This window comes from Alkalibacillus sp. S2W (assembly GCF_046764385.1).
Taxonomy (GTDB): domain Bacteria; phylum Bacillota; class Bacilli; order Bacillales; family Alkalibacillaceae; genus Alkalibacillus; species Alkalibacillus almallahensis.
The window spans coordinates 1,672,075-2,133,447 of record NZ_CP177234.1; the positions used below are offsets into that span (position 1 = coordinate 1,672,075).

Annotated in this window: 449 protein-coding genes, 8 tRNA genes, 3 rRNA genes, 2 other RNA genes, 2 pseudogenes, 7 riboswitches and 7 other annotated features (2 of these 478 cut by a window edge); of the genes and pseudogenes, 102 read left to right on the top strand and 362 right to left on the bottom strand. The window is 37.6% G+C overall.

Annotation, left to right across the window (positions count from 1 at the left end; all coding sequences use genetic code 11):
- A protein-coding gene (locus tag ACKXGF_RS08980) for a DEAD/DEAH box helicase (RefSeq protein WP_411953432.1) crosses the window boundary here: on the top strand, positions 1–182 show its 3' portion. Its footprint begins 1,414 nt before the window's first position; only the last 182 of its 1,596 coding nucleotides appear in the window; its start codon lies beyond the left edge, outside the window; it ends in the stop codon at positions 180–182.
- Complete coding sequence (locus tag ACKXGF_RS08985; RefSeq protein ID WP_411953433.1) at positions 169–966, top strand: YqhG family protein; 798 nt, start codon at positions 169–171, stop codon at positions 964–966. The genes ACKXGF_RS08980 and ACKXGF_RS08985 overlap by 14 nt, the downstream gene beginning before the upstream one ends.
- Before the next feature lie 154 nt (positions 967–1,120).
- On the opposite strand, the gene ACKXGF_RS08990 is transcribed toward ACKXGF_RS08985, so the two are convergent.
- Positions 1,121–1,621 (bottom strand): shikimate kinase, encoded by a 501-nt coding sequence (locus ACKXGF_RS08990; protein ID WP_411953434.1) that lies wholly within the window; start codon positions 1,619–1,621, stop codon positions 1,121–1,123.
- Positions 1,622–1,652: 31 nt separating this feature from the next.
- On the opposite strand from ACKXGF_RS08990, the gene comGA reads away from it, so the two are divergent.
- The 8 genes from comGA to ACKXGF_RS09030 all read left to right on the top strand — a co-directional run bounded on the left by comGA (position 1,653) and on the right by ACKXGF_RS09030 (position 5,938).
- Positions 1,653–2,705 carry a competence type IV pilus ATPase ComGA gene (comGA, locus tag ACKXGF_RS08995; RefSeq protein ID WP_411953435.1) on the top strand — a complete coding sequence of 351 codons (1,053 nt, stop codon included), beginning with the start codon at positions 1,653–1,655 and terminating at the stop codon, positions 2,703–2,705.
- Positions 2,635–3,678, top strand: coding sequence for a type II secretion system F family protein (locus ACKXGF_RS09000; protein WP_411953436.1), 1,044 nt, complete (start codon positions 2,635–2,637; stop codon positions 3,676–3,678). Before comGA ends, ACKXGF_RS09000 begins: the two co-directional genes overlap by 71 nt.
- 12 nt (positions 3,679–3,690) lie before the next feature.
- Positions 3,691–3,990 carry a competence type IV pilus major pilin ComGC gene (gene comGC / locus ACKXGF_RS09005; RefSeq protein WP_411953437.1) on the top strand — a complete coding sequence of 100 codons (300 nt, stop codon included), beginning with the start codon at positions 3,691–3,693 and terminating at the stop codon, positions 3,988–3,990.
- Positions 3,983–4,432 (top strand): competence type IV pilus minor pilin ComGD, encoded by a 450-nt coding sequence (comGD, locus tag ACKXGF_RS09010; protein WP_411953438.1) that lies wholly within the window; start codon positions 3,983–3,985, stop codon positions 4,430–4,432. Before comGC ends, comGD begins: the two co-directional genes overlap by 8 nt.
- Positions 4,433–4,704: 272 nt before the next feature.
- Entirely contained in the window at positions 4,705–5,169 is a 465-nt protein-coding gene (locus ACKXGF_RS09015; RefSeq protein WP_411953439.1) for a competence type IV pilus minor pilin ComGF, read from the top strand.
- Positions 5,123–5,524 (top strand): hypothetical protein, encoded by a 402-nt coding sequence (locus tag ACKXGF_RS09020; RefSeq protein WP_411953440.1) that lies wholly within the window; start codon positions 5,123–5,125, stop codon positions 5,522–5,524. The genes ACKXGF_RS09015 and ACKXGF_RS09020 overlap by 47 nt, the downstream gene beginning before the upstream one ends.
- Positions 5,525–5,537: 13 nt before the next feature.
- A tRNA-Gln gene (locus ACKXGF_RS09025) sits at positions 5,538–5,609 on the top strand.
- A gap of 86 nt (positions 5,610–5,695) precedes the next feature.
- The gene (locus ACKXGF_RS09030; protein WP_167264248.1) at positions 5,696–5,938 is read left to right on the top strand and encodes a DUF2626 domain-containing protein; all 243 of its coding nucleotides are present in this window, start codon (positions 5,696–5,698) and stop codon (positions 5,936–5,938) included.
- 43 nt (positions 5,939–5,981) lie between these two features.
- Here ACKXGF_RS09030 and ACKXGF_RS09035 read toward each other — a convergent pair whose 3' ends face one another.
- Complete coding sequence (locus tag ACKXGF_RS09035; RefSeq protein ID WP_411953441.1) at positions 5,982–6,608, bottom strand: MBL fold metallo-hydrolase; 627 nt, start codon at positions 6,606–6,608, stop codon at positions 5,982–5,984.
- A gap of 152 nt (positions 6,609–6,760) precedes the next feature.
- On the opposite strand from ACKXGF_RS09035, the gene ACKXGF_RS09040 reads away from it, so the two are divergent.
- Entirely contained in the window at positions 6,761–6,943 is a 183-nt protein-coding gene (locus ACKXGF_RS09040) for a DUF2759 family protein (protein WP_167264244.1), read from the top strand.
- Between the two features lie 27 nt (positions 6,944–6,970).
- On the opposite strand, the gene ACKXGF_RS09045 is transcribed toward ACKXGF_RS09040, so the two are convergent.
- From ACKXGF_RS09045 to ACKXGF_RS09075, 7 genes are all read right to left on the bottom strand, one after another.
- Complete coding sequence (locus ACKXGF_RS09045; protein ID WP_411953442.1) at positions 6,971–7,759, bottom strand: ABC transporter permease; 789 nt, start codon at positions 7,757–7,759, stop codon at positions 6,971–6,973.
- A 13-nt stretch (positions 7,760–7,772) separates the two neighbouring features.
- Positions 7,773–8,474 (bottom strand): ATP-binding cassette domain-containing protein, encoded by a 702-nt coding sequence (locus ACKXGF_RS09050; RefSeq protein WP_411953443.1) that lies wholly within the window; start codon positions 8,472–8,474, stop codon positions 7,773–7,775.
- Between the two features lie 135 nt (positions 8,475–8,609).
- Positions 8,610–10,613, bottom strand: a complete 2,004-nt coding sequence (locus tag ACKXGF_RS09055; protein ID WP_411953444.1) for an LTA synthase family protein — start codon at positions 10,611–10,613, stop codon at positions 8,610–8,612.
- A 109-nt stretch (positions 10,614–10,722) separates the two neighbouring features.
- Entirely contained in the window at positions 10,723–10,911 is a 189-nt protein-coding gene (locus ACKXGF_RS09060) for a YqgQ family protein (RefSeq protein ID WP_411953445.1), read from the bottom strand.
- A gap of 15 nt (positions 10,912–10,926) precedes the next feature.
- Positions 10,927–12,468, bottom strand: coding sequence for a rhomboid family intramembrane serine protease (locus tag ACKXGF_RS09065; RefSeq protein WP_411953446.1), 1,542 nt, complete (start codon positions 12,466–12,468; stop codon positions 10,927–10,929).
- A gap of 28 nt (positions 12,469–12,496) precedes the next feature.
- Positions 12,497–13,012, bottom strand: coding sequence for a hypothetical protein (locus ACKXGF_RS09070; protein WP_411953447.1), 516 nt, complete (start codon positions 13,010–13,012; stop codon positions 12,497–12,499).
- A 23-nt stretch (positions 13,013–13,035) separates the two neighbouring features.
- Positions 13,036–13,425, bottom strand: a complete 390-nt coding sequence (locus ACKXGF_RS09075) for a hypothetical protein (protein ID WP_411953448.1) — start codon at positions 13,423–13,425, stop codon at positions 13,036–13,038.
- 176 nt (positions 13,426–13,601) lie between these two features.
- On the opposite strand from ACKXGF_RS09075, the gene rpmG reads away from it, so the two are divergent.
- Positions 13,602–13,751, top strand: a complete 150-nt coding sequence (gene rpmG, locus ACKXGF_RS09080; RefSeq protein ID WP_167264229.1) for a 50S ribosomal protein L33 — start codon at positions 13,602–13,604, stop codon at positions 13,749–13,751.
- A gap of 60 nt (positions 13,752–13,811) precedes the next feature.
- Entirely contained in the window at positions 13,812–14,390 is a 579-nt protein-coding gene (locus ACKXGF_RS09085) for a 5-formyltetrahydrofolate cyclo-ligase (RefSeq protein ID WP_411953449.1), read from the top strand.
- 34 nt (positions 14,391–14,424) lie between these two features.
- Here the strand turns inward: ACKXGF_RS09085 and ACKXGF_RS09090 are convergent, their stop codons facing one another.
- The 3 genes from ACKXGF_RS09090 to ACKXGF_RS09100 all read right to left on the bottom strand — a co-directional run bounded on the left by ACKXGF_RS09090 (position 14,425) and on the right by ACKXGF_RS09100 (position 18,582).
- Positions 14,425–16,545: a peptidoglycan D,D-transpeptidase FtsI family protein gene (locus tag ACKXGF_RS09090; RefSeq protein ID WP_411953450.1), complete on the bottom strand. Its 2,121-nt coding sequence runs from the start codon at positions 16,543–16,545 to the stop codon at positions 14,425–14,427.
- A gap of 87 nt (positions 16,546–16,632) precedes the next feature.
- Positions 16,633–17,853 (bottom strand): MFS transporter, encoded by a 1,221-nt coding sequence (locus ACKXGF_RS09095; protein WP_411953451.1) that lies wholly within the window; start codon positions 17,851–17,853, stop codon positions 16,633–16,635.
- Positions 17,854–17,970: 117 nt separating this feature from the next.
- On the bottom strand, positions 17,971–18,582 hold the full coding sequence (locus ACKXGF_RS09100) for a superoxide dismutase (RefSeq protein ID WP_306974487.1): 612 nt from the start codon (positions 18,580–18,582) through the stop codon (positions 17,971–17,973).
- Positions 18,583–18,792: 210 nt separating this feature from the next.
- Between ACKXGF_RS09100 and ACKXGF_RS09105 the strand changes: the two genes are divergently transcribed.
- Entirely contained in the window at positions 18,793–19,878 is a 1,086-nt protein-coding gene (locus ACKXGF_RS09105; protein ID WP_411953452.1) for an SDR family oxidoreductase, read from the top strand.
- A gap of 38 nt (positions 19,879–19,916) precedes the next feature.
- On the opposite strand, the gene ACKXGF_RS09110 is transcribed toward ACKXGF_RS09105, so the two are convergent.
- From ACKXGF_RS09110 to ACKXGF_RS09140, 7 genes are all read right to left on the bottom strand, one after another.
- Positions 19,917–20,006: transfer RNA gene (locus tag ACKXGF_RS09110), tRNA-Ser, on the bottom strand.
- A 19-nt stretch (positions 20,007–20,025) separates the two neighbouring features.
- Positions 20,026–20,102, bottom strand: a tRNA-Ile gene (locus tag ACKXGF_RS09115).
- A gap of 9 nt (positions 20,103–20,111) precedes the next feature.
- Positions 20,112–20,187: transfer RNA gene (locus tag ACKXGF_RS09120), tRNA-His, on the bottom strand.
- A 24-nt stretch (positions 20,188–20,211) separates the two neighbouring features.
- Positions 20,212–20,285, bottom strand: a tRNA-Met gene (locus ACKXGF_RS09125).
- A gap of 1 nt (position 20,286) precedes the next feature.
- Positions 20,287–20,361, bottom strand: a tRNA-Asn gene (locus ACKXGF_RS09130).
- Positions 20,362–20,515: 154 nt separating this feature from the next.
- On the bottom strand, positions 20,516–22,150 hold the full coding sequence (locus ACKXGF_RS09135) for a Na/Pi cotransporter family protein (protein ID WP_411953453.1): 1,635 nt from the start codon (positions 22,148–22,150) through the stop codon (positions 20,516–20,518).
- 143 nt (positions 22,151–22,293) lie between these two features.
- Complete coding sequence (locus ACKXGF_RS09140; protein ID WP_411953454.1) at positions 22,294–22,920, bottom strand: NfeD family protein; 627 nt, start codon at positions 22,918–22,920, stop codon at positions 22,294–22,296.
- A 136-nt stretch (positions 22,921–23,056) separates the two neighbouring features.
- Between ACKXGF_RS09140 and ispG the strand changes: the two genes are divergently transcribed.
- Positions 23,057–24,160 carry a flavodoxin-dependent (E)-4-hydroxy-3-methylbut-2-enyl-diphosphate synthase gene (gene ispG / locus ACKXGF_RS09145; protein WP_411953455.1) on the top strand — a complete coding sequence of 368 codons (1,104 nt, stop codon included), beginning with the start codon at positions 23,057–23,059 and terminating at the stop codon, positions 24,158–24,160.
- A gap of 39 nt (positions 24,161–24,199) precedes the next feature.
- Here the strand turns inward: ispG and ACKXGF_RS09150 are convergent, their stop codons facing one another.
- Positions 24,200–24,634, bottom strand: a complete 435-nt coding sequence (locus tag ACKXGF_RS09150; RefSeq protein WP_411953456.1) for a hypothetical protein — start codon at positions 24,632–24,634, stop codon at positions 24,200–24,202.
- Positions 24,635–24,700: 66 nt separating this feature from the next.
- Positions 24,701–25,402, bottom strand: a complete 702-nt coding sequence (locus ACKXGF_RS09155) for a lytic transglycosylase domain-containing protein (RefSeq protein WP_411953457.1) — start codon at positions 25,400–25,402, stop codon at positions 24,701–24,703.
- A 152-nt stretch (positions 25,403–25,554) separates the two neighbouring features.
- On the opposite strand from ACKXGF_RS09155, the gene ACKXGF_RS09160 reads away from it, so the two are divergent.
- A complete protein-coding gene (locus ACKXGF_RS09160) occupies positions 25,555–25,827 on the top strand; it encodes a DUF2624 family protein (RefSeq protein WP_411953458.1) in 273 nt (90 codons plus the stop codon).
- Between the two features lies 1 nt (position 25,828).
- Here ACKXGF_RS09160 and ACKXGF_RS09165 read toward each other — a convergent pair whose 3' ends face one another.
- Positions 25,829–26,719: a deoxyribonuclease IV gene (locus ACKXGF_RS09165; protein WP_167264199.1), complete on the bottom strand. Its 891-nt coding sequence runs from the start codon at positions 26,717–26,719 to the stop codon at positions 25,829–25,831.
- Between the two features lie 3 nt (positions 26,720–26,722).
- On the bottom strand, positions 26,723–28,048 hold the full coding sequence (locus tag ACKXGF_RS09170) for a DEAD/DEAH box helicase (protein ID WP_411953459.1): 1,326 nt from the start codon (positions 28,046–28,048) through the stop codon (positions 26,723–26,725).
- A gap of 142 nt (positions 28,049–28,190) precedes the next feature.
- On the opposite strand from ACKXGF_RS09170, the gene ACKXGF_RS09175 reads away from it, so the two are divergent.
- Positions 28,191–29,150 (top strand): 4-hydroxy-3-methylbut-2-enyl diphosphate reductase, encoded by a 960-nt coding sequence (locus ACKXGF_RS09175; protein WP_306974501.1) that lies wholly within the window; start codon positions 28,191–28,193, stop codon positions 29,148–29,150.
- Between the two features lie 150 nt (positions 29,151–29,300).
- Here ACKXGF_RS09175 and guaA read toward each other — a convergent pair whose 3' ends face one another.
- The 23 genes from guaA to rpsU form a co-directional block, all read right to left on the bottom strand.
- Complete coding sequence (gene guaA / locus ACKXGF_RS09180) at positions 29,301–30,839, bottom strand: glutamine-hydrolyzing GMP synthase (protein ID WP_411953460.1); 1,539 nt, start codon at positions 30,837–30,839, stop codon at positions 29,301–29,303.
- A gap of 69 nt (positions 30,840–30,908) precedes the next feature.
- Positions 30,909–31,010, bottom strand: a riboswitch (purine riboswitch).
- Positions 31,011–31,039: 29 nt separating this feature from the next.
- On the bottom strand, positions 31,040–32,503 hold the full coding sequence (gene guaB, locus ACKXGF_RS09185; RefSeq protein WP_411953461.1) for an IMP dehydrogenase: 1,464 nt from the start codon (positions 32,501–32,503) through the stop codon (positions 31,040–31,042).
- Positions 32,504–32,660: 157 nt separating this feature from the next.
- Positions 32,661–33,788 (bottom strand): Nif3-like dinuclear metal center hexameric protein, encoded by a 1,128-nt coding sequence (locus ACKXGF_RS09190; protein WP_411953462.1) that lies wholly within the window; start codon positions 33,786–33,788, stop codon positions 32,661–32,663.
- Complete coding sequence (locus tag ACKXGF_RS09195; protein ID WP_411953463.1) at positions 33,785–34,483, bottom strand: tRNA (adenine(22)-N(1))-methyltransferase; 699 nt, start codon at positions 34,481–34,483, stop codon at positions 33,785–33,787. Before ACKXGF_RS09195 ends, ACKXGF_RS09190 begins: the two co-directional genes overlap by 4 nt.
- A gap of 104 nt (positions 34,484–34,587) precedes the next feature.
- On the bottom strand, positions 34,588–34,953 hold the full coding sequence (gene cccA / locus ACKXGF_RS09200) for a cytochrome c550 (protein ID WP_411953464.1): 366 nt from the start codon (positions 34,951–34,953) through the stop codon (positions 34,588–34,590).
- Positions 34,954–35,049: 96 nt separating this feature from the next.
- On the bottom strand, positions 35,050–35,592 hold the full coding sequence (locus tag ACKXGF_RS09205; protein WP_411953465.1) for a hypothetical protein: 543 nt from the start codon (positions 35,590–35,592) through the stop codon (positions 35,050–35,052).
- A gap of 25 nt (positions 35,593–35,617) precedes the next feature.
- The gene (gene rpoD / locus ACKXGF_RS09210) at positions 35,618–36,787 is read right to left on the bottom strand and encodes an RNA polymerase sigma factor RpoD (RefSeq protein WP_411953466.1); all 1,170 of its coding nucleotides are present in this window, start codon (positions 36,785–36,787) and stop codon (positions 35,618–35,620) included.
- 25 nt (positions 36,788–36,812) lie between these two features.
- The gene (gene dnaG, locus ACKXGF_RS09215; protein ID WP_411953467.1) at positions 36,813–38,642 is read right to left on the bottom strand and encodes a DNA primase; all 1,830 of its coding nucleotides are present in this window, start codon (positions 38,640–38,642) and stop codon (positions 36,813–36,815) included.
- 282 nt (positions 38,643–38,924) lie between these two features.
- Positions 38,925–39,722, bottom strand: a complete 798-nt coding sequence (locus ACKXGF_RS09220; RefSeq protein WP_411953468.1) for a pyruvate, water dikinase regulatory protein — start codon at positions 39,720–39,722, stop codon at positions 38,925–38,927.
- 17 nt (positions 39,723–39,739) lie between these two features.
- On the bottom strand, positions 39,740–40,369 hold the full coding sequence (locus ACKXGF_RS09225; protein ID WP_411953469.1) for a helix-turn-helix transcriptional regulator: 630 nt from the start codon (positions 40,367–40,369) through the stop codon (positions 39,740–39,742).
- A gap of 87 nt (positions 40,370–40,456) precedes the next feature.
- The gene (gene recO, locus ACKXGF_RS09230) at positions 40,457–41,200 is read right to left on the bottom strand and encodes a DNA repair protein RecO (RefSeq protein WP_411953470.1); all 744 of its coding nucleotides are present in this window, start codon (positions 41,198–41,200) and stop codon (positions 40,457–40,459) included.
- A 16-nt stretch (positions 41,201–41,216) separates the two neighbouring features.
- A complete protein-coding gene (locus tag ACKXGF_RS09235) occupies positions 41,217–41,366 on the bottom strand; it encodes a YqzL family protein (RefSeq protein ID WP_411953471.1) in 150 nt (49 codons plus the stop codon).
- A 99-nt stretch (positions 41,367–41,465) separates the two neighbouring features.
- Positions 41,466–42,371: a GTPase Era gene (gene era / locus ACKXGF_RS09240; protein ID WP_411953472.1), complete on the bottom strand. Its 906-nt coding sequence runs from the start codon at positions 42,369–42,371 to the stop codon at positions 41,466–41,468.
- A 148-nt stretch (positions 42,372–42,519) separates the two neighbouring features.
- Entirely contained in the window at positions 42,520–42,879 is a 360-nt protein-coding gene (locus ACKXGF_RS09245; RefSeq protein WP_411953473.1) for a diacylglycerol kinase family protein, read from the bottom strand.
- On the bottom strand, positions 42,869–43,348 hold the full coding sequence (gene ybeY / locus ACKXGF_RS09250) for an rRNA maturation RNase YbeY (RefSeq protein WP_167264211.1): 480 nt from the start codon (positions 43,346–43,348) through the stop codon (positions 42,869–42,871). Before ybeY ends, ACKXGF_RS09245 begins: the two co-directional genes overlap by 11 nt.
- An 18-nt stretch (positions 43,349–43,366) precedes the next feature.
- Positions 43,367–44,320: a PhoH family protein gene (locus tag ACKXGF_RS09255; protein WP_167264166.1), complete on the bottom strand. Its 954-nt coding sequence runs from the start codon at positions 44,318–44,320 to the stop codon at positions 43,367–43,369.
- 3 nt (positions 44,321–44,323) lie between these two features.
- Positions 44,324–45,475, bottom strand: coding sequence for a sporulation protein YqfD (locus tag ACKXGF_RS09260; RefSeq protein WP_411953474.1), 1,152 nt, complete (start codon positions 45,473–45,475; stop codon positions 44,324–44,326).
- Positions 45,476–45,491: 16 nt separating this feature from the next.
- Positions 45,492–45,782 carry a sporulation protein YqfC gene (yqfC, locus tag ACKXGF_RS09265; protein WP_411953475.1) on the bottom strand — a complete coding sequence of 97 codons (291 nt, stop codon included), beginning with the start codon at positions 45,780–45,782 and terminating at the stop codon, positions 45,492–45,494.
- A gap of 83 nt (positions 45,783–45,865) precedes the next feature.
- Positions 45,866–46,354: a hypothetical protein gene (locus ACKXGF_RS09270; protein ID WP_167264160.1), complete on the bottom strand. Its 489-nt coding sequence runs from the start codon at positions 46,352–46,354 to the stop codon at positions 45,866–45,868.
- Between the two features lie 25 nt (positions 46,355–46,379).
- Positions 46,380–47,378: a flotillin-like protein FloA gene (gene floA, locus ACKXGF_RS09275; protein WP_411953476.1), complete on the bottom strand. Its 999-nt coding sequence runs from the start codon at positions 47,376–47,378 to the stop codon at positions 46,380–46,382.
- Between the two features lie 24 nt (positions 47,379–47,402).
- Positions 47,403–48,722, bottom strand: a complete 1,320-nt coding sequence (locus tag ACKXGF_RS09280) for an NfeD family protein (RefSeq protein WP_411953477.1) — start codon at positions 48,720–48,722, stop codon at positions 47,403–47,405.
- Between the two features lie 140 nt (positions 48,723–48,862).
- Complete coding sequence (locus ACKXGF_RS09285) at positions 48,863–49,309, bottom strand: GatB/YqeY domain-containing protein (RefSeq protein WP_411953478.1); 447 nt, start codon at positions 49,307–49,309, stop codon at positions 48,863–48,865.
- A gap of 18 nt (positions 49,310–49,327) precedes the next feature.
- On the bottom strand, positions 49,328–49,507 hold the full coding sequence (rpsU, locus tag ACKXGF_RS09290; protein WP_167261095.1) for a 30S ribosomal protein S21: 180 nt from the start codon (positions 49,505–49,507) through the stop codon (positions 49,328–49,330).
- Between the two features lie 142 nt (positions 49,508–49,649).
- On the opposite strand from rpsU, the gene ACKXGF_RS09295 reads away from it, so the two are divergent.
- Positions 49,650–50,585 (top strand): Na/Pi symporter, encoded by a 936-nt coding sequence (locus ACKXGF_RS09295; protein WP_411953479.1) that lies wholly within the window; start codon positions 49,650–49,652, stop codon positions 50,583–50,585.
- Between the two features lie 244 nt (positions 50,586–50,829).
- On the opposite strand, the gene deoC is transcribed toward ACKXGF_RS09295, so the two are convergent.
- The 12 genes from deoC to gpr all read right to left on the bottom strand — a co-directional run bounded on the left by deoC (position 50,830) and on the right by gpr (position 63,948).
- Positions 50,830–51,501 (bottom strand): deoxyribose-phosphate aldolase, encoded by a 672-nt coding sequence (gene deoC / locus ACKXGF_RS09300; RefSeq protein ID WP_411953480.1) that lies wholly within the window; start codon positions 51,499–51,501, stop codon positions 50,830–50,832.
- A gap of 49 nt (positions 51,502–51,550) precedes the next feature.
- Positions 51,551–52,324, bottom strand: a complete 774-nt coding sequence (locus ACKXGF_RS09305; RefSeq protein ID WP_411953481.1) for a 16S rRNA (uracil(1498)-N(3))-methyltransferase — start codon at positions 52,322–52,324, stop codon at positions 51,551–51,553.
- Positions 52,325–52,333: 9 nt separating this feature from the next.
- On the bottom strand, positions 52,334–53,278 hold the full coding sequence (gene prmA, locus ACKXGF_RS09310; protein WP_411953482.1) for a 50S ribosomal protein L11 methyltransferase: 945 nt from the start codon (positions 53,276–53,278) through the stop codon (positions 52,334–52,336).
- Between the two features lie 24 nt (positions 53,279–53,302).
- The gene (dnaJ, locus tag ACKXGF_RS09315) at positions 53,303–54,418 is read right to left on the bottom strand and encodes a molecular chaperone DnaJ (protein ID WP_411953483.1); all 1,116 of its coding nucleotides are present in this window, start codon (positions 54,416–54,418) and stop codon (positions 53,303–53,305) included.
- A 156-nt stretch (positions 54,419–54,574) separates the two neighbouring features.
- Positions 54,575–56,392, bottom strand: coding sequence for a molecular chaperone DnaK (gene dnaK, locus ACKXGF_RS09320; protein ID WP_411953484.1), 1,818 nt, complete (start codon positions 56,390–56,392; stop codon positions 54,575–54,577).
- A 36-nt stretch (positions 56,393–56,428) separates the two neighbouring features.
- On the bottom strand, positions 56,429–56,989 hold the full coding sequence (grpE, locus tag ACKXGF_RS09325) for a nucleotide exchange factor GrpE (protein WP_411953485.1): 561 nt from the start codon (positions 56,987–56,989) through the stop codon (positions 56,429–56,431).
- 152 nt (positions 56,990–57,141) lie between these two features.
- Complete coding sequence (gene hrcA, locus ACKXGF_RS09330) at positions 57,142–58,170, bottom strand: heat-inducible transcriptional repressor HrcA (RefSeq protein WP_411953486.1); 1,029 nt, start codon at positions 58,168–58,170, stop codon at positions 57,142–57,144.
- A gap of 63 nt (positions 58,171–58,233) precedes the next feature.
- Positions 58,234–59,412, bottom strand: a complete 1,179-nt coding sequence (hemW, locus tag ACKXGF_RS09335) for a radical SAM family heme chaperone HemW (protein ID WP_411953487.1) — start codon at positions 59,410–59,412, stop codon at positions 58,234–58,236.
- A 78-nt stretch (positions 59,413–59,490) separates the two neighbouring features.
- Entirely contained in the window at positions 59,491–61,305 is a 1,815-nt protein-coding gene (gene lepA, locus ACKXGF_RS09340; RefSeq protein WP_411953488.1) for a translation elongation factor 4, read from the bottom strand.
- 84 nt (positions 61,306–61,389) lie between these two features.
- On the bottom strand, positions 61,390–61,662 hold the full coding sequence (locus ACKXGF_RS09345) for a hypothetical protein (protein WP_411953489.1): 273 nt from the start codon (positions 61,660–61,662) through the stop codon (positions 61,390–61,392).
- A gap of 1 nt (position 61,663) precedes the next feature.
- Positions 61,664–62,788 carry a stage II sporulation protein P gene (gene spoIIP, locus ACKXGF_RS09350; protein ID WP_411953490.1) on the bottom strand — a complete coding sequence of 375 codons (1,125 nt, stop codon included), beginning with the start codon at positions 62,786–62,788 and terminating at the stop codon, positions 61,664–61,666.
- Between the two features lie 65 nt (positions 62,789–62,853).
- Positions 62,854–63,948 carry a GPR endopeptidase gene (gene gpr / locus ACKXGF_RS09355; RefSeq protein ID WP_411953491.1) on the bottom strand — a complete coding sequence of 365 codons (1,095 nt, stop codon included), beginning with the start codon at positions 63,946–63,948 and terminating at the stop codon, positions 62,854–62,856.
- 179 nt (positions 63,949–64,127) lie between these two features.
- Here gpr and rpsT point away from each other — a divergent pair, with 179 nt between their 5' ends.
- Positions 64,128–64,394: a 30S ribosomal protein S20 gene (rpsT, locus tag ACKXGF_RS09360; RefSeq protein ID WP_167261066.1), complete on the top strand. Its 267-nt coding sequence runs from the start codon at positions 64,128–64,130 to the stop codon at positions 64,392–64,394.
- 49 nt (positions 64,395–64,443) lie between these two features.
- Here rpsT and holA read toward each other — a convergent pair whose 3' ends face one another.
- Positions 64,444–65,469 (bottom strand): DNA polymerase III subunit delta, encoded by a 1,026-nt coding sequence (gene holA / locus ACKXGF_RS09365; protein ID WP_411953492.1) that lies wholly within the window; start codon positions 65,467–65,469, stop codon positions 64,444–64,446.
- A 311-nt stretch (positions 65,470–65,780) separates the two neighbouring features.
- Between holA and ACKXGF_RS09370 the strand changes: the two genes are divergently transcribed.
- On the top strand, positions 65,781–65,915 hold the full coding sequence (locus ACKXGF_RS09370; RefSeq protein ID WP_167261062.1) for a YqzM family protein: 135 nt from the start codon (positions 65,781–65,783) through the stop codon (positions 65,913–65,915).
- A gap of 200 nt (positions 65,916–66,115) precedes the next feature.
- Here the strand turns inward: ACKXGF_RS09370 and ACKXGF_RS09375 are convergent, their stop codons facing one another.
- The 3 genes from ACKXGF_RS09375 to ACKXGF_RS09385 all read right to left on the bottom strand — a co-directional run bounded on the left by ACKXGF_RS09375 (position 66,116) and on the right by ACKXGF_RS09385 (position 69,587).
- Complete coding sequence (locus ACKXGF_RS09375) at positions 66,116–68,344, bottom strand: DNA internalization-related competence protein ComEC/Rec2 (RefSeq protein WP_411953493.1); 2,229 nt, start codon at positions 68,342–68,344, stop codon at positions 66,116–66,118.
- A 4-nt stretch (positions 68,345–68,348) separates the two neighbouring features.
- Positions 68,349–68,918: a ComE operon protein 2 gene (locus ACKXGF_RS09380; protein ID WP_167261058.1), complete on the bottom strand. Its 570-nt coding sequence runs from the start codon at positions 68,916–68,918 to the stop codon at positions 68,349–68,351.
- A gap of 75 nt (positions 68,919–68,993) precedes the next feature.
- Positions 68,994–69,587, bottom strand: coding sequence for a helix-hairpin-helix domain-containing protein (locus tag ACKXGF_RS09385; RefSeq protein ID WP_411953494.1), 594 nt, complete (start codon positions 69,585–69,587; stop codon positions 68,994–68,996).
- 55 nt (positions 69,588–69,642) lie between these two features.
- Here ACKXGF_RS09385 and comER point away from each other — a divergent pair, with 55 nt between their 5' ends.
- Positions 69,643–70,470 carry a late competence protein ComER gene (gene comER, locus ACKXGF_RS09390; protein WP_411953495.1) on the top strand — a complete coding sequence of 276 codons (828 nt, stop codon included), beginning with the start codon at positions 69,643–69,645 and terminating at the stop codon, positions 70,468–70,470.
- 68 nt (positions 70,471–70,538) lie between these two features.
- Here comER and ACKXGF_RS09395 read toward each other — a convergent pair whose 3' ends face one another.
- The 8 genes from ACKXGF_RS09395 to ACKXGF_RS09430 form a co-directional block, all read right to left on the bottom strand.
- Positions 70,539–71,273, bottom strand: a complete 735-nt coding sequence (locus tag ACKXGF_RS09395; protein WP_411953496.1) for a class I SAM-dependent DNA methyltransferase — start codon at positions 71,271–71,273, stop codon at positions 70,539–70,541.
- 18 nt (positions 71,274–71,291) lie between these two features.
- Positions 71,292–71,639: a ribosome silencing factor gene (gene rsfS / locus ACKXGF_RS09400; RefSeq protein WP_167261050.1), complete on the bottom strand. Its 348-nt coding sequence runs from the start codon at positions 71,637–71,639 to the stop codon at positions 71,292–71,294.
- A gap of 1 nt (position 71,640) precedes the next feature.
- Positions 71,641–72,225 carry a bis(5'-nucleosyl)-tetraphosphatase (symmetrical) YqeK gene (gene yqeK, locus ACKXGF_RS09405; RefSeq protein WP_411953497.1) on the bottom strand — a complete coding sequence of 195 codons (585 nt, stop codon included), beginning with the start codon at positions 72,223–72,225 and terminating at the stop codon, positions 71,641–71,643.
- Positions 72,215–72,775: a nicotinate-nucleotide adenylyltransferase gene (locus ACKXGF_RS09410; protein ID WP_411953498.1), complete on the bottom strand. Its 561-nt coding sequence runs from the start codon at positions 72,773–72,775 to the stop codon at positions 72,215–72,217. Before ACKXGF_RS09410 ends, yqeK begins: the two co-directional genes overlap by 11 nt.
- 13 nt (positions 72,776–72,788) lie before the next feature.
- Positions 72,789–73,079: a ribosome assembly RNA-binding protein YhbY gene (yhbY, locus tag ACKXGF_RS09415; RefSeq protein ID WP_411953499.1), complete on the bottom strand. Its 291-nt coding sequence runs from the start codon at positions 73,077–73,079 to the stop codon at positions 72,789–72,791.
- Positions 73,080–73,097: 18 nt separating this feature from the next.
- Positions 73,098–73,880, bottom strand: a complete 783-nt coding sequence (gene aroE / locus ACKXGF_RS09420; RefSeq protein WP_411953500.1) for a shikimate dehydrogenase — start codon at positions 73,878–73,880, stop codon at positions 73,098–73,100.
- 234 nt (positions 73,881–74,114) lie between these two features.
- Positions 74,115–75,221, bottom strand: coding sequence for a ribosome biogenesis GTPase YqeH (yqeH, locus tag ACKXGF_RS09425; protein WP_411953501.1), 1,107 nt, complete (start codon positions 75,219–75,221; stop codon positions 74,115–74,117).
- A gap of 1 nt (position 75,222) precedes the next feature.
- Positions 75,223–75,738 carry a YqeG family HAD IIIA-type phosphatase gene (locus tag ACKXGF_RS09430; protein ID WP_411953502.1) on the bottom strand — a complete coding sequence of 172 codons (516 nt, stop codon included), beginning with the start codon at positions 75,736–75,738 and terminating at the stop codon, positions 75,223–75,225.
- Between the two features lie 368 nt (positions 75,739–76,106).
- Here ACKXGF_RS09430 and ACKXGF_RS09435 point away from each other — a divergent pair, with 368 nt between their 5' ends.
- From ACKXGF_RS09435 to sigK, 8 genes are all read left to right on the top strand, one after another.
- Positions 76,107–76,247, top strand: coding sequence for a sporulation histidine kinase inhibitor Sda (locus ACKXGF_RS09435; protein WP_411953503.1), 141 nt, complete (start codon positions 76,107–76,109; stop codon positions 76,245–76,247).
- Positions 76,248–76,408: 161 nt separating this feature from the next.
- Positions 76,409–78,739 carry a Na+/H+ antiporter subunit A gene (locus tag ACKXGF_RS09440; RefSeq protein WP_411953504.1) on the top strand — a complete coding sequence of 777 codons (2,331 nt, stop codon included), beginning with the start codon at positions 76,409–76,411 and terminating at the stop codon, positions 78,737–78,739.
- 1 nt (position 78,740) lies between these two features.
- On the top strand, positions 78,741–79,079 hold the full coding sequence (locus tag ACKXGF_RS09445) for a Na(+)/H(+) antiporter subunit C (protein WP_167261035.1): 339 nt from the start codon (positions 78,741–78,743) through the stop codon (positions 79,077–79,079).
- Positions 79,072–80,553, top strand: a complete 1,482-nt coding sequence (locus ACKXGF_RS09450; protein WP_411953505.1) for a Na+/H+ antiporter subunit D — start codon at positions 79,072–79,074, stop codon at positions 80,551–80,553. The genes ACKXGF_RS09445 and ACKXGF_RS09450 overlap by 8 nt, the downstream gene beginning before the upstream one ends.
- A gap of 6 nt (positions 80,554–80,559) precedes the next feature.
- The gene (locus tag ACKXGF_RS09455; RefSeq protein WP_411953506.1) at positions 80,560–81,039 is read left to right on the top strand and encodes a Na+/H+ antiporter subunit E; all 480 of its coding nucleotides are present in this window, start codon (positions 80,560–80,562) and stop codon (positions 81,037–81,039) included.
- On the top strand, positions 81,039–81,344 hold the full coding sequence (locus tag ACKXGF_RS09460; RefSeq protein WP_411953507.1) for a Na(+)/H(+) antiporter subunit F1: 306 nt from the start codon (positions 81,039–81,041) through the stop codon (positions 81,342–81,344). The genes ACKXGF_RS09455 and ACKXGF_RS09460 overlap by 1 nt, the downstream gene beginning before the upstream one ends.
- Positions 81,325–81,660: a monovalent cation/H(+) antiporter subunit G gene (gene mnhG / locus ACKXGF_RS09465; RefSeq protein WP_411953508.1), complete on the top strand. Its 336-nt coding sequence runs from the start codon at positions 81,325–81,327 to the stop codon at positions 81,658–81,660. Before ACKXGF_RS09460 ends, mnhG begins: the two co-directional genes overlap by 20 nt.
- 127 nt (positions 81,661–81,787) lie before the next feature.
- The gene (sigK, locus tag ACKXGF_RS09470; protein ID WP_411953509.1) at positions 81,788–82,492 is read left to right on the top strand and encodes an RNA polymerase sporulation sigma factor SigK; all 705 of its coding nucleotides are present in this window, start codon (positions 81,788–81,790) and stop codon (positions 82,490–82,492) included.
- A gap of 46 nt (positions 82,493–82,538) precedes the next feature.
- Here sigK and mtnN read toward each other — a convergent pair whose 3' ends face one another.
- The 17 genes from mtnN to ACKXGF_RS09555 all read right to left on the bottom strand — a co-directional run bounded on the left by mtnN (position 82,539) and on the right by ACKXGF_RS09555 (position 98,977).
- Positions 82,539–83,240 carry a 5'-methylthioadenosine/S-adenosylhomocysteine nucleosidase gene (mtnN, locus tag ACKXGF_RS09475; protein WP_411953510.1) on the bottom strand — a complete coding sequence of 234 codons (702 nt, stop codon included), beginning with the start codon at positions 83,238–83,240 and terminating at the stop codon, positions 82,539–82,541.
- Positions 83,241–83,256: 16 nt separating this feature from the next.
- Entirely contained in the window at positions 83,257–84,015 is a 759-nt protein-coding gene (locus ACKXGF_RS09480; RefSeq protein ID WP_411953511.1) for a DUF1510 family protein, read from the bottom strand.
- Positions 84,016–84,078: 63 nt separating this feature from the next.
- The gene (gene greA / locus ACKXGF_RS09485) at positions 84,079–84,555 is read right to left on the bottom strand and encodes a transcription elongation factor GreA (protein WP_411953512.1); all 477 of its coding nucleotides are present in this window, start codon (positions 84,553–84,555) and stop codon (positions 84,079–84,081) included.
- 53 nt (positions 84,556–84,608) lie between these two features.
- Positions 84,609–85,241, bottom strand: coding sequence for a uridine kinase (gene udk, locus ACKXGF_RS09490; RefSeq protein ID WP_411953513.1), 633 nt, complete (start codon positions 85,239–85,241; stop codon positions 84,609–84,611).
- Positions 85,242–85,277: 36 nt separating this feature from the next.
- Positions 85,278–85,910 carry an O-methyltransferase gene (locus ACKXGF_RS09495; protein ID WP_411953514.1) on the bottom strand — a complete coding sequence of 211 codons (633 nt, stop codon included), beginning with the start codon at positions 85,908–85,910 and terminating at the stop codon, positions 85,278–85,280.
- A gap of 115 nt (positions 85,911–86,025) precedes the next feature.
- Positions 86,026–87,159, bottom strand: coding sequence for an endolytic transglycosylase MltG (mltG, locus tag ACKXGF_RS09500; protein ID WP_411953515.1), 1,134 nt, complete (start codon positions 87,157–87,159; stop codon positions 86,026–86,028).
- Positions 87,160–87,515: 356 nt separating this feature from the next.
- Positions 87,516–87,800: a DUF1292 domain-containing protein gene (locus ACKXGF_RS09505; protein WP_167261013.1), complete on the bottom strand. Its 285-nt coding sequence runs from the start codon at positions 87,798–87,800 to the stop codon at positions 87,516–87,518.
- Between the two features lie 17 nt (positions 87,801–87,817).
- Positions 87,818–88,234 carry a Holliday junction resolvase RuvX gene (ruvX, locus tag ACKXGF_RS09510; RefSeq protein ID WP_411953516.1) on the bottom strand — a complete coding sequence of 139 codons (417 nt, stop codon included), beginning with the start codon at positions 88,232–88,234 and terminating at the stop codon, positions 87,818–87,820.
- 9 nt (positions 88,235–88,243) lie between these two features.
- Positions 88,244–88,507: an IreB family regulatory phosphoprotein gene (locus ACKXGF_RS09515; RefSeq protein ID WP_167261009.1), complete on the bottom strand. Its 264-nt coding sequence runs from the start codon at positions 88,505–88,507 to the stop codon at positions 88,244–88,246.
- A 46-nt stretch (positions 88,508–88,553) separates the two neighbouring features.
- On the bottom strand, positions 88,554–91,196 hold the full coding sequence (alaS, locus tag ACKXGF_RS09520; protein ID WP_411953517.1) for an alanine--tRNA ligase: 2,643 nt from the start codon (positions 91,194–91,196) through the stop codon (positions 88,554–88,556).
- Between the two features lie 377 nt (positions 91,197–91,573).
- Positions 91,574–91,717, bottom strand: a complete 144-nt coding sequence (locus ACKXGF_RS09525; protein WP_411953518.1) for a hypothetical protein — start codon at positions 91,715–91,717, stop codon at positions 91,574–91,576.
- 64 nt (positions 91,718–91,781) lie between these two features.
- Positions 91,782–94,094, bottom strand: a complete 2,313-nt coding sequence (locus ACKXGF_RS09530; RefSeq protein WP_411953519.1) for an ATP-dependent RecD-like DNA helicase — start codon at positions 94,092–94,094, stop codon at positions 91,782–91,784.
- Positions 94,095–94,108: 14 nt separating this feature from the next.
- Positions 94,109–94,777 (bottom strand): tetratricopeptide repeat protein, encoded by a 669-nt coding sequence (locus ACKXGF_RS09535; protein WP_167261001.1) that lies wholly within the window; start codon positions 94,775–94,777, stop codon positions 94,109–94,111.
- A 74-nt stretch (positions 94,778–94,851) separates the two neighbouring features.
- The gene (mnmA, locus tag ACKXGF_RS09540) at positions 94,852–95,964 is read right to left on the bottom strand and encodes a tRNA 2-thiouridine(34) synthase MnmA (protein WP_411953520.1); all 1,113 of its coding nucleotides are present in this window, start codon (positions 95,962–95,964) and stop codon (positions 94,852–94,854) included.
- Positions 95,965–97,116 (bottom strand): cysteine desulfurase family protein, encoded by a 1,152-nt coding sequence (locus ACKXGF_RS09545; protein WP_411953521.1) that lies wholly within the window; start codon positions 97,114–97,116, stop codon positions 95,965–95,967.
- Positions 97,117–97,137: 21 nt separating this feature from the next.
- Positions 97,138–97,557, bottom strand: a complete 420-nt coding sequence (gene cymR / locus ACKXGF_RS09550; protein WP_167260995.1) for a cysteine metabolism transcriptional regulator CymR — start codon at positions 97,555–97,557, stop codon at positions 97,138–97,140.
- Between the two features lie 121 nt (positions 97,558–97,678).
- Positions 97,679–98,977 (bottom strand): replication-associated recombination protein A, encoded by a 1,299-nt coding sequence (locus ACKXGF_RS09555; RefSeq protein ID WP_411953522.1) that lies wholly within the window; start codon positions 98,975–98,977, stop codon positions 97,679–97,681.
- A gap of 167 nt (positions 98,978–99,144) precedes the next feature.
- Between ACKXGF_RS09555 and ACKXGF_RS09560 the strand changes: the two genes are divergently transcribed.
- Positions 99,145–99,783 (top strand): RsfA family transcriptional regulator, encoded by a 639-nt coding sequence (locus ACKXGF_RS09560; protein WP_411953523.1) that lies wholly within the window; start codon positions 99,145–99,147, stop codon positions 99,781–99,783.
- 49 nt (positions 99,784–99,832) lie between these two features.
- Here the strand turns inward: ACKXGF_RS09560 and ssrS are convergent.
- The 10 genes from ssrS to ACKXGF_RS09610 form a co-directional block, all read right to left on the bottom strand.
- Positions 99,833–100,016, bottom strand: a non-coding RNA gene (gene ssrS, locus ACKXGF_RS09565) — 6S RNA.
- 91 nt (positions 100,017–100,107) lie between these two features.
- Positions 100,108–101,889 (bottom strand): aspartate--tRNA ligase, encoded by a 1,782-nt coding sequence (gene aspS, locus ACKXGF_RS09570; protein ID WP_411953524.1) that lies wholly within the window; start codon positions 101,887–101,889, stop codon positions 100,108–100,110.
- Positions 101,890–101,900: 11 nt separating this feature from the next.
- On the bottom strand, positions 101,901–103,169 hold the full coding sequence (gene hisS, locus ACKXGF_RS09575; protein WP_411953525.1) for a histidine--tRNA ligase: 1,269 nt from the start codon (positions 103,167–103,169) through the stop codon (positions 101,901–101,903).
- Between the two features lie 70 nt (positions 103,170–103,239).
- Positions 103,240–103,469, bottom strand: a binding site (T-box leader).
- Between the two features lie 53 nt (positions 103,470–103,522).
- Positions 103,523–103,966: a D-aminoacyl-tRNA deacylase gene (gene dtd, locus ACKXGF_RS09580; protein WP_411953526.1), complete on the bottom strand. Its 444-nt coding sequence runs from the start codon at positions 103,964–103,966 to the stop codon at positions 103,523–103,525.
- Between the two features lie 16 nt (positions 103,967–103,982).
- Positions 103,983–106,172 carry a RelA/SpoT family protein gene (locus ACKXGF_RS09585; protein WP_411953527.1) on the bottom strand — a complete coding sequence of 730 codons (2,190 nt, stop codon included), beginning with the start codon at positions 106,170–106,172 and terminating at the stop codon, positions 103,983–103,985.
- Positions 106,173–106,316: 144 nt separating this feature from the next.
- Complete coding sequence (locus ACKXGF_RS09590; RefSeq protein WP_411953528.1) at positions 106,317–106,829, bottom strand: adenine phosphoribosyltransferase; 513 nt, start codon at positions 106,827–106,829, stop codon at positions 106,317–106,319.
- Positions 106,819–109,137, bottom strand: a complete 2,319-nt coding sequence (recJ, locus tag ACKXGF_RS09595; RefSeq protein WP_411953529.1) for a single-stranded-DNA-specific exonuclease RecJ — start codon at positions 109,135–109,137, stop codon at positions 106,819–106,821. Before recJ ends, ACKXGF_RS09590 begins: the two co-directional genes overlap by 11 nt.
- 69 nt (positions 109,138–109,206) lie before the next feature.
- Entirely contained in the window at positions 109,207–109,533 is a 327-nt protein-coding gene (locus tag ACKXGF_RS09600; protein WP_411953530.1) for a lipopolysaccharide assembly LapA domain-containing protein, read from the bottom strand.
- 117 nt (positions 109,534–109,650) lie between these two features.
- Positions 109,651–111,921: a protein translocase subunit SecDF gene (gene secDF, locus ACKXGF_RS09605; protein ID WP_411953531.1), complete on the bottom strand. Its 2,271-nt coding sequence runs from the start codon at positions 111,919–111,921 to the stop codon at positions 109,651–109,653.
- A 44-nt stretch (positions 111,922–111,965) separates the two neighbouring features.
- On the bottom strand, positions 111,966–112,271 hold the full coding sequence (locus ACKXGF_RS09610; protein WP_411953532.1) for a post-transcriptional regulator: 306 nt from the start codon (positions 112,269–112,271) through the stop codon (positions 111,966–111,968).
- A gap of 395 nt (positions 112,272–112,666) precedes the next feature.
- On the opposite strand from ACKXGF_RS09610, the gene spoVB reads away from it, so the two are divergent.
- Positions 112,667–114,208 carry a stage V sporulation protein B gene (gene spoVB, locus ACKXGF_RS09615; RefSeq protein ID WP_411953533.1) on the top strand — a complete coding sequence of 514 codons (1,542 nt, stop codon included), beginning with the start codon at positions 112,667–112,669 and terminating at the stop codon, positions 114,206–114,208.
- Here spoVB and ACKXGF_RS09620 read toward each other — a convergent pair.
- Complete coding sequence (locus ACKXGF_RS09620; RefSeq protein WP_411953534.1) at positions 114,205–114,855, bottom strand: DUF421 domain-containing protein; 651 nt, start codon at positions 114,853–114,855, stop codon at positions 114,205–114,207. The two genes, spoVB and ACKXGF_RS09620, sit on opposite strands and share 4 nt — an antisense overlap.
- Before the next feature lie 63 nt (positions 114,856–114,918).
- Positions 114,919–116,199: an ArsB/NhaD family transporter gene (locus tag ACKXGF_RS09625; protein WP_411953535.1), complete on the bottom strand. Its 1,281-nt coding sequence runs from the start codon at positions 116,197–116,199 to the stop codon at positions 114,919–114,921.
- Positions 116,200–116,308: 109 nt separating this feature from the next.
- On the opposite strand from ACKXGF_RS09625, the gene ACKXGF_RS09630 reads away from it, so the two are divergent.
- Positions 116,309–116,689, top strand: a complete 381-nt coding sequence (locus ACKXGF_RS09630) for a TIGR04086 family membrane protein (protein WP_411953536.1) — start codon at positions 116,309–116,311, stop codon at positions 116,687–116,689.
- A 118-nt stretch (positions 116,690–116,807) separates the two neighbouring features.
- Here ACKXGF_RS09630 and yajC read toward each other — a convergent pair whose 3' ends face one another.
- The 30 genes and pseudogenes from yajC to ACKXGF_RS09780 form a co-directional block, all read right to left on the bottom strand.
- Positions 116,808–117,065, bottom strand: a complete 258-nt coding sequence (yajC, locus tag ACKXGF_RS09635; protein WP_411953537.1) for a preprotein translocase subunit YajC — start codon at positions 117,063–117,065, stop codon at positions 116,808–116,810.
- Positions 117,066–117,082: 17 nt separating this feature from the next.
- On the bottom strand, positions 117,083–118,219 hold the full coding sequence (gene tgt / locus ACKXGF_RS09640) for a tRNA guanosine(34) transglycosylase Tgt (RefSeq protein WP_411953538.1): 1,137 nt from the start codon (positions 118,217–118,219) through the stop codon (positions 117,083–117,085).
- Between the two features lie 18 nt (positions 118,220–118,237).
- On the bottom strand, positions 118,238–119,263 hold the full coding sequence (queA, locus tag ACKXGF_RS09645; protein ID WP_411953539.1) for a tRNA preQ1(34) S-adenosylmethionine ribosyltransferase-isomerase QueA: 1,026 nt from the start codon (positions 119,261–119,263) through the stop codon (positions 118,238–118,240).
- Positions 119,264–119,280: 17 nt separating this feature from the next.
- Positions 119,281–119,481, bottom strand: coding sequence for a DUF2905 domain-containing protein (locus ACKXGF_RS09650; protein WP_167260957.1), 201 nt, complete (start codon positions 119,479–119,481; stop codon positions 119,281–119,283).
- A complete protein-coding gene (gene ruvB, locus ACKXGF_RS09655; RefSeq protein WP_167260955.1) occupies positions 119,478–120,479 on the bottom strand; it encodes a Holliday junction branch migration DNA helicase RuvB in 1,002 nt (333 codons plus the stop codon). Before ruvB ends, ACKXGF_RS09650 begins: the two co-directional genes overlap by 4 nt.
- An 11-nt stretch (positions 120,480–120,490) precedes the next feature.
- A complete protein-coding gene (ruvA, locus tag ACKXGF_RS09660; protein ID WP_167260953.1) occupies positions 120,491–121,096 on the bottom strand; it encodes a Holliday junction branch migration protein RuvA in 606 nt (201 codons plus the stop codon).
- 169 nt (positions 121,097–121,265) lie between these two features.
- On the bottom strand, positions 121,266–121,985 hold the full coding sequence (locus ACKXGF_RS09665; RefSeq protein WP_411953540.1) for a YebC/PmpR family DNA-binding transcriptional regulator: 720 nt from the start codon (positions 121,983–121,985) through the stop codon (positions 121,266–121,268).
- 26 nt (positions 121,986–122,011) lie between these two features.
- Positions 122,012–122,770, bottom strand: coding sequence for a (S)-benzoin forming benzil reductase (locus ACKXGF_RS09670; RefSeq protein ID WP_411953541.1), 759 nt, complete (start codon positions 122,768–122,770; stop codon positions 122,012–122,014).
- 48 nt (positions 122,771–122,818) lie between these two features.
- Positions 122,819–123,316: a YhcN/YlaJ family sporulation lipoprotein gene (locus tag ACKXGF_RS09675; RefSeq protein WP_411953542.1), complete on the bottom strand. Its 498-nt coding sequence runs from the start codon at positions 123,314–123,316 to the stop codon at positions 122,819–122,821.
- A 52-nt stretch (positions 123,317–123,368) separates the two neighbouring features.
- The gene (nadE, locus tag ACKXGF_RS09680) at positions 123,369–124,127 is read right to left on the bottom strand and encodes an NAD(+) synthase (RefSeq protein WP_411953543.1); all 759 of its coding nucleotides are present in this window, start codon (positions 124,125–124,127) and stop codon (positions 123,369–123,371) included.
- Between the two features lie 100 nt (positions 124,128–124,227).
- The gene (locus ACKXGF_RS09685; protein ID WP_411953544.1) at positions 124,228–124,692 is read right to left on the bottom strand and encodes a LysM peptidoglycan-binding domain-containing protein; all 465 of its coding nucleotides are present in this window, start codon (positions 124,690–124,692) and stop codon (positions 124,228–124,230) included.
- A 76-nt stretch (positions 124,693–124,768) separates the two neighbouring features.
- Complete coding sequence (gene obgE / locus ACKXGF_RS09690) at positions 124,769–126,058, bottom strand: GTPase ObgE (RefSeq protein WP_411955578.1); 1,290 nt, start codon at positions 126,056–126,058, stop codon at positions 124,769–124,771.
- 27 nt (positions 126,059–126,085) lie between these two features.
- On the bottom strand, positions 126,086–126,601 hold the full coding sequence (locus tag ACKXGF_RS09695; protein WP_411953545.1) for a Spo0B domain-containing protein: 516 nt from the start codon (positions 126,599–126,601) through the stop codon (positions 126,086–126,088).
- 145 nt (positions 126,602–126,746) lie between these two features.
- Positions 126,747–127,037 carry a 50S ribosomal protein L27 gene (gene rpmA, locus ACKXGF_RS09700; protein ID WP_167260937.1) on the bottom strand — a complete coding sequence of 97 codons (291 nt, stop codon included), beginning with the start codon at positions 127,035–127,037 and terminating at the stop codon, positions 126,747–126,749.
- A 14-nt stretch (positions 127,038–127,051) separates the two neighbouring features.
- Positions 127,052–127,384, bottom strand: coding sequence for a ribosomal-processing cysteine protease Prp (locus tag ACKXGF_RS09705; RefSeq protein WP_411953546.1), 333 nt, complete (start codon positions 127,382–127,384; stop codon positions 127,052–127,054).
- An 11-nt stretch (positions 127,385–127,395) separates the two neighbouring features.
- The gene (rplU, locus tag ACKXGF_RS09710) at positions 127,396–127,704 is read right to left on the bottom strand and encodes a 50S ribosomal protein L21 (RefSeq protein ID WP_306974684.1); all 309 of its coding nucleotides are present in this window, start codon (positions 127,702–127,704) and stop codon (positions 127,396–127,398) included.
- Between the two features lie 13 nt (positions 127,705–127,717).
- Positions 127,718–127,791: a sequence feature (ribosomal protein L21 leader region), on the bottom strand.
- Between the two features lie 38 nt (positions 127,792–127,829).
- On the bottom strand, positions 127,830–129,242 hold the full coding sequence (locus tag ACKXGF_RS09715; protein ID WP_411953547.1) for a ribonuclease E/G: 1,413 nt from the start codon (positions 129,240–129,242) through the stop codon (positions 127,830–127,832).
- Positions 129,243–129,563: 321 nt separating this feature from the next.
- Positions 129,564–130,364, bottom strand: a complete 801-nt coding sequence (locus ACKXGF_RS09720; RefSeq protein ID WP_411953548.1) for a site-2 protease family protein — start codon at positions 130,362–130,364, stop codon at positions 129,564–129,566.
- A gap of 1 nt (position 130,365) precedes the next feature.
- Positions 130,366–131,109, bottom strand: coding sequence for a peptidoglycan DD-metalloendopeptidase family protein (locus ACKXGF_RS09725; RefSeq protein WP_411953549.1), 744 nt, complete (start codon positions 131,107–131,109; stop codon positions 130,366–130,368).
- Between the two features lie 122 nt (positions 131,110–131,231).
- Positions 131,232–132,026: a septum site-determining protein MinD gene (gene minD, locus ACKXGF_RS09730; RefSeq protein ID WP_411953550.1), complete on the bottom strand. Its 795-nt coding sequence runs from the start codon at positions 132,024–132,026 to the stop codon at positions 131,232–131,234.
- A gap of 1 nt (position 132,027) precedes the next feature.
- Positions 132,028–132,699 (bottom strand): septum site-determining protein MinC, encoded by a 672-nt coding sequence (locus ACKXGF_RS09735; RefSeq protein ID WP_411953551.1) that lies wholly within the window; start codon positions 132,697–132,699, stop codon positions 132,028–132,030.
- A gap of 24 nt (positions 132,700–132,723) precedes the next feature.
- Complete coding sequence (gene mreD, locus ACKXGF_RS09740; RefSeq protein ID WP_167260921.1) at positions 132,724–133,245, bottom strand: rod shape-determining protein MreD; 522 nt, start codon at positions 133,243–133,245, stop codon at positions 132,724–132,726.
- Positions 133,242–134,111, bottom strand: coding sequence for a rod shape-determining protein MreC (gene mreC / locus ACKXGF_RS09745; protein ID WP_411953552.1), 870 nt, complete (start codon positions 134,109–134,111; stop codon positions 133,242–133,244). The genes mreD and mreC overlap by 4 nt, the downstream gene beginning before the upstream one ends.
- 22 nt (positions 134,112–134,133) lie before the next feature.
- Positions 134,134–135,168 (bottom strand): rod shape-determining protein, encoded by a 1,035-nt coding sequence (locus tag ACKXGF_RS09750; RefSeq protein WP_411953553.1) that lies wholly within the window; start codon positions 135,166–135,168, stop codon positions 134,134–134,136.
- A gap of 205 nt (positions 135,169–135,373) precedes the next feature.
- A pseudogene (radC, locus tag ACKXGF_RS09755) lies at positions 135,374–135,676 on the bottom strand (RadC family protein); the annotation flags it as partial.
- 592 nt (positions 135,677–136,268) lie between these two features.
- Positions 136,269–136,958: a RadC family protein gene (gene radC, locus ACKXGF_RS09760; RefSeq protein ID WP_411953554.1), complete on the bottom strand. Its 690-nt coding sequence runs from the start codon at positions 136,956–136,958 to the stop codon at positions 136,269–136,271.
- Positions 136,959–137,114: 156 nt separating this feature from the next.
- Entirely contained in the window at positions 137,115–137,918 is an 804-nt protein-coding gene (locus ACKXGF_RS09765) for a hypothetical protein (protein ID WP_411953555.1), read from the bottom strand.
- Positions 137,919–138,063: 145 nt separating this feature from the next.
- Positions 138,064–139,788, bottom strand: a complete 1,725-nt coding sequence (locus ACKXGF_RS09770) for a sensor domain-containing diguanylate cyclase (RefSeq protein ID WP_411953556.1) — start codon at positions 139,786–139,788, stop codon at positions 138,064–138,066.
- A gap of 36 nt (positions 139,789–139,824) precedes the next feature.
- Complete coding sequence (locus ACKXGF_RS09775; protein ID WP_411953557.1) at positions 139,825–141,108, bottom strand: bifunctional folylpolyglutamate synthase/dihydrofolate synthase; 1,284 nt, start codon at positions 141,106–141,108, stop codon at positions 139,825–139,827.
- A 79-nt stretch (positions 141,109–141,187) separates the two neighbouring features.
- Positions 141,188–143,839: a valine--tRNA ligase gene (locus tag ACKXGF_RS09780; RefSeq protein ID WP_411953558.1), complete on the bottom strand. Its 2,652-nt coding sequence runs from the start codon at positions 143,837–143,839 to the stop codon at positions 141,188–141,190.
- Positions 143,840–144,131: 292 nt separating this feature from the next.
- Positions 144,132–144,362 (bottom strand) — a binding site (T-box leader).
- Positions 144,363–144,472: 110 nt separating this feature from the next.
- Between ACKXGF_RS09780 and ACKXGF_RS09785 the strand changes: the two genes are divergently transcribed.
- On the top strand, positions 144,473–144,661 hold the full coding sequence (locus tag ACKXGF_RS09785; protein ID WP_167260907.1) for a hypothetical protein: 189 nt from the start codon (positions 144,473–144,475) through the stop codon (positions 144,659–144,661).
- Here the strand turns inward: ACKXGF_RS09785 and ACKXGF_RS09790 are convergent.
- The 8 genes from ACKXGF_RS09790 to hemA form a co-directional block, all read right to left on the bottom strand.
- The gene (locus ACKXGF_RS09790; RefSeq protein WP_411953559.1) at positions 144,658–145,662 is read right to left on the bottom strand and encodes a LysM peptidoglycan-binding domain-containing protein; all 1,005 of its coding nucleotides are present in this window, start codon (positions 145,660–145,662) and stop codon (positions 144,658–144,660) included. The genes ACKXGF_RS09785 and ACKXGF_RS09790 overlap by 4 nt on opposite strands.
- 202 nt (positions 145,663–145,864) lie before the next feature.
- Complete coding sequence (locus tag ACKXGF_RS09795) at positions 145,865–146,182, bottom strand: hypothetical protein (RefSeq protein WP_411953560.1); 318 nt, start codon at positions 146,180–146,182, stop codon at positions 145,865–145,867.
- 265 nt (positions 146,183–146,447) lie between these two features.
- Entirely contained in the window at positions 146,448–147,731 is a 1,284-nt protein-coding gene (gene hemL, locus ACKXGF_RS09800) for a glutamate-1-semialdehyde 2,1-aminomutase (RefSeq protein ID WP_411953561.1), read from the bottom strand.
- Between the two features lie 14 nt (positions 147,732–147,745).
- Positions 147,746–148,723, bottom strand: coding sequence for a porphobilinogen synthase (gene hemB / locus ACKXGF_RS09805; protein ID WP_411953562.1), 978 nt, complete (start codon positions 148,721–148,723; stop codon positions 147,746–147,748).
- Positions 148,724–148,727: 4 nt separating this feature from the next.
- On the bottom strand, positions 148,728–149,495 hold the full coding sequence (locus tag ACKXGF_RS09810; RefSeq protein WP_411953563.1) for a uroporphyrinogen-III synthase: 768 nt from the start codon (positions 149,493–149,495) through the stop codon (positions 148,728–148,730).
- Positions 149,495–150,424: a hydroxymethylbilane synthase gene (hemC, locus tag ACKXGF_RS09815; protein ID WP_411953564.1), complete on the bottom strand. Its 930-nt coding sequence runs from the start codon at positions 150,422–150,424 to the stop codon at positions 149,495–149,497. The genes ACKXGF_RS09810 and hemC overlap by 1 nt, the downstream gene beginning before the upstream one ends.
- A 16-nt stretch (positions 150,425–150,440) precedes the next feature.
- Positions 150,441–151,268 carry an inner membrane protein YpjD gene (locus ACKXGF_RS09820; RefSeq protein WP_411953565.1) on the bottom strand — a complete coding sequence of 276 codons (828 nt, stop codon included), beginning with the start codon at positions 151,266–151,268 and terminating at the stop codon, positions 150,441–150,443.
- Between the two features lie 19 nt (positions 151,269–151,287).
- Complete coding sequence (gene hemA, locus ACKXGF_RS09825) at positions 151,288–152,652, bottom strand: glutamyl-tRNA reductase (RefSeq protein ID WP_411953566.1); 1,365 nt, start codon at positions 152,650–152,652, stop codon at positions 151,288–151,290.
- Positions 152,653–152,849: 197 nt separating this feature from the next.
- Between hemA and ACKXGF_RS09830 the strand changes: the two genes are divergently transcribed.
- The gene (locus ACKXGF_RS09830) at positions 152,850–153,329 is read left to right on the top strand and encodes a LiaI-LiaF-like domain-containing protein (RefSeq protein ID WP_411953567.1); all 480 of its coding nucleotides are present in this window, start codon (positions 152,850–152,852) and stop codon (positions 153,327–153,329) included.
- A gap of 214 nt (positions 153,330–153,543) precedes the next feature.
- Here the strand turns inward: ACKXGF_RS09830 and ACKXGF_RS09835 are convergent, their stop codons facing one another.
- The 10 genes from ACKXGF_RS09835 to ACKXGF_RS09880 form a co-directional block, all read right to left on the bottom strand.
- Entirely contained in the window at positions 153,544–154,668 is a 1,125-nt protein-coding gene (locus ACKXGF_RS09835) for an MFS transporter (RefSeq protein ID WP_411953568.1), read from the bottom strand.
- Between the two features lie 159 nt (positions 154,669–154,827).
- Complete coding sequence (yihA, locus tag ACKXGF_RS09840) at positions 154,828–155,409, bottom strand: ribosome biogenesis GTP-binding protein YihA/YsxC (RefSeq protein ID WP_411953569.1); 582 nt, start codon at positions 155,407–155,409, stop codon at positions 154,828–154,830.
- Positions 155,406–157,736, bottom strand: coding sequence for an endopeptidase La (gene lon, locus ACKXGF_RS09845; protein ID WP_411953570.1), 2,331 nt, complete (start codon positions 157,734–157,736; stop codon positions 155,406–155,408). Before lon ends, yihA begins: the two co-directional genes overlap by 4 nt.
- A gap of 204 nt (positions 157,737–157,940) precedes the next feature.
- The gene (gene clpX / locus ACKXGF_RS09850; protein ID WP_167260874.1) at positions 157,941–159,218 is read right to left on the bottom strand and encodes an ATP-dependent protease ATP-binding subunit ClpX; all 1,278 of its coding nucleotides are present in this window, start codon (positions 159,216–159,218) and stop codon (positions 157,941–157,943) included.
- Positions 159,219–159,534: 316 nt separating this feature from the next.
- Positions 159,535–160,821, bottom strand: coding sequence for a trigger factor (gene tig, locus ACKXGF_RS09855; protein WP_411953571.1), 1,287 nt, complete (start codon positions 160,819–160,821; stop codon positions 159,535–159,537).
- 130 nt (positions 160,822–160,951) lie between these two features.
- A complete protein-coding gene (locus tag ACKXGF_RS09860; RefSeq protein ID WP_411953572.1) occupies positions 160,952–161,947 on the bottom strand; it encodes a hypothetical protein in 996 nt (331 codons plus the stop codon).
- Between the two features lie 108 nt (positions 161,948–162,055).
- Entirely contained in the window at positions 162,056–162,913 is an 858-nt protein-coding gene (locus ACKXGF_RS09865) for a fructosamine kinase family protein (RefSeq protein ID WP_411953573.1), read from the bottom strand.
- 172 nt (positions 162,914–163,085) lie between these two features.
- A complete protein-coding gene (locus ACKXGF_RS09870) occupies positions 163,086–164,342 on the bottom strand; it encodes an NlpC/P60 family protein (protein WP_411953574.1) in 1,257 nt (418 codons plus the stop codon).
- Positions 164,343–164,732: 390 nt separating this feature from the next.
- Positions 164,733–165,665 carry a lipoyl synthase gene (lipA, locus tag ACKXGF_RS09875; protein WP_167260864.1) on the bottom strand — a complete coding sequence of 311 codons (933 nt, stop codon included), beginning with the start codon at positions 165,663–165,665 and terminating at the stop codon, positions 164,733–164,735.
- Between the two features lie 4 nt (positions 165,666–165,669).
- Complete coding sequence (locus ACKXGF_RS09880) at positions 165,670–166,503, bottom strand: biotin/lipoate A/B protein ligase family protein (RefSeq protein WP_411953575.1); 834 nt, start codon at positions 166,501–166,503, stop codon at positions 165,670–165,672.
- Between the two features lie 278 nt (positions 166,504–166,781).
- Between ACKXGF_RS09880 and ACKXGF_RS09885 the strand changes: the two genes are divergently transcribed.
- The 4 genes from ACKXGF_RS09885 (at position 166,782) to ACKXGF_RS09900 (ending at position 168,940) form a co-directional block, all read left to right on the top strand.
- Positions 166,782–166,855, top strand: a tRNA-Gly gene (locus ACKXGF_RS09885).
- Between the two features lie 13 nt (positions 166,856–166,868).
- Positions 166,869–166,941 (top strand) — tRNA-Arg (locus ACKXGF_RS09890).
- 91 nt (positions 166,942–167,032) lie between these two features.
- Positions 167,033–168,010 carry a tyrosine-type recombinase/integrase gene (locus ACKXGF_RS09895; RefSeq protein ID WP_411953576.1) on the top strand — a complete coding sequence of 326 codons (978 nt, stop codon included), beginning with the start codon at positions 167,033–167,035 and terminating at the stop codon, positions 168,008–168,010.
- A gap of 141 nt (positions 168,011–168,151) precedes the next feature.
- Positions 168,152–168,940, top strand: a complete 789-nt coding sequence (locus tag ACKXGF_RS09900; RefSeq protein WP_411953577.1) for a helix-turn-helix domain-containing protein — start codon at positions 168,152–168,154, stop codon at positions 168,938–168,940.
- A 46-nt stretch (positions 168,941–168,986) separates the two neighbouring features.
- Here the strand turns inward: ACKXGF_RS09900 and ACKXGF_RS09905 are convergent, their stop codons facing one another.
- The 14 genes from ACKXGF_RS09905 to ACKXGF_RS09970 all read right to left on the bottom strand — a co-directional run bounded on the left by ACKXGF_RS09905 (position 168,987) and on the right by ACKXGF_RS09970 (position 177,680).
- Complete coding sequence (locus ACKXGF_RS09905; protein WP_411953578.1) at positions 168,987–169,388, bottom strand: DUF3888 domain-containing protein; 402 nt, start codon at positions 169,386–169,388, stop codon at positions 168,987–168,989.
- 276 nt (positions 169,389–169,664) lie between these two features.
- Complete coding sequence (locus ACKXGF_RS09910; RefSeq protein WP_411953579.1) at positions 169,665–170,261, bottom strand: hypothetical protein; 597 nt, start codon at positions 170,259–170,261, stop codon at positions 169,665–169,667.
- Positions 170,262–170,665: 404 nt separating this feature from the next.
- Positions 170,666–171,784, bottom strand: a complete 1,119-nt coding sequence (locus tag ACKXGF_RS09915) for an SAP domain-containing protein (RefSeq protein ID WP_411953580.1) — start codon at positions 171,782–171,784, stop codon at positions 170,666–170,668.
- 139 nt (positions 171,785–171,923) lie between these two features.
- The gene (locus tag ACKXGF_RS09920) at positions 171,924–172,085 is read right to left on the bottom strand and encodes a hypothetical protein (RefSeq protein ID WP_411953581.1); all 162 of its coding nucleotides are present in this window, start codon (positions 172,083–172,085) and stop codon (positions 171,924–171,926) included.
- A gap of 22 nt (positions 172,086–172,107) precedes the next feature.
- Positions 172,108–172,884, bottom strand: coding sequence for a hypothetical protein (locus tag ACKXGF_RS09925; protein ID WP_411953582.1), 777 nt, complete (start codon positions 172,882–172,884; stop codon positions 172,108–172,110).
- Between the two features lie 51 nt (positions 172,885–172,935).
- The gene (locus tag ACKXGF_RS09930) at positions 172,936–173,262 is read right to left on the bottom strand and encodes a hypothetical protein (protein ID WP_411953583.1); all 327 of its coding nucleotides are present in this window, start codon (positions 173,260–173,262) and stop codon (positions 172,936–172,938) included.
- 1 nt (position 173,263) lies between these two features.
- On the bottom strand, positions 173,264–173,455 hold the full coding sequence (locus ACKXGF_RS09935; RefSeq protein WP_411953584.1) for a hypothetical protein: 192 nt from the start codon (positions 173,453–173,455) through the stop codon (positions 173,264–173,266).
- A gap of 412 nt (positions 173,456–173,867) precedes the next feature.
- Positions 173,868–174,434, bottom strand: coding sequence for an HNH endonuclease (locus tag ACKXGF_RS09940; RefSeq protein WP_411953585.1), 567 nt, complete (start codon positions 174,432–174,434; stop codon positions 173,868–173,870).
- Positions 174,427–174,549: a hypothetical protein gene (locus ACKXGF_RS09945; RefSeq protein WP_411953586.1), complete on the bottom strand. Its 123-nt coding sequence runs from the start codon at positions 174,547–174,549 to the stop codon at positions 174,427–174,429. Before ACKXGF_RS09945 ends, ACKXGF_RS09940 begins: the two co-directional genes overlap by 8 nt.
- Positions 174,550–174,591: 42 nt before the next feature.
- Positions 174,592–174,765, bottom strand: coding sequence for a hypothetical protein (locus tag ACKXGF_RS09950; RefSeq protein WP_411953587.1), 174 nt, complete (start codon positions 174,763–174,765; stop codon positions 174,592–174,594).
- An 88-nt stretch (positions 174,766–174,853) separates the two neighbouring features.
- On the bottom strand, positions 174,854–175,156 hold the full coding sequence (locus ACKXGF_RS09955) for a helix-turn-helix domain-containing protein (protein ID WP_411953588.1): 303 nt from the start codon (positions 175,154–175,156) through the stop codon (positions 174,854–174,856).
- 231 nt (positions 175,157–175,387) lie between these two features.
- Positions 175,388–175,873 (bottom strand): helix-turn-helix domain-containing protein, encoded by a 486-nt coding sequence (locus ACKXGF_RS09960; protein WP_411953589.1) that lies wholly within the window; start codon positions 175,871–175,873, stop codon positions 175,388–175,390.
- 14 nt (positions 175,874–175,887) lie between these two features.
- Positions 175,888–176,073, bottom strand: a complete 186-nt coding sequence (locus ACKXGF_RS09965) for a hypothetical protein (protein ID WP_411953590.1) — start codon at positions 176,071–176,073, stop codon at positions 175,888–175,890.
- A gap of 1,010 nt (positions 176,074–177,083) precedes the next feature.
- A complete protein-coding gene (locus ACKXGF_RS09970) occupies positions 177,084–177,680 on the bottom strand; it encodes a tyrosine-type recombinase/integrase (protein WP_411953591.1) in 597 nt (198 codons plus the stop codon).
- A 923-nt stretch (positions 177,681–178,603) separates the two neighbouring features.
- A riboswitch (cyclic di-GMP riboswitch) is annotated at positions 178,604–178,686 on the top strand.
- A 36-nt stretch (positions 178,687–178,722) separates the two neighbouring features.
- Here ACKXGF_RS09970 and ACKXGF_RS09975 point away from each other — a divergent pair.
- The 3 genes from ACKXGF_RS09975 to ACKXGF_RS09985 all read left to right on the top strand — a co-directional run bounded on the left by ACKXGF_RS09975 (position 178,723) and on the right by ACKXGF_RS09985 (position 181,313).
- Entirely contained in the window at positions 178,723–179,085 is a 363-nt protein-coding gene (locus tag ACKXGF_RS09975; protein ID WP_411953592.1) for a response regulator, read from the top strand.
- 245 nt (positions 179,086–179,330) lie between these two features.
- On the top strand, positions 179,331–180,008 hold the full coding sequence (locus ACKXGF_RS09980; protein ID WP_411953593.1) for an SHOCT domain-containing protein: 678 nt from the start codon (positions 179,331–179,333) through the stop codon (positions 180,006–180,008).
- A 90-nt stretch (positions 180,009–180,098) separates the two neighbouring features.
- On the top strand, positions 180,099–181,313 hold the full coding sequence (locus ACKXGF_RS09985; RefSeq protein ID WP_411953594.1) for a thermonuclease family protein: 1,215 nt from the start codon (positions 180,099–180,101) through the stop codon (positions 181,311–181,313).
- An 82-nt stretch (positions 181,314–181,395) separates the two neighbouring features.
- Here the strand turns inward: ACKXGF_RS09985 and ACKXGF_RS09990 are convergent, their stop codons facing one another.
- The 20 genes from ACKXGF_RS09990 to zapA form a co-directional block, all read right to left on the bottom strand.
- Complete coding sequence (locus ACKXGF_RS09990) at positions 181,396–181,998, bottom strand: XTP/dITP diphosphatase (RefSeq protein WP_411953595.1); 603 nt, start codon at positions 181,996–181,998, stop codon at positions 181,396–181,398.
- Between the two features lie 7 nt (positions 181,999–182,005).
- A complete protein-coding gene (rph, locus tag ACKXGF_RS09995; protein WP_411953596.1) occupies positions 182,006–182,746 on the bottom strand; it encodes a ribonuclease PH in 741 nt (246 codons plus the stop codon).
- 168 nt (positions 182,747–182,914) lie between these two features.
- Positions 182,915–183,718, bottom strand: coding sequence for a glutamate racemase (gene racE, locus ACKXGF_RS10000; RefSeq protein WP_411953597.1), 804 nt, complete (start codon positions 183,716–183,718; stop codon positions 182,915–182,917).
- Between the two features lie 2 nt (positions 183,719–183,720).
- Complete coding sequence (locus ACKXGF_RS10005; RefSeq protein WP_411953598.1) at positions 183,721–184,194, bottom strand: MarR family winged helix-turn-helix transcriptional regulator; 474 nt, start codon at positions 184,192–184,194, stop codon at positions 183,721–183,723.
- 184 nt (positions 184,195–184,378) lie between these two features.
- Positions 184,379–184,603 carry a helix-turn-helix domain-containing protein gene (locus tag ACKXGF_RS10010; protein WP_167260721.1) on the bottom strand — a complete coding sequence of 75 codons (225 nt, stop codon included), beginning with the start codon at positions 184,601–184,603 and terminating at the stop codon, positions 184,379–184,381.
- Positions 184,604–184,717: 114 nt separating this feature from the next.
- Complete coding sequence (locus ACKXGF_RS10015; RefSeq protein ID WP_411953599.1) at positions 184,718–185,179, bottom strand: acyl-CoA thioesterase; 462 nt, start codon at positions 185,177–185,179, stop codon at positions 184,718–184,720.
- Positions 185,180–185,259: 80 nt separating this feature from the next.
- Entirely contained in the window at positions 185,260–186,027 is a 768-nt protein-coding gene (sdhB, locus tag ACKXGF_RS10020; protein WP_411953600.1) for a succinate dehydrogenase iron-sulfur subunit, read from the bottom strand.
- Between the two features lie 19 nt (positions 186,028–186,046).
- The gene (gene sdhA, locus ACKXGF_RS10025; protein WP_411953601.1) at positions 186,047–187,801 is read right to left on the bottom strand and encodes a succinate dehydrogenase flavoprotein subunit; all 1,755 of its coding nucleotides are present in this window, start codon (positions 187,799–187,801) and stop codon (positions 186,047–186,049) included.
- A gap of 54 nt (positions 187,802–187,855) precedes the next feature.
- A complete protein-coding gene (locus ACKXGF_RS10030) occupies positions 187,856–188,470 on the bottom strand; it encodes a succinate dehydrogenase cytochrome b558 subunit (RefSeq protein WP_411953602.1) in 615 nt (204 codons plus the stop codon).
- A gap of 167 nt (positions 188,471–188,637) precedes the next feature.
- The gene (uvrC, locus tag ACKXGF_RS10035; protein ID WP_411953603.1) at positions 188,638–190,434 is read right to left on the bottom strand and encodes an excinuclease ABC subunit UvrC; all 1,797 of its coding nucleotides are present in this window, start codon (positions 190,432–190,434) and stop codon (positions 188,638–188,640) included.
- Between the two features lie 124 nt (positions 190,435–190,558).
- Positions 190,559–190,873 (bottom strand): thioredoxin, encoded by a 315-nt coding sequence (gene trxA / locus ACKXGF_RS10040; RefSeq protein ID WP_167260711.1) that lies wholly within the window; start codon positions 190,871–190,873, stop codon positions 190,559–190,561.
- A 183-nt stretch (positions 190,874–191,056) separates the two neighbouring features.
- On the bottom strand, positions 191,057–192,010 hold the full coding sequence (locus ACKXGF_RS10045) for an electron transfer flavoprotein subunit alpha/FixB family protein (RefSeq protein WP_411953604.1): 954 nt from the start codon (positions 192,008–192,010) through the stop codon (positions 191,057–191,059).
- Between the two features lie 30 nt (positions 192,011–192,040).
- Complete coding sequence (locus ACKXGF_RS10050) at positions 192,041–192,814, bottom strand: electron transfer flavoprotein subunit beta/FixA family protein (RefSeq protein ID WP_411953605.1); 774 nt, start codon at positions 192,812–192,814, stop codon at positions 192,041–192,043.
- An 18-nt stretch (positions 192,815–192,832) separates the two neighbouring features.
- Positions 192,833–193,606, bottom strand: a complete 774-nt coding sequence (locus ACKXGF_RS10055) for an enoyl-CoA hydratase (protein ID WP_411953606.1) — start codon at positions 193,604–193,606, stop codon at positions 192,833–192,835.
- Between the two features lie 14 nt (positions 193,607–193,620).
- A complete protein-coding gene (locus ACKXGF_RS10060; protein WP_411953607.1) occupies positions 193,621–194,211 on the bottom strand; it encodes a TetR/AcrR family transcriptional regulator in 591 nt (196 codons plus the stop codon).
- Positions 194,212–194,316: 105 nt separating this feature from the next.
- Positions 194,317–196,017 (bottom strand): long-chain-fatty-acid--CoA ligase, encoded by a 1,701-nt coding sequence (locus ACKXGF_RS10065; protein WP_411953608.1) that lies wholly within the window; start codon positions 196,015–196,017, stop codon positions 194,317–194,319.
- Between the two features lie 268 nt (positions 196,018–196,285).
- Entirely contained in the window at positions 196,286–198,643 is a 2,358-nt protein-coding gene (locus tag ACKXGF_RS10070; protein WP_411953609.1) for an endonuclease MutS2, read from the bottom strand.
- Positions 198,633–200,357 carry a DNA polymerase/3'-5' exonuclease PolX gene (polX, locus tag ACKXGF_RS10075; RefSeq protein WP_411953610.1) on the bottom strand — a complete coding sequence of 575 codons (1,725 nt, stop codon included), beginning with the start codon at positions 200,355–200,357 and terminating at the stop codon, positions 198,633–198,635. Before polX ends, ACKXGF_RS10070 begins: the two co-directional genes overlap by 11 nt.
- Before the next feature lie 65 nt (positions 200,358–200,422).
- Positions 200,423–200,962: a CvpA family protein gene (locus ACKXGF_RS10080; RefSeq protein WP_411953611.1), complete on the bottom strand. Its 540-nt coding sequence runs from the start codon at positions 200,960–200,962 to the stop codon at positions 200,423–200,425.
- Entirely contained in the window at positions 200,959–201,225 is a 267-nt protein-coding gene (gene zapA, locus ACKXGF_RS10085; RefSeq protein ID WP_167260692.1) for a cell division protein ZapA, read from the bottom strand. Before zapA ends, ACKXGF_RS10080 begins: the two co-directional genes overlap by 4 nt.
- A 135-nt stretch (positions 201,226–201,360) precedes the next feature.
- Here zapA and rnhC point away from each other — a divergent pair, with 135 nt between their 5' ends.
- Positions 201,361–202,272 carry a ribonuclease HIII gene (gene rnhC, locus ACKXGF_RS10090; RefSeq protein WP_411953612.1) on the top strand — a complete coding sequence of 304 codons (912 nt, stop codon included), beginning with the start codon at positions 201,361–201,363 and terminating at the stop codon, positions 202,270–202,272.
- Between the two features lie 257 nt (positions 202,273–202,529).
- Here rnhC and pheT read toward each other — a convergent pair whose 3' ends face one another.
- From pheT to ACKXGF_RS10105, 3 genes are all read right to left on the bottom strand, one after another.
- Positions 202,530–204,959, bottom strand: coding sequence for a phenylalanine--tRNA ligase subunit beta (pheT, locus tag ACKXGF_RS10095; protein WP_411953613.1), 2,430 nt, complete (start codon positions 204,957–204,959; stop codon positions 202,530–202,532).
- A gap of 16 nt (positions 204,960–204,975) precedes the next feature.
- Positions 204,976–206,010: a phenylalanine--tRNA ligase subunit alpha gene (pheS, locus tag ACKXGF_RS10100; RefSeq protein WP_411953614.1), complete on the bottom strand. Its 1,035-nt coding sequence runs from the start codon at positions 206,008–206,010 to the stop codon at positions 204,976–204,978.
- A gap of 346 nt (positions 206,011–206,356) precedes the next feature.
- On the bottom strand, positions 206,357–207,109 hold the full coding sequence (locus ACKXGF_RS10105) for a TrmH family RNA methyltransferase (protein WP_411953615.1): 753 nt from the start codon (positions 207,107–207,109) through the stop codon (positions 206,357–206,359).
- A gap of 98 nt (positions 207,110–207,207) precedes the next feature.
- Here ACKXGF_RS10105 and sspI point away from each other — a divergent pair, with 98 nt between their 5' ends.
- Positions 207,208–207,420: a small acid-soluble spore protein SspI gene (sspI, locus tag ACKXGF_RS10110; protein ID WP_411953616.1), complete on the top strand. Its 213-nt coding sequence runs from the start codon at positions 207,208–207,210 to the stop codon at positions 207,418–207,420.
- A 251-nt stretch (positions 207,421–207,671) separates the two neighbouring features.
- On the opposite strand, the gene ACKXGF_RS10115 is transcribed toward sspI, so the two are convergent.
- The 35 genes from ACKXGF_RS10115 to dnaE form a co-directional block, all read right to left on the bottom strand.
- Entirely contained in the window at positions 207,672–208,664 is a 993-nt protein-coding gene (locus ACKXGF_RS10115; protein WP_411953617.1) for an ABC transporter substrate-binding protein, read from the bottom strand.
- 17 nt (positions 208,665–208,681) lie between these two features.
- Positions 208,682–209,440 (bottom strand): ABC transporter permease, encoded by a 759-nt coding sequence (locus ACKXGF_RS10120; protein WP_411953618.1) that lies wholly within the window; start codon positions 209,438–209,440, stop codon positions 208,682–208,684.
- The gene (locus ACKXGF_RS10125; protein ID WP_167260676.1) at positions 209,424–210,212 is read right to left on the bottom strand and encodes an ATP-binding cassette domain-containing protein; all 789 of its coding nucleotides are present in this window, start codon (positions 210,210–210,212) and stop codon (positions 209,424–209,426) included. Before ACKXGF_RS10125 ends, ACKXGF_RS10120 begins: the two co-directional genes overlap by 17 nt.
- 187 nt (positions 210,213–210,399) lie before the next feature.
- Entirely contained in the window at positions 210,400–211,461 is a 1,062-nt protein-coding gene (locus ACKXGF_RS10130; RefSeq protein WP_411955579.1) for a M42 family metallopeptidase, read from the bottom strand.
- Positions 211,462–211,565: 104 nt separating this feature from the next.
- Positions 211,566–212,054, bottom strand: a complete 489-nt coding sequence (locus ACKXGF_RS10135; RefSeq protein ID WP_411953620.1) for a dUTP diphosphatase — start codon at positions 212,052–212,054, stop codon at positions 211,566–211,568.
- Between the two features lie 243 nt (positions 212,055–212,297).
- Complete coding sequence (locus ACKXGF_RS10140) at positions 212,298–212,870, bottom strand: TVP38/TMEM64 family protein (protein WP_167260670.1); 573 nt, start codon at positions 212,868–212,870, stop codon at positions 212,298–212,300.
- Positions 212,871–212,937: 67 nt separating this feature from the next.
- Positions 212,938–213,195: a DUF1294 domain-containing protein gene (locus ACKXGF_RS10145; protein WP_411953621.1), complete on the bottom strand. Its 258-nt coding sequence runs from the start codon at positions 213,193–213,195 to the stop codon at positions 212,938–212,940.
- 63 nt (positions 213,196–213,258) lie between these two features.
- Positions 213,259–213,615 (bottom strand): 50S ribosomal protein L20, encoded by a 357-nt coding sequence (rplT, locus tag ACKXGF_RS10150; RefSeq protein WP_167260666.1) that lies wholly within the window; start codon positions 213,613–213,615, stop codon positions 213,259–213,261.
- Between the two features lie 45 nt (positions 213,616–213,660).
- On the bottom strand, positions 213,661–213,858 hold the full coding sequence (gene rpmI, locus ACKXGF_RS10155; RefSeq protein WP_167260664.1) for a 50S ribosomal protein L35: 198 nt from the start codon (positions 213,856–213,858) through the stop codon (positions 213,661–213,663).
- Positions 213,859–213,900: 42 nt separating this feature from the next.
- On the bottom strand, positions 213,901–214,404 hold the full coding sequence (infC, locus tag ACKXGF_RS10160; protein ID WP_167260662.1) for a translation initiation factor IF-3: 504 nt from the start codon (positions 214,402–214,404) through the stop codon (positions 213,901–213,903).
- Positions 214,405–214,493: 89 nt separating this feature from the next.
- Positions 214,494–214,645 (bottom strand) — a sequence feature (ribosomal protein L20 leader region).
- Between the two features lie 123 nt (positions 214,646–214,768).
- A complete protein-coding gene (gene thrS, locus ACKXGF_RS10165; protein ID WP_411953622.1) occupies positions 214,769–216,709 on the bottom strand; it encodes a threonine--tRNA ligase in 1,941 nt (646 codons plus the stop codon).
- Positions 216,710–216,780: 71 nt separating this feature from the next.
- Positions 216,781–217,006 (bottom strand) — a binding site (T-box leader).
- Between the two features lie 63 nt (positions 217,007–217,069).
- A complete protein-coding gene (gene ytxC / locus ACKXGF_RS10170) occupies positions 217,070–217,864 on the bottom strand; it encodes a sporulation protein YtxC (protein WP_411953623.1) in 795 nt (264 codons plus the stop codon).
- 81 nt (positions 217,865–217,945) lie between these two features.
- Positions 217,946–218,881 carry a primosomal protein DnaI gene (gene dnaI / locus ACKXGF_RS10175; RefSeq protein ID WP_411953624.1) on the bottom strand — a complete coding sequence of 312 codons (936 nt, stop codon included), beginning with the start codon at positions 218,879–218,881 and terminating at the stop codon, positions 217,946–217,948.
- An 18-nt stretch (positions 218,882–218,899) separates the two neighbouring features.
- Positions 218,900–220,282: a replication initiation and membrane attachment family protein gene (locus tag ACKXGF_RS10180; RefSeq protein ID WP_411953625.1), complete on the bottom strand. Its 1,383-nt coding sequence runs from the start codon at positions 220,280–220,282 to the stop codon at positions 218,900–218,902.
- Between the two features lie 20 nt (positions 220,283–220,302).
- Positions 220,303–220,770, bottom strand: a complete 468-nt coding sequence (gene nrdR / locus ACKXGF_RS10185; RefSeq protein ID WP_411953626.1) for a transcriptional regulator NrdR — start codon at positions 220,768–220,770, stop codon at positions 220,303–220,305.
- Positions 220,771–220,844: 74 nt separating this feature from the next.
- Entirely contained in the window at positions 220,845–221,300 is a 456-nt protein-coding gene (locus ACKXGF_RS10190; RefSeq protein WP_411953627.1) for a hypothetical protein, read from the bottom strand.
- A gap of 121 nt (positions 221,301–221,421) precedes the next feature.
- Complete coding sequence (locus tag ACKXGF_RS10195; protein WP_411953628.1) at positions 221,422–222,444, bottom strand: glyceraldehyde-3-phosphate dehydrogenase; 1,023 nt, start codon at positions 222,442–222,444, stop codon at positions 221,422–221,424.
- Positions 222,445–222,785: 341 nt separating this feature from the next.
- On the bottom strand, positions 222,786–223,394 hold the full coding sequence (gene coaE / locus ACKXGF_RS10200; protein WP_411953629.1) for a dephospho-CoA kinase: 609 nt from the start codon (positions 223,392–223,394) through the stop codon (positions 222,786–222,788).
- Between the two features lie 10 nt (positions 223,395–223,404).
- The gene (gene ytaF / locus ACKXGF_RS10205) at positions 223,405–224,034 is read right to left on the bottom strand and encodes a sporulation membrane protein YtaF (protein WP_411953630.1); all 630 of its coding nucleotides are present in this window, start codon (positions 224,032–224,034) and stop codon (positions 223,405–223,407) included.
- Positions 224,035–224,095: 61 nt separating this feature from the next.
- Positions 224,096–224,929 (bottom strand): DNA-formamidopyrimidine glycosylase, encoded by an 834-nt coding sequence (gene mutM, locus ACKXGF_RS10210; RefSeq protein ID WP_411953631.1) that lies wholly within the window; start codon positions 224,927–224,929, stop codon positions 224,096–224,098.
- Positions 224,930–224,944: 15 nt separating this feature from the next.
- Positions 224,945–227,566, bottom strand: coding sequence for a DNA polymerase I (gene polA, locus ACKXGF_RS10215; RefSeq protein ID WP_411953632.1), 2,622 nt, complete (start codon positions 227,564–227,566; stop codon positions 224,945–224,947).
- A gap of 70 nt (positions 227,567–227,636) precedes the next feature.
- On the bottom strand, positions 227,637–229,337 hold the full coding sequence (gene pnpS, locus ACKXGF_RS10220) for a two-component system histidine kinase PnpS (RefSeq protein ID WP_411953633.1): 1,701 nt from the start codon (positions 229,335–229,337) through the stop codon (positions 227,637–227,639).
- Positions 229,338–229,339: 2 nt separating this feature from the next.
- On the bottom strand, positions 229,340–230,026 hold the full coding sequence (locus ACKXGF_RS10225) for a response regulator (protein ID WP_411953634.1): 687 nt from the start codon (positions 230,024–230,026) through the stop codon (positions 229,340–229,342).
- A 344-nt stretch (positions 230,027–230,370) separates the two neighbouring features.
- Positions 230,371–231,318 (bottom strand): malate dehydrogenase, encoded by a 948-nt coding sequence (gene mdh, locus ACKXGF_RS10230; protein WP_411953635.1) that lies wholly within the window; start codon positions 231,316–231,318, stop codon positions 230,371–230,373.
- 24 nt (positions 231,319–231,342) lie between these two features.
- Positions 231,343–232,614, bottom strand: a complete 1,272-nt coding sequence (gene icd, locus ACKXGF_RS10235; protein ID WP_167260632.1) for an NADP-dependent isocitrate dehydrogenase — start codon at positions 232,612–232,614, stop codon at positions 231,343–231,345.
- Between the two features lie 76 nt (positions 232,615–232,690).
- Positions 232,691–233,809 carry a citrate synthase gene (citZ, locus tag ACKXGF_RS10240; RefSeq protein WP_411953636.1) on the bottom strand — a complete coding sequence of 373 codons (1,119 nt, stop codon included), beginning with the start codon at positions 233,807–233,809 and terminating at the stop codon, positions 232,691–232,693.
- A 208-nt stretch (positions 233,810–234,017) separates the two neighbouring features.
- Positions 234,018–234,491 carry a DUF441 family protein gene (locus tag ACKXGF_RS10245; RefSeq protein WP_167260628.1) on the bottom strand — a complete coding sequence of 158 codons (474 nt, stop codon included), beginning with the start codon at positions 234,489–234,491 and terminating at the stop codon, positions 234,018–234,020.
- A gap of 146 nt (positions 234,492–234,637) precedes the next feature.
- The gene (locus tag ACKXGF_RS10250) at positions 234,638–235,030 is read right to left on the bottom strand and encodes an FxsA family protein (RefSeq protein WP_411953637.1); all 393 of its coding nucleotides are present in this window, start codon (positions 235,028–235,030) and stop codon (positions 234,638–234,640) included.
- Between the two features lie 42 nt (positions 235,031–235,072).
- Entirely contained in the window at positions 235,073–236,833 is a 1,761-nt protein-coding gene (gene pyk, locus ACKXGF_RS10255; RefSeq protein ID WP_411953638.1) for a pyruvate kinase, read from the bottom strand.
- Between the two features lie 28 nt (positions 236,834–236,861).
- Complete coding sequence (gene pfkA, locus ACKXGF_RS10260) at positions 236,862–237,821, bottom strand: 6-phosphofructokinase (protein WP_411953639.1); 960 nt, start codon at positions 237,819–237,821, stop codon at positions 236,862–236,864.
- Between the two features lie 148 nt (positions 237,822–237,969).
- Positions 237,970–238,935, bottom strand: coding sequence for an acetyl-CoA carboxylase carboxyl transferase subunit alpha (accA, locus tag ACKXGF_RS10265; RefSeq protein ID WP_167260620.1), 966 nt, complete (start codon positions 238,933–238,935; stop codon positions 237,970–237,972).
- Complete coding sequence (gene accD / locus ACKXGF_RS10270; protein ID WP_411953640.1) at positions 238,932–239,792, bottom strand: acetyl-CoA carboxylase, carboxyltransferase subunit beta; 861 nt, start codon at positions 239,790–239,792, stop codon at positions 238,932–238,934. The genes accA and accD overlap by 4 nt, the downstream gene beginning before the upstream one ends.
- Before the next feature lie 348 nt (positions 239,793–240,140).
- Positions 240,141–240,740, bottom strand: a complete 600-nt coding sequence (locus ACKXGF_RS10275; protein WP_411953641.1) for a FadR/GntR family transcriptional regulator — start codon at positions 240,738–240,740, stop codon at positions 240,141–240,143.
- A 27-nt stretch (positions 240,741–240,767) separates the two neighbouring features.
- Positions 240,768–241,967, bottom strand: a complete 1,200-nt coding sequence (locus ACKXGF_RS10280; protein WP_167261102.1) for an NADP-dependent malic enzyme — start codon at positions 241,965–241,967, stop codon at positions 240,768–240,770.
- 137 nt (positions 241,968–242,104) lie between these two features.
- Positions 242,105–245,422 carry a DNA polymerase III subunit alpha gene (dnaE, locus tag ACKXGF_RS10285; RefSeq protein ID WP_411953642.1) on the bottom strand — a complete coding sequence of 1,106 codons (3,318 nt, stop codon included), beginning with the start codon at positions 245,420–245,422 and terminating at the stop codon, positions 242,105–242,107.
- Positions 245,423–245,596: 174 nt separating this feature from the next.
- Between dnaE and ACKXGF_RS10290 the strand changes: the two genes are divergently transcribed.
- From ACKXGF_RS10290 to ACKXGF_RS10300, 3 genes are all read left to right on the top strand, one after another.
- A complete protein-coding gene (locus ACKXGF_RS10290) occupies positions 245,597–245,926 on the top strand; it encodes a YtrH family sporulation protein (protein WP_167260613.1) in 330 nt (109 codons plus the stop codon).
- A 1-nt stretch (position 245,927) separates the two neighbouring features.
- Positions 245,928–246,434, top strand: coding sequence for a sporulation membrane protein YtrI (gene ytrI / locus ACKXGF_RS10295; RefSeq protein WP_167260611.1), 507 nt, complete (start codon positions 245,928–245,930; stop codon positions 246,432–246,434).
- 129 nt (positions 246,435–246,563) lie between these two features.
- The gene (locus tag ACKXGF_RS10300) at positions 246,564–246,755 is read left to right on the top strand and encodes a hypothetical protein (RefSeq protein WP_411953643.1); all 192 of its coding nucleotides are present in this window, start codon (positions 246,564–246,566) and stop codon (positions 246,753–246,755) included.
- Between the two features lie 39 nt (positions 246,756–246,794).
- Here the strand turns inward: ACKXGF_RS10300 and ACKXGF_RS10305 are convergent, their stop codons facing one another.
- Positions 246,795–247,733, bottom strand: a complete 939-nt coding sequence (locus tag ACKXGF_RS10305; RefSeq protein ID WP_411953644.1) for a DHH family phosphoesterase — start codon at positions 247,731–247,733, stop codon at positions 246,795–246,797.
- Positions 247,734–247,824: 91 nt separating this feature from the next.
- On the opposite strand from ACKXGF_RS10305, the gene ACKXGF_RS10310 reads away from it, so the two are divergent.
- Positions 247,825–248,130 carry a YtpI family protein gene (locus tag ACKXGF_RS10310; protein WP_411953645.1) on the top strand — a complete coding sequence of 102 codons (306 nt, stop codon included), beginning with the start codon at positions 247,825–247,827 and terminating at the stop codon, positions 248,128–248,130.
- Here the strand turns inward: ACKXGF_RS10310 and ACKXGF_RS10315 are convergent.
- Both ACKXGF_RS10315 and ACKXGF_RS10320 read right to left on the bottom strand, forming a co-directional pair.
- The gene (locus ACKXGF_RS10315; protein ID WP_411953646.1) at positions 248,127–249,431 is read right to left on the bottom strand and encodes a DRTGG domain-containing protein; all 1,305 of its coding nucleotides are present in this window, start codon (positions 249,429–249,431) and stop codon (positions 248,127–248,129) included. The two genes, ACKXGF_RS10310 and ACKXGF_RS10315, sit on opposite strands and share 4 nt — an antisense overlap.
- Positions 249,432–249,549: 118 nt before the next feature.
- Positions 249,550–250,230: a metal-dependent hydrolase gene (locus ACKXGF_RS10320; protein ID WP_167260601.1), complete on the bottom strand. Its 681-nt coding sequence runs from the start codon at positions 250,228–250,230 to the stop codon at positions 249,550–249,552.
- A gap of 116 nt (positions 250,231–250,346) precedes the next feature.
- On the opposite strand from ACKXGF_RS10320, the gene ACKXGF_RS10325 reads away from it, so the two are divergent.
- On the top strand, positions 250,347–251,444 hold the full coding sequence (locus ACKXGF_RS10325; RefSeq protein WP_411953647.1) for a M24 family metallopeptidase: 1,098 nt from the start codon (positions 250,347–250,349) through the stop codon (positions 251,442–251,444).
- Between the two features lie 93 nt (positions 251,445–251,537).
- On the opposite strand, the gene ald is transcribed toward ACKXGF_RS10325, so the two are convergent.
- Both ald and ACKXGF_RS10335 read right to left on the bottom strand, forming a co-directional pair.
- On the bottom strand, positions 251,538–252,650 hold the full coding sequence (gene ald, locus ACKXGF_RS10330) for an alanine dehydrogenase (RefSeq protein ID WP_411953648.1): 1,113 nt from the start codon (positions 252,648–252,650) through the stop codon (positions 251,538–251,540).
- A 77-nt stretch (positions 252,651–252,727) separates the two neighbouring features.
- Complete coding sequence (locus tag ACKXGF_RS10335; protein WP_411953649.1) at positions 252,728–253,489, bottom strand: SDR family oxidoreductase; 762 nt, start codon at positions 253,487–253,489, stop codon at positions 252,728–252,730.
- A gap of 152 nt (positions 253,490–253,641) precedes the next feature.
- Between ACKXGF_RS10335 and ACKXGF_RS10340 the strand changes: the two genes are divergently transcribed.
- Positions 253,642–254,088: a universal stress protein gene (locus ACKXGF_RS10340; protein ID WP_167260593.1), complete on the top strand. Its 447-nt coding sequence runs from the start codon at positions 253,642–253,644 to the stop codon at positions 254,086–254,088.
- Positions 254,089–254,115: 27 nt separating this feature from the next.
- Here ACKXGF_RS10340 and ACKXGF_RS10345 read toward each other — a convergent pair whose 3' ends face one another.
- The 11 genes from ACKXGF_RS10345 to refZ all read right to left on the bottom strand — a co-directional run bounded on the left by ACKXGF_RS10345 (position 254,116) and on the right by refZ (position 264,888).
- Entirely contained in the window at positions 254,116–254,931 is an 816-nt protein-coding gene (locus ACKXGF_RS10345; RefSeq protein ID WP_411953650.1) for an EcsC family protein, read from the bottom strand.
- A gap of 15 nt (positions 254,932–254,946) precedes the next feature.
- Positions 254,947–255,930 (bottom strand): class I SAM-dependent methyltransferase, encoded by a 984-nt coding sequence (locus ACKXGF_RS10350; RefSeq protein WP_411953651.1) that lies wholly within the window; start codon positions 255,928–255,930, stop codon positions 254,947–254,949.
- Positions 255,931–256,000: 70 nt separating this feature from the next.
- Positions 256,001–256,432: a GerW family sporulation protein gene (gene ytfJ, locus ACKXGF_RS10355; RefSeq protein WP_411953652.1), complete on the bottom strand. Its 432-nt coding sequence runs from the start codon at positions 256,430–256,432 to the stop codon at positions 256,001–256,003.
- Positions 256,410–257,069, bottom strand: a complete 660-nt coding sequence (locus ACKXGF_RS10360; RefSeq protein ID WP_411953653.1) for a hypothetical protein — start codon at positions 257,067–257,069, stop codon at positions 256,410–256,412. The genes ytfJ and ACKXGF_RS10360 overlap by 23 nt, the downstream gene beginning before the upstream one ends.
- A gap of 106 nt (positions 257,070–257,175) precedes the next feature.
- Positions 257,176–258,765: an amidohydrolase gene (locus ACKXGF_RS10365; protein ID WP_411953654.1), complete on the bottom strand. Its 1,590-nt coding sequence runs from the start codon at positions 258,763–258,765 to the stop codon at positions 257,176–257,178.
- A 588-nt stretch (positions 258,766–259,353) separates the two neighbouring features.
- Entirely contained in the window at positions 259,354–259,548 is a 195-nt protein-coding gene (locus ACKXGF_RS10370; protein WP_306977212.1) for an alpha/beta-type small acid-soluble spore protein, read from the bottom strand.
- A gap of 76 nt (positions 259,549–259,624) precedes the next feature.
- Positions 259,625–260,827, bottom strand: coding sequence for a tRNA uracil 4-sulfurtransferase ThiI (gene thiI / locus ACKXGF_RS10375; protein ID WP_411953655.1), 1,203 nt, complete (start codon positions 260,825–260,827; stop codon positions 259,625–259,627).
- A gap of 1 nt (position 260,828) precedes the next feature.
- The gene (locus ACKXGF_RS10380) at positions 260,829–261,968 is read right to left on the bottom strand and encodes a cysteine desulfurase family protein (protein ID WP_411953656.1); all 1,140 of its coding nucleotides are present in this window, start codon (positions 261,966–261,968) and stop codon (positions 260,829–260,831) included.
- Between the two features lie 93 nt (positions 261,969–262,061).
- Positions 262,062–262,463, bottom strand: a complete 402-nt coding sequence (locus ACKXGF_RS10385) for a hypothetical protein (RefSeq protein ID WP_411953657.1) — start codon at positions 262,461–262,463, stop codon at positions 262,062–262,064.
- A 15-nt stretch (positions 262,464–262,478) separates the two neighbouring features.
- Entirely contained in the window at positions 262,479–264,173 is a 1,695-nt protein-coding gene (gene ezrA / locus ACKXGF_RS10390) for a septation ring formation regulator EzrA (RefSeq protein WP_411953658.1), read from the bottom strand.
- A gap of 112 nt (positions 264,174–264,285) precedes the next feature.
- The gene (refZ, locus tag ACKXGF_RS10395) at positions 264,286–264,888 is read right to left on the bottom strand and encodes a forespore capture DNA-binding protein RefZ (RefSeq protein WP_411953659.1); all 603 of its coding nucleotides are present in this window, start codon (positions 264,886–264,888) and stop codon (positions 264,286–264,288) included.
- A 117-nt stretch (positions 264,889–265,005) separates the two neighbouring features.
- Between refZ and ACKXGF_RS10400 the strand changes: the two genes are divergently transcribed.
- Together ACKXGF_RS10400 and rpsD are read left to right on the top strand one after the other, a co-directional pair.
- Positions 265,006–265,485 (top strand): GAF domain-containing protein, encoded by a 480-nt coding sequence (locus ACKXGF_RS10400; protein WP_411953660.1) that lies wholly within the window; start codon positions 265,006–265,008, stop codon positions 265,483–265,485.
- Between the two features lie 238 nt (positions 265,486–265,723).
- Positions 265,724–266,326, top strand: coding sequence for a 30S ribosomal protein S4 (rpsD, locus tag ACKXGF_RS10405; protein ID WP_411953661.1), 603 nt, complete (start codon positions 265,724–265,726; stop codon positions 266,324–266,326).
- 49 nt (positions 266,327–266,375) lie between these two features.
- Here rpsD and ACKXGF_RS10410 read toward each other — a convergent pair whose 3' ends face one another.
- The gene (locus ACKXGF_RS10410) at positions 266,376–267,851 is read right to left on the bottom strand and encodes a UDP-N-acetylmuramoyl-L-alanyl-D-glutamate--2,6-diaminopimelate ligase (RefSeq protein ID WP_411953662.1); all 1,476 of its coding nucleotides are present in this window, start codon (positions 267,849–267,851) and stop codon (positions 266,376–266,378) included.
- 199 nt (positions 267,852–268,050) lie between these two features.
- Here ACKXGF_RS10410 and ACKXGF_RS10415 point away from each other — a divergent pair, with 199 nt between their 5' ends.
- Positions 268,051–270,825: a UPF0182 family protein gene (locus ACKXGF_RS10415; RefSeq protein WP_411953663.1), complete on the top strand. Its 2,775-nt coding sequence runs from the start codon at positions 268,051–268,053 to the stop codon at positions 270,823–270,825.
- Positions 270,826–270,873: 48 nt separating this feature from the next.
- Here the strand turns inward: ACKXGF_RS10415 and ACKXGF_RS10420 are convergent, their stop codons facing one another.
- Together ACKXGF_RS10420 and tyrS are read right to left on the bottom strand one after the other, a co-directional pair.
- On the bottom strand, positions 270,874–272,499 hold the full coding sequence (locus ACKXGF_RS10420) for a glutathione ABC transporter substrate-binding protein (protein WP_411953664.1): 1,626 nt from the start codon (positions 272,497–272,499) through the stop codon (positions 270,874–270,876).
- Positions 272,500–272,665: 166 nt separating this feature from the next.
- Positions 272,666–273,937 carry a tyrosine--tRNA ligase gene (tyrS, locus tag ACKXGF_RS10425; RefSeq protein ID WP_411953665.1) on the bottom strand — a complete coding sequence of 424 codons (1,272 nt, stop codon included), beginning with the start codon at positions 273,935–273,937 and terminating at the stop codon, positions 272,666–272,668.
- Positions 273,938–273,976: 39 nt separating this feature from the next.
- Positions 273,977–274,181: a binding site (T-box leader), on the bottom strand.
- Between the two features lie 125 nt (positions 274,182–274,306).
- Between tyrS and ACKXGF_RS10430 the strand changes: the two genes are divergently transcribed.
- The 4 genes from ACKXGF_RS10430 (at position 274,307) to ACKXGF_RS10445 (ending at position 280,144) form a co-directional block, all read left to right on the top strand.
- Entirely contained in the window at positions 274,307–277,561 is a 3,255-nt protein-coding gene (locus ACKXGF_RS10430; protein ID WP_411953666.1) for a transglycosylase domain-containing protein, read from the top strand.
- A 112-nt stretch (positions 277,562–277,673) separates the two neighbouring features.
- On the top strand, positions 277,674–278,312 hold the full coding sequence (locus ACKXGF_RS10435; RefSeq protein ID WP_411953667.1) for a GNAT family N-acetyltransferase: 639 nt from the start codon (positions 277,674–277,676) through the stop codon (positions 278,310–278,312).
- Between the two features lie 15 nt (positions 278,313–278,327).
- A complete protein-coding gene (locus tag ACKXGF_RS10440; protein WP_411953668.1) occupies positions 278,328–278,975 on the top strand; it encodes an acetoin utilization AcuB family protein in 648 nt (215 codons plus the stop codon).
- On the top strand, positions 278,972–280,144 hold the full coding sequence (locus ACKXGF_RS10445; protein WP_411953669.1) for an acetoin utilization protein AcuC: 1,173 nt from the start codon (positions 278,972–278,974) through the stop codon (positions 280,142–280,144). Before ACKXGF_RS10440 ends, ACKXGF_RS10445 begins: the two co-directional genes overlap by 4 nt.
- A 49-nt stretch (positions 280,145–280,193) precedes the next feature.
- Here the strand turns inward: ACKXGF_RS10445 and motS are convergent, their stop codons facing one another.
- The 4 genes from motS to ACKXGF_RS10465 all read right to left on the bottom strand — a co-directional run bounded on the left by motS (position 280,194) and on the right by ACKXGF_RS10465 (position 284,121).
- Positions 280,194–280,973, bottom strand: a complete 780-nt coding sequence (gene motS / locus ACKXGF_RS10450; RefSeq protein ID WP_411953670.1) for a flagellar motor protein MotS — start codon at positions 280,971–280,973, stop codon at positions 280,194–280,196.
- Positions 280,970–281,779, bottom strand: coding sequence for a flagellar motor protein MotP (gene motP / locus ACKXGF_RS10455; RefSeq protein WP_411953671.1), 810 nt, complete (start codon positions 281,777–281,779; stop codon positions 280,970–280,972). The genes motS and motP overlap by 4 nt, the downstream gene beginning before the upstream one ends.
- 53 nt (positions 281,780–281,832) lie before the next feature.
- Positions 281,833–282,834: a catabolite control protein A gene (ccpA, locus tag ACKXGF_RS10460; protein WP_411953672.1), complete on the bottom strand. Its 1,002-nt coding sequence runs from the start codon at positions 282,832–282,834 to the stop codon at positions 281,833–281,835.
- Positions 282,835–283,044: 210 nt separating this feature from the next.
- Positions 283,045–284,121: a bifunctional 3-deoxy-7-phosphoheptulonate synthase/chorismate mutase gene (locus ACKXGF_RS10465; RefSeq protein ID WP_411953673.1), complete on the bottom strand. Its 1,077-nt coding sequence runs from the start codon at positions 284,119–284,121 to the stop codon at positions 283,045–283,047.
- Positions 284,122–284,332: 211 nt separating this feature from the next.
- Here ACKXGF_RS10465 and ACKXGF_RS10470 point away from each other — a divergent pair, with 211 nt between their 5' ends.
- The gene (locus ACKXGF_RS10470; protein WP_411953674.1) at positions 284,333–286,486 is read left to right on the top strand and encodes a cell division protein FtsA; all 2,154 of its coding nucleotides are present in this window, start codon (positions 284,333–284,335) and stop codon (positions 286,484–286,486) included.
- Positions 286,487–286,592: 106 nt separating this feature from the next.
- Entirely contained in the window at positions 286,593–287,018 is a 426-nt protein-coding gene (gene mntR, locus ACKXGF_RS10475) for a transcriptional regulator MntR (protein WP_167260541.1), read from the top strand.
- Positions 287,019–287,052: 34 nt separating this feature from the next.
- On the opposite strand, the gene ytxJ is transcribed toward mntR, so the two are convergent.
- The 3 genes from ytxJ to ACKXGF_RS10490 form a co-directional block, all read right to left on the bottom strand.
- A complete protein-coding gene (gene ytxJ, locus ACKXGF_RS10480) occupies positions 287,053–287,376 on the bottom strand; it encodes a bacillithiol system redox-active protein YtxJ (RefSeq protein WP_411953675.1) in 324 nt (107 codons plus the stop codon).
- Between the two features lie 96 nt (positions 287,377–287,472).
- Positions 287,473–287,868, bottom strand: coding sequence for a YtxH domain-containing protein (locus tag ACKXGF_RS10485; RefSeq protein WP_411953676.1), 396 nt, complete (start codon positions 287,866–287,868; stop codon positions 287,473–287,475).
- Positions 287,869–287,901: 33 nt separating this feature from the next.
- Complete coding sequence (locus ACKXGF_RS10490; RefSeq protein ID WP_167264412.1) at positions 287,902–288,321, bottom strand: DUF948 domain-containing protein; 420 nt, start codon at positions 288,319–288,321, stop codon at positions 287,902–287,904.
- Positions 288,322–288,458: 137 nt separating this feature from the next.
- Here ACKXGF_RS10490 and ACKXGF_RS10495 point away from each other — a divergent pair, with 137 nt between their 5' ends.
- Entirely contained in the window at positions 288,459–289,574 is a 1,116-nt protein-coding gene (locus tag ACKXGF_RS10495) for an aminopeptidase (protein ID WP_411953677.1), read from the top strand.
- Positions 289,575–289,608: 34 nt separating this feature from the next.
- On the opposite strand, the gene murC is transcribed toward ACKXGF_RS10495, so the two are convergent.
- The 6 genes from murC to ACKXGF_RS10525 all read right to left on the bottom strand — a co-directional run bounded on the left by murC (position 289,609) and on the right by ACKXGF_RS10525 (position 295,349).
- Positions 289,609–290,904 (bottom strand): UDP-N-acetylmuramate--L-alanine ligase, encoded by a 1,296-nt coding sequence (gene murC / locus ACKXGF_RS10500; protein ID WP_411953678.1) that lies wholly within the window; start codon positions 290,902–290,904, stop codon positions 289,609–289,611.
- Positions 290,905–291,142: 238 nt separating this feature from the next.
- On the bottom strand, positions 291,143–292,252 hold the full coding sequence (locus ACKXGF_RS10505; RefSeq protein WP_167264406.1) for a nicotinate phosphoribosyltransferase: 1,110 nt from the start codon (positions 292,250–292,252) through the stop codon (positions 291,143–291,145).
- A 44-nt stretch (positions 292,253–292,296) separates the two neighbouring features.
- Entirely contained in the window at positions 292,297–292,914 is a 618-nt protein-coding gene (gene ytpR / locus ACKXGF_RS10510; RefSeq protein ID WP_411953679.1) for a YtpR family tRNA-binding protein, read from the bottom strand.
- 5 nt (positions 292,915–292,919) lie between these two features.
- The gene (locus ACKXGF_RS10515) at positions 292,920–293,732 is read right to left on the bottom strand and encodes a DUF1444 domain-containing protein (protein WP_411953680.1); all 813 of its coding nucleotides are present in this window, start codon (positions 293,730–293,732) and stop codon (positions 292,920–292,922) included.
- Between the two features lie 75 nt (positions 293,733–293,807).
- On the bottom strand, positions 293,808–294,830 hold the full coding sequence (locus tag ACKXGF_RS10520; RefSeq protein ID WP_411953681.1) for a PTS transporter subunit IIC: 1,023 nt from the start codon (positions 294,828–294,830) through the stop codon (positions 293,808–293,810).
- 21 nt (positions 294,831–294,851) lie between these two features.
- Positions 294,852–295,349 carry a hypothetical protein gene (locus ACKXGF_RS10525; RefSeq protein ID WP_411953682.1) on the bottom strand — a complete coding sequence of 166 codons (498 nt, stop codon included), beginning with the start codon at positions 295,347–295,349 and terminating at the stop codon, positions 294,852–294,854.
- 102 nt (positions 295,350–295,451) lie between these two features.
- Here ACKXGF_RS10525 and ACKXGF_RS10530 point away from each other — a divergent pair, with 102 nt between their 5' ends.
- On the top strand, positions 295,452–295,892 hold the full coding sequence (locus ACKXGF_RS10530; protein WP_167264395.1) for a YtoQ family protein: 441 nt from the start codon (positions 295,452–295,454) through the stop codon (positions 295,890–295,892).
- 82 nt (positions 295,893–295,974) lie between these two features.
- Here ACKXGF_RS10530 and ACKXGF_RS10535 read toward each other — a convergent pair whose 3' ends face one another.
- A complete protein-coding gene (locus ACKXGF_RS10535; RefSeq protein ID WP_411955580.1) occupies positions 295,975–297,042 on the bottom strand; it encodes a M42 family metallopeptidase in 1,068 nt (355 codons plus the stop codon).
- Positions 297,043–297,176: 134 nt separating this feature from the next.
- On the opposite strand from ACKXGF_RS10535, the gene ACKXGF_RS10540 reads away from it, so the two are divergent.
- A complete protein-coding gene (locus tag ACKXGF_RS10540; protein WP_411953683.1) occupies positions 297,177–297,494 on the top strand; it encodes a peptidase M4 in 318 nt (105 codons plus the stop codon).
- 401 nt (positions 297,495–297,895) lie between these two features.
- Positions 297,896–298,855, top strand: coding sequence for an IS30 family transposase (locus ACKXGF_RS10545; protein ID WP_411953684.1), 960 nt, complete (start codon positions 297,896–297,898; stop codon positions 298,853–298,855).
- A gap of 24 nt (positions 298,856–298,879) precedes the next feature.
- On the opposite strand, the gene ACKXGF_RS10550 is transcribed toward ACKXGF_RS10545, so the two are convergent.
- The 8 genes from ACKXGF_RS10550 to ACKXGF_RS10585 form a co-directional block, all read right to left on the bottom strand.
- The gene (locus tag ACKXGF_RS10550; protein ID WP_411953685.1) at positions 298,880–299,737 is read right to left on the bottom strand and encodes a YtnP family quorum-quenching lactonase; all 858 of its coding nucleotides are present in this window, start codon (positions 299,735–299,737) and stop codon (positions 298,880–298,882) included.
- A gap of 9 nt (positions 299,738–299,746) precedes the next feature.
- On the bottom strand, positions 299,747–300,403 hold the full coding sequence (trmB, locus tag ACKXGF_RS10555; protein ID WP_411953686.1) for a tRNA (guanosine(46)-N7)-methyltransferase TrmB: 657 nt from the start codon (positions 300,401–300,403) through the stop codon (positions 299,747–299,749).
- A gap of 99 nt (positions 300,404–300,502) precedes the next feature.
- Positions 300,503–301,303: a phosphotransferase family protein gene (locus ACKXGF_RS10560; RefSeq protein WP_411953687.1), complete on the bottom strand. Its 801-nt coding sequence runs from the start codon at positions 301,301–301,303 to the stop codon at positions 300,503–300,505.
- 111 nt (positions 301,304–301,414) lie between these two features.
- The gene (locus ACKXGF_RS10565) at positions 301,415–302,320 is read right to left on the bottom strand and encodes a diacylglycerol/lipid kinase family protein (RefSeq protein WP_411953688.1); all 906 of its coding nucleotides are present in this window, start codon (positions 302,318–302,320) and stop codon (positions 301,415–301,417) included.
- Positions 302,321–302,532: 212 nt separating this feature from the next.
- The gene (locus ACKXGF_RS10570) at positions 302,533–303,447 is read right to left on the bottom strand and encodes an NERD domain-containing protein (protein WP_411953689.1); all 915 of its coding nucleotides are present in this window, start codon (positions 303,445–303,447) and stop codon (positions 302,533–302,535) included.
- A gap of 23 nt (positions 303,448–303,470) precedes the next feature.
- Positions 303,471–304,010 (bottom strand): RNA 2',3'-cyclic phosphodiesterase, encoded by a 540-nt coding sequence (thpR, locus tag ACKXGF_RS10575; RefSeq protein ID WP_411953690.1) that lies wholly within the window; start codon positions 304,008–304,010, stop codon positions 303,471–303,473.
- A gap of 13 nt (positions 304,011–304,023) precedes the next feature.
- Positions 304,024–304,734 (bottom strand): pseudouridine synthase, encoded by a 711-nt coding sequence (locus ACKXGF_RS10580; protein WP_411953691.1) that lies wholly within the window; start codon positions 304,732–304,734, stop codon positions 304,024–304,026.
- A gap of 12 nt (positions 304,735–304,746) precedes the next feature.
- Positions 304,747–306,372 carry an oligosaccharide flippase family protein gene (locus ACKXGF_RS10585; protein ID WP_411953692.1) on the bottom strand — a complete coding sequence of 542 codons (1,626 nt, stop codon included), beginning with the start codon at positions 306,370–306,372 and terminating at the stop codon, positions 304,747–304,749.
- Between the two features lie 88 nt (positions 306,373–306,460).
- On the opposite strand from ACKXGF_RS10585, the gene ACKXGF_RS10590 reads away from it, so the two are divergent.
- On the top strand, positions 306,461–307,729 hold the full coding sequence (locus ACKXGF_RS10590; protein ID WP_411953693.1) for an NAD(P)/FAD-dependent oxidoreductase: 1,269 nt from the start codon (positions 306,461–306,463) through the stop codon (positions 307,727–307,729).
- Positions 307,730–307,742: 13 nt separating this feature from the next.
- Positions 307,743–308,498 (top strand): exodeoxyribonuclease III, encoded by a 756-nt coding sequence (locus ACKXGF_RS10595; RefSeq protein ID WP_411953694.1) that lies wholly within the window; start codon positions 307,743–307,745, stop codon positions 308,496–308,498.
- Between the two features lie 1,150 nt (positions 308,499–309,648).
- Here the strand turns inward: ACKXGF_RS10595 and rrf are convergent.
- From rrf to leuS, 4 genes are all read right to left on the bottom strand, one after another.
- Positions 309,649–309,764, bottom strand: a 5S ribosomal RNA gene (gene rrf / locus ACKXGF_RS10600).
- Positions 309,765–309,926: 162 nt separating this feature from the next.
- A 23S ribosomal RNA gene (locus ACKXGF_RS10605) occupies positions 309,927–312,856 on the bottom strand.
- 172 nt (positions 312,857–313,028) lie between these two features.
- Positions 313,029–314,593 (bottom strand): 16S ribosomal RNA (locus tag ACKXGF_RS10610).
- Together the 16S, 23S and 5S rRNA genes form the textbook arrangement of a ribosomal RNA operon.
- A 519-nt stretch (positions 314,594–315,112) precedes the next feature.
- A complete protein-coding gene (gene leuS / locus ACKXGF_RS10615) occupies positions 315,113–317,527 on the bottom strand; it encodes a leucine--tRNA ligase (RefSeq protein ID WP_411953695.1) in 2,415 nt (804 codons plus the stop codon).
- 122 nt (positions 317,528–317,649) lie between these two features.
- Positions 317,650–317,862: a binding site (T-box leader), on the bottom strand.
- Positions 317,863–318,058: 196 nt separating this feature from the next.
- Here leuS and ACKXGF_RS10620 point away from each other — a divergent pair.
- The gene (locus tag ACKXGF_RS10620; RefSeq protein WP_411953696.1) at positions 318,059–318,622 is read left to right on the top strand and encodes a class I SAM-dependent methyltransferase; all 564 of its coding nucleotides are present in this window, start codon (positions 318,059–318,061) and stop codon (positions 318,620–318,622) included.
- Positions 318,623–318,652: 30 nt separating this feature from the next.
- Here the strand turns inward: ACKXGF_RS10620 and ACKXGF_RS10625 are convergent, their stop codons facing one another.
- Both ACKXGF_RS10625 and ACKXGF_RS10630 read right to left on the bottom strand, forming a co-directional pair.
- Positions 318,653–319,723 carry a tetraprenyl-beta-curcumene synthase family protein gene (locus ACKXGF_RS10625; RefSeq protein ID WP_411953697.1) on the bottom strand — a complete coding sequence of 357 codons (1,071 nt, stop codon included), beginning with the start codon at positions 319,721–319,723 and terminating at the stop codon, positions 318,653–318,655.
- Between the two features lie 4 nt (positions 319,724–319,727).
- A complete protein-coding gene (locus ACKXGF_RS10630) occupies positions 319,728–320,525 on the bottom strand; it encodes a lysophospholipase (protein ID WP_411953698.1) in 798 nt (265 codons plus the stop codon).
- 73 nt (positions 320,526–320,598) lie between these two features.
- On the opposite strand from ACKXGF_RS10630, the gene ACKXGF_RS10635 reads away from it, so the two are divergent.
- A complete protein-coding gene (locus ACKXGF_RS10635; RefSeq protein WP_411953699.1) occupies positions 320,599–321,111 on the top strand; it encodes a gamma carbonic anhydrase family protein in 513 nt (170 codons plus the stop codon).
- Positions 321,112–321,170: 59 nt separating this feature from the next.
- Here the strand turns inward: ACKXGF_RS10635 and asnB are convergent, their stop codons facing one another.
- Positions 321,171–323,054 carry an asparagine synthase (glutamine-hydrolyzing) gene (gene asnB, locus ACKXGF_RS10640; RefSeq protein ID WP_411953700.1) on the bottom strand — a complete coding sequence of 628 codons (1,884 nt, stop codon included), beginning with the start codon at positions 323,052–323,054 and terminating at the stop codon, positions 321,171–321,173.
- Positions 323,055–323,248: 194 nt separating this feature from the next.
- On the bottom strand, positions 323,249–324,448 hold the full coding sequence (gene metK, locus ACKXGF_RS10645; protein WP_411953701.1) for a methionine adenosyltransferase: 1,200 nt from the start codon (positions 324,446–324,448) through the stop codon (positions 323,249–323,251).
- Between the two features lie 215 nt (positions 324,449–324,663).
- A riboswitch (SAM riboswitch) is annotated at positions 324,664–324,769 on the bottom strand.
- Positions 324,770–324,970: 201 nt separating this feature from the next.
- Between metK and pckA the strand changes: the two genes are divergently transcribed.
- Entirely contained in the window at positions 324,971–326,566 is a 1,596-nt protein-coding gene (gene pckA / locus ACKXGF_RS10650) for a phosphoenolpyruvate carboxykinase (ATP) (protein ID WP_411953702.1), read from the top strand.
- 193 nt (positions 326,567–326,759) lie between these two features.
- Here pckA and ytkD read toward each other — a convergent pair whose 3' ends face one another.
- The 9 genes from ytkD to ACKXGF_RS10695 form a co-directional block, all read right to left on the bottom strand.
- A complete protein-coding gene (ytkD, locus tag ACKXGF_RS10655) occupies positions 326,760–327,233 on the bottom strand; it encodes an RNA deprotection pyrophosphohydrolase (RefSeq protein ID WP_411953703.1) in 474 nt (157 codons plus the stop codon).
- Between the two features lie 26 nt (positions 327,234–327,259).
- Positions 327,260–327,823 carry a hypothetical protein gene (locus ACKXGF_RS10660; RefSeq protein ID WP_411953704.1) on the bottom strand — a complete coding sequence of 188 codons (564 nt, stop codon included), beginning with the start codon at positions 327,821–327,823 and terminating at the stop codon, positions 327,260–327,262.
- A gap of 242 nt (positions 327,824–328,065) precedes the next feature.
- Positions 328,066–328,398, bottom strand: coding sequence for a hydrolase (locus ACKXGF_RS10665; protein ID WP_411953705.1), 333 nt, complete (start codon positions 328,396–328,398; stop codon positions 328,066–328,068).
- 53 nt (positions 328,399–328,451) lie between these two features.
- Positions 328,452–329,570, bottom strand: coding sequence for an o-succinylbenzoate synthase (gene menC / locus ACKXGF_RS10670; RefSeq protein ID WP_411953706.1), 1,119 nt, complete (start codon positions 329,568–329,570; stop codon positions 328,452–328,454).
- Positions 329,571–329,574: 4 nt separating this feature from the next.
- A complete protein-coding gene (locus tag ACKXGF_RS10675) occupies positions 329,575–331,026 on the bottom strand; it encodes an o-succinylbenzoate--CoA ligase (protein ID WP_411953707.1) in 1,452 nt (483 codons plus the stop codon).
- Between the two features lie 104 nt (positions 331,027–331,130).
- The gene (gene menB / locus ACKXGF_RS10680) at positions 331,131–331,949 is read right to left on the bottom strand and encodes a 1,4-dihydroxy-2-naphthoyl-CoA synthase (protein WP_411953708.1); all 819 of its coding nucleotides are present in this window, start codon (positions 331,947–331,949) and stop codon (positions 331,131–331,133) included.
- Between the two features lie 12 nt (positions 331,950–331,961).
- On the bottom strand, positions 331,962–332,768 hold the full coding sequence (gene menH, locus ACKXGF_RS10685; protein WP_411953709.1) for a 2-succinyl-6-hydroxy-2,4-cyclohexadiene-1-carboxylate synthase: 807 nt from the start codon (positions 332,766–332,768) through the stop codon (positions 331,962–331,964).
- Positions 332,769–332,780: 12 nt separating this feature from the next.
- Complete coding sequence (menD, locus tag ACKXGF_RS10690; protein WP_411953710.1) at positions 332,781–334,496, bottom strand: 2-succinyl-5-enolpyruvyl-6-hydroxy-3-cyclohexene-1-carboxylic-acid synthase; 1,716 nt, start codon at positions 334,494–334,496, stop codon at positions 332,781–332,783.
- On the bottom strand, positions 334,477–335,880 hold the full coding sequence (locus ACKXGF_RS10695) for an isochorismate synthase MenF (RefSeq protein WP_411953711.1): 1,404 nt from the start codon (positions 335,878–335,880) through the stop codon (positions 334,477–334,479). The genes menD and ACKXGF_RS10695 overlap by 20 nt, the downstream gene beginning before the upstream one ends.
- A gap of 170 nt (positions 335,881–336,050) precedes the next feature.
- Here ACKXGF_RS10695 and ACKXGF_RS10700 point away from each other — a divergent pair, with 170 nt between their 5' ends.
- Genes ACKXGF_RS10700 through ACKXGF_RS10715 form a run of 4 tightly spaced genes read left to right on the top strand, consistent with a single transcriptional unit; the run spans position 336,051 to position 338,860 of the window.
- Entirely contained in the window at positions 336,051–336,992 is a 942-nt protein-coding gene (locus tag ACKXGF_RS10700; protein WP_411953712.1) for a 1,4-dihydroxy-2-naphthoate polyprenyltransferase, read from the top strand.
- Positions 336,993–337,041: 49 nt separating this feature from the next.
- Positions 337,042–337,431, top strand: a complete 390-nt coding sequence (locus ACKXGF_RS10705) for a hotdog fold thioesterase (protein WP_411953713.1) — start codon at positions 337,042–337,044, stop codon at positions 337,429–337,431.
- Positions 337,432–337,440: 9 nt separating this feature from the next.
- Complete coding sequence (locus ACKXGF_RS10710) at positions 337,441–337,803, top strand: TraR/DksA C4-type zinc finger protein (RefSeq protein WP_411953714.1); 363 nt, start codon at positions 337,441–337,443, stop codon at positions 337,801–337,803.
- A gap of 52 nt (positions 337,804–337,855) precedes the next feature.
- Positions 337,856–338,860, top strand: coding sequence for a potassium channel family protein (locus ACKXGF_RS10715; RefSeq protein ID WP_411953715.1), 1,005 nt, complete (start codon positions 337,856–337,858; stop codon positions 338,858–338,860).
- Here ACKXGF_RS10715 and ACKXGF_RS10720 read toward each other — a convergent pair.
- The 3 genes from ACKXGF_RS10720 to yugI form a co-directional block, all read right to left on the bottom strand.
- Positions 338,849–339,256: a YugN family protein gene (locus tag ACKXGF_RS10720; RefSeq protein ID WP_411953716.1), complete on the bottom strand. Its 408-nt coding sequence runs from the start codon at positions 339,254–339,256 to the stop codon at positions 338,849–338,851. The genes ACKXGF_RS10715 and ACKXGF_RS10720 overlap by 12 nt on opposite strands.
- A 330-nt stretch (positions 339,257–339,586) precedes the next feature.
- Positions 339,587–340,750 (bottom strand): iron-containing alcohol dehydrogenase, encoded by a 1,164-nt coding sequence (locus tag ACKXGF_RS10725; RefSeq protein WP_411953717.1) that lies wholly within the window; start codon positions 340,748–340,750, stop codon positions 339,587–339,589.
- A gap of 508 nt (positions 340,751–341,258) precedes the next feature.
- On the bottom strand, positions 341,259–341,639 hold the full coding sequence (yugI, locus tag ACKXGF_RS10730) for a S1 domain-containing post-transcriptional regulator GSP13 (protein ID WP_411953718.1): 381 nt from the start codon (positions 341,637–341,639) through the stop codon (positions 341,259–341,261).
- 286 nt (positions 341,640–341,925) lie between these two features.
- Here yugI and ACKXGF_RS10735 point away from each other — a divergent pair, with 286 nt between their 5' ends.
- The gene (locus tag ACKXGF_RS10735; RefSeq protein WP_411953719.1) at positions 341,926–343,086 is read left to right on the top strand and encodes a MalY/PatB family protein; all 1,161 of its coding nucleotides are present in this window, start codon (positions 341,926–341,928) and stop codon (positions 343,084–343,086) included.
- Positions 343,087–343,134: 48 nt separating this feature from the next.
- Here ACKXGF_RS10735 and ACKXGF_RS10740 read toward each other — a convergent pair whose 3' ends face one another.
- From ACKXGF_RS10740 to ACKXGF_RS10770, 7 genes are all read right to left on the bottom strand, one after another.
- A complete protein-coding gene (locus ACKXGF_RS10740; RefSeq protein ID WP_411953720.1) occupies positions 343,135–343,704 on the bottom strand; it encodes a superoxide dismutase family protein in 570 nt (189 codons plus the stop codon).
- Between the two features lie 49 nt (positions 343,705–343,753).
- Positions 343,754–343,954: a hypothetical protein gene (locus ACKXGF_RS10745; RefSeq protein WP_411953721.1), complete on the bottom strand. Its 201-nt coding sequence runs from the start codon at positions 343,952–343,954 to the stop codon at positions 343,754–343,756.
- Between the two features lie 90 nt (positions 343,955–344,044).
- On the bottom strand, positions 344,045–344,515 hold the full coding sequence (gene ribE / locus ACKXGF_RS10750; RefSeq protein ID WP_411955581.1) for a 6,7-dimethyl-8-ribityllumazine synthase: 471 nt from the start codon (positions 344,513–344,515) through the stop codon (positions 344,045–344,047).
- A 15-nt stretch (positions 344,516–344,530) separates the two neighbouring features.
- Positions 344,531–345,718: a bifunctional 3,4-dihydroxy-2-butanone-4-phosphate synthase/GTP cyclohydrolase II gene (locus tag ACKXGF_RS10755; RefSeq protein WP_411953722.1), complete on the bottom strand. Its 1,188-nt coding sequence runs from the start codon at positions 345,716–345,718 to the stop codon at positions 344,531–344,533.
- A 10-nt stretch (positions 345,719–345,728) separates the two neighbouring features.
- Positions 345,729–346,382 (bottom strand): riboflavin synthase, encoded by a 654-nt coding sequence (gene ribE / locus ACKXGF_RS10760; RefSeq protein WP_411953723.1) that lies wholly within the window; start codon positions 346,380–346,382, stop codon positions 345,729–345,731.
- Complete coding sequence (gene ribD / locus ACKXGF_RS10765; RefSeq protein WP_411953724.1) at positions 346,382–347,485, bottom strand: bifunctional diaminohydroxyphosphoribosylaminopyrimidine deaminase/5-amino-6-(5-phosphoribosylamino)uracil reductase RibD; 1,104 nt, start codon at positions 347,483–347,485, stop codon at positions 346,382–346,384. Before ribD ends, ribE (ACKXGF_RS10760) begins: the two co-directional genes overlap by 1 nt.
- A gap of 39 nt (positions 347,486–347,524) precedes the next feature.
- Positions 347,525–347,660: riboswitch (FMN riboswitch) on the bottom strand.
- Positions 347,661–347,770: 110 nt separating this feature from the next.
- On the bottom strand, positions 347,771–348,145 hold the full coding sequence (locus ACKXGF_RS10770; protein ID WP_411953725.1) for a hypothetical protein: 375 nt from the start codon (positions 348,143–348,145) through the stop codon (positions 347,771–347,773).
- A 243-nt stretch (positions 348,146–348,388) separates the two neighbouring features.
- Between ACKXGF_RS10770 and ACKXGF_RS10775 the strand changes: the two genes are divergently transcribed.
- The 4 genes from ACKXGF_RS10775 to ACKXGF_RS10790 all read left to right on the top strand — a co-directional run bounded on the left by ACKXGF_RS10775 (position 348,389) and on the right by ACKXGF_RS10790 (position 352,388).
- The gene (locus ACKXGF_RS10775) at positions 348,389–349,195 is read left to right on the top strand and encodes a VLRF1 family aeRF1-type release factor (protein WP_411953726.1); all 807 of its coding nucleotides are present in this window, start codon (positions 348,389–348,391) and stop codon (positions 349,193–349,195) included.
- A 343-nt stretch (positions 349,196–349,538) separates the two neighbouring features.
- Positions 349,539–350,723, top strand: coding sequence for an IS256 family transposase (locus tag ACKXGF_RS10780; protein ID WP_411953727.1), 1,185 nt, complete (start codon positions 349,539–349,541; stop codon positions 350,721–350,723).
- Between the two features lie 219 nt (positions 350,724–350,942).
- Positions 350,943–351,653: a purine-nucleoside phosphorylase gene (deoD, locus tag ACKXGF_RS10785; protein ID WP_411953728.1), complete on the top strand. Its 711-nt coding sequence runs from the start codon at positions 350,943–350,945 to the stop codon at positions 351,651–351,653.
- A 132-nt stretch (positions 351,654–351,785) separates the two neighbouring features.
- Positions 351,786–352,388, top strand: a complete 603-nt coding sequence (locus tag ACKXGF_RS10790) for a biotin transporter BioY (protein WP_411953729.1) — start codon at positions 351,786–351,788, stop codon at positions 352,386–352,388.
- A gap of 41 nt (positions 352,389–352,429) precedes the next feature.
- Here the strand turns inward: ACKXGF_RS10790 and ACKXGF_RS10795 are convergent, their stop codons facing one another.
- Positions 352,430–353,908, bottom strand: coding sequence for a leucyl aminopeptidase (locus ACKXGF_RS10795; protein WP_411953730.1), 1,479 nt, complete (start codon positions 353,906–353,908; stop codon positions 352,430–352,432).
- 136 nt (positions 353,909–354,044) lie between these two features.
- On the opposite strand from ACKXGF_RS10795, the gene ACKXGF_RS10800 reads away from it, so the two are divergent.
- Positions 354,045–354,524: a divergent PAP2 family protein gene (locus ACKXGF_RS10800; RefSeq protein ID WP_411953731.1), complete on the top strand. Its 480-nt coding sequence runs from the start codon at positions 354,045–354,047 to the stop codon at positions 354,522–354,524.
- A gap of 50 nt (positions 354,525–354,574) precedes the next feature.
- On the opposite strand, the gene ACKXGF_RS10805 is transcribed toward ACKXGF_RS10800, so the two are convergent.
- From ACKXGF_RS10805 to ACKXGF_RS10815, 3 genes are all read right to left on the bottom strand, one after another.
- Complete coding sequence (locus tag ACKXGF_RS10805; RefSeq protein WP_411953732.1) at positions 354,575–355,213, bottom strand: 3D domain-containing protein; 639 nt, start codon at positions 355,211–355,213, stop codon at positions 354,575–354,577.
- Between the two features lie 63 nt (positions 355,214–355,276).
- The gene (locus ACKXGF_RS10810) at positions 355,277–355,594 is read right to left on the bottom strand and encodes a YuiB family protein (protein ID WP_411953733.1); all 318 of its coding nucleotides are present in this window, start codon (positions 355,592–355,594) and stop codon (positions 355,277–355,279) included.
- A 200-nt stretch (positions 355,595–355,794) separates the two neighbouring features.
- The gene (locus ACKXGF_RS10815) at positions 355,795–357,015 is read right to left on the bottom strand and encodes an NAD(P)/FAD-dependent oxidoreductase (RefSeq protein WP_411953734.1); all 1,221 of its coding nucleotides are present in this window, start codon (positions 357,013–357,015) and stop codon (positions 355,795–355,797) included.
- 301 nt (positions 357,016–357,316) lie between these two features.
- Here ACKXGF_RS10815 and ACKXGF_RS10820 point away from each other — a divergent pair, with 301 nt between their 5' ends.
- Positions 357,317–358,303, top strand: a complete 987-nt coding sequence (locus tag ACKXGF_RS10820) for an NAD(P)/FAD-dependent oxidoreductase (RefSeq protein WP_411953735.1) — start codon at positions 357,317–357,319, stop codon at positions 358,301–358,303.
- 265 nt (positions 358,304–358,568) lie between these two features.
- On the opposite strand, the gene ACKXGF_RS10825 is transcribed toward ACKXGF_RS10820, so the two are convergent.
- From ACKXGF_RS10825 to ACKXGF_RS10855, 7 genes are all read right to left on the bottom strand, one after another.
- On the bottom strand, positions 358,569–359,180 hold the full coding sequence (locus tag ACKXGF_RS10825) for a cupin domain-containing protein (protein ID WP_411953736.1): 612 nt from the start codon (positions 359,178–359,180) through the stop codon (positions 358,569–358,571).
- A gap of 226 nt (positions 359,181–359,406) precedes the next feature.
- Positions 359,407–360,732 carry an MFS transporter gene (locus ACKXGF_RS10830; RefSeq protein ID WP_411953737.1) on the bottom strand — a complete coding sequence of 442 codons (1,326 nt, stop codon included), beginning with the start codon at positions 360,730–360,732 and terminating at the stop codon, positions 359,407–359,409.
- An 11-nt stretch (positions 360,733–360,743) separates the two neighbouring features.
- Positions 360,744–361,343: a TetR/AcrR family transcriptional regulator gene (locus ACKXGF_RS10835; protein ID WP_411953738.1), complete on the bottom strand. Its 600-nt coding sequence runs from the start codon at positions 361,341–361,343 to the stop codon at positions 360,744–360,746.
- Between the two features lie 350 nt (positions 361,344–361,693).
- Positions 361,694–362,050, bottom strand: coding sequence for a HesB/IscA family protein (locus ACKXGF_RS10840; protein ID WP_411953739.1), 357 nt, complete (start codon positions 362,048–362,050; stop codon positions 361,694–361,696).
- A gap of 46 nt (positions 362,051–362,096) precedes the next feature.
- Positions 362,097–362,972 (bottom strand): diaminopimelate epimerase, encoded by an 876-nt coding sequence (gene dapF, locus ACKXGF_RS10845; protein WP_411953740.1) that lies wholly within the window; start codon positions 362,970–362,972, stop codon positions 362,097–362,099.
- A 16-nt stretch (positions 362,973–362,988) separates the two neighbouring features.
- On the bottom strand, positions 362,989–363,225 hold the full coding sequence (locus tag ACKXGF_RS10850; protein ID WP_411953741.1) for a YuzB family protein: 237 nt from the start codon (positions 363,223–363,225) through the stop codon (positions 362,989–362,991).
- 48 nt (positions 363,226–363,273) lie between these two features.
- Complete coding sequence (locus ACKXGF_RS10855) at positions 363,274–363,600, bottom strand: YuzD family protein (protein ID WP_411953742.1); 327 nt, start codon at positions 363,598–363,600, stop codon at positions 363,274–363,276.
- 179 nt (positions 363,601–363,779) lie between these two features.
- Here ACKXGF_RS10855 and ACKXGF_RS10860 point away from each other — a divergent pair, with 179 nt between their 5' ends.
- Positions 363,780–364,001 (top strand): NifU family protein, encoded by a 222-nt coding sequence (locus tag ACKXGF_RS10860; protein ID WP_167262285.1) that lies wholly within the window; start codon positions 363,780–363,782, stop codon positions 363,999–364,001.
- Positions 364,002–364,059: 58 nt separating this feature from the next.
- Here ACKXGF_RS10860 and ACKXGF_RS10865 read toward each other — a convergent pair whose 3' ends face one another.
- Genes ACKXGF_RS10865 through ACKXGF_RS10875 form a run of 3 tightly spaced genes read right to left on the bottom strand, consistent with a single transcriptional unit; the run spans position 364,060 to position 366,267 of the window.
- Positions 364,060–365,025: a 2-hydroxyacid dehydrogenase gene (locus ACKXGF_RS10865; RefSeq protein WP_411953743.1), complete on the bottom strand. Its 966-nt coding sequence runs from the start codon at positions 365,023–365,025 to the stop codon at positions 364,060–364,062.
- Between the two features lie 23 nt (positions 365,026–365,048).
- Complete coding sequence (locus ACKXGF_RS10870) at positions 365,049–365,816, bottom strand: TIGR01457 family HAD-type hydrolase (protein WP_411953744.1); 768 nt, start codon at positions 365,814–365,816, stop codon at positions 365,049–365,051.
- A gap of 1 nt (position 365,817) precedes the next feature.
- On the bottom strand, positions 365,818–366,267 hold the full coding sequence (locus ACKXGF_RS10875; protein WP_411953745.1) for a DUF86 domain-containing protein: 450 nt from the start codon (positions 366,265–366,267) through the stop codon (positions 365,818–365,820).
- 105 nt (positions 366,268–366,372) lie between these two features.
- On the opposite strand from ACKXGF_RS10875, the gene ACKXGF_RS10880 reads away from it, so the two are divergent.
- Together ACKXGF_RS10880 and ACKXGF_RS10885 are read left to right on the top strand one after the other, a co-directional pair.
- The gene (locus ACKXGF_RS10880; RefSeq protein ID WP_411953746.1) at positions 366,373–366,657 is read left to right on the top strand and encodes an SAV0927 family protein; all 285 of its coding nucleotides are present in this window, start codon (positions 366,373–366,375) and stop codon (positions 366,655–366,657) included.
- Between the two features lie 15 nt (positions 366,658–366,672).
- Positions 366,673–366,945, top strand: coding sequence for a cytosolic protein (locus tag ACKXGF_RS10885; protein ID WP_411953747.1), 273 nt, complete (start codon positions 366,673–366,675; stop codon positions 366,943–366,945).
- Between the two features lie 40 nt (positions 366,946–366,985).
- Here ACKXGF_RS10885 and ACKXGF_RS10890 read toward each other — a convergent pair whose 3' ends face one another.
- Positions 366,986–367,258: a YutD family protein gene (locus ACKXGF_RS10890; RefSeq protein WP_411953748.1), complete on the bottom strand. Its 273-nt coding sequence runs from the start codon at positions 367,256–367,258 to the stop codon at positions 366,986–366,988.
- A gap of 112 nt (positions 367,259–367,370) precedes the next feature.
- On the opposite strand from ACKXGF_RS10890, the gene ACKXGF_RS10895 reads away from it, so the two are divergent.
- Positions 367,371–368,327, top strand: coding sequence for a M23 family metallopeptidase (locus ACKXGF_RS10895; protein WP_411953749.1), 957 nt, complete (start codon positions 367,371–367,373; stop codon positions 368,325–368,327).
- A gap of 35 nt (positions 368,328–368,362) precedes the next feature.
- Here the strand turns inward: ACKXGF_RS10895 and ACKXGF_RS10900 are convergent, their stop codons facing one another.
- The 6 genes from ACKXGF_RS10900 to ACKXGF_RS10925 form a co-directional block, all read right to left on the bottom strand.
- Positions 368,363–369,745 (bottom strand): sodium-dependent transporter, encoded by a 1,383-nt coding sequence (locus ACKXGF_RS10900; protein ID WP_411953750.1) that lies wholly within the window; start codon positions 369,743–369,745, stop codon positions 368,363–368,365.
- A 322-nt stretch (positions 369,746–370,067) separates the two neighbouring features.
- Complete coding sequence (locus tag ACKXGF_RS10905) at positions 370,068–371,603, bottom strand: Na+/H+ antiporter NhaC family protein (RefSeq protein ID WP_411953751.1); 1,536 nt, start codon at positions 371,601–371,603, stop codon at positions 370,068–370,070.
- 132 nt (positions 371,604–371,735) lie between these two features.
- Positions 371,736–371,904, bottom strand: a riboswitch (Lysine riboswitch).
- Between the two features lie 53 nt (positions 371,905–371,957).
- Complete coding sequence (yunB, locus tag ACKXGF_RS10910; RefSeq protein ID WP_411953752.1) at positions 371,958–372,743, bottom strand: sporulation protein YunB; 786 nt, start codon at positions 372,741–372,743, stop codon at positions 371,958–371,960.
- A 55-nt stretch (positions 372,744–372,798) separates the two neighbouring features.
- On the bottom strand, positions 372,799–373,110 hold the full coding sequence (locus ACKXGF_RS10915) for a YunC family protein (RefSeq protein ID WP_306976060.1): 312 nt from the start codon (positions 373,108–373,110) through the stop codon (positions 372,799–372,801).
- Positions 373,111–373,172: 62 nt separating this feature from the next.
- Complete coding sequence (locus ACKXGF_RS10920) at positions 373,173–374,546, bottom strand: bifunctional metallophosphatase/5'-nucleotidase (protein WP_411953753.1); 1,374 nt, start codon at positions 374,544–374,546, stop codon at positions 373,173–373,175.
- A 65-nt stretch (positions 374,547–374,611) separates the two neighbouring features.
- Complete coding sequence (locus tag ACKXGF_RS10925; protein WP_411953754.1) at positions 374,612–375,442, bottom strand: sulfite exporter TauE/SafE family protein; 831 nt, start codon at positions 375,440–375,442, stop codon at positions 374,612–374,614.
- A gap of 176 nt (positions 375,443–375,618) precedes the next feature.
- Between ACKXGF_RS10925 and ACKXGF_RS10930 the strand changes: the two genes are divergently transcribed.
- Positions 375,619–376,638: an aromatic acid exporter family protein gene (locus tag ACKXGF_RS10930; protein ID WP_411953755.1), complete on the top strand. Its 1,020-nt coding sequence runs from the start codon at positions 375,619–375,621 to the stop codon at positions 376,636–376,638.
- Between the two features lie 133 nt (positions 376,639–376,771).
- Here the strand turns inward: ACKXGF_RS10930 and ACKXGF_RS10935 are convergent, their stop codons facing one another.
- The 11 genes from ACKXGF_RS10935 to ACKXGF_RS10985 all read right to left on the bottom strand — a co-directional run bounded on the left by ACKXGF_RS10935 (position 376,772) and on the right by ACKXGF_RS10985 (position 387,461).
- On the bottom strand, positions 376,772–377,101 hold the full coding sequence (locus ACKXGF_RS10935) for a four-helix bundle copper-binding protein (RefSeq protein WP_411953756.1): 330 nt from the start codon (positions 377,099–377,101) through the stop codon (positions 376,772–376,774).
- 176 nt (positions 377,102–377,277) lie between these two features.
- Positions 377,278–378,531 carry an aminopeptidase gene (locus tag ACKXGF_RS10940; RefSeq protein WP_411953757.1) on the bottom strand — a complete coding sequence of 418 codons (1,254 nt, stop codon included), beginning with the start codon at positions 378,529–378,531 and terminating at the stop codon, positions 377,278–377,280.
- A gap of 257 nt (positions 378,532–378,788) precedes the next feature.
- Positions 378,789–380,186, bottom strand: coding sequence for a Fe-S cluster assembly protein SufB (gene sufB / locus ACKXGF_RS10945; RefSeq protein ID WP_411953758.1), 1,398 nt, complete (start codon positions 380,184–380,186; stop codon positions 378,789–378,791).
- Between the two features lie 44 nt (positions 380,187–380,230).
- Positions 380,231–380,680: a Fe-S cluster assembly sulfur transfer protein SufU gene (gene sufU, locus ACKXGF_RS10950; protein WP_411953759.1), complete on the bottom strand. Its 450-nt coding sequence runs from the start codon at positions 380,678–380,680 to the stop codon at positions 380,231–380,233.
- Positions 380,670–381,893 (bottom strand): cysteine desulfurase, encoded by a 1,224-nt coding sequence (locus ACKXGF_RS10955; RefSeq protein WP_411953760.1) that lies wholly within the window; start codon positions 381,891–381,893, stop codon positions 380,670–380,672. The genes sufU and ACKXGF_RS10955 overlap by 11 nt, the downstream gene beginning before the upstream one ends.
- Entirely contained in the window at positions 381,893–383,200 is a 1,308-nt protein-coding gene (gene sufD / locus ACKXGF_RS10960; RefSeq protein ID WP_411953761.1) for a Fe-S cluster assembly protein SufD, read from the bottom strand. Before sufD ends, ACKXGF_RS10955 begins: the two co-directional genes overlap by 1 nt.
- A gap of 19 nt (positions 383,201–383,219) precedes the next feature.
- Complete coding sequence (sufC, locus tag ACKXGF_RS10965) at positions 383,220–384,005, bottom strand: Fe-S cluster assembly ATPase SufC (RefSeq protein WP_411953762.1); 786 nt, start codon at positions 384,003–384,005, stop codon at positions 383,220–383,222.
- Between the two features lie 495 nt (positions 384,006–384,500).
- A complete protein-coding gene (locus ACKXGF_RS10970) occupies positions 384,501–384,641 on the bottom strand; it encodes a hypothetical protein (protein WP_167262234.1) in 141 nt (46 codons plus the stop codon).
- 236 nt (positions 384,642–384,877) lie between these two features.
- Positions 384,878–385,717 (bottom strand): MetQ/NlpA family ABC transporter substrate-binding protein, encoded by an 840-nt coding sequence (locus tag ACKXGF_RS10975; RefSeq protein ID WP_411953763.1) that lies wholly within the window; start codon positions 385,715–385,717, stop codon positions 384,878–384,880.
- Between the two features lie 57 nt (positions 385,718–385,774).
- Entirely contained in the window at positions 385,775–386,443 is a 669-nt protein-coding gene (locus ACKXGF_RS10980; protein WP_411953764.1) for a methionine ABC transporter permease, read from the bottom strand.
- On the bottom strand, positions 386,433–387,461 hold the full coding sequence (locus ACKXGF_RS10985) for a methionine ABC transporter ATP-binding protein (RefSeq protein WP_411953765.1): 1,029 nt from the start codon (positions 387,459–387,461) through the stop codon (positions 386,433–386,435). The genes ACKXGF_RS10980 and ACKXGF_RS10985 overlap by 11 nt, the downstream gene beginning before the upstream one ends.
- Positions 387,462–387,545: 84 nt before the next feature.
- Positions 387,546–387,657, bottom strand: a riboswitch (SAM riboswitch).
- Between the two features lie 91 nt (positions 387,658–387,748).
- A riboswitch (SAM riboswitch) is annotated at positions 387,749–387,857 on the bottom strand.
- A 97-nt stretch (positions 387,858–387,954) separates the two neighbouring features.
- On the opposite strand from ACKXGF_RS10985, the gene ACKXGF_RS10990 reads away from it, so the two are divergent.
- The gene (locus ACKXGF_RS10990) at positions 387,955–388,383 is read left to right on the top strand and encodes a TlpA family protein disulfide reductase (RefSeq protein ID WP_411953766.1); all 429 of its coding nucleotides are present in this window, start codon (positions 387,955–387,957) and stop codon (positions 388,381–388,383) included.
- 382 nt (positions 388,384–388,765) lie between these two features.
- Here ACKXGF_RS10990 and ACKXGF_RS10995 read toward each other — a convergent pair whose 3' ends face one another.
- The 10 genes from ACKXGF_RS10995 to ACKXGF_RS11040 form a co-directional block, all read right to left on the bottom strand.
- Positions 388,766–389,098: a thioredoxin family protein gene (locus ACKXGF_RS10995; RefSeq protein ID WP_411953767.1), complete on the bottom strand. Its 333-nt coding sequence runs from the start codon at positions 389,096–389,098 to the stop codon at positions 388,766–388,768.
- Positions 389,099–389,101: 3 nt separating this feature from the next.
- A complete protein-coding gene (locus tag ACKXGF_RS11000; RefSeq protein WP_411953768.1) occupies positions 389,102–389,458 on the bottom strand; it encodes a toprim domain-containing protein in 357 nt (118 codons plus the stop codon).
- 78 nt (positions 389,459–389,536) lie between these two features.
- Complete coding sequence (gene gcvH, locus ACKXGF_RS11005; protein ID WP_167262311.1) at positions 389,537–389,920, bottom strand: glycine cleavage system protein GcvH; 384 nt, start codon at positions 389,918–389,920, stop codon at positions 389,537–389,539.
- A gap of 70 nt (positions 389,921–389,990) precedes the next feature.
- Positions 389,991–390,350, bottom strand: coding sequence for an arsenate reductase family protein (locus ACKXGF_RS11010; protein ID WP_411953769.1), 360 nt, complete (start codon positions 390,348–390,350; stop codon positions 389,991–389,993).
- Positions 390,351–390,467: 117 nt separating this feature from the next.
- Positions 390,468–392,246, bottom strand: coding sequence for an acyl-CoA dehydrogenase family protein (locus ACKXGF_RS11015; protein WP_411953770.1), 1,779 nt, complete (start codon positions 392,244–392,246; stop codon positions 390,468–390,470).
- 24 nt (positions 392,247–392,270) lie between these two features.
- Positions 392,271–393,446 carry an acetyl-CoA C-acetyltransferase gene (locus tag ACKXGF_RS11020; RefSeq protein WP_411953771.1) on the bottom strand — a complete coding sequence of 392 codons (1,176 nt, stop codon included), beginning with the start codon at positions 393,444–393,446 and terminating at the stop codon, positions 392,271–392,273.
- 33 nt (positions 393,447–393,479) lie between these two features.
- Complete coding sequence (locus ACKXGF_RS11025; protein WP_411953772.1) at positions 393,480–395,864, bottom strand: 3-hydroxyacyl-CoA dehydrogenase NAD-binding domain-containing protein; 2,385 nt, start codon at positions 395,862–395,864, stop codon at positions 393,480–393,482.
- Positions 395,865–396,063: 199 nt separating this feature from the next.
- The gene (locus tag ACKXGF_RS11030; RefSeq protein ID WP_411953773.1) at positions 396,064–396,981 is read right to left on the bottom strand and encodes a proline dehydrogenase family protein; all 918 of its coding nucleotides are present in this window, start codon (positions 396,979–396,981) and stop codon (positions 396,064–396,066) included.
- Between the two features lie 215 nt (positions 396,982–397,196).
- Positions 397,197–397,403: a copper chaperone CopZ gene (gene copZ / locus ACKXGF_RS11035; protein WP_411955582.1), complete on the bottom strand. Its 207-nt coding sequence runs from the start codon at positions 397,401–397,403 to the stop codon at positions 397,197–397,199.
- An 83-nt stretch (positions 397,404–397,486) separates the two neighbouring features.
- Positions 397,487–397,873 carry a DUF302 domain-containing protein gene (locus tag ACKXGF_RS11040; RefSeq protein WP_411953774.1) on the bottom strand — a complete coding sequence of 129 codons (387 nt, stop codon included), beginning with the start codon at positions 397,871–397,873 and terminating at the stop codon, positions 397,487–397,489.
- 156 nt (positions 397,874–398,029) lie between these two features.
- On the opposite strand from ACKXGF_RS11040, the gene ACKXGF_RS11045 reads away from it, so the two are divergent.
- Genes ACKXGF_RS11045 through ACKXGF_RS11060 form a run of 4 tightly spaced genes read left to right on the top strand, consistent with a single transcriptional unit; the run spans position 398,030 to position 401,154 of the window.
- On the top strand, positions 398,030–399,100 hold the full coding sequence (locus ACKXGF_RS11045) for a metal ABC transporter substrate-binding protein (RefSeq protein ID WP_411953775.1): 1,071 nt from the start codon (positions 398,030–398,032) through the stop codon (positions 399,098–399,100).
- A 22-nt stretch (positions 399,101–399,122) separates the two neighbouring features.
- On the top strand, positions 399,123–399,875 hold the full coding sequence (locus ACKXGF_RS11050; protein ID WP_167262320.1) for a metal ABC transporter ATP-binding protein: 753 nt from the start codon (positions 399,123–399,125) through the stop codon (positions 399,873–399,875).
- A gap of 17 nt (positions 399,876–399,892) precedes the next feature.
- On the top strand, positions 399,893–400,738 hold the full coding sequence (locus tag ACKXGF_RS11055) for a metal ABC transporter permease (protein ID WP_411953776.1): 846 nt from the start codon (positions 399,893–399,895) through the stop codon (positions 400,736–400,738).
- A gap of 5 nt (positions 400,739–400,743) precedes the next feature.
- On the top strand, positions 400,744–401,154 hold the full coding sequence (locus tag ACKXGF_RS11060) for a Fur family transcriptional regulator (protein WP_167262322.1): 411 nt from the start codon (positions 400,744–400,746) through the stop codon (positions 401,152–401,154).
- 46 nt (positions 401,155–401,200) lie between these two features.
- On the opposite strand, the gene ftsW is transcribed toward ACKXGF_RS11060, so the two are convergent.
- From ftsW to ACKXGF_RS11075, 3 genes are all read right to left on the bottom strand, one after another.
- Complete coding sequence (gene ftsW / locus ACKXGF_RS11065) at positions 401,201–402,340, bottom strand: putative lipid II flippase FtsW (protein ID WP_411953777.1); 1,140 nt, start codon at positions 402,338–402,340, stop codon at positions 401,201–401,203.
- A 371-nt stretch (positions 402,341–402,711) separates the two neighbouring features.
- Positions 402,712–404,322 carry an ABC-F family ATP-binding cassette domain-containing protein gene (locus ACKXGF_RS11070; protein ID WP_411953778.1) on the bottom strand — a complete coding sequence of 537 codons (1,611 nt, stop codon included), beginning with the start codon at positions 404,320–404,322 and terminating at the stop codon, positions 402,712–402,714.
- A 128-nt stretch (positions 404,323–404,450) separates the two neighbouring features.
- Positions 404,451–405,272, bottom strand: coding sequence for an alpha/beta fold hydrolase (locus tag ACKXGF_RS11075; protein WP_411953779.1), 822 nt, complete (start codon positions 405,270–405,272; stop codon positions 404,451–404,453).
- Positions 405,273–405,588: 316 nt separating this feature from the next.
- Between ACKXGF_RS11075 and ACKXGF_RS11080 the strand changes: the two genes are divergently transcribed.
- The gene (locus ACKXGF_RS11080) at positions 405,589–406,818 is read left to right on the top strand and encodes a mechanosensitive ion channel (protein ID WP_411953780.1); all 1,230 of its coding nucleotides are present in this window, start codon (positions 405,589–405,591) and stop codon (positions 406,816–406,818) included.
- 455 nt (positions 406,819–407,273) lie between these two features.
- Here ACKXGF_RS11080 and ACKXGF_RS11085 read toward each other — a convergent pair whose 3' ends face one another.
- Genes ACKXGF_RS11085 through ACKXGF_RS11095 form a run of 3 tightly spaced genes read right to left on the bottom strand, consistent with a single transcriptional unit; the run spans position 407,274 to position 412,349 of the window.
- A complete protein-coding gene (locus ACKXGF_RS11085; RefSeq protein WP_411955583.1) occupies positions 407,274–408,554 on the bottom strand; it encodes a TniQ family protein in 1,281 nt (426 codons plus the stop codon).
- 14 nt (positions 408,555–408,568) lie between these two features.
- The gene (locus ACKXGF_RS11090) at positions 408,569–409,678 is read right to left on the bottom strand and encodes a TniB family NTP-binding protein (RefSeq protein ID WP_411953781.1); all 1,110 of its coding nucleotides are present in this window, start codon (positions 409,676–409,678) and stop codon (positions 408,569–408,571) included.
- Positions 409,668–412,349, bottom strand: coding sequence for a TnsA endonuclease N-terminal domain-containing protein (locus ACKXGF_RS11095; protein ID WP_411953782.1), 2,682 nt, complete (start codon positions 412,347–412,349; stop codon positions 409,668–409,670). The genes ACKXGF_RS11090 and ACKXGF_RS11095 overlap by 11 nt, the downstream gene beginning before the upstream one ends.
- 253 nt (positions 412,350–412,602) lie before the next feature.
- Here ACKXGF_RS11095 and ACKXGF_RS11100 point away from each other — a divergent pair, with 253 nt between their 5' ends.
- Positions 412,603–413,097 carry a helix-turn-helix domain-containing protein gene (locus ACKXGF_RS11100; RefSeq protein WP_411953783.1) on the top strand — a complete coding sequence of 165 codons (495 nt, stop codon included), beginning with the start codon at positions 412,603–412,605 and terminating at the stop codon, positions 413,095–413,097.
- Here ACKXGF_RS11100 and ACKXGF_RS11105 read toward each other — a convergent pair.
- Positions 413,084–414,415, bottom strand: coding sequence for a TniQ family protein (locus ACKXGF_RS11105; RefSeq protein WP_411953784.1), 1,332 nt, complete (start codon positions 414,413–414,415; stop codon positions 413,084–413,086). The two genes, ACKXGF_RS11100 and ACKXGF_RS11105, sit on opposite strands and share 14 nt — an antisense overlap.
- A gap of 83 nt (positions 414,416–414,498) precedes the next feature.
- Entirely contained in the window at positions 414,499–415,266 is a 768-nt protein-coding gene (locus ACKXGF_RS11110; RefSeq protein WP_411953785.1) for a TIR domain-containing protein, read from the bottom strand.
- On the opposite strand from ACKXGF_RS11110, the gene istA reads away from it, so the two are divergent.
- Together istA and istB are read left to right on the top strand one after the other, a co-directional pair.
- Entirely contained in the window at positions 415,255–416,757 is a 1,503-nt protein-coding gene (istA, locus tag ACKXGF_RS11115; RefSeq protein ID WP_411953786.1) for an IS21 family transposase, read from the top strand. The two genes, ACKXGF_RS11110 and istA, sit on opposite strands and share 12 nt — an antisense overlap.
- Positions 416,754–417,479, top strand: coding sequence for an IS21-like element helper ATPase IstB (gene istB / locus ACKXGF_RS11120; RefSeq protein WP_411953787.1), 726 nt, complete (start codon positions 416,754–416,756; stop codon positions 417,477–417,479). Before istA ends, istB begins: the two co-directional genes overlap by 4 nt.
- A gap of 19 nt (positions 417,480–417,498) precedes the next feature.
- On the opposite strand, the gene ACKXGF_RS11125 is transcribed toward istB, so the two are convergent.
- Both ACKXGF_RS11125 and ACKXGF_RS11130 read right to left on the bottom strand, forming a co-directional pair.
- Entirely contained in the window at positions 417,499–417,873 is a 375-nt protein-coding gene (locus ACKXGF_RS11125) for a hypothetical protein (RefSeq protein WP_411953788.1), read from the bottom strand.
- Between the two features lie 187 nt (positions 417,874–418,060).
- Positions 418,061–418,495 (bottom strand): hypothetical protein, encoded by a 435-nt coding sequence (locus ACKXGF_RS11130; RefSeq protein ID WP_411953789.1) that lies wholly within the window; start codon positions 418,493–418,495, stop codon positions 418,061–418,063.
- Between the two features lie 257 nt (positions 418,496–418,752).
- Between ACKXGF_RS11130 and ACKXGF_RS11135 the strand changes: the two are divergent.
- The 3 genes and pseudogenes from ACKXGF_RS11135 (at position 418,753) to ACKXGF_RS11145 (ending at position 421,391) form a co-directional block, all read left to right on the top strand.
- Positions 418,753–419,796: pseudogene (locus ACKXGF_RS11135) on the top strand (IS1595 family transposase).
- A 90-nt stretch (positions 419,797–419,886) separates the two neighbouring features.
- Positions 419,887–420,441 (top strand): hypothetical protein, encoded by a 555-nt coding sequence (locus tag ACKXGF_RS11140; RefSeq protein ID WP_411953790.1) that lies wholly within the window; start codon positions 419,887–419,889, stop codon positions 420,439–420,441.
- A gap of 278 nt (positions 420,442–420,719) precedes the next feature.
- The gene (locus ACKXGF_RS11145; protein ID WP_411953791.1) at positions 420,720–421,391 is read left to right on the top strand and encodes a hypothetical protein; all 672 of its coding nucleotides are present in this window, start codon (positions 420,720–420,722) and stop codon (positions 421,389–421,391) included.
- A gap of 169 nt (positions 421,392–421,560) precedes the next feature.
- Here ACKXGF_RS11145 and ACKXGF_RS11150 read toward each other — a convergent pair whose 3' ends face one another.
- Positions 421,561–423,765 (bottom strand): AAA family ATPase, encoded by a 2,205-nt coding sequence (locus tag ACKXGF_RS11150; RefSeq protein ID WP_411953792.1) that lies wholly within the window; start codon positions 423,763–423,765, stop codon positions 421,561–421,563.
- Between the two features lie 140 nt (positions 423,766–423,905).
- Between ACKXGF_RS11150 and ACKXGF_RS11155 the strand changes: the two genes are divergently transcribed.
- From ACKXGF_RS11155 to ACKXGF_RS11170, 4 genes are read left to right on the top strand one after another with little or no spacing between them, the layout of a single operon-like run.
- On the top strand, positions 423,906–425,384 hold the full coding sequence (locus tag ACKXGF_RS11155; RefSeq protein WP_411953793.1) for an N-6 DNA methylase: 1,479 nt from the start codon (positions 423,906–423,908) through the stop codon (positions 425,382–425,384).
- Between the two features lies 1 nt (position 425,385).
- On the top strand, positions 425,386–426,570 hold the full coding sequence (locus ACKXGF_RS11160; RefSeq protein ID WP_411953794.1) for a restriction endonuclease subunit S: 1,185 nt from the start codon (positions 425,386–425,388) through the stop codon (positions 426,568–426,570).
- A gap of 26 nt (positions 426,571–426,596) precedes the next feature.
- Entirely contained in the window at positions 426,597–429,938 is a 3,342-nt protein-coding gene (locus tag ACKXGF_RS11165; RefSeq protein WP_411953795.1) for a DEAD/DEAH box helicase family protein, read from the top strand.
- A 51-nt stretch (positions 429,939–429,989) separates the two neighbouring features.
- On the top strand, positions 429,990–431,261 hold the full coding sequence (locus ACKXGF_RS11170) for a DUF6161 domain-containing protein (RefSeq protein WP_411953796.1): 1,272 nt from the start codon (positions 429,990–429,992) through the stop codon (positions 431,259–431,261).
- 344 nt (positions 431,262–431,605) lie between these two features.
- Here ACKXGF_RS11170 and ssrA read toward each other — a convergent pair.
- Positions 431,606–431,965, bottom strand: a transfer-messenger RNA (tmRNA) gene (gene ssrA / locus ACKXGF_RS11175).
- An 85-nt stretch (positions 431,966–432,050) separates the two neighbouring features.
- Entirely contained in the window at positions 432,051–432,509 is a 459-nt protein-coding gene (gene smpB / locus ACKXGF_RS11180) for an SsrA-binding protein SmpB (RefSeq protein WP_167262327.1), read from the bottom strand.
- A gap of 202 nt (positions 432,510–432,711) precedes the next feature.
- On the opposite strand from smpB, the gene ACKXGF_RS11185 reads away from it, so the two are divergent.
- Positions 432,712–433,581 carry a GNAT family N-acetyltransferase gene (locus tag ACKXGF_RS11185; protein ID WP_411953797.1) on the top strand — a complete coding sequence of 290 codons (870 nt, stop codon included), beginning with the start codon at positions 432,712–432,714 and terminating at the stop codon, positions 433,579–433,581.
- Positions 433,582–433,607: 26 nt separating this feature from the next.
- On the opposite strand, the gene rnr is transcribed toward ACKXGF_RS11185, so the two are convergent.
- The 14 genes from rnr to ACKXGF_RS11255 all read right to left on the bottom strand — a co-directional run bounded on the left by rnr (position 433,608) and on the right by ACKXGF_RS11255 (position 450,272).
- Positions 433,608–435,767, bottom strand: a complete 2,160-nt coding sequence (gene rnr / locus ACKXGF_RS11190) for a ribonuclease R (RefSeq protein ID WP_411953798.1) — start codon at positions 435,765–435,767, stop codon at positions 433,608–433,610.
- Between the two features lie 25 nt (positions 435,768–435,792).
- Complete coding sequence (locus ACKXGF_RS11195) at positions 435,793–436,539, bottom strand: alpha/beta hydrolase (RefSeq protein WP_411953799.1); 747 nt, start codon at positions 436,537–436,539, stop codon at positions 435,793–435,795.
- Between the two features lie 123 nt (positions 436,540–436,662).
- On the bottom strand, positions 436,663–436,896 hold the full coding sequence (gene secG, locus ACKXGF_RS11200; protein WP_411953800.1) for a preprotein translocase subunit SecG: 234 nt from the start codon (positions 436,894–436,896) through the stop codon (positions 436,663–436,665).
- A 79-nt stretch (positions 436,897–436,975) separates the two neighbouring features.
- A complete protein-coding gene (locus tag ACKXGF_RS11205; RefSeq protein ID WP_411953801.1) occupies positions 436,976–438,235 on the bottom strand; it encodes a dicarboxylate/amino acid:cation symporter in 1,260 nt (419 codons plus the stop codon).
- 509 nt (positions 438,236–438,744) lie between these two features.
- Positions 438,745–440,028 carry a phosphopyruvate hydratase gene (gene eno, locus ACKXGF_RS11210; RefSeq protein WP_167262333.1) on the bottom strand — a complete coding sequence of 428 codons (1,284 nt, stop codon included), beginning with the start codon at positions 440,026–440,028 and terminating at the stop codon, positions 438,745–438,747.
- A 216-nt stretch (positions 440,029–440,244) separates the two neighbouring features.
- Positions 440,245–441,801: a 2,3-bisphosphoglycerate-independent phosphoglycerate mutase gene (gene gpmI, locus ACKXGF_RS11215; protein WP_411953802.1), complete on the bottom strand. Its 1,557-nt coding sequence runs from the start codon at positions 441,799–441,801 to the stop codon at positions 440,245–440,247.
- On the bottom strand, positions 441,794–442,555 hold the full coding sequence (gene tpiA / locus ACKXGF_RS11220) for a triose-phosphate isomerase (protein WP_411953803.1): 762 nt from the start codon (positions 442,553–442,555) through the stop codon (positions 441,794–441,796). Before tpiA ends, gpmI begins: the two co-directional genes overlap by 8 nt.
- A complete protein-coding gene (locus ACKXGF_RS11225) occupies positions 442,556–443,791 on the bottom strand; it encodes a phosphoglycerate kinase (RefSeq protein ID WP_411953804.1) in 1,236 nt (411 codons plus the stop codon).
- Between the two features lie 65 nt (positions 443,792–443,856).
- Positions 443,857–444,867 (bottom strand): type I glyceraldehyde-3-phosphate dehydrogenase, encoded by a 1,011-nt coding sequence (gene gap / locus ACKXGF_RS11230; RefSeq protein WP_411953805.1) that lies wholly within the window; start codon positions 444,865–444,867, stop codon positions 443,857–443,859.
- 23 nt (positions 444,868–444,890) lie between these two features.
- A complete protein-coding gene (locus ACKXGF_RS11235) occupies positions 444,891–445,913 on the bottom strand; it encodes a sugar-binding transcriptional regulator (protein ID WP_411953806.1) in 1,023 nt (340 codons plus the stop codon).
- Positions 445,914–446,068: 155 nt separating this feature from the next.
- Positions 446,069–446,326, bottom strand: a complete 258-nt coding sequence (locus ACKXGF_RS11240) for a glutaredoxin family protein (protein WP_411953807.1) — start codon at positions 446,324–446,326, stop codon at positions 446,069–446,071.
- Positions 446,327–446,528: 202 nt separating this feature from the next.
- Positions 446,529–447,944 (bottom strand): alanine/glycine:cation symporter family protein, encoded by a 1,416-nt coding sequence (locus tag ACKXGF_RS11245; RefSeq protein WP_411953808.1) that lies wholly within the window; start codon positions 447,942–447,944, stop codon positions 446,529–446,531.
- A gap of 656 nt (positions 447,945–448,600) precedes the next feature.
- A complete protein-coding gene (locus tag ACKXGF_RS11250) occupies positions 448,601–449,140 on the bottom strand; it encodes a transcription repressor NadR (protein WP_411953809.1) in 540 nt (179 codons plus the stop codon).
- Positions 449,112–450,272, bottom strand: coding sequence for an IscS subfamily cysteine desulfurase (locus tag ACKXGF_RS11255; RefSeq protein ID WP_411953810.1), 1,161 nt, complete (start codon positions 450,270–450,272; stop codon positions 449,112–449,114). Before ACKXGF_RS11255 ends, ACKXGF_RS11250 begins: the two co-directional genes overlap by 29 nt.
- A gap of 114 nt (positions 450,273–450,386) precedes the next feature.
- Between ACKXGF_RS11255 and nadC the strand changes: the two genes are divergently transcribed.
- Both nadC and nadA read left to right on the top strand, forming a co-directional pair.
- The gene (gene nadC / locus ACKXGF_RS11260) at positions 450,387–451,235 is read left to right on the top strand and encodes a carboxylating nicotinate-nucleotide diphosphorylase (protein ID WP_411953811.1); all 849 of its coding nucleotides are present in this window, start codon (positions 450,387–450,389) and stop codon (positions 451,233–451,235) included.
- A 2-nt stretch (positions 451,236–451,237) separates the two neighbouring features.
- Positions 451,238–452,338 carry a quinolinate synthase NadA gene (gene nadA / locus ACKXGF_RS11265; RefSeq protein WP_411953812.1) on the top strand — a complete coding sequence of 367 codons (1,101 nt, stop codon included), beginning with the start codon at positions 451,238–451,240 and terminating at the stop codon, positions 452,336–452,338.
- A gap of 50 nt (positions 452,339–452,388) precedes the next feature.
- On the opposite strand, the gene ACKXGF_RS11270 is transcribed toward nadA, so the two are convergent.
- The 6 genes from ACKXGF_RS11270 to ACKXGF_RS11295 form a co-directional block, all read right to left on the bottom strand.
- On the bottom strand, positions 452,389–452,931 hold the full coding sequence (locus tag ACKXGF_RS11270) for an isochorismatase family cysteine hydrolase (protein WP_411953813.1): 543 nt from the start codon (positions 452,929–452,931) through the stop codon (positions 452,389–452,391).
- Positions 452,931–453,680, bottom strand: a complete 750-nt coding sequence (gene nadE, locus ACKXGF_RS11275) for an NAD(+) synthase (RefSeq protein WP_411953814.1) — start codon at positions 453,678–453,680, stop codon at positions 452,931–452,933. The genes ACKXGF_RS11270 and nadE (ACKXGF_RS11275) overlap by 1 nt, the downstream gene beginning before the upstream one ends.
- Before the next feature lie 167 nt (positions 453,681–453,847).
- On the bottom strand, positions 453,848–454,984 hold the full coding sequence (locus tag ACKXGF_RS11280; protein WP_411953815.1) for a response regulator: 1,137 nt from the start codon (positions 454,982–454,984) through the stop codon (positions 453,848–453,850).
- Positions 454,965–458,054: an ATP-binding protein gene (locus tag ACKXGF_RS11285; RefSeq protein ID WP_411953816.1), complete on the bottom strand. Its 3,090-nt coding sequence runs from the start codon at positions 458,052–458,054 to the stop codon at positions 454,965–454,967. The genes ACKXGF_RS11280 and ACKXGF_RS11285 overlap by 20 nt, the downstream gene beginning before the upstream one ends.
- 205 nt (positions 458,055–458,259) lie before the next feature.
- Positions 458,260–458,895, bottom strand: a complete 636-nt coding sequence (locus tag ACKXGF_RS11290; RefSeq protein WP_411953817.1) for a class A sortase — start codon at positions 458,893–458,895, stop codon at positions 458,260–458,262.
- A 5-nt stretch (positions 458,896–458,900) separates the two neighbouring features.
- On the bottom strand, positions 458,901–461,373 hold the final stretch of the coding sequence (locus ACKXGF_RS11295; RefSeq protein WP_411953818.1) for a Cna B-type domain-containing protein. It continues 6,221 nt past the right edge of the window; only the last 2,473 of its 8,694 coding nucleotides appear in the window; its start codon lies beyond the right edge, outside the window; the stop codon is at positions 458,901–458,903.

Sequence of the window (461,373 nt, forward strand, 5' to 3'; positions counted from 1 at the left end):
GGTTGATTGGTGAAATCGATCATATCTTAAGTTCTTATGGCTTATCCAATTTTGAAGATGAAATGACGTCAATTTATGAAGAATCACGTTCAAAAGCCGAAGCGGATATTAAAATAAATAATTTAATGTCTGTGATTGAATATGAACATCTCGAGGAGGGAACAAAGGATGAAACAAACTGACCTCAAACCTTTTGTTAAACAATTCTTCACAAAACATCATGCTCATATCAAAGATGAACGTGAAGACCTATTAACTGTTCAATTAACGAAATCTCTAGACCAACAATTAATGAATCGTCCTTTTTATTGGCAGTATGTTAATACAATGGGATTCGAAGGGGAACCCATGAGCGTTTCATTTGCTTTCTCCGATCAATACGATTTGCATACTGAACGTATTCATCTCGGCTCTCCACGTCTTCATCAAATATTTCAAATCGTGAAAAATGAAGGCGTTTTTGCCACCCTATTTGAGCAATCAGATTCCACTGACAACAGGCTCGATCCGTGGTTTGTGTTTAATGGTTATATTCAATATCAAGGGGCATGGCTTGAAGAGGAAAGTGTTAGCATCGGTATACTATTAACGAATGGTACAATGCGATTTGCTTGGATGGATGCTGTTATGAATATTCCGTTTGATCCTGTCATCCCTACTTATCAGTTTAAGTTACCTATCATTATTTCACTTGAACATGGTTTAGAAAAAATTATTAACGAATTACAATCACGTATTGAGAAGCAATCTAGAGAATTTGTTAAAGAATCATTATCGTTATACGAACAAGAACTGAGTTTATTAAACACATTATCCCATGAACAAGATGAAGAATCTAAACAATTTTATAATCATTCTCATGATCAAATCTATAATCGCCTATACCCTCGCATCGATATCAATTTAATTAACGCTGGATTATTTTATACCAATAGGCAGACAACTCAACGTTTAATCGATGCATGATCAGCGATGTTCAGCCATTCCAAAAAAAAAGTATTATCATGACTTAAAATAAATAACACGTGATTAAATGTTTATTTAAACAATTAATCACGTGTTATTATGTTTTTGGCTTTATATCAAGGGTTTTCATTAAATTGACTATTCTTATAACTTATTATATAAAAGAGATAGAACGTTCGATTTCTGTTGCAATTTGAATTGGACTTCGTTCATTTACAGAAACACGTATATCCGCACACTCCTCATATAAACCCTGTCTTCTTTCAAACAAAGCTTGACGTTGTTCTTTAGACTGTTTCCATAAAGGTCGGGTGTCATCATGACGCAACCTATTTTCCACTACATGGTAACTAACTTCTAACCATATTGTTTGAAAACAATTCTTTAAAATATCACGACTGTTCTGATTCATGACAATGCCACCACCCGTTGCTACAATAACGTTGGCCTCACTAAATTGATTTAACATTTTCTCTTCCACATGACGAAAGTACTCTTCACCATCTTCAGCAAAAATTGTCGCGATCTCTCGCCCTTCAAATTTAGTAATTTCATCATCAAGATCAATAAACTTTCTATGATTTTGACTCGCTAATTGGCAGCCAATTGTAGATTTTCCTGATCCCATAAACCCGATTAAAGCTATTGACGTCATGTCTCTACCACCTAAACATAAGGAGGCCCCAATGAAATCTCCAGAACAATTATCTCGTGAAATTTTGCACCATGCTGTTAAACATGATGCGACTGATATTCACTTTTCCCCAGAGGGAATCGAGGTCCCTATTTATTTTCGTATTAATGGCTATCGCTGGTTTTATCAGCGCATTACCATTCAAGAATACCAAACTTTAATTAGCTACTACAAATTTTCATCTGGAATGGATATTGCAGAAAAAAGACTACCACAAGATGGTACTCTCTCCTTTCATCAAGACCAAAATGCATTTTATTTACGATTATCTACCTTGCCTTTAAATGATCATGAAAGCCTCGCAATCCGAATCCTACCCGACCACTTTTTACCGACACTTGATTCCTTATTTTTATTTAAGGACCAGTACCAAACCTTACTAAATTGGATTAAGCAACGGGCTGGTATTATTTTGTTTACAGGACCAACAGGTAGTGGAAAATCATCAACTATGTTTGCACTTATGCAAGAAGCTATTAAGCAATTCGGTTATCAAGCAATTTCATTAGAAGATCCAATCGAAAGACAAGTTGATCAGATCCTCCAGGTTCAAGTCAATGAAAATACCGGATTTAATTATGATGTTGGTTTAAAAGCTGCATTAAGACATGACCCAGATATTATTACAGTTGGTGAAATTAGAGATGAATTAACAGCCTCCTTTGCATTTAGAGCCGCATTAACAGGCCACCTCGTTTTAACGACTGTTCATGCTAAAGACGCAGTTGGTACACTTGACCGTTTACGCGACATGGAGATTTCTACTACTGATTTATCGCAAACCTTAATAGGAATTGCATCACAACAACTTGTCCCACTAACAGACCACGCTAGAAATAACAGAGGTCAATCAAGGGCTGCGATTGCTGAAATATTAGAAGGAGAGCAACTTCAACAAGCCATCTCAGGTATCGCCGTCAATAATAATTCATCATTTACATCCTTTGATGAATTAAAGGAAATGGGGGTCAAGCATGGTCTTATCCAAAATGATTCATCGTCAAACATCATCAATCTCTCTCAAGGACCAGGTCGACTTTCTTAACCGTCTTGCTAAACTACTGAAACACAGTTTTACTTTAAGACAATCACTACAATTCATGTTGTACGATCCTAAGTTTAATTATTTAGCCAATGAATTCGTTATCCGTTTACAACAAGGTCAATCCATTGATTCTTGTTTTCGCGAATTAAAATTTCACCCCATCGTCAATGCATTCTTATATTTTTCAACTTCATCTGGCCATATGAGCTATCACTTAATTCAATGTTATAACTTATTAAAAATGCGTGTGGATTTTCAAAAGAAGCTCAAAGACATTACTAAGTATCCATTAATCTTACTCATTCTATCTCTCGTTATATTTTTCTGTATGAGTTTATTCCTGCTCCCCGTTTATAACAACACTCTAAATAGTATTGCTCAAGGAGCTTCTTACATTTGGTTTAACTTATTTGTTTCAATTGTGCAGGTCGTTATACTTGCAGGCATTCCCCTTTTACTAGTCACCCTATTCATAATAATGATCATCTATAAAAAACAATCTATTGAACAACAAATCACTACGCTTGATAAAGTCCCTCTAGTTAGAAACGTTATTCGTTTATCAACCACTGCCCAATTTGCTTTCCATCTCGGAGCGATCATTAGCAATGGAAAAACTGTTAAGTCAGGTTTATTGATCATGAGCCAACAAAGTGATCTAACCATTCTTGAATACTATGCTAAATCAATCTTAGTCGACCTAAAATTGGGTAGAACGTTGACGCAATCAACAAATGATCTCGAACTAATAGAAACGGACTTTAAATTAATGCTCAAACATAGTGTTGAGCAGGGATCCTTAGCAGAAGATCTACAAGCCTATGCAGCTATTGCTCTATCATCCCTTGAAGAGCGTCTTCAAAAACTCATGATGACGATCCAACCCATTATGTATAGTTTGTTAGGAATTATGATTGTCATTATTTATGTTTTAACGTTGTTCCCAATGTTTCAATTAATCAATCATATTTAGAGGTGAATAATCATGATAAAAAGTCAAAGAGGTTTTACATTAATAGAAATGTTAATCGTTATGTTAATCATTTCAGTGTTGCTATTACTAACTATTCCAAATGTCGTTAAACACAATCAATTAGTCGATGATAAGGGGTGTGATGCATTTGTTGATTTAGTTCAATCACAAGTTCAATTATATAAACTAGACAAAGGCGAATACCCAGCGACTGTAGAAGACCTAGAAACTGATGGTTATGTTGACCAGACTGAATGTTCTAATAATCAAACAATCACAATCAGCTCTGATGGGCTTGTCAGTCTTGAATGATTCTTTACTTATTCAAAAAGGGTTTACATTAGTTGAGACCTTAATCGTCTTAAGTATTGTTTTAACAGTTAGCCTTATGAGCTGGACAACGATTCAATCCATTCAACAAAAACAACTAGAGACTCATATTTTTGACACATTCGAACAGGATATCTTCTACCTCCAGCAATATTCCACGTTTCACCAAAAGGATCTCAGGTTACTTTTTTATCCAGATGAACAGCGATATATCATTTATAATAATCCATTTGACCCTCCTATTATTAGTCGTGAATTTAATAAGAATATTTCGTTTCGACTCTCATCTATTGGTAGTCAAATCCGTTTTAAACCATCTGGTACGATTGTGAATCCTGGTAGTTTATTTGTAACAATCGATTCTCAAGAATATCGAATTACATTTCCATTCGGAAAGGCTAGATATTATGTTACTAAAGAATAAAAATGGCTTTATTATGACAGATGCACTGCTCTCACTTTCTTGCTTATTGATAATTGTCACTATTTTACTGCCTTTTATAATAAAACTTAAAACTGAACAACACCATTTAAACCTTCAGCAAGAGGCATATTTCGTCATGCAAGATTTAAAAAATACAGCAAGCACTTCAGCCGGGTTAAATGAGGGATTTGATTTGTTGGATGATCATTTCAATATCATAACAACATCATATAAGAACCACCAGTTAATATGTGTCGAATGGGTGAAGGAAAATGAGGAAATCGAAAACTATTGTCAATATACTCCACTCTAGTCGAGGATACACTTTACTAAATGCTTTAATTGGCTTATCTATACTTCTTGTGATCCTCCCATTCACTGCTCCATTACTCAAAACATTGGATTCAATATCGACAGTCTATGATTTAGATCACTTAGAAATCCGTCAATTTGACTCCTTCATTTCATTTGAGCTCAATCGAAGTCAAAAGATTACGATTAAAGAAAAGCATGTTTCTTTCGAAAGATCTGACGGGCGTGTTATTACACTGGATCAGTATCAAAACCAGATTAGACGTCAAACCAATTATCAAGGACACACCACCATGATGTTTGATGTGACTGATTTTGCATTTGAACGGTTGAATGGAAACACATTTAAAATTTCTTTCGTAAAAGAGGGGAAATTAATTGAACAAGTCTTTCACCACTACAATATATCAACCCCTGAAATCTAAACGAGGTATCATTTTCCCATATTTTCTCGTTTATTTACTTATCATTTCCACGATCCTAACGACTGGCTTTCTACACCTTGTTTATCAAAAGGAACAGGTGATCTGGAGTCAGGAACAATTAATCATCCAAAACCTGATTACAACAGCGATTCATGACTTCAGAAAACAAGTACCACCCATTACATCAAATACGAAACAAGCTCAATATCTATACGAAACCGGAGAAGTAACAATCAATTATGCTGCTCATGATAAGCAATTTGTTAATCTTCACATGATTGTCACGACCAATGACCAAAATCGTTATGAACATATGACAAAAATCATGTATAATAATAGTGATGATACGTCATAATAATAATGTTCATTGGGCCATGGCCAAGCGGTAAGGCAACGGCTTTTGGTGCCGTCATGCGTAGGTTCGAATCCTACTGGCCCAGTCTTTTTTTCCTAAAACGCCATTTACATTATGAATATCATCGGATATAATATGTCTGACAAGTTCCTGTACAAAGGAGGAAGAGACATGGATCGTATGTTTCGTGTTTTAGCATTTTGGACGGGTCTTTTTTCTGCCCTTTTCTATACTGGCGAATTTATTGGCATGTCCGTATTATTTTTAGCACAAACGATCTTCTTTCTAGGGGTCGGTTTCTTAAACCTATCTGAACGCCTTTATATGTATATTTTTGGTGGTTATTTAACTGTATTCATGGTAGGTTTTACTTACTACGTAACATTCATATTGGAACCTGGATTTGGTCACTAAAAAAGGCTCAACTCCTCCAGAGGGGGGTTGAACCTTTTTTATTTTATGTCCTTAAAAATGGATTATTCATTTTTTCGACACCGATTGTCGTTTGTGGGCCGTGACCAGGATAAGCAGTTGTTTCATCTGGTAATGTGAGTAATTTAGTGTTGATCGAATGGATGAGTTCGTCATGATTACCAAACGGTAAATCTGTTCGGCCAATTCCTAGTTGAAATAATGTATCACCTGCTATTAAGACACTTTCTTGTTCAAACCAAAACGATACACTACCTGGTGAGTGACCAGGGGTATGCAGAATTTGAAATGAAAACGAGCCAATTGAACAAGATCCCTCGTTTAGATAGCCATCAGCACGTTTCGAGGCAGCGATATGGCCAAGGTTAAACCACTCTGAGCCATTCAATGCTGGATTCACTAACCAATCTCGCTCATTTTCATGAATATAAACATTTAATCCAAAATAATTACGGACTTCATCTACAGCCCCAATATGATCAAAATGAGCATGTGTTAATAAAATAGCCTGTGGTTGCAAATCATAATGATTGATATAATTAATGATCTCATGAGCATCACCACCAGGATCAATGATTAATACTTGCTCTTCTTGTGCTAAAATATAACAGTTAGTCCCTATTATTCCTAATGACAAGCTTTTAATGTTCACAAAACGTTCCACCTTTTTTGACTAATTTTTATTGAAATCACTCGACATCACATAGTATTTTCTATAAAATATACATGAGGTCTTTACGTTTAATACACAGAATTATCGTAATCATAACAAATTGATTGTTTTTCATTCAAGGAGGATCAGATATGGCAGTTGGAGAATTTGTATTTGCTATCATGATGTTAGTTGTTGCTGTTCTAAGTGGTTTTGCACTTGTTCGTGAAATTAAGACTCGTAACTTTTTTGCAGTTATATTTGCAGGTGCCTCTTTAGGGTTATTTGGATGGTACTCAATTATGACTATCTATAGTCAATTATTCACAGGTTAATAATAGTCGGCTAACGATTTGATCTAATCAATCGTTAGCCGACTTTTTAATATCTTCTAATTTCAATAATTGCATTTGTTGATTAAAGAAAAATCGATACATAATCATTGAGATAAAAATAGCGCTAATCGAAACGGACGAAAATATGCTTATTGATATAACAAGTTGATATTTAATCGCGACAATAGGTGCTACACCACCTAAAATTAACCCTGTCATCATACCAGGTAGTTGGACTAATCCGATCGTTTTTAGCTGGTCAATATTGGGGATTAAAGCAGCATTCAAGGTTTTTTTAATCGATAAATGTGCAGCTTGTTTAGGTGTTGCTCCAAGGGACAGTGCAACAATAAGTTGTCCTCGATTTTGCTCAAATTCGTTTTTTAATCGTTCAAGTGCTAGCCCCATTGCCACCATACTATTACCAATAACCATGCCACTCATTGGAATCACTTCATCAGGTGAAAATGAAATCATTCCGAAACTAAGCCACATTGTTAACACTGTTAATTCTATAATCACTAACCCTAATAAAATTGAAATGAAGGCACGGGGAAACTCTTTCCCTTTCTTTCTTGCGTGAAAAGTAGCGACAGTTATCATAACAGACAACATAATCGGAATCCCTACGATCGGCCTTAAATCAAACAAGTAAGTTAAAACAAGACCAATAAAAAATAATTGCGCAGTACCTCGTAAGGTAGACCAGATAATATCTTTCTTTAATCCAAGAGAGTAATAATAAGAAATCGTTAGCGGAATCATGACGAAAACTAATAATAAAAATAAAGAATAAGTAGGAATATCGCGTTCCATAACTGCCTCCTTATTAAGAACGATTTAGGAATGCTTGTAGTTCCGGAGTGTCAGGCTCTTCAAGTAATTCCTCAATAGGTCCATGCTCAATAATTTTACCTTCTTCAAGGTATAACCCTTTAGTACCAACTCTTTTAGCTTGGTCCATACTGTGTGTGACGAGAACAACGGTTAAATGACGTTTTTCAATTAAGTCAATTAAATCCTTCTCAATCGCTGCAATATTTTGATCGTCCAAAGCACTTGTCGGCTCGTCTAATAATAAAACATCTGGTTTATTCGCCAAGGTGCGTGCAAGTGAAACACGTTGTTGTTCTCCACCAGATAACTCATCTACTGATTTCGAAATAAAATCATTGGGTAGGTTCACATAATCTAATAATCGATAGGCTAATTGTTCATCCCATTCTTGAAATAAATCAGGCCCGAAACGTAAATTATCTTCAACTGTCCCTTGAAATAAATACGGTTGTTGTAACACAAGACCAACTTGCTTTCGTAATTCTGGAATAGAAAATTGACTAATTGGTTCACCACGAAACAAAATGTCACCTGTCTCGGGATCATCCATTCGGTTAAATAAGTGCAGTAAGGTTGACTTCCCAGATCCAGAGGGCCCAAAGATGACTAACCGGTCTTCTTCATTTAAATTAAACGAGATATTTGATAAAATTAATCGTTCTACTTGATTAAACTGGAACAATGGACTAGTCATATTAAAACTCCTTTTTCATCTCTAGTGTTCCTCTGCTAATGAAAAATAGACGAGTACCTATGAAGGAACTTATATGGTCGATATTCTAAAAAGTGATACTTGTATTATTCACAAGTATCACTTTTTAACAATTCATTATTCATTTTCGTTATTAGTTTTACCATCGTTTTCAGTATTAGTCTCGTTATTAGCTTCGCTATCGTTTTCAGTTTCAGTCTCGTTATTAGCTTCGTTATCGTTCTCAGTTTCAGTTTCTTCAAGCTCTTCAACTAACTCTCCATTTTCAAAATCATAAAAGCGGAATAAATCGCCGTAAATGATTTCATCTGAATAGTTAAGTTCTTGCTGACTTTGTTCTCGAATGTCACTACAGTTCGTTCCTTCTACAATTTCTCCAGACCCATTTTCATAACAATTTCCACCGGCATAAATGTAATCTTCTCCCACTACACGACCGTCACGAAATGCGATAAAGTCTTTGCGGTCTTCTGCAAATAAGTCATTACCAAACATAATATCATTTTCATTATTGATCCCAAGCATATTTAATAACGTTGGTTTGAAATCAATTTGACCTGATAAAGTTGACTGCGTTTTACCACCTTCTTGACCAGGTACGTGAATCATTAATGGTACTTTTTGCAATTTGACTTCATCATAAGGAGTGATTTCTTCTTTACCTAAGAATTTAGCCATCGATTTATTATGATATGAACTTATACCATAATGGTCAGCTCCAATAATTATAATGGAATCTTCATAAATACCTTCATCTTTTAATTGTCCGATAAATTGTTCTACCGCTTCATCTGTGTAGCGAGCCGTTTGCATATACTGATTCAAAGTTGTCGAGTCTGAATCATACTTATCGATCGACGCTTCTTCCTCAGGAATTTCAAACGGGAAGTGATGAGTCAATGTAATAAATTTAGCATAATACGGTTCTTCTAACTCTTTCATATGGTCTATTGATTGAGTAAAGAAATCTTTATCATTCAATCCCCATCCAATGACATCTTCTTCTTTTACATCATAAAATTCTTTATCGTAGAATTTCTCATACCCTAATGTATCGTACATTACGTTTCTGTTCCAAAAGCTTCCATTGTTCGCGTGAAAGGAATAAGAAGAATAATCTAATTCCTCTTTAATGATCTTCTGTACGGAATTATACTTATTTTGTGCATGCGTGAAGAATGCTGCACTGTTCGGCAAAGGGTATAAACCATTATCCAAGATAAATTCATGGTCAGCAGTTTTTCCTAAACCTGTCTGATGGTAAAAGTTGTTAAAATAATAACTTTCTTCTTTAAAATCATTGAGAAATGGGGTGATTTCTTTTCCATTTACTTTCTCATCAATGACAAACTCTTGCATGGATTCCATCGCAATATAAATTATATTTTTGCCCTCAGCAACTCCAGATAAATCTACATTATCTTTTTCTTCCTCTTCACGCACATTTTCATTAACATAGTCATCGATTTCACCAATTTCTTCACCATCAGCAAACAGTCGTTTCGATTGGGTGGCAGTGGTCATGACAATATCGTAAACATGAAAAACAGGTAATCCAACATTCTTCACAAGATATTCTCGGTCAAAGCCCCGTTGAAATAACTGTGGGCGTTCCATTTGAGCTAGTGTGAAATTAAGTGCTAAACCAGCTAGTGCAACAACCACAACACGTCTTTTAAAAGCATTTGAAAAAGTCGGTAAAGTAAATTGTCGTTTCTTCAAGAAAATAAAGATTAGAACTAAATCCAAAAACAACAAAATATCAGTAAAATAAACGAGTGAGAGGACACTACTTCCTAAATCACCAGCGTTATTAACTTGAAATAATGTTGGGATCGTAACGAAATCAGTAAAATTACGATAATACAATAAATTAGCAATTAGTATGAATGATATAACACTGGCTGTAATTATAATAAACCATTTTTGTTTATTAGGTTTAAACCATATCGCAAAACTAAATAGAAAGAAACTAATCACTAATGAGTTTGTGATTAAAATAGTTTCTTGAAATGTCGTTTCTATAGATAAATCAAAATAGAAACGATAAACTACATAAGATTTTAGACCAACTAATAAGCTTGCCACTATAAACAGTGGCAGTCGATTTATAATTTTCATTTCTTTCCCTCCGCAACCCTAAAACACCCAAACAACGTTCAGGCATTACGAACAAAAGCACTTTTCTTAATTCCCGTTTTCGACAAAAGTAAACATATTTAAACGGTTATTAATTGTTGTTCTTTTCAGCGTTTAATACTAACAAAGCGCGTTGATACTCTTCAATAGAGATCAACCCATTTTCGTATAACTCTCTTATTTCGTGTTCCATCATGATTATATCAGATTGTCGATTACCAATATAGACAAAAATTCCAAATTGTTTCAGAAGTTTTTGGATATCGATTAATGTTTCCATTAGTGTCACCTTTCATTATTCAGTAAGCTCATCATAAAACTTTTGAAACTGTTCATGATCTGGTTTTAGCTCAGCTGCTTTTTCGGCATATTCAACAGCTTTTTGATCTTCACCTGTCTGTCTATATAATACAGCTAAATTATAATGAGCTTCACCCAAATCGGGATTGATCTCTATTGATTCTTTTAAGTCACTTTCAGCTTGATCATATTGTTCAGTTTCTAAATAGGCAATGGCACGATAAAAATAAACATACTCGTGATCAATATTCTCATTAACACTTGTCGTTAACAAATCGATTGTCTCTTGATAATTTTCTTGTTCAATTTGCTGTTGTGCTAGTAATGCTAATGCTTGAGGGTTCTCTGGTTGTTTAGCATTAGAATAACCATAGAAACCCATTCCAATTAGTAAGCCAATAAAAAGAACAGATGATGCAATTGCACGAAAAAGTTGACGTTTATAAGGGAGTTGAACAATTTGAGCTGCTAAAAAGCCGCCTATAAGACCTCCCAAATGGGCCCCGTTATCAATCTGAGGCACTACAAAGCCTAATGCGATATTAAGTCCGACAATAAAAAGTAGGTTTGTTCCAATTGTTTTAAAAAACAGCTCACGATAATTTAAACCAAAAAATAATAAGGCCCCAAACAAACCAAAAATAGCACCTGACGCACCAGCTGCTACTGCATCATTCGTCGCAAAACTTGCGACGCCACCAAATAATCCAGCTAAGCTATAGACAAATAAAAAGCGACTAGTACCATATATTTTTTCAGTTACTTCTCCTAAAAAATACAAGGCTAACATGTTCATAAATAAATGGAAAGCGCCAATGTGTAAAAACATCGATGAACCAATTCGCCACCACTCTCCATCAGCAATAGCAGGATTATACTTAGCACCCCAATCAATTAAATGAGCTGTGTTTGTGCTCGTTCCATACATTTCAACAAAAGCAAAAACAAGTAAGTTCACCATAACTAATAGATAAGTGAGTTTCGTCTTACCATAGAAAAATACTCGATTAAACTCACGTTCCTTAGCTTTATGATAACCAATAATTTTCTGCTCTAAATAAACGACTTGACGGTCTAAATCTTCTTCTTCAAATTCAGAAGTCACAATCGTTTCATCAATTGTGGTATGCAAGTTGTTAAATAAGCGATTCAACTCTTGGCTGATCGCGTTTTCATGTAGATAATAAACTGACGTTGTTTGATGATTAGAATCATTTGTTTGCGCTGAAGTGATCGCACTTTCCCAGTCATCAACAGGTGGAAGATCTGCGACGTAAACAATATTATAATGTTGTTTACGTCCCCTAAATAAACGAGCGTTTTTATTTAAATAATTGATTTTTTGATTAATATCTCTTTGTAAATGATTGCTCCAATCAAATAATTGATGAGCGACAGCCACAATATAGCTTTGACGTTTCTCATACTTTTCTAAAACAACAAAATCTCGATATTCCGAAACAAATCTAACTTCAAATTGATTATTAATCAATTGATCAATTAACTTTAACATTCGATATCGTTCTCGTATATACATCCGCGTAACCCCGTTCTAAAATCACATACTAATTTGTCATCGTAATCGCTATTTGGTCTAAGCTCATATTAGGAGTCACTATAAAAGACCCCGTTTGAATCGAACGACTATAATCATTCTCACGGAAATATTCCTTCAGTTTCGATTGGTCTTCAATAATATTTTCTTCTTGCAACTGAGAAGCAACTTCTTCAAGACCCATCCCCTGTTCAATGACTAATTCATATCCCACATTCTGGGATGATCCACTATTTTCATTCCCTTTTTCTAATTGAGATATCTTATCTTCTAATTGTGCATTGTCCTTTTCTAAATTCATTAATTGTTCATGTTCAGAACTCGTTAAGACGACATGATCTTGTTCTTCTAATAATGCTCTTGCTTCATCTTCTGTCATTGCCTCTTCTTCATTATTCAACTCGCTATCCTTTTCTGACATCGTTTCAGCTCCTGCTTGGTTGTCCATTTCAATGAAATAAACAACTCCTATAATAACGGTTGATAAAAGAAGACCCAATGAAAAAGACATGACAATTGGTTTCATATTACGCGTCCTTTCCTTCAAAGCTAGGCAAATAGTTGATTATCTGACTTTTGCTGAATAATAATCTTAACATCATCTTCTGCCAACCCTGTCTGTTGTTCAATTTCTTTAGGATTATAACCTTGTTGATGTAAACTTTTGACCTTTGCAACAATAGCAGGTTCCTTATGTTCACTCCCAGTTTCCTTAACGGATTGCTCTTGTTTAGTATGGAAGTTGATATCCATCGTTTCTGATAATAATTCTTCTTCTAATACTTTAATTTTATTATTAAGTACATATTGGTTTTGAATTTGACTCATAGACAATTGTTCCAACTCTTGTTCTAGATCAATAAATCGATTACTCATAAAAAAGGATATGATGAACAAACTAATACCAATAACTAATAAAGTCGTTAATACATAAATCAACTCTGTCACACCTTACATTAAATAGCATTCATGTTACTAGTTTATCATGTTCAATAATACAAGAGAAATCCTTTTCATAAGTTGAGTTATCTAGAAAATTTTCTTGAACGTATGATATAATTTTGATATGATAATTAAGTCAAATTGATTGTATTAATGAAACGGAGGGAAAATCCATGCGTGTACAAATTACACTAGCTTGCACGGAAACTGGTGACCGTAACTATATTTCAACTAAAAACAAACGTACAACCCCAGATCGTCTTGAATTGAAAAAATATTCTCCACGTTTAGGTCGTCATACGTTACACCGTGAAACGAAGTAAAACAGTAGGATTTCCTGCTGTTTTTCTTTATATTGGCAGAATTTAAAGGAGTTGTTCCTTTTGTACAAGCAAACCTTTCGCAAGCTCGCAAAACGGTTGATGGCTTACATACCCTCTCAAGACAAACAAGATGCTCGACATACAATTGAAGACATTTTGTATACCACTGATATGTGGAAGCAAGCGGAGACCATTGCCATTACTATTCCACGTGAACAAGAACTAGATACTCATCAAATTATTAATAAAGCCTGGAAGGAAGGCAAAAAAGTTGCTATTCCAAAGTGCTATCCCAAACAAGATCACGATATGAAGTTTTATGAATATACAAATCGATTAGAACTTGAAAATGTCTATTTAGACCTTTATGAACCTAAAACGGATGACGTACGTTATATCGCCCCGTCTCAAATCGACTTATTATTTGTACCAGGATTACTATTTGACCAACAAGGTTATCGCATCGGTTATGGCGGAGGGTATTATGACCGTTATTTACCTAACTTTCATCAAACCACCATTAGCCTAGCCATGGAAGAACAACTCGTCAACTCACTACCATCTGATGAATTCGACCAACCAGTTGACTACATCATAACGAATCAAAAATTACTTACACCTTATAAAGAAAGACTGTAAACGACCTTTAAACAAAAGTCGCTTACAGTCTTTTTTAGTTAGCTGATTCTGTTTCAGTTTCTTCTTCTAGACTTTCTTCGCTTGAAGCTCGATCATCCCTGATCTCAAAATAAGCATCCAGTGCTCGTTCGCCTATTTTATAATTTGGCGATTCATCAGTATCCGTTCCTGCGTGTGGTACCATAACCGCAAATGCTACTTCAGGATCGTCGTGAGGGGCGTACCCAATTAAATTTAGGTTATGGACATCACCTAGATTCTCGCCATTTACAATTTTTTCAGTTTGAGCTGTACCTGATTTACCTGCAGATGTATAATCTTTGTCACTAAAATACGGTTCTCCTGTACCACCTGATTCTTGAAAGGCTTGCCTAAACCCTTCCTGAACACGATCAATATAACTATCATCCATATTAATTTTATTTAATACTTTAGGCTCCAAAGCTTCATATAATGGTCCTAACCCTGCTGTTTCACCAGGATTATGCATTTGTTTCACTAATCTTGGTGCCATGCGATAGCCATCATTAGCAATTGTTGATACATATTGACCTAATTGTAAGGTCGTATATGAGTGATGCTGTCCAATGGCATACTGCATTTGCTTACCTGGGTTTGGATTATCATTAGGCCCTTCATAACCAGTTGATTCATAAGGTAAATCGATTCCTGTTTCAACACCTAGGCCAAACTGAGAATAATAATTTCTTAAATCGAAGTAGGCTTGCTGACTATAACTGATACCTTCGCCACGAAAATCATATTGACCAGACCATTCCCCATTCATACGCATCGCAATGAATCCCATATAAACGTTTGATGATTCTCTTAGTGCACCAATATCATTCAATGAACCAAGTGTACTATAAGAACTAAATGTTCCTCCATTAGGTAAATGAATCGTTTGATCTCTAATCACTTCTCCAGGTGAAATCACCCCAGAATCTAAACCAGCAAGAACAGTTGCACCCTTAACCACTGAACCTGGTTGATAAGCATTGTTAACAACCTTGAATGATTCATCTGAAAGCTTGGGCTCATCACCTTGTGCACCACGGTTGTATGTTTGTCCCGACATCGCTAGTATTTCACCAGTATTTGGTTCCATCATAATCGCCATTGCTGAATCCATATTTCGGTTCTCATGTGGATCACCTTCAATTGCTTCCGTTAGTTCTTCACCAACTATCTTATCTAAACGTTTTTGTAATTCGAGGTCAACAGACAAGACTAAGTCCTTGCCTCGCTCGCCTTCTCGTACGAGTTCACTCGTTAAGACATTTCCACTTGAATCTGTTATATGTTCACGGATCTCTTTTTGACCAGATAATTGTAATTCATAGTATTCCTCTAAGCCGCTACGGCCTACGCGATCATTTCGACTATAATTATGTGAAAGGAAATAATCTAATTGAGCGTTTGGAATCCCCTGGTCAGTGCTTGATATACTACCAATAAAGTTCTTAAATGCGTCGTCTTCAACTAAATAATTACGATCCCAGTCTGTGGTGACATTGACACCATCAAACTTACTTAAGTTCTCTGCAATGATGGCATACTCTTCATTCGTAACCGATTCACCTCGCTTAATAATATGAGGTGTTAAGGCACTAGCTTGATTTAACTTACGAAAGATCGCGATCATCTCTAATTTTTGATCAGAGTAGTTATTAATATCCTCTTCTTTAATTTTTTCAAGTACTAATTGATATTGTTCATCACTATCTAAATCTTCTTCCTCTGCACTCAAACGTCCATAAGCTTTATCATGGTTTTCCATTATCCAATAATCCTTTAAATCCCTCTCGGTAATGGAATCAACCTCTTCTTCCGTCATATCAATATATTCAACCAGCGTTTTGGCTATTTCTAAGTTATCTTTAGGTTGAACGTTCTTAGGTGGTGTATAAGTAATCGCTAGGACTGGTTCATTATCAACCATTAATTCTCCAGTACGATCAAACATCCGACCTCTAGGAACAGGATTTTTCGATGTTTCTTGATCGGTTCGGTTAATTTCCTCCTGTGCATCTTGTCCATATAATATCTGAACGACACCTAATTGTAATATGAGTAATGAAAACAATAAAAAGATAAGAAAAAACAATAAATTTAATCGAAGGGGTAAATGTGACTTACTTTTCTTCTGTTTCACTTTCAAGCTCCTCTCCCTTCATATACATAACTACATTATAGCATCATTTATAGTCTACGATAAGGAGCTAAGTGCAACAGTTTTTTGTCAATCTTTCGAATAAATCCGAACAACTAACATATTCACAATTAAATAGCCAACACCGAAAAGGATAATGGCATAAGTCATCCATATTCTTTGTGGGAACACCTGAAGTCCAAGCAAAAATAGTAGCAACGAACTAGCTCGTCCGAAGTTAAGAGCAATTTCTCGAAGAATAATGTATTCGATTCGGTATTCTTTGGCTTCACTTGCTTCACCAATGACATCATAAGATATCGACATGAATGGAGCAAAAAGTAATGGAAAAACAATACCAACCATAGCTCCATATACATAAAACTCATATGATAAATCAGATTGTAATAGCCAAAACACAGATAAATACAATGTCACAGCACCAATTGTAATAAAGCGCAAACGATTAGAAGGTTTAACATAGTTAGCCACAATTCGATAAGCGACCAGTGATGTCAGTGCATATATGAAGTTATAAATCCCTACCGTCATTTCACTCGTCGTTCCAATATAAACAATTAAGCCGACTAAAAATAAGAAAACTCCTTCACGCGATCCTTGGAAAAAATGTGCATGCAGTAAATAACGCCAATTAAAATTTTTCTTTCTCTCATTTAAAGCAATACGAAGAAGATAACGTTCATCAACTTTCCTTCGTTCCATAAAAAAGCTGCAAATAATCGCTAAGATAAATAGCGAGAACGAGATAAAGAAGATCGTCAAATACCCACTATAGCCTTCTAACGAAGATATAATAAATCCGGCTGTAATAGGTCCAATCATCCCACTGAAAGACTGAAGCATGCCTAATGTACTGTTAAAGTAATCTCGTGTATATGGTTCTGTCACTTCAAACGTTAAAACATTAAACGCTAACCAAAAAAAGCCATACCCAGATCCAAGTAAAGCTCCGAGAAGATAATTATATTCTGCAGCTTGATCACCAAAACTTAAAACAGATATAAAAAATAAACTAATGAGCACAATCCCCAGCCGTAAAATCAACACACGGTCAATTCGCTTAGCCCACTTACCAAATAAAAAATAAGTCAATATTTGGGTAATCGCAATTAACAAATTATAGACAGCTACAACTTCAATGTCCTCCGATTGTTTCCAAAGAAAAATGTTAACAAAGATATTCGATAAGAAAATACCTAACGTATATAAAAAGCCGATTAACAATAATAACTTTAAATTCTTTCGTTCATTCTCTGACACATCTTCATTTAACTGGTTGAACAAAAGCATATACAACCCTCTTTTCTGTCTCTTATTTTTGACAGTAATGAGGTGCTTATTCAATTTGTTCAAAAATAAAAAGCTTGCACCCAGTAGATACTGAATGCAAGCTTAAAAAACGTTTATTTATTTAGCATCGTTATAACGTTTACTTACTTCGTCCCAATTAACGACATTCCAAAATGCATCGATATAATCCGGGCGACGGTTTTGATACTTCAAGTAATAAGCGTGTTCCCAAACGTCAATGCCTAAGATTGGTGTAACACCTTCCATAACTGGTGTATCTTGATTTGGCGTTGAAGTGATTTCTAAATCACCATTTTTAACAACTAACCAAGCCCAACCTGAGCCGAAACGTCCTGTAGCAGCTGCTTTGAATTGATCTTTAAAATCTTCAAAGCTGCCAAATTTTTCATTAATTTTATCAGCTAGTTCACCTGTTGGTTGGCCACCACCATTTGGTGATAATACTGTCCAGAATAGTGCGTGGTTAGCGTGGCCACCACCATTATTACGTACAGCTGTTTGAATATCACTAGGTAGTGAATCTAAGTTTTGTAGTAATTCCTCGAGTGATTTGTCTTGAAGATCACTATGTCCCTCAAGCGCTGCGTTTAACTTCGTAACATACGTATTATGGTGCTTCGTGTGGTGGATGTTCATCGTTTCCTTGTCAATGTGTGGTTCTAATGCATCGTATGCATAAGGTAATTCTGGTAGTTCAAATTTAGCCATAATTAAATCCTCCTTTACATAATACGGTGGAAGTTTTTCAGAATTTCCACTCAATTAAAAGATTATCAATCGCATTCAGTTTATGCAAGTTTTATGCCTTAATTTAACTTACATAGAAAATTTACCACGTCATTTATTAGCTTAAACATCTAATATAAACTTAAAATTTCAGAAAAATATGGTAATATAGTGTTAATAAGGAGGAGTTATATGAAATACACCTATACAATCACTGGATTTCCAGGGTTTTTAGCTAATCATCTCATTCACGATTTAGTATCCCGTCAATATGTCTCTAAACTTTATCTCTTAGTTTTACCTTCAATGAAATCCAAAGCTGAAAAGATGATTGAAAGAATAACAACTAATTATGCCATTGATTATGAGATCATCGAAACCGACATTACAGAACCATCTTTAAATTGGAATCAATCTGAATTTGAAAAAGTAAGCCATGATACCACTCATCTCATTCATTTGGCAGCCATTTACGACTTAGCTGTTTCATACGAACTTGCCAATAATGTAAATGTGAATGGTACGCATCATATTAATCAATTCGCCAAAAGTTGTCCTCATCTAGAGCGTTATGTCTATTACAGCACAGCTTTTGTTTCAGGTGATCGAGAAGGCATTGTTTATGAAAGTGAAATAACTCAGCCCGCAAATTTTAAAAACCACTACGAACAAACCAAGTATGAAGCAGAATTATTGGTTGAAGAGATTAAAAATCATGTCCCAACAACGATTATTCGTCCAGGAATCGTCATAGGTGACTCCAAAAGTGGTGAAACGGATAAGTTTGATGGACCTTACTTTATACTGAACACATTAAACTCATTACAACACGCACCAATCTTGCCTTACATTGGACAACAAGAAGCTAGAGCTAATTTCGTCCCAATTGATTATATAGTGGCCGCTTCCATTCATCTATTACATAGTGAAACAGCTATTAATAAGACTTTTCACTTAACTGATCCTCGTCCCTATCAAGCACAAACTGTTTATTCGATGTTTACATACCATTACTTAAACAGACAACCAGTTGGACAAATGCCCTATTCATTTGCGCGATTCACACTACGATTTTCATTCATAAGGAAATGGCTTGGTATTGAACAAGAAGCGCTGGATTACTTTATTTGTAATGTCTATTATGATTGCAGTGAAACTCTAAATGAATTAAAAGGTACTGGTATCATTTGCCCTGACTTAGCAACTTATTTACCTCAGATTATTAACTATTACAAAAAACATCAGTACGATCAAACGAAACATGTTTTAATTAAATAACATTAAAAAAAGCTTATCTAAGATAAGCTTTAAAACAGCGGAGGAGGAGGGATTCGAACCCCCGCGGGCCGTAAAGCCCCTAGCGGTTTTCGAGACCGCCCCCTTCAGCCGAACTTGGGTACTCCTCCGTTGATATTTGAATTAATTTGGTGGACCCTGCAGGATTCGAACCTGCGACCGATCGGTTATGAGCCGATAGCTCTAACCAACTGAGCTAAGGGTCCCTGTTAACATGGGGCGACCGGTGGGGTTCGAACCCACGCGTGCCGGAACCACAATCCGGTGCGTTAACCACTTCGCCACGACCGCCATGTTTAGTTAATTATGTATAAATAGCGGCGGAGGGGATCGAACCCCCGACCTCACGGGTATGAACCGTACGCTCTCGCCAGCTGAGCTACACCGCCATGGCTCCAGCGGCAGGATTCGAACCTGCGACCAATCGGTTAACAGCCGATTGCTCTACCTCTGAGCTACGCTGGAATATATGATCTCGTCACTAAGAACAGCGACGAGATATAATTTACCATGATACTGTGACCTTGTCAACATCATGGGATTTAACTTTTTAACAAAATGAAAAATGATGACAGGTAAAAGAATGATACTTCTACCTGTCAACTATTTAAGCACTGAATTAACTTTCTTCTAAGTCAACCTCTTGCGCAATATTGGACGCATGGTCCCCGATTCTTTCTAGGTTACTAATGATATCAACGAAAATGATACCAGCCGTTCCGCTACATTTTCCTTCATTTAATCGAAGGATATGCTTCTTACGGTAAGATCTTTCCATTTCATCAATTTCATTTTCTTTGTTCATCACGTTTCGGGCTAGTTCAGCGTCGTTATCTTCAAAAGCTTTAATCGCTTTTTCAACTGTATCAAGTGTTAACTTAAACATCTCATTTAAATCTTCCATAGCTTGTTCAGTTAAATTAACTTTGTTTGTAATTTTATATTCATTTAATTCGATAATATTTTCAAAATGGTCACCAATTCGTTCAATGTCACGCACAATATCGACGACTGATGAATGAATGGCACTATCAGATTCATTAATGTCTTCACTGGATACTTGTGTTAAATAGTTCGTAATCTTCTTATCAAGATTGTTAATCGCATCTTCTATCGAATAAGCAATTTCAGAGTGTTTTGATTGGTTTGTATTTAAATACTCACGTGCTTCTTCTAAACCTTTGATTGCTAATTGACCCATGTGTAGTGATTCACTTTTCGCTTGTGCAATAGCCATTGAAGGCGATTGTGACAAGAAGATCGGATCAAGATGCTGTGGTTTAGATTCAACGATTCTTTCTTCACCAGGAACAATCTTAGTTACCAGATACGCAATGAATCCAATGAATGGGAATTGAATAATTGTGTTTGATAAGTTGAACGTTCCGTGAGCAAATGCAATCGTCATCTTAGGTCCTAATGATAATGCTGTTGCTAACGTCTCAATCAATGCTGTAAATGGCACGAGTAAAACAATAAATAATGTGGCGCCGACAACGTTAAAGATTACGTGGGAAGCTGCTGCTCGTTTAGCTGCAACACTAGAACCAATCGCAGCAAAAACAGCTGTAATTGTCGTACCGATGTTATCACCAAATAAAACTGGTAACGCAGCATCTAAGCTTATGGCATTTTCAGCATATAAGGACTGCAGGACACCGATAGCTGCTGATGAACTCTGTACAGCTACTGTAAAGACCGCACCAATTGCCGTACCTAAAATAGGAATATCACTCATGGTTATTGTTAGATCCTCGAAAGCTTGTAAGTTTTCAAGCGGACTAACGCCTTCACCCATTAATTTCATTCCGTAGAATAGGGCACCAAAACCAAACACTGTCTGACCAAAATAAGTGATTTTCTTATTTTTGAAGAAGAAGAGTAATAGTGCACCTACTGCCATGATTGGTAGGGCATACGCTTCAATATCAATACCGATAATAAATGCTGTAGCTGTAGTACCAATGTTAGCACCAATAACAACACCAATTGATTGTCTTAACGTCATAAACCCAGCATTCACCAAACCAACAACCAGAACTGTTGTTGCTGAACTGGACTGCAATAAGACAGTTACAATAATACCAGCTAATAAGCCCATGAAAGGGTTTGTTGTAAAACGGTCTAATATATCGCGTAGCTTATCACCAGCTGAACGCTGTAAGCCATCGCTCATATATTTAATACCAAATAGAAAGATTGCTAAACCACCAATAAAAGTAAATAAGATATCTTGAATTGAAATACCATCCATTTGTGTCACCTCGTAGTAAAAATTTATCGATTGTTGTCTAAACACAACGAACCTATTATGTTTTATAATAGCTATTAAAGTAAACCCTTTAAAGTCATTCTTTACACAATCTTTACATTATGAATAAAATACCCTATTTTCTACTAATCTAATCGTTCAACCAATATCCTGGTACCATCAACACTGACCACTTTTATGTTTTCACCTTGTTCAATCCACTCTGCTTGTGATACCCCATCATAACGCTCATCATCAATAACAATCGTTCCTGTTGGTCTTAAAATAGTCTCGGTAACACCTTTTTTCCCGACTAGTTGTGTGTGTGATTCATTAATCGAATTGTAACCTTGTTCACTTGTCAGTTGATCTTTCAAAGTCATTTTCCCCCACATTTTTCTTTTTGGTAATTTTGGCACCTTGAGTAGTATCAAACTACAGACTGACCCCAAAATCACCCCCGCAATACTATAAGTAGCAGATAATGGGTCTGGGGCAGCGAAGGCGATTGAAAAATTCAAGACAATAAACCCAATAATACCCAAAATCCCTTCATTAAGAAATTTGCCATCCACTATAATCATTCCCAAACCAACAGCAAAACCAATACCTACAAAAATTAAATCCATCAATGATAAATTGGCTGAAAAGTACATACCAATTGTAATAACACCTATTAATGCTCCTATCCCTTTCATCCTAATTAATATTTCACCAAAAAAGAAAAACATAGCTAACGTCGTTAGGACAAACAAACCTATCATACTGTCCATATCATTCTCTCCCCTTATCCATTTTATCTTTATTATAGCAGTCTCTCTTATTAGCATGTTAAACTATATTTGTGTTATTATCATTGATGAAACTATAAAAAAAGATTTGTTCCATCACAAAAGGAGAGTTGAACATATGTCTGCGATTACTCATCGTAAGGATACAAGACCTGTTCGAGTAGGAAATGTTGTGATTGGTGGACGTGACGATGTCATTATCCAATCGATGACAACAACTAAAACACATGACGTAGAAGCTACAGTTAATGAAATACATCGTTTAGAAGAAGCAGGGTGCCAAGTTGTTCGTGTCGCTTGCCCTGATGATCGTGCAGCTGACGCAATCCCTGAAATTAAAAAGCAAATCAATATTCCTTTAGTTGTCGATATTCACTTTGATTACCGTTTAGCCCTTAAAGCTATTGAAGGCGGCGCTGATAAAATCCGAATCAATCCAGGTAATATTGGTAAGCGTGAACGGATTGAAGCTGTCGTGAATGCGGCTAAAGAAAAAGGCATTCCAATTCGAATCGGTGTTAACGCTGGTTCATTAGAACGCCATTTACTTGAAAAATACGGTTATCCAACAGCTGATGCCATGGTTGAAAGTGCTTTGCATCATATTAAAATTTTAGAGGATCTCGACTTCCATGATATCGTTGTTTCTCTAAAAGCTTCTGATATTCATTTAGCCAACGAAGCATACGAAAAAGCAGCTGAAAATATTTCATATCCTATTCATTTAGGAATTACTGAATCAGGCACTTTATTTGCTGGTACAGTTAAAAGTGCTGCAGGTCTCGGCGCCATCTTAAACAAAGGAATTGGTAGTACAGTACGCATATCTTTAAGTGCTGATCCAGTTGAAGAAGTTAAAGTGGCAAAAGAGTTACTCAAATCATTTGGATTAGCATCTAATGCTGCAACCCTTATTTCTTGTCCAACATGTGGACGTATTGAAATCGACTTAATTTCGATTGCCAATGAAGTTGAAGAATATATCCAACAGATTAAAGCACCGATTAAAGTGGCCGTTTTAGGTTGTGCTGTTAACGGACCAGGTGAAGCACGTGAAGCTGATATTGGGATCGCTGGTGCACGTGGTGAAGGTCTATTATTCCGTCACGGGGAAATTATCCGAAAAGTACCTGAAGACATTATGGTGGATGAACTGAAAAAAGAAGTCGATAAGTTAGCTGAAGAACATTATCAAAAACAACGTGAAGAACAAGAAATATAATAAACAAGGACCCGTCAAAATAAGCTGACGGGTCCTTATTTATATCAATGGAAATACAAATAATCGAATAAGAACAGCTACTAATGCTGCTCCAATAGCAATATTACCTAGTGTATTAGCACCACGACGTTTTGCATAAATTCCCATCACTACACCAATTAAAGCGAATAAAAATGTCCAAACAAAAAACGATATAAATGATGCACTTAAAGCAATCCATCCCCAACCAGCGTCAACATGTTCCTCATAATGCGATTCCTTTTCCTCTTTTTTTATCTTATCTTTATCTAATTCGTCTGGATTCATGGTTGCTGTATCACTTGCAAATTCAACATCTTGATCATTTTTATCGTTGTGATTGTCAACCATTTTGACACCTGTTACGGGGTCATATGATTGGTTAAATCCATTGTTTTGTTCGAAATAATTATCATCTTGGCTATAGTCTTTTGGTTGTTGATCGTCGTTGCTCATAAAAATCCCTCACTTTCTATAGCTTGTCTATAGTGTGTGAGGGATATCAAAAATTATGCAGTTTGCTTAATTAGTATAAGCGACGCTTCGGTTTTGTTCTGCTTTTTTCTGAATTTCAACAGCATACCAACTTTCAGCATGTCCATTTTCAGCTTGATATTGATCTAAGCCACCAATGCCGCGGTGATAAGCTGTTAGAGCTTCATCCCAATTCCCATACTTCCCATATAAATGGTCTAAATAAACAACCGATAATTGGATACTATAGGTTGGATTAAACAACAACTCTTTTTCATAAGGTAAATTAGCCATGTCAGCAATCCATGGCGCTGTATTTTCCATAAATTGGGACATGCCATAAGCACGCCCATAATCAGTTGGCGGACCAACTAACTTAGGGTCGAATGTGTTCCCTGTTTCTACTTTAAGCAATTCGTATACAATAAATGGGTCGATATCATATGCTTTAGCTTTTTGTACTAAAAACAAAGCCCATGATTTATCAAATTCGCCATCACTATCTTCAACCATATTGTTAGCCTTTTGTTCTATTTTTTCCCAGCTTTGATAAGAAAAATCTGCACTCCAGTCTAAGTGAACAGACTGCATAGGTTCCTTTTCAGAAGTATCGGCTTGTTGTTCTTGTAGACGATCATTCTCATCTTCCAATTCGTCTATTGTCTGTTCATAATATAAATTATTAACGATAAACGCTGTAACAATCAGCATAATCGTAATAAAGAACAAACCATAATGCTTTAACTTCATGCCAACATCCTTTCCTTGCCTGCTTGTGCAACAAATCATAATAACAAGGTCAAGTCTTAAAAAGTTTTAAGACCAAGCAGGTATTTTGACTCCAAAGAACACTCTTCCCTTATTCGCATATTAATAAACATCACGACATAAGGAGTGACACGATGATTAAAGAATTAGTTCGTAGACGCTTACATCAGGCAACACCTAGTGAAGTCGTACAATATGGTCACGAGTACGGCATTCCACTAACAATGGAAGAAGCATCAGCGCTTTTAAATTTTATTAAAAATGAAAAAGTCGACCCTTTTTCTCAAAAGGACCGACTTAAAACGTTACAATATATAGAATTGCAATTCGGTAAAGATAAAGCTCATGATGCAGAGAAATTATTAAATCAGTTAGTTGACCAATTCAATATTCACCACTTAATGTAATTTACTGATTCATGATTTTATCTTTTAAATCAGGATCAAAAGTTCCTTCCTTCAACATTTCTATTTCATAACGATAAGGTGGTTTTTTATTTTTCTTATCTGTACCGACGAATGGCGTTTCTAAGATTTTAGGTAAATGTGCCAACTGGTCATGATGTACAACGTAATGTAATGCATCAAATCCAATATGACCGAATCCTATATTTTCGTGGCGGTCTTTTTGGGCGCCACGTTCATTTTTACTATCATTCACGTGGACAACTTTTAGACGATCCAAGCCAATAATTTCATCAAATTGCTTTAAAACACCATCAAAATCGTTTACTACGTCATATCCAGCATCATGGATGTGACATGTATCTAAACAAACGGATAAACGTTCATTATGCTTAACCCCATCGATAATCTGAGCAATTTCTTCAAAAGAACGACCTACCTCTGAGCCCTTACCAGCCATTGTTTCAAGAGCAATTTGAACATCACGATTCTCTTCAAAGACTTCATTAAGTCCTTGAATGATTTGATTAATTCCGTGCTCTACACCTTCGCCAACATGCGAGCCTGGGTGCAAAACAATTTGTTTTGCTCCAATTGCTTCTGTCCGTTCAATCTCAGAACGTAAGAAATTAACACCTAATTCATATGTCTCAGGCTTATTTGTATTACCAATATTAATAATATAAGGGGCATGAATAACAATCTCATCAATATTATGTTGATTCATATGCTCTTTAGCTGCCTCTATATTTAGTTCTTCAATTGCCTTACGACGCGTGTTTTGAGGTGCACCTGTATAAATCATGAAAGTATCAGCACCATATTCTACAGCTGCTTCACTGGACCCAAGAAGCATTTTCTTCCCACTCATTGATACATGTGATCCTAATTTCATTGTTTAATCTCCCTTCTTACCTTTTCCTTTACGATATTGATCGCGTTTAAGTTCTTTTTTTACTTTTTCTTGTTCTTGCTTCATTTTCTTTTTATAACCTGGTTTAACTTGTTTTCGTTTTTTAACTTGTTTCCATGCTTTTTGATTCAGCTCATTATCTTGGGCCTCTCTTTTCTTACGCTCATTCCATTTCTTAACGGGTACCCACTCACCATTTTTAATATCATAGTTTTCAAATTGAATACCACGGCCTTCTAATGATTGAATTAAAGCAAGATCATTCTCTTGATAAAAACTCACAGCTGTCCCCTCAAGACCTGCGCGAGCTGTTCGTCCGACTCGATGAATATAGCTCTCTTCATCATATGGCATCTCAGCATTAAATACATGACTGACCCCTGGGATATCAATGCCTCGTGCCGCTAAGTCTGTAGCCACTATATATTCATAACGCAGTGACTTTAAATCTTTAAGGATTCGCTTTCTTTCACGGGGTTTTAAGCCACCATGAATAACACCTACTTCGAGCCCACGGTCCATAAGCTGATCAGCTAACTCATCTGCATGCTCTTTCTTATTAACAAATATTAAAGCAATATAAGGATGAATAAGCTTAGAGGCAGCTTCGATCATACTTGCGACCTCCCGATGTCTCAACGGAATCAATCGATGTTCTAATTGTTCTGGACTCAATACATTTTCTTCAATTTGAATATGGCTCGGGTTTGTTAAATATTTATTTAAAAATGGTTGTAATCCTTTTGGTATGGTTGCTGAGAATACCATCGTCTGGACGTTCTCATGCATACGATACAAGACCTCATCGACTTCTTCAATCAACCCTAAATCAATTAACAAATCCGCTTCATCAATGACGACACTGTTGATCGTCGATGGGTTAATTGTTTGTGATTGCATAAAGTCAAGTATACGTCCAGGTGTACCAACAATAATGTGAGGAGGTTTTTGCATTTTTTGTTCTAATCGTTGTTTATCAGTTCCTCCAATAACTAACTTCGATGTCCATGCTTCATTAGATAAAGAAATCATTGTTTTAACTTCTTCATAGATTTGCATCGCTAATTCTCTTGTTGGTGTAATAATGATCTTCTGGGTTTCTTGACGGTCCTCATTCACTTGATCACATAACGGTATTAAATAAGCATGCGTTTTACCTGTTCCCGTCTGAGATTGTCCAATGATGTTTTGTCCTTTTAATGCTTTAGGAATGACGCGATGTTGAATATCAGTTGAGTATTCAAACCCTAACTGATTGATCATCCCTAGCATTTCATGTGATAAATCATATGATTGAAAGTATTGTTTCATAGTTATCCGAACTCCTTTTCTTTCTAAAATCAATTATAAACGACACGCTTTGCAAATGCTACTCATTCAAAGATTTTGTCAAAGTGAGCTATAACGATTATAATAGCGAATAGAGATATATACATGAGGAGGCCATATTGACATGGAAGTCATTAAAATTGCGCCAAGGGGATATTGTTACGGTGTGGTTGACGCCATGGTTATTGCCAGCAATGCAGCAAAAGACCAAAACCTACCACGCCCAATTTATATACTCGGCATGATTGTTCATAATAGTCATGTTACGCAAGCGTTTGAAGATGAAGGTGTCGTCACACTTGATGGTAAAGATAAAACACGTGAAGAATTATTGAAAGATATTGATGAAGGAACAGTTGTATTCACAGCACACGGTGTATCTCCCGAAGTTAAACAAATCGCGGAAGAAAAAGGGTTGACCGTTTTAGATGCCACATGCCCTGATGTCACAAGAACCCATGACTTAATTCGTGAACATGTAAATAATGGTTATGAAATTGTTTATATTGGAAAAAAAGGGCATCCTGAACCAGAAGGCGCTGTTGGTGTTGCGCCAGATCATGTTCACTTAATTCAATACGATGAAGAAGTTGAAGACCTTGATTTACCAGCGGATTCAAAAATACTCGTAACCAATCAAACCACTATGAGCCAATGGGATGTTTACGATACGATGCTCAAAGTCCAAGAAAAATATCCACAAACTGAGATCGAACAAGAGATATGTATGGCAACACAAGTACGACAAGAAGCAGTTGCAGAACAGGCAAAAGACGCTGATTTAACCTTAGTTGTCGGGGATCCAAAAAGTAATAACTCCAACCGATTGGCTCAAGTTTCTAAAGAAAAGGCAGGTACAGAAGCTTACCGGATTGCTGATGTTTCTGAAATTCAGCTAGAATGGTTAGATCAATGTGAAACCGTAGCTGTTACAGCAGGTGCATCAACACCAACACCAATTGCCAAAGAAGTTATAAAATTCATCGAACAATACGATCCTAAGAGCGAAGATACTTGGGATATAACAAGTAAAGTTACGAAACAAAAGATTCTACCGAAAGTTAAACCTAAAAAACGCGTTTAACTTAACCGATTCATAACACAAAAGAACCCCAACTTGATTCAATTAAAATCAGGTTGGGGTCTTTTTATCCATCAATCACTCATAACTAGTGATTGATTATTAAGTGCTTTTTGATTTCGTGATTGTTACATCACAAAACAAAAAATTCATTTATTCCCACTCAATTGTAGCAGGTGGCTTACTTGTAATATCATACACAACCCGGTTGACATGACTGACCTCATTAGTGATACGATTCGAGATTTTCTCTAAAACTTCCCATGGCAATCGTGCCCAGTCTGAGGTCATACCATCAACCGAAGTGACAGCTCGAATAGCTACAGTATGATTATATGACCTTTCATCTCCTTGTACACCGACACTCTGAACGCCAGGTAACGCTGTGAAGTACTGCCATACATCACGTTCTAGATCATTTATTTTGATCTCTTCACGCAAAATAGCATCCGATTCTCTGACGATTTCTAATTTCTCTTCAGTAATTTCACCTAAAACCCGGATCCCTAAGCCAGGTCCTGGGAACGGTTGGCGCCAAACAATATGTTCTGGCACTCCTAGTTCTTCACCTAAACGTCTCACTTCATCTTTAAACAAGGCTTTTAATGGTTCGATCAGTTCTAAATTCATATGCTCAGGTAATCCACCAACATTATGGTGAGATTTAATTGTTTGAGCTGTTTCAGTTCCGCTTTCGATAATGTCTGTATATAAAGTTCCTTGTGCTAAATAATCAATATCCGTTAACTGTTCAGCTTGATCATCAAAAACTTCTATAAACTCATTACCGATAATTTTACGTTTTTTCTCAGGATCAGATACTCCCGATAATTTATCTAAAAATCGGTCCTGTGCATCGACTTTAATCACATTGATGTTAAAGCCTTCTTCGAACATTTTCATCACATCAGATGCTTCGTTTTTGCGTAATAATCCATGATCAACAAAAATACAAGTCAATTGATCACCAATCGCTTTGTGTAACAATACAGCCACAACTGATGAATCTACACCGCCACTTAATGCACATAAAACTTGACGGTCTTGAACTTCTTCACGAATTTTTTCTATTTGCATTTCAACAACATGGTCCATTGTCCACTCGCCTTGACATCCACAAACATCAAAGACAAAATGTTTTAAAATATCATTACCATGCTCAGTATGATTTACCTCAGGATGAAATTGAACGCCGTAAAATGCTTTTTCTTCATGACTAAACGAAGCAATTGGACACGATTCATTAATCGCATTGATGTCGAAACCATCTGGTACTTCCGTTACTAAATCGCCATGACTCATCCAAACTGTTTGTTGGTCAGGTAGAGCTTCAAAGAGTTTCGATGAACGATTAATTTCAATTGATGCTTTCCCGTATTCACGATTCGAGGCTTTCTCAACAGTCCCACCTAAATGATGAGCCATTAACTGCATCCCATAACATATACCTAAAACTGGAATACCTAATTCAAAAATATCTTGATCGATTTGATTAGCGTTGGAATCATAAACACTCCCTGGACCTCCAGATAAAATAATGCCAGTTGGATTTAACTCTTGTAATTCGCTTGCAGTTAAGCGATTGGAATGAAGTTCACTATAAACTCCAATATCTCTAAGTCTTCGAGTAATTAACTGATTATATTGACTGCCATAATCTAAAACAATTACTTTTTCATGAATGGTTGTCATATCATTATCCCCTTTTGATTAACAAAAAATACAATTCAACCTTTCAAAATATACATGAAGGCAGAATTGTACAGAACAACCCACCTTCATAGTCCAGTTGTTTAAGGCAACTCGGTAGAAACACTTACGCCATATTCGTAAGTCTATATGAAAGCTACGGTTAAATTATATAATTGTTAATCGTGTGTTAATCCTTTTCATTAAACCGAATAATTCGGCGCTTCTTTTGTTACTTGTACATCATGTGGATGGCTTTCTTTTAGACCTGCACCTGTAATTTTGATAAATTGAGCTTCTTCTCTTAGCTCAATTAAACTAGGTGAGCCACAATATCCCATGCCTGACTTCAGCCCACCAATCATTTGATAAAGGGTATCGGCTACAGGTCCTTTATAATCAACTCGACCTTCAATTCCTTCAGGAACAAATTTCTTATTATCCTCCTGAAAGTATCGATCATGGCTGCCTTTCTCCATAGACGCAACAGAACCCATACCTCGATACGTTTTAAATCGACGTCCCTGATAAATTACAACTTCTCCAGGACTTTCTGTTGTACCAGCTAACATACTACCAAGCATCACAGCGTGAGCACCAGCAGCAAGTGCTTTAACAATGTCACCTGAATATTTAATTCCACCATCGGCAATCACTGGAATTTGGTGCTTCCGAGCTTCATTCGCACAATCAAATACTGCCGTGATTTGCGGAACACCAACACCTGCGACTACACGTGTCGTACAAATCGAACCAGGTCCAATGCCTACTTTAATTACGTCCGCACCTGCTTCGATCAAGGCTTTTGTACCTTCAGCTGTTGCAACATTCCCTGCAATAATATTCATTTGAGGGTACTGCATGCGGATCATACTAATAGTGTCCAGCACTCCTTGCGAGTGACCATGAGCTGTATCGATAACTAATGCATCGACGCCAGCATTGACTAATTTCTCAATTCGTTTTGATGTATCACCAGAAACACCAACAGCGGCAGCAACAAGTAAACGTCCTGCTGAATCAACAGCTGAATTCGGATACTCAATGTCTTTCTCCAAGTCTTTAATCGTAATTAACCCTTTTAAAACTTGATGTTCATCTACTAATGGCAATTTTTCTATTCGATGCTTTTGTAAAATATGGCCTGCTTCTTCTAATGTTGTATCAACCGAGGAAGTGACAAGCCCGTCTTTTGTCATGACATCCGATATAGCAATCGAATAATCATGAATGAAGCGAAGATCACGGTTTGTAATAATACCGACAAGCTTCAAATCTTCCTTGTTATTCACGATTGGAACGCCAGATATACGATACTTGCCCATCAAGTGCTCTGCATCATATACCTGGTGCTCTGGTGTTAAATAAAATGGATCCGTAATAACACCGCGTTCTGACCGTTTAACCTTGTCAACTTGATCAGCCTGTTCTTCAATTGACATGTTTTTGTGAATGACACCTAAACCACCATGTCTTGCCATTGCAATGGCCATATCAGCTTCAGTGACAGTATCCATACCTGAACTGATCATTGGTTTCTGCAATTTTAAAGATGGTGTTAATTCAGTAGCGACATCCACTTGATTAGGTATCACATTAGATTCTGCTGGCAAGAGCAACACATCATCAAATGTTAACCCTTCTTTCGCAAATTTGTTCTCCCACACGATTAACTCATCTCCTTTTTTACAACTATTCACCCTAAAGCTATAACTCAGTTCACAAAAGATATAGCGAAAGATAAATATTAAAAGTAGATTAACAATCGCATCTGTACATGTCAATGAACTTAAAACAAGTAAAAAGATTTTAAATATTTAAATATCAATCACCTAGAAATTGAAATGGTTCTGTCACTTGATTAGAACTAACAAACGACACATCATACCCGTTTGCTTCAGTGCGAGATTCTAATTCGTTCTTTAAGCCATCTTTCATCACTTCTTCAACATGATGTCCAGGGTCGATCATTCCAAGTCCCATTCCTAAAGCATCATGCGCCGTATGATAATAAACATCACCTGTAATTAACACATCAGCACCCTGCCGTTTTGCTTGATGAATAAATTTATTACCGTCCCCACCGATGACTGCAACTTTTTTAACCTTTTTATTAGAACGGCCTACAAAACGAAGTTGTGGAACATTAAAGGCTTTCTTAACTGTTTGAGCAAATTGCTCTAATGTCGTTGTTTCATTTAGTGTTGCCATACGACCAAGACCTAATGGTTCACCATCTAGCTCTAAAGGATAAACATCGTATGCCATTTCTTCATAAGGATGTGCTTGATTAGCTTGATCGATCACATCTTGTAATATAGAAACTGGAACGACTGTTTCCATACGTAATTCTTGAACTTTTTCTAGTTCATTTGTCGTTCCAATGTAAGGATTCGTTCCTTCTTGTGGTTTAAATGTACCGAACCCTTCACTATTAAAGGTACAATGACTATACTCACCAATATGGCCTGCTCCTGCTTCAGCTAACGCGTTTCGCAATTCATCTTCATGTGATGTCGGTACAAAAACAACCATTTTATACAAAGTGTCTTGCGTAGTTGGGACAACAACACCTTCTGGTTGTAATCCTAATTGTTCCATCAACCAATCATTTACTCCACCTTGCGCAATATCTAAATTGGTGTGAGCTGCATAAACAGTAATGTCATGCTTGACTAGCTTATTAATGATTTTCCCTTTTTCATCATTTGTGTTAATCGATTTCAAAGGTTTAAAAATAAATGGATGATGAGCAATAATTAAATCAACGTTTTGTTCAATGGCTTCATCAACTACGCTTTCTAGTACGTCTAACGTGATCATGACCTTTTCAACCGAACTATTTAAGTCACCAACTTGTAACCCAATCGGATCGCCCTCAAAAGCTAAACTTTTCGGTGCAAAAGATTCTAATACATTGATAATATCTTTGGTTTGTACCTTCTGTGTCATAGATCTAACGCCTCCTCTATCCATAATAACTCTTCTTGAAATCGTTTGATTTTATCTAGATTTGGTTCTTTAGCTTTGTGCATTTCATCGACAATGAGTTGTTGTTTTTTATAGGCACGAAGCCATTTCTCATAAAATGCTTGATTAGGTTGGTTAAGCATTAATGGTCCTAAATAAATTTCTTTATCTGAATAATGCACTGATGAAACACTGTGCTTTAGTACTATTATATCGTAATAATAACCATCTTCTTCGAGTACATTTTCATACTCGATATAATAACCATAATCATTAGCAAATTGTCTGATTAAATGAGCATCTATATTTGGTTGCAAAACAAGGTTTTCTTGACCATTCAATTTAGCTATACCTTTAGTTAAAATATGCGTAATCAAAGCTCCACCCATCCCTGCAATCGTTACACAATCAACTTCTCCAAAATCAATAACAGATAAACCATCACCTAAACGAACATCGATTCGATCACTTAATTGCCAATGTTTGACCTGGTTTAAAGCTGCTTGCTTAGGCCCATCATTAACTTCACCAGCAATTGCTTTTAAATCGGGATTTTCAAGGCAGATTTGACATGGTAAATAAGCATGATCTGAACCAATATCAGCAACTACATTGCATGATTTCGGTATAAGTTGTTTCACTGTATTTAAACGTTTTGATAAAGGAATCGTCTTCATTATGAATCTCCTTCTACAACATTGATGTAAACAAAACAAAAGCCCAGAAACTGTTGTCTGTATCATTCTTACAAACACGCTTCTGGACTTCAATCATTTTGACACTATTGTTCTGATAACCATTCGGCCATCATTTTAGCTTCTTCATCATTTGCATAATCACCAGTCATCAAGGAACTACCTTCAACACCATTAGCAATAATATCTTGTAGTTCTTCAACTGAATAACGTTCACTAACGTTCTGTAGTTCAGGTCCAGTTCCGCCACCTAAATCTTCACCATGGCATGACATACAGTTGTTTTCGTAATGTGTTTCTGGATCACTAGATGACTGTTCTTCAGTCTGTTCACCATTTTCTGCATCATCAGCAGATTGCATTTGATTTAATCCAACACCGCTCATCACAATAATAGCTATAATTCCTAAAACGGCAATTGTCGCAAACGGTACTACAGGGTTTTTGCTCATCAGTCTTATCCTCCTTATGTCACCATATATGTATGCATAACTAATTATATTTTACTTTAAAAACAGAGATTCTAAAAGAGATAAAATGTGAAATTATTATAAAAAAATCATTGATGCTAATAACATGATACCTACAATTCCAGAAGCTGTTAAATAGTAATAGCGCCAAATAACACCAATTATAATCCATAATATACAATGAACAGCAACAATACTGTTCAATATTATACCATCTCCATATATCGAGCTAATAAACGAAATGGAGCTAATTAATAATATTAAAAAAACTAACATAACAGGTATATGAATCATGGACGAGGCTCGTCGTTTAAACCAATAAACATGACCAATTAGAATCAATAAAATTCCGATGGAGAGTGTCAAATCAACATAGACATTCAGCTCCATAATGACAGACATTAATAATGAAGCTGGGAGAAGAAGAATTAAAAAGATAAGGTCAACATAAATCAGCGTTTGACGCCGTTTACGTTTTTGGATTGACTTTTCATCCTCTTCTACCCCTTCACCAAATGTGTAAAGCGCTAATAAGAAATCACAATATTCAGCAGGTAATAATTTCGATTGTTTCCAATGTTTTATTTCATCGATAATGACTTTATCTCGTTCATCATTCACGTGCTGCACCTCCGAATTGGAGAGGTTACTCAAGAAAGTCTTTTAAGCGTTTACTGCGGCTTGGATGTCTTAATTTACGTAAGGCTTTAGCTTCAATTTGGCGTATTCTTTCTCGAGTGACACCAAAGACTTTACCAACCTCTTCTAATGTTCGTGTTCGACCATCATCTAAACCAAAGCGGAGTCGCAGAACATTTTCTTCACGATCGGTTAATGTGTCTAATACATCTTCAAGTTGTTCTTTTAATAATTCATAAGCAGCATGATCTGAAGGTGAAGTTGCCTCTTGGTCTTCAATAAAGTCTCCCAAGTGTGAATCATCTTCTTCACCAATTGGTGTTTCAAGCGAGACAGGCTCTTGAGCAATTTTGAGAATTTCTCGAACTTTATCAGGAGTTAAATCCATCTCTTCAGCAATTTCTTCAGGTGTTGGTTCACGACCATAATCTTGAAGTAATTGTCTTTGCACACGGATTAACTTATTAATGGTTTCAACCATGTGAACTGGAATACGAATGGTACGAGCCTGGTCAGCAATAGCACGTGTTATAGCTTGTCTAATCCACCAAGTTGCATACGTACTAAACTTGAACCCTTTACGGTAATCAAACTTCTCAACGGCTTTGATTAAGCCCATATTACCTTCTTGAATCAAGTCAAGAAATAGCATCCCTCGGCCGACATAACGTTTTGCAATACTCACCACTAAACGTAAGTTAGCTTCAGACAAACGACGTTTAGCCTCTTCGTCACCTTGTTCAATTCTAGTCGCTAAATCGATTTCTTCATCAGCAGATAACAGATCGACACGACCTATTTCTTTTAGATACATGCGAACAGGATCATTAATTTTAACGCCTGGAGGAACACTTAGATCCGTTAAGTCAAGATCTTCTTCTTTCGTGATTTTTTGCAAATTAGGGTCATCATTTTCGCCGATAATATCGATTCCTTGATCAGCTAGGGTTTCATAGAAGTCATCCATTTGTTCAGAATCTAAATCAAAATGACCTAATTTATCTGCAATCTCCTCATAAACGAGGACACCTCGTTTTTTACCTGTTTCAAGTAATTGCTCTTTTGTTTGATCTAATGTTAGTTCTTGTTCTTGCCCTTGGTCTTGAGCTTGTGTTTGTTCTTGGTCCTGATTCTGTTGTTGTTCTGCTTCTTGTGATTCGATTGGCTTCTCAGCCATGCTACCCCTCCTTCCAAACTGGTCGCTATAGCTTGGATTTATTACTTTTCTTTCTCAATTCCAATATTTTCATACCTATTCTTGCTGCGGATTTAGGATCGTTTTCTTTCTCAGCATTTTTAAGCATCGTTTCTAATGAACGAATTTCCTGATCTACATCCGCTTCTTTTAGAATGGCAAATAAATAATCATCTAGTTCTTCTCGCTCTAATGTATCACTAATGGATATAAGCGCTAGTGAAGACACCAGTTGTCTTAAAGATTCTTCTGGTAAACGCTCCATAAAACGACTAACATTAGGATCATTGCCCTCTTCATAATATGCATAGAGATAAGTCACTAACACTTGATGCTCTTGCATGTTGAACTTAGAACCTAAACGTTCTTGAACTTGCTCAGCAACATAGCGATTTTGTAACATATGAGCTAATAATTGTCGTTCTGCATTTTGGAATGCAGGATATATAGCGTCTTGTCGTTTGGGTCGTTGACTCGATTGAGTATCAGACTTAGCACGTTTAGCTTGTTCATGACGGCGTTCATTTATTCTTCTGCGTTCTGCAATCTCATCTTCCAGTGTCTCACGGTATAAATTGAAGTTTTCTTCCAGCTGCTTTAAATATACGTCTCGTTCTACTGCGTGATCCACCGTTGCTATTAAATCGAGTGCTTTTTCGATATACGTCAGTTGATCTTGCTGAACATGTAAATTATAGTCTTTCTTAATAAAGTTCAACATAAACGCAACATATGGCTCAGCAGTACCCAAAACTTGATTTTGAAACTTATCTTCACCGTAAGATTGAATGAAGTCATCTGGATCCATTTGGTAAGGTATATTTGCAATTAATACTTGTAGTCCAGCTTTTCTCGCAACTTCTGCAGCTCGCTGGCTCGCTTCTCTTCCTGGTTGATCTCCATCAAAACAAATGACCACCTTTGATACATAGCGGCTAAGTAAGCGAGCTTGATACTCTGTTAGACTCGTTCCTAATGTGGCCACGCCATGCTTTATTCCTGCTTGACTTGCTTTAATGACATCTGCGTAACCTTCAAAGAGGATGATTTCATCTTGTTTTTGAGCGGGTTTACGAGCTTGATGAAAGTTGTATAATAATTTACTTTTTTGGAAAAGCTTAGAGTCAGGGCTGTTTAAATATTTGGGTTCAACCCCATCTTCAATTGCACGACCACCAAAACCGACAATTTTCCCTTGATGGTTGTGAATCGGAAATAAAACTCGACCTTGAAAGCGGTCAATGATGGTATTCCCGTCTCGTTGACTTAATAAACCTATATCAACTAGGCTTTGGAGCTCAAATCCTTTTTGTTCTAAAAATGAAACCAAAAACTGACTTTTATAAGGTGAATAGCCTAATTGAAACTCTTCGATATCCTGATCCTGAAATCCTCTTTCTTTTAAATACTTAAGCGCGTCTTTACCATCATCCGTATATCTTAATACATGATGAAACAACCGACCAGCCCATTCATAAGCATTAATAGCTGACTGTTCTGTTTCAGATAGTGTTGTTTCATTTGAGCCAGGCATATATTGTTCTGGAATCGTTTCACCACTTCGTTTAGCTAAAGCTTGAACAGCTTCAACAAATGATAATGAATCGAGTTCCATCACAAAATTGATTACATTTCCACCTTTTCCACACCCAAAACAATGAAAAATTTGTTTATCAGGGGAAACAGAAAAAGATGGTGTATTCTCACCGTGAAACGGACAAAGACCAAAATAATTTCGGCCTTTATGAGTTAGTTGTATATGCTCACCAATCACATCAACAATATCATTCTGTGATACGATTTGATCAATGAGTTCTTCTGGTATTTTTTCTTGCATATACATCACCATATCTATAATTATTCGATAGAAGTTTTTAAATCCCTTCAACTTTCGACAGTTTTATTACCCTTTATATCCAGAATTCTAATTAAAACCTCTTAAATCTAATTTGTTATTTAATTTTATAGACATAAAGTGATAAATTTCACCACAAGTATGCATTATAACCTAAAATTTCAGTAAACGCTATTAGTTTGTTTAAATTTTATGCTCCGAAAATTACGTGCAACATAATAAAACGGCCCGTCTATATTTGACGAGCCGATTAATAATATTGTTTCACCTTATAGTATTTAAAATAGCGTTGGCAGTTTCTTCAACTGCTTTAGTTGAAACATTGATGGTTCGACATCCAATTTTATCAACGATTTTATTAAAATAGTCAATTTCTTCTTGAATACGTTCTTCTTTAGCGTAATTTGCGCTTCCATCTAAACCAAGCGACCTTAAGCGTTCTGTTCGAATATGGTTTAATTGTTCAGAATCAATATTTAATCCAATACACTTACTTGGATGCACTTGAAATAATTCTTCAGGCGGTTCGACTTCCGGAACAATAGGGACATTAGCAACTTTTAATTGTTTATGTGCTAAAAACTGAGATAAAGGTGTTTTAGAAGTTCTTGACACTCCAATTAATACAAGATCAGCTTTTAAAATACCTTTAGCATCCCGACCATCATCATACTTAACCGCAAATTCAATCGCTTCAATTCGTTTATAATAATCTTCATCTAATTTATGAACTAGACCTGGCTGTAAAGCAGGCTCTTCATCTAAATACCCCTTTAAATTCTCAATCAAAGAGCCCATCAAATCCATTGCAACAACATGATTTTCTTCTGCTTTTGATTTAATTCGTTCACGAAATTCTGTTTTAACTAGTGTATAGGCGATTAAACCATCACTTTCTTTTGCCGTTTGGACTGCTTCATCTAAAGTCTCTAAGTCTTCTACATAAGGTATACGTTGAATCCGCATTTCTGATTTAGCAAATTGACTCACTGCAGCTTTTACCATGAGTTCAGCAGTCTCACCAACAGAGTCTGAAACTATATAAAACGTTTTTGGGTTCATCACTCACCGCCCCCTTTTTAAATACGATCTTGGTTAACTAAACCTACAAATGCTTTCGTGATATTGGTTTTCGTTAATCGGCCAATCACTTCTAATCCCCGCTCATTTTCTTGAACGACAGGTAAAGCATCTATCTGATTCTCTATCAGTTTTATACTAGCATCGAGTAGTAAATCATCCTTCTGACACACTTTAATTTTTGGTAATCGTGTCATAATGATATGTACTGGTACTTCCGTTAAATCTTGTTGTCCCATACTTGTTCTTAATAAGTCTTTTCGAGACAGTACACCTACTAAGATGCCATGTTGATCAACCACAAATAAAGTCCCCACATCCTCTAAAAACATAGTCGTAATAGCATCATAAGCATGGGCTTGGTCGTTTACAACAACTGGTACTGAATAATGATCACGAACGGATAACTTTTTAATTTTATCAGTTAGTAATTCGCTTCCCGTTTTACCTGTATAAAAATAACCAACACGTGGCCTAGCATCCAAAAATCCAGCCATTGTTAAGATAGCTAAATCAGGACGTAACGTTGCCCGTGTTAAATTTAATTCATCTGCGATATTTTCACCTGTAATTGGCCCTCGTTCTTTCACTATATCGACAATTAATTCCTGTCTTTCAGATAAATCCAATTTCTTTCACCACCTCATAAAGGTCCTCACAACATAAATATTATACACTATTTCTTTATATAGTTAAAGAAAGTATAACACATTTAACTATTCTTGCTGCAAATCATTCATTTGTTGTAGAAATCGCTTTGATTTAATTGTGAATCCACCATAATAATCGTAATATTGATTTAAGATATGTTTGATTGCTTCTAGTGTCTCATTCTTAATCGATATATCTCGAATATTTGTGATGCTTCTATGACTCATAATTTTGAGGACATGGTAAAGCTGTGGTGAAATTTTAATGCTATCCGTTGTTTGATATTGACATTGTTCACATACCACCCCGCCTGCCATGACAGAAAATCCAGCAATTGGTTGATCTGAATGCCCATTAACACATTGGTCTACGACTGGTGCAAACCCACCAATATAATACATTTTCATTTCATACATTAAAGCAATAGCTAGTGGTGATTCTTCTTCCATTCTTTCTAAGCTTACTAATAACTCTTTGAACAAAGCTTGGTTTGGGCTTCTTTCATCTAGTAATTTAGTCGTTAACTCAGCAATATATGTAGCGTATGCTGTTAACATGATATCTTCCCGAATATGCCGCATACTATGTAACACTTCGCCTTGATGAACAGTCCCCATTCCTTTGCCCATATAGAGCAAATATTGGCCATAGATAAATGGCTGCGCAACCGCAGCCATTCGACTTTTGTTCTTTTTTGCACCACGTGCTACTGCACTAATCATGCCATATTGTTCTGTTAATAATGTTAAAATTTTATTTGTTTCCCCATAATCTTGTGTTCTTAGCACAATACCATTAATTTGCTCCATATCCTCTCACCTGCTCTTACCTTTTTACGTTAGGTTTAACCGTTGATGCACTTTGTGATGAGGTTAATGCTTTTTGATTACTTTGATTAGATTCTAGTTGTTTCATAAGCAAATATGTTTCGACATTTCCGGTTTTTTCAAACAAACTCCAAGGGATGTTAAACATTTTACTCTCCACCTTTCAGTTATTGAACTGAAATCTTCAAGCTTATGTTTCACCGAAATGAAACAGTTAATAAGTTAAAATAATTACCAATTCATACGATTAGTACTCATCTTCACGATAGCCATAGTCACGTAAGTGAAATTGACGATTTCGCCAATCCTTTTGTACTTTCACCCACAATTCTAAATAGATGCCAGTACCTAATAAGGATTCTATATCCGTTCGCGCTTCGGAACCAATTTGTTTTAGCATTTTACCTTGCTTTCCTATTATAATCCCTTTTTGCGAATTTCGTTCCACCACAATGGTTGCTTGTACATCAATCATATCCTGATCTTCACGTTCTTTAATCGAATCAATAACGACTGCAATTGAATGTGGAATTTCTTCGTGAGTATGATGTAATACTTTTTCTCTAATGAATTCACTAATAATAAAACGTTCAGGATGATCTGTTAAATGGTCTTCAGGATAATATTGTGGTCCTTCTGGTAGATGTTTCGAGAGGACATTTAATAGCTCTTCTGTGTTATTACCTTCTAAAGCCGAGATCGGAACAATGTCTTCAAAATCTAATTGCTTGCGATACGTATCAATAATTGGTAATAATTCGTCAGGGTGTACTTCATCTATTTTATTAATGACCAATACAACTGGGTTTTTCACTTGTTTCAGCCTTTCGATGATGTATTCATCACCTTTACCAAAACTTTCGTCAGCATTAACCATGAACATAATGACATCTACTTCATTTAATGTATTAATAGCCGACTGAACCATAAAATCACCTAAACGGTGCTTGGGTTTGTGTACTCCTGGTGTATCAATGAAAACATACTGCGTTTGATCAGTCGTTAACACACCTTGGATCTTATTACGAGTTGTTTGTGGCTTATCGCTCATAATGGCAATTTTTTCACCGATAACTCGATTCATGAATGTGGATTTACCTACGTTTGGGCGTCCAATGATCGCAATAAATCCTGAATGATATTGTTCCGTCATAACTTGTCTCTCCTATTCATAACTTGTTCTTCTAGTTTACTATAAATTAGATAAGATTTCATACAAATGACAAATGTCGTGGTTTTTAGTTCACTCATAAAGCTTTTTTAAATAAATAAAACCCGCTATGAGCGAGTTTTAAAAATGATTATGAGACGATCTCCCATAACTTTGGTAGGAAAATTAACAAACCTACAATGAATGCTGTAATCGATGATATTAAAACAGCTGCTGCGCTAATATCTTTAATTTGCTTAGCTAACTGATCATAGTTAGGAAATAACACATCTGTCAGATACTCGATAACAGTATTAATTAACTCAACCGTTAACACGATACCACTAACGACCACAATTATGGCCCACTCAGTTAAACTTATCTCAACCATCCATCCCATGAAAAATACAATCATGAGAATACTGAAGTGAATCCTAATATTGAATTCTTGCTTAATAGCTGTCTTCAATCCAGTTAGAGCATAGCTAAATCCAACACGATTACGTTTCATTTCGTTTCAATCCGAATGATTGTAAAATCGATTCTTGTTTTTGAAACATCGCTTTCTCATCTGCTTTTGTTTCGTGATCGTACCCTAACAGATGTAATAAACCATGTACAGCTAAAAACGCAAGCTCACGATTTAAGGAATGATTATACTCATTAGCCTGAGCTTTAGCTCTATCAATAGAAATGACGATGTCACCTAAATGAACAGGAAGGTCATCACCAACAATATCTAATTCTCCTTCTCCTTGCTCTTCAAGTGCGAATGAAATGACGTCAGTTGCATAATCTTTTTCACGGTAATCAGCATTAATTTGTTTAATGGTTTCATCGTCCACGATTGTGACAGACATCTCTGCCGTTTCTTCAATGTTTTCCTCATTAGCAGCATATTGTAAAACATCTTCTAGCAACTTAATCAGGTCGTTTTCAACAAGTTCTGTTTCATCGATAAAGTCAATTTGCACAAGGATAACCTCCTCAGTTAGGATTTAAGCTTCGTACGCATCAATAATGCGTTGTACAAGTGGGTGACGGACGACATCGACACCTTTTAAGTAATTAAATGATATACCTTTCACGCCTGCCAATTTGCCTTCAGTGACCCTTAATCCTGATTGTACACCTTTAGGCAAATCAATTTGAGTGATATCACCTGTTACAACCATTTTAGAGCCAAACCCAAGTCGTGTTAAAAACATTTTAATTTGTTCGGGTGTTGTATTTTGAGCTTCATCAAGAATGACAAACGCATCATCTAAAGTTCTTCCACGCATATAGGCCAAAGGAGCAATCTCAATGGTTCCACGTTCCAATAATCTAGCAGTATGTTCTTTACCAATGACATCATGTAAAGCATCATACAATGGGCGGAGATATGGATCTACCTTTTCCTTTAAATCACCTGGTAAAAACCCTAAACTCTCACCCGCTTCAACAGCTGGTCTTGTCAAAATCATTCGTTTAACTTCACCGTTACGTAAAGCTTTTGCAGCCATAACCACGGCTAAATAAGTTTTACCCGTTCCAGCAGGTCCAATTCCAAACACAAGATCATTCGCCTTCATAGCCGCAACATAATCTCGCTGACCTAAAGTCTTAACACGAATTGGCTTACCGTTCTGGTTTTTAGTAATTTCGTCTTCGAATAAGGTTTCAAATTGTTCAAGCTTGTCTGTCCGTGCCAACTCAATACCATAAATAATATCTCTTTCAGTTACTGTAATGCCCTTTTTAACGACATTTAAAACTTTTTGTAATAAGTCATGCACAAGCTCTATATCTTCTTTTTGACCTTCTATTTTAATCTGCCCACCTCGTGTAATAATATTGACGGGCATAAACTCTTCAATTTGCTTAATATTACGATCATTAGTACCGAACAGGTTAAGTGTATCGCTATGATCTTCAAGATGTAAATTAATGCTTTGTTTATCGTCTTGCATACATCAATCTCCTTGATCAATTATTTGTTTTTGAGCAATATCTTCATGTACTTTAACAAAAATATCTAATTTAACTTTATCACTGTCACGTTCCTCGTGCAAAACTTTTTGATAGACGACGTCGATATCAGAATCCAACTGACGTTTCATTTGGTTTTCGATTTCTTCTTTCAGTTGCTCGGATTCTTCAAATTCTTTTGTTTCTGTTTGTAAAGTATAATGGTCGTGTCGTTTATAGGTAATGGGTAATTCCCAATTCAAAAAATACAATGACTGTTCAGTTGTATACGTTAGGTTGTCCGTTGTAGGGCTAAATAAATCAAAACGGTCAAAAAGAGTTAATGAATAATTCGTTTCCTTATCTCCTGTAAGCATCTCATAACTTTGCTTTAATGGAGAGGTAACTTGAACCCTGTACCACACATCTGCCAAAACCTCTCCTTTGGCATGAACTTTAACTTCGCCTTCTTCATCCAACAAACCAGACACAAGCAGGTCGCCTTGATTAACCGTATCTTGAACATTGACCACAGGTTTACCTACTTCTACAAACATAGATTGGATCACACCTGTTTTAGACGCGATTAAATCAACTGGCTCGTCTGATTTAGGTTCTTCAAATGTTTCAGATTCTTCAACAGTAATGGTAAAAGAAGTTCCCTGTTGATTGATCCCAATATACGAAAGCTCATCAATACGATTCATTACTTCTCGTTCAATATTACTTAGGGTTTCTTTTTGTTGCATCCAGTTTCCCCGTTTTAGACCTAACTCATTTAATGTTTCAGTTACATCATACCGTAACTCTTGTGATCCACCAATGACTTCTACACGCCATATGATATTTGATAATAGTAAGATCAAGATAAATGTTAAACAAACCCCAATGATGACTGGGATTCCAAAATGTTTAAATTGCTTTAATTTTAATAAACGTGGCCGATGAATTAGTTTCAATCGACATGAATATGTATGCCTTCTACGTTTCATTTCAAAATATGTTTGAGGTGTCACACGCAATGAAAATTGTTCATTATTAAGTTGTTTTAAATCTTTAATAGGATGCCCATCACGAGCAATTGACTGAATAAGATCATTTGACTGATTACCATCTACTCTTACCTGAACTAATTTATAGTCATAATACTTGTCCAACTCATCACCCCCTTTTTTATATATTTGACGGACTTCGCCAGCTTACATTTTCAATCTGACCTTCTATTACGATTTCTTCTTTGAGTAAATTTTTTATCACGAGATTCCTTCCAGTCACCACCATTTGAGATTGTTGTTGGTTAATAATAATTTCTTGATTCGAAAAGTGACTTAGTCCATGATGATTTTCAATATATAAATGTAGCTGTCCAATCATTGTCACACGGGGATAATCATATACAACATCAACTGGTAATTGTCCATATCGACTTAACCAGTTGCGGAATGGTTTCGGTATTAACTTCATGAATCTTCCCCCTATCAACACCAATATATGAAAAAAGCACAGAATGTATACGCAAGACATCCTGTGCTTTAACTGTTTCATTATTAAGTTTTATTAGCTTTTGATTTAGGTTTACTCAATACTTCAGCCATCATAAAACTTTCGACAATTCTTTTACGGGTAATATTTTCATGAACAGATACACGAGGGATTGAAGACTGATCACTTTGACTGATTGATCCTCGTTTAATCGTATCCATGCTACCTATGGCATCACCATGTACACCACTTGAAGCTGGTTGATTTTCGACTTCTTCTAATCGTTGTCTCGAGTCTTCCATTGCTTCATACCAGCTGGAAGTTTGGTTAGACAAATCATCCATTTTCTCTTGTGCTGTTTGTTGAACAGATTCTTTTATATCACTCACTGTTTCTTCAGAAGATGTGGATGTCTGGCGATTTTGTTCTTTGAACACGGGACGATCACGAGTTTTTTCTTCGTTATCACCCTTCTGAAAAATACTAAATAAACCAGCAAGAATAGCAAAAATTATAAAGATGTTACTGGCGATTAATTCGATTAATCCACCCATATGCAATCACTCTCCTTTAGAGCGATTATTTTTTATCATCACTCTCATCATTTTCGTGTTTGCTTAATTTACCAATCATTTCACGCATATCAGTGTCAGCTAACATGTTCTTATAATTCACGTAATCCATGACGCCCATGTTACCATTTCGTAAAGCTTCGGCAAGCGCTTGAGGTACTTCTGATTCAGCCTCAACCACTTTAGCTTGCATTTCTTGAACTTTCGCAATGTTTTCCTGCTCTTGTGCAACAGCCATAGCACGACGTTCTTCCGCTTTTGCTTGTGCAATATTTTTATCAGCTTCAGCTTGATCTGTCTGTAACATGGCTCCAATGTTTTTACCAATGTCGATATCAGCAATATCAATAGATAAGATTTCAAAAGCAGTTCCAGCATCTAGACCTTTAGATAACACGTTTTGCGAAATTGAATCTGGATTTTCTAATACCTTACCATGATTATCAGATGAACCAATCGTACTTACAATACCTTCACCAACACGTGCGATGACTGTATCTTCACCTGCACCACCCACGAGTCGGTCAATATTCGCACGTACCGTAATACGAGCCTTCGCTTTCACTTCAATACCATCCATGGCAACACCAGCGATAAATGGTGTTTCAATTACTTTAGGGTTAACACTCATTTGCACAGCTTCTAAAACATCACGTCCTGCTAAGTCAATAGCAGCACAACGTTCAAAACTTAGCTCAATGTTCGCCCGTTGCGCTGCAATAAGTGCATTTACAACACGGTCAACATTACCACCAGCTAAGTAGTGACTCTCAAGTTGATTCGTTTGTACATCTAATCCTGCCTTATGTGATTTAATTAGCGGATTAATCACCATTTTCGGAACGACGCGACGTAAACGCATACCTACTAGAGTGAAAATGCTAATTCGTACACCAGCTGCTAAGGCACTAATCCATAGCATAACTGGAACAAATGTAAATAAGATTGCAATACCAATAATGAGTAATGCAACGATTATTAGTGGATATATATCCATTAATTCCATGATAAAACCTCCATAAATTTTCTCTTATTTTATTTCTCGAACCACAATCCGAGAACCTTCCACTTTGACAATTTTAATCGGTTTATTTCGATCTATGAACTGACCTTCTGTTACGACATCAAGTCGCTCATCGCCAAAGATAGCTGTTCCTGACGGCCGTAAGAAAGTTAAAGCCGTCCCTTCTTCATCAATTAAATCATTCCGAGTTTGATTAGATAGATAACCTTTCTCAGAACTCGTTTGGTCTTTTAAAACAATATGTCTAAAGACTCCACGATTAGTATCTAATTTTTTAAACAAGAAAACTGCCACAAAAATTGCAAGCAAGATAGCTATACTTAAACTGATCGCCATTTGACCAATGTCAGCACCAGATACTAGTAATGCACCTAGAATAGAGACACCACCAATAGCTCCAAATATTCCACTCGGTACAAAAATTTCAATAACAATACAGGTTAGGCCGATTAATAATAATATCATGGATTCATAGCCAGCAAAGCCAGCAATCAAATGGCCGTAGAAAAATAATAATAACGACGCACCTCCCATGATTCCAGCGACCCCGAACCCAGGTGAATATAATTCAACGATTAAACCAATGCTTGCAACGGATAATAAAATCGAGATTACCACAGGATTGGTTACAAAACGAGCGATGTTTTCAGAAATCGTCGGCTGTGTTTCAACAAGCCGAGCCCCTTCATAACCTAATTGATTAATGACATCTTCTCGACTAGTGACTTTGGCTTCAGCATAGCCTACTTCTACTGCTTCATCAGGGCTTAAAGTTAAATATTTTCCTTCACCTGCGTCCATCTCAGGTAAATCAATCGATGGATCAGCCATAGCTCTTGCATATAAAGGATCTCGGTCTTGGCGTTCCGCTGCTGCTTCCATTGCAGCAATCCATGCTGATTGAGCTTTTTCATCTGCTGCTGTTCCATCACCTGTAATGACACCTGAAGCTCCCATTGTTGAAGCGCTATTCATATATATGCTATCTGTCATTAATGCTATGTAAGAACCGGCTGACAATGCTTGGCTTTTAACGTAAGCAGTGGTAGGCGTATTAGTATCAGACAGTAAACCAGCAATTTCATTTGCAGAATCAACTCTTCCCCCAGGTGTATCGATTTCAAAAATGATATGGTCAGCAAAGCTTTCTTCTGCTTCTGTAATACTGCGTTCCATAAACGCCACTAAGCCGCGCTCAACATCATCCTTAACCGGAACAACATACACAGTATCATTTCCAGATTGTTGATCAGCCATTGATGATGGCATGTTTCCAGCTACTAAACATATCACGGCTATAACAAATAATTGTAGCAAGCGTCGCAATTATGACCCCCCCTTTATTTAAACCGTCACAATTTTACGATAATACAAGCTAAAAAATAAGTGCTAAGCAAATCAATGCATCATTTCTAAATTCTTTCATGATGATCTCATTGACATGCAAAGCACCTATCTTTCTTTACCTACTGCAATCGCTCTATAACAAGTTTATTGACTTTTGAACCGTCTGTTTTACCTTTAACTTTAGGCATAACAGCACTCATGACTGTGCCCATATCTTGTTTAGACGTTGCCCCGACTTCTTGAATGGTTTCATCGATAATCTCCACCAATTCATCATCAGATAATTGTTGTGGTAAATATGATTCAACAAGAGCTAATTCCTGCTCCGTTTTTTCGACTAAATCTTCACGATTAGCATCCTTGAACTCTTGGAGGGAGTCTTTTCTTTGCTTTACTTCCCGCATTAGAACTTGGAGCTCCTCTTCTTCTGTGAGCTCTCCACCCTTTTTATTAATTGCTTCATTTTGTAATGAAGATTTAATTCCACGAATGACTGTAAGCTTATCCTTCTCTTTGTTGCGCATAGCTTGTTTCATGTCTTCGTTTAAACGATCAAGCAAAGCCATTAGAGTTACACCCTCTTCTTACTTTTTATTCTTTTTAGCAGCTTCTGCTTTTTGCTTCTTACGACGTTCGCTCGGTTTTTCGTAGAATTCGCGCTTACGATATTCTGAAAGCGTGCCATTCTTAGAAACCGATTTTCTAAAGCGTCGAAGAGCATCTTCAATAGACTCATTCTTTCTAACGTTCGTTTGATTTGACATGCTCTACCCTCCCTCCAAATAAAACGCATAAATCAATATGTGCCTTAGCACATCTTAAGTCATTATATTAAATATTTTCGCATTGGTCAATGTTTTAGACATCACTTGTCCAAATTGACATAAGATGAATTGAGGTGTTCGTATGTATTCACTGTTGTTGCTCATCTTTGTCTTAATTGGTTTATTAATCTTCGGCTTAACGTTGATGAAAATAGGTTTTCAAACCTTAACAGAACAGTACATTGACCAATTAGAATCAAAACTTTCCAAAAGAAATGGTTTTCTGTTTGGCTTTGTTATGACATTACTTTTTCAAAGTAGTTCAGTATCCATTGCCATGCTAATGACCTTTATCGGTTCAATGAAAAGATCAATTCCGTTCATTTTGTGTTATTTAATCGGTGCGAATATTAGCACCACGTTAACTACGCAACTTTTTGTATGGAACAATGATGTCATAATGATTGGATGTCTAATTGTTGGCTTTATCTTTGTGTTACTTCCTTTTAAACATTATAGTTGGTTTAGTATCGGTTCAGTGCTACTTGGTATTGGCGTTATTTTTGCAACATTAAATGGTTTTGGAAACTTAACTCATGCATTATCTATGTCTCAGATTGATGCATGGTTAGAATCACCTGAAACATCACCATTTCAACTTTTGTTTTCGGGTTTTGCTATAACTGCTATATTACAATCTTCAACGACTTTCACAGCACTCTTAATTGGTTTTATAGAAGAAGGCCCTATTTTATTACATCATATTTTATACTTGATTGTTGGAGCTAACCTAGGAACTTGTATTACAGTGTTATTTTTTTCAATTGGACAAAACCATTTAGCTAAATTAGTCGCTTATAGTCATATTGGAATAAATTCAATTGGATTATTATTGGTCCTGGCTTTTCCGGTTGTGTTTGAGACCTATATGATTGATGCTATTACGAATATGATTACATCGATCGAACAACAAATCGTTTTCATTGCATTGTTTTATAATATAATCATTGGTTTGGTCATCCTGATTTTCTTAAAACCATTTGCTTCGTTTATGAAATTATTCTATAAACCAACTTAAAAACTATATTCTAGTCCGTTGTTGCTATTGTGATCCGCTTTCGGTGGACGCTTTCCGCGGGCACGGCTCGAGCCTCCTCGGCCGAAAAGCGTGGCCTGTGGGGTCTCGAGACTCGTGCTGTTCCCACAGGAGTCGCCACCTTCGCTTCTCACAATTCAACAACTAAATACTAAACCCTTCAATATAAAAAAGAACTATACCAGAGCCCTAATAAAAAAACCGCTGGTCGCCCAGCGGTTTTTCCTTAATAATCAGCGTTAGATTGTTCACCTTTAACAATTTCAACTCCAGATGATGCACCAATACGTGTAGCACCAGCATTAATCATAGCATTAGCATCTTCAAGGCTTTTCACGCCACCTGATGCTTTCACTCCCATTTCAGGCCCAACTGTTGAACGCATAAGTTTGATATCTTCAACAGTCGCTCCTCCGCCTGAAAAACCAGTTGAAGTTTTCACATAATCAGCTCCAGCACGTTTAGCTAGTTCACACGCTTTGACTTTCTCATCTTGAGTTAATAAAGATGTTTCAATAATGACTTTAACGAGTGCGCGATCTTTTGCTTCATCAACAACAGCTTGAATATCACGCTCTACCTCTTCATATTGACCATCTTTTAATGAGCCAATATTAATCACCATATCGACTTCCGTTGCTCCGTTTTCAATCGCTTGGTTCGTTTCAAATACTTTTGTTTCAGGTGTCGTTGCACCTAACGGAAAACCAATAACAGTACAAACCTTAACATCAGTACCTTTTAACAGTTCATAGCAATGTACTACCCATGTCGGTGTTACACAAACAGATGCAAATGCATTGTCTTTAGCTTCTTGGCAAATTTCGTTAATTTTTTCTGTTTGTGTATCTGGTTTAAGCTGTGTGTGATCAATTTTACTTGCTAATGATTGACTCATTGTGATCTCTCCTTATTAAATATACAATTTATAACGCTGATTTGGAATATCAATCCTTATGACTTTCCTCTAAACAATAGGATAATACAGATAATGCATAAAGTGAAGCTGTTTCCGTTCTTAATATACGACGGCCTAATCTAGCCGGTAAAACACCGGCTTGTTCACAAAGGGTTAATTCATGAGGTGAAATACCACCTTCTGGGCCTATAATTAATAGGACTCGCTGGTCTGAACCGATTTGATTCATAATATCTGACAATGGCCACTCAGGTTCATCATCACCTTTTGCTTCGTATTCACTTGCCACAATCAATAGATCAAACTCACCAGAATCCAACACCTGAGATAATGATTGTAATGGTTGAATGGTCGGAATCATGAGGCGATGAGATTGTTCACTCGCTTCTTTTGCTATTTTTTGCAATCGAGTTACTTTTTTATCCTGCTTCTTTCGATCCCATTTAACAATAGATCGATCCATTTGTAATGGGATGAACGAACGCATGCCTAATTCCGTGCCTTTTTGAACAATGGTTTCCAGCTTATCCCCTTTGGGTAAACCTTGTGCCAATGTGATATGTGCTGGTAACTCTACTTGTTCATTTAATGTTTGTTTGATTGTCGCAACGGCTGTTTGCGTTGTGTCATCAAACTGACTCAATTCTAATTCAAAACTTTCTTCGTTTTCATTACAACCAATAACGATATCACCTGATGTCATACGCATGACTTTGTTAATGTGATGATAATCCTCACCACTAATCGTTACTTGACCCTTATTATAATCCCATTGATCATTTGAAATAAAGTATCTTTGCATCGTCATCCCTCATGATTCAGGTTTCTTAGCAATCATTGAAATCCATTCTTCCATTTTATTAACTTCTATCACTTCAAACCCTTTGTCTTCAAGATCAGATCTGACAAGGTCTTTTTTGGCGTTAATAATACCCGACGTAATGAAATAACCACCTGGTTTAATCAATTGGTAAGCTTCCTCTGTGGTTTGAACAATTATTTCAGCTAATATATTCGAAACAATGACATCAGCCTGAGTCTCGACACCTTTTAACAAATCGTTCTGCAAAGCTGTCACGCGGTCTTGAACTTGATTTAACTTAACGTTAATCGTCGTGCTTTTCACGGCGACTTCATCAAGGTCGTATGCTTGAACGTTACTGGCACCTAAAAGTATAGCACCAATTGACAACACACCCGAGCCAGAACCTACATCAACTACATGATCGCCAGTTTGAATATAACGTTCTAAAGCTTGCAAGCTAAGAACAGTTGTCGGGTGAGTTCCTGTTCCGAATGCCATACCAGGATCGAGTTCGATAATAATTTCGTCACTGCTAACAGGTTCATATTCTTCCCAAGTCGGCGTTATTGTAATTCGATCTGAAATTTTTACAGGCTTATAATACTTTTTCCAAGCTGTTGCCCATTCTTCTTCATTAATCTCAGAAATGGTTACATGATTATGACCAATATCTATGTCAAAGGTTACGAGGTTGCTAACAGCTTGCTTAATCTCATCCACAGTTTCACCCAAGAAACTATTAACTGGTAGATACGCTTTAATATAGACGCCTTCTTCTGGATAGTTGTCAGGGTCCAGCTCATAAATCGTACCGTACATCGTCGACCAATCTTTATTTAAGTCATTACGATCTTCAATAACGACACCACTTGCACCTGATTCATGTAGAATGTTTGAAACAGGTTCAATCGCCTCATTTGTTGTATGAATTTTAATTTCAGACCATTTCACTCATATCAGCTCACTTTAATTTCATTAGTCACCTTTAAATGCACGTTTGAAACGAGTAAATAAATTATCATGTTGCTCATCTAATGAATCTTCACCGCTTAATTCATGGAATTCGCGTAGTAGTTCTTTTTGTCGGTCGCTTAAGTTTTTCGGTACCATCACTTTAACTAGGATGTGTTGGTCACCTTGACCGTAACCATGAACATTTGGAGCGCCTTTGCCTTTCAAGCGGAAATGCGTTCCAGTTTGTGTGCCTGCCGGTACTTTTAATTTCACGCGGCCATGAACAGTTGGTACTTCAAGTTCGTCCCCAAGTGCAGCCTGTGTAAACGTGATTGGAATTTCACATAAAATATCATCTCCATCACGTTCAAAGAATTCATGACGTTTGACTCGAACTAAAACAAATAAGTCTCCTGGAGGCCCACCATTAACACCTGGGCCACCTTGACCAGTTACGCGGATTTGTTGACCATCATCAATCCCGCCTGGAATATTTAAGTCAATTTTTTGGTGTTTACGGACTTTACCGTCACCACCACAAGTTGTACATTTCTCTTCTACGAATTGACCTGTGCCTGAACAATGTTGACACACACGACGGTTAACTACTCGACCGAATGGTGTGTTTTGCTCAACATTCATCTGTCCAGAACCACCACAGTGGGAACAAGTTGAAACATTGGCACCAGGCTTAGCACCTGAACCATCACACGTTTCACAGTCTTCATCTTTAGGTATTTGGATAGAGGTATCTTTACCAAATATCGCTTCTTCAAAGCTAAGTTCCATCGTATATTGCAAGTCCTGACCTTGGCGTGGTGCGTTTGGATCACGACGACCGCCACCACCAAAGAACATATCAAATATATCACTAAAGTCACCGAAACCTTCAGCACCAAAGCCACCTTGGCCTTGTTGACCACCATCGTGACCAAAACGATCGTACTGTTGACGTTTTTGATCATCACTTAATGTTTCGTATGCTTCTTTAGCTTCCTTAAACTTCTCATCAGCATTTTCTTCTTCACTAACATCTGGGTGATATTGTCTAGCTAGTTTGCGATATGCTTTTTTAATTTCATCTTTTGAAGCGTCTTGGGATACACCCAACACGTCATAATAGTCTCGTTTACTCAATTGAAGATCACACTCCCGTATCTTCTCGCATAAAGTTTATCTTAACATGATTGTCTTTGTTTCTGCAATTCGGCTTTTGTTCCCTAGCATTCATAAATAAAGTCAAAGCCAAGAATAGCTACGCTTGGCTTTGACTTTTTAGGTTAAAATGACGCGTTATTTTTTTTCGTCGTCATTTACTTCTTCATAATCAGCATCCACAACGTTGTCATCTTCTTGACCTTCGCCTTCTTGCTGAGCTTGCTGCTGTGCTTGTTCATACATTTTCACTGATAAGTTTTGAACTTCTTGTTCAAGCGTTTCTTTCTTCTCTTTAATCGCTTCTAGGTCTTCACCTTCTAATGCCGTTTGAAGTTCTTCTTTAGCTGTTTCAGCTTTTTGTTTTTCTTCTTCAGTGACATTTTCGCCAAGATCATTGATTGTTTTATCTGTTGTGAAGATTAGTTGATCAGCTTCGTTACGAAGTTCGACTTCCTCACGACGTTTCTTATCTTCTTCTGCGTTTTCTTCTGCGTCTTTCACCATTTGCTCAACTTCTTCTTCAGAAAGACCTGATGAGGATTGAATGGTAATAGATTGTTCTTTGTTTGTACCTAAGTCTTTCGCACTCACACTCACGATTCCGTTTGCATCGATGTCGAATTTAACTTCGATTTGTGGTACGCCACGTGGTGCTGGTGGAATATCTGTTAATTGGAAACGACCTAATGTTTTGTTGTCAGCAGCCATATCACGCTCACCTTGTAGGACGTGGATGTCTACAGATTGTTGGTTGTCAGCAGCTGTTGAGAATACTTGTGATTCACTTGTTGGAATCGTTGTATTACGTTCAATTAGCTTAGTCATAACGCCACCCATTGTTTCAATACCTAATGAAAGTGGTGTAACGTCTAGTAGTACAACGTCTTTAACATCACCTTGTAGCACACCACCTTGGATTGCTGCACCAAGAGCTACTACTTCGTCTGGGTTAACACCTTTAGATGGCTCTTTACCAATTTCTTTTTGAATTGCTTCTTGTACAGCTGGGATACGTGTTGAACCACCAACAAGAATTGCTTGATCAATATTAGATGGTGACATGTCAGCGTCTTTAAGCGCACGACGTGTAGGACCCATTGTACGTTCAACAAGTTCTGATGCAAGCTCTTCAAATTTCGCACGCGTTACATTCATTTCTAAGTGTAACGGGCCTGCTTCACCTGCTGAGATGAATGGTAGTGAAATTTGTGTTTGAGCCACACCTGATAAGTCTTTCTTCGCTTTTTCAGCAGCTTCTTTGAGGCGCTGAAGAGCCATTTTATCTTGTGATAAGTCAATGCCATTTTCTTTCTTGAATTCTGCAACCATGTGATCGATTAAGACTTGGTCAAAATCATCACCACCAAGTTTGTTGTCACCTGCTGTTGCAACAACTTCGAATGTGCCTTCGCCAATATCTAGAATGGATACGTCAAATGTACCGCCACCTAAGTCGTATACTAGAACTGTTTGATCTTGATCTTGATCAATACCATAAGCTAGTGCTGCTGCTGTTGGCTCATTAATAATACGTTCAACTTCTAGTCCAGCAATTGTACCAGCATCTTTTGTTGCTTGACGTTCAGCATCGTTGAAATACGCAGGCACGGTAATAACTGCTTTAGTTACTTCTTCACCTAAGTAATCTTCTGCATATTGTTTAATATGCTGTAAAATAATCGCTGAAATCTCTTGAGGCGTGTACTCTTTACCTTCGATTTCTACTTTATATTCTGTGCCCATATGACGTTTGATGGACTGAATAGTGTTTTCATTTGTGATTGCTTGGCGCTTAGCCACTTCACCTACTTGGCGTTCGCCATTTTTAAACGCGACAACAGAAGGCGTAGTGCGGTTACCCTCAGGGTTTGGGATAACTTTTGATTCGCCACCTTCCATTACTGCTACACATGAATTTGTTGTTCCTAAGTCAATACCAATGATCTTACTCATCGTAATGTTCCTCCTTTTGCGTTCTATAAATATTATTTATTCGTTAACTTTAACCATAGCTGGTCGAATAACGCGGTCTTTTAGTTGATAACCTTTTTGCATCACTTCAATGATTTGATTTGATTCATAACCTTCTTCACTAACTTGCATAACAGCTTGGTGTTTTTGAGGATCGAATTCAGCTCCTTCAGCTTCAATCTCTTCAACACCATGGTCAATTAATGCTTGTTTTAACTGGTTATAAACCATTCGCATACCTTCTGCATAAGATTCGGTAGCTTCATCTTGAACATCTACTTGTAATGCTCGTTCAAAGTTATCTACAACTGGAATGAGGTCATTCACAATGTCTTGAGCCTTATATTTCAAATCCGCTTCACGCTCTTTTTGCGAGCGGCGACGGAAGTTATCAAAATCAGCTTGTAGACGTGCTAAACGGTCTTGTACAGCAGCGTTTTCTTCTTTTAACTGCTCAACCTCAGATAACTCTTCAGTCGCTGTTTCTTCTTGATTGTTGTCTTCACCTTCATTAGGTGTTTCAGTTTGTTCAAATTCTTCTTCTTCGACTGTAGACTGTCGATTTGTTTCTTCACTCATTACAGTCACCTCCTACTTGATCATTTTCACCAATTGTTTAATATATCACTTTTGTTCTAGTAACAAAAGTCTCACATGAAGAAACTTGGTAATATTTTTATCACCAAGAATCATGTTGGATATCTTAGCCACTGACCATTTTACCCGCTCACTTAATCTTTAAACCACTTGTGTAATGACTGACTCATATGCCTTGACCACACATCAAGTAGTGAAACGGCTTTAGCGTACTCCATCCGTGTTGGACCTAATAATGCAATGGTTCCGAACTGCTCATTGCCGACCGTATAAGTTGCTGTAATTAAAGTAGAATGATTCATGGCTTCCATGGCATTCTCATGTCCAATAGAAATATGAATTCCTTCTTCGTCAGTTTTAAGCATAGGTGCCATCTTTTCTTCATTTTCAAGCACATTAAATAACGAACGCGCTTTCTCAATGTCATTAAATTCTGGTTGCATTAAAATATTCGACTTTCCACTCACATATAAACTTGTTGTCTGATGACCAAATAAAGCATTATGAATCAGATCATAGGATTTTTGATAATTGGACGTATATTGATTAAGTAAGTCTAAAACTTCACTTTCAATCATACGGTCAAGATAAATAATCGGAACGCCAACAAGTTTTTGATTTAAAATATTGACGACTTTTTCTAAATCACTATGATCAATTGTATGCGGAACAGCAAATGAACGGTGTTCAACATGTCCAGTATCCGTCACCAAAATGGCAATTGCAGATTGTTTATTAATCGGAACAATCTGTAGTTGTTTCAATTTGGTTTCATATACTTCTGGTCCCAACACAAGCGTCGTATACTGAGTTAAGTCAGATAAGATGTGAGCAGAGTTTTGCATGACCTTTTCCATTTCAATCATGCGATCATTAAATTGTGATTTAATCACCTGCATCTCTTCAGTCGATAAACTGAATGGTGATAACATGTGATCGACATAAAATCGATATCCTTTTTCGGATGGAATTCGACCAGATGAACTGTGGGTTTTAACTAAATAACCCGCATCTTCTAAGTCAGCCATGTCATTGCGAATAGTAGCTGGACTGTATGAAATATGATCTTTTTTAGCAATATTACGTGACCCGATCGGTTGAGCTGTTTCGATGAACTCATCGATGATCACTTGCAAAATGAGTGCTTGTCGATCTGTTAGCATCTGCATCACTCCTGTTAGCACTTGGTGGTTCCGAGTGCTAATGCTAAGTATAAGTTATCAAAATCATTTAGGGCTGTCAATTGAAAACTTTTTATTCCATGTCGAATCATCAATCAGAAACGATGCAAAGGCATCATTGCCGAACAACATGCCGTCTCGGGTCAAAGCTATTCGATCGTTTTTATGGGTTAACCAGCCTTTTTGCTTCAAACGTTCAATCTCTTCTTTATATAAATCAAAAAATGAAAAGCCAAAGCGTTTTTGAAATTCATCATCCGAGACTCCTGATTGACGGCGGAGACCTAAGAACATTTCCTCTTCAATCTGTTCTTTAAGCGACGTTGGTTCACGGTGCACAACTGGCTTCATATCTTTTTGAATATAATCATTATAATGATTAACTGGCCGTAAATTCACATAACGCTCGTCATTCAAATAACCGTGTGCCCCTGCTCCAAATGCATAATAAGGAACATTTGCCCAGTACGTCAAATTATGCTGGCTTTCATAACCTGGTTTCGAAAAGTTGCTAATCTCATAATGATTCAAACCGTGTTGTTCCATAAGATCGACTAATGTATGAAACATAGCCGCTTCATCTTCTTCAGGAGGCTTGGTTAACTGCCCTTTTTGGTAACGCATATAAAAAACGGTTTTCGGTTCAATCTGCAAAGCATAGGAAGAATAATGCGGTAAATCATAGGATAAAGCTTGTTCTAAAGTTCGACGGAAATGGTCAATCGATTGATTAGGAAGTGCATATATGAAATCCATACTGATATTCGTTAAACCGTATTGCTTAAGCAGATCAACTGAACGACTAACATCAGCTACTGAATGAATTCGATTTAGTTCTTGCAAATAATCATCATCCAAAACTTGCACGCCTAGTGAGACACGATTAACACCATATCTAGCCATTAATTGAACATGTTCTTCTTCAAATTCCCCAGGATTAGCTTCAATCGTCCATTCTTTTACAAGATCTGTATTGAAATAATACGAAATTGTTTCGAATAAACGTTCTAATTGTGGAGGCGTTAGACTTGTGGGTGTTCCTCCACCTATATAAATAGTATCTACTTCTAAAGGGCCATTATCTACATACATTCCGATTTCTTTTTGAAGTGAAGATAAGTATTGATCAGCTGTTTCTTCATCATAATACATCTTAGCAAAATCACAGTAATGACATATTTCATGGCAAAATGGTATATGGATATAGACTGCTCTAGCTTCCATAGTTATCCTTCTTTCTTAAACATATTATACCAAAACAATGAAAAGGCCAGTCCTAAAGGCTGGCCTTCACTCATCATTCTAATCATCATCATTCATTTCTAATACAGACATGAAGGCTTCTTGTGGAATTTCCACTTTACCAACCATTTTCATGCGCTGTTTACCTTCTTTCTGCTTTTCTAACAACTTACGTTTACGCGTAACGTCACCACCATAACATTTCGATAGCACGTTCTTACGCATTGCCTTAATGGTAGACCTTGCGATGACACTATTACCAATAGCCGCTTGAACCGGCACTTCAAACTGTTGTCTTGGAATTAAGTCTTTTAATTTTTCTGCGATTTGTTTACCTCGGTGATAAGCAAAGTCGCGGTGAACAATAAAGGATAAAGCATCAATGGTTTCACCGTTTAATAAAATATCCATCTTCACGAGATTAGATGGCTTATAGCCTTTAAGTTCATAATCAAATGAAGCATATCCTTTTGTTTGTGATTTCAATCGATCAAAGAAATCATAAACAATCTCGGATAATGGGATATCATAAACGATGTTTACGCGGTTTTCGTCCATATATCTCATGTCGGAATATTCGCCACGCTTCTTCTGACAAATTTCCATTACTGGACCAACATATTCATTCGGCACCATAATTGAAGCCGTCACAAACGGTTCTCTTACTTCATTAATTTGTTGTGAACCAGGCATATGGGCTGGATTCTCAATTTCAGTAGTTTCACCGTCTGTTAATTCAACTTCATAAATAACGCTTGGTGCGGTTGTAATTAATTGAATATTAAATTCACGTTCAATTCGTTCTTGAATAATTTCCATGTGTAATAATCCTAAGAATCCACAACGGAAACCGAACCCTAAAGCTTGAGATGATTCTGGTTCATATTGTAATGATGAATCATTTAGTTCAAGGCGTTCTAAAGCTTCTCTTAAGTCATTATAATCATCAGCACTAACTGGGAAAAGACCACAGAATACCATAGGATTCAAACGTCGATAACCTGGTAACGGTTCTTCAGCTGGTCGATTGGCGAGTGTGATTGTATCACCCACACGCGTGTCTTTAACATTTTTGATCGATGCAGTTAAAAAGCCAACGTCCCCTACTGATAATTCTTTTTTACGCACAGCATTAGGGGTGAAAACACCCATATCATTCACTTCGAACTCTTTTCCTGTCTGCATCATTTGGATCTTATCGCCAATTTTAATAGATCCTTCTTTAACACATGTATACGCAATAACACCGCGGTAAGGGTCATATAATGAATCAAAAATTAATCCTCGTGTTGGATCTTCGAGACCACCAGATGGTGCTGGTACATCCGTCACAATCCGTTCCATAATTTCTTCGATCCCTTTACCATCTTTAGCAGAAGCCAATATTGCTTCATCACTGTCAATGCCAATGACATCTTCAATTTCTTGTTTAACTCGATCGACATCCGCACTTGGGAGATCGACCTTATTAATAACGGGAATGATTTCTAAATCATTATCCAACGCTAAATAAACATTGGCTAATGTTTGAGCTTCAATTCCTTGTGCAGCATCAACTACTAAAATTGCTCCTTCACATGCTGCTAAACTCCGTGACACTTCATATGTAAAATCGACGTGTCCTGGCGTATCAATTAAATGAAATATATAGTTTTCGCCATCTTGGGCACCATATTCTAATTGAACTGAATTTAACTTAATGGTAATGCCGCGTTCGCGTTCTAAATCCATCCCATCAAGAAATTGTTCTTTCATTTCACGATCAGATAAAGCTTTTGTTTTTTCTAAAATTCGATCAGCTAAAGTTGATTTACCATGATCAATATGAGCTATAATCGAAAAGTTTCGAATGCGTTGTTGTCTATCATTAGTCAAAATTACCACTCCTGTATACGTCCATTCGCTAGCTCGATTATAGCAATACCACGCTTGATATTCAATTCAAATCTGTTAATCCCTTTATCCGAAGCTCACAGCCAAACGATAAACAAAGTGAAATAGTAGAGTGAACAGCTCTTTAATATAGTGTTCAACTCTTGTCGCTAAATAAAACAATCCTTTTTCCTCTTCCGCTTCATCCTGCGTTAGTTGTTGATGTTGTTCCTGAAAAGATGAGTCTTGCTCACTTATTTGCTGTTCGTTTTGGACAACGTCTGAGTTATCATGATCACCCATCTGAAATCCGAATTGAAAGATGAGTAATAATACAAATAATAAACCAATTAACCGCATTCTATTCACCCTCTGATTGATTATTTTCTGCAATATAATCCGCTAACACATCAGCAAACAGATCTAAGCTATAATTCATCTCTTCAAAATCATTATCGACGCCACCGACTTCTAACAATAACTTCTGTTCAGATAAATCTTGATTAAACACACCATTTGTCCCTTCACCTTCACTAATTTGAACTCCACGACTCAAGGATGGGTAACGTTTCTCTAGCATTTCATGTAATTCTGCCGCAAATTCTAAATTCGCTTCATAATCCTCGTGTTCTCCCCCAACAACAAACATAAGCTTAGCAGCTGGTTTGTCATTGATTGTTGTTGTGGTGATTCGGTGAGGCTGAGCATCACGGTGGATGTCTATGAAATACTCTGTTGGTTCTTCTTCGTGGTAATCCGCCACGACTTCACGCGCCACATCGTATGATTCATGGTATTCAAGCCCTTTTTGCTGTAATATTTTATAAAAGTCTGTTTTCTCTACATAGGAGTCTATCCCTCGTTGTTGTAACCTTTCTTTTAACGATACACTCAAATCCACAACATTATCGACGTGATTGAATGCTTCATTGCTCGTGGCATCTTCGTCTAAATATGGTAAAAACGCTTCACGGTTATGAGTGTTATAAATATAAACAGTTTCATCTTCATAAACATCTGTACTTCTTTGTTCAGATTCATCAATCTCTTCTTCTTGTTCAAATATATAATCAGGTGGTGCTGATTCAACAGATGTCGTGAATTGGTTTGTCCCACTCCCAGCTATCGCAATACGTCCTTGATTTCCAGGGAAATTAGGCAACTCATGTCCAAACAATAAGCGTAAGTCTTGATAGGGTGAATTCGTAACCAAGGGGATCATTATTTTTGAGAATGAAAGTGTTTGATTGTGATCAGATTGTAAGTCCGCTAATACTGGTTGATCAAAGGACATCAACGTCGTTAATGTGGATCCGTCAATTTCTTGAATCCATTCGTGCATTAAATTGGTTGATGATTCTGGTGACCCTTTTGAAAACAATGGAATCACTAGCCATAAACTTATAAATAGTACAACAAAGATTAACATTGGATTATGTTTAATGGCTTTAACGATAGATCTTAGAATATACAATGGTCTGTTCATACCTTTTCAACCTTTCTATTAACACTCTATTAAACCGTATGTGTTAAGTTGAAAAGGTAGAACCTCTAACCGAGAAAATCTTTCGTATTATTTTGTTCTATTCGTTGATGAAGACCTTGATTAATGCCTGATGCGACTAATTTAGCCATATGCACAATAACGTCATCTACCTCCTTGGGTGTGACTATTAAATTGTGTCCAATCGGGCTCAATACTTCTTCTATTAATTGTCTTTTTTCATCTTCGCCCAACTGTCCGACTAAGCCTAAGTATCGTTTTCTCTCTTCTTCTTCAGGTAAATCTTCATTTGTAAGTTCTTTTCGTTCCCCAAAAGTCATCCCACTCGGCGTTAAAGCTTTACTGGCTTTGTCTTGTTCATCAACCTCGCGTCCGAAATGTTTTAATAGATAGTCAATCGTATCACTCGTGATCGTAACAGCATCGACCACTGTCGGAATACCAATTGAAAAAACAGGTACATTTAACGTTGATTCACTTACTTCCTTACGATCATTACCAACTCCTGAACCTGGGTGAACGCCTGTATCAGACAATTGTATTGTCGTATTCACTCGATCGATTGACCTTGCTGCTAAAGCATCAATCGCGATAATAAAATCAGGTTTCACTTTTTCGACCACACCAAAAATAAGGTCCGTTGTTTCCACCCCAGTAAGTCCCATTACACTTGGCGTAAAAGCAGTCAAAGGTCGAAAGCCTTTTTCTACACGTTCTGGTTGTAATTTGAATAAATGGTTGGTCACATAGACTTTCTTCGTTACTTGAGGCCCTAATGCATCAGGTGTTACATAATCATTCCCTAAACCGACAATAAGCCCCAACGCATCTGGGTGAATATCATGGAACTCCAGCAATCTTTCTAATTCGCCGGCTAATAAAGTCCCCAATTGCTTCTCGAATTCATCATCTAGTCGGCGCATCAACTGAGATTCAATGGTTGTATAATGGCCTGGTGCTTTACCTACGCGCTCAGCACCTTTTGAGTCAATTTTTACTCGGGTTAATTTAATATTATCTTCTTCAAACGTCTTAATCGTAATGCCGTCTAATTCTTCTTTCCGGTGCGGATTTTGTTCAACAAACATATCTCGCGCTTCTAAAGCTAGATCCGTTCGGCGATTAGCATTAATCTTAGTCATACAATACCTCCATCAATTAATAAACTACCCATTATCATCTCCAAATAACGTAAATTTTAAACGATAGAGTATGCTTCTTAACTATTATCTATTGAAAACTAATGTTTGCTTTGATAAAATGACTTTTGTCCAAGATACGAATGAATTGGTACGGATATACTCATCAGGAGGTGAAGGAAATGGCTAATAACCCACAAGGTGAAAAACGAATTCGCATTAATGCTGATAAGCGCGAGCGTAATCAAGAACCTCGTTCTGATATGCGTTCAGCTGCAAAGCGTGTTGAAAAAGCAGTTCGTAATAAAGATGTTGATGAAGCAAAACGTTTGCTTACGACTGCTACAAGCAAAATTGATAAAGCTGTTCAGCGCGGTATTATTCATAAAAACAATGGTGACCGTAAGAAGAGCAGATTAACACAAAAAGTAAACAAACTTATTAATTAATTTTATTAATTAATGTAAAAAACGTTCGCTAATAATAGCGAACGTTTTTTTATCTCGTCTGTGATAAGTGACGCATGATCGATTGTAAATACATTTCAATTGATAACCACTTGTCCATTTGACCAGTCTTTAATTTTTCATCAGTTTCCGCGCCAATACTCAGAGCTGACTTGAGTGTTGTTTCACTAAAAGCTCTCTCTCGTTTTAAAGCCATCTTTACTGCGTAAGGGTGTACACGCATCTGCTTAGCTATTTGTTGTTGTTGATAACCCCTGCGTTTTAATAGTTTGCATTGTAAGATCAATCTGATTTGAGATGTAATAAGAGCTAACAGAGCGATTGGTTCCTCATTTTGTTTTCGAAGAGCCTTCAAAATATTTAAAGCCTCCCCTAATCGATTGTCTACTAAGGCATCAATCAAAGCAAACGTACTCGTTTCAGCGTAAGTGCTCACTAATGGTTCGGCCTCATTATAATTGACATCGCTTGTACCAAAGTAAAGAGACAGTTTATGTAATTCTGATTGCAAAGCTTCTAAATGATCGCCTACTCGTTCCACTAATAAGTCAATGACTGGCTCAGACAAACTTAACTCAAATGAATCTGCCATCTGTTTAATCACATCATTCATTTGACGTAAATCGGGTGGTGAACAATCAATCAGTTCACCATATTCTTTTAAAGTTTTTACAATTTTACGGCGTTGGTCCAGTTTCTCGTATGGGGCTATAATGATGAGTGTTGTAAACTCTGTAGGTTGTTTAACATATTCAGTTAACACATCAAGGTCATGTTCTATTTCACTTTTAGCTTGACCTGTTAAGAAGCTTGCTCGATTTAGACTGACTATTTTATGTTCACTGAAGAAAGGAAATGTTTCAGCATCATGAATCGCTTCCTGAACCGAAACTGTTTCCATATCATAATTCTGTTGGTCAACTTCAGGATCTTTTTCGCGAATCTGGTTGATAATTTTTTCTGTCGATTGCTGTATAAAAAAAGGCTCATCGCCATAGAGTAAATAAATAGGGGCTACTGTGGTTTTCTTCTGTTCAACAAATTGTTGTGCATGCATGACTCGCACTCCTCTCTATAGCTATCCTATACTGAACATCGCTTTTTCACAAGAGTAAATCATGTAAAGAGAGGAGACCTATAAAAGTCTCCTCCCAGCATCTATATAAACACTAAAAACAAATACCCGGGGTTCTTTGTTTTTAGTGTTATTTGTTGTTATAATTAGTGTGTGTAATTATAATCGAATTATCGTTGTTAGTTCTTAACAATCAAGGATTAACGACAGTCACAAATTTTTGACATTCAACAAAACGTATAGATTTTTTTGAATGAATCGCTTATACTATTATTGGACTAGGAGGGATGGTCATGAACGATTTCGAACACGATGTGCAATCCAAAAATAATGACGTGGTTGATTCCATTAAAGGATTTGGCTTTTCGTTCATTTTCTTCTTTGTGATCTTTGCGATCGGTACCATTTTCACAATTTTTGCTAACTAAATGGTTATTTTACTTAATTAAAAGGGGCTATTAGAGCCTCTTTTTATTTTGGCTTTGTTAAAATCCGTTGTTGATATTGTGATCCGCTATCGCTGGACGCTTTCCACACGAGTCGCCTCCTTCGCTACTCACAATTCAACAACTCTCTGCTACACTATTTAAAAATCGACACTAAGCTTTAACAGAGCCTATATTTTAATTTATGGGATAAATGGATCTGCCGTGTGTTGTCCATTGATGAATTTTATTGTAATGGCGCCATTTTCATCTGTACGATAAACAGCAATACCATGCTTAACTAAACGGTCATATACTTCCGGGCTTGGATGATTATAAGAGTTGTTGTGGCCTACTGAAATAAGAGCTGCAGTCGGTTTTACGTGCTGTAAAAACGATTCAGATGAAGAGGTATCACTCCCATGATGTGCTACTTTTAAGATATCAACTTCCCCTAGTTTTTCTGTATTCACTAGCTCTTCTTCCACCGATTTAGTGATGTCTCCAGTCATGAGTATTGAAAAATCATCATATTCAACTAATACGACAACAGAACGTTCATTTTCATCATCTGATACTTTATCAACATTAGGGGCTAATACAGTAAATGTCACGTCTTTCCACTCGATTATGTCCCCTTTCTCTACTGTTAATGTTGGTACAACTAAAGCGTCTAATTCTGACTGTTCTAGTGGATAGCGAAATAATAATTCAGGGTTAAAATCATGAATGACTTGCGATGCAGACCCAATATGATCATAATCAGCATGACTAATCCATAGTCCATCAAGATGCTTAATCCCCCGCGACCATAAAAACGGCTTAATAATATTCTCATAATTATCATGCGACTGAACTTCAGAGAAAGACACCTCTTCACCTGCATCAAACAAAAATACACCTTTACGATGAGGTAACTCCAACACAACCGCTTCAGCCTGACCGACATCCAACATCGTTAAATAAAGATTTTTATCAAAGTACATACTATATTGTGCAATTAACAAAATACTAATCATCACACAACTGGCTAAGGCTGTTTTTCCAAGTTCTTTTAGTTCCCATAAACGCATCATGACTAACCAAGTAATATAAAACAACACAATTGCAATCATAGGTGGTTCACCAGTCACCCAAGCTGCAAAATGAGGTTGTCCCATAACGGAAAAAATGGACTGAATTATTTCTTGCATACTTAAAAATAAACGCTCTAATAAAAACGAAATGGATTGAGGTAACCAGACACTAATCAGCAATAATAAACTTAACGGAATAATTAATACAGAATAAATAGGGACCATGATTAAGTTAATTAAAATGGATAAGACATTCGTGAAATGAAAATGGGTTAACTGGATTGGTAAAATGGCGAGCTGGCTTACCAAGCTAATAATCAGGGATTGAGTCAACCAATGATTAGATTGAGCTAATAACGACTTAGATAAGACAAGTGAAAACGTTACAACAAATGAAAATTGAAAACCTAGCTGATAAATTAAATAAGGATCAATCCACAATACAATTAAAAATATAAATGAAAGAACATCCGTTGTATCTAATCGTTTTTTAAAAAAGGATAAGAGTATAAATAGCGCAGCCATTAATCCAGCTCGAATAACTGGAGGATTCGCTCCTGCAATAACAATATAAAATGGGATAAAGACTAGTAATATGAGGTTAATACGTTCTTTGGATAATTTTAATCCATACAATAATACATAATAAATCAACCCTAAAGTCAAACCGACGTGAAGGCCTGAAATAGCTAATAAATGAGTAATGTTCCAAAATTGATAAGCGCCTAAAACTTCTTCATCTAATCCTTGTCTGTCACCAAATATTAAGGCATTTAACCAAGCGATTGTATCAGTTTGAAAGGTTTCATTTATCCCATCCATCAAAGTCGTTCGATATTGATATAAATGGGAAAATATACTATTTCCATCGCATTTAGTAACCGTGGGGTTATAACTAATAGCTACGATTCCTTGATTTTCTAGAAATGAACGATAGTCAAATTGACCTGGATTACTGGCAGGATCGGGTGGGGATAATTCGGCTGATAAATCACAAGTAGCTCCATGAATGACATGACTTAATTTCGCTTCTTCATCAAAGAACAACTGTACACGCTGCCCGTCTTCTAATTCGCCGATATAAGAAAAAGATTGCGCATGTATATTTTGGTCTGATTTGATTGTAACAGTACTCTGATAATTCTTTATTTCCTGGATTGGAGTTAATGATTGAGGAGTGGGCGTTAAGAGGAGAGATAGAGTAAATAAAACGAGAGAAGTTATTAACAAACCTCGGTTCTTAGAAAATTGTTCTAAAAACAAATAAATTAAGATGCTGATTACAAGAATACCGAGATTTGTTGGTAAATAACCTGCTACATAAAAAAGTGCAACAATATAAAGTTTTCCACGCATGGACTTATTCAGAATACGTAAACAATTGATTCGCTTTCATTCGTAAATCTTTTAACTCCTCTTCACTCGCACCTCGTTCTTCCAACTTTTCAATAAGTGATGTCATAAAATATAATTTATCTTTTGTGTTGGTATCGATATGTAAATAATCTAATTCAACCTTTTCAAACTCGACACCCGCTTCTTGCAACAATTCAATCGCATAAGGGTGATTTTTGTAATCATGAGCGTAATATATTTTTTGGATACCACTCTGAATAATGGTTTTACAGCAATTTAAACATGGAAAATGTGTGACATATATTTCTGCTCCTTCTGTTGCTACACCAAACTTAGCACATTGAAGAATCGCATTAACTTCTGCGTGAATCGTTCTTACACAATGTCCATCGATGAGTTTACACCCTTCATCGATACAATGGACACTACCTGAAGGGCTGCCGTTATACCCTCCTGCAATAACCCGTTTATCACGAACAATCGTAGCACCAACAGCTAAGCGTTCACACGTACTACGTAACGAAAGCAAATGGCTTTGTGACATATAATATTGATCCCAAGAAATACGTTCCATCATTTTTGCCTCCTTATGACTGCAAATACCTTATCTTCATTGTATAGAACCGTTCTAACTCCGTAAAGAGCATGATTATGGAACAATGAGGTCTTCTTCGATCTGTTCTAATGTCTTCTCCCCTATTCCGCTTATATTTAATAATTCATCTACAGATTTAAATGCCCCGTTTTCTTCTCTGTAATCTATAATAGTTTGTGCTTTCTTTTCACCTATTCCTGATAACAATGTTAATTCTTCCGCTGAAGCTTGATTTATTCTGATTTTCCCATCTTGTTGTCGGCTATCTATAGATAAATCAGTAGAATTTTGACTATCACTTACTTCAGGTATCATAATAATCATTTCATCATACACCAGTTCGGCAAGATTAATTTGGTGTTCATCTGCTTCAGATGTTAGTCCTCCAGCATATTCGATGGCATCGACCACTCTATCTCCTTCCGACATCTCATAAACACCTGGATCATGCACTGATCCTTTAATATCGACTACCAGAAGGGGTTTGCTTACTTCGCTAACTTTTTCTGCGCTTTCAACTTCAGGTGAACTTTCTTCGACTATGACAGGTTGTCCATCATTTTCTGAAGAACTTGTTTGAAAAATGCTAATACCAATAATGATTAAAATCATGACAGTTACAACAATCCATTTTTTTGGAACTAACATGTTTTGAACCTTCTTTCATATACATAGAGTTAAGTTGGTTTAGAGGAGGATGATTATGAATTGGGGAATAATCGGAACAGGTAATATGGGAACAGTATTGTTAAACGCTTTAGTCGATAGTCGTGCAGTCGACCAAAGAAACATTTATATTCACAACCGAACACTACTCAAAGCTTATCGTCTAAAAGAAACTTACCCTGATGTTCATATTTTACAAACTGTTGATGCCATGGCTGCTTCATGTGATATTATATTTATTTGCACCAAACCAAAAGACATTATTTCAGTTGCTAATCGACTCGATCAAAAATTATCAGAGGACCAACTAGTTGTTTCCATCACAAGTTCTATTTCTTTAGACCACCTGAATCATATTCTAAGCTGTCAAACGGCAAGATTAATACCAAGCATCACCAATAGCGCGCTTCGCGGAAAGACATTGTTAACATTTAATGATTCCATCAGTGACGAAATGAAATATATCCTATGGCAAACAAGTAAATTGTTCTCAACACCAGTGGAAATTAGTGAATCACAAGTGAGAATTGCATCAGATTTAGTATCGTGTGGACCTGCATTTGTCAGTTATCTTCTTGAAGAATTAATAGAAGCTGCTACAAGTGAAGCAGATATTGGTAAGGAATTAGCCACGGAATTAGTGGAGTCCATGATGATTGGATATGGAGAGTTACTCAAACAAGACCATTTTGATTTAACATCTTTGAAAGAAAAAGTGATGGTTAAAGGTGGGATCACCGGAGTTGGCATGAAAGGCTTAGAGCAGAGCGTACCTGCAGGCTTTAATGAAGTCTTTATTAAAACACACACTAAATTTAATCGAGAAAAAGTCCATGTCGATGAATGGATTAATCAAATAATTTAAAGTGATTACTATTATTTTACTTCATTTAACAAAAAAAGCAACCGATAAGTTTCCCTCATCGGTTGCTTTTAACATGAAGTTTTTTGACAAACATAAAAGATCCGATCAGCATCTTCAATGTTTGTCTCTCCCCAATCGCCTGTGATTGTTTTTATTGATAAACCTTTAGATTCAAGTAATTGTCTAACCTCATTCACTGGGAATACACGTTGCGTATGCGTTTCATCAAATCGGCGGTATAAACCGTCTGATTCTTCAACAAAAAAAGTTAAGTCATGAATGATTTCTCCTGGTTGCTCTCCTGCCTCACAAAGCCAAACATAACTTAAATCTTCACGTATTTCAGTAAACATTTCAGCATTAATCAGCCCTTCAATATAAGACAAACTGTGACTATCAAAAATAAACAAGCCATCAGGATTAAGATGTTGATAGACAGTATCAAACATTTCCTCTAAGCTAGTATGATCTGTTAAATAATTAACGACATCACAATAACTCGTAATGATATCATAAGACTGTTCTAACCGCAGTTCACGAATATCGCTTTCAATCCAAGACACTTTTTGATCAGTGTGTTGCGTCTTTTCTTTAGCAACGTCAATCATTGTCTTAGATTGATCAACGCCTACCATTTCATCAAATAAATGAGCTAATGAAAGGGTTAATGTCCCTGTACCACAACCAAGGTCTAATAACTTCATTGAAGAGTGACTTGACGATTCTCCCAGTAGACTCTGTGTAAATTGAACCCACTGATTATAAGGCACATCATCCATCAATTCATCATAAACATAAGCCATGTTCTCATAAATCATAGCTTATGAAACAGATAACGACACTTCATCGGCGTCGCCCCATAATTTTTCTAAGTTATAATATTGACGCTCTTCAGCATGGAAAACATGAACAACCACATCGTCTAAATCGACTAAAACCCAGCGTGCATCATCTTTACCTTCTATTTTTTTGACTTCAACACCCTGTTCTTCAACAGCATCTTTTATCCCCTTACTAATGGCATCTACTTGGCGTTCATTTGAACCGTGACAGATTAAGAAATAGTCAGCCATAAGGGAAACTTCTCTCATATCTAGTGCGACTAAATTTTCAGCACGTTTATCATCACATGCTTGAGCCGCAATATTTAATAACTCTTTACTTTCCATATTATTTGTAACCTCCATTTTGGTTAATAACTTTCGTTAATCCATTATATGCTTGAAACGTATCAGGATAAACCGGTTGTCCTTGACTCATTAAGAAAAATATCGTTTGCTGTAACGCATAGTGACAAGCTTGATTTAAGTCGATCTTAGCTAATCGCCTTGCTTCATGCACAGCCTCAAAGTTTCTTCCTGGCTCAATATAATCAGCTATAAAAATAATTTTTTCGATCAGACTCATATGCATATGTCCTGTTGTGTGTGATTTAATAGCGTTTAAGACCTCTTGATCCTTGATTTGAAACCAATAGCGAGCCATTTCAGCACCAACTGGACCATGCCATAACTCATGATGATATTGAAGTAAATCTTTCGGTAAATTGGTTGACGTGACAATCCAATGTTTTAGCAAAGAAACGTCCATATGCTTAGCATAATCATGTAAAGCAGCTGCCAGTCCAACTTGATAACGGTCAGCGCCATAATAATCCGCTAAGTCTAAAGCTGTCTCAGTTACGCGTTCTACATGTTCATATCGCTTAACTGATAATGTCTTTTGTGTCTCTGCTAAGGCTTGTTCAATATTCATAAAGTCGATACTCCTTTATATAATCAAACACAGACTGAGGGAGTCCATCAGGTTTATTATGCGCGTGTAGTTGGTTTCTAATATCGCTTGACGATACATTGACTTCTTCCATTTCAATACGTAATACTGATGAGTCATCAAAGTTAGAACCATGTCTTGAAACACCGATAAACTGAATCAATGTCTTTAATTCATCAATTCCGTACCAATTGGGTAAGTAATCAACCATGTCACCGCCAATAATGAAATAGAATTGTGTATTAGGATATCGTTCTTTCAATTCTTTAACAGTCTCTAATGTATAGGAACGACCTTTTCGTTCACTCTCAATTTCAGTCACAAAAAAATTAGTTTCGTCTTCAATTAATGCGTGAAGCATATTAACCCGATGTTCAAATGTGACATTAGCAGGCTCTTTATGAGGGGGTTGATACGTCGGCATTAACCATATTTCATCAAGCATTAGTTGCTCTAACACTGTCTTACATATTTCCAAATGACCTTGATGAGGTGGATCAAATGTTCCACCAAAAATTCCTATACGACGCATCCTCGTCACACCTTTATGGGAGATCAATTTGCTTATATTCATTTGATTCACGGTATAAAATAATGACATTTCCGATGATTTGAACGATATAAGAATCTGTACCATTAGCTATTTGTTCAGCTAAATCCTCTTTACTTTCGAAATTATTTTGTAAAACAGAAACTTTAATGACTTCTCGTTTTTCCAAAGTTTCATCAATTTGTTCAATCATATTTTCGTTTAAACCATTTTTACCAATTTGAAAAACAGGCGTTAAATGGTGAGCGTGTTTACGCAAAAATCGTTTTTGTTTTCCAGTTAACACAGTGATGTCCTCCTCAAGTTATTCTTTCATTGTCCATATTTCAAATGCTTTGACCGCTTGGTAGTATAACATGGATTCTCCAAAAAGTAAGGGACAACCTTCCTCATGGGCTTCTATTAACAATTTAGTCCACGTCGGCTGATAAACAATATCACTTACGATCGGATTAGACTTCAGCCCTTTTACCGAAATGATAGATTGAAGATCATTCGGTGCCATACCGACAGTCGTTGTATTTATAGCTAAATCAACTTGAGTTAAAGCAAGTGTCACCTCTGACCATTGGATCGTTTCTACTTCAGGAAATATAGATGCTAATTCTAAAGCTTTCGATTGCGTTCGATTAGCGATAAAGATACGTCCTAACTGGTGATTCACTAATTGGTGAGTAATCCCTTTAGCTGCTCCACCAGCACCGAGCACTAAAACAGTTTTCTCCTGTCTATTATTAAACCAATCTGGATAGTTTTGTTTAAGAGACTCTATATAGCCTAATCCATCTGTATTGTAGCCAATCAATTGTCCATCCACTATTTTAACGGTGTTTACGGATTGCATGACTTCTGCGGACGTTTCTAAAGCATCTAAATACGGAATAATCGTTTCTTTATACGGGACTGTTACGTTAAAGCCTATATAGTTTTGGGTTTTAAAATGCTCAAGCGTTTCTGCGATCATAAATTCATCTATTGAGAATAGATGATATTCTCCCTCTAAACCATTCTCCGCTAGCAATTTGTGATGGATTTCAGGTGACTTCGAATGCTCAACAGATCTCCCAATTAAACCAAGCTTGTACATAAACGTAACACCCTTTATTTAACTTCTTTTAAAGTCCGTTGTTGATATTGTGATCCGCTTTCGGTGGACACTTTCCGCGGGCACGGCTCGAGCCTCCTCGGAAGAAAGGCACTTCCTGCGGGGGTCTCGAGACACGTGCTATTCCCGCTGGAGTCGCCACCTTCGCTCCTCACAATTCAACAACTCAGTGCATTACCATGCAAAATAAACACTAAATTTTAAATATCCAATTATTTATATAATCGCATCGCGTACAATGATTCTTACACCCTTAGGGGCGTAGGCAGTTACAGATGTTTGCCCCTTCGGCACTGTAACCCAACCAAGTCCAGAAAACACAATATCTTGTTTGTGATTTCCATTTAACTGCAACGTCTGTGGTTCTAAAGGAGGCATCTCATCTAACGTCTCATCTGATGGAGGTGATAATAGCTCCCCAGCATGTTGATCATATAATAAGTCAGCTTTATCTGTCTTCGTACGATGGATATGAATATCATTAGAGACATAACAAACAAAGCCTTTACGTCCATCTACTTTATCAATATCCAAACGTGCTAAAGCACCAAAAAACAATGTTTGATCTGACTCTAATTGAAAGACTTTCGGTTTAACCTCTTTATCAGGTGTAATAACTTTTAAATCTTTTTTCGATAAATAATGAGCCATCTGATGACGATTGATGATTCCTGGTGTATCAATAAGTGAAGACTGATCATCTAATGGTATATCAATAAACCCAAGCGTAGTTCCAGGGAAATAAGACGTGGTAATAACTTGTTCTTGTTCAATCGAACGGTTAATTAAATAGTTAATAAAAGTCGATTTACCTACATTCGTACAGCCCACAACGAAGATATCTCTACCATGTCTTAATCGTTCTAGTTCAAAGGCGCATTCTTCCATATTCGTACCTGTCTTAGAACTGACTAGGTAAACATCTTTTACTTTTAACCCGAATTCTTTTGCTACGCGTTTCATCCAATGTTTTACTTTATTTAAATTAATCGAGCTAGGTAATAAATCCACTTTATTCCCTACTAATATAATCTCGTTTTGGCCGACAAAACGATTTAGACCATTGACAAAGCTGCCATGTACATCAAACAAATCAACAATATTAACAACTAATCCGTCGTGGTCCCCTATTTCATGTAATAAGTTAAGGAAATCATCGTCCGTCAAGTCAACATCTTGTACTTCATTATAATGTTTCAAGCGAAAGCATCGTTTACAAATAACATCTTCTCGTTCTAAAGCTGAAACTGGCGCATAACCTACTTTATTTTCATCTTCCGTTTGGATCTTAGCACCACAGCCTTGGCAGTATATTGTTTCCATATTAATCCTCCCAGTGTAAATAACCTTTTCGTCTAAAGTAATTTAATAAACGACGTTCGACAATACGATTAAATCGCGTAAAAAACCCGTCAGTTTTTACAATCGGCACGACCAAAATCGTATAAAATTTAGAGCGATTACCACCAAACACATCCGTTAATACTTGATCGCCCACTACAGCGACGTCATTACGATTTAACCCCATATCTATTCTGGCTTTATTAAATGCTTTTTGCATTGGTTTTCTTGCTTTTGATATAAATGACACATTAAGTGGGATGCTAAAAGTAGATACACGTTCTTCATTATTATTTGAAATAATAACCACTTGAATATCATGACTTTGTAAGCTTTGAATCCAATCAATAACCTCTTGGGTCGCATCAGGTTCATCCCAAGCAACTAATGTATTATCTAAATCAGTAATAACACCTTTTATATTGTGTTGTTTTAACATTTCTGGTGTAACATTGTGGATCGATTCCACATAATCATTTGGTAGAAACCTCTTTAACAATACAGTCACCTCATAACATTTTCTCACTAATTTACATCATATACAATCAAGCGACATCTTTCAAAGATATTCTTGTTATAATTCTTCACTGATTCTATAACGTTTTGGGATCCTAGTTTAGAAATCATCTTTGTTATATGAACACTTTCGTTCGACAATTCCTATCATTTTTCACGATTGTGGATAAAATAATTCACAAGATGCACCTTGATTTGACAATATTCTAAAGGTGTTGAAGCGAATATACTAACAGGTTACCAACAAGTTATACACATTTTATTCAAGTTGTCCAAATGACAAAGCAATGATAGGATTACTCATACAATAGTAATTCCCAGGGGGTGACAGCCATTAACGGCTGAAAACTTATGGAATATTTATCTAACCAATTATTAATCGAATCCTATCAGAAGGCCAAAGCACTTCAACTCAATCAAGATTTTATTCAATTGTTTGAGAGAGAACTTAAAAAACGCAAATTATTTACGGCGTTAAAAGAATCGTCATAATTTGAGTTTCTACCTATATTTAAGACTAGACATTTTACCGAGTGTCTAGTTTTTTTATTGACCTGTAACATATAGTTTTTCTTTTCAAAAAGCTTATAATATCGTTATAATGGTTACTGTATTTATTGTTGGGTTAGTTTGATTGAAAGGATGAACAGAACATGATTTTTGCTATATTTGCTCCGCTATTATTAGCATTTATAATACCCTTATTGAGTAAATGGAAACATAAAGTACATACAGGTTGGCTAATCTTGCCTATTCCATTTGCTGTCTTTCTTTATTTCTTACAATATGTCGGAGCTGACTTTCAACCACAAATGGTCTCGGTTGATTGGATTCCTTCTCTCGATATTGCATTAAGCTTTCATCTTGACGGACTTAGTTTGCTTTTTGCTTTATTAATTAGTGGAATTGGAACGTTAGTTGTTTTGTATTCCATTTACTATTTGGATCACAAAGAACAACTTGGTCATTTTTATACATACCTTTATATCTTCATGACAGCTATGTTAGGGGTTGTTCTTTCTGACAACGTATTTGGATTGTATGCCTTTTGGGAATTCACATCCATTTCATCCTTTTTACTAATTGGTTATTGGCACCATCGTGAACGATCACGTTATGGTGCATTAAAATCTATGTTAATCACCGTGTTTGGTGGTTTCAGCTTACTAGCTGGTATCATCTTATTATCCATTGTAACGGGTACGACAAGTATTCAAGGCATGGTTGAACAATCTGATGTCATTGTAAATAGCGAATACTTCCCATTTATTTTAATCTTTTTATTACTCGGTGCATTCACAAAATCTGCTCAATTTCCATTTCATATTTGGTTACCAGATGCCATGGAAGCACCTACACCAGTCAGTGCCTACTTACACTCAGCTACCATGGTAAAAGCCGGTATTTACCTAATGGCTCGGTTTTCACCCATACTAGCTGGTGAGCCTTATGTGTTTATTGCATTAAGTCTATTCGGGCTTGTGACATTAACTTGGGGCTCTTATATGGCTGTGCGTCAGACGGACCTAAAAGGGATCCTGGCATTTTCGACGATCAGTCAACTTGGTATGATTATGGCTATGCTCGGTTTCGGTACTAAAGTTGCGCTTTTTGCAGCTGTTTTCCACATCTTAAACCACGCTACTTTTAAAGGTAGTCTCTTTATGATCGCTGGTATTGTCGATCATGAAACAGGTAGCCGTGATATACGTAAGCTAGGTGGTTTATTTACATTTATGCCTATATCAGCCACACTGGCGATCTTCGGGACGTTTTCTATGGCGGGTGTCCCACTTCCGTTTTTAAACGGATTCTATAGTAAAGAAATGTTTTTCCAAGCATCTTTAGATAACACAGCATCTGGAGCGTTCGCTGAAACATTAGTGACTATCATACCAGTATTAGCTGTAGTCGGTAGTATTTTTACATTTATATATTCGATGTACTTATTCTTTAACACCTTTACTGGAAAGTCACAAGTTGATGAATTACCAAAACATCCGCATGAAGCACCTAAAATGATGCTAGTTCCACCATTTATATTAGTTTTAGGCGTGCTTATCATTGGTTTATTCCCAACGATCTTCAATGAGTCTCTGATCACGCATGCCGCTGATGCGGTTTATGGCGGAGAGGCTAATAAAGAAATATACTTCTGGCACGGTTTAATACCAGCATTTTATATGTCCATTGCCGTTGTCGTCATTGGTGCCATTATGTATCTCACGAAATCTAAATGGTCAGGTGTTTACCAAATATTACCTGGTCGCTTGAGTATGAATCGTGTATACGATTGGATAGTTGAAAAATCTGAAACAGCTTCACAGCGGATTACGAACACATATATGACTGGGTCTCTACGTCAATATATGGTTTTATTATTAACAGCGATTACCGTGATTGTGTCAGGTGTTTTAGTCAAAACGAGTGGAATCAATTTCGACATGGCTGAAACAGCTAGTATCACAACAACAGAAGTCATTGTCACCTTGTTAATTGCTGTAGCTGCAATTGCTACTATTTTTGCACGTAATCGGATAGCAATCATACTTATTGTAGGAGTTGTTGGGTATGGTTTAGCTATTTTATTCGTCCTATATCGTGCTCCAGATTTAGCATTAACTCAATTGATTGTTGAAACCGTAACTGTAACATTATTTATGCTTTGCTTTTACCATTTACCAAACCTTAAAAAAGACACATCGTCTTGGTTTACGAAGTCAACCAACGTTATCATTTCGGTTGCGTTCGGTTTATTAATGATGGTGATTGGTATTAGTGCATACAATAGTCGCTCGTTCGATACAATTGCCCAATATTTCATTGATAACACGTATAAACTTGGTGGCGGAGATAATATGGTTAACGTCATTCTAGTTGACTTTCGTGGAATTGATACTTTATTTGAAGTTGCCGTACTATTCGGAGCTGCATTGGCGATTATTGGTATGATCAAACTTCGCCGAAATAAGGGGGCGAATTAAGATGGAAATTATCTTAACTGTGCTGGCATCTATATTGTTCAGCACAGGAATCTATAACTTATTACAAAAACAGCTTTTACGTATCATTGTTGGAACAGTACTAATATCACATGGAGCCCATTTGTTTTTATTAACAATGTCTCAAGTTAAACGAGGCGCACCTCCACTACTAGTAGATGATGTTTCGAGCTACACTGATCCATTGCCTCAAGCATTAATACTAACAGCGATCGTTATTAGTTTTGGTGTGACAAGTTTCCTACTTGTCTTAGCTTACCGAACATACACCTTAAATAAGACTGACAATATGGAAGAAATGAGAGGTAGTGATTATGATTAATTTAATCTTTTTACCCATTGTCCTACCGTTATTAGCGAGTGTCATTGCGGCACTACTAACTAAAAAAATAAAAATAACACGGCTGTTCTCACAAATAACTTCAGTTGTGTTTTTAATATTTGTTGGAGGCTTAGCCTTCTACATATTTCAAAATGGATCAATCGTTGGCCAAGCTGGTGGGTGGGCAGCGCCTTATGGAATATCCATAGTCGGGGACCCGTTAGCCATCTTGTTGGTTTTAACGACAAACATTATTGGAACAGCTGCCATCTTCTACGCACCTAGGATTTTAGAAGAGAAACAAGAGCGATTTTACTTTTACGCTTTATATTTCTTGCTGATCGCCGGTGTTTCTGGTGCGTTCATGACTGGAGACTTATTTAACTTATTTGTCTTTTTCGAAGTTCTATTGATGGCTTCCTATGGATTAATCGTACTTGGAAATGGCAAAGCCCAGCTAAGAGAATCATTTAAATATGTGTTATTTAATCTATTCTCATCCATGTTATTTATTGTTTCAGTTGCGTACATTTATGCTATTACTGGAACGGTTAACTTAGCACATTTAGCAGAACGAGTCGAAACGGTTGAACAACAAGGGGTTTTAACAGCTGTAGGAATGATTTTATTCTTTGTTTTTGCTGTTAAAGCAGCTGTTTTCCCACTTTATTATTGGTTACCTAATTCATATGTGGTGCCAAATCCAGTCGTTTCAGCACTCTTTGGTGCTTTATTAACTAAAGTAGGGATTTACTCCATTATTCGCGTTTACACGCTTATCTTCGTTCATGAGACGGCTATTACACATAGTATTTTTATTTGGTTAGCCATGTTCACGATGTTATTTGGTGTGATTGGGGCTCTATCAACTCATAATGTTAAGTTAATTGTTACTTATAACATTATACCCGCCGTTGGATTTATGTTAATGGGAATCGGCTTATATACACCTGAAGCAATCGCTGGTTCTGTGTATTATTTAATGCACGATATGGTTATAAAAGGAGCTTTATTCTTTTTAATTGGAGCACTTGTTATTGCTGCAGGCACAAAAGATTTGCGGCAAATGAGTGGTGTCATCCAAAAGTATCCGTTGCTCGGTTGGGTCTTCTTTATTGCTTCTCTCATTTTAGCAGGAGTACCGCCTTTTAGTGGTTTCATCGGTAAGATCCTATTACTGGAAGGTGGTTTACGACAAGAGGAATTCCTTCTTGTAATCGTTGCCCTATTATCGAGCTTACTCATCTTGCTATCGATGATGCGCATTTTTGTTTATGGCTTTTGGGGGGAGCTTATGGATGGATTATCTAACGAACGAAAACGTATTCGACAACTAACCATTCCGGGAGTAGTTCTAGTCGGACTCGCAATCTTCTTAGGAATAGGTGCTGAATTTGTTTATCCTCAAATTGAGTCTATTTCGAATATGTTATATGAACGTACTGATTATATCAGTTCTGTTTTAAAGGAGTAGTGACGTATGGCGATACAAATTATTTTAAACTTGTTAATCGCATTTATGTGGATGTTTCTAAGTGAAAGTTACACAGCCTCGAGATTCATTGTCGGTTTCATTATAGGGATTGGTTTGTTATTTTTACTCAGACGTTTTCTTCCTGATATCTTCTACATTGTGCGGTTATATCGGATTTTCAAATTGTTTGTGTTTATCTTCATAAAAGAACTGATTATGTCGAGTGTTAATATTGTTGTTTTAGCTTATAAGCCAAAATTAAATGTCGAACCAGGTATTTTTAAATTACCAGTCGAACTTAAAAGTAGCTGGGAAATAACTTTGTTAACATCTTTGATTTCACTAACACCAGGAACATTGAGTGTCGCTGTGGCAGAAGATCAAAATAGCATTTATGTCCATGCGATGGATTTACCTGATATTGAAGAATCAATCAATGATATTAAGTCAACATTTGAAAAAGCGATTATGGAGGTGACACGTTAATGTTAAAAGAATTTGGTAATCAATTTCTAGATATAGCATTATGGATTAGTTTCGTTGGTGTCACATTATCCATTGTCTTACTTGTTTATCGAACCATTAAAGGTCCGACAAACCCTGACCGTGCTGTAGCTTTAGATGCTATTGGTGTCAATATGATGGCCTTAATCGGATTACAAGCTATTAATTTAGCTACAGACAAATTAAATGACGTTATTTTATTAAGTGGTATTCTATTGTTCATTGGTACCATAGCCATCGCAAAATTTCTCGAAAAGGGTGTTATCATTGATCGAGATCATCGTTAGTTTACTTATATTGATCGGGACGTTTTTTACCTTTTCTGGTTCACTAGGCATCGTGAGATTCCCAGATGTATTCAATCGTTTGCATGCTGCAACAAAAGCTGCGACCCTTGGTGTTGCTGGCGTATTATTAGGAGCCTTTATTTTCTTAGTATTTGATATTGGTATTATAAGTGGCAAACTAATTTTAGGTATCTTCTTCGTCTTAATAACAGCACCTATTAGTGCCCACATGATTTCGCGTGCAGCTTATAACTCAGGTGTGGAACTTACAGAAGAGACACGTCATGATCATTTAGAAAAGGATCAATCATCATAATCAGCAATCGTCCTATGATTTAATAGGGCGATTTTTTATGTACAGGCACATTCGCTTTATATGGGCATATATTACATGTATAGACTCATAACCCTTACTTAGGGAGTTGATACATGTGTTAAGCCTCATGAAGCTTCTATTCACCTTTTTACACAACCCTTATTTGTTTTTTGCTTACGTTAAAGGAAATGCCTTTCCCCAACCCTTATCGTCTAAAGAAGAACATTACTATTTAGAACGATGGCAAGAAGGAGATGAAGAAGCGAGGAACAAATTAATTGAACATAACTTACGACTCGTTGCTCATATTGCTAAAAAATATGAACAAAACAAAGAGGAACAAGAAGACCTTATCTCAATTGGAACAGTTGGTCTTATTAAAGGAGTTGAGAGTTATTCCCTTAATAAGGGGACTAAATTAGCTACCTATGTGGCAAGATGTATCGACAATGAAATCTTAATGTTTTTAAGATCAGCTAAAAAAACACATAAGGATGTGTCATTACAGGATCCCATTGGCCATGACAAAGAAGGCAATGAAATCAGCTTGATCGATGTATTAAAAGCTGATCACCCTGACTTAACAGAAACAATACAAACAGCTATAGATATTGAACAAATTTTTAATTACTTACATTTATTAGATGACCGTGAACGTGAAGTCATTGTAAAAAGATATGGATTAAATAAACAGAAGGAATACACACAACGAGAAATCGCTGACTTATTACAAATCTCACGTAGTTATGTATCACGAATTGAAAAGAGAGCACTTATGAAAATGTTTCATGCGTTTTACCGTGACCACAAAAAGAGTAAAAGTTCATCCTGACTCAATCAAAAAACAGCTACCTAATCAACATAGGTAGCTGTCATAATTATCTCTGATTCATTTTTAGGATTTCAGCTATAAGTAAGGCGCTATGTTTAGCTGCCTTATCCAAGTATGCTTCAAATGAAATATCTGAAGATTGGCCTGCAATATCTGATAATGACCGAATAATTAAATAAGGTGTTTGATATTGATGACAGACTTGTGCAATTGAAACAGCTTCCATTTCTAGCGCTTTCACATCCGAAAAACGCTCAGCCACTTGTAACACGCGTTCGTAATCAGACATAAACGAATCACCTGTTCCAATTAATCCTTCTACAACTGTAATGTCTTCAGGAAGAATACTTTTCGCACTTTGGGCTTGTTTAACTAACTGTTCATCTGAGTAAAATCTTGCAGGCATTTGTGGAATTTGACCATACGTATAACCGAATGCTGTTGCATCAGCATCATGATGCAAAGTTTCTATCCCTATAACTAGATCTCCAACTCGCAAAGCCTGGTCAACACCACCACTTGAGCCTGTATTAATCACATAATCAGGATGAAATCTTTCATGTAAAATTGTCGTTGAAATAGCTGCATTCACCTTCCCAATGCCTGATCTTAAAAGTACTACTTCATGACCGTGTAGATCTCCAATAATAAAATGACAATGAGCAATTGTTTCTTCTCGTTCAACTGTCATTTGCGATTTTAACCATGACACTTCTTCGTCCATTGCACCGATTAAGCCATATCGCATATTTATTCTCCTATTCTTATTCGGTATCCTCATTTGTTTCGTCACTGTTTTCGTTATAATCAGGATGCTCATCGTTAACTTCTAATTCTTCGATCTTTTGAGGTTGCCAACCTTCACCCTCAATCCAATCTAGATAGACACGATACACCTCTTCTTGATTACTATCTGTTACGGTACCAATAACATGATTAGCCATGCCACCGCTTTCTAATCGCCAGAAAATAATATTGTCTTCACTTAGGCCTGTTGCATACTCAATCGCATCTTCCATCTCAGCACGGTCTTGTGTGCCTTCAGAAAACTCTGAGTTATGAGGCTCTTCCTGTTCAGTACCAATTGGTTCCCAATCCCGCTCAATAACACGCGTTACATTTTCTTTATCAGATTCAGTGACGGTTTCATCTGTTGGCTCCTCAGGTGAATCAGATCCCGTCTCTTCTTCATTATTTGATTCTGAGTTTTCTTCTGAAGAATCATCAGAATTCTCATCGCCTTCTTGTCCACCTTGTTCTTCTTCATTATTGGATTCAGACTCATTATTCTCATCTGACTCATTGGTATTATCTGTGTTTTCATTGTTAGATTCATCGCCTTCATTTGTCTCTGTAGATTGATCAGCCGTTTGATCATCTTGCTGTTCTTCTGAATCATCCCCACCAAAAAACCAGAAACCAATTAACACAATAATAAGTAGTATGACCGTCCAAATTAATACATTCATTAGTCTTGTATTTTTTCGTCTTTTTTCAAAACGTTCTGAGCGACTATGATCCATTAACAGTTCCTCCTAACCCATTATCTTAAACAGTCCTACACCGATTCGTGTAGGACCTATATATTACTTCACTTCTTTAATTTTGACTTCGAATTCGCCACCCGGTGTTTGGACCATGACTTGATCGCCAATTTTCTTACCTAGCAAACTCTGTGCCATTGGTGAGTCATTTGAAATGCGCCCTTCAAACGGATTCGCTTCTGCACTACCAACAATTTGATACTCTTCAACGTCGCCATCTGGGATTTCTTCAAATACAACTGTTTTCCCTAATTGTACAATTTCGTTATTATCGTCATCATTTTCAATAATAACTGCGTAGCGAATCATGTTTTCAATTTGTGAGATACGAGCCTCGACAAATGCTTGTTCATCTTTAGCTGAATCATACTCTGAGTTCTCTGATAAGTCACCAAAGTCACGAGCAATTTTTATGCGTTCAACGACTTCTGGTCGTCTTACGGTCTTTAACTCTTCTAATTCTTCTTCTAATTTGCGCTTACCATCTTCTGTCATATAATAGCTTTGTTCTTCAGCCATGCTTGGACACTCCTTCTTAATTCATATATCTGCATTAGCGATAATCATAATGGTTAAATTTGTTTTTTGTCAATAATACTTTTAATTTTTGTTGATAATAAATCGATTGCCACGTGGTTTTCGCCACCTTCTGGAATAATAATATCAGCATAGCGCTTAGCTGGTTCGACGAATTGCAAATGCATTGGTCGAACGACGTTCATGTACTGATCCATCACTGATTCTAGAGTACGGCCACGTTCTTTAATGTCGCGCATCATACGTCGAATGATCCGTATGTCTGCATCTGTATCAACAAACACTTTAATATCCATCATATTACGTAATTGTTCGTCCTCTAAGATCAAAATTCCTTCTAAAATAATCACTTCTTGAGGTTCTACTGTAATCGTTTCATCTGATCGTGTATGCAATTCGTAATTGTATACTGGTTTTTGCACGGTTTCTCGCCTAGAGAGACGATCCAAATGATCAATTAACAAATCATTATCAAAAGCTAATGGATGGTCATAATTTGTATTCAATCGTTCTTCAAATGGTATATGTGATTGATCTTTATAATATGAATCTTGTTCTAACATAAGAATAGATGTATTTTCAAATTGGTCACAAATAGAACGCGTAACAGTCGTTTTTCCCGATCCCGTTCCGCCTGCAACCCCTATGATGATTGGTTTGTCATTCAACACCCGTAAACTCCCTTCTCCTGAAGCTCATTAAATTTATTTTTTAACGGCAATTGCTACTCCATCACCTGTTTCCACAATTGTAGTATCATAATCAGCGTGATTCACAAGCCATTGATTAAAATGATTAATTTTTTCTCCAATTGATTGCCAACGCGAGTCATCATTTACCTCTTTAGCAACATACCCCTTAAACAGAACATTGTCAACCACTAGGATTCCACCTGATTTTAGATGAGAATTTATTTTTTCTACGAAAGCTTGATACTGTCCTTTAGCTGCATCAACAAAGATGAAATCATATTCTTGTTCATACGGAATTTGCTCAAGCCATTCCAATGCATCATCAAAAACGATGGATATTTGTTCGGTTAAACCTGCTTGTTTCACATAGTGAGCCGCATCTTGATATCGTGTTGAATCGCGTTCAATCGTTGTGATATGAACATTAGAACTAGCCTTAGCCATTTGTATGGCTGAATACCCGATAGCTGTTCCAATTTCTAACAATTGTTGAGGCTGGTAAATACGTATTAGTTGTTTCAAAAAAGCGATTCCATCTAGCTCCATAATTGGAACTCGATGTTCTTCTGCATACTTTTCCATCTCTAATAATAATGAGTCATTGTGTTGATTCAACGATTGAATATATTGTTTCGTTTTTCCCATAATGACCTCCGTCAATACTTCAAATATTGTCTGATCTTTATAATTAGACAACTATTGATTTTCTAGACCGACAAAAAGAGAGGAATGCGATGTTTAATCGCACTCCTTTTTCAAACTAATCATTCGATGGACGGTGTTCATCAATATTAGCTTGATGCTCTTCTAATGTTTCTGCATAGTGTATATCTCCATCATCGCCATGTAAGAAATACCTATAATTATGATACTCAGGATCAACTGCGGCTTCTAACGCATTTTCTCGATAATTAGAAATTGGCCCTGGTGGTAAACCACGGTTTTGATACGTGTTATACGGGTGCTCAATTTCTAAGTCTTCGTTAAGTACTCGCTCTTGATGTTCACCTTTTGCATATAAAACGGTTGGATCAGTTTGTAGTGGCATTTCTTCTCTGCCTTCTTCAGGTCTCAAACGGTTATAAAAGACGCCTGATACCATAAATCGAGTATCTGCTTCAGGTGCTTCATTTTCAATAATTGAAGCCATAGTTAACGCTTCATGAATTGTTAAATCACGACTTTCAATTTGATCCATGTAATTAAACACTTGTGTTCTTGTTTCATCTAACATCATTCGTACCACTTGATCAATTGTCGGATCTTCTTCATAGAAGGAATACGTTAAAGCATTCAGATAACCTTCTAATGGGTAACGAACGTCTTCATTTAAAATATCGTCAGATAATAAATCAGGATATTCTTCCATAAGCGTTTGAATGAACTCTTCATCCGTCATTTTATTCATAAATTCTTCAGCATCAATTGACGTTTCTTCACCATAGATTTCGGCTATCTCTTCAAGTGTTGTCCCTTCAGGTATGGTAACAGTAAATTGTGGTTCTACCATAACCCTACCTGTCTTTAATGTTTCAACTATTTCGTTCATGCTAAGACTTTTTGACATTTGATAGTCACCAGCCTGGAAGCCTGTTTCGTTTTTGAACGTGATGTAGTAATCAAAGATGGTTGCATTGCTTATGATATTATTTTCTTCTAATATATTAGCAATGTCTTCAACACTTGAACCGAGTGGCACACTGACCTCGATCAGTTCATCATCGTCAGGGTCAACAGGGCTCAACCCTTCTTCTATATAATTGTAAAGAAAGTAACCGCCAACTAGGAATATAACAATAAGTGCTAAAATCGCAATTACAATGATCCTTCTAGCCATGCTTGCTTCCTTTATTCGTTCAGCTTTAATGTCTTCTGGATTTTTGGAAGATGACAAATAACTTCCCCCTAACTTTCTTTATACCAAATAAAGTATAAAATAAAATGCGTCATTTTTCTATCTTTGTTTTAAATTTGTCGAAAATTTTATCTTAAGTCAAAGCTTTGTTAAAACCGTTGTTCACATTATGATCCGCTCTCGGTGGACGCTTTCCGCGGGCACGGCTCGAGCCTCCTCGGAAGAAATGCGCTTCCTGCGGGGTCTCGAGACACGTGCTATTCCCGCAGGAGTCGCCACCTTCGCGTCTCACAATTCAACAACTTAAAGATAAGTCAATCGAATACTAACATCAAACTTTAACAGAGCTTAAGTCAAAAAACAGACCATGTGAAGTCACATGGTCTAGGTCATCATTATTCGCTTTCTTCATCTGATTCAGTAAAGGTGGCAAGCATCTCTTCGACCATATTCCACTCTTCTTCTGTTTCAATTTGGAATAGGGTTAGATCGTCTGAATCACCTTCAGCTTCTTCATAACGAAAAGCAAATACTTCGACTTCCTCCTCTTCTTCTTGTTCAGCAGGTACAGCAACTAAGTAAGATTTCTCCGTATGATCTACGTCAAATGTGAATAACACATCAAATAAATGTTCTTCACCTGATTCATCAGGTATGATAATACGTTCTTTTTCCTGCATTTTGTCCACTCCTTTTATTAGCGGTTAGCGTCAAGATAACTTTGTAAAATCATGACAGCTGCCATTTTATCAATTACTTGTTTACGTTTCTGTCGGCTCATATCAGCATCCAAAAGCACTCGTTCAGCAGCCATTGTGGTTAACCGCTCATCCCATAGAACAACTGGTAAATCAAACATATTTTCTAGATATGAAGCAAACTCTTCACTCGCTTCACCACGTTCACCAATTGATCCGTTCATATTCTTCGGTAGTCCAACAACTATTCGGCTAATCTCGTGTTCCTGAATAATTTGCGACATTTGATCCTTAACTGATGAATAATCCGTTTCCGTCCAGTGCAGTGTTTTAATGCCCTGGGCTGTTAAATGTAAAGCATCAGAAACAGCAATACCGATTGTTTTCTCACCGACATCCAAGCCTAAAATTTTCATAACATGTCCTCATGAGTCTTTCGTTGTTTTCAAGTAATTCTTGACCACTTCTTCAATAATCTCATCACGTTCTAATTGAGACATTAAATTACGTGCGTCATTATGACGAGGGATATAAGCCGGATCACCTGACAATAAGTAGCCTACAATCTGATTGATCGGATTATAACCTTTCTCTTCTAATGACTCATAAACTTGGTGCAGTGTTTCATTCACCTGGTTAGCTTGAGAATCATCAGAAAACTGGTACTTCATAGTATGATCGTTTGACATTTACAATCCCCCTCGTATGACTTTATCTTCATTATATACCGAAATGCTATGAAGATAAAACCGTTTTGACATAATCTTTAGCAGCAGCGAGTGCTTGTTCAATTTTTTCAGGTTGTTTACCACCGGCTTGTGCCATATCTGGGCGACCTCCACCGCCGCCACCACACTGGGTTGCCGCTTCTTTAATTACATGACCCGCATGGAAGCCACGATCAATTAAATCTTGCGAAACACCTGATGCTAATTGAACTTTGCCCTCGTTTTCCATTGCTAACAAAATAATGCCAGAATTAAGCTGCTGTTTCAAATCATCCACCATATTTCGAAGAGCATTCATGTCACTAACGTCTACTTTTTGGGCAAGTAGAGGCACATCATCAATATATTCGATTTGCTCTAAAATATTAGCTGACTCCACGTTAGCAAGCTTTTGAGTTAATGATTCATTTTCACGTTGTAAATCTTTTAATTCTTGATAAAGACCGTCGATTCGTTGCGGAACTTGCTCTGATTTCGTCTTTAATTTTGATGCAGCATCATTTAATAATTGTTCACGTTCTTCATAATACTCATACGCACCTTTAGCAGTACATGCTTCGATACGACGAGTTCCTGCTCCAATTCCTGTTTCTTGAGTAATCTTGAACAATCCAATTTCAGCGGTATTATTAACATGGCAACCACCGCAAAGTTCAATGCTGTAATCATCAACAAACACAACTCGAACCTCTTCGCCATACTTCGCATCAAACAGAGCCATCGCACCCATTGACTTCGCTTCTTCTAATGTATGGTGTGAAATTTGTACTTGGATTGATTCCCACACCTTTTCATTAACGATTTGCTCGATCCGCTGAAGCTCGTCATCAGTTACGGCATTGAAATGGGAAAAATCAAATCGTAAACGATCAGGAGCAACAAGTGAACCTGCCTGACTAACATGATCACCTAAAACATCTTTTAAAGCTTGATGCAGGAGATGTGTAGCCGTATGGTTTTTAACAATTTGTTTGCGCTCATATGCATTAACCTCTGCTTTCACAGCTTGATCTAAGGTTAAAGAACCGTCGACGACTTCGATTTGATGTAAATTCTGACCGTTAGGCCCTTTTTGAACGTCTTTTACTTTCGCAGAACCTGTTTCAGATTGAATACGACCTTTATCTGCGATTTGTCCACCGCTTTCTGCATAAAACGGCGTTTCAGTCAGGACGACTGTCGCTAAATCACCAGCTTGTAATTCTGTTGCTTCAGCTTGATCTTTTACCAAAGCTGTTAATGTCGTTGTTGTTGATAAATGATCATATCCAATAAAATGACTTGGGACATGAATTTGTTGTAAGACTTCATCTTGGACTTGCATAGAATCAACTTTTTGACGTGCTTGACGCGCACGCTCACGTTGTTTCGTCATTTCTTTCTCGAATCCTGCTTCATCAATTGTAAAACCTTCAGCTTGAACATACTCTTCTGTTAATTCTTTCGGGAAGCCATACGTATCATATAAAGTGAATACTTCTTCTCCCGGGAAGATCGTACTTTGTTTCGCTTTTTCTGTTTGCATCACTTTTTCTAAGATCGCCAGTCCATCTTGCAACGTCTCATGAAAACGTTCTTCTTCCTTTTTCATGACTTCTTGAATAAAATCCTTTTTATTATAAACTTCAGGATAGAAGTCATACATAATGTGTGCGACCTGATCAACTAACTGATACATAAACGGTTCATTCAAGTTTAGATCTTTGGAAAAACGAATCGCACGTCTTAATAAACGTCTTAGAACATAGCCACGCCCTTCATTCGAAGGTAATGCACCGTCACCAATTGCAAAAGCGACGGTACGAACGTGATCAGCAATAACTTTAAAAGCTACATCTTGGCGATTATGCGTGCCATAGGTCACGCCTGATAATTGCTCCGTTCTCTCAATTATCGGTTTAAATAGATCTGTTTCAAAGTTTGTTCTCGTATCTTGAATCACAGATACAATACGTTCTAATCCCATTCCAGTATCAATATTTTTCTTCGGAAGTGGTGTGTAAGTATGATCTGGATTATGATTAAACTGCGAAAACACTAAGTTCCAAATTTCTAAATAACGCTCGTTTTCACCACCCGGATAAAGCTCAGGGTCTTCTGGGTCATGACCATAATCTTCGCCTCGGTCATAGAAGATTTCAGTATTCGGTCCACTAGGGCCTTCCCCAATATCCCAGAAATTCTCTTCAATACGAATAATCCGTTCAACTGGGATTCCCACTTTAGTCTTCCAGATTTCGTAAGCTTCTTCGTCTTCAGGATGAACAGTTACTGATAAGCGCTCAGGATCAAAACCAATCCATTGATCACTTGTCAAAAACTCCCAGGCCCATTCAATAGCTTTTTCTTTAAAATAATCACCAATTGAAAAGTTGCCAAGCATTTCGAAAAATGTGTGGTGACGCGCAGTGAATCCTACATTTTCAATATCATTAGTACGAATTGATTTTTGCGCATTTACAATCCGTGGATTCTCTGGAATGATCCGACCGTCAAAATATTTTTTTAACGTCGCAACTCCACTGTTGATCCATAATAGTGTCGGATCTTCTTGTGGAACAAGAGAACGACTTGGTTCAACGCCATGACCTTTTTCTTTGAAAAAATCTAAAAACATTTGTCTCACTTCATGTGATTGTAGTCGTTGCACGCTTACTCCTCCTTCGGTTTATGTACAGTCTAACCAATGACAGAAAAAACCGTCCCTACATATAACATGTAGGGACGGTTTTTCCGCGGTACCACCCTAATTATAGGCGACTAAGTGCCTATCCACTTTAATGACACAATAACGCTGTGCAAACGTCGGGGGTTAACCGCTCTCCAGAATAGCTTCAGTGACCCTTCACTTAGCGTTTCTTCCAGCTTATGAAACACTTCTCTGTAAGTGGCCTGTCACCTATTCGTTCCTTCATTGATTTACGTCTAATTTATGATTACCTGACGTAATTATAGTGAAACCGAATACTCATGTCAACTTATAACTTATGTAGCCTAGCCACCACAGTGGTGGTGACTAGACATCTCTTAGCGAAAGCGTTTCAATAGCTTTCGACTCGATTTTCGAAGCTGCTTCATCGTTTTATTTCGACGAAAAAATCGATTGTTACGCATAGCATAAACGACTGCAGCACCGAGAACACCAGTCGACATGACACGACCCACTGTCATCACCAACCTTATGATTAGAAGCTGTTCTATACCGAAGGGTACGAACATTTTTAGTGTTCAACAATTACATAAAATCATAAGGCGAAAAATCTTCCTTTTCATCAACTTCCAAATGATCTAAATGTGTAGCATCTGTAGAAACAGGCTCAGTCGTCTTACCGTGAAAAGCATGAATTCTTTCAACTAATGTCGTCTGACGTTTAAAGGCATCACCTTTTTGTAGACCTTCTAAGAAGATATCGTAGTGTCCACAAATAATTAGTGATGATTTACCACGTGTCACAGCGGTATAAATTAAGTTCTTCACAAGCATTCGTTTAAACGATCGAACGATGGGTAAAATAACAATCGGAAATTCACTGCCTTGTGATTTATGAATTGAGATGGCATAGGCCAACATGATTTGATTAAAATCTTGCCGCGTGTAAGATGCTTCTAATCCTTCAAAATCAATAATTAGCTCGTCTTTTTTTGACTCTGCTTCTTTCGCATATTTAACGGCAATAATTTCTCCTATATCCCCATTAAAGACATCTTTTTCAGGCTGATTAACTAACTGAATGACTTTATCGCCCGTGCGAAAGATCGATTGAAAATGTTCAATCTCCCGCTTCTTCTCCATTTTAGGATTAAAAATATGTTGCAAGGACTGATTTAATTCATGAATCCCCACTTTTGTCCGATACATAGGGGCCAACACTTGAATATCGCGCATCGTATAACCTTTATCCAATGCCTTTGTTACAATTTGTTCAATCGTATCAATTGCATGGTCACTGGATGTATCAATGAAGTTGAAATCTGCCTTTTTGCCTACTGCTTGTTCAGGTAATTGATCATGTTTAATATCATGGGCTAATTTAACAATATAAGAGTCATTTTTTTGACGATAGATCTCTTGTAATCGACAAACAGGAACTGCTTCAGATGTAAGCAAATCAGCTAAGACTTGTCCTGGACCGACTGAAGGCAATTGGTCTTCATCACCAACAAAAATCACTTTCATGTCTGTCGGAACTGCTTTAAGCAATCGATTGGCTAACCAAATGTCCACCATCGAAAATTCATCAACAATAATCATCTTGCCACTCAACTGATTTGAACCATTGAATTCAAATTCTTCTTCACCAGACCAGCCAAGTAAACTGTGTATCGTCTTCGCTTTAAGTCCTGTTGATTCTGTTAGACGCTTAGCAGCTCGTCCTGTTGGGGCTGCTAGAATGAAATCACTTTGTCGCTTCGGTTTGTTTTTCTGAAATAAAGTTTCGTAGCAATGGAGGATTCCTTTAACAACGGTCGTTTTCCCTGTACCAGGACCACCTGTTAATAACATGACTTTATGATCTAAGGCTTTTTTGACTGCTTCATATTGTTCTTCGCCGTAAGCAATGCCTTCCTGTTCTTCAATCTCGCCGATTGTTGCTAACAGTTCACTTTCATCATACGAAACCTCTTCTTCCGTTTCCAGTAATCGAGTTAACTGTGAAGCAACACCTTCTTCAGCAAAATACAGTTGAGGCAAATACAACCGCTGATTTTCTAATACAACTAAGCTTTCTTCGACTAAATGATTAAGATGATCTAATAATGATTCTGCATCTTCTATTACCTGACCTTGGAATAACAACTGGTTAAGACGATCAATTAAAGGAGCCAATTCCGTATAGACATGTCCATTTGACGCTTCTTCATCCAAAACATGAAGAATACCAGCTTGTACTCGTGTCGGATGTTCATCTATAATGCCTAGGGATTTTGCAATTTCATCAGCGCGCTGAAAACCGAAACCATCTACGTGAAAAACGAAGTCGTAAGGATTATCTTGAAGTTGTTGAATTGTTCTTTCTGCATAAGCTTCATACAATTTCCGAGCTAATTGCAAACCAACACCGTATTTAGCTAACTCTACGGTGACCTGTTCAAAGCCTTGATGTAATCTTAGATCAGCAATAAACTGCTTCTTAGTTTCACTTTTTAATCCAATGACTTCATCGAGTTTTGATTCATCACGTAATATGTCATCGACTGCATTCATGCCTAATGTATCGACTATTTTCTTTGCTGTTTTCTGACCAATTCCATAAAATAAATCGCTTGATAAGTACTTAACTAAACTGTCTTCAGTTTTCGGTAATTCTTTTTCGTATGTAAAAACACTTAATTGCTCACCGAATTTAGGATGTGTTTGCATCTGACCGTAAAAAATATAGTCATTTCCATGCGTCAATGCAGGGAAATGACCTTTAACCACTAATTCTTGCTCATCCAATTCTAAATCCGTATCCGCAACAGAAATAGACGCAATTGAAAATTGCGTCTGTTGATTTTGGAAAATCATTTGATTCAGCTGTCCTTTGACAAAGTATTGTTCAGCCATATCAAGTATCTCCCTTAAGAATCGTCCTGTTTTAATAACTCTTCAACTTGCTTTTTACCATTGCTTGCTAACACATGCTCAGGTTGAATGGCCAACGCCTGATCAAATTGTTTTAACGCTTCTTCAGGCTTCTCACGATATAATAGACAAACAGCTTTGTTATAATGGGCGTCACTATGGTCATTTGTTAATGACAAGACATGATCCATTTGCTTTTCAGCATCGTCAATCATATTCGCATACGCTAAAGTTAAGCCATATTGAAATTGAATGTCGACATCTTCATGATTCAATTCACTCGCTCGTTGCAAATAAGGAAGAGCAAGCTTAGGTTGTTCTTGATTTAACAAGGACATGCCAAGCATAAAATAAACATCCTCATCCGCTAACCCCTGCTTCATCGCTTCCTGAAATTGTTCTGTTGCCTCAGCATATTGTTCTTGTTCATAAAATAAGCTGCCTAATCCGTAATGGGCTGCTGGAATCTCTTTTTCTAACTCCAATGCTTTACGATAAAAACGCTCTGCTGATTCAAATTCTTGCAAATGAACAAGTAAGTTAGCGAAATTAATGAAACCGACTGGGTCCTCAGGGTTAGCTTCAATATAATCGTTAAACGCTTGGGCCGCTTCTTCAAATTGGTGATTTTGCATGAATTCTATGCCTTTTTGTAATTCACTCATAAATAAATCCCTTTCTTCTAATTACATGCATTAAAAGTGCCATCATTCGTTTGATGACACTTCCTATAATTTAATTAAGCTAAATGCGCCAATGCTTCATCATGACGATAAGCTTCTTCAATCGTACCTCCACCAAGACAAACGTCTCCGTCATAAAATACAACCGCTTGTCCAGGCGTAATTGCACGTTCTGCTTGATCAAATTTCACATGAACGGTTCCGTCTTCATTAGGATAAACTTTCACTGGACTATCTTGCTGACGATAACGGAACTTCGCTGTACATGAAAAAGGTTGTGATAAATCTTGTTCTGCTAACCAATTAACCTCAACAGCTAATAAAGCATCTGAATATAGAGCATCATGATGGAAGCCTTGACCGACGTAAAGAACATTATCTTTAAGGTTTTTACCAACAACAAACCATGGATCACCTGCGCCACCAATGCCTAAACCTTGACGTTGACCAATGGTGTAATACATTAAACCGTCGTGTTGACCTTTAACCTCACCAGATAAAGTTTGCATTTCACCAGGTTGAGCTGGTAAATATTCGCTTAGAAATTCTTTAAAATTCCGTTCACCAATAAAGCAAATGCCCGTGCTGTCTTTTTTCGTTGCTGTAGCTAGATCGTTTTCTTTCGCAATATCGCGTACTTCTTGTTTCGTTAGTTCACCTAATGGGAACATAATTTTCGGTAAGATATCTTGTGAAATTTGATTTAAGAAATACGTTTGGTCTTTGTTATTGTCAATTCCACGTAACATTTCAACTTGTCCGTCACGTTCACGCACGCGAGCGTAATGACCAGTTGCTAAATAATCAGCACCAAGACCGATTGCGTGATCAAGAAAGGCTTTGAATTTGATCTCTTTATTACACATCACATCAGGGTTAGGTGTTCGACCTGATTGATATTCGTCTAAGAAATATTGAAAGACTTTGTCCCAATATTTTGATTCGAAATTGACTGAGTAGTATGGGATATCTAATTGGTGACACACGTGTGCGACATCTTCATAATCTTCTGTTGCCGTACAAACACCAAACTCATCGGTGTCATCCCAATTTTTCATAAAAATTCCCACTACATCATATCCTTGTTGCTTTAAAAGAAGTGCTGTCACAGAGGAGTCAACACCTCCAGACATTCCGACCACGACTCGTGTATTTGCGTTATCTGACATTTATGTCACCACCTTCTTTAACCGATCAATAATCGGCTTAATTTTTTCAGCTACAATAGCCATTTCTTCTTCCGTATTATGAACCCCGAAACTAAAACGAATCGAATTGGTTAAGCGCGGATCCTCTTCCCCGTACATGGCTTTTAGTACATGGGATGGATCAATAGAACCAGCTGTACAAGCAGAACCTGAAGAGACAGCCACTCCTGCTAAATCCAAGTTCGTTAAAAACATCTCAACTTCTGTATTAGGAAAACTTATATTGATAATATTAGGCACGCGATCGTTTAAATCGCCATTTAAAGTAAAGGTTATACCTTGTTCTTCTAATTCCGTTAACAAACGGTTTTGTAAAGCTTCATAATGATGGTAGCGTCCTTCTCGTTCTCTTTCTAACACTTGTATAGCCTCATCAAATCCAGCAATAGCTAAAGTGTTTTCCGTACCAGATCGCCACTTTCTCTCTTGCTCTCCACCATGTAATTGTTGTTGTAAATGAAGATCTTCCTTCTTATACAGGAACCCAACTCCTTTAGGTCCGTAAATCTTATGGCTTGAGGCAGTTAATAAATCAACGCCTAGAGTTTGAATATCCATTTTATAAACACCAAAGGATTGAACAGCATCTGTATGAAAGATCGCTTGATGATCTTCTAATAAATTACCAATTTCTTGGATAGGCTGAGTAACGCCTATTTCATTATTCACAGACATAATCGTTACTAAAATCGTATCGTCACGTAACGCAGCTTTTACATCTTCAACCTTAACTTTGCCTAATTCATCGACAGGTAAATAAGTGACGTCAAAGCCGTCCTTTTCTAATTGTTCACATGGATGAAGAACAGCATGATGCTCAATAGCTGTTGTTATAATGTGTTTACCTTGAGTCTGGTAAGCATAAGCTGAACCAAAAATAGCTAGATTATTAGCCTCTGTTCCTCCACTAGTAAAAACAATTGTCGAAAAAGGGGAGTTGATCGCTTTAGCTACTGTTGTTCGTGCTTGATCGACTATCTTACGGCCCTCACGACCAAATGCATGGATGCTAGATGGGTTCCCATATTGTTGATTCATCACAGCCATCATTCTCTCTTGCACTTCATCATGAATAGGAGTTGTTGCCGCATGATCTAAATAAATTGAAGCCAAAATCGTCACCTTCTTTGAGCCTTAAATATAAAACATATACTCTTCTTGATATAAATCTTGGTCATATTCTGCCAAGTCTTCAAGGGTTGTTTGTTCTAAAACGTCTTTAACTGCATCACGAATTCGTTTCCATAGCTCGCGTTTTGCGGGTTCTTCATCGTCCATTTCTTCAACAGGACGAATAGGACCTTCTAGTGTCCGAATAATATCTGCAGCCGTAATTTGTTTCGGTTCGCGCGTCAGTAAATAACCACCCTTAGCACCGCGAACGCTTTTCACTAATCGCTCATTTCTTAAAGGCGCAATTAATTGCTCTAAATAATGCTCTGATAATTCATAATCTGCCGCAATGGATTTTAATGGAATCGGTTTGTCGCCATAATTTTTGGCTAATGCGATCATAATAGTTAATCCATAACGACCTTTTGTTGAGATTTTCAAACAAAGCGCCCCCTATCTTTCATCCTTATCTAAATTTATTATAACACGGTCAATTGGGCTTGCCGATTAAGTCGTATAAAAACCACAGGATATTATAGCATGTTTTGAAGACTCAATGCATTTATTCTGATTGATTTTGTCGACCTTTTTCTTTTAGAGAATTTAATTTCTCGTAAGTTTGGGCTAATCGTTTTTCCTCTCCGATTTCTTTTGGTTTATAATATTTAGCATCCTTTAGTCGCTCCGGAAGATACTCTTGATAAACCCAAGAACCTTGATAGTTATGTGGATATTTATATTCTAGACCATGCCCTAAGTCTTGGGCGCCTTGGTAATGTGTATCTTTTAAATGATCTGGAATATCATCAGTGATTCCTTTTTGAACATGGGCGATTGCTTGGTCTAAAGCCTTATAAGCGGTATTAGATTTAGGTGATAAACATAATTCAACGGTTACAACAGATAAAGGAATTCTACCTTCAGGTAAGCCTAGTCTTTCTACTGATTGGATGGCTGGCAAAACACGGGCGGTTAAAGGCGGATTAGCTAATCCAATATCTTCATAAGCAATCACGAGCAAACGACGAGTGATTGCTTCTAAGTCGCCACCTTCTAATAATCTGGCTAAATAATGTAAAGCAGCATTCACATCACTTCCACGTATACTTTTTTGAAAACTCGACAAAAGGTTATAGTATATATCACCTTTCTTATCATGTGAGAAACCTTTATTTTTGATGCAATACGAAACCGTGTCATGGTGAACGATATACGTTCCATTTTCGTCTTGGTCTGATGCAAAAACAATATCCTCTAACAATGTTAAAGCTGTTCTTGCATCACCCGTCACAGAAGCAATCTGTTGTAATTGTTCATCTGAGATATTGATTGATAAATGACCCAGACCTTTCATGTCATCATTTAAGGCTTGATGAAGTAAAGTCATGATCGCATCTTGGTCTAATAATGATAGTTGTTTAATTTGACCACACCGTGATCGAATGGCATTGTTCACACTGTGATATGGATTCTCTGTCGTAGCTCCTACTAGGGTAATAACCCCTTCTTCCAATGCTTTCAATAAATAGTCTTGTTGACTCTTATTAAAACGATGAATCTCATCTATGAATAAAATAGCTCCGCCACTCATTTTTGCCTTCGCAATAATCTCTTCTATATCTTTCTTACTTGCAGTCGTTGCATTAATGGCATAAAAATCTTGATTAGTCGAACCAGCAATAGCAAAAGCTAAGGATGTTTTCCCTGTTCCTGGTTGACCATATAAGATCATGGAAGGCACATGATTTTGCTTAATCATTTTATAGAGCGGTGTGTGCTCTCCAATAACATCTTCTTGGCCGATGACATCTTCTATTTTTTCTGGTCGCATACGATACGCTAAAGGTTCTTGTACTAACATAGCATAACTCCTTTAATCTAGCTCTAATACTATTTTACATGATTAGGACATATTGTGACGAACATTCTTTCTCATCATGTATAAAGCGTTCATATTTTGTATATGATAGATATCGAAATCTATAATCAAGTTTTAATAATGATATAAACGAAAGGATCGATTCGACTATGGTGAAAGTACGTCAAGATGCTTGGTCACATGAGGATGATCTATTACTAGCCGAAACCGTTCTCAGACACATACGCGAAGGTAGTACACAATTAAATGCTTTTGAAGAAGTCGGGGATGCTTTAAATCGCACAGCGGCCGCTTGTGGGTTTCGTTGGAATGCAGAAGTGAGACAAAACTATGAAAAAGCAGTAGATTTAGCTAAGAGACAACGGAAAGAACGGAAGCGAGCTAAAAATCAAACTCAAACTCATTCAGAGAAACTTCCTGAACAAGGTGAAAGTTCCAAACTTCCAGTCACTGTTGAGTCACCATCTGTCCAAACGACAAGTGAGACAGTCAATGATTCTATGCTCGATGGAATTATTCAACAATTAGAGACATTAAAGACTCAAATGCGTGATCAAAGTGATATTGATATCATCAAAACTGATAATCAGCAATTGCGTGAAGAGAATGATCTACTGAAAGAAGAACTTCAATCTTTAAAAGCGCAGTACAATAGTCTACAAGAGGATTATCAGACATTTATTACAATCATGGATCGTGCTCGTAAAATGATGATTCTCGAAGAAGGACAAGAATCTCCAGCATTTCAAATGGAGAAAAACGGTAATTTGCAACAAATTGCTAAATAAAGAAAAGCGGTTATTTCCTGATTTGGAAATAACCGCTTTTCTTATATGTAACAATCCCAATTGTGCCGTCTCTCCATTTTGTTTTGAACCCGCTCAAGGCAGGTGGGTGTCTTGTTCCATGTTTGTTGTAAGTCCTCAAAAGGCATTTACGCACCATGGAAACGTCAGACTCCCATTTTATATAAGTGTTCGGTCAAAACGTATTAGGAGTAAGACGAACACATTAGGATTGCTTCATCTGATTTTGTATTTAAATCATAGCATGAACATCACTGTGTTTCAAGCTTAGAAATCGTCGTTTTTTGTAGTAATTTTTTCCGATTGTTACTCTGAAGGGTTTTCATTTTTTTTAGTTGTTTTTAAATAAAGTTCATCTAGTTGGCTTTCGTCTACTGCATCAGGCGCTTGCGTCAACAAGTCTGATGCAGAAGCTGTTTTCGGAAAGGCAATCGTATCACGTAAGTTTGTTTTTCCAGCTAAAAGCATCACTAAACGATCAAAGCCTAATGCAATACCACCATGAGGCGGTGCACCAAACTCTAAAGCTTCAAGTAAGAAACCAAATTGGTCTTGAGCTTCTTCATGAGTGAACCCTAATGCTTCAAACATTTTTTCTTGCATGTCTTTCTTATAAATACGTAATGAGCCTCCACCCAATTCGTATCCATTTAATACGATATCATAAGCACGCGCCTTCACATCTGCTGGATTATTTTGAAGCTCGCTTAGGTCATCAGTTTGAGGCATTGTAAACGGATGATGTGCTGCATGGTAGCGACCGTCATCTTCATCATATTCAAATAATGGCCAATCTGTGACCCATAAGAAATTATATTGGCTATCATCAATTAAGTCTAAGTCTTTAGCTAATTTTTGGCGTAAAGCACCTAAACTGTCGTAAACGACTTTAGCTTGGTCTGCAACAAATAATATTAAATCATTTGATTCACCATTTGTAGCGTTCAAGATTGCATTAGCATCTTCTTCTTCAAAGAATTTAGCAATTGGCCCAGTGAGTTGACCTTCATCCACTTTCATCCACGCTAAGCCTTTAGCTCCGTATATAGCGACAAATTCAGTCAACTGATCAATATCTTTACGAGAAAATTGATCGGCATAACCTTTAACATTAATTGCACTGACTTTACCGCCAGACTCTATTGCTTGTCTGAAGACTTTAAAGCCACTATCTTTCACAACTTCATTTAAATTAATTAGTTCTAAATCAAATCGTGTATCTGGCTTGTCCGAACCGTATCGCTCCATAGCTTCTTCGTAAGTCAAGCGTGGAAACGGTAAAGGTACATCTACTTCTTTAACATCTTTAACGACAGATGCCAACATTTCCTCAGTCATTTCCATGATTTCCTCTTGAGACATAAATGACGTTTCAATATCGACTTGGGTAAATTCTGGTTGTCTATCAGCACGTAAATCCTCATCACGGAAACAACGCGTAATCTGATAATACTTTTCAAATCCAGACACCATAATGAGCTGCTTAAAGATCTGAGGAGATTGTGGCAGTGCATAGAATTCCCCTGGATGAACTCGACTTGGCACTAAATAGTCACGTGCTCCTTCAGGCGTGCTTTTCGTTAGGATCGGTGTTTCCATTTCTAAAAAGTCTTGATTATTTAAATAATGACGTATGGCTTGAGCCGTCTGATGTCTTAGTTTCAACGTGTTTTGCATCGTTTCACGTCGTAAGTCAAGATAACGATATTTTAATCTTGTATCCTCATTCAGATCGTTGGCATCGTCCACTTTAATTGGCAACGCTTTTGAACTATTAACAAGCGTTACCTCATCAACAAGCACTTCAACTTCACCTGTAACCATATTAGGATTTACGGTTTGTTCATCACGACGCTTAACAGTCCCTTTAATTTCAACAACATATTCACTACGTAAGTTTTCTGCTGTTTCAAGTGCTTCTTGATTATGTTCAGGACTGAAAACAGTCTGAACAATACCAGAACGATCACGGAGATCAATAAAAATTAGGCCTCCTAGATCACGGCGTTTCTGTACCCAGCCTTTTAACAGTACAGATTCGTCAACCAGTGCAGTTGTTACCTGCCCACTATGTGTTCGTTTTTCCATGGTGTACCTCCTTACAATCCTTGCTCAATTTGGGCCTTGACTTCATCAATAGCGATCGTTTTCTGTTCGCCATCTTCTAATCGTTTAATATTAGCTACGCCTTGTTCTACTTCTGACTCACCAATAACTATTGCATAAGACGCTTGGTAACGGTCAGCCGCTTTAAATTGGGTTTTCATTTTCTTATCTAAATAGTCTTGATCGACAATGAATCCCGCTTTTCTTAATTGATAAACGAGTTTTGATCCTGCAAATTTGGCCTCATCGCCCATTGTAATCACATAACAATCCAGTTCGTCTTCGCTATCCAAATTAATACCTTCTGCTTCAAGAGCCATAATTAATCGCTCAATACTTAAAGCAAAACCGATACCGGAAATTTCCGGACCGCCAATATCTTGAATAAGCCCGTTGTAACGTCCGCCTCCAGATAAAGTTGTGATTGAACCAAAACCATCCGCTTCACTCATAATTTCAAATGCTGTATGTGTGTAATAATCCAAGCCACGCACTAATGCATCATCAACCACATAATCGATCCCCATCGCATCTAAATGCTTTTTGACGTCATTGAAATACTGTTGAGAATAATCATTTAAGTAATCCAAGATTGACGGAGCATTCTGCATAGAAGGGTGATCTTGATCCACTTTACAATCTAATAATCGAAGTGGATTTTGTTCTAAACGCATCTGACAATCTGAACATAATTCATCTTCGTGTGGTTTGAAATGATCAACCAATGCTTGTCTATGAGCTTCGCGACTCTCATGGTCACCTAAGCTGTTCAAGACGAGCTTTAGCGATTTTAAACCGAGATCTTGATAACAATCCATCGCAAAAGCAATGACTTCTGCGTCGATTGCTGGATCAGCACTCCCAATCGCCTCAATTCCAAATTGTGTGAATTGGCGTGTACGGCCTTGTTGTGGGCGTTCGTAACGGAACATCGGCCCTAAATAATATAATTTAGTCGGCTGTTCAGGATTCCCGTGCATTTTATTTTGAACATAAGAACGTGCGACTGACGCGGTCCCTTCTGGACGTAGTGTTAAACTACGGCCTCCGCGATCCGTAAACGTGTACATCTCTTTTTGAACAATATCCGTTGTATCACCAACACCACGTTGGAATAATTCGGTTCGTTCAAACATTGGTGTGCGAATTTCGTGATAATGATAGCGTTCAGATAATTGTTTTAATGTATCTTCAATGATTTGCCAAGTTTTCGTTTGTTCTGGAAGTAAGTCTTCCGTCCCTCTAGGAATATGGATGTTCATATAAAGCCCCTCCTTAAGTTTTCCTTAATACGCATTAAATATAAAAAACGTCCCTATCAAATGATTATTTGATAGGGACGAGGTTCACCCGTGTTGCCACCCTGATTAAAGCATATTGTCATATGCTTTCGCTTCGTTAACATAACGCTTAATTGCGATCGTACTTACTAGACATATGTAGTTCAGCACGACACCTCCAGAATGTCTTTCATGAAATGAACGGATAGGTTTATTTTCAGCCACGATAAACCTTCTCTGCAATCGTTCGGTTTCCACTACTTTTTCCTTCGTCGGTTTTACTTATTAAAATGTTTTTATTATCATATCCATATTTCATACGACTGTCAAGTTTATCATTCATTGGAGTCTATAATCAATGTTACTGGCCCGTCGTTTGTTAGGGAAACTTTCATATGTTCGCCGAAAGCTCCTGTTTCTACAGGCACTCCTAATGAACGAACTTTATCGTTAAATTGTTCATACAGCGTGTTTGCTTGTTCTGGTTTAGCTGCTTGCATAAAGCTTGGACGACGACCTTTCCTCGTATCACCGTAGAGAGTGAACTGCGAAATCGACAAAATCTTTCCGCTTACATCTTTTAATGATAAGTTCATTTTGCCCTCTTCGTCTTCAAAGATTCGCAAATTAGTCACTTTATCGGCGATATAATCAAGATCTTTTTCAGTATCTTCGTGTGTGACTCCAAGTAAAATCACTAATCCAAAATCAATTTCACCTGTAATGGTTTGATCAACTTCTACTTCACCATTAATTGTTCGTTGTACGACAGCTCTCATCTTTCTTCAGAACTCCTTATTGAATCGTTCGTTGGACAGTGAACACGTCTCGTATGTGTTTTATACGTTCAACAATACGTTTTAAATGATCCACATTTTGAATTAAAATCGTTAAATTAATAGTAGCCATTTTATTCTTATCAGATTTTCCATTCACTGCCACAATATCCGTATTTGTTTCATTCACAACTTGTAAAATTTCATTTAATAAACCATTACGATCGAATCCTGAGATTTCTAAATCAACACTATAATTCTTACGTTGACTGCTTACGTCTTCCCATTCAACTTCAATCAGCCTATTTTCGTCCTCATTTTTCATGTTTGGACAGTCTTCTCGGTGTACGGAAACACCACGACCTTTTGTAATAAAGCCGATAATGGGATCACCTGGTACAGGATTACAACATTTAGATAGTCGGACCATCAAGTTGTCCATACCTTTAACATTAACACCCATACCTGTGGTTTTTTTACGTTTCGATTCTACTTCTTGTTGGGCTTCCAAAATAGAGTTCTCTAGATCTTCAGCACGCTCTTCTTTGACGATTTTTTCTGTTAATCGATTGACAGCCTGTTGAGTTGTTACCCCTTGATAACCAACAGCAGAATAGAGATCTTCTAATGAATTAATGTGTAATTTATCAACAGCATTTTGAATATTTTCGTCGACTAATACTTCCTTAGGTGATAGACCTAAGTTCTTTAGTTCTTTTTCTATTAATTCTTTACCGCGTTCAACATTTTCTTCACGACGTTGTTTTTTGAAAAACTGTTTAATTTTATTCTTAGCTTGTGTTGTTTGCGTGATTTTCACCCAGTCTTCTGATGGGCCATATGAATGTTTCGAAGTCAGCATTTCAACGATGTCGCCTGTTTGTAGCTCATAATCTAAAGGTTCAATCTTTCCGTTAACTTTAGCACCTACCGTTTTATTCCCTACTTCAGTATGGATTCGGAAAGCAAAATCTAGAGGTACGGAGCCACTCGGCAGCTCAATTACGTCACCGTTTGGCGTAAACACATATACCATATCAGAGAAGAAATCAACTTTAAGAGATTCCATAAACTCTTCAGCATCATTGGTTTCATTTTGCCATTCAAGTATTTCGCGGAACCAAGCCAGTTGCTTCGACATATCTTCTTGTGTATTCGTAGTGCCTTCTTTATAAGCCCAATGCGCTGCGATACCATATTCAGCGATATCATGCATTTCCTGCGTTCTGATTTGAACTTCTAACGGGTCACCTTTTGGTCCAATCACAGTTGTATGAAGCGATTGGTAAAGGTTCGGTTTCGGCATCGCGATATAGTCTTTAAAACGTCCAGGCATTGGCTTCCAACAAGTATGAATAATTCCTAATACTGCGTAGCATTCTTTAATACTCTTCACAATGACGCGTACAGCTAAAAGATCATAAATTTCATTAAAATCTTTTTTCTGGTAAGCCATTTTTTTATAAATACTATAAATATGCTTTGGTCGTCCTGATATCTCTGCTGTGATACTGACATCCTGCAACTGCCCTTGGATATCATCAATAACCTGATCGATGTAATAAACACGCTCATCCCGCTTCTGTTTCATCAAATTAACAATCCGATAATATTGTTGCGGATTAAGATAACGTAATGACACATCTTCTAATTCCCATTTGATTGTGGAAATACCAAGTCGATGAGCAAGAGGCGCAAAAATCTCTAGTGTTTCATTGGCAATGCGACGTTGCTTGTCCTCTGGAAGATGATCAAGTGTGCGCATATTATGCAAACGATCTGCTAGTTTAATGAGAATCACACGAATATCCTTGGCCATCGCGATGAACATTTTACGGTGATTCTCGGCTTGCTGTTCTTCTTTGGATTTATACTTAATCTTACCTAATTTTGTTACACCTTCGACAAGTGATGCGACTTCTTCACCAAACTCTTCTGTCAAGTTTTCATATGTTGCTTCAGTGTCTTCTAATACATCATGCAAAAATCCGCTCGCAATCGTAGAAGGATCCATTTCCAACTCAATTAGAATGCCAGCGACTTGAACAGGGTGTGTAATATAAGGTTCTCCCGATTTACGAGTTTGTCCCTCATGTGCGTCTTTAGCGTATTCATAGGCAAGTCGAAGAAACGTCGTGTGTTCTTCATTTAAATAATGACTCGCTTCTTCAATGACTTCATCTATTGTTTTTTCTTCATGCTTAGCCATAACATCACCTAGGTGTAAAATAATTTGTCTTTATTATTTAGAATATAAGAGAAATTGTAAAGTAGAAAATTATAATTATACAATCACAAACGCTATAAAATAATAAAACTTGGCTGCCCGAAAAGTGGGTCAGCCAATATTTCTTTAATACTCCATTAATTTAAGTATATCATAGTCTTGTAATTTTTCACGACCGTTTAAGTAAGATAATTCGATTAGGAAAGCACAGCCGACGACATTACCACCAAGTTGTTCAACGAGATCTATTGTCGCTTGAACAGTGCCACCTGTTGCTAGTAAATCATCAACAAATAATACACGTTGACCTGGCTTGATCGCATCTTGATGAATCGTTAAGACATCTGATCCATATTCCAAACCATAATCTATTTTTATTGTTTCGCGTGGTAATTTGCCTTCTTTACGAACAGGGGCAAATCCTACCTCAAGCGCATACGAAACGGGGCAGCCAACAATAAAGCCACGTGCTTCAGGTCCAACGATGACATCGACTTCTTGTTCTTTAGCATAAGCCACGATTTCGTCTACAGCTGCTTTGAATGCTGGACCATTATCCATTAACGTTGTAATATCCTTAAATTTAATGCCTTCCTTCGGCCAATCCTCAACAATCGTTACATAGTCTTTAAAATTCATGTACAACTTCTCCTTCCATTTCGCGGGAATGAATTTTAGAATCAATCCATTCTTTCAATTCACGATAAGTTGAATAATATAAAATCTCATCTACTTTTACTGCGTCTAACTTACGTTGGTAAGTGGTTGATTGATCAAGTGGTTGAAATGAGACACTTTCTTGAAAGACAATCAAACCATTAGTTATTTTAACAAAATCTAAATCAAAAAACACGTCCAACATAAAATCAAGTTTGTCATTTGACCAATTTTTAGCTTGAGCAAGTTTTGCTTTCTGTTCGACAGTAATTTGTTTATGTTTTTTTAATAACCCGTATAGTTCCTTAAAATCTTCTCTAGTTGGAATGACAGATAAAAAATGTGATTGTTCTTGATGAAAACATAAATATATAGCACCGATATCGCCTTGTTTCAGTATATCCTCAAAAGCTTGTAAATTTTGAGGTAAATCAAGACAGACGATACGCTTATGTTTACGATCGCTCTCATTTATTAACTGTTCATAATAAACAGCGCCGTCCATATCCGGTTTCATTTCATGATTGAAATAAACAAACAGTGTTTCTTGATCATTAGTTAATTGATGCTTAACTGCGTCTGGTAAAACTTTACCACGATAATCAAACAATTGCCATTCTTGACAACGAACGTCTTTTAACTTGATTTGTAGTTTTCGGTGTCCATTCCATTCATTCACTTCTATTTCACCAGCTACATCAATTTCAACGCCTGGTGTCAATCTCTCTGCAATTTCACCTAGTTGAAAACCAATCAGTTCGATCGAAACTTGATCTTTCATACCCGTCATTTTAATATGATTCTGATTAGCTCCGATTCGCTTGATTTGAGATAAGGTGATATTAGAAACCTGAAAAATTGGCTTTTCGTTTTCCATTCCAAATGGTGCTAACAATTCAAGCTCTTTAGGAAAATTGAGATCGATTTCGGCCCAGTCAACGTCATCCTCAATCGGTAAAGCAGGGATATAATCTTCAGGGCTCATGACTTCCTGCGCTCGTTCATTAAAGGCTTCTCTTAGCTGACTGACTTGATTAAGATCCACTGTCATCCCAGCTGCTTGCGCATGTCCACCGAACTGTTTAAAATAATCTCTAATCTGCATTCCCTCTTGAAACAAATCAAATGCCGGAATACTACGGCCACTTCCTTTAGCAATTCCCGATTCTGGATCCTCGCCGAGAACAAGTGTCGGTCGATAATATTTATTAACAATCCGTGATGCTACAATTCCTAAAACACCCGGATTCCAGCCTTCACCTGATACAACAATAACGGAATCATCACGATAATAGCTTTCGATTTGTTCAAAAGCCTCTTCAGCTATTGTCTTAACGAGTTGTTGCCGTTCTTGATTCAACTGATCAACTTCTTTAGCCATATCTTCTGCAAGAACAGCATCTTCTTCTAGCAATAAATCAACAGCTAAGTCAGCATCTTGCAATCGTCCTACCGCATTTAATCTTGGCGCAATAACAAAACCAATATTCTCAGCGCTCAATTCCCCTTCGAGTTTCCCTAATTGTTTTAATGCCTCAATACCAGGTTGGCACTCTTTAGATAAAATGGATAGTCCTTGCTTGACGAGCAGACGATTTTCACCTCGCAGAGGAACAAGGTCCGCAACGGTTCCTATCGCTACATAACTTGTTAACCATGTTGGGACTTCACCAATTAACGCATGGGCCAATTTGAAAGCAACACCTACTCCAGCCAAATCATCAAACGGATATTGTTCCGATAAATTAGGATGAATAATTGCAAATGCATCAGGCATGGTATCTTGTGGTTCATGATGGTCCGTAATGATTAGGTCAATTCCTAACTCTTTTGCGACTGTCGCTTCATGAGGTGCAGCAATCCCATTGTCCACTGTAATGATAAGCGTACATCCAGATTCACCCAACATTCGAAAGGCTTCTTCATTGGGGCCATAACCTTCTGAAAAGCGACTCGGAATATAGTAATCAACAACTGCTCCTAACGACTGTAACGTTGACACTAAGACAGATGTTGATGTCACACCATCCGCGTCATAATCACCGTAAATAACAATGTGTTCACCTGTATCAATCGCTTGTTGAATACGTTGAACCGTTTTTTTCATATCTTCAAATAAAAATGGATTATGTAAATCATTTTTGTTCGGGTATAAAAATTGCTGTGCCTGTTCATCAGTATGAACCCCTCGTTTCGTTAACATTCGTTTAATAACGGGGGAAACAGGTACACTTAATTGTGTTTGATTTTCAATATTATTTAATTGCCAGTTCATTTTACTCTCTAACATAACGTCACCCCTGACCCACTCATTATACAAGAGCTTGCCAGGGGTATCAATTGATGATTACGTGTCTTATTATGTTTTATCTGAGTTTTCATCTTTATTTTCTGATATCTGGTCATTTTCAAGGTCAGTATTTTCATTTTGAACTTGTGATGTTTCGTGTTCTGAATGAGTGTTAGCATATTTGAGTTGTCTTTGTAATTGATAAATTTTGGCAAAACTACCACCAGCGACAACTAATGCACCTAAAAGAACCGATATTAAAATAACAAGAATCAATGGTGCTTCAGTTCGTGTGAACAGAAAATCGACGGGTACTGATTCCACATTAATAACTGCAAAAATCGCTATGATCAGTGTAAAAATAAGCGATAAAATAATCATCGTTTGTTGTTTCATATAATCTCTCCTATTCAAAATGGTCTTTATTGTTACATTCCCTATCATAATATTTTGTAATCTTCCAAAAAACAAAAAGATGGCAGTTTTTTTCGATCTGCCATCTTTTGAATTACATTAGACTTGTGGTCCTTCTTGTTTCTTCTTCTTACGGTAATCAATTGGTTTCTCTTTAACATTACGACCACGAGCTATAAGCCATAATTGAGCACCCAAGAAGAGGGATGAATACGTACCAGCAATTAACCCTACAATTAAGGCGAACGAGAAGTAGGTAATAGCTTGTGCGCCGAATACAAACAGCATGACAGCAGCAAACACAACCGTAATAACGGTGTTAAAGCTACGTGCTAATGTTTGCATCAAGCTCTTATTAACAATAGAGGCTAATTGGCTGAATGATTTCACCCGTTGTTCTAATCTTAGATTTTCACGTATTCGGTCATAGGTGACAATCGTATCATTGACCGAATAACCTACAATGGTCAGTATCGCAGCAATTATCGTAACATCAAACTCAAATTGGAAGATGCTGAATAATGCTAATATAAAGAACGCATCATGTAGCAATGCTAAAATAGCTGTGATCGCGAAGAACATTTCAAATCGGAATGTGACATAGATAATAATCGCAATAGATGCATATAAAACTGCATAAATAGCATTCATTGCAAGTTCTCTTCCGATTTGTGGTGTAACCGTACTAACGCTCGGTTCATTACCATATTGCTCAGTGAAATGATTATTAACTTCGGCAATTTGATCTTGGTCTAATACACTATTAAATCGTACCATTGCCATATCATTTTCATCACCAGCCATGACAACTTGTGTTGGATTTAAACCGAGCGAATCAAATTCTGATTCAACCTCTTCAGTTGTTATCGTATCATCTGATAACACTTGAACGCGCGAACCACTTTCAAAATCAATGCCCAAATTTAATCCTGCTGTCATTAAGAAAATGGCGCCAGCTATAATTAACGCAATCGATATACCGAAAAACTTCTTACGATGTTTGATGAAATCAAATGATTTACCAAATACATGTGGTTCAACTTCTTCACCTTTGGATATATCCTTGATTTCTTCTGGTTTAACCCCGAATAATTTCGGCTTATTATTAAGGGCTTTACTATTGACCCAAAGGTTTAACAACAGACGAGTTAAATACACGGCAGTTATAAAGCTTAAAACAATACTGATGATTAACATCGTCGCAAAGCCTTTAACTGAACTCGTCCCGAAAATAAAGAGCACAGTGGCGGCAATAATGGTTGTGACGTTAGCATCTAAAATAGTGGCTAGCGACCGTTTATTACCTGCTTTATAAGCTGATTTTAAGGTTTTACCTGCTTTTAATTCTTCTTTAATTCTCTCAAAGGTGATTATATTCGCATCGACAGCCATACCAACACCTAACACTAAGGCTGCAATGCCTGGTAATGTTAATACACCATTAATCAAGTTAAAGACTAATAAAATAAGATAAATATAAACAGTTAACGTTACCGCAGAAATAATACCAGGGAAACGATAATAACCTATGATATACAGAAGGATTAATAAGACACCTAAGGCACCTGCAATCACCGTCTTATCTAAGGCTTGTTCACCAAATTGAGCACCTACAGAGACTGAATATACTTCATTCAAATCAGCCGGTAATGAGCCAGCATTTAATAAATCTGCTAACTGTTTGGCTTCTTCAATCGTGAAGTTACCCTCAATCATCACATCATTGCCTGGAATGGGCTGCTGAACACGGGGTGCAGACAAGTATTTCGGATCTTCTTTCTGCCTTTCTTCAGAGAAAGAATCACCTTCTTCATAATCGAGCCAAATCACAAGTAGATTCTCTCCACGTGGTTTAGCTGCAACTTCTTCAGTTACATCACGAAAGTTTTCGTATTCACTATCTTCGAATTGACGCTTTGTCTCTAATGTGACAATCGGTTGATTAGTTTCACTGAAGTCTTGTGAAGCACTATTTCCAACTAATTGATTACCGTCGAAGTAGAGCTCATCATCAACACCACGAAACGAAATACTAGCGGTAGTTGAGAGCAATTCTCTTGCTTCGTTTTGATCACTTACACCTGCTAGCTGAACACGAATCCGATTATCCCCTTCAATATTAATCGAAGGCTCATTAACGCCTAATACGTCAACACGTTGGTACAAGCTCTCTACCACGGCATCGAGCGTGTCATCAGTTACTTCGTCCCCCTCGTTTAATGGTTCCACTTCATATAAAACTTCAAAACCACCTTGTAAGTCTAAACCAAGGGGAATGTCTTTCGTTATTGAAGTTGTCGTGGTTCCAATAATTGTTCCTAATAATATTACAATTAAAAAGAACCCGACTATTCTACCCTTCCTTTTCATTTTTCTCGTATCCTCCTTTTATCTATCCAACACGTACTCTTTATTTAGTTTTGTTCAGGTTCTCCATTTGTTAAGGCTTCTATATTTTCCATTAAATCCCCTGTGTCTTTTTGAGCTTGTACTGTTAAATAACTCATAAATAGTTGATCACTCATATGTAAAATGTCTTGTACAACTTGATGTAACGTTACTTCTTTATTTTTACGCCAAACTTTTTGATTCAGACAAACCCATACATCTTCATGTGTTACTTCATCATACCCTAGTAGCGTTAATTCATCTACTTTACTTTGAATGACATGATCTAATTCAGGGCGCCACGTTTCTACGTGTTTTTTTATCGGTTCCACTAAGAACCCTCCTCAATTCCCATTAAACGTAATGAACTCCCCTTTATATTTTGGCTCTGTTAGAGTCCGTTGTTGATATTGTGATCCGCTCTCGGTGGACACTTTCCGTGGGCACGGCTCGAGCCTCCTCGGCCAAAGTACGTGGCCTGCGGGGTCTCGAGACACGTGCTTTCCCGCAGGAATCGCCACTTTCGCTACTCACAATTCAACAACTAAGTGCTATGTTATTTAAAAGTCAAAACTAAACTTTAACAGAACTTATATTTTAATGGGGTTGTCACAATCAATACCTAACTAATCGAAAAACTTACACACGTTTAACATGTTATACGAATAGACAAGCATATAAATTATTGTATCGGAATTTCTTATGTTTGAGAAGGTAGGTATTCAAATTGTCTAAACAGACTTTCATAAAAGGCGCTTTAATTTTAATGGTAGCAGGCATGATCAGTCGATTATTAGGCTTCATCAACCGCATTGTGTTGGCACGCATGCTTGGTGATGAAGGTGTCGGCATTTATATGCTCACACTACCTGCTTTATTTTTTGTCATTACATTATCACAAATTGGGATACCTGTTGCGGTCTCAAAATTAGTCGCAGAAGCTGAAACGAATCAACAATATGATAAGATTAGAAAAATTGTCTCTCTTTCGTTAATCATTACTGTCACATTAAGTATTGTTCTAACACTATTATTAGTTGCTTTTGCACCCTATATTTCAACCTACCTCATCTTAGATGAGCGTACTCATCTATCACTTCTTGCGATCAGTCCTATTATTATCATTATTGCTATTTCTGCTGTATTACGTGGCTATTTTCAAGGATTACAAAATATGAAACCCCAAGCCATTGCCCAAGTCATTGAACAAATCATCAGAATTGCCTTTGTTTTCATTCTTGTTAGATTAACATTGCCTTATGGATTGGAAGCCGCTTCTGCTGGAGCTATGGTATCAGTCGTTATTGGTGAATTTGGTTCACTATTATACATTTATTATTGTTATAAGCGAAACAAGCAAGACATTTTCGGCAAAACTGTCAACACAGCACATTATAAGATGAAACAGCTTTATAAACGGATTCTCGATATTGCTTTACCAACAGCTGGGACACGTATCATCGGATCCATCACCTATTTCTTAGAGCCCATATTCGTGTCACACACTTTAATCATTGCAGGCTATACCATTAGCGAAAGTACCAGTTTGTACGGGCAGTTAACTGGCTATATTATGCCCTTATTACTATTACCGACATTTATTACGCATTCTTTATCTGTGGCTCTAATTCCTTCGATTAGCGAAGCTCATGCTTTAAATCATATGCAAACCGTTCATTATCGAATTAGACAAGCTATTCGATTGTCATTTGCTTCAGGTGGTATTGCGACGGTCGTTTTTGTGTTATTAGCATCAACTCTACTTCATTTGATGTATGATACAGAGGCAAGCGCTGATATGTTGACATTTATGGCTCCGTTCTTCTTATTACTATATATCCAAGCCCCTCTTCAAGCTACCTTACAAGCTTTAGAGTATGCGAAACAGGCAATGATTAATAGTTTAATTGGCGCCGTTGTAAAGTTGAGTACGTTGTGGTTACTAGCTACCCAACCTTCATTTGGAATTGATGGTGTGATGTTATCTATCATCATCGGTGTTATTGTTGTGACATTCTTACATATTATTTCATTGTATAAACTCATACACTTCACGATTCCACTATCATTAATCATAAAAATGCTAGGCCTTATTTCAGTGTTAATCTTAATTGGTCAACCTATATTATCATTTCTAAGTCACTTACAACCATTGTGGTATGCGATCACGTCATTAGGATTTCTTGGTATCATCTACTTACTTGGATTAATTTTGCTTCGCATTGTCTCTAAAGATGAATGGGATCAACTTAGAGCTGGACGGTTTTAATCAACTGATTGCAAATCAATGTGTATAGAGCCATCTTGTTGAATTTGAGCAAATGAAATTTTATCAATTTGCTCGATTCCATGATGTTCCAATTGTTTTAAGATATCTTCTTTCGTCACTTGATGTTGTTCTAAAGCCTTTTCTTGCCACTTTCCATCCAAGATAATGGGCTCAAAATAATTTAATGGTTGATCATCATGTGTAAACACAGAGAGCTTGCCACTTGTTTCCAAAATGGCAAGCTCTACTTCTTTTAGATTCACAACACCTTTTTCTCTTATTTGGACCATCAAGTCATCTAGATTATATCTTTGTTTTTTCATAACTTCTTCATTTATTTTTCCATCTCTAATGATAATCGAAGGCTGCCCATCTAACAAAGAGCGCACACGGTGATTTTTTAATGACAACCAAGCTGTCACTCGCTGAATAACAAATAAGACGAGCATAGGGGTTAAGAGGACTAAAAATGAATCATCAGTCCGTTCAATCGATAAAATACCGATCTCAGCAAGCATAATGAAGATGACCAAATCCATCACACTTAATTCCCCGATCTCGCGCTTACCCATAAATCGAAAAAGTAAATAAATCGCTATATAAACCCCAATCGTACGTATAACTAATAAAATAATTTCTTCTACCATAATGTTCAACTCCAAAAGCTAATCCATAGTTAGGATGAGCCTTTGGAGTTGTAATTATACGGGCTAAAAATACCGAATATACAAATAACCTGAGGCGATTAATAACGATAATAACACCACTGTAAAGCCATAAACCATATATCTTAAAAACGGAATACGAACGCCATTCGTACTCGCTATACCTGCTACTACAACGTTAGCTGAAGCGCCTAAAAGTGTACTATTCCCCCCTAAGCATGCCCCTAATGCTAAAGCCCACCACATGGGATCTGTTGCTTGCATCCCGAATTCTTCTAATTCTAATAATACTTGAATCATTGAAGCGACATAAGGGATATTATCAAGAAATCCTGATAACAATCCAGCAGACCAAAGGATCGCATAGGAAGATTTAAAACTTTCACCATCTGTAATTGACATAAACATAACAGCTAAATGATCTATAACACCTGTCTGTTCTAAACCTCCTACCAAAATAAATAAACCAATAAAGAAGAACAATGTTGTCCACTCTATTTTTGAAAAAACAATATCAGTCAAACCATCCTTTTCCGATAGCAATAACAATAATAATGCACTAACTAACGCAATAGTTGTTAATTCTACATGCAAAAGCCCATGGAACATAAAGGCAATAATCGTTATACATAAAATACTGACCGATTGGTATAAGAGCGGAGTATGTTTTAGGGCAGATTTGGGGTCGACATTGCTTATTGAACGATTATTTTCAGTATTAGCCTGCTTTAATGAACGATTAAAGAAGAGAAATAACAGACCCATTGTCATTAAAAATATAATCACAACGACTGGAGCTAAATGCACAATAAATGACATAAAGGTTAAATGTTCTACAGCTTGTCCAATCATAATATTAGGCGGATCCCCAATCATAGTAGCTGTACCACCAATATTAGAAGAAATAATCACCATAACAAGGTACGGAAAAGCCGGCAAATTCAATTCTCGAATCATATGAATCAATATCGGTACAAATAATAAAACCGTTGTGACATTATCTAATAACGCTGAGCCGACTGCTGTAAGGACAGCTACCCAAAAAAATAGTGCATAAGGCCGCTCACCAATCCGTTTAATTAACCATAATGCTATAAATTCAAAGATACCTGTACGTTGTGTAATGGTTATTAGCACCATCATAGAAAACAAAAGCACAATCGTACTCCAATCAACATAACTAGTCATCGCATCATCAATTGTGAATATATTAAACACAATTAATAATGCCGCACCACATAATGCGACTAGAGCTCGATTTATTTTCTCTAACAATAAGAAAAGATAACTTATTGCAAAAATAGCGATAGCAATAATGGCTTCCACACTGATTACCCCTTTTCGACTAACCTAATCCATTCATACGTCTTTTTTAATCTATTCATGCATAGTTTAAAGTAAGACAAGCAAAAGTTTAGAAAAGGGTGTGGTGACATTGAATCAACGTTTGAAGGCAGTGTTACTAGGTGTGTTGTCCATTTACGCATTAATGATTACGGTAAGTTTTGTGTTAGCTTTACTCATTCGCTTTGATTGGCTTAATACTGATCAACTTAGTTGGTTACCGTTTATTATTAGTACGCTCATTGTGATGATTGGTGGGGGGATCAGTGGCTATTTAACCGAACAAAAAGGTTGGTTATCTGGACTACTTGTTAGTAGTTTGTACATAATCAGTTTAATTGGTTATCAGTTTCTAGCCCACGATACTGGGATTTATTCAGGACAGTGGCTACATTTCGCCATATTTATTATTGCAACGATTATTGGTAGTATTTTAGGGGTACAATTACGCGGCCAATCTAATGATACTTAACCCCAAATCCTACCAACCTTATAACTAATTATATTTTTAGTAATCTAACCAAATTTTAGATTCAGAGTTTGAAATAATAAAAGCCGCTTCGAGTTCATCGACTCAAAGCGGCTTATTATTATGCTTTCTTTTCACGAACTGCTGAACGATCATATGTAAGCTTCTGACCTTCATTAACTTCTAATACAATCGTACCTTCGTCTAAAGCGTGCACTGTAGCGTGAAGACCACCAATAGTGATAATCTCATCGCCTTTTTCTAAGTTGTTTTGCATCTCCGTTACTTGTTTTTGACGTTTTTGTTGTGGTCTAATCAAAATAAACCAAAACAATGCAATAAACAAGACAATCGGAAGAATTGCACCAATAATATCCATTCTTTCACCCCTCCTTTCTAGAAGTTTTTAGCATTCGGTTCATTAAAACCATATTGTTCAAAAAATGCATCGCGAAAATCTCCTAAGCGATCTTCTCGAATCGCATTTCTAACTTCATCCATCAATTTTACCAAAAAGTATAAATTATGATAAGTCGTAAGCCTAATACCTAAAGTTTCATTCGCCTTAATCAAATGACGAATATAAGCTCTAGTATAATTACGACAAGTATAACAATCACAGTTCTCATCGATCGGTGTGAAATCACGAGCATATTTGGCATTTCGGACAGTCAATCGTCCATTAGATGTCATACAAGTTCCATTTCGTGCAATACGTGTTGGTAAGACACAGTCAAACATGTCCACACCACGCATAGCCCCGTCCACTAAGGAATCAGGTGACCCTACTCCCATTAAATAACGAGGTTTGTTATTGGGTAACAATGGTGTTGTATAATCTAGCATGCGATTCATGACATCTTTTGGCTCACCTACAGATAAACCGCCTATGGCATAGCCAGGAAAATCTAAACTCGTTAAATCTTTGGCACTTTGTTTACGGAGTTCTTCATATTCGCCACCTTGAATAATGCCAAACAATCCTTGTTCACTAGGCTTTTGATGAGCTTCTAAACAACGTTCTGCCCAACGGCTTGTCCGTTCAACTGATGATTTCATATAATCATAGGATGCAGGGTAAGGTGGGCATTCATCAAACGCCATCATAATATCAGAACCAAGTGAATTTTGAATATGCATCGCTTTTTCAGGTGATAAGAATAGCTTCGCACCACTTATATGGTTACGAAAGTGTACACCTTCTTCTTCAATTTGTCGCATATCACTTAAACTAAACACTTGGAAACCGCCAGAATCAGTTAAAATGGATCCATCCCAGTTCATGAACTGATGTAATCCACCTGCTTCTTCAACAATATCTTCACCAGGTCTTAACCACAAGTGATACGTGTTTGAAAGTATTATATTCGCACCAATCGATTTTAATTCTTCTGGTGCCATTGTTTTAACTGTTGCAAGTGTTCCTACAGGCATAAACGTTGGGGTGTCAAATGATCCATGTGGTGTATGAACTCTTCCTAATCTGGCACCTGTTTGTTTACACGTTTTAAACAACTCATAAGTAATGGCCATGGTCACGTCTCCTAATCTTTATAATATGATCATCGCATCGCCGAAACTAAAGAAACGATATCTTTCTCGAATCGCTTCATGATAAGCATGCATGATAAAATTCTGATTCGCAAAAGCACTAACCAACATAATCAATGTTGATTTAGGCAAATGAAAGTTTGTAACTAGACCATCAACGGCCTGAAACTGATACGGAGGATAGATAAAGATATCTGTCCAACCCGAAGCTGCTTTTAATTCGCCATGATCACGCATAACTGTTTCTAACGTTCTGATTGACGTCGTTCCAACAGCAATAACGCGACCACCGTTTTCCTTCGTTGCTTTTAGTTGTTCAGCCGATTCTTGAGATAAATGATAATACTCTGCATGCATGTCGTGTTCTTCTACATTATCGACTTGAACAGGTCTAAACGTCCCTAAACCGACATGTAACGTCAGATAAACGATATTAATCCCTTGCTCACGAATCTTGTTCAATAAATCTTCAGTGAAATGTAACCCTGCTGTTGGAGCTGCAGCCGAACCAGGATCTTCAGCATACACTGTCTGATAACGCTCTTGATCATCTAATTGTTCTTTAATATAAGGCGGTAAAGGCATTTCACCAAGTTCATTAAGTACTTCTAAGAAGATGCCCTCATAGTCAAATTCGACAATTTTACCACCTTGGTCGAGTGTTTCAACACAGGTTGCTGTTAATAAGCCATCACCAAATTGAATTGTGGTACCTTCTTTGAATTTCTTAGCTGGCTTTGCTAATACTTCCCAGCGATTTCCTTCAATTTGGTGTAACAATAATAATTCGATACTAGCTCCTGTTTCTTCTTTCGTACCTAATAAACGAGCAGGTAATACTTTAGTATTATTGAGAACCAGACTATCACCTGGTCGTAAGTATTCCAATAGATCAGAAAAGGTTCGATGTTCAATCGATTCATCTTCACGATTTAACACCATCAAATTAGAAGCCGCTCGGTCTTTTAATGGTGTTTGAGCAATTAGTTCTTCAGGTAAGTCAAAATCGAAATCTTCTATCTTCATTGTTTCTACACGTCCCTTTATTTAAACCTTCCAATAATCATGAAAATCACACTTAAAATGATACTGACAACAATTGAAGTTACAATCGGAAAATAAAACGTTGTGTTACCTGTTTTAATCGTAATATCTCCAGGTAATTTACCGATAAAACTCCATATCAAGCCAATCATAATAAATAGTACGCCTATTAAGATAAAGAACTTGCCAAAACCAGTCAAGTTTCACGAACCTCCCGATTAAAATGATCATATGCTTTATGCGTTGCCACTCGACCTCTCGGTGTACGTTGAACATATCCTTGTTGAAGTAAAAATGGTTCATAGACATCTTCAATCGTTTGAGACTCTTCACCAATAGTAGCAGACAATGTATCTAAGCCAACAGGACCACCCTTGAACTGATCAATAATACTGAGTAAATATTTATGGTCGATATGGTCTAAACCTGATGCGTCTACTTGTAACATATTTAACGCTTTATTAGCACTATCAATCGATATAATAGGTTCACGGTTCACTTGGGCCAAATCTCGAACACGTTTTAATAAACGATTAGCTATTCTTGGGGTTCCACGCGAACGTGAGGCAATTTCTTCAGTTGCCTGTTGGTCAATGTCAAATTCAAATACAGATGCTGTTCTTTCAATTATTGAGCAGAGATCTGTCACTTGATAAAATTCGAGACGACTGAGGACGCCAAACCGGTCGCGTAAAGGTGCTGATAATAGTCCAGCTCTTGTGGTAGCACCTACAAGGGTGAAAGGGGGTAAATCTAACCTTACTGACCTTGCTGCATCCCCCTGACCGATCACAATGTCGAGTACAAAATCCTCCATGGCAGGATATAATACTTCTTCAACTGAACGTGGTAGACGATGTATTTCGTCAATAAACAAGACGTCGCCTGCCTCTAGCGAGGATAGAATGGCTGCTAAATCACCAGCTCTTTCAATCGCTGGGCCAGATGTTGTACGAAATTGCACACCCATTTCTTCAGCAATAATCGCAGCTAACGTCGTCTTGCCAAGTCCAGGTGGTCCGTATAACAAGACATGGTCTAATGGCTCCTCACGCATTTTAGCCGCTTCAATAAATATTTTTAAGTTTTCTTTTGTTTTATCTTGTCCTATATATTGCCTCAGTGTTGATGGACGTAAACTTTGTTCGACTTGTACATCTTCCCACTGAGCTTCACTTGAAACCATTCGTTCATCCATTCAACTCACCCTTAACGCATTAATAATTGCAGACCTTGTTTCACCAATTCATCTGTCGATTCTGCTTGATACGATTTTAATGTTGGTGCGATTTTATCAATTTCTCGTTTCGTATAACCAAGTGTCAATAACGCTTCAATAGCCTCGTCATATTGTTGATGGTTTGGTTGTGCTTCATGCTCAATCGTCAACATATCATCAACAGACGTTTGCATCCATGCATCCACTTTTCCTTTTAAGTCTAAGATCATTTGGCGAGCTGTCTTTTTACCGACACCAGGAAATTTGGTTAAGTAAGCATCATTTTCTTGTTCAATGGCTTGAGCAAAATCATGGACGGATGTTTCACTCACGATACTTAACGCATTTTTCGGTCCAATACCTGACACGTTTAATAACTTCTTAAACAAATCTTTCTCTTCGCTCTGATAGAATCCATAAAGCATCTGAGTATCTTCACGGACATAAAAATATGTAAATAATTTAACGGATTCGTCTTGTTTGGATTGGTAACGTAAAGGATGTGGACACCATATTTCATAACCGACGCCATCAACATCCAAAACGACATACTCTTCGGTAATCGATGTTAGTTTACCTTGTATATATGCGTACATGTTGTTCCTCCTACTATGTCTGAACAAACGTTCTCACTCTAGTTTAACATGTCATAGCCTATTCGTCCGCAATTTATTTTGTTACGTTTTTTTAACACACTAACTCTGTTTTAGCCTACTCCATGAATTGAAAAATGCCACCTCCCCGACTGGAGAGGTGGCCCTCAATTTATTGCATGTTGTGATGAACTTCTTGCACATCATCAAGATCTTCTAACATGTTAAGAAGTTGGTCCATATCTTCTTCGTGTTCATTCGGAATTGGCGTATACGTATCAGCGACCATTGTTAATTCAGCAGCTGCTAAAGGATATTGTTCCTTCATTGTATTGCGAACCGTTTCAAAATCTTCGGGTTCAGTAAATAATTCAAACACTTCATCACTTGTTTCAATTTCTTCACTACCCGCTTCAATTGCTTCTAGCATAAATTCCTCTTCATCAGACTCAATCTGATCACGCTCAATCGCGATATAACCTTTGCGATGAAACATAAAAGAGACACAACCATTTTCACCTAAGTTACCATTATTCTTATTAAATGCATGGCGTACTTCTGAGGCTGTACGGTTTTTATTATCAGTTAGCACATCGACCATAACGGCAATTCCACCTGGGCCATATCCTTCGTAAGTGAATTCTTCATAATTAGCACCATCTAGATTACCTGTTGCTTTATTAATAGCTCGCTCAATATTATCATTAGGCATATTGTTTGATTTGGCCTTATCAACTGCCAAACGAAGTGCTGAGTTTGTTTCCATATCAGCACCGCCTTCTTTTGCTGCCACATAGATTTCTTTAGCCAGTTTCATAAAAAGTTTTCCGCGTTGAGCGTCTTTGGCATTCTTTTTATGTCTAATATTATGCCATTTTGAGTGCCCTGCCATGACATTCCCCTCCCTTACTATGGAAATTATTGAATTAAATCATGAACTCGGTAAACACGACCGTTTTCTAATTGTTCTTGGTCGTTGATTAAGTTTTGTAATAAGTCGGCAACCTCTTTCGGGCTCCGCAATTGATTATTGTCTTTTAATTGCTTGAAATTGTCAACGTCTTTGAACTCATCAGTAGTTGCAGATCGAATTTCGCCTTGCATATCAGTGTCCATCACACCAGGGCTAAAAGCAATGTGAAGATCATTAGTGCCTAACTCACTTGCCTCTACTGCTGCTGTTTCTGTATATTGATTAATAGCAGCTTTCGTAGAACTATAAGCATTCCAACCATAGATAGCTTTTTCTGCTGCACCTGAGGTTATGTTAATGACAACCAAACGATTCGGATTAACTTGCGCTTTTAATGTATTAATCAAAATCATAGGTGCTGTTAGATTCAATGTGACATGTTTAGCAATCGTTTCATTTTCTAACTGACCTACAGGCCCCATAGGTGTAACCATACCCGCATTGTTTACAATCAATAATTCTTCAATGGTTTGTTGATTTATTTGTTCGGCCAAAGATGTCGCTATGTTTTCGATTTGATCTACACTAGATAAATCACCTGAAAGATGACGGTAATTCGGTTCGTTATTTTGTGCTAGCATTTGTAATTCGTCAACTTGTTGTTGACGAGCAACAGAAATGACATGATAGCCACATTGTAATAAGTTTTTAGCCACTTCTTTTCCTAACCCTTTTGATGCTCCTGTTACAATAGCATATTTCATGATATAATCCCCCAATTATTAATATGTAAGTAAACAGGATAAGCCTGTTTACTCTTTTCGGTCTTCGATACGATTATGAAATTCTCGATTGACGTAGACACTAACATCCGTCCGGTCTGTAATGTCTTCTACTACTTTTTTAACTTCTGTAACTGCCTCTTCCTCTGTTGTTCGTGATGTCAATTGAACAGATACGTATATGTGTTTCTCTTGGACCGAAATACCAGCTTGTTTTATTTCATCTAAATGCATCACTTCTTCATATAATTTACGTTCCATCTCTTTACGTTCTGTTACTTCTTTAGAGACATACGGTTTTCCATCCGAATTATCTAATGTATCCTCAATTTGCTTCTCATTAAAGTATTCATGAGGGTTTTCATACATATTCAAACGAATTTGCTGTTCAGGAGTTAACTCAGCGTCTCCCTGTGATTCCATCGTGTGATCATCTTGTGTCCGATTAGCCTCACGTTCTGGGTTAACAAATGTACAGCCTGAAACTAAAACAAACATAACCAAAATGATGATTATTGACTTAAACATGCAAAACACCTCCGTTTCATTATTTTGAAATAAGAGGTGTTAAAACATACAATTATTCGAGTGTGAAATGATGGAAATCGGGTGGTGATTTAGGCAAAGCGCGTTTATGTGCTGTTCGTTCATGCATGATTTCGATCTTTTCAGCATCGTCATCACTCACTGACTCTCCGTTTAAGAAGGCATCAATGGCATCATACGAAACACCCATTTCTGACTCATCAGTTTGACCATCCCACAATCCTGCACTCGGAGCCTTATCAACTATCTTACTTGGTACACCTAATGCACGACCTAATTCACGAACTTCTTCTTTTGTATAGTGAAGTAATGGAACAATATCAACGCCACCATCACCATGTTTAGTGAAATAACCTGTGTACCATTCAGCTGCATTGTCTGTACCCACAACTAAATAATTATAGTTAGCAGCCACCGTGTATAAGGTGCTCATACGCATGCGAGCACGTAAATTAGCATCTGCGATTTGTTCTTTATCTGAATTCCATTCCCCTTGGTTTTCGATTTGTTGCTTAATGGTCGAGAACATTGATTCATGTTGGTTTGTTAAATCAATCGTCATATGATTAACGCCAGATTCTTCTACTACTAATTCAGCATCTTCACGATCTTGATCTGCACTCTTACAAGGCATAATGACCCCTAATGATTGCTCAGGAAATGCTTGTTTGATTAGATATGCTACAACTGTTGAATCAATACCTCCACTCAAACCGACAACTAATCCATTTGAATTCGTGTCTTTAACGGTTTCTTGTAACCACTGAACTAACTGGTTGATATGTTGCTCCATATACTGCTCCCCTTTACTCCACTTTGTTAAATTTATTCTATCATAATGGAATTAAAAAGAAAATCAAGCCGACGAATGCGACTTGATCACTTTAAAACTTTTATTGACAACCACAACCATTATTCCAGCCATAGCCATTACTCCAGCCATGACCACACGGGTTCTCACGATAAAAATGTGGATACGGAAATGGTAAAGATACCGGCTGATTAGTACCATAATGTTGATAAGAACCATTATTATAATTAGAATTTCCTTGATTTTGAATATAAGGTGCTAATTTTTTATCAAACCATTCGTCTTCTCTTATAACCGGGATCGACCGAGGTTTTACATGATCTGGAAACGGAAATCGTTCATTTGAATGACTCGCACTCGCTTGCTTTTGTTTAACTTCTTGGCGATTAGCTACCGCTTGTTGAGGCACTTTCACCTTCATGCCTTCTAACACTTCTGTTACATCAGATAAATGTTTATTCATGTCATAAAGATTTGATTCGGAAAGGCCATATTGTTCCGCGATTGAGCCCATTGTTTCACCTTGCTTCACGATATGAAATTTCATTATAAATACCCCCTTACTGTGAATTTAGGCGTTACCCTAATTTATGCACACAGTAAGGGGATGTTGACACATAATCTTATTCGACAAATTCAAATTCGAAATCTAATAATCGAACAGTGTCTCCTTCTTCTGCTCCATGCTTACGAAGAGCATCATCAATTCCCATATGACGCATCTGACGTGCAAATCGTCTAACCGATTGATCACGATTAAAGTCCGTCATCTTGAATAAACGTTCAATTTTGGGTCCTGACAGCACATAAGCACCGTCTGGATCACGTGTGATGTGGAAACTGTCATCATCGCCTTCATATTTGTAGACAACACGTTCATCACTACTATCTTCATCAGTAGTCTCAAATGTATCTTGCGGTATTTCATCAAGTGTATTAGCCACTTCGAATAATAAATCGCGCAATCCTGTTTGCGTATAAGCGGATATCGGATAAATCGGTAAATCTTCACCTAATTGTTCTTTAAACATTTCTAGATGTGTTTCCGCATCAGGCATATCCATTTTATTCGCGACAATAATTTGAGGACGTTCAAGTAGCTTCTCATCATAAGCTTCTAACTCTTGATTAATTGTAACGTAATCCTCATATGGGTCACGTCCTTCAAGTCCTGACATATCTATGACGTGAACAATGACACGCGTTCTCTCAATGTGGCGTAGAAATTGATAGCCTAAACCAACACCTTCATGAGCTCCTTTAATTAATCCAGGTAAATCGGCCATTACGAAGCTTCGCTCATCTTCAATACGAACCATCCCTAAATGAGGGTTTAAGGTTGTAAAATGATAATCTGCTACCTTTGGCTTTGCTCCACTAACAACTGAAAGTAAAGTTGATTTACCCACACTTGGAAATCCGACTAATCCGACATCTGCAAGTACTTTTAGCTCGAGCTCCACATTTAATTCATCACCAGGAGCACCTTTTTCAGATAATTCTGGTGCACGATTACGAGAATTGGCAAAGCGAATATTCCCACGGCCTCCACGGCCACCTTCAGCAATAACAGCGCGTTGTCCATGTTCAACCAAATCAGCAATCACTTCCTGCGTTTCAGCATCACGAACCGTTGTGCCTGGTGGTACTGGAATCACATAAGCGTCTGAATTTTTTCCATGTTTACTTTTGCTCATTCCATTTTCGCCGCGATTGGCTTTAAAATGACGTTGATAACGAAAGTCCATTAATGTGTTTAGCCCTTCGTCGACTTCTAAAACGATGTCACCACCATGACCCCCGTCTCCGCCGTTAGGGCCACCCATTGCGACATATTTTTCTCGTCGAAAAGACACAAGTCCGTCTCCACCATCACCGGCTTTAACAAATACTTTGACGCGATCGACAAACATTTCTTTCACCTACTTCCTGCATTCACCCTAACGATAAATTAGCGTGATTGAAACTTTTTCTTCGTTTTGTACAGCATGAAGACATTCACCATTAAACGATAATCTCTCAATAAAATCTGATTGATCTTGATTCGGTAAATGAATGTCATACTGTAAAGTTAATTCTTTTTCGCCTTCTATAGCAACATGAACTGACACGTCAGTCCATGCAACAATACTACTTTCAAGTTCGGATACAATTACTTGACCATCATTCGTTAACTTTTCTTCAAATGCTGCCAGCTCTGTTAAATCAGTATTAACCGAAAAGGTGATATTTAATTCATGCTCCATTAGGGATGTTGATAACAACCAGAAAACAAACTCATCACAATTTAACGTTTGTAACAGTCGTTCTTGCTTCAACCGTTCAATTAAGTCATTAACTTTATTAAGTGACTTTTCGTGCTTTCCCATACTCCCATAGCCTTGAACAATTTGCAAATCATTCATTAAATCATGTCGGTACTGACGTAACCATTGTAAAAATTGTTGGCGTTCCATGACAATCACCTACATTAAGATTTTCCTCCATAATACCATAAATTAACGCTCAACATTTGACGAATATGGTCACTATAACTATTAATTTGTATCACATAATCACAAAAAAACCGACTCTATTAGGCTAGAGTCGGTTTTTCATCCATTACGCTTCTTGAGCTTCTGGATAAACACTAACTTTTTTACGATCGCGTCCATAACGTTCGAAACGAACAACACCATCTACTTTAGAGAAAAGTGTGTCGTCGCCACCAATTCCTACGTTATAGCCCGGATAAACTTTCGTACCACGCTGACGGTAAAGAATTGAACCGCCTGATACGAACTGACCGTCCGCACGTTTAGCGCCTAAACGTTTCGACTCTGAGTCACGACCGTTCTTCGTACTACTTACACCTTTTTTCTGAGCGAAAAACTGTAAATTTAGACGTAGCATTACCATGCACCTCCTTAAGATTTTGAAATGTGAATATATTGTCCATAGTCTCTTTCAATCGTTTCAAGTGAGACGACCATACCTTCTAACAGTAATTGCGCTTGTTTTAACACTTCAACTGTCAAATCGTCTGGTAACGTCACATTTAAAAATCCACCATTTTCACGTTGATCGATCAATGGTTCAATGTCACATATTGAAATAACCGCATTAACAGCTCCGAATGAAACAGCAGAAGCTGCTGCACAAACTAAATCATGTCCGTATGGGCCACTATCTGCATGTCCCGACATTTGAAAGCCTTTAATTGTATCATCAGGATAACGGGTTACGATTACTTCAATCATGCTGACAGTCCTTACGCATTGATTTTATCAATTGTTACTTTAGTATACGGTTGACGGTGACCTTGCTTACGCTTGTAGTTCTTCTTCGGCTTATATTTGAAAACCGTGATTTTACGTCCTTTACCGTTACGGTCAATCTTACCTGTAACAGACGCGCCATCAACGTATGGAGTTCCTGCTTTAGCAGAGTCCCCACCTACGAAAAGAACGTTGTCGAACGTCACTTCTTCGCCTGCTTCACCATCTAGCTTTTCGACGTAGATTGACTGTCCTTCTTCAACTTTAACTTGCTTGCCACCAGTTTCAATAATTGCGTACATACTTGCACCTCCTCTAATTACTCAGACTCGCCATTGAAGGTACTCGAACTGAGTTTAAAAACCTTCTCTGAGCGGTTGTAGCATGCGGGTGCTACAAAAACATAACATATAGATATTACCACGTATTAAAAAGCCTTGTCAATAGACAGTGCTTCATCTTCATAACGTGATAATAACCAATGAGCATCACCTATTTTATATAACTGATAAGGTGATTGTAAACCTTTTTTTGCACTTATATAGAGAGGAAAGTGAAATTTATGCGTTTCATGTAACAGTTTTAGAAATGGCTTGATCATCGAGCTATAATTAGAATCAACTTCTAAATGAATGACGTCGATTGAACGATCTTCATTAAACCAACACAATTCTTCCTCTAACTGTTGTAAGAAATAATGTTCAGTCGGTGCTAAGGTCCTTTGATCGATCCCAAAGAATTGATAACTATTAGATACTTCTCGTTTTCTAGTCAGCTCTAGCATGCCAAGTTTAGTAAAGCCGACAATGTGTATGGAAGCCGAGCTTTGTTTATTTATGTGTTTCAAAACATTTATAATATCTTGCTGTTCGTCATTCGACTTCATGTTTAACAAGTCAACGATGATAGCACCATATATGTTCCGCTCTTTTAGGGACTTGGCTAATTGTGTAACTGCTTCACGATTAATCACCATGTAATCTGGCTCTGTTTGTTGATGTACTCGGTAAGAACCAAAATCGACATCTACAGCTGTTAAGGCTTCAGTCTGGTCAATCATTAATGTTGCACCACTAGGTAGTGAAATCTGACGTCGTGTCAATTCATCAGCCAACGACTCATATCCATAAGGTCGATGATGAAGATAATGACGATCCAAATTTAAGCGATCAGACACATGAGGTAGTACGGATAATATTTTTTGTTTAATATCTGGTTCGTCAACAATAATTCGATCGACGTCACTTAAATCCGCTTGCTGAAGTGCCGTAATAAACGGATGGCTTTGACGATAAGCCAGCCCTTTCTTAATAGGCATTTCATTTATTTGTTTATACACGGTTTTTAAACGTTCTAACCCATTTATTAGGGTTGTTTGATCCAATTGATTGGCTTTCGTTCGAACAATCAACCCTTCATTAACGTATGGGGACAATAAGTCAATTAAATAACTTCTTTCTTCGCTTGTTAGTTTATGAGATACATGAATAGATGTTTCGAAAGGCGAATAAACAAGCGTGTCATCCTTTATTTGTAGTTTTGTTGTAACCGTCATATATTTGGATGATGTAGCTAATCGTTCAATTTGAACAAGTAGCCAATCGCCACGACTCACTTTTTCTTCAACCATATAACGATAAGGCAAATAAGCGATTTGCCCTTGTCCCACATCAATAAAACAAGCCTTCAACCGTTGATCAACTTGTTTAACTGTGCCGTACAGAATATCCCCTGTTTGAAAATCTGTAATCTTATGAAATAATACCTCAGCCGTTTGACCATTGATTTGATCTAAGTAAAGCTGGTGCCGTGTTTTTGTTTGTATCCATATTTGTCTCATGATCAACACCCTGGTGAATTAAAATTATTTAGCCTTGTTAAAGTCCGTTGTTGATATTGTGATCCGCTATCGGTGGACGCTTTCCGCGGGCACGGCTCAAGCCAGGCAACTTCATCGAATAAGCTGCTTTGTTACTTGCACCGAGGAAGCCTACTTCGAAGCTTTGCTAGAAGACGCAGGTGCATCCCTCGGCCTAAATGCGTGGCCTGCGGGGTCTCGAGCTCGTGCTCTTACCGCAGGAGTCGCCACCTTCGCTACTCACACTTCAACAACTCTCTGCCACATCATTTGAAAATCAACATTAAACTTTAACAGATCTAATTATTTAGCCTGTCCGAATAACCCCGTTAAACAATCATCTTCGCTAAGCAAATCTTCATCTTCAATATAAACATAGTGATAATGATTACGTTTGAATTCTTTAACAATATTCGATAATGAGTAATTGGTATTTGCTCGTAATATAGAAATATGATCCCGCTTAACTTGCCTCCGTAGATGGCGTGATAATAAGTGCTTTAATAAAAATCGGTCTCTCTGTCTCCACAAAAACCAATTGTCTAAAATTAAAAAAATGGAAATCCCCATCAATTGTAAAGAATACAACTGATTAATCCATAGTATACCATTTAAAAACAATAAAAAAACAATCGACCATATAGCCATCATGATAATGGTTCGATAAAATGAAAAATACTGTTGCAAAAACAACAATAATAAACGACCCCCATCCAATGGCAAGACAGGAATCAAATTGAAAACTAAGATAACTGAATTCATCCAAAGTAATAATAGACTTAATGCATCATTCAACCATAACTTGTCCAAAACAATAATGACTGCATAAAGCCATATATGTTGCAAAGGCCCTGCAATTGTTACCAACCACTCTTCTTTTAAAGGACGGTTATAATAATCTGAAGTTTCCATAACCCCGCCAAACGGCCAAATCACAACTCGTGTAACATTCCACCCAAAATATTTTGCAGTTAAGACATGTCCAAATTCATGAATTAGCACAATGACTAATAAACATAATAATTCCAAAAACCAACCAAAAACATAGGAAGTAGCACAGACAATTAATAATAATGGATGTAATTCTATTATTCGTATTGTCATGTTAACGACCTAATATGACGGGTACTGGATCAACACTTTCATTATGATTTTCAACAGCAAAGTATAATGAAGCTTCTTCGCTAGCGGCTTCATGACTGATTGAACCTAAAGTGTCTGATGGGCCGACAAATTGATAGTGGAAAACATCAATAGATGACAGATGGCCATACACTGTTTCACTTCCATCCTCATGTTGAACAACAATCGTTTTCCCGGTTTCTTCTTTATTTCCCGCAAATAAAACCGTCCCTTTTTCAATCGGGTGAATCGTTTGCTCTTCTGTAATTTCCACTAATAAATGATCTTCCATCGAAGTAACTTGATTTTCATTTAAGCCATTGACTAACATCGCTTGATTAGGTTCTGAAGGCTCATTAACTGGTGCATCAAACCCAGTTGACACAAACATCGTTGCTATATGCGCATCATACCAAGCTTGTACAGTAGCGAAAGGCAAGTCATCAGTTAATAACTGATCTACGCGAGAATCAACCTGATTAGCCCAACTCGAGTTTGACTGACTCAATAATAGGACTCCTAAAAATAACGCTAATGCTAGGACACCTCTTCTTAAAAAGGACATCACATAAGTTGTCCAATTAAAATCATCCGATTGAGGAATAGATGTCATACCGTGCATTTCTTCATTTGATGGTAACATATTAGGGTGTTGATGCAATTTCTTACGCTCTCTTAATTTACGTTTCGCAATGTCTTCTCTAATTTTTTCAACTCGCTTATTCATAGGCCACCATTCCTTTAACCATTTGTACTAATCTATTCTTAATCAAAAGAATTATGATGACCTAGACTACTACTACACAAAAAATTCCGGATAAATGCTTTACGCTTTATCCGGAAAAGTTATTACTTCATACCTAATAATTTTTTCATTTTAAATAGGAAACCTTTTTCTTCATCAAAAGACATTAACGGGACAGATTCACCGAGAATTCTTCTTGCTATATTACGGTATCCAATGGAAGCTTTCGTGTCTGGTTGGAAGGCTACAGGGTTACCATGGTGAGAGGCGCGAATGACATCTTCATCATCCATGATGACCCCTAATAAATCGATTGATAATGTTGACACGATATCATCAACCGCAAGCATATCACCATTATCCATCATATGTTTACGAATACGATTGATTACGAGATGAGTTGATTCTAAATTCTCTTGTTCTAGTAAACCAATAATTCGGTCAGCATCTCGAACACTTGATTTCTCAGGTGTCGTAACAACAACTGCTTTATCAGCACCCGCTACTGCATTTTTATAGCCTTGTTCAATCCCAGCTGGACAATCGATCAATATATAATCATAATCAGGTTTTAACTGCTCAACTAATGATTGAATGCCTTCTGGTGTTACTTCATTTTTATCACTTGATTGGGCAGCAGGAAGTAAATGTAGACAATCAAATCGTTTATCTTTCACAAGAGCTGATTGTAGTTTACATTGACCTTCAATGACGTCAACAATATCAAAAATAATACGATTCTCTAACCCTAATATAACATCTAAATTCCGCAAGCCTATATCTGTATCAATTAAACACACTTTTTTATCTTGTAAAGCTAAAGCTGTCCCAATATTAGCAGTGGTTGTCGTTTTTCCCACCCCACCTTTACCTGATGTGATGACGATTGATTCTCCCATTTTAAAGTCCCCTTTCTGAAATATCCGTTAAATTTTGTCGGATTTTTTGAAGGTTATGTAGATCATCGAGTTCAATTTGGCCTGTTTCTTGATTAATAAATGCAAACTCACGCTGTGATCCTTCAACCTCATAATCAGGTGCACGACTGAGTTGATCAGCTATACGAATTTGACTTGGATTCATATAAGAAGCAGCAACCACTTCATTAGCACCATCAGGAAACCCTGCATGAACTATACCACGTAATTGACCTAGTACAAAAACACTTCCTGAAGCTGTCACGGTTGCTCCTGGGTTAACATCACCAATAATAAATACATCCCCATTCTCATGTAGCTCTTGTCCTGACCTTATTGTTTTGACACGAGGTTTCATTGTTATGTGATCATACCAAGATTTTGCCTCCTCTTTTGAGATCACATTCGATTCAAATGATTTAATACCGATTGAATGTTGATCATTTAAGAGGTGACGAATTTCATCTTGCTGCTGAGTATCAAGTAAACGATTTTGCGTATGCACCTTAATACTTGTTCGTTGATGAATGGCATCAGATTCTAGTTGTTTTTGGAGTTCTTCCAATAATTGCTCGAACGAACATTGATCATCTAAATAAACAATAATCCCTTCTGTTGTACCTTTCATTGTAAGGTATAAGTTCGTTTCTGTCATAATGAGGACATCCTTTGAATAAAATTATTTCTCGAGTTCATATTTCCATTTCGTTAACATAGGTTTAGTTAATGGATATAAGATAAGTAAACCAATCACATTAACAATTAAGCTAGGGACAAGGCGTATCGTTAGATAATCTTGGAATCCAATCATAACTTGACCAATTAAGAAATAAACGCCAAAAATGATGAGGTCAGCTATGGCAACTCCTAAAAGAACGAATACGATTGAGACAAGAAAATTTTTGTGTAAAACACGTTTTAGTAGGTGAATCACATATAATGACACACCATAGCCCAGTAAATATACGCCTAGAATAGATGTGAATGTTAAATCCGTTAAAAAAGCAAATGCTAATCCATTCATTAAGCCAACATAACTATGTTCACGATCATAAAAAATCATGACAATAATAGAAATGACAAGTGGCCAATGTGGTATGTACAACATACCATCTAAGAAAGATGATGGGATAACTTCTGTCAAAACGCTTTGTAGAACCAATAAGATAAGCGTTACAAGTGGAAGTAGGAATATCTTCATGACTCCTCATCCTCCTCAGTTGGTTCTACATTTTGCAATTCACGATCGACTACTTTGACTTGGTTAATATCATTTAAATCTGCTGCCGGTTCAACATGGGCAATGCTTGTTAACCCATACTGATCTAATTCAATTGAACTGATTTCACCAATTAAAATTCCTCGTGGGAACACACCTCCTAAGCCTGATGTGACCACTGTTTGTCCTTCCTCTAACTCACTATCATCAGATAAATCTCGAAAAATCAATTGATCATTCTCACTGTCATAACCTTCAATCATACCAAAGATATTTTCGTTTTGATCGACTATAGCTGATACTTGATGTTCTGCACCGAAACCACTTAATAATTGAACGGTTGAAGTTAATTGTGAAGCATTGATTACTTTACCTACCATCCCTTTCGCGGTTTGAACGGCCATATTTTCTTGCACGCCGTGTTGACTTCCTTTATTGATCGTTACTTGTTGAAACCAACGTTCAGAACTTCTAGCAATGACTGTTGCATTTAACGTTTCATAGTCACTAAGTGTTGTATCAACATCTGCCATAGCACGTAATTCTTCATTCTCTTTTTCTAGTTCATTCACTTCATATGCAAGTGATTTATAATCTTGCAACTCTTGTTTTAAAACTTGATTTTGTTCATAAACTTCACGTATATCTGATATAGATCCAGAAAAGTCAGCTATGGCACCGATTGGTTTATGAAGGACACTTTGAAACAATCCAACCGTGTCATGCGCAAATTGTGCCGGTACACTAGATGAACCATCTGACCTTAATGAATAACCAATCAAACTAACAATAATAATAATACTTAATAAAAAGACAATTAACTTTCGCTTCCTTAAAAATGATGGCATATTTTGACACCTTCTCTTAACGTTACGTATTCTCTGCTGCAATTTTAGTAGTGCGTCTGATGTAATCTATATGTTTAATAGCTTTGCCTGTACCTTTAACAACAGATGTCATTGGGTCTTCAGTAATAAATACAGGAAGGTCGACTTCTTTTTTTATCATATTGGCTAAACCATCAAGAAGTGCCCCGCCACCAGTTAGAATTATTCCCCGGGACATAATATCGTTTGATATTTCAGGTGGAGCTGTAGCTAACGTATCAATAACCGTACTAACAATTTGTTTAGCAATTTTCTCTATTACTGACATAATCTCTCCACGTGTTACCGTTACGGTTTCTGGTAGACCTGTAATTAAGTCACGACCCTTAACAACCATTTTACCACGATTGTCATCCATTTTTGCAGAGGCTAGATCAATTTTTAATTTTTCTGCAGTCGAAATTCCAATAGCAAGACTATAAGTTAACCGTATATATGTTTGAATCTCTTCATTGAGATAATCTCCTGCTACTCTAATTGATTGGCTACTAACAATACCACCTAAAGAAATAATGGCAACTTCTGTTGTTCCACCACCAATATCTACAATCATGTTACCAGTTGGTTCCCACACAGGCAAACCAGCACCTATAGCGGCTGCAAACGGCTCAGAGATTATATAAACTTCTTTAGCTCCTGCCTGTTTTGCTGCATCCAATACAGCTCTTTTTTCTACTTTAGTTGCCCCAGATGGCACGCAAATTATAATATGCGGTTTTCTGGACCAGATGGTCTCCATATTATAAACACGCTCTATAAAAGATTGAATCAACTGAGCTGTTATTTCAAAGTCTGCAATAACTCCTTCTTTTAATGGTCGAATGATTTCGATATCTCGGGGCGAACGCCCAATCATACTTTTTGCTTCGTTGCCAACAGCTAAAATCTCATTTGAAGGTATATGTCTTGCAACAACAGTCGGTTCGTTTAAAACAATCCCTTTACCCTTCATATATACCAGCGTATTAGCCGTCCCTAAATCAATCGCTATTTCACGATTAAATAATGTTGTTCCCAATCTTGATCGCCCCTCTAATGTAAGTGTTACTATAACGTACGCTGTTAGCAAACGAAACATGAATAAGCACCACAACTTTATGCATAGACCTCCGTGTAGTGCTGAAATAGTAAGTATTTATATTATACGGTATAACGTCATAATTAGATAGATACAGACTCGATAAAAATGCAATATAAGGCTAATGGACTGGAGATAATACCCTTTACAAATATCCCTTTTCTTTTAAGGAAATAAATTTTTGATCGCCTATAACTAAATGATCAAGCAGCTCGATCCCAATCACTTTTCCAGATTCAGATAATCGACGTGTGACTTGGATATCTTCATTAGATGGAGAGGGGTCAACAGAAGGATGATTGTGGGCACAAATAACAGACGCAGCAGAACGTTTAATGGCTTCTTTAAATACTTCTCTTGGATGGACGATTAAAGAATTCAAGCTCCCGATAAAAATCGTTTGCCTGTGTATGATTTGGTTTTTAGTATTCAGATAAAGCGCAATGAAACAATCAATTACACAAATAAAACATAATAAATATAGAATGAATAGATTCGCTAATTAAGTGAAATATCATTTATTGGTCACTTTTTGGTCACTAGAGTTTATTAAATTTGAAATCTAAGTTATAAGATGAGGATTGATTTTTGAATTTTTGTATTTTTGTTACAATAGTAACATGTCTTAAAAATAATTTGAATTAGGGGGTGTGAATCATTAAATACGAATCAATTTCTAAGATTGTAGATAGTATAAGTATGGTACTTGTGTTGATTTCAATATTTGCTGAATCAAATTTACTGTTTTACCTTGGCTTTGTTCCGCTATTAGTCATCAACATAATGGATTTAATTATCACTCCATCTAAAAAAAGTATATTCTATTTCATCTTTAAGATTACTATAATAGGTATAGTTTGGATTTTTATCTTCGGACTAACGTTTGATATTTATTCATAATTTTCAAATTTTTGTTTGAAATGAATAGTTACTATGTGCTAAAAAAGTAAGTATTTATATTATACGTTATATCACCCTAATGAGATAGTTAAAGAGTTGTTGAAATTGCAATATAAGGCTAATGGACTGGGGTAAAACCATTACAAGTACCCTTTTTCTTTTAAGGAAATAAATTTTTGATCGCCTATAACTAAGTGATCTAATAACTCGATCCCAATCACTTTTCCAGATTCATATAATCGGCGTGTGACTTGGATATCTTCATTAGATGGAGAGGGGTCACCAGAAGGATGATTGTGGGCACAAATAACAGACGCAGCGGAACGTTTAATGGCTTCTTTGAACACTTCTCTTGGATGGACGATTGAAGAATTCAGGCTCCCAATAAAAATCGTTTGCCTATGAATGATTTGATTTTTGGTATTCAGATAAAGCGCAACAAAATGCTCTTGATGCAATCCTCTAAAGTCTTCCATCAAGAAATTAGCCCCATCTTCAGGGCTCTTGACCACGTATTGATCACGTGCTTTGTAAGTTTGAATACGCTTCCCTAGTTCAAGCGCTGCCATTAACTGAATCGCTTTCGCATTTCCGATTCCTGTAATCGTAGTCAGTTCATTTATCGTTGCATCTCTTAATAATGAAATACCTTCAAAATGCTTTAATACATTCGTTGCGAGTGATAAAGAAGAGAAACCTTTCGACCCACTCCCTAGCAAAATGGCGATTAACTCCTGATTAGATAAGGCAGTTGCCCCCACTTCCATCAGACGCTCTCGCGGCCGCTCACTTTCTGGTACATCTCGGATTAAGATAGAATGATTGCTCATTGGAAAACCCCTTTCAGTTCTTAAGTTAGCTTTATTATAATGAAACTTCGCTTAAGAAACAAAAAGGGAAAAGTCTATTATCTATGGCGCTGATAAGGGTTTCAATAGGTAAACATGTCATCACAAAACAAATAATCCAAGATAATCGTTTTTCTATTAAATTGATTCAAATAATAAATTCAATGTTAAATACATTGTTGCTCGATTTAGCAAAGCGTTAGAATCACCATCAGTCTCTCTTGTTGTTAAGTTAATAAGCTCATTGACGTATTGATGGTCTTCCATAGATTGCGGATAGTTACCGAGCCAACTTGTTAATTCTTCTTCCCACTCTCCATTTAAATCAGAAACGTCTAACAGCGAACGACCTTCATCTAACCACGTTTCGTTGTCCTCATTAGCTGAAACCGTTTTTTCTTCAAAGCTCCAGGATGTCAAATAATAGCCATCATTTTTATCCAAACCTTTTGATTGTAAATGCGACTCTATAACGGATTCGTCTACAGATTCATGAAGTATGCCTGTTAATAAATAAAATTGGTCTTCATTTGGAACCACAACTGATGGTATGTTATTTAATGATGTCTGAAAAGCACTCGCATTTTCCTCTGTACTAAACACCCCGAGTTGAAAGACTTCATAGCTACCACCACTATACTGAATAGATTCGCCATCAGAATTATTTTCAGTTGAGTCTTCGTCATCTGCTGTTACGGGCGTTGGATCTTCTTGAGTTTGAGTTGTAGCTGGATTAGAAATATCTAAAAAGATAAGCATACCGATACCAAATACTGCACCTACAATTAAAGCAAAAAAAGCAGATTTCAAAACGGTCCATAGAGATAGTTTTGATATAGTTTTCTTCTTTGACTTCGGTGTTAACACTTTTTCATAAGGGTTTTTTTCAGATTGCTTATTTTGTTGTTGAATCGCTACTTTAACTTTTTTTCGTTCTTCCATAAGCCAACCACCTTCACTAAAGTTAAGACAAGCCTAGCACACTATTAACGAAAAAATACACACTATTTGTCAAACTGCTTCGTCAATTTCGGACAATAAAAAAACTGATTAAACGAACCATTTTAGTTCATTTAATCAGTTCATTTTATATGGCTTGTTCAGCAGATGCGACACAATTCTTTCCATTACGTTTTGCGCCAACATACATTGAACGATCTGCTTGTCTTATTAGTTCATCTGGTGATTCGCAGTGATCTGGATAAGTTGCGACACCCACACTAGCCGTAACATTAAGGTCAATTGGGTCGTCCTGTTTAAGCATATGACTTCTGACATTAAAAGACTCTAAGGAGATCATAGAACGAATCGATTCCGCAAATATAACTGCTTCATCATGGTTGTATCCTTTGATTAGAACAGTAAATTCTTCTCCCCCATATCTCGCGACGAGCCCTTGTTTACCTACGAATGCTTCAATACGCTGTGCCAGCTCAGTTAACACTTCATTACCTGCTTCATGACCATAAGTATCATTTAATTTTTTGAATGAATCAAGGTCAAATAGAATAACAGATAGTTTTTCCGATAATTCTTTTTCTTCTAAGTCTAGTGCGTAACTTTCTAAATGCTCAGTAAAATATCGATAATTATATAAGCCTGTCAGACGATCACGTTGGCTTTTGTTCTTTTCTGATTGGTAATGACGCGCATTTTCGATTGCTACTGATAGGAAGTTACCTAAGATTTCTAACAACATGAGATGATATTTCTCATAAGCGTGTTTGCGCTTAGATGCAATCACTAGAACACCAACCGTTAAATTATTTCTTAAGATTGGAACGCCTACTACACTATTAACTTCATCAGGTATTTCTAAATTAGATATCTTATCGATCTGACTACGTTTTACTAACATATGAGGAGATTTATCTTGATAAATCATGCCAGCAAAACCTTCTCCATATTCTAAAGAAATATCTTCTAATTGTTTGGATTCATCATCACTGACATAACGAATCATGTTCATGGAGCGCGATGAATTCGTAATGTCATATACATAGATGTAAGACATAGGTATTAATTCATGCACTTTGGCCACAAAGGTATCTAATACATCTTTAACATTCAACTTCTTAGAAAGTTCGTGACCAATATTACTCGTGTCGTGTAAATAGCGATTAATACGTCTTCCTTTATGGTGAGTCGAAATGACTACTGATAATAGAATAGCTGGAAATCCGACAATGAGTATGGCTGCTAGACCTATTTGTAAATAAAGAATATACAAAATCAAACCTATCGGGAAAATCATAGCTGTTACGGCACTGTCGATTAATAATGATTTAGGAACTCCCTTGAACTTGTTCCCTTTCACATAAACATCAATTAGCGCTAACAAAATTTGATTTACTGCAATAGACCCAATTATGTAGCCTACTAATGGTATGATTTGATCCATCGTATTTAACGTTAGAACGCCATGAGTTCCTCCCAATGCATAATATACCACTGCGGCAAATATGGACGTCAAAAATAACATCGTTGAATTTGTCGCTATTCGGTAAAACTCTGTCTTCTTTAAACGAATCTTTATAAATAGGGCAATTAATGCCAACTGAGTTAGGATTATTTCAGCAAACAGACCAAAATATAAAAACACCGCAAAACTAACACCATTTATAAAGAAGATCGTAATTGAACCGACTTGAATTGGAAAAACAGCCACAGCACACATAACAATCGCAAAAGCAATAATGTCAATCCAATAACCAGTGAAATTCGGCTCAATACTAAAATAAAGGTAAATCATAGATGGTGGAAAAATTACTAACCAAACCAGCCAAATACTAATATTTTTCTTATCAGACATATGTAGGCTCCTTTAACCCTGATCTCGACCTTACTATTAAAACATTGTACGTTTAACCTCAGATACAAAATATAACGACCCTGTAATGACTAAAGCATCAGATGGTTTCATTTGATTTATCAACTGGTTATAAGCCGTTTTCCAGTCTTCTTTTATGATTATATTTCCATTTTCATACTTTTCTTTTAGTTCATAATACTCATAATTATTCTTAAAGTCAAATGTTGTAATATGAATTTGTGAAAAATGTTCTGAAAATAATGACATCATTTGTTCAACTGGTTTTGTTTTTAGGAAAGAGCATAAAATATAAACATTACTTTTATCATATTTTTGTTTAATCGTATCAATCAATGATTGAATAGCTTCAACATTATGAGCACCATCTAATATAACATCAGGATTATGTCGAACGACCTCAAAACGTCCCGACCATTGAGTTTTTTTCAATCCCGAGCGTATGACATCAGAATCTAGAGGTCTATTTTCAATCTCTAGTAATTGTAAGTACGCTTCAATTGCAACAGATGCATTATTAATTTGATGAGAGCCTAATAATTGGATCTTTAAATCCTTTAGGGAAATAGAGTTATTAGCAAAATCAAAAACATCTACTAGATGCTCCGTTACTTTCGCTTCTGCATGAAAATCATGGCCTAACTTAAGTACATCAGCATGGTTTGTTTGTGCTTTTTGATCAATCACTTGAATTGCTTCTTGTTGTGAAACGCCTGTAATAATAGGAGTATTCGACTTAATAATACCCGCTTTTTCATAAGCTATATCAGCTAAATTATTTCCTAATATATCGATATGGTCATATCCAATCGACGTAATAATTGAAAGAATCGGGGTAATGACATTCGTTGAATCTAATCGACCACCTAAACCTACTTCAACAACTGCATAGTCAACTTCTTTTTCTTTGAAATATAAATAGGCCATAGCTGTGATTATTTCAAATTCAGTTGGGTGCCCTACTTCTGTCGTTGCAATTTGTTCGCATAGCGGTTTAATTCGCTCAACCAAATGCACTAGATCGCTATCGCTAATTGGCTGATGATTAAGACTAATTCTCTCATTAAATGTCTCAATATAAGGTGATGTAAAAGTCCCTACATCATAACCGTCTTCACGTAATATGTGGCTTAGAAAAGAAGTGGTCGATCCTTTGCCATTCGTTCCTGCTACATGAATCGTTTTTATTTGATGCTGAGGATTTCCTAGTTTATCGAGTATCATATTGATTCTTTTTAGTCCTGGTTTAATCCCAAACGGCAATTGTTTATGAATCCAAGCAATCGCTTCAGTTACTTCCATTGTTCGTCACCTATTTCATTTTTTGATATGTAAAAATGAGTTGCTATTCTGTTATAAGAATAGCAACTCATTTCTCATTTTATCGCACATTCTCTAATTCTGCGATACGTGCTTCAACAGCTTTTTGTTTTTCTAAGTAGTCCTTTTCTTTATCGCGCTCTTCTTGGACAACTTCTTCAGGTGCTTTATTAATAAAGCTCTCATTCGCTAATTTTTTCTGAACACGTTCAACTTCACTATTCCATTTGTTAAGTTCATCTTTTAAGCGATTGATTTCTTCATCAATATCAATTAAACCTTCAAGTGGAAAGTAAATCTCAGCACCTGTAACGACGGCACTTTTTGCTTGTTCAGGTACTTCTAAGTCAGTTTTAATCGTTAATTCTTCAGGATTACAGAAACGTTCTAAATAAATCTGATTTCGTTCAAGCTCCTTAACGATATCTTCAGACTGTGCTTTGATTGCAATTTTTATTTCTTTGGACATTGGCGTATCAACTTCAGCACGAACATTTCGAACCGAACGAATAATTGAAACAAGGCGCTCCATTTCTACACGTGATTGCTGATTATTATAAGTTGAATCAACTTGTGGCCACGCTTTAACTGTAATGGATTCTCCTTCGTGTGGGATGTGTTGATAAATCTCTTCTGTGATAAACGGCATGAACGGATGAAGCATACGTAAAATGTCATCTAGGGTCTTAACCAACACAGATTTCGTAGTTATTTTAGCTTTCTCATCATCACCATATAGTGGTAATTTCGCCATTTCAATATACCAATCACAGAATTCATCCCAAATGAAGTTGTAAAGATGACGACCCGCTTCACCGAAATCATATCGATCGATATTATGTGTCACTTGTTCAATCGTTTCGTTTAAGCGCGTTAAAATCCATTCATCTGCAACTGATTTCTCACCCGATAGATCAATATCTTCGTATTGGAAATTATCTAAATTCATAATGACAAATCGAGAAGCATTCCAAATCTTATTCGCAAAGTTCCACGTCGATTCAACTTTTTCCCAGTGGAAACGTAAATCCTGACCTGGTGATGAGCCAGTCGCTAAGAAATAACGAAGTGAGTCAGCCCCATACTGATCAATCACATCCATTGGATCAACACCATTACCTAATGACTTACTCATTTTACGTCCTTCTGCATCACGAACTAAGCCGTGGATCAGTACGTCTTTGAAAGGTCGACGGTCCATGAAATGTTTCGTTTGGAAAATCATTCTTGAAACCCAGAAGAAAATAATGTCATAACCCGTTACCAGTACATCTGTTGGGAAATAACGATTTAAGTCATAACTATCTTCATCTGGCCAGCCCATAGTAGAAAATGGCCATAGTGCTGATGAAAACCATGTATCTAACACATCCTCATCTTGAACCCAATTCTCTTTGTCGCTTGGTTCTTCACGACCTACATATAATTCGCCTGTTTCCTTATGATACCAAGCTGGAATACGGTGGCCCCACCATAATTGACGGGAAATACACCAATCACGAATATTCTCCATCCAATGCAGATACGTTTTTTCAAAGCGATCAGGTACAAAATCAACTTTATCCTCTGTCTCCTGAAGCTCAATGGCCTGATCAGCAAGAGGTTTCATATTAACAAACCACTGAGTTGATAAATAAGGTTCAACAACAGCATTACTACGTTCAGAATGACCAACTTGATGGACATGCTCTTCTATATCAAACAAAACACCTTGCTCTTGTAAATCTTTCACAATTTGCTTACGGCATTCAAAACGGTCCATGCCATCATACTGAGCTGCGTTTTCGTTCATTGTTCCGTCTTCATGCATCACTAGAACACGCTCTAAATGATGACGCTCACCAATTTCAAAGTCATTCGGGTCATGAGCTGGTGTGATCTTAACAGCACCTGAACCAAATTCCATATCGACATACTCATCTCCGACAATTTCCATCTCACGACCGATAATCGGTAATATCACTTTTTGACCAATTAAATGATTATAACGCTCATCTTCAGGATGCACCGCTACAGCCGTATCACCTAACATTGTTTCAGGACGTGTCGTTGCCACTTCTATATGACCAGAACCATCTTTAAGTGGATACTTCATATGATAAAAAGCACCTTGAACTTCTTTATATATAACTTCAATGTCTGATAGAGCAGTTTGAGTACTTGGGTCCCAATTAATGATATATTGCCCGCGGTAAATCAAATCTTGCTCGTATAATGAAACAAATACTTCACGAACGGCATTAGACAAACGTTCATCTAACGTAAAACGTTCGCGTGAATAATCGACACCTAAGCCCAATTTCTCCCACTGAGAGCGGATAAAAGATGCATATTCTTCTTTCCAATCCCAAGATTGTTGCAGAAAGCCTTCACGTCCTAAATCATGACGTGTTTTACCTTCTTCCTTAAGTTTTCCTTCTACTTTTGCCTGCGTTGCAATACCAGCATGGTCCATCCCTGGTAACCACAAGACATCATAACCTTGCATTCGCTTATAACGCGTAATGATATCTTGTAGTGTTGTATCCCAAGCATGGCCTAAATGTAGCCGCCCCGTAACATTTGGAGGGGGAATAACAACTGTAAAGGGTTCTTTAGTTTCATCATTTTTCGCTTCGAAAAATTTCCCATCAACCCAATACTGATAACGATCTTTTTCCACCTCTATCGGATTATACTTTGGTGCCATGTTTAATTCTTGACCTTCACTCATTACCAAATCCTCCTTATTCACGATATGTATAGTTTAATAAAATGGCTCTGTTAAAGTTTATTGTTGATGTTCAAATGATGTAGCACTAAGTTGTTGAATTGTGAGTAGCGAAGGTGGCGACTCCTGCGGGAACAGCACGTGTCTCGAGACCCCGCAGGCCATACTCTTCGGCCGAGGAGGCTCGAGCCGTGCCCGCGGAAAGCGTCCACCGATAGCGGATCACAATATCAACAACGGACTTTAACAAAGCTTATAAACTAAATAACTCCATAAAAAAAGCTTTTCATCCTTATAAAAGGACGAAAAGCTATTACGCCGATTTCGCGGTACCACCTTAATTTATGAGGGTTTCCTCATACACTCAAGTAAGTTAACGGTATTCCCGGTTTCTTCTACTTCATTTCAAAGAAACTACATTAATTTCAGAGCGACCTTCCAGATTGCATTGCCGAGGAAACTTTCAGCCGAGGCTTCCTTCTCTAAAACGGGTACAACACTGTACTCCTCTCTTACTTGTATTTATTCAGAGATTTAATTTGTCTATATTGTACCCAATTTTCGTTATATTAGTCAATTACTTTTACACGAAATTGTTTAAGACCGCATAAATTATATCTAGGAGGGATTGTTGAAATGGCACAATTTTATCGATACCGTTTACCACCTTGGCTTAGAAAATGTATTTTCACCATTGAACGGTGCATTTTACCAATCATGATCTTTCAATTAATACGTACATTATTATTTCCTACCACATTGGATGTGTTTCTAGCTGGTGCTATCGTTGGTATATTTATTGCTTTTTACTTAAAGTGGATTTAATGAGGGGACGATTGAGATCGGCTTGGAACCAATAGCACGTCACCCTCTTTTAATTCGAAAGATGATTCAATGTTGTTTAAACGCTCTAACTGATGAATGGACATATCATATGAAGCTGCTATTGATGCTAATGTTTCATCAGCTTGAACAAAACGTACAGTCATCTTAACTTGCTGACGCTCGTCATCTTCTCGGAAAAATTTAGATAGATAGTCTAGACCTTTTTTAACTGGTGATGAATGATCTTCATAATTACTTTTATCTTCATCATAATCACCATCTACATCTTCTATTGCTGATTTACTCTCACCTTTAGGATCAGCCTTTTTATCATATTCCTTTGGTTCATCTGTTTTATGTTTGGGTTGATTAACAAATTCCTTTAATGATGTAGTTTGTTTTTTGTGCCATATATCGCGACCACTTTCTTGTTCATCATCTTGCTTTTCAGATACTGTTTCGGACTCATTATGCGTTTGGTCATCATCTTCTTCTATTACTGGAAATTGCTTTAATTCAAAATCCGTTGACTCTTGTTCATTAGGGATTTCTTGCTCTTGTCGACTTGCTTCTATGACTTGAGTACCCTCTAAACGAATAGTCGTATAAACCTTGAGTGTCTTAGGTTCAGGGATTTCGTAGTCAAAGTAATCAACTATAACATCTACATCCTCGTTACTGTTAACCCGTTCATAAGGAATTGAAATATCAACTGGAATCGGGTACTGAAATTCCATAAATCCGTTGTCCAACGCTCGAACTTGCTGAACACTTTGTTGGTCTTCATCCACCATAATCGTTTCTTCCTGTTCTACTTCTCGTGCTAAATAATCACCATGCACGATTAATACGCCTCTGATTTGCATCGTTGATTGCTGATGGATCACATTCACATCTGGGTCAATTGCAATGCTATACAAGTCTTCAATTTCTTCATCTTGGCGAAACATAATATGTTCTTGCACATCAAATTGATAAGGTACACCTTCTAATGAACTCATTGTTTTCCCCCTCTACTTAATCATCCATTACTTAATACGTATTAGTTTGGAAAACAAACTATGCGCTTTAAGGGGTTAATCTTTATAAATATTTTCAATATGTAAGATTGAAGACTTCACATCAAGGAATCCTGTTTGTTCATTAATCGTTCTCTTAAATTATCTAAACGATAAGCACAATCAATGAATTAATTAACTTGCGCTAAGCAAAACAAACATCAACTTGTCCTTCTTCTTCTGCCGTTTCTAAACAATCCGTTAAAAACCTTTTTATTTGTTGATCATCTAAGTCAATGGACTGATGATTGAAACGGTCAAGTCGCTTTTGAAGTTGAGATAATGCTTGCTCAATTTGTTGTTTCGAGAATGTTTTCTTAGCTCCTATGCCACTGACACCTCCGTCACACTCTTTTGCGTCTAATAATTGATATAGGTCGTGTGCAGAATCATTAAACATGTGAAAACGTGCATATGCGATTTGTTGTTGTGATTGATTAACACCATATATGTCATGTCCCATCGTATAAACAAAACTCCTTCTAATTTAAATTATTCATAAGTTAACTGAAATAAATGCTTTAGAAATGGTTGGTTGAAGCATGGTGAAGTAGGAATCTGGGGATGATGCGAAGTCTTCAAATCTATTATATATCGAACTACTGTTCTGAAACAATAGCTGGTAACCTCACTTGAATTGGCATATAATCGTTAAATATAAAATTCCCGAACCGATTTTGTTCGAATCGATTCGGGAATGTCATTTAAAATGATTTTCTTATGATAAATTATTTTTTGTAATGTTTAAAAGCATACTGGATTGCCTGAATCGTTTTCTCGATGTCCTCATCCGTGTGTACAGTTGATAAGAACATGCCTTCAAATTGAGAAGGGGGCAAGAAAATACCTTGTTCAATCATATGACGATAATATTCAGCAAACCATTCTAAATCAGATGTCTTAGCTGAATCGAAGTCAACGACATTTTCATTAGTGAAAAAGAAGCCTAACATTGAACCAGCGCGATTGACACAAAGTGGAACTCCATTGGTTTGAGCCGATTCTTCAATTCCAGCAACTAATCGATCCGCTTTCTTGTTCATCTCATCATAAGATTCTGGTGTTAATTCACTTAACGTCGCATAACCGGCTGCCATCGCTAATGGGTTACCTGATAACGTACCAGCTTGATAAATGTCACCCGCTGGCGCGATCATTTCCATAATATCACGACGACCACCATAAGCTCCGACTGGTAATCCACCACCGATTACTTTTGCAAGACAGGTTAAATCAGGCGTCACATTAAAATGACCTTGTGCACAGTTGTAACCGACACGAAAACCTGTCATGACCTCATCAAAAATAAGTAGTGAACCGTAATCATTCGTCATATCACGTAAATACTGTAAGAAGTCATTGACTGGTGGCACGACACCCATATTACCGGATACAGGCTCAACAATCACTGCTGCGATATCATCACCGTAATGTTCAAATGCATACTTCACACTTTCTTGATCATTGTATGGAACTGTGATCGTATTTTTCGCGATCGACTCTGGAACACCGGGACTATCAGGTAATCCTAACGTGGCAACACCAGAGCCAGCTTTAATCAAGAGCGAATCAGCGTGGCCGTGGTAGTTACCTTCGAACTTCAAAATTTTGCTTCGCTTTGTAAACCCACGCGCTAAACGCAAAGCGCTCATTGTTGCTTCCGTACCTGAATTCACAAAACGTACCATTTCAATCGATGGAACGCGATCAATTAACAGTTTAGCTAATTTATTCTCATACTCTACGTTCGTACCAAAGCTCGTCCCTTTTTTCATCACATGCTGTAACGTTTCCATCACTTGTTCATGGGCATGTCCAACAATTAAAGGGCCCCAGCTAAGCACATAATCAATGTACTCATTTCCTTCAATGTCAGTAATTTTTGACCCTTGACCTTCTTCCATATAGATTGGGTCAACATTCACTGAATTAAATGCGCGAACTGGTGAATTAACGCCACCTGGCATTAATTCGACTGCTTCATCAAATAATTGTTTTGATCGATTTGTCATTATGAACCCTCCTTCTATTCATTCAACCATTTAGCAATATCTTTTGCAAAGTACGTCATAATTAAGTCAGCTCCAGCACGTTTCATTGAGGTGATTTTTTCAAGAACGATTTCTTGTTCATTCACCCATCCATTTTGTGCAGCTGCTTTAATTAACGAATATTCACCACTTACATTATAGGCGACAATCGGTTGGTCATAACGATCCTTCAAATCACGCATAATATCCAAGTAACTAAGAGCTGGTTTAACAATTAATAAATCAGCTCCTTGCTCAACATCAGATTGAGCTTCACGATGAGCTTCTAAGCGATTGGCTGGATCCATTTGGTACGTCTTACGATCACCGAATTGTGGAGAACTATGAGCTGCGTCGCGGAAAGGTCCGTAAAAGGCTGAAGCATACTTGACGGCATAAGACATAATCGGAACATTCGTATAACCCGCTTCATCCAATCCATGACGAATCGCTGTTACAAAGCCGTCCATCATATTCGAAGGCGCAATCACATCTGCCCCTGCTTTTGCTTGTGATACAGCAGCCTTAACGAGTAATGGTAAAGTAGCATCATTATCGACGTATTCATCATGGATCACACCACAATGACCATGATCAGTAAATTGACATAAACAAGTGTCTGCCATGACAACTAAATGAGGAGCAATTGATTTAATCCGCTTTGTTGCCATTTGGATAACACCTTCATCATTATAAGCCTCAGTTCCAACGTGATCTTTATGATTAGGCACTCCAAATAAAATGATAGATTTAATCCCTAACGATACGATTTCTTCAATTTCTTCATCTAGACGATCAATCGAAACTTGATAAACGCCTGGCATAGATGGAACCTCATTCTTCTTCCCCTGTTCTTCTAGAACGAAGAGTGGATAAATGAGGTCATCTGTATGTAAATGTGTTTCACGGACGAGATCGCGAAATGCTGATGTTTGACGTAAGCGACGATGGCGATCAAATTGTAATTCAGTCATGTTATCACTCCTTAAAAAAGTATTGAATAGCTTCCGCAAGTCCTTCTAAAGTATAAGTATTTGGTAGTTTAACTCGTTCAAAGCCGACTGTCTCTGCATAATTAGCAGTCGTTTTTCCAATGGCGAAACAAGGTGTAGAGGTCCAATTCCCCTGTAATGGACCTACCATGTCCAAAAAGGCATCTATAGTAGAAGGCGATGTGAATACAAAAGCGTCGAATGTTGTTGTTTCCATTAAGCATTGTATACGCTCTTGCTCCGACCAATTAGTCACTGTTTTATAAACAACCAACGAGCGGAAAGGAATATGATCGTGACTTAAAGCTTCATCAATAACTGCTCTTGATTTAGTTCCTTTTATTAATAAAGGATATTGGGCCTTATAAGTGTGAATTAATTCATGGACCAGTGAATCAGCATCATAAACATCAGGAATAAAATCTACTTCAAATCCATAAGAGGCTAATGTTTGTCTTGTTTTCTCACCAACAGTCACAATTCGTAAGGTATTCAGAATTTGGGAAGAAATATTCATTTGTTGAAGCCACTCAAAGAAATAGTAAATTCCATTATGACTAGTTATAACAAGCCAATCATGCTCCTTAATTTGTTCTTCAGTTGATACCGAATTCACAGGCTCAACATAATCAAACGTAATTAAAGGCACCCCTTCTACATAGAAATCGCCGGATTCATGAAGTGTCAGGAATGAAGAGGCATGCTCTAGAGAACGAGATAACAGGACTTGCTGCTTATGATTACCGACTGTCACTACTCTTCAAGCTCCCGCTTCGCTTGTTCTACAAGTTCTCTAGCGCCTTGCTCAATGAGAAGTTCTGCGGCTTTACGTCCTGCTTCGATTGGGTCTTGCTCTCTAACTGTTTCTTTTAATACTGTTTTACCATCAGAAGATGCTACCAGTGCTTGTAACACGACGTCGTCTCCTTCTAAAACAGCATATGCACCAATAGGAACGGAACAACTTCCTTCTAATAGATTTAAGAATTGGCGTTCAGCAGATACGGTTCTCGATGTATAGTCATTATTAATTTGACTAATCAATTGGCGCAGATCTTCATCATCTTCACGGCACTCTAGTGCTAATGCACCTTGGCCTACTGCAGGCAAGCATACATCAGGCTCTAAGAATTCAGTGACAAGATCAGTGGACCAGCCCATTCGTTTCAAGCCTGCAGCCGCTAAGATAATCGCATCAAAGTCTTCTTCTTGCAATTTACGTAAACGCGTTTCAATATTACCACGAATCCATTGAACTCTTAAGTCTGGTCGGTAAGCTTGTAATTGTGCACCACGACGTAAACTACTTGTTCCAATTAATGCACCTTCTTTTAAATCATCTAACATAACATGATTTTCTGAAATAAATGCATCACGGTGGTCTTCCCGATCAGGTATACAGCCAATCATTAAACCTTCTGGTACTTCTGAAGGAACATCTTTCATGCTATGAACAGCCATATCGATCTCATGATTATACATAGCTTGTTCAATTTCTTTGACGAACAAAGCCTTTCCGCCGACTTTTGATAGTGTCACATCTAAGATTTGATCACCTTTCGTGACGATTCTCTTAATTTCGAAACTGTAGTCATTTGATACTTTGTTTAATTGATCGATCACCCATTCTGTTTGAGTGATTGCTAAATTACTTCGTCTTGAACCAATGATAATATTGCGCACTTGATAGCCTCCTAATTTATAAACCATGGAAGTTAGACAACATTGATAAAATTAAATAATTACAAAATAAAAATAAGAACGCGAAAACATTCCATTTTGCTATCTTTTTCCCGATTAATTTATGTCTAACTCTTATATATAGAATTATTGAATAAATGCCTATGACAACAAATGACCCAACTGTTTTAGCATCCATCCAATAAAACAAATCATCTGCCGTGTATGCCCATAACACACCTAAAATGAGGGATATTAACAACAACGGCGTTGCAAAAACTGTTAATAGAAAAGATATCTTTTCAAGTTGAGCTAAATTTCCAATTCGTTTAACCAATGAACGCCATCTTTTTCTTTTTAACAGGTAAAACTGAATTAAATACAGCGTAGCGAACGCGAATGATAATGTATAAAGCGTATACGCAACAAAAGCTAATACGATATGGGAAACGAGAATCTCGCTGATAATGTAATCTGTCGCGGCAGTTGCGTCACTTGAAGCTATATTTAAAATTGATAAAACCATTAATGAAAAGCCGATTAAATTAACAATAAAAACAACTAAATCGACTTTGAAGAAATAATTTACAACAATCGATACTAACAATATTAACCAAGCATAGAAATATAAACCCTCAACACCATTAAACATGGCTATAAATCCATTTGAGTATATATTGCTAAATAAAAGACCTGTTTGTAAAATCCAGACGAATAAAAGTAACCAGAAGGCGAAACGATTCGCCTTCCGGTTCCGTTCAACAAAATCATAGAAATACAACGTTAAGCTTAACCCGTATAATAAGACAATGATTTCATATAATCTAATTTGTTCTAAGATTGCCATGAGAGAACCCCTCTCTCATCTATTGCATTGCCTTAACAAATTGTGCAATAGGAAGTGATTGATTGACTGATTTGTGGCTTTGGTGCTTGTTACTCTGTGTTTTAATCTCTTGTTCAACTTCCTCTTCAATGCCAAACACACGAACGAATAATTTCAACATATCATCAGCGTGTTCTTCACCAGCCATCTCTTTCGCTTGTAAGATCGGCTCTTTAAGCATTTGGTTGACAATACTTTTCGTATGTTTATTTAACACTTTTTTCTCTCGTGCTGTTAAATCAGGCATTTTACGTTCAATTGATGCCATCGTGTCTTGTTGAATAGTTAATGCTTTTTCACGTAACGCTGAAATAATTGGTACAACACCTAATGTTTTGATCCATTCATTAAATTCATTCATTTCGGATTCAATCATTTGATGAATTTCTTCTGCCGCTTCTTGGCGTTCAGATAAATTATAATCAACAATACCTTGTAAATCATCGATATCGTATAGGAAAATGTCATCCAATTCTTCAATATCAGGATCAAGATTCCGTGGAACAGCAATATCAACCATAAATAACGGTTTACCATGACGTGACTTCAACATAGGTTTCAGAAAATCTTTATTTAATATATAATCATCTGTTCCTACTGAAGTAATCATAATATCAGCATCTTTTAGAACCGTGTCCAATTCATCCATTGAACGAGCTTGTCCAGAGAATTTAGCTGCTACTTCTTCAGCCTTCTCAACAGTACGATTAACAACTGTAATGTCTTTAACACCTGAACCATATAGGTTCTGAACAGCTAACTCGCCCATTTTACCGGCACCTAGAATAACCACATGTTGATTTTTTAGATTTTCAAAAATCGTCTTAGAAAGTTCGACAGCAGCATAACTAATTGAAACAGCATTTTGTCCAATGCCTGTTTCTTTATGAGCTTGTTTAGCATTAGTAATAGCTTGTTTAAACAATTGATTAAACATCAAACCAGACGCATCTTCTTGTTGCGCACGTTTGAATGCTGTTTTGATTTGTCCTAATATTTGTGTTTCCCCTAATACCATTGAATCTAAGCCCGCAGCTACCTTAAATAGGTGTTCAATGGCCTCATTGTCTTCTTTCATGTCAATGAAATTACCAATATAATCAACATCCATTGAAAACCAGTCAGCTAAAAACTTCTTCACATAATAACGACCAGTATGCAACTGATCAGCAACAACGTATAATTCTGTACGATTACATGTTGATACAATGACGTTCTCTAAAATGCTTTTTTGTTCATTTAGCTGATGCATGGCTTCACTGAGTTGATCATCAGGAAAAGTTAAGTTTTCCCTTATGTTAATTGGGGCTGTTCGATAATTCATTGTCAATACAAGAAAATGCATGTATGTCACCCCTTGATTCATTTCTCCACGTCTAAATACATTGTAACAACTGCTCATATCAATTAAACTAAAAGCAGATGAACAATTTATGAAAGTTTGTTCTATTATTTCTTTAGAATTATTATTAATAACTATTTGTAGACTATCACATTCGACATGATGCTTCAAGCAATTTAACTATGAAGGAGACTAATATCTTGAAACAATCGCAGTCATTTTTAGCTATTACTTTAATTGGTTTCGGTTTATATTTCCTCATTCAGCAATATGATATACCTATTTTATCACAATTTGGCAATTGGCCTTCTATTTTAGTGATCTTAGGTGTTGCGTTTTTATTTAGTGCATACGGTAATAATCAACATGACAATATATTACCTGGGATCATTTTGTTTGGTTTAGGTGTTCATTTTCATTTGTTACAGCATCAAGTTAATTGGATTGATCACTGGGGAATGTACACGTTAATTATTGGTATTGCATTTATTTTGCGAGCACAGAAAAAGCGACAAGGCACGATTATCGGTATTACTTTTATTGTGATTTCGTTTTTAGCTTTATCTGCGTTCGCTATGCCTTCATGGCTCGGCTGGTTAGATGTTGTCTTCAATATGATTGAACAATTTTGGCCAATTCTTTTAATCATTATTGGATTCTTTATGTTATTTAAGAAATAAGCTTTGTTAATGTCCGTTGTTGATATTGCGATCCGCTCTCGGCGGACGCTTTCCGTGGGCACGGCTCGAGCCTCCTCGGCCCAAATGCATGGTCTGCGGGGTCTCGAGACACGTGCTGTTTCCACAGGAGTCGCCGCCTTCGCTACTCACAATTCAACAACTCACTGCTATACTATTTGAAAATCAACATTAAACTTTAACAGAACGAAACAAATTATTTTTTGTTCAATTGTCCTAGGATGATCAAATTAATTATGATTAGGCCTACACAGAAGATGAAGGGTATGCCCCAAGATTGTTGTACAATGCCTGATACACTTGATCCAGCGACAACTCCAAGTGAAAAGCAGCTATAAAAAAATCCATATGCTTTTCCGCGTAAGGTTTCATCTGTACTATTGGTGATCATTTGGTTCATTGATGGAAAGATGAAAGCAAACCCTATTCCATAAACAATCATAGCGACTATAAGCATCCACAAATTAAACGCAAAATGTAAAATTCCCATAGAAATTGCAATAATACTTAAACCTGCGAAGACAAGGGTGAATGGGTTAAGTCGAACAAATACTATATTTAATCTTGTCATAAAAATAAATAAAGCCGTAATACCGAATAAACTCAATAATAAACCAGTAACGACCGTCGTTAATTGAAGTTGATCAACCAAAATAGGTAAAGCAAACGCAAGTGTCCCATTACTTAACATTAACGTGAATGCAACTGTTGATGCCTTCAGGACACCTCGATTAGTTAGGATCGCTTGTAAGGTATAGCGGTCTAAAGGCTTGTCGTCCTGAACATGGACTGACGATTTAACAAAACGAATACTGAGAACAGCTGTTATAAGAAACACAATCGCCACTAATATAAATACATAAATGATTTGACCCGCTGCAGCTAAAGCACCACCTAGTGCAGGTCCAACAATCGCCGCAATTCCTATCGAACCACCAGCAAAAGCCATTACTTTTTTGTTTCCAGTATCCTTCGCCCAATCACCAATTAATGCAAAAGCTGCAGGCACTAACACACCACCGAAAAGTCCATGAACAAAACGAATCCATAATAATTGCTCACCAGTTACAGCTAAGGGATAGAAGCATAGAGTGAAGCTTACCAAAACCATACCTATGATTATAATGGGTTTTCTTCCAATTCGGTCCACCCAATAACCACCGATTATATTACCTAAAACATTTGATAAAGAATACATGGCAACAATGATACCTGCCAATGTTTCACTTGCTCCCAAACTTATTGCGTAAGGCGTCATAATAGGTAGTTGAATAAAAGTATCAATAAAAGCTATTACCACAACGACATATAAAAATCTCATATCATTCAACACCTACCCTATCGACTATTTAATCTCCTACATCCATTATAAAAGCTAATCTTGGTTAATAATTTGAGCTATATCACAATTCTCCACTAATTTTGTGACAATCCAATAAAAAACACGAAAAAATCCCGACTCATTCATCGGGATCTTCACTTATAAATACTGTTTCAATGTCTGCCACGCTTGATCTTTTCCTTCTCCAGTTTCCGCTGAAAATGGAATCACAACATCTTCTGGTTCCAACTCTAATTCTTCTTTTACCGTTTTAAGATGTTTATCACGCTGAGATTTCTTCACTTTATCTAATTTCGTCGCGATCACAATCACTGGTAAGTCAAAGTACTTCAAATAATCATACATAATTAAATCATCTTCAGTTGGTGGATGACGGAAATCTACAATTAACACGGTCGCTTTAAGCGTCTCACGCGTCTGAAAATATTCTTCCATCATACGACCCCATGCTTCTCTTTCACGTTTCGAAACTTTAGCATAACCATAGCCAGGTACATCAACAAAATAAAACGCATCATTAATATTATAAAAATTAAGTGTCTGTGTTTTGCCAGGCTTACCTGACGTGCGAGCTAAGTTCTTACGTTGAATCATTTTATTTATAAATGATGATTTTCCTACGTTCGACCGACCAGATAATGCAATTTCAGGTTTTTCATCTTCAGGGTATTGAGCTTTACTAGCAGCACTTATGACGATTTCTGCGTGATTGACTTTCATCGTATCGCCTCCTTAGCGAGTAACGCATGGTCTAAGACCTCATCTAAGTGACTCACTTGAATAAATGTCAGCTGTTCACGGACACTTTCTGGAATATCTTCTAAATCTTTATCATTTTGAGCAGGCATTATAATCGTGGTTAACCCTGCACGATGGGCGCTTAAAGATTTTTCTTTTAAGCCACCAATTGGTAAAACACGTCCACGTAAAGTGATTTCACCAGTCATCCCTACTTCTTTTCGTACGGGACGATTAGTCAAAGCTGACACTAAGGCAGTGGCAATCGTGATCCCTGCAGATGGGCCGTCTTTCGGTGTAGCCCCTTCTGGAATATGAATATGGACATCATACTTTTCATAAAAATCTTTTTCTAACTCGAATTCATCTGCTCTTGCTCGAACATAGCTGAAGGCAGCCTGAGCTGATTCTTGCATGACATCACCAAGTTTACCAGTTAAGGTTAATTTCCCAGTTCCTTGTACAATCGACACTTCAATCGCTAACGTATCGCCGCCAGCTTGTGTATAAGCTAAACCTGTCGCTGTTCCAATTTGATTCTCACGTTCAGCTTGTCCGTACCGGAATTTCGGTTTGCCTAGTAATGTCTCAAGTTGATTTTCAGTCACAACTACTCGCTTCTTCTCTTCTGAAACAATTTTCTTAGCTGCTTTACGACAAACCGAAGCTATTTCGCGTTCAAGATTACGCACACCCGCTTCACGCGTATACATACGGACGAGTTTTAAAATTGCATCATCACGGAATTGTAATTGTGACTTTGTTAAACCATTTTCCTCGAGTTGTTTCATAATTAAATGTTCTTTAGCAATATGCAACTTCTCCAATTCCGTATAACCCGCAATAGAGATTACTTCCATACGATCTAACAAGGGTGCAGGAATAGTGGATAAATTGTTAGCAGTTGCTATAAACATGACCTTCGATAGATCATAAGGCTCTTCTATAAAGTGGTCGCTAAATTTATCATTTTGCTCAGGATCTAACACTTCTAACATGGCTGAAGATGGGTCCCCACGGAAATCACTGGCCATTTTATCAATTTCATCTAATAAAAAGACTGGATTAACGGTGCCAGCTGATTTCATGCTTTGCATAATTCGCCCTGGCATTGCTCCAACATAGGTTCTGCGGTGCCCTCTTATCTCTGCTTCGTCACGGACACCTCCAAGTGAGGCTCTAACAAATTCCCGGCCAACTGAACGAGCGACTGATTGAGCTAACGACGTCTTACCAACTCCTGGTGGTCCAACCAAACATAATATTGGACCACTAGCTGAATCCGTCAATTGTTGAACCGCAAGATATTCTAAGACACGTTCTTTCACACGATCTAATCCATAATGATCTTCATCTAGTACATTCTCTGCTCGTTTTACATCTAAATTATCTTCTGTTTCATTCGTCCATGGTAAAGCCACTAACCATTCAATATAATTACGAATAACAGAACTTTCTGCAGAACTTTGAGGTACTTTCTCATAACGATTTAATTCTTTATGAGCAATTTCCTCAATACGCTCAGGCATTTCAGCTTCTTCGATTTTTTCTTTTAGCTCATCAATCTCGCCTGTTTTACCATCACGTTCCCCAAGCTCTTTTTGAATGGCTTTCAGTTGTTCTCGCAAATAATACTCTTTTTGAGTTCGCTCCATCGACCGTTTAACGCGTTGACCAATTTTCTTCTCCATCGAAAGAACTTCTTTTTCATTTTGGATGGTTTGGATAATATAGTCGAGTCGATCAGGAACATAAGCTGTCTCTAAGATGTGTTGTTTTTGTTCAATTTTAAGGGACAAATGTGAAGTCACTATATCAGCAAGGCGACTGGATTCATCAATGTCTTTTACAGTGTCATAAGTTTCACTTTTTGTCTTTTTAGAAACCTTTGTATACTCACTAAATTGGTTAATTAACATACGCATCTGAGCTTGTTCTTCAGTGTCATCACCATGTTCATCATGAATGGATTCGTATGTCACTGTAAAGAACGGATCTGCCTGTTTGATTTCCTTAAGTGTCGCTCGTTCTAAGCCTTCAATTAAAATACGGCTTGTCCCATTCGGTAATTTAACCATTTGTTTAATATAAGCGATTGTTCCAACTTCATATAGATCATCTTGAGTTGGTGATTGAACAGACGTATCGCGTTGAGCTACGAGTAATAATTTTTGATCATACATCATGGCATCCTCTAATGCTTTGACAGAATGCTCTCGTCCTACATCTAGGTGTTGAACCATTGAAGGGTAAATAACCACGCCTCTAAGTGGTAGTATAGGAATAATCGTTTCATGATCTTGATTCATTGTTTGCACCTCCGAATACGGTCGCAACTTCTATACTGGAAGCTATGTTAACCAACTCAGTTTAAACATTACTTACAGAAGCCACGATTATAACAGTAGTTTACACGTTTCATGTTCATTTCATGATAGGTCATACACAAAGAGGGTACTCTCACCTAAACGAGGAGAGTACCCTCAAAGCTAGCCAACCATTACGATTCGTTTTTATGCGCTTTCTCTGGGTGTTTCTTTGTTTTGATCAACCACTGTTCCGTCACTTAGGACTAACGTCGGCTTACCATTTTCGCCCTCGACTGTTTCGCGTGTGATAATACATTTCTCAATATCATCACGAGATGGTAATTCGAACATCACATCAAGCATGATGTCCTCAATAATTGAGCGTAAACCACGCGCACCAGTGTTTCGTTCAATTGCTTTATTAGCAATCGCACGAAGCGCATCATCTTGCAATTCTAACTCAACGTCATCAATTTCGAATAGTTTTTCATATTGCTTCGATAAAGCGTTTTTCGGTTGAGTTAAGATATCGACTAAAGCATCTTCATCTAATGGCGTTAGGCTACCAATAACTGGTAGACGGCCGATGAACTCTGGAATTAATCCATAACGTAGTAAGTCTTCAGGTAATACTTGTGTTAACAGTTCTGACTCTTCAAGCTGTTCGCCAGTTGATTCTGAGCCAAACCCAATAACACGTTCACCAAGACGACGTTTAACTGTTTGGTCAATGCCATCGAATGCGCCACCTACAATAAATAACACATTCGTCGTATCGATTTGGATAAATTCTTGATGAGGATGCTTACGTCCACCTTGTGGCGGTACACTTGCTTGTGTTCCTTCTAAAATCTTAAGCAATGCTTGCTGGACACCTTCACCTGAAACATCACGTGTAATTGAAGCGTTCTCTGATTTACGTGCTACTTTATCGATCTCATCAATATAGATAATCCCTTTTTCTGCTTTTTCAACATCATAGTCAGCTGCTTGAATTAATTTGAGTAAGATGTTCTCAACATCTTCACCAACATAACCAGCTTCAGTTAGTGATGTTGCATCGGCAATCGCAAAAGGCACATTTAAAATACGTGCCATTGTTTGTGCGAGTAATGTTTTACCGCTACCTGTTGGACCTAGTAGTAAAATGTTACTCTTTGATAACTCAACATCATCTTCTTTGCTGCTTGAATTAATACGCTTGTAATGATTATAAACAGCAACAGATAGAGATTTCTTCGCTTCTTCTTGCCCAATGACATAATCATCTAAGATATCACAGATCTCTTTAGGCTTAGGAAGCTCTGTCATTTCCTCTTGTTCTGTTGAGCCTAACTCTTCCTCAACAATTTCTGTACATAAATCAATACATTCATCGCATATATAAACGCCAGGTCCAGCTACTAATTTGCGGACTTGATCTTGTGTTTTACCACAAAACGAGCATTTTAATTGGCCTTTTTCATCACTAAATTTAAACATACTTTCACCCCATAAATTATCTGTAGTTAACCATGATATGTTTGACAAAACATTCATTCATACTACTTAACATTCTAATCGAAATACTTTTTAATTCACAAATGAAGATATTAGAACCTCATTCATTTTACACATTCCATTATGTACTTCTCAGACGTTTAAGTCAAAAGAAAAACTTATATATAACATTATGTCTATTCTTACCAAGGTGTGTACAATTAAACCTTTATTATTAACACTATATGCCTACAAAACAAAACATTATGATGATTGTAAAACAAGGCACGTTAAAAACGCGCCTTGTTTTATATTATATTTATACCGTTTTGGCATGTTCAGCCAAGAAGTCAATTGATTTCTTAAGCTTCAAGTCTTCATTAAGTGCTTCAGTGTTGCCACCAAGCATTTGTTTTAGCTGTTCTATATCTGTTTGATACATTGAAGCCATTTCTTGTAATTGATCTTCAATATCTTGTTCTGTAACTTCTAAGTTTTCTTCTGCTGCGATTGCTTCTAACGTTAAGTTAGTGCGAACACGTTTCTGTGCATCTTCACGCATTTGCTCTTTAAGGTCATCTTCACTTTGACCAGCAAATTGATAATACATATCAAGCGTCATACCTTGCATCTGTAAACGCTGCTCGAATTCTTGAAGCATACGATCAAGTTCAGAATCAACCATTGCATCAGGAATTTCAACTGTAGCGTTATCAGAAGCTTTCTCGACTAATGTTTCACGCTTTTCTTGATCAGCATTTTGTTCTTTTTGTTCTTGTAAGCGCTGCTTAGTATTTTCGCGAAGTTCATCTAGTGTTTCAACTTCATCCTCAGCATCTTTTGCAAGTTCATCATCAAGTTCTGGTACTTCTTTTGTTTTCACTTCATGAATTTTAACTTTAAATGTTGTTTCTTTACCAGCTAATTCTTCTGCTTGATAATCTTCTGGGAATGTTACTTGAATTTCTGTTTCTTCTCCAGCAGATTTACCAACTAATTGTTCTTCGAATCCTGGAATAAACTGACCAGCACCTACTTCTAATGTGTGGTTTTCTGCTGAACCACCTTCGAATGCTTCACCATCTAAGAAACCTTCAAAGTCAATAACAACTGTATCGCCATTCTCAACTTGTCCTTCTTCTTTAACGACAAGTTCAGCATGTTTTTCTTGTAATGATTTTAGTTCTTCTTCTACTTCTTCGTCTGTAACAGTTGTATCTTGCTCTTCTACCTCTAAGCCTTTATATTCGCCTAGCTCAACTTCAGGTTTCACTGTGACAGTCGCTTTGAAAATAAAAGGTTGACCTTTTTCAATTTGTTCAACGTCAACATCAGGACGATCAACAGGTGTGATCCCTGTTTCCTCCACTGCTTTCATATAAGCATCCGGTAGTACAATATCAGCTGCATCTTGATAAAGAGATTCAACACCAAAGCGTTGTTCAAAAATACCACGAGGCACCTTACCTTTACGGAATCCTGGTACCTGAACATCTTTGACAACTTTTCTAAAGGCTTGGTCTAGCGCTTGGTCGAATTCCTTCGCATCCACTTCTACCGTTAGGACGCCTTCATTACCTTCTTTCTTTTCCCATTTTGCTGACATAATTCTTCCCTCCAACATCTATTCATCTACTTTATTGTCGTTTGGTTCATGCAATCACTATTCATGCATAATGCAACTCATATATTATAACATAGAAACTTAGACGTTCAACACACATGTTTAACGAATTTTATTCACCAATTTGAGAGAAATATATTTTCTCTAATCGTTCTATATCCTTCATCCATTCCTGTTGTTCAGGAGTAGCTTCTTGATGCTTATCCACACCTTCATTTAATTGTAAATACTGTTGAGCCAACAATAAAACGGCTTCACCTAAATCGGTCACATTATTTTGTGTTGGCTGAGGTGCGAATGGAAACTTTATGTACAAATAGCGATACAGAATTTGTTTCAGAAATTCAAACAAAGTAGGATCATTTTGCTCAACATCTTCTAAGTAATGAATCACACTTTTGGCAAATGACGTATCTAAAACATCATTTAACTCAACTGGCCTAACGTGATCAGATTCACCAAATTTTTCGACCTCAACGGCTTCTTCAACCTTTTCTTCCATAAACCATTGAAGAATTCCTGTTTTAATCACTGGATTCAACCTCGTATCACTTAGATAGGGCTTAACCATCTCTAAATAAGGATCAACTTCGTGTTTCCGATGATAAGACAGTAACTTCCATTGTTCTTGAAAGTTTCCATTCTCCAGCGCCTCAATAAAATGATTGATATGTTCCACTGATTCTGTCTCAGAAGCAGAAGCACGCATATCTGCGCTCACATCGTATAATTGTTGAAAAGCATCTTGATATTCAAATGGAACCGTCTCTGTCTCAAATATCTCATCCAGTAATTCAATTAAATCTTGGTACTGGCTCGTTTGAAATAGAATGGTTAAGTAAATATGTAAATACTTATAATAATGATCTTGATCCTCCCGCATTAACCTTCTGCACAAACTAATCGCTTCATCATAACGAGCTAACTCGACGTATGCGATTACTTTTGCTGTAATAATATCATGCGAGGCTTCATTAAAATCTTCTAACTTTTTAATATGTAATAATGCTTCTTCATAATATTTCTTCTGAATAGCTTCATACGTTTTATTTTCTAATTCCTTTCGCCATCCAGGAAACATGACCACATCTTGCTTATCATCACTCATAATCTCACCTCCTTCTAGCGTATCTATAGTTTACCCACTTTAATTATTTCAAAACATTTAAGTACACACCTAGTGTAGCAGAAATCGATGATTTAATTAATATTATTTTCAACCCACATAATAGTTTACAATGCGATCTACTGATGCACCATACATCTCACCAAATATATTTAAATGTACAAGCAGATAAAAAAGTTGATAAAGTGGCTTAACATCAGAATAATAAGGTTCGATTTGATTGGTTGATCGATAACCTTCATAAAATTTGTTTGAAAATCCACCAAACAGTTCTGTAAACGCTAATTCAAAATGACGATCCCCAAATAGAAATGATGGATCTAAGACATAAGGATCCCCATCTTTTGAAAACATCCAATTCCCACTCCATAAATCCCCGTGTAAATATGAAGCATCGGGTTTTTCAGGAGTTAAGTACTCAATCCGTTCTAACAATTGATATGCCTTCCTTTGTCGCTCACCTTTAATTACACCAAGAGATTCACCAATTTGAATCTGGTTCAACAAACGTTGATCTCGATAATATTTATTCCAAGACTCGTATAAATCGTTAGGTTGCTTAAGCGTTCCGACATATGTGAAATGCGGATAACCAAAGTAATCATGCGTTTGTTTATGTAATTGACCAATCTGTTCGCCAAGTTGTCGTTCATCACCATGATTTTGTGCGTCAATCCATTCTAATATTAAATAACTTAAATCATCATGATCATTCACATCGATCACGCTCGGAACATTGATCGTATTAGTTTCATTAATTTTATGAAGTCCTTCTACTTCTCGATTGAAAAATGCTTCTGGACCTTGCTTATTCACTTTTACAAAATACTCTTGGTTCATTGTTTGAACATAGTAGCTATCGTTTATGTCCCCACCAGAAACTGCCTTCAGTTGATTAATGGATTCACCCGTTACACCTGAAATGATTTTTTCTAAACCATCTGACATAAGTACTGTCTCCCTTGCATATGATTTAACTAGTTTTATCCTAACAGCCAATGAGTATTAGTTGCTAGTTTAAAATTTTGAGTATAAAAAAACCGAACTAGCTGTTTAATAAACAGTTAGTTCGGGTATTGAAAATATATACAATTTATAAATTTAGAGGATAGCTAACATCTTACTGAACGCGACGTACGTGACCGCTGAAATGATTTGCCCAATAACCTGAGCTCATATTTTCTACATCAACACCTGGGTAGCTACTCTGAGCACCTAAAAACTTGCCGTTACCTAAATAAATACCAATATGACCATCAGGGCCATTCGTGTTGAAAAAGACAAGGTCACCTCGTTGCATTTCACTTTCGGGTACACGTTTACCAACATGAGCAAATTGATCGGTGCTTCTTGCCGATATATTCATACCACCTTGTTCAAATGACCAATGTAAGAATCCTGAACAATCAAAACCTGATGGTGACGTACCACCCCAAACATAAGGAGTTCCTCGCTGTGACATACCTGCTTGGATAACACTTTCCATGCTGCCGTTACCACTTGGAGCCGAACTTGATTGATTGCTGGATTGACTAGATGAATCATTAGAATTGCTAGAATTACTAGATGAACTACTATTTGAACTGTTATTAGATGTTTCTTGTGATGCTAATGAAACAGGTTGATTTTGTTCTTCAATTTCTTGTTCTATACTATTTTGAATAGAAGCTAAACGACTATCTTCTACCTGTAATTCTTCTTGTAAGGCTACTAGTTCACTTTCTTTATCTTCTAATGTTTGTGCTTTGTTTTCTGTTTCTTCCTTTTGAGTTTCTAAAAGGTCGTTAATGCCAACAATTTCTTCTTTTTTACTCTCAAGTTCACTCATACGATCTTTTAATGCTAGTTCTTTTTCTTCTAGTTCTTTTTGGTCTGAAATATGCTGTTCAACCAACTTCTTATCAGAATCCATTACTTTGTTGACCGTTGAAACACGAGAGACAAAGTCTCCAAAGCTACTAGCACCTAGAACAACTTCGATATAGTCAACACTGCCACCATTTTTTTGAAGTGATGATAATCGATTTTTTAATACATTTTTTCTCGTATCAATTCTATCTTGAATTTTTTCAATCTCTTGTTCTAGTTTTTTGGCTTCTTCTTCTTTAGTTTGAATTTCTTCTTTTGTTTCCTTTAACTTTTCTTCGTTTTTCTCAATTGCTCCATTTAATCTTTCAATCTCTTGATCTAACGTTTCTAATTCTGTCACAACATCAGCTAACTCTTGCTCCGCATCTGATAATTCTTCTTGTAATTGAGCTCGTTCTTCACTAACTTCATCTTCACGTTCTTCTAAACTCGGTTCAGCATATGTATTTATGGCGATCAAACTGCTGAATGAAACAAACAATATCGTTGAAAAAATAATTTTTCTCATGGATTCCGTCACCTCTAAATTCACTCTACTTTTATACTCTGTTGCTTAGTATAACACATGTGTCACCTTATGAATTTTACAATTATATTTCAAATTATTATATTACTATTAAAATTATTGCATTCGATTTATTTCGACAAACTTTTAATCGCTCAACAAATTTGTGTGTTTTGGTAGATTAATAGAAATGATATGTATTGATCCTTTAAAACTAGATGTTCTGTTTTATTGAACTGTGTTTTTCAATACTAATTATGTATATTCACCCTAATATAATAGATTAAATTCAAGAAAAGCCCACAATCTATTAATAGAATTATAACCAGTATACTAACTAAAAAAGCTAGTTTGAATATAAAATAATATTATTCAAACTAGCCCCATTGTTAATTAAAATACTGATTTACCTTCTTGTTCTTCTACCCCTTGCATATACTTAATGCGATTTTGAGTCGATGCATTCACTTGTTCATCAGCATGATAAGAAGAACGCACTAAAGGTCCAGATTCACAATGTGAGAATCCTTTTTCTAACGCAATCTGTTTTAATTCCTCGAATTCGTCTGGATGGTAGTAACGTTCCACATTTAAATGTTTACGGGTTGGTTGTAAATATTGCCCAATAGTCACAATATCAACGTTATGTGCGCGTAAATCATCCAATGCTTCTATTAATTCTTCTTTTGTCTCACCCAAACCAACCATGATACTTGACTTTGTCGGTGTATTAGGTGCAATTTCTTTAACACGTCTTAATAATTCTAAAGATCTTTCGTAACGAGCAATAGCCCTTACCTTTTTAGTCAGTCGACGAACCGTTTCAATGTTATGGTTAAATATATCAGGTCCACTGTCCATCAACGTATGTAAACTTTCGTAATCACCTTTCATATCTGAAGGTAATATTTCGATACTACACCCTGGATTTTCACGACGAATTGCATTAACTGTCTCAGCAAAAACAGCAGCACCGCCATCATTTAAATCATCTCGTGCAACAGAAGTAACAACAACATGTTTTAACCCCATAACTTTAACAGAGTCTGCGACACGTTGTGGTTCATTCCAGTCCAATTCATTTGGAAGACCCGTTTTAACTGCACAAAACCTGCACCCGCGTGTGCAAGTATCACCTAAAATCATAAAGGTAGCTGTCTGACGCTCACTCCAGCACTCATGAATATTTGGACATTTCGCTTCTTCACACACCGTATTAAGCCGATTATCACGCATTAATTTCTTTAAACTTTTATAAGATTTATTTGTGTTCAATCGTGTTTTAAGCCATTCAGGTTTTCTTACATAGGTCGTTTGATCTGCCATACCATTATGCCTCCTGTCTATTTCGTTTAAAATTCCAGTTATCATTTCCATATTTAAATTTTACTAACTGGTAAACTTCATCCCACTGTTCCTTCGTTAATTCATAAGGTACTAACTTAACATCAAATGCTTCATCAAATCCTTTCTTAAGAGCATTTTTTACATCATCATAAGTAAATTCATCATGATTCACCTGATTGATTGTGGTTGCTTTCTCTTTAAACAACTGGCGTCTATGGTTTTTAAATTCCTCATTCGGAAATCGAAATAAATCAAAAAGCATTGTCGTATCAAGCGTCAATGGAATTGAACCATGCTGCAATAAAACACCATCTTTTCTGATTTGAGCATTTCCTGATAGCTTCTTCTCCTCAGCAAGCAACTCATAATAAGCAGGACGCTCAAAACAAACCTCGCTTCGATTCGAAGCACTTTGATCACTTGGCGTTGCATGCTCTACTTTAATACCTAATTGCTCAAACCCTTTCACTAGACCTTGAGACAAGGTATAATAAGCATCTTTAATAGACGATGAAATCATTTGATGGTCTTCAGGAAGAACGATACTATAAGTCAATTCATCATCATGCAATACAGCACTTCCACCTGTTAATCGTCTTACAAATTGACAATGATAGGCCTCAACTGATTCAAAATCAATGCTTTGTTCAACAGATTGAAATTGACCGACTGACAAACTCGGCTCGGTCCAGCCATAAAAACGCAACGTTGGCAGCATTTTACCTTCTTTTTGCCATTTTAATAAACATTCATCAACAGCCATATTCACATCAGCATCAAGTAATCCATGCTCAACCACAAACCATTCTTCTTCCATTTCATCACCTCAGTATGCATTCATTAAATTGTTAATTAGCTTACGATCGTTCTTCAAATTCATATTAATAGCAATTCATTTCCGTTGTTGGATAGACATATAAATTACTCACAAAAAATTGTAACAATTTAAAATAGTAAAGTAAATATGAGATTCTGCGATTGTTTTAATTAAATTTAGGGTTACAATATTGACAACTACAGCCTTGCTTTATATAATAAAACTTGTCGCAACAAAAATGTTGGTTAATATGATTAAAATAATTTCATATGTGTGATGCGGGTGTAGTTTAATGGTAAAACCTCAGCCTTCCAAGCTGATGTTGTGGGTTCGATTCCCATCACCCGCTCCATTTTTTTGACGTTGTCCCGGTAGCTCAGGGGATAGAGCAACAGCCTTCTAAGCTGTCGGTCGCAGGTTCGATTCCTGCTCGGGACACTCTAAAATCGCATCATGACGCCTCTCATAGCGGAAATTGATCTCGGTCATTGAACCGGTCAAACATTCCGTTATGGGAGGCGTCTTTTGTATGACTAAACGTAAAGGACACCTAGATGTTACCGATAAACTAAACGATATATTTACGCAATCCGAGCCGACTAACGACCGAGAAACGCAAGCATTGACGATTATGCAAGCGCTGGCTCGAGTTAAGCGTCAAATGGAAATTAGCAATTACCGCGAGCGCACGATAGTCGATTATGAGCATTATGTAAGTAAATTCGCGGAATTTGTAGACGTGGACAAGCTGGCCGATCTTAAAAACGACCACATTTACACGTGGTTATCGAGTATGGACGTCAGTAACCAAACGAAATTAACGCGCTTAAAGTGCCTCAAAGCGTTTTTAAACAAGTGCTATCGCAACGGATGGCTAGCGCACAATTTTTGGCACGACATTAACGTCAAAGTGGACACGCCAATTAAGAAAGGCACAGCGGAAAACGATATACACGTCTTGTTGCGTATGCTTGATTTATCAGACTTTGTTCAGTTACGTGACGCAGCTGCCGTTATGGTTATGTACCGTACAGGTATTCGTTTGCGTACGTTATGCCAACTCAAAGAAAGTCACGTTGATTTAACGCACAACCAACTCGAAATTGACGGCGGTTTAATTAAGAACCATGAGCCTATGATGTTACCGTTTGACGACATAACTAATCGCCTACTAGACGCTTTAATCAAGCAAAATGATAAAGTACGTCGCGTGGCGAACGCTGAAAATGACTACTTGTTTATATCTCGGCGTGGGCGCAACTTAGACACAACGCCAACGAATAACACGATCGGCAAACGTTTAGTCAAGTACTCAAACGACTTTGGGCTGGAAAATCTATCGGCGCACGCAATCCGCCGCGCTTTTGCAAAACGATTGATGAGAAAAGGCGCAAGTGTGGACTTAATTAGCAAGGCGTTGGGGCATAAGGATTTAAGCGTGACAACGCGCTATTTACAAATGGATAAAGAAGAAGTGGCAGCCGCTTTGCGCGGTTACTTGGATTAAATTAAACCATAAAAAAGTAGCCAACCGCAAGAAACCACGGCTGACCACTCTCATAAGGTACGTTTATTTTAACGTAGAGAATTAAATTCAGCAAGTGTAACGTTTTTGCGGTTGGTTAAACCGAGAGGAGAAACCAACTGTATGGAAACGACAAAATTATTTGCAAATGAAACAACGTATCAACAATTAAGTACATTCGATACGATCGAAACACTTAATGAAACTGTTAGCGAACACAAAGAAAACCTAACAGGCAACGCTCGCGAATTACTAGACGTCATTAGTCGTTATGCGGCTAAATATCTCGGCGTATGCTATTTGCGTAAAAACCAGCTTGCGTCAATGCTTGGCGTGACTAGGCGAACGATTATTCGTTTATGTAAGCATTTAGAAGAAGCGGACATGATCGAGCAATATGAGTTACACCGACCAACAGGCGACCGTAGACAATCAGCGAACGCAATCGTAATTAAACCAGTTAAAGAAACGGACGAAAACACAGTGTCACACCGTGTTGTCACACCGGAATGTCACACCGAAGAAACTCCTGCAAATACTCCTAGCAATACTCATAATAATCACGTACTAGAAACGGCGCCGCCGCCTGCTAGCGCACTGGCTCGGGCTATCCCTGCGCCAATTTTCAAGGCGTTTAGACCGTTTTTTAACGCCGACGAACTTTACGAAATATACGGCGTCCTTTTACGTGCTAAGGCGCAAATAAACCGCGAAATCCTACTCGAAGATCACGGCGAACGATATGCGGAAGTGTTTCAGAATGTCATACGCAAGTACAAACGTGGTGAAGTGCGAAGTTTAACAGGCATATTGTATGCAAGCTGGCGCGATCTAACGGTAGAAATAGACCGTGAATTGGCGGTCAACGGCGACAAGGTGAGTGGCGTCTATTTCGATTGGCTGGCTGATTAGTAGGCGAAAAAACTGGTCAGGTTGTTAAACTTGCCCAGCTAATCAGCTAGTTAAAATCTACTCTTGGATACGTTTTTAAATGTTCATAACTAATTAACGTACCATCTGTACTTACTACAACAATATCTTCACCATAAGTAATGTGGGCACGATAATAAGGGCTTATTTCCATTTTAATTTCATATGATCCACCAACACCGTGCAACTGCCTAATTTTTAATATTTCTGTATTATATGGAGCCCACATAAGGTTTTTTGGTGCATTTTCATCATCTTTATAAATTTCATGTATTGCTTTATCAATTGGTTCTCGCAAGCTATTTATTAGTGCATATTTAAAGGTTTCACATATTTCAGTATCTGCTTCATTTTTGGTTTGTGATAATAATGGTGGTTCATAGCCTGCTAAAAACATCATGATAATAAGAATAACAATTAGTTTTTTCATGTATTTCACCTCAGTTTAGTGTTTGATCCTAAACTGATAATATTCAATACCTTACACGTTCCTCTGCGTAAAAAAGCTGGACAAGTCGTTAAACTCACCCAGCTTATGTATTCGCTTGCTAAATTACCGCTTTTAGTTGAAGAAAATTGCCATAATCGCAGGTCTTAATCGCTTAATTTAATGAAAAAAGCAGTATTAGAAGAAATATATTGCTTGCGTTGGCAGAAGACCTAAACCTTAATACATTCATTTGATAGAGTTTTAATTGTTATAAATTCACTCATATTTAGGCATGTATAATTCTGAATATTCTCCTGTTCCAGATTCCCAACCATCTTTTACCTTTTGATATAAGGACGATGCTAGACGACTATACATAACTTTTATAACTTCTCTTGCTTCAGGAGTTATGCCTATATCTGGAGTAATATTTGCAGCTTCCAAAGGGATGGGATATCTACCCCAATAAGGAATAGCTTCTTCTATTTTTTTGCATATTTCTAATTCCTCTTCAGAAAAGTTTATCTCACCTATTTCTTTAATGAGGTTAGTGATTTTATGTGTTTTAATTCTTTTAATCTTTCCACTTGTAATTGTTGTAGGGTCATCAAAAACTATTAACCCTTTTAACAAATTCTCTATAGCAAAACCAACCAACAAAAAATATGGTCTTGATATACCTGATACTTCTCTTGAATCAAAGACTTCAATTTCATCAAAATTAGCTTCAAATCTTATTGAACCATCATTTTGTTTCCATAAAACTTCCGCTGACTCCATTAATTCTTCAGCAAACGATAACCATTCACTAGGGGCACCATCAACTATAAACTTTGATAGATTGTTTTTCTCTTCATAACTTAGATCGCACATATAATTTTCCTCCAATAATTTAAATAGTAAGATATTTTTAAGCTTGCTTCTTCTACTAAAGAGGGCGTTAGTTGAAGAACATCATTTAAAATTCATTTTACATAGTTTAGCATAAATTTCCTGCATAAAAAATCGGACAACCACGCAGGCTGCCCGATCAATCAACGCCTATGAAGGAACGTGATTTTGAGTCACGCAATACCTTCCGATCAGTCAATCGGTATGCTGACCGTAAATTTACGACAATATAACGCCATTTACACGTAAACGACTGCTCTTCTTGATTAACAATCATTCTAACTTATGTATACTAAAAAGACAGGGGCTGATTTCTCAAGTTAGTGATACTAAGTACGCCTTTCCTAAGCTAATCGTTTCTCCTTAAGGCGTTCTCGCAACATTAATCAATCTAATTGCTTATCGAAATCTTTCGGATAATATAGATTATAATTCTTTTCAAAGGTTTTTTCGTCTATATTTTTAATAATCTGATTATATGCGTTATACAATACTTCCTTTACATACTGTTCATGCTCATTAAATAATGCAATAATACACTCATAGCACTCTGTTTCTGTTAAGTAGTGAAATTCTAAACCAATAACTGTTTTGTCCCAGGCATTACTAAATTCATTCCGAAAATCATCTTCATTTAATTCTAGTAAATCCTTTAACTTTTTAATTTCTCTTGCAGAGGGTATGTCATACATCATAATTTTTGGATGATGCACTCCACGACCATTGTTTAATCCGCTTGTATCATAAATAAATACTCTAAAGTAGTTAAATAAAGCATGTGAATACCTCTCTTCTTTTCTTAATTGTTTCGCCATATTATGTAGATCATTTCGCATTAATCCATACTTTAACTCTTTTATGTTTTTGGAAAAAGATGCTTGAAATAACGCCCAACTTATATCTCCGTTATTTGGTTTATAGTTCAACCCCTTAACATGTCTAATAGCATTAGCAACGTTATACACACCATCTTTTGAATCATTTCTATGTGCTGGTACAATATAATAATATTCGTTTAAGACATCTTCACCTTTAGTAGATGCTTTTAGTATATTGCTTTCAACTAAATTGCTGATTTCATTTGTTGAAAAATTTTCTTTGACTCTTTCTATTAAATTGTCTTTTTTCCCGGATACTTTTAGCTGTTTTGATTTTAAAACCTCTTTTAATTCAGGAACTTTTAACGTTGAGAGTGATTCTGCAGGGGTGACTTCTTCTACATAACCTTCTCTTATAAGTTTATTTAAAGACCTATTTACCTGTAAGCCATAATTATACTCGAAATAACCTGGCATGTTTGCCTCATATGTTTTACCTGAGATCCATTCTATTAAAATTACTTCGCCTGGTAATAACCCATTAGGTAATTCCTTTTTATAAATTGGATCAATGTCATATGTATCATATCCTTTAATTGATGTTTTGGTTGTTTTCTGTTCACTATGTTTACGCTCTTTGTTAGCAGAACCTTTAAATATTTCTTTTAAACCATTAAATAAGCCCATTTACATTCGTCCTTTCTAGTGAATTTAATTAACTATATTGTAACAATAAAACCCTTCTAATTCTTTATTTTCCAAAAAACTAATTATAGAAGTATGGCGGTGTTGGTAGTATCGCACCTACCAGCGCACCACCGTAGTCCTATTTTGTTGTCGCTGGCATACGGTACTTTACAGATATGCCTTGCCCATTCGTCATAGCGAATGTGTCCGTCACTTCGCCACCTTGCTGTCGTACAGCCTCGATAAAGTCGCACAATTCTTCTGTCGAATAGCAAATGTAACTAAATTCGCTATTAGTCATACAATCGCCCCCCTTAACGTTATTACTGCGCTTTAAAATCGTGATAGCGTTTTTCCGTTCGGTTTTCATTGTGTACGTTCAGCGCGTTGTCGCCTTTAAAATTGCGATCAATTAACGTCAGCCGATCATACGCCTGTGTAACCGAGTTCGATAAAGCATTTACTCCGCGTAAGAATAATGACGCCTCACTCTCGGCTGGCTTGGCACTTTGGTAAACGTTTTTAACTCTCTTTTCGAGTTGATCGTTGCCTTCAACCTCGTTTAGTAGTTGTGGTAATTCGAGCGCCAGCGCTTTCTTTCTATCTTCAGTCATGTGTTCAACGTTATTAGCCAGCTGATCTATCGCGTCATTATTGCCTAACTTCAATTCGTTAGATAGCTGCTTAACTTTCAGCTGCGCTTGTTCGCGTTCGCTATTGCTGATACGCACGTCCTCGTTGGCGACTTCACTCGCAGCTTGATCGCGCAAGTTCGCTAAGAAATCGGCATAGTCTGATTGCGTTTGTTCAACGCTTGCTTTCAGTTCGTTTTTCAGTTCTTCGATAGCGGACGATTTGAAATCTTCGTCTTTAAATCTCGGATCAACCGATTGTTCGATTTTCTGAACGTCTTTCTTAAACTTATTGATTGCTTGCTCAACTTGTTTCTCGTATTGGTCTAACTCAGGCGTTTCAAACTTGATAGCCTGCTGTGTGTCTAGTACAGCTTGTAATTCGCTGCCTGATAACTCATACAGTTGGTTACGTCCATACTTACTACCGTTTACACTTACGTTTTCTAATACTAATACTTTTGTCATATTAAATTTCCCCTTTAATAGTTTAATTCGTTTTGTTCGCTTGCTTGCTTTTTACCTTGTTCGCTTATTTACCGTCTGCACCGTTGGCAAGTCAGCGCCACTTGTCGTTATATTGCCTTGAATAACGTAGTTGTGTACGCTATTAAATTGCTTAATTACGTCACTCGCTAGGTTGTACACACTAAAATCGCTCTTGTTGCTTTCAAATTCCACTTTGAGTGCCGTATCGCCCGTTTCACACAGCACAACAACGGCTTTGACTGACTTGTTATGCCGATCATGACGTTTGACCTCAACGTGTGCGATCACCTTGCCGTCACCTGCTTGTGTGTCGTCCGATACCTCGCCCGCTTTCTCTTCCTTACTAAATGGCCACATGTTAACGTTCCCCCTTCTGTTGCTCAAAGTCGGCTTTGTCCGCAAACCAATGCGCTAAACCTTCTTCTACCAACGTTTGATAGTCCTGCTCGTAGACGTTATACACGGTTATATCGCTGGATTTTTCGAATACCTCTTGATTCTCGTGCTGTCGTTTAATTTTCGGTCGTACCTCTACATTTTGTAATGTCATTATTATTCCCCCTTCTTTTTATCGCACATGGCAGGTTGTACGTTAAAAGCCCCATCTCAACCCCATTTAAAATTGCGTGTAATGAAAAGATTTTCGTCCAAAAAACCCCCATCAGCCCCCGATTTTTTCGACCTTCTATCGCTTTCGAGGGTTATACCCCTGCTTTGCCGTTCAACCTCAAAAAACCCCGGCCTGCCCCACGTTTTTTAATCGTTATATAGTCGTATTTGACTTGGTTCGGCGGTTGCTGTAACGCTTATGGTTAGCCCGCTGTCGTCTTGTTCGGTTTGCTTTACGTTACAACGGTTTAAAACCTTGCGGACGTGCGGCGGGTAAGTCGAATAAACTCGCCATACGCCTTCTGTTACGTCATAGTTATAAATTGTTTCTTGCTCGGCTTTTTCGTAATAACTCATGTTGTTAGTTGCTCACCCGCCTTTTCAGCGCGCCTAAGAAAGTACGCCTTTACGTCTTCATTCAGCTGGCTTAACGTTTGCTCGAATGTTGTGCCTTGCCGTAGTGCCATACGCTCAACAAGGCTTAGGATTTCTTCTGTATTACAGCCACGTTGTATATAGTGCAATAAAACCGGCGTGTCCGACTTTAATCTATTGCACGATAAACAGGCGCATGTGATATTATCAAGCGTGTTACTGCCGCCATATCGCATGGGCGTTATATGATCGAGTGTGCGTTCTTGCTCGGCTAATTCTTGCGCACAATAGGCGCATTGATTGTCGGCAAGCACCCATAGAACATCATAAAGCGTTAGGTTGTCAGTTACGTCTATGCCTTGCTCTTGCTCGACTTTGTTGGCGACTGTCTTACTGTCGCGTAACGCCTTTTTCGCCTTGGCTTGCATTGTCGAGTGATACTCGCGTTTTTGCGCTTTCTCGCAATCGGCGCAATGTGACCGTTCAGCACCGTAAAATGCCGTGATTGGCTTGGCTTGCCCGCAACGGTTGCAAAACTTACTCATGGCGATCACCTGCCATTTTGTCTAAACGTTCAATTAGCCTGCTCGTTTCCGCGTTGATTTGCTCGCTTTTTGCTTTCGCACGTTCTTGTGTTTGTTGCATATGCTTTTTACTCATGTCCTATCCTGTCCTTTCTTGTCCGTTTGTTTTGTTGCTTACTTACTGCCCGAAAAAGCGGTTTTCTAGCGTGTTTATCACACGCTGTATTTCTCGGTTAACGATAAGCCGATCTGTACGCTGTATAATCGCCAGCCCGATCAAGTAAAGCGCTAGTGCTGTGACGTTATTACTGTGCTTACCGTCATTGCCATTGCCTTCGCCTACTCCGTTCATTTCCGTCCACTCCTTTCCGTTTCCTGCTTTAAGTCAGAATATTCAGACTTTTAAAGTTGCCCTTTTTAAAACGCCTGTTTGTAGGCACTTACCGTTTTTTGCCTAGCTTAATTTTATCGAGTTTAGCAGCAGCACGTTCCTTGTCGGTTTCTGCCGATTGCTCGGCGTGATACTGTCGCATTAGCCGATTAACTCGTTGTGTGCTTAAGCCATAATCGTCTTCTAAGATCGCAATATAGTCGTAGCCTAAGCTGTGCTTGCCTTGCTCGATATAATGCAGGTTTACGTCTGACATGCCGATCAGTGCCGCCATTTCCTTTAAAGTTAAGCCTAATGATAACCGGACTTGCTTAACCTGTACGCTCGTCCAAGGTGTGTAGTCCTCTTTCATTTTATCCCCCCTTTTTCTGTTAGTTGTTGCCCACCTATCAAAATGACGTGTGGGGTGTATTGTTATTTTATTTTCAATTTCTTTTGTACGATCAGACTAATTAATTAATAAACGTTGAGCCGTATTTTTATTTCAGTACTTTTATTTCGTATAGTTATATAACCTATCAAAATGAATGACTCACACACGTCAAAATGATTGGTCCACACACGTCAAAATGAATGAAAGACTTTAAAACCATGACGGATCAAAATCGTTTGGATCGTCTTGGTTGTTTTGGTTGCTTGTCTGATTTTCGTTTCTACGTTCCTTTTCTGCTACCTCGTCATCTTTTATCTTTTGTAAACGCTCTTCTGATTTATCTCGTATATCCGGAAATTTTTCATAAAGTTGCTCTAGTGAGTTGACAGGTTTTTTTACATAGTAAACATTATTTCCGTGTTTTGCTGATCGTTCCTTTTCAATAAGATTTAATTTTATTAACGTTCTTATTTGCTGCTCTACTGTAGAGTAACCTAACCCGCTATCACGCTCTAACTGTCGCATAGTAGGAAAAGCGTAACCATATTTCGGATTCCAATAATCGAATAATAATTCGTAAATTAATTTTGTTGCTGGTTTAAAATCTGGGTGTTGGGAGTATATCCTGTTTAGTGCATTCATGCTCGGGATATAGTGTTCTCCTGTTTTAATCTCATATGGATTATTGTGTGTCATAGTGATATTTCTCCTTATAGTTTAATTTTACGTTGCTTTGATATTTCCAATAAGGCTTCATTAAGCGCAGGTGTAACCTTAAAGATGAAAGCTGCTTTACCTTGATATCTGTTTGATGGTTTTACCTCAATAACTGAAAAACCTTGTTGAATTAAATCGTTTGCTATCTTAATACTTAGAATCACTTTTCTTTGACTCATCAAAATCATGTCCTTTCCATCCCTTGTTTTATAAACCTAGGTTGCATGTTAGCCTGATCGGCTAACGAAATGGTTAATTCTAACGCCTACTATCGTTTTATTGGTACGCCAATACTTCTTTACCGCCCATGTCGTCCATGTCGTAATCAACCGATCATTGTCGCTATTACACCGTCCAATATCCGTACACATACGCACACCCTACTTTCTGATACCAATTTTTGCGCCGTTTGTGTAACACGAAAATTAAAATCGGATTAAAAACCGCCTCATTATATAACAGTGCTGTGAGGCGTTTATAAACTAACGAATTTAAAACGATATTAACCCCTCTACCTTTTCATGGTGCTGTGACACCGTTTATAAACAAAAATACGGCATAAAATTTAAAAATCTGTTAACCCTCCCATTATCTAGTACAACTAAAGCGGTCATATACAACCTTATAAACTAAAAAAGTTAAATTTCTATTAACCCCTCTATTACCTAGTATAGCTGTGCGCCCTTTATGTAACCTTTAACGCCAAATTCTACGCTGTAAAATCGCAAAAATTAGCGATCAGGGCGTCTATATGCCGTTCAATCGGCGTTTATCAAACTTATGTAAAGCGATATTACTTGACGGTTATTTCACGTTGGTTGACATATATGGCTGTATGCAGGGCGTTGAATGGCGTTATAGGGCTATATGTGGACGGCGTTGTGCGGTGTGTGTTGGCGATATATGGCGCTGTGCTGGCAGGCTAACTGTTCACGGCGACTTTAACGCTGTAAATCAAGGGGGCTAACGTTAACCAAAGCCACACAATCGACTGTGAGCGATATTTAACGGCATACGAATAAATAATAGTCATGAACGTACACAAAACGACTGTGAGCCGACTGTAGCGTTTTCTGTGCGGTGTTTGGCGGACTGACGGTTGGCTGGCGGCGGTCTGTGGCGTTGGCTGGCGACTGTGATCGCAAAAAAAAAGAACGATAGCGATTAGCTACCGTCCTTGTGTGCGCTATTAAATCCGAAAATCTTTTAAGCTATTTTCTATATCTTCCTCGCGAATACCGATATACCGTTTTGTAGTTTGCTGATCGTTATGATTAAAGATTTCCATTAACGTTGCAACGTCTTTTGTACGGTGATAATAGTGATAACCAAACGTTTTCCGTAACGTGTGCGTACCAATGTCGTCACGTCCGATTGACTTGGCTGCGTTTGTTAATATGCGATAAGCCTGCGTTGTAGAAATGTGACTGTCGCCCTTCCTTGACGGAAATAAGTAACCTTCACTCGGCTTGTCGGCTAAATAATCGGCTATGTCGGGCATGATCGCGTTTAGATAGACTGTGCGTTTCTTGGACGTTTTGCCTTCTTTCATAACGATACTTGACTGTCCTTTAACGTCCTCAATTCGTAATTTAACAATGTCGCCTATGCGTAGCCCTGTATTAACGCCAATCGTGAACAGTAGCAAGTTACGGTCTGACTGATCTTGTTGACCGGGCTTTTTGCCCTCGACTTTCAACGCCTCTTTAAACTCGGCTATTTCCTTTTCATCACGTAATGGTTGTACGTTAACTGTCGTGTCTTTCTTAGCCGTTTGGTTCGCCATTTTTATCGCCCTTTCCTTCAATAATCGTATGTAATGTTTTTAGTATATATAAATAATACCATGCGTTCGATAAAAGGTCAACAAGTTTATGCCGTTTTGTGCGACAATCGTATGTAAGGAAATGGGGAAAAGAATACGTTCGAGTAAAGCCGACTAACCACGATCAGTATTACGTTAGTATCGTACGACCTTGCCGTATGCTTGCCTTTGGTTGGTCGTCTTGTCGTGTTTAGTTGACGTTGACAGCCCCCGCGGGCGTTGCGATATTTCGCGCGCTGTCGGGCGCTCAACAATTTCTTACAAATTTTCAAAGGTCGAGGGTTTGACGGCTACCAAACGGTCAAAAATTGTAACATAATCGTAATATTTATCGTTCAAAACCGTCACATCAACGCTCATAACCATTGACTCATAAGCAGTGTCAGGCGTTATTATGATACGGTGGTAACCGTTGGCGCAGGACTAGTCGGTTTTAGCGGATCGACAAGGTGGCGAGAGAAAAAAGTTATTTTAGACGAATGGCAAAGGCGTACGATAATGCGGTTTTATAAGGTGTTGGCGCGCCTCGCACTTATCAAACGCTTTTAAACCGTTGGCTTTGTAGTTGGCGTAGGGCAATGGCTGCCCTGCGTCATTTTTGTACTTATTCTAGCTTGACTGATCGCGTTATTTTAAGTAAAATATTTCTTAACTGGTCAAAACCGAAAATTGACCGTTTCATTGAACGTAATCAAACACCGCTATAATAGTGCGTGATGCTAATAACGGAAGCTGTCGGTCGCAGGTTCGATTCCTGCTCGGGACACTCTAAACGAAAAAGCTCAACTCTTTTAATTTAAAAGAGTTGAGCTTTTTTAAATTGTTCAACCTCTCTCGATAAACTTTTGTCGAAATGTGTAACATTTTGTTTAAATATGGTAGTATTCTAATTATGGCAAACTTTACGAAAGTAAAAGACGCAAAGCCACGGATCTAAGGCATAAGCTACGATGGCCGGGCTGCCTTTCCTAAATTGCCAATGATGCTAAAGGAGAGATTAAAAATGAATACCGTCTTAATAGCAGATGATTCAAAGTTTATGAGAAGATGGATTGCTTCAATTTTAAATCAATCAAACCAATATAAAGTCATTACAGAAGCTTCATGTGGAGCCAGAGCTTTAAATCAATATCTACAATACTTACCTGATTTCGTTATATTAGATCTTGTTATGGATGACCTCAATGGCCTTGATGTCCTTAAAGAAATATTACAAGAGGATCCGAAAGCAAATGTTATTATTTGTAGTTCTATGGGACAAGACGATGATATGAATCATGCTTTAAATTTTGGTGCAAAGGATTATATTATAAAACCAAATTTTGATTCTTTGATTCCTACTCTTAGCAGCCTACCCGTTTACTAACACACTCTATTTAAGTTCATATTTAATTCACTTTTCGTTTTCTTTTTCTACTAACTATGCTATATTGAAGGCAATAAATTCATTATCTTAATAAATGGCAGTAGTTTTAAAATTAGTTCAAGAAAATTATTTATTACATAAACTTTGACCAATCTATAGAAAAGAATACGCCTAAGAATAAGTAAGACACACTAACGTTACATTCAGTGTGTCTTTTTATTTATAAGGATTAGGGGGCTATTATTATGATGACTAAATCAAAAGCAGTATTTAATAAAGCAAAGCAGCGATGGAAAAAAGCTAAAGAAGAAACTGACTACAAAGAAGAACAGAGACGTCAATCTAAGAAAGAAAAAATGAAAAATTATCAGTTTTGGTTTAATGATAAACCTAGTTTTGCTGAGAAAATGACCTACATAAACCATCAACTAACGTTTGTATATGCTGAAGATAACTTAACAGAATACGGTAAACCTCTTTATACCATTGATTGCAAATATGAAAATCAAAAAGTTAAGGGTATTTTAATAGCTTTTGAAAACTATCTAGTCTTTGCATGCGCAACTAATAATCTAATAAGATATTTCGAATATACTCAAATTAAACATTTCGACACTTTATCTCCTAATAAGAATAGAATCGAACTCAGCTTTAAATATAAGGAAACCAGGCATTTATTTAAAGGGTTTATAAAGGGTGAACAAACAGATAAGATGATAAGCACCTTAAGAGGAAAGATTGATCTAAAGCCTAACAACAAACCTAAAGAACAAAACAATACCACAACTGAATCGAATTTAAAAATTAACATTGAAAATTATGATAACAAATTAGATCAATTAGAAAAATTAGGTGAATTAAGGGACAACGGTATCCTTACTGATGAGGAATTCCAAAAAGAGAAACAGAAATTACTAAATTAATAAGGAGTATTAAGAATGGAATTTATAGCACTTATATTCTTCACTTTATTTATAGGGTCTCTTGTCGCCCTTTTCAGGGGACATTTAAACTTGTTTAAAATCATACCTATAGCTAATCGTAAATCTGCAACTATATTAACATTAACGTTCTTCATTTTATTTGTTTTAGCCGTACCAAATGTCGAGGATGAATCTAGTACTTTAGCTAATAATCAATCAAACGGTAATGAAGAAGAAAATATACAAAATGAAGAAACTGATGATGAGGAAAATTCAGATACAGAAGAAGACAACGAAAACCAAAATGATGAAAATACTAATAAAGATACCCAAAACCAAACCGATGATGACAATCCTGAAAAAGAAAGTGAACAATCTTTAGAAGATGATGAACCCGAGAAAGATGAACAGAATAATAACAACGATCAACAAGCCGATCATGACGAGCAAGATCAGAGTGACAACAAGCAAAATAATGATAAAGAAAGCCAAAACGACAATTCAACAACTGATTCCAGCAATAATGCTCAAGAAGAAAATGATAGTAGCTCATCTGAGGAATCATCACAATCAAACTCGGATCGTGAGACAAATTCATCAAATGACGATGACCAATCAGATCAAACCAATAATCCCAACATGGAGACAGCAACTGTCACACGTGTTGTTGATGGCGATACAATTGAAATAGAGTTAAATGGCAAGACTGAAGATGTCAGACTATTACTAGTCGACACACCTGAAACTAAACATCCATCAAAACCTGTTCAACCCTATGGCCCTGAAGCATCTGAATTTGCAAGAAATCAACTTTCAGGTAAACAAGTTCAAGTAGAATTTGATGGTCCAAAACGTGATCATTACGATCGATTATTAGCTTATCTTTGGGTAGATGGTAAGAATTTTAATCAAATGTTATTACAAAGAGGACTTGCTCGCTTGGCATATGTCTATGACCCTCCATATACACATATGAGTGCGTTTGAACAAGCCGAATCTAATGCCAGAAATGCAGGTCGAGGTATTTGGAGTATAAATAATTACGTTCAATCTGATGGTTTTAATCATGATGAGCAGACTAATGAGAATGAACAACAAGATGATAGCTCTGAAGGTGATACCTCAAACAGTGATAGTTCTGGTTATACTGGCCCTTATGACCCGAATGGTGAAGACAAAAACTGTGGAGACTTCGATACGCATGATAATGCCCAGGCGTTTTTTGAAGCTGCAGGAGGTCCTGACTCCGATCCACATGGGTTAGATCGTGACGGAAATGGTGCAGCTTGTGAAAGTTTACCTTAGGTTTTAAATCATGACCATATCCCTGAACGATAAATGACTCACAACTTAATCGTCATTCACATAAAAAACCGTTTTGGACAATTTAGTCCAAAACGGTTTTTAATTGATCTAACATCTGATCAAGTGCATGATGTCGATGGCTTATTTGATTTTTCACCTCTGGTCCAAGCTCTGCTAGGGTTTGGTCGTACCCATTAGGTTTAAAAATCGGATCATAACCAAATCCATGCTGACCACGTCGTTCATCTATTATGACCCCGTGACATCGACCTTCAGTAGTTATTGTTTCTTGGCCAGGTTCTGCATAAGCTATGACACTTACGAATGATGCTTCACGTGTATCGTTTGTAGTCTCATTCAAACGCGTTAGGACCTTATCAATATTAGCTTCATTATTCTTTGCTTCCCCAGCATAACGAGCAGAATATACGCCTGGCTCCCCGTTTAATGCTTTCACTTCTAACCCTGAGTCATCAGCTAAAACAGGTACTTGATGGCGTTCAGCATAAGTCTTAGCTTTCAATACTGCGTTTTCCTCAAATGTCGTACCTGTCTCTTCGACATCATCCATCTCAGGAACTTCATCTTTTAAGCTTTTAACTTTCAAATTTAATTCTGCAAACATCTCATTAAATTCATTAATTTTACCTTCGTTTGTTGTTGCAACATAAATAGTTCGAGTCATCTTAACCCTACCCTTTAATTAAATTAGCGTCATCACCTAAGGCGTTTCGTTGTAATTCAAAGAGTGAAGTAATGCCGTCTGTTCCAAGTTTTAACATGTCATTTAACTGGTCGTGTGAGAATGTTGCTTCTTCCCCTGTTCCTTGGATTTCAACAAATTTTCCTTCGTCAGTCATGACCATATTTAAATCAACATCAGCTTGGGAATCTTCTTCGTAACATAAATCTAATAGAACTTGATCTTCATTATCAATACCAACTGATGTGGCTGCAAGCATGTTGGTAATAGGCATCTCATCAATTAAATTCTCATCAATTAAACGAGCACAGGCCATTGTGGTTGCGACGAATGCTCCTGTGATGGCTGCGGTACGTGTGCCACCATCTGCTTGAATGACATCACAATCAACCCAAATGGTACGTTCACCTAATTTTTCTAAGTTAATCACTGCTCTTAGCGCACGACCGATTAATCGTTGAATTTCCATTGTGCGACCTGCTACTTTACCTTTTGAAGATTCACGAATGTTACGTTGAGCTGTCGCGCGCGGTAACATAGCATATTCAGCTGTGATCCACCCTTTTCCTTCACCTTTTAAAAATGGCGGGACTTTCTTCTCGACACTTGCATTACAAATCACTTTCGTATCGCCAACAGTAATTAATACTGAACCTTCTGGATGCTTCGTGAAATTGGTCTCGATCGTTGTCTCTCGTAGTTGATCTAATTGACGTCCGTCTTCTCGCATGATTGTCCTCCTTAACATTTATTACTGAATGGCAAAACAAGTAATACCATACATCAAGTTTAAGTATATTCCTTACCCAAAATTATTTTACCGTTAATTGCATCATCTTACAACGAAAACTAGACATTCACAAAAATAAGGCCATACGAATCATTCGTATGTGCCTCATCATAAACTCACTCGATACACTTGACTATTATTAAAATGGAATAATTCATCCTTAATGCGTTTTAACACCGACAAGTGACCAGTCGTTAAAATCATTGGAATTTGTTCTTCACCTTCCATATCAGCATTTAACAACTCATAGAATGCTAGACTCGCACTAACTTCAGCGCCAGTTTCTAAAGCAGATGATAGCACCGTTATGTGATTATTTAAGACGGTCTCGATCAACGGTTGAAGCATCGGATAATGGGTACATCCTAATATTAAGGTGTCAATCGTTGAATCATTTAAAATTGGAGCTAAGCTTTCCTCAACGACTGCATAAGCTTCATCACTTCTTAAATCACCCGATTCAATTAAAGGGACAAAAAGTGGACACGCCACGCCTAATGTTTGAATAGAAGGATTAATAGTCAATAGTGCATGGTCATATGCCTGACTTGAAATGGTATTTTCCGTCCCAATAATAGCTACACGCTCTGTTTCTGTCGATTTAATCGCAGCACGAGCACCTGGTTCGATCACACCAATGACTGGAATGGGTAATTGTTCTTTCAGTTCATCAAGTACAATGGCAGTCGCGGTATTACAAGCAACGACTAACATTTTAATATCATATGTTAATAAATAGTTGACCATTTCCCAAGTGAAATGGCGTACTTCTTCTTCTGATTTAGATCCATAGGGGCATCTCAATGTGTCACCTAGATAGATGAACCGTTCTTTAGGTAATTGTCTGTTCAGTTCATACAAAACAGTCAATCCCCCAATGCCCGAATCAATGACAGCAATTGGTCTATTCACGCTTACGACTCCTTGTCTTCTTTCTGATTTTCTTCTTGTTGTTTCATTTCCTCAAACAATTGAGTCATCGAACGACGTAGTGTTTCCACTTCTTCAAGGGAGTAACTGTTTAACACATCTTTTAAATATTCTTGTCGCTTATCAATAACTTCATCAATAATGTCTTTTCCTTTACTTAGTAAATGAATTCGCACAACACGTCGATCTTTGGGGTCACGAATTCTTTCGATAAGTTCGTTTTTCTCCATTCGGTCGACCAAGTCCGTTGTTGTACTAAATGCTAAATACATTTTTTTCGATAGTTCGCCTATTGTCAGGTCACCAGAATCTAAAAGCCACTGTAAGGCAATAAATTGAGGAGGTGTGATTGGATAATGATTTAAAATTTCACGTCCTCGTTGTTTAACCATATTAGATATGTAACGAACGTCTTTTTCGAGTTCTGCAATCACTTTCGAATCATTCGTTGAATGCAATGGATTTCCTCCTTAAAAATTTAAATATAAGCTTCATCAATCATTTCTATTAATAAACTATTTAATCTTCTCATCATAGTATAACAAAAAATCTGCTTTCAATGGTGCTAAAAGTCTAGAAGTGTTTTTTTACCAACACAAATCAACTTATAGATAAAAAACCGGCTAATAAATAGCCGGCCAATTACAACTGTATTTCACCAAGCCGAATTAACTCAACAACAGCTTGGGAACGCCCCTTCACTTGTAATTTTTGAATGGTATTGGAAATATGATTTCTGACTGTTTTTTCAGAAATAAACAATTCATTTGCAATGTCCCTTGTCGTTTTGTCTTCTACAAGTAATTCGAACACTTCTCTTTCTCGTTTTGTTAATAAATTACTAGGTTGATATGGTCTAGTGTCCAAGTGGTAACCCCTCCTCCATACAGAAGTGAGCTACTTCTAGCATGAGGAAATGTTTAGTCACCATAGTTTATGACAGATTAAAGCGACGCGTTCGCAACATTTGTCTTGGTTTTATTAATTTGTTACTTGATCAGCATTTTGTAAGCGTTCTAATTGATCCTCCGAAAAAGGTTCTGGCTTTTGTTTCTCTGCATGAATTTGTACAACACGTCCTCGACCTGCTAAACAGATATCACCTTTTTCATTGATCCCCATATAATGAATATCAATTGACGTGTTACCAATATGTGCTGTTTTAACAAAAACTTTAATTTGTTCTCCGAAGTAAATCTGGCTAAGATAATCGCACTGAAGATCACTTACGACAGGTATTTTTGTCGTATTTTCGTCTAAACTGCCAAACAGTCCGATTTTATTCATATACTCAATACGAGCTTGTTCAAAATATATAAAAGGAGACACATTATTGACATGCCCAAACATATCAGTTTCTGAAAAACGAATATCAATTGGTATGTAAAAAGAAAAGCTTTCTTTCCATTGTTGAAAATCTTCAATATATCCTGGTGTTTTCATAATAACCTCCATATTTACTTTAAAATTCTGACAATATAGGTTTTAAAAAAGGGCTGACTTAGTCAGCCCTTTATGAAGTCTTAGACGTGATGGTCACTACCAAAGAAGCTCTTGAATGAGTGTAATGTAGCTTCACGGTTTAATGCAGCAATTGAAGTTGTCAAAGGAATACCTTTTGGACAAGCTTCCACACAGTTTTGTGCATTACCACACGCTTGTAAGCCACCTTCATCTAAAACTGCTTCCATCCGTTCAGCTTTATGATACTCACCTGTTGGATGTGTATTAAACAAACGAACCTGTGAGAGTGCTGCAGGTCCAATGAAGTCTGAGTTATCATTCACATTTGGACAAGCTTCTAAACAAACACCACATGTCATACATTTTGATAGTTCGTAAGCCCATTGACGTTTACTTTCAGGCATCCGTTGACCTTCTCCAAGATCGTAAGTACCATCAATTGGAACCCATGCTTTCACTTGTTTAAGTGAATCGAACATTTGGCTACGGTCTACTGCTAAGTCACGCATAACCGGGAATGTTCTCATTGGCTCTAAACGAACAGGTAGTTCTAGTTGATCAATTAATGCAGTACAAGACTGCATGGCTTTTCCATTAATGACCATAGAACAAGCGCCACATACCTCTTCTAAACAACCCATATCCCAATAAACTGGAGTTGTTTCTTCTCCTTTAGCATTTACTGGGTTACGGCGGATTTCCATAAGTGCGGAAATGACGTTCATATTTTCACGATAAGGAATTTCAAATTCCTCTTCATATGGTTGTGCTTCAGGTTCATCCTGACGTTGAATGATCATCTTAATCATTTTTTGATCTTCCGCCATATATTTTACCCCCTTAAGCTTATTTTGATTTTGAATAGTCACGTTTACGAGGTGGAATTAGTGACGTATCCACATCTACGTAATCAAAATCTGGTCCATTCTTATCTTGATTAAATGTTGCTTTCGTTGTTACTAGCCACTCTTCGTCATTACGATCCGGATATTCTGGTTTGTAATGAGCTCCGCGACTTTCATTTCGGTTATAAGCACCTTGTGTAATCACACGCGCTAAGTTCAACATTCCTTCTAATTGGCGCACAAACATAGCCGTTTGATTAGCCCATCTAGACGTATCATGAATGTTAATATCTTTCGCGCGTTCCATTAGCTCGCTAATCTTCTCATCAGTTTTCAGCAAGCTTTCATTCTCACGAACAACCGTTACATTATCCGTCATCCACTCACCTAATTCACGGTGAATCTGATAAGCATTTTCAGAACCAGATGTCATACCTAAAATACGCTCAAAGTTCTCTTCTTCTGCTTTGATTTTCTCATCAAACAGTTCTTGAGATTTATCTTCAGCTAATTCATCTAAACCATCAATATACTTCACTGCATTAGGTCCTGCAACCATACCACCATGGATGCAAGATAACAGTGAGTTGGCACCCAGACGGTTACCACCGTGAATCGTATAATCACATTCACCAGCTGCAAACAGACCTGGGATGTTCGTCATTTGATCATAATCGACCCATAAACCACCCATTGAATAGTGAACAGCCGGGAATATTTTCATTGGTACTTTTCGAGGATCATCACCTACGAATTTCTCGTAAATTTCCATGATACCGCCGAGCTTAACGTCTAATTCTTCTGGATCTTTATGTGATAAATCTAAGTAAACCATGTTCTCGCCGTTAATACCAAGTTTTTGGTTTACACATACGTCGAAAATTTCACGTGTTGCGATATCACGTGGAACCAGGTTACCATAAGCAGGATATTTCTCCTCTAAGAAATACCATGGTTTACCATCTTTATACGTCCAAACACGGCCACCTTCACCACGTGCTGATTCTGACATCAGACGTAATTTATCATCACCCGGAATTGCTGTTGGGTGGATTTGAATAAATTCACCGTTAGCATAAACAGCTCCTTGGCGATATAAGTTAGCCGCAGCTGAACCCGTATTAATAACTGAGTTCGTTGATTTACCAAAGATAATACCAGGACCACCAGTTGCCATAATGGTAGCATCTGCTTTAAATGCACGAATTTCATGTGATTGGATGTTTTGTGAAATGACACCACGAGCCACACCATCTTCATCAATAATGGCTTCCAAAAAGTCCCAGCCTTCATATTTTGTAACTAATCCATTAGCTTCATGACGACGAACTTGTTCATCAAGTGCGTATAATAATTGTTGCCCTGTTGTTGCCCCAGCAAATGCAGTACGGTGATGTTGCGTACCACCGAAACGACGGAAATCCAATAAACCTTCGGGTGTACGATTAAACATAACACCCATACGGTCTAACATATGAATAATGCTTGGAGCCGCCTCACACATATCTCGCACAGGTGGTTGGTTTGCTAAGAAGTCACCACCATAAACTGTGTCATCAAAGTGTTCCCAAGGTGAGTCACCCTCACCTTTCGTATTAACAGCACCGTTAATACCACCTTGCGCACAAACTGAGTGGGAGCGTTTAACAGGAACAAGTGAAATCAAATCGACGTGAACGCCTGCTTCAGCTGCTTTAATGGTAGCCATTAGCCCAGCTAAACCGCCGCCAACTACTACGATATTTTTATTACTCATATTGAAGTTTCACTCCCTTTTCTACCGTTAACTAAATTAAACTAGATCTGTTACTTAAAAAGCGAAAGAAATAAGTGATGCGATTCCCATGTAAGTGAAAATAACGAATACGCCTAATGTGACGTATGTGACAAATTTCTGTGATTTTGGTGTGACAGTTAGACCCCAAGTAACACAGAATGACCATAAACCGTTTGCAAAGTGGAAAACGGCTGAAATAACACCAATAATATAGAACCAGAACATAAATGGTGAACTTAGAATATCGGCCATTAAATCAAAATTAATCTCAGTTCCATATATCGCATAAGCTAATCGTGTTTCCCATACGTGCCATACCACAAAGATCAATGTGAGTACTCCCGTTACACGTTGCAACATGAACATCCAGTTACGGAAATAACCATAACGCTTCAAATTGCTTTTAGCAGTAAAGGCAATATAAATACCATAAATTGCGTGGAATAGTAATGGTATATAAATCAAACCAAACTCAAGCAATAATCTCAATGGCAAGTTTTCCATGAAATGAGCAGCATTGTTAAACGCTTCTGGACTATATGTAGCAAAGTGGTTAACAACTAAGTGCTGCATTAAGAATAGACCAATTGGAAAAACACCTAAAAAAGAATGTAGCCTGCGATTAAAGAACTCCTTGTTATCCGCCATGTGTGACCCCCCTCATTTGTTGTAAAATGTGACTGTAAATGCATTCAAATACTTTATGCAAAATTTAGTATACATGACATGTTCATTGTACTTCTATCGCGCAAAAGCGTCAAGAAAGTTATGACTGAATTTGCCACGTTTTGTACCTGTGAAATAACCTTACATTCTTAATGTGTACTAGGTTCATCAGAATTATGATAAAAGTACTGTTGAATACTTTCTCTTACAGTTTGGGGGATTCCTAGCTTGCGAAACTCTTCTTCATTCGCCTCTTTTATGGCTTCAATAGACCTAAAATGCTCCATTAACAACTGCTTACGTTTTGGTCCAATTCCTTCAATCTCATCCAAAGTTGATTGAATGGCCCCTTTGCCTCGTATTTGTCTATGGAATGTAATTGCAAATCGATGAACTTCTTCTTGAATGCGTTGAATTAGGTAAAATGGCTGACTTTGACGATCAAGTAAAACTGGTTCAGGTGGTTCGCCATATAATAATTCACTTGTTTTGTGTTTGTCATTTTTAGCAAGGCCACACAGCGGAATATCCAGACCCAATTCATTTTCCAAGACATCTTTAGCTGCTGACATTTGTCCTTTTGCTCCATCAACTAATAATAAATCAGGTAAAGGTAAATTTTCTTTTAATACTCGCTTATAACGACGTCGAATCACTTCACGCATCATTTCATAGTCATCTGGTTGATCAACTGTTTTGATTTTGAATTTCCGATAATCGTTCTTTTTCGGTTTGCCATCTTCAAAAACAACTAAAGCTGAAACTGGATAAGCTCCTTGAATATTAGAGTTATCAATGGCTTCAATACGATGAGGTGTTTCAATATCTAATATTTCACCCAAATACTCAATCGCTTGAATGGTTCGTTCTTCATTTTTTTCGATTAAAGAAAACTTCTCATTAAGCGCAATCTGAGCATTTTCTTGGGCTAAGTCAATTAATTTTTTCTTTTGACCGCGATACGGTGTCTTGACTTTAATATCTAAGTACTCTTGAATCAGCTCATAATCAGTACCGACTGGCACATTAACTTCCTTCGGTTTAATATGATTAGAATGCGTATAGAAACTCGCCATAAAGCTAATAAAAGCTTCTGAAGGTTCGTTATAAAAAGGAAAAATCGATACATCGCGTTCAATTAGTTTCCCTTGTCTTACAAAGAAAACCTGGACACACATAAAGCCTTTGTCATACGTATAACCGAATATATCACGATCGGTTAAATCGGTTAGGTCCATCGTTTGCTTTTCCATAACAGCTTCAATATGCTCGATTAAATCACGATATTCTTTGGCCTTCTCAAAGTCTAATTGTTCTGAGGCTGTTTCCATTTTCTGCTTAATATCATTTTTAATTTCTTTATGTCCGCCATTAAGAAAACTCGCGATTTCCTGGACTAATTCTTGGTTCGTTTCCTTACTAACAGGATGTTCACAAGGGCCTAAACACTGACCAATATGATAATATAGGCAGACACGTTTTGGCATCACGTTACATTTTCTGAGTGGATACAGACGATCTAATAACTTCTTCGTTTCACGCGCCGCCGAAACATTCGTATACGGACCGAAATATCGACCTTGGTCCTTCTTAACATTTCTTGTAACGATCAGGCGTGGATGACGTTCGTTAGTGATTTTTAGAAATGGATAACTCTTGTCATCTTTTAGCATAATGTTGTATTTAGGGTCATGCTTCTTCACTAAATTCATTTCAAGAATTAAGGCTTCCATTTCTGAACCCGTTACAATATACTCAAAATCATCAATCTCATTGACTAAACGTTGCGTTTTAAGATCATTGGCGCTCGTAAAATAAGACCTAACTCGGTTTTTTAAAATTTTGGATTTGCCTACATAAATGACTTCATCCTTATGGTTCTTCATTAGATAACAACCTGGTTTGTCAGGCAAGATTTTTAATTTTTCTTTAATTTGTTCATTCATCGTTACACCTCAAGGTTGATTCTCAAAGGTTCGTTTTAATTTGACATAATGAGCGCTTTAGTGATCGTTATGGTGAAAATAAAGAGCTAACTCACACGGAGTCAGCCCTTTCTTTATTTAATAGTTATGCGTTTTTCTCTACAAGCTCTTCAAGTGCTTCTTTTGGTTGGAAGCCGTGAGCTTGGTCGACTTGTTCGCCATCTTTAAACATAATTAGTGTTGGAATACTCATAACACCATATTTTTGAGCTGTTTCTTGGTTTTCATCAACATCTAATTTAACGATTTTCACTTCATCATTTTTCTCTGAATCAAGTTCTTCTAGTACTGGTGCGATCATCTTACAAGGGCCACACCAAGCTGCCCAAAAGTCAACCAATACTAAGCCTTCTGAAGTTTCTTCTGAAAACGTTTGATCCGTAGCGTTTACAATTGCCATATATAATTCCTCCTATAAACTATCAATTTCAAACACAGTATAGCATGCTCTGATTGACTGTTGCCAATACTTTGTTTGTTCAAAGATCATGGATCTTTAATTACTATTACAACATAAAAACCCCCCATGCAAAAAATGTTCTGCTTAATGAAATAAGGGGGTTTTAGTTTAATCAGTCTGTATTTATAGCGCTTTAATTTCTTCAGTTAATTTAGGGACGACATCAAATAAGTCACCAACAATACCATAGTCAGCTACATTAAAAATATTAGCTTCAGCATCTTTGTTAATGGCTACAATAACTTTAGAGTTGGACATACCTGCTAAGTGTTGGATAGCACCTGAAATACCTACAGCAATATAAAGGTCAGGTGTTACAACTTTACCAGTTTGTCCAATTTGTAGTGAATAGTCACAGTAACCAGCATCACAAGCACCACGTGATGCACCAACTGCTGCACCAAGCTCATCAGCTAGTTCATAAAGTGGTTCGAAACCTTCTTCACTCTTCACACCACGTCCACCTGCAACAATGATATTCGCTTCTGATAAGTCGACACCTTCAGATGCTTTACGTACCACGTCTTTAATGATCGTACGTATATCTTTGATATCCACTTCTTTCGTATTAACATCACCAGAGCGATTTTCATCTTTTTCAAATGGTGGAATATTGTTTGGACGGATTGTAACAAATGTTAAGCCGTCTTTTACTGTTTTCTTCTCAAATGCCTTACCTGAATAAATTGGTCGAACAAACTCTCCGCCATCAACATTTGTGATATCTGAGACAAGTCCAGAGTCTAATTTATTCGCTAAACGAGGTGACAAGTCTTTCCCTGCTGAGGTATGACCCATAACAATGCCATCTGGATCTTCCTCTTCAATTACAGCCATTGCTGCTTGTGTATAAGCATCAGATGTGTATTCTTTTAAATCGTCGTGTTCAACGACAACTGCTCGATCTGCACCATATTGAATCATGTCGTTGGCTAAATTCTCTGTATTTTGATCGGCTAATACAACACCGACGACTTCTGCATTCTCATCAATTTGTTTTGCTGCTGCAATCGTTTCAAATGAAAGATTACGTAGTTCTCCATCTCTTGCTTCGCCAAACGCTAAAAATGTAGTCATAATTATATTCTCCTTTCAACACCTGTTTGATTAAAGTACTTTTGCTTCTGAACGTAATAACGACACGAGTTCTTTCACTTGGTCGTCTGTTTCACCTTCTAACACTTTGCCTGCTTCTTTTTCAGGTGGAAGGAAAACGTCCGTTGTTTCAGTTTTCGCTTCAACGTCATCTTCATCAAGATCTAAATCGTCTAACTCTAACTCTTCAAGAGGTTTTTTCTTGGCTTTCATGATCCCTGGTAGTGATGGGTAACGCGGTTCATTTAAACCTTGTTGACATGTAACAAGTAATGGAAGTGAAGTTTGTACTTTCTCCTCATCACCTTCAACATCACGTACAATATTGACCTCTTCACCATCAACGGAGATCTCCGTAATAGTTGTTACATAAGGCATATCTAATTGATCAGCCACACGCGGACCTACTTGGCCACTTGCTTGGTCAATCGCAACATTACCAGCTAGAATTAAGTCGACCTCTTTATCTTTCAAATATGTTGAGATAACTGTTGACGTTGTATATTGATCACCGTCTTCTACGTCATCTTCAGTATTAATTAATACAGCTTGATCTGCACCCATAGCAAGGGCAGTACGTAATTGTTGCTCTGAATCTTCATCACCGACAGTTACGACTGTTACTTCACCGCCGTGTTCATCTCGTAGATTAATGGCTTCTTCAATCGCATATTCATCATAAGGGTTAATAATAAATTCCGCACCCTCTTCTTCAATAGCACCGCCACTAATTTGAATTTTTTCCTCTGTATCAAATGTTTTTTTCATCAGAACATAAATGTTCATACAATGACCTCCCTTAATCTATTGATCTTTAAAGTTTGGTTGACGCTTGTTAATAAAGGCTTCTACGCCCTCTTGAGCATCTTCATTACCAAACACATTACCAAATTCTTTTGCTTCTTGATCAACACCTCTATTAAATTGAGATGTATGAGTATAAGGTAATAGTTTCATAACCGCATGAATCGAAGGGCCACTCTTAGCTACAATTTTGTCTGCAAGTTTTGTAGTCGCTTCTTCTAACTCCGAGTCTTCAACAACACGATTAACTAGGCCATAATGAGCTGCTTCGTCTGCGGATATCGGTTCACCTGTTAAGATCATTTCATATGCTTTAGGTGCCCCAACATATCTCGGCAAGCGTTGTGACCCTGCAAAACCTGGGATAATTCCTAAGTTTAATTCAGGTAATCCTAGTTTCGTTTCTTTAGTAGCAATGCGCATGTGACACGCCATCGCTAGCTCTAAACCACCACCTAAAGCAGCGCCATGGATTGAGGCTAAGACAGGAATATGAAATTGTTCAATACGATTAAAGAGTGCTTGGCCTTTCTCAGCTAAGCTTTGGTAATCATCTTGTTTTTGAAAAGAAGTGAACTCTTTAATATCGGCTCCTGCTGAGAAGAATTTCCCTTCACCTTGTAAAACAATTAGTTTGATTGATGAATCCGCTTCCACATCATTTAAGACTTGTTCTAAGTCTTTTAAAATACCTGATGATAAAGCGTTAGCAGGAGGACTTTGAATCGTAACATAAGCTTTTTGTCCTCGTTGTTCCCACGATAAATGCTCCATCCTATCAGCTCCCTTTAACTATGATCTCGTAGTCCATTATAAATTAAATAATGCACTTCTTCAGCTTGATCTACTAACGAATAGCGTTGCTCCTTCATCACCCAATTGGTGACAACCTCATCTAGAGTTCCAAACAACACTTGTCGTACTAATTTTACATTCAATTGACTTTGAAAAGTGCCATCTTCCATTCCTTCTTGTAAAATCGTATCCATTAGTGCTAGATAACCTTTAAGGACATCGTTAATTTTTAACCGTAAGTCTTTGTTAGATTGCCTTAATTCTAACTGCGTGACAATTGCTAAACTCGGATCTTCGGACAGTTGAGAAAAATGCATTTCGATTAATTTATATAATTTTTGATCAGCTTGCTCGGTTTGGTCGATTTCGTGTTTGATTTTTGATACAAACTGACCCATTTTCTCTTCAAACAAAGAAACTAGAATGTCTTCTTTGTTTTTAAAATAAAGATAAATGGTTCCATCAGCGACACCTGCTTTTTTCGCAATTTTAGATACTTGTGAATGATGATAACCGTTTTCCGCTATCACTTCAACAGCAGCATCAAGAATCAGCTTGTATTTTGGTTTTGATTTACTTTCCATAGTCAACTGCTCCTATCACGCATAAAAATAAAACAAAAAATAGGTGAATGAATGGTCATTCACCTATTATAATATAGTCAATTTTTAATTGTGTCAACTACTGATTCATTCTGCATGTTCAGCCTGCATTTTTTCTTTTTCTTCATCAACTAACTTACGGCGTAGTATTTTACCGACAGCTGTCTTAGGTAATTCATCTCTGAATTCATAAAGCTTAGGCACTTTAAAAGCCGCTAAATTTTTGCGACAGAATTGATCCAGATCATCTTCTGTTAGTTCAGCACCATCTTTTAAGACAATATAAGCTTTCACTGTCTCACCACGATAAGGGTCTGGAATACCAGCCACAACAGCCTCTTGGATACTTTCGTGTTCATAGAGTATTTCTTCTACTTCGCGTGGGTAAATGTTAAAACCACCGGCAATAATCATATCTTTCTTGCGATCTACGATATAGAAAAAGCCTTCTTCATCCATATAACCCATATCGCCTGTGAAAAACCAACCGTCCTGTAACACTTGCTCTGTTTCTTCTGGTCGATTCCAGTAACCTTTCATTACTTGTGGGCCTTTTACACCAATCTCACCAACTTCACGCATTTCCAATTCTTCATGAGTATTGGGATCAAAAACGGCTGCGTCTGTATCAGGCCACGGGACACCAATTGTTCCACTACGACGGTTTTGCCAAATAAAATTAGAATGCGTGACAGGAGATGTTTCCGTCAAGCCATAACCTTCGACAAGCCGGCCACCCGTTACAGCTTCAAATTGCTGCTGAACTTCAACAGGTAATGGAGCAGAGCCACTCAGACAGGCTTCAATCGAGGATAAATCATATTTCTTTAATTTCGGATGATTCAATAGACCAATATAAATCGTAGGTGCACCAGGAAATAACGTTGGTTTTTGTGAATCGATCAGCTTTAACACAGTATCCACATCAAATTTAGGTACTAAAATCATTTTATGAGCCAACATAATCGACATATTCATCACTGTTGTCATGCCATAAACATGGAAAAATGGCAGAATACCTAATACGGTTTCTTGACCAAACTCTGTTTTATACATCCACTTCTCACTCATTTGTGTATTAGAAACAAGATTAAAATGCGTTAGCATAACCCCTTTAGGGTAACCAGTTGTACCTCCAGTATATTGTAACAACGCTAAATCCTCTTCAGGATCAAACTCGTGTTCAACATACTCATCAGAAGCCTCTTCTAACATAGTGGTCCAAACATGAGTATCACCGCCATGTTCTGGCTTAACTACCATTCCATATTCCCGTTTTTGAAGCATTGGTTGAATCATGTTTTTCGGAAATGGCAAGTAATCTTTAATACGTGTTGTAACAACATGATTGAGGTCAGTTTCCTCTTTGATAGCGTTTACACGCGGAAGCAAAATATCTAAACAAACAAGTACTTTAGCTCCTGAATCCTTCATCTGATAAGACAATTCGCGTTCTGTATACAAAGGATTAGTTTGAACAACAACACCTCCAACTAATAACGTTCCGTAATACGCTATAACTGACTGCGGGGTGTTTGGCAACATAATGCCAACACGATCACCCTTTTGAATACCTAAGCTTTGCAAATAACTTGCAAATCGTTTCGCTGAATCAGCCACTTCTGAAAAAGTTACGTCTTTCCCCATAAAATGAATCGCTACTTTATCAGGAAAGTTTTCTGCATTCTCAACTAAAAAGCTTTGTAATGTCCGTTTGTCATAATCAATGGTTGTCGGTACTTCTTCAGGATAATGTTTCAGCCAAGGCTTTTTCAATTCAACCCCCATAATTAACATCCTCCTTTAAACATCTATTTATAACTATTATAAACACAAGTCGACATAAAATTAAAACATTATTTATTATTTTGTGAAATTTCTGAATTAACGAAGTCTAAAAAATGACTATGAAAATCTTCAAGACAATCATAGTCATTTAATAAAGTATATTAGTTCATCACGACAAATAGAATACCGACAATCACAAAAAGTGCTGCAACCACCCATAGAACTTTCGCTAATGTTTCCATACTATTCTCGCATCCTCTCTAAATCATTAAGCTAATTTTAAGATCGTCACACCTGTTCCGCCTTCATTGGCGTGACCAAATTCACTTCCTTTAATCGAACGATGCTCTTTAGCAAACTGTTGAACACCTTTCATTAAGGCTCCAGTTCCTTTACCATGGATGATTGAAACTTTATGATAACCAGCTAGTAATGCTTCATCAACATACTTTTCGAGTTGTTGAATAGCATCTTCATAACGTTGACCGCGAAGATCTAATTCAGGTTTAACATGAACTTGTCTTCCTTTAACAACTGGAGATGGTTTCGTTTTCTCTGGCTCTGGTCGTTGAACAAACTCTAATTGTTCTTTAGCAACTTTCATTTTCAAGACGCCAAGTTGCACTTCATATTCCTTATCATTCACTTGTTGGACAATCGTACCTGCCTGATTAAACGTTTTAACATGAACTTCATCACCAGGTTCCAATGAATGTATGGGTTTAGTCGAATCAGTCTTTTCTTCTTGCTTATGAGATCCTTTTAAAGCCGCTTTCTGTTGATCTAACTTCGTTCGTGCTTCGATGAAATGATGATCTTTCACTGAATGTTCATCACGTAGCTGTTTTAAATCATCTAAAATTTCCTCAGCTTCCTCGCGTGCCTGATCCAATACTTTTTCAGCTTTTTCCTTCGCTTTCTCTTCATGTTGCTCTTTCTTATTCAAGTATTGATTGTATTCATGTTTTAAACTACGATAAAAGTTTTCAGCTTCTTCTAAAGTTTCAGCTGCTTGTTGATAATCACGTTCCGCTTCATGTCTAGATTGTTCAAGAGAAGCAATCATATTTTCAACTGAACGAGAATCATCACTGACCATCGATTGGGCTTTTTCAATAACAGTTTCACTTAAGCCAAGCCGGCGTGAAATATCAAATGCATTACTACGTCCTGGCACGCCAATAAGTAAACGATAAGTCGGTTGCAATGTTTCAACATCAAATTCAACAGAAGCATTAGTCACTTCATCACGATTGTAGCCATATGCTTTTAACTCTGGATAGTGTGTTGTGGCAATGACGCGCGCTTTTTGCTCAATGACATAATCAAGAATAGACATCGCAAGACCCGCGCCTTCCTGTGGGTCAGTACCAGCGCCTAACTCATCAAACAAGACTAAACTGCTCTCTGTGACCTGATTGAGTATATCAACAATATTTGTCATATGTGATGAAAATGTACTTAAGCTCTGTTCAATCGATTGTTCATCACCAATATCAGCAAAAACATGGTCAAAAACAGCCAATTCACAACCGTCTAATGCTGGAACCTGTAAACCTGTTTGAGCCATCAGTGTACAAAGTCCGACCATTTTTAATGCTACTGTTTTACCACCTGTATTGGGTCCTGTAATAACGATGGCTGTGTAGGTGTCACCTATCTCAATATCATTACTCACAACATTTTCGTCTTCTAATAATGGGTGACGTGCTTGACGCATGCGAATAAACCCATTTTCGTTCATAGTCGGTTTTGCTGCTTTCATATGCCGTGCTAATTTCGCTTTTGCAAACATAAAATCAATCTGTTGCAAAGCATTAACATTTTCACGTAGAAAGTCACGATCCGCTTGAATGCGCTCAGATAGAGCCTTTAATATTCGTTCAATTTCATGTTGTTCTTCTACACGTGCTTCTTGCAGTTTATTATTCATTTCAACGACTGACTGTGGCTCAATGAATAACGTTTGACCTGATGAAGACTGATCATGAACCATCCCACCAAAGTGACTGCGATATTCTGACTTCACGGGTAGGACATAACGATTATTACGAATCGTTACGATCGCATCAGACAGCATCTGACTTTTCGATTTCGTAAATCCTTCTAATCGATCACGCACACGACTTTCATACGACCTTATCTGACTACGAATCGTTCGTAGTTGACTTGAAGCCCCGTCCATCACATGGCCATAATCGTCGATACAACTTCTGATCGATCGTTCTAATTGATGAAGATTCGAGATTGATTCTGTTCGTTCAGTTAAGATCGGGATTTCAAGTTCTTCTTCCTCATCAAAATTAGCCACAAATTGTTTAAGCTGTTGCCCACCATAAATGGTGCTAGCAACATCTAACACTTCTTGAGCAGATAATAGACCACCAATTTCAGCACGTTTAACCTGAGGTCGAATATCACGAATTCCACCTAAAGGAATATGACCCTTTAACCGTAAAATTTGTACCGCTTCATCCGTTTCACGTTGCCAGAATTGAATCTCAGACAATTCTGTTGAGGGTTTCATTTGATTAACTTGTTCTTGTCCTAAGCTGGTTTCAGCTTGGGCACTTAATTCTTCTATAATTTTAGGATACTCTAATTGTTTTAAAATTTTATTGTTCACTTGACTCACCTTTTTTCTTCATCAAAAAGCGTTGGACATGTTCAAGCGACCATGTATTAATGACCGTTTCTGGTTTAATCCAACCTTTTCGGGCTGCCTGTACACCTGTACTCATATCCTCTAACATACGATAATTATGCGCATCGGTATTAATCGCAATAGTTGCGCCACGTTCTTGAGCAATCTGCAAATAAGACCATGCTAAATCCAAGCGATTTGGATTCGCATTAAGTTCAATAAGGGTATTATATTCAACTGCTAAATCAATAAACCGTTCTATATTAACGGGATAACCGTTTCGCTTGCCAATTAATCGCCCAGTTGGGTGGGCAATCATATGAACATACGGATTTTTGATCGCTTGTTCTAAGCGCTTCATAATCGTTTCTTCATCTTGATTGAAATTCGAATGAATCGATGCAATGACGTAATCAAGTTCTGTTAGGAAATCATCATCAAAATCAAGTGTGCCATCTGGTAAAATATCCATTTCGACTCCAGCAAACACATGAATATCGTCATATTTTTGATTGATTTCGTCAATTAACTGACGTTGTTGACGCAACCGATTCTCATTTAATCCATTAGCCACCTGCAAGTACTTAGAGTGATCGGTGATCGCGATAAATTGATAGCCGTAGCTTCTTGCACGGTTAACCATTTCATCAAGTGATTGTGCCCCATCACTCCAAGTCGTGTGCATGTGCAAATCACCCTGGATATCATCAATCGAAACAAGTTCAGGTATCGAACTGTCTACTTCCTCACCCGTTTCACGAATTTCAGGTGGGATATAATCGATTCCAAGATAGTTGAAAAATGATGCTTCATCATCAAATGTTTTCACGTCTCCTGTTTCGACGTTTTCAATTCCGTATTCGCTGATTTTATAACCTTGTTCTTTCGCTAAACGGCGCATTTCAACATTATGATCTTTTGAACCTGTAAAATGGTGTAATGTCGTAATAAATGCTTCAGGCTCTACCAGACGGAAGTCTACCGATAAATCCCATTCACTTTCAACTACTACCGTGACTTTAGTGGAACCCTTAGCTTCAACTGCTTTTACAATCGATAGCTGAACTAACTGCTCAGCTACATTTTCTGGTTGATTCGTCGCAATAATAAAGTCTAAATCTTTTACATCTTCACGTAATCTTCTGAAACTACCTGCAATAGCATAGCGTTCAATCGAATCAATCTGATCTAATTCAACCACAAGCGCTTCATACGTTGGAATAACACTTGAAAGTGGTAGTCGCTCTGGGCGAGTTCCCTGTTCATCTAACGCTTTAAGGATTTTCTCAACTGACTTCTTACCAAAACCGCTCAATGCCTCAATATCACCACGATCAGCCGCTTCTCTTAAAGATGTTTCATCTTCCACGCCTAATTCATGATAGAGTCTTGAGAGCTTTTTGCCCCCTAGACCTTGCACATTTAATAAAGGGATTAATCCTTCAGGCACTTCTTCTTGTAGTTGATTAAGTGTTTCTGTTTCACCATGGGCAATATATTCTTCAATAACCGCCTTCGTCCCTTTACCGACACCTGATAAAGATCCAATATCATCGATCTCATCTAGCGACCGTTCATCACGTTCCAGTGTTTGTGCTGCTTTGCGATAAGCGGAAATTTTAAATGCATTCTCACCTTTTAATTCCAAATATACGGCAATTGTTTCTAGATGTTTAATCACTTGTTTTTTATCCATTTCATTTACCACCTTTATAAACAATCTCACAAAGAAAAGAGGTTGTCACTCATGACGAACCTCTTTTAAGCGTCTTGTTCAAACCACGCATTCTTCAGTGCTTCAGTTAAGACAGGTGTATGTTCAATCATAAACGACGCTATTATTGAATCTTGAATAATACTTTGCACGAAACCTACTGATAACAAGGAAATACCAAATAGTAGGATGAAAATAATAATATACGTTTCGATAAAACCTAAGATCGCTCCTAATAAATTATTCACACTATTTAATATAGGCATATTAGCTACGAAATCAAGCATATTGGCTAGAACTTGCATCAAGATCTTAACAATAATAAAGATAAGTATGAAAGCAACACTATTATAAAAGGCATCAGAAATACCATTTACAGACAATGCTTCCGCCCAAAAGTGGCCATCATCCGCCTCAGGATTCGGAACCCACAACTCAAGCATCCCAGCTAGATTGCGGTAATAAAGATAAGCGACAATAAATGCTACCATGAAACCTGTTAAGTGTAGTATTTGTAGGACAAAACCTCGTTTTAGTCCAATTAAAAAACCTAATATAAAAATAATAATTAAAATTAAATCAATCATTTCTTGCGATCCTCATTCCTATGGTTTTGTATAAGTGCATCATAATCTTGTTTTAATTTAAGATAATCATTCATTGTATTTAGTGCTGTCAAAACGGCGAGCTGTGTCGTATCATAGGAAGGTTGAGCGAATTGTATCTCATCCATCTTCTGATCTACTAAGCTTGCGACCATTTTAATTTGTGATGGTGATTCCTCACCAACAACTGTATATTTACGATTATGAATATCAACTGTAATTCTATTCTTTTCATAATCCGACATCAGGAAGGCCTCCTCACCGTTATTCTAAACCATATCGTAACACGATTTAATCTATTTAGGAAAGTACTCAAAAGATGTGAATACCTATTAATCACATGATATACTATAGACATTGAATCATAAAGGAGTTAAACCATGGGACAAACCGTTATTAAGGCAGATCAACAATCCCTCAATAAAATGGAAAAATACTATGAAAACACCAAAGTTAATAAACAACCTCCACACACTGTTTTTGTTGCAAAACAACCTAATGTAACTATCACAGCCTACCAATCAGGCAAAGTGTTGTTTCAGGGTAGTGATCACGCTGAAGAAGCTTCTAAGTGGGACACGAACCCTCAGACGCAAAAGAAGCAGCATAATGTTGAAAGTCATTCAAAGGCTATTTTAAACCAGGATCATATTGGTTCTGATGAAGCAGGGACAGGCGATTATTTTGGTCCTATTACAGTAGCCGCTGTTTATGCAGATGAAAAGCAACAAGCTCTATTAAAAGAATTAGGTGTTAAAGATTCTAAGTCCATGAATGACAACACGATTGCAGCTATCGTGAAAAACATCCTTGAAACAGACATTGTCTATAGTATCGTGACGTTAAACAATGAAAAGTATAATCAACTTAAGAAACAAAACTGGTCACAAACGCGGATGAAAGCTTGGATGCATCATAATGCGATTGAGAATGTGATGAATAAATTAGACAACGTCACACCAAGCGGTATGGTGATTGACCAATTTTGTGAACCTGGCGTTTACTACAATAAGATTAAAGCGTCAGATGCAACACCTCACAGTGATATTACTTTTTTAACGAAAGCAGAAAGTCAATCAACATGTGTAGCAGCTGCCTCTATGCTAGCTCGATATCGTTTCGTTCAAGAAATGGATCGACTTTCTAAAAAGGCCGGTTTCACTTTACAAAAAGGGGCTTCTCAGAAAGTCGATCAACAAATTAAACGATTAATCGATACGAAAGGTGAAGCATTTTTAAATCAAATTGGTAAAGTCCATTTTGGTAATACACAAAAAGCGAAAAAACTATAAAAAACGGGCGGCTTCAATGAACGAAGCCGCCCGTTTCTTGTTTAATAAGCTTACTGATTCATCAGTTCGACTCAGGTTCAATTACCAGCGCGATAAACGATTTATCATCGAGTGCGGTCACTATATCATCGAGTGATAGCGATTTTCCATTGAGTTCAGCCGCTATATCATCGAGTGATGGTGATTTTCCATCGAGTTAGCTTCGAATACCAGCGAGTGATGATTAAATACCAGCGCCCTAGTCAAATGGGTGAACTTTAACCACGTAATACAGCATCGTATTGTGCTTGTAAATGTTCAACAATGGCTGTTCGTGCTTGGTCAATTTCTTCGTCTGTTAACGTTCTTTCTTGATTTTGGAATATCAAGTTGAATGCAACAGATTTCTTACCAGCTTCCATGTGTTCACCTTCGTAAACATCGAAGACACGCACTGATTCTAAATGTGGTTGACCTTTTTCTTTAATAGCTTCTGCAAGTTCTGCAGCAGGAGTTGATTGATCGACGACAAATGCTAAGTCCTGTGCAATCGCTGGGTATTTCGTGATTGGCTTGTAACCAGCTTGTGTATTCGTAACAGCTAATAAGGCATCTAAATTCACATCAAAAACATACGTTTTTTGTAAGTCATGTTCTTTTTGGACAGTTGGGTGAACTTGACCGACGTAACCAATCACTGTTCCGTTTAATTCAATCAGCGCAGTACGTCCTGGATGCAAGTCATCGATCTCACCTTGTCTGAATTCAATACCGTCAATCGCTAAATAATCGAATAACCCTTCTAATATGCCTTTCAAGACAAAGAAATCAACTGATTTTTGAACACCTTGCCATGGGTGATTTTCCCACAGACCAGTTATAGCGGCTGCTAACCTTAATTTTTCATCTGGTTGTGTTCCTTCGCCTTCTGTTTGAGTGTAAACAGATCCTAATTCATATAGACCTACATTGTATTGGTTACGAGCAACGTTATACTGTAAACTCGATAACAATTCAGGCACAGCACTCAAACGCAAATGACTGTGCAGATCACTCATAGGCATTGCCAATTTAACAGGTGAAACATTTAATTCACGTACATCAGGACTTATGAAGCGTTGTGCTTTTGCTTCTGTTGTTAATGAGTATGTGACTGATTCGTATAAACCACTTGCTTGTAGATAGTCATGAACAGCTCGTAATTGTTTCTGTTTGACCGTTAAACCACCTTGGTCCATTTCACCAATTGGTAATGTAAACGGAATATTGTCGTAGCCATATAGTCGAGCAATTTCCTCTAACATATCTTCTTTAATAACAATATCTTGACGACGAGGAGGAGCTGTAACTGTAATTGTTTCACCATCCACCTCATAATCAAACCGCAATCTCTCAATAATTTGAGTCATTTCTTCTAAGGAGATGTCAGCACCAATTCGCTTAACCATTTCAGTTTTTGTAAAGGAAATGACATAAGGCGTCCAGCCAGTTGATCCAGCTTCTACGATATCGCCTAAAACCTGACCTCCTCCTAATGAGGCTAATAGCTGTGCTGCGCGGCTTGCAGCTTCTTTCACGCGTGTAATATCTAATCCTTTTTCGTATCGGACACTTGCTTCACTGCGGATTCCGTGATCTTTTGAACTCTGACGAATCGTTTGGGGATCAAAATAAGCCGCTTCGAGTAAAACGGTAGTTGTGTCATTTTGTACCTCAGACTCTTCACCACCCATGACACCCGCAATGGCATGCGGTTCTTCACCGTTTGTAATCACAAGATGATGACTTGATAATGTCCGCTCTTCTCCGTCTAATGTTTGAATCGTTTCGCCTTCTTCAGCCATCCGTGTAAGAACTTGATTAGAACCGAAACGATCATAATCAAACGCATGAAGCGGTTGACCGTATTCAAGTAAAATAAAGTTTGTGACGTCAACAACATTATTAATCGGACGGATACCAGCACTGATCAAACGATTTTGTAGCCAAAGTGGTGACGTTGTTACGGTTAAGTCTTTAATAACCCAAGCGCCGTAATATGGATTAGCGTCTTCATTGGCAATTGTGACATCCACATAATCACTCGATTGTTCATGAGCTTGATCTACTTCACTATTGGGTAGTTCAATTTCATAATCATACATAGCTGCAACTTCGTAAGCCATACCTAAAATACTGAGACAATCTGAGCGGTTTGGGGTCACATCAAACTCTATGATCGCATCATCCAAATTAAGCAATGGAGCTGCTAATTGGCCTGATTCAACACTTTCATTAAAGACATAAATCCCATCTTTATAATCATCAGCGATATATTTCTCATCAATCCCTAATTCTTGTAATGAACAAATCATCCCTTCTGATGATTCGTCGCGCAGTTTTGTTTTCTTAATCTTGAAGCCTCCAGGTAAGACAGCACCTGGTTTCGCTACGACAACATGTTGTCCACTTGCGACATTGTCAGCCCCACAAACAATCTGTGCAATCTCACCATTACCTATATCGACTTGGCAAAGATTTAACTTATCAGCATTAGGATGTTGGTCACACGCTGTAACATAACCAACAACTAAATAATCACTTACTAATGTAGGTTCAAAAACTTGTTCGACTTCTACACCTGTTTTCGTAATATCTTCAGCTAATTGTTCTGTTGAAACATGATCTATATCGACATACTGTTTTAACCAATTTTTTGAAACTAACATCAATTCATTCCTCCTCTTATACCTGATGGAATTGCTTTAAAAAGCGGACGTCATTCGTATAGAAATGACGGATATCTTCAATCCCGTGTTTTAACATGGCAATTCGCTCTGGTCCCATACCAAAAGCAAAGCCAGAATATTTTTCTGAATCGAATCCAGCCATCTCTAAAACATTTGGATGAACTAAGCCGGCACCTAACATTTCAATCCAACCTGTATGTTTACACACAGAACAACCATGTCCATTACACACTTTACACGAAATATCCATCTCTACTGATGGTTCTGTGAATGGAAAATAACTTGGTCTCAAGCGAATATGGCGATCTTCTCCGAATAGGTGTTTCGCCAAAGTATTAAGGGTCCCTTTTAAATCACTCATGCGGATATTTTCATCAACATAAAGCCCTTCAATTTGTGTAAATTGATGAGAGTGTGTGGCATCATCTGTGTCACGACGATAGACCTTCCCAGGGCAAATGATTTTGACTGGACCGCGGCCTTCATGTTTGTTCATGGTTCTTGCTTGGACCGGAGATGTATGGGTACGCATTAGCAATTCTTCAGTAATATAAAATGAATCTTGCATATCACGCGCTGGATGGCCTTTCGGTAAATTAAGGGCTTCAAAGTTATAGTAATCTGTTTCGACTTCTGGGCCTTCAGCTATTTCATACCCCATTCCTGTGAATAAATCTTCAATATCACGAATGACATTCATCAGCAGATGTGAACCGCCTACTTGAGAAGGTTTACCAGGTAATGTAACATCAACTGTTTCTTCTTTAAGCTGCTGTTGTAATGCTGCTTGTTCAAGCGTTTCTTGTTTCGTATCTAACGCTTCAGTAATAGCATCACGAATCTCATTAGCTAATTGTCCAATAACAGGTCGTTCTTCTTTTGATAAGTTACCCATGCCTTTCAATACTTCGGTAATTTGGCCTTTTTTACCTAAGTACTTCACGCGTAAATCTTGTAGCGTTTTTGAATCTTTTACATCTTCTATTTGTTGCAACGCTTCTTCCTTAATCGATTGCAAACGTTCTTTCACGATTAACGCCTCCTTATTTAACTCAGTCAGTTTAATGACAATAAAAAAACGCCCCTTCTCGACGAAGGGACGTGTTATAAACCGTGTTACCACCCTAATTGATATACTTATGTATACCCACTTCATTGCGTTAACGAGAGTTTTCCTCCCGGGTTACTATTACTTACATAACGTAAGGTCCAAGCACCAGCTCCTGAGTGAAATTCATCACACCGTACATTTCGGAAGCTTTCAGTCTTTGGCTTCCGTCCCTAATAAACGTATTCCTCGGTGAATTACTTAACTCATTCATTGCTTTTGATCATTTACTTCTAACGAATTATTATAATGAATTTCAATGTATTTTTCAAGTCAATTGGTGAAAGTGATACAAAACAATACTAGTAGCAACAGCCACGTTTAACGACTCACTTTGAGATGCTATCGGAATATAAAGTGAATGATCAGCTTGTTGAATTAATTCTGGGCGAACGCCATTCCCTTCATTACCCATGATAACTGTATAGGAATCGCCCTTTTTCACATCTTGTAAAGGCAAGGCTTGCTGGTCTAAGGCTGTCGCATAAACAGGTATTTGGTGTTGCTTGCTATAATCAATCCAACTCGAATTGTCACCACGAATAACAGGTATATGAAATAATGCGCCTTGTGTCGCTCGAATAACTTTGTGATTAAATACATCAACTGTACCTTCACCTAAAACAATCAGATCAATTCCAAATGCTAAACCACTACGAATGATGGTCCCAAGATTTCCTGGGTCTTGAATGCCGTCTAAACAAAGAATTTTTCGTGGTGCAGTTGGTATGGATTGTTCTTGGGGCTGTTCAACTACAGCAATAACCCCCTGACTTGTTTCTGTTTGGGATAATTCACTAAATAAGTCCTCAGCTACGACAACATGTTCATAAGTTTTCCATGTCTGGGGCAATTCGATCGATTCTTTAATAATCAATTCATATACATGCCAATCACTTTTAAGGACTTCTTCTACTGAATGCCAGCCTTCTACAAGGACTTGCCCTTCTTGGTCACGATATTTTCGTTTATGTAGTTTTTTCCATCGTTTAACACGCTGATTTTGTTTTGATTCAATCATGATTCATGAACGCTCCTTATGGTTTCCATTTTATCATACATAATTATAAAATCATCGGTTAAACTACCGTTAGATTACATTGCGATGAGGTGGTTAGAATGGATTTAAATTTACGACAAGCTATTAAAAATAATATCGCCGGCCATAACGAGGATCAACTGGAAGCCACAATTGCAGAAGCGGTTGATAGTGGTGAAGAAAAGATGTTGCCTGGTTTAGGCGTGTTATTTGAAATGTATTGGCAACAAGCTTCTGAAGACGATAGAGAAACCATGTTACAAACATTAGAACAAGAAGTAGGAAAGTTGTAAGTAGCTTAAGCATAAAATTCCCCGATTACTATTTTGTGATCGGGGAATTTTTTGAATAGGTCAAATATATTTAATTGATTGAGCAGTCAGTTGTTGAATTGTGAGAAGCGAAGGTGGCGACTCCTGCGGGAATAGCACGTGTCTCGAGACCCCGCAGGCCACGCTTTTTGGCCGAGGAGGCTCGAGCCGTGCCCGCGGAAAGCGTCCACCGATAGCGGATCACAATTCAACAACTTCTTTTAGTAAACTTCTTAATTAATAAATTCCTTATTAACCAAACCTTCTAAGTCTTGTTGTTCGTCTAAAAAGCCTAGATCATAAGATGAATCAATGAAATCCTGCAGTACTTGTTGGTCAAATTCATATGAGAATTCAATACGATCCCAAGCATTATCAATGACAGATTGTGATAACTCTTGATCCGTGATATCTTTTATCTTCTTGATCGCGATCGACTTCGCTTCTTCAGGATTGTCTTGGATGAATTCAGTTGCTTGTTTGTGTGCATCAACAATGTTCTGGACTTTCTCTGGCTCATTGTCGACTAAGTCTTGTGACGTCACAAACACAGCTGCAGGCAATGTTTCCCCATAAGCTACCTCAGGCGTATCAACTAACACTTTTCCAGTTCCTTCTTCTTCAATCACAGAAGCCCATGGTTCAGGGACTGTTCCGACATCAACTTTTTCAGTTTCGAACATGCTCGCATAAGTAGCTGGTTTACCCGTTACATGCTTCATCTTGCCACCGACACGATCTGACGTTAAGCCGTACTCTTCTTTCATCATCGTTTCGAATTGGACGTCATGTGTACAACCCACTCTCGGCGAGATAAATGACTTACCAGCTAGATCTTCAGGAGATTCAATACCTGCATCATTTCTCGCCATAATAACTGTACCACCTTTAGATCCTGCACCAACAATATTGATGTCAGCACCACTTGCAAAGTGATTCATCGCTGGACCTGGTCCGACTAAACCACCTTCAATTTCGCCTGTTTCAACTGCTGTCATAAAAGCAGATCCATCTGGAAAATATTTGTAATTAACTTCTGTCCCATCAGGTAATGTCTCTGAATATAACTCTTGTTCTTCGGCAACCATTCCAGCTACATGGTTAATATTTGGAAAATATCCAATTGTTATTTCTTCTGACTCACTGCCTTCTGCAGAAGAACCACCACATGCCGTTAATAAAGCCCCTACTAATAAAATGAGTGAATAAAACACAATTTTTTTCATCGTTCAATCAACCTTTCTTATGAATTTAATAAGCCCCATCGTTTCATAACATTTCGTTCTAATTTCGAAAAGACGAGCTGGTCTACGACAGCCCCAATCACGCCAATAATAATGATAATGCCAATGACTTGGTCCATACGCGCGTAGTCTTGGGCGAAACTAAGTGAGTAACCTAATCCTGGACCATTACTCAAAAATTCCCCCGCCATTAGAGCACGCCAGCTAAAAGCCCATGCCAGACGAATGCCTTGGATGAAATAAGGAATACTAGCTGGTATTTCAACGCGGTAAAAAAGTTCAAACCCTCGGGCATCCATTGTTCTAGCTGCTCGTAAAAATTGAGGTGGAACACTATGAATCGCTGAACGAACGTTAAGTGCCATAACAAATGTTCCACCAACAACGACAACGAAAATAACGGCAAGCTCACCAAATCCGAATAATAGAATGGCTAAAGGAACCCACACAATACTCGGTATACTTTGAAGAGCAATCAAATACATGCCAGCCGTCTCATCAGCTTGCTTCGACTTCCCTAGAATCATGCCCAATAATGTCCCAATTAATATGGATAAGGATAAACCGATGATTAGATGCTTAAAACTAGCGCCTAGAGCTGTTAATAAATCACCTTGTAAAAAGCCAATTATTAAGGTATCAAATACTGTAATCGGCGAAGGAACAATATAATCAGGATAAAAGTTCGCTAAATGAATCCCTTCCCAAAGACCTAACATGACAATGATAAATAATAAACGTTTAATCGCGATTTTCATAGCTTAACTCTTCCTTTAATACTTTATTGATTTCCACCTCAAGGAGACTCATGATTTGTTTTTCATATTGGATCACGTCTGGATGATCGCGATGTCTTGGTCTCGGGATGTCTATCGAATAATCCGCAATTATTTTGCCTGGACGTGTTCCCATAACCACAACCCGATCAGACAATTTCACAGCTTCCTGAATGCTATGTGTGACAAAGAGAATCGTTTTCCGAGTCTCGCGCCATATGGCCATCAACTCATCATGTAAAATGTGACGTGTTTGTTCATCTAATGCACCAAATGGTTCATCCATCAATAACACTTTAGGATCCATCGCTAAAGCACGGGCAATCGCCACACGCTGTTGCATACCGCCTGACAATTCATAAGTATAGTGCTCCTTAAAACGACTAAGATGAACCATTTTCAAAAAATCATTAGCTCTCTTCTGAGCATCAGCCTTGGAATACATATGTTTCAAAGGAAAAGTCACGTTTTCTTGAACATTCAGCCATGGAAATAAGGAAGGCTCTTGGAAAACCATACCCCGGTCAGGACCAGGTGCATTAATCTGTTCTCCCTCTAATTTCATCTCGCCTTCAGTCAAACTTTCTAACCCAGCAACCATCGCCAATAACGTTGACTTACCACAGCCAGAAGGCCCTAATATTGAAACGAATTGATTCTCTTCAATAGATAAGTCAATATCAGAAAATACTTCAAACGCTCCTTGTTTTTCTCCTGTGAATGTCTTTGCAACATCCTTAAGCTCTAAAAACACATTTATCACCTATTTCTTATAATCCCTATAAACTTAATCGGAATTTAGCTTACAATAATATATTATATAAGGGGGAACATAAATGTGTCAATAAAGTGTGAAAATGTTTAAAGAATTTCATAAAAATACTCCTGATTAAGCAGAATGTCTACTGCTCAATCAGGAGTATAGTAACTGATCTTAATATTTATTGGCCAAAAGTAATTTTTTCAACAGTATCTTGGTCAAGTTTCTTAATAACCTCTACGATTAATTTAACCGCATTCTCATAATCATCACGGTGTAACATAGCAGCATGTGAATGAATGTAACGTGTTGGCACTGTGATTGATAATGAAGGTACCCCGTCAGCCGTTAGGTGAATAGAGCCTGAATCTGTTCCTCCACCAGCTAGAGAATCATATTGGAATGGAATATCTAGTGATTCAGCTGTATCAACAACGAGATCACGAACACCTTTATGAGAAATCATCGATGCATCATATAAAATGATTTGCGGGCCATCACCTAACTGCGCAGCAGCTTCTTTATCAGAAACACCTGGCATGTCACCGGCAATACCAACATCCACACCAAAGCCAATGTCTGGTTTAATGGCATGAGCTGATGTACGAGCACCTCGAAGACCTGTCTCTTCTTGCACTGTACCGACACCATAAACTTCGTTCGGATGATCTTCACCTTTTAATTCTTTCAATACATCAATGGCGATCGCACAGCCAATTCGGTTATCCCAAGCTTTAGCCAGGAGCATCTTTTCATTATTCATCACTGTAAAATCGAAATAAGGTACGATTGAGTCTCCTGGTCGTACGCCAAATTCCTCGGCTTCTTCTTTACTAGACGCTCCAATGTCAATAAACATATCTTTGATCTCTACCGGTTTCTTACGCTGTTCAGCTGTTAAGATATGCGGTGGTTTTGATCCAATGACACCTGTTACATCACCATGGCGAGTGACAACGCTTACACGTTGTGCGAGCATGACTTGGTTCCACCAGCCACCTAGCGTTTGAAAATATAAGAAACCATTATCATCAATGCGCGTCACCATAAACCCGACTTCATCTAAGTGACCTGCTACCATAACTTTCGGTCCACCAGCTTGGCCTACCTTTTTCGCAATCAAGCTACCTAGATGGTCAGTCGAAACCTCATCACTATAAGGTGATATGTACTTTTGCATGACTTCACGCGCTTCCCGTTCATTTCCGGGAACCCCTTTTGCGTCCGTTAAATCTTTTAACATTTTAAGTTGATCATCTAATTGGGTCAATGTGAGCCCTCCTCTTTTTTTAAAATTTTTTGACACCTTTTTCATTATAACGGAATTCGTAATATTTCTCAAAAAAATTAATAACCGAGATCTTGTCTTTCGTGATTTTTTTCATTTTTGGCTAAATATGCTTGTACAACATCATGAGTCGAGAAAGACAATGCGCGACCCAACGCAAGATACTCATTCATTAACTGGTTATAATTCGTCTGTGTGGGTTCAGTTTTTAATCGTTCAACCTGACTATAAATGGTATGGAAACTATCAGTTAACGAATCAACTTCAACCGATTGAAATGCATTTTGATCAAATTCAATTCCTAAATCCAAACCTAATGATAGTATGAAATGAACTCCATCAACATATTCTTCTAAAATAACCTCTTGATCACTCGGACCTTTTTGACTCCAATATTTAAAACACCGTGTTTCATTAGCTAATTCGCTCACTTCAACTACTAAAGCTAACAATTTATCATGATAAACTTCCTCACGCGATTGCGATATGGAATCCATTATATGCTGATCTAACTCTGCTTGTAATTGATACAATCGTTTCCAATCCATTATTTCTCCTCCTAAATAAGTCGATTATTTGTTTAGTTTTAGTCATTATAAAAGTTTGATTCGATATGCAAGTTTAGCTCAAAGTTGTTGAATTGTGAGAAGCGAAGGTGGCGACTCCTGCAGGAACAGCACGAGTCTCGAGACCCCACAGGCCACGCTTTTCGGCCGAGGAGGCTCGAGCCGTGCCTGCGGAAAGCGTCCACCGATAGTGGATCACAATATCAACAACGAACTTTAATAAGGTTAGTTTTTAAAAGCAAAATACTCATCCCATGACCAAATCAATTCTCGCCGTCTTAATAGAAAAAACATCAAACCTAAAAACAGTATAAACCCAATCAAATAAGTCCATTGTAACGAATGTAACCACTGACCCAAAGTCGTATAAATAAGCGCTAATGGCATATTGGTAAAAACCGACAATTTAACATACTCTTTAAAATTCCGAGTTAACTCAATCATGATCAATGAAATTAAATGAAAATGAACAAATGGCGTTAATCGTAATAATACGATTTGAGACGTCGATAAGGCTTGTAATTTATATTGCATCAATTCTCTTAAACGATTTAAATAGTGTTGGTCTTTCTGCGAATGGTGCATCATGGCATAGAACATCACACTTGATAAAGTAATCCCAACCCATGAATATAACACGCCATGTGTTAAACCAAACAATAAACCACCAGTAATGCAAATGACCGTAACTGGAATAAATAAAATCGGTCGGATAATATGGAATAGAATGAACAAAACGGGTGTTACGTATGGAATATTTTCTTCCAAATGATTAAACCACGATAAAAGTTGTTCCATCTTTAACCCGCTCCTTGTCACACACTTTATTTTCAGTCTATGACATAAGACGAGCTGTTATGACATGCTATACCACTATCAATATAGTCATCCACACAATCGTTAACACAGGCATGCCGTATTGGAATAAGGTATGCTGGGTTTTATGACGAAATGTAATCATACCGAACCATGAACCAGGAGCACCACCAATCAACGCCACCAACCATAAGGTACGTTCGGAAATTCGCCAGTGATTTTGCTTAGCATAATATTTATCGAGTCCCATCATGATAAAACCGATGATACTTGCTAATACAACTAAAATTATGAAAAATATAACCACGATCAATCGCCTCTTTCATATACAAAAAGAGCTGCCCCTATTAGGACAACTCTTATGAACCTATTATTTTAAGGCTGCTTTTGCTTGTTCAGCTAATTCAGAAAAACCTTGCTCATCATTAACAGCTAGTTCTGCTAGCATCTTACGGTTAACTTCAATACCAGCAAGTTTTAGTCCATGCATAAGACGACTATATGAAAGATCATTCATACGAGCCGCAGCATTAATACGTGCAATCCATAATTTACGGAAATCACGTTTTTTCTGACGACGGTCACGGTATGCATACTGACCTGACTTCATGACTTGTTGTTTTGCTGTTTTGAATAACGTTCGTTTCGAACCATAGTAACCTTTAGCTAATTTCAACGTACGCTTACGACGTTGGCGTGTTACGTTTCCACCTTTTACGCGTGGCATAAGAAATCCCTCCTATAAAATCTTTCTATTTACACGATCCTTATATTATTTATAAGGCATTAGTTTATTTAAACGTGCTTCGTCACTCTTATCTACCGTTGTTTGCTTCGCTAAACGACGCTTTTGGTCTTTAGATTTGTTACGGAATAAGTGACTTGTAAACGCGTGAGAGCGTTTGAACTTACCAGTACCTGTTTTCTTGAAACGCTTTTGTGAACTTTTATGCGTTTTCATTTTTGGCATAATAAAATCCTCCTTGAATCAATATTGTCTTGTTTGCTCACTTTATTTTTCGTTAATCGGAGCGAGCATTAAGAACATATTACGGCCTTCCATCTTAGGCTTCGTCTCAATTGTGCTGTATTCGTTACAAGCCTCTGCGAAACGTTCAAGTACTTGTTGTCCTAACTCTTTGTGCGTAATCGCACGGCCACGGAATCTGACACTAACTTTAACTTTATCGCCTTTATTCAAGAACTTCTGCGCATTACGCGCTTTTGTATTAAAGTCATGCTCTTCGATTTGTGGTGTTAGACGGACTTCTTTAACTTGAACCGTTTTTTGATTCTTACGTTGCTCTTTTTCTTTCTTTTGCTGTTCAAAACGATATTTACCGTAGTCCATAATACGAGCAACAGGTGGTTTCGCAGTTGGCGCAACTAAGACAAGGTCTAAGTTTGCGTTTTCCGCAATGTCTAATGCTTCTTGACGTGATTTAACTCCTAATTGTTCACCATTGACATCAATGAGACGTACCTCCTTGGCACGGATTCCCTCATTAACATTCATATCTTTGCTAATAGTGAGCCACCTCCAAATAATTCTGAAAAAAATTAAGGCGTCAATCGACAAGTGATGGGTATCAAAGTTTGCTTTTGCACATAAAAAAAGTGTCGGTACACATACTGCACCCACACTACCATATTTCGTCGTTTGATACGCTTTGGACGTATTAAATGCGAAAATTAGTTACCTGCCAACTGCTTTATTGCGTCGATCAGGTGAGAAGCGGGTGCTTCTACTTGTCATTCGTTCGCCTTATTCAATTACTTTATCAAGTATAACGAGTTGAATAGAAACTGTCAACTGTTTTTTTACATAATCATTTTCAAATAATAAGGTAGTCCCTTTTCACAAGAGACTACCTAGTTTATTATAGTTTGCGGTTTTGAACTTCGTCAACAATGCGATTAATGAATTCATCTAATGGAAGTGTTTCACTATCTTGTTCACCGTATTTACGAATATTAACCGCTTCATCATTCATTTCTTGATCACCTAAGACAAGTGAATACGGAATCTTTTGTGTTTGTGATTCACGAATCTTATATCCTAACTTTTCATCCCGAAGGTCCTTATCAACGCGAATACCAGCATACTGTAGCTTCTCTTCTACCTTCTTCACATAATCCGCGTGGGCATCAAGTGATACTGGAATTAATCGAACTTGTTCTGGTGCCAACCACGTAGGGAATGCACCTTTATACTCTTCAATTAAGAAAGCAACAAAACGCTCCATTGTTGATACGACACCACGGTGAATCACCACTGGGCGATGTTCTTTACCATCTTCACCAATGTATGTTAAATCAAAACGGTTCGGTAAATGGAAGTCGAGTTGTACTGTAGACAACGTTTCATCTTTGCCAAGTGCTGTTTTAACTTGGACATCTAATTTCGGCCCGTAGAATGCCGCTTCACCAATCGCTTCTACATAATCAACATCCATTTCTTCCATTGTTTCTTTTAATAATGCTTCTGCACTATTCCACATTTCATCATTATCAACATACTTTTCTTTATCTTCTGGATCACGATAAGACAAACGGAAGTAGTAATCGTTTAAACCAAAATCTTGATAAACATTTTGAATCATGTGAACGACCCGTATAAATTCTTCTTTTAGTTGGTCTGGACGAGCAAAAATATGCGCATCATTCAATGTCATCGCACGAACACGTTGTAGGCCAGCTAAAGCGCCTGACATTTCATGACGGTGCATCGTTCCAAGCTCAGCTATCCGAACAGGTAAATGACGATAACTATAAAGTTGATTCTTATAAACCATCATATGATGCGGACAGTTCATTGGTCTAAGAACGAGGTCTTCATTGTCCATTTCCATCGTTGGGAACATGTCATCCTGGTAGTGATCCCAATGACCACTTGTTTTATATAAATCTACACTTCCTAACACTGGCGTATACACATGGTCATAACCTAAACGTTCTTCTAAATCAACAATATAACGTTCAATCGTACGACGAATCGTTGCACCTTTTGGTAACCATAATGGTAAACCTTGTCCAACTTTTTGAGAGACAGTGAAAAGGTCTAGTTCTTTGCCTAATTTACGATGATCACGTTCTTTCGCTTCTTCTAGTAAACGTAAATATTCATCTAACTCACTTTGCTTCTCAAACGCTGTTCCATAGATACGTTGTAACATCTTATTATCACTGTCACCACGCCAATAAGCACCTGAAATAGATAATAATTTAAATACTTTAATTTTACCCGTGTGAGGTACGTGAACACCACGACAAAGGTCAAAGAAATCACCTTGTTCATAAATAGATACTTGTTCACCTTCTGGAATATCATCAATTAATTCTAGTTTTAAGTCATCACCTAAATCGCGATAACGTTGCTTAGCTTCTTCACGTGATAAATCAACACGGCGAATTTCTAAAGCTTCATCAACGATTTTCTTCATTTCTTTTTCGATCTTAGGTAGGTCCTCTGGTGAAATCGTTTCGTCCATATCGATATCGTAATAGAAGCCGTTCTCGATTACTGGACCAACACCTAATTTAACGTTGCCATATAAACGTTTGATCGCTTGTGCCATTAAGTGGGCAGTCGAATGACGCAATACCTCCAAGCCATCTTCATCACGGTAAGTCGCAATTTGAAGCTCGCCGTCTTCTTCTAATGGCTGACGTAAATCAACCATTGTTCCGTTAAACTTGCCTGCTAATGCTTGTTTTTTAAGTCCTGAACTAATTGAGCCTGCAATGTCTTCAGTAGTTGTGCCCTTCGGAAATTCCTTTGTATTACCATCTGGGAATGTAATCTGAATCATGTCACTCATGTCATCATCCACCTTTCACCATAATATCTAGCATGTTTAAATCCATAAAAAAACACTCGTCCCTATACCATAAAAGGGACGAGTGTGTATACCCGTGGTTCCACCCTGATTCTGCTTTAACAGCGCTCAAGACACCATTATCGCTGGTGAGACGTTCATTGCTAATAAGAATACGAATCTGTTCACAATAAATGCTCCGAGGTGGTAAATAATTTAGCATACTCGAAAGTTTTCAGCCTCGACTTTCTTCTCTGTAAAGCTGTGTTAAATTATTATAATCCTCTTCTAAGCATAACGTTTATTATTATGTACGTATTATAACGATGATTAGGACAAAAATCAATACTTAGCTAACATAACTTAACTCGTTAAATTCATTTTATGAGGAAAATCATCCAAAGGACACAACTCAACGCGTTCTTCAAATACGTTCATGACTTGAAAAAGTTCGTGCGTTCCACCACTGTCTGTGTAAATGTTCGCCTTTTCTGGAATTAAATTTAGTAAAGCTTGAGTAAGTGGTGACACCATCATTCCATCCATCATTTGAGGTTGAGCAGGTGGTGTTAACGAATATCCAGCCTGATCATAAAACATTAATTCTTTTCCATCATAAACATCCACTCGCTTAATTTGTGGTTCTTTAAATTGAATAAACTGTCTGAGCTGATGCATTCTTTCTTGGAAAAACAACTCATATTGCCATTCATCAATCGCATAACCAACCACTTCATCCCAATCCGAAAAATCAATAAATAAATGCTCATATAACAAAGCCATATCGAGATTCCGTGGTGAATGACAACCAACATAGCGTACGAGACGTTCATAAAGAGATTCTGATAGTTGACTATGAAGACCTTTAACATTTTCAGCTAATGGCCCTACAAAAGGTAACACTTGCTCAGCTTCTTCCTCAGATAAACAATACACATCTTGTAATACATGTTTTGAATACCTCGGAACATAAACCTCTTGCACAAAAGTGAAGATGAATTCGAGCCAGCTTGTCCAATTCACACTTTCTGTGGCAATCACCCGAACAAGAAATGGTTGATGGGTCTCATGACTTAAAAATTCCGACCGCTTCTCAGATCGTTCGAGCCAAGCATTAACATCTGATGAAGAGTTAAACATTAATGTCCATTCTTTCATTACACATCCCTCTTTCATAAACAATTCGATATTAAAGCTTATGAAATGAAAGGGCAAAACATGAAAAAGCGACCTAATTGTTTATAGGTCGCGGTGATTATCTCCTGTTACTTCTACAGGTTCACTGACTTGGCGGATTCGCTCCATAATACGTGCTGCCTTAACTTCTTCAAGATCAGACTTGCCTACTTTGGAAAACATTAATTCCAATTCTTTTAAATCATAGTTCGATGTGAAAAAGACTGGAAGGCGCTCCATCATTCGAAATTGCAAAATAGCTCCTAGCACTTCATCTCGGAACCACGCTGATGAATACTCTGCACCAATATCGTCGAACACCAATACTGATGCGCGTTTAAAACGTTCAATCTTTTCATTAATCGTTGAATCACTAATCGAAGCTTTCATTTCGCGTACAAATTCAGGCATATAGATAAACATCGTATCGATTTGTTCCGTTGCTAATTCTTGCGCGAGAGCTCCTAATAAATAGGTCTTGCCTACACCGAAACTACCATGTAAATAAAGGCCTTTTTGCGGTAATTGTGTTTGGCTTTCCTTAAAGAATTGCTGAATTTTTTTAAGTGCTTCAGAACGCCCATTCACATCTAGTTTAATTTGTGAAAAACTAGCCTCATGAATATCTTTCGGCATATGCAAACTTTGAACAAATGAACGTTGTTTTTCCATTTGAATCTCTTTTTGTTTACGTTGGCACTCATGGTAGATTAATTTGATTCGTCCATTTTGAACTTGAGCTTCTGGCACATAACCTGGAATCACATTAATACATGATTCTAGTGATGAGCACTTCTCACAATTAAGCGACTGATAATCATATTCGTACAACTTCATTAATTGCTGGTCGATTTGCTGTTGGGTTAATTCAGGATGATCAGCTAACAAGGCTTGTACACGATCTGATTTAAGTATTTTTTCGCGCATGTCATTCATTGATGATTGAAAGTTTTCGTTGTTTTTTAGCCAATTATTTAAGGCCGATTGGATCGGTTCCATTTTTCATCATCCTTCAACTTATTGTTTCGGCTGGGAAAAGCTTTTGAAAAACGCAGCTAAATCTTCATCTTGAGTTTCAGCTTCTTGTTGATCATTAGATTGATCCTCAGATTGTTTCTTTTGCTTTTGTTCTTTGAACCATTTCGGAATAACTTCACTCGATTTCTTCGAATTAGATTGCTTGGAACCTTGGCGTTGTTTCTTTTGTTGCCACGTTTGATATAATTTGTGTTCTTGTTTCGCGAGTTCAATGGCTTGTTGAGCTGTTTCAATGCCTTCGCGACTCCAGTGAGCCGCAATCGTCTCAATATAATTACGGTTTAATTTATTGCCATTTTTATTAAGAACATAATGAACAAGCACATTCATAACAGGTTGATTTAGGCCATGTTCTTCCATGACATTTGTTAGCATGTCGACTTCTTTCATTGAAGCTAAACCTGAAGTAGCATAGTCTTCCAACAATTCACGATGAGTAATTGTATTAAAATGTTCGATCAGTTTAGCTTGCTTTGATTCAGCGTCAGATGGTTGAGCTGAATGTTCGACTTCAACTTGTTGCGCTTCGTTATGTTCTGTTTCAACATCTTGTTTGGCATACAATCTTGGCGGAACCGAACCGTGTTTATTGTAATAAATGTCTTTGCACATATCTAGAAACTCTTGTCGATCAAATGCCATTTCTTCATTGATGGCCCATAACAAAGCTTTTTCTAGCTCTAAATAGTCAACATCGTAAATTTTACTTACTCTTTCCATGTAATTCAGATTCGATTTCGTTAAGATCTGTTTAGGTTCGATTTGTTGCTGGGTCAACATTTTATATAACCATTCTAATGGAAGATCGGATGTCATCACGATAGACTCTTCAGTTGTTTTCTTTGCAGGCTGTCGCAGATGTTTCACTGTGGTAAAGACATCATCAAAATGAGCTGTGACCTCATCAATTGCTTGATCTAATTGCTGGGAAGGGGCAAGTTGTTGCTTTAATGCCTGATGAGCTTCCTTCCCTATATGATGTTCGAGCAAGATTGTAAGGGTTGGATTATCAAAAAACTGATAAGACGATAAAGGCTTACGTAATACATAATAATAAGTGCGATAAGTCTCATCTTGCTTAAAAGTTTTCAGCAAACCAATTCCTTCGAGTTTTTGCCTAGCTTCATAAATTTCATCTAATGACATATTTAATATACCCATCAAATGGTGATGCGAAAATGCGGTTTGTGAAGAACGTGCGCCATGTTCACGCCAAAGTGCCTGATATAATGCAACACTTTTCATCCCAATCAACGGTTGATACAACAATGTTAAAACCGTGTTCGCATCTTCAAAAAAAGCTGTGCGTTTCATAATGACACACTGGTCATTCGGTAAGAGATGTTTCATTCGTTGGTTCACATTCTTCACTCCCCTCTGTTTTATGATTCATTCTTCGTTTTCTTGATCATATCATTTAATTCATTCATGAAAACGTTAATATCTTTAAATTGTCGATAAACAGACGCAAACCGAACATATGCCACCTCGTCGACTAAGGCGAGTCGGTCCATAATGAGTTCACCGATATCGTGGCTCATAATTTCTGAGTGACCAGCATCTCGCAAATCTTTCTCGACTTCATAGGCCACTTGTTCAATTTGCTCTAATGAAACAGGACGCTTTTCACACGCCTTAATTAAGCCGCGTTTTAATTTCTCGCGGTTAAATTCTTCACGCGTGCCTTCTTTTTTAACCACAATAAGTGGAATTTCTTCTACACGTTCAAATGTCGTAAAACGATACTGACAACCATCGCACTCACGCCGTCTACGAATTGATTTCCCTTCATCGATCGGACGAGAATCAAGTACTCTTGTCGTTTTCGCATCACAATTTGGGCATCTCATGATTTGCACCTCATACCTTTATTAAAAACTATTATCTTAAGTATAACAAAATCTTAAAACGTTCATAAAATCATCTAATTCTGCGTATCTTGCGGTGACTCCCATGCTATATCAAATGACTCAAGCGTTTCAGTCAACGCCCCGTTATCTTCAAATTGATAAGCCTGTTGATTAACATCAGACATCATATAGTTCTCTGAAAAACGCAACGACATTTGTCGATGATTTACTTCGAAATACATAACATAACTCAGACCGAAGATATCTCCTTGAAGTGGTTGAAGAGTCAACTGGTTAATGGATTGAAATAATGTATTCATCAATTCTTCATTTTCTATCTCAGCTGTTTCATATCGATAATCAGCGTCGATATTGCGCCGTTCTATGCGGACGTTTTCCAATGAATCTAAATCAACGTCTTCTAATAAAACATCTCCTGAAACATATTCAATCTCTTCATTCGTCATAAAATAAACCAATGCACCTATTAGCACAAATAAACTTGTAAACAATAACATGGCTCGACTCATATCTAGTCACCTTCTCATTATTTCCTAACACTAGTTTATCATAATCAAGGAAACAACCGTATGAAGAAATACATCCTTTACAATAAAAAACGACCTCGGATTTCTCCGAGATCGTAACGAGCTATGATTGGTGTACGTATAATTTGTCACCAACATATCGAACTAGATCAACGACACGACATGAATAACCCCATTCGTTATCATACCAAGCAAGCACTTTTACTTTGTGGTCATCCATTACCATTGTCGATAGACCATCTATAATGGATGAATAAGGCGAAGTCGTATAATCAACTGAAACGAGCGGATCTTGATTAATAGCTAAATAGTTAGCTAACTCCCCATCCATCGCTTCCACAAATGCTTCATTGACTTGCTCTTCAGTAACATCCTTCTCAAGATCAACGACTAAATCAACTAATGAGACATTAGGCGTCGGCACGCGTAATGCCATTCCATGTAATTTACCTTTCAAGTCAGGTAAAACGTCATTAATTGCTTTGGCAGCTCCTGTTGAAGTCGGGATAATTGATTGCGTACACCCACGGGCTCTTCGTAAATCCTTATGTGGATTATCTAAATTTTGTTGATCACTTGTGAACGCATGCACCGTTGTCATTAAACCGCTTTCAATTCCGAAGTTTTCATGTAAAACTTTCGCAACTGGCGCTAAACAGTTCGTTGTACAAGAAGCGTTTGAAATAATATGATGTTCATCCGGATTGTAATCGGATTCATTAACGCCCATAACAATCGTATGATCTGCTGGTTTTCCAGGGGCTGTTAAAACCACTTTTTTAGCACCCGCATCAATATGAGGCTGTGCTTTATCAGTAGAATTAAATTTCCCTGTTGCCTCAATTACTATATCAATATCTAAAGAATCCCAAGGAAGTTGTGCAGGATCACGATGTCCCACTGTCTGAATAACATCTCCATCAACAACTAGTTGTTCATCTTTAGCTTCTACAGTACCGTCATATTGACCGTGCACCGAATCATATTTAATCAAATGAGCAAGTGTCTCAACTGGATAACTTGCATTAATTGCTACGACATCTAAGTGTTCATCTTTCATTGCGCGACGAAATACCATTCGTCCGATTCGTCCAAATCCATTAATTGCTACTTTTGTTGCACTCATTTAAAGTCCTCCTCGCCAAGCATATCATGATATACTGTATAACGTTTTAACAACAAAAGTATAACACATTCATGACTATGTTGTGAGAGAATATTTTAAAATTCACGAAAAATTTTTCTGTCATTCATTTTGTTAAAGTAAGTTGTTGAATTGCGATCCGCTTTCGGTGGACACTTTCCACGGGAACGGCTCGAGCCTCCTCGGAAGAAAAGCGCTTCCTGCGGGGTCTCGAGACACGTGCTATTCCCGTAGGAGTCGCCACCTTCGCTTCTCACAAATCAACAACTATAAGTTTAGAACGTGTAATTATTAAGTCAAAATTTAACCTTAACATAGTCATACTATGAATGAATCGAAACGCCCCATTGGTCTAATACGTTAATTAACTGTTGCTTACTTTCTTCGACATTGCCTCCGTTATTGATGATCGCGTCGGCTCGTTTTCGTTTTTCTGTGATTGGTATTTGAGCATTAATTTTCTCAAGAGCTTGCTCAGCTGAAATTTGGTCACGTTCAGTTAGACGATTTAATTGAATTTCAGGATCAATATAGACAACAAGGACTTTATCAACATAATCGAAAAGCTCACTTTCATATAAAAGTGGTATATCCATAACAATTAACTCATAGCCCGCTTCTTTCAATTGATCACGTTGTTCAAGCATTGTTTTCCTTATCTGTGGATGAATAATTTGATTTAATTTCTTTCGTTCTGCATCATCTTTAAACACAATTGCCCCTAGCGCTTGGCGATTTAATGTTCGGTCTTCATGTAATATATCCTCACCAAATGTTTCAACGATTTGTTGATAGGCTGGCTGCCCAATTTCTACTACTTGTCTGGATATTAAATCTGCGTCAATAACGGGGATATGCCAATCTTCAAACATATTAGAAATTGTCGACTTTCCTGTTGCAATACTACCAGTTAATCCTACTACTAAACTCATCGTAAAACTCCTATCTTAAAAAATTCCAAAATCCTAAGCTAATTAAAATCAGGCCAGGTAAAAATGAGAGGGCATGGATCCAGTCGAACTTTTGAAACCACCTACCACATATTAATCCGCTAAGCAAAAACAAGACTGAAAATAGACCGATCATGATAGCTGCCAAAATGATTGGAATGGAAACAAAAGCCGATCCTATTCCACTTGCGAATGAATCCAATGATAAGGCAATGGCTACCATAATAGCTTCTAAGCCAGTTATCGCACCAGATTGGTCACGGTCTGCTATTTGCGGTTGTTTCATAATCTCCCAAATCGTCTTCCAATTAAAAGATTGAAATGAATTCGTATGACTAGCTACTTTTTCCTTTTGTTCTCTTACCCATTGCCAGATGACCCATGTTCCAATCGCAACAAAAATAAAACCTCCGAGCACTTCTGATAAACTCGGTATCGTTACAAATACACCTTGACCTAGTATGTGACCCATTAAAAAGCTAATGGCTGTCACGAATCCAATCATAACAATACTCGTAACTGGCAGCTTAATACGGCGCAATTGATAAGTTAACCCGAAAAAAAAGCTATCAAAACTAACAGCGAAGCTTATTAATATCACCAATACAATCCAATCAACCAACTGAAAAAGCTCCTTTCATAATAGGGCGTCACCATATCTTATGAAAAGAGCTTATCGCCTGTTATTCAGTCACCGGCTGACAGTTCGGGCAGAAATGTGTGCCACGGCCACCAATTTTTGTTTTAACAATCGGTTGATGACACGACACACAAGGCTGGTCAGTTTGGTCATAAACAGCTAATTCTAACTGAAATAGTCCAATTTCTCCAATCGAATTTAAGTAAGTTCTTATGGATGTGCCTCCTTTTTCAATGGCACGAGATAAAACCGTTACAATAGCTTGATGTAACGCTTCGCATTCTTGATACGTGATGGTATGAGCTACACGCTCTGGATGCAAACGGCTATAAAACAACACCTCATCAACGTAAATATTACCCAGACCTGTCACAATTGATTGATCCAATAAAGTTGGTTTAATCAAACGTGTGGTCTTTTGTAATCGGTCGTATAGATATTCCACTGTAAATACTTCGCTAAAGGGTTCGACTCCCAATTTACTAATAGGCGGTGTCGTTAGTTCCGTTCCTTTGGGCTTCACATGCATGGTGCCAAACTTACGAACATCCTTATAGCGAAGCTCTTTTTCGTCATCCAAATGAAAGGAAATATGGTTATGGGATTCTAGTGGAGTATCCTTATGATAAACGCCATATTTACCTTCCATTCTTAAATGGGACACTAACACATCATCCGTTAATTGAAATAATAAAAACTTCCCTAAACGGTCGATTGATTCGATTTTTTGACCCGTTAAAACAGTCTTGAATTGATTTTGATCATCTGGCTCTTTAATAATTCCTGGATAAAAAACTGTTAAATCTGTAATCGTTCTACCTACAACTAATTGTTCTAATGTTCGTCGAATGGTTTCTACTTCAGGTAGTTCTGGCATGCTTCTTCCCCTTTTCTACTTCGCATCATACCATGTTTCACCATAAGCATAATCTACAGTTAATGGAACAGATAAATCAATCGTTTGTTCCATCGCTTCTTTCACGATCGATTGTAATTGTTCAATATCATCTTTTTTAACTTCAAAAATTAACTCATCATGAACTTGTAATAACATGGTAGCTTCAATATCTGATTCATTTAACTGATTCGTAACGTCAATCATTGCTTGTTTAATAATATCTGCTGCACTTCCCTGGATTGGTGAATTCATAGCGGTACGTTCTGCAAAACTCCGCTTATTAAAATTACGACTGTTAATATCCGGTAAATAACGTCGACGTTTCATGATAGTCTCAACATAACCATCCCGTTTAGCCTTAGTCACAATATCATCCATGTATTCTTTTACACCTGGATAGCTTTCGAAGTACTTCTGGATGAATTGTTCCGCTTCTTTACGGGAAATACCTAAATTCTGACTTAAGCCATAATCACTAATCCCATAAACAATTCCAAAATTAACTGCCTTCGCTTGACGACGCATTAAGTCATCTATGTCATCCTCTTTGACATCAAATACATCCATAGCTGTTTGAGTATGAATATCCTTACCATTATTGAAAGCTTCGATTAATTTCTCATCTCCAGCAATATGAGCTAACACTCGTAATTCAATTTGGGAGTAATCAGCTGCAAACAGTACAGAGTCTTGTTGTGATGGAATAAAGGCTTGTCTAATTTTACGTCCTTCTTCCAGTCGAATTGGGATGTTTTGCAAGTTAGGTTCTACTGAGCTTAAGCGCCCTGTCTGAGTTAAAACTTGATTAAATCTGGTATGAATCTTGTGATTATCTTCATGAACAACTTTAATTAAACCTTCTATAAAAGTTGATTGAAGCTTCGATAATTGACGGTAATGTAAAATCTGATCAACAATTTCATGCTCATGCTGAAGCTTCTCTAAGACGTCAGCAGATGTTGAGTAACCTGTTTTAGTCTTTTTAATCACAGGTAATTCTAAATCCTCAAATAAAACTTTACCTAACTGTTTCGGAGAGTTGATATTAAATTCAGACCCAGCCAGCTCGTGAATCCGACTTTCTATTTCATCTAAACGCGTTGTTAGATCCTCGTTCATATCCTTTAGACGTTCAACATCAATTTTAACCCCTGTATATTCCATATTGCCTAATATTCTAGATAAAGGCATTTCTAACTGGTAATAAAGGGCTTCTTGTTCGTTTTGAACTAACTCTTCGTTTAAGCGTTGATGTAATCGAAAGCCTGCGTCTACTTTTCTAACGATATGGTCATAATATGTCTCTGTTTCAGGTAAATGTTGCTTAGCCCCTTTACCGTAAATCTCTTCATCATAAGAGACGTCGTTGACTTGGTAATGATGAGCAATTGATGTAATGTCACCATCATGACTTGAAGGATTAGCAATATAAGCAGCTAATTGTAAATCAAACGTCACACCTTGTAATTCTATACCACGCCATTTTAGCGCGACTAGCAATGCTTTTTGATTAAATACAGTTTTAGGTTGCTTAGGGTCCTCTAAAAACGCTTGGAACTTAGCATGATCTAAAATGGTTGGCTTCAGTAAAAAGTGACCATGCTGATTAACGAGACCAAATCCAATAATGTCACCTTCATGATAATTATCGTCTAACATCTCCATATAAAGGACGTTCATTTCTTTATCTGTTTCAACCTCTGAAAAATCTTCAATCACTTGATAATCAATCGCTTCATATGACTCATCGCTTTCACCCTCAACATCGCCGATTAACGATTGAAAGCCATATGTTTTAAATACTTGCATGACATCACGTGTATCATAACCTTCATACTGTAAATCTGTTAACGAAATCTCAATCGGTGAATCTTGTTTAATCGTCACCAATTGTTTACTCATTAATGCTTCATCTTTATTAGCTTCTAATTTTTCTTTTAGTTTTTTCCCAGAAACGTCATCTAAATGGTCATAAAGCTCTTCTACGGTTTCAAATTGTTGTAGTAACTTCACAGCTGTCTTTTCACCAACACCTGGAACTCCAGGGATGTTATCAGATGCGTCACCCATCAAAGCTTTTAAATCAATAATTTGTTCTTTTGTGATCCCCATCTTCTCCTGAATTGTTTCAGGTGAGAATGCTTCAATTTCACTAATTCCCTTACGCGTTAGAGAAACTGTTGTATGATCTGATGCTAATTGTAATAAATCTTTATCACCTGAATAAACAATGGTTTCCTGTGCTGCTTGGTCAGCTTCCTTAACGATCGTTCCAATGATGTCATCCGCTTCATATTGATCCAGTTCATAATATTTCACGCCAAACGCATCGAGAATTTCGCGAACGATAGGAAATTGTTCCGAAAGTTCAGGTGGCGTCTTCTGTCGTCCACCTTTATAATCTTGATACGTTTCATGTCTAAATGTTGTCTTCCCCGCATCAAATGCCACTAATAGATGGGAAGGATCATGATCTTCAAACACTTTCAGCAACATCTTTGTAAAACCAAATACTGCATTTGTATGAACACCTTGGTCATTACTTAATAAAGGTAATGCAAAAAATGAGCGATACAGAATACTATTACCATCGATTAACACTAATTCTTTTGCCATGAAAACACCTCTTACTTCTATTACATTCCGTTTAATCATTCGTACTTAAATTATAACAAACTTCATTCATTTATTGCGGAATCTTAATTCTGATGGTCGTTCCTTCATCTTCTTCACTGTCAATTTCGATTGATCCTTCATGTACTTCAACGATATGCTTAACAATAGACAAGCCTAATCCTGTACCGCCAGAATGACGACTCCGTGCCTTATCAACACGGTAAAAGCGTTCAAAGATACGATCATGTGCTGACTCTGGAATGCCAATCCCCGTATCTTCAACTTCGATTACAACCTGTTCCTCTTCTTGAAATAAACGAACGTCGATTGAGCCACCTTCTGACGTGTATTGAATAGAATTATGAATCAAATTGAGCAATAACTGATAGAGACGATAATAATCAGCTTGAACCATTAATTGATGATCATAATGACTATTAAATTTTAATTCATTGCTTTGAATGGATTCATTGACCACCGCATGAACATCATCAACTATATCATGAGCAGGGAACTGTGAAATCGTTAATGTATAGCTTTCCTTTTCTAACACTGATAAATCCAATAAATCTTGGACAAGTATATTTAATCGGTTACTTTCTTTCTTAATAATCGTTAAGAATTGTTCCTGCTTGGCCCGGTCCATCTGTGAATCTTCCAACAATGTTTCAGCGAAACCTTGAATAGATGTAACAGGTGTTTTTAATTCATGTGATACGTTTGCGACGAAGTCTTTACGAACGCGTTCTAATCGTTTTAATTCCGTTATTTCATGCGTCACTATAACAACGCCACGCCATTCGTCTTCTTGACTTTTAATAGGAGCTATATAAATTTCAAAAAAACGACCATCTGCTAGCTCAATAGTCTCCTGCCATCTTGATTCCATAAAAATAGCCCGTTGAATTAATTGATTAATCTCTTCTTGGTTTATAACATCATAATAGACCTCGCCAATCACTGGAATATCATGCGTCGTAAATTGACTTAGAAACGCCTCGTTAACTAATCGTGTCATTCCTTTTTCGTTAATTAACAACACGCCACTTTCCATATTATTAACAACTGTTTTGAGGCGGCTATTTTGGTTCTCATATTTACTGGTTATATTCTGCAAATGACGCCCTAAACGATTCACCAATTGTCCTAATTGTGAGGCGACCCCATACGGTAATTCTTCAACACGCGCGTCATAATTCCCATTCGCTAATTCTTTTGATGTTTCCGTTGCGCGAATGACAGGTTTCACATAACTATCATGAATACGAGCACCAAAGCGCCATAACAAAATAATTGTAAATAGTGAGACAAAGAAAACAGTCCACCACACTGTTCTCGTTAGTGCAGAAAGTGGTAATGATTCCGTCATAACGGATAATGACTCATTTTCGCCAAGTGAGTAGTTGGTTAATAAGCGATTTTCAATTAAAACAAATTCTCCTTTATTTCCAGTATTGGACCGAACCGTTTGAAGCACGCTTAAGTCGCGATTACTAAAAGTATGTAAAATGCGACCTTCATTTTGATTGTTATAAAATAAATCTAAATTAAACTGTTCGCTGTAATCATCTATTGTGCTTTGTATTTGATCAGTTGAAGTTTCTTCGAGCTGTTCTGCTATATATTGTCCCTCATTGATCAGCTGATCCTCATAAGCAGCATTTACGTAAAAACGAGCGATTTGATCAAATAATAAACCAATCACGACAATCATAACGATACTGAAAATAATATAGAGAAAAATGGTTCTTTTTTCGATGATCGTTTTCACATTCATCCCTCAATTTTATACCCAACACCCCGAACCGTTTTAATTAAGCTCGGCTTCTTGGGATTATCTTCTAACTTTTCGCGGAGATGGCTGATATGAACATCAACCATGCGTGTATCACCCATATATTCAAAGTCCCAGATGTCTTTCAATAGCACATCTCGACTTACCGGTTTCCCTGGTTGCTTAGCCAAATATAATAAGAGTTCAAATTCCTTCTGTGTGAAATTGACCAGTTCGTCTTGTTTATATACTTCATAATAATCTTCATAAATCGAAATGTCATGGATTCGTATAGGTCCAGTTTGATTCGTCGTAGGTTTTTCAAAACGTCTTAACACGGCATGAATTCTTGCGATTAACTCTTTAGGACTGAATGGTTTAGTCATGTAATCATCAGCCCCAACATTTAAGCCTGCAATTTTATCTTCTTCTTCACCTTTTGCTGTTAACATGATAACGGGTGTGTAATTTTGCTGATCACGCATCTGCTGACAGACATCCACACCATCCATTTCTGGGAGCATTAAGTCCAAAACAACTAATTCATAAGTATGATGATGTAATAGTTCTAATGCCGACTGTCCGTCATGTACAACAGTTGTGTTAAACCCTTCTTCACTTAAATGATGGTCTATTAAAGTTGTGATCGATAGTTCATCATCCACAATTAAGATGCTTTTACTCATTAACAATCCAGCTCCTTATCCTCATTCTCTTAATAACCTACCTCTATCTTATAAAAAAATATAACATTATAACAGTAGGCTGGCTTAAAAAGTTAGCTTTATTGATGCACGTTGTTGATATTGTGATTCGCTTTCGGCGGACGCTTTCCACGGGCACGGCTCGAGCCTCCTCGGCCTAAAGGCGTGGCCTGTGGGGTCTCGAGACACGTGCTAATCCCGTTGGAGTCGCCGCCTTCGCTTCTCACAATTCAACAACTCAGTGCTAAAACAATTGTCATTCAACATTGAACTTTAACAGATACAAAATATAAAAAGCTCGGGATAATAATATCCCGAGCTTTTGACTATTCTTGTTCATCTAAAACATTCATCACATGTCGTACGGATTCAGCCGATTGATCTAATTGTGATTGTTCATCTTGAGTCAATTCAAGTTCAATGACTTTTTCAATACCGTCGCCACCAAGAATGGTTGGAACACCTAAATACATATCTTGATAACCATATTCTCCTTCAAGATAAGCAATTGCAGGTAAAATACGGCGTTGATCTTTTAATACAGCTTCTACCATTTCAGTAATAGATGCTGCAGGTGCATAGTAAGCTGAACCATTGCCGAGTAAGCCAACGATTTCTCCTCCACCTTTACGTGTTCGATCAACAATTTCATCAAGGCGTTCTTTAGAGATTAAGGATTCGACAGGAACTCCACCTACCGATGAGTAACGTAACATAGGAACCATATCATCACCATGACCACCTAAAACAAAGCCCGTCACATCTTTAACAGACACATTTAATTCTTGAGCGATAAACGTTCTAAAGCGGGCTGTATCAAGGACACCTGATTGCCCAATCACACGATTTTTTGGAAAGCCAGACTGTTTATAAACAGCATATGTCATCGCGTCAACTGGATTAGTTAAAACAAGAATATAACAATCGGGTGAATGCTTAACTACTTGTTCAGTAACTTGTTGCATGATTTTCGCATTCGTTGCAACTAAATCATCACGACTCATGCCCGGCTTACGTGCAATACCAGCCGTAATAACAACAACATCCGAACCAGCTGTATCTTCATAGTTTGACGTTCCCATTACATTGGCATCAAACCCTTGGACAGGGCTTGCTTCTAACATATCTAAAGCTTTTCCTTTAGTTGGGTCTTCCATATCAGGGATATCAACTAAGACGACATCAGCTAATTCTTTTTGAGCTGTCATGAGTGCAGTTGTCGCTCCGGTAAATCCTGCTCCAATAACTGATACTTTTCGACGTTTAATAGGCATTGAACTCCTCCTTAGTGAACGTAATTAGTCCATGTTTTTAATTAATTCATCAGCAAATTCAGAGCATTTCACTTCTGTTGCACCGTCCATAAGACGAGCGAAGTCATAAGTGACCACTTTGCTACCAATAGTTTTATCCATTGCTTTATGAATTAATTCACTAGCTTCACGCCAACCTAAATGATCAAGCATTAATGTACCTGATAGGATAACAGAAGATGGGTTCACCTTATCTTGACCAGCATATTTAGGAGCTGTACCGTGTGTTGCTTCAAAAATTGCATGACCTGATTCGTAATTAATATTCGCACCTGGTGCAATACCAATACCGCCAACTTGCGCAGCTAGCGCATCAGAAATATAGTCACCATTTAAGTTCATTGTCGCAACAACATCAAACTCTTTCGGACGAGTTAGAATTTGTTGTAAAAAGATATCAGCAATCGCATCTTTAACCACAATCTTACCTGCATCTACAGCTTCTTTCTCTGCTTGATCGGCAGCGTCACGACCTTTTTCGTCTGTGATCTTGTCATATTCTCTCCAAGTGAATACTTTGTCACCATATTCACGTTCAGCAAGGTCATAACCCCATGCTTTGAAAGAACCTTCTGTAAACTTCATGATGTTACCTTTATGAACTAAGGTCACACTTTGTTTACCTTCATTTAAGGCATAATCAATAGCAGAACGTACTAATCGCTCAGTACCTTCTTTTGATACAGGCTTAATACCAATTCCTGATGTTTCAGGGAAACGGATCTTATCAACACCCATTTCATTACGGACGAAATCGACCACTTTCTTCACATCATCTGTTCCTTCTTCCCATTCAATACCTGCATAAATATCTTCTGTGTTTTCACGGAAGATTTGCATGTCAACATCTTCTGGCTTCTTAACAGGGGATGGAACACCTGTGAAATGACGTACAGGACGAAGACAAGTAAATAAGTCTAATTCTTGACGTAGCGCTACGTTTAGTGAACGAATACCGCCACCAACTGGTGTTGTTAATGGTCCTTTAATAGCTACTTTATAGTCACGAATCGTATCTAAAGTTTCTTCTGGTAACCATTCACCTGTGTTATCTTTGGCTTTTTGTCCAGCAAGAACTTCTTTCCACTCAATGCCTTTCTCGCCATTATAAGCTTTCTCAACAGCTGCTTCTAGTACGCGTGATGCTGCCGCCCAAATGTCAGGTCCAGTTCCGTCACCTTCGATAAACGGAATAACCGCTTGATTGGGTACGTTCATTTGTCCATTTTCTACTGTAATTTTTTCACCTTGTGTCAATGTCATGACCTCCTATAATAACTTGTTTTATGAAGAACCAACATCACAAAAGCCGGTTTCCCGGCTTTTAGATGATTTATGATCTTTCTTCTAATGGAATGAATTTCTGTTTATCCGGACCAACGTATTCAGCACGTGGACGAATGAGTCGGTTATCCGAATATTGTTCAAGAATATGAGCTAACCACCCTGAGATACGACTAACCGCAAAAATCGGTGTGAATAAATCGTGATCAATACCTAAACTGTGGTACACCGAAGCGGAATAAAAGTCAACATTAGCTGGTAAACCTTTTTCTTCTTTAATAAACTCTTCAATTTTAACCGACATGTCGTACCATTTCGTTTCACCAGTAATGTTTGTTAATTGGTAAGACATATCACGTAAGTGTTTTGCACGAGGATCACCATTTTCATATACACGGTGTCCCATTCCCATGACTTTTTCTTTGTTTGCAAATTTCTCTTTAATATGAGGGATGGCATTGTCTACAGTACCAATCTCACTTAACATTTGCATAACGCGTTCGTTCGCGCCACCATGAAGCGGCCCTTTTAACGCGCCAATAGCTGCTGTAACACCTGAATAGACATCTGATAAAGTTGCCACACAAACACGAGAAGTGAATGTTGAAGCATTTAACTCATGGTCAGCATGCAGGACAAGTGCTTTGTTGAACGCTTCTTCTTCAATATCTTCTGGTTCTTTGCCATTTAACATGTACAAGAAGTTCGCAGCAAAGTTTAAGTCTTTCTTAGGTGCTACTGGTTCTTGACCTTTACGAATACGTGCAAAAGCTGTAACGATTGTTGAGATTTTAGCTTGTAAGCGAAGTGCTTTACGACGGTTTGCTTCTTCCGTCATTTCATCTGCTTCATTGTCATATAAACCGAGCATCGATACAGCTGTACGAACAGCCGCCATAGGATGAACAGTTGATAAATCATAAGATTTCAAATGATCAATAATGCCTTGAGGAACTTCCATTTCTTTTGCAAGTTCTGCTTTAAAGGAAGCTAATTCCTCTTGATTTGGTAATTTAAGATTCCATAATAAATAAACTACTTCTTCAAAACTACAATTTTCGGTTAAATCATCGATATCATAACCAACATATGTCAGTTTATCGTCGATGATTGAACTAATCTTTGACTCTGTTGCGACGATTCCTTCAAGACCTTTAGTGCCAGACATAGAATCTCTCCTTCTTTAAAGAATAATGAAACAAATGGCGTGTATGTATACACCTCAATTTACAAAGCTATGATACATCCCAATCACCATTATAAACAAAATTGTTTCGAAGTGAAACTATTTACTATATAAATTTCATAATAATTAACAAGACTGCATAACTGTTATTATCTATACCCTTCCTGTGCATCTTTAAACACAATTGCCATTATGAAATCAGTTTCAATACACCATCGACACCTTGCATGACGAGGTAAGCAATACCTGCGCCAATTAATGGACCAACTGCTACTCCTTGTAAAAAGACAACACCTAAGATTGTTCCTAAGACTAAAGCTGCAGTCAGATGGGGTTCATTTGCCATTAAATCTAAACCATCTCGTGCCACATAAGCAACAAAAGCACCAGCAGCAATCGCAATCCATGCATAGTATGACTTAATGCTTTGATATAAATCAGAGAAGCCTATTTCTCCTGTCGCGATTGGGACAAGGACTGCTACTGTGATCACCACTACCCCAATGAAGATTCCTTTTGATTCGATAAAAGGCAATAAACGATCTTCAAGATTAAAAAGTTTAACGCCAAGTAAGATGTATACAGCGATTAGAATAGGTTGATTTTTAGCAATAAATCCTAATGCTAACAAAATTAATAGAAAAACTGTTGAAGACGAAAACACGTTATATACCGCCTTTACATTAAAGAATTAATACATAATACTTTCTACTATTCGAGAATTAAAATACAAATCTAACACATTTTGTTCCAGTCCGAATACACTCATAGCAAAAAAAGAGGGCAGGACTAACCCGCACCTCCCAAAAATCACCGTCTAATAACTGTTACCGTCCCTTTCTTAATCATTGCAAGGACTAAAGCTTGTCCCCAACGTTTAAATGGACGTCTTGTCATTGGAATCAGCAAAATAAAACCGAAAACATCGGTTAAGAAACCTGGTGTAAATAATACAACTGCTCCGACTAATATAGCAATACCGTCAAAAATCTCTTCAGTAGGAGCGCGTCCGGATGACATCTCTCTTCTTGCTCTCATTAACGTTTCAGTTCCTTGGTATTTAGCTAACCAGGCCCCTAAAATCCCAGTTAAAATAACACCAAATAATACAAACCAAACGTTTAATAAATTACTAAACCAAACGAATAAAGCAATTTCAATTGCTGAAACAACGACTATTAAAATAAATAATATACGAAACATCAGATGATGCTCCTTTCAAGCAAGCTAGTTGCTCTTGATTTCTTATAAGACCGTTGTGCGTCCTTGATAAACATGACCATTTGTCGGATCAACCGTAATTTCTTCTCCATCACGAATGATATCTGTTGCGTTTTCAGCTCCTACAACCACTGGGATGTTGACGTTTAATCCTACGACAGCAGCATGACTTGTTAGGCCACCTTCTTCAGCTATAACAGCCTTAGCACGTTCAACATAAGGCATCATATCTTTATCAGTTCCTCGCGTCACAATGATATCGCCATCTTCAAAGCTTTGTGCTAATTGTTCGCTTGAATTAGCAATGACAGCTTTGCCCACAGCTCCTAATTTACCAATACCTTGACCTTTAACGACGACATTACCAACAACATGTACTTTGATTAAGTTAGTTGTGCCACTTTCACCGACAGGTACCCCCGCTGTAATCACAATACGGTCACCTTGACTAAACAGATTAGATTCTAGACCTTGCTCAACAGCTAAAGCTAACATTTCATCTGTTGATTTAACAGGTTGTCCATGAATGGCGTGAACACCCCATACAAGACTTAGTTGACGACTGACATGTTCTTTCGAAGTCACTGCAACGATATTAGCTTTTGGACGATACTTCGAAACATTTCGAGCCGTATTTCCACTTTCGGTTGGCGTTACAATTGCTTCAACTTTTAAATCTGCAGCTAGGTTTGCCACTGAGTGACTAATAGCATCTGTAATAGTCGTGTCTAAACGTTCATTGTTGTTACCCACCGTAGCGATTTTATCGAATGATTTTTCGGAATAAATGGCAATATTATTCATGGTTTCAACTGCTTCGACTGGATAATCACCTGCAGCTGTTTCACCTGATAGCATAATCGCATCGGTTCCATCAAAAATAGCGTTCGCAACATCACTTGCTTCTGCTCGTGTCGGACGTGGATTTCGTTGCATAGAATCCAGCATCTGTGTCGCGGTAATAACTGGCTTTCCAGCTACATTACATTGTTCAATTAAGTTTTTCTGAACAAGCGGTACTTCTTCAGCAGGAATTTCAACACCTAAATCGCCACGTGCCACCATTATGCCATCACTCACATTAATGATCTGTTCAATGTTATCGACACCTTCACGGTTCTCGATTTTTGGAATGATTTTAATATGTTCGGCATTATGGTCTTCTAGTAGTTCACGGATTTCTAACACATCTGACGAACGGCGGACGAATGATGCCGCAATGAAATCAATCCCTTGTTCGATTCCAAAGATAATGTCATTTGCATCTTTATCTGTAATACCAGGAAGGTTGACGCTTACATTAGGTACGTTTACGCCCTTTTTATCTTTGATGATCCCTGTATTCATAACCTTCGTTTCGATTTCACGGTCATTATGATTGACAGAAACAATTTCTAAACCAATCAAACCATCATCTAATAAGATCTTTCCACCTGGTTCTACATCATCAATTAGTCCTGGATAACTGACTGAAAAACGCTCAGCAGTTCCGTCAACTTCATCCATCGTGACATAGACTGTGGATCCTTCGACGAGCTCCACTTCGTCTTCTTTAAAGGTACCTGTTCGAATCTCAGGACCTTTGGTATCTAATAGTACGCCAATGGTTGAATCACTTTCTTGCGCTGCTTGGCGAATATTTTCGATACGGGCACGATGTTCATCATGGTCACCGTGAGAAAAGTTAAGACGCGCAACATTCATTCCAGTATTCATAAGCTTTTTTAACGTCTCAACTGATTCGGAAGCGGGGCCGATTGTACTAACAATTTTTGTTTTTTTCATATGTTATGTCCTCCTCTTTATAACAAGGTTAAATGGATAGTCGATTTGATAGTTCATATAAATCTCGATCGATCGCGTGTGATTGATTTAACACATGCATAATATCATCATGGACGAGTTGGTTCTTTTCAATTCCTACCATACGACCTGCTTGTCCTTCTATTAATAAATCAACAGCATAGGCTGCTAAACGACTTGCTAAAACACGATCATAAGCAGTTGGTGAACCACCTCTTTGTGTATGTCCTAATACTGTGACGCGGGTTGATAAGTCTAAATGGTCTTCGATTTGTTTAGCATAATCAACAGCACTTCCAACACCTTCAGCAACCATAATAATACTATGGCGTTTCCCACGGTCATGACCGCGTTTCACTTTATTAACGACAGCTTCCATACTTGTATCTCGTTCAGGCACGAGAATACTTTCCGCTCCAGCTGCTAATCCAGACCAAAGAGCTAGATCACCAGCATCACGTCCCATGACTTCAATCGCATATACACGTTCATGAGAGGTTGCTGTATCTCGAATCTTATCCACTGCCTCAATAACTGTATTCAGTGCTGTATCAAAACCGATTGTGAAGTCAGTTCCAGGAATATCATTGTCAATTGTACCCGGAACACCAATACAAGGGAAGCCTTGCTCTGTTAATTTAGTTGCCCCTTTAAATGATCCGTCACCACCGATCACAACGAGTCCTTCTATACCGAAAGCATTTAACTGATCAATGGCTTTCTTTTGACCTTCTGGTGTTTTAAATTCTTCTGAACGAGAAGAATATAAAACTGTACCACCTCTTTGAATGATGTCACCAACTGAACCAATAGACAACTCTTCAATATTACCATTAATAAGACCTTGATAACCATAATAAATACCATATACTTTAATTCCATGATAAACACAGCTTCTGACAACCGAACGGATAGCTGCATTCATACCAGGAGCATCGCCACCGCTAGTTAATACGCCGACTGCTTTCATCGTTAACACCTCATTCATTTGTCTATCATTGTACTCTATATTTTAAGATAAATTGTCGCAAAATGCTATTTATACGACGAGATGTTCATCAATTTTCTTAATAATTGTTGCAAATTGAAATAAAAAAGGAACTGTTTGAACAGCCCCTTTAGGATTGAATGACTGATGCAACAGCACCAATTTGATTATACTTTTCCCAACGACGATCTAGCAAGTCGTCATGAGATAAATGATTGAGTTCATTTAAATCTGATTCAAGACGATCGGTAATCCATTTAGCCTGAGTCTCTAAATCACGATGAGCCCCACCTTGAATTTCTTCAATGACATCATCAATGACATTTAACTCTTTTAAGTCATAAGATGTAATCCGCATTTTCTCTGCTGCTTGTTGGGCTAAATTCGAATCCTTCCAAAGTAATGCGGCAGCACCTTCTGGTGAAATAACCGAATACGTTGAATTCTCTAACATGTATAAACGGTCTCCAACGCTGATGCCTAGTGCACCACCACTTCCACCTTCACCTATCACAATACAAATAACAGGAACAGTCAGACCTGCCATTTCACGTAAATTCTTGGCTATAGCTTCACTTTGCCCACGTTCTTCTGCTGCTCGACCAGGATAAGCGCCTTTTGTATCAATAAAAGTAATAACTGGGCGATTGAACTTTTCAGCTTGTTTCATTAGACGTAACGCTTTACGGTACCCTTCAGGATGAGGCATACCAAAATTACGACGTAAGTTTTCTTTTGTATCTTTACCTCGTTGGTGACCAATTACAGTAACGGGTTGTCCTTTAAATTTAGCAATGCCACCGACAATCGCCTCATCATCACCAAAGTAACGGTCTCCATGCATTTCAAGGAAATCGGTGAAGACATATTCAATATAGTCTAAAGTTGTCGGGCGTTCAGCATGGCGTGCCATCTGGACTCGATCCCACGGTGTCATGTTTCCATACACTTCTTTTTCCAATTGTTCTAATCGATTTTCTAAAGTTTCAATCTCACCGCTGAGATCAACATCACTTTCACTCGTAAAGCTCTTCAACTCTGCAATTTTCTCACGCAGTTCTACGACTGGTTTTTCAAATGGTAATACGTTTTTCATGATTGCCCACCCCCTGCTTGGTGGAGTTCAAGAATAGTCGTTATTGTTTCTTTCATTTCGTATCTCGGAATCACACGATCAAGTTGTCCGTGTTTGTAAAGAAATTCAGCTGTTTGGAAATCATCAGGTAACTTCTCACGAATCGTTTGCTCAATAATACGGCGTCCAGCAAAGCCAATCAAAGCTTCTGGTTCTGCAAAATTATAATCACCTAATGAAGCGAAACTTGCTGATACACCGCCTGTCGTTGGATTTGTCATATAGGAGATAAATAAACCACCATTTCGATCAAAACGTTCCAAAGCAACAGATGTTTTAGTCATTTGCATGAGACTTAATACACCTTCTTGCATACGTGCACCGCCTGAAGCAGTAAATAGAATGAAAGGTACGCCGAGTTCATTGGCCTTTTCAATAGCTCGGGCAATTTTCTCGCCTACTACAGAACCCATGCTCCCCATACGAAAACGCGCGTCCATTACACCAATAGCTGTTGGGTTTCCGTTAATCGTACCTTGTCCTGTAACCACTGCTTCATTAATGCCTGTTTTGCGTTGGTCTTTTTCGATCTTCTCCAAATAATCCGGAAATTCTAATGGATTTTCAGATGTTAAATCCGCATCCCATTCTTCGAAAGATCCTTGATCTAGTAAAGCGTCAAGACGTTCAGGTGCTGACATTTGATGGTGATGTTCACAATGTGGGCACGTTAGTAAATTCTTCTCAATTTCTTTTCTATAAAATATTTTTCGACAAGAAGGACACTTAATCATTAATCCTTCTGGTAAGTCCCCATGTTCTTCTTGCTTAGAGACAGTGGCATATTTTCGTTTTCGATTAAACATGTCTTTTATCAAGCCGATTCCTCCTTCACCAATCACTCAATCACATCATACGTTCTCTATCATGCAAAAACTGTCATAATTTATATTAAGTATAAGCTTTGATAAAGTCCGTTGTTGATATTGTGATCCGCTTTCGGTGGACGCTTTCCGCGGGCACGGCTCGAGCCTCCTCGGCCAAAAACGCGGCCTGCGAGGTCTCGAGACTCGTGCTGTTCCCGTGACGGCCTGGACGGCCTAATGTCGACGTTGGTCACAGGACGTGACCGAACTTAGTCGACCAGGAGTCGCCACCTTCGCTTCTCACAATTCAACAACTTAGTAATAACTAAATCGAATAATAACATCAAACTCTAACAGAATTTAAGTATACAACCTCGAATGGGTATCGATTGCTTGGTCATATTCCTGGCGTTTAATCTGGTCAATTATTAATTGAACATCAGAGGCATCAAACGCCTCTTGTTCCGTCAATTGTTGAAAGCTAGCTACAAGATGCCATATCTTCAATAGTAATTGATTCCCCAGTTGATTAAACAATAGAATAAACAACCCATTATGGATTTGTTCACTTGCACCATCAGGTGATTCTAATTCCTCAATTTCACTTACATTCAGTCGCTTCAACTCTTGTAAGCATAATTGTTCAAGCATATATTGCACTTCTTTTAACTCATCTTTGGTTTGTGCTTCAGTTAAAACAAAGGTTGATAACAATTCCACAGAATGAAAAGGTCTGTAAGTGCGTAAAAATGTACCTTCTCCGTGACGAGTTTCAATTAACCCTAATAATTCAATCGCGCGCAAAGCTTCACGAACGGATGCCCGACTAGCATTTAATTGATCTGATAACTCTCGTTCAGAAGGAATTCGATCTCCATCTTCTAATTCACGTTCTTGAATAAAACGCCTAATTTCATTTAATACTTCTTGATAAACTTTCATTTTTGATGGATTAGACATGTGACACACCTCAAACCCTATTATTCCTTAACCAATATCCGTTAATTCTTGTGTCCGCTTCACGACATCCTCTGGGTCAACATCAACTCGGGCCACACCTGACTCCATAGCTGCACGTGCTACTGCGCCTGCAACAGCTGGTGCTACACGAGAATCAAAAGGTTCAGGAATGACGTAATCCGCTGATAATTGATCACCGACTAATTCTGCAATCGCTTCAGCTGCAGCTACCTTCATTCGTTCATTAATCCGGGTTGCTCGTACATCTAATGCGCCTCGGAAAATACCTGGAAAAGCTAAAACATTGTTCACTTGGTTCGGAAAATCTGAACGACCTGTACCGATTACTTTAGCCCCTGCTTCTTTCGCATCATCTGGGACGATCTCAGGATCTGGATTTGCCATCGCAAAAATAATCGGATCATCATTCATCGATTCGACCATTTCTTTTGATAGTAAGCCACCAACTGATACGCCAATAAACACATCGGCACCTTCCATCACTTCTTCTAATGTTCCTGCTTCTTTATCTTTGTTCGTAAATCTAGCTACTTCATCTTTCACATCATTCATACCTTCATCACGACCATCATAAATAGCTCCACGTGAGTCGCACATGATCATATCACGTACACCGAAATTATAAAGTAATTTAATAATAGCAATACCAGCTGCGCCAGCACCGTTAGCAACGACTTTAATATCTGAGAATGATTTACCAGATAATTTAAGGGCATTAATAAGCCCTGCAGCCGTAACAATAGCAGTACCATGTTGGTCATCATGAAAGATTGGAATATTTGTTTCTTTCTTAAGACGTTCTTCTATAACAAAACATTTAGGAGCTGCGATATCTTCTAAATTAATACCACCAAATGTTGGCTCCATTAACTTCACAGTTTGAACGAATTCATCAACATCTTCTGTATTTAAAGCAATCGGGAAGGAATCGACTCCTGCAAACCCTTTGAATAAAGCTGATTTACCTTCCATTACAGGAAGAGACGCATCAGCACCTATATTTCCGAGTCCGAGGACTGCTGACCCATTCGTCACAACCCCTACCATATTGCCTTTCATTGTATAGTCAAAAACAGATTCTTTATTGTCATAGATCGCTTTACAAGGCTCAGCAACACCTGGAGAGTAAGCTAAACTTAAATCTCTTGCATTGCGGATTGGCACTTTCGAATGAGTTGCTAGTTTCCCTTGATTTGCCTTGTGCATTTGTAATGCTTCTGCTTTTAAATTCGCCACTTATACCGCTCCTTTTCATAAATGGTCAGACCACTAACGCAATTAATTATAACAAATCAAACCAACATGTAAAGTCGTAAGTCGTGATGTGCATCCTCACATCACAACTACGATTTTACAACAACATGGCCCTCTGTGAAATAATCTTTTAAAGCCTGGATACTTTCATCGTGAACATGAATATCAAATGCTGGTGCTAATTGATACACCTGATTCTGTTGAGGAGAATAAATCGTAATAGGTGTTTTACCAGAAAAATGAGTGTGTATCTGTTTAATATAATCTAATTGTGCTTGTTCATCCTCATGAAGTAACTTAATAAACACTTTTCGATGATCATCAACTTCTAATTGATCTAAATCAATAAAATCAACCTTTTGTAATATGAGTTGATTCTGACCGTTTCGTTCATCCAAGTCACCTGATACTTGCACCGTTTTTTCCTCATCAAGATCTCGCCCAATTTCACGGTACAGTTTCGGAAAAATAACACCATCAATTTCACCATATTCGTCTTCTAATGTGACAAAGGCCATCTGTTCACCACGTTTAGTCCGTATCGTTTTCACTTGATTCACAGTTAAGGTCAGTTTACCCCTTTTTTTCAAAGGAAGCTCTTTAAATTGTTTCGTTGTTAAGTATCCTTCCCGAGTTAAACCACGTCTCATACGATGAAATGGGTGTTCACTAATTCGAAACCCCATCACTTCCTGTTCCATATTAATCGCCTTCAAAATAGAAAAGTCAGGAACATTCGTATATTGAACATTCATATTAAACGACTCATCCATACCTGAAAATAGCTCCCCTTGGTCAATCGCTTGCACAACAGAAGCTAATAACTGGGCGCGATGTGGGTGTATATCATCAAATCCACCTACAATAATAATCGATTCAAGGATTGGACGTGTCACGATATTTAACGATACACGTTGGCAAAAATCAAATAGCCCCTGGAAAGGTGTCTGACCACGTGCCCGAATAATCTCCTCATAGACTTGTTTACCTAAACCTTTTATAGCTAATAATCCAAAGCGAATGGTCTGATGGTCTTTTACGGTAAACTTACCAAAGCTTTCATTAATAGACGGCGGTAAAACTTTAACGCCCACTTGCCTTGCTTCTTTTACATACAATTCTAATTTGTTAGCATCATGCATCATTGAAGTTAATAATTCAGCGTAAAAATAGGCTGGATAATGTGCTTTAAAGTAAGCCAATTGATAAGCAATCATCGAGTAAGCTACTGCGTGGCTTTTATTGAAACCGTAATCTGCAAATCGTTCAATCCACGAAAATACTTGCTCACCCAATGATGACTCATAACCCTTTTCTTCTACACCAATCAGAAATTCACGACGTAATTGTTCAATAGCTTCCCGATCTTTCTTGCTTATCGCCCTTCTCAATAAATCGGCTTGGCTCATCGTGAAGTTAGCTAATTCACTGGCAATTTGCATGATCTGTTCTTGATAAATCAATACACCATAAGTTTGTTCTAATATTGATTTTAAATCGTCATGAACATATTCCACCTTTTCAAAGCCATGTTTCCGTTTTGAGAAGGTATCAATGAATTGCATAGGTCCGGGTCGATATAGTGAGATAACGGCTACTATATCTTCAAAGGATGTTGGTTTAATAGTCCGTAATGCCTTCTTCATACCTGATGATTCTAATTGGAACACACCTGTTGTTAAGCCATTTTGCAATAATTTAAATGTTCTGGAATCATACTCTGGAATTTGTTCAAGTGTTAAAGTCTTCCCCTCACGCTCTCGAATTTGTTTCAACATCCGTTCAATTAATGTTAAGTTCCTCAATCCAAGGAAATCCATCTTCAATAATCCTAATGATTCAAGCTCTTCCATTGGGAGCTGAGTTAACAAGACACCCTCAGCGCCTGGAAACATTGGAATTCTCCCCGTCAGTGGACGGTCACTGATCACAACACCTGCAGCGTGAACAGAGTGATGTCGTGGTAATCCTTCTATCACAAATGCGGCTTGGAACATTCTCTTCAATTGATCTGTTTGAGTAATATAATCTTTCAATGTTTCATTCTGCTTGATTGCTTGCTTTAAGGAATTCGTTTGTTGTGGGATCGCATTAAGTAAGTACGTTTGTTGTTCACGACTAATTTGGAACACTTTGGCTAACTCTCTAATAGTTGAACGCGCTTGAAATGTTCCAAACGTAATAATTTGTGCGACTCGATCATCACCGTATCTATTTTTCACATAGTGGAGCACGTCATCTCGTCGATAATCCGAAAAATCAATATCAATATCCGGCATTGACTGTCGTTCAGGGTTTAAAAACCTCTCAAATAATAGTTGGTGTTTAATCGGATCTACATCCGTAATATTTAATAAATAAGCAACAATCGACCCTGCAGCTGAACCACGTCCTGGGCCCACTAATATGCCTTCCTTTTTCGCATATTTTACAAGGTCCCATACAATTAAGAAATAATCGGCAAATGCCATTTGATTAATCGTATTAAGTTCATGGTCTAATCGTTTCATTGCCTGAGGTTGACTTGCACCATCATATTTATATTGAAGCGCATCTTCACACAACCGACGTAACATCTCTTCAGACGTTTCATTTGTCTGTTCTTTTGGAAATTCAGGTAAATCAAACCACTTTTGCGACATGGTCAAGTGGCATTGATCAGCAATCTCTTTCGTTCGATTAAACGCATCTCGCCACTCTTCCACAAATGTTTCATCATATTCATTTAACGATTTTAAATGTGACACATTATCATTTAACGATGACTGTTGATGAATCGTTGCTTGATGCTGCATCGCTTGTAACGCTTGATAACCGATCAAATCGCGTTCACGAACATAACGCACATTATCTGTTACCACAGCTTTATGTCGATAAGAATGACCTTGGTTATAGAGCCATGACTGAATTAACGAGGTTCCATGAGGCTGCAAATTAATATACCAATCATTCAATTGATGATCTAACACGCCTAATAATTTATTTAAATGGTCGTAATCTTGTAAATAAATCAGGTCTTCGAATACCGTCTGATAAAATGAAGCGATTGTGATCAAATCATCTGCGTGTTCGATATCCTCTAAATAGATTGATTCCTGACGAATATGTTCCTTATTCGATAAAGTTACTAACGATTGAAATCCTGTTTCTGATTGGGCTAATAAAATCATCCGAACAGGACGTGGTTCATCTGCTATGTATACATTAGTTGTCATACCAACAATGGGTTTAATCCCATGTCGTTCACATGCATGTACAAAATGATACGATCCATGTAAAACACCTTCATCCGTCAAAGCTAGAGCTTTAAACCCTTTTTCTTTTGCTTCTTGGACGACTCTTTCAATTGATATAGCACTCTTCATAAGGGTGTAGCTACTATAAAGTTGTAAATGCACAAATTCCATGGATCAATCACCTGCTTACTCTTCGACTTCATACTCTCTACTATTATTATATAGGAGAAAGGACGAAGTTGAAATCAATCACATAAATCAAATAAGAAAAACATACATTTTAGTAATTAAGACTGCTTGTCTGCAAGTAGTTTAACACGACTAAAAAACTAGAAGGTCGATAATATGGAAGAACGTATGGTTATTTCAATTATAAAATGCTTTTTCATTGCGTTTGGTGTGTTAACAGGAGGCGCATTATTTGGTAGTTTAGGTGGTTATTTAACTGGACAACCCCCTTTGTCAGAAATGATGTTAGCTGCGAAGAAATTAAGAATATGGGCAATTGTCGCAGCTATCGGTGGGACGTTTGATGCTATATCATCATTTGAAAGAGGAATTTTCGAAGCATCGACGATCGATGTCATTAGGCAAATCGCGCTCATCATTTCAGCTATGAGTGGAGTCAAATCAGGCATTATGTTAATCAACTGGTTAACACAGGGAGATTTGTGACATGCACATCCCTCCTTATTACAAGAAAGCATCTTGGCAAACATTTCTAATCGGCGTTTTAACTGGTGTGGTCATCGGTTATATCTTTTTTTTATTTGTATATGGTCAACATACAGAAAGATGGATTGAAGAGAATCTATCCATTAGAAATGAATTACATGAAGTAAAACAAGAAAATGAACTTTTAAAAAGTGATCAAAGTGACTTGAATGAAGAAGCTGAGCAACGTGTTACGGTACAAAAAATTGAACTCACATGGACCAATGCGGAGCAATTAGATTTAGATCGTTTCACCACTCACGAATTAAAAGAAAATTTATTAGATGAACTCGAGTCAGTCGTCGGTCAAAATATTATATCATTATCTGAACAGCGCACCTTGTTATTGCGTACAATAGAAAATAAAACGTTTAATATTCGAGATGTCGACTATCAATTAGTGGTTAGACATATGACCATTGGACCCACCTTAATCCTAAGCATAGAAGTTAAAATCGCTCCGTCATAAAACTGTCATAAAATATTGACGGTTTTGCAAACTTTCATTGTCAACTGATATAAAACGTTTGAATATGGTTATCATATAATTAGAATCTTATCATTGTATAAGGTCAACTTATAGAAAGAGGTGAGTCCTATGTTTGTACAGTATAAACAAAGAATTGCAAACGAAAAGGTGAACCGTCTCAAGGATGGTTATTCAGCTTATGCCGAAACCGAAGAACTCATCCGACTAATGAAACGTAGAATAAAAGCTAACAACTTAGAAATTTTTGAAGACCATACTGACATCGGTTCATGGTTCATCCCTGAAAATCGCACGAGTTAAACAAGAGCCCAGCTAATCGCTGAGCTCTTTTAATTATAATTAATAATTTAAACAAACGGCATCTAGTGCTTCAATAACGTCGTCAGTTTGATCCCAGGAAGTTATTTTAGCACCTGATGCCATTGGATGCCCGCCACCATCGAATTGTTCAGCCACTCCATTAATCACAGGGCCTTTCGAGCGTAAACGAATTCGAATAACGTCCTCTTCTTCTACGAAAAACACCCACGCTAAAACGCCCTCAATATCTGAAGGCACACTCACAAAAGCGTGCGTTTCTTCAGGAGTTACACCATAATGGTTTAGCATTTCTTGTGTTAGTTTGAAAACAACTAATCCACTTTCACGACGCTCTAAATTCGATAATAACTCCCCTTTGAATTTAGCCGTATTAAGCGAAACACGATATAAATTGTCATGTAAAGATTGACGATCGAAGTCATACTGAATAAGTGATTTCGCTGCTTCAAATGTTCTTTCGGTTGTATTTGGAAACAAGAATCGTCCAGTATCAGCAATAATACCAGCATAGATTAAACGAGCAGCTTCTTTTGTCATTATCCATCCATCTGACTGTGCTGTTTCATATAATTCATAAACCATTTCACATGTTGATGATGCATCAGGATCAACCCACATCACATTACCATAAGGATCACGATTGGGATGATGATCAATTTTAATTAAATAATTTCCTTGGCGATATCTTTGATCACAAACACGTTCTTCATTAGCTGTATCACAAACAATGACTAAGGCATTTTCATATGTCTCATCCTTAATGTCGTCAAGTTCAGCTAGATACGCTAAACTTGGGTCTTCTTCACCGACAACATATACTTGTTTCTCAGGATAAGTAGCCTCGATTATTTTAGCTAAACCGACCTGTGACCCATAAGCATCAGGATCAGGTCGAACATGACGGTGCAGGATAATCGTACTGTGTTGTTTGATTTGTTGTATGATTTCACGTTGCATAAATGGCATCCTTTCTCATAATTGTCACTAGCCTTTCAAGCCAAAAATCGATACAATAGATACGGATTTGATCATAAAAGGAGCGTTTAATTTGATTATTCTCGTGACAATCTTTGTCGTTTCAATTGTTTTTTATTTGTATTTTAAAGTTAGAATCTTGAATTATAAAAATCCTTTATATATGCACTATACGAATGGTAAAGCACGAATAGCTTTAGGTGTATTTATTGCGTCATTCGGCATTAATGCATACGGTTTTTATCAAACGCAATTCGCCTTATTCGTGTGTATTCTCTTCTTAGTTCTTGGTGGTGCTCAAATCGTTCACGGTTACAAGGTGTTTAAGCACTATCGGGGTGAAATTATCAGGTTACAAGAAGCTGGTGACTTAGACTAACGATTGATTAATTGTGTCATCACCATAGCTTTACTCACTAATTCTTGATCAGAGAATATTTGCACGTCAATCTTGGCAAACTTCCGACCTAACTCAAGTATTTCAGGAGTCACAGTTAATATAGCACCAATCTGAACAGGTTTCATGAAGAAGATTGATAAATTTTCTATTACCATGTCTCCTGTTTTTTCTTTTTTCAAGGACTGGTTACAAGCCTCCGTAACTAATGATGCAAATACGCCATATGATAATGTCCCAATTTGATTTGTCATTTGCGGCGTCACTTCTGTTACAAACTGATTGGACGCATCATCAGATTGCATTTGTTTATGAATTAAATCATCAATGGTTTCTCCAATTTGTGGTTGTCTCTGACTACTTTGTAATCCTTTAATGACATCTTGTCGACTAATGACCCCTTTAAAAGTATCAGCGTCATCAACCACAGGCATCATTTCGATTCCTTGCCATACCATGGTATGAGCAGCGCTAGCTAAAGACGTTGAAACTTTTGCTACAATCGGCTTTTTAGCCATTACTTTCTCGATTTTTAAATCAATTCGTTTATTAATAATATCTTTCGATGTTACGACGCCTACTACTTGATTATTTCGATTTAAAACAGGGTATCTGCTGTGTTTTGTTTGGTCATACAAAGCATGCCACGCTGACACGAGATCATCTTCATATAATACCCGTGTTTCTTCAACAGGTGTATAAATATCATCTACAATGACAATTTCCTTCTTAATGAGTTGATCATATATGGCGCGATTAATCATAGCTGCCACAGTGAACGTATCATAAGAGCACGAAATCACTGGAAGTTCATAGCGATCAGCTAAATTTTTGACATAGTCTGTCGTATCGAAGCCACCTGTAATTAAAATAGCTGCTCCCGCGTTCAAAGCCTTCTCCTGTGCTTTAACACGGTTACCAACAATCAACAAACTTCCTTTCTCAGTATACTTCATCATCGCTTCTAGCTTCATAGCGCCGATGACAAACTTATTCAAGGTTTTGTGTAAGCCTGTACGCCCGCCTAACACTTGTCCATCAATAATATTAACCACTTCGGCAAAAGTTAATTTTTCAATATTCTCTTTGCGTTTCTGTTCAATGCGGATGGTCCCAACACGTTCAATGGTGCTGACAAGCCCTGTTGTTTGTGCTTCTTTAATCGCTCGGTAAGCCGTACCTTCACTGACATCCAGTTCCTTTGCAATGGCACGGACGGATATTTTCGACCCGACCGACAACGATTCTATGTAATTTAATATTTGTTCATGTTTAGTGCTCATCGACTCACCTAATTCTCTATGATCATATAGATTTATTATACCTGTTTGCCAGATATTCAGCAATTAAGCGTACCAACTAAAAAAGCAGCCGATATCTAATCGACTGCTTACCATTTCTTTATAAGTCTAATGCGTCGCCTGGTTTCATGACATAACCAACGTTTTGTGGTAAGGAGTTCGCAAATGCTTCTCCATCTTGATTAATTAATGGGAATGTATTGTAGTGAACAGGTACAACACGAGCTGCATTAATCCATTCAGCAGCTAATCGTGCATCATCAGGTCCCATTGTAAAGTTATCTCCAATTGGTAAGAATGCTAAATCAATATCATTAAACTCACCAATTAACTTCATGTCTGAGAATAGTCCCGTATCACCAGCATGATAGATCGTTTTTCCATCAATCGTTAATAATAAACCAGCTGGCATTCCCGTATATACAATCGTGCCATCTTCTTCTGTATAAGCAGAGCCATGGAACGCTTGTGTTAGTTTCACATATCCGAAATCAAATTCATGACCGCCACCTATATGCATGGGATGGGCGTTTAACCCTTTGTTTCCTAGATAAGTTGCCAATTCAAACGGTGCAACAATTTGTGCATCATTTTCTTTGGCAATTTGTTCTGTGTCACCAACGTGATCATTGTGACCATGGGTTAGTAAAATGACATCAGCTTTTAGACCTTCAGCGTTTAAATCACAATTGTCATTTCCAGAAATAAATGGGTCGATTAAAATGGTGTGCTCGTCTGTTACAACTTTTACAACAGAATGACCATGATAACTTACTTTCATATGTTATGCCTCCTATGTGTTTTGATTTTAATTAAAATTATTACTTCACCATTCATTTATTACCCTTTATCCGTTAAGATAACACATAAAGACTATAATTTTTAGAGGTGATGAACTTGAATCAACGATTGGATCAATTAACTGAAGCTTTAAAGAAACACGATTTAGATAGTATGTTGATGACGTCTAAAGCCAATGTATTTTATTACAGTGGCCTTTACGCAGAAGCTCACGAGCGCTTAATAGCTGTTTATGTTGATACTTATGGACGTAAAGCGATCGTAGCACCAGCATTAGAAATGGAAGATATTCGTCGCACAGCATGGCAAGACGATATTATTACATACTTCGATCACGAAGACCCTTGGGACAAAATTAAGGTATGGCTCACATCAACAGGCGAATTACCGAAGCAGTTAGCTATTGAAGAAGATCACCTAAATGTTTCACGTTATCAAAACGTCCTTAACCTCACACAAACAAGTGACGTTCATCACGGTCAAAATTTACTCAATCAAATACGTGTTATAAAAGATGAATCAGAACTAAAAGCACTTCAAGAAGCTGCTCGTTATGCGGACTTCGCAATTGAAACTGCTGTTCATCATATTCAACCAGGCAAAACAGAATTAGAAATCATTGCTGAAGTTGAATACGCTTTAAAACAAAAAGGGATTCGTGATATGTCGTTTTCAACACTTGTGCTTTCAGGAGAAAAAACGGCTTCACCTCATGGAACCCCAAGCACAAAGCCGATTGAAAATGGTGATTTTATCTTAATGGATTTAGGTGTAGTTTACGAAGGCTACTGTTCAGACATAACACGTACAGTGGCAGTTGGGCATGTGAATGAAGAACAAAGAACAGTCTATGAAACCGTTCTTGAAGCGGAAAAAAACGCAATTGCAGCGTGTGATATCAGTACACCGCTTGGTAACATTGATGATGCAGCACGTTCCGTTATTGATCAAGCCGGTTATGGTGACTTTTTCACCCATCGAATTGGTCACGGCATGGGAATTGATGTTCACGAATTTCCATCGATGTCATCGAACAATCAAAACCCATTACAAGCTGGTATGACATTTACAATCGAACCAGGAATTTATCAGCCTCACGTTGGTGGTGTCAGAATCGAGGATGATATTTATATGACGGAAGAAGGCCCACTAGTATTAACGCAATATCCTAAAGACTTGAAAATTATTTCTTAAATAAGGTTAATCAATTAAAAACCCGGATGAGCTCCAATTACGATCAGGAGTCATCCGGGTTTTCGTGACTATTAATGATTTAAGAAATGCGTTTTAAATTAAGCTTGTTAAATCGTAAAAGTCCATTCCGTGTGCATCAGCTACAGCTTTATAAGTCACATACCCTTTTAAGGTATTAACACCTTTTGCTAATTGAGGGTTATCTTGTACTGCTTCTTGATAACCTTTGTTAGCAAGCTCTATAGCATATGGCACTGTGACATTGGTTAATCCAATAGTTGATGTCCGAGGAACAGCTCCTGGCATATTCGCAACCGCATAATGTTGCACACCATGACGATCATACGTTGGGTTATCATGCGTCGTAATATGATCAACCGTTTCAACAATACCACCTTGGTCAACTGCCACATCAACAATTACAGAACCATCTGTCATTTGTTTAACCATGTCTTCTGTCACTAATTTAGGCGCTTTAGCACCTGGAATCAGTACAGCACCGATTAATAAATCAGATTGTCTAACTTGTTCTTCGATATTTAACGGATTAGACATAACCGTATTAATCTGATTACCAAATAAGTCATCTAATTCACGCAAACGGTTCGGGCTTAAATCGACGATTGTGACATCAGCACCTAAGCCAACTGCTATTTTGGCAGCATTGGTACCAACAACACCACCACCAACAACTGTCACTTTACTACGTTCCACACCTGGAATACCGCTTAATAAGACACCTTTTCCTCCACGTGTTTTCTCTAAGAATTGAGCACCGATTTGCGAAGCCATACGACCAGCCACTTCACTCATAGGCGTCAATAATGGTAGTGTGCCTTGATCTGATTCAACTGTTTCATAAGCAATGCTTGTCACTTTATGATCAATTAAAGCTTGAGTTAATTCAGGTTCTGCCGCTAAATGTAAATAAGTAAATAATATAAGTCCTTCATAAAAATAATCATATTCTTCTGGTAGCGGCTCCTTAACCTTCATTACCATTTCTTGCTTCCAAGTTTCGTTAGCGGAATCCACAACCGTAGCACCCGCTTCACGATATTGATCATCTGTGAAACCCGATCCTTCTCCTGCTTGTGTTTCTACAAATAAATCATGACCCGCTTCTTGAAGCGTCATAACCCCTGCAGGTGTAAGCGCAACTCGATTTTCATTGTTTTTAAGCTCCTTTGGTACGCCAATTTTCATAACTAAGCCTCCTATATTGGTTCTTATATTTATGTAACCGATTTAACTATAACATGGATTACATATTTTTAGTATCATCAAGATAAATGCTTATGAATCACATCTAATCCACCTGTTACTTCGATTACAGTGCCAGTAATCATATCTGATTGATCGTCGCATAAATAAGCGACAGTCCTCGCAATATCCTCACCAGTTCCTGGTCGTCCTATTGGTGTTTCCGTATCTACTATATCGCGACTATTCATGATGTCTGCTTCTTTCATTTCATCAACTATTTTACCAGGTGCAATCATATTTGCTGTAATTTGATTTTCCGCTTCTTCCAATGCAACAGTCTTCATTAATGAAGCTAATCCTACCTTGGCTGAAGCAAACGCTGAGCGATAAATCCATCCTGAACTATAATCGACACCTTGAAATCCAAGAAAGATCACTCTGCCAAATTTCTGTTCTCGCATAATTGGCAGTACAATTTTAAGTAAATAAAAAGACGCATCTAAATTTCCACGGACCATCTCATGCCATTCATCCTCGGTATAATCAAACAATTTCTTACGCTCAAAGATATAAGGCCCAGCGTTACTAACTAAGCAATCAATACGACCAAACCGTTCATAAGCTTCATTAACAGCTGAGCGAATGGACGAGACATCTATCGTATCAAGATAAACAACCTGTAAGCGGTCTTGTTCTTCTTGAAAAGCTTCGATTAGTTCATTTGCTCTTTCAGTATCCGTTCGGTAAGTTGCTGTTACACTATAACCAAGTGAAAGAAAATACTCGGTCATTTTTCGTCCTAATCCTTTTGTTCCAGCTGTTACAATGACATGTTTCATATCTAGAACTCCTATCATTACATCATCTCTAATCCAATTTTACCATGTTTCACGTATAAAATGAATAAAGTAAACGATAAAACGACGCCTTGTACGAATATGAATATTCTGATATTTATGGTATAATATAAGTAGAAATAAGGAGGGGTCATATGGCTTTCGAATATCATGATGTCGTGATTGCTGTAGATGGATCTAAAGCGTCTGATTTTGCCTTTCAAAAAGCAATCAGTATCGCTAAACGAAATAATGCCACACTCATCATTTCACATGTTGTCGATACACGTGTCTATTCAACAATTGAAGCCTACGATCGGAGCGTATCGGAGCGGGTACAAAATGATGCTTGGGAATTGCTAAGAACTTATCAAAATCGTGCAGAAGATGAAGGTATTGAAAACGTCGTAACTGACCTCGAACACGGTTCACCTAAAGTTAAAATCGCAAAAGAAGTAGCACCAAAATACAATGCTGATTTAATTATCTGTGGAGCGACAGGAATGAACACAGTTGAACGATTCTTTATCGGTAGTGTATCAGAACACATTACCCGTTATTCGAAAGTAGATGTTTTGGTTGTACGACCAGAAGATGAATAAATAAAGGTGACCATCTGATGGTCACCTTTATTTATTAGAAGATTGAATGGAACGATATTGATAAAATCGCGTTGCAAATTCACTGACATCTTTAGCGGTTTTATAATTCACAGCTGCTCCAATTCCAACGCTTACAATTGGCAGACCCTGTATCATTTTCCTACGAGATAACACGATCGCTAACGTTTTAAATATCGACTTTAGCGGTTGTTCTGCCCATGTCGGGTTGGTTAGTTCCTCATGTTCACCCATGAAAGAATCATACTCATTTACATTTTCCTTTAATTCCTGCCAAGCCTCATAACGCAATCGTTTAGGTAATGCCCCAGCATGAAATACCTTAAGCGCTAACAGCATTTCGATCGGGTTATGCATATTATATCCGAAACTCGTTCCGATTAACTGAATGGTTCGTAAATTCAAACCCACCATTAATGGTACATCAACACCTAACAAAAACCATCCTCCAGAACCAGCCATACCACCTTGGACAAAGGAGTACAAACGATTTTTAGCGACGTGCTGGTTAGCGAGATAGGTTTGCTTCTCAATTGATAATTGGCTCAAATCTTCAATCGTATTGATTGTTTCATCATACGTACGGCCAATTTGTAATAGTCGGTCATAAGCATCCTGTTGCATTTGCGTTCCTTGAAGAAAGGTATAAGTATAAATTAACCATTGATCTACACTGTTAAAAAAACGTTGTTGGACATGCTTAGGTAGTTTTTGAAACTGATCTTGCACCCACATTTCATACATTTTCTCAAAATCATTTGAAACATAAGAGGCTAGTTCATCTTCCCAACGTGACAAATCAACTAAAACGCGTTCCTCTCCCATGAACACAGCTCCTTTTTATCGATCGTTTTGGAACCATTCATCAATCTGTTGAATGACATTATTGGTTGCTTCTACATCTTTAAAGGATGGTAACTGGGCTAACATCACTTTATTTGGATCCCGTGTTGCTTCCCCTTTTTTCTGTAAAACTAAAATACTTCGCTTAAACTTCTCGTCTTTAAACATGGATTCTGGTAATTCTAAAACGCCAACAATATGTGCATGGTCTTTAAGGAAAGACTGCAAAGCATCTTTCTGTTCACTAGCAAATAAGAAGCTAGGGACAACAAAGAATAGATAGCCTGCTTCTTTCACATATTTTAAGCTTTGTTCGATAAATAGGTGGTGAGCAAAGGAATGTTCACCTTCTTCTGCTTTTAATTCATAAGAACTAGCCGTATCGTCATCAGGATAATAACCGACTGGTAAATCTGAGGCAATCACATCGACAGGTTCTAACAATATCGGTTTTAAACTGTCTTGATGGAAATACTCGATTTCCCGCTCTTGCAAATTGGTATTATTAAATGCTAAGCGAATGAGTGTTGGATCCACTTCACTTCCGAACGATTCAACATCCAGATGATCTTGTTGGTTTAAAATGGTTAATAATAAATTACTTGAGCCTGACGCTGGATCAAATAATCGATATGAGGTCTCATCATCCATAAATTTATTAATTAAATAACCAATAAATACACCAATCGTGTCGGGAGTGATGTAATGATGCTGTTGAGTAGCACCTTTCATTCCTTTTAAAATAGCTAACTGCATAGCCTTACGTCGCGCTTCTTTATCAAATTGATCAAATTGAACATTATTCACTTGATCAACTAATTTTTGATGATAATTAGGTTCTAAATCTTCAGGCACCTGTTGTTCAAATAATAAATTACTTGAAGCAATTAACGCTTCAATATAGGGTGTATTCTCTTCCTGTTCAATGATGGTTGTTGTTTCGTCTAACCATGTGAATAACGTATCAATTTGTTCTTGCATCAAAGTCCCTCCGTGAATCATAATACAGTCTTATTTTAGCAAAGATGAAAGGACTTTGACAGTTAAAGAATTATTCAGGTGTTGAGGTTGATTGTGACTGTTGATTTTGACTCGATTCATTAAATAAAGATTGAACTTTCTCCACAGCTTGTGGTGCCAAATCAATCAATTTCTCAACAATATGTGTATTCTCATCTAAATGAACCATTTGGACATCATGTGCTCTTACAATTAAAAATGCGATCGGTGTAATCGAGACGCCCCCACCAGCACCGCCACCATAGGGTAATTCTTGCTGGGATTGAGAGTCTTGTTGTGAAGACGATGTTTGAAATTCACTACCTCCTGAAGCAAACCCAAAGCCAACTCTTGATACAGTAAGAATTACCGTTGACTTATCAGGCGTTTCAATCGGATCACCGACAATCGTATTCACATCAATCATGTCTTTTAAACTTTCCATAGCCGTTTCCATCATATTATGAATAGGATGTTCGCTCATTAGAATTCCACCTCTTTAATTTATAATATTGCCACACTATCGATAAGGCATTACGAATAATATGGCTAATGCGAATTGAAATTATGCATTCAAAATGGGTTTTAAACAAAGCTGTTTGATAATTAGGTGTGACGTGGTACTCCAAATTTTCTTGACTTTGTAATAATTGGGCTAAAGTCCGACACCCAACACTTTTTAAGACATTCGTGACACTGACTAGCACAGCTGTATGATCAGCTGCTTTCATTCCAATTTCGCTGGACCAGGAGAAATGGTGTAACGTCATATCTTTCAACAATCGTCTAATCCTAGGTAACACATCATGTGTGATATCCACTACTCGATTAACAAGGCTGACTTGTTCTTTTACATCATCGGTTGAGTAATGCTTTTTCTTTTCTTTGGTTGGTTGATGCCACATCTCATCCTTTTCTTCTATGTTAAGCGATAGATGATCATCTAGTTGAATGAGTGGAATCGTTCGCTTAAAAATCGGCTGATTCATCCACGTCATTTTCATGAAAATATCTTGTTGTTTATGCGCATATGTAACCGTTAGGTGAAACGTTAATTTCGTTAAGATAACGAAACAACAAATGAGTACTAATAAACCTATTACGATGAGTAATACCGTCAACCTAATCAACTCCTGACACTTATAAGGTGTCTCAAATAGGAATATTTATACAAAAAACGTTTCATAACCAGATTAATCAGGTCATGAAACGTATAGTTCCTCTTATTTATTCTTCTGATCGATAAACAACGTGACCTCCAACAATCGTTTCCTTTACGTTAGTTTGACGAATACGGTCAGGAGAACTCTGTAAGATATCATTGTCTAACACCACAAAATCTGCTTTATAGCTTGGGAGAATCAAGCCTTGGTCATTTTCTTTTTGAACAATTTTCGCTGCATTGACTGTATACAGCTGAGCTGCTTCAAAAATCGATAAACATTGACTGGTCAAATAAGATTGACCATCAAACTGTGACCGACGATCAACGGCTGCGGCTATACCGTTTAATGGGTTTATTTCTTCAATGGGTGCATCTGAACTGCCGCCACATAAAATGCCAGCATCTAAATAATCTTTCCAAGGATATGAAGAGTCGATTAATGGATAACCCACCCGATCGATTGCCCAGGGAAAGTCCGAAGACACAAATGTTGGTTGAATATCAATAATAACTGGTAGTTTAGCCATACGTTGAATCAAATCTGGTCGCATAATTTGGCCATGGATGATGCGATCCTTTTGATTTTGTTCCGGCGGGTGTGCTTCAATAACATCTAAAACTTTTTCAGCTGCTAAATCTCCAATTGTGTGTACAGCTACTGCCATTCTATAGCTTCTTGCTTTTAAAATGAGCTCTTTTAATCCATGATCAGAATGGATGGCAACACCATTTGTCTCAGGGTCATCCGCATATGGTTGTGAGATTAATGCTGTCCGGCCTCCAAGCGCTCCATCAGCAAACAATTTCATAGCACCGAATTCTAGCCAATCATCTTGTTCTTGCCCGATTCCTTGTTCTTCAATATAATCATCAACGATCTCATGATGTACAAGTAGATGCGCACGAAAACGTTGATCGACTCCAATCGTTTCACGAAAAGCATTAATCGTTTTAGAATAATCACCGTAATAGCTCAGATCTTCACTATGTCCACTGACAATACCATTCGACAGCAAATCATTTACTGATTGGTTAATGGCTTTTTTTAAATAAGCTTGGTCAGGCTCTGGCATTGCTTGTTTCAATAATTCTTGACCTTGATCTAAGAAATAACCTGTCAATTCACCTGTTTCATCTCGTTCTATGACGCCACCATCAGGTTCTGCTATATCATGATAAACCCCTGCAATTTCCATTGCTTTTGAATTAGCAACCATCGCATGGCGACAAACACGTGTCAGGATAATCGGATGTTCCGTTGAGATCGCGTCTAATTCTTGACGATGGATCACATAAGGTTCATCCCAATTATTTTCATTAAACCCTTCAGCTATCAACCACTTGCCTGCGTCTACACTACGAAGTGCCTCTTCTACCTGTCGTAAAAGTTCCTGCCTTGAGTCAATATAAGTCACATCTAATCGCAGTAATCGCTCACCGTGACCAATAATATGTAAATGACTATCGATAAAACCTGGTAGGATTGTGCCTTTGGAATGATACTCTTCATCGATTTCGTCTTGATATTGTGACTTCAATTGATGATAGTCACCCGTATCAACAATATCTCCATCTTTCGTATAGATGGCTTCGACTGTATGATTTTCATGTTTCATCGTATAGATTTTATCTGCTGTCCATAGTGTTCCCATTTCGCTTTTCTCCTTCATATTAACGCATTAAAATATTGTTACTTATACTTTACCGAAAACACCTGTCCTAGCGCAAATTATTTTTGGTATGTTAAAGTCCGTTGTTGATATTGTGATCCGCTTTCGGTGGACGCTTTCACCCATAGGGCACAAGTGCAACATCTGTTCAATCTCACTACGTTCGTTTTTCACAGTGTTTTCTATGCAGGGGCACGGCTCGAGCCTCCTCGGCCACTAAAGGAACTTCGGCTAAGTTCCGGACGTCCTGTCCGAACGCCGAAGTGACCCACATCCTGTGGACCTCTGGGGGTCTCGAGACACGTGCTTTTCCCGTGACGGCCCGGACGGCCTAATGTCGACGTTGGTCACAGGACGTGACCGAACTTAGTCGACCAGGAGTCGCCACCTTCGCTTCTCACAATTCAACAACCATCAACTTATAATAAATTAAAATTTAACAGATCCACTAATTTTACTTTCATCCATTCTATAGAAAAGAGGTAGTTACATCTAAGTAACTACCTCTTCCATTTCACGATCCAATGAAACATTGGATATGAAACGTTGCTTCAATTGTATTGTTGCCCACTATTGTTGGTTCATTTGAGATTGTGCTTGTTGGACTAGACGCTTAGTAATTTCGCCACCAACAGAGCCGTTCGAGCGAGATGTTGAATCAGGACCTAATTGCACGCCAAATTCTTGTGCAATTTCTGTCTTCATTTGGTCTAAAGCTGCTTGTACACCAGGTACAACTAAGTTATTTGAGTTGTTTTGAGCCATGTCTTTCACCTCCTCGTTACCTATTGTGAGATAACAAGAAGGCAATCATACTATGCAAATGATGGAAGGACAGAATTTACAACAGATCGTCGAATGAGTCCTGTTTTTGATTTGCATTATTTTTATAAACAACTGTTTCAACTTGATCAACAGCTTCATTAATTTCTTGTGTGAAATCAACTGACGCTTCTATTTCGAGAATCTTTTCTCTTTTCGGTCTTGTTTTTGGTTGTTTAGGAACAAAAACCGTACAACAATCTTCATAAGGTCGGATTGAAATATCATAAGTATCAATCTCTTTTGCGATATTGATAATTTCATTTTTATCCATTGCGACTAATGGTCGTATGATCGGATAATTCGTGACTTCATTTATAGCATTCATGCTTTCCATCGTCTGGCTCGCTACTTGTCCTAAACTTTCACCTGTTGCCAGTGATAAGATGTCATGTTGCTTGGCAAGTTGTTCGCTCACACGCATCATCACTCGACGCATCACGGTCATACCATAATACTCGGGAACATTTTTAAAGATCTTTTGTTGTAATTCTGTAAACGGCACATAGTGAACGGTCACATCTCCACCGAATTTTGTCAGTGTTTGCGCTAAATCCTCAACTTTTTGCTTAGCACGTTCTGATGTGAAAGGTGGTGAATGAAAATGAATTGCTTCTAGTTTTACACCGCGCTTCATTGTTAAATAACCTGCAACAGGGCTATCAATTCCACCTGACATCATCAATAATGACTTACCAGTTGAACCGACAGGCAAACCACCTTTCCCTTCAGTTCGACCTGACGTTATATACGTTGCATCATGACGAATTTCAACTTTAATCGCAGCATCTGGCTGATGAACATCAACTTCCCAACCTTCAGTATTACGTAGAATATGTCCACCTAATAAACGGTTCATTTCTTGAGACGATTTTGGAAACTCTTTGTTGGGGCGTTTACAAGTCACTTTGAAAGTTTGCCCCTCTTCTTTCTTGATCGCTTCAAGTGTCCCCTCTTTAATGGATTCTTCATCATTATTCACTTTCATGGCCATACTGAAAGATTGAATGCCAAAGATATCTTTACAACGTTCAATGATTGGATAAGGATCTTCACCATTTAACAAAATATACATATGATCGCGCTGACCTTTAATCGACAAGCCCTTATAATCACTTAGTGCTTGTTGTACATTGGAACGCAACGTTCTAATAAAGAATTTTTGATTTTTACCTTTTAATGCTAATTCGCCATAGCGAATTAATATATGATCGTAGTTCATATTATGACCCCATTATTTTTTCGTATTTATTCATTACATTTTGAAAAGCTTGTAAGGATGATTGTACTTCTTCGTTAGTTTGTTCTGTTGTCATACTAACTCGAATAGCACTGCTTGCAGAGACATCACTTAAACCACATGCTTCTAATACATGGCTGACTTCATTGTCTTTAGAAGAACAGGCGGATTTAGTAGAAACAATCACACCTTCTTCTTTCAATGCATGAATCAACACTTCTGGTTTAAAGTTTTGGACAGAAAAGTTCAAAATATGAGATGCACCACTTCGGGGGGAATTAATCTTCACATTGTCATATTTCGATAAATTGTCCACCAAAGTATCACGTAATGGTTCGAGTTTCTGATATGAATGTTCGTTCTCTTTAGCAATACGCATCGCCTTGGCTAAAGAAACAGCACTTGCTATATTTTCCGTTCCTGGTCGCACGCCATTTTCTTGACCACCGCCGTGTTGAAGTGGCGTTAAATGAATATGGTCTTTTTTAATTAGACAACCTGAACCTTTTAATCCATGAATTTTATGTCCTGATATCGTCACTAAATCAAGATGAGGATGGTTGTAAGGTAGTGAAAGCTTACCAAATCCTTGTACATGATCAACATGAAACACCGTTTTCGGGTAATCAGCTAATAAATCTGCCACCTGTTCAATCGGTTGAATGGTACCAATTTCATTATTCACATGCATGAGACTAACTAAAATAGTTTGATCCGTAATGGATTCTTTTAATTCCTCTAATGAAATATGTCCCGACTCATCTACTGATAAATAAGTGACTGAATAACCTTGTGTTTCTAAATAACGAAATGTATCTAGGACGGACGGGTGTTCAACTTTTGATGTGATTAAATGATTCCCACGATTTTGGTAACCATGAGCTGTACCTTTAATCGCCAAATTATTGCTTTCTGTACCACCTGATGTGTAAATCACTTCATGTGGTTTAATCTCTAATAATGAAGCTATTTGTTCTTTGGATTTAGTCAAAAGTGCTTCAACTTCACCACCTAATGCATGAATCGAAGATGGGTTTGCAAAATAAGTCGTCGCTACTTTTTGAAACGTATCAACGACTTCATCGTATGGTTTTGTTGTGGCACTATTGTCTAAATATATCATAGTTTCCTATCTCCTTTAGTCGTCCGCATTTCCATCAAATTATATTACCACAATGTATAATGTGACAGCAAATATAAAAGAAGCTCTCTCCCTTTATGATTCGGAGACAGCTTCATTAGTTTGACCAAAGATATTTAACAATTCATTGATTGAAATCGTTTTTTGATCTTCTTCATCAGTGAAATATTCACGCCAAGAATCCAAAGAGGAATCATCAATGGACTGAAATTCTTCTTTCAATTGTTTTGCATTAAAAGACGCTCCATCTGCAACTAATTCATTTGATGAATTGGTTTCCTTCTGTACCAACTGCAATTGATGACTATGTAAAGCCCACAAAGAATCAAATGATTTGTCGGATAAAGATATTTCCTCGGAAATAAAATGATCTTGTGCAACATAAGTCGTTTTTGATTCTTGAATAAATAAAACAATCACAACCGTCCATGTGGCAACAAACAAGACTGAACTTAAAATAATAATGAATCGATCCATACTACACCACTCCCTCTATGATGCAGTTACCTTTAATTGTTCCTCAATTCTCTTAACAGCACCAGGCTCTATTTCTTCCAAGGCAGTTCCTACTTGTTCTAATGCTAATTCATAATCATTATGTCTGAACTGCTCTTCTGCTTCTGCTATTTTGGCTGCTAGAACAGGATAACTGCTACGGTATCGGTTCGCATATTGAATGAGGTATTCCGCTAACTGCGCTTGCTCAATTAATAAATCCGTTTGCTCAACCGCTCTTTCCACATTTTTATCTGCTTCTTCTAATGTATTTGAAACTTCATCAACATCTAATGGTTGTACATTCAAGGATTGATTGGCTTTTTCAACTAAATCTGTTGCCTGGTTAATTAAGTCTACAATGTAGTTAGGAACACCAGGTAAATTACTTTTGTATAATCTTTGTCGTACATGACTAATTCGCTGTTTTAATTGATCGATTTTTTCACGAGCACTTAACTCGTCCTTGCGTAAATTGTAAAGATGATCTGCAAATTGTTGGTGAGCTACTTCCCATTCTTCAAAATCAGACATCCAACCTTCTAAATCAGCACGAATCGTTGAATATGGTTGTTCTTCATGCTCAATCATAGCTTTAATACGTGTTGCTTTTTTCTCAAGTTGATCAAGCGTTTTTTCTAACTCATACTGCTTTTCATACTTTTCATCTTTAAGATGATAATTTTCCTTAACAATCATAACGTTCTCTTTAGTTTCATTAAATGCTTCACGAGCTTGTTCCACTTTGTTGTCCAGCAAATCATAACGCTGCATGACGAAATTCTTATCAAACGCTTCTTTTTCTAATTGGTCATAAATTTCTACCATTCTTGATTGAATTTGTTCGATTTTCTCTTGAACATCATCGTCCTTACCTTTATTTAATTGCTCAACAACAGCTAATAAAGTTTCATGGTGCGTTTGAATCTCTTTTTCGATACCTAAGTGTTGTACACGATAGCCATCATCTTTCATTTCCTTCAAACCATTATGCAACTGATCTAACTCTTCAGGTAAAGTGTGTTTACATAAACGGTACCATTCAGGAAATGTTTCGATTTTGCGGTTTAATTCATTCAACCGCGCTTTCACATTATGTATCAACTCTAAGGCATCGGAATAATTTCCTTCTGTTGTTAATTCCTCATACCTCGCCATTTCTTGTTGCAATTCATCGAGCTCAACCTCAAACACAACCTCAGCTTTACCAAGTTGATAGCCATTTTGCAATACTTTCTTTCGAGTCTCAGAGATCATGGGTTGCAACTTCTCAGCTTCTTCTCGACTATCCTGCTCAGAATGTAATAATCGGTCGACTTCATCAAAAATATCATCAATGGTCTTTTCGACCCTAGAGAGCTTTTGCTCAACTGCTTTCAAACTACGTGAGGCCTTGCCGAATTTGTATTTTTCTGCAGCTTCTTCTGCATCTAATAAATATTCTTCCACTTCAGTAAACACGTGATCATTAATGTCGTCCCATTCATTTCGCCACGTTTCAAATAGCTCTTCTGTTTCGCCTGTTAGATTTAGATGGCCAACCTTACCGAGTTCATCTGCTACTTGACGATTCATGAGTTTCACTTTCCATGTTTCAAGTGTGTCGACTTTGTTATAAACTTTTTTACGTGCTACGACTCCTACTAAAATAAAGGCAATTATGAGTATGATTATTCCGATTATGTATTCCATCAAAAGCCCCCTAACACTTTTCCGATCATATACTTATATACCCAATCATATCACGATTTAACCCGATTTGGCTAAAAAAATGTCAATTTATAAAAATTTCTTTATATAACATTTATTCTGCTAATAACGGTGAAAACCATTGATTTAACAAATTAATATACGATTGGATAAACACACCTCTACTATCATCCCACTCATATTCGCGTTTCCACTCATTACCATAAATAAACGGACCATTAATCAAGCTCTTAAACTGTAAATAGAACGCCTCTTGCTCCATCTTATTTGCCTTAACTCGCTCCGTTATTTTCTCGACAAGTGTTTTAAAGTAATATGTTTCCTTTCCGACATAAGTTGAAAATAATTCACGGATAAATTGATTATCTAGCGTTAATTCACGCTGAATGAAACACGTAAATTGAAAATGTTTCTCTTTATAATGTATAATTTCCTTTATCACATTCAAGAAATCATCTTTTGTCGAAATTGGGTGTTCGTCTATTAATGATTCAAGCATTTCTAAATAATATTCATAATAATCGACAGTCGCTTGCTCAAGTAAGCCTTGTTTATTTTTAAAATAATAACTAATCAATGACACATTAACATTTGCTTGATCAGTGATTGCTCTTATAGATGTACCATTAAATCCGTTGTAATAAAACAACTCTATGGCAGCATTCATTATTTTTTCACGACTAGATTGTTTAGACACGAAACCACCTCCACCTGTAACTAATCGACTATACCATACTTATTAATTTCGACAATGTTAGCTGTTATCCTGTCTAATATAGATGATTAAAAATATTTTTTAAAGGAGATTCACAAAATGTTTGAAGTCCAATCTTACACTGGAACTAAATCACAAAGCTATGAACAATTATTAAAACAACTAGACAGTCTACTTGAAGGAGAAGATAGCGTAACAGCAAACTTAGCAAATGCTAGCGCCTTATTAAACCAGTTTCTCGACAACGTGAACTGGGTTGGGTTTTACACGATGAATCATGGCGAACTTGTTCTTGGACCATTCCAAGGTTTACCTGCATGTGTGAAAATCCCTAATGGTAAAGGCGTTTGTGGAACAGCTACAAAAGAACGGGCAACCCAACTAGTGCCTGATGTCCATCAATTTCCTGGCCACATTGCATGTGATGCTCAAAGCCAATCTGAAATTGTCGTTCCGATCATAGTAAATGACAAAATTTTTGGCGTTTTAGATATTGATGCTCCTATTAAAGAACGTTTTGATGAAACAGATCACCATTACTTAGAACAGTTTGTTGAAACACTTAAAAAACATTTATAGAATAAAATCACAATAGGGCTTGACTTTATTCACTACACATCCTATAATATCTTTTGTGTAAAATAAAAGGCAGCCTCGGTGGAATGACTGTGGTCTGCATTTTGTACCTCTTGTAATGAGGTGTATCGCGTAACTCTCTGCTGCTGGAGCGAAGGTACATGAAAGCAAAATGCGCATAGATCAGGAAACGCACTGTTTTTATTTTATGCAAAATAAAATAAAAAAGGAGGAGACGCTCGTGGCACGTTTCACAGGCTCTCTATGGAAGAAATCACGTCGCTATGGAATCTCTCTAACAGGTACTGGTAAAGAATTAGAGAAACGCCCATATGCGCCAGGTCAACATGGTCCATCTCAACGTAAAAAACTTACTGAATATGGACTACAACTACAGGAAAAACAAAAACTTCGTTATATGTACGGATTAACTGAACGTCAATTCCGTCGTATCTTTGACGATGCTGCTAAAATGCGTGGTGTTCATGGTGAGAACTTCATGCAAATCCTTGAATCTCGCCTAGATAATTTAGTTTATCGTGCCGGATTCGCTCGTACACGCGCACAAGCTCGTCAATTAGTGACACATGGTCATATCACATTAGATGGTGGTCGCGTTGACATCCCATCTTATCGTGTACTACCTGGTACAGTTATTGGTGTACGTGAAAAATCACAGAACTTAGACGCTATTAACGAAGCTCTAGAAGCTGCTAATGTTATTCCAGAATACGTTACAACAGATGCGGACAAGAAAGAAGCTACTTTCAACCGTTACCCTGAACGTTCTGAGCTTTCTTCAGAAATTAATGAAGCGCTTATCGTTGAGTGGTATTCACGTTAAGTTGCCTAATAAAAAAACTCAAGCCAAAATTTTGGCTTGAGTTTTTTTATTATTCTTTTGATAACTCTGTTGCTAATAATCGATCAACATAATTAACGGTTTCCCCGTCTGTTTTCGTCCCCCACTCATTCTCATAATCATAAAGTTCATGACCCTGTCCACTTATAACTAGCCAATCATCTGGTTTTGCACTTTTTATGATCCGTTCAATTAATCGGTGACGTGGTTGCTCAACTGTTAATCGCTCATCATTCCACATACTGACTAAATGACTCATTTCATCAAACATGCCTTCTACTGTTTCACCATTTAATTCTCCGATTGTTAAAACGGTTTGATCACTAAAGTTTAAAGATTGACGAACCATATCATCTCTTTTACTCTTATCACGGTTCCCCTTGAAACCAAAAATATGGAATAAATGGCCAGACTTAATTGTATAAACCGTAGCTAATAATTGTTGAACAGCATCTGATGTGTGAGCATAGTCAACGACAACTTTTACACCATTACTCATTTCGAATAAATCAAACCTGCCAGGCACTCCTGAGAAAGTTTTAACCTTATCCACTAATAATTGAGGATTTTCAACTAAATCGTATGCTACAGAAAAAGCCAAGGCCAAATTATATAAGTTATACAAACCTAACTGTGGTGAATGAATTGAGAAAGAATCTTCATGAATCATTAACGTCATGTTACAACCTTCATTGCAATCCATATCCATTAATCTTACATCAGAATCAACTGACTGCCCAATACGTTTAACATGGAATTGATGGGACTCTAGCCATTCATAAAGCTGTTTACCCCAATCATTATCAACATTGACTAAAGCTTGTCCGTAAGGCTTTAATTGTAAAAATAGTTGTCTTTTCGCTTTAAAATAAGTCCACATGTCAGCGTGGTAGTCTAAATGTTCATAACTCAAATTCGTAAAAATGGCATAATCAAATGTGACGCCTGCTAATCGGTTTTGATCAAGAGCATGTGACGACACTTCAATGACCATTACGTCATCTTGACTATCATAAACGTGTTGATATAAGTCTAAGACACTCGGCGTTGTTTGCTTTTGTGTAAAGGTCTGACCATTAATGACGCATTTAACCGTCCCAATCAACCCTGCCTGATAACTGGATTCGACTAGAAGATGATGCAACATATGGCTTGTTGTTGTCTTACCATTTGTGCCAGTGACACCAATAACTAATTTATCTTCGAACGGGTAATCATAAAATACTTTAGCCAGTTCCCCTAATATATGTCTACTGTTGTCAACTTTTAAATAAGGTACATTAAAACCTGTTAAATCCTTCTCTCCAATTACAGCAACTGCTCCACGCTCAATCGCATCTTGAATAAACTGATGACCATCTGCTTCATATCCTTGAACTGCTACGAATAAATCTCCCTTTTTCACTTTCTGAGAATGATCGACAAGACCTTCAATCATTGGATTGTCCATAGAATCTATAAGTTCAGGTTGTTTAATTTCTTTTATTAAATCATGTAGTTGTCGCATGAGCTAGTCTCCTAAATTGTTGTCGTGTTTTATGATTATACTAAATACTTCTGATTCCAAAAAACATTTTTCGACTATTTTATGTGTTTCAATTAAAAATAAGTCATAAAAACCATCTCACAATGTTACCTTATAACTATATCCAGCGACTGTATTTTGGTATAATAGTCATTGGACTATACACGGAGAGGGAGATTGCATGAGTGACGATAATGTGTTTCAACACCCGAATCAAAAGAAAGAATCGGGTTCAAAATGGTTGAAACCTCTAAAATGGCTAAGTATTATTCTGATTCCATTCATTATAATCGGTTTATTAAGTTTTAACTGGATTATTGAATACATTTGGATGGATTCCGTTGGTTACGAGCAAGTATTCACAACTATATTAATGAGTCGAGTTTCGCTGGGCTTAATTGGTTTTATACTTTATTTTGTAGTAGCCTATGTTACATTCTTTTGGATACACCGGGCTTACATAAAATTTTTAAACAAAGAAACGATCCCACCAATTTTATTAAAGAAAAAATCTGCTTATACGATTATATTTCTTATCGCTCTAATTTTTGGTGCTGTAGGAACAGTTATGGTACAAGGGATCGGTTGGGAGCCTGCTTTAAAAGCATTAAATTATGAAACATTTGGTCAAACAGATCCACATTTTAATTTAGATTTTTCCTTTTACATTTATTTATTACCGATTTTCGAGCTAGTTATTAATTTACTATTGGGCTTAACAGTCTTTATGACCGTTATAATTGGGCTAGCTTACTCAGTTTTCAACATGTACCGAGAAAGTCGAATAGCTCAATGGCATCTAGGTGTTAGCGTTGCTTTAATCGGGATATTTATAGCGCTTAATCATCTACTTGAACCATACAATACCCTTCTAACCAATCAAGTAAACTGGTTTCAAGAAAGTGTTGTTTATGGCTTAAGTTATACAGATGATGTGATTAACATACCTAAAGCTTATATCTTAGCCGGTATCGCGATATTAGGTGTAGGGATTTTAATTGCTGCTTTAATAAAAGGAAATCTAACATGGATGGTTATCCCTATTGCACTTTACATTACCGTGGCATTGACCGGCCAAATTGTCTCGGCTGTTGTTCAAAGTTATGTGGTTTCTCCAAATGAATTTAATCGTGAGAAACCTTATTTACAGCATAATCTTGATTTAACGCTTGATGCTTACGATTTAAACGATATTACTGTAGAAGACCATCCAGGCTCTCGCAGCTTAGATCAGGATATGATTGATCGAAATCAAAATACATTAGAAAATGTTCGCATTAATGATTCTCGACCTTTATTAGACGTTTATAACCAATTGCAAACGTTCCGGAATTATTATGAATTCAACGATGTCGATATTGACCGTTATGAAATTAATGGTGATTATCAACAGGTATTTGTCGGTACCCGTGAATTAAATACAACAGACTTACCTGACCAAGCAAGAACTTGGCGAAATGAAAAGTTACGGTATACACACGGTTACGGTGTAACGATGAGCCAAGTTAATGAGATAGATTCTCAAGGACAACCAGAATATTTAGTCCAAGATATACCTGCAGAAGGTGAAGTCGAGATTACACGACCTCAGATTTACTTCGGTGAAGAACAAGCACAGAACGTGATGGTTAACACCCAAGTAGATGAATTTGATTATCCAATGGGAGATAGCAACCAATCTTACCGTTTTAGTGAAGATACTGGTATTTCATTAGCAGGTATAAATCGCGCCTTATTCTCAATCAGTGAAGGATCATTTAGAATGTTTACATCTGATCAAATAACTGATGAAAGCCAACTACTAGCAACTCGTAATATTGAAGAACGTGTTGAGCGGATTGCACCATTTATAGACTATGACCAAGATCCTTATATCGTGGTCCGTGATGATGGTTCACTTGTTTGGGTGATCGATGCATATTTGAAATCAGGAAATCACCCGTATTCTGAAAGACATAATGGTGAAGATAACTATATTCGTAACTCGGTAAAAGTAACTGTTGACGCTTACTCTGGTGAAGTCGATTTCTATGTTGTCGATGAAGAAGATCCATTACTGAAGACATATGAAAATATGTTCCCGCAATTATTTACTCGAGAAATACCAGAGGATATTGAAAAACATTTCCGTTACCCAGTTGATTTATTTGAGATTCAATCAGACATTTACGGAACTTATCATATGGGTAACTTAGAAGTATTTTATAACCGTGAAGACCGCTGGGAATTCTCAACTGAACGGTATTTTGATCAAGATATTACCATGGATCCTTATTATGTCACAATGGCACTGCCAGGAAATGATGAGGAAGAATTTGTGCTCATGTCACCATACACCCCGAAAAACCGGCAAAATATGATAGCTTGGATGGGTGCAAGAAACGATGGTGACAACTATGGTGAATTAGTGGTTTATGAGTTTCCAAAACAACGTAATATTTACGGAACTCAACAAATTGAAAACCGTATTAATCAAGATAGCGTGATTTCACAAGAATTAAACTTATGGTCACAAGGTGGCTCAAGCGTCATTCGTGGTAACTTATTAACGATTCCAATCGAAGACACAATCATGTACGTTGAACCGATTTATATCGAATCTTCTAATGAAACATCATTACCTGAAGTGAAGCAAGTTGTCGTCGCTTATGGAGATTATATTGTCATGGAAGCTACATTCGATGACGCATTAGAAGAGTTAGTTGACCGAATTGAACGTGGTGCTCCTACAAACATGCCTGAAGATGCTGAAAATCCAGATGACGAAGGTACTGGAACTGGCGAAACTGATCAAGAGGATAACGAACAGCAAACACCCCCAATTAGCGAAGACGCTCAAGAACGTCTGAATAACGTTTCTGAACTGTTCGATGAGTACCAAAATGCTTTATCAAATGGTAATTGGGAAGAAGCTGGTCAGATTATGAATGATATTGAAAACTTATTAAATCAATAAGAAAAAGGAGAGCTCAATTATTTTGAGCTCTCCTTTTAATTTACAAGTTTATTCCGATTTTTTAACGTCTTTTAAATAAGGGAAACTACTTGGATACTGGTAGAATCCTTCTATATCTTCACTTAATCCTGCTAGTAAAACGGAATGATATAATGGAACGATAGGTGATTCATCAATAATAATTTGCTGTGCTTCCTCGTATAATTCTAAACGTTTCTCTTCATCATTAGATCTTCTAGCTTCTTCTAATAGTTGATCAACTTCATCATGACTAAAGAATGAACGATTACCTGCCGATCCTGCGTTTTCAGAATGGAACATTGGGTATAAACCATAATCAGCATCTAGAGTTACAGTCCCCCAACTACCAACTAACATATCATGCTCTCCTTGTGCTGTTAGATCTAAATAAGCACCTATATCCAACTGTTCGATATTAAGTTCAATGTTGAGTTCTTCTAATTCAGACTGAATATAAACAGCTGTATCAGCCGTCGTTTTATCATAGACATACACATCTAGACTAAAGCCTTCCTCATAACCTTCTTCTTCTAATATTTCTTTTGCTTTTTCCACGTTATGTTCAATCAATTCTAATTCATCACTGTATCCGTTCACTGTTGGCGCTAATGGACCAGCCGCTGGTAGAGGAACGCCACTCATCAAGCCTTCTACTAAAGCTTCTTTATCAATAGCCATATTAATAGCTCGGCGTACCTCGCGATTATCTAATGGCTCTTTTTCAACATTAAAACCTAAGTAAGACATACTAGCACTTTCTGATTCTTTCACACGACCTTCTTCTGACTCATTGATACTAGACACTTTATCGGTATTGACCGGATAAATGATATCAGCCTCATCAGTCAGTAATTCTGAAACACGTGAACTTTCTTCAGGAACTGCTTTGAAAACTATGCGTTCAAAGTTAGGTTTTTCTCCCCAGTAATCTTCGTTTTTCGTTAAGATTACATTTTCACCTGAATTATGTTCCTCTAATTCATAATAACCTGTACCTACAGGGTTTTCATTAACAGCTGTAAGTGGGTTTTCTCCATTCTCCATCCCTTCGTAATCCGCTTCAATTGATTTCGGACTAATCATGTGACCACCAGGATGAGCTAAATGAGCTGGTAGTGCTGAGAATGGGTATTGTGTATGAATTTGAACTGTATAATCATCGACGACTTCTACCTCGTCAATCATATCAAATAAGAAACTTAAGGTTGCCCCGACTTCTGGATCTAAGACACGATCAAGATTCATCTTGACCACTTCTGCATTAAATGGTTCACCATCATGAAATGTGACATCTTCCCTTAACTTAAACTCCCAAGTCGTTTCATTCACTTGTTCATAACTTTTAGCTAAACTCGGTTCAAGCTCAAGATCTTGATTCATCCGAACTAATGTATCATAAATATTTGTCATCACATATAACGAGATCCCATCATTTGCTGCATGTGGATCAAGTGATGATGGTGTTGAATCCAAATCAATCACGAGTTCTTCATTATTACCTACAGTTTCTTTCTCTTGCGTTTTACCTTCTGCAGATTCTTCTGATTGGTTTTCTTCCCCTTCTTCTGAATCGCTGCTACCTTCACTTGCACAAGCTGCTAATGCAACTAACACAACTAATAGTAACGATAATTTCTTCATGATGTTTAGCATGATAATCCCCCTTAATCAATTCATGTTGTATCAAATTTAGTTTATGAATAATACAACAAAATGATTATACCTTTATAACCGTAAAAAATCAAACAAAACTCATCTATTTAGTCAGGTTTTATAAAAATAAACAGCCAACTTTAAACAAAGTTGGCTGTTTATGAAATTATGAGCTATGACGTACTAAATAGTATTTCTTCTTACCACGGCGAATGACAGTAAATGCATTATCAATTCGATCTTCCTGATTCACAACATAACCCAAATCTTGCTGACGCTGATCATTAATATAAATCGCACCATTTTGAATATCTTCGCGTGCTTGACGTTTAGATGAAGAAATTTCTGCTTCAACAAGTAAATCAATTAAACCTTTTTCGGAATCAACTAATTCATAGGTCGGAACATCTTTAAAACCGACCTCAACCTCTTCTTTAGTTAAATCATTGATATCTCCACCAAAGAGTGCAGCCGTAATACGTTGTGCTTGATTGAGGGCTGCTTCACTATGAACCATCTTCGTCATTTCTTCAGCTAATCGACGCTGAGCAATTCTTTGTTCTGGACGTTCTGATAGTTCTTTCTCTAATTCAGCAATCTCCTCTAATGATAAGAAGGTGAAAGATTTCAAGAACTTCACGACATCACGATCATCGGTATTAATCCAGAATTGGTAAAATTCATAAGGACTCGTCTTCTTCTCATCAAGCCAAATAGCTCCACCTGCTGTTTTACCAAACTTTGAACCGTCAGCCTTAGTAATTAACGGTACTGTTAGGCCGTATGCCTCAACATCTTCACCTTCATCACTTTTACGACGAATAAATTCTAATCCAGCTGTAATATTACCCCACTGGTCACTACCACCAATTTGTAAGGTCACATTTTCTTGTTGATTTAATCGTTGGAAATCAAGTGACTGAAGCAACATATAAGTGAATTCTGTAAAAGAAATCCCGTTTTCGATTCTTGTTTCAACAGAATCCTTCGCTAACATATAATTAACACTGAAATGCTTACCTACATCACGCAATAAATCGATCACTGACATCTCTGAAAGCCAATCATAGTTATTCACGACTTTGGCTCCTGTCTTCTCATCGGAAAAATCAATTAAACGAGACAATTGACTCTCAATATTAGCCACCCAATCTTGAACAATTGATTCCTCATTCAATTGACGTTCTTCACTACGTCCACTCGGATCACCAATTAAACCAGTACCACCACCAACTAATGCAATCGGTCGATGACCCGCTTCTTGGAAACGTTTCAGCATTAAAATAGGTAATAAATGACCAATATGAAGGCTATCAGCTGTAGGGTCAAATCCACAATATAGTGACACTCTATCTTCAATTAAATGCTTTTCTAATCCCTCATCATCAGTCATCTGATTAATGAGCCCTCTGGCATGTAAATCTTCAATAATATTCATGGTATACCTCCTTTAAAATATAAAAAAGCCCCTCATCCGCTTAGGGACGAGAGGCTCGCGTTACCACCCTATTTGTGTCTTCAAATACAAGACACCACTTCATTCGTTAACGGGATTAACCGTCTCTTAATCGAGAAAAGCTCCTAGCCGTAATTCAGTCCATAGTGTGTACTGATTTGCACCACCCATCAGCTCTCTGTAACACCATCATTATGTCCTTACTTCAACTATTCGTCGCTTGTTATTTTTATTTGATCATTATATTTTTACCATAGTCTTACTAAAAACGCAACATAATCATTCTAATAGATGATATGACGATTAGACAAGATATGCTATAATATAATCGATATTTTAGGAGGTTCGTCGATGAGTAATCAAAAATCTGACAATAAATTTCTATCATTTTTTCAAAAAGGAAAATTCCCGAAATACACACGTGTTTCACTCGATATTGCTTGGAATGTCTTACTATTCTTCATCATTATCGGTGTAACCGTCGCCTTTTTTATTGGTGGATTAGGTTTCGGCTATCTCGCTTCTTTAGTTGAAGACGTAGAAGTTAGTGAAGCTAGTGAAATGACAGAAATGGTCCATAACTATGAAGAAACATCTGAAGTATTTTTCGCTGACGAAAAATACTTAGGTGAAATTCGTGGTAATATACACCGTGAACAAATTAGTAGTGATCAAGTCTCACAAACTTTCATAGACGCTGTGATTGCTACTGAAGACGAGAATTTCTATGAGCACGAAGGTATTGTACCAAAGGCCATCATGCGTGCCCTATACCAACAATTTGCTGGAACACCTACGCAAACTGGTGGTAGTACATTGACCCAGCAGCTCGTTAAAAACCAAATCTTGTCTAATGAAGTATCATTCGAACGTAAGGCTGAGGAAATATTCATTTCTTTACGCTTAGAACAATTTATTGATAAGGAAAATATATTAGAAGCTTATCTAAATGTCGTGCCATTTGGACGAGACTCTACTGGGCGTAATATTGCTGGTATTCAAGCAGCAGCTCAAGGAATCTTTGATGTGAATGCTGAAGAGTTGAATATCCCTCAAGCTGCCTATATCGCTGGTTTACCACAAAATCCATATGTTTATACACCTTATGCTAATGGTGGTGAACTTAAGCCAGAAGATCAATTACAACCTGGTTTAAACCGAATGGAATCAGTTCTGGAACGTATGCATGACGCTGGGAAAATTAGTGATCAAGAATATGAAGAGGCTTTAAATTACGACATTGTCTCTGATTTCACCCAAAAAACTGAATCGATTCGTGACGATTACCCATTTATTGCAGATGAAGTTCAAAGACGTGCACGCGACGTCTTAGCTGAACAATTAGCTGAAGAACAAGGTGAATTAGAAGAATATAATAATGTTGACTCAACACGTCAGCATTACCGTGATTTAGCCATGAATGAATTGCGTCATAGCGGACTAAAAGTGCATACAACCATTAAGAAAGATATTTATGACGAATGGCAAGTTAGAAAGAATAAGTTTGACAATTACGGTAGAACAAAAACCGTTCAAGTAGAAAATCCTGATACAGGTGAAATAACACAAAAAGAAATTCCTGTTGAAGCTGGCGCGATGATGATTGAGAATAGTTCAGGTGCCATTTTAAGTTTTGTGGGTGGTCGAGATTTCGACAGACGCCAAGTCAATAATGCAACCTATAATATTCGACCTCCTGGTAGTACGATGAAACCGTTGTTTGGTTATGCAGTCGGAATGGAATTAGGTATTATTCAACCTGGATCACCTCTTTTAAATGTTAAATTTGACTACTACCCTGGCGAACCATGGTCACCAAGTAACTATATTTCCTATGATACTGGTGGATTTGTTAGCGCAAGAGAAGCATTGCGGGATTCCGATAACATCCCTGCTTCCCGTTTGATGATTGACATCATCGAAGAAGATGGTAATCCAAAACGATTTTTAGACAAAATGGGGATTGATGGTGGACAAAACGTTCCATCAAACGTTCTAGGTCCATCACCTCCTATGACCATTGAAGAAAATGTCTCTGCTTATACGACTTTCGCTAATCAAGGTAACCATAAGAGTCCGTACATGGTTGAGCGCATTGAAGATGATGAAGGCAATATTATTTATGAACATGAATCCGAATCTGAGGAAGTCTTCTCGCCTCAAACTGCTTATTTAACGATCGATATGATGCGTGATGTCGTCAACAATGGTACGGCAGCATCCTTAAATTATACACTGAATAATCCTGGTGTTGACTGGGCTGGTAAAACAGGTACATCTGGAGACTATAAAGATGCTTGGTTTGTAGGTACTAACCCAAATGTCACAGTCGGAACATGGATGGGGTATTACAATCATGATGAAGCCGTAAATCCATCTGCTCTAGAGCTAAACCATGATCAGTATAGTAGACGTAACCTACAGTTTTGGTCGGAACTCGTTAATTCTTCTGCTGAGATAAATTCTGACCTTGTAACACCAAGTGAAAGCTTTTCAAGTCCTGGGGGCATTGTTTCACGCAGTTACTGTGGATTAACAGGTAACGCGCCAAGTGACATGTGCGCTGAACTCGGTTTAGTTGAAACTGACCTATTTAATACCGACTATGCACCGTCTTCTAGCGATAACGACATCTTCTCAACTAGTGACTATGTCGAAATAGATGGCGATCGTTATCCAGCTGTTGATGCAACACCTAGTGAATTTACCGAAGAAGGCTTTACAATGGAAAACGACTTTATCGATGAATTTGGCTGGGGCACAACTTATCGAGTTGGTTCTGGTTGGTCTGACCCAGTTGATATGGACCAAATCATCGAGGATGGTGATATCCCAGACTTGGTCAACGTTGAAGACGAATTAGATGATGAAGGCGCACCTAGCGCACCATCCAATGTATCTATTTCAGGCGGTACACTTAATTGGTCTGGAGCAGACGGTCAAGTTGTTGGTTATAGAGTTTACCGTGCTGCAGATGAAGATAGCTCATTTAGTGAAATTGGAAATACAACGTCAACAGAAATTTCTCTTCCATCAAGTGATTCTGTCTATGCAGTGAGAGCTGTAAGTCTGTATGGCCATGAATCAAACCTATCTGAATCAGTAATTTATGGTTCACTTGAAGAAGAGGAAGAAGAAAGTGAAGAGTCTGGTTCTGAAGGAGATTCTGGATCAGGAGATAATAATGACTCCAGTGAAGGATCTGACGATGGTTCCAGTGGCGGTTCCGATGGTGGTTCTGACGATGGTTCCACCGACGGTTCCGATGGTGGTTCTGACGATGGTTCCAACGGCGGTTCCGGTGGTGGTTCTGACGATGGTTCTAACGGCGGTTCCGGTGGTGGTTCTGACGATGGTTCCAGCGGCGGTTCCGGTGGTGGTTCTGACGATGGTTCCACCGACGGTTCCGATGGTGGTTCTGACGATGGTTCCACCGACGGTTCCGGTGGTGGTTCTGACGATGGTTCCAGCGGCGGTTCCGGTGGTGGTTCTGACGATGGTTCCAGCGGCGGTTCCGGTGGTGGTTCTGACGATGGTTCCAGCGGCGGTTCCGGTGGTGGTTCTGACGATGGTTCCACCGACGGTTCCGGTGACAGTTCAAACTAAATCAACCTTAAATTATTCAAATCCCACTGACTCAATTCAGTGGGATTTTTCTATAAGAATGATGACTAAACATGTTATAATAGACTTATCATTTGATTTAGGTGGTGTCACTTTGAAGCATCCAAAAACCTATCATCACAAAACGATTCAGAATGGCGATCAAGTCATTATTGTAGAAGGACCTCTATCTTCAACTTTTTTAGCTGATTATTACTTTGACGAGGGTTTAACAGCATTTCGTCCAGCTAAGAAACAATTTGAAGCAGTAAAGTCTATTGCTGATTTCGAAGAAGGACGTATTGTTATTGCTCGTGATGGCGATAAGATCGTTGGTTATGCGACCTTCTTACATCCTGATCCATTAGAGCGTTGGTCTGAAATCAAAATGGAAGATTTGATTGAATTAGGTGCTATCGAAGTATCTAATGACTATCGTGGTCTTAGTATTGGATCCACTTTGCTAGAAGTGGCGATGTTAGATCACCAAATGGAGAACTATATTGTCATTACAACTGAATACTATTGGCATTGGGATATGGATTCAACACGACTAAATATTTGGCAATATCGCGAAATCATGGAGAGAATGATGGGCCATGGTGGACTGACACCTATGTCAACAGACGACCCAGAAATTATGTCCCACCCCGCTAATTGTTTACTTGTTAGAATTGGTGAGAACGTACCAGAAGAATCAATTGAAACATTCGATTCATTACGCTTTATGGGTAAGCGTCATGATTGGATGTAAAAATGAGGTGAGACGATGTTAGTAGAAGAAATTATGTCCAAACCCACAGTCAAATTAAGCCCTAGTGACTTAATTGAAGAAGCCTTAGCTTTATTAAATGAACATACCATTCGTCATATTCCAATTGTGGATGAAAATGACCAAGTCGTTGGTATTTTATCAGACCGAGATGTACGAGATGCAACACCATCTATTTTAGAACCTGAACAGAATTATCAAATCTTAAAACACGATGTATCATCGATCATGACATCTCCTGTTATTACCGTTCATCCTTTAGATTTCATCGAAGATATTGCATCGATTTTTTATGATCATGAGATTGCTTGTGTGCCTGTCACGAAAAATAATCAACTGGTCGGAATCGTGACAGAGAAAGACTTACTATATCGCTTAATTCAGCTTACAGGCATTCATGAGCAAAGTTCGCAAATAGAAATCAAAGTGCCTAATAAAGTGGGCGTTTTACCACATGTCACCAAGATTGTAAGTGAACGAAACACCAATATCTCTTCTGTTTATGTCTATCCTTATCAAGATAGCTATACTGAAAAAATTATTGTCTTAAGAATTCAAACGATGAATCCGATGCCATTAATTGATGAACTGAAACAATACGGCTATGAAGTGATTTGGCCAAATATTCCAGGGTTATCAAAATGACACATCTACAAGCAGGATTCATCTATACAGATACATTTCAAAACTACAATTTTGGTGAACAGCATCCTTTTAATCAAAAACGCGTTGAATTAACTTACGAATTACTTAAGGACATGAAAGCTGTAAGTGATGAACAAATCATCACACCTCGTATTGCAACCGATTCTGAAATCGCTTTAGTACATGATCCGAAGTATATAGATGCCGTTAAACGAGCAAGTCGAAATGAACTAAAAGAAGAAGAAACAATTGAGTTTGGAATTGGGACCGAGGATACACCTGCCTTTCAAGACATGCATCTCGCGGCCAGTCAACTAGTTGGTGGAACTCTAAGTGCCGTCGATCATGTCTTAAATGGTTCTTATAATACTGTCGTTAATCTCGGTGGAGGATTACACCATGGTTTTCGCCGTAAAGCATCTGGCTTTTGTATTTATAATGATGCAGCGATCGCCATTCAGTATATTAGAAAGCATTATGATTATAAGGTATTATATGTTGATACAGATGCACATCATGGCGATGGTGTCCAATGGATATTTTACGATGACCCTAATGTTTGCACCCTTTCGATTCATGAAACAGGTCGTTATTTATTTCCGGGCACAGGTAATATAAATGAACGTGGGCACAATGATGGTTATGGCACTTCGTTTAATGTTCCAATTGATGCCTTTACGGAAGATGAGTCATTTTTAGATACTTATCAGAAAACGTTGTTTAATGTAGCCGAGCATTTCATTCCAGATATTATCGTGACTCAAAATGGAGCTGATGCGCATGTTCTTGATCCTTTATCCCATTTGGCTTGTACGATGAAGATTTATGAGGAAATCCCTAAATTAGCCCAATCTGTTGCAGATACTTATTGTCAGGGGAAATGGGTTGCTTTAGGTGGTGGTGGCTATGATATTTGGCGTGTCGTGCCTCGTGCTTGGTCACAGTTATGGGCTGTTGCTAATCATGGAGAACCATTCAAAGGTAACATACCAACTTCTTGGATTGAACGCTTTCAACAAGAAAGTCCCGTTACGCTTCCTGCAACATGGCATGATCAAGAGAACTTATATAAACCAATTCCAAGAAAAGAAGAAATAACCGAGAAAAATAGCATTCTCGTACAAAAATTATTACAACCAATCCTCAACGACCGTAATTATATGATGTAAAAAAAGCCTAATGGAGAAAACTGCTATCAGTCTCCATTAGGCTTTTTGATTAAGATGAACCTTGATCTAATTCTAAGATAACCATTTCCACCCGACGATTGCGTTGTAAATTGTCTTCCGAATTATTGTCTGAAACAGGACGATATTCAGCATAACCCGTCGCTTCAAAACGTGTTGGATCTAATGAATGTTCTTCAATAAAATATCGAATCACACTACTAGCTCTTGCAGTCGACAATTCCCAGTTAGAAGGATAACGATATGTATTAATCGGACGATCATCTGTATGACCTTCGACTTCAACATTATTAGGCATATTCCCTAACAATAAAGCTAATTGATCTAAAAATGGTTGGAAATCCTCGATTAACTCCGCTTCACCCGTTTCAAATAGCACACGTTCTTGCAATACAAGGACAACACCTTGATCCGTTTGATTAGCGGTAATCATATCATTTAATTCGTTTTCATCTAGGTAGGCTTGAATTTCTTCGTATATTTCGTCTAGATTTTGCTGATCTTCCTCAGCTGTTATATCTTGACTCGGTTCCTGGTCCGGTTGAGATTCATCTTCAGAATCATTCTCCCCATCCGTTTCACTTTCTTCTTCGTAATCGGTTGGATTTTCTTCTTCAATCGGTGAAGGCATAAAGTCGAAAATAACATTGTCTCGATATGATTCCGCTACTGCATTAAACTTCGTTGCATCAATTTGTGACATCGAAAACAACAAAATAAAGAAAACAAGAATCAGCGTCATCATATCTGAATATGTAACCATCCAAAGCGGCGCACTACGTTTCGGCTGCTTTTTATTTTTTGGCTTCATGTTACCTCCTCTTCCTGGTCTTCCTCCTCTTGCTGATCTTTCGTTGTTTCAGCAGGTAAGAAAGCACTTAGTTTCTCCTCTAGAATTTTCGGATTCTGACCAGATTGAACGCCAATCACACCTTCAACAACGACTTGTTTCATGAAGATTTCTTCTTCAGTACGTGAAACTAATTTACCTGCTATTGGTAAGAACACAAGATTCGCAAGCACCATCCCATAGAAAGTGGTTAACAATGCCACTGCCATACTTGGTCCGAGTGTTTCAGGATTATTCAATTGGTTCAACATCAAGATTAAACCAATCAGTGTACCAATCATTCCCCAAGCAGGAGCATATTCCCCGGCCTTTTCTATAATCGAACGCCCTTTGCTATGACGTTCTTCAGTCGCAGCAATTTCAGCGTTCATAATATCATTAATGACTTCCGGTTCAATGCCATCAATGGCTAGATAAATCCCCTTTTTAATAAACGGATCATTCAATTCTTCAACTTCACTCTCTAATGCTAGGAGTCCTTCACGTCTCGCTTTTTCTGATAATGATATAAATAATTGTATTAGTTCTCTTAAATTATAATCATCGTCTCGAAACGATTCTTTAAAAACCCTTAAACTTAATTTCATTTCTGCTAAGTTAAAGTTAACAAATAATGCACCTGTTAAACCACCAATGACAACAATCATGGAGCTAATTTGAATAAATGATGTTACACCACCAAAGCCATCATTAAAATAAATACCTAGTAAAAGCATTGTTGCACCAAGACCGATACCGACTGGTGTTAGTATGTCACTTTTTTTCATCTCTCTCTCACCCTACTTCTATATAAGCCTACCTATAAACTATATCGTCAGGTTTAATTTTTTGTTGAGTCTCTAACAACAATTCGATGAGGTAAAGTGACTTGTTCCTCTTCAATTTCTTCCCCGCGAAGTAATTTCGTTAACAAACGCATTGAGACGGCCCCAATGTCATACATCGGTTGTAATACACTGGTTAAGGTTGGTCTGACCATATTAGCTAAGCGCGTATTATCAAAACCAACAACGTTTAAATCATCTGGTACTTTGATTCCATAATCCTGAGCACCGTGAACGACCCCAAGTGCCATTTCATCTGAAGATGTAATAATTGCCCTAGGGGGATTCGATTGATTTAAGAAATAATTCGCGGCATCAATACCAGACTGGTAACTGTCATCGCCTGGATAGACGTATTCTTCATTGAATGGTAAACCACTCTCTTTAATAGCATCTAAATAGCCTTGACGTTTCATTTCATTAATCTTAGCGTTTAAAGGAGACGTAACAAACCCAATCGCTTCTTTGTCAATTTGTTGACTTAAGTGAATAACGGCATCTTTCATTGCTTCATAATAATCAATATTAACTGAAGGTAACGTGTGACTATCGTCTACTGTAGCTGCTAATATGACAGGGACATTAGCTTGGCTAAACGCTTCAATATGCTCACTCGTTACTGAGGAGCCCATAAAAATGACTCCGTCTACTTGTTTTTCTAACATATTATCTAATAAGTCTAGCTCTTTATTTTGTTGCTGATCAGAGCTACTAAGGATAATATGATATTTATACATCGAGGCAATATCCTCAATACCTCTTGCTAACTCTGCAAAAAACAAATTTGAAATGTCTGGAATAATGACACCAACTGATGTTGTTTTTCGGCTAGCTAAACCTCGTGCAACCGCATTTGGCCTAAAACCTAATTCCCCGATTGCATTTAATACTTTTTGTCTTGTAGCTGGTTTCACATTAGTGTTTCCGTTAATCACACGTGAAACAGTAGCCATTGAGACATTTGCTTCTTTTGCTACATCATAAATAGTTACACCCATAGTCAACGACTCCTTATTACAGGTTACTTTCCTTCCAAGCTCACATTTTTAGTCTCAATAACTAATAGGCATGTGAGATTTTCATAATCGACCACACTTAAATTGCAGTGTAAAGCGCAATTCAAGAAAATATTTAAATTATTTCAATAATAATTTTAAGCATAAGACATATTTCGCTCTATCGCAACAGCATGCTAAAGATTTTACGAATTAGTCATGAGTTAGCAGACTAGGTTGTCTAAGACTCTGAATAAAGTGCTCAAACGTTGGTAAGTCCATCTGCTGTTGTGAATCAGATAATGCGACAGCTGGATCAGGATGTACCTCTGCCATAATCCCATCAGCACCAATCGCTAATCCTGCTTTGGCCGCTGGTAATAATAAATCGCGTCTACCCGTCGAATGCGTGACATCTACCATCACAGGTAAGTGCGTTTCACGTTTAAGTACTGGCACAGCCGTAATATCAAGTGTGTTGCGTGTAGCTGTTTCATAAGTTCTAATACCACGTTCACATAAGATGATATTAAGGTTCCCTTGCGAAACAATGTATTCAGCAGCATTTAAAAACTCATTAATCGTTGCAGCTAAGCCACGCTTTAAAATAATCGGAACATTAGCTTTTCCAGCCTCTTTTAATAAATCAAAATTCTGCATATTACGGGCACCAATTTGAATAATATCTAAATATTTCTCACCTAAAGCGATATCATTAGGGTGCGTAATTTCACTCACAACTTTCAAACCGTGGCGATCACCTACATCACGTAAGATTTTCAGACCTTCTTCACCTAAACCTTGGAAATCATAAGGTGATGTCCGAGGCTTAAAAGCCCCACCCCTTAATATGTGGACACCTTGCTGTTTCACCACTTCTGCTACCTGGTCTACTTGTTCAAAGGATTCAACTGAACAAGGTCCCATCACAAATTGTTGTTCGCCATTTCCAATGTGAAGATCATCGACGGCTACAATCGTATCTGTCGGTTGCTTATCACGTGAGACAAGCAATGTCTTATGATAATCATCTTCCTGTAATTCTTTTGCCGCTTTAAAGATTTCCTTAAATAAATGTTCAATAGTTGAATACTCAAATGGTCCTTGATGCTGGTCAACGATGTGGTTTAACATATCACGTTCTCGTTCAGGGTCATAAGCTTTCATGCCCTGCGCTTTTTTAATATCGCCAAGCTCTTTTACGAGTTGACCACGTTTATTAATGAGTTCTAACAATTGTATATTAACTTGATCTAGTTCTTCTCTTAGTGAATCTAAATGATTATTCATTGTTCTTGCCTCCAGCTTCAGTTTATATTAAGTGATATTTATGGTACATTATCCTTAATTAATCTCATTGTTTTATATTTATAATCTTTGTCGTTTTCTAGTCACATTATATCGAACCACGGCCTAATTGTCATTAAAGGTCGTCTCAGTTTAGACAATACTTTATACATTTTTTGAATACATCTTATGAAGACTTAAGGAGGTGACCTGTATGAGTCGATTATTTGCTTTAGATATCGGAACACGTAGTGTCGTCGGTATTATTCTTGAAAAAGAAGGCGATGTTTATCATGTAGTCGATATGGTATCGCATGAACATAAAGAGCGGTCCATGGTGGATGGACAAATACATAATGTAATGGCCGTTTCAGACGTTATTAAAACAGTCAAAGAAGAGCTTGAAGCTAAACATGGTCCATTGACTCATGTTTGTGTGGCCGCAGCTGGACGTGCGCTTAAAACTGAACAAAGCCGCGTGAGTGTCAGTATTACTGAACAACCAATTATGTCGAATGAAGACATATTTCATTTAGAATTGGCGGCTGTTCAACAAGCCCAATATCAACTTGCTGAAAAACAAGCTGATAACTACAGCACTCAGTATTATTGTGTCGGTTACTCGGTCACGCATTATTATTTAGATGATCAAAGCATTGGTTCTCTAATCGACCAACAAGGCGAAGAAGCAACAGTTGATATTATTGCCACTTTTCTACCTAAAGTTGTTGTAGAATCTCTATTGGCAGCTTTACAACGTGCTGACTTAGAGATGGAAGCCTTAACCTTAGAACCTATCGCAGCCATTCAAGTGCTAATTCCTCAATCCATGCGAAAACTCAATGTCGCTTTAGTTGATGTTGGCGCTGGTACTAGTGATATTGCGATTACTAAAGACGGTACCGTAGTCGCTTATGGAATGGTTCCAAAAGCTGGTGATGAGATTACCGAAGCGATCAGTCAAGAATATCTTTTGGACTTTCACCAAGCTGAACAAGCCAAACGCCAATTAATTGATCAAAATATGATGGAAGTAGAAGATATCTTAGGATTTACCACTAGTGTTTCAGTTGACGACGTTACAAAACAAATTAGCTCAACCATCGGCAATTTATCTCGATCTATTTGCGAACAAATTATCAGTTTAAACAAAGAATCGCCACAAGCTGTTATGTTAGTCGGTGGTGGTAGCTTAACCCCTTCCTTAACGGATTATATTGCTGAGACATTACAGCTACCTGCTAATCGAGTAGCAGTAAGAGATATTGAAGCAATCAAGAATCTTAAAGGACAAGAACAGCTTCCTCATAGTCCAGAATTTGTCACACCGATTGGAATTGCAATCGCAGCGAAGCAAAGTCCTGTCCATTATATTAGTGTCACTGTCAATCAACGGATGGTACGTTTATTCGATGTGAAACAACTGACGATTGGGGATTGCTTATTAGCGGCTGGCTTAGAAATCAAAAAACTATACGGCAAACCTGGCATGGGCTTATTCATAACATTTAATGACAAGCCTGTCACTCTTCCAGGAACCTATGGAGAAGCACCAACTATAAAAATAAACGGAGAAGTAGCTTCATTACAAGATCACATTCAACACGGTGATGAGATTGAAGTATTCCCTGGAGAAGATGGTAAAACACCACAATACAGCATTGAAACATTAACTGGTCCAATTGAACATCTAACAGTGTCTATTCATGACCAACCTATTCAAGTTCAGCCTACAATTCGATTGAATGAAGAGAAGGCTCATATAACGAGTCCATTAAATGATGGTGATCATGTCATTTATCAATCACGTCATACAGTTTATGATGTTTTAGAACAACATACACAGCTAGACTTATCAAAAGGTAACCAACCTTTCGATATCAATGTTAATGGCGAAATGATGCAAATATTTCCCGAACAGGTGACAGTCTATCAAAACGACCAAAAAACTAAATTGTCGAATCCGATTCAACATCATGATCGTCTGTCTTACACTTTGAATGAATCAATTCAGATTGATGATGTATTAACCTATTTAGATCAAGGAGCAAAAGCTGGTATAACAGTCTTTTACGAAAACAAACCAGTAGAATTACAACCTACATCGTTTAATATGACAAAAAACGGAGTCGCGTGTGATCGACAAACATTAGTTTATCCAGATGATATCATCACGATAGACGAACCTGTGCAACAATCATTCATTTTTCAAGATCTATTCCGGTTTATAGAGTTAAATGTTTCTGAAATCTCAGGGAAACGCTTCAAACTCTATCGTAATCAAGAGCCAGTAGGATTCTCAGAACCGATTCAAGATGGTGATCAACTTTCAATTGAATGGTTTGATTCTGTGCGTGAGCTGTATTAAACCATTGCAAACTAACTAAAAAACCGATTGCACCTGACAATATACCTTTTGCAAACGGCTTTTGTTTGCTAAAATAGAAGTTAATTAATAATCATGGAGGTTCAACATGCCTACTCCAAGTATGGAAGATTACATTGAACAAATCTATTTACTAATCGATCAAAAAGGATATGCTCGGGCTTCCGATATAGCTGAACGACTATCTGTCCACCCGTCATCTGTTACCAAAATGGTTAAGAAACTAGATGAAAAAGATTATATTCATTATGAGAAATACCGTGGCTTAGTTTTGACGGATAAAGGAAATAAAATCGGTAAACGGCTTGTCTATCGCCATGAATTACTGGAACAATTCCTTGAACTGATTGGTGTTGAAGAAGGCGAAATTTACGAAGAGGTGGAAGGAATAGAGCATCATTTAAGCTGGAATAGCATCTTCCGAATTGGGGATTTATTGGAATACTTTCAAGAAGACCCTGAACGCTTAAAACAGTTAGAAGACATCCAAAAACGAAATAGTAACAAAGAATAATAAAGAGGCTCTCACAAAAATGAGAGCCTCTTTATTATGTTTGTACAACATTCTCTAATCGGTCTTCCTTAATCTCAAAGTGAGACGAATGATACGCTACCTCGCCTTGTTTAATATAAAATACTTGAGGAGATTCGTGTTTTATATTAAATTGCTCAGCAACTTGATTAGACAGATCTCGATTTTCTTGAATATGAATAATATAAGCTGGAATCTCATGATTAGTAGCAAATGATTCAACATGACCTTTGGCTTCAGCGCTAATTGGGCATGTTAAGCTATGTTTTAACAAAATTGCTTCGTCTTGACTCAAAGCTTGCGTTAATTGTGCTTCTTCTGTAACTTGTTGTATTGTCATCTAAACACTCCTTCTAGTATCAGTCCATAATTAAACATAAAAAAAGCTGTTAGCAATGTCAACTAACAGCCTTTGAAATTTATTCAATTTTATTTATTAATATTGTTGGGAACGCTCATATAATTCATTAGCTTCTTGACGTTCTAGCTCTTCAGTTGCCTCTTCAATGGCATCTGCAATGTCTTGTGCTACTTCGTCATTTTGACCTTGAGCTTGGTTTTTCATTTCTGCTACTTTATCTTGTAATTGACCTTTTGTTTCTCTCATACGTTGAGAAACTTCGTTACCTTTTTCGTAAGCAACGTCTTTCCACTCATCAGCGCGTTCTCTTACTTGTTGCGCGCCTGTGTTTAGATCTTCGCGGATTTCTTTCCCTGATTTCGGAGCGAATAATAGTGCGACTGATGCACCAACAATACCTCCTAGTAACGTTCCAATCATAAAGTCTTTGCTATTGATGTTCTCTTCATTCTTTTGTTTTTCTTCAGTCATACGTTTGTCCTCCTCTAATTTCTTTTATTGCTTTTATTGCTTTTCTTTATATTTTTTCCACAAATGAATCGCCGCTTCTCCCCATTTAATTGTTTGAGAAGTTTGTGCTGCATGTTCATTTGCTTGTTCCTCAAGTTCTTCAGAAAGCTTCTGTAATGATTCATTGAATTGGTTAACAGTATAACCTATTCCCTTAATTCCATCAAATAAAACATTAACTTTCTCAGTTTTACCAGCGATATCTTCCGCTAAGTGATTAGTCTTATTTAATAATAATTCCGTTTCTTTTGTCACACCTTCTAGTTGGCCTTCTAAGCCCCCTACTGTTGATGCCACGTTCTCTAATGTTTTAGTCACTGATTTAAGTGTACGTGAAATATAAATCACTAAGACAATAAAACCGATTGCAAAAGCTATTGATGCAATTAATGCTGAAATATGTAACAAGTTCATTTGCTTCATCTCCTTCCGTCCATAATGTTACATATTAATCTATACCCATACAATTAAATTGTCAAACACCATATGGTTTTATTTTTAAAATTTAGTATAATAAACTTGATGTTAACAACTTAACTAGGAGGGGAAAAATGCGAGACCCAAGAATTAATAAATTAGCTGATTTACTCGTCAATTATTCCGTTAAACTGCAAAAAGACGAAAAACTATTAATCGAAAACACTGGCATACAACAAGAGCTTGTCTCCGCTATCGTTGAAAAAGCATACGAAGCTGGTGGCCATCCATTTGTGGAATTAAAAGATCAAAAAGTAATGCGTTCCCTTTTAAAAGGAGCAAACGAAACACAATTAAAAGCTTGGGAACAGTATGAAGCAAACGTTATGAATGACATGGATGCTTATATTGCTGTTCGTTCAGGAGATAACATTAACGAATTAGCTGATGTGCCAAGCGAGAAAAACAAATTGTACGGCCAGACAGTGATGAACGTACACCGACAAATCCGTGTACCAAATACAAAATGGTGTGTGCTACGTTACCCTAATGAGTCAATGGCACAATTAGCTGAAATGAGCACAGAAGCTTTTGAAGACTTCTACTTTAACGTATGTACTTTAGATTATGCAAAAATGAATGACGCTATGGATGCGCTCGTTAAGAAGATGCAAGAAACTGACGAAGTGAAAATTAAAGGTCCTGGGACAGACTTAACGTTTTCCATTAAAGATATCCCTGTCATCAAATGTGCTGGTGAACTGAATATACCAGATGGTGAAGTATACACAGCCCCTGTACGCAACTCAGTTAATGGTACTTTAACTTATAATACACCTTCACCTTATCAAGGATTCACCTATGAGAATGTATCTCTTACCTTTGAAGATGGTAAAATCATTCATGCACAGGCCAATGACACAGAACGAATCCAACATGTTTTCGATACAGATGAGGGCGCGCGCTATATTGGTGAATTTGCTATCGGCATTAATCCTTATATCCAACATCCGATGAAGGATATATTATTCGATGAGAAAATTGATGGTAGTTTCCATTTCACACCTGGTCAAGCCTATGACAATGCTTATAATGGCAATGATTCTTCAATCCACTGGGATATGGTTAATATCCAAAGAGAGGATTACGGTGGTGGCGAAATGTATTTCGACGGTGTATTAGTTCGTAAAGATGGCCGTTTTGTCATCCCTGAATTAACCCTACTAAATCCTGATCAATTAAAGGCATAAGAAAACGTTCGGTGTTTAAACACCGAGCGTTTTCTTATGCTAAAGCCTTAAATGCTTCTTCGTATTTTTGAATATCTCCAGCTCCCATAAATAAAATAACGCTATTATTATGAAGCTGTAATCGATGCGTTTCATCTTCAGTAATAAAACTAGAACCATCTACTTTAGTTTGTAAATCATCTATCGATAACTTACCATTTTTCTCTCTTGCTGATCCAAAAATATCACATAGGTAAACATGATCAGCTTTCGATAGGCTTTCTGCAAATTCATTTAAAAATTCAGCTGTACGTGAGTAAGTATGTGGCTGGAAAACAGCAACCACGTCTTTATTCGGATATTTCTTTCGAGCTGAATCAATAGTCGCGTCAATTTCGATTGGATGATGAGCATAATCATCTATAATGATTTGGCCATCTTTCCATTCGGTTTCTGTAAAGCGTCGTTTTACTCCACCAAAGGAATAGATTGCTTTACTTTGTTCAGGCGAGAAATTCTCATAATCACATAACGCTATCACACTTAAAGCATTTAAAACACTGTGATTCCCATACGTTGGAATTTCAAATGTGTCATAGTACACACCTCGAACATACACTTCAAATGTTGTACCATTCTCCGTTTCAGCAATATTAGCCGCCTGGAAATCATTTTCAGGTAGTAACCCGTAATACACGACAGGTACTTGAGCATGAATGGCTTGGAGATTCTCATCATCACCACACGCAATGATCCCTCGTTTAACATTCATCGCCATTTCCTGAAAGGCTTTAAATACATCATCTAGATCTTTAAAGTAATCAGGGTGATCGAAGTCGATATTCGTCATGATCGCATAATCTGGTTCGTAAGCTAAGAAATGACGTCGATATTCGCAAGCTTCAAACGCGAAATATTCACTATCAGCTCGACCTTTTCCAGTACCATCACCAATTAAATAAGACGTCGGTACGTTCTCACTTAAAGTATGCGCTAATAAACCTGTCGTTGAAGTCTTTCCATGAGCTCCAGTCACCGCTATACTCGTATATTGTTGGATATACTGGCCTAAGAATTCGTGGTATCGGTAAAATGGCACGCCTTTTGCCTTCGCACTGACAATCTCCTCATGATCATCAGAAAATGCATTTCCTGCAATGACAATATGATTATTTTCAATGTTATTGGCGTCAAATGTTAAAATAGGAATCTGTTTCTTTTGTAATATTTCATCTGTAAAAAACGTTTTTTCAATATCTGACCCCTGCACTGTTTCACCTGAGTCATGTAAGATTTGAGCTAATGCACTCATCCCTGTTCCTTTTATGCCTATAAAATGGTAAGTCGACATGAATCGAACCCCCGTATTGTTCATTCTGTTATTAATATATGCTTTGATTTCTAAATTGCTTTTTTCATTATAGCAGAATTATCACAATCGTCCACCATAATCAATTATTTAGCTCGAAATTGCATCTTTTCGCTCAGTTAAAGTATAACTATTCTGAACACACCGTATCAAAATAGGCATCTTTTGACTAATAATAGACATTTAGACGACAAAAAACGGTGATTGATTTTAATTAAAATCAATCACCGTTATATTCAACCTTATCCAAACGTGGATTGGGCATGAATTTACGACCTTGCTTCGCTTCATGTTCATTGTTTAATAACACATTGTCACCCGTAAATCCAATTTTCATTTTTAATAAATTACTTCCTACACCATACATATCAACCGGGACATGTAATGACTCGAAATAACGTATTTTATCTTCAGTGAAGCCACCACTTGCCATGATTTTTACATGATCAAATCCTTCATCATCTAAGGCTTTGCGTAGCGCAAAGATTAATTGTGGATTAACCCCACGCGGGTCAAAAGATCCCATCAAATGTTGGTTACGAAAGAAGTATTTATCCACCATGTTTTTCGAGGTATCTAATCGAACTCCTTTAAGCTCGTCACCAAATTCACGTGCTACCTTCAATGAATCCGTAATAATATCATTATTGTAATCTACTAATGCAAGTAATTCATCATTAGGAAACGTAGCTTGATAGGCTTTGGTTGCTTTAACAATGTCGCCTTTATACATTTGAATTAAGGCGTGAGGCATTGTGCCCATGCCTTCTTTGCCCCACCATTCATTCATAGCATGAGTTGCTTGAGCTGTCGAACCGCCAATGTAAGCAGCATAGCCATCACCTGCTTGCTGGGTATAATGATCATCACGGTCACCCATGAAAATCACTGGTTTTTGTATGCCTGACGATCCAGCAGCATTCACTACCTCATACACATTGGTTGCAACAGAGGTTCTACGTCCAAGAATGCCATCGATAATTCCTTCGAGATATCCGAAATCTTGGTACCGTCCAGTTACAGTTAACACAGATTCATAGGGGGCCACTTTGTCACCATCTGCTAGTGCATAAATTTCTAAGTCTTCAGGATGATCTGCAAAAGTATGTAATAAGGCAATGGCTTCATCTGTGCCACATAAAACAGCATTCTTCTTTTGAAAAAACTGCATGGTGACTATATTATCACTCAAATGTTCTTCAACTATTTGCTTGGTTTTTAGAAAGTATACAGCCGAAAACCAACCATCCTTAATACGTTCATCAAATTTAAACGTTTGGTTCGTTAAACGCTTGATTTTCCCCTGTTGTTTTAATTCAAATTCTTTCACGAGTAGACCCCTCCCCTCGTTCGCAAGAGCATTTCAAACATTAATTAAACTTGATACATGCTTAATGTGAACGGATTACCAACTTTTTCTTGATTACTCAAAACTAAAATACCTTTTTCCTGTGGTGCATTAGGTAAATTTAATTCTCTGGCGGCACAAATCATACCTGTTGATTTAACCCCACGTAGCTCTGAATCTTTAATCTCTAAGCCACTAGGCATGAATGCGCCCACTTTTGCTACAACAACCTTCTGTCCTTCAGCTACATTCGGTGCTCCACAAACAATTTGCAAAGTCTCTTCACCGACATCAACTTGGCAAACACTTAATTTATCAGAATCGTCATGTTGTTCAATGGAATCGATATTTCCGACAACAAATTTCGGGGATAAGTCAATATTAAGTGTTTCATGTAATCCATTATTGTTAAAAATCTGATTCACTTGGTCAACAAAATCTTGATTAATATTTAGCAATTCGTAATGATTCACGTCCATGTAATTTGAAGCATTAAAAATATTATAAGCAACTGCTTCACCTGAATCAGCTAATGCTATTCGGGCTACATCACCATATTCTTTAACAATTGTTTTAGCATCCGTTTGGTGTAAGGTTAATAATAAAACATCACCTATACCTTGACGATTATATACAACTTGCATCGCTTCTACTCCTTATCACTTTCAGGTTTTTTCTGAGCTAATATGAAAATCGGTTCTAACTGATCACCTTCGTATAAGAACGGTAGTGACGTAATGGGAATTCGACCTTCTGCGAAAAATTGCATCATCATTTGTGCCAATACATCATAACCCATTTTATTATGAATGTCCGCAAAAATTAACACATCTTGATGAGGCACACCCACTGCAAGCTCACCTTCTGTAGTTGCTCGCATTTCTTCTATCAATGCTTCATTCAATATCCGGCTGCCGTCATAGCCATCATTCGTTGAAAGGAAATAAAATGTATTTCCAGCCACCTCATCTTGTTTCATATCCGTTGATAAACGTCGAATATTAAACATGGCTACTTCGTGAATGCGATCCTTTGTCCAATTTTCTTTGGTCATCATATTCTCATCAATTAAACGATAAGATTGACCCAAATCAATCGCATAGTAAATTCGCGTCTCAGCCGTATGGTCCGTATAAATTAGCGGAACTCCTTCGTTAGATTCCGTTGCAAAGGACCCTGCCCGAATAACAGGATATATTTGGCTTTCCTTCCCTTCTAAGGTCTGCTCCTCATTCATAATCGTTAAAGCTTCACTTATATGAGAGACCAGTTCGTTAATAGCCTCTTCACCACGATTTTCCCATTTGGAAATAACACCTGGTAGCGAAATAGTGACACCTTGCTCACTATGCTTCCACTCAATACGAAATGTATCTTCATCTTTATTAAATGTTGTTTTCCATTCTTCAAAATTAAAGCGTTCTTCTAGCATTTTCTTCATTTTAATACTAGTCATTTTCATTATATTTCACCCCATTATTGAAGCACATCACTCAATATTTTACCATGTCACTATTGGTTAGCAAAGTCACGGGGATTATGCATCAAGTCTCATATCACCATCTTCAATAAGGCCTTTCTTTCTTAGCCATTCAGATAATATGAAACTAATTAGTCCTGGTAAGACAATCAACAATAAGATGATCACCCACATAAGTTGTGCTGATGACCCCATTGTTTCAACTAACATAATCGGGCCCACTAGTCCACTAGTTCCCATGCCTGCACCAATTGCGTTATTCTCTAATTCTAACCATACTGTCGCAACTGGAGCCAACACCATCCCTGCGACAGTTGGAGGAATAAGTAAGATCGGTTTTCGAACGATATTAGCAATTTGAAGCATGGAGGTCCCGACACCTTGAGAGATGAGTCCACCAAAGCCATTTTCTCGGTAACTGCTTACCGCAAAGCCAATCATTTGAGCAGCACACCCAACAGTTGCTGCACCAGCAGCTAACCCTTGAAGATCTAACATAACAGCTATTGCAACACTTGATATAGGAGCTGTTAAAGCCATACCCATTAAAGCAGCCACAATCATTCCCATAAGAAAAGGTCTTAAATCTGTTGCCCAATTAATAATCGAGCCAAAGCCTTCTAACATAGCTGAAATCGGCGGACCAACCGTAGACGCTACCACAAAGCCTACCAAGATCGTTACCAATGGGGTTAGAACAATGTCTAACTTCGTCTCTTTACTAATTAGCTTCCCGATTTCAACGGCAACTAAGGCAGCAATAAAGCTTCCAGCAGGGCCCCCACCAATTTCAGCAGCGTAACTTCCGGCAAACAGCGTACTATATAATACGAGTGGTGGCGCTTTTAAACCATGGGCAATAGCAATTCCAATCGCTCCACCATATATAACAGGTTGAATCGCAAAATCACCAATGTCTACAAAAGCTTGAGGTAAAAAAGGCACTTCATTACCTAGGGTTTGAAAAATCGTACCAATAATGAGTGACGCAAATAAACCTAAAGCCATATAGCTTAAGGATGTTAGAACATACTGATGGAAAGATGGATGAACACCTTTACGCTCCAAACATTGCTTCAAGACCATAACCTCCGAATAGGATTATTGTTGCTTTACAGATTCAATCATCTCAATCATCATCGTTATATCTGCTTCCAAATCTCCAACATTTGTGACTGTTGACATCTTAATTCCACCAATGCCTACATGGATTTCGTAACGTTCTTCATCGTATTCCTTTGCTTGTAAGTAAGCAAAGGCGTCTTCAGTTTCAAATGTTTTTAAATAAAGTCCTTTATTTTCAATTTGATTATAGAACCATTTACTATTTGGTGCTTCAAATTCATTAACGAACAATACATACGATTGATCATCTTCTTGAAAGACAACATTACTTTTATTTTGTTCACTTACTTCTAATTCTTCAGGTTTATAAATATCAAATTGATCAAAATTTGTATTCGTTTCTTTCGTATTAGACGATAGAAACGTCTCTTTTACACTATTTTCGGCTTCATCAAATGCTTCATCCATTGATGGCGAGCAAGCCCCCAAGACGAAACCAAGTAATACAATCACGATTCCTGCAATTCTCTTCAACTCATTTCCCTCCGAAACTCGTTTTCTATTAAGTTATTTGACAAATGAATTTTCTCTATTCATTATTAATGATAACATCAATCTCTACAAGGAGGATATTTAATGACTTTATCAATCTATCTAGCTGGTCAAATTCATGATGATTGGCGTGATCAATTAAAATCGAAAGCCAAGCAACACAATTTAGATTTAACATTTTCAGGTCCACAAGAAAATCATGATTTATCTGATGATATTGGTGAACAAATATTAGGTGAGCAACCTAACCAAATTCACCGAGACGATGCAGCATCAAGCATCAATAACTTTAGAACACAATTGATGATGCAACAAGCAGATGCCGTGATCGCTCTTTTCGGTGAATCTTATAAACAATGGAATACAGCGATGGACGCTGGAATAGCCATTGGATTAAACAAGCCCCTGATTCTAATTCGACCTGAATCATTAGTGCATCCTTTAAAAGAATTATCTAATAAAGCTAATGTTACAGTCGAAACTATTGATCAAGCCTTAGATGTTCTCGTGTATACATTTAAATAACCTCTTATAAATAGAGAGATGAACATTTTTAGTTCATCTCTCTTATTTTAACGTGCGCATAAACATTGTCAATATATAAATTTTAGCTATTTTGTTTGATCGAATCGACAGTTGATTGGTCAATAGATTTAACCAAATTAGTTAATAATTCTTTGGCTGCAGCATAATCATCAATATGAATCATGGATGAGCTTGTATGAATATAACGGGAACAAATACCAACCACTGCTGACGGCACACCATCGTTTGAGGTGTGTACGCTACCTGCATCAGTTCCACCTTGTGAAATGAAATACTGATATGGAATATCGTTAGATTCTGCAGTATCAAGAATGAATTCACGCATGCCACGATGTGTAATCATTGTTCGATCGAAAATACGCAATAATGCACCTTTTCCTAATTGACCAAACTCTTTGTCATCACCTTCCATATCATTTGCCGGTGAAGCATCTAATGCAAAAAACAAATCAGGATCAATCATATTCGCAGCCACTTGCGCACCACGAAGTCCTACTTCTTCTTGCACGGTAGCACCTGAGTAAAGCGTATGGTTCAAATTCTCACCTTGCAATTCTTTTAATAGCTCAATCGATAAACCACAGCCATAACGGTTATCCCAAGCCTTTGCCATCACTTTCTTTTCATTTGCCATTTCCGTAAATGGACAAACAGGAACAATCGGTTGCCCTGGCTTAACGCCAATTCGCTTCACATCTTCCTCATCATCTGCACCAATATCAATTAACATATCTTTAACTTCCATTGGTTTGTTCCTTTGTTCTGGTGTTAAGTTATGCGGTGGTGTTGAACCAATTACACCTGTAACAGGTCCATGGTCTGTCATCACTTGGACACGTTGCGCAAGCATAACTTGACTCCACCAACCACCTAAGGTTTGGAAACGTAACATACCGTTTTTAGTCACTTGGGTCACCATGAACCCTACCTCATCCATATGGCCTGCAACCATGACTTTAGGTCCCTCACCATGACGAACGCCAAAGACACCACCTAAACGATCTTGAACAACTTCATCAGAATATTTATGTAGTTCTTGGCGCATAAACTGACGAACTTGATGTTCGTGGCCAGGTGCTCCTGGAAGTTCTGTTAACGTTTTAAACATTTCTTTTGTCTCTTGATTCAAGATTATCACTCCAACCATAATAGAATCCTCTTTTATTTTAACAGAAAATTTTTGATAATCCATCACATTTTATTTCCTTTTCCAATACACAGTCGTTATAATAAAGTTAAAATGACTTATTGGAGTGAATTGACATGAAATGGTATAAACTAGTTGTGCCTGCAACAGTTGGCATTGCTGTTGGTACAATCGTTGGTAAAAAAGTGAAAGATCAATGGTTAGTGCCTGAAGTTGCATTGAATCGAGTAAAAGAAGAGTTTAAACAATCCGGACCTATTAGTGGATCTTGGATTTTAATGGACAAGAAAGCTTATGATCATAATGGCCAATCTTTCAAAGTATACGAAGGTGGCGTCTCTAGAACAATTGACGGAAAGACAGAACAATATCAATTTGTTGCTGATGCTACTTCTGGCCAGATTCTAGACAGTTATAAATTAGTTGAATCTTAAGTGCACAAACGAATAAAGGATGGGACAAAAGGATATTCAATTGTGCCAAAGACAAATGTATGAAAATGATAACATTTAATCACTTATGAAGCGGAGTCAAAACACGTAGACGCCTGCGGGAACAGCACGCGTCTCGAGACCCCGCAAGCCCCGCTTTTGGGCTGAGGAGGCTCGAGCCGTGCCCGCGGCAAGCGAAGTGTTTTGATGTAGCGTCATCATAGCAGAAACCCTAACGATTTAATTTTTCAATTAAATCGTTAGGGTTTTACTTTTTGCTATTAACTTTTTCTTATCCCCGTTTTTTATTTCCTCGATTGTAAAATTAAGCGAGACACTATAAAAGGACATGTCATGATATACTCAACCCGTAACCTACCAAAGTTAAGGAGAGTGTATCTGACATGTCCTACACCCATCTTACCAAAACCGAATTGGTATTCATAGAAGAATATCATGCATTTGGTCTATCAGGACGCAAAATCGCTAAGAAGTTAAAACGTGGTCATGAGAGCGTTTATCGCATTATCAGGAAACTGGCTGAAGGTATGACCGCAAAAGAGATTCATCTTCAATATCAAGCGAACAAAGCCAACTGCGGTCGTCCCAAGATTGAACTACCTGATTCTGAAACAGATTACATCCAAGAAAAGGTTCGTTCTGGCTGGACGCCAGATGTCATTAAAGGCCGAAATGAAAAGTCTATTTCCTGCAGTATGCGTACCTTGTACCGCATGTTTCAAACGGGTGTATTTAATCAAGAAGACCTCCCTATGAAAGGCAAACGAAAACCTAATGGTCACCAAGAAAAGCGAGGAAAACAAAGCTTTAGACGTCGTATTGAGGATCGAGACCATGACTACCCCAACTATGATCAAGAATTCGGTCACTTGGAAGGTGACACCATTGTTGGCTACCAACACAAGAGTGCTGTTATTACCTTGGTTGAACGTTTAACCAAATGTATCATTGCGATTAAACCGGCAGGGAGAAGAGCTTCTGATATTGAGACAATCCTGAACCATTGGCTTAACCCGTTACCCAAACACTTATTCAAATCCATCATCTTTGACTGTGGAAAGGAATTCTCTAATTGGAAGGCCATTAGTAACCAACATGACATTGATATTTATTTCGCGGATCCTGGAACACCGTCTCAGAGAGGGCTAAATGAGCATTCCAATGGCCTACTACGAAAGAATGGATTGCCTAAAGAAACGGATTTTAACACCGTATCGCAACATCAAATAGCTGATGTTGTTCAGAGAAGAAACAACATACCAAGGAAATCCTTGAATTATAGAACGCCTATTGAGTGTTTCATGGATCATGTCGATGACAGTATGTTGTCTCGCTTAATTTGACAAATGAATTTTCAAAATTGATCATCATTCATATTCATAACGTTCTCGCTCTACATAGTCTGAAATCGATTGATTTTCATCAAAACGGAGCGCGCGGTAATACGCATCATGATAAAACACAAACCAACGATTCGTTTCAAACGCCTCATTTAAGAGCGCCTGTTTTTCATGAACACTTGTAACAGGATGATCGTCATAAGCTAAGACCCACAAAGGATTTTGATGAGCATGTGTTGGCATTAAGTCAGCCATATGAATGAAAGAATCAAGATCATCCTTATAATGAATAACGCTATGACCGTGGCTGTGGCCGCTCGTATGGGTCATGGTTAAACTAGGCAAGACCTCATATCGTCCCGCAAATGGTTGAACTTGATGTTGAATCGGCTCCCAATTTTCTTGCCAATATGTATTTTTAGACCGCATATTGGGCTCTCTCATTTCATCCCACTCAACTTGTGAAGTGATAATTTTCGCATTAGGAAAAGTCGACTGAAGTTCGCCCTGCTCGTCTCGATACGTTAAGCCACTCGCATGATCAAAATGAAGATGCGTCATAAGGATTGTATCAATAGATTCAGCTGATAGATTCAATTGAGCTAAAGAAGATAATACTTTTGATTCCTCTAAAACACCGAAGTTACGTTTTAATTTATCATTCAGCTTACCAAAACCAATCCCTGACTCAATCAACATATTATAGCCATCAACTTGTAATAAAATCGGGTCACATCTAAGCTCGATTTGTTGCTTGTCATTAGGTGGATACTTCTTCGTCCATAGCGGATAAGGAACAACTCCAAACATAGCTCCTCCATCCATATGGGTTACACCACCGCTTAGCCATGTTAATTGAGCTCGTCCAATTGTCATCGATTCCATACTGTCACCTCATTTAAGATTTGTATTATTTGTGAAGGATGCTTTACAACGATAAATCACTTGACCTTTTTCCGAGAATTTCTCTTCATACTCTGTCATGATATTAGTCCCATCATCATTTGCATGTAAATCAAGCGTAACTTCTTGAAGTGTCATACCGAACTGTGAAAAACTCACTAAGCTATACTCGAATAACTGACGATTATCCGTCTTCATAATGATGACGCCATCATCTTTTAAAACGTTTTGGTACTGTTCTAAGAAAGTATAATAAGTTAACCGACGCTTTTCATGTCGGGTTTTTGGCCACGGATCTGAAAAATTTAAGTATAAATAGTCTACTTCATTCTCACCGAACATATCTCTCAAATCTTTCGCATTTTCGTGAATTAACTGTGCATTATGAACGTCAGGATCATTCAATTTGTCAATTGCACTTACAATAACATTCTTATCACGCTCAATACCAATGAAGTTCATTTCAGGATGTTGTCTAGCCATGCCATCAATAAACCGCCCCTTACCTGTACCTATTTCTAATGCTAAAGGTTGTTGATGATCAAATAATTCTTGCCATTGCCCTTTTCTTTCATAGGGATTGAGCTCAACTATATGAGAATGATTATGAATATAGTCTTCTGCCCATGGTTTATTTCTTAATCTCATTGTTCACACCTATCCTTTTACTCCATTCATTTATGCTAGTTCTATTATACAATAAAAAAATCTATATCCAAGTTGTAAAACAAGGATATAGACTATATTTTAATGATCAATAAATAATGATTGTTCATTTAATAATTGGTTTTTCCACTTTTCGCTTTCTGTGTAGTCATTCTGCTCTAAATGCCATAAATAATAGGATAATGATTGCGCGACACGATACCATTGAATACGAGCTAATAATGATTGATCAAGTGTTACGCCATATTGGTCTAGCCATGTTTCCCAGTTCGATCGTGGAATATATTGATACAGCATCATGCTCAAATCCATTGCTGGGTCAGCTAATACTGCATTATCCCAATCTATCAAGTATAAATGGTGATCTTCACCTAATAACCAATTCTCATGATTAACATCAGCATGACATACAACCTTGCGTTGGTTTTCGACATGATGAATGTGATTCGATAAGAATTGAATCACACGTTTCATAAACAATTTATCTGATGACGACAACGATCGAGCTTTTTCCTGTAATTGAACAAGAAAATGCCATGGTTCTAAAGGTTTTTTGCCCATACGCATAAATAAATGTAAGATTTCAGAGGAGTGATGAATTTTGCTCATGAGTTGAACGACCGTGTCTTGTTGCATTTCACCTTTAGATAAAACGCGTCCTTCTAACCATTTTTGGGCAGTGATTACATCCCCATCGGCCAACCGTTTTGTCCATACCAGCTTAGGAACAATACCTTCTGCTGACAAAATAGCTAGGAATGGTGATGAATTACGTTTTAGAAATAACTTCTGATTTTGACTATTTTCTGCTAAATACGCCTCACCTGAGGTACCTCCAGCAGGGCTAATTAGCCAATCAGAGCCAAGAACATGTTGTTCCATGCTACATTCACCTACTCTTAAATGACGTGTCGTCCAAATTATAATTAAAAAGTCAGACTTAAATAGAATAACTTAATAGAAAGGAAGTTTTCAAGAGGATTATTGGTAGAACTAACGTAGAAATGTTGTGAAATGTATTTCTCTACCAATTTCAATCCATTTTGCCCGTCCTGTTGAGCCATCTACTTGATAGGTTAATAAAGCTTCACTATCTAAAGTGACAGCACTTGCGTGGTATGTATGGACAGACTTTAATCGCGTATGCTTTGCAAAGAATAATGTGGAAAGCAACCCTAACAATAACCAACGATTGATGGGTTCAACTGTTGTGATTATTAAATCATTCTTTGACCAGTCCGCTTCTGGCGCGATTTTTAGTCCTCCACCGAAGTAAGGAAGTATACTAATCGTTACGAGCCATGTATTATTCATTCTAATACAACTACCATCTACATTTAAAGACAAATTTTTAGTTTTTCCAAAAATAATTTGTTTTAACAACGTTCTTAGATAAATAGATGTATATTTAATGCGAGCTAGACGACCTTTGCTGAATCTTTGCTCATTTATAACGGATGCGACATCAGCATCTAATCCAACCCCTGCACTTGTTGTAAATCGAATTATGTCACATTCCGTTTCCATCACACCGAGCTTCATTTTAATACGATCACTATTCGAAAACACTTTGTTTAATTGAGCCAAAGGGCGCTTAGTAATTCCTATACCTCGGGCGAAGTCATTACCTGTTCCAGTAGGGATGAAAGCAATTGGTACATTTTGAATGTCTATAAAACGGTTGAGCACTTCTTGTAATGTCCCATCCCCACCAACAACGATTAATATTTCGGTATTTTGACTTGAAATTACAGATGCTAATCGTCGCGCATGTCCCTCGTATTTCGTATAATTAATAAAACACTGGTCCTTTAGGTCTGGTCTATCATCCAAAAATTGCTGCACCACTTGGCTTCCTTGATGATGACCAGCTATTGGGTTAACGATCCATTGATACATTATAATCCTCCTTATCACAAACGAAGTGGAGCGGGATTTTTAATGCTATATCATTTTGTCGTAACATTTGACCATAACCTAAAGACGGATTGATCTTTGCCCATCAAAAGACCAACGCTTACCAACAATTAGTAATCATCAATCTTTAAGCTCAGACTATAAAGGAGCTTTTACTATAGCAAACCATCTGCTAATATCATTCACGAATTGGCTTAGAAATCCTCTTCAACATCTTCCCATTCTGGTCGATTAATCGATGTTGTTTGCGTATGCTCTAATAAAGCGCCAGAGACTTTTAGTTGTTGGTGTTTTAAGGGTGTTGAAGTGGTGCGTTGATTTTGAAACCATGTATCATACGTTGACTCATCAATATAATGTGTTTGATAAGGTGAATGGTTGTATTGAATAACACCATTTTGTGATAACACAATTTTTTCAATCGTATAATCGATCTCATGATGGTTTAAAATACTGCGTATTGCTCCCTCCATTCGCTTTAATGCGATGTTAGGGTTAACAACAGACTTTTCTTCTCCATTGATTCTCTTCTTCCATTTCCGTTGGTCCACCGCTTCGTAGACCGCACTTTCATTATCAGTATCCAACCAATAAATACATTGAATTGATGTAGGCGTAACCATGATAATGTCACCTTCCAACAAGGCTTTGTTCAATTTAAAAATAGGATGATAGAATAATAAAAATGTATCCGGAAAACGCATAAGAAAGTATTTTAATTGATCATCTGATTCGTATAGACGATCAAGAAAAGATACCTCTTGTAATGTGCTTGAGGCCCATTTTAATTGAAATTGAAAAATGCGATCTAAGAAATCTCGTTTTAAATCGTCTTCTTCATCAGGTAATTGTGAAATGGATTGATCAACAGTCTCAAACTGGTCATCATCTTCTTCTCTTTTAAACCATTTCTTAAAAAAACCTTTCTTCTTATCGACTTCCTCTTCTTCAACAACAGGACTTATTTGATCTTGTTCTTTCTGTTCAAGCCACTGTTGTTTGATTCCATCGTAGTTTTCTTTTTTTAATCGGATAAACTGACCAGGATAGCGAAATATATCTTGTTCATATCGAGATACATAGTCTTGTAATTTGATTAACTGTGCCATTATACGTCACCTATCTCTACAAATTAAAATTGGTCTATCACTTGATATTTAGGCTCATCTGATGGATAAATTTGAAACATTTGAAACGTATTAGCTCGAAAGCTTAAAGATGAATTGAACGTATGCTCTAATAAATTTGAGTCACATTCGACAGTATTGTCCTGCCACTTTTTAGCCAAAGTAATATGTGGTTTAAATGGTCTGTTCTCTTTTGGAAATCCGTATTGCATCATGACATATTCGACTTCGTTTTTTAACGATTCTAAAGCCTGATTAAAGTCCACTTCAGCAAATAGCACGCGAGGTTGTGTTGGTTTTCCAAAGTAGCTTGTCTTGTTGATTTTAAGATCAATCGGATTAGACAACTCAATCTGCCTAAGATCTTCTTTTAATGTCGGAATTAATGTTTTATCGACGTGACCAAGAAACTTAAGCGTGACATGAAAATCATCTTGATGAACCCAGTTTTTATAACTGACATGTTGTTTAAGTTCCTGTTGAGTTTGAACTAACTTTTGACCAATTTCGTGAGGTACTTTAATTCCGATAAAATAGTGACTCATTAAATCATCCTTATTAATTCAATAATTGATTAAGTTCTTCGTCGGTTAATTCTCGAGCTTCACCTAATTCAAGTGATTCATCGAGTTTTAGAGATCCCATCTGCAATCGCTTTAAAAACTGAACTTGCTTACCTCTTGCTTCAAACATTCGCTTAATTTGATGAAATTTACCTTCTGTAATCTTGATAAGAACTTCTGCTTCTTCTTCTAAATTATATTGAACAGTTAATTCAGCTGGTTTTGTCACATAGCCGTCTTCTAATTCAATGCCTTCACGAAATGCTTGAATATCTTCATCTGTAATCGACTGATCAATGACGGCTTCATATAACTTATTCACTTTATGCTTCGGCGATGTTAATCGATGTGCTAATTGACCATCATTTGTTAAGAGTAATAAACCTTCAGTGTCCTTATCTAAGCGCCCTACCGGGAACAAATTGAATTTATCGTATTCTAAATCTAATAAATCTGTTACACATTCATGACGATCATCTTCTGTTGCCGATATAACGCCTTGAGGTTTGTTCAACATAAGGTAAACAAATTCTCTATAGTCTATCTCAATCCCATCGACAATAACGTCAGATTGCATTGGATCGACATGGTACGATACGTCTTTGACTACTTGCTCATCAATCGTGACACTGCCTTTTTTAATGATCTTTTTGACGTCTTTTCGCGTCCCAAATCCTTCATTTGCTAATAATTTATCTAAACGCATAATTATAATCTCCTAAATAAAGATTTTCTTCAAACGATGAACACGGTCACCCATTAATCGTTCTAGTAACGTTGTTTTATATGCTAACCATAGATAGACATAACCACCAATGATGACGGATGTGAACAGTTGGACAATCACTTGAAGTTTTGAAATGTCACCTGAAAAGGGTAGTCCAACAAGATAACGTGTGATGATCACAACCAAGGCCATGATTGCTGTTAAGATCACGATCAATAATGACTTTTTGAATAAAGGCTTTAATTCAAAATGCGTCGTGCGGTATAAAACGGTTAAATTTAGTAAGCCGGCTGTTAACACGCCTAAACCTGTCGCCATAACAGCTCCCTCTGCTTCAAACATCGTAATCATTGGAACATTCAAGGCTATTTTAATAATTAAACCGACTGCTAAACTTAATAACGTGAAGTTTTGACGATTCACACCTTGTAACATCGAAGCACTGACTGTAAATAGTGCAAAGAATAACGACACAGGGGCATAAAAGGCTAAGATGGAACCAGCATATTTATTCGCTTCATCAATGGCATAGAGCGTACCGTATGCCTCATCAGCTAAAATAGAAAGCCCGATTGCTGCTGGAAAAATAAATAGCATGACGATCAATAAGGCCTGACTGATGTACCGACGATAAGTAGTCGCATCACCTTTCGTAAATGCCTCAGTAATCGATGGCAATAAAGCCATGGCTAACCCAATCGAAAGCGTGACTGGAATAATAACTAACTTATGACCGTAAACAATAATGACTGATAACATCGATTCAGATACATCAGCCAGACCGATATTGGCCATCGCACGGTTGAACGTCAGTTGATCAACCATTTGATATAATGGCGTTGCGATTCCGACTAAAATGAATGGACCAGCATAAGACAATAATTCCTGATATAAATCACGTTTATCTGGTGATTCTGACACGTTCGTTTGTTCAACTTCACGGAGAATTTCTGGACGACGTTTACGGTAAATATAGATTAAGATTGCACTCGAAGCAATCGCTCCAATAAACGCAGCAAATGCAGCTAGTCCAACAGCTAACGTAATCGTACCGTCAAAAACCTTTAATACAACAAACGCAGCCGCTAATAAAAAGCCAATCCGAACAATTTGTTCGACTACCATTGAGATCGCACTAGGTCCCATTGATGCATGGCCTTGGAAATAACCACGCACTAAACTCATGGGTGCGACGACGATCAAGGCGATACTTACCATTTTAATCACAAAAGCAACATCGTCTGTTGAGTTTGAAAAGTCTCCGCTTTCGGGGACGAACAATTGTGCAAGCCAGTCAGCAGTAAAGAACATTACTAAGAACGTGACAACACCTGTTACCGCCATAAACCATAAACCCGATTTAAACACGGCTTGCTTTGTTCGATAATCTTCTAAGGCATTATATTTAGCAACAAATTTCGACATCGCCATAGGGACGCCGAGTGATGAAATCGTTAAAAAGATCTGATAAGGATTATAGGCGTATGAATATAAGGCTCCGCCAGATTCGCCAACTAAAGCAAAGAACGGAATGACATACAATAATCCGAGTATTTTCGATAAGTAATTGGCGCCCGTCAACATCATGGTGCCTTTTAATATATTTGATTGGGACATATTTTCACCTGCAATAATTAGTCTGATTCATGTTATTATTTTATCATAAAGTGTAAACAAATTAATGAGTAGAAGGGTATGAAATCTGTTGAAATATGATGTCGTCGTAATCGGTGGTGGGCCATCTGGATTAATGGCAGCGATCACAGCTGGGCAAAATGGTGCTAGCACCTTACTAATTGAAAAAGGTAAAAAACTTGGTCGAAAGTTAGCCATTAGTGGCGGAGGTCGCTGTAATGTCACGAACGTCTTACCTGATAAAGAATTAATTGAACATATCCCTGGTAACGGGAAATTCCTATACAGTGCTTTTAGCCATTTTAATAACTATTCGATCATCGACTATTTCGAATCATTAGGCGTTGAATTGAAAGAAGAAGATAAAGGGCGAATGTTTCCAGTTAATGATAAAGCCATGACCGTAGTTAACAAACTTGTAGAACGAATCGATGTCTACAATATTGATAGCCGTTTGCAAACGAAAGTTGATGCTGTTCATTATGGCGAGTCGAGTCATACCATCATTTTAGATAATGGGGAAAAAGTAGAAACGACATCTGTTGTCATTGCTGTCGGAGGCAAGTCGGTCCCTCATACAGGAAGTGAAGGACAAGGCTATGCATGGGCGAAAAAAGCTGGCCATACCATTACTGAATTATATCCAACTGAAGTGCCTATGACATCAAATGCGCCTTTTATTAAAGCAAAAACATTACAAGGTATTTCATTACGAGATGTCGCCATTACAGCCTTAAAACCAAACGGAAAACCAATCAAAACACATCGATGGGATGTTCTATTCACCCATGAAGGTATATCAGGCCCAGCAGCCCTTAGATTAAGCCAATATGTCGTTAAAGCCTTAAAGCGCCATAACGTAAACGAAATCACGGTTTCGATTGATTGTTTTCCTGATGTACATGAGGATCAACTTGTTAAACAACTGATGGAGGCATCAGAAAGTTCGCCAAATAAATCAATTAAACATGTATGGAAGCCTTTTTTACAAGAACGTGTTCTCGCCTATGTGTTAGAACAGATTGATCTAGACGAATACACAACCTATCACCATCTTGAGAAGAAAAAGGTTTTGGAATTAGCACACTTCATGAAACATTTTAATTTTAAAGTGAACGGAACCTTATCAATCGAAAAGGCGTTTATTACTGGTGGTGGCGTTTCACTAAAAGAAATTATTCCTAATCAAATGGCTTCTAAGATCATGGATCGCCTATTCTTCTGCGGTGAAATATTAGACATTCATGGTTACACAGGTGGATTTAATATTACAGCTGCCTTTTCAACTGGACAAGTCGCAGGAATGAACGCAGCCTATCGTGCATTAGAAGAGAAATAGAGGAGAAATACAAATGAAAATCATATCATGGAATGTCAACGGCTTAAGAGCTGCTGTCAGAAAAGGATTCTTAGATTATATCGAATCTGAGGTTCCAGACATCGTTGCTGTACAAGAAATCAAATTACAATCAGGACAAATTGAATTACCACTAGATGATTACGAATGTTATTGGAACTATGCAGAACGTAAAGGGTACTCGGGCACAGCCATTTTCACTAAACACACACCCATTCGCTCATTTAATGGTGATTTTCATCCAGCAGCCGATTCGGAAGGGCGTGTTCTAGGATTAGAATTTGAAAACGTTTATTTAATCAATGTCTATACACCGAACTCTAAACGATCATTAGAGCGTTTATCAGAACGGCTTGAATGGGAAGATGCTTTCTTGCATTATGTCCAACAACTTAATGAGATAAAACCCGTAATTATTTGTGGTGATTTAAATGTCGCTCATCAACCACTAGATGTGAAAAATGACCGATCAAATATTGGGAACTCTGGTTTTACAGACGAAGAACGTAGCAAGATGACACGCTTACTTCATAATGGGTTTACCGATGTATTAAGACATTACTATCCAGAGCGCGATGATCTATTTACCTGGTGGTCTTATATGAAAACCGTGAGAGAACGTAATATTGGCTGGAGAATCGATTATTTTCTCATATCTGACTCCATTGTTGACCTATTAAAACATTTTCAAGTCGATGACCACATATACGGTAGTGATCATTGTCCGATACAAATGATAATCGACGTTTAGATTATTTAGGGAGCTGTTAAAATGATTTTGCATAAAGAATGTAAAAGAGATTAATCAGCCTATTTTATATCTCGTTGGTGAGGGAAACGAAAGGGAAACTCGCGGCGCTTGGTTATATCCTAAACAAAAAGATGATGTTCACACTTCAATTATCCCGTTTGCTTCACATTTAGTTTATTTAGAACAACCTGACTTATATTCTAAGACCTTACACACATATTAACAATTAATCTACGATCCTTTATGCTATATTAAAGTTTACTGATGATATAAAGTAAAAAAATCATAACTTCCAAAAATGCGGAAGTTATGATTAGTCATCATGTTTTATTCTGTAAACGAAATGTTTCTTTAACATGAGATATACTATTGTTCATTTAATCCTTGTATGTAATACATAAGAAGTCCACTAAACATTCCACCCACTGCAAACCCTAATAAATAGGGGGAGTATGAGGTTAATTCAATGGGTATACCCTTGAAATAATCTATGACTATTAAAAGACTAGTCGTCAATATTGGAAATAATATAATCCAAGACAACATTATTTTCACAAGTTTAGACACACTATCCACCCTTTCCCGTTTTAAACTATACTTCTCCTTTAATTGAATAAGGATCAGAGTTTATACAGCAAATTGAGTTAATCTTAGTGTATCATATGTTTCTAAATTCTGTAATAAACTTCTTCTAATAGTCAACACACTTATCGAGACTTCACTTCTATGGTGTCAGACACTTTATCTAACCATGACCGATTTTAATAGAACCACCCTTCAAGAAAATATCGACCTTACTCAATGTAGATCTTAAATTAATGAGTTCAACAAATAACCAATGAACATAAGAATAAAAAAACTCAACAGCATGAGCGTGTTTAAAATAACTAACCATTTATTTTTAGCTAATCCTGAAAATAAAATACCAATAGGGGCTATTACAAAAGTGAGTAACCACCAAGGACTAGCAACTTGAAAAAATATATTAGGCACCCACAACACTGCACAAGATATGATACATATAATACCTATCCTATTGAGCCTCTTTTCTTTCACCATATGTAATCACTCACTCTACTCATTACTAATTACAATTCAATACCTTTATATACAAAAAGAACATCGTAATACTACGATGTTCTTTTAAGTTGCCCGGCGACGTCCTACTCTCGCAGGGGAAGAACCCCAACTACCATCGGCGCTAGAGAGCTTAACTGCTGTGTTCGGCATGGGAACAGGTGTGACCTCTCTGCCATAATCACCGGACAAATAATTATGTACCAACTTCATGGCGACATGTTTAATTATATTCACCTTCGAAGAAAATTTCAAGGTTAAAATGAAATTTAATTCCTCTTAAAAAGGGTACAAGTACCCTCAAAACTAGATAAGATGATACCGTGCAACGTCGACCAGGCGTCTTAACCGTTAGTTAAGTCCTCGATCGATTAGTATCCGTCAGCTCCACGTGTCACCACGCTTCCACCTCGGACCTATCAACCTCATCGTCTCTGAGGGATCTTACTTGCTCGAGGCAATGGGAAATCTCATCTTGAGGGGGGCTTCATGCTTAGATGCTTTCAGCACTTATCCCGACCACACGTAGCTACCCAGCAGTGCTCCTGGTGGAACAACTGGTACACCAGCGGTGTGTCCATCCCGGTCCTCTCGTACTAAGGACAGCTCCTCTCAAATTTCCAACGCCCACGACAGATAGGGACCGAACTGTCTCACGACGTTCTGAACCCAGCTCGCGTACCGCTTTAATGGGCGAACAGCCCAACCCTTGGGACCGACTACAGCCCCAGGATGCGATGAGCCGACATCGAGGTGCCAAACCTCCCCGTCGATGTGGACTCTTGGGGGAGATAAGCCTGTTATCCCCGGGGTAGCTTTTATCCGTTGAGCGACGGCCCTTCCATGCGGAACCGCCGGATCACTAAGCCCGACTTTCGTCCCTGCTCGACTTGTAAGTCTCGCAGTCAAGCTCCCTTCTGCCTTTACACTCTGCGAATGATTTCCAACCATTCTGAGGGAACCTTTGGGCGCCTCCGTTACTCTTTGGGAGGCGACCGCCCCAGTCAAACTGCCCACCTGACACTGTCTCCGAACCGGATCACGGCTCGGGGTTAGAATGTCCGTACAGCCAGGGTGGTATCCCACCGGCGCCTCCGCCGAAGCTTGCGCTCCGGCATCTTAGGCTCCCACCTATCCTGTACAAGCTGTACCAACATTCAATATCAGGCTACAGTAAAGCTCCACGGGGTCTTTCCGTCTTGTCGCGGGTAATGCGCATTTTCACGCATAGTATAATTTCACCGGGTCTCTCGTTGAGACAGTGCCCAAGTCGTTGCACCTTTCGTGCGGGTCGGAACTTACCCGACAAGGAATTTCGCTACCTTAGGACCGTTATAGTTACGGCCGCCGTTTACTGGGGCTTCGGTTCAACGCTTTGTCCCGAAGGACGAACGCATCCCCTTAACCTTCCAGCACCGGGCAGGTGTCAGCCCCTATACTTCGCCTTACGGCTTCGCAGAGACCTGTGTTTTTGATAAACAGTCGCTTGGGCCTTTTCACTGCGGCTCCCTAGGCCGTAGCCTAGATGAGCACCCCTTCTCCCGAGGTTACGGGGTCATTTTGCCGAGTTCCTTAACGAGAGTTCTCCCGATCACCTTAGGATACTCTCCTCGCCTACCTGTGTCGGTTTGCGGTACGGGCACCTCTTTCCTCACTAGAGGCTTTTCTAGGCAGTGTGAAATCCGGGACTTCGGTACTTATGTTCCCTCCCCATCACAGATCATGCGTCCGATGGACGGATTTGCCTATCCATCACACTCTCTGCTTGGGCGTGCACATCCGGTGGCACGCTTCCCTTATCCTCCTGCGTCTCCCCGTCGTTCGAACGGAAAGGAGGTGGTACAGGAATTTCAACCTGTTGGCCATCGCCTACGCCTTTCGGCCTCGGCTTAGGTCCCGACTTACCCTGAGCGGACGAGCCTTCCTCAGGAAACCTTAGGCTTACGGTGAAGAAGATTCTCACTTCTTTTTCGCTACTCATACCGGCATTCTCACTTCTAAGCGCTCCACCAGTCCTCACGGTCTGACTTCTAAGCCCTTAGAACGCTCTCCTACCATTGTCCTACGGACAATCCGCAGCTTCGGTGATGTGTTTAGCCCCGGTGAATTTTCGGCGCAACGTCACTCGACCAGTGAGCTATTACGCACTCTTTAAATGATAGCTGCTTCTAAGCTAACATCCTGGTTGTCTGAGCAACGTCACATCCTTTCCCACTTAACACATACTTAGGGACCTTAGCTGGCGGTCTGGGCTGTTTCCCTTTCGACTATGAACCTTATCACCCATAGTCTGACTCCCAACGGTAAGTCATTGGCATTCGGAGTTTGACTGAATTCGGTAACCCGATAGGGGCCCCTAGTCCAATCAGTGCTCTACCTCCAAGACTCGCTACGTTGAGGCTAGCCCTAAAGCTATTTCGGAGAGAACCAGCTATCTCTGTGTTCGATTGGCATTTCACCGCTACCCACACCTCATCCCCGCATTTTTCAACATACGTGGGTTCGGGCCTCCAGTCAGTGTTACCTGACCTTCACCCTGGACATGGGTAGATCACACAGTTTCGGGTCTACGATGACGAACTGATGCGCCCTGTTCAGACTCGCTTTCGCTGCGGCTCCAGATCTGCTCTTTAACCTTGCTCGTCCTCGTAACTCGCCGGTTCATTCTACAAAAGGCACGCCGTCACCCATTAACGGGCTTCGACTACTTGTAGGCACACGGTTTCAGGTTCTATTTCACTCCCCTTCCGGGGTGCTTTTCACCTTTCCCTCACGGTACTGGTTCACTATCGGTCACTAGGGAGTATTTAGCCTTGGGAGATGGTCCTCCCGGATTCCGACGGAATAACACGTGTTCCGTCGTACTCAGGATCCACGCCGGAGGATACACCGTTTCGATTACCGGGCTTTTACCGTCTCTGGCGAACCGTTCCAGGTTGCTTCATCTACCGTGTATCTTGATCACTCCATTTGGCGTGTCCTACAACCCCAAGACGCATGCGCCTTGGTTTGGGCTGTTTCCGTTTCGCTCGCCGCTACTCAGGAAATCGCAGTTGCTTTCTCTTCCTTCAGGTACTGAGATGTTTCAGTTCCCTGAGTTGTCTTCCATGACCTATGTATTCAGCCATGGATACGACCCCATTACGGGTCGTGGGTTTCCCCATTCGGACATCCCCGGGTCGACGCTTACTTACTGCTCGCCGAGGCATATCGGTGTTTGTCCCGTCCTTCTTCGACTCCTAGTGCCAAGGCATCCACCGTGCGCCCTTGTTCACTTAACTAACTCTTAACTTCATGGCGAACCATCAAGTTATGCGTGAAAAGACGCTTGTGTCTTTACTTGCTTTCGATGCTTTGGTATCTCATCTTATCTAGTTTTCAAGGTACTTTTCAAAGGATCATCGATCCTTCAAAACTAAACAAAATAGCACTGTCGCCTCCTATATTCCTTAGAAAGGAGGTGATCCAGCCGCACCTTCCGATACGGCTACCTTGTTACGACTTCACCCCAATCATTGGCCCCACCTTCGGCGGCTGGCTCCGTGAAGGTTACCCCACCGACTTCGGGTGTTGCCAACTCTCGTGGTGTGACGGGCGGTGTGTACAAGGCCTGGGAACGTATTCACCGCGGCATTCTGATCCGCGATTACTAGCGATTCCGGCTTCATGCAGGCGAGTTGCAGCCTACAATCCGAACTGAGAATGGCTTTATGGGATTAGCTCGACCTCGCGGTTTGGCTTCCCTTTGTACCATCCATTGTAGCACGTGTGTAGCCCAGGTCATAAGGGGCATGATGATTTGACGTCATCCCCGCCTTCCTCCGGTTTGTCACCGGCAGTCATCCTAGAGTGCCCAACTGAATGCTGGCAACTAAGATCAGGGGTTGCGCTCGTTACGGGACTTAACCCAACATCTCACGACACGAGCTGACGACAACCATGCACCACCTGTCATTCGGTCCCCGAAGGGAAGACCCAATCTCTTGGGCTGTCCGAAGATGTCAAGACCTGGTAAGGTTCTTCGCGTTGCGTCGAATTAAACCACATGCTCCACCGCTTGTGCAGGCCCCCGTCAATTCCTTTGAGTTTCAGCCTTGCGGCCGTACTCCCCAGGCGGAGTGCTTATTGCGTTAACTGCAGCACTAAGGGTTGGACCCCCTAACACCTAGCACTCAACGTTTACGGCATGGACTACCAGGGTATCTAATCCTGTTCGCTACCCATGCTTTCGCGCCTCAGCGTCAGTTACAGACCAGAGAGCCGCCTTCGCCACTGGTGTTCCTCCACATATCTACGCATTTCACCGCTACACGTGGAATTCCGCTCTCCTCTTCTGTCCTCAAGTTCCCCAGTTTCCAATGGCCCTCCACAGTTGAGCTGTGGCCTTTCACATCAGACTTAAGGAACCGCCTGCGCGCGCTTTACGCCCAATAATTCCGGACAACGCTTGCCCCCTACGTATTACCGCGGCTGCTGGCACGTAGTTAGCCGGGGCTTTCTGGTGAGGTACCGTCAAGGTGCCGCCCTATTCGAACGGCACTTGTTCTTCCCTCACAACAGAGCTTTACGATCCGAAGACCTTCATCGCTCACGCGGCGTTGCACCGTCAGACTTGCGTCCATTGCGGATGATTCCCTACTGCTGCCTCCCGTAGGAGTCTGGGCCGTGTCTCAGTCCCAGTGTGGCCGATCACCCTCTCAGGTCGGCTACGCATCGTCGCCTTGGTGAGCCGTTACCTCACCAACTAACTAATGCGCCGCGGGCCCATCTGTGAGTGATAGCTAGAAGCCATCTTTGATCATCGAACCATGCGGTTCGATGCGTTATCCGGTATTAGCCCCGGTTTCCCGGAGTTATCCCCGTCTCACAGGTAGGTTGCCCACGTGTTACTCACCCGTCCGCCGCTCGTTCCACGAGCGTCCACCCCGAAGGGCTTCAGCTCGCTTCCCGCGCTCGACTTGCATGTATTAGGCACGCCGCCAGCGTTCGTCCTGAGCCAGGATCAAACTCTCCAATTAAAGTGTTTGATTTGGCTTATTGTTTCTTAATTTCGTCTCCGCTTTCTTCCTATTAACAAATAAGAAGAAAAACGAATTGACGACAGGCTATTTTGTTTAGTTTTCAAGGTTCGATGTGTGTCGCGTTCGGAAGCGACAATGACTAATATACCAAGTTGAAAACCGGAAGTCAACAACTTTTTATTAATCTTTTTAATCGATTGTTTAAATCGATTTTGCTCTCAAAGCGACATCCATTAATATAACAAGTTATCACAATTAATGTCAATAACTTATTTGAAACAAATTGTTGAGACTCAAAATTTATATAGTCTATATAAATTTGTGATAATCTCTAATAATGTGTATCAATCATTATATAATAGCTAACTAAGAATGTCAATAAGACTGTCTCTTAAACATTTTTAGTTAAGTCGTCCTTTAAAAACGACAAAACCGAGTATAACTTGATAATTATGCTTCGTCAAGAACAAAATAACCCTTAAGTCGATTAATCAACTTAAGGGTTTAAAACTCTATTTAATTAGCCACGATATTGACCAGTTTGCCAGGAACTGCAATGACTTTACGCACCGTTTTTCCGTCGATCCATTCCTTAATCGTTTCATCATTTAAGGCAATCTCTTGTAGTTCATCTTCTGTTGCATCTTTAGGAACTTCTGCTTTTGATCTTACTTTGCCCATCACTTGAAGGACAATTTCGACTGTATCTTCAACTAGTTTGGCTTCATCATAAGTTGGCCAAGACTGATACGTAATAGTTCCATCATATCCTAGAACTGACCAAAGTTCTTCACCTAAATGCGGGGCAATTGGCGTAATCAGTTTCACGAAACCTTCTGCATAGTCACGTGGTACATATTCTGCTTTATAACATTCATTAATGAAAACCATCATTTGTGATATAGCTGTATTGAAGCGTAATTCTTCAAAGTACTCCGTTACGTTCTTCACTGTTTCATGATAGACTTTATCGAGTTCTTGATTTGCTTCTTCTTTCACATTGGTCGAAAGATTACCGTTTTCGTCAGCCATTAATCGCCAAACACGGTCTAAGAAACGACGCGCCCCTTCTAAGCCATTGGTGCTCCAGGCAACTGATGCATCTAATGGTCCCATAAACATTTCATATAAACGCAGGGTATCAGCACCATGAGAATTAATAATATCATCAGGGTTAATGACATTCCCCTTAGACTTACTCATCTTCTCGTTACCTTCACCAAGAATCATGCCTTGGTTAAATAACTTTTGGAAAGGTTCTTTCGTTGGTACAACATCTAGATCATATAATACCTTGTGCCAGAAACGTGCATATAATAGGTGAAGAACGGCGTGTTCAGCTCCTCCAATATATATATCGACTGGAAGCCATTTCTTCAGTTTCTCTGGGTCTGCTAGCATTTCATCGTTACTAGGATCAATATAACGTAGATAGTACCAACAGCTACCTGCCCATTGTGGCATTGTATTGGTTTCGATACGGCCTTTCATACCTGTTTCTGGATCAGTAACATTTACCCATTCTTGGATATTAGCAAGTGGTGATTCTCCTGTACCAGACGGCTTAATTTCACTTGTCTTTGGAAGCTCTAATGGAAGTTTTTCTTCATCAACAGCTGACATCGAACCATCTTCCCAATGGATAATCGGAATTGGTTCACCCCAATAACGTTGACGACTAAACAACCAATCACGCAGACGATACGTTGTTTGACGTTTACCATATCCGTTTGCTTCTAGCCATTCGATTGCTTTTTCAATTGCTTCGTTTGTATATAAATCATTCAAGAAGTCTGAATTAACATGTGGGCCATCTTCTACATAAGCCTCTTGATCAATATCCCCTCCTGAAACAACCTCTACAATTGGTAAATCAAATGCTGTCGCAAATTCATAATCACGCTCGTCATGTGCCGGAACTGCCATAATCGCACCAGTTCCATAAGACATTAACACGTAATCTGCGATCCAAATTGGCATTTGCTGACCACTTACTGGATTAATGGCATATGCTCCAGTGAATACACCTGTTTTTTCTTTTGCTAAGTCAGTACGCTCTAGTTCACTCTTCTTCCCAACCTCTTCTATATAAGCATCAACTTTCCCACGCTGTTCAGTTGTTGTAATATCATCAACTAATGGATGCTCAGGTGAGAATACAGCATATGTTGCTCCGAAAATCGTATCGGGTCTAGTCGTAAACGCCTGAAATTGGTGGTCAGAACCTTCGATACTAAATGTAATTTCAGCACCTTCTGACTTTCCAATCCAGTTGCGTTGCATATCTTTTAAGCTTTCTGGCCAATCAAGTTCATCTAAGTCTTCTAGTAAACGATCAGCGTATTCGGTAATTTTAAGCATCCACTGACGCATTGGCTTACGAATGACAGGATGCCCGCCGCGCTCACTAACACCATCAATAACTTCTTCATTAGCTAGAACAGTTCCTAGCGCTGGGCACCAGTTAACTGGCACTTCATCAATATAAGCTAGACCTTGTTCGTATAATTTAACAAAAATCCACTGTGTCCATTTGTAGTAATCTGGATCTGTTGTATTAATTTCACGATCCCAATCATACGAGAAACCAAGTGATTTAATTTGGCGCTTAAAGATCTCAATATTTTGTTGTGTAAAAACAGACGGATCATTCCCTGTATCAATCGCATATTGTTCTGCGGGTAAACCAAAAGCATCCCAACCCATTGGATGTAGCACTTCATACCCTTGCATGCGCTTTATTCGTGAAACAATATCTGTCGCTGTATAGCCTTCTGGGTGACCAACATGAAGCCCTGCTCCTGATGGATAAGGGAACATATCGAGTGCGTAAAATTTAGGCTTCGATGATTCAGTGTTGGTTTTAAACGTTTTGTTTTCTTCCCAAAAGCGTTGCCATTTTTGTTCAATTTGACGATGATTAAATGCCATTGACTAGCTCCTCCTTGTTTATAATCGTTTGTATCTCGGCTTTGAACCTTTCCTAAAGACAGCTCTTAACCAAAATGGATGATTCTAATCGTGTAAACAATAAAAAACTCCCGCCCCATATACAATGGGACGAGAGATTACCCGTGGTACCACCCAAATTAGTCACCTTAAGATGACTCACTCGAGTTCCTTAACGCGGAAACACGTCACACACTATCATTTAATTCATGTGTGAAACTAAAAGGCGAGTTCAGTTTCGACATAAACAACTTTCACCAACCGTTGCCTCTCTATATATGTCAATTAACTTACTACTCCTTCATGATCGTTTGCTTATAAAATTAATATTAGTTCAATCATAGTTTACTCAAGCATATGCTAATTGTCAAGTGAGTGTTCGGACTTTCTTCTCAAGCTTCTATTTTAAAACATTACCATTACACTTTTCATCCATTTGTTATTCATTTTCCTTACAATCCTTCTACCATGTTATGATGAATATTGTTTACTAATGAAGATAGGAGAGAAATCATGAAACAAATCATCCCCTTCGCACACCAATGGCTCAGTGACTCAGTAAAAGCAGGCGATATTGTTGTCGATGCCACACTAGGTAACGGGCATGATAGCGTCGCGTTAAGTCAAGAAGTTGGATCTAGCGGTCATGTTTATAGCTTTGACATACAACAATCAGCTATCGATCATGCACAGTCTCTGATCAATCAAAACGATATTAACAATATTACATCCGTTAAATTAGGGCATGAGCAGGCAAAGGACTACATAATGGATAAAGGTATCTCATCAATCGGTGGGGTTATCTTCAACTTAGGTTTTTTACCAGGTGGTGATGAATCCATCACGACACAAGCAGACTCAACGATACAAGCCATTGATGGTTTATTTGAACTATTGATGCCTCATCGGATGATCGTGATCGTCATATATCCTGGGCATGACTCCGGACGAATTGAAAAAGATTTATTAATCCAACACCTGCAAAAGCAGCCTGCTGCCAAAATGGATGTTGCTATGTACCACATGGTTAATCGAAGTAATAACGCACCCTTTGTCGTTGGAATTTATAAAAAATAACGCTTTTAGCGATTAGTCTAAAAGCGTTATTCATGAATTGATTTTTCGTAATTTTTTGAATCGACGGTAAGTACGACCGTTAAAATAAACCACTTTAGCGCGCCACCCCGCTTCACTCAATAAAGATTTTGCCACTTCCTTTTGCTCTTTAGTTTCAAGCATTTTGTGGTCAGATAGATATAAGCCTACCAATCCATCAACTATTAATTGGTGAAACGTTTGATCAGGGATACCATGCAAATCTTTTTTAGCATTTTGAATAAACTGTTTTAACCGATTATGGCGCTCATGCTCGTCCTGATAATACCAAACAAAATTTAAGTCACCTTCCACTTCGTCTTCACGCTGATCAATTAAGTAATCTAATAAAATATGTAACCCTTGCATGGATGGAAATAATGCCTCTCTCATCATATGGGCACGGTTTTGACCTGCTAAACCATATGACACGATACAAAAAACGCCTAACGTAGACCCAGTAGCCGCCGAAAATTCATACCAACTTAAATCAGGATCAGCGTTTTCGTTTTCATACCACATCGTTAACCGAGAGACACGCTCTTCATGCGTGACATGTTTATGTACTTGTAAATCTACATAAAGCGAAGCTAATCGTTCAATATCAGATTGAATCACATTGTAGTGATTTATTTGTGTAATGACCGTTTGGCATTCTGCAATGAGGTCCTTTAGATAACCATCATCATCTTGATCCTCTCGGTATTGATAGTAATTTTTCTTATCATAATCTGAGTTGAACCGAATGGCATCCAATTGTGCTTCGTGTAATTGGCGAAAATCTTCAGGATCAAGGGATAAACTACGATCGCATAAATTATCTAAATAATCACTGATTGTTTGATAAGCCACTATAAAACGAACTGCATCACGCCAAGAACCTCCCGCTAAACTAGCGTAAATCGAACCACCTTCACAATGGAAAGTCTTAGCCTCTATACTAGCAAGCGCCTGTGTTCTTAACTCCTCATTTGGTATACTTTCAGCTTTTTTCCGCCAATAGGCTAATTGACGATTTACTTCTGGGAACAGGTTTCGATAAGACACGTTTAGCACCTGCCACAACGAAGTCGGTGTTTTCATGACGTTACGAACCCTCCTGATCTCTAGGTAATAAGGCATCCGTGAAATCCTTGGCAACTTTAAATACTTCATCTCTTTCTGGCTCATTAAAGACCTCATGATACAAGTCTGGCCAAAAAATATATTTTTTATCTTGTACAGCTAGTTTATTATAAAACTTCTCAACATCTGATACCGAGACAAGCTTATCTTCTCCAGCTTGCATGAATAAAGTTGGTAGATCAGGATAATATCTAATTTGATTAAAGGCTTGATCAATACCACGTTCGAATTCATGGAACCACCGTACAGAAACTTTATGTAAAAAAAGCGGATCGGATTCATCTCTTATATGAAAAGCTTCGTTTCTTGTTGCGAGTTGTGGCTTAACATTCGTTTTAAACCGAATGGATGGCATGATTTTATCAAGCAACTTTGAAAGGTGATAAACTGGTTTATGCGGAACCGTCTGCAAACCAAGCCCCGGAGAAGATAATATAACTCCTGTCACAGATTCTTTCGTTTCTTCCAAAGTACGAATCACGATTAAACCACCCATGCTATGACCGAGTAAATAAACGGGTAATTCAAAGTACTTCGCTTCATCTAGCCACTTTTGTACGGTCTTAATATATTCGTCGAATGAATCGACATGACCACGTTTACCTTTTGATTCACCATGACCCGGTAAATCACCTATAATCACATGATAACCGGCTTCATTCCACTGACTAATCTGCCATTCATAACGACCAGAATGCTCGAACGCTCCATGTACAATCACAATGACAGCTTTTCCTTCCCGACTTTTATGAATGACCATGTGATGACCTCCCAAAATTTCCGAAATATTTGATATAATTATCTTACCATAAATTGCGATTAGGAGGACAAACATGATTTTACCATATTATGAACAATTCCCATCTATTGATCAGACGGCTTACATAGCTGATGATGCTGTTATTTCAGGGGATGTCACGATTGGGGCCTACAGTAGTATTTGGTTTAAAACGGTGATCCGTGGTGATGTTTCACCAACCATAATCGGTGAAAACGTCAATATTCAAGACCAGAGTATGTTACACCAGAGTCCTAATATGCCTTTAGAAATCGAGGATGGTGTCACAGTTGGCCATCAAGTATTACTACATTCTTGTAAAATACGCGAAAATGCATTAATCGGGATGGGGACAACCATTCTAGATGGAGCTGAAATCGGCGAGAATGCATTCATTGGAGCAGGAAGCTTGGTACCACCAGGAAAAACCATTCCAGCCAACACTCTAGCATTTGGTCGACCAGCAAAAGTCATTCGTGATATTACGGATGAAGATATACAGGAAATGAACCGAATCCGTAAAAGTTATGTTGATAAAGGACAAGTTTATAAACAAAACCAAGAATAAATCCTCTTAATAATAGAAAAGCAAGCTTACTATGTTTAATTCATAATAAGCTTGCTTTCTTATGATTCTTCTTTCTGTAATTCCGTTATATCATAGACACCTTCCACAAAAATTTGATGCCATAACATAAACATAAGTACAGTCCATATCTTTCTACTATAATCATTCTTACCTTCTCGATGAGCCGTTAACATTTTTTCGATCACCGTTTTGTCTAGTAAATGACTTGTCTGGCTATTGCGGATTAGTACCATCGCCCAATCGTAAAGTTCGAGTCTTAACCAATGTTTAATGGGTACAGGGAATCCAAGTTTCTTCCTGTTCAGCACATGCGGAGGTACAACTGTTTCCATCGCCTCTCTCAATATTGACTTAGTCGTCCCATTAGCAATTTTATATTCAGTCGGGATTGAACTCGCTACACGGAAGACTTCTTGATCTAGAAATGGAACCCTTAGTTCGAGAGAATGCGCCATCGTCATACGGTCAGCTTTCAAAAGGATGTCACCACGTAACCATGTGTGTATATCAACATACTGCATCTGATTCACTGGGTGAGCATTCTCTACTTCACGATATAAGGGATTCGTGAAGTTTTGATAAGTTGATTGATCATCATAATGTTTTAACAAATTCTTTTTTTCTTGTTCTTCAAACATTTTCGCATTTCCAATATATCGATCTGATAATTGGGTCGTCCCGCGTTCTAGAAAACTTTTTCCTCTCACTCCTTCAGGCATAACCTTAGCCACACGTTGTAGCAGCTCTTTTGCTGGTCCTGGAATGGAATCAAAAACCTTTAAAGATTCTGGCTCACGGTAGATATTATAACCACCAAATAACTCATCTGCTCCTTCCCCTGAAAGAGCAACCTTCACATGCTTTGATGCTTCTCGGCTAACAAAATAAAGGGGAACACAAGCAGGATCAGCTAAAGGATCATCATTATGCCACATAATCTTGGGTAGCTTTCGGACGTACTCTTCTGCAGAAATGACATAAGAAATATTCTCAACGCCAAGCTCCTCAGCAGATTCCTGTGCCACATCAATTTCAGAGTACCCTTCTCGCTCAAACCCAACTGAAAAAGTTTTGATATTAGGATTTAATTCCTTTGCCATTGCGACAATTATGGTAGAGTCAATGCCCCCTGATAAAAATGACCCAACTGGTACGTCACTTCTCATATGAACATTCACTGAATCAAACATGACATCTCTTATTTGCTTCATTAGTTTTTTCTTTTCTGTCTGAACTGGTGTGAATCGAGCATGAAAGTACCTTTTGAATACTGGTTCGTCACCAGGCTTCATTTTAAACGAATGACCTGGCTCCACTTTATGAATACCTTCTGTCATCGTCTTTGGCTCAGGTACAAATTGAAAGCTTAGATAATGTTGTAAACTTTCTGCATCGACGACCTGCTGCTCCATTGCTAAACCGATACTCTTCTTCTCAGATGAAAAATAAACCCCTTCTTTTTGTCGGCTGTAGAATAATGGTTTAATTCCAAATTCATCTCTTGCTCCTACTAAGAGCTCTTCTTCTTTATCCCAGATTAAAATAGCGAACATCCCACGCAAATACTTAAATGCTTCTTCACCGTATTTCGCATACATGGCCAAGATTACTTCCGTATCCGAATTTGTGGAAAACACATAACCGTCATTAATCAGATCAGTTCTTAATTCCACATAATTATAAATTTCACCGTTATAAACGATCCAATAACGATCATTTTCGTAAGGTAGCGGTTGGTGACCGCCCTCAAGATCAATAATACTTAACCGTCTAAATGCAAATGATATGTATTCATCAAAATAAAAACCTTCATCATCAGGTCCACGGTTGGTAATTATGTCATTCTGTTGTTTAATAAAATCCTTAGCTTGTTCAGTTAATTCAGTTTCTTCGTTTCTAATGAATCCAATGAAGCCACACATGCTGCAATCCTCTCTTCCGTCAATAATTAGAACAATTATACAACCGCAGTCTTACCACCCTTGTTAAAACTTACTAAATTGTTCCTGTTATAACTGACGGATTTCTGTGCATTTAGGTTTCATTGCAGACACACAAATTGGCAAAAGACTTAAAAAAGCTACCAAACTTAAGTTTGATAGCTTAAACCAATAACCTATTGATGGATTTTTGATTTTAATGTTTCGACTCGATCGGTTCTCTCCCAAGTGAAATCTTCATCTAAGCGGCCAAAATGACCGTAAGCTGCCGTTCGCTTATAAATCGGACGACGGAGATCTAACATTTTTATTATACCTGCCGGGCGTAAATCAAACGTATCGCGCACGGCTTCGACTAATTTCTCTTCTGAAACTTGACCTGTTCCAAACGTATCAACAGCAATTGACACTGGTTGAGCCACACCAATCGCATAAGCTAATTGAACTTCACATTGATCAGCAAGTCCAGCTGCGACAATATTTTTCGCCACATAACGTGCCGCATAAGCCGCTGATCGGTCCACTTTAGTCGCGTCTTTACCACTAAAGGCACCGCCACCATGACGAGCATAACCCCCATAGGTATCGACAATGATTTTACGTCCTGTCAGTCCAGCATCACCTTGAGGACCTCCGATGACAAATCGACCTGTTGGGTTAATGAAGAATTTCGTCTTATCATCAATTAAGTTCTCTGATACAACAGGCTTAATCACATGTTCATTTAAATCGGCTTTAATTTGTTCGAGGTCAATTTCAGGATGGTGTTGTGTTGAAATGACAATCGTATCGACACGTTCTGCTTCTCCATTTTCATCATATTCCACAGTTACTTGTGTCTTACCATCTGGTCGTAAATATGGGATTAATTCAGTTTTTCTGACATCTGCCATTCGTTTGGATAGTTTATGAGCTAATGAAATGGGCAGTGGCATTAATTCTTTCGTCTCGTTGCTAGCGTAACCAAACATTAAACCTTGGTCACCAGCACCTATAGACTCAATTTCTTCATCTGACATTTGACCTTCCCGTTTTTCATAAGCCTCATCAACCCCTTGGGCAATATCAGCCGACTGTTCATCAATCGATGTTAATACAGCACATGTTTCATAATCAAAGCCATATTTAGCACGCGTATAACCAATATCTTTTACTGTATCACGCACAATCGTCGGAATATCGACATAGGTTGATGTTGAGATTTCACCTGATACTAAGACTAGTCCTGTTGTGATCGTCGTTTCACAGGCGACGCGTGCATTGGGATCACGAGAAACGATTTCATCTAAAATCGCATCGGAAATTTGGTCAGACATTTTGTCAGGATGGCCTTCTGTCACAGATTCAGATGTAAAGAGACGACGTTGTTTCGTCATAACTAGAGATCCTCCTCATTTGTTTAATGGAACGGATTTCATACCCTTTGTACAAAGCATGGGTTCACTTCATGGTTCCTTTATAGTTTTGCTTTATTTTCGATAATCGGCTCTGTTAGAATAAAGTTAATTCATAGTTTCAATACAAACAAACCTTATACCAATAAAAAAACCTTTCCCAATTTAGACAAGGGAAAGGTATGTATAGCCTTTCGCTCTTATCGTCCAAGGGTCCCCTTGCATCAGGATGAGCACCTGTCACAAATGTGATGGTTGCCGAGCTTCATCGGGCCTGTTCCCTCCACTTACTCTGGATAAGAGAAATACCGTTTACTGCTATATCATAACGTGAGGCTTATTTCGTGTCAACTTTTGACACCTTCATTTAGTAATGGCAAGATTTCACTAAAATCCGTGTAAAAATTTTATAAATAGTGTGGTTTAATTTATAAAATGTGTTATACTAATAACGAATTATGTCATATACATAAATACATATTTTATATAAAGGGTGATCTGGTAATGAAAACTATTGAAGCTGATACACTGGTATCACAATTATCAAACGCTAATCAGACGGATAAAAATTTATCCATTGCGGAACTAGTTGAAAATATTTTAGCACGTGATGAAGGAATTTTAACCTCAACTGGTGCCATCAGAGCAACAACTGGCCATTATACTGGTCGCTCACCCAAGGATAAATTCATCGTTGAAGATGAAGAGACGAAAGATCGCATCGATTGGGGCGAGGTTAATCAACCTATAGACGAAAGCGTATTTAATAATCTTTTGCATAAAGTGACGGATTATTTAGCTGAACGTGACCAACTATTTTCCTTTAAAGGATTTGCTGGAGCCGATGAAAAACATCGCCTTCCCATTGAAGTGATCACAGAATTTGCTTGGCATAATTTGTTTGCTAATCAGATGTTCATTCGTCCAAGTGCTGAGGAATTATCAGAGCATGAAACCAAATTCTCGGTTATTTCTGCTCCACACTTTAAAGCGGACCCAGAAACGGATGGAACAAATTCAGAAACTTTTATTATTGTTTCCTTCAAGCATCGAATTGTTTTAATTGGTGGAACAGAATATGCTGGTGAAATTAAGAAATCGATTTTCTCCGTGATGAACTATATGTTACCCGAGAAACAAAATGTTTTACCGATGCATTGCTCCGCCAATGTTGGTGAAGAAGGCGATGTTGCTTTATTTTTCGGCCTATCAGGGACAGGAAAAACAACCTTATCTGCTGATGAGAACCGTCGTTTAATCGGTGATGATGAACACGGTTGGTCACAAAGCGGCGTTTTCAATATTGAAGGTGGTTGTTACGCCAAGACGGTTAACTTATCAGCTGACAAAGAACCGCAAATTTATAATGCGATTCGATTTGGAGCCGTATTAGAAAATGTCATGATTGATGCGAAAACTCGTTTACCAGATTATGATGATACGAATTTAACGGAAAATACTCGCGCGGCATATGCCATTGACCATATCGACAATATTGTTGAACCAAGTATTGCAGGTCACCCTAACACTATTATTTTCTTAACGGCAGATGCATTCGGTGTGTTACCTCCAATCAGTAAATTAACAAAAGAACAAGCTATGTATCACTTTTTAAGTGGTTATACGAGTAAGTTAGCTGGTACTGAACGCGGTATTACTGAACCACAGGCAACATTCTCAGCTTGCTTTGGATCACCTTTCTTGCCACTACCTGCTGCAAATTATGCTAAAATGTTAGGCGAGAAGATTGACCAACATGATGTGCAAGTTTTCCTAGTTAACACAGGCTGGACTGGTGGAGCTTATGGCGACGGTGAGCGCATGAAATTAAGCCATACACGAGCTATGGTGCATGCAGCACTCGAAGGCGAGTTAAATAATGTCGATTACATCCAAGATGACATTTTCGGTTTATACATGCCAACTACTTGTCCTGGCGTTCCTAGTGATGTTCTTAACCCTAAGAAAACATGGAACAATGACGAAGCATACGAAGCGAAAGCTCAGGAATTAGCGGTTAACTTCCACGATAACTTCAAACAATTCAATTATGTGACGAAAGACATCGCAGAAGCAGGCCCTACATTTAAACACTCATAAATGATTCAACTTGATCCGAACGAATTCTTTCAAGAGTTCGTTCGGATTTTTATGTCCTGATATGAAGATGGTACATGCTAAATGCCTTTTCCATTGAGTGACACGATTTTTCCATCGATTTCAATAAACTCACCATCACGAATAAATCACATAAAAAAGGTGGAATTGTTTAACGCGAACAATTCCACCTTGCTTATGATAAAAAGCGTTTATTGACTTCTTCTAAAGAAATTTTCAATACCTGATCTTTCATCATAAAACTATACTGTTTATTCTTCTTTACATTCTTCGGTAATTCGTCTAATAATACAGGGCCTTCCGTTTCAAAATAATGCTTTCGCTCATCTAATGAATGGACATCAGCGAAGTATACATTTTTTACAATATCTCCACCTTTACCATCAACATAATATTGTCCGATAAACGTTAATGTTGAAATAACGCCACCCGTTTCTTCGTAAACTTCACGTTTAGCTGCGTCTTCAGCTGTTTCACCTGGTTCCACTTTGCCACCAGGAAACTCTATTCCACGGTCACGGTGTTGTGTTAATAACCATTTATTTTGATAACGAGCAATGACCCATACATGCTTTGCACTATTCGAAAACGGCATCTGACCCTTAACGAATTTTACGGTATTATTATAATAATCCTTAAAAACTTCCACTGGAACACGGTCCTTTATCTCTTTTCTTATTCGTACTGTATATCCATTATATACGGTTGACCGCTATCCTTCAATTGAAGTTCAAACTTAATTGTATATTCTCCATCAAGCTCAGTTTGATTTGTTTGTGTAATAAGAATGTTTCCATCTTCTGTTGTTTCTTGTTCATAATCTTCGGCAATTTGAAACCATGCTGGTGTTTCCGTTGGGATGATATAAAGGTTACCATCGCGTTCTTCGTAATAACGATCCACGAATTTGTCAACTACTTCCGGTTCTGCTAAATCACTGAAGCTTTCTTTATATGCTTTCATTGAGTCATAGTTTTTCACTTCATATTGACTACTAGTATCTTGAATCAATTGATCCATGAAACTGCTCGTTGCTTGAACAACTTCACCTTTACTCAATTGTGGATTTTCTTTGTTTGCTAATTTAACTTCGCCACGTTCACGTTCCTCAAAATTTATATTTGATTGTTCTGAACTTTGGTATTGACTTGGTGCTGCATTAAGTTGTGAATATGAAAAAGGAATAAGTACGAGTAATGCTATGCTTACAACTGCTAGTCCAACGAATGAACGTTTCATTTTGTCATCACCTTTCTTTTTGCTGCTTACGCTCATATTATCTTTATGCTCTGTTTTCCTTTTTAATGACCGTATGAAACATAAAAGTCACAAAAGATTATCAATCACGCCATTTAGCTCTGATAATATCCATAATCATCCACCAACCTAGGCCTAGGTCAAATAAAATAAGCAAGTCCACATGTTATATGCGAACTTACTTCATTAGACGGTTCATTTCCTATTTTCGTTTCACTTTAAAATTAATCATCTTCAATTCGATCAAATTGATCAAAAAAAGACATCGATTCGATATGCTGTTTCGTTTCATGGTCACCTAGGTTATAAAGCATTTTATAACCTTTCATCATGTAATAATCATAAGCATCATTCTCTTCATCACGATGATATTCTTTAAAAGGTAACGTCGCTCGGAACGCAGTAGCATCTTCCGCACCTTTCAGTTCATCAAAACACTCACGCAACGAGATGATCTCATCTGGGTTTCCATAAATGACAAAATCATCATTATTACCTGCCTTCGCTTCTGAAATTTCACCAGATTCAATACTGACATAAAATTTTCGACGATCCATCAAACCACCTCATATCTTAATGTTAGTCGGTGGTTAAAAATTATACATTCAAACTATAATTGTTGAGTCGTTTTCATATCGAAATCGAACTGTCTGACCGTTAATTTCTCCAACCGTTTTTGATCGACTTGGACACCAATGCCTGGTTTAGTTGGCAATTCAACTAGTCCATCTGTCACTTTAAACGGTTGCTTAATAATATCGTGTTCCCAGTATCGCTCTGATTCTGATAAATCACCAGGTAATTTGAATTGTTCCAGTGAGGCCAAAATGACATTATGAGCTCTACCAATTCCCGTTTCTAACATACCCCCACACCACAGCGGCATATTCGCAACTTTAGCGTACTCATGAATCATCTTAGCGACTTCATACCCACCAACTCGTCCTAATTTCACATTAATCGTGTCCGCAGCATCTAACTCAATTGCCTGAAAAGCGTCATGTTCTGAAGTAATGGATTCATCTAGACAAATTCGTGTTTTCATTTCCTTTTTCAATTGGTGGTGATAATAAAAGTCATCTTGTCGAAATGGTTGTTCGATCATATGTAAATTAAGATCATCAAGTTTCGTTAAATGAAGCATATCTTCTGGTTCATAAATACCGTTACCATCAAACATAATAGGCAGATCACCTAGTAATTCTTTCGCTTGTTCAATGGTCTCACGTTCCTGCCCTTTTTGGACTTTTAACTTATACCTTTTATAGCCTTTTTTCATGTAAGTTTTCACTTGTGATGCTAAATCATCGGTTAAGGACAGGACCACGCCACTTTCTACATGGTTGTAAGTACCGCCAATTATATCTTTAAGTGGTTTGTTGAGTTGTTTAGCATATAAATCCCACATAGCTGTTTCAATACCAGCTTTGGCCATTTGATGACCCTGAATACCACTTAACGTACGATGAACTTGATTTGGGTGATCTATTTGCGCTTTTTGAATAACAGGTAGGATAAAATGCTTTAACATATCCCATGCTGTTGTCGTCGTTTCTGGTGTATAAAATGGATCAGCAAAAGCAACACATTCCCCATAACCTACATGACCGTCGTGATCATATACTTCAATGATTAACGTATCACGGGTGACAACTAGGCCGTTAGCCGTCTGAAAGGGTTGCTTCAACTTCATCGCAACCTGCCTAACGGTAACCTCTTTTATATTCATAGGATCACTCCTCTAAACGTGCTTGTAATTGATGGCGTAATAATTTCTTAGCTGCGTTTCTGGGTAATTCATCTGTTTTGTACCAAGCTTTAGGGACTTTATAATTTGCTAAATGGTTTTGACAATAAGTCGTTAATTCCTGTTCATCAATTGGTTCACGTTCAACAATAAAAGCCACAGGGACTTCTCCCCAGCGCTCACTCTTCTGACCAACCACACCAGCATCGGCGATATGCGGATAACCTTTTAACACACTTTCAATTTCAGCTGGATAAACATTTTCTCCACCTGAGATAATTAAATCCTTGCGTCTGTCCACGACATAAAGAAAACCGTCTTCATCAAAATAACCTAAATCACCTGTTTTAAGCCACCCATTATGCAGTTTAGCTGCGGTTTCATCAGGTCGTTTATAATAACCTTTTGTGACACTAGGTCCGTGAACGACAATTTCGCCCACTTGTTGAGCAGGTAATGACTCATCATCTTGAACAATGTCCAGTTGATTAGGAAATAACGGTTTGCCAGCAGAACCTAGTTTGTCGAAGGCATTCTGATCGTCAAGGGTGCAAAATTGTGAGGCTGTTTCTGTCATGCCGTAAGTTTGATAGACAGGAACACGCTTATCCTTAGCTCGAGTTAATAGCGGTTTAGGCGCAGGGCCACCACCTAACAGCATACAACGGAATTGTTCAGGGTAATAATCGTCTCCTAATCGTTCCAGCAATTGATCTAACATGACCGATACGACAGACATAATCGTTACACCCTGATTCATGATATCGTTATGGATCGCTTCAACATCAAATGATTCGTGTAAATGAAGCGGAATCCCATAAATGACACTGCGATAAACGATAGATAAACCACCCACGTGAAACATCGGTAAGCTTAATAACCAGCGATCATGGGCATACAGGCCTAAGTTAAGCGCTGAGCCATTCGCGTTCCACCAATGATTCCCATACGTTAGTTCCACACCCTTTGGTTGTCCCGTTGTCCCAGACGTGTAAATTACATGGGATAGGTCATCTAAGTCTATGCTATGACTTTTTTGCTTCAGTGGCTGATCAAGATTCCCGCTATGGATGTCAATTATGTTCAAGTCACCCTCAACTAAGTTTTCATAGCGTTGATCTAAAATGACAGCTGATACGTCGCCATCTTGTAGCTGAAAGGCAATTTCTGCTGATGACAGGCGAATATTCATGAGAAAGCTGACAGCGCCGATAAGATTCAAAGCATGAATGGTAACAAGGAATCGATAATGATTGGGTGAAATTACTGCGACATGGTCGCCTGACTTAATACTTTCTTGTTTTAATTGTGATGCCATTGATTTGGCATGGTGATAAAGTTGTGAAAAGGAATAGGTTGTGCCATCTGGTAACTTCACCGCGTCCGTATGTGGTGATAAATCAGCGCGTTTCTCCAACCAGTTGATCATCGTCGTCATAGAGCATGTTCCTTTCTTAATTATGTATAAACTAAAGAAAGAAGGTTGGTATCAAACGATTATTCATTTGATACCAACCAACTTGTTTGACTTCATTTAGCGACTTAAGGGAAACGTGGGAACTGATCGAAGTCAGGTTTACGCTTCTCTTTGAATGCGTCGCGACCTTCTTTTGCTTCTTCTGTTGTGTAATATAGTAGTGTTGCGTCGCCACCCATTTGTTGCAGGCCAGCTAAACCATCTGTGTCTGCATTAAATGAAGCTTTTAAGAAACGAAGGGCTGTTGGTGATTTTTCTAGCATTTCGTTACACCACTGAATCGTTTCTTCTTCAAGCTTATCTACAGGTGCGACTGTGTTAACAAGTCCCATCTCACGCGCTTCTTCAGCACCGTATTGACGGCATAAATACCAAATTTCACGGGCTTTCTTATGGCCAACGATGCGAGCCAGTAAACCTGCACCATATCCAGCATCGAAGCTACCAACTTTCGGACCTGTTTGTCCAAATACAGCATTATCAGCAGCAATCGTTAAATCACAGACAACGTGTAACACATGTCCGCCACCAATCGCATAACCCGATACCATGGCTACAACTGGTTTCGGAATAGTACGAATTAAACGTTGTAAGTCTAGTACATTTAAACGTGGAATTTCATCTGTCCCTACATAGCCACCATGGCCTCGTACAGATTGGTCACCACCTGCACAAAATGCTTTTTCACCTTCACCAGCTAATACAATAACCCCAATATTTGAATTATCGCGTGCGCGAGCAAACGCATCGATTAATTCTTGTACTGTTAACGGGGTAAAAGCATTGCGTTTTTCTGGACGGTTGATCGTAATCTTCGCAATTCCATTATACGTTTCATACTTAATTTCTTCGTAATCGCGTTCTTTAGTCCATGCAACTGCCATTATGTAACCTCCTTAGATTGAATCAGATTTAGTTAAAAACTCACTTACTATTTTACCAAAAATTTTGGGACTTTCCAGATATACAGCATGACCTGTTTTAGAAATTTTTCGAAATTGAGCATTTGGTAGGTATTCATGCATTTGTTCATTGATTAAAACAAACTTTTCATCCTCCTCACCAACGACTAATAATGTCTCAGTTGCCAGTTGTCCTAGGCTTTCCCAAAGGCTTGCTTGTTTTCCTGTCCCCATCGTACGTAAAGACAATGCCAGACCTTCAGGCGCTTGTGCTAATCGCTCTTGCCTAATGTGCTCTTGCTTTGTTAAGGACAGACGTTTTTGCGTAGCAAACAAAGGGACTTTTTCCCAGTAATCAACAAAAGCTTCAATTCCCTCACGCTCGATCATATTTGCTAATTTCTGATCTTGTGCTTCTCGTTCTAGGCGTTTATCACCTGATAATCCAGGCGAAGCGCCAACTAATATGAGTTGATTGACCATCTCAGGAAAGTAATGAACAAACATTAACGCTGTACGACCACCCATGGAATACCCGATTAAATCGACATGGTTATGCCCAAGTTGATGAATGATAGATTTCAAATCATGGCAAACATCTGACATGTTTGATACATGCTTAGCGTCTGTCTGTCCATGACCTGGCAAATCAATGAGCACCAGTTGTCTATTGACCTGCAGGTAAGAAATTATTTCATTCCAAGTGTCCATAGTTCCAGTAAACCCATGTAATAAAACGAGCGGTTTTCCTTCGCCTATCACATTCACGTGGTAGTGATGATCACCTACTGTTATATACATTTCATCCATCCTTTAAGTATCTAGTAGACTTTCGATATTAGATTTAATTCGTTGATGCCAGAAGAAATTGTCCTCTCGCTCTGTCTGAACTTCGATTACTTCTAATTGGTCAACTGGTTTATTGACCTTTTCAGTAAATTCATCATTACTTTCTACACACTGATAGGGAATGTCTATGGATGACACCATATCGCCAATCGGTGCATCAAATGGCGTCCCAAATATCTTTTCAAAATGTTGACCGTGTTGGTACTGCGGTAGAAAGTTAAAAATACCGCCTCCGTTATTATTAATCACAACAATACGGAGTGCTAATTGCTGTTTTTTAGCCATTAATAATGACGTGAAATCATGTAATAGGGAAAGGTCGCCAATAAGTAGGGTTACATGTTCACCTGAAGCCGCTACACCCATAGCTGACGAGATGACACCATCAATACCATTTGCACCACGATTAGCTAATACTCTCACTTGTTTATTCAAAGGTAAGAAAAACGTATCTATATCGCGAATCGGCATACTACTACCAACAAAAATTGTTTCGCCATCAGCAACAGATTCAGCTAACACATGAGCAACAGAACCTTCCGTTAATGATTCATTTGCCATTTCCGTTAACGTTTGTTGAACGCGTTGATCTAATTCGATCCACTGCTTAGTCCACTTAGGATCTTGTTCTATCTTGAACTGACGAGCTTGTTGTACGAATGCTTTGATATCACTATAGATCATGGTTGTCCGAATATTAGAATGTTCACGGTAGCCTGCCTGTTGATCAACCACCATATGAGTTGATGGAGTCACTTTCGCCATCCACTGGAAATAGGCTTTCGAGACTGGCATGGGACCGAATCGAATGACAAAGTCTGGTTCAATTGATTGCTGAAAAGTTTCTTGTTTTAGTAATGCATCATAAGTTGAAATGATTAATTCGTCTGTATCTCCCATTTGCCTCAATCGACTTAATGGATCAGCCAATACAGGAACTTGCCATTGCCGAGCTAGTTCTAACACCGCCTTCGCTTCGTCATCACTTGTTAATTCCCCGCACATGATTAATCCTTTATGTTTGCCTGTTAATTCAGACGCGATTAACCCAGCTTCTTCAACGGATAGCTTTTCATGACTACCCACTGCAGAAACATAAGGTGTCTGAACTGAACCCCATAAATGATCTAAACTTAAATCAGGTGTTAATGGATCTCGAAACGGAAAATTAAACTGGACGGGCCCTTTACGATTTGAATTGGCTAACGCAAAAGCGCGACTAGCTTGTCTACGACTATAATCCAGTAATGACGGAGTTGCTTCAGCGACTGCCATATCATGAAAATGTTTAACATAGTCCCCATACATTTTGACCTGATCAATCGCTTGTGGTGCACCATTATCTCTTAATTCTTGCGGTCGATCAGCTGTTAACACAATTAATGGCACGCGACTATAATAGGCTTCAACAATAGCTGGATAATAGTTAGCAGCCGCCGTCCCTGAAGTACATACCAACGCGACAGGTTTTTGAGTTGCTTTGGCAATCCCTAAAGCAAAAAAGGCTGCTGATCGTTCATCAAAATGAATCCAATCTTGAATGGACGGGTGATGCGCGATAACCATTGATAACGGCGTAGACCGTGAACCAGGTGTAATCACAACATGCTCTAGTCCTTTTTGATATAACTCATCAATGAAATACGAGACATAATACGTATTATTCCCCATGGTCGTCATCACGTTTACCTCCCAAAGCATCCAACATTGGTGTTAACTTTAAGTTTGTCTCATCATATTCTGCTTTAGCATCAGAATCAGCAACAATGCCACATCCAGCAAACAATTTAATCCGGTTGTCAGAAATCAATCCAGATCGAATGGCCACGGCAAATTCACCATTTAATGATTGATCGAACCAGCCAATTGGAGCGGCATACCAACCACGCTCAATGGGTTCATGCGTCTTAATAAAGTTCATCGCGTCCTGACGTGGTTCTCCTCCTAAAGCTGGAGTAGGATGCAATTGTTTTAACGTATCAAACAGTGTAACTCCTGGTTTTAATTGACCTTGGACAGGTGTATATAAATGTTGAACATTTGTTAAAGGATATATTTGCGGTTCATTCGGAATATCTAAATGAGTACATATTGGCTGTACAGCTTCGCGAATCATATCGACTACATAGCGATGTTCTTCTAAGTTCTTTTCATCATTTAATAATTGCCATGCTAATAAATCATCCACATCCATCGTCTCACCACGACTCGTCGTTCCGGCTAAACAAGCCGAATACATCATATGGTTTGTTACCGAGACCAATCGTTCAGGGCTAGCACCGATAAACGCCTCTTCTCCTTGTTCCATAACAAACACATAACTATGCTGTTGCTGATTAGTTAGCGCAGATATTAAACCTTCTGTTGGAATCGTGCGATCAAATACCGCTTCAACTTCTCGTGCTAATACAACCTTCTCAAGATTGGTTGTGCTGATTTCTTTAATCGCATGAGCGATCATTGACGACCACTGATCAAAACTCAGTTGATCCTGAACCTCGTCCAGATTTCTAGTCTCTTGAACAAACGACTCCGCCCCATAAATCGCCTGAGTCTCATGTTCAATTTGATTCAATAATGCTTCAATTGAATCATCAGGCGACACTTCTAAATGGTACGTTAGGAAATACTCATCTTGTTTAACGGTCAGCATTTGTTTAGCTAAGACAAAATGGTTCTCGGGAAAAGTTCCCCATTCATCTCGATGTGGCGTGTCAAAAAATGAAAAACCTCCGAAGAAAACAGGTCCTACCCCTTCTATATCAAAATCATGTAAGACGTTGATGTCCTCTTTTAAATGATTCAACTGATCTTCTATTGCCGTAAATCGGTCATCCGATGAATCGACATATAATTCTTTGAAAGTCCCTAAGCCCACAAATGTTAGGTCACCTGTAGCATTTGACCAATAGAAACGTTCGCCTTTTAAATGATCAAAATAGGCAAACAGATTGATTGGATCAATAGGATTAACCTTCTGTACAATTGAAATATATTGTGTCTGTTCAATTTGTTCTATCTGTTTCAATTGTGCTTCTAATGAAACACGATCTGTTTTAATCATAAACGTTGCCTCCAATAGTATTACAACCAGCATGTCGAACACATGCCTACAGACTATTTTATGACTTTTTTTTGAAAACGACAAGAATTACACTGTACAAGCTAATTGACACAGGCATATCGTTTATCTAAACTTATTTTAGTATGTTGTAAAAAAGAGAGGGAGAAACCATGACACAACAACAATCTGTTCAAGAAGCACTTGGGGAAAGATCAGGCTTTCAAATATTATGGCGTATGCTACGACCTCACACGTTAACGGCTTCATTTGTACCTGTTTGGATTGGTACAGCAGCAGCTAGTATGGATACATCCATACACATCGGGTTGTTTTTAGCCATGTTAATTGCCTCAATGTTAATCCAAGCTGCAACGAATATGTTTAATGAATATTATGATTTCGTTAAAGGCTTAGATACAGAAGAATCAGTCGGAATCGGTGGCACGATCGTCAGAGATGGTATTCCACCATCACAGGTTAGGAATTTGGCCTTTATATTTTACGGAATAGCTATTCTTTTAGGTTTTTATATTTGTATGGAAACAACATTTTGGATCGCTGTCATTGGAATTGTTTCCATGTTATTTGGCTATTTATATACAGGTGGTCCATATCCGATTGCCTACACGCCATTTGGCGAATTATTCTCAGGATTCTTTATGGGCACTGTGATTATCGGTATCAGTTTCTTTATTCAAACAGGCCATGTCACCCCAGAAATTGTCTGGTTATCCATTCCTGCAGCCATTCTTATTGGAGCGATTATGTTATCAAATAATATTCGTGATTTAGAAGGCGATCAAGAAAATGGGCGGAAAACAATCGCTATTTTAGTTGGACGTCATAAAGCGATTCGTATTTTAGCATTATTCTTCCTTACAGCTCTTATTTTACCTATTGTTTTTATTGCTTTAGGAATGATGCCTGTTTGGGGATTATTAACTTGGTTAAGCGGAATCAAAGCATATAAAGCCTACCAAACGTTTAAACAAAACAACACACCACTTGAAATGATGCCAGCGATGAAGTTTACAGCTCAAACCAACACGATATTTGGTATTCTATTCGGTCTTAGTTTTGTTCTAGAACATCTCACCAATTGGCTAATATAAACATGTATGTTCAATCTGAAAACGGATACCGTAATAAAGGAGGATGACGATGGATCTTCGTCATACATTATTCGAAACGTTACAAATCGACATCCAAGAAGCAGAACCACAACGCGTCGTTTTAACGATGCCTATTAATGAAACCGTTCATCAACCAATGGGCTATTTACACGGGGGAGCTTCAGTTGCCCTCGCAGAGTCGGCTGCCAGTTATGGAGCTTTCTTAAATGTTGACCCAGAACGCTACAATGTCTTCGGCCTTGAAATTAATGCCAATCACATTAAGAGTAAACGTGATGGCATGTTAACAGCCGTCGCTACACCTATTCACATGGGTCGGATGACGATGGTTTGGGACATTCAAATGAAAGATGAGGATGATCAACTTATCTGCACGTCGCGTTGTACGATTGGAGTTGTCGAACGGTCTAACAAGTGAGGTGCGTCTATGTATAATCCAATGTGGGATGAACTTCGGGTTCAGCTTATGGAAGAAAAAAATCGGCTTGAACAACGGGTAAAAGAAGCAGAAGATCTTCCTGCTTTAATCGATGAATCTGTCGGTGAATTAAATTCATTAGACGATCAACATCCTGGAGACAGTGGTACAGAATTATATGAACGGCAAAAGGATCTGACCATGTTTCGGCATGCTAAAGAACAGCTCGAAGAAATTGATCACGCATTAAATAAGATGGATGATGGAACTTACGGAATCTGTGAAAAAACAGGTAAACCTATCCCTTTAGAAAGACTACAAGCTATGCCGACAGCTAGGTATACCATTAAACATTCTCATGATGAATTATAAAACGAAGCATAAACGGATAAAATGGATATGACGTGTGAAAGGAAGTGACAACATGTTATACCGTTTTGTCCGTTTTTATTTTCATATCCCGATCTTTTTACGTCTATTATTAACGGTCTTAAGTATCATGCTTTTATTTGGAACGATTATGTATTGGGCAGAGCCAGACGAGTTTACGACATGGTTTGATGGCGTATGGTTTGCCTTTATTACAGGGGCCACTGTTGGTTATGGAGATTTCGTACCCGAAACAGTTTTAGGTCAACTGCTCACGATTTTACTGATCTTAGCTGGAGGTGGGTTATTAACGTTCTATATGGTGACGCTTTCAAGTGGTGCCATTAAACGAGAAGATGATTATAAGAAGGGGGAAGTGGCATTTCATGGCGCAGAACATATGATTATTGTTGGGTGGAACGAGCGGACGCGTCGACTGATTGAATTAATTGAAACACAGTACGGGAAACAAACTGATCTTGTTTTACTCGATGAAACTTTAGAAGAAGATCCTGTGAATCATACCAATGTTCATTTTATTCACTCTGACCCGACCATTGATGATACTTGGGAAAAAGCTAATCTTTCAAAAGCAGATAAAGTCATTGTGACCGCTGATCAAACTAAAATTGAAAAAGAGGCTGACGTCCACACAATCCTTGTTATCCTTACTGTTCGTGGCTTACAACACGACATTCCGATTTTAGGTGAGATATTAACCGAAAAACAAAAGCGGAATGCTGAACGAGCAGGCGCGACAGAAGTGATTTGTTCAAATGAAACAACAAGTACTTTGTTCTATCATGAATTAACTGGAAATGAATATGTCAAAGCGTTTGATTACGTGATGGCATTGCTGTCACAACAACAATTCATTATCGATTCTGTTTATGATGAATGGATTAATCAATCTATTCTTGAACTATCTGAAATCACTAAACAAGATGGACAATTACTTTTAGGGTTTATCCGTAATGATGAAATTAAAATTAACCCCGATCCAAATGAACGTCTTCAAGAAGATGATCAAGTCATTATGACGAAAACATTACTGGAGTAATACTTTCTCTACTTCTTGTATAACAATTTCTGCTTGATCTATATAGGATTCATCAATATCAGCATCTGGTTCTTCTGGTGATTGAAATTGATTAAAACTTCCTTGGATATTACCTGATATGCCTTGTTGATCAGTTCCTGCTTCAAATCGATGAACTAAAACAAATGGCGAGCCAATACGTACATGTGCGTCTTTTTCGCCTATCGTTCCTATTTCTGTAGTGACGGGAATGCGTACAAAAGCGTATTCCTCATCGGTTTGTTCTAGTTTATGATCAAAGTAAGCATGATCGTACTCCCAACTACCTCCGACACTAAAGGCAAAACGGTTTAAAATCGCTTCTAAATCTTCAAAAGGATAAGCTTGATTTTCGATACCTGACTGAATCTGTTCCATATAATCACCTCTAACAATTTTTAATCACTCGTAGTATGACCGGATTATTCGTTTTCATAAGTGAGGATTAAAAACTGAAATTATTCCTGCTCGTTGTTGATATTGTGATCCGCTATCGGTGGACGCTTTCCGCAGGCACGGCTCGAGCCTCCTCGGCCAAAAAGCGTGGCCTGCGGGGTCTCGAGACTCGTGCTGTTCCTGCAGGAGTCGCCACCTTCGCTCCTCACAATTCAACAACTATGAGCTCATAATGTCCAACAAATTAACTCATATGTATAATATAGACAAATTTAAAAACGTCGGCCTTTAAAAGACCGACGTTTCCTTGTTTTATAGGGAATGACGTAAGATTTGGCGAACGTCTTCATCGTATAATGCATTAAAGTTACCAAATGGCCCTCGTTTCATCGCACGATCAACCATTAGTTCTAAATTCTTGTCATCAATGTCATATTCCGCTAAGCGAGTCGGTGCACCTAAGGAACTCCAGAACTCACGTAAACGATCAATTCCTTGTAACGCTGTTTCTTCATCAGATTTGCCTGTTGGATCAACGCCAAATACGCGAACAGCTAATTGTTTAAAACGCTCTGGATTCACTGATAAATTATGCTTCATCCAGTTAGGGAATAAGATCGATAAACCACCAGCATGCGGAATATCATAAACTGCTGATACAGCATGTTCAATATTGTGTGTTGCCCAATCACCTTTATAACCTGTTTGTAAAATACCGTTGAACGCCATCGTACCTGCATACATGATTGTTTCACGGTACTCATAAGATTCAAGGTTATTGATTAATTTAGGAGCCGTTTCAATAATCGACTTCAAGATCCCTTCAGCCATACGATCTTGAACAGGTGCATTCGTCGGTTGATGGAAATACTGCTCTAACACATGGCTCATCATATCAACTATGCCGTATACCGTATGATTTTTCGGTACAGAATACGTATTAACTGGGTCTAGAATGGAGAATAATGGGTATGATAATGGTGAACCCCATCCGTATTTTTCATTTGTTTCCCAGTTCGTAATAACCGCACCAGCGTTCATCTCAGAACCTGTTGCTGCTAACGTAAGAATCGTACCTAGTGGTAAAGCGTCTTCAGGTGTAGCTTGTTTGGTAACGAGATCCCATGCATCACCATCGTACTTAGCTGCTGAAGCAATTGTCTTCGAACAATCAATAACACTTCCGCCACCAATCGCTAAGATGAAGTCAATATCTTCTTGTTTACATAAATCTGCCCCTTCATTAACAGTCGTTAAACGAGGATTTGGATCAATGCCACTTAATTCAAACGTTTCATAACCATTATCTGCTAACTTTTTCATAACATTCGTATAGATTCCGTTGCGCTTAATGCTTCCGCCACCGTAAGTGACAAGAATACGTTTAACACCTTCTGGGATTAAGGATGGTAATTGCTCTGTTTGGCCACGACCAAACACTAATTTCGTTGGATTGTAAAATGTAAAATTCTCCATATCAATACTCCTTTCAATGTCTCTAATTATTTATTATGTCGTAATAATCCTTCAGACGCAAAAGATATACTTTAAACTTAGTTTTAGAATGAAGCATTCTTAAAGTCCGTTGTTGATATTGCGATCCGCTTTCGGTGGACGCTTTCCGCGGGCACGGCTCAAGCCAGGCAACTACATCGAATAAGCTTCTTTGGAACTTGCACCGAGGAAGCCTACTTCGAATCGTTACTAGAAGACGCATGTGCATCCCTCGGCCGACATAGGAACTTCGGCTAAGTTCCGGACGTCCTGTCCGAACGCCGAAGTGACCCACATCCTGTGGCCCTCTGGGGGTCTCGAGACTCGTGCTGTTCCTGTGACGACCTGGATGGTCTAATGTCGACGTCGGTCACAGGACGTGACCGCACTTAGTCGACCAGGAGTCGCCACCTTCGCTTCTCACAATTCAACAACTAAGCAATGTAAAATAATGTTAAAAAAACCTCCAACTAATTGGAGGTTTACTTCTCTAATGACGATAGGTTTGTTCACGATCCTTCGATTGTTCAATCCATTCATTAAGCTTGTCTTTTAAAATGTTGAACCCATTTTCGTCTTGATTATGTTGCATGTCACGAATTTGTTCTGCTCTTGTCTTAGCATGAATTGGCCGTGATTGTGTCGCACGAATTGAAAGCGAAAACTTCCCTTCTGAAGGTTCCGCATCAACGACTTTGACCTGAATAACTTCACCTACAGACACATAATCATGCACATCTTTCACATAACCATGTGTAATCTCAGAAATATGAACGAGTCCTTGTCTATCATCATCAATTTTTACAAAGGCACCATAAGGTTGAATTCCTGTCACTTCACCCTTAATGATATCTCCTTCTTGTATATTCATGATCGACAACTCCTAAAGCTTTTCTATATCTTCCACTTTTTATCTTAACATAATTACAAACCCCCATTCAAAAATGCCCCGCGCTGATTATTCAGAATAAATAACAAATTTCCACAAAAAATTTAAAAATTTTTTAAAATCATGTTTAATATTTTTCAAAACGGTTATAACTATTTATGTAATACTTTCTCGTATTCCCCCTTTGACAAAGCGATTAATCGCTTTGTCTTTTTTTTGCTTTTGAACAAGAATTCGGTGTAAGATAATGATTGAGGAGGGATTTAGAATGACAAAATTTAATAAGAAGATTAACCGAGAAAATACACGTGCAGTAAAATACGAATTCCGAGAAAAACTATTTGAACGCAATGATGTGTTACCAATGTGGGTCGCGGATATGGACCTTCCTGCTCCACAAGCCATTCAAGATGCGATCATGGCTCGTGCAGAGCATAATATATATGGTTATACCACACATGACGACGAACTACTATCAACCATCCAAAATTGGTTAACTAAACGTTATCAATTTGATGTCAATACTGATTTAATCTCGTTCTCTCCAGGTGTTATCCCTGCGTTACATGCATTAGTTGAATCTTTTACTGAAGAAGGCGATCAAATCGTTATTCAACCACCTGTATACCCACCATTTTTCTCAGTGGTTGAAAATCATGATCGTACCGTTGTTGAAAATCCACTCATTTATGAAAATGATACATATCGAATGAATTTCGATCAATTGGAAGAGCAATTCAAACAAGGAGCTAAAGCTTTTATTTTATGTAGCCCTCACAATCCAGTCGGACGTGTTTGGACGGAGACTGAACTTAAGCAACTCGCTGAATTATGCGTCACTTATAATGTTTACCTGTTCTCTGATGAAATTCATAGCGATATTATCTTCTCAGGTCATAAGCATCGACCTGTTGCAGACTTGAATGAAAATATTAGCGCTTTAACATTTACGATGATGGCACCATCTAAGACGTTCAATATCGCTGGATTACAAGCATCATTTACAATCAGCCCAGATGAAGACTCAAAGAAAATCCTCGACAAACAATTAATGAAACAAGGGGCTGTCATGTTGAACACAATTGCTTATACAGCAATGGAAGCAGCCTATCAACATGGTGAGCCTTGGTTAGAAGACCTAATTAAACATCTAGAAGATAATTATGCTTATTTACAAGAACAACTCAAACAGACACCTATTACACCTGTAAAAGCAGACGGCACATATTTAATCTGGCTCGATTTCTCTGAGACTGGATTAGATCATGATGAAATCAAACGAAAATTAAACCACGAAGCTAAAGTCGGCCTTAATGATGGCCAAAGCTTTAGCAAAGAACACGGCGATCAATTCATGCGTATGAATATTGCTTGTCCACATGAAATGATTGAAGATGCTGTTGAACGACTTGTAAGCACATTCGGATAAATGATTAATAAGCTGCCTCATTTTACGAGGCAGCTTATTTTAATTCGGCTACTCTTCCTGATCTTCCTCTACACCCTCAGCAGGATTATCCGTTTCTTCATCTTTTTCTTCTTTTGTAATCTCTGCACAAGCAACCCGATCCCCTGAATCACCTGCTGGTTGGGAAACACCATCATCCTGGCCAGAATGGATGATTAAAGCTTTTCCCCCATTTTCATTAAATAAAGACCCTGTTCCGTCTTGTAATGTGGCTTTTTCAACAACATATTCATAAGAGGCTTCCCCGCTCGCCTCCACTTCCATATTGGGCATATCACCTATATGTTGGTCTTCTGGTTGCATAAGACCATGGACAGCATCTTCACTGTTAGACCAATGCCCCCCTGCTGACTCAAAGGTTGGACCTTCGCATGTTGGATTTTCGTGTAAGTGAATCCCGTGAAAACCTGGCGAAAGGCCCACTAGTTCTACTTTTACATTAACTCCATTCGCATCTTCTGACAATGTTGTTTCTCCTACCACATCATAATTAGAATTGATGATATCAGCTTTATAAACACTGGGGCTCCCCCCACAAGCCGTGAGGAATATTATTAAACATAAAAAAATCCACTTCATTCATAACCACCTCATACTTAGTATGGTTAGAATAAAATGGATTTAAACGTCAAGAATCGTTATGTGAAGTGTTAGGATCATCGATTCTTGTTTCATTCGGAAAACGTTCTTCTGTCGTTTTCTGTTCTTTATTCGAAACTTTAATAATCCAGCGGAAAAACAAAAATGCAAAGGCTGTAAATATGATTAATGTTATAAGCGCTGGAATATAAGCTGTTTTATCCTCAGGAAAATAAAGAAATTCCATCATAGCGCATACACCTACTTTTAATTCGTCTTTGTACATTATAACAAATCATTAGACACTGCGTATAATGGAATGTTTCAGCTTTATGACAATCTAAGCTTTGAATGACTGTAGTAAATTAGCCATCTCAATCGCACTCATTGCTGCACCATAACCGTTGTTACCAGCTTTTGTACCAGCACGCTCAATTGCTTGTTCAATTGTATCGGTTGTTAATACACCAAAGATTACTGGCACGCCTGTTTCCATGCTCACGGATGAAACCCCTTTAGACACTTCACCACTCACATATTCAAAATGTGGTGTTGCGCCACGAATAACAGCACCTAAAGTGATGACTGCATCGTACTCACCATTCTCAATCATTTTCTTAGCTGCTAACGGAATCTCATAAGCACCTGGGACCCATGCGACCTCAATATCATCCTCCGTTAGACCATGACGTTTCAAACCATCTAATGCGCCATCTAATAATTTTTCATTAATAAAGCCGTTAAAACGTCCAACGACAATACCGATTTTTAAATTGCTAGCGACTAAATTTCCTTCATATGTTTTCATGATTAAAACCTCCTCGATTTAAAATAAATGACCTAGTTTATCGCGTTTCGTTTCTAGATATTTTTCGTTATCTTTATTTGGTGTCATATATAATGGTACGCGGTCGACAACCTCTAAATCATAACCGTAAAGCCCTTTGATTTTACGTGGGTTATTGGTTAATAATTTCATTTTTCGTACACCTAAGTCTTCTAGAATTTGAGCACCAATACCATAATCACGCAAATCAGCTGGATAGCCTAGTTTTTCATTTGCTTCGACGGTATCATAACCTTCTTCTTGAAGTTTATAAGCTTTAAGTTTATTAAGCAAGCCTATTCCACGACCTTCTTGACGCATGTACAACAACACGCCTTTTCCTGCTTCTTCAATTTGATTTAATGCCGCCTCTAATTGCGGTCCGCAATCACATCGATTAGACCCGAACACATCTCCTGTTAAACATTCGCTATGTACGCGGACAAGTGTCGGTTCAGTTGGGTCAATATCCCCTTTTACTAATGCGACATGTTCACGTCCATCGATATCATTCGTATAAGCAACTGTTCTGAAATCTCCATATGAGGTTGGGAGTGACACCTCAACTTCACGCGTGACGAGCTTTTCATGTTTACGACGATATTTAATTAAGTCTTCAATGGTAATGAGTTTTAGACCATGCTCATCAGCAATTTCTCTCAACTCAGGAACGCGTGCCATCGAGCCGTCCTCATTCATAATTTCACAAATAGCCCCTGCTGGTGTCCCTCCAGCTAATGTTGCTAAATCAACTGCCGCTTCTGTATGGCCAGCGCGACGTAACACACCACCATTTTTCGCAATTAAGGGGAAAATATGGCCTGGGCGCTTAAATTCAGTTGGTACAATATCATCATCCGCTAAACGCATAATCGATTTCGAACGTTCTCCTGCACTAATTCCTGTTGTTGTTTCAACATGATCAATACTGACTGTAAACGCTGTCCCATGACTATCAGTATTCACATCAGCCATTAACTCGAGCTGAATCTCATCAGCTTTATCTTGTGTGATTGGCGTGCAAAGCAAACCACGACCTTCCTTCACCATAAAGTTAACGACTTCTGGTGTTGTATGTTCTGCAAGTGCAACAAAATCGCCTTCGTTCTCACGATTTTCATCATCGACGACAATCACAACTTTCCCCTGCTTCAGATCCTCTATTGCTTCATGAATTGAATCAAACATGCTTCCCCTCCTATTCGTTTAAGAAACCCGCTTCACGTAAAGTCTCTAGTGATACACCCTGTTTCTGATTATTTTCACTCGGCATCATTAATTGATACACATATTTCATGAGCATATCACATTCAATATTCACAAGATCCCCCGCTGATTTTGATGTTAGAATCGTGGCGTCTTGTGTATGCGGAATGAGTGAAATGGTTAAGATCCCATTTTCAATTCCAAAAATGGTTAGAGACGTCCCATCAATACTGACGGAACCTTTTAACATCATATACTTAGCTATATCTTCGCCCACATTAATATAAAAATACTCTGCATTATCTTGCGTTTCACGCCCTGTAATGTGACCGACACCATCGACGTGCCCTGAAACAAAATGACCCCCAAAACGACCATTCGCTGGCATGGCTCGCTCAAGATTGACAGTCGACCCTTGTTTCAAACCTTTTAACGCCGTTTGATGAAAGGTCTCTGGCATCACATCCGTATTAAAAGACGTATCTGTAAAATCAGTAACCGTTAAACAAACGCCATTCACTGAAATGCTGTCTCCCAATTGTACGTCTTGAGTGATCTTGTTAACTCGAATCGTTAATTCTAGTGATTCAGCCCCTTGTTGAATTGACTGAATCGTCCCTACTTCTTCAATAATCCCTGTAAACATTAAGCGTCCTCCTCGTGTTGCGGTTTGGCGACAACTTTAATATCAGGTCCAATCATGTCGACGCTATGAAAAGTCACGTTCACGGCATCAGCGACATAATCGAAACCGAGTTGATTATAAAAAACTTTGCTCAACTCACCACCGATTAATTTCGGCGCCATATATAAATGGATCTCATCAAATAATTGATGTTGAATAAATTCGGAATGAATGGTGGCACCACCTTCAACATAGACACTCATTAATTTCGCATCGGCTAACCGCGTTAATAACGCTTCTAAATCAATCTGGTCTGTATCCATGCGCCATACACTGACGTAATTCAAAGCATTGAATTGCGCTTCTTGATCTTCATCAGCTTGCTTTCCACAAACCACAATCGTATTCGCTTGTTGATCAGTTAAGACATGAGTATCTAACGGAATGGCTAAATGTGTATCGAGGACGATACGTGTTGGATTTAATCCACCTTGGGGCAAACGGGTAGTTAAATGAGGATCATCTCGTAAAACGGTTTGACTGCCAACTAAAATGGCATCATGTTGATGTCTTTGTGTGTGGACATCATGACGTGCTTCTTCACTCGTAATCCATTTGCTATCACCGCTGTTGGCAGACGTTTTACCGTCCATGGAAACAGCTGTTTTAAGCGTCACAAATGGTTTCTTATATGTCATAAAATGAAAGAATGTTTGATTAATCTGCTGCGCTTCTTGTTCAAGTAAGCCGACTTCAACCTCGACTCCTTCATCGCGTAACCATTTCACACCATTGCCTGCAACTTTTGGATTCGGGTCTAATGTCGCAACATAAACCTTCTCAATCCCTGCATCAATGATCGCTTTCGCACAAGGAGGTGTCTGGCCATAATGTGAACAAGGTTCAAGTGTGGCAAACATGGTCGCACCTTTTGCCTGTTCACCGGCTTGCTCAAGCGCATAGACTTCAGCATGTGGTTGACCCGGTACTAAATGAGTACCTGTCCCGACCACAACGCCATCTTTAATAATGACGGCACCTACAGACGGATTCGGCCTCGTTTGGCCAATAGTTAACCGTGCTAATTCAAGTGCATGTTGCATATAAAATTGTTCGTCTTTCAATCGTTAACCCCCTTTAACTTACACAACCGGATTAACAATCTGATCCTTCTCCCATCCAGACTTTAACTGTCGGTCCTAGATTCTCACTAGCTCCACCGCATGAAGCGGGTCGCGGACTAAGGCTTTATTAGCCATCACCGCCGGTCGGGAATTACACCCTGCCCCGAAGTTTAAAACCATTTATTCAATTTCATATTATAGGTTATATTTCTAACCAACTTTCTGTCCATTATTATACAACATTCGCTTTTCAAACGCTATCACTTGGTTTTGAAGAAAAAATCATTATGGCGTTAGCTCTTTCAATTCATTCATTAGCTCAGAAGGTATTTCTTCTAAATTCGTTATTTCCATTCTGTCATTACCAGGATTGGTTGTGATGATATATGATCTGTCACCGAAATCAATCGCGGTTAGCTGCATAATCCTAACTTCGAGGTTATCTTGGATGTAGTTAAGGTCTTCTTCCTGTAATTGAATATCTATACTTTCGTGTGACAACTCCTCAATTTCCGCTACATCATCCGCCCCCTTAATCGACATGTATAAATCCCAAGAGCTTTTCGGCGTTATATAAAAAATATAGTATCCAATCATAATTGCTAAACAAACACCCAAAGTTATGGTCAAAATTTTTAAGTCTCTGTATTTCTTCTCCATGAGTTCTCCCCCCTCACACACAAAATGATTTTTCCATTTCATATTAACATAATTTGTAATTTCCAGCGATTTTGCTAGAGATTCGTTTTTGGATTCTAAACTAATAAAAAGTAAACTTTTTGCGGTTAATTGTTAAAATCACTATTTATCTATAACCCGAAACAATAATTTTAAAAAACCTTGTTTAAGAACTTACATTCTTGGGAAAAGAACAACTAGACACGTTAAAAAAGGAGTGGTTACATGGATATCAAGAAAGTACTCAATCAACTAGAACATTATCAATCAGAAGCACCAAATCGTGTTTTTTCAATGTATTTAAATACTGATCCGTCTGACCAAGATCAACAAGGTGGCGAATGGAAAATACATTTAAAGAATGGTTTAAATAACTTTGAAACATACCTTCAAGATGATAGCTCTGAAGAGAAGCGTAACTTCTGGGCTGTTAAAGATAAGGTTGAGAATTTTATTGAAGAAAACCGTTTAAACTTAAAGAAGAGTGTGATTATCTTTGCAACAGGTGAAGGTGATGTATGGTTTGCTGATACATTACAAATGCCTGTCGAAACAGAATTCCACTGGGAAGATGAGCCTGTACTTGGACAATTAAAACAATTACACGAGACATTCCCGAAAACAGGCATTATCCTAACACAGAAAGAACACATCAAAATTATTGATGCTGAATTAGCTTCAGTTAAAGATACGCTATTCTATGAATTAGACTTGAATACAGAAGACTGGAGACAACATCAAGGCCCTCACCAGGCAGGTTCTAACTTAGGTTCCGGTGGAGCGAAATCATCGAAGAAAGATGAACTCGATCAACGCTTTGAAGAAAATCGCTCTCGTTGGTATAAATCCATTGCACCGAAACTAGATAAATTAGCTAAAGACTATGATTGGGCTGAGATTTATATGGTCGGCGATAGTGATGAAGTTGATGAACTTGAAGCTAATATGAATAAACCTGTTACAGGTAAAATCAATAAAAACTTACTCGATTCTGACGAAATGAGCGTCCTCAACGAAGTCAAGGATCAATAGAGTTTCACACTAAAGGACTAAAGGTTTCAATCATTTTCTCATATTTGATTGGAACCTTTTTTAATTAACTTTAAGCTCGATGATAAACACACCCCTCACGATGGTATTTGCTAGGATCGCGATGATAAATCAACCTACCTCGATGGTATTCAGAGAAAACTCGATGGTAACCAATCATATCTCGATGGAAAACGCTCGCCACTCGATGATAAAACTCCTTAAAGCCACCTCAACTCATGACAATTCGGATAGAGTCCATATAATTGTGTAAAAAGGGTCATTTTCCTCTCCACATGGTACAATGTTTTCAACCACAAAAACGATTACCAGGAGGAGAGTACTCATGACCCAACTTAAGTTTAGCGCAAATATTGAAGATTTGAAAGAAAAAGTAATGGGCTCAGACCTAGAAACGATGGTGAAATCAACGATTGTGTTGATTTTGAATGAATGTATGGAACAGGAGCGTGAGGACTACTTACAGGCTGCTGCTTACGAACGGACAACGGAACGTGTCGATTATCGAAATGGCTACTATGAACGCGAATTGATCATGAGTTTGGGATCTATTAAATTGACTGTTCCACGAACGCGATTCGGTGATTTCTCACCTTCTATTTTTGAGCGATACGCTCGCTATGACCAAACGTTTGTGATGTCGATGTTAGAGATGTTTGTGAATGGGGTTTCAACACGTAAGGTGACGAAAATCGTTAATACGTTATGTGGTGAAACCGTTTCGAAATCCTTTGTATCGAATTTAACGAAAAAATTAGACCCCATTGTGAATGAATGGGCTCAACGCCCATTGCACACTTTAACGTTAGATTTTGTGTTTGTCGACGCTCTTTATATCAAAGTAAGAGAAAACCAAAAAGTGGTCTCCAAGGCAGTTTATATAGCCATCGCATTAGATGATGAAGGCTATCGGCATATATTAGGGCTTCACATTAGTCATTCGGAGAATGAGGAGGCTTGGCAAACATTTTTTCAGCAGCTAATTGGAAGAGGGGTATCATCACCTAAGTTGGTTGTTTCAGATGCTCATAACGGCTTAGTAAATGCGATTCAAAAGTCTTTTATAGGGACGTCATGGCAACGTTGCACCGTTCATTTCAAACGAAATATCATCGTCAAAATGCCTAAAGAAGGCAAAAAAGAAGCCATTAAGTTATTGAAACAAATATTTGATGCCTCGTCGCAAAAGGAAGCACGACAACTTAGAGATCAGTTTCTCGATGACTATGGTGATCAACCATCATTTCAAAAGGCTTGTAAGGTTTTAGATGAAGGGTTTGAAGACGCGATTCAATATCTAGGCGATGCCATTCCTGAAAACTTTAAAACACATGTTAGAAGTACAAACTCATTAGAACGTTTAAACCAAGAAGTTCGAAGACGAGAAAAAATCATTCGTATTTTTCCGAACACACAATCAGCCTTCCGTCTGGTTGGGGCAACATTAATGGCGTATGAAGAAATCATCAAACATAATCCTAAAAAATTTAGGATCTGGGAAAACAAATGAAATGACGCGATGAGGTGGAGATGGCTCGTCCCTCACCATCTCCACCTCATCGCGATAACACATAAATAATCAATGACAAGAGTTGAATTTCATTGCCATGTATTTTACACATAATTATGGACTTGACTGACAATTCGATTAAATTAGCAGCTTAAAATTGTTTATCGTCTGCTTTTATGATAGGTTTAAAACGTAAGAAGAAATAAGGAGGATTCACATATGCCAACAACTCATATTGGTGCAAACAAAGGCGATATCGCCGATAAAATTTTACTTCCGGGTGACCCGCTTCGTGCAAAGTATATTGCGGAGAATTTCTTAGAGGATGTTGTCTGCTATAATGAAGTTCGCGGTATGTACGGTTACACTGGTACATACAAAGGTGAGCGCATTTCTGTTCAAGGTACAGGAATGGGTGTACCGAGTATTGCGATTTATGCTAACGAACTGATCCAAGAATACGATGTGCAAAAATTAATCCGAGTTGGATCTTGTGGTGCTCTTCAAGAAGATGTACAAGTACGCGACGTCATCCTAGCTCAATCAGCAACAACAGATTCACAACTCAATCGTACTGTTTTTGGTACTATTGACTTCGCTCCAACAGCTGACTTCAACTTATTGAAGAATGCTTATGACGTAGGTCAAGAACAAGGGTTAAACCTTCGTGTCGGTAACGTCTTTACAAGTGATGCATTCTACCGTGAAAATGCGATGGAACTATTCAATAAACTAGCTGAATACAACGTGCTAGCTGTTGAGATGGAAACATCAGCCCTTTATTCAATCGCTGCTAAATACAACCGTGAAGCACTAACTGTCTTAACAGTAAGTGATCACATCATCACTGGCGAAGAAACAACTTCTCAAGAACGTCAAACAACCTTCAACGAGATGATTGAAGTTGCACTAGATGCAGCGATTAAATAATCTCAATTAGTCGTCTACATGAGTAGGCGACTTTTTTTAGCACTATTGTTCACCATTTTTAAAATTAAGTTGACAATAAAATCACCCTTCCTGTATATTAAATGTGAACCATACATAAGAGGAGGGTAAACAATGAAACAAAAAATGAGTGCTCAAGAAATTACATTAGGGTCAGTCTTTGTCGTCCTATTAATGATTGGTGCTAATATTGCGATTTGGTTTCCATTCTTAAAAGTTACATACGGCGCTGGATCTGTTCCATTATCACTACAGACATTTTTTGCGATTTTAGCTGGATTAATCTTAGGAAAGCGTCTTGGCGTGTTTGCAGTTATTACTTATATTTTAATTGGCCTTGTCGGCGTGCCAGTCTTTGCTGAAATGTCATCAGGACCTCAAGTCTTGATCATGCCAACAGGAGGATTCTTGCTTTCATTTATTGCTGTTGCTTGGGTTGCAGGTTGGGTTGTCGAAAAGAGTCAACAACCGACTGTTAAGACTTATCTGGTGGCCACATTATTCGGTTTAATGGCAAACTACCTGATTGGTACACCATTCATGGTAGCTTCAACAAATATCGTTATGGAAGTTCCATTATCGATTGGACAAGGTGTGATCGCGATGCTGCCATTTTTCGTTAAAGATTTCATCATTACCATGGGAGCAGCTGTTTTATTACCGAAGCTTTTAGGTAGACTTGAGTCAGCCAATATCCAATTAACATCTCACACTTAATAAAAATCCCAACTTCCATTCCAAGAAGTTGGGATTTAATATTATTGATTCATTATCGCTTTTGCTAAAGTCCGCGCCATCACGCCTGTAGGACCTTTAGGCCCTAAATCATGCGCGCTTTCTGCCATAGCAGTACCAGCAATGTCTAAATGAACCCAAGGTGTATCCTCAGCAAATGCACCGACAAACGCTCCTGCCATAACGGCGTGAGCTTTTCGACCAGGTGAGTTATTTAAATCAGCAATATGACTTGTTGCAACTTGTTTTTGGTAAACATCTAAATAAGGTAACTGCCACATTAATTCGCCTTCTTGATCAGCTGCTGTTACCACTTCATTATACCAATCCTGATCATTTGTCATGGCACCTGTTACTTGATCGCCTAATGCCACTACTACGCCGCCAGTCAAGGTTGCAATATCAACAATTTTACTCGCACCTTGTTGTTTCGCATACGTGACCGCATCGGCCATAGCTAAGCGGCCTTCCGCATCTGTATTACGAATCTCGATTGTTTTCCCACTCATCGAGACAATCACATCATCGGGTTTGAATGCTTTGTCACTCACCATATTATCAGTCGCTGGAATCAAGGCCATCACATTGGTTTTTGGCTGAATCTGACCAATTGCATCCATTGCCCCGATCACTGAAGCAGCACCGCCCATATCCATTTTCATACCGACAATGCCGTCTTTCGGTTTAAGCGAGTAACCACCTGTATCAAATGTAATTCCTTTACCAACAAGAGCCACAGGATCTCCCCAAGTATCCAGTCCTTGATAAGACATCACAATAAATCGAGGTGGCTCGTCTGACCCTTGATTAACCGCAAGCAAAGCTCCCATGCCTAGCTCTTCGATTTGCTCACGTTCAAAGACATCAATTTTTAGCTGATGTTTATCCGCAATATTTTCGGCAAATAAAGCTAAATCTTTAGCCGTTAATAAATTACTTGGCAAATTAACTAAGTGACGTGCTATATTCGCCCCATTTCCTAAGGCATAACCTTGCTCTGCTGCTTCTGCAACTGATTGATCGTTTGTTAAAAACGTTAAAGACTCAAGTTCGTCACGATTTTCATCACGGTCAGTATGGTAAGTTTCCAATTGATAAGGAGCCATAACTGCTGCTTCTCCAATGGCTTCTGCATATGTAGTCAGTTCATCGCTATATAAACTGTCGATCGCTAAACTAGCAGATTGAATAGAGTCTTCAACTAATTGTTTAAATAATCGTCCAAACGATTGTCGCGCTCGATCAACAGTGAATTGGTCATAGTCACCAAACCCAACAAAATAAATTCTTTTGGCATCTAATTGTCCTAATGTATGTACTTTGGACACATATCCCTGTGTCGTTGAAACATCACCTGACTCAACAAGATCATCAAGCTGATTATTAAGAGCTTGATTCAAAATTTCATAAGCTGGTTGTGTTTCTTTCGGCGCCTCAAATAGTCCAACAATTAAAGCGTCCGTATTATGTTTAATCAAATCTTCTTGTATAATCGTAAACATCTACATCCCTCCTATTATCATATATTTAATCATACCAAAAAATTTCGAATGGCGAAATAAATATTTCTTTAGAAAAACGTTTTTTAAAGCTAAATATTCGGGTATGATGATAATTAAGAGGAAAGGACGTCTAACTATGGTCGAGATTTTTGAAAACACACCACTTTGGATTGCTTTATTCGCTGTCATCTTCGCACAAGTTGTGAAAATTCCTATTCAGTATATTGCAACGCGTGAAATAAACTTAGGTATTGCTTTTAGTACTGGAGGCATGCCAAGTAGCCACACAGCAGCCGTTGCATCACTAACTACAGCGATTGGTATAGAACATGGCTTAAACTCACCTCTGTTCGCCATTGCCTGTGTATTAAGTATTATTGTGATGTATGATGCTACAGGAATTCGCCGTCACGCAGGAGAACATGCAACGATTTTAAACCAGCTCGTAAAAGATGTTCAGCGAATCGTGGATGACGCCATCCAATGGCAACAGAAGGAAGAACACGAAAAGCAAAAAGAACTTAAAGAGTTACTAGGGCATCAACCTGTTGAAGTTTTCTTTGGTGCTGTCACAGGTATTTTATTAGCCATCATAACGTATACCTATTTCCTATAAGCCCTTCTCATTAAATTAGCCCAAGATGATCTATAAAAGATCATCTTGGGCTAATTTGTTTGGATAACAGGGACTGTTTCTGTACTAATCGCTTGTTCCCATTGATTTAGATCCGCTTCAGTTACTGATCCATCCCCTTCTTCTATCACATAGACCTCTACTTCTTTCTTACCCCAATTGTTATATACATCATCCACCTCTTCATAATACAAATCAATCTTATTACCTTTAATAGCGCCACCAATATCCATCACGATCCCATATCCGTAATCAGGGATATATAATACCGTCCCGAGCGGAAACTGATTTAAATCAGCTGCAATGGTGGAAAGTGAACCTCTTTGTACTTGTAAACCGGAATAAGTGATTCCGTATTGCGGATGATCCTCTGTCTTGCCAGTTGATTCGTACCCTGCTGTATAACCTGTTGCTAAGACTGTACGTGTTGGGAAACGGCGAAAGGCTACTTCAGCACTTTGTTCATCTTGATAACTAGCTAACTCAACTGAATCAGAGCTAGATGTAACCTCGATGCTTTTATTTGTCAGATTAGTTAGTTGCTGTTCTTTTGCTTCTTCAGCTACTTTATAATCGTCTTCATGCCAAATACTTTGAGTTAAAACTGCGGTGCAAACGATCGCAATCAAACAGATTACTAATATTAAAAAGTTTCTTATCGCAGTACGCATGTTAAACACCTCTTTGTCACAAAGCGTTACCACAATAAGAAACTTTTATACATGTTAAGCTATTTAGAACATTTGATAGCCTTTCGCCCGCAAGATTCGAATGATAATACCTGAGACGATGGTTCCAATGAAACCAACAATCAGTATAAATAGATCGACTACTTGTAAGTTCACTAAATCTTGAGCTAAAGCTGGAAATGATTCACCAGGCTGTGTGAAATAATTCGTAAACGGGACATCATCTACGATTAAAACGACAATGATTGGAAAAATAATCGCCATGATCCACGTAGACCTTAGTAACATATTTAAGATGAAGCCTATTCCAAAGAATAATACGAAAAATAATATTGATAGCACGAACACTTGCACAATATTCATGAATGAGTGCCTCCTGTATAATAACCACTGGCTATTTAAACCATGTATTTCATATAAATTTTTTCGTCAAAACCATTCTTATTTTATCACAGACAAATGTTTTCAGTAAGATAAACATGTTAGAGACACAAATTTGTTAAATTATGAAACGTCATCAATTCTAAATATACAAAAAAGGCAGCTTGTCGCTGCCTTTTGGTTTAGTGATACATATCGAGTTTACCTTTTTTGAGTAATAAGCCTACGCCACCTAGTTTTAATAAGTAACGGTTGTCGATTACTTTCTTCATAACAGATGCTGAACGACCATATAATTTCTTATCGTCAAAAATGACGCCAATGGCATCCGTATGACCTAATGAAGCAACTGTACCTTTAATATCTGGTTCAAAGCCTTCGAGATCACTTTGTCCATTTACTAATTGTTTTAGGTTATGGGCAGCTGTATCTGCCATTTGCATTGCAATTTGAGCTGTTGGTGGGTATGGACGTTCTGTTTCTTCGTTAAAGAATACAGCACAATCACCGACAACAAACACGTCATCATAATCTGGAGTACGTAAGTCATCACGTACAGCAACACGACCTCGACTTACTTCAAAGCCAGATTCTTCGACGATTGAGTTACCGCGCACACCAGCAGCCCAAATAATATTCTTCGTGGCAATCTCTTCTTGTTCCCCGTCTTTTTCTACAATAATGCCATCTTCCGAACACTTCTTAAGCATCGTATTCAGACGGAATTCTACGCCTTTTTCTTCAAGACGATTCATTGCATACTCAACTAATTCCTCATCAAAGCCAGCTAATGCACTAGGACCCGCTTCAACATTTAATAGACGAACTTTGCTAGGATCGACATCATATTCTTGGCATAATTCAGGAATACGATTAGCTAATTCCCCAACAAACTCAACACCAGTGAAGCCTGCACCACCAACAACGATCGTTAATAAATCTTCACGTTCCTCTTTAAACATATTGTATTGAGCAAAGTTATACTCAATATGGTCACGAATATAACGCGCACTATTAATATTGCTAATGGTGTACGCATATTCAAGAAGACCTTCAATGCCGAATGTTGCTGATTCAAAGCCAAGACCAATGACAAGATAGTCATATGTAAGCTCGCCATCTTCAAGCTTGACGACTTTTTTGTCTGGATCAATCGATTGAACCGTGTCTTGAACGAAATTAACTTTGTTAAAATCGACAACATCATTAATTTGAATTCTTGTCCGATCATGGTGAAGTGTACCCGCAGCATTCTCGTGTAACCATGTCGTTTGATAGTGGTAATCATGCTTGTTCACTAAAGTAATGTCAGCTTCTGTGTCGCCAATCATTTTTTGTAGCTTCGTGGTCGTCATAATGCCACCATAACCAGCGCCTAACACAACAATACTTGGTTTGTTCATTTACATCACATCCATCCCAATAATTTTAAAAAGTTGATTGTGAAATTCAACGATACTTTGTGAAAAAATTCACGTACTGACGTAGAATTTGTCATAAAAACGTAAAACTCACCTAAATATAATCTTAGAATGTTTCACGGTGAATTTCAACCCTTACAATGATTTCTAATCATTCAGATAATTCGACGCCTACTCTTACTCCTAGTTTGCAAAATATTTATCAATTCATGTGTCGAATGTTATAATATTTATCGGTGTATAATCGATTTATTAGGAAATAGATATATGGGGGAATAAAAACATGAACGAAGAAGTTAAAGATATAGCGATTATTGGCGCTGGCCCCGTTGGTTTATTCACAGCATTTTACGGAGGATTAAGACAAGCTGATGTACAAATCATTGAGAGCTTACCTCATATTGGCGGACAATTAACAGCGCTTTATCCTGAAAAATATATTTACGATGTGGCTGGTTTTCCAAAAGTAACAGGACAAGGGCTTGTAGATAATCTTTATGAACAAGTAAAACCGTTCAATCCCACGATTACATTAGATCAAGCTGTCCAATCAATTGATAAATTAGAAGAAAATCTATTCAAAATAACAACAGATAAAGAAGTATTCTACGCCAAAGCTGTCATTATTACAGCTGGAAACGGTGCATTCGAGCCACGTAAGTTAAAACTCGATGGCATTGACCAATATGAAGATAAAAACTTACACTATTACATCACAAACCTCGAATCATTCCGTGATCGTCATGTGATGATTTGTGGCGGAGGCGATTCAGCGGTAGATTGGGCTTTAATGTTAGAACCAATCGCTAAAAAGGTGAGCATTGTCCATCGACGTGATCAATTCCGCGCCCATGAACACAGTGTTGAACAGTTAACAGACTCCTCAGCTGATATCTTAACACCTTATTCACCTGTCGAAATCCATGGTGACGATTCAATTGAACGCGTGACACTTCAAAAAACGAAATCTGAAGACACCATTGACGTCGAAATTGATGATTTAATTGTCAATTATGGGTTCATCTCACAACTAGGGCCGATTAAAGATTGGGGCTTAGAGATTGAGAAGAACGATATTGTTGTGAATACTCGAATGGAAACAAACATTGAAGGTATTTATGGCGCAGGTGACATTATTACCTATCCAGGGAAAGTCAAACTCATTGCTTCTGGATTTGGCGAAGGCCCAACAGCTGTCAACAATGCCATGACTCGAATTGATCCAAATGCCCGTGTACAACCAAAACACTCAACACATATGTTTAATTAAAGAGTTCTGATTAAAGTCCTGTCCACTATTATGATGAGCTAATATCTGTTGATGCTTATAACAACTAGCGACCCAGCATGAAAAAACATGAGCAACACAAAACATCAATACAATTAATCAAACAATGCAGCGCTTAAATTAAAAGCGCTGCATTGTTTATTGGTCAACGATTTTCAGACCTCTGATTGACCTTTCATGTTAATGAATTAAATGTAGATTTAAGCCCATAAGACACAAAGTCATCTATACCTGTTTCAGTTTCTAGTCAACACCAGTTTCCATAAGGTGAAGAATTTTGATTATATGGATTGTACTCATAATAATTTTGATATACACCACCTTGTTGGTCGCAATTCTGATACGGACCTATAAAGGTATCTGGCTTTATCGGCTCCGTTACTTGCTCCCACTCGTTTTCATTAAGACAATATGTGTGTGCCATTATATCTGCAGGCGTGAATTTTAGAATATCAGAACCCAATACGACTTCAGGGTTTGGTGCATCAAAAATGGCCAAAAAATGTGTATGTTCATCGATCGCTACTATATAATGCCACCATCCTTGAGGAATGTTTACTACTTGACCGGGTGTTACCGTAAAATGCAGTAACTCTTTTGTAAATGGATTCAATATCGAAATAACTGCAGCTCCTGAAATACTGTAAACTAATTCTGATGCATTTTGGTGGTAATGTGGTTCGATGACATGATCAGCACTAAGAAAAATATCAAGCAGTGATGTATTTTCAAGTGTGTTCAACTGGTTTTGACCTACTACATTAATGAAGTTTTGATTATCCTCCTTAAACAACGTGCTATTATTCATATCAAAAAAATATTGAGCTGAGGGAGATGTGTAATCAACATTCATACTCATAATTAAAGGCCTCCTCTTTAATCATAAGTATGTTATGAGTTTAGTTATTCTGCTGTGATAAATGACGTCAACATTTCCTTCCATACACTTTTACTTAACTTTTCCACATTTTAAGTGATAGTTCAAGATCACTACATTCAATTCTCATCTGTTAGTAAAATTTACGAATAGACTAAAATTTTCAAGCCGTGTTCGTTGTTAATTAAAAGATTAAATTGTAATTCATTCAGTTATTCCGACCTGAATGAGATAGCTTTTCACCTTCATTCTCCAAATATGATAATTTTTCCATACTCTCGTTATATTTTCTCGAATCTAATTGTTTAGTAATTATATTAAATAAATACGCACCAACTAACCCTAAGATTAATAGTAGCCCTCCCATAAATAGGGGCTGCACCCATTCTCCAACGATAATCAATAAAGAAGCAATCACCATAGCTCCATAAGTTGTCAAACTATATAAAGCCATATAGGTGCTCCTGGAATCGGCTGGTGCAAGGTCTCCAATCATGGCTTGCTTAATAGGGACATACATCAGCTCGCCAATGGTACCTATAAACATGATCATAAAAAGCATCCAAATATTATTGATAAAAGCTAGTAAGCTAAAACAGCATGAAAAAATAATAATACCAATCACTACTGTCCAGCGATCTTTAAATTTTTTAAATAATATTATTGTTATTGATGATAAGAGAACCACTAGAATTGTATTTTCAGTACGTAGGAAACCAAGCATCTTGGTACCATCAACCATGAAATCGAGACCAAACGTTGATATTGATTGAGGATGAATATCTTCTTCAAATCGAATTCCCATATAATTCGTTAACGATTGTTCCAGCGATAAAACTAATACCGCACCCAAAATATAAAACATAAATAATTTATCTTTTAATACGGTTGAATATTTTCGAATCATATTTATTAAAGACGTTCTCTTATCCCCTGTAAAAGATGTTGATTGAAAAGTGGGTGTATGTGTTTCTGTAATCAAAAATACTGTGATGATTAAAGAAATAAGAGAGATTAATGAAATACCTACAAACAACTCAAACAAATAATTTTGAAATAAGAGTGCCCCGACAATTCCCCCAATTGCTGTAGACAGGTTACTTACCCAATAACTTATAGTAAAAACCAATTTTCTGGATTGAGAATCTGTTAAATCAATAATCATCGCTTGAGCAGCTGGTTGAAATATCCCTCCAAAAAACATATTGATGACAAATAAAGCTGCTGTAATATAAGGAAGGTCATACCAAGGGGAATTACACAAGGCAATAAACAAATATGTCACGAACATCCCAAGATCAGAATAGATCATAATTTTCCTACGACCAACTTTGTCGGAGTAATGCCCTCCAACTAATGCTCCAATAATCCCTGATATAACAACGCAAATAAGGATCACACCTGTTAAAGAAGCACCGATTTTCTTAGCGAAATAAATCGCAAGAAAAGGGATGACAGCCATCGAAACTAATCCTCCGAGAAATTGAACCGCTAATCGAAGTTTGATGTTGGGGTGAATATCTTTAAAATTCAAGTCTCTCACTCCTAACTTTCTGAAAACGGCCCAAACAACCTTAAAGCTTGGATTTTAAAGCTATGCCACACAGGGTTAGTTTCATCATCAATAAATGTCAATCGAATGCCATTTATAAAAGATAAATACGATTCCGCGATTAACGAAGGTGAATCATTGTAAAAGTGACCTTGCTTTTGTCCTTCTTCAATAATTGTATCTATGCTATCTACAAAGGAATTAACAAAGTCATCTAACTCAGCAAACAATTTCGGAAACCTGTTAGGACTTGCCAGTACTTGTTGTATTAAAAATAATAGCTCTTTTCTTGTAGAAAATAGCTGTACATGATCATCAATCATAGTCTTAACCACATCTATTGGTTCACCTTTAAAATGAGTTTCTAGATCAACAAAATACGGCTTTATTTCTTCAAGCGGTTCTAATATAGCTGTTTCGTATAATTCATCTTTAGAATTAAAATACGAAAATACTGTACCAAAACTAACACCAGCTTCTTTTGCTATTCCAGCAACTTTTGTTTCCGCAAATCCATTCTGACTAAATAATTTAATAGCAGCATTTAAAATATTTGATCGTTTTAATTCTTTCTTATCATTCATCTTTTGCATTATGAATATCATCCTCCTTAAAAAATGATTGATCGATCAATCAAAATTATACTGTTATTATCTTATATAGTCAAGGTAGCAAACAAAATATTCTAAAAATTAAATGTTTCAGTCAAGGATGGCTTGATCTATTTCTAACTCAATTAATTTCGATCATATCTCATTATAGAATTAATACGCAGTAAAGCACTCATAAGGTAAGCGACTAAGATCATCATTTTGTACATTTAATTACTTACAGAGTTTCCCTTTAACAATCAAGCTAAATTTTCACTCTCTTTCAGTTTTTAACGCCATAAAAAAAGACTTTCTTAACGCACTTTAGCGCTAAGAAAGTCTTAAACACAGTATTAACAATTCTCCGGCTGTCCTTCCACATTCGGTGCTTTAAAGGAAGAACCGCAACCGCATGATACGATGGCATTCGGGTTATCGATCGTGAAGCCACCACCCATCATGTTTTGTTTGAAATCAACTGTTGTCCCTTCGATAATTGGAACATCCATTTCCGCAACTACAATAGAGATTCCGTCCTGCTCAAATTGACGGTCTGTTTCATTAACCTCATAATCAAAACCTAATTTATATGAGAGACCACTGCAACCGCCACCTTTGACACCAAATCGTAAGTAGACTTCTTCAGCTGTCTCGTCTTTCAACATTTCTTGTACTTGAATCGTTGCTGATTCAGTTAAGTTAATCGCCATATTAATACCTCCCTAAATGTCAGTATACTAACATTTAACCCCTACTTCAAACATCTAACTCTACCCAGAGATCACCTTGAGCAACTGTAACGGCTGGTCCACGCATCGACACATTCCCTGATTTAAGCCAAGTAATCCATAAGTCACCACCGTCTAAATGAACGGTTACTTCTTGGTCACGTTCTAAATAACCATTAAGGGATGATGCCACTACTGCTGCGCAAGCACCTGTTCCGCAGGCCTGGGTAATGCCTGATCCCCGTTCCCATACACGGAAATTAATTTCATCATGTTTTACCACTTCAACAAATTCAACATTAACACCTTCAGGAAATCGGTCATCATTGGTCACTTTAGGGCCTAATGTATAAAGGGGTGCATCCTCAATCTGCTCTTGAAAAAATATAGCATGCGGGTTCCCCATTGAAACTGCTGTGACGTGGTAATCATCACCATCAACACGAAATGGCTCATGAATCACCTCATCAAATGAGCCACCACTTTCTGTTTCCATCGGTATAGCTGATCGGGCTAAAATGGGTTCACCCATATCAACCGTTACACTTTCGACCAACTGTTCATCATTAAGATGGACAGTTGCTTGCACGACTCCTGATTTTGCTTCGATATAGAAGGTTTCCTGTTGTACATATCGAGACTCATAAGCAAATTTCGCAACACAACGCAGGCCATTGCCACAATTCATGGCTTCAGAACCATCACGATTAAAGATCCGCATACGAACATCAGCTACTTCTGATGGCATTACAATAATCAATCCATCAGAACCAATACCAGTATGGACATTTGAAACTTGGCGGGCAATTTCAGGTAATTCTTGTTCTTGTAAATTGACTTGATAACCATCAATATAAATATAACTATTGCCGAGCCCATGCATTTTAGTGAAAGGAATGTTCATACCACAACCTCATTTCCTATATTAATTGTTCCTCTTCTAAAAATTTATACACTTTCTTAACAAGCTCATCTGGTGTATCAGCCATAATTAATTCACCATCAGCAATAGCAAATAAACTCATCGCACAAATTGCACAGTTGCTAGTACAGCCATACTCTACAACATCTATATCAGGGTCTTTATCTAATTGTTCTAAGGCTTCTTGTGAGCCGCTCATTAAATTATTAACACAAAACTCAACTAACGGGTTCATGGCGTCCACTCCTCGCTTGTATTCCTAATGGTGAACCCTTCCACAGATCTATGAAGACGGTGATAAACCCCGTTCCTCAAGTGCTTTATAAACTGTCTTCAATCGTGGGTTCCCTTCACCAACAATTTCATCTTCAACTAAGACGACTGGAAAAATCATATCGTCTTCGACAACTTTTTCAGCGAATTGCTGATAAGGTTCTTCATTCGGGGGATTATAAATATCAACATAACGATAGGTCACATGATCATCCCCGTATTTTCTTGAGATTGCTGCTTGTAACCAATCATATTGTTCCTTAGAACTCGGTAAGTTAACACAACTTGCGCAAAGAACTTCAGCTCCATATACGACTAATTCAATTTGCTGATTCATCCAATTCCCCCTGTTTAACAAATAGCTTAACGATTTATTAGCTAATTATATTTTACAAAACTTTCGCTTCGAGTTAAAATGAAAATGGTTCTCAACAACATATTTTTAAATAAAAGCACGATAATAGATTTTTAATTAGAATTTATTTATAATTAAAGTAAGAAAGGGGAAAATGTGCGATGTTTGATCAAGTCCAAGAAGTTATAGGTAAATTACGCCCGTTTTTATTACGTGACGGCGGTGACGTTGAACTGGTCGACGTAGATGATGGCATCGTCTTACTTCGACTAAAAGGAGCATGCGGTAATTGCCCAAGCTCTGCGATTACCCTTAAAGCTGGTATCGAGCGTGCATTAATCGCTGAAGTTCCTGGTGTTCAAGAGGTAGAACAAATTTTCTAAATGAATTAATAAGTAAGCCCTCAATGTAATCATTACATTGAGGGCTTTTTTCATGATATTAGTTTACAGGTGTTTTAGCTTTATTCCCACTTAAGACAGCGATTATGTTTTGCGCTGTAAGCCACATCATTTCAGTCCGTGTTTCATAACTTGATGATCCAATATGTGGTAGTGCGACAACGTTATCAAGTTCTAACAAAGGATGATCTGATTGAATCGGTTCATTTTTGAAGACATCCAAGCCTGCCGCATAGATCTCTTTTGACTTCAGAGCTTCATATAACTCAGCTTCATTTACAACCCCACCACGCGACGAATTAATAAATATAGCTGACGACTTCATTTGTTTAAAAACATTCATATTAAACATGTTCTCAGTCTCTGGAGTAAGGGGTGTCATACAAACAACAAAGTCAGACTCTTCAATAACGTCATCAAATGAACAATACTTAACCCCTAATGTTTCTTCTGCCTGTTCTTTTCTAGAACGATTATGATATAGGACCGTCATATCAAAACCTGTCGCACGCTTAGCGACGGCTTCGCCAATACTACCCATGCCAATAATTCCTAATGTTTTATGATGAACATCAGCACCTGCCAACATATAAGGTGACCAAGCCTGCCACTGATTGTTTTCAATATACTGAGTGGCTTCTGGAATCCGTCTAGCTGTTGCTAACAACAAACCAAACGTTAAATCAGCTGTTGTATCTGTTAAAACATCCGGTGTGTTCGTCACGACAATTCCTCTGTCTTGAGCAGCAGTAACGTCAATATTGTCATAACCAACAGCTAAATTGGCGATTACTTTTAAGTTTGGCGATTGGTCTAATAAAGCTTGATCAATTGAATCAGTTAACATCGTCAGCAAAGCATCTGCTTGACTCGCTTTCTCTTCCAAAACATCACGTGGGATAGGCAATTCATCCGAATCATATACTTCGACTTCATAGTGCTCTTCTAACGATTGAATAACATCATCAGCTATACGTCGTGTTACAAAAACAAATGGCTTCGACATGTTTGAACCCTCCAACATTAAATTTAAAAATGATTCCAATCAGCAAGTGATTTAACCGAATACGTTGGTTGGACAGACACTTTCTTTAAGTCTTCACGTGATGTTACACCTGTTTCTACATGCAAGGTATCAATGCCCGCTTCAATACCTGCCATAATATCAGTATCATAATTATCCCCAACCATAATCACATCACGATGAGAAAGATTTAAATCTTCCAATGCTAAATCAATCATTAAGGCGTCAGGTTTTCCTACCACAATGGGCTTAGTTTTCGTCACGTGACGAATTAATTCAACATAAGCACCATTTCCCGGCACGAATCCTTCTTCAGTTGGCACTCGTAAATCAGGGTTAGTTGCAATAAACTGTGCTCCCTTTTGAATATGAAGGCAAGCTTCTTTCAATTTATGATACGTCGCATGCCGATCAATCCCGACTAGAACATAATCTGGTGTTTCATTAGTTATTTGAAGATCTCTTGAGTGAAGCGCTTCTTCCACACCATGTTCACCAATCTTAAACACACGAGCGCCCTCTTGCTGTGATTTAATATAATCTGCCGCAATAATCGAAGGCGTTAAAATGTGGGACTCATCGACTTCTATGCCATGTTCTCTTAACTTCTGCATGGTTTTATAACGTGTTCTTGAGGAATTATTCGTGACGAAACGAAATGGGATCGATTCTGATTGCAATGAACGAATAAAATCGGCCGCTTCAGGAATTGGCGCATTTCCTCGATACATCGTTCCATCTAGGTCAATTAAGTATGCTTGGTATTTCGCCATCTTATTCCTCTCCTTCGCGCTTCTTAAATGCCGTAATCGGACCCATTTCTTTTTCTAAGTACCGATATAATTGTGTCGTAAACTGATTTAAAACGGGTAAGCTATCATCCAATGTTGTTTGAAGCTTTTGATGATCGATTGCCGTATAGTCTTTAACAAGCGTAGTTCTTAAGCTGATCACTTGTTTAAAAGCATCTTCTTGGTCAGCTGTAATGACCTGTTCATCGACTAAAATATCAATGACATCCTCATAGCTACCAGGGTCTCGCATAATAAAACCGTCAATCATCATATTTCCTATGTCAACGATTGCTTCAATCGTCATATGTACAATACGTTCAAGGCCAAATAGTTCAACGTTTGATTCAAACGTTGCCTGTTCATACGTGCTTAATAAATTATTGAAATATGTTGATGTTTGATCCATTTTTTCAAGGTCAACAAAGTACATCTTCATCATTCCTTTCATTTTCTAGTTTATCATAGACAATTAATTCTTATATATAAAAATATTTGCGCCATACTATAACTGATTTTAAATAATAGGAGCTGAATAATGTTGCCTTTTAAGACGATTAACGATGAAATGACTGATGGCCTTGTTCGTTACGTTAGTTTCACAGGAGATGATCGACGCTTTGATTTGGCCATTGTTAAGAGAGAGCAACAACAAGCGAAAAGTTTCGTCATTGATTTACAACGATCACGTTACACTGAGATTCATGATGATGAGTTAGAAGATAGTGATTATTTTTGCCACTTTTTACATCTCAATACGTATGAAGCAGAAGCGATTCACGACTATTTAACTGAATTATTGCAGCAACCACAAGCAACATAAGAAAGGAGCATTTATATGGGTAAGAAGAAAAAGAATGATGATTTTAAACCTGTTGAAATGCAACAGAATATGCAAACACCAGAAGAATTTCCTGAAGGGACATATGGTGAACCTGTTAATGATGAACCTCTTGAGGCCCGTGAATATGATCCCAAACGCCGACATTATTCAGCGTTTAACTATGAAAATAAAGAATTGCATCATGATCTACCGAGACAATATCCATTTGCCCATCAACCAAATAATTTTCCAGATGACGAAGATCCAGAACACGATGATCAAGGGTGAATTCAATTAAAAATGACCGGATTAGCGGGCATCCGGTCATTTAACTATCTATTCGTTTTAAGACAAAGTAAGCACAACCAAAATTACAGTATTCGTACAAATAATCATCTAATGCTGAAATTTTCGTATCAAATGTCGCCTTTTGATTCTGATCATCATAAAAGCCTTTTAGTCGAAGTTGACCAAAGCCCCAATCACCGACTATGTAATCATATTTCGTTAAAATATCGCTAAAACGCTGTTCTATCACATCTTCTTGAAACCCTTCTCGGTAATCGTGAATGAGCTCATATTGTTGCCCTAATAATTCCATCTGAATCACCTCTATAACTATTAGTGTATCATATCAAACCTTCTTTTCGCTCTGATGATTTCAAAAAAGACGGAAACACTATTAATACTGATTAAGCAAAGGAGTATTTTACATGAAACGCCGTATCATAACTGGCTTATTCATTTTCATAGTCATCCTAACACCTAGTATTAGTTGGGCTGAAGACGAGTCCTTATCTGAAGAAAGATTGAATCTTTATCAAAAAACAGCTACCCTAACCCAAGTGCCGTGGAGCCTCATTGCGGCAATCGATCAATATGAACGGAATATCAATGATATTGATGAAGATCGAGTAACTGGAATTCAAATTGACCCCGATCAATGGTTTGGATTATTAGCTGTCGACGAAAACCCATCTCACTATGAAGCAACAATTCAAGCTTTTAATGGGATTGGCAAAGATGGTGATGGTGATCAATACGCAAATCCCCAAAATGACGAAGATGTCTTATTCACATTCGCCCATTGGCTAAATGAACAACTAGGTAAAGGCATATCTTATGAAAAAAGTTTAGCTCAATATTATGACCGTGAAAAAGCAGCTCAAATTATCAAACAATACCACGAATTATTTAATCATTATTCAACAATAGAATTAGATGAACACGCATTTCCAATTCCTTCTTATAACCAATATTCATACCGCTCTACATGGGGAGCTGGACGTGGTTATGGAGGTAGACGAATCCATGAAGGTACCGATTTATTCGCAAGTTATGGTACGCCTGTTCGCTCAACATCATATGGTATAGTTGAAATCAAAGGTTGGAATAAATACGGTGGCTGGCGAATTGGCATCCGAGATACAGACAATGTTTATCATTATTACGCTCATTTGAACGGATTCGAAGACGAATTAGAAGAAGGCGATATTGTTGAACCAGGTGATGTCATAGGTTATGTCGGCGCTTCAGGATATGGACCAGTTGGAACTTCGGGTAAATTCCCACCTCACCTTCATTATGGTATGTACCGAGATAATGGTGAAAATGAATGGGCATTTGACCCTTATCCACATTTAAAACGATGGGAAAAGCAATCCCAATAGTAAAGGGTGTGTCTGGATTAGACACACCCTTTTTATTATTGAGTTAACATACTAATTAAGTTTGTAATCAGAATGTATAAGATCCCTGCAGGAGCGACAATACGCAAGAACCAAATCCATAAGTTACCTAGAGTTGTATCTTGTAGACCTGTTTCACGTAGTGCCTCGACCTTGTTCCAGCCCCAACCAACAAATAGCGCAGTTACGAAACCACCTAACGCTAATGTGTATTGTGCAGTAAATTTGTCTAAGACATCTAAGAATGTAATCGTTGCGCCTTCTGTATTAAGGAACGCGAACAATTTCATTTCAGTTAAAGCTGGGACAGCACCTTGTGACAACGCTGATAGAAAACCAAATACTGTCACAATCGCACCAGCAATTAGAGTTGTTGGTTTACGTCCAGCATTGAAACGACGCATTGCCCAAGAAACACAAACTTCCAGTAGTGAAATCGCAGATGATAAAGCTGCAATACCAACAAATAGGAAGAAGAAAATACCGAAAATCGTTCCACCTAAGCCCCATTGTCCGAATGCCTCAGGTAACGTCATGAATAATAAACCTGGACCTGCACCTGGTTCCATTCCGAATGAGAAAACAATTGGGAAAATCATAAGACCCGCGAACACAGCGAAGAACGTATCAAATACAACAACCGTTCCTGCTGCAGAAGGCAATCGAGAATCTTTTGGTAAGTAAGAAGCATACGTAATCATAGCACCCATACCTAGTGATAATGTAAAGAATGCCTGACCAACAGCTGCACCCCAAACATTAATATCACCTAAAGCATTAAAATCAGGTGAGAACATAAAACTAAGTGCTTCGCCTGCACCATCCATTGTCAAACCAAACACAGCTAAAATAATAACAAGAAGCGCTAGCATTGGCATAAATGTACGGTTGGCAATTTCGATCCCTTTCTTAATACCGAAATAAACAACACCAATGACAACAACCATAAATACGAACTGCCAAACAACTGGACCAACTGAACTAGCAATGAAATCACCGAAGAATCCTTCAAATCCACCAGGTTCGACATTACTTGCCGTGCCTGTAAGATAACTAAATAAATAGTAAAAGACCCAACCAGCAATAACACCGTAGAACGACAGGATTAATGTTCCTGATAAGACGCCTAGAAAACCGCCGATTTTACCAAATGATTTGGATTTGATGTTTTCAAATGAATTAATGGCGTCTGATTGTCCACGTCGACCAACTGTAAATTCAGCTAATAAAACAGGTAGACCAATTAAGGCGATACAAATAAAATAAGCAATTAAAAATGCGAACCCTCCGTTTTCCCCTAACATATAAGGGAAGCGCCAAATATTACCTAAGCCTACTGCTGAACCAACAGCTGCAAAAATAAAACCAAACCTTGTTGCAAACTGCTCTCTTCCTTGCATAATCATAATCCCCTTTCTATTATAATTCAGTACAACGATAAGTCGTTGTACTGGTTCTCACTTAAATATATTGATTATTTTGTTTTATTATAATTTTTTGACAACTTTTTTTCAAGACTTTTTGAAAAAGTTTCATTAGTCTTAGCAAAAAAGTCACAAAATTCAATCATTAAGTGAGCAACAACGTATACAAGCATACCAAATATCTAAATGTTTTGACAATATGATTCACAAAAAAAACTTTGATGCTTTGAAGTATGGAAGTTAATGCCAAAAAAACTCAGGCTGTTTATGACGTCAAACAGCCTGAGTTTCATGTGCTTTATTTATTTTTCAGCAATAAAACAATGCCTATTAAAATCGCAATCGTTACCACTAGACCTATGATCAATGAACTAGTTAAAGCAAATGCCAAATAGCCAAGAATTGTTGATGTTGCCGCAATTAAAGCATATGGAATTTGTGTCACTATATGATCGATGTGATTCGAGCCTGCGCCAGTTGATGACAGAACTGATGTATCAGAGATTGGTGAACAATGGTCTCCAAAGACTGAACCAGCTAGAACGGCTGATAATGCTGGGACTAATAATGTCGGATCTAATTCAACAGCCATTGAGCCTGCAATTGGCAACATTAAACCAAACGTACCCCATGAGGTGCCTGTCGCAAATGCAGTAACACCTGCAATTAAGAAAATCATGACTGGTAAATAGGCTGCATTCAGGCTTGCTTCCTCAACGATTCCTACTAAGTAATCGTCTGTTCCAATAGCTTCAATAATCGCAACAATCATCCAAGCTAAAATTAAAATATAGACAGCTGGAAGCATCGCCTTAATGCCCTCCCATGTAACAAGGAAAAAATTCGTTTTTTCACCTAGCTGCACCGCATATAAAATCATCGATAAGGCGACGGCAAGCGTACCACCTAATACAAGTGATAAATTCACATCAGTATTTGCAAAGATCGAAACCAGCGTTACACCATCTTCACTTCCTCGAATACCTGTAATAATCATCATGGTAATAGTTGTCACTAACAGGACTAATAGTGGCAGTAGTAGGTGATAAACACGTCCATGTCCATTTTCCTTCACGCCACCTTTTAAGTCGCCTGGTACATCAGGATTCTCTGGGTCGATTAATGTTCCAGATGCTTCTGCACGTTGCTCATGTTTTTTCATTGGGCCAATTTCAAGTTTAAAGAAAATAGCTAAAAAGACGAGCAAGACAGCTGCAATCGCATAAAAGTTATATGGAATCATTTGGACAAACGTCGTTAAAGCTGATAATTCGGTTAACTCATGTGTTGAAATGATCGTTGCAATAATTCCGATAATATAAGCTCCCCAACTTGAAATCGGTGTTAATACCGTAACAGGGGCTGACGTTGAATCGATTAAATAAGCTAACTTCGCGCGCGAAACGTTCTGACGATCTGTAATAGGACGGGAAACTTGACCGATCGTTAAACTATTAAAATAATCATCAATAAAAATGGCTACACCTAATAATGCAGTCGTATACTGTGAGCCTTTACGCGTTCGTACGCGATTAACGGCCCACTGACCGAATGCCTGGGCGCCTCCAGTCGCTGTTAAGAATGCGATTAAGATACCTAATAGTAATAAAAAGATGATGAGCTGTACACTCCAGATATCCCAAGCACCTTCAGCGTAAAACAAATTTTGGAATGAAAACCAAATTCGTTCTAATGTTGCTAATATGTCATAACTTTCCACCATGAGCGCACCCACAATAATACCAGCGCCAAGTGATAACAAGACTTTTCTTGTTACAAGCACGAGTAAAATCATGATAAAAGGTGGAAGCAATGACCAAAAAGTTTCTTCCATGATAATCCTCCTTAAAAAATGAATTCGAGAATGCCGTTCTATGATTTAACACAGTAGAATGTTAATGTTATACATCATAAAAAAAAGTAATGATAGAGAAATCTACCATTACTTTTAGAAGTCGGTTATTTCTCGATCAGTAGCTCCCCGTCTCTTGTACGAGAGTGTATTTCTTATTCAAAAATACACCAATACTTAAAGTCTGACACTCTAAGTACTTCGGCATTCAACCCTTTCACACATGGTCATTGTTGTCATCCTCCCACGTGTTACTGATGCTCAATGCTCCTCTACCTCATCGATTGATAAGGCCATATATTCAATTTCGCACAAAAATTACTATACCACGCTCATTTATTCTTGTAAATCCCTATATGGAATCGAAATATCTGGTGAATTTCCACCACCTTGATTATAAAATTCCGGCACCTCTCCTTGTATAACTCCAATCGATACTGGGACATGCGTTTCCACTGTTGTCGTTTTAGTCGCAAACGGAATAACAACTTGAACGTTAGCTTGAATAAAAATATCTAACTCAATCAATGCATTATTGATCCCGTATTCCGTTACTCTTCGCTCAACATCTGATTGCACGTCACCAATAATTCGAAAATTCACTGGTACTTGTGGCCCTAAGTTAGCCAATAACGCATTATTCGTTGCTTGACCAATTGGAATGCGTACAATAGCTCGGTGGTCCTCTACTGTATCTTCTTCTAAAACAACATCATGCTCTAAATCAAAATCCAAAGACTCTTCCGGTGTTATTTCACCCCGTTCAATTCTTTTTAAGAAATTTTGAACTCGAAACGTTGTATTACGTAGGACTCGGTTAATGACAACACTATTCCAATTCATTGATACAATATTTCCCGAATCATCTGTTTCAATATCTAATATCTCATCAGCTTCCAAATCATCGACAATCCGGCGGCTTACCGCTTCATTAATAGCTTCTCTCGCAAATTGATTCGTTTTAGTTTCTGCCATTTCGATCAAAGTGGGTTCGATCCCTCGATTAATCAACCACACAGATAAGAGGGTTGCTATAATGAACACTACAACGGTCATCATGAATATTTGCCCGAATGTCTTCGGTTTTCTCTTCGATCGTCGTATACCTCTGATTCGACGCAAGCCACCACCCCCTCTAATTAATTTATGCACAAAAGTTAGAGGGAATGTGCTTCCTTTATGAAGAGGTTAATGATAATAAGGCGTGCTTTCCTATCATGCCTTCATACCACCCATATTTCTCCTGAGCTGAAGTCGTTACTTTCTGTAATGGGGCATGAATTAATGCATCAACAGTACGAACACCCACTGCCCTTGCTGCAATAATTTCTCGATCTTTTAAATAATCGTTAAACAAATCAATATCTAATGCTCCGCACATGATATATCCAATATCATTCGAGATAATCAGTAAATTCGTTTTTGGCAGAGCCACATGTGTATACGTAAAAGGTTGATCATCAATCCAAATCGGTTCCACATGAATCAATGCCATCGACCTCCTTTTGTATACAATATGTCTTAAAACAAAAAGAAGTGTCTGTCTAACTTTTATACATTAGACAGACACTTGGTTAAGACATCACGCAAAAACTCTGGCATATAGTATTGTTTGTCATCCACTTCTGAAATCGATGGAATAAGCCATGGAAATGAGAATGTGTCAGCTGTTGCTAGTGTGTATTTTTTGTCAGGATCAACACGTTCTCCTGCTATACTGATCGTTTCTAGCAACTGACCATCTGCTCTATAGTGCAAGGTGACTTGGGAGTATACCATCTTCCCTAAGATTTCACCACGGAAGCCTAAGCCCTTAAGTTCATGGTTTTTAAAACGATCAGATTCAAATAATCTTACCGTTTCGATTAATTCCTGTCCCGTTAATGTCATTTTGCATGGATTCATCGGATGAGGACAACTTTCATGAATATGCTTTTTCGTAACAGGTCCTGATTCAAAGCCAGATAATAAAACACCTGAGTTAAGTGCTGCGACATCCGCATTCGTCCAGTTTCTTAATTCTTCAACGAATCTTTCCATAAGCTTCGTTGACTGGAACCAATCAATCGGATAGGGCTCAGAAAGGGATGTCACGACCTGATCTAAATATTGATTTGCTTGGTCATTCCATGCCTGAATTTGTTGTATGGTATCCTCATCTTGAGCATCTGAAATCGGTATGGCCTCGCCGGCTAAAGAAGTCACCTGTCCCATTTGATGATCAAAAGCAATATTAATATAGCCGTAGTGATAACCTTGCTTACCTACAGCATTAATGATCGTTCCGTGTTCTACTCTACCTTGATCAATTAAATGGTGGGTATGACCTCCAATAATAACATCGATCGGATATTGCTCAGCCATTTTTTCATCTTCATATAAACCTAGATGGGACAAAACAACCACTATGTCACATTGATGACGTAGCTCAGGTATGTAATGCTCTAAAATCATTTTAGGATCATCGACTGACCATCCTAATAATTCATAGAACTTACGAAATGGAGCTGTCACGCCCAGTATGCCAACTTTAGCACCTTGCTTTGACTTGATGATTTGATAGGGTTTTAACCATTCAGGTGCTTCCCGATTTTGAGGGTGCACATTAGCACAGGCCACTGCAAATGAAGCATCATCATACAAATAATATAAACGATCATTAGATAATGTGATGCCTTCATTATTTCCAAATGTAACGACATCATAGCCTGCTTCACTTAGCAATGAAACATTTGATTGACCCAGTGTCGCCTCCGTAATGGGATGTACACGGTCTAAATGGTCACCATTATCAAGTAATAAACTCGTTTCATCTTCTAACTCATGAATACCCCGATATTTTTTAATGCCAGCCATGATGTTCGGCCAATTATCGAAATAACTATGCAAATCACTCGTGAAATATATATGAATCTGTTCTTGCATACAGTGACGTCTCCTTCATCTACCAAGGTTACTGATATATATAGTTTAACACTAACTCGCTTTTCTTATATAGATTGAATAATTAATCTTATGCCGATTATAATCATGATAAAACGTAATATCCATTCAATTGTTTGACCGTTCAATCGTTGATTCACAACAGCTCCTAAATAACCACCTAACCATGATCCTGGTATACTCATGAGTGTGTATAGCCACATGACATGCCCTGCCGATATATGAGCAATTGAAGATGTGAAACTTGAGAAAAAAATCATAAACATAGACGTTGGCGCTGCAATATGAGCTGGAAAACCAAATAATAAAATCATGGCCGGAACCATTAAGGAACCCCCACCAACGCCAAACAAACCTGACATCATCCCTACAAAAAAGGCAATAAAAATACCTAAAACAGCATTATAGGAATAAGTGGTTGCGTGATCTGATAATTCAAATGTACGAACCACTCGAAGTCGCCCATCTTTCACTGTAGGTGCATGACTTTCCTTAATAAGCATCTTTTTCACAAAAAACATCGCTGTTACAAGAAGCATTAATAGTCCAAAATATAACTGAAATGTATCAACTGCTACAAATTGATTCACATAAACGCCTGTTAAGGCACCTGGGATACTACCACTTAAAAATAACGTACCACTAAACACATCTACCCGTTGACGTTTTAAGAAAGTTAATGTTGAAGAAAGACCTGTAAAGATCATCACAATTAATGACATCGCGACAACATTTTGTGGTGTTACCCAAGAGAATGCTTCAGAGAAGGTAGCTAAAAATAATAATACAGGCACAAATATGACACCACCGCCTAAACCAGCGATACTGCCAACAAAAGCACTTAACAAACCAATGATAAACATGATGGTTAATACCATTATCATCATCCCATCTTAAAATTTCCACATACGGTTCTATCATAGCATAATTTTATAAGGATTGATGACTACAATTGTTGTGAAACCCTTATTTGTGTTCCTTTCTTATAAAGCCCCTTGCAAATGTTTAAAAGAATTGAAAGAATAGTGATAGACAACATATAGGAGTGGACGTTATGAAGAAATTCGTTGGCAGTCGTGTGATTAAAACAGGACTAGCTATATTTATAACGGCGTTAATTTGTGATTATCTCGGCTGGCCCCCTGTTTTTGCAGTCATCACGGCAATCGTCACCATCGAGCCAACCGTATCTCAATCAATTAAAAAAGGTTTTGTCCGTTTTCCAGCATCTGCGGTGGGTTCTTTTTATGCGGTGTTATTTATCACCTTATTCGGTCATTCACCATTAACATATGCTTTGGCTGCCGTTTTCACTATTGTAACAACATATCGCTTGAAATTATATTCAGGATTACTCGTTGCGACATTAACATCTGTTGCCATGATCGATGTGATACACGCCAATGTCATTATGTCATTCTTTATCCGTTTAGGGACAACCACTATCGGATTGGTCGTTTCAACACTAATCAACTTATTTATATTACCACCTGACTACTCCAGTAATATTAAACAAAGGCTAAATAAAGTGGCTGAACAAACTGGAAGTGCTGTTGAACAGATTTTTCATCGCTATTTAATCAATCATATTGATCAATATCATTGTCAGCTAACATTGGATGGTTTAACAGAAGAAGTACAAAATATTGAGTCATTAATTGAGTATCAAAAGGATGAAGCGAAATACCATCCCTTAACAACAGATGAACGAGATGAGTTAAAGCTAGTAGAACGACAACTAATCAGGATTAAACTCATGATTTATCACATGGATAATATTTTGAATACGCCTTTAACTCAATTAGATTTACCAGAAGAAGAAAGTGATATGATCTTAGAATCCGTACAAGAACTCGCTTATTCCATGAAAGAAAACACATACTTTGACTTAGAAACTCACCGGAAAAAAGTGAAACAATTAATGGCCCTATATTGGAAAGATAGTGATGAGCTCAGTGAGCATAAGGAAGATTATACAACAACCTTCCCTGCTGAAATCATCGCTTTGTATGAATTAGTATCGATTTTTTATTTAGTCGAAAATTATTATAGTCAAAAACCTAAAATGAAATAGCTCTTTTATCTGTTTAATTAAAATTGTTATGAACAAACGTCACCCCCTATGTCAGTATATGATATAGGGGGTAATGTTTGTTTCAATATTATTCTTCATAAATTATTGGATGATTCGGTGTGCTATGAACTGATTACGCAGTTAATTTCTCACATTCATCTGCACATTTATGGCAAGCTTCAGCACATCTCTGGCAGTGATCATGCTCATGCTTAGCACATTCATCACCACATTCACGACAAATCTTCGCACATAATTGAGCAATCTCATTCACAAATGGTGTATCGCGTGTTAACGCTTGTTCAAAATAAGCACAAATGTCTGCACATTCACGGTCTAAGCGAATACATCTCGCCATATCTTGCATATGATCTTCCTGTAAACAGGATGTGAAGCAATGGTTACATGCTTCCATACACTCATGTAAAGCATCAATCACACTTGCATACTTCTCATGACTCATCATAAAACCTCCTATAGATTTAGTTATCATATATATAACCGTATCATTCGATATTTAAACAGGTTTTATGATTATTTTATCCAAAAGAACCTAGTTGAACTCTCTTTGATAATCCTGAATGCTTTACTAAGAAGCATGATGTAAAACGAACTCGCTCAGAAAATATCCTTTTCTGTTTAGAACTGAAAATCGCCATCCTTCATTAGCAAGTCTTCAGTTCCGTCTTTTTTAGTGCCTACTACTTTCATATCTTCTGTACCAAACGTTACATTCACTAACAAAAGTGACGTGTTTAGGCCTGATGCTTCCAACTCTTCCTCGGATCGATTAATACCATTTTGAATATTGGATCGGGATGCATTTCCGATTCCAATGTGACAGGACGTATTTTCGTCAAACAAGGTATTGTAAAAAAGAGTATCTGTTTGAGCCAAAGGGGTTTTATTAGATACCAAGGCAATTTCACCAAGATAATGTGAACCTTCATCTGTTTCGATGATATTTTGTAACACTTCCTGTCCCTTCTCGGCATAATAGTCTGTAATCCGTCCATCTTTAAAATTTAGATAAAAGTGATCTATAACCTTTCCCTCATAGATAAGGGGCTTAGTACCAACTAATTTGCCATTCACCTTATTTTTATGAGGTGCAGTAAATATTTCTTCTGTAGGAATGTTCGGAAAGAAAGGTATTCCATTTTGATCTATGACACTTCCACCGATATAAAGATGGTTTTCAGGTAGACCAACTAATAAATCAGTTCCAAGGCTATTGGTAAAATGCAGGGCTTCAAATTGATCCTCGTTTAGCTTTTTTATCCGAGATTCTAATGATCTATTGTGACTCTCCCAATCTTCAATAGGATCTTTCCCATCTGCCCGTGACCCTTTTAAAATTAACTTCCATAACGAACGGACAGCTTCTTCTTCACTTAGATCGAGAAACACTTTAGATGCCCATTCAATGGACGGGACAGCTAGAAGGCACCAGCGCACCTCATGAGATCTAATTTTCTCATAATGATGACTCAATTTAGTACGGGATGCTTTTTGGAAACGGCTTATCCTTTCTGGAGAAACATCCTTAAATGCACCTAACTTTTCAGAAATAATATGGATGTATGCAGCGCCCGCATCGTTCCATTCTTTAAATCGTGTTGCCTGCCAATCAGGAAAGTGATCGATGGCGGAATCTGTTGCATTTAAATAGAATTCTTTGGTCGACTGTTCGTCTGTCCAATCGATTATTACCTTTGAAGCTCCTGCCTCGTAAGCTACTGTTTGGATTAGACGTGCAAATGTAGCATTTTGTATATCACTATGTATAATCAATAATTGATTTTTTTGTAGATTAACACCAGCCCGAAAACCCAGTTCTGCATACTTTTTTAACCGGGATTCATCAATAAATTCATATATTCCTTTATCCATTCCATATCTCTCCTATAAACAAATTGCATAATTTCACTACAAAATCCTATGGTATGTCATGTTGTGATACAAATACACCCAGCTCCTTTGTTATGTTGTTATAAAACAAGGATAACAAATAAGTAGTTTGCGTGCTTTTTTTGTCTCATCAAACCGCCAACGGCTACGCTTCCAACTTGTGTCTCTCCCCAACAAATAATTTAGAGCCAAAAAATAAACCCTTGATTTAATTTTCATTAAATCAAGGGTTAGTATTATTAACCGATTGAGCCTTCCATTTCGAATTTAATCAAACGGTTCATCTCAACGGCATATTCCATTGGTAGTTCTTTCGTGAATGGCTCGATGAAGCCCATGACGATCATTTCTGTTGCTTCTTCTTCAGAAATACCGCGGCTCATCAAGTAGAATAACTGCTCTTCAGATACTTTCGATACTTTCGCTTCGTGCTCAAGAGAAATGTTCTCGTTTAGCACTTCGTTGTATGGGATCGTATCTGATGTTGATTCATTATCCATAATGAGCGTGTCACATTCGATATTCGAACGTGCACCTTCTGCTTTCTTACCGAAGTGAACAATACCACGATACGTTACTTTACCACCTTGTTTTGAAATCGACTTCGATACGATCGTCGATGACGTATTTGGTGCTAAGTGGTGCATTTTCGCACCCGCATCTTGGTGCTGTCCTTTACCAGCAAGCGCGATTGATAATGTGTTACCACGTGCGCCTTCACCTTTTAGAAGGACAGAAGGGTATTTCATTGTTAACTTAGAACCTAAGTTACCGTCTACCCATTCCATTGTCGCGTTCGCATCAGCAGAAGCACGTTTTGTAACTAAGTTATAAACGTTGTTCGCCCAGTTTTGGATTGTTGTATAACGGCAATACGCATCTTTCTTAACGAAGATTTCAACAATCGCACTGTGTAATGAGTTCGTTGTATAAACAGGTGCTGTACAACCTTCTACATAGTGAACTGATGCGCCTTCATCTACGATGATTAACGTACGCTCAAACTGTCCCATATTCTCTGAGTTAATACGGAAGTACGCCTGTAGTGGCGTTTCAACTTTCGTATTCTTCGGTACATAAATGAATGAGCCACCAGACCATACAGCTGAGTTAAGGGCTGCGAATTTGTTGTCAGACGGTGGAATCACACTACCAAAATATTCACGGAATAACTCTTCGTTTTCTTTAAGCGCTGTATCCGTGTCTTTGAAAACAACGCCCATTTCTTCAAGTTCTTTTTCCATGTTGTGATAAACAACCTCAGATTCATACTGAGCAGATACACCAGCTAAATACTTCTGCTCTGCTTCAGGGATTCCAAGACGGTCAAACGTTTGTTTAATCTCTTCTGGAACTTCATCCCATGAGCGTTCTGTTTGGTCAGACGGTTTAACGTAATACGTGATTTCGTCAAAGTCTAACTCATTTAAGTCGCCACCCCATTGTGGCATAGGCTTTTTATGAAATTGTTCGTAAGCTTTTAAGCGATACTCTAACATCCATTCCGGCTCTTCCTTTTGGCGTGAAATTTCACGCACAACGTTTTCTGTAAGGCCACGTTCGGTACGGAAAATAGAAACGTCCTTATCATGAAATCCGTACTTGTAATCACCAATTTCAGGTGCTTGTTTAGCCATACTTTCACCCTCCTTCAAAGATTTTGTAAAGACTTAAATCGCCCTTATGATTCTTCCTTTTCAACGCCTTGCTCCATTGCTTTCCAAGCTAACGTCGCACATTTAATGCGCGCCGGGAACTTTGCAACACCTTGCAATGCTTGAATATCACCAAGTTCATCAAGGTTAAATTCATAACCTTCCATATCTTCACCTAGCATCATATCTGAAAACATTTGCGACATTTTCAAAGCGTCTTCAACTGTTTGACCGACAATTACTTGTGTCATCATCGAAGCAGAGGAAAGGCTAATTGAACAACCTTCTCCTTCAAACTTCGCATCCTGAACAACACCGTTTTCGATCTTAAGTTGTAAATCAATTCGGTCACCACAAGTCGGGTTATTTAATTCTACAGATAAGTGGTCACCTTCAATTTGGCCTCTGTTTCTTGGATTTTTATAGTGATCCATAATCACTTGTCTATATAGTGTATCGAGATTGTTAAAAGACATCTCCGAAAAACTCCTTCGCTTTCTTCAGTCCCTCGACAAATACATCGACGTCTTGCTTCGTATTATACAGATAGAAACTTGCTCGTGCTGTAGCCACAACATTCAACTCTTTCATTAGTGGCTGTGCACAATGGTGGCCAGCTCTTACAGCTACACCAATTGAATCCAGCGCTGTAGCCAAGTCATGCGGATGAACATCGTCTAAATTGAATGTGACAAGTCCTGCGCGTTCCTGAGGTCCGTAAATCGTAATCCCGTCAATTGTATTCATCTGTTCTAATGCATATTGTACCAGTTCATGCTCATGCTTTTCAATTTGTGACATTCCAACTGATTCTAAGTAATCAATTGCTGCCCCTAATCCAATCGCACCAGCAATGATTGGTGTTCCGCCTTCAAACTTCCACGGCAACTCTTTCCAAGTTGAATCGTATAAGTTTACGAAGTCGATCATTTCTCCACCAAATTCAACAGGTTCCATATCATTCAATAAGGACTGCTTACCATACAATACGCCAACTCCTGTTGGGCCGACCATTTTATGAGCACTGAAAGCGTAGAAGTCAACATTTAAATCTTGCACATCGACTCGCATATGAGGAACACTTTGAGCACCATCAACAACTGTGACTGCATCATAACGGTGAGCTATTTCTGTCACTTCTTTAATCGGATTGATTGTCCCTAATACGTTTGATACATGCGCCATCGCAACAATTTTTGTCTTATCCGAAATCATGGACTCAACATCAGACAATAAAATCGTTCCATCTTCTTGTAACGGCAAATAAGTTAATGTTGCACCTGTTGCCTTAGCCGCTTGTTGCCATGGGATCAAATTACTGTGATGTTCCATTTTGGTTAACAGAATTTCATCACCTTCTGATAAATTAGCACGAGCATAGCTGTAAGCCACAGTGTTAATTGCTGTTGTCGTTCCACGAGTGAATATGACTTCTTTAGTAGAAGGTGCGTTAATAAAGTCTTTTACTTTTTTACGTGCACCTTCATAACCATCAGTTGCATAAGAACCTAACGTATGCACACCACGATGAACGTTTGAGTTGTATTGTTTGTAATAATTGTCTACTGCGTCAATCACTTGCTGCGGCTTTTGAGATGTTGCAGCACTGTCTAAATAAACGAGTGGATGATCATTGACGTGTTGATCTAGAATCGGAAAATCACGACGAACATGATCTAAAATCGCCATTAGTATACTTTCCCTTCGATCACTTCACGCAATTGAGATTGAACAGTTTCAATCGGAATCTCACGCACAACAGGTGCTAAGAAGCCATGAATGACTAGACGTTCAGCTTCTTGTTGACTAATACCACGACTCATCAAGTAGTATAGTTGAATTGGATCAACACGACCTACTGACGCTGCGTGACCTGCTGTTACATCATCTTCATCAATTAAAAGAATTGGGTTTGCGTCACCGCGAGAACCTTCTGAAAGCATGAGCACACGTGATTCTTGCTCAGCATTTGCTTTCGTCGCGCCATTTTCAACTTTACCAATACCATTAAAGATAGATGCTGAGTTATCTTTCATAACACCATGTTGTAAGATATAGCCTTCTGAAGCTTGGCCCCAGTGGCGAATATTAGCTGTGAAGTCTTGTTTTTGATTGCCACGTCCTACACTAACTGCTTTAGCATGTGATAAAGAATTATCACCAACTAAGTTAGTCACGTTCTCAGAAAGCGTATGACCATCATTCATTTGACCTAATGCCCACTCTAATGTTGCATCACGTTCAACATGACCGCGACGGTTAACATATGATGTGGTTCCTTGAGCAAAGTTATCAACTGCGCCATAAGAAACTTTAGCGCCGTCTAACGCAAATACTTCACTTACAATATTTGCAACGGTTTCTGTTTCATCATTATTAGACACATAGTTTTCAACGTATGTCACTTGGCTATGCTGGTCAGCAACAAGTAATACGTGATTGAATAAGGCTGCGTGATCATCTTCTTGCCAGAATATGACTTGAATTGGTTCTTCAATCACAACATTCTTTGGTACGTATAAGAAGATACCACTGTTCATGAGTGCTGCATGGCGAGCTGTTAATTTGTTTTCATCAACTGAAACGCCATCTTGCATGAAGTATTTCTGTACTAAATCACCATGTTCGTGCATAGCTGTGAAAATGTCTTCGAAAATAACGCCTTTTTCTTTTAACTCATCTGATAATTTCGCATAAGCGACGTTGTTATTACGAACAACAATCAGATTACGTTCTTCGACATGATCACCTAATAGCACACTAATTTTTTCTGGAAGTTCATCGAAACTTTTAATATCAGCGCCTGAAACATCATGTTCAAAGTCTGTGAAATTCCAGTTTTTAATACGTGTTTTTTCAGGGTTTGGCATTGGTAAGTCATCTGCCAAATCAATTGCTTTTTGTCTTATATCTTTAAACCAGTCTGGTTCATTACGTTTACCAGAATAATTAGCTACATATTCCTTGTCATAAGGTAATTGTGTATCGACTGCCATTCGTTACCCTCCTATCGTATTACGCTTCTTGGCCAACTGTTTCGTCATCGATGCCTAGTTCTTCTTTAATCCAGTCATAACCTTCAGATTCTAGACGGTGAGCTAGCTCTGGACCACCTGACTTCACAATACGACCTTGCATCATAACGTGTACATGATCTGGTGTAATGTAATCAAGTAGACGCTGGTAGTGAGTGATGATTAAGCAACCAAAGTTATCGCTACGCATTTCGTTGATTCCTTTTGAAACAACTTTAAGTGCGTCAATGTCTAGACCTGAGTCAATCTCATCTAAGATTGCAATAGCTGGTTGTAACATCATTAATTGTAAGATTTCGTTACGCTTTTTCTCACCACCTGAGAAGCCTTCGTTAAGGTAACGTTGTGCCATATTTTTATCGATTTCTAATGTATCTAACTTACTGTCCATTTCTTTAATGAACTGCATAAGTGGAATTTCATCGCCTTCTTCGCGCTGAGAATTAATTGAAGAACGTAAGAAGTCAGATGTTGTTACACCACTGATTTCACTTGGGTATTGCATTGCTAAGAATAGACCAGCTTGTGCACGTTCGTCTACTTCCATTTCTAGTACGTCTTCACCATCTAAATAAATTTCACCTTTTGTGATTTCGTATTTAGGGTGTCCCATAACTGCACTTGCTAGTGTTGATTTACCTGTTCCGTTTGGTCCCATGACCGCGTGGAATTCGCCGCCTTTAATAGTAAGGTTTACACCTTTTAAAATTTCTTCACCCTCAATTTCAACGTGAAGATCTTTGATTTCTAAAGTTGATCCTGCCATTTGAATACCTCCAGTTCATTATTTCGAGTCTGGTCATTCTCAATTTATTCTCATTGTTAGTTTATAACATTTCTAAATTATTATCAACTCTCACATATAGAATAACCATATAAACACTCACTCTATCATTATAATAAAAAACAATTACTTTTTAAACGTATAGCTATTTTATAGCTATGTTAAAGTATAATGTTGATTTTCAAATGACGTAGCACTGAGTTGTTGAGTTGTGAGGAGCGAAGGTGGCGACTCCTGCGGGAATAGCACGAGTCTCGAGACCCCACAGGAAGCGATTTCCTTCCGAGGAGGCTCGAGCCGTGCCCGCGGAAAGCGTCCACCGATAGCGGATCACAATATCAACAACGGACTTTAATAGAGCCATTTTGATAAAAATCTTTAACTAAACTAAAAATAAAAACCCCCACCTTCGATTTATGTAAGGTGGGGTGCACTAAAGGGTTATTTTGTTATTTCAATCTTACTTTAATTAATATTTTAGCGGTGAATCATGCGATCCACATCAGATATCATTTTCTGTGATTGTTGATATTCTTGTTCACGACGACGTTCCACAGCCAGTTGGTTTTCTAATTTACGGCTGTACTCTTCATAACCTATTCCGTGTGACTGTTGCATCGCTTTCTCCATATCACTTGTGTAATTCAAATCACTCTGTAAAATGACTAAATCATCCTTTCAATTTGTTTACGTTATTAATCATAACACGCTCACTTAGAAAGCAAAAATAGCATTTATCCCCAATATAATACGTAAATAAGAGTGTGAACACATCTGTTATGTTCACACTCTTATCTTTTAATAAATCGTATTAATAGCTTATTAATAAAGCCAAATGCTCAAAATTTGCTTTTTTATTCACTTACAGGTACAACCGCTCCATTGTATTCTTCTTCCATAAAGGATTGAATTTCATCAGAACGTAGCACTTCTACAAGTGTCTGTAATGCTTCAGAATTTTTATCTTCAGAACGGGCCGCAATGACGTTAACATACGGCGCGTCTGTATCTTCAATGATTAAAGAATCTTCAGTTGGATTTAGATCGCCTTCAATCGCATAATTCGTGTTAATTGCTACTAAAGCATCTTCTTCTCGCTTATAGTTTTCAACTAAGAAGCCTGCTTCAATGCTTGCATCAAAGTTTAAATTCTTAGGATTTTCGACGACATCGTCGATTTCTGCTTTATCAGGGTCAACTTCTGGATCAATTTTTATTAAATCATGTTTTTGTAATAATGAAAGAATTCGTCCATGGTCAGCAACTGAACGACTCATGATGACGTCAGTTCCTTCTTCTACATTGCTAATATCATCAATATTTTTAGAATAAATTCCCATCGGCTCAATATGAATGCCACCAAGATTTACGAAATCATAACCTGCTTGTTCTTTTTGATCCTCTAAATAAGGAATGTGCTGAAAGTAGTTCGCGTCTAATGTCCCATCTGCTAACGCTTCGTTCGGTAATATATAGTCTTGGAATGTTTCAATTGTTAATTCAATACCTTCTTCTTCAAGAAGTGGTTTCGCTTCTTCTAAGACTTCTGTGTGTGGCACTGGTGTAGCACCAACTGTTAATTCAACCGGTCCATCACTGTCACCACTTCCGCCACCTTCAGCTTCTCCTGTTCCACAAGCTGCTAATACGGCTACTAATAATAATGACGTTACAAATAAAATACCTTTTTTCATGATAAAACTCCCCTTTAATTTTTTATTTTATATCATAACGAGTAGAACACTCATTAATTACCGATGATCAATTCGTTTCGAGATCCAATCACCAACAAATTGGAAAATGAAGACAATGATAACTATAAAGATAGTAGACGCTAGCACGACGTCAGTATTACGTCGTTGGAATCCTTCCATGTAAGCAAGATCCCCTAAGCCTCCAGCACCAATCACACCAGCCATGGCGGTATAACTGATTAACGCAATTGCTGTAACGGTGATGCCAGAAATAAGCGCTGGCATAGATTCTGGAAGCAACACTTTGAAAATAATCGTTCGTGTTTTAGCTCCCATTGCTTTGGCCGCTTCAATCACACCTTTATCGACTTCTTTTAAACCAATCTCAACAAGCCGTGCATAGAACGGTGCTGAACCAACAATTAGTGCTGGTAATGCGGCATTCGGCCCACGAATCGTACCAATTAAAAAGTCCGTGAACGGAAATAAGAGTAATATTAAAATGATAAACGGAATCGCACGAGATACGTTCACGATGATTGCGACAATTGAATTCAATGGTTTGTTTTCCCATAGATTCCCTTTATTCGTTAAATAAAGCAATAACCCTAGTAGGATTCCTAGAATAAATGTGCCTAATACTGAAATAAATGTCATATATAAGGTCTCATAAGTAGCAACCCACATCTTATCCATTTCGACGTTTGGAAATATATTAGTCAACATAATCGATCACCTCAATTCCCACGCCAGTTGTCTCAACGTAATTCATCACGTCTTCAATCGTTTCTGGCTCTCCTTGAAATTCAACATAAAGTGTGCCATAAGCACCTTCTTGAGTCGGTGAGATCGACCCTTGTAAGATATTAACGTTAATATCAAATTGCTTCGACACATCGCTGATTAATGCCCGTTTCGCATTATGCCCAACAAAGTGTAACTTCACTACTTTGGAACGATCATCTGATGTAATAAAGTCCTTTAACTCTTCCACTGACCCTTCTTGAGGATTTAATTGTTGAACAAATCGCTTCGTCGTTTTCGATTGCGGGTTCATAAAGACATCTAAAACATCACCCTGTTCAACCACATGTCCTTGCTCCATCACGGCTACACGATGACAAATCTTTTGAATGACATGCATCTCATGCGTAATGAGAATAATCGTTAAATCGAGCTTTTCATTAATCGAAACGAGTAATTCTAAAATGTCATCCGTTGTCTCAGGATCGAGAGCTGATGTGGCTTCATCACATAACAATACTTTCGGGTCGTTCGCAAGTGACCTAGCAATCCCTACACGTTGCTTCTGACCACCACTTAATTGAGAAGGATAAGAATTTTCACGTCCTTTAAGCCCCACTAATTCGATGAGCTCAAGCACTTTTTCTTCACGATCAGCCTTTGGCACACCTGCTATTTCTAATGGAAATGCAATATTCTCAAAAACCGTTCGTGACCATAGTAAGTTAAAATGTTGAAAAATCATCCCGATTTTCTGCCGTTCAAGACGTAATTGCGCCTTACTGAGATCCGTCATATCTTGACCATTTAAAATAATTTCACCATCTGTCGGATCTTCTAGGCGATTGATTAATCGGACAAATGTACTCTTTCCTGCACCGCTATAACCAATCACCCCGTATATATCACCTTTTTCAATATCGATGGATACATCATCAACGGCTTGTACGGTTTGATCTTTTGTTTTAAAGGTTTTAGACAAATTATTGATCTTTATCACAGTTATGACCTCCTTGCTGCCAAAATAAAAAACCTTTCTGCTCCAATAAGAGAACAGAAAGGTTTGACGAATTAACCAATTGTTCTCTTATCTTTCAAAGCAAAATATGCTTTGAAGGAATTAGCACCTATCATGCCTCATACATGACGGTTGCTGGGTTTCGCAGGGCCTGTCCCTCCACCTCTCTTGATAAGAGATTTTAATGCATTATTCTTTTTATACGTTAATCTGTTAATGTGTTAATCACAAAAAAACTTTCTTGTAAGAACAAGAAAGAGGTTTACTCGATCTTATCTTACAATGCTTTCACATTGCAGGAATTAGCACCAATCATGTACGCTACATGACGGTTGCCGGGCTTCACAGGGCCTTTCCCTCCGCCTCTCTGGATAAGAAGTTTGTTATTCAACTTGCGATAAATTGTATGTTAGCATAGGAATAGATAATCGTCAAATACAACTTCAAAGAAAATTTCAATAAAAGGATGATGAAGATGAAAGCACCAACATTTGAATTGCCTTATTTAGATAACCCTGATCAAACGTTTAACCTTAGTGATGTAATAGGTGAAAAAGTGATCGTTCTCACTTTTTGGGCATCATGGTGTCCAGACTGTGCACGCGACTTGCCGAAAAAAGAACAGTTTTATAAGACGATGCGGCATAATAATATTGAAATGATGACAATCAATGTAACTGGCCGCGAACGTGATATGTCTGAAGCGCATAAATTCCAAGAACAATTTTTAACTCAGCCAGTCCTACAGGATCGTGGTCGAGAAATTTACGATTTATATCAAGGTGATGGTGTCCCGACAACCATTGTGATCGATTTAGATGGTAATATTGTCGGTCACTTCGGCGATAAAGACGACTTTGTTGAAGTCATTAAAATCATTGGCGATTACTTCCCAGCTCAATAAATCATTAAAAGCCCCGAACTTATCAGGTGAGTTCGGGGCTTTTAACGTTTAAGCTTTTATAGTTTTATTTTAATTTGATGTTGAGTTATAATCTCTTAGTTGTTGAATTGTGAGTAGCGTTGGTGTCGACATTAGTCTTCTGGGTCGTCGATGTTATAGTGCGTGTCTCGAGACCCCGCTGTGATACAGTGATACAGCGAAAAAGGCGCATGATACAGCGCAATTGGCGCTCTATACAGCGAAATCTCTCCATTATACAGCGAAACCATCGCTTGATACAGCGAAACCCCAACACATACAGCGAAACTAAACTATACACCGATAGCGGATCACAATTTCAACAACGGACTTTATCAAAGTTTATTGAATAACAATAACAGTTTTACGTTTGTTGCGTCTCTTCTTTAACTAAATAAGGTCCCATCTCTTTCAATAAATACGGTACAGAATTAAACGTATAAAGTCGCTCAACCGCTTCACCTTGTTTTACCACAAGCAAACAAGGCACACTTGTTATATTAAACTCTTGCATAAATTCTGGTGCAAGCGTCGCATTTAATTCATAAAACTTCTCATCTTCTAACGTATCTTCAATATAACGCAACATCCGTTTAGCCACTTTACACGTGCCACAAAATGGACTATTCACAAATAACAAATGATGCTGCTTTTTATTAACGATAAACTGGGCCTGTTTGCCATTTACTTCTTGCATAATTTATGACCCCTTTAAGTATTTTACCTTAACTTTAAAATTAGCTGCTTGTAAAATAGAGGCTACCACATGTTCAGGTGTATCTTCAACTTGACGGTACTGAGTTTCCGTAAATAAATTCTCTGCATGAGATAACTCTTGATTCAACTGCTTCCGTAATTTCCGGCCAGGTTCATCTTCATCGGTAAAAATATAAACTTCTCGGTCTAATAAATCATAGTTTTCAATCAGTTCATCTAAAGCGTAAACGCCAATCGTACCAAACGTACAAAGAATATCTTCTTCTTGCTCTAAGACGCGCTTGAGTTTATAACGATCTTGTTTACCTTCTACAATAATTAAACGAGATAATGATTCCATCTTATTCACCTAAATTTGTTCTGAGTTAGAAAAGACTGATCTCGTGATGAAGATCAGTCTTTAAAACGATTTATTTAATTATTCATCATCTACCATTTGTTGATAAGCATCAGCATCCATAAGCTTGTCCAAGTCCGTTTTATCTGATACTTCAACAACAACCATCCACGCTTGATCATGTGGTGATTCGTTGACTAGTTCTGGACTATCTTCTAGCTCTTCATTGACTTCAACCACTTTACCAGAAACAGGTGCGTATAATTCTGAAACTGTTTTAACTGATTCAACACTGCCAAATGGTTGATCTAATGTTAGTTCATCGCCTTCTTCTGGTAATTCAACGAATACAATATCGCCAAGCTCATCTTGGGCGAATTCTGTAATACCAATGCGTACACGGCCACCTTCATCTTTCACCCATTCGTGTTCTTCTGAATATAAATATTCTTTCGGTAAACTCATGCGATCCCCTCCAAAATTTCAAAATCATAATTTTATCATACAATAAAGTTAACTATTATGCATTAACAAGTTATGAATTCCACGTTTCATCAAATGTATCTTCATTAAACCCGACTGTGACTTGTTGACCATCTGTTACAATTGGTCGTTTAATCAACATGCCATCTGACGCTAATAACTCAATTTGTTCGTCTTCAGACATGGATGGTAAACGTTCTTTCAAATTAAGCTCGCGATATTTCTTACCTGAGGTGTTGAAAAATTTCTTAGTTGGTAAGTCACTACGTTCAATAACCTGTTTTAATTCTGTTTGATTTGGTGGATTGTCCACAATATGTACTGAATCGTACTCCAGGTTATGTTCATCTAACCATTTAAGTGCTTTTCGGCATGTACCACATTTAGGATACTGATAGACCGTTAAACTCATGTGATTCCCCTCCTTAATCATTCTCATACATTTTAACATGAACAGTTATTAAAATTGATAATTTTGCATAAGCAATCCGCATGGTCATGACCATGCGGATTAGCTTGAACAAACTAATTATACAACGTATTTCTCTTCTTCAACTAATTGTGAGGCAATTTCACGTTTCTTCGCAATCACATTCACATGGTCACGACGCGTTAATTTGCGTAAAGCAGAAAGCATCATGCGAAGGTTATCGCCTTCTTCTACAGCAATTAACGTTTCTTTTGCGTGTGCTTCAATGTCATTCAATGTTTCTTCGACAAAAACTTGCGTGTATAGAAGTTTTTGACGAGCTTGGGCTTCACCATCTTTTTCAATTGCTTTTTCAGTACGTAGCACAGCAGACTCCATATTATAAATATCTGCTGCAATATCAGCAATATTAGACAGTAACTCTTGCTCATTTTCTAGTTTATCTTGATATTTCTGAGCCGCAATTCCAGCAGCTAATAAACCAATCTTCTTCGCATTACCGACAAGATATTTCTCTTGAGCTAATGCTTCATCACCTGGCGTTTCAGGCATCATTGACATTAACTCATTTTGTAAATTCGTTGCTTTTTCTAGTAATGGAAGTTCACCTTTCATCGCTTTCTTCATGAACGTTCCAGGTACGATCATGCGGTTGATTTCATTTGTACCTTCGAAAATACGATTGATACGTGAATCACGATAAATGCGCTCCACTTCATATTCTTGCATAAAGCCGTAACCACCGTGAATCTGTACCGCTTCATCGGCTGCGAAATCAAGTAGTTCAGTTGCCGTATATTTATTCATGGAACATTCGATCGCGTATTCTGCAATCCCTTTCGCAACTTCTGACCCGTCATTTAACTCTTCTTTTGATAACTGACCGAGTCGAGATTCGAATAAACCAACTGTACGGTAAACTGCACTTTCATTGGCATAAGTTTTCGTTGCGACACTTGCTAATTTTTCTTGAATTAGTGGGAAGCTTGAAATTGGTGTTTGGAACTGTTTACGTTCGTTCGCATAACTTGCCGCTAGCTCGAGTGCGCGTTTTGCACTACCAACACCACCGATTGCTAGTTTATAACGACCGACGTTTAAAATATTAAACGCAATCACATGACCGCGACCAATTTCGCCTAAAACGTTTTCGACTGGTACTTCAGCATCTTCTAATACTAATGTACGCGTTGAAGATGATTTGATCCCCATCTTCTTCTCTTCTGGTCCAGTTGAAACACCTGGGAAGTCACGTTCGATAATAAAGGCTGTGAAGTGTTCACCATCAATCTTTGCATAGACAACGAAAACGTCAGCAAAAGCTGAGTTCGTAATCCACTGCTTTTCACCATTCAATACATAGTGAGTACCCGCTTCATTTAATTTAGCTGTAGTCTTCGCACCTAACGCATCAGAACCAGAACCAGGCTCAGTTAACGCATAAGCAGCAATTTTTTCGCCTGTCGCTAATGATGGCAAATACTTTTGCTTTTGCTCATGATTTCCGAAGAAAACGATTGGCAGTGAACCAATTCCAACGTGGGCACCATGAGTAATTGAGAAACCACCAGCTAGTGACATTTTTTCTGTTACGAGTGATGACGTGATTTTATCAAGTTCTAACCCGCCATATTCTTCAGGGACATCAATGCCTAGTAAACCAAGTTCCCCTGCTTTTTCAAGTAGTTTAACAGACTTATCAAATTCATGATTTTCTAAGTCATCTAGTACTGGCCATACATCATTTTTAATATAATCTTCTGTCGTTTTCGCAATCATTTTGTGCTCATCAGTGAAATCTTCAGGTGTTAAGACGTCTTTCGGCTCAACATCCTCGACTAAAAATGATCCACCTTTAAATACCTTTTCTTCTATCATAATAAATCCTCCCCGATTCTAGAATTATAGTAATTCAAACACACCAGCAGCACCCATGCCGCCACCAATACACATGGTACAGACGCCATATTTCACGTCACGGCGTTTCATTTCGTGAATAAGTGATAAGGTTAGTTTCGTACCCGTACAACCAAGTGGGTGTCCAAGCGCAATAGCCCCACCATTAACGTTCACGATGTCTTCATCTAAACCTAATTCACGGCAAACTTGCAGTGCTTGTGACGCAAAGGCTTCATTTAATTCATACAAGCCAATGTCATCCATCGTTAAACCAGCTAATTCTACCGCTTTAGGAATTGCCTTAACAGGACCAACACCCATGACTTCTGGTTCAACACCTGCGACTGTAAACGAATGGAATTTCGCCATTGGTTCTAAGCCTTCTTGTTCAGCTTTTTCCCGGTCCATGACAAGCACAGAAGCTGCACCATCACTCATTTGTGAGGCGTTACCTGCAGTCACAGATCCTTTAACATTAAAGGCTGGTTTTAAATTAGCTAAACTCTCGACACTCGTGTCTGGACGGACACCTTCATCTTGTGAAACAGTAAAAGTACGTTCTTGGACTGTGTTATCCGCTCCAACTGAACGATCCACAACGTCAACAGGAACTATTTCGTCATCAAACTTACCTTCTTTAAGGGCTTGAGCAGCACGTTCATGACTACGTGCAGCAAATGCGTCCTGTTCTTCTCGTGTTACACCATAACGATTGGCTACCTCTTCAGCAGTATGCCCCATATTCATATAATATTCTGGTGCTTCATCAACTAAAGTCGGGTTCGGACGAATAACATTTCCACCCATTGGGATCATCGACATCGATTCAGCTCCACCAGCAACAATCGTATCGGCATACCCAAGCATGATTCGCTCTGCTGCGTATGCAATACTTTGTAGACCTGAAGAACAATAACGATTGATCGTAATACCAGGAACATCATGGTCTAGACCTGCTAACCCAGCAATTTGTCTCGCCATATTCATACCTTGTTCTGCTTCTGGCATTGCACATCCAATAATGACATCGTCAATTTTTCCATCGTAATTATTAGCTCGTTTTAAAGTTTCTTTAACTGTTGTTGCGGCTAAATCATCTGGGCGCGTATGCGCAAATGAGCCTTTATTTGCTTTTCCGACAGGTGTTCTTGCACCTGATACAATAACTGCTTCTCTCACAATAGAACCTCCTCTTCGGTTGGATTTCACCACTTAGTTACGTAACGGCTTGCCATTTTGAAGCATATGCATCATACGCTCTTGTGTCTTTGGTTCACTAACTAAACTCAAGAATGCTTCACGTTCTAAGTCAAGTAAATATTGCTCGCTTACTTTCGTTCCGTATTTGATCTTGCCACCTGCTAAAACGTGAGCAAGATGACTGGCAATTTTAATATCGTGATCTGATGCATAACCACTTAATTGTAATTGTTTGGCACCAAGCATCATCGTCGCATAGCCTGGTTCACCAACAACTGGGATCTTCTCTTCTTTTGGCGGTTGATAACCAGCTTTATCAAGGGCTAGTACTTTATTTTTCGCATCATAAATTTGATGATCGCCATTAAAGCTAATTGAATCAAAGTCATCTAAAAAGCCATGTTCAACTGCTTCAGCAGCTGATGTTGACGTTTTACCAGTTGCAATTTTTTCAAATACATCATTCGCCACTTTTTGTAAATCCAAGTCAACACCTTCTGGAAAGCCGCGTAACTGATTTAAATAGAACTCTTTGTTACCACCGCCACCAGGAATTAAACCAACACCAGCTTCGACTAAGCCCATGTAAGTTTCTGGTGATGCTTGTTGACCTGCTGCTGGAAGGACGATTTCAGTTCCTCCACCTAATGTCATGCCAAATGGCGCAGCAACAACAGGCTTTTCATTATATTTAATACGCTGCATCGCTTGCTGGAATTGCTTAATCACCATCTCGATTTCAAAGAAGTTAAACTCTTGTGCTTCCATCAAGATCATGGCTAGGTTAGCACCGACGCAGAAATTCTTACCTTGGTTACCAATCACGAGTCCACGGTAATTCTGATTCACTTCATCAAGTGAGTCATTAATCATTTGAATAACGTCCATGCCAATTGAGTTATTCTGTGATGTGAATTCAAGTAACGCGACATCATCACCTAAATCAATTAAACTAGCACCACTATTTTGTTTAATGACACCCTTAGCTTGTTTATGAAGTTTCAAATCAATTTCTTTTTCGTTAACCGCTTTTTCAACGTATTCACCATTATGATAGAAATATAGCTTTCCGTTCTCTGTTTTATAAAACGATTCGAATCCTTGATCAAGCATCGATTTAACCCAAGCTGGTACTGTAGATCCTTCTTCTTCCATGCGTTCGGTCGCTTTTTTAACACCAATCGCATCCCACATTTCAAATGGACCAATTTCCCAACCGAAGCCCCACTTCATCGCATCATCAATCTGTGTGATATCGTCAGCAATATCACCTAGAAGTTCAGCAGAATAGATTAAGGTCGGCTTTGTAATATTCCATACGAGGTCACCAGCACGGTCGCCTTTGGCAGATACAAGTGCTTTCAACTTACGTTTTGGACCTTTTTCTTGTTTCGCTGCCCCAGATGCATCTGTCTTCAGTTTTTGTTGCTCTTGTTCATATTCAAGTGTTTCAGGGTTTAGCTCATAGATCGTACTACCCTTTTTATCTTTATGTTTATAGAAGAAGCCTTTACCTGTCTTCGCTCCAAGCATGCCTTTCTCATTCATTTGTTTCATGAATTCAGGCACTTCAAAGACTTTCTTCTCATCACCTTCTACTTGATCATACACGTTATTGGCAACATGAATGAACGTATCAAGTCCAACAACATCTAATGTTCTAAATGTTGCACTTTTCGGTCGGCCAATCATTGGACCTGTAACTGAATCAACTTCACCGATACTATAGCCACCATTAAGCATTTCTTGTACGGTCACAAGCAGACCATAAGTACCAATACGATTAGCGATAAAGTTTGGTGTATCCTTCGCTTCAACGACACCTTTTCCAAGTACATCTTCACCAAAGCGCTTCATGAAAGCGAGAACGTCTGGATCAGTTTCTTTGTTTGGAATCACTTCAAGTAACTTTAAGTAACGCGGTGGATTAAAGAAGTGCGTCCCTAAAAAGTGTTTTTTGAAATCTTCAGAACGGCCTTCAGCCATCGCATTAATAGAAATCCCTGACGTGTTCGAACTCACAATCGAACCTTCACGGCGATGTTCATCTACTTGAGCATAGACCTTTTGCTTAACCTCTAAATTTTCAACCACGACTTCAATAATCCAGTCAACGTCATTCAACTCTTGCATATGATCCTCAAAGTTACCGACTGAAATTAAATCAAGACTTTTTTCAGTAGTAATTGGAGATGGGTTCTGTTTACGAAGTTTTTTCTTGTTTTCGGTAGCAATCTTATTGCGCGCTTTCGGATTTTGTTTTTCCTCTTCTGATAAATCGTTTGGCACGATATCTAGCATTAGCGTCGGAATACCTAAATTAGCTAAATGCGCCGCAATACCAGCTCCCATAACGCCTGAACCTAAGACTGCAGCACGTTTTATGCTTCCGTTCATGAATGCTCCCCCTATCCGTTTATGTTTTTGAATGAATACTCATTCATTTTAACCTAAATTTTTTTGGATAGATTACTATCCAAAATTTAACCTATTTATACTATAAATTATTTTCAGACATTTCGCAAACATTATTTTGTGAAAATAAATAAAGTAAACCCGACACTTGAAGTTGATGTCAATGCCGGGTTTGGGGTGTTTATTTTTTAACCAGACCTTTAAGAACAAACACTACATTCGCTGGTCTTTCAGCTAATCGACGCATGTTATAACCGAACCAATCACGACCATATGGAACATAGACACGAACATTATAACCTTCCTTAACTAGTTCCTCTCTTAATTCCGCACGCATGCCATATAACATTTGAAATTCGAATTGATCACGTGGAATATTATGCTCATCCGTATACTGTTTCGTAAACTCGATAATCGCATCATCATGTGAGCCAATCGCTGTGAAATGACCATGATCCAAGTGCATTGCGATAACTTTTTTCAAGTTTTCATCAACATCTGTTTTATTCGGATAAGCGACTTCTTCTGATTCTTTATAAGCACCTTTAACAAAGCGGATGTTGGGATTATAAGGATCTAAACGCTCAACGTCACTTACCGTACGATATAAATAGGACTGTAGCACTGTTCCTAGTAAATCATATTCGCGTTTAAGTGTTTCAAAAATCGTTAACGTCTGCTCACAACGCGCATAATCTTCCATATCAATGGTGACGAGCACTTGATGTTTTTCGCCAGCATCTAGAATGCGTCGCATATTATGTAAGACAAGTTTTTCTGATATATCAAGTCCCATTGATGTCATCTTAACTGAGACTTGCGAATCTAGTTTTAATTTATCAATGACTTTTATCGTTTTAATCGTTTCACGTGTACGTTCTTCTGCTTCACTTTCCTCTGTGACATATTCACCTAGGTGATCAAGCGTAACAGCCATACCCTTATTATTTAGTCTACGAATATTTTCAGCTGCATGAGCTAGATCAGGACCAGCAACGAAGCGACTCGCACCAAATTTAAACCCGTATTTCATAGCTAATGATTTTAATAGTTGATTATTTGATAGAAACAAGAAAAATTGACGCATTACTTTTTCCATGACGTTTTCCCCCAGTGTGTCTAACATGATTGTGAAACCGTTTACTATTTTATCATTTTTCAGTCAAAATTTTAATTATTTCTTTTGAAATTTCAAAATTTCCTCTATTAATTAGATTAGTTGTTCAAGTTATTTAATAAATAGGGGCAATTATTTCATAAAATCAAGAAGGCATGAAAAAACCTCGGCATTCGCCGAGGTTTTGGTTGATCTATTTAATTGAGAACATCGTAACCTTGTTCTTCAATTGCTTCTTCCATTTCTTCTTTACCTACTGTATCTTCATCATATGTGACATCAACATTACCAGTGTCTAAATTGACTTCAACAGAAGCAATTCCGTCTAGCTCTTTCAATGCTCCTTGGACTGCTTGTTTACAATGGCCACAAGACATGCCTTGGACTTTCAATGTCATTTCCATTCGTTCATTCATTCCTTCCTTAATAGGTTTGTACCTATTATTACGCATACATATAGAATTTTCAAATAAAAAATATTAAAAATTTAGACGGCTTCATCAATAGCTTTAATCATCGTTTGTTCAATGTCAGCTGCAAACTCTTGGACATCTTTAGAATCAAGATGACTCATTAATGCAGTTGGTCTTGGCATTCCTATTCTTGTCTCGTTATGACTTTCGTAAACGACAACTTTACAAGGTAAGAAATAACTCACTTTCTCTTCCATACTTAGAACATCTCTTGCAGCTTTTGGGTTACATACTTCTAAAATTCGGAATGACTGATCAAAATCGTCAAAGCCTTTATTATGCAAAGTTTCTTTTACATCAAAATCCCAAAGCACACCAAATTGAACGTTCTTCAGTGAAGCTGTTAAGTCATCAATCGTTTCTTCAATTGTTTTGTTTGTCGTTACCGTATAATCAAACATGCAAACCCCTCCATGTATTTTAATCACAGTATTAATCTACCCTAAATAACGTCATTACAAACACGTTTTCTCAAATCGTAATCATTACTATTTACAAATCGTAATCGTTACGATATAATCATAGTTGGCTTATTAAGAATAAAGGAGATTAAGATGATGAGGCGACTATTTATTGCAATGATTATAATCATAACAATTACACTCGTAGCCTGTGGTGAAACCGATGAACAGACTAACGAGAATGGATCTGAACAACTTAATGACAACCAAGTTTCTCCTGATGGAACAGTTGTCACATCTATTTATCCGCTAGAATTTATTGTTTCTGAAATTGCCGGTGAGGCTGTTGACGTTGAAACAGTAATCCCACCAGGTGCTGATGCTCATACGTATGAGCCATCCACGCGTGACATGATTGACTTGACAAACCATGACGCCTTCTTCTACGTCGGAAACGGTTTAGAAGTATTCGCTGAAACTTTAGCAAGCACGGTAGAGGATGAAGGTGTCGAGTCTTATGCCCTAGCAGAACATGAAGATCAGTTATTCGCTAAGACCGCGACGGATCATCATAACGAACAAGACCATGACGACGAACATGAACAACATGATGACAACCACGAAGATAAGCATGAAGATGAAGACAAACATGAAGATAATGATAAAAATGAAGAAGTTCACAATCACGCTCATGAAGACGGTGAACTTGATTTGCATTTTTGGTTAGATCCAGGTCGTATGACACAAGCTGGTGAATTAATTCTTTCGCAACTCAAAGAAATGTATCCAGATCATGCTGACACATTTGATACAAACTATGAATCATTTACCGAACAAATGAATGATCTTGATCAATCATTCAAATCAACTCTAAGTGATCAACAAGTTGATATTTTAGTCGCTCACGAAGCCTTCGGTTACTGGGAGCAAGAATATGGAATTCAACAACATGGAATCCGAGGATTATCTTCTTCGCAAGACCCTTCACAGAAGGAATTACAAGAGCTTTTCAAAACATTGAAAGAACGCAATCTGAACCATGTTATATTAGAAAAGAATCGGGATGACAGTTTAGCTCAGACGATTGCGGATGAATTCGATCTAACAATCTATGAATTACACAGTCTAGGAACCATTACCGAAGATGACATTGAACAAGATAATGATTACGTTGACATTATGCAAAATAACTTAGACGTTTTGAAACAAACAATTAAGTCCGAGTGATTAAATGAGGGGAGGATTCAATATGTCACATTTAATTGAAGTGAATAACGTCACTCATCGCTATGACCACCATAAAGTGTTGGATGATGTTAGTTTTACGATTACCGAAGGCGACTTTGTGGGTTTAGTAGGCCCTAACGGTTCAGGTAAAACGACAATCATTAAATTGATGCTCGGCTTAGAAAAAGTACAAAAAGGATCGATTACAGCTTTCGATAAACCAATCGAAAAGTTTCATAATAAGGGTCATATTAGCTTCGTCTCACAGAAGGCAAACTCATTCAGTCGTGATTTTCCAGCTACAGCAAAAGAAGTTGTCAGCATGGGATTAACGACTAAAGCTAGTATTTGGCGACCGACAACAAAGAAATATGAGTATTTAATTTTCGAAGCACTCGACCGTGTCAATATGTTGGAATACGCTAATCACAATATTGGTGATTTATCAGGCGGTCAACAACAGCGAATCTTTATCGCGAGAGCTATTGTGAACAATCCAAAACTATTAATCTTAGACGAGCCAACGGTTGGTGTTGATACTGAAAATGTTGAGCAATTTTATCAGCTCTTATCACAATTAAACGAGCAACTAGGCATCACATTAATCCTTGTGTCTCACGATATTGGCACGATTACCACTCATGTCAATGACTTACTATGTTTAAATAAATCTGTTCATTATCATGGTAACCCAAATGATTTCGAAGGTATGTCTGATGAACAACGCTCGAAAATCTATGGCCATGCGATGAACACGATTACACATCACCATTAACTTTAGGAGGGGCATTCTTGCTTGACGCTTTACTCAACTTTGAAATATTACGCAACACCTTTTATACAGGCTTAATCGTGGGACTACTTGCCCCTTTATTAGGGACTTTCATTGTCGTACGTCGATTATCACTTATATCAGACGGTTTATCTCACGTTACTTTAGCCGGCATATCATTTGGTTTACTGATGCAAAAAAAATATACCTTGCTCATGTTCACACCGTTTCATACAGGAATATTCTTTTCAGTGCTTGGCGCGGTTGTGATCGAGAATTTACGGCATGTTTATAAGTCCTTTCAAGAGATTGCTATTCCCATCACATTATCTGTTGGGGTTGGACTGAGCGTTGTATTTATTGCTATGGCTGATGGAATTAACACCGATATTTACGCTTATCTATTCGGTTCAGTGGCAGCTGTCAGTCAATCTGATTTGTATGTTGTTTTATTTACAGCAATTTTTGTCTTGATTGTCATTACATTATTATACAAAGAGTTATTTGCTCTATCATTTGACGAAGAATTCGCGACTGTTTCGGGTATTCATGCCAAAATCATTCATTACTTGTTTATCATCATGACCGCACTCGTGATTGCAGCTTCAATTCGAATCGTTGGTGTATTACTGGTTTCAGCACTTATGACTCTACCTGTTGCAACAGCTATGCGACTAGCAAAAAGCTTTAAACAAACACTTATTTTTAGTATTATTTATGGTGAAGTTGCCGTTATTATCGGATTAATTACGGGTTATTATTTTGAAATTCCTCCGGGTGGTACGATCGTGATCACAGCAGCGATTCTACTCGGTTTAACATTACTCATTAAAAAATGGTATTTAGCTTACATCTATAGAGGGTGAGAGGCATGCGACTAAATGAAGCGTTAGAAACATTAAAAAATGAAGGTTATAAATACACGAAAAAACGAGAGGATATTCTATCATTCTTCACTGAAGAAGATGGCTATCGTACCGCGAGTGATCTATTAAATTATATGGCCGATAAATACGATGGTCTTAGCTATGATACAGTTTATCGTAACCTTCACTTATTTCGTGATTTAGACATATTAGAATCGACAGACTTAAACGGAGAAAAACATTTTCGTCTATCATGCGGCCATGATGAGCATCACCATCATTTCATCTGTCATTCATGTGGTAAAACTAAAACAATAAAAGCTTGTCCGATGAATTATATTCAGCAAGATTTTCCGGGTTACACGATCGAAAATCATAAATTTGAAATTTACGGAAAATGCCCAGCATGCCAATAAAAAAGATCGAATTGAGTCTAATAATCTCAATTCGATCTTTTTATTTTTATTCTACACGTCGATTAATATGGCCTTTAATCGCTATATTCATTAAAATACCGAGCAATCCAAACGTAATGAGTAATGAAGAACCGCCATAACTTATAAGAGGCAATGTAATACCTGTAATCGGCATCAACCCAGATACAGCTGCAAGATTAATCATCGCCTGTGTAATAATCTGGAATGTAATACCAAACGCTAATAACCTCCCAAATTGATCCGGAGCCCGTTTAGCTATCAATATACCACGGAACATCAAGAATATGTACAAGCCAATGACAAGTAACACACCGACCATTCCTAATTCTTCAGCAATAACAGACATAATAAAGTCTGTATGAGCTTCTGGCAAGAAACCAGCTTTTTGCACACTGTTTGCAAGCCCTTCTCCTGTCAGTCCCCCGTTCGCTATTGCAATTAAGGAATGAATTAACTGATAACCCTCACCAGACGGATCTGCAAATGGATCCAGGAAAGACGTAAATCGATCTGTTCTATATTCAGATGAAAAAATCAACCCAATCATACTACCAAGCGCAATAATTCCTAGTCCGAATAAATGAATAAGTCGTATCCCAGCAAATAATAATATCATTCCGCATGCCATTATAATCGATGCCGCTGTACCTAAGTCAGGTTGCATTAATATAAATACAAACACTAGACCTAACACTATGAGGGGTGGCAAAACACCTTGTCCAAAGTGATTAAGTTTATTTTGTTTATTGGTATAAACTTTGGCAAAGTAAATGATCATCGTTACTTTTGCTAATTCCGATGGTTGAAATAAAATCGGACCAAAGTTCAACCAACGTGTCGCAAAATTTCGTTCAACTCCTATTCCTGGAATTAATACGAGTAACAATAATATGAGCGTCACGATGATCATTGGTTTAACTAAGCGACCAAGATTGCGATAAGAAAATAAGCTAGCTATAACAAAGACACCTATGCCAATGATCAACCACATGAGTTGGCGATCAAAATAATGTGATGAATCGTTAATATCAGGATTCATCCCTGCATAAATAAAACTAGCACTATAGACCATCACAATTCCGATTACAGCTAAGCTGATAACAGTCGCAAATAGCGGGTAATCAAAATGTTTTAAATGTTGTCTCAACTGCTTCAATACGAACACGCTCCTATATCTACCATCATAACGGAAAACTTACTTCTATGGATAGTAGATTTTAGGACTATTTTGAGATAAATTTTAAGAGAATGATACAAAAATTAATTATACAAAATAAAACCCGAACGAAATCATGAAACTTTGACTTCGCTCAGGTTTTCTGCTTGAATGACGCTACATCAAAACACTTCGCTTGCCGCGGGCACGGCTCGAGCCTCCTCAGCCCAAAAGGCGGGGCTTGCGGGGTCTCGAGACGCGTGCTGTTCCCGCAGGCGTCTACGTGTTTTGATTTCGCTTTATTACTGCTTACCTATAATTATTTCTAACATTCGTCTTTTGTATAGCTGATTATTCTTTTATCTCAACCTCTTTATAAACTAAGATAAAGTTGGTGTTTCGATTTTCTTCACGTCATCTAGATATTCTTCATAACTCATCTCACGGTCAATGACACCTTCATCCGTAATTTCTATAATACGGTTGGCGATTGTTTGAATAAACTGGTGGTCATGTGATGTGAACATAATTGAGCCTTTGAAATTAATTAGGCCTTCGTTTAATGATTGAATCGATTCTAAATCTAAGTGATTCGTCGGATTATCTAATAATAATACGTTCGCTTCACTTAACATCATCCGCGAAAGCATAGCACGAACTTTTTCACCACCCGAAAGCACATTAGCTTTCTTAAATACTTCATCACCAGAGAATAACATTCGACCTAAGAAGCTACGTAAGAATTTTTCACTTTCGTCATGAGGTGAGTAATCACGTAACCACTCGAGTAACGTTTTATTACTCCCTTCGAAGAACGCTGAATTGTCTTTCGGGAAGTACGATTGAGAAGTGGTCACACCCCACTTGAATGAACCCTCATCTGGCTCTAATTCACCCATTAAAATTTGGATTAATGTTGTTTTAGCCACATCGTCACCAAGTAAAACAACTTTGTCATCTTTATTCATACGGAATGTAACGTTATTTAATACTTTTTCACCATTAACCGTTTTTGACAAGTTATTCACTTCTAAAAGATCATTACCAATTTCGCGATCTGGTTTAAACGCAATGTAAGGGTAGCGCCTGGATGATGGTTTAATATCATCAAGCGTGATTTGATCGAGCAACTTCTTACGCGAGGTTGCCTGACGTGACTTTGACGCGTTAGCGCTAAATCGAGCAATAAATTCTTTCAACTCTTTAACTTTTTCTTCTTTTTTCTTATTCTCTTCTTGCGCCATTTTTTGTGCTAATTGGCTAGATTCATACCAGAAATCATAGTTACCTACGTATAAAGTGATTTTCTCAAAGTCTAAATCTGCAATATGCGTACAAACATTATTTAAGAAGTTACGATCGTGAGAAACAACAATAACTGTATTCTCGAAGTTAATCAAAAACTCTTCTAACCAACGAATCGCTTGAATATCAAGTCCGTTTGTTGGCTCATCGAGTAAAAGAACATCTGGATTACCGAATAATGCTTGCGCTAATAAGACTTTTACTTTTTCACTTTCTGGTAAGTCTTTCATTTGTTTATGGTAGTACTCTTCTTTAACTCCTAAACCAGATAATAAAGATGCTGCGTCACCTTCAGCTTCCCAACCACCTAATTCCGCAAATTCACCTTCAAGCTCAGCTGCACGCATACCGTCCTCTTCAGTGAATTCACCTTTTGCATAAATAGCATCTTTTTCTTGCATGACATTATACAATTGTTCGTGTCCCATCATGACAACTTGTAGTACATTCTCTTCTTCATAAGCAAAGTGGTCCTGTTTAAGCATAGCAATACGTGCATCTTTGCCAATCGAAACTTGACCTTCTTGTTGTTCAATTTCACCGGACAATATTTTAAGAAATGTTGATTTACCAGCACCATTCGCACCGATTAATCCGTAACAATTTCCTTTAGTAAATTTTATAGAAACATCTTCAAATAGTTTACGATCTGAAAATCGTAACCCGACATTTGTAACTTGTAACATGACTTTTCCTCCACTTCATAGTTTACCACGTTAAGTATAACACGGATGAAAGCTATTGCCGACCAATTTCCATGATTTTAAACAGATGCCATAATAAAACCCTTCAACTAAGAGCTGAAGGGTTAAGTTTAAGCGATGGTCATTCTCGCTTGATTTGATTTAGAACTTGGTTTTTCATCGTTCTTATGCTTTTGGATGAATGAAATAGCGTATTCATTAAACTGCTGAGATTGATCAATATTACACACATGCCCTGAGTCATCTATAATTTGCAGTGATGCATCTGGGTCACGGTCAGCTGCATACCTAGCACCTTTTAAGAATACGTGGTCCTCATCCCCCATTAAATATAGCTTCGGGATTTGCCTTGGCATCGACAAAAATCGCTTGTGAATACCATTAGCAACAGATAGTAACTCTGTCCATCTAATAAATTCTCGTTGACCTAATTTCGAAGCCTCATTCACAAAGGTTGTCCTAGAATCTTTGTGCTTCTTTTTAGGCATTAAAATGCGAGCAAAGAATTTATATAACAACATATACGGAACGAACGAACGAACTTTATACGCGATTTTAAATAACATGTCAGTCCAGAATTTCCATTTAACAACCGCACCACCCATTGTCATTGATTTGATGCGATTCGGCACCTTATGACCGATCTCAGTCATGACCATTGTACCGAGTGAAATTCCGATTAAATGGACCTTCTTCAAGCTTAAATGATCAAGTACCTCTAAAACTTTGTCTGCGATATTTCGCGTTGTATATTTTACATCTAATGGCTTACTTTTCCCGTGTCCCGGAAAATTAATAAACAAACAATTAAAGTGCTTCTTAAAATGCTTCGCTTGTTTATAGAAAATAGTGTGGTTCCCACCAGCACCATGTAAAAAGACAATCCACTCTTGGCTCGAATCGTGCTGATATATCTTATAATCTAATAACATGAAGTGCCTCCCCAACAACCTAAACATACATTACTCTACTTTATAATTTACCACATATTCACCCAACTGTCATGCAAAGCCGTCTTGGCAATTATGTGACAACCTTCTATATCTTTCCTACTTTAGTTATTATTTATTCTTAATTTTTTGAAAAGATTCACCTTATATGATTATTAAGTGATATTTACGGGTAGAGATGAAATGAATCGAATTTTGCCACAAAATCGTAAACTTTATAAGGAGGGGTTATTTCTCTTACTTATGAACGGTGGTCTCAAAGCAACTCACTAATAAATTTATGAGAGGAGAATAAAAAATGTCAAACTTGAATCAGTCCATGCAGAACATGATGAATGACTTAATCCAAGCTCTACCTAACGTCATTGGAGCACTATTACTATTACTACTGGCATGGATCGTCGCCAGCATTTCCAAAGCTATTATTCAAAAGTTACTCGTAAAGGCGAAAGTTGGTTCAGCATTAGAAAAAACACCAATCGCTGAATCTAAAGAATCAGCAGATCATACATTACATTCAGTTGGTAAGATTGTTTATTATCTAGTATTCATTCTGTTTATTCCAGCCATTCTAAACGCCTTAAATATGGATGGTGTCTCAGAGCCAATCACAAATATGATGAACAAGATCCTTGGGTTTATCCCGAATTTATTAGCAGCAGGAATCATATTAATAGTTGGTTATTTTGTCGCTAAATTAGTCAAAGAAATCGTTCTTAAGTTCTTACAAAGTCTAAAAGTTGATGAATGGTTTAACAAAGTGAATCCAAACAAGGATGACCAATCTTTAGAAGAAAACCAGGACAGCTTAGCTAATGTCTTAGCGAACATTCTATTCATCGTTATTCTGATTCCTATTATTACCGTGGCACTTGAAGCACTCGAAATTTCATCTGTATCAGATCCAATTGTGATGGTATTAGATCAAGTACTTGCTTTAGTACCAAATATTTTAGTTGCGATCATCTTATTGATTGCAGGTTATTATATTGCATCACTCGTTAGTTCATTACTAACAAACTTGTTAAATGGCACGGGTATCAACAATATCTACAGTTCATTCGGCATTGATGAAGCCAATAAACCAAACGTAGATCTTGCTAAGATTATTGGTACCACTGTTAAAGTACTAATTGTTCTATTCTTTACAGTTGAGGCATTTAATGTCCTTCAACTAGAAGTCTTAAACGAGATTGGTTCCGCGATCATTACGTACTTGCCGTTCTTAATTAGCGCTCTCGCTATTCTTGGAGTTGGCTTGTTCGTCGCAAACCTACTAGCCAATCTCATGATGAAATATTCAAGCAGCAAGCTATCTGCAACACTCGTGAAATATACGGTGATTGTGTTTGCGGTCTTCATGACGCTCGATCAATTACAATTTGCTCCTAGCATCGTGAACCTTGCATTCATGCTCATCCTTGGTTCACTAGCTGTTGCGTTCGCCATTTCATTTGGTATTGGCGGCCGTGATTTTGCCAAGAAACAACTTGAGAAGTTAGATGAGAAAATGAATAATAAAGAGTAGTACGTTAAATGATAACCAGGACTAGGTCTACCTAGTCCTGGTTTTATTTTGTGATTTCAATTTATGAAATAACTTGTTCAACTTATTTCATAAATCGGTGAACTAATCAAATAAATAAGCGGAGAAATGAAATAAGTTTAGCGACTTATCTCGTTTCTCCGCAAAATATAAAAAAATCGTTTGATGACTAGTCATGTGACGTAACTCATAAAATGTCTTCTTTTAACACCATAAGCTGTCCATTAAATAAAAAGTTCCAAAAACACTGGTATACCAGTGTTTTCTTCATTACAAACTTGCACATTTAAAACTTCAGAAGGTTAAACTAGGTATTAAGAACTATTCAGAAAAGGCATTCACTGTAACTCCGTGACACTTTATGCTTCATAAATTAACGCAGTGACACATTATCCTTCACAGAATAATATACATTATTTAAAACAATAGCCATTCACTTAATTATGTACATCACTTTGTTCAAAATAACGTTTATTCTTTTTAATTTCTTCATATATATTTAGTTCCGAAACATAGTTGTACTTATATGGAACTTTGATTCTAACAGTATTCACATCTACTTCACCGAAATTAATGTATTGTTCATAGGACAAGTCATATATTAATTGCTTCATTTCCTTTACTTTACTTCTTTGATACTCCTTTCTTTTAATCTTAATTGCACGGCATAGCTCTGGAAAATCATAATGAACACTGTGAAAATTATACTTTTGTATAACACTTTTTACTGGAGGAGGATTCTCTTTATCAAGAATTGCTTCAAGTTCAGTTTTTATTTTTGCTTTAATATCTTCAGGGTGTTTTTGATTCTTAATAGCAAACCCTCTTAATTGTTCTACCTTCTGATTATTTAGGTTACACCTCGATGAATCTATAACAAATTCTACAATGTTAATATCTAGCACCCAGCAAATTCGGGATATCATATCAATATTCGGTTTAGACTTTCCTGATATCCAAAAACGAATCGTGGATTTATTTACACTTATTGCTTCACTAAATTCATCATAACTTTCATTAAATAAACCTATATATATTTGATTAATACTATTCAATAAACTATTGTAATTTATCTTATGGTCACCACTTAACATATGATCAATAATAATTCGAATTTGTTCGGACCTAAACATTTCATAGTCATTAACCTTAGGTTTATAATCACTCAATTCACCAACTAAAAATTGATAACATTTTGTACAATATCCTGGCCAATATTTTGATGTCATTATCGGCAATGCGGATTCACAATGTGGGCATAAGCTTTCTAAATAACAATTGTGTTTATGGCAAACACTATAATATTGCACACTCCATATAAATGGTTCAAACACAACTTCATTATCCAACATTTCCTTTAAGCATATTTCACACCACTCTAGCCTTGTTTTCTTCTTTAGAATAAGCATTTCATTATCTTTATAATGTTCTAATCCGAATAACTCTTCATTTTTAGTTAAATTCTTTAGAATCTCAGCCAACTTAATAAACACCTCAGTATGATGCTTATAGACTCTTATTTTGAAATTAGTCTTTTCTTCAAATGTGCTTTCTTCAAAATAAAGCGGAATGATTATGTCATTTACCAAATCAGATGGATATACCTTGTGATAATAAGCTAATCTTCCAAAGTAGCTTTTAAGCGATTCAACACTTGACGTTTCTTTCTCACACAAGTCTAAATGATATAATATAGATCTGTCGTTCTCTGCACTCATATTCCCCACTGTATTTACACTCCATCTACATTATCTCTCACTGGATTACGCTGCCCAGGTTTCTTATTCCCTTTCTTCTTACTCCCTTTGTCTTGATGTTCAAAGGAATATAAATTGCTATACTTTGATTTATTGTCATTCAATAATTGATGTTCATCTTGTCTTATTTCACTTAACAACATTTTTAATGCTTCCGGTTTCATTACGAATTCTTCAAAATCTTTTAAAGCTATATCCTTTTTACTTCCTCTTTGTAGGTAGGAAGAGTAGCCACTATCTAACAAATCCTTTAATATTCCGATTAGCCCACCGCATCTCTCATAAAAGAACATTACTACTTCCTCACTAAATTCTAATCCATTCTCTATGGGCATACGTTTTAGAAATGAATTTAATGTGTTCGCGAATTTTTGATAATCAGTAGGATTTTCACGGTACCGATAAATAACTATCTCTTTAATACGCCTTGATAATTGTGCAGAAGCAGAAGTAAAACTTCTCAGATTATAATTTCCAACCATAACTATTGTTACTTCACTTTCATTAACTATATCTTTTAATACGTCGAGTTGGTTTGCGTGTTGTTCAGCACTTTTCACTTTCCCCAAATGTTGAGTTTCATCTATTATAATTAATTTTACTTTTCTATATTTAATGACATTGATTAAACTTTCTTTGTAATTTGAAACGGACCCTCTTTTTCTTTGGATTAACTTCTTTGTTTCAGGGTCATATTCTTGCTTAACTTTTGAATTAATCAAAGGTTCTTCCCCAGCTTTTAGAAGCCTTCTATATAAAGCTTTCCAATCAAATTTCCCCGTCTCTGGACTTGGAGCATTCACTTTTATAATAGGTATCAAGCCCGGGTCCTCGGACATTGCTTCTTCATTTTTATGAATGTAATCCTCATAAAATTTACTTATTAGATGTGTTTTACCTACGCCTGGAGGCCCCATCAACAAAATGAGAGACCCCTTATTTGAGTTTGCTTTCACTAGTTTTTCTAAATTCGTATAAGCGTCAGTTAAATTAGGGTGACTAACTGATACATCTTGTTCAAAGTATTCTACCTTGTCCTCTATAGGGCTATTTAATAAATCTTGAGGGAAATGTTTAAAAGTCATCGTAAACCTCAACTTCCTTAATATCAAAATCATTATTAACTTCCCCTAAACTTATCGGCTCATCATTACTTTGAACAGTCCCTTTGCCACCTTCGATAACTTCTAAAGAATTTCTTAGTTCTCTATCTCTTAACCTCTGTAAGTTAACTGAATCAATTTGTTCAATCTCCTCAGTTCGCTTAATAAAATCCACTAATTCCATAGTCGTCAATTTCTTGTTTCTCTCCACATTTTGTTGTCTTTTACGTAATTCTTTAGTTATTAAATCAATTTCTTTTTTGGAACGATCCTTGAAAGTAGAGTAATGTCCAGATAATAATTTAATCCAACGTTTATTAACATAAGCATACGCTTCACCAATATTCATTGGGTTATATTTTAACGGCACAATTAATCCTTGAATTGTAGGGATTCGAAAATCCTCATTCCAATAGTAAACACCATTAATTTTAACTCCCTTATTAGGATGTACCTTTCCTTTTTTTCTCGGCGTATATGGCATACTCAATATCTCAAATTGGTCAAAATCAGTGATATGAACTTGGGGGCGAAAACCCGTCAATTTGTTATATTTATTAAACTGCTCATCAGGGGATACACCTAATAATGAATGAACTTTTTTATCATATACATTATAGAAATAGTCATCGAGAATCTCATTCAAGCTGGATAATGTCAGAACAGCATTATTTTTGGGATTAAACGATTTCGTGACTTGTCTTACATCTTTTGTGATTTGGGTGTTTCCTTTAAGATAGTGTAAAAAGTCTGTGTTTGTTACTCCAAATAATCTTTCAACAATATTCCCAAACCTCGATTTAGCTGCTGGCCTAGTTCGTTTTACCACACCATTAACATTTAGTAGTGTTTCAAAACTTATGCTATGGAACTCCTTACCACCGTCAACTACAATAGTTGATGGCAACCTTTTATATTGTTTCACCATTACCCTCAGGGTCATCATACAAGATGAATAACTTGGAGAATCAAAAGAAGTATAATAAGCTAATACTCTTCTTGAAAAGGCATCCATAGCTACTGTAATCCACGGTCTGCCTAAATTCGCTCCAGTTTGTGAACATACCAATTCAACATCCAACTGTGTGTGATCAATATGAACAATTTCAAAAGGTCTGGAACCGTGATTAGACGTTGACTTTTGATCTAAATTCCAATAAAAAGACTCATCTTTATAAGCAGCTTTAGGTCCTTTTCGCTTTAATGTGGTTTCGTATTGGGATTGCTTATTAACATAAGAACAAAAGGTTTTATAGCTAACTTCTTCTAATCCTTTTTCTTTGCATCCTTTTATGAAAGAGTCATAAACAGCCTTTACACTTTTCTGTTTAATGGACTTATATTCATTTTCTATTGTCTCTTGTAAGAATTCCAAGGTGTTTTGGGGTATCTTAACAGTGTGATTCCCTCTGCTGCTTTTACTTGGAATTAATCCTATAAAACCATTACCGTAATTTTCAACCGCTTGGTCATATTTCTCTTTCCAGCGATAAATTGTCCTTTTTGTAACACCTATTTCATCTGGTGTGAAACCTTCCTCTAAATAATTATTAAGTACTTCGTTTCTTTTATTTGCTTCTAAGAGATCTCGTTCATCAGTTGAATTAAGAATGTCTTTTATTACGCTGTTGTTTTTGTCTGATGAATTCTTGACGCCTCTTATATTGCCTTGCTCAATAAGGTGATAAAACTTTTGTATTGGCCAATCAATGATTTCTTCATCTTTAATCCTTTCTAAATAAACATATCCATCATTAATTAATTTGATCTTATAATAATCATTGTCCCAACGAATTTCTTTACCTTCAGACAGATCAAGATGTTCCACTTCTAATCTTTCATCGACATTATGAGATTTTTGCATCTTCTTATTAGCTAACCAGGATATTTTATCAGCAAACAGATAAGCTCTATGTGCGGTTGTGATGTCATCATTATATAAATCAAATACCAATTCACCACTTACTATAAGTTGATAGATATCGTCTGAACTAAACTTCTGGTCCTCGAACTCTAACAATTCCAATACACTAATTCCTGGTTTCGCTCTGACTATTGTTTTTATTGCAAGTTCTAATTCTTCCCATATCATATTGGGATACCTGAAATAGTCTTCTAAAAATAGCATATTGTTTTGAAAAGTCATATTTATTTCTTGATCAGTTCTAACTCTAAAAGCTAATCCTTTTTCTTGTGCAAAGGTTTCACCAGGGATGAAGTGCCATTTTCCGTCTGTGTCCTTTTTATAAAGATTAGGATTCTTTTCAACGATTTTATAAAGCTCTTGTTCAGTTTTCCATTCTTCCCATCCAATAAATTCATCTGAGATAACAAAGAAATCCGGAGTGTATTTACGCTTTGATAGACGACCTCTTTTATCAGTATAAGGGACCATCATTTCATTTGGTTGATCATAGTACTCATAAACTTTGTCGTCATATTCTTTCTCAATGATGGCAGGTAATTCTACCTTATAACTTTCATACTGAATGCTAACCCCCATTTTCTGACTCGGATATGTACCAGAGACATTTTTAACCCCCGCTTGTACTCGTCGTGCCGGCTCAACAGATCGTATATTCGTGTTTATATACTGTACAACTTCCTTATCTATACCTTTTTTATAAGCCCAATTGTCAAAGTCCTGAATCATCACACAGATCTCCTTTCAGTTCACACCCTCAATTTTCAATCGTGTATTATTAAATACACAATTGTATGAAAAAATATCTATTTTCTATGCTATATTCTAATTCAGTTAATTGCAACCATAAATTTTACTTAAATTTCCATATTTTTTGTGCTTTTTTATTTTTAATATTTTTATATAGTTTAACTTTAAATATAAAAAATTATTTTTTATAATTAAAGTTAAAGTTAAAAATATTAAAATAATAGGTGAAGTTATGAAGAATAATTTAGCAAAGTTTAATAAATTAGGGCCTTTACTAAAAGAATTGCGGTACCAAAGTAAACTGACACTTAGAGAACTCTCTAATCTTTCAGGGGTTTCCTATTCTCAAATTTCAAAATTAGAAAAAAACCGAGTACATCCAACTAAAACGTCTTTACTCAAATTAGCTCAAGCTTTGAATGTTGATGTCAATGAGTTTTATAAATACACTATTCATTCTAGTCCTGACATAATGGAAGAACTGAATAACGAAGTTAGCTATGAAGTACTGACAAAATACAATAGAACTTGTCAAATATGTGGTCGAACTGCACCAAATACAGAGATTGTCTCAAGTCTCATAATCCCTTTAGAAGAAGGAGGGAAAATCGACGTCCAAAATGCTGTCGCCTTATGTGATAGTTGTCACAACGGGCGAATTGCTTATATCAATGAGAAAGGCATAGAAGAAGATTTTATCTATAAAAAATACGTTAGTAATACGTAATATCTTCACTCACTAACTTAGTATAAAAATCTTTAACCTTTCTCTCGCGTAAGGTGTTCTCACCAATGATTTCTTCCACAGCAGGAATAGATGGATAAATATCACATTTGACTAAGAAACCAATTACTCTTACTAGTTGTTGTTCCAAATCACGTTGCCGTTTTAATTTCTGATCACTAATGTTTTCTTTCTTTTGAGCCTTTATCTTTTCGGTTAGTTCAGGGAAAGACTTAGTAAGACTTGTTCTATCACGACCTATAATACCTGCTACTTCTGTTAAGCTTAAAGGTATTTGATTAGCAACTACATTCTCTAATAAAACTTCAACAGAGGTTGAATTAATTTTAAGAGAATGAGATTCTTGTGATTTCTTCTCATTCATAATCAAGGTTCTTTTCATTTCAACCTCTTTATTAAGTAACGATTCAATATCAATATTTAAAGAATCGCATATTTTTAATAAAGAACTAAGGTTAGGAACTCTCCTCTCCTTATACCAATCACGATAAGTCGATTCAGGAATTGTAAAATGTTTAGCCGCTCTACCCACCTTTTGATCAAACAATGAGTCAGTCATCTGCTGTATTGATTTGTTTATAAACATATCTTCTAAGTCAACGTCCTTAAATTTAACTAGCCAATTAACTAAGGTTTCTATTTGTTCGGAATGATTAAGATCACTTTCTGATGCATTCTCACTAATTGACTCCTCACCAAGATTGGTTGAACAGCGAGAACAAAAACCGTTGATTGATTTTCTATTTAAATGATACATTTTCTTATTACAATTTGAGCAGTGATCGACTAGAGGAGTATGATGTGTAGTGCACACCTTGTATTCACTAATACTCCAAATTAAAGGTTCATAAATATCTATGCCATTTTTAAACTGCTTCTCTATACACAAAGGACACCAAGCTTTATTCTTTCTGAGCAACCCTTTTATAGAGATTTCACCTTCAAGCTTCAAGAGAGTAGATTTAAACAGATCCCTACGTTGTGTTAACAGTTCAATCACTTTAACAAAATCTTCTGCCATCACACCAGTTCCATTAATAGCATTAGACGATTTAAAAAAACCATCCCCACCATTACTTATAATGTCTTCTAAGTACTTCTTATTAAGAAGAGGTGTAACAACATCATTAACTATATCTCCTACCAATATGTTATGTTTCTGAGCCAATCTTGAAATGTAACTAGACAAGGACTCAACATAAGCACCATCACTGTTGATAGGTTTAAGATTATATAATTTGCTTCTGCTTGAAATCAAAACACCACATCCTATTTGATATCCTTTTTTAATCATTTCCATTTATTTGATTTTTATAAAAAAAGACTGATAAAAGTTCGTGCCGAACTTTTATCAGTCTTTTTTGTCAATATCTATACTATTTTTTAAATCAATCCTGCGTCTTCTAAATCGAGCTTTATTTCACGATATTTTTCTCGTACATTACTATAAAACCTTTTCTGCATTACACCTTGGAAATCAGAAAACACCTCCGTATTTTCGCCATCTTTCAATAAAATACAAACGTTATTTCTGCCTAACTTTGCAGAAAACCAGCCTAGCTCGAAAACTACATTAGGCCTAGCTTGTAAATAGCTTTTTCCATTATTTTCTACAACATCATCTGGCGTGAAAATCGCAAAGGCATATGAACAGTCATTAGCATAATGCTCAAACTTATTAATAAGCGAGACCGCACCTTTATCCGGCAAATCATTTAATATATATGGTGTAAGCTTAAAGTCTTTACTTAGTATTGATTCCAACTCTCTTGCTTTACCCTCATCGTGCCCGTGTATAATAAAAACATTTTTTGTCTTAATCGTACTTTGAGAGACTCCCTGATTGCTTTCGTTCATCAAACTCACCTCAACATCAACAAGGTACGAATAAGTTAGCGTTCTAATAGAATCTAGGACACTCTGATAACTTCTAATAATTTCTTCGTACTTTAAGTCCCAATTATCTTTTTTTTGTTTTTCGTGGTATAGATCCAAACTATGGAGACCTTCTGGTATCATATTATTTTCTTTTGCTTCTCTAGTCTCTTGGATTATTTTCTCAATATCTGTGTAATGCAAAATAAAAGTACAGAAGTTTGCAACTAAAAAGTACACAACACTGCAATCAAAAAAAAAGACTTGCCAGCCCAATCAAATACCACTACTGTTATTGGTGTCGAATCAATTAAACAGTGGAGGTTGAAAGGAATGCTGGCAATGTCTGAAATTAATTGTATCAAAGTTTTACGAAATCAAAAATCAAAATCCGTCAATTCAATCGCTGAAATGCTTGGTATTAATTGGCGTACAGCTAAAAAGTACGCCGATAAGGATTGGGTGCCTCAAGAAAACGTGCAACCCAAACAAGGCATGATGCATGAAGAAGGATGGGGTGAGATCGTATCGGATTGGCTTATAGAAGATTATAAACTACCTTACAAAAAGCGTCGTACGAATAAAGCTATTTTTGCACAATTACAAGCCATTGGCTTTGAAGGCTCATATCGTACCGTTTGCCATTTTATTAAAGACTGGCGTGAAGGAAAGATCAACGATGATTCCACGAAGGATAAGGGGTACGAAAGGTTACAACATCCTCCAGGTGAAGCGCAAGTTGATTTTGGCTTGTTAGAAGCTGTTAAAGATGGTCAATATGTCGATGTTCATGGTTTGTCCCTTAGTTTACCTTATAGCAACGCAACTTTTTGTGTTCCGTTACCAAGTGAAAACCAAGAATGTTTCTTAAAAGGGCTAGAAACTATTTTTAAACAAATGGGAGCCGTTCCTAGAGTGCTAAGAATTGATAATTTAAAAGCAGCTGTTATTAAACCTAGGGGACGCCATCAGGAAGTTGAATTCACCCATGAACTCCATCAATTTTCAGCATATTATGGTTGTGAGATTCAAGCTTGTAATCCCTATAGTGGCCATGAAAAAGGTCATGTCGAAAATAAAGTTGGTTATATTCGATATAATTTCACAACACCTGCACCTGTCATGACGTCATATGAACAACTCACAGACTGGTTGGAGGACCAACTGACACAAGATCGCCAACGCCAACATTATGTAAAACAACAAACAATTGAAGACCTTTATCAAGATGAACATCAACACATGCTTCATCTTCCTGATCAAGATTATCCGATATTTAAAGAAAAATGGGTGAAAGCTAATAAATATGGGGAAATTGTGGTCGACCAAGTCAAAGTACATGTACCTAAGAGCTATAATTTTGGACAAGTTCGATTAGTGCTTTATTGGGATCAATTTAAAGTCACATCTCCTAACGGAGAGATCCTTATGAAAGATGTTAGACCGTATATGCATAAAAGAAGACAAATTCCTTGGCAAGGTATTCTATCCTCTTGGCTGGATAAGCCAAGAGCCATAGAGTATTCACGTTACCAACCATACTTGCCGGTTCGAATATTTGAATATATCCGGATTGAGGATCATCGTTTAAGAAAAGAAAGGCTGCGTTGGTTGATTCATCAATTGGCCCAACATGATATGGAACAAATTAATGATCAATTTTATGACTTAATAGATAACGATCTACAACCTGAACACGACGACCATCCATATGATGTTGACTGGAGCCTTTATGATCAAAACATTCCAAGGGGTGAGTCAACATGACGCGGGATATTAAAGCCATGTGCAAGTCACTAAGATTAGCGTATGTAGCAGACGTTTATGAATCAATACCATTTGAAACAAAAGAGCAATTTTTAAAAGAGCTATTTGAAAAGGAATTCGCTTTAAGGGAGGAAGCCAGAGCGGACCGCTTAATGAAGAAGGCGAAGTTCTTACATGTTAAAGAACTGGATGATTATCATTGGGGAAGCCATATCCATTTTCCTCAACAATTAGATAAAGATGAACTGATTTCCCTCAGTTTTATCAAACGCGTCGAAAATGTCATCTTAACAGGAGCACCAGGAACAGGTAAAACCCATCTAGCAACAGCGTTAGGCCGGGAGGCTTGTCGAAATGGTTTTGAGGTCCGATTCTTCCGTGTTTCAGATCTCGTTGATCAATTAGATAGAGCGTGGCAAGACGGAAAATTACGAAACTTTAGGAACAAGTTTAAAACGGTTGATTTAATCGTATTAGATGAAATGGGATACATTCCATTCGGAAAAGAAGGAGCAGAGCTGTTATTTCAACTCATCTCTGAGTGGTATGAACAAAAAAGCTTAATGATCACGTCCAATTTAGAATTTAGTCAATGGAACCGGATATTTTCAGATTCACGTTTAACAGCTGCCTTAGTGGATCGCGTGATCCACCATGCGCATGTACTAAACTTCACTGGAGATAGCTTTAGAGTGAAGCACGCACTATCTAATCAAGAATAGCGAAAAAGGGCTGGCAATCTTATGTATTTTTGATTGCAAAACTATGTATTTTTCTCTTGCAAAATACAATATCTGCAACCGAGGCACCTATTAGTTGCTCTTCTTTACTTTGGTCGAGGTAATGTGCTTTTCTATTACTAATATAATCCTCAATGATTTGCTTCCATTCTTGTTGTGGTTCTTTTAGAGTACTGTTACTCAAAAAATCAATTTTTAGTTTCCTGAGTTCTTCAGTATTCGAGTGAAAGACGGTTTCTAACCTCAACCTAACAAAACCTTTATAATCATTTATTAAGCGTGCAACTCTAGTGCACTTTTGAACTGCCAACGATACAGGTATTCTTTCAGTATCAAGGTCATCGAGTGTTTCTTGCACTAACTTTTTTGCTTCCATTCTAGTTCTACTCCCATCACATCAATAATTTAAATTAAATTTACTAATACACAATTAAGAGAAATCTTTCCTATGATCTAATTATTTTTATACAAAGAGCATACATCGGTTTATAACACAGTAATAATATTCACCTTTTAATAACTATTCTCAAAGCAATTTTTATACTTATATAAATAAACCCCTATCACTCATTATATTTCCCTCTTTCTTTGGAGTAATCATTCTCAACCCGTTTAATAATTTCGAAATAGAGATCATATAACATATCTATTTCCTGCTGTTCAAGCCCCAGTGCTTCTGCCTTCTCCCCCATATAATCAATTTCTAACACTTTATCAACGATGCTAAAATCAAATAAATGAAGATTTTCATATAGGACCTTTCTATTTCCTTCCTCATATTTTTTCCAGTCAAATTCTTTATTTTCTCCCATATGTACGGGAGACTCTAAGGGACTACTCTCACCCTCAATCTTTAGAATCTCATTGTATGCAATTATCTTTTGTCTTCTGTCCTTACTTTTCTCTAACCTTTTTTGATGAGCAGACTGGGCTAGATAAGAAACAAACCCACCTATAACAACACCTATCAAAGGTAATATTGCCTGTAGTATTTGCACATAACCCCCTCCTTTTCAACTAATTTTACTATAAACAGATTAAATATCCTATATCCCATAACTAGTTACACACTTTAGACTACTATTTTATATAAATAATAGCTCAAACGCCGCCAATAATATTACAGTAACTCAGTAAAGCTTAATGGTTTATTGACTTAAGTTTTTGTCATCGGCTCAGTTAAAGCTTTTTGTTGATATTTGATTAATTAGAGCAATTGTTCTTTGAATGAGTCAAATAAATTGAGGTAGTAACAGTGAGAGCCGTTGATATTGTAAATGATATTCAATAACTTAATTCCGCAGAGAAACATCGGTTAAAAGAATATTTAATCAATGCTCTTACTGCTTCTTCAATGACTGATGATTTCCTTGAGGAGTTTGTAGAATGCATAAACAAAGAAGGGTATTAATGCCCCGACTGTGAATCAGAACACGTCGTTCGTTTTGGTAAGTATAAGACGTTTGTTGAGGGAGATGGAATGACAAAGCAGCGTTTTTGTTGTAAATCTTGTCAAAAGACATTCGCTACCCTTACTAACACCATTCTATACCGCACTCGCCATTTAGATAAATGGATGAAGTTCATAGAATGTATGATTGAAGGCTACTCTTTGAGAAAATCAGCATCACTGATTAAGGATGTTACGTACATCACTTTATTCTACTGGAGACATAAGTTATTTACGTCTCTCAAACAAATAGAAGTATCAACGTCTCAAGGTATCATCGAAATGGATGAGACCTATTTCTTGTACTCTGAAACAGTTAGAAAGAATATCAAAGGACGGAAATCACGTAAGCGTGGTGGTTCCGCAAAGAAACGTGGTGTAAGCAATGAACAAGTTTGTGTGTTAGTTGCCAGAGACCGTGACAAATTAACTTATTCACGTACATTAGGAATGGGTAGATTAACAAAAGAACAATTAAACAATGCTATCGGACATAAGATATCTAAAGATAATACTCTGTGTACCGATTCTTGGAGTGCCTTTAAAACGTATGCAACTGAAAAAGGTATGGACATTTATCAATTCAAACCAGATGGGAAAGTTCGAACCAAAGGGCTGTATCACATTCAGAACGTTAATAACTACCATCGACGACTAAAAGGTTGGATACAGCGTTTCAATGGCGTGGCAACGAAGTATTTGGATAATTACTTAGCGTGGTTCCAAACCTTAGAAAGTATTAAGCATTTACGAAATGAAGTTACAATTAATGACTTTATCATTTCTGGGAATTTAATCCCAAATATTGAAACTTATGATACAATTAGATTATCTGAATTCACTGAATAAAGTAATAATTTTATTCAACTAACTTGGCAGGATTGTTTAAGAAGCCTTTTATCATATAATTGGTACTTATACAGACTTAGGGGTGAACCAATGAACAAATTAATTAGTAGTATTATTTTGATAAGCTTAAGTTTTATAGTGGGATGTTCAGGCTCAGCTACATATGACAATGACGAAGTAGCCGCTATTGTAAGGGGAGAAGAAATAACAGTTGGGGACATTCGCTTTTTTGTTGAAGTGGAAGATGAAGATTTACCTGAAGCTGTTGAATCAATGGTTAGGGAAACTGTTGTTATTCAAGAAGCTAAGGAAATGGGAATCGATGTATCAGATGAAGTCGAAGAGTCAATTGAGTCCTTTGGTCAGTATCCTTCTGAAAATGTTGATACTGATAAAGCAAATGAAATTAGAGAGTTTGCAGAGGCTCAGGCTGAAAGATTTGATATGAAGCCAAAAGAGTTTCATAAGGAGTTTATAGAGAGAAGTGCTAAGAGAAGTGCCTATTCAAATGAATTCTTTAAAGAACATTTTGATGGCAATCCTGAAACAGAAGAAGAAACTGAAGAAATGAGTGAAGAAATACAACAAAAAGTTGATGCGTTGTTAAAAGAACACGAAGATGAAATTGAAATACTAATCAAATAATTGATAAATAATAATTTGTTATTGAACAAACTGGAGGCATTAGTTGAACAAGACAATAAAACCAACGGAACTTCCTTTAATTTGGAAGTTCCGTTTCTTTCTGAAGATATCAACACTAAACTTTAACAGAGCCTTTTAATTAAGCTTCTATAATCTAATAGCGAGATTATTATCACCAGTAATATTAGAAGATAAAAATTTTTAGGTATACTAACTAAGAGATCATCTGAATTACTCTTAAATAATATAAAATTCCATTACACAAGAGGAGGATATCTATGACTATTATAAAGAACGAGGAACTAGTAAAAAGGATAATAAATAATAACTTAGCTCCTATAAAAGTAAGTGATATAAAGATGTCTAACCAAGTATATTTAGATTTTGATGGCATTGAAGGATTTATTAATTATGCTAATGAAGCTTCTTTTAAAAGCGTGTACTATTATTATACATACTATAATATTGAAGATTATAAAATTCCATTTGAGTGGTATAACGAGTATTCAAAGGAGTTTAAAAATGAAGTTCAATTGCATAATCAATACATAGAATCTTTTGATTTTGATTCACCTAAAAGCTTAACTTTATTTGTACTTGAAAATGGCATTTTTATAGGGGTTCATTTAATTGAACCGTGGCTTGAAAAGCAAAGTATAAGAACAGCAGATGATACAATTGAAATGATTGATGGTAAATTTAATGAAATTAAAAGTCAAAGACAAGATGACGAAAACAAATTGAGAAATATTGTTATAAATCATCCAGAATTTAGATATTGTAAAAATCAAGAAATTAGATATTGGTTTTTAGTTAACTTACTTAAGAATGAAGATATGGAGAAATACCGTTACTTAGTTGAACCTTACGGAATACCGCACAATGGCAATATAAAAATGTTTATGGATAAAACCTGGAGCTTGTTTAAAGAAACAGAACTCAAAAGCTGAAATAGCAGAAATAAAACTTAACAGTAACTTTTAAGAAAATTACTAAAAAAGAGGATCCGTAGTATTTATAGTAAACGGACCCTCTTGGCTTACTTTTTTATATAAACCACTTTAAAAGTTTTATCATTGGGTTTGTACTACTTTATTTTAGATTAAAGGCGAAAATTTTCTATCTTGTTATTTGATACTCATCTTCCCCCATCATCATTTTATAATGTTGAGCTTGCCCCATATATTCAAATATAGATTTAAATACTTTTTTATACTTGTCAGTCAGGTTATCCGGTAGCTCTATAAATAAATCCTCATTAATACTATGAGACCCGTCATTGATCCAAGATATCAAGCTCTGACAGATAATTTTTTCCTCATCTTCAAATTTATCAAGAATATGGTCATAACTTATACTTCCAAAATACTTAAAATAATTTTCTAAGATCCGTCTCATAACGTTTTGCATCGTTATTAAGTTTTGATCGTTTAATAAACTAAGTTCATTCCATAACAATTCATAAGATGATTTAATTGGGTTTTTATCATAATGCGTAATAGATGAGTTGTTATTATCATCTTTACGTATAATCCAATACTTTTTATTATGACTATTTTCACCGTTTCTATTGAATGTGATTTCTTTATGAAAATATACATTATGAGTTAATACAATAAGTTGGGCGACTCTTGAATGTTGATCGTTTATATCATTGATTAAATTCCGAATTAATGAACTTACAACAAAAAGTACATTACTATCCAAGCTAGAAATGGGATCGTCAATTACTATGATTTTTTTAGTATTTAGGTCATCCTCATTATGGGACCCCTTAATGAGATTATAGAAATATAGAAAAGTGATAAATGTTTTTTCACCCTCACTTAAGGTATCCTTTGCTTCTGAACCATCTTCTCTAATAATTTTGTATGTTCCTGTTTCTGTATCAGAAGTTGTGAGTTCAAAATTAGTAAACCCAAATGATTTAAGAGTACTATTAATCTCCGTAACAGTATTATGAACACTTGTTATCCGTGATTCTAGATCAGAAAGCTCTGTTCTAAACTCCTCAATATACCCTCGGGTTTGTTCGAACGAGCCTCTCAAACCATCTAGTGCATTTTCAACAGGTTCTATGCTTTCTTTATAAGTAGTTAAATGAAGCTTTAATTCTTCACAGAAATAACGCCACATTCTCTTTTTGAGAATTCCTTGTTCTTCTTCAAGGTTAGCCATCTTTTCATTAAATTCTTTAATTTCTTGATTTACTCTGGTTATCTCTTCATTGATGTCATTAATTACATTTTTTATACTCTGAGGCTTTATTTTACGACTTGGTTCACTTTTTTTAGTGTTCATTAACTGATTATTTTCGTTGAGAATTGAATTGATAATCTCTAATTTATTATTAACTAAAGTACTATCTATTTTGAACCCAATTGATTTGCTACTCTCATCGACTAATTTTTGAATAGATTGAATAACAGAGTTTATTTCATCATTATACTTTTCCACAGCTTCATTAAGTATATTAATTTTTTCTGTGTATTCCTCATTAAAATACTCTAAGAGTTGTTCTTCGAAGTCACTATATAGTTCCTGTTGGCAAAATGGACACGTGCCTTCTGCATCAACAATATAATTCATTCCTTGTTTTACCCAGTCGCTATTATTAAGTTTCTGAATAAGTTTCGATATATTTACATCTTGTTTACCAATTATAGGTTCTTCAAAAATTTCTTTCTTCTCATAATCACTATTATATTCAATAGTTGGTATGTAATTTTTTGGTGACTGATCTTTTATATTGAATAATAATTCTTCTTGTTCCTGAATCTTATCGTAGTCTAATAATTCTGATTCAAGGTCAACTTCATCGATACACATTTGGGCAAACTTATCCTTGCTACTTCTAAACCCCTCGAATACTGATTGAAACAAAGGTTCATATTTATTTTTCTTGTTCCAAATATTTTCTCTAAACGTATTCCAATGGGAACTTAATTCTTGGTTTCTTCCTTGAATTTGGGTTTCCAATTTACCCAATTTATCTTCGTATTTATCAATATCTTGTATAAGTTCGTCTCTTCTATCAAATAGCTCATTCTGTTCTTTTCCAAAAGTATATATACCTTTTAAAGAGTCGTTAATACCAAAGTATTCTTCTACAAAGTGTTTGTTATACACCTGCATAGAGTATTCATTTTCGCTCCACTCAATTGAGCAATCCTGGAAATTATGGCTGTTTCTCAGGAATTCAGAAATAGACGTTTTACCAGAGCCATTATTACCATAAAAAAAATTAACTTTGTTTAAGTCTTCAATTTTTACTCCAGTATCATCATAAGATGCAACATTTTTCATAGAAATATTTTTTATCAAAACATCACCTCAATTAGAATTTATTTCCTTTTACCTTTATGTTAACATCATAACTATTTACAATAAATAGTATGTGAGTATTTAGTAGTATAGTTTTGTATTGTATAATATGAGTGAAGTATAAATAATGAGGTGTTTAAATGATCACAGGCGATATGAAAAATAAAGTAGATAAAATATGGGAGACATTTTGGACAGGCGGTATAACCAATCCATTAACCGTAATTGAACAATTTACATACCTTCTATACATAAAAGGTCTTGATGACAAAGAAAAAAAACGTGAGAAAGATAATCAATTGTTAGGCATTGAAGAGGAAGGTTTATTTCCAAAAGGTAAACCACAATTACGTTGGTCAAACTTTTCAAATATGGGATCAGAAGAAATGTATCAAGTAGTTTCACAAGAAGTCTTTCCTTTTATAAAGAATATTGGTGGGGAAGAATCAGCTTACACAAAATATTTAAAAGATGCTGTGTTTATTATTCCCACAGCTTCTCTTCTATCTCGCGTCGTTGAAGGAATTAATGCATTACCAGATACAACTACAAGTGATGACAAAAAAGATACTTTAGGCGACTTGTATGAGTATTTATTATCGAAACTGAGCACGTCAGGTACAAACGGTCAGTTCAGAACACCACGTCATATTATCGATATGATGGTAAGGTTAATGAAACCAAGTCCTGAAGATATTATTGTGGATCCTGCAGCTGGTTCGGCTGGTTTTTTAGTTTCAGCAAGTGAATATTTAAGAGAAAATCATAACGATATGTTTTTAACAGAAGACTTAAGAGAGCATTTCAACAAGAATATGTTCCACGGATTCGAAATAGACAATACAATGCTTCGTATCGGTGCAATGAATATGATGTTGCACGATGTTGATCATCCAAATATTAGCTATCGTGATAGCCTTTCCGAACAAAACAAAGATAGTGAAACTTACACAATGGTGTTGGCTAACCCTCCGTTCAAAGGTTCACTAGATTATGATTCCGTGTCGGATGATTTATTGCGTATCACTAAGACGAGAAAAACGGAAATACTGTTTTTAAGTCTATTTTTACGACTGTTGAAAAAAGGTGGCCGTGCAGCAGTTATTGTACCAGACGGTATCCTTTTTGATGGTTCTAACGCACACAAAGCAGTTCGAAAAGAAATCATTGATAACAATAAACTAGAAGCTGTTATTAAAATGCCGAGTGGTGTTTTCAAACCATATGCAGGTGTCTCAACAGCTATATTGATATTCACTAAAACTGAATCAGGTGGTACAGATAATGTTTGGTTTTATGATATGAAAGCTGATGGTCTTTCTCTGGATGATAAACGAGCACCAATTAATGAAAATGATATACCAGACCTTGTTAAGAGATTTGAAAACTTAGACTGCGAAATTGAACGAGAACGTACAGAACAGTCATTTTTTGTACCGATTAATGAAATACGTGAAAATGAATATGACCTTTCTATAAATAAATATAAAGAGGTAAAATACGAAGAAATAGAATATGATGATCCAGAAGTAATTATAGACTCATTATTGAAAATGGAAAATGATATAAATAACTCTATTAATTATTTAAAGGAGCATATTTCTAAAAGGAGTATTTAATTTGAGTTCAAAAAAAGAAAAAAAATTAGCAGACTATATAGAACAAATAAGAGGTGTTTCATACAAAAAAGGTAACATTAGTGAAACTCCTGCTGAAGGTTTCATCCCACTTTTAAAAGCGAATAATATACAAAATGGTGAAATAGATCTCACAGAACTAATCTATGTTGATAGTGAATTAGTTCAAAATAAAAAAATACTAAGAAAAGGCGATATTTTAGTAGCAGCTTCTAGTGGTAGTAAATCAATTGTTGGTAAATCAGCTCAAATCAATGAAGATATGAAAAATGTTACTTTTGGTGCATTCTGTAAAGTAGTCCGTCCAAACGAATATATTCACCCATATTATGTAGGTCACTTTTTCTCATCACCCCAGTATCGACATACTATTGAAAATGTTATAAATGGTTCTAATATAAACAATTTAAAAAATGAACACATTGATAATTTAAATATACCTGTTCCTGAAATCGAAGTTCAAAATAAAATTGTATTAACTTTGGATGAAATTAAAAAGATCATATCATTACGAAATAAACAATTAACAGAGTTATCCAATTTAAAGCAAAGCATTTTTTATGAAATGTTTGGTTCAATTGAAACAAATGACAAATTTGAAATTAAGCCATTTGAATATTTTGCTCAAATAGATAACAGGATGGTAAAGGAGTTTTCAGGATGGGAGAATTCACCTTATGTTGGGATTGAAAATATTGAAAAGAAGACCGGTAAGTTAATTAATATTAGTAAAATAGGTGACAACGATATTAAAAGTGGAAAATATTATTTTACAAATCAACACATCATCTACAGCAAAATTAGACCTTACTTGAATAAGGTTGCTACACCTACTTTTTCTGGGCTTTGTAGTTCTGATGCCTATCCTATTCTTGTTAATACCGAGCACACTAATAGAACATTCTTTTCATTCCTATTAAGTTCTGACGCATTTCTAAATTATATTAGTAAAAGTAGCTCTAGAACCAACATACCTAAAACTAATCGAAAACAGTTGCGTGGTTTTTCAACTATATGCCCACCGTTGTCATTACAAAATGAATTTGAAAAGAAAATCACAGCAATTGAGGAAGTAGAGAATTCATTATATGAGAGTGTTGATGAATACGAAATTTTATACAATTCCCTAATGCAAAAGGCATTTAAAGGAGAGTTGTTTCAAAAATGATTCACCAAACATAATGAGGTGATTAAATGTCGAATTTCGCGTTTTTAGAAAATGAAACTCAATTCAAAGATTTCACAGATGCTTGTTTGGAGGCAGAGAAAAGCCTTCAAGTAAGCCCAGCTAATTGTGCAATCTCGACTCGCCGAGCACTAGAGCTTGCCGTGAAATGGTTATATCAATCTGATGAAGAATTAAAGATACCTTATCAAGATAATTTATCAAGTTTAGTTCATAATCGCACTTTTCGTGATGTGATTGATCCGAATCTTTTCCCATTACTTAAATATATTATTAAACTCGGTAATGTTGCTGCTCATACGAATTCAAACATCAGTCGTGATGAAGCAATTACTTCACTTCGAAACCTTCATCAATTTACAGATTGGATTGGATACTGTTACTCATTTGAACATCAAGAAAAAGAATTTAATGAGTCAATTTTAACGGTCGGTGACGAACCAAGAAAGAACCCGGAAGAGTATAAAGAGTTTTATGAGAAATTAAGTGAAAAGGACAGAAGCCTTGAAGAACTAGTAAAACAAAATCAAACTCTTCGCAAGCAGTTAACAGAAACCCGTATAGAAAACACGAATAATTATAACTATCAAGTCGATTCTATTTCAGAACATAAAACAAGAAAACTCTTTATTGACGTCGAACTAAAGCTTGCTGGATGGGAAATTGGGAAAGATATTATAGAAGAATACAAAGTAACAGGAATGCCAAATAACGAGGGTATAGGCTTTGTTGATTATGTTTTACTCGGTGATAATGGAAAGCCTATTGCCGTAGTGGAAGCAAAAAAAACTTCGGTTGATTTATATCAAGGTAAGCAACAAGCAAAATTATACGCCGATTGCATTGAAAAAATGCACGAACAACGCCCTATTATCTTTTTCACAAACGGATTTGATACTAGATTATGGGATGATATGGAATACCCTGAACGACAAGTATCAGGCTTCTATACCAAAGGTGACATTGAGTTATTAATTTCAAGACGTACACTTAAATATCCACTCATTAATATTGATATTAATGACAACATTACAAACCGTCCTTATCAAAAAGAAGCAATTACAAATGTAGCAGAAGCCATTCAACAAAAAGAACGTGAAGCTTTACTTGTAATGGCAACAGGTTCAGGTAAAACAAGAACTGCTATTTCTATTGTAGATGTTTTGGCAAAACATAATTGGGTGAAAAATGTTTTATTTTTGGCCGATCGAACGACCTTAGTTAAACAAGCTAAGAACTCATTCAATGATTTGTTACCTTCTATAAGTGTTTGTAACCTCTTAGATAACAAAGAAGATCCTGAATTAAGCAGAATGGTCTTTTCCACTTATCCAACAATGATGAATGCTATTGATGATGTTAAACGGAAAGACGGTCAAAAACTTTTCACCGTTGGACATTTTGACCTTATTATTATTGATGAGAGCCACCGTAGTATATATAAAAAGTACAAATCAATATTTGATTATTTTGATGGTGTTTTATTAGGTTTAACCGCGACTCCTAAAGATGAAATTGATAAAAATACGTATGATATTTTTGGTTTAGAGACAGGTAACCCAACTTATGCTTATGAATTAGAACAAGCTGTAGAAGATGGTTACTTAGTAGATTATCGTACTATAGAGTCAACCTCAAAGTTTCTTGACGATGGTTTAAGATATGACGAGCTTTCTGATGAAGAAAAAGAAGCTTATGAAGAGACATTCGATGAAGAAATCGGTGATTATGTCAGTAGTGGTGCAATGAATGAGTGGTTGTTTAATGATAATACAATCGATCAAGTTCTTACTGATGTAATGGAAAAAGGGATCAAAGTTGAAGGCGGAGATCGCCTTGGGAAAACTGTGATCTTTGCTAAGAACGCAAAGCACGCGAAAAGAATTGTTGAACGTTTTAATAAACTTTATCCCCATTACAGGGGTGAATACTGTAAGCAGATTGATTACAGTGTAAATTATGTTGAATCAATAATTGAAGATTTCTCTACAAAGGATAAGCCACCACATATTGCAGTTTCAGTAGATATGTTAGACACAGGTATTGATATTCCGGAGATAGTGAATTTAGTATTTTTTAAGAAGGTTAGATCCAAAGCAAAGTTTTGGCAAATGATAGGCCGCGGAACAAGACTGCGTCCAGATCTATTCGGTCCTAGTGAAGATAAAGAATATTTTTTAATTTTCGATTACCTTCGTAACTTCGAATTCTTCCGAGAAAATGAAAAAGGTATTGAAGGTAAAACAGCAACCAGCCTAACTCAAAGGTTATTTGAACTCAAAATAGATATTACAAAGCAGCTTCAACTAGTTGATTACCAAGAAGAACCTTACATTTCATATCGTAATAACCTAGTTGAAGAATTAATATCACAGGTCAATTATCTAAACGAAGATCACTTCCAAGTTCGAATGCATTTAAAATATGTCCAAAAATATAAAAATCGAGATAACTGGCAATCACTAGATATTAATAACACAAATGAACTTAAAGAGCATATCTCACCTCTCATCATTTCTTCAGATGATGACGAGATGGCTAAACGCTTTGATAATGTGATGTACACTATAGAATTAGCTTATTTAACATCAAGTCCTGCTACCAAGCCTATAAACAGTGTTATCGAAACAGCTGAAAAGTTAAGTGAGCTCGGAACGATTCCTCAAATTGCTGATAATAAAGACACTTTACATCAAGTGCAATCTGAAGATTTTTGGAAAGAAGCTAATATACACCAAATCGAAGAAGTGAGAACGGTAATGCGAGAACTAGTTAAATTCCTCGAGAAGCAACACCAGAAAGATTACTACACAAACTTCGAAGATACTTTTGAAGTAATTGGTGAAGGAAATGAACCCATCTACGCTGCAAACAACTTACAAAACTATAGAAAACGAGTTAATCAGTACTTAAATGAACATCAAGACCAAATAGCTATCTATAAATTAAGAAATAACAAACCACTAGCTAAACAAGATGTTGATTTATTAGAAGAAATCCTATGGAATGAGTTAGGCTCAAAAGAAGAGTATGAAAAAGAGTTTGGAGATACACCTATCACACGACTAGTCAGACAAATTGTAGGGTTAGATAAAGAAGCAGTCAATGAAGCTTTCTCTGAATTTCTTTCAGAAGAACGTTTGAACAGCCAACAAATAAAGTTCGTTAAGCTAATTATTGATTATGTTGTTAAAAACGGATACCTAGAAAAACAGGTTTTACAAGAAGATCCATTTAGATCATTAGGCAGCATTTCAGACTTGTTCAGTGACAATATCGATGATGCACGTAAAATCATTAGCATCATAGACGATATAAATGACAAATCAGAGTTCACAGAAGGGGCTTAACACTGATTAAGCCCCCAATTCAGTCTTATTTTAAGGAGTGAACCAATACATATGGAGTTCAGCAATAATATAGAGAACTATTATCAAAATAAGGATATTGAATTTACAAAAAACCCTACTAACCACACTCTGAATATTAGCAAACTGGACAAACTATATTACAGATTACAAAAAGAATATGATTATTGGGAGGAATTATTCACACTACTGAAACCTAATAAAAACACACCTAATAATACATTACCTTTAAATAATATACGAATTTATTTTGAAGGGTTATTGCAGGATATTTCCAAAGCATCCGAAAACAATAATATTAATGAAAGTGACAAGAAGAAAACCGTCGATAACTTAGTTAATAAGTTACACACTAATTCATACCCTGCTGTTTATTCAAACAGTGAATTCGCAAATATGGTCGAAAATTTAATTAATAAGTACAACAGTAACGTTAATATAATTGATGGATTTGAAAAAGGATATTTCAATGATAATAAATTAAACTTTAATACCACTGAATTATCCAATAATTCCTTCTATACTGGACACTTTTTGGGAATAAAACTAAGAAACCCAGAAATCTTTAATGAAAAATCCGAATCAAAAATTGATGAAATTAATGCAATTACAGAAGAATTTAATTCGGAAAGAAATGAATTTAAGAGAGAAAAAGAAAACTTCGAAAAATCAATGAATGAAGAATTTCAGCATTTTAAAGAGGAAACAAATAGTAAATTATCAGAGTTTGATGAACAGGTTAGCACAAAATCAGATAACCTCGATCAACTTTATAATAATTCATTAGAAAATTTTAATAACCTTGAAAAATCGTATGAGTCTCACCTGAAGATTGAGAAACCTGCTAAGTATTGGAGTAAACTAGCAACGAAATATTATAAAAGAGCTGATAAATGGAAGTGGATTACTATTGGTACAAGCATTATCTATCTTGCACTTTTAGTCGTTATTTTAGTACTCACAGCACCTCCTCAAAACTGGAATTTTGACTTTGAATCAGCAAAATATACTGTTATATTGACTGTTGTAATATCATTTGGGATTTTCCTTATAAATAATTTCATAAGGATAACAAATTCAAATTATCACCTGGCAAATGATGCTGAAGAGCGACATCATTTAACTTATTTCTATCTATCACTTATAAGAGAAAACGGTGAATTTTCCTCTGAAGAGAAAAACATTGTGCTACAGTCTCTATTCAGAAGAACGGATACAGGTTTAATTAAATCTGATAGTTCCTCTAATATGCCTAATCCTAACTCTTCGTTGCAATTTTACTCAGATCTAAATAAAAATCACTAATATTGAGACAAAAAAGTGCCCTAGCTTATAGTTAGGGCACTTTTAAATAATACATCTCACTCTCGTTTTATATAACTATTTATAATAAATTAACTAAAGAACATAATAAAGATAAAATAAAGGCTGCTATTATAAACAACATTATAACAACAGCCTTCATACTTAACTTGAATAGAGTTTACAACTTCAAATAAAAACTAATTAGATCGATGATGATGTGACTTTAGTCCCAAAAACACTTAATTACCCATAAAATGTCACATATTCAAATTACGCATAAAGTGTCTCATACTGACACTTTATGGGTTACGTCACAAGTCATCAAACGATCCTTAACCATATGCATATGGAGATGGCGGGACTCGAACCCGCGTCCAGAGATATCGCCACTCAGGCTTCTACGAGTGTATTCGATTTATTGTCATTCGCCGATTCTTCAGCCAACCGACAGGCTTCCGAATGGCTAGTCTGATTAATCTCTTCTAAAGACCTCAGACGGTGGCCTTTAGCGTAGCCCGCTTCATTTTGAGACCCTTCAATCTACCACACGGGCGATGGCAGGAAGGATCCTGCAGCCTGCTTTACGCAGCTACAGCGAAATCGTTTTGTTTGCCAGTTATTATTAACTGAATGACGTTTAACGAGTCGTCACCTCGACTCGCTACCTGAGCTCGATCTATCCCTGTCGAATCCAAAACATCCCCGATTAAAGATGTTTGGCTATTAACCGAACGTTACAAACTTATTATAACATGAGGGTAGCCATTTGAAAAACGGTAAGCTTTTCCACTAATAGTCTTTCAACGCACGCTCGACATCACGTTTCATATCCTTTTGTTTCAAGTCTTCACGTTTATCATATTTCTTCTTACCACGGCCGACGCCAATCAATAATTTAGCGACACCATTTTTGATATACATTTTCAGCGGCACAATCGAATAACCCTTTTGTTGGGTTTCGCCTGACAATTTATTGATTTCTTTACGGTGCAATAACAATTTACGAGCACGTGTTGGCTCATGATTAAATTGATTCCCCTGTTCATACTCCGATATATGCAAATTATGAACGTATAATTCACCTCGCGACACTCGAGCAAATGAATCTTTTAAATTCACTCTTCCCGCACGAATCGCCTTAATTTCCGTTCCTCTTAGCACAATCCCTGCTTCAAACGTTTCTTCAATATGAAAATCATGTCTTGCTTTACGATTTGTAGCAATGGCATTTGAATCTTTTTGCGGCATATTTACCCTCCTCACTGCAAAAGCTATTTTATCAAAAAGAAGCCTCCATTTAAACTGTCTTCTCTCGAGTTCAACGGTTTCCTATAATTCGTCATGATCATTCAAAATTTTTTCGTTATTTTTAAGTCATTGTAATAGACAATGGTTTTTATGTTGTGGCATTCTAACTAATTAGGGAAACGAAAGATATGGAGGTTTTGTTATGATCGACACAATGCAAATACGACAATTAACTATAGATGATGAATCCCTTGTTGCCAACATGCAAACAGGCATTGAAGATGACTATGTGGTTCGAGTATTCGAGCGTTTAGTGACTCATGATAATCAACGACTATATGGTCTTTTTTCAGAAGGAGAACTCGCTTCTATCGCTGGTTATACAGTCTATCAAGGTCAGTATGGCATGTTAGGTCGCTTAAGAAGTGATCAGCGCTTTTTAGGCAACGGCCATGCGACGAGCATTATTCAATATGTTATTAATGAGTTAGAACAACTAGACCATATCAAATGGATTGGGGCTAACACACAATTAAACAATTTCGCCGCTAAACGTGTCTTAGAGAAATTAAATTTACCTCAACTTGAGATGTTATATCCAGCTGTATTGACACAACCTGAACAAATGCCAGAAGCTAACGGCGATACATGGAAGGAACTCACAACACTAGAAGAAAAACGTCGCTGGATTGATCCGATCAAACAAGACGACTCGGTGATCTTTCCGTTAGAATCTTATTATCCATTTCCAGCAAGTCCAGCCTTATTAACAGATGATTTGCTTGAAAATTGGACTTTTTTCGAAAATGATGCACAAGACCGATTCGTTATTGTTAAACATGATCAAAAGAAAAACCAATATGCACACGTCGTTTATTTATGGGATGACTTATTTGAACAATCTGGATTGATGAAAACATTATATGACACTTTAAATGCGTTTAAGCAACAATATGGAGATGATCTTAACCTCCGTTTTGATATACCAGAATCAACTCGACAACTAATCCCAAATGACGAAGCATTTACTTTCCAAGATCCTTGGATTCTACACGGTTATTGGAAAAAATAAGAGGCTGCGAATCGCAGCCTCTTATTTTATGCTTTCTTCTTTTTCTTCGGTTTTTTCATTCCTACGATTTCAAAATCGACAACACGTTCTTCGATATTCGTGCCTATTACTCGAACTTTTAATTCATCACCGATGCGGAATATATTACCTGTTCGTTCACCAATCATCACTTGATGCTGTTGATCGAAGTTGTAATAATCATCTGTTAGGTGACTAACATGGACAAGTCCTTCAATTGTATTCGGCAGTTCAACGAATAAACCAAAGTTCGTGACTGAATTAACAATACCATCATATTCTTCACCGATTTTATCGGACATGAACTCGGCTTTCTTGAGGTCATCTACTTCACGTTCGGCATCAACTGCACGGCGCTCCATATCTGAAGTATGACGCGCAATAGCTGGAAGCTCTTCTTTCCATTTAGCCGTTGTATCAGCACTTATGTCATCTTGGATTAAATAAGTGCGAATCAAACGATGGACGATTAAGTCTGGATAACGTCTAATTGGTGACGTGAAGTGTGTATAGAATGATGTTGCTAGCCCAAAGTGACCGACACTTTCAGCTGCATATTTCGCTTGTTGCATCGAACGTAACATCAGCTTAGATACAACGAGATCTTCTTTACTACCTGATACTTGATCCATCACTTGTTGTAAAGCTTTTGGATGAATATCATCAGCCGTTCCTTTCACTTGGTAACCCAAATTAGAGACAAACTCAAAGAAATGGCGTAGTTTTTCTGAATCTGGATCTTCGTGAATACGGTGGATAAAAGGCACGTCCATCCAATGGAAATGTTCGGCAACCGTTTCGTTCGCCACAAGCATGAATTCCTCAATCATGCGTTCAGCTACACCACGTTCACGTAACACAACATCAGTTGGATGGCCTGCTTCATCGACTTCAATCTCTGCTTCTTTAAAATCAAAATCAATTGCACCGCGGTCCATCCGCTTATGTCTTAAGGTTTGCGCAAGGGATGCCATTGTCTCAAACATCGGCACAAGTGATTCGTATTCTTTCCGCGTAGCCTCATTACCCGCTAAAATATCATTTACTTCGGTATAAGTCATACGAGCTGCTGTTTTAATTACTGCAGGGAAAATCTCATGTTGGACAACTTTACCCGCATCATCAATTTCCATTTCGCAGCTTAATGTTAGTCGGTCAACTTGTGGATTTAATGAACAGATCCCATTTGATAAACGATGTGGAATCATCGGAATCACACGGTCTGTTAAATAAGCACTCGTACTGCGTTCAAATGCTTCTTTATCAATTGGTGATCCTTCTTTCACATAATGAGTGACATCAGCAATGTAAACGCCTAATAAAAAGTTACCATTATTTAATTTTTCAATCCGTACAGCGTCGTCTAAATCCTTCGCATCAGCACCATCAATCGTCACAATCTGCTTGTCCCGTAAGTCACGACGTCCTTTCAGATCATCTTCTGCTATGGTGTCTGGTACATTATTCGCTTGATCAAGTGTTTCTTGATCAAATTCTGCTTTAATTCCATGTTTGTGAATGATAGCTAGGATATCAATACCAGGATCATTTTTATGACCTAAGATTTGTGTAATTTCACCTTCAGCACTCTTAGTCTCTTTAGGATACTCTTTGATTTTTACAATGACTTTATGGCCATCAACTGCGCCATTTTCATTGCCTTCCTTAATAAAAATATCACCAGGAATTCGCTTATCATCAGCAATCACAAAGCCGAAACGCCCGTTATCTTGATAAGTACCCACAATATTTTGATCGCTTCGTTCAACAATTCGAATCACGGTACCTTCTGGTCGGTTACCATTTGCGGAGTCATTTTCGATTCTAACTAGAACCGTGTCACCGTTCATCGCTGAATTTAAATCTGACTGATGAATGTAAACATCTGACTGCTCTTCACGATCTGGAAGTAAAAAGGCAAATCCTTTCGAGTGCATTTGAATGCGCCCACGGATTAAATTCATTTTCTCAGGTAAACCATAATGATCTTTACGGTTTCGAATTAACATGCCTTCTTCTTCTAGTTCATTTAATGCTTTCACCAATGTTTTCAATTCTTCGCTGTCTTCTAATTCTAATTCGTCTTGTACCTCTTCAACACTAAGTGGCCGTGTTGCCTCTTCTTGAAAAAAGGTATTTAATCTTGATTTCATTTCTTTTAATTCCATTATTGTTCACCTCTTCATTCGTTTTTTATTTCGACCAATCTAGTTGCTCTAAGTAATGATGGATATCTTCGTGGACTTGTTCTTTATAATCACTTAAAGTAATGACATGTGGTGCCCCTTCATACCATTTGATATCCTTCTGATCGCAGGAAACATTATCATAAATATGCTGCGCACTATCTTGGTTAATCATTTCATCACTACCAGCTTGCAACACAAAAGTAGGCGTATAAATCGTATCTAGGTCTTGCTCAACAGAATTGATTAATTGACTTAATGTTTCAAACGTTTCAGTAGACTGTTCCATCAGTTCGTCCACTTCTTGTTCAATCGTTTCCTTATCTTTTTGTTCCAGTTGTTTATATTCTTTGGCTTTGAATCGATAGCCAGCAGATAGTTCGTCCTTATTATCAAAAAATATCGGCGTACATATCGGAATAACACCTTTAATCGGTTTATTCATTGCTAGTTTGAGTGATAGAACTCCACCTAGTGATAAACCAGCAACAGCTATTTCTTCATAGCCAAGTTCTCTTAAATGATCATAAGCTGCTTCTACATCTTCCCACCAGTCTGCGGCTGTTGTTTTAGCTAGCTCTTCAGGTGGCTTACCATGACCACGGTAAATGGGTGCATGAGTTGTATAGCCTTGCTTTTCTAAATAACGGCCTAACATCCGGACATCTGCCGAATGGCCTGTAAATCCATGTAGAAGTAGAACGGCGCGTGAGCCTGCTTCGAATGTAAATGGTTTAGGTTCTTTGATTTTCATGTCGGTCTTCCTTTCTAATCTACTAATTGATACATTTCCCTATTTATACCACTTTTAATCATCTTATTTGACTAAAAAAGAACAGCAAGTTAGATAACTTGCTGTTCTCCTAATAGGTATTATTTATTGCACGATATAACCAAGTAGGAATGTCACCACCATAAATGATACACCTAAGATGATCGTTAAACGGTGCAGAATCCCTTCCATACCTCGTGCTTTCTGTTTACCAAATAATTGTTCAGCACCACCAGAAATTGCGCCAGATAAACCAGCACTTTTTCCTTGTTGTAAGAGAACAACGGTAATTAACGCAATCGTATTAATAAATAATAATGTCGCTAAAACTCCATACATTGCATTGACCTCCTCATGCTTACGCACAAATCCATAAGTTTACTTTAGCACAAACAATATGACCAATGCAAGATAGTTTTTAGGCATTGGAATTGAGCGATGGTCTGTCATCATCTTCTTCATCTAAATCGGGCTCAGTTTCATTAATATATAAAGCACAAGCTGCATCACCCGTGATATTTACAGCCGTACGTGTCATATCAAGTAAACGGTCAACACCGAGAATAAGTCCAATTGCTTCAACAGGCAAGCCGACTTGCTCTAATACCATCGCAAGCATAATCAGACCAACACCTGGAACACCCGCTGTACCAATCGATGCTAAGACAGCAATTAATACAACTGTTAACATTTCCGTTAAGCTTAAGCTCTGCGCATAGACTTGAGCAATAAAGACCGTTGCGACACCTTGCATAATCGCTGTACCATCCATGTTGATCGTCGCACCAACAGGTTGCACAAATCCACTCACCGATTCCCGCACACCTAAACGCTTCTGTGCGGTTGTCATGGATACTGGTAATGTCGCACTACTACTGGCTGTACCAAACGCAACACTAATCGCTTGGGCAAAGTTTTTAATGAACCAGACTGGACTTTTCTTAGCCATAAACTTAATAACAGAACCGTACGTGATGACTGCATGGATCAGTAAGGCAGCTAGAACAACTAAGAAGTAAGCAAACATTGATTGAATAGCTTCTAGTCCAACACCACCTACAGCTGACGCGATTAGAGCAAACGCACCCAATGGGGCCATATACATGATGATTTTGATTAAATACATCACAAGATCAAAGGCTTGTTCAAATAAATGATAGATCTTATCCGTTTTCTTACTTAAGACAGCTAAAGCAAATCCGATAAAAATAGAGAAAAAGATAATTTGCAACATTTCGCCATTTGACATGGCATCAATCGGATTCGTCGGAACAATATTGACTAATGTCTCGACAACAGAAGGTGTTTCTTCTGCCTGATATTCTTCTTCAATTTCAACTGAATCAAGTAACCCTGGTGTTCCCGGTTTAACTAATAATGCTAGCGACATCGCAATGGTTAATGCAACAGTTGTTGATAATAGGAAAAACCCAATCGTTTTTCCACCGATGCGCCCTAACTTTTTCGGATCACCAAGACCTGCTGTACCGAGTACAATTGAAACAAACACAATAGGCACAACCATCATTTGAATCAAACGTAAGAAAATATCGCCAATTGGGGATAAAACATACTGATCAACCGGACCAAATAAGTCAGGTAAAAAGAAGTTCATACCTAAACCAACCGCAATACCTAGAATTAGTGCAATGATGATTTGCTTCGTTAAATTCTGCAACGTAAATCCTCCTTAATATTCTTAGATGTGTATGCAAACGCTTACTAAAAATATAAAACTATTATAATTTTAAGTCGTGCTATAAATTATAGTAAAAATAATGTTTATTGCAACAATTTTTTTATAATTGCCTTAATTTGTATTAATAGTATTGAAACATTTTCCAAATATAAAGGTTAAAGAAATATTGAAATTGATATATCAACGAAATCACAGTTCCAAGTGCCGATGTATTTTGCGTATCGTCGACCTATAGATTATATCGGCGCCATCCTAATTTTTATCGGCGACTTAACTAGATTTATTGACGATTATGAGTTGAGCAACTTTTTCCATGTAGGTCGCTGATATTTTTGTCAAATCAGCACTATTAAAAATATATCAGCGACATTCCTATTATATCAGCGACCTCACCAAATTTATCAGCGACTCCATCATGTATATCAGCGAACTCGTCTAAATAAAAAAACACCCAAGGCGGTTAACACGCCTTGGGTGAACCTACTCGCTTATTTTAGGTTATAGAAAGCTGATTCGCCTGCGTAAAATGCGGTCGACATTAAATCGCCTTCGATACGTAGAAGTTGATTATATTTAGCAACACGATCTGTACGAGATGGTGCGCCTGTCTTAATTTGACCTGCATTTGTTGCGACAGCAATATCTGCGATGGTTGCGTCTTCAGTTTCACCTGAACGATGTGAAATAACTGCTGTATAGCCAGCGCGTTTGGCCATTTCGATTGCTTCAAATGTTTCAGTAAGTGTACCAATTTGATTCACTTTAACAAGGATAGAATTACCAATACCTTTTTCAATACCTTCTTCTAGTTTCTTCGTGTTTGTTACGAATAAGTCATCGCCTACGAGTTGAACGCGGTCACCAATACGCTCTGTTAACACTTTGAAACCGTCCCAGTCATTTTCATCTAATCCGTCTTCAATACTCACGATTGGGAATTTATTAATTAGATCTTCATACCAATCGACCATTTCCTCAGCTGTACGCGTGACACCTTCACCTTTAAGGTTGTATTTACCATCTTGATAAATTTCAGAAGCTGCGACGTCCATTGCTAATTGAATGTCAGATCCGATTGTATAGCCTGCTTTTTCAACCGCTTCAACGATTGTTTCGAGTGCTTCTTCGTTGGACTTTAAGTTCGGTGCGAAACCACCTTCGTCACCAACACCAGTCGCATAACCTTTTCCTTTAAGCACTTTCTTAAGCGCATGGAAAATTTCAGCACCTTGACGTAATGCTTCTTTAAACGTTGGAGCGCCAACTGGCATAATCATGAACTCTTGGATGTCAACATTATTATCTGCATGCTCACCGCCGTTTAGAATGTTCATCATCGGTGTTGGTAGTGTGCTTGCTGAGAAACCACCAAGATATTTGTATAAAGGTTTTCCTTCAAAATCTGATGCTGCATGAGCTGCTGCCATCGATACGCCTAAAATGGCATTGGCACCAAAACGACCTTTATTTTCAGTTCCATCTAATTCAATTAGTGTTTGGTCGATTAAAAGTTGCTCGGTTACATCGAAGCCTTCAATTTCTGGGGCAATGATTTCATTAACGTTTTCGACAGCTGTTTCAACACCTTTACCTAAGTAACGATCATTGTCGCCGTCACGAAGTTCAACTGCTTCGTATTCACCTGTTGAAGCACCACTTGGCACCATTGCTTTACCAAAGGCACCGGAGTCTGTCATGATTTCAACTTCGACTGTTGGGTTACCTCGAGAATCTAACACTTCACGTGCATTGACATCTAAAATATAAGGCATAGATTGTCACTCCTTGATTTATTTTTAGCTTTGTTAAAGTCCGTTGTTGATATTGTGATTCGCTTTCGGCGGACGCTTTCCGTGGGCACGGCTCAAGCCTCCTCGGCCTAAAAGCGTGGCCTGCGGGGTCTCGAGGCACGCGCTGTTCCCACTGGAGTCGCCGCCTTCGCTCCTCACAATTCAACAACTCACTGCTACATCATTTGAAAATCAACACTAAACTTTAACAGAGTCTAATTTTTTAATTAATGATTCGCCTGTCATCTCTTCAGGCTGTTCGACATTTAATAATTGTAATAACGTTGGTGATAAATCACCTAATACCCCACCTTCACGTAATTCAACACCTGGCTTGGTTACGATCACGGGTACAGGGTTTGTTGTATGGGCTGTCATTGGACTTCCATCATCGTTTAAAACGATATCTGAATTTCCATGGTCAGCTGTAATAATAACAGATCCGCCTAACGCGTGAATCTTCTCAACGACTTTTCCGAGACATTCATCAACTGCTTCAACTGCCTTGATCGTTGGCTCTAGCATACCAGAATGACCGACCATGTCTGGGTTCGCAAAGTTTAAAATCGTTAAATTAGGTGCGTCATCATCATAAGCTTCTAATAAAGCGTCAGTTACTTCATAAGCACTCATCTCAGGTTTCAAATCATACGTCGCAACTTTTGGCGAATCAATTAAAATGCGGTTTTCACCTTCAAACGTTTGCTCTGCTCCACCGTTCATGAAATACGTGACGTGTGGATATTTCTCAGTTTCGGCAATCCGTAGTTGACTCATGCCTTGATTAGAAACGACTTCACCAATCGTATTCTTAGGTGAATTTGGTGGATAAACGACATCCACATCAAATTGATCACTATACTGTGTCATCGTCACCATATATAAATCAGACAAGTCATCATAACCCTGATCGAATTGGTCTAATTGATTGTTCGAAAACACATCAGTCAGCTGTTGCGCACGATCTGGTCTAAAGTTAGCGAATAGAATAGCATCGCCGTTGTTCACTGTTGCAACTAGCTCGTTATTTTCATTCGTTAAAACAAATGGTTCAACAAATTCATCTACGACATCTTGTTCATATGAAGACTCAACGGCTTGGATCGCATCTTTAACATGCTTACCTTCGCCTAAACGAATTGCACGAAACGCTTTTTCTACACGTTCCCAACGCTTATCACGATCCATTGCATAATAACGGCCAGACACAGTCGCTAGTTGACCAAGATTGATGTCATCCATCTTAGCTTGCAGTCGTTCTAAATACGTGACTGCCGTTTTCGGACCAACATCACGGCCATCTAAAAAGGCATGCACATAGACATCATTAATGCCTTGTGATTTGGCCGCATCAAGCATTGCGTGAATATGGTTCTCATGACTGTGAACACCACCATCTGACAATAAGCCGAATATATGCCATGCGCCTTCATGCTCTTTGACGTGATTCGCTGCATTCGTGAAGCTTTCATTTCCTTGGAAATGACCGTCTTTAATAGCCAAGTTAATGCGGGTTAGGTTTTGATAGACAATGCGACCAGCACCAATATTTAAATGACCTACTTCAGAATTACCCATTTGCCCTTCAGGAAGGCCTACTGCTTCACCTGAAGCGGTTAAAGTAGTATGTGGATACTCTTTCCAAAAACGATCAAAATGAGGGGTGTGAGCTTGTCTAACAGCATTACCATAGTCCTCGTCACGCATCGCAAAGCCATCCAGGATAATTAATGCGGTTAGGGGTTGCTTAGGCATTGGCACCAGCCTCCACGAGTTTCACAAATGAATCTTCTTCTAAACTAGCGCCACCAACTAATGCACCATCAATATCTGATTGACTTAGCAATTCGTCAATATTAGCTGGTTTCACACTGCCACCATACTGAATTCGGACAGCTTCACTGACGTCTTCTGAGAACGTATCTTTTAATACTTGGCGAATGTGGGCACAAACATCATTAGCTTCTTCACTTGTTGCCGTTTTTCCAGTTCCAATCGCCCAGATCGGTTCATAAGCGATCACAACTTGCTTCGCCTGTTCTTCAGTTAAACCTGCTAATCCAGCTTTCACTTGTTTTTCGACAAATGTAAACGTCTCATTATTCTCGCGTTGTTCTAAAGACTCACCGACACAAACAATCGGTGTCATGTCATGGTTGAATGTCGCTTTCACCTTTTGGTTAACTGATTCATCAGTCTCACCAAACATTTCACGGCGTTCAGAGTGTCCTAAGACAACATAGTCAACCAAAATGTCCTTTAACATTTCTGGACTAACTTCACCTGTAAAGGCGCCACTATCTTCAAAATGCATGTTTTGTGCAGCGATTCCAACAGGGAAATCACGTGCAGCTTCCGTTAATAGTGGTAGATGAATGTAAGGTGCACACACGACAGCTTCTACTTTCTCCGCCTCTGGTAATTGTTCGCGTACGTTTAAAAGAAAACGAGCACCATCACCCGCTAGTTTATTCATTTTCCAGTTACCTGCAATGATTGGTTTACGCATTTATTTCACCTCTTCGTCTAGTTCGTTAAGTGCAGCTACTCCTGGTAAAACCTTGCCTTCCATGAATTCAAGGGATGCACCGCCACCTGTTGAAATGTGATCCATTTGATCTGCATAATTAAACTTCTCAACAGCTGAAGCAGAATCGCCACCACCAATTACGGTATAGCCTTCAGTTTCTGATAAAGCTTTAGCGACACTTTTTGTACCATTAGCAAATGCCTCATATTCAAAGACACCCATTGGACCATTCCAAATGACCAATTTAGAATCACGGATGATCTGTGAGAAGTTCTCTACTGTTTCTGAACCAATATCAAGGCCTTCCCAATCACTTGGAATCTCATCAATTGGTACCACTTTTGTATTCGCTTCTTCAGAAAAGTCATCTGCTACTGTGACGTCTACTGGAAGATGTAAAGATACACCTTTATCTTTCGCTTTTTGGATAAATTGTTTCGCTAAATCAATATTTTCTTCATCTAATAACGATTGACCAATTTCATGACCTAACGATTTAATAAACGTGTATGATAAACCGCCACCAATTAATAAATGGTCGACGCGATCGATTAAGTGATCAATCACACCAATTTTATCTTTAACTTTCGCACCACCGATGATCGCTGTAAATGGACGTTCAGGGTTGTCCAACGCTTTACCTAGTACTTCGATTTCTTTTTCTAGTAAGAAACCTGATACAGCTGGTAAATGGTGAGCGATTCCTTCGGTTGAAGCGTGCGCACGGTGAGCAGCACCAAATGCATCATTCACATACAACTCTGCTAGTGACGCGAATTGTTTCGCTAATGCTTCATCATTCTTCTTTTCGCCTTTTTCAAAGCGAACGTTTTCTAAAAGCATGACGTCACCTTCTTCAAGTTCACCGACTGCTTTGGAAACATCTTCACTATAGACATCATCTGTTTTATAAACTGGCTGTTCTAAATAGTTGCTTAAATGTTGCGCAATAGGATCGAGTCGAAGCTCTTCTACCACTTCACCATCTGGACGACCTAAATGGCTTGCTAGAATGACTTTCGCACCGTTTTGAATTAAGTACATAATCGTTGGTAGAGCTGCTTGAATTCGGGTATCATCGGAAATTTCACCTTTTGACATAGGAACATTAAAATCGACACGACAAAAGACGCGTTTTCCTTGTAATTCAACATCACGTAAATTCATTTTTCGTTTCACTTGAAAACCTCCAAGGCTAAATTTAAGGAGGGACATATCTAGTCCCTCCTTCTATTTTAGAACAAGTCTTGTGATAAAGAAACACTTACTCGCCGTGTTATTTACTCTAAGCCTTGCTCTGCCATATATACAGCTAAATCTACACAACGGTTAGAATAGCCTGATTCGTTGTCATACCATGAAACAACTTTAACCATATTATCTTCCATCACTAATGTTGAATCACCATCAACAATTGACGAATGTGGGTCGCCGTTGTAATCAGATGATACTAGCTGTAAGTCACTATAGCCTAGAATGCCTTTCAGTTCACCTTCAGCTGCTTCTTTAAGTGCATTATTAACGTCTTCAACTGTTACATTTTTGTCTAGCTCTGCTGTTAAGTCAACGAGTGAGACGTTTGGTGTTGGAACGCGCATTGCCATACCTGTTAATTTACCATCAACTTCTGGTAGGACTTTACCTACGACCTCAGCTGCACCTGTTGTTGTTGGGATAATGTTTTGAGCAGCCGCACGTGCACGACGATAATCTTTATGAGGTAAGTCTAGAATTTGTTGATCGTTTGTATATGAGTGTACGGTTGTCATAATACCACGGTTTAAACCGAATTGATCACTTAGTACTTTAGCAACTGGTGCTAAACAGTTTGTCGTACATGACGCGTTAGAAACGATATTGTGTGCTTTAGGGTCATAATCGCTTTGGTTAACACCCATTAGCAACGTCTTATCTTCTTGCTTACCTGGAGCAGAGATAATCACTTTCTTCGCACCAGCATCGATGTGTTTTTGAGAATCTTCACGCTTCGTGAATAGACCTGTTGATTCAATCACAATCTCAACACCTAAGTCACCCCAACCTAAATTAGCTGGATCGCGTTCTGACATTACTTTAATTTCTTTACCATCTACGACTAAGTTTTCACCTTTTGCTTCCACATCTTCTGGTAGTGTGCCGTGAACCGTGTCGTATTTAAGTAAGTGCGCTAACATATTAGCATCTGTTAAATCATTGATTGCAACAATTTCTACATCATCATTGTTTAACGCTGCACGAAACACGCGACGTCCAATTCTTCCAAATCCGTTAATTCCTATTTTTACTGCCATAAAAAATGCCTCCCATTTTTTAATTAATATTCTTCAAGTAAATGACGAGCAATAACCTCATCAATTACTAAGACATCACTTTCTCCCCATTTCAAATAAGCAGAAATGGCTTCACATTTCGAATGACCGCCAGCAACGGTGATGATTCGACTACGTTCTTTTAAATCATCCATTGCTAAACCAATCGAATTGACTCTGTGTACAGTTTTCCCGTTTTTGTCGAAGTAATAACCAAAAGATTCACCAACAGCTTGATGCTTGTTGATTTTACTCAATGTTTCAGCTGTTGTCTTACGCCGCTTCGCCATAGTCTCAGCATCACCGATTCCATGAATCACGATATCGGCTTGCTTCATCAACTGTAATACTTCAACAATGGTCGGTTCTTCTTGCATTTTTGCATGTAATTCTTCACCAATTGAATCAGGGACATACAATAATCGGTATTCGCCATCTGTCTGCGACGCCATTTTGACACAAATCGAGTTGGCCTGGTATTCATGCAAGTCACCTAAACCACCACGCGCAGGAACAAATAGTGGTTTCACGTCATCGACTGGTTGCAGGTAATCAGCAACCGCAGCCATCGTCGAACCACCTGTGACTGTCACGACTGAATCACCATGATAAGACGCAATCAATAAATTAGCCGCCTCTTTCCCTAATAATGATTTAACTTCATGTGGTGACGTGTCCTCATCACCCGGAACAACTTTCACTTGCTCTACAGGCAGACGTTCCATGAGCTGTTGCTCCATGAAATCAAGGTCTGAACCTTCTTTCAATACTTGGTGATAAGCGCGGATGACCTCTGAACCATCTTGGGTAACATACATCCCTTTGGAAGTAATTGAAATTAAGCCTTGTTCATCTAAAAACTCAGTTTCACTTCGCATTTGGCGTTCTGTTTTACCTAATTGTTCAGCTAATGAACGCCGACCGACCGGTTCAGTCTGGCCAATCATCTTTAACACATGATACCTGGCATCCATCTTCTCTAACAGATCAGGCACTAACTTCTTTTGAAAATCAAAAATACGGTGCAAAAAGACATCACCTTCTTATCACCTTGTCTTATAACTCTACTTACTCAGTTATGGTAGTGGACATCGATTGACCTTTGGTGAGTCAAAAAACGTCCCGCTTACAGCAAAAAATATCCTACTATTAGATTAGCAGAAGCCCTTACTAATTTCAAACATTAAGTAAGGTGTTCCTGCAAAAATTGTTCTAATGTAGCGAAAGAAATTGATTCGGCTGATAGTTCACGTGATCCAATACGCACAACTGGGATCAACAAAAAGTAATCCTCAAGTAATCGCTCATCTTGATAAATATTTTGCTCAACAATCGAAAAATGATAATCCATCTGCAAAATTTGCAACAATTGTTTCACGTCTTCGCATAATTTACAGTTTTGTTTCGTATAAAAATAGACAATTGCGCTGTCACGGGCCATATGGTGAACACTCCTTATCCGTTTCAGGTGACGATCATAAATAAATGACCTTTTATAAATTAGTGGGTCCATTTCGACCCTTGATTATAGTCGAATCGCTATCAAAGCTCCTAACCACTAACATTCCCATATCCTATAATAATTCAAACATTAAAAATCCGAAAGTATCCTGTTTCAAGGATACTTTCGGATTAAGCATTTTTTATGAATCTTGGTGCTTATCTTGCTCGCCCCACCATTCAACATTTTTCAAACCATGCTTACTAGCTTGAAACTCTGGATCATAACCATCTTTACGTTGTTGGACATAATCGCCTAACACACGGAAAGCAATGCGACTGAGTAGTATTATAGCAATTAAGTTGACTGTTGCCATCATCGCCATAAATAAGTCAGCCATATTCCAAACAATATCAATGGAAGCTAGCGAACCGAACATAACCATAAATAGCACGACAAAGCGATAAACGTTACGCCATAATTTACTATATTTTAAGAAATCAATATTTGATTCACCATAATAATAGTTACCAATTAATGAACTGAACGCGAATAAGAAGATCGTCACAGCTAAGAAAATAACAGCCCAATCCCCAATTTGCGCACTTAAAGCAGTCTGGGTTAACTGAATGCCGTCTTCTGTATGACTCGCAAAGTCACTGTATAACAAAATCACAAACGCAGTTAGTGAACAGACAACGATCGTATCAAAAAAGACAGCTAATGATTGAACGAGTCCCTGCTTCGCTGGGTGACTTACACCTGCTGTCGCTGCAGCGTTGGGCGCACTACCCATACCAGCTTCGTTTGAGAATAAACCACGTTTAATCCCGTTCATCAGTGCAGCACCTGCACCACCACCAACAGCCTGTTCCAAGCCGAATGCATGCGACACAATCATCATGAAAATACGTGGTACTTCAGACAAGTTCATAAACACAACGACTAGTGAGACCGCAACATATATGACTGCCATAATTGGTACAATCGTTCCTGATACGACCGCAATTCGTTTAATACCACCGAAAATAATAATACCGGCTAAAACAACGAGTACAATACCTGTGACTAGCGGATCAATATCAAATGCCTTCTCAACAGCACCTGAAATCGTATTCGCTTGCACCGCGTTAAACACTAATCCGAATGTAATCGTAATTAATACTGCAAATAATACAGCCATCCACCGTTGGCCGAGCGCTTTTTCGATATAATACGCCGGACCACCACGAAACCCGTTTTCATCGGGCACTTTATACACTTGCGCAAGCGTACTTTCGATAAACGCTGTCGCCATTCCGATCAGCGCAATCACCCACATCCAAAAGACAGCACCTGGACCACCTATCGCAACCGCTAAAGCGACACCAGCTAAGTTACCTGTCCCGACACGTGATGCAATACTAATACTAAACGCTTGAAAGGCATTCGTTCCGCGTTTCCCACTTTGTTCAACTGCTTCTTCGCGAATAACCTTGAACATTTCCGGAAACAACCGGAACTGAACGAAGCGACTATATAATGTAAAAAATAGTCCTGCAAAAATTAATAGATATACTAATAAATAATCCCAAAATATTTGGTTACCAATCCCAATTAATGTACTAAGAAAATCCATTTTCATCTCTCCTTTCTAAATAGTTGTCATCATTTTATCAATTTTTAAGTAACAAATGAATTGTTTTTTGTGTTTATTCGTAATAAGAGCTCAAAATTTTTCTTGAGCAGTTCAATAATACGAGAGTTCGCTCAAATAATAGTCCTACTCGCACATTATTTTTAAACTAGCTCTATTCGTGTTATCACTCGCACTACCTATTCATGATGAGTCGATCCACAAAAAGTGGCCGGACGAAAGAATAATTAGATATACAAAAGACGAATGTTTGCAATAATTATAGGTAAGCAGTAGCAAAGCGGAATCAAAACACGTAGACGCCTGCGGGAACAGCACGTGTCTCGAGACCCCGCAAGCCCCGCCTTTGGGCTGAGGGATGCACCTGCGTCTTCTAGTAACGCTTCGAAGGAGGCTTCCTCGGTGCAAGTAGCAAAGAAGCATACTCGATGTAGTTGCCTGGCTCGAGCCGTGCCCCGGTAAAGGAAACACAGCGATTGCGTCAGCAGAGCTGATGTTGAGCTTATGTCACGTAGAACCAAGGGAAGTGTTTTGATGGATCGTTATTTAAATAGATACCCCGAGCGATTTTTATCAAAAACAATTCATTCGGGGTATACTTTGCATTATTAGGTTTTAGCTCAATCTCATTAAATAAATCATACGTCTTTCACTAACAAACCACGCTCGTTTAATGCTTGCTCAGCTTCGTTTAGAAGTGTCTCATCGTCTGCTGCGATGGTATGCAGATGAACGCCACCTGTTAGCTCTGACAACAAAGCCGCTTCTGATGAATGAACCTGCTCAATAAAACGTCTAACATCGACTCGATTAGAAATATGTAAAACCGCTTTAAATTCACCGTAAATCGGATGATCAACAATGACATCTTTCACGTACACTCCATGGTCGACTAAAATCGTCAATTCTTCTTCTGTTTGATCGCGAGTGTGACGACACGCAATTGTTCGTTCAAACCGATGAGTTTCCGCTTGATCCCGCATGTACACATAACCTTGACTCGTTGACATAATCGGTTCATTCTGCGCTTTTAACAACGCAACATCACCAACAATCACTTGCCGACTAACCTGATACGTTTCAGATAGCTCTTTTCCCGTTTGCGGTTCATTTTCTTCTTTTAATTTATTTAAAATATGTTGCCTTCGCTCATCGCTCGACAATCGTTGGTTGACCATCGCAATTCACCTCATTTAAAACATTCGTTTCAATTAATGCATTTAAACATGCAGCTAGCTGTTTTACCTCATCATAAGTTGTATAACGACCAAATGAAATGCGGAAGAATTGCCTTGCTGTTTCATCATCCATCTGCAAGGCGTTCATTGCATTCGCTGATTGTTGATAGCGCACATCACACGCACTACCTGTTGAGATCGCAATATTATGTCGATTACATTCTAACATAACATACTGCCCTTCCATACGTTCGATCGCCATCCCGATGATCGAAGGTAATTGAATCGATTTTTCTCCTTCGAAAAATTTTATCGCACTTGGTTCAATAAGCGATTCTTTGAACAATGTCCTTAAGTGAGATTGATAGTGGCGTTCTTCTTCGATTCTTTCAACCGCTTCCTCACAAGCAGATGTCATGGCAACCACACTTGGAACATCTACCGTGTTTCCTTTCAACCATTTTTGTGCCATGCTTGCCGGATCATATTTCGGATGTTCTTTTAAATAAATAAAGCCTACACCTTTAGGACCGTAAATTTTATGACTGGAAACAGCCAAACTATCAACATAATCTGAGATCTTTGATAAGTCTACTTTTCCAAAACTCTGTACAACATCAACATGTAATAATGCCTGATAGTCAGCACACAGTTTACTAATTTGTTCAATAGGCTGAAGCGTGCCTGTTTCGCCATTACTATGTTGCACACAAACAATCGCTGTCTTTTCACTTAACACCTCATTCAAATGGTCTAAATCAATTACACCATTTGAATTAAATGGGACCACACTCACTTGATACCCTTCTTGTCTAAACGTTTCTTCCATTTGACGAAGCGAATTATGTTCACCAGCTGATAAAATGACATGATCTCCAACTGCTTGCTGCTTCAAATGCTCTAAAGCTAACCAATTGCCCATCGAACCGCCACTAGTAAAATAAATTTGATCTGATTCAGCCCCAACAAATTGACCTAATTGTTCTTTGCAAACTTTAACAACCTGTTCAGCTTCACTTCCCAAATCATGCATACTATTCGCATTACCAAAATATTGACGTGCTGATTTTACATAAGCATTCAATGCCGTATCGCTCATCGGTGTTGTTGCAGCATAATCTAAGTAAATCACTCAACATGCCCCTCCTTTTTTCAAAACATCACCTTGCTATTTATTTAATAATATGTAAATATAGGTGTCAAGACACATGTAAATAACAAGGCGTAAATAGGGGGTTCTGTAATATTGAACAAATTGAAGTTAAAACAAATACTGACTGATTTCTTTAATGAAGACATCGGGGAATATGACGTGACAACTGATCACTTATTTAATGAACATGACCGAAGCGAACTTATGATCACAGCAAAAGAATCAGGTATTTTTTGCGGTGAATCTATTATTTATGAGGGCTATACTTTACTAGATGACACCATGCATATTGAGTTATTAGTACGTGACGGAGAAAAAATTACTCCAGGCGATGCCATCGCTTACATAACGGGACCCATCAACACATTATTAAAAGGTGAACGGGTTATTTTAAACATGATTCAACGTTTATCAGGTATTGCGACTACAACGGCACAGGCTGTCGAAAATTTAAATGATCACCATATTCGTATTTCCGATACACGGAAAACAACACCTGGACTAAGAATGCTAGAAAAATATGCTGTTCGTGTAGGAGGGGGAGTCAATCACAGGCTACGCCTGGATGACGCAGTTTTAATTAAAGATAATCATATCGCCTTCTTCGGATCGATTCAAAAAGCGATTCGTCAAATTCGAAGGCAAATCGGCCATATGATTAAAATCGAGGTCGAAATCGACGACAAAGAACAATTACTAGAAGCAATTGAAGCAGACGTCGACGTGATTATGATAGATAATACTGACATAACGACTATAACCGACTGGGTAAAACTGATCCCTGACTCCATAACCATTGAATTATCTGGTGGAATCACACCAGAAGATTTATCACAATACCGCGGATTACCGATTGATATTATTTCAATGGGGTACTTAACCCATCATATCCAAGCGCTAGACCTAAGCGCTACTCATCAGCCGATTAAGGAGCGTGTATAACAATGTCATTGTTACAACAAATAGAACAATCCGTATCACAAATTCCTGAACACTATAAAGAATTGGATCATGACCGTCTAAATCAGATTATTCAACAAGCAAAGTATGAATTAGGTGACGAGTTGTTTATACCTGGGCACCACTATCAGAAAGATGAAGTGATAGCCTTTGCTGATGCTCGTGGTGACTCACTTGAATTAGCACGGAAATCCGCTCATACATCAGCAAAGCACATTGTCTTTTGTGGGGTTCATTTCATGGCAGAGACGGCCGATATTTTATCAGATGAAGATCAACATGTTTATTTACCCGATTTGCGAGCGGGTTGTTCGATGGCTGACATGGCTGACATCAACCAAACAGAACGAGCATGGGAACAATTAACTAATCAACTTGGGGATACAATTTTGCCGATGACTTATGTGAATTCTACAGCTGCAATCAAAGCGTTCGTCGGTAAATATGGTGGCGCAACGACAACGTCATCTAATTGCGAGCAGATGATGACATGGGCCTTTAGCCAAAAGGAACGTATTTTATTTTTACCCGATCAACATCTTGGTCGGAATACAGCTTATGATCTTGGTATTCCACTAGATCATATGGCAGTATGGGATCCCATTTTAGAAACCTTAAACTACGAAGGTGATCTTGAGGATATTAAAGTCATTCTGTGGAAAGGACACTGTTCTGTACACGAAAACTTTACCGTTCATAATGTCGAAGCTGTCCGTGAACAGCATCCTAATATGAACGTCATTGTCCACCCAGAATGTAAACGGGAAGTCGTTGAACTTTCAGATGATGCTGGTTCGACACGGCATATTATCCAAACAATTGAAGAAGCGCCACCAGGAAGTGAATGGGCAATCGGTACCGAAATGAATCTCGTGAAACGCCTGATCAAGGAAAATCCTGATAAACATATCATATCGTTGAATCCTCACATGTGTCCTTGCTTAACGATGAATCGCATTGATCTGCCTCACCTCGCTTGGTGTTTAGATTCCTTAAGACAAGGCGAACCAGTCAATCAGATTAAAGTCGATCAAACAACAAGCCAACAAGCAACAGCTGCATTAGAACGGATGTTGAATCGATAACACTAAAAAAGGTTCAAATACGAATTAGCCGTATTTGAACCTTTTATTAATCATGCTTCGTGAATTTTGCCATCAAATTTTGAGATGTCACATGATGTGAGCCTGTGAATAATATGCAGAGCCGCTTCATTGTACACTTGTTCTTCTGAAGCAATCGCATTTTCAGGTACCCACATCGAATAGCCTTCGATATAAGCATCTTTAGCGGTAAATAAGACGCACATATCTCCTGCAATGCCTGTCATAATTAAATGATCAATCCCTAAGTCTTGCAACATCAAATTTAATTGCGTGCCGTAAAAGCCAGAATGCATAGGCTTATAAATGAAATAATCATCTTCAGTCGGGCGTAACCGATCAATCCAGCCTTTTCCCATACCATCTGAACAATAATCGACTAACTCATTATAAGACTTCTTCCACATGCCGAAATTATCATTCACATAAATGACTGGAATGCCTTCTCGCTTCGCTAACTGTTTCAACTCCACAATCGGCTCAACAATCTCAACTGTATTGGTGTACAAATTCTCTGCGCCGACAAAATCCATTCGATTAATCATATCGATAATAAGTAACGCTTGTTTGGCCATTAAACATCACCTTTTTGATACGGCTTAGGGCCAGGTGGTACTTCACGTTTGTGAGCTGAACGTTTATGCAAGGATTCAATGATGTCAGCAGATTTTTTCGGGATTTCTTCACCTTGGAGAAACGCATCGATATGATCATAAGATACGCCCATTTCTTGCTCATCCGTTTGACCTTCCCACAAACCAGCACTCGGTTGTTTATCTAGAATTGCATCTGACACGCCAAGATATTCGGACATTTGATAAACTTCTTTCTTCGTTAAATTAAGAAGAGGCTCCATATCTGCTGCTCCGTCACCATATTTCGTGAAGTAGCCTGTATAGGTTTCGGCCATATTACCTGTACCAACCACTAAATAATTAAAATTCTGAGCTAAAGCATATAGCGTACCCATACGAATGCGTGCCTGTAAATTTGCTTTCACCAACTGTTCCTGTTCAGAGTTCCACTGCTCTTGTAATTGATCTTGAATCGTTTGAATTTGTGTTTGATACGTTTCCGTTAATTCTATCCCGTAATAAGGCATATCTAATGTATGAACTAAATCCAGTGCATCAGTTTGATCAGTAACCGTTTGATTAATTGGCATGATGACGCCTAGTGAGCGTCCTGGAAAACCGCGTTGCATTAATGCTGCAGCCAAAGCTGAATCAATGCCACCGCTTACACCGACAATCACTCCATCAGCACCAGCATCATCTACATAATCCTGCATCCAATTGACGATATAATCAATCCGCTCTTCCATCGAAACCCTCCTTGAACTTCTAGTTGTAATATACCTTTAATGCGAAATCTCAAACATTTAACAAATAAAAATACCACCAACTCAATTGGAGTCAGTGGTTCTGATTAAGAATGTAAAATTGGTAATTTATTTTATTAACAGTTTTATGAATTATTTCAATGTTGCTTTTAATACTCTTCACTTGTATAATCCATCCATTTATTGTACCAATCAGTTATTTTAAAGCTGGGGTCAATATCTAACTCTTCTTTCAATGTGTCCATAAGTTTACAATATTGATTCTTAACTTTTTGGCTATCTCCAGTAATCGCAAAGGTTTTCATTAATTCAAAATAACCTTCTTCTTCTAGTGGATACCTTTGTTGAATATCTAAAGCGTGTTCAATTGCTTTTTCAATGTGATTATATCCTCGATACCACTCGATTAATTTGATTTTATTTATGAACCATATTAATTTCAACCTAAGTTGTTCATCGTATGTCCATAAATAATCACATTCTTCAAAGTATTCACCTTTAAAGTAACTCATTATTAATTCATAATCATTTACGGTTTGTTCTGTAACAAGATGCCCTTCATTAATAAATTCCTCACAAACATCAACATCAATTTTAACATTATAAAGTAAAACCTTATAACCTGCACCCAAACTTTGAACTTCAATATTATCTTCAAATCGTCTTAAAGTCTTTCGAACTTGATAAATTGTAGCATAAAGTTGTGTTAATGCTTTATCAATTTCGAAATCTGGCCAAAGAAGTTCAATCAACTCAGCTTTATTGACTGTTCTGTCCCGATAGTGTATTAAGTAGTAAAACAACTGTTGTGATTTAGATGTTCTCCAATTCAAAGAAACAACCGAACCATTTTCATAAATAACTGGTTCTTTAAATAACTGGATAAATATATGTGACTCTTGTTCCTGAAGTTGATTTTCAGTTAATTGAAATCGGTTTTTTAACCGTTCAGTTGTATTTTTAATCCTATCAAATGTAAAAGGTTTTAATAGATAATCGAAAGCATTTAGTTCAAAAGCATTTATCGCATACTGTTCATAGGCTGTTACAAATACAATCTCTAAATTCGAGTCTATTTCTAATAATTGTTCTGCAACTTCAATACCATTGTAACCAGGTATTTCTATGTCTAAGAACACAACCTCAACTTGATTTGTTTTGACCCATTGAATTGCCTGCTCAGGATTCGTAAACTGACTCACAACACAATAAGCCTCAAGATGTGATAACTGATTGTTTAAATAATCCAATGCTAAGGGTTCATCATCAATAAGAACTGTTCTCATATAAGTCACCTCCATGAACATTGACTGGATGTTTAGAAATATTAAAAGCAATAATCGTTCCAACCCCAACCCGACTTCTAATAGTCAAGCCAGAAGAGGAATGTTTTTTCAGTCTCCAATTTGTATTAATCAACCCTACTCCCTGACTGGAACGATGGTCAATACTCTTAATGGATTGGACTGTTTCATAACCCATTCCAACGCCATTATCTTTAATAATAATTCGCAAATAGTTCTCTCTTCTAAAAGCTTTGATTTCAATTTTTCCACCTTCTACTTGTTTTAAAATCCCATGTTTAATGGCATTCTCCACAATTGGTTGGATTGTTAACCTCGGAATATAAAATGATTCAATATCCTCAACATCCCAACTAACTTGCAGTTTCTCCCCAAATCGAAGTTTTTCGATGTATAAGAAAGAATTGACTATGGACAATTCCTCACTAACAGGAATTGAATGATCAAATGAATCAAAATTAAATTTATTTCTTAATAAATGACTGAATTCTTCGATCAGTTGGTTCATCTTTCTAACGTCAATATTACTTAATGCGTTAATTGTGTTTAATGTGTTGAAGATGAAATGCGGCTGAATTTGGGCTTGTAACCATTTAGATTCCATTTCTAATTGTTTCTGGTTAGCTCGATTAATGTTAATTAAATTACGAACTCTTAATTGTAATTCTCTAGCATTGACAGGCTTAGTTATATAATCATTAGCACCAACCTTTAACCCAGTAACAATATCACTCGTATCTTGTCTAGCAGTTAATAGTAGAATTGGTAATTCTGAGCTACTATATCGTTTGCGAATCTTATTGGTTAAATCAAATCCTGACACCCCTGGCATCATGACATCAATTATCAATAAATCCCATTGTTTCAAATCTACATTTTTTAATAATTCATGACCATCAGTCGTAGATGTAATCTCGTAATCTTCATTTGCTAGAATCGATTCAATTACATTTAAATTAGTAACATCATCATCAACTATTAAGACTCTTGGGTGGTGCGTAACAGTATTTTCAAACTTATTTTCGTCGATAAATGTAGATCTATTGTTAACATTGCTTGTTACTAATGATGTATTAGAATCATGTACAGGATTGCTATCACTCACTGGTAATGTGAACGTTGTAATCGTTCCTTTACTAGGTGCTGACTCAATAAAAATTTGTTCACCATGTAACTCAATTAACTGTTTACTAATACTTAAACCTAGTCCCATTCCTTCTGATTTAGCAGCTTTCTGCTTACCTTGTTCATAAGGAATAAAAGCGTTGTTTAATGTATCATTATCCATACCGTCGCCTGAATCGGCAACTGTTACGGTTATTTTATTTTGGCTTCGTTTCGCACTTACAACAATGTCACCTTCACATGTGAATTTCACAGCATTATGAATAAGATTGTACAAAATTTGAATCACTCGTTTTTCATCTGCATAAATCGGCGGCAACTGATCAGAGACATCATTTATTAATCGAACTTTACGGTCATCAAGCTTAAAATAAAACAGATCTAGAATACCTGAAATAAGGGACTGCAAATAAAAGGAATCGAATTGGATCTTGGGTTCTGTAATCTTAAGATTTGCCATTTCGAATAAATCATCTAACAGTAACGATAACCTGTTACTTGATAAAACAACAGTTTCTAACTCCCTAGCACTCGTTTCATCCAACATGTGCTTATTTCTCTTCAAATTCGTCTGAGTTAAATTGATAATATTATGCAATGGATCTCGCAATTCATGAGATGTTTTTGCAAGGAAATCATCCTTCTCTTCAGCAACTCTTTTCAATTTGACCGCCTGATCTTTGGAATGTCGGTAAATTGACATGTACTTTCCTAGCCACATGATTGAAAAACAACCAATCGTTACAACTAAATCAATAGGGTAGTAGGTAATATTGATACCTTGTTCAATCCAAATCCCCCACCATATATAGCTATGTAGTAACGATACTAATGCCAGTAATAACCATAATGATTCTCTACTCTTGTTATTAGTTTGTCTATAAATAATAGCAATTGCTCCAATAAGACCAAATATAAGCAAAAATGAGAAAACATCTTGCAAATAGATAGCCTGATCAACTGAAATTAATAACAATACAATAGTCATTAATGAAAACACTGAACATATTACCCATCGGGGGATAAAGTTGAATTTCACCGTATCGTTCTTAATGATCATCCACAGTGAAAATAAAATAACTAATGTTGCTAGGTGTGCAAGCTTAATATTCCATTCAAGTTCAAGCTGCAACCAATAAGCTAATAATTTTTCATGACTTCCTAAAGAATGAGTAACAATAGCACCTAATAATAACAATGAGATATGGATAAAGTTCCAGTTACGATCGTTTATTACAAATAACCCAATTGCATAAATAGCATAGATTATAAAAGCAACCATTACTATTATTTGCATTGAATAACTAAATAGGTTATTTGTCCTAACGTTTGAAGACTCTCCAAAAATAACAGACCTTACTAAACCACCTTCACTCTGTTCTACAAAATTTGCAACTTGTAATGTAATATCTATAACCCCTGTATCATTAGGGGCGACTGAAACAGTATAAGGTAAGTTTTTAGCAGTGAATTGACTTTGATTAGGTGAAACATCGCCTGACTTAGCAACCTGTTCACCATTCACGTATAACTCTGAAGCGGTTCTTGCACTAGGTACTTTTATACTATAAGTATCAGTCAATTCTGCGTTTACTAAAACTTTTAAATGATATGTGCCATAATTATAGGAGGAACCATCTTCAGACCAATCATGTGGCACAGTAATGTGTTGACTTTCATTGCTTACTTGTGAGCCAACTGTGAACAATTGATTAGGTGAAAACAACCATTTACCATCTAGTTCAATTGTGCCTTCATTAATAGAATCAGATTCTCTTAAATCGATCACACCATCTTGTATTTCCGGGCGCTCTAAATTGTCATCAAATAGCATAACCCAAGCAAAACGACATACTGATAGAATTGATACAAATAGGACAATATATAAAATTAATTGTTTGTGGTTCAATTGTTTAGCTTTGTCCATATTACTGAAACCCCTAGAAGATCTTTTAACAAAATTATACCATTAATAACAAATCATTTCTGTATAAATCCTTCATATTTATCCATGTGTACATCCAATTTTCTAATTCTTTTATAACATCTCAACCCTAATCACTAAAGATACCGCCAGTAATGAAAGAAAATTTCATTACTGGCGGTTCATTAAATCCTTAAAACTTATTAAATCATTCAACTACCCTCTTCAATTCACCATGAACAATAATACGATCTGATCCATCGTCACTGTAACAGCTGACAAGTGTTAATGTTTCTTTCCCTTCAACATCTTCAATCACCTCTGTACGGTGAGGCTCAACTACCTCACTATCCACCATTTCGTAAACATACTGATGCTTCCCATCTGAAAGAATTATATCGTCTCCCTTTTCGATATGACGAATTGGAGCAAACAGTAACGAACGGTTTGTATTATTGTGTCCGGCTAGAGCATAGTTGCCTTCCCCCATTTGTTGATCGGGTTTCATAGTCCCTGCTCCAACGTTCAAACTCTCATTCGTTGTTCCGTACAAGATAGGTAACTCCATTGAAACAGATGGAACCGTAATGGAACCCAAAACATCCTCTTTTTTAATGTCAATCTCATTGATTTCTGATGAGTTCAAAGAATCTATTGCATTAAAGTCAAATTGAGGTTCACGGCTAACTGTCGTGTTAGCCGTGATCGTCTCATGCGACAAATTCAATGCTTTGTCATACTCTTTATCCAATAAATAGGGTTTGATTATATAATCTAGCGTTGGTTGATAACTAACCAATATAATCCCTAAAACAATCATTGTAATTGCTATCGTTTTTTTCAATAAAATCAACCCTTATCTTCTGACATCTTATTTCGACGTAATAACCATGTACCGCCAATTAATAAGGTTAATCCTATTACAACATATTTCCACTCAAATACGCTACTTGTTTGTGGCAATGTGTCTTCAGTTTCATTTGAATCGTCTTGGTTATTACCTTCATCATTCTCGCCGGACGAAGGTATGCTTTCTTCATAAGTGTTGATGATGTGATTTCCATCAACTTGTGAAGAATATCCATCTACTGGCTTTTCTTTAATCGTGTAATCAAAACGTTTGCCTTCTTGGTCATATTCAGGTAAATCTTTAAAAGTATATTGCCAATCGTCTGATGCAGTTAACGTCGCTTCTCTAAATAGCTCCCCATTCTGATAAAGCGAAACTAAAATAGAATTTGGACGGACAGATTCTGCATCTTGCTCCCATGATTTAGTGACATCAATAGATGTAACACCTACACGTCGATTCGTAATATCGAACTGATCATACATAGGATGATAACCTTCTATTGCTTTTTCTTCGATAGAATAATTATATAGTTTCCCTTCATCATCATACTTTTCTAATTCTTTAAAGGTATATTGCCAACTAGAGTCGGCAGTCACTTCTTGAGTTTTAATCTGTTCGCCATTCTTTAACAGATGAATTTTGATTGCATCAGGACGATTGTTAGCATTGCCATCTAACCATGTTTTCTGTCCTTCTACTGACGTCTTCCCTACACGAGTGTTTGTAATATCATACCCTTCGATATTTGTTTCATATCCTTCAATAGGGTCTTCTTCAACCGTATAATCGTGAGGAATACCATCTTTATTGAAAGCCTCTAGTTCTTCGAATTTATACGTCCACCCATTTTTACTCGTCACAGTTTGTTGGTCTACTTGTTCTTCGTTTTTGAGTAAATTGACGGTGATACTATCTGGGCGATCAGCTGATTGGTCATCTTTCCAAGTCTTGGTTCCAGAAACCTCTGTTGTACCAGTTCTCAGATTTGTAATATCAAAACCATCAACAGATGATTCATAACCTTCTACTTTACTTTCTGATAACGTGTATTTGTACTCTTCACCATCAGAATTAAACCGAGGCACATCAGTAAACTCATAGACCCATCCATCTGATGCTTTAACGGTTCCTTCCCTAAAGGATTCACCATTTTGTAAAAGTTGAACTTGGATAGAATCTGGTCGACTAGATGAATCATGATCAAGCCATGTCTTCGTGACATCAATATTAATATCTTCTGAACGAACATTTGTGATGTCATAACTGTCCTCATCATAAATTGCTTCATAACCAGTTACAGCTTCTTCTTCAACAGTGTATTCATAAGGTTGACCATCTGAATCATAAACATCTAGACCTTTAAATTGATATTGCCAATCCATGTCAGATGTCACAGGTTTACTTTTTATCTTCTCACCATTTTGTAGCAAATTAACTGTAATAGTTTCTGGCCTCTCAGATGCATCACCATCAACCCATGTTTTTGTTCCTTCAACAGTTGTTGTTCCTACACGTGTATTCGTGATATCAAAACCTTTCACATTAGAATCATATCCTTCAACATCATGTTCTTCTATTGAATATTCAATAGCTTGTCCATCTGAATCATAAGCTGGTAAATCTGTAACTTCTTTAGTCCAATTGTCCTCAGCCGTTATCTCGATTTCTTTATGGAGATTGCCGTTTTGCAATAAATCCACCTGAATTGCAGACGGACGATCTTCAGGATTCGAGTCATTCCAACCTTTATTGATGATAATTGATCTTTGTTCAGATCGCGTGTTCGTAATATCAAAAGTACCTTCTTCAACCTCTGATTGGTAACCTGGCACTTCTTGCTCACTTACTTCATAATCATAAGGTTTACCATTTTCATCAAATTGATCTAAATTTTTAAACTGATATTTCCAATTATTATCAGCAGTGACTTTTTTTATTTCATCAACAGTTCCATTTTGCAAGAGATTAATCGAGATCGACTCAGGGCGGTCTGCTTTGTCATCATCCTCCCATGACTTAGAACCTTCAACCGAAGTTGTACCAACTCGTACATTTTCAACAGTAAACTGATGATCTTCATCCTCATTAATACCTTTTAACTCATAGCCTTCACCAGTAGAAACTTCTTTTATTTCATAGTTATATTTCTTTCCACTTGGATCGTAAGCATCGAGGCCATCAAACGTATAACTCCAGTCATCTGCAGAGCTTAGTTGAGCCTTATCCATTGATTCACCATTTTGATAAAGATTAACTTCAATTTGATTTGGACGATTTTGTGATCCTTCTTCATCCAACCATTCCTTATCAACTGTGACGGATGTTTTGCTAACATTCGTTATGGTAAATCCATTCATATGATCTCCCGTAATGTTTTGCTGATTATAGCCATCAACAGCCTGTTCTTCAACATAAAACTGATATTTTTCACCTTGTTCATTAAATCGTTCTATACCGCTAAATGTATAT

Excerpts from the sequence above, each read along its gene's own strand:
- recJ (WP_411953529.1), bottom strand. The coding sequence starts at position 109,137 with ATGTTAGAGAGTAAAATGAACTGGCAATTAAATAATATTGAAAATCAA.
- menH (WP_411953709.1), bottom strand. The coding sequence starts at position 332,768 with ATGTATATAACAGTAGGTGATCATCACTACCACGTGAATGTGATAGGC.
- ACKXGF_RS10370 (WP_306977212.1), bottom strand. The coding sequence starts at position 259,548 with ATGGCTCAAAACAACTCAAATAACTTAGTTGTACCTGGTGTACAAGCA.
- ACKXGF_RS09065 (WP_411953446.1), bottom strand. The coding sequence starts at position 12,468 with ATGTATATACGAGAACGATATCGAATGTTAAAGTTAATTGATCAATTG.
- ACKXGF_RS10515 (WP_411953680.1), bottom strand. The coding sequence starts at position 293,732 with ATGAAAATGACTAGTATTAAAATGAAGAAAATGCTAGAAGAACGCTTT.
- grpE (WP_411953485.1), bottom strand. The coding sequence starts at position 56,989 with ATGAGTGAAGAAACAAATCGACAGTCTACAGTCGAAGAAGAAGAATTT.
- ACKXGF_RS10935 (WP_411953756.1), bottom strand. The coding sequence starts at position 377,101 with ATGAGTCATGAGAAGTATGCAAGTGTGATTGATGCTTTACATGAGTGT.
- ACKXGF_RS10660 (WP_411953704.1), bottom strand. The coding sequence starts at position 327,823 with ATGAAACGTTCATTCGTTGGACTAGCAGTTGTAAGCATAGCATTACTC.
- ACKXGF_RS10940 (WP_411953757.1), bottom strand. The coding sequence starts at position 378,531 with ATGGATAAAGGAATATATGAATTTATTGATGAATCCCGGTTAAAAAAG.
- ACKXGF_RS10120 (WP_411953618.1), bottom strand. The coding sequence starts at position 209,440 with ATGAAAATCGCGATTAAACGTTTATTATTTATCATTGTCATGTTAGGT.
- sufD (WP_411953761.1), bottom strand. The coding sequence starts at position 383,200 with ATGGCAGTCGATACACAATTACCTTATGACAAGGAATATGTAGCTAAT.
- ACKXGF_RS10770 (WP_411953725.1), bottom strand. The coding sequence starts at position 348,145 with ATGGAGAAGAAATACAGAGACTTAAAAATTTTGACCATAACTTTGGGT.
- ACKXGF_RS09345 (WP_411953489.1), bottom strand. The coding sequence starts at position 61,662 with ATGCGGTTAATTGGTTTATTATTTGTATTATTACTCATCTTTCAATTC.
- copZ (WP_411955582.1), bottom strand. The coding sequence starts at position 397,403 with ATGGAAATGACATTGAAAGTCCAAGGCATGTCTTGTGGCCATTGTAAA.
- ACKXGF_RS11060 (WP_167262322.1), top strand. The coding sequence starts at position 400,744 with ATGCGACTAAATGAAGCGTTAGAAACATTAAAAAATGAAGGTTATAAA.
- mnmA (WP_411953520.1), bottom strand. The coding sequence starts at position 95,964 with ATGTCAGATAACGCAAATACACGAGTCGTGGTCGGAATGTCTGGAGGT.
- ACKXGF_RS10920 (WP_411953753.1), bottom strand. The coding sequence starts at position 374,546 with ATGCAAGAACAGATTCATATATATTTCACGAGTGATTTGCATAGTTAT.
- comGC (WP_411953437.1), top strand. The coding sequence starts at position 3,691 with ATGATAAAAAGTCAAAGAGGTTTTACATTAATAGAAATGTTAATCGTT.
- ACKXGF_RS09175 (WP_306974501.1), top strand. The coding sequence starts at position 28,191 with ATGGAAGTCATTAAAATTGCGCCAAGGGGATATTGTTACGGTGTGGTT.
- ispG (WP_411953455.1), top strand. The coding sequence starts at position 23,057 with ATGTCTGCGATTACTCATCGTAAGGATACAAGACCTGTTCGAGTAGGA.
- ACKXGF_RS10060 (WP_411953607.1), bottom strand. The coding sequence starts at position 194,211 with ATGGAAAGTAAATCAAAACCAAAATACAAGCTGATTCTTGATGCTGCT.
- ACKXGF_RS09235 (WP_411953471.1), bottom strand. The coding sequence starts at position 41,366 with ATGTTTAACATCCCTTGGAGTTTGTTTGAAAAAACCGGAAATGTCGAA.
- ACKXGF_RS10420 (WP_411953664.1), bottom strand. The coding sequence starts at position 272,499 with ATGCTAAACATCATGAAGAAATTATCGTTACTATTAGTTGTGTTAGTT.
- ACKXGF_RS09385 (WP_411953494.1), bottom strand. The coding sequence starts at position 69,587 with ATGTTAGTTCCAAAAAAATGGATTGTTGTAACTGTCATGATTTTAATC.
- tpiA (WP_411953803.1), bottom strand. The coding sequence starts at position 442,555 with ATGCGTAAACCAATCATTGCAGGTAACTGGAAAATGAATAAACTAGCG.
- zapA (WP_167260692.1), bottom strand. The coding sequence starts at position 201,225 with ATGTCGGATTATGAAAAGAATAGAATTACAGTTGATATTCATAATCGT.
- ACKXGF_RS10735 (WP_411953719.1), top strand. The coding sequence starts at position 341,926 with ATGACAAAATTTAATAAGAAGATTAACCGAGAAAATACACGTGCAGTA.
- ACKXGF_RS09165 (WP_167264199.1), bottom strand. The coding sequence starts at position 26,719 with ATGAAATTAGGATCACATGTATCAATGAGTGGGAAGAAAATGCTTCTT.
- ACKXGF_RS10300 (WP_411953643.1), top strand. The coding sequence starts at position 246,564 with ATGTTTGTACAGTATAAACAAAGAATTGCAAACGAAAAGGTGAACCGT.
- ACKXGF_RS10565 (WP_411953688.1), bottom strand. The coding sequence starts at position 302,320 with ATGTATCAATGGATCGTTAACCCAATAGCTGGTCATCATCAAGGAAGC.
- ACKXGF_RS11225 (WP_411953804.1), bottom strand. The coding sequence starts at position 443,791 with ATGTCCCTCCTTAAATTTAGCCTTGGAGGTTTTCAAGTGAAACGAAAA.
- ACKXGF_RS09780 (WP_411953558.1), bottom strand. The coding sequence starts at position 143,839 with ATGAGTGAAGGTCAAGAATTAAACATGGCACCAAAGTATAATCCGATA.
- ACKXGF_RS11185 (WP_411953797.1), top strand. The coding sequence starts at position 432,712 with ATGATCGACACAATGCAAATACGACAATTAACTATAGATGATGAATCC.
- ACKXGF_RS09105 (WP_411953452.1), top strand. The coding sequence starts at position 18,793 with ATGAAATACACCTATACAATCACTGGATTTCCAGGGTTTTTAGCTAAT.
- ACKXGF_RS10190 (WP_411953627.1), bottom strand. The coding sequence starts at position 221,300 with ATGAGTCGAGCCATGTTATTGTTTACAAGTTTATTTGTGCTAATAGGT.
- ACKXGF_RS10995 (WP_411953767.1), bottom strand. The coding sequence starts at position 389,098 with ATGCAAGAAGTAAATGGCAAACAGGCCCAGTTTATCGTTAATAAAAAG.
- ytxC (WP_411953623.1), bottom strand. The coding sequence starts at position 217,864 with ATGAAAGAATGGACATTAATGTTTAACTCTTCATCAGATGTTAATGCT.
- sufC (WP_411953762.1), bottom strand. The coding sequence starts at position 384,005 with ATGGCAGGATCAACTTTAGAAATCAAAGATCTTCACGTTGAAATTGAG.
- ACKXGF_RS10705 (WP_411953713.1), top strand. The coding sequence starts at position 337,042 with ATGGATCTTCGTCATACATTATTCGAAACGTTACAAATCGACATCCAA.
- ACKXGF_RS09555 (WP_411953522.1), bottom strand. The coding sequence starts at position 98,977 with ATGTTAGTACAAGAACCTTTAGCGTATCGTATGCGACCAGAAAAAATA.
- ACKXGF_RS09155 (WP_411953457.1), bottom strand. The coding sequence starts at position 25,402 with ATGAAGTTAAAGCATTATGGTTTGTTCTTTATTACGATTATGCTGATT.
- ACKXGF_RS10835 (WP_411953738.1), bottom strand. The coding sequence starts at position 361,343 with ATGCAAAAGATGAATGATAAGAAAGAATTAAAACGATCAAATATTTTA.
- sufB (WP_411953758.1), bottom strand. The coding sequence starts at position 380,186 with ATGGCTAAACAAGCACCTGAAATTGGTGATTACAAGTACGGATTTCAT.
- ACKXGF_RS09790 (WP_411953559.1), bottom strand. The coding sequence starts at position 145,662 with ATGAGTTCATTAGAAGGTGTACCTTATCAATTTGATGTGCAAGAACAT.
- ACKXGF_RS10970 (WP_167262234.1), bottom strand. The coding sequence starts at position 384,641 with ATGCAACAGTCACACGGAATAGGTTATGAAGAGTACAGCCGTAAATTA.
- ACKXGF_RS10810 (WP_411953733.1), bottom strand. The coding sequence starts at position 355,594 with ATGAATATTGTGCAAGTGTTCGTGCTATCAATATTATTTTTCGTATTA.
- ACKXGF_RS09495 (WP_411953514.1), bottom strand. The coding sequence starts at position 85,910 with ATGGGAAAAACGAAACAATATATTCAATCGTTGAATCAACACAATGAC.
- dnaG (WP_411953467.1), bottom strand. The coding sequence starts at position 38,642 with ATGCAAGAAAAAATACCAGAAGAACTCATTGATCAAATCGTATCACAG.
- ACKXGF_RS10470 (WP_411953674.1), top strand. The coding sequence starts at position 284,333 with ATGAGTCGATTATTTGCTTTAGATATCGGAACACGTAGTGTCGTCGGT.
- ACKXGF_RS11195 (WP_411953799.1), bottom strand. The coding sequence starts at position 436,539 with ATGAAAATCAAAGAACCTAAACCATTTACATTCGAAGCAGGCTCACGC.
- sufU (WP_411953759.1), bottom strand. The coding sequence starts at position 380,680 with ATGTCTTTTAACAATCTCGATACACTATATAGACAAGTGATTATGGAT.
- ACKXGF_RS10495 (WP_411953677.1), top strand. The coding sequence starts at position 288,459 with ATGCGAGACCCAAGAATTAATAAATTAGCTGATTTACTCGTCAATTAT.
- ACKXGF_RS10055 (WP_411953606.1), bottom strand. The coding sequence starts at position 193,606 with ATGGAGCATTTATCGTGGGAACAACGAGGACAAAAAGCTTATGTTACG.
- ACKXGF_RS09515 (WP_167261009.1), bottom strand. The coding sequence starts at position 88,507 with ATGTCAAACGATCATACTATGAAGTACCAGTTTTCTGATGATTCTCAA.
- ACKXGF_RS11040 (WP_411953774.1), bottom strand. The coding sequence starts at position 397,873 with ATGTTTGATTATACGGTAACGACAAACAAAACAATTGAAGAAACGATT.
- ACKXGF_RS08990 (WP_411953434.1), bottom strand. The coding sequence starts at position 1,621 with ATGACGTCAATAGCTTTAATCGGGTTTATGGGATCAGGAAAATCTACA.
- radC (WP_411953554.1), bottom strand. The coding sequence starts at position 136,958 with ATGAGCAATCATTCTATCTTAATCCGAGATGTACCAGAAAGTGAGCGG.
- asnB (WP_411953700.1), bottom strand. The coding sequence starts at position 323,054 with ATGTGTGGCTTCATTGGATTCATTAGAAACGAAGAAACTGAATTAACT.
- ACKXGF_RS09140 (WP_411953454.1), bottom strand. The coding sequence starts at position 22,920 with ATGGACAGTATGATAGGTTTGTTTGTCCTAACGACGTTAGCTATGTTT.
- ACKXGF_RS10445 (WP_411953669.1), top strand. The coding sequence starts at position 278,972 with ATGACACATCTACAAGCAGGATTCATCTATACAGATACATTTCAAAAC.
- dapF (WP_411953740.1), bottom strand. The coding sequence starts at position 362,972 with ATGAACATTCCTTTCACTAAAATGCATGGGCTCGGCAATAGTTATATT.
- ACKXGF_RS09285 (WP_411953478.1), bottom strand. The coding sequence starts at position 49,309 with ATGGCTTTGCTTGATCGTTTAAACGAAGACATGAAACAAGCTATGCGC.
- ACKXGF_RS10840 (WP_411953739.1), bottom strand. The coding sequence starts at position 362,050 with ATGGCGATTAACTTAACTGAATCAGCAACGATTCAAGTACAAGAAATG.
- ACKXGF_RS10430 (WP_411953666.1), top strand. The coding sequence starts at position 274,307 with ATGAGTAATCAAAAATCTGACAATAAATTTCTATCATTTTTTCAAAAA.
- clpX (WP_167260874.1), bottom strand. The coding sequence starts at position 159,218 with ATGTTTAAATTTAGTGATGAAAAAGGCCAATTAAAATGCTCGTTTTGT.
- trmB (WP_411953686.1), bottom strand. The coding sequence starts at position 300,403 with ATGAGATTAAGAAATAAACCATGGGCAGAAGACTATATTCATAATCAT.
- ACKXGF_RS10720 (WP_411953716.1), bottom strand. The coding sequence starts at position 339,256 with ATGGAACAGATTCAGTCAGGTATCGAAAATCAAGCTTATCCTTTTGAA.
- sdhB (WP_411953600.1), bottom strand. The coding sequence starts at position 186,027 with ATGGCGGAAGATCAAAAAATGATTAAGATGATCATTCAACGTCAGGAT.
- floA (WP_411953476.1), bottom strand. The coding sequence starts at position 47,378 with ATGGAATTAATGGATATATATCCACTAATAATCGTTGCATTACTCATT.
- metK (WP_411953701.1), bottom strand. The coding sequence starts at position 324,448 with ATGACGAAACAACGTCGTCTCTTTACATCTGAATCTGTGACAGAAGGC.
- ACKXGF_RS09975 (WP_411953592.1), top strand. The coding sequence starts at position 178,723 with ATGAATACCGTCTTAATAGCAGATGATTCAAAGTTTATGAGAAGATGG.
- ACKXGF_RS09620 (WP_411953534.1), bottom strand. The coding sequence starts at position 114,855 with ATGGTAGAAGAAATTATTTTATTAGTTATACGTACGATTGGGGTTTAT.
- ACKXGF_RS10305 (WP_411953644.1), bottom strand. The coding sequence starts at position 247,733 with ATGCAACGTGAAATCATACAACAAATCAAACAACACAGTACGATTATC.
- ACKXGF_RS09870 (WP_411953574.1), bottom strand. The coding sequence starts at position 164,342 with ATGAGAAAAATTATTTTTTCAACGATATTGTTTGTTTCATTCAGCAGT.
- ACKXGF_RS09055 (WP_411953444.1), bottom strand. The coding sequence starts at position 10,613 with ATGAAAATTATAAATCGACTGCCACTGTTTATAGTGGCAAGCTTATTA.
- ACKXGF_RS10440 (WP_411953668.1), top strand. The coding sequence starts at position 278,328 with ATGTTAGTAGAAGAAATTATGTCCAAACCCACAGTCAAATTAAGCCCT.
- recO (WP_411953470.1), bottom strand. The coding sequence starts at position 41,200 with ATGGAGCAAATTAATGGTATTGTGCTAAGAACACAAGATTATGGGGAA.
- menD (WP_411953710.1), bottom strand. The coding sequence starts at position 334,496 with ATGACGACCATGGGGAATAATACGTATTATGTCTCGTATTTCATTGAT.
- ACKXGF_RS10580 (WP_411953691.1), bottom strand. The coding sequence starts at position 304,734 with ATGCGTTTAGATAAATTATTAGCAAATGAAGGATTTGGGACGCGAAAA.
- sigK (WP_411953509.1), top strand. The coding sequence starts at position 81,788 with ATGAAGCTTCTATTCACCTTTTTACACAACCCTTATTTGTTTTTTGCT.
- ACKXGF_RS11140 (WP_411953790.1), top strand. The coding sequence starts at position 419,887 with ATGAACAAATTAATTAGTAGTATTATTTTGATAAGCTTAAGTTTTATA.
- ACKXGF_RS09900 (WP_411953577.1), top strand. The coding sequence starts at position 168,152 with ATGGAAACGACAAAATTATTTGCAAATGAAACAACGTATCAACAATTA.
- ACKXGF_RS09835 (WP_411953568.1), bottom strand. The coding sequence starts at position 154,668 with ATGAGATTTTTATATGTCGTTGTGGTAATAGCTTTTATTGATACTTTT.
- ACKXGF_RS09380 (WP_167261058.1), bottom strand. The coding sequence starts at position 68,918 with ATGGAACGTATTTCTTGGGATCAATATTATATGTCACAAAGCCATTTG.
- ACKXGF_RS11100 (WP_411953783.1), top strand. The coding sequence starts at position 412,603 with ATGAAGAATAATTTAGCAAAGTTTAATAAATTAGGGCCTTTACTAAAA.
- dnaE (WP_411953642.1), bottom strand. The coding sequence starts at position 245,422 with ATGGAATTTGTGCATTTACAACTTTATAGTAGCTACACCCTTATGAAG.
- mntR (WP_167260541.1), top strand. The coding sequence starts at position 286,593 with ATGCCTACTCCAAGTATGGAAGATTACATTGAACAAATCTATTTACTA.
- rpsU (WP_167261095.1), bottom strand. The coding sequence starts at position 49,507 with ATGTCAAATCAAACGAACGTTAGAAAGAATGAGTCTATTGAAGATGCT.
- ACKXGF_RS10955 (WP_411953760.1), bottom strand. The coding sequence starts at position 381,893 with ATGGCGATTTTAGATCATGTTCGTCGTGATTTTCCGATTCTAGATCAA.
- ACKXGF_RS10700 (WP_411953712.1), top strand. The coding sequence starts at position 336,051 with ATGACACAACAACAATCTGTTCAAGAAGCACTTGGGGAAAGATCAGGC.
- ACKXGF_RS09980 (WP_411953593.1), top strand. The coding sequence starts at position 179,331 with ATGATGACTAAATCAAAAGCAGTATTTAATAAAGCAAAGCAGCGATGG.
- ACKXGF_RS09375 (WP_411953493.1), bottom strand. The coding sequence starts at position 68,344 with ATGCGTGGAAAACTTTATATTGTTGCACTTTTTTATGTAGCAGGTTAT.
- ACKXGF_RS10400 (WP_411953660.1), top strand. The coding sequence starts at position 265,006 with ATGTTTGAAGTCCAATCTTACACTGGAACTAAATCACAAAGCTATGAA.
- ACKXGF_RS11165 (WP_411953795.1), top strand. The coding sequence starts at position 426,597 with ATGTCGAATTTCGCGTTTTTAGAAAATGAAACTCAATTCAAAGATTTC.
- ACKXGF_RS10855 (WP_411953742.1), bottom strand. The coding sequence starts at position 363,600 with ATGAATCAGCAAATTGAATTAGTCGTATATGGAGCTGAAGTTCTTTGC.
- ACKXGF_RS09795 (WP_411953560.1), bottom strand. The coding sequence starts at position 146,182 with ATGGGACATGACATATATGGTGTTAATCAATCACAACAACAAATCGCA.
- ACKXGF_RS09705 (WP_411953546.1), bottom strand. The coding sequence starts at position 127,384 with ATGATTGAAGTAATCGTAACCCGTTATCCTGATGATACAATTAAAGGC.
- ACKXGF_RS11095 (WP_411953782.1), bottom strand. The coding sequence starts at position 412,349 with ATGATTCAGGACTTTGACAATTGGGCTTATAAAAAAGGTATAGATAAG.
- ACKXGF_RS08985 (WP_411953433.1), top strand. The coding sequence starts at position 169 with ATGAAACAAACTGACCTCAAACCTTTTGTTAAACAATTCTTCACAAAA.
- ACKXGF_RS09455 (WP_411953506.1), top strand. The coding sequence starts at position 80,560 with ATGGCGATACAAATTATTTTAAACTTGTTAATCGCATTTATGTGGATG.
- ACKXGF_RS09990 (WP_411953595.1), bottom strand. The coding sequence starts at position 181,998 with ATGACTCGAACTATTTATGTTGCAACAACAAACGAAGGTAAAATTAAT.
- ACKXGF_RS10925 (WP_411953754.1), bottom strand. The coding sequence starts at position 375,442 with ATGGTATTAACCATCATGTTTATCATTGGTTTGTTAAGTGCTTTTGTT.
- smpB (WP_167262327.1), bottom strand. The coding sequence starts at position 432,509 with ATGCCGCAAAAAGATTCAAATGCCATTGCTACAAATCGTAAAGCAAGA.
- yugI (WP_411953718.1), bottom strand. The coding sequence starts at position 341,639 with ATGAATATACAAGAAGGAGATATCATTAAGGGTGAAGTGACAGGAATT.
- gap (WP_411953805.1), bottom strand. The coding sequence starts at position 444,867 with ATGGCAGTAAAAATAGGAATTAACGGATTTGGAAGAATTGGACGTCGC.
- ACKXGF_RS10540 (WP_411953683.1), top strand. The coding sequence starts at position 297,177 with ATGAAATGGTATAAACTAGTTGTGCCTGCAACAGTTGGCATTGCTGTT.
- deoC (WP_411953480.1), bottom strand. The coding sequence starts at position 51,501 with ATGAGTCAATCATTAGCAAGTAAAATTGATCACACACAGCTTAAACCA.
- ACKXGF_RS10775 (WP_411953726.1), top strand. The coding sequence starts at position 348,389 with ATGGATATCAAGAAAGTACTCAATCAACTAGAACATTATCAATCAGAA.
- ACKXGF_RS10880 (WP_411953746.1), top strand. The coding sequence starts at position 366,373 with ATGTTGCCTTTTAAGACGATTAACGATGAAATGACTGATGGCCTTGTT.
- ACKXGF_RS09965 (WP_411953590.1), bottom strand. The coding sequence starts at position 176,073 with ATGAGTCAAAGAAAAGTGATTCTAAGTATTAAGATAGCAAACGATTTA.
- ACKXGF_RS09920 (WP_411953581.1), bottom strand. The coding sequence starts at position 172,085 with ATGACTAATAGCGAATTTAGTTACATTTGCTATTCGACAGAAGAATTG.
- ACKXGF_RS09970 (WP_411953591.1), bottom strand. The coding sequence starts at position 177,680 with ATGGCGAACCAAACGGCTAAGAAAGACACGACAGTTAACGTACAACCA.
- ezrA (WP_411953658.1), bottom strand. The coding sequence starts at position 264,173 with ATGGAATACATAATCGGAATAATCATACTCATAATTGCCTTTATTTTA.
- ACKXGF_RS09535 (WP_167261001.1), bottom strand. The coding sequence starts at position 94,777 with ATGAGTGAATTACAAAAAGGCATAGAATTCATGCAAAATCACCAATTT.
- ACKXGF_RS11280 (WP_411953815.1), bottom strand. The coding sequence starts at position 454,984 with ATGAGAACAGTTCTTATTGATGATGAACCCTTAGCATTGGATTATTTA.
- ACKXGF_RS10105 (WP_411953615.1), bottom strand. The coding sequence starts at position 207,109 with ATGATTGAATCAAAACAAAATCAGCGTGTTAAACGATGGAAAAAACTA.
- sspI (WP_411953616.1), top strand. The coding sequence starts at position 207,208 with ATGGATTTAAATTTACGACAAGCTATTAAAAATAATATCGCCGGCCAT.
- ACKXGF_RS10860 (WP_167262285.1), top strand. The coding sequence starts at position 363,780 with ATGTTTGATCAAGTCCAAGAAGTTATAGGTAAATTACGCCCGTTTTTA.
- ACKXGF_RS10755 (WP_411953722.1), bottom strand. The coding sequence starts at position 345,718 with ATGTTTGATTCAATTCATGAAGCAATAGAGGATCTGAAGCAGGGGAAA.
- ruvX (WP_411953516.1), bottom strand. The coding sequence starts at position 88,234 with ATGAAAATTTTAGGCTTGGATGTCGGTGAGAAAACAATCGGTATTGCT.
- polX (WP_411953610.1), bottom strand. The coding sequence starts at position 200,357 with ATGGATAAAAAACAAGTGATTAAACATCTAGAAACAATTGCCGTATAT.
- ACKXGF_RS09530 (WP_411953519.1), bottom strand. The coding sequence starts at position 94,094 with ATGGCTGAACAATACTTTGTCAAAGGACAGCTGAATCAAATGATTTTC.
- ACKXGF_RS10140 (WP_167260670.1), bottom strand. The coding sequence starts at position 212,870 with ATGGAACAACTTTTATCGTGGTTTAATCATTTGGAAGAAAATATTCCA.
- deoD (WP_411953728.1), top strand. The coding sequence starts at position 350,943 with ATGCCAACAACTCATATTGGTGCAAACAAAGGCGATATCGCCGATAAA.
- ACKXGF_RS10805 (WP_411953732.1), bottom strand. The coding sequence starts at position 355,213 with ATGCGTACTGCGATAAGAAACTTTTTAATATTAGTAATCTGTTTGATT.
- ACKXGF_RS10815 (WP_411953734.1), bottom strand. The coding sequence starts at position 357,015 with ATGAACAAACCAAGTATTGTTGTGTTAGGCGCTGGTTATGGTGGCATT.
- ACKXGF_RS10130 (WP_411955579.1), bottom strand. The coding sequence starts at position 211,461 with ATGTTAAAAGATTTAACGGACGCAAAAGGGGTTCCCGGAAATGAACGG.
- ACKXGF_RS09220 (WP_411953468.1), bottom strand. The coding sequence starts at position 39,722 with ATGAACCCAAAAACGTTTTATATAGTTTCAGACTCTGTTGGTGAGACT.
- ACKXGF_RS10380 (WP_411953656.1), bottom strand. The coding sequence starts at position 261,968 with ATGATATATTTAGACAATAGTGCCACAACAAAACCATACGATGAAGTC.
- ACKXGF_RS09030 (WP_167264248.1), top strand. The coding sequence starts at position 5,696 with ATGGATCGTATGTTTCGTGTTTTAGCATTTTGGACGGGTCTTTTTTCT.
- ACKXGF_RS10890 (WP_411953748.1), bottom strand. The coding sequence starts at position 367,258 with ATGGAATTATTAGGGCAACAATATGAGCTCATTCACGATTACCGAGAA.
- ACKXGF_RS09255 (WP_167264166.1), bottom strand. The coding sequence starts at position 44,320 with ATGCAAGACGATAAACAAAGCATTAATTTACATCTTGAAGATCATAGC.
- ACKXGF_RS09170 (WP_411953459.1), bottom strand. The coding sequence starts at position 28,048 with ATGAAACAATACTTTCAATCATATGATTTATCACATGAAATGCTAGGG.
- ACKXGF_RS11070 (WP_411953778.1), bottom strand. The coding sequence starts at position 404,322 with ATGTTACAAGTTACAAATGTCGGGTTACGATTTTCAGATCGTAAACTA.
- ccpA (WP_411953672.1), bottom strand. The coding sequence starts at position 282,834 with ATGGGTGTAACTATTTATGATGTAGCAAAAGAAGCAAATGTCTCAATG.
- ACKXGF_RS10625 (WP_411953697.1), bottom strand. The coding sequence starts at position 319,723 with ATGAAAACACCGACTTCGTTGTGGCAGGTGCTAAACGTGTCTTATCGA.
- ACKXGF_RS09895 (WP_411953576.1), top strand. The coding sequence starts at position 167,033 with ATGACTAAACGTAAAGGACACCTAGATGTTACCGATAAACTAAACGAT.
- hemB (WP_411953562.1), bottom strand. The coding sequence starts at position 148,723 with ATGACTGAATTACAATTTGATCGCCATCGTCGCTTACGTCAAACATCA.
- ACKXGF_RS09590 (WP_411953528.1), bottom strand. The coding sequence starts at position 106,829 with ATGAATTTTAAAGACTATGTAACGATTGTTGAGGATTGGCCGAAGGAA.
- ACKXGF_RS10385 (WP_411953657.1), bottom strand. The coding sequence starts at position 262,463 with ATGGATCGATTCATTATTATTTTAAGTTCAGTCTTGTTTGTTGCCACA.
- gpr (WP_411953491.1), bottom strand. The coding sequence starts at position 63,948 with ATGACTAAGATTAATGCTAATCGCCGAACGGATCTAGCTTTAGAAGCG.
- ACKXGF_RS09445 (WP_167261035.1), top strand. The coding sequence starts at position 78,741 with ATGGAAATTATCTTAACTGTGCTGGCATCTATATTGTTCAGCACAGGA.
- ACKXGF_RS09050 (WP_411953443.1), bottom strand. The coding sequence starts at position 8,474 with ATGACTAGTCCATTGTTCCAGTTTAATCAAGTAGAACGATTAATTTTA.
- ACKXGF_RS10280 (WP_167261102.1), bottom strand. The coding sequence starts at position 241,967 with ATGCACAAGGCAAATCAAGGGAAACTAGCAACTCATTCGAAAGTGCCA.
- ACKXGF_RS10345 (WP_411953650.1), bottom strand. The coding sequence starts at position 254,931 with ATGGGAGAGGAACGCGTTTTAGTTGATTTGTCACGTTGGGAAGATGAA.
- mtnN (WP_411953510.1), bottom strand. The coding sequence starts at position 83,240 with ATGCGATATGGCTTAATCGGTGCAATGGACGAAGAAGTGTCATGGTTA.
- sdhA (WP_411953601.1), bottom strand. The coding sequence starts at position 187,801 with ATGAGTAATAAAAATATCGTAGTAGTTGGCGGCGGTTTAGCTGGGCTA.
- ACKXGF_RS10465 (WP_411953673.1), bottom strand. The coding sequence starts at position 284,121 with ATGAATAATCATTTAGATTCACTAAGAGAAGAACTAGATCAAGTTAAT.
- ACKXGF_RS10725 (WP_411953717.1), bottom strand. The coding sequence starts at position 340,750 with ATGGAGAATTTTACATTTTACAATCCAACGAAATTAGTGTTTGGTCGT.
- ACKXGF_RS10990 (WP_411953766.1), top strand. The coding sequence starts at position 387,955 with ATGAAAGCACCAACATTTGAATTGCCTTATTTAGATAACCCTGATCAA.
- ACKXGF_RS09720 (WP_411953548.1), bottom strand. The coding sequence starts at position 130,364 with ATGACAATACGAATAATAGAATTACATCCATTATTATTAATTGTCTGT.
- ACKXGF_RS09150 (WP_411953456.1), bottom strand. The coding sequence starts at position 24,634 with ATGAGCAACGACGATCAACAACCAAAAGACTATAGCCAAGATGATAAT.
- ACKXGF_RS09410 (WP_411953498.1), bottom strand. The coding sequence starts at position 72,775 with ATGCGTCGTATAGGAATTTTTGGTGGAACATTTGATCCACCTCATCAA.
- ACKXGF_RS11240 (WP_411953807.1), bottom strand. The coding sequence starts at position 446,326 with ATGGCCCGTGACAGCGCAATTGTCTATTTTTATACGAAACAAAACTGT.
- ACKXGF_RS10585 (WP_411953692.1), bottom strand. The coding sequence starts at position 306,372 with ATGTCCCAATCAAATATATTAAAAGGCACCATGATGTTGACGGGCGCC.
- ACKXGF_RS10015 (WP_411953599.1), bottom strand. The coding sequence starts at position 185,179 with ATGAAAACACCAGGATATATTGAAGATTTTCAACAATGGAAAGAAAGC.
- ACKXGF_RS10695 (WP_411953711.1), bottom strand. The coding sequence starts at position 335,880 with ATGATTAAAACAGATCGTGTTTCATTAGAAGCACAATTGAAACAGATA.
- mreD (WP_167260921.1), bottom strand. The coding sequence starts at position 133,245 with ATGAAGATATTCCTACTTCCACTTGTAACGCTTATCTTATTGGTTCTA.
- ACKXGF_RS09435 (WP_411953503.1), top strand. The coding sequence starts at position 76,107 with ATGGAATATTTATCTAACCAATTATTAATCGAATCCTATCAGAAGGCC.
- ACKXGF_RS10290 (WP_167260613.1), top strand. The coding sequence starts at position 245,597 with ATGGAAGAACGTATGGTTATTTCAATTATAAAATGCTTTTTCATTGCG.
- ACKXGF_RS10630 (WP_411953698.1), bottom strand. The coding sequence starts at position 320,525 with ATGGTCATTCATAAAAGTCGGGAAGGAAAAGCTGTCATTGTGATTGTA.
- ACKXGF_RS10195 (WP_411953628.1), bottom strand. The coding sequence starts at position 222,444 with ATGAGTGCAACAAAAGTAGCAATTAATGGATTTGGACGAATCGGACGA.
- ACKXGF_RS09785 (WP_167260907.1), top strand. The coding sequence starts at position 144,473 with ATGGCACAATTTTATCGATACCGTTTACCACCTTGGCTTAGAAAATGT.
- tyrS (WP_411953665.1), bottom strand. The coding sequence starts at position 273,937 with ATGAATATTATTGAAGATTTACATGCCAGAGGGCTCATTAATCAGATG.
- ACKXGF_RS10570 (WP_411953689.1), bottom strand. The coding sequence starts at position 303,447 with ATGGCACAGTTAATCAAATTACAAGACTATGTATCTCGATATGAACAA.
- motP (WP_411953671.1), bottom strand. The coding sequence starts at position 281,779 with ATGAAAAAAAGTGACATACTAACACCAGTCGGTATCGGTCTTGGTGCA.
- ytfJ (WP_411953652.1), bottom strand. The coding sequence starts at position 256,432 with ATGAGCGAACATCCTATTCATAATATGATGGAAACGGCTATGGAAAGT.
- ACKXGF_RS09560 (WP_411953523.1), top strand. The coding sequence starts at position 99,145 with ATGGTGAAAGTACGTCAAGATGCTTGGTCACATGAGGATGATCTATTA.
- menC (WP_411953706.1), bottom strand. The coding sequence starts at position 329,570 with ATGAATATAAAAGAGGTTACCGTTAGGCAGGTTGCGATGAAGTTGAAG.
- ACKXGF_RS09295 (WP_411953479.1), top strand. The coding sequence starts at position 49,650 with ATGTATTCACTGTTGTTGCTCATCTTTGTCTTAATTGGTTTATTAATC.
- ACKXGF_RS10315 (WP_411953646.1), bottom strand. The coding sequence starts at position 249,431 with ATGAGCACTAAACATGAACAAATATTAAATTACATAGAATCGTTGTCG.
- ACKXGF_RS10080 (WP_411953611.1), bottom strand. The coding sequence starts at position 200,962 with ATGATTGATTTAATTTTAATTATTATTTTTATATTAGGTTTTTTAATT.
- tig (WP_411953571.1), bottom strand. The coding sequence starts at position 160,821 with ATGTCAGCAAAATGGGAAAAGAAAGAAGGTAATGAAGGCGTCCTAACG.
- rpmG (WP_167264229.1), top strand. The coding sequence starts at position 13,602 with ATGCGTGTACAAATTACACTAGCTTGCACGGAAACTGGTGACCGTAAC.
- ACKXGF_RS10975 (WP_411953763.1), bottom strand. The coding sequence starts at position 385,717 with ATGAAAAAAGGTATTTTATTTGTAACGTCATTATTATTAGTAGCCGTA.
- ytrI (WP_167260611.1), top strand. The coding sequence starts at position 245,928 with ATGCACATCCCTCCTTATTACAAGAAAGCATCTTGGCAAACATTTCTA.
- ACKXGF_RS10250 (WP_411953637.1), bottom strand. The coding sequence starts at position 235,030 with ATGTTTCGTATATTATTTATTTTAATAGTCGTTGTTTCAGCAATTGAA.
- ACKXGF_RS09770 (WP_411953556.1), bottom strand. The coding sequence starts at position 139,788 with ATGTCTGATAAGAAAAATATTAGTATTTGGCTGGTTTGGTTAGTAATT.
- ACKXGF_RS09685 (WP_411953544.1), bottom strand. The coding sequence starts at position 124,692 with ATGAAATTTCATATCGTGAAGCAAGGTGAAACAATGGGCTCAATCGCG.
- comER (WP_411953495.1), top strand. The coding sequence starts at position 69,643 with ATGAATTGGGGAATAATCGGAACAGGTAATATGGGAACAGTATTGTTA.
- istB (WP_411953787.1), top strand. The coding sequence starts at position 416,754 with ATGACGCGGGATATTAAAGCCATGTGCAAGTCACTAAGATTAGCGTAT.
- ACKXGF_RS10675 (WP_411953707.1), bottom strand. The coding sequence starts at position 331,026 with ATGACGACGATGATCAACTGGTTGGAGAAACGCGCTGATTTATCACCA.
- ACKXGF_RS10415 (WP_411953663.1), top strand. The coding sequence starts at position 268,051 with ATGAGTGACGATAATGTGTTTCAACACCCGAATCAAAAGAAAGAATCG.
- ACKXGF_RS11125 (WP_411953788.1), bottom strand. The coding sequence starts at position 417,873 with ATGGAAGCAAAAAAGTTAGTGCAAGAAACACTCGATGACCTTGATACT.
- ACKXGF_RS10885 (WP_411953747.1), top strand. The coding sequence starts at position 366,673 with ATGGGTAAGAAGAAAAAGAATGATGATTTTAAACCTGTTGAAATGCAA.
- greA (WP_411953512.1), bottom strand. The coding sequence starts at position 84,555 with ATGGCTGAAGAACAAAGCTATTATATGACAGAAGATGGTAAGCGCAAA.
- secG (WP_411953800.1), bottom strand. The coding sequence starts at position 436,896 with ATGTATGGAGTTTTAGCGACATTATTATTTATTAATACGATTGCGTTA.
- uvrC (WP_411953603.1), bottom strand. The coding sequence starts at position 190,434 with ATGAATGAACAAATTAAAGAAAAATTAAAAATCTTGCCTGACAAACCA.
- ACKXGF_RS09670 (WP_411953541.1), bottom strand. The coding sequence starts at position 122,770 with ATGAAATATGCTATTGTAACAGGAGCATCAAAAGGGTTAGGAAAAGAA.
- ACKXGF_RS10485 (WP_411953676.1), bottom strand. The coding sequence starts at position 287,868 with ATGACTGAAGAAAAACAAAAGAATGAAGAGAACATCAATAGCAAAGAC.
- ACKXGF_RS11000 (WP_411953768.1), bottom strand. The coding sequence starts at position 389,458 with ATGGAATCATTATCTCGTTTAATTATTGTAGAAGGTAAACAAGATCGT.
- ACKXGF_RS10050 (WP_411953605.1), bottom strand. The coding sequence starts at position 192,814 with ATGAACATTTATGTTCTGATGAAAAAAACATTTGATACAGAGGAAAAA.
- ruvB (WP_167260955.1), bottom strand. The coding sequence starts at position 120,479 with ATGGATGAACGAATGGTTTCAAGTGAAGCTCAGTGGGAAGATGTACAA.
- ACKXGF_RS09480 (WP_411953511.1), bottom strand. The coding sequence starts at position 84,015 with ATGGATCATAGTCGCTCAGAACGTTTTGAAAAAAGACGAAAAAATACA.
- ald (WP_411953648.1), bottom strand. The coding sequence starts at position 252,650 with ATGAAAATTGGCGTACCAAAGGAGCTTAAAAACAATGAAAATCGAGTT.
- ACKXGF_RS11010 (WP_411953769.1), bottom strand. The coding sequence starts at position 390,350 with ATGAGTTTAACGGTCTATCAGTATCCTAAATGTGGTACATGCCGAAAA.
- thrS (WP_411953622.1), bottom strand. The coding sequence starts at position 216,709 with ATGAGTGACATGATTCAGATTACATTCCCAGATGGTAATACAAAGGAA.
- ACKXGF_RS11105 (WP_411953784.1), bottom strand. The coding sequence starts at position 414,415 with ATGGAAATGATTAAAAAAGGATATCAAATAGGATGTGGTGTTTTGATT.
- mdh (WP_411953635.1), bottom strand. The coding sequence starts at position 231,318 with ATGCCTATTAAACGTCGAAAAGTATCAGTTATTGGAGCAGGATTTACC.
- rplT (WP_167260666.1), bottom strand. The coding sequence starts at position 213,615 with ATGCCACGCGTAAAAGGTGGAAACGTAACACGCCAACGTCGTAAGCGT.
- ACKXGF_RS09775 (WP_411953557.1), bottom strand. The coding sequence starts at position 141,108 with ATGGAAGTAACTGAAGCGATTGCTTGGATTCATAAACAATTGCCGTTT.
- ACKXGF_RS11025 (WP_411953772.1), bottom strand. The coding sequence starts at position 395,864 with ATGAACGGAAGCATAAAACGTGCTGCAGTCTTAGGTTCAGGCGTTATG.
- ACKXGF_RS10745 (WP_411953721.1), bottom strand. The coding sequence starts at position 343,954 with ATGATGGAATTTCTTTATTTTCCTGAGGATAAAACAGCTTATATTCCA.
- ACKXGF_RS10030 (WP_411953602.1), bottom strand. The coding sequence starts at position 188,470 with ATGGCGGATAACAAGGAGTTCTTTAATCGCAGGCTACATTCTTTTTTA.
- rnhC (WP_411953612.1), top strand. The coding sequence starts at position 201,361 with ATGGGACAAACCGTTATTAAGGCAGATCAACAATCCCTCAATAAAATG.
- ACKXGF_RS10065 (WP_411953608.1), bottom strand. The coding sequence starts at position 196,017 with ATGGGGGTTGAATTGAAAAAGCCTTGGCTGAAACATTATCCTGAAGAA.
- ribE (WP_411953723.1), bottom strand. The coding sequence starts at position 346,382 with ATGTTTACAGGGATTATTGAAGAAGTAGGGACGATTCAGTCAATTCAA.
- ACKXGF_RS11080 (WP_411953780.1), top strand. The coding sequence starts at position 405,589 with ATGTCAAACTTGAATCAGTCCATGCAGAACATGATGAATGACTTAATC.
- rpoD (WP_411953466.1), bottom strand. The coding sequence starts at position 36,787 with ATGGCTGAGAAGCCAATCGAATCACAAGAAGCAGAACAACAACAGAAT.
- dnaK (WP_411953484.1), bottom strand. The coding sequence starts at position 56,392 with ATGAGTAAGATCATTGGTATTGACTTAGGAACAACAAATTCATGTGTA.
- ACKXGF_RS09440 (WP_411953504.1), top strand. The coding sequence starts at position 76,409 with ATGATTTTTGCTATATTTGCTCCGCTATTATTAGCATTTATAATACCC.
- ACKXGF_RS10740 (WP_411953720.1), bottom strand. The coding sequence starts at position 343,704 with ATGAAGTGGATTTTTTTATGTTTAATAATATTCCTCACGGCTTGTGGG.
- leuS (WP_411953695.1), bottom strand. The coding sequence starts at position 317,527 with ATGGCATTTAATCATCGTCAAATTGAACAAAAATGGCAACGCTTTTGG.
- tgt (WP_411953538.1), bottom strand. The coding sequence starts at position 118,219 with ATGGCCATTACTTATGAGTTGTTTAAAACGTGTAAACAAACAGGTGCC.
- rpmI (WP_167260664.1), bottom strand. The coding sequence starts at position 213,858 with ATGCCAAAAATGAAAACGCATAAAAGTTCACAAAAGCGTTTCAAGAAA.
- ACKXGF_RS09045 (WP_411953442.1), bottom strand. The coding sequence starts at position 7,759 with ATGGAACGCGATATTCCTACTTATTCTTTATTTTTATTATTAGTTTTC.
- gcvH (WP_167262311.1), bottom strand. The coding sequence starts at position 389,920 with ATGAGTTTACCGAAAGAATATTTATATTCAGAAGAACACGAATGGGTG.
- ACKXGF_RS09940 (WP_411953585.1), bottom strand. The coding sequence starts at position 174,434 with ATGAGTAAGTTTTGCAACCGTTGCGGGCAAGCCAAGCCAATCACGGCA.
- obgE (WP_411955578.1), bottom strand. The coding sequence starts at position 126,058 with ATGTTTGTCGATCGCGTCAAAGTATTTGTTAAAGCCGGTGATGGTGGA.
- hemW (WP_411953487.1), bottom strand. The coding sequence starts at position 59,412 with ATGGAAGCTAGAGCAGTCTATATCCATATACCATTTTGCCATGAAATA.
- ACKXGF_RS09715 (WP_411953547.1), bottom strand. The coding sequence starts at position 129,242 with ATGAGACAAATATGGATACAAACAAAAACACGGCACCAGCTTTACTTA.
- ACKXGF_RS10930 (WP_411953755.1), top strand. The coding sequence starts at position 375,619 with ATGAAGAAATTCGTTGGCAGTCGTGTGATTAAAACAGGACTAGCTATA.
- pfkA (WP_411953639.1), bottom strand. The coding sequence starts at position 237,821 with ATGAAAGCAGTCGGCGTATTAACTAGCGGTGGCGATGCTCCTGGTATG.
- queA (WP_411953539.1), bottom strand. The coding sequence starts at position 119,263 with ATGAAGATAGAAGATTTCGATTTTGACTTACCTGAAGAACTAATTGCT.
- ACKXGF_RS10045 (WP_411953604.1), bottom strand. The coding sequence starts at position 192,010 with ATGACTACATTTTTAGCGTTTGGCGAAGCAAGAGATGGAGAACTACGT.
- ACKXGF_RS09935 (WP_411953584.1), bottom strand. The coding sequence starts at position 173,455 with ATGACATTACAAAATGTAGAGGTACGACCGAAAATTAAACGACAGCAC.
- ACKXGF_RS10595 (WP_411953694.1), top strand. The coding sequence starts at position 307,743 with ATGAAAATCATATCATGGAATGTCAACGGCTTAAGAGCTGCTGTCAGA.
- ACKXGF_RS09765 (WP_411953555.1), bottom strand. The coding sequence starts at position 137,918 with ATGGAAGAACGAAAAAAAGTTAAAGTAGCGATTCAACAACAAAATAAG.
- mreC (WP_411953552.1), bottom strand. The coding sequence starts at position 134,111 with ATGCCATCATTTTTAAGGAAGCGAAAGTTAATTGTCTTTTTATTAAGT.
- ACKXGF_RS09735 (WP_411953551.1), bottom strand. The coding sequence starts at position 132,699 with ATGACAGAAACGAACTTATACCTTACAATGAAAGGTACAACAGAAGGG.
- ACKXGF_RS10790 (WP_411953729.1), top strand. The coding sequence starts at position 351,786 with ATGAAACAAAAAATGAGTGCTCAAGAAATTACATTAGGGTCAGTCTTT.
- ACKXGF_RS10620 (WP_411953696.1), top strand. The coding sequence starts at position 318,059 with ATGAAACAAATCATCCCCTTCGCACACCAATGGCTCAGTGACTCAGTA.
- ACKXGF_RS09100 (WP_306974487.1), bottom strand. The coding sequence starts at position 18,582 with ATGGCTAAATTTGAACTACCAGAATTACCTTATGCATACGATGCATTA.
- ruvA (WP_167260953.1), bottom strand. The coding sequence starts at position 121,096 with ATGTACGCATATATACAAGGTAAACTAACATCGATTACCGAAGAGTAT.
- era (WP_411953472.1), bottom strand. The coding sequence starts at position 42,371 with ATGACGGAACAATATCATTCAGGATTTATTGCGATCATTGGACGCCCA.
- ACKXGF_RS10865 (WP_411953743.1), bottom strand. The coding sequence starts at position 365,025 with ATGTCGAAGCCATTTGTTTTTGTAACACGACGTATAGCTGATGATGTT.
- ACKXGF_RS09395 (WP_411953496.1), bottom strand. The coding sequence starts at position 71,273 with ATGGCTTATGTTTATGATGAATTGATGGATGATGTGCCTTATAATCAG.
- dtd (WP_411953526.1), bottom strand. The coding sequence starts at position 103,966 with ATGAGAGCTGTCGTACAACGAACAATTAATGGTGAAGTAGAAGTTGAT.
- yqfC (WP_411953475.1), bottom strand. The coding sequence starts at position 45,782 with ATGAAGTTAATACCGAAACCATTCCGCAACTGGTTAAGTCGATATGGA.
- lon (WP_411953570.1), bottom strand. The coding sequence starts at position 157,736 with ATGAATCAAGATCATGAAACGATTATTCCTATACTACCACTTAGAGGC.
- yqeH (WP_411953501.1), bottom strand. The coding sequence starts at position 75,221 with ATGGAAACAATATACTGCCAAGGCTGTGGTGCTAAGATCCAAACGGAA.
- ACKXGF_RS09905 (WP_411953578.1), bottom strand. The coding sequence starts at position 169,388 with ATGAAAAAACTAATTGTTATTCTTATTATCATGATGTTTTTAGCAGGC.
- ACKXGF_RS09865 (WP_411953573.1), bottom strand. The coding sequence starts at position 162,913 with ATGTCAGATGGTTTAGAAAAAATCATTTCAGGTGTAACGGGTGAATCC.
- infC (WP_167260662.1), bottom strand. The coding sequence starts at position 214,404 with ATGAATGTTAATGAGGGAATCCGTGCCAAGGAGGTACGTCTCATTGAT.
- ACKXGF_RS09925 (WP_411953582.1), bottom strand. The coding sequence starts at position 172,884 with ATGACAAAAGTATTAGTATTAGAAAACGTAAGTGTAAACGGTAGTAAG.
- ACKXGF_RS11250 (WP_411953809.1), bottom strand. The coding sequence starts at position 449,140 with ATGGTCAACCAACGATTGTCGAGCGATGAGCGAAGGCAACATATTTTA.
- ACKXGF_RS09910 (WP_411953579.1), bottom strand. The coding sequence starts at position 170,261 with ATGTGCGATCTAAGTTATGAAGAGAAAAACAATCTATCAAAGTTTATA.
- ACKXGF_RS09505 (WP_167261013.1), bottom strand. The coding sequence starts at position 87,800 with ATGCAGGAAAAAGAACGTATTATCATACCTGATGAATCAGGTGAAGAA.
- ACKXGF_RS09190 (WP_411953462.1), bottom strand. The coding sequence starts at position 33,788 with ATGACACAGAAGGTACAAACCAAAGATATTATCAATGTATTAGAATCT.
- ACKXGF_RS09305 (WP_411953481.1), bottom strand. The coding sequence starts at position 52,324 with ATGCAAAGATACTTTATTTCAAATGATCAATGGGATTATAATAAGGGT.
- ACKXGF_RS10825 (WP_411953736.1), bottom strand. The coding sequence starts at position 359,180 with ATGAGTATGAATGTTGATTACACATCTCCCTCAGCTCAATATTTTTTT.
- rph (WP_411953596.1), bottom strand. The coding sequence starts at position 182,746 with ATGCGAGAAGACGGACGTCAATTAGATCAACTACGAGAGACAACGATC.
- aspS (WP_411953524.1), bottom strand. The coding sequence starts at position 101,889 with ATGGAAAAACGAACACATAGTGGGCAGGTAACAACTGCACTGGTTGAC.
- ACKXGF_RS09880 (WP_411953575.1), bottom strand. The coding sequence starts at position 166,503 with ATGGAAGAAGAATGGTTTGTGGTTGAGCATGGATTACTTGATGCTGAT.
- ACKXGF_RS11075 (WP_411953779.1), bottom strand. The coding sequence starts at position 405,272 with ATGTTATTAGATTATAAGATATATCAGCACGATTCGAGCCAAGAGTGG.
- ACKXGF_RS09725 (WP_411953549.1), bottom strand. The coding sequence starts at position 131,109 with ATGAATAAGCGAGTTGAAAAAATTAGAGAAGACATTGCGAAACGTAAA.
- ACKXGF_RS10780 (WP_411953727.1), top strand. The coding sequence starts at position 349,539 with ATGACCCAACTTAAGTTTAGCGCAAATATTGAAGATTTGAAAGAAAAA.
- ACKXGF_RS10980 (WP_411953764.1), bottom strand. The coding sequence starts at position 386,443 with ATGTTGACTAATATATTTCCAAACGTCGAAATGGATAAGATGTGGGTT.
- ACKXGF_RS10820 (WP_411953735.1), top strand. The coding sequence starts at position 357,317 with ATGAACGAAGAAGTTAAAGATATAGCGATTATTGGCGCTGGCCCCGTT.
- ACKXGF_RS10340 (WP_167260593.1), top strand. The coding sequence starts at position 253,642 with ATGGCTTTCGAATATCATGATGTCGTGATTGCTGTAGATGGATCTAAA.
- pckA (WP_411953702.1), top strand. The coding sequence starts at position 324,971 with ATGAAAACTATTGAAGCTGATACACTGGTATCACAATTATCAAACGCT.
- mutM (WP_411953631.1), bottom strand. The coding sequence starts at position 224,929 with ATGCCAGAACTACCTGAAGTAGAAACCATTCGACGAACATTAGAACAA.
- murC (WP_411953678.1), bottom strand. The coding sequence starts at position 290,904 with ATGTCGACTTACCATTTTATAGGCATAAAAGGAACAGGGATGAGTGCA.
- hisS (WP_411953525.1), bottom strand. The coding sequence starts at position 103,169 with ATGAACATCCATATTCCTAGAGGGACGGAAGACTTACTTCCAGAACAA.
- ACKXGF_RS09040 (WP_167264244.1), top strand. The coding sequence starts at position 6,761 with ATGGCAGTTGGAGAATTTGTATTTGCTATCATGATGTTAGTTGTTGCT.
- gpmI (WP_411953802.1), bottom strand. The coding sequence starts at position 441,801 with ATGCCTAAGCAACCCCTAACCGCATTAATTATCCTGGATGGCTTTGCG.
- ACKXGF_RS10715 (WP_411953715.1), top strand. The coding sequence starts at position 337,856 with ATGTTATACCGTTTTGTCCGTTTTTATTTTCATATCCCGATCTTTTTA.
- ACKXGF_RS10115 (WP_411953617.1), bottom strand. The coding sequence starts at position 208,664 with ATGAAAAAAATTGTGTTTTATTCACTCATTTTATTAGTAGGGGCTTTA.
- ACKXGF_RS09860 (WP_411953572.1), bottom strand. The coding sequence starts at position 161,947 with ATGAGTGATGATAAGCAAGATGTGGTCATGTTTCCTGGATGGCGAAAG.
- guaA (WP_411953460.1), bottom strand. The coding sequence starts at position 30,839 with ATGACAACCATTCATGAAAAAGTAATTGTTTTAGATTATGGCAGTCAA.
- ACKXGF_RS10550 (WP_411953685.1), bottom strand. The coding sequence starts at position 299,737 with ATGGAATCGATGACAATTGGACGAGCTCAATTAACATGGCTAAGCGGT.
- nadE (WP_411953814.1), bottom strand. The coding sequence starts at position 453,680 with ATGGAAGAGCGGATTGATTATATCGTCAATTGGATGCAGGATTATGTA.
- ACKXGF_RS09695 (WP_411953545.1), bottom strand. The coding sequence starts at position 126,601 with ATGGAACGCCAACAATTTTTACAATGGTTACGTCAGTACCGACATGAT.
- ACKXGF_RS11045 (WP_411953775.1), top strand. The coding sequence starts at position 398,030 with ATGAGGCGACTATTTATTGCAATGATTATAATCATAACAATTACACTC.
- ACKXGF_RS10490 (WP_167264412.1), bottom strand. The coding sequence starts at position 288,321 with ATGAACTTGTTACATATTTCAGCATTAATTGCATCAATAGCTTTTGCA.
- rpsT (WP_167261066.1), top strand. The coding sequence starts at position 64,128 with ATGGCTAATAACCCACAAGGTGAAAAACGAATTCGCATTAATGCTGAT.
- ACKXGF_RS09600 (WP_411953530.1), bottom strand. The coding sequence starts at position 109,533 with ATGAAACAACAAACGATGATTATTTTATCGCTTATTTTTACACTGATC.
- ACKXGF_RS09665 (WP_411953540.1), bottom strand. The coding sequence starts at position 121,985 with ATGGCAGGGCACTCAAAATGGCATAATATTAGACATAAAAAGAATGCC.
- ACKXGF_RS09370 (WP_167261062.1), top strand. The coding sequence starts at position 65,781 with ATGAACGATTTCGAACACGATGTGCAATCCAAAAATAATGACGTGGTT.
- ACKXGF_RS09820 (WP_411953565.1), bottom strand. The coding sequence starts at position 151,268 with ATGGCAATCTTAGAACAAATTAGATTATATGAAATCATTGTCTTATTA.
- thiI (WP_411953655.1), bottom strand. The coding sequence starts at position 260,827 with ATGAACTACGATCATATATTAATTCGCTATGGCGAATTAGCATTAAAA.
- yqeK (WP_411953497.1), bottom strand. The coding sequence starts at position 72,225 with ATGAATATTGAACAAGCCTTAGCAGAGACACAAAAGACATTATCAGTT.
- ACKXGF_RS10530 (WP_167264395.1), top strand. The coding sequence starts at position 295,452 with ATGACTTTATCAATCTATCTAGCTGGTCAAATTCATGATGATTGGCGT.
- rnr (WP_411953798.1), bottom strand. The coding sequence starts at position 435,767 with ATGGAATTAAAAGAAATGAAATCAAGATTAAATACCTTTTTTCAAGAA.
- ytxJ (WP_411953675.1), bottom strand. The coding sequence starts at position 287,376 with ATGACAATACAACAAGTTACAGAAGAAGCACAATTAACGCAAGCTTTG.
- ACKXGF_RS11030 (WP_411953773.1), bottom strand. The coding sequence starts at position 396,981 with ATGGAAAAAGTAATGCGTCAATTTTTCTTGTTTCTATCAAATAATCAA.
- ACKXGF_RS09960 (WP_411953589.1), bottom strand. The coding sequence starts at position 175,873 with ATGACACACAATAATCCATATGAGATTAAAACAGGAGAACACTATATC.
- hrcA (WP_411953486.1), bottom strand. The coding sequence starts at position 58,170 with ATGCTAACAGATCGACAAGCACTCATTTTGCAAGTGATCATCGATGAG.
- aroE (WP_411953500.1), bottom strand. The coding sequence starts at position 73,880 with ATGTACAAGCTTGGTTTAATTGGGAGATCTGTTGAGCATTCGAAGTCA.
- ytpR (WP_411953679.1), bottom strand. The coding sequence starts at position 292,914 with ATGCAAGTTGTATATAATCGTCAAGGTATAGGTGATGTTTTATTATTA.
- ACKXGF_RS11155 (WP_411953793.1), top strand. The coding sequence starts at position 423,906 with ATGATCACAGGCGATATGAAAAATAAAGTAGATAAAATATGGGAGACA.
- pheT (WP_411953613.1), bottom strand. The coding sequence starts at position 204,959 with ATGTTAGTTTCAAAAAATTGGTTAAAACAGTATGTCGATATAGATCAT.
- ACKXGF_RS10560 (WP_411953687.1), bottom strand. The coding sequence starts at position 301,303 with ATGGAACAACATGTTCTTGGCTCTGATTGGCTAATTAGCCCTGCTGGA.
- dnaI (WP_411953624.1), bottom strand. The coding sequence starts at position 218,881 with ATGGAACCGATCCAATCGGCCTTAAATAATTGGCTAAAAAACAACGAA.
- ACKXGF_RS10795 (WP_411953730.1), bottom strand. The coding sequence starts at position 353,908 with ATGTTTACGATTATACAAGAAGATTTGATTAAACATAATACGGACGCT.
- ACKXGF_RS10710 (WP_411953714.1), top strand. The coding sequence starts at position 337,441 with ATGTATAATCCAATGTGGGATGAACTTCGGGTTCAGCTTATGGAAGAA.
- trxA (WP_167260711.1), bottom strand. The coding sequence starts at position 190,873 with ATGGCAATTGTAAACGCTACGGATCAAACGTTTTCAGAAGAAACTTCA.
- ACKXGF_RS10350 (WP_411953651.1), bottom strand. The coding sequence starts at position 255,930 with ATGCAAGAACAAATTGATACGTTATTCACATGGTTAGACGAAACAACA.
- ACKXGF_RS09095 (WP_411953451.1), bottom strand. The coding sequence starts at position 17,853 with ATGCTTTTGTTCAACCAGTTAAATGAAGATGTGTCAGAGAATGAACGA.
- eno (WP_167262333.1), bottom strand. The coding sequence starts at position 440,028 with ATGCCTTATATTTTAGATGTCAATGCACGTGAAGTGTTAGATTCTCGA.
- nrdR (WP_411953626.1), bottom strand. The coding sequence starts at position 220,770 with ATGAGATGCCCAAATTGTGATGCGAAAACGACAAGAGTACTTGATTCT.
- holA (WP_411953492.1), bottom strand. The coding sequence starts at position 65,469 with ATGCATGCACAACAATTTGTTGAACAGAAGAAAACCACAGTAGCCCCT.
- ACKXGF_RS10135 (WP_411953620.1), bottom strand. The coding sequence starts at position 212,054 with ATGGATTGGAAACGATTGTATCAATTACAAGCAGAGTTAGATCAGCAT.
- ACKXGF_RS10225 (WP_411953634.1), bottom strand. The coding sequence starts at position 230,026 with ATGAGTAAAAGCATCTTAATTGTGGATGATGAACTATCGATCACAACT.
- ACKXGF_RS11270 (WP_411953813.1), bottom strand. The coding sequence starts at position 452,931 with ATGGCCAAACAAGCGTTACTTATTATCGATATGATTAATCGAATGGAT.
- hemA (WP_411953566.1), bottom strand. The coding sequence starts at position 152,652 with ATGCATTTTCTTGTATTGACAATGAATTATCGAACAGCCCCAATTAAC.
- ACKXGF_RS10895 (WP_411953749.1), top strand. The coding sequence starts at position 367,371 with ATGAAACGCCGTATCATAACTGGCTTATTCATTTTCATAGTCATCCTA.
- ACKXGF_RS10365 (WP_411953654.1), bottom strand. The coding sequence starts at position 258,765 with ATGGGAACACTATGGACAGCAGATAAAATCTATACGATGAAACATGAA.
- ACKXGF_RS09525 (WP_411953518.1), bottom strand. The coding sequence starts at position 91,717 with ATGACAGTGGGTCGTGTCATGTCGACTGGTGTTCTCGGTGCTGCAGTC.
- hemL (WP_411953561.1), bottom strand. The coding sequence starts at position 147,731 with ATGACAAATCGATCAAAACAATTATTTGATGAAGCAGTCGAATTAATG.
- ACKXGF_RS09955 (WP_411953588.1), bottom strand. The coding sequence starts at position 175,156 with ATGAAAGAGGACTACACACCTTGGACGAGCGTACAGGTTAAGCAAGTC.
- ACKXGF_RS09915 (WP_411953580.1), bottom strand. The coding sequence starts at position 171,784 with ATGGGCTTATTTAATGGTTTAAAAGAAATATTTAAAGGTTCTGCTAAC.
- ACKXGF_RS10875 (WP_411953745.1), bottom strand. The coding sequence starts at position 366,267 with ATGTACTTTGTTGACCTTGAAAAAATGGATCAAACATCAACATATTTC.
- rsfS (WP_167261050.1), bottom strand. The coding sequence starts at position 71,639 with ATGGAAAGTAAAGAGTTATTAAATATTGCGGCTCAAGCATGTGATGAT.
- ACKXGF_RS09160 (WP_411953458.1), top strand. The coding sequence starts at position 25,555 with ATGATTAAAGAATTAGTTCGTAGACGCTTACATCAGGCAACACCTAGT.
- ACKXGF_RS10410 (WP_411953662.1), bottom strand. The coding sequence starts at position 267,851 with ATGCGACAACTACATGATTTAATAAAAGAAATTAAACAACCTGAACTT.
- ACKXGF_RS10800 (WP_411953731.1), top strand. The coding sequence starts at position 354,045 with ATGGTCGAGATTTTTGAAAACACACCACTTTGGATTGCTTTATTCGCT.
- polA (WP_411953632.1), bottom strand. The coding sequence starts at position 227,566 with ATGGCAAAAGAATTAGTGTTAATCGATGGTAATAGTATTCTGTATCGC.
- ACKXGF_RS10275 (WP_411953641.1), bottom strand. The coding sequence starts at position 240,740 with ATGTCTAATCCATCAAAAATGAAAGTTTATCAAGAAGTATTAAATGAA.
- ACKXGF_RS09450 (WP_411953505.1), top strand. The coding sequence starts at position 79,072 with ATGATTAATTTAATCTTTTTACCCATTGTCCTACCGTTATTAGCGAGT.
- ACKXGF_RS11285 (WP_411953816.1), bottom strand. The coding sequence starts at position 458,054 with ATGGACAAAGCTAAACAATTGAACCACAAACAATTAATTTTATATATT.
- ACKXGF_RS10545 (WP_411953684.1), top strand. The coding sequence starts at position 297,896 with ATGTCCTACACCCATCTTACCAAAACCGAATTGGTATTCATAGAAGAA.
- citZ (WP_411953636.1), bottom strand. The coding sequence starts at position 233,809 with ATGTCTGGCACTAAAGGTCTTGAAGGAATCGTCGCAACAGAGTCAAAG.
- rpmA (WP_167260937.1), bottom strand. The coding sequence starts at position 127,037 with ATGCTACGTCTAAATTTACAGTTTTTCGCTCAGAAAAAAGGTGTAAGT.
- motS (WP_411953670.1), bottom strand. The coding sequence starts at position 280,973 with ATGAAGCCAAAAAATAAAAAGCAGCCGAAACGTAGTGCGCCGCTTTGG.
- menB (WP_411953708.1), bottom strand. The coding sequence starts at position 331,949 with ATGGCAGTTGCATGGACTAAAGAACGCGATTACGAAGAAATTAAGTAT.
- ACKXGF_RS10900 (WP_411953750.1), bottom strand. The coding sequence starts at position 369,745 with ATGCAAGGAAGAGAGCAGTTTGCAACAAGGTTTGGTTTTATTTTTGCA.
- ACKXGF_RS11015 (WP_411953770.1), bottom strand. The coding sequence starts at position 392,246 with ATGATAGAAGAAAAGGTATTTAAAGGTGGATCATTTTTAGTCGAGGAT.
- ACKXGF_RS09930 (WP_411953583.1), bottom strand. The coding sequence starts at position 173,262 with ATGTGGCCATTTAGTAAGGAAGAGAAAGCGGGCGAGGTATCGGACGAC.
- ACKXGF_RS11170 (WP_411953796.1), top strand. The coding sequence starts at position 429,990 with ATGGAGTTCAGCAATAATATAGAGAACTATTATCAAAATAAGGATATT.
- ACKXGF_RS09060 (WP_411953445.1), bottom strand. The coding sequence starts at position 10,911 with ATGGAAACATTAATCGATATCCAAAAACTTCTGAAACAATTTGGAATT.
- coaE (WP_411953629.1), bottom strand. The coding sequence starts at position 223,394 with ATGAGTTTAGTAGTAGGATTAACTGGTAGTATTGCAACAGGAAAGTCG.
- ACKXGF_RS09460 (WP_411953507.1), top strand. The coding sequence starts at position 81,039 with ATGTTAAAAGAATTTGGTAATCAATTTCTAGATATAGCATTATGGATT.
- ACKXGF_RS11085 (WP_411955583.1), bottom strand. The coding sequence starts at position 408,554 with ATGAGTGCAGAGAACGACAGATCTATATTATATCATTTAGACTTGTGT.
- ACKXGF_RS10870 (WP_411953744.1), bottom strand. The coding sequence starts at position 365,816 with ATGGCGAAATACCAAGCATACTTAATTGACCTAGATGGAACGATGTAT.
- secDF (WP_411953531.1), bottom strand. The coding sequence starts at position 111,921 with ATGAAAAGGAAGGGTAGAATAGTCGGGTTCTTTTTAATTGTAATATTA.
- rplU (WP_306974684.1), bottom strand. The coding sequence starts at position 127,704 with ATGTACGCAATTATTGAAACTGGTGGCAAGCAAGTTAAAGTTGAAGAA.
- ACKXGF_RS10320 (WP_167260601.1), bottom strand. The coding sequence starts at position 250,230 with ATGAAAGTAAGTTATCATGGTCATTCTGTTGTAAAAGTTGTAACAGAC.
- yihA (WP_411953569.1), bottom strand. The coding sequence starts at position 155,409 with ATGAAAGTCAATCACGCAGAAATCGTCATAAGTGCTGCTAGTAAAGCT.
- ACKXGF_RS09135 (WP_411953453.1), bottom strand. The coding sequence starts at position 22,150 with ATGGATGGTATTTCAATTCAAGATATCTTATTTACTTTTATTGGTGGT.
- nadE (WP_411953543.1), bottom strand. The coding sequence starts at position 124,127 with ATGGAGCAACATATCAACCAGTTAGTTCAGTGGTTACAAGAAACCGTT.
- ACKXGF_RS09675 (WP_411953542.1), bottom strand. The coding sequence starts at position 123,316 with ATGTTTAAGTCAATAATCATCATTTTGGTTATGTTTGTTTTAGTTTCA.
- comGA (WP_411953435.1), top strand. The coding sequence starts at position 1,653 with ATGAAATCTCCAGAACAATTATCTCGTGAAATTTTGCACCATGCTGTT.
- ACKXGF_RS09070 (WP_411953447.1), bottom strand. The coding sequence starts at position 13,012 with ATGAAACCAATTGTCATGTCTTTTTCATTGGGTCTTCTTTTATCAACC.
- cccA (WP_411953464.1), bottom strand. The coding sequence starts at position 34,953 with ATGAGCAAAAACCCTGTAGTACCGTTTGCGACAATTGCCGTTTTAGGA.
- ACKXGF_RS11245 (WP_411953808.1), bottom strand. The coding sequence starts at position 447,944 with ATGGATTTTCTTAGTACATTAATTGGGATTGGTAACCAAATATTTTGG.
- ACKXGF_RS09015 (WP_411953439.1), top strand. The coding sequence starts at position 4,705 with ATGAGGAAATCGAAAACTATTGTCAATATACTCCACTCTAGTCGAGGA.
- ACKXGF_RS10635 (WP_411953699.1), top strand. The coding sequence starts at position 320,599 with ATGATTTTACCATATTATGAACAATTCCCATCTATTGATCAGACGGCT.
- nadA (WP_411953812.1), top strand. The coding sequence starts at position 451,238 with ATGTCATTGTTACAACAAATAGAACAATCCGTATCACAAATTCCTGAA.
- yajC (WP_411953537.1), bottom strand. The coding sequence starts at position 117,065 with ATGGATATTATTGGTGCAATTCTTCCGATTGTCTTGTTTATTGCATTG.
- minD (WP_411953550.1), bottom strand. The coding sequence starts at position 132,026 with ATGGGAGAATCAATCGTCATCACATCAGGTAAAGGTGGGGTGGGAAAA.
- ACKXGF_RS09000 (WP_411953436.1), top strand. The coding sequence starts at position 2,635 with ATGGTCTTATCCAAAATGATTCATCGTCAAACATCATCAATCTCTCTC.
- ACKXGF_RS09245 (WP_411953473.1), bottom strand. The coding sequence starts at position 42,879 with ATGAAACGTAATCGTGTTGGATTTAGCTATGCTCTAACTGGATTGAAG.
- ACKXGF_RS10905 (WP_411953751.1), bottom strand. The coding sequence starts at position 371,603 with ATGGAAGAAACTTTTTGGTCATTGCTTCCACCTTTTATCATGATTTTA.
- ACKXGF_RS11145 (WP_411953791.1), top strand. The coding sequence starts at position 420,720 with ATGACTATTATAAAGAACGAGGAACTAGTAAAAAGGATAATAAATAAT.
- ACKXGF_RS10335 (WP_411953649.1), bottom strand. The coding sequence starts at position 253,489 with ATGAAACATGTCATTGTAACAGCTGGAACAAAAGGATTAGGACGAAAA.
- ACKXGF_RS09270 (WP_167264160.1), bottom strand. The coding sequence starts at position 46,354 with ATGGGTGGATTAATCGAATTAATCGCCAGTAACATCTTTATAATTTTT.
- ACKXGF_RS09195 (WP_411953463.1), bottom strand. The coding sequence starts at position 34,483 with ATGAAGACGATTCCTTTATCAAAACGTTTAAATACAGTGAAACAACTT.
- ACKXGF_RS11050 (WP_167262320.1), top strand. The coding sequence starts at position 399,123 with ATGTCACATTTAATTGAAGTGAATAACGTCACTCATCGCTATGACCAC.
- ACKXGF_RS11090 (WP_411953781.1), bottom strand. The coding sequence starts at position 409,678 with ATGACTTTTAAACATTTCCCTCAAGATTTATTAAATAGCCCTATAGAG.
- thpR (WP_411953690.1), bottom strand. The coding sequence starts at position 304,010 with ATGAGTCACTATTTTATCGGAATTAAAGTACCTCACGAAATTGGTCAA.
- ACKXGF_RS09945 (WP_411953586.1), bottom strand. The coding sequence starts at position 174,549 with ATGAGTAAAAAGCATATGCAACAAACACAAGAACGTGCGAAAGCAAAA.
- ACKXGF_RS10665 (WP_411953705.1), bottom strand. The coding sequence starts at position 328,398 with ATGGATCGTCGAAAATTTTATGTCAGTATTGAATCTGGTGAAATTTCA.
- ACKXGF_RS10850 (WP_411953741.1), bottom strand. The coding sequence starts at position 363,225 with ATGAACCCGTTAGTTGAGTTTTGTGTTAATAATTTAATGAGCGGCTCA.
- accA (WP_167260620.1), bottom strand. The coding sequence starts at position 238,935 with ATGAAAAACGTATTACCATTTGAAAAACCAGTCGTAGAACTGCGTGAG.
- ACKXGF_RS09585 (WP_411953527.1), bottom strand. The coding sequence starts at position 106,172 with ATGGCTAAGCATGAAGAAAAAACAATAGATGAAGTCATTGAAGAAGCG.
- lipA (WP_167260864.1), bottom strand. The coding sequence starts at position 165,665 with ATGGCAGATCAAACGACCTATGTAAGAAAACCTGAATGGCTTAAAACA.
- pyk (WP_411953638.1), bottom strand. The coding sequence starts at position 236,833 with ATGAAAAAAACAAAAATTGTTAGTACAATCGGCCCCGCTTCCGAATCA.
- spoIIP (WP_411953490.1), bottom strand. The coding sequence starts at position 62,788 with ATGAACAGACCATTGTATATTCTAAGATCTATCGTTAAAGCCATTAAA.
- ACKXGF_RS09950 (WP_411953587.1), bottom strand. The coding sequence starts at position 174,765 with ATGAACGGAGTAGGCGAAGGCAATGGCAATGACGGTAAGCACAGTAAT.